At 52.9% G+C, this 459,329-nt stretch carries 446 protein-coding genes, 1 tRNA gene, 2 other RNA genes, 3 pseudogenes and 1 riboswitch (2 of these 453 only partly in view); of the genes and pseudogenes, 290 read left to right on the forward strand and 162 right to left on the reverse strand.

Annotation, left to right across the window (positions count from 1 at the left end; translation table 11 throughout):
- The 4 genes from EBB_RS05480 to EBB_RS05495 form a co-directional block, all read right to left on the reverse strand.
- Window positions 1-284 carry the 5' portion of a PAS domain-containing protein gene (locus tag EBB_RS05480; protein ID WP_192392798.1) on the reverse strand. 256 nt of this gene lie to the left of the window's left edge, so only the first 284 of its 540 coding nucleotides appear in the window; the start codon lies at window positions 282-284; its stop codon lies beyond the left edge, outside the window.
- A 157-nt stretch (window positions 285-441) separates the two neighbouring features.
- Window positions 442-1,236, reverse strand: a complete 795-nt coding sequence (locus EBB_RS05485; protein ID WP_192392799.1) for a response regulator — start codon at window positions 1,234-1,236, stop codon at window positions 442-444.
- A gap of 3 nt (window positions 1,237-1,239) precedes the next feature.
- Window positions 1,240-2,682 (reverse strand): HDOD domain-containing protein, encoded by a 1,443-nt coding sequence (locus EBB_RS05490; protein WP_192392800.1) that lies wholly within the window; start codon window positions 2,680-2,682, stop codon window positions 1,240-1,242.
- A gap of 4 nt (window positions 2,683-2,686) precedes the next feature.
- On the reverse strand, window positions 2,687-5,494 hold the full coding sequence (locus tag EBB_RS05495) for a valine--tRNA ligase (protein ID WP_192392801.1): 2,808 nt from the start codon (window positions 5,492-5,494) through the stop codon (window positions 2,687-2,689).
- A 292-nt stretch (window positions 5,495-5,786) separates the two neighbouring features.
- On the opposite strand from EBB_RS05495, the gene EBB_RS05500 reads away from it, so the two are divergent.
- The 3 genes from EBB_RS05500 (at window position 5,787) to EBB_RS05510 (ending at window position 7,519) form a co-directional block, all read left to right on the forward strand.
- On the forward strand, window positions 5,787-6,077 hold the full coding sequence (locus EBB_RS05500; RefSeq protein WP_192392802.1) for a putative quinol monooxygenase: 291 nt from the start codon (window positions 5,787-5,789) through the stop codon (window positions 6,075-6,077).
- Between the two features lie 50 nt (window positions 6,078-6,127).
- Complete coding sequence (locus EBB_RS05505) at window positions 6,128-6,802, forward strand: type 1 glutamine amidotransferase domain-containing protein (protein WP_192392803.1); 675 nt, start codon at window positions 6,128-6,130, stop codon at window positions 6,800-6,802.
- A gap of 177 nt (window positions 6,803-6,979) precedes the next feature.
- Window positions 6,980-7,519: an MOSC domain-containing protein gene (locus tag EBB_RS05510; protein ID WP_192392804.1), complete on the forward strand. Its 540-nt coding sequence runs from the start codon at window positions 6,980-6,982 to the stop codon at window positions 7,517-7,519.
- Window positions 7,520-7,558: 39 nt separating this feature from the next.
- Here the strand turns inward: EBB_RS05510 and EBB_RS05515 are convergent, their stop codons facing one another.
- The 4 genes from EBB_RS05515 to EBB_RS05530 form a co-directional block, all read right to left on the reverse strand.
- Window positions 7,559-8,320: a hypothetical protein gene (locus EBB_RS05515; RefSeq protein WP_192392805.1), complete on the reverse strand. Its 762-nt coding sequence runs from the start codon at window positions 8,318-8,320 to the stop codon at window positions 7,559-7,561.
- Between the two features lie 3 nt (window positions 8,321-8,323).
- On the reverse strand, window positions 8,324-8,746 hold the full coding sequence (locus EBB_RS05520; protein ID WP_192392806.1) for a YqaA family protein: 423 nt from the start codon (window positions 8,744-8,746) through the stop codon (window positions 8,324-8,326).
- A 59-nt stretch (window positions 8,747-8,805) separates the two neighbouring features.
- Entirely contained in the window at window positions 8,806-9,702 is an 897-nt protein-coding gene (locus EBB_RS05525; protein ID WP_192392807.1) for a cupredoxin domain-containing protein, read from the reverse strand.
- A gap of 134 nt (window positions 9,703-9,836) precedes the next feature.
- A complete protein-coding gene (locus tag EBB_RS05530; RefSeq protein WP_192392808.1) occupies window positions 9,837-10,430 on the reverse strand; it encodes a hypothetical protein in 594 nt (197 codons plus the stop codon).
- A gap of 312 nt (window positions 10,431-10,742) precedes the next feature.
- Here EBB_RS05530 and pgi point away from each other — a divergent pair, with 312 nt between their 5' ends.
- A complete protein-coding gene (gene pgi / locus EBB_RS05535) occupies window positions 10,743-12,380 on the forward strand; it encodes a glucose-6-phosphate isomerase (RefSeq protein WP_192392809.1) in 1,638 nt (545 codons plus the stop codon).
- A 159-nt stretch (window positions 12,381-12,539) separates the two neighbouring features.
- Here the strand turns inward: pgi and EBB_RS26630 are convergent, their stop codons facing one another.
- Complete coding sequence (locus EBB_RS26630; protein ID WP_192392810.1) at window positions 12,540-12,788, reverse strand: hypothetical protein; 249 nt, start codon at window positions 12,786-12,788, stop codon at window positions 12,540-12,542.
- A gap of 186 nt (window positions 12,789-12,974) precedes the next feature.
- Between EBB_RS26630 and tssJ the strand changes: the two genes are divergently transcribed.
- The gene (gene tssJ, locus EBB_RS05550) at window positions 12,975-13,481 is read left to right on the forward strand and encodes a type VI secretion system lipoprotein TssJ (RefSeq protein WP_192392811.1); all 507 of its coding nucleotides are present in this window, start codon (window positions 12,975-12,977) and stop codon (window positions 13,479-13,481) included.
- 58 nt (window positions 13,482-13,539) lie between these two features.
- Here the strand turns inward: tssJ and EBB_RS05555 are convergent, their stop codons facing one another.
- From EBB_RS05555 to hemB, 8 genes are all read right to left on the reverse strand, one after another.
- Window positions 13,540-13,827, reverse strand: coding sequence for a hypothetical protein (locus tag EBB_RS05555; RefSeq protein WP_192392812.1), 288 nt, complete (start codon window positions 13,825-13,827; stop codon window positions 13,540-13,542).
- Window positions 13,828-13,888: 61 nt separating this feature from the next.
- Window positions 13,889-15,928, reverse strand: a complete 2,040-nt coding sequence (gene prlC / locus EBB_RS05560) for an oligopeptidase A (protein ID WP_192392813.1) — start codon at window positions 15,926-15,928, stop codon at window positions 13,889-13,891.
- A 34-nt stretch (window positions 15,929-15,962) separates the two neighbouring features.
- Complete coding sequence (locus EBB_RS05565) at window positions 15,963-17,327, reverse strand: HDOD domain-containing protein (RefSeq protein WP_192392814.1); 1,365 nt, start codon at window positions 17,325-17,327, stop codon at window positions 15,963-15,965.
- 1 nt (window position 17,328) lies between these two features.
- Window positions 17,329-18,618 carry an HDOD domain-containing protein gene (locus EBB_RS05570; protein ID WP_192392815.1) on the reverse strand — a complete coding sequence of 430 codons (1,290 nt, stop codon included), beginning with the start codon at window positions 18,616-18,618 and terminating at the stop codon, window positions 17,329-17,331.
- A gap of 4 nt (window positions 18,619-18,622) precedes the next feature.
- Complete coding sequence (locus EBB_RS05575; protein ID WP_192392816.1) at window positions 18,623-19,903, reverse strand: HDOD domain-containing protein; 1,281 nt, start codon at window positions 19,901-19,903, stop codon at window positions 18,623-18,625.
- A gap of 73 nt (window positions 19,904-19,976) precedes the next feature.
- Complete coding sequence (gene aroE, locus EBB_RS05580) at window positions 19,977-20,825, reverse strand: shikimate dehydrogenase (protein WP_192392817.1); 849 nt, start codon at window positions 20,823-20,825, stop codon at window positions 19,977-19,979.
- Window positions 20,812-21,387: a hypothetical protein gene (locus EBB_RS05585; RefSeq protein ID WP_192392818.1), complete on the reverse strand. Its 576-nt coding sequence runs from the start codon at window positions 21,385-21,387 to the stop codon at window positions 20,812-20,814. The genes aroE and EBB_RS05585 overlap by 14 nt, the downstream gene beginning before the upstream one ends.
- A 24-nt stretch (window positions 21,388-21,411) precedes the next feature.
- Window positions 21,412-22,428 (reverse strand): porphobilinogen synthase, encoded by a 1,017-nt coding sequence (hemB, locus tag EBB_RS05590; RefSeq protein WP_192392819.1) that lies wholly within the window; start codon window positions 22,426-22,428, stop codon window positions 21,412-21,414.
- Window positions 22,429-22,567: 139 nt separating this feature from the next.
- On the opposite strand from hemB, the gene EBB_RS05595 reads away from it, so the two are divergent.
- The 4 genes from EBB_RS05595 (at window position 22,568) to EBB_RS05610 (ending at window position 25,435) form a co-directional block, all read left to right on the forward strand.
- Window positions 22,568-23,215: an MlaC/ttg2D family ABC transporter substrate-binding protein gene (locus EBB_RS05595; RefSeq protein WP_225587250.1), complete on the forward strand. Its 648-nt coding sequence runs from the start codon at window positions 22,568-22,570 to the stop codon at window positions 23,213-23,215.
- 52 nt (window positions 23,216-23,267) lie between these two features.
- Window positions 23,268-24,011, forward strand: a complete 744-nt coding sequence (cmoA, locus tag EBB_RS05600; RefSeq protein ID WP_225587251.1) for a carboxy-S-adenosyl-L-methionine synthase CmoA — start codon at window positions 23,268-23,270, stop codon at window positions 24,009-24,011.
- Window positions 24,008-24,979: a tRNA 5-methoxyuridine(34)/uridine 5-oxyacetic acid(34) synthase CmoB gene (cmoB, locus tag EBB_RS05605; RefSeq protein WP_192392821.1), complete on the forward strand. Its 972-nt coding sequence runs from the start codon at window positions 24,008-24,010 to the stop codon at window positions 24,977-24,979. The genes cmoA and cmoB overlap by 4 nt, the downstream gene beginning before the upstream one ends.
- Before the next feature lie 129 nt (window positions 24,980-25,108).
- A complete protein-coding gene (locus EBB_RS05610) occupies window positions 25,109-25,435 on the forward strand; it encodes a ComEA family DNA-binding protein (protein ID WP_192392822.1) in 327 nt (108 codons plus the stop codon).
- Window positions 25,436-25,530: 95 nt separating this feature from the next.
- Here the strand turns inward: EBB_RS05610 and EBB_RS05615 are convergent, their stop codons facing one another.
- Together EBB_RS05615 and thpR are read right to left on the reverse strand one after the other, a co-directional pair.
- Window positions 25,531-25,878 (reverse strand): phenylpyruvate tautomerase MIF-related protein, encoded by a 348-nt coding sequence (locus EBB_RS05615; protein WP_192392823.1) that lies wholly within the window; start codon window positions 25,876-25,878, stop codon window positions 25,531-25,533.
- 29 nt (window positions 25,879-25,907) lie between these two features.
- The gene (gene thpR / locus EBB_RS05620) at window positions 25,908-26,414 is read right to left on the reverse strand and encodes an RNA 2',3'-cyclic phosphodiesterase (protein ID WP_192392824.1); all 507 of its coding nucleotides are present in this window, start codon (window positions 26,412-26,414) and stop codon (window positions 25,908-25,910) included.
- Window positions 26,415-26,847: 433 nt separating this feature from the next.
- Between thpR and hxlA (EBB_RS05625) the strand changes: the two genes are divergently transcribed.
- The 29 genes from hxlA (EBB_RS05625) (at window position 26,848) to EBB_RS05765 (ending at window position 53,065) form a co-directional block, all read left to right on the forward strand.
- The gene (gene hxlA / locus EBB_RS05625; protein ID WP_033159179.1) at window positions 26,848-27,495 is read left to right on the forward strand and encodes a 3-hexulose-6-phosphate synthase; all 648 of its coding nucleotides are present in this window, start codon (window positions 26,848-26,850) and stop codon (window positions 27,493-27,495) included.
- A 3-nt stretch (window positions 27,496-27,498) separates the two neighbouring features.
- Window positions 27,499-28,032: a 6-phospho-3-hexuloisomerase gene (gene hxlB, locus EBB_RS05630; protein ID WP_020483686.1), complete on the forward strand. Its 534-nt coding sequence runs from the start codon at window positions 27,499-27,501 to the stop codon at window positions 28,030-28,032.
- A gap of 202 nt (window positions 28,033-28,234) precedes the next feature.
- Window positions 28,235-30,250, forward strand: a complete 2,016-nt coding sequence (tkt, locus tag EBB_RS05635) for a transketolase (RefSeq protein WP_192392825.1) — start codon at window positions 28,235-28,237, stop codon at window positions 30,248-30,250.
- Window positions 30,251-30,322: 72 nt separating this feature from the next.
- On the forward strand, window positions 30,323-31,006 hold the full coding sequence (locus tag EBB_RS05640) for a hypothetical protein (RefSeq protein WP_229427540.1): 684 nt from the start codon (window positions 30,323-30,325) through the stop codon (window positions 31,004-31,006).
- A 285-nt stretch (window positions 31,007-31,291) separates the two neighbouring features.
- A complete protein-coding gene (locus tag EBB_RS05645) occupies window positions 31,292-32,278 on the forward strand; it encodes a transaldolase (RefSeq protein ID WP_192392826.1) in 987 nt (328 codons plus the stop codon).
- 101 nt (window positions 32,279-32,379) lie between these two features.
- The gene (gene fbaA / locus EBB_RS05650) at window positions 32,380-33,459 is read left to right on the forward strand and encodes a class II fructose-bisphosphate aldolase (protein WP_192392827.1); all 1,080 of its coding nucleotides are present in this window, start codon (window positions 32,380-32,382) and stop codon (window positions 33,457-33,459) included.
- 283 nt (window positions 33,460-33,742) lie between these two features.
- On the forward strand, window positions 33,743-34,291 hold the full coding sequence (locus EBB_RS05655; RefSeq protein WP_192392828.1) for a flagellar basal body-associated FliL family protein: 549 nt from the start codon (window positions 33,743-33,745) through the stop codon (window positions 34,289-34,291).
- Window positions 34,292-35,272 (forward strand): flagellar motor switch protein FliM, encoded by a 981-nt coding sequence (fliM, locus tag EBB_RS05660; RefSeq protein WP_192392829.1) that lies wholly within the window; start codon window positions 34,292-34,294, stop codon window positions 35,270-35,272.
- 18 nt (window positions 35,273-35,290) lie between these two features.
- Window positions 35,291-35,743: a flagellar motor switch protein FliN gene (fliN, locus tag EBB_RS05665; protein ID WP_192392830.1), complete on the forward strand. Its 453-nt coding sequence runs from the start codon at window positions 35,291-35,293 to the stop codon at window positions 35,741-35,743.
- Window positions 35,743-36,186 carry a flagellar biosynthetic protein FliO gene (gene fliO, locus EBB_RS05670; protein WP_192392831.1) on the forward strand — a complete coding sequence of 148 codons (444 nt, stop codon included), beginning with the start codon at window positions 35,743-35,745 and terminating at the stop codon, window positions 36,184-36,186. Before fliN ends, fliO begins: the two co-directional genes overlap by 1 nt.
- Before the next feature lie 19 nt (window positions 36,187-36,205).
- Window positions 36,206-36,925 carry a flagellar type III secretion system pore protein FliP gene (fliP, locus tag EBB_RS05675; protein ID WP_371741547.1) on the forward strand — a complete coding sequence of 240 codons (720 nt, stop codon included), beginning with the start codon at window positions 36,206-36,208 and terminating at the stop codon, window positions 36,923-36,925.
- Between the two features lie 9 nt (window positions 36,926-36,934).
- The gene (fliQ, locus tag EBB_RS05680; RefSeq protein WP_020483676.1) at window positions 36,935-37,207 is read left to right on the forward strand and encodes a flagellar biosynthesis protein FliQ; all 273 of its coding nucleotides are present in this window, start codon (window positions 36,935-36,937) and stop codon (window positions 37,205-37,207) included.
- Window positions 37,204-37,980: a flagellar biosynthetic protein FliR gene (fliR, locus tag EBB_RS05685; RefSeq protein WP_192392833.1), complete on the forward strand. Its 777-nt coding sequence runs from the start codon at window positions 37,204-37,206 to the stop codon at window positions 37,978-37,980. Before fliQ ends, fliR begins: the two co-directional genes overlap by 4 nt.
- Entirely contained in the window at window positions 37,981-39,108 is a 1,128-nt protein-coding gene (gene flhB, locus EBB_RS05690) for a flagellar biosynthesis protein FlhB (protein ID WP_192392834.1), read from the forward strand.
- Window positions 39,109-39,127: 19 nt separating this feature from the next.
- Entirely contained in the window at window positions 39,128-41,233 is a 2,106-nt protein-coding gene (gene flhA, locus EBB_RS05695) for a flagellar biosynthesis protein FlhA (RefSeq protein ID WP_192392835.1), read from the forward strand.
- Window positions 41,234-41,248: 15 nt separating this feature from the next.
- On the forward strand, window positions 41,249-42,649 hold the full coding sequence (flhF, locus tag EBB_RS05700; RefSeq protein WP_192392836.1) for a flagellar biosynthesis GTPase FlhF: 1,401 nt from the start codon (window positions 41,249-41,251) through the stop codon (window positions 42,647-42,649).
- A gap of 31 nt (window positions 42,650-42,680) precedes the next feature.
- The gene (locus tag EBB_RS05705; protein ID WP_223146802.1) at window positions 42,681-43,514 is read left to right on the forward strand and encodes a MinD/ParA family protein; all 834 of its coding nucleotides are present in this window, start codon (window positions 42,681-42,683) and stop codon (window positions 43,512-43,514) included.
- On the forward strand, window positions 43,511-44,257 hold the full coding sequence (locus EBB_RS05710) for an RNA polymerase sigma factor FliA (RefSeq protein WP_225587252.1): 747 nt from the start codon (window positions 43,511-43,513) through the stop codon (window positions 44,255-44,257). The genes EBB_RS05705 and EBB_RS05710 overlap by 4 nt, the downstream gene beginning before the upstream one ends.
- 99 nt (window positions 44,258-44,356) lie before the next feature.
- A complete protein-coding gene (locus EBB_RS05715; RefSeq protein WP_033193930.1) occupies window positions 44,357-44,731 on the forward strand; it encodes a chemotaxis response regulator CheY in 375 nt (124 codons plus the stop codon).
- A gap of 17 nt (window positions 44,732-44,748) precedes the next feature.
- A complete protein-coding gene (locus EBB_RS05720) occupies window positions 44,749-45,471 on the forward strand; it encodes a protein phosphatase CheZ (protein ID WP_192392837.1) in 723 nt (240 codons plus the stop codon).
- A 10-nt stretch (window positions 45,472-45,481) separates the two neighbouring features.
- Complete coding sequence (locus tag EBB_RS05725) at window positions 45,482-47,686, forward strand: chemotaxis protein CheA (protein WP_192392838.1); 2,205 nt, start codon at window positions 45,482-45,484, stop codon at window positions 47,684-47,686.
- A gap of 9 nt (window positions 47,687-47,695) precedes the next feature.
- Window positions 47,696-48,790 (forward strand): protein-glutamate methylesterase/protein-glutamine glutaminase, encoded by a 1,095-nt coding sequence (locus EBB_RS05730; protein ID WP_192392839.1) that lies wholly within the window; start codon window positions 47,696-47,698, stop codon window positions 48,788-48,790.
- A gap of 115 nt (window positions 48,791-48,905) precedes the next feature.
- Entirely contained in the window at window positions 48,906-49,535 is a 630-nt protein-coding gene (locus tag EBB_RS05735) for a flagellar motor protein (protein ID WP_229427541.1), read from the forward strand.
- A 10-nt stretch (window positions 49,536-49,545) separates the two neighbouring features.
- Window positions 49,546-50,427 carry a flagellar motor protein MotD gene (gene motD, locus EBB_RS05740; RefSeq protein WP_192392840.1) on the forward strand — a complete coding sequence of 294 codons (882 nt, stop codon included), beginning with the start codon at window positions 49,546-49,548 and terminating at the stop codon, window positions 50,425-50,427.
- A complete protein-coding gene (locus tag EBB_RS05745; protein ID WP_192392841.1) occupies window positions 50,424-51,227 on the forward strand; it encodes a ParA family protein in 804 nt (267 codons plus the stop codon). The genes motD and EBB_RS05745 overlap by 4 nt, the downstream gene beginning before the upstream one ends.
- The gene (locus EBB_RS05750; protein WP_192392842.1) at window positions 51,224-51,955 is read left to right on the forward strand and encodes a chemotaxis protein CheW; all 732 of its coding nucleotides are present in this window, start codon (window positions 51,224-51,226) and stop codon (window positions 51,953-51,955) included. Before EBB_RS05745 ends, EBB_RS05750 begins: the two co-directional genes overlap by 4 nt.
- A gap of 21 nt (window positions 51,956-51,976) precedes the next feature.
- Window positions 51,977-52,450 (forward strand): chemotaxis protein CheW, encoded by a 474-nt coding sequence (locus EBB_RS05755; protein ID WP_020483661.1) that lies wholly within the window; start codon window positions 51,977-51,979, stop codon window positions 52,448-52,450.
- Between the two features lie 28 nt (window positions 52,451-52,478).
- The gene (locus EBB_RS05760; RefSeq protein WP_192392843.1) at window positions 52,479-52,643 is read left to right on the forward strand and encodes a hypothetical protein; all 165 of its coding nucleotides are present in this window, start codon (window positions 52,479-52,481) and stop codon (window positions 52,641-52,643) included.
- Window positions 52,643-53,065, forward strand: coding sequence for a DUF2802 domain-containing protein (locus EBB_RS05765; protein ID WP_192392844.1), 423 nt, complete (start codon window positions 52,643-52,645; stop codon window positions 53,063-53,065). Before EBB_RS05760 ends, EBB_RS05765 begins: the two co-directional genes overlap by 1 nt.
- Before the next feature lie 11 nt (window positions 53,066-53,076).
- Here EBB_RS05765 and EBB_RS05770 read toward each other — a convergent pair whose 3' ends face one another.
- The 5 genes from EBB_RS05770 to EBB_RS05790 form a co-directional block, all read right to left on the reverse strand.
- A complete protein-coding gene (locus tag EBB_RS05770; RefSeq protein WP_192392845.1) occupies window positions 53,077-53,895 on the reverse strand; it encodes a glycosyltransferase family 2 protein in 819 nt (272 codons plus the stop codon).
- The gene (locus EBB_RS05775; protein WP_192392846.1) at window positions 53,892-54,641 is read right to left on the reverse strand and encodes a glycosyltransferase family 2 protein; all 750 of its coding nucleotides are present in this window, start codon (window positions 54,639-54,641) and stop codon (window positions 53,892-53,894) included. Before EBB_RS05775 ends, EBB_RS05770 begins: the two co-directional genes overlap by 4 nt.
- Entirely contained in the window at window positions 54,634-55,854 is a 1,221-nt protein-coding gene (locus EBB_RS05780) for an O-antigen ligase family protein (RefSeq protein WP_225587253.1), read from the reverse strand. The genes EBB_RS05775 and EBB_RS05780 overlap by 8 nt, the downstream gene beginning before the upstream one ends.
- Window positions 55,855-55,865: 11 nt before the next feature.
- Window positions 55,866-56,594: a glycosyltransferase family 25 protein gene (locus tag EBB_RS05785; protein WP_192392847.1), complete on the reverse strand. Its 729-nt coding sequence runs from the start codon at window positions 56,592-56,594 to the stop codon at window positions 55,866-55,868.
- A gap of 79 nt (window positions 56,595-56,673) precedes the next feature.
- A complete protein-coding gene (locus EBB_RS05790) occupies window positions 56,674-57,771 on the reverse strand; it encodes a glycosyltransferase family 9 protein (RefSeq protein WP_225587254.1) in 1,098 nt (365 codons plus the stop codon).
- 78 nt (window positions 57,772-57,849) lie between these two features.
- Here EBB_RS05790 and msbA point away from each other — a divergent pair, with 78 nt between their 5' ends.
- Complete coding sequence (gene msbA, locus EBB_RS05795; RefSeq protein ID WP_192393557.1) at window positions 57,850-59,613, forward strand: lipid A export permease/ATP-binding protein MsbA; 1,764 nt, start codon at window positions 57,850-57,852, stop codon at window positions 59,611-59,613.
- A gap of 45 nt (window positions 59,614-59,658) precedes the next feature.
- On the opposite strand, the gene pqqE is transcribed toward msbA, so the two are convergent.
- The 7 genes from pqqE to EBB_RS05830 form a co-directional block, all read right to left on the reverse strand.
- The gene (pqqE, locus tag EBB_RS05800; RefSeq protein WP_192392849.1) at window positions 59,659-60,783 is read right to left on the reverse strand and encodes a pyrroloquinoline quinone biosynthesis protein PqqE; all 1,125 of its coding nucleotides are present in this window, start codon (window positions 60,781-60,783) and stop codon (window positions 59,659-59,661) included.
- The gene (pqqD, locus tag EBB_RS05805; RefSeq protein WP_192392850.1) at window positions 60,761-61,033 is read right to left on the reverse strand and encodes a pyrroloquinoline quinone biosynthesis peptide chaperone PqqD; all 273 of its coding nucleotides are present in this window, start codon (window positions 61,031-61,033) and stop codon (window positions 60,761-60,763) included. The genes pqqE and pqqD overlap by 23 nt, the downstream gene beginning before the upstream one ends.
- A gap of 33 nt (window positions 61,034-61,066) precedes the next feature.
- Window positions 61,067-61,630 (reverse strand): Uma2 family endonuclease, encoded by a 564-nt coding sequence (locus EBB_RS05810; RefSeq protein ID WP_192392851.1) that lies wholly within the window; start codon window positions 61,628-61,630, stop codon window positions 61,067-61,069.
- A gap of 2 nt (window positions 61,631-61,632) precedes the next feature.
- Window positions 61,633-62,361 (reverse strand): pyrroloquinoline-quinone synthase PqqC, encoded by a 729-nt coding sequence (gene pqqC, locus EBB_RS05815; protein WP_192392852.1) that lies wholly within the window; start codon window positions 62,359-62,361, stop codon window positions 61,633-61,635.
- 12 nt (window positions 62,362-62,373) lie between these two features.
- Window positions 62,374-63,285, reverse strand: coding sequence for a pyrroloquinoline quinone biosynthesis protein PqqB (gene pqqB, locus EBB_RS05820; protein WP_192392853.1), 912 nt, complete (start codon window positions 63,283-63,285; stop codon window positions 62,374-62,376).
- A 109-nt stretch (window positions 63,286-63,394) separates the two neighbouring features.
- The gene (gene pqqA, locus EBB_RS05825) at window positions 63,395-63,469 is read right to left on the reverse strand and encodes a pyrroloquinoline quinone precursor peptide PqqA (protein ID WP_054760176.1); all 75 of its coding nucleotides are present in this window, start codon (window positions 63,467-63,469) and stop codon (window positions 63,395-63,397) included.
- Between the two features lie 154 nt (window positions 63,470-63,623).
- Complete coding sequence (locus EBB_RS05830) at window positions 63,624-64,412, reverse strand: sulfite exporter TauE/SafE family protein (RefSeq protein WP_192392854.1); 789 nt, start codon at window positions 64,410-64,412, stop codon at window positions 63,624-63,626.
- A 94-nt stretch (window positions 64,413-64,506) separates the two neighbouring features.
- Between EBB_RS05830 and EBB_RS05835 the strand changes: the two genes are divergently transcribed.
- From EBB_RS05835 to pmbA, 6 genes are read left to right on the forward strand one after another with little or no spacing between them, the layout of a single operon-like run.
- Window positions 64,507-65,754, forward strand: a complete 1,248-nt coding sequence (locus EBB_RS05835) for a multifunctional CCA addition/repair protein (protein ID WP_192392855.1) — start codon at window positions 64,507-64,509, stop codon at window positions 65,752-65,754.
- On the forward strand, window positions 65,751-66,101 hold the full coding sequence (locus EBB_RS05840; RefSeq protein WP_036278996.1) for a DMT family protein: 351 nt from the start codon (window positions 65,751-65,753) through the stop codon (window positions 66,099-66,101). The genes EBB_RS05835 and EBB_RS05840 overlap by 4 nt, the downstream gene beginning before the upstream one ends.
- 41 nt (window positions 66,102-66,142) lie before the next feature.
- Window positions 66,143-67,009, forward strand: a complete 867-nt coding sequence (locus EBB_RS05845) for a 23S rRNA (adenine(2030)-N(6))-methyltransferase RlmJ (protein ID WP_192392856.1) — start codon at window positions 66,143-66,145, stop codon at window positions 67,007-67,009.
- Window positions 67,010-67,011: 2 nt separating this feature from the next.
- The gene (locus tag EBB_RS05850; RefSeq protein WP_192392857.1) at window positions 67,012-67,476 is read left to right on the forward strand and encodes a hypothetical protein; all 465 of its coding nucleotides are present in this window, start codon (window positions 67,012-67,014) and stop codon (window positions 67,474-67,476) included.
- A 43-nt stretch (window positions 67,477-67,519) separates the two neighbouring features.
- Complete coding sequence (gene tldD, locus EBB_RS05855; RefSeq protein WP_192392858.1) at window positions 67,520-68,959, forward strand: metalloprotease TldD; 1,440 nt, start codon at window positions 67,520-67,522, stop codon at window positions 68,957-68,959.
- 57 nt (window positions 68,960-69,016) lie between these two features.
- On the forward strand, window positions 69,017-70,348 hold the full coding sequence (pmbA, locus tag EBB_RS05860) for a metalloprotease PmbA (RefSeq protein WP_192392859.1): 1,332 nt from the start codon (window positions 69,017-69,019) through the stop codon (window positions 70,346-70,348).
- A gap of 202 nt (window positions 70,349-70,550) precedes the next feature.
- On the opposite strand, the gene EBB_RS05865 is transcribed toward pmbA, so the two are convergent.
- The gene (locus tag EBB_RS05865) at window positions 70,551-71,030 is read right to left on the reverse strand and encodes a tautomerase family protein (protein WP_192392860.1); all 480 of its coding nucleotides are present in this window, start codon (window positions 71,028-71,030) and stop codon (window positions 70,551-70,553) included.
- A 328-nt stretch (window positions 71,031-71,358) separates the two neighbouring features.
- Between EBB_RS05865 and EBB_RS05870 the strand changes: the two genes are divergently transcribed.
- On the forward strand, window positions 71,359-72,315 hold the full coding sequence (locus EBB_RS05870) for a LysR family transcriptional regulator (protein WP_192392861.1): 957 nt from the start codon (window positions 71,359-71,361) through the stop codon (window positions 72,313-72,315).
- On the opposite strand, the gene EBB_RS05875 is transcribed toward EBB_RS05870, so the two are convergent.
- Together EBB_RS05875 and EBB_RS05880 are read right to left on the reverse strand one after the other, a co-directional pair.
- Window positions 72,276-73,001: a glutathione S-transferase family protein gene (locus EBB_RS05875; protein WP_192392862.1), complete on the reverse strand. Its 726-nt coding sequence runs from the start codon at window positions 72,999-73,001 to the stop codon at window positions 72,276-72,278. The two genes, EBB_RS05870 and EBB_RS05875, sit on opposite strands and share 40 nt — an antisense overlap.
- Before the next feature lie 350 nt (window positions 73,002-73,351).
- Entirely contained in the window at window positions 73,352-73,795 is a 444-nt protein-coding gene (locus EBB_RS05880; protein ID WP_192392863.1) for a winged helix-turn-helix transcriptional regulator, read from the reverse strand.
- 101 nt (window positions 73,796-73,896) lie between these two features.
- On the opposite strand from EBB_RS05880, the gene EBB_RS05885 reads away from it, so the two are divergent.
- The 8 genes from EBB_RS05885 (at window position 73,897) to EBB_RS05920 (ending at window position 83,125) form a co-directional block, all read left to right on the forward strand.
- Window positions 73,897-74,316: an SDR family NAD(P)-dependent oxidoreductase gene (locus EBB_RS05885; RefSeq protein WP_192392864.1), complete on the forward strand. Its 420-nt coding sequence runs from the start codon at window positions 73,897-73,899 to the stop codon at window positions 74,314-74,316.
- Window positions 74,317-74,412: 96 nt separating this feature from the next.
- Window positions 74,413-74,874, forward strand: coding sequence for a PaaI family thioesterase (locus tag EBB_RS05890; protein ID WP_192392865.1), 462 nt, complete (start codon window positions 74,413-74,415; stop codon window positions 74,872-74,874).
- Between the two features lie 25 nt (window positions 74,875-74,899).
- A complete protein-coding gene (locus tag EBB_RS05895; RefSeq protein ID WP_192392866.1) occupies window positions 74,900-75,472 on the forward strand; it encodes a TetR/AcrR family transcriptional regulator in 573 nt (190 codons plus the stop codon).
- 44 nt (window positions 75,473-75,516) lie between these two features.
- Window positions 75,517-76,695, forward strand: coding sequence for an efflux RND transporter periplasmic adaptor subunit (locus tag EBB_RS05900; protein WP_225587255.1), 1,179 nt, complete (start codon window positions 75,517-75,519; stop codon window positions 76,693-76,695).
- Window positions 76,692-79,754 carry an efflux RND transporter permease subunit gene (locus tag EBB_RS05905; protein ID WP_192392867.1) on the forward strand — a complete coding sequence of 1,021 codons (3,063 nt, stop codon included), beginning with the start codon at window positions 76,692-76,694 and terminating at the stop codon, window positions 79,752-79,754. The genes EBB_RS05900 and EBB_RS05905 overlap by 4 nt, the downstream gene beginning before the upstream one ends.
- A gap of 104 nt (window positions 79,755-79,858) precedes the next feature.
- Window positions 79,859-81,337, forward strand: a complete 1,479-nt coding sequence (locus EBB_RS05910) for an efflux transporter outer membrane subunit (protein ID WP_192392868.1) — start codon at window positions 79,859-79,861, stop codon at window positions 81,335-81,337.
- An 85-nt stretch (window positions 81,338-81,422) separates the two neighbouring features.
- On the forward strand, window positions 81,423-82,367 hold the full coding sequence (locus EBB_RS05915; protein ID WP_192392869.1) for an ABC transporter ATP-binding protein: 945 nt from the start codon (window positions 81,423-81,425) through the stop codon (window positions 82,365-82,367).
- Window positions 82,364-83,125: an ABC transporter permease gene (locus tag EBB_RS05920; RefSeq protein WP_192392870.1), complete on the forward strand. Its 762-nt coding sequence runs from the start codon at window positions 82,364-82,366 to the stop codon at window positions 83,123-83,125. The genes EBB_RS05915 and EBB_RS05920 overlap by 4 nt, the downstream gene beginning before the upstream one ends.
- A gap of 51 nt (window positions 83,126-83,176) precedes the next feature.
- On the opposite strand, the gene EBB_RS05925 is transcribed toward EBB_RS05920, so the two are convergent.
- Window positions 83,177-84,190 carry a quinone-dependent dihydroorotate dehydrogenase gene (locus EBB_RS05925; protein WP_192392871.1) on the reverse strand — a complete coding sequence of 338 codons (1,014 nt, stop codon included), beginning with the start codon at window positions 84,188-84,190 and terminating at the stop codon, window positions 83,177-83,179.
- Window positions 84,187-85,290: a glycine oxidase ThiO gene (thiO, locus tag EBB_RS05930; RefSeq protein WP_192392872.1), complete on the reverse strand. Its 1,104-nt coding sequence runs from the start codon at window positions 85,288-85,290 to the stop codon at window positions 84,187-84,189. The genes EBB_RS05925 and thiO overlap by 4 nt, the downstream gene beginning before the upstream one ends.
- 299 nt (window positions 85,291-85,589) lie before the next feature.
- On the opposite strand from thiO, the gene EBB_RS05935 reads away from it, so the two are divergent.
- The 8 genes from EBB_RS05935 to EBB_RS05970 all read left to right on the forward strand — a co-directional run bounded on the left by EBB_RS05935 (window position 85,590) and on the right by EBB_RS05970 (window position 93,513).
- The gene (locus tag EBB_RS05935; protein ID WP_225587256.1) at window positions 85,590-86,507 is read left to right on the forward strand and encodes a hypothetical protein; all 918 of its coding nucleotides are present in this window, start codon (window positions 85,590-85,592) and stop codon (window positions 86,505-86,507) included.
- Window positions 86,508-86,575: 68 nt separating this feature from the next.
- A complete protein-coding gene (gene pip, locus EBB_RS05940) occupies window positions 86,576-87,520 on the forward strand; it encodes a prolyl aminopeptidase (protein WP_192392873.1) in 945 nt (314 codons plus the stop codon).
- 11 nt (window positions 87,521-87,531) lie between these two features.
- Window positions 87,532-88,113, forward strand: coding sequence for a UbiX family flavin prenyltransferase (locus EBB_RS05945; protein WP_192392874.1), 582 nt, complete (start codon window positions 87,532-87,534; stop codon window positions 88,111-88,113).
- A gap of 222 nt (window positions 88,114-88,335) precedes the next feature.
- On the forward strand, window positions 88,336-88,983 hold the full coding sequence (gene hxlA, locus EBB_RS05950; RefSeq protein WP_192392875.1) for a 3-hexulose-6-phosphate synthase: 648 nt from the start codon (window positions 88,336-88,338) through the stop codon (window positions 88,981-88,983).
- Between the two features lie 150 nt (window positions 88,984-89,133).
- Window positions 89,134-91,149 (forward strand): transketolase, encoded by a 2,016-nt coding sequence (gene tkt / locus EBB_RS05955; protein ID WP_192392876.1) that lies wholly within the window; start codon window positions 89,134-89,136, stop codon window positions 91,147-91,149.
- Between the two features lie 77 nt (window positions 91,150-91,226).
- A complete protein-coding gene (locus tag EBB_RS05960) occupies window positions 91,227-91,511 on the forward strand; it encodes a hypothetical protein (RefSeq protein ID WP_192392877.1) in 285 nt (94 codons plus the stop codon).
- A 79-nt stretch (window positions 91,512-91,590) separates the two neighbouring features.
- Entirely contained in the window at window positions 91,591-92,997 is a 1,407-nt protein-coding gene (locus tag EBB_RS05965) for a hypothetical protein (protein WP_192392878.1), read from the forward strand.
- A 162-nt stretch (window positions 92,998-93,159) separates the two neighbouring features.
- Entirely contained in the window at window positions 93,160-93,513 is a 354-nt protein-coding gene (locus tag EBB_RS05970) for a DUF2782 domain-containing protein (RefSeq protein ID WP_192392879.1), read from the forward strand.
- Between the two features lie 37 nt (window positions 93,514-93,550).
- Here EBB_RS05970 and EBB_RS05975 read toward each other — a convergent pair whose 3' ends face one another.
- A complete protein-coding gene (locus tag EBB_RS05975) occupies window positions 93,551-93,961 on the reverse strand; it encodes a hypothetical protein (protein WP_192392880.1) in 411 nt (136 codons plus the stop codon).
- Window positions 93,962-94,124: 163 nt separating this feature from the next.
- Here EBB_RS05975 and EBB_RS05980 point away from each other — a divergent pair, with 163 nt between their 5' ends.
- Complete coding sequence (locus EBB_RS05980; protein WP_306790059.1) at window positions 94,125-94,424, forward strand: hypothetical protein; 300 nt, start codon at window positions 94,125-94,127, stop codon at window positions 94,422-94,424.
- A complete protein-coding gene (locus tag EBB_RS05985; protein ID WP_192392881.1) occupies window positions 94,425-95,156 on the forward strand; it encodes a pteridine reductase in 732 nt (243 codons plus the stop codon).
- A gap of 13 nt (window positions 95,157-95,169) precedes the next feature.
- Here the strand turns inward: EBB_RS05985 and folK are convergent, their stop codons facing one another.
- Window positions 95,170-95,652 (reverse strand): 2-amino-4-hydroxy-6-hydroxymethyldihydropteridine diphosphokinase, encoded by a 483-nt coding sequence (gene folK / locus EBB_RS05990; protein WP_192392882.1) that lies wholly within the window; start codon window positions 95,650-95,652, stop codon window positions 95,170-95,172.
- A gap of 2 nt (window positions 95,653-95,654) precedes the next feature.
- Window positions 95,655-96,008: a dihydroneopterin aldolase gene (folB, locus tag EBB_RS05995; RefSeq protein ID WP_192392883.1), complete on the reverse strand. Its 354-nt coding sequence runs from the start codon at window positions 96,006-96,008 to the stop codon at window positions 95,655-95,657.
- 89 nt (window positions 96,009-96,097) lie between these two features.
- Here folB and plsY point away from each other — a divergent pair, with 89 nt between their 5' ends.
- Window positions 96,098-96,670 carry a glycerol-3-phosphate 1-O-acyltransferase PlsY gene (gene plsY, locus EBB_RS06000; RefSeq protein WP_192392884.1) on the forward strand — a complete coding sequence of 191 codons (573 nt, stop codon included), beginning with the start codon at window positions 96,098-96,100 and terminating at the stop codon, window positions 96,668-96,670.
- Here plsY and tsaD read toward each other — a convergent pair whose 3' ends face one another.
- A complete protein-coding gene (gene tsaD, locus EBB_RS06005; RefSeq protein WP_192392885.1) occupies window positions 96,671-97,681 on the reverse strand; it encodes a tRNA (adenosine(37)-N6)-threonylcarbamoyltransferase complex transferase subunit TsaD in 1,011 nt (336 codons plus the stop codon).
- A gap of 104 nt (window positions 97,682-97,785) precedes the next feature.
- Here tsaD and rpsU point away from each other — a divergent pair, with 104 nt between their 5' ends.
- From rpsU to EBB_RS06060, 11 genes are all read left to right on the forward strand, one after another.
- Complete coding sequence (gene rpsU, locus EBB_RS06010) at window positions 97,786-98,019, forward strand: 30S ribosomal protein S21 (RefSeq protein WP_020483611.1); 234 nt, start codon at window positions 97,786-97,788, stop codon at window positions 98,017-98,019.
- Between the two features lie 8 nt (window positions 98,020-98,027).
- Window positions 98,028-98,477, forward strand: coding sequence for a GatB/YqeY domain-containing protein (locus EBB_RS06015; RefSeq protein WP_192392886.1), 450 nt, complete (start codon window positions 98,028-98,030; stop codon window positions 98,475-98,477).
- 15 nt (window positions 98,478-98,492) lie between these two features.
- A complete protein-coding gene (dnaG, locus tag EBB_RS06020) occupies window positions 98,493-100,232 on the forward strand; it encodes a DNA primase (protein WP_192392887.1) in 1,740 nt (579 codons plus the stop codon).
- 76 nt (window positions 100,233-100,308) lie between these two features.
- Entirely contained in the window at window positions 100,309-102,120 is a 1,812-nt protein-coding gene (gene rpoD / locus EBB_RS06025; RefSeq protein ID WP_192392888.1) for an RNA polymerase sigma factor RpoD, read from the forward strand.
- 33 nt (window positions 102,121-102,153) lie between these two features.
- Window positions 102,154-102,230, forward strand: a tRNA-Ile gene (locus EBB_RS06030).
- A gap of 68 nt (window positions 102,231-102,298) precedes the next feature.
- Window positions 102,299-103,459, forward strand: coding sequence for a methionine adenosyltransferase (gene metK / locus EBB_RS06035; RefSeq protein WP_171697380.1), 1,161 nt, complete (start codon window positions 102,299-102,301; stop codon window positions 103,457-103,459).
- A 19-nt stretch (window positions 103,460-103,478) separates the two neighbouring features.
- Window positions 103,479-104,771 carry an adenosylhomocysteinase gene (ahcY, locus tag EBB_RS06040; RefSeq protein ID WP_192392889.1) on the forward strand — a complete coding sequence of 431 codons (1,293 nt, stop codon included), beginning with the start codon at window positions 103,479-103,481 and terminating at the stop codon, window positions 104,769-104,771.
- A 53-nt stretch (window positions 104,772-104,824) separates the two neighbouring features.
- Entirely contained in the window at window positions 104,825-106,195 is a 1,371-nt protein-coding gene (locus tag EBB_RS06045; protein ID WP_192392890.1) for an adenosylmethionine--8-amino-7-oxononanoate transaminase, read from the forward strand.
- Window positions 106,195-106,923, forward strand: a complete 729-nt coding sequence (locus EBB_RS06050; RefSeq protein ID WP_192392891.1) for a 16S rRNA (uracil(1498)-N(3))-methyltransferase — start codon at window positions 106,195-106,197, stop codon at window positions 106,921-106,923. The genes EBB_RS06045 and EBB_RS06050 overlap by 1 nt, the downstream gene beginning before the upstream one ends.
- Window positions 106,920-107,816, forward strand: coding sequence for a CPBP family intramembrane glutamic endopeptidase (locus tag EBB_RS06055; RefSeq protein WP_192392892.1), 897 nt, complete (start codon window positions 106,920-106,922; stop codon window positions 107,814-107,816). Before EBB_RS06050 ends, EBB_RS06055 begins: the two co-directional genes overlap by 4 nt.
- 101 nt (window positions 107,817-107,917) lie before the next feature.
- Window positions 107,918-108,223 (forward strand): hypothetical protein, encoded by a 306-nt coding sequence (locus EBB_RS06060; RefSeq protein WP_033157699.1) that lies wholly within the window; start codon window positions 107,918-107,920, stop codon window positions 108,221-108,223.
- Window positions 108,224-108,333: 110 nt separating this feature from the next.
- Here EBB_RS06060 and EBB_RS26635 read toward each other — a convergent pair whose 3' ends face one another.
- Entirely contained in the window at window positions 108,334-108,552 is a 219-nt protein-coding gene (locus EBB_RS26635) for a TraR/DksA C4-type zinc finger protein (protein ID WP_192392893.1), read from the reverse strand.
- A 322-nt stretch (window positions 108,553-108,874) separates the two neighbouring features.
- Between EBB_RS26635 and atpD the strand changes: the two genes are divergently transcribed.
- The 6 genes from atpD (at window position 108,875) to EBB_RS06095 (ending at window position 113,246) form a co-directional block, all read left to right on the forward strand.
- Window positions 108,875-110,233, forward strand: coding sequence for a F0F1 ATP synthase subunit beta (gene atpD, locus EBB_RS06070; protein WP_192392894.1), 1,359 nt, complete (start codon window positions 108,875-108,877; stop codon window positions 110,231-110,233).
- The gene (locus EBB_RS06075) at window positions 110,230-110,646 is read left to right on the forward strand and encodes a F0F1 ATP synthase subunit delta/epsilon (RefSeq protein WP_192392895.1); all 417 of its coding nucleotides are present in this window, start codon (window positions 110,230-110,232) and stop codon (window positions 110,644-110,646) included. The genes atpD and EBB_RS06075 overlap by 4 nt, the downstream gene beginning before the upstream one ends.
- Complete coding sequence (locus EBB_RS06080; protein WP_192392896.1) at window positions 110,643-110,918, forward strand: AtpZ/AtpI family protein; 276 nt, start codon at window positions 110,643-110,645, stop codon at window positions 110,916-110,918. Before EBB_RS06075 ends, EBB_RS06080 begins: the two co-directional genes overlap by 4 nt.
- A 136-nt stretch (window positions 110,919-111,054) precedes the next feature.
- Window positions 111,055-112,134, forward strand: coding sequence for a lytic transglycosylase domain-containing protein (locus EBB_RS06085; RefSeq protein WP_225587257.1), 1,080 nt, complete (start codon window positions 111,055-111,057; stop codon window positions 112,132-112,134).
- 153 nt (window positions 112,135-112,287) lie between these two features.
- On the forward strand, window positions 112,288-112,977 hold the full coding sequence (locus EBB_RS06090) for a F0F1 ATP synthase subunit A (RefSeq protein ID WP_192392897.1): 690 nt from the start codon (window positions 112,288-112,290) through the stop codon (window positions 112,975-112,977).
- 2 nt (window positions 112,978-112,979) lie between these two features.
- Window positions 112,980-113,246 carry a F0F1 ATP synthase subunit C gene (locus EBB_RS06095; RefSeq protein WP_020483596.1) on the forward strand — a complete coding sequence of 89 codons (267 nt, stop codon included), beginning with the start codon at window positions 112,980-112,982 and terminating at the stop codon, window positions 113,244-113,246.
- A gap of 34 nt (window positions 113,247-113,280) precedes the next feature.
- Here EBB_RS06095 and EBB_RS06100 read toward each other — a convergent pair whose 3' ends face one another.
- A complete protein-coding gene (locus tag EBB_RS06100) occupies window positions 113,281-115,389 on the reverse strand; it encodes an SGNH hydrolase domain-containing protein (protein ID WP_192392898.1) in 2,109 nt (702 codons plus the stop codon).
- A gap of 252 nt (window positions 115,390-115,641) precedes the next feature.
- Between EBB_RS06100 and EBB_RS06105 the strand changes: the two genes are divergently transcribed.
- From EBB_RS06105 to EBB_RS06115, 3 genes are read left to right on the forward strand one after another with little or no spacing between them, the layout of a single operon-like run.
- Window positions 115,642-116,412, forward strand: a complete 771-nt coding sequence (locus EBB_RS06105; protein WP_225587258.1) for a F0F1 ATP synthase subunit delta — start codon at window positions 115,642-115,644, stop codon at window positions 116,410-116,412.
- Entirely contained in the window at window positions 116,372-117,841 is a 1,470-nt protein-coding gene (locus tag EBB_RS06110; RefSeq protein WP_192392900.1) for a F0F1 ATP synthase subunit alpha, read from the forward strand. Before EBB_RS06105 ends, EBB_RS06110 begins: the two co-directional genes overlap by 41 nt.
- Window positions 117,838-118,644, forward strand: coding sequence for a F0F1 ATP synthase subunit gamma (locus EBB_RS06115; protein ID WP_192392901.1), 807 nt, complete (start codon window positions 117,838-117,840; stop codon window positions 118,642-118,644). The genes EBB_RS06110 and EBB_RS06115 overlap by 4 nt, the downstream gene beginning before the upstream one ends.
- Here EBB_RS06115 and EBB_RS06120 read toward each other — a convergent pair.
- The gene (locus EBB_RS06120; RefSeq protein WP_192392902.1) at window positions 118,639-119,994 is read right to left on the reverse strand and encodes a sigma-54 interaction domain-containing protein; all 1,356 of its coding nucleotides are present in this window, start codon (window positions 119,992-119,994) and stop codon (window positions 118,639-118,641) included. The two genes, EBB_RS06115 and EBB_RS06120, sit on opposite strands and share 6 nt — an antisense overlap.
- A 297-nt stretch (window positions 119,995-120,291) precedes the next feature.
- Here EBB_RS06120 and EBB_RS06125 point away from each other — a divergent pair, with 297 nt between their 5' ends.
- From EBB_RS06125 to EBB_RS06150, 6 genes are all read left to right on the forward strand, one after another.
- Window positions 120,292-120,984: an MBL fold metallo-hydrolase gene (locus EBB_RS06125; protein ID WP_192392903.1), complete on the forward strand. Its 693-nt coding sequence runs from the start codon at window positions 120,292-120,294 to the stop codon at window positions 120,982-120,984.
- 13 nt (window positions 120,985-120,997) lie between these two features.
- Complete coding sequence (locus EBB_RS06130) at window positions 120,998-121,924, forward strand: sulfite exporter TauE/SafE family protein (protein WP_192392904.1); 927 nt, start codon at window positions 120,998-121,000, stop codon at window positions 121,922-121,924.
- Between the two features lie 101 nt (window positions 121,925-122,025).
- Window positions 122,026-123,876, forward strand: a complete 1,851-nt coding sequence (locus tag EBB_RS06135) for a multicopper oxidase family protein (protein ID WP_192392905.1) — start codon at window positions 122,026-122,028, stop codon at window positions 123,874-123,876.
- Between the two features lie 31 nt (window positions 123,877-123,907).
- Entirely contained in the window at window positions 123,908-124,939 is a 1,032-nt protein-coding gene (locus EBB_RS06140) for an urease accessory protein UreH domain-containing protein (RefSeq protein ID WP_192392906.1), read from the forward strand.
- A gap of 9 nt (window positions 124,940-124,948) precedes the next feature.
- Window positions 124,949-125,368, forward strand: a complete 420-nt coding sequence (locus EBB_RS06145) for a phosphate-starvation-inducible protein PsiE (RefSeq protein WP_192392907.1) — start codon at window positions 124,949-124,951, stop codon at window positions 125,366-125,368.
- A 30-nt stretch (window positions 125,369-125,398) separates the two neighbouring features.
- Complete coding sequence (locus EBB_RS06150; RefSeq protein ID WP_192392908.1) at window positions 125,399-125,911, forward strand: aspartate carbamoyltransferase; 513 nt, start codon at window positions 125,399-125,401, stop codon at window positions 125,909-125,911.
- Window positions 125,912-126,107: 196 nt separating this feature from the next.
- Here EBB_RS06150 and EBB_RS06155 read toward each other — a convergent pair whose 3' ends face one another.
- From EBB_RS06155 to EBB_RS06180, 6 genes are read right to left on the reverse strand one after another with little or no spacing between them, the layout of a single operon-like run.
- Window positions 126,108-128,204 (reverse strand): EAL domain-containing response regulator, encoded by a 2,097-nt coding sequence (locus tag EBB_RS06155; protein ID WP_192392909.1) that lies wholly within the window; start codon window positions 128,202-128,204, stop codon window positions 126,108-126,110.
- Window positions 128,201-129,853 carry a sensor histidine kinase gene (locus EBB_RS06160; RefSeq protein WP_192392910.1) on the reverse strand — a complete coding sequence of 551 codons (1,653 nt, stop codon included), beginning with the start codon at window positions 129,851-129,853 and terminating at the stop codon, window positions 128,201-128,203. The genes EBB_RS06155 and EBB_RS06160 overlap by 4 nt, the downstream gene beginning before the upstream one ends.
- On the reverse strand, window positions 129,850-130,470 hold the full coding sequence (locus EBB_RS06165) for a DUF1638 domain-containing protein (RefSeq protein WP_192392911.1): 621 nt from the start codon (window positions 130,468-130,470) through the stop codon (window positions 129,850-129,852). The genes EBB_RS06160 and EBB_RS06165 overlap by 4 nt, the downstream gene beginning before the upstream one ends.
- Window positions 130,467-131,495, reverse strand: coding sequence for a uroporphyrinogen decarboxylase family protein (locus tag EBB_RS06170; RefSeq protein WP_192392912.1), 1,029 nt, complete (start codon window positions 131,493-131,495; stop codon window positions 130,467-130,469). Before EBB_RS06170 ends, EBB_RS06165 begins: the two co-directional genes overlap by 4 nt.
- Window positions 131,492-132,157: a cobalamin B12-binding domain-containing protein gene (locus EBB_RS06175; RefSeq protein WP_192392913.1), complete on the reverse strand. Its 666-nt coding sequence runs from the start codon at window positions 132,155-132,157 to the stop codon at window positions 131,492-131,494. Before EBB_RS06175 ends, EBB_RS06170 begins: the two co-directional genes overlap by 4 nt.
- The gene (locus tag EBB_RS06180; protein WP_225587259.1) at window positions 132,157-133,794 is read right to left on the reverse strand and encodes an ASKHA domain-containing protein; all 1,638 of its coding nucleotides are present in this window, start codon (window positions 133,792-133,794) and stop codon (window positions 132,157-132,159) included. Before EBB_RS06180 ends, EBB_RS06175 begins: the two co-directional genes overlap by 1 nt.
- 308 nt (window positions 133,795-134,102) lie before the next feature.
- Between EBB_RS06180 and EBB_RS06185 the strand changes: the two genes are divergently transcribed.
- Window positions 134,103-135,392, forward strand: coding sequence for an ATP-binding protein (locus EBB_RS06185; RefSeq protein ID WP_192392914.1), 1,290 nt, complete (start codon window positions 134,103-134,105; stop codon window positions 135,390-135,392).
- A gap of 94 nt (window positions 135,393-135,486) precedes the next feature.
- Window positions 135,487-136,026: a response regulator gene (locus tag EBB_RS06190; RefSeq protein ID WP_192392915.1), complete on the forward strand. Its 540-nt coding sequence runs from the start codon at window positions 135,487-135,489 to the stop codon at window positions 136,024-136,026.
- Between the two features lie 107 nt (window positions 136,027-136,133).
- Here EBB_RS06190 and EBB_RS06195 read toward each other — a convergent pair whose 3' ends face one another.
- The gene (locus EBB_RS06195; protein WP_192392916.1) at window positions 136,134-136,910 is read right to left on the reverse strand and encodes an ATP-binding protein; all 777 of its coding nucleotides are present in this window, start codon (window positions 136,908-136,910) and stop codon (window positions 136,134-136,136) included.
- Window positions 136,911-137,257: 347 nt separating this feature from the next.
- On the opposite strand from EBB_RS06195, the gene EBB_RS06200 reads away from it, so the two are divergent.
- Both EBB_RS06200 and EBB_RS06205 read left to right on the forward strand, forming a co-directional pair.
- Window positions 137,258-138,139 (forward strand): LysR substrate-binding domain-containing protein, encoded by an 882-nt coding sequence (locus EBB_RS06200; RefSeq protein ID WP_192392917.1) that lies wholly within the window; start codon window positions 137,258-137,260, stop codon window positions 138,137-138,139.
- A 501-nt stretch (window positions 138,140-138,640) separates the two neighbouring features.
- Window positions 138,641-139,309, forward strand: a complete 669-nt coding sequence (locus EBB_RS06205; RefSeq protein ID WP_192392918.1) for a laminin B domain-containing protein — start codon at window positions 138,641-138,643, stop codon at window positions 139,307-139,309.
- A 389-nt stretch (window positions 139,310-139,698) separates the two neighbouring features.
- On the opposite strand, the gene EBB_RS06210 is transcribed toward EBB_RS06205, so the two are convergent.
- Both EBB_RS06210 and EBB_RS06215 read right to left on the reverse strand, forming a co-directional pair.
- Window positions 139,699-140,424, reverse strand: a complete 726-nt coding sequence (locus EBB_RS06210) for a DUF2971 domain-containing protein (RefSeq protein WP_192392919.1) — start codon at window positions 140,422-140,424, stop codon at window positions 139,699-139,701.
- Window positions 140,425-140,463: 39 nt separating this feature from the next.
- Window positions 140,464-141,030 carry a hypothetical protein gene (locus tag EBB_RS06215; RefSeq protein ID WP_192392920.1) on the reverse strand — a complete coding sequence of 189 codons (567 nt, stop codon included), beginning with the start codon at window positions 141,028-141,030 and terminating at the stop codon, window positions 140,464-140,466.
- Between the two features lie 555 nt (window positions 141,031-141,585).
- Here EBB_RS06215 and EBB_RS06220 point away from each other — a divergent pair.
- Entirely contained in the window at window positions 141,586-141,864 is a 279-nt protein-coding gene (locus EBB_RS06220) for a BrnT family toxin (RefSeq protein WP_192392921.1), read from the forward strand.
- Entirely contained in the window at window positions 141,839-142,135 is a 297-nt protein-coding gene (locus EBB_RS06225) for a BrnA antitoxin family protein (protein ID WP_192392922.1), read from the forward strand. The genes EBB_RS06220 and EBB_RS06225 overlap by 26 nt, the downstream gene beginning before the upstream one ends.
- A gap of 55 nt (window positions 142,136-142,190) precedes the next feature.
- Here EBB_RS06225 and hisD read toward each other — a convergent pair whose 3' ends face one another.
- The 7 genes from hisD to EBB_RS06260 are packed head-to-tail and all read right to left on the reverse strand — an operon-like array spanning window position 142,191 to window position 147,833.
- Window positions 142,191-143,492, reverse strand: coding sequence for a histidinol dehydrogenase (gene hisD / locus EBB_RS06230; RefSeq protein WP_192392923.1), 1,302 nt, complete (start codon window positions 143,490-143,492; stop codon window positions 142,191-142,193).
- 4 nt (window positions 143,493-143,496) lie between these two features.
- Window positions 143,497-144,123: an ATP phosphoribosyltransferase gene (hisG, locus tag EBB_RS06235; protein WP_192392924.1), complete on the reverse strand. Its 627-nt coding sequence runs from the start codon at window positions 144,121-144,123 to the stop codon at window positions 143,497-143,499.
- 15 nt (window positions 144,124-144,138) lie between these two features.
- Complete coding sequence (gene murA, locus EBB_RS06240) at window positions 144,139-145,404, reverse strand: UDP-N-acetylglucosamine 1-carboxyvinyltransferase (RefSeq protein WP_192392925.1); 1,266 nt, start codon at window positions 145,402-145,404, stop codon at window positions 144,139-144,141.
- A 33-nt stretch (window positions 145,405-145,437) separates the two neighbouring features.
- Window positions 145,438-145,749, reverse strand: coding sequence for an STAS domain-containing protein (locus tag EBB_RS06245; protein ID WP_192392926.1), 312 nt, complete (start codon window positions 145,747-145,749; stop codon window positions 145,438-145,440).
- Window positions 145,749-146,213 (reverse strand): outer membrane lipid asymmetry maintenance protein MlaD, encoded by a 465-nt coding sequence (gene mlaD / locus EBB_RS06250; protein WP_192392927.1) that lies wholly within the window; start codon window positions 146,211-146,213, stop codon window positions 145,749-145,751. Before mlaD ends, EBB_RS06245 begins: the two co-directional genes overlap by 1 nt.
- Before the next feature lies 1 nt (window position 146,214).
- Window positions 146,215-146,997: a lipid asymmetry maintenance ABC transporter permease subunit MlaE gene (gene mlaE / locus EBB_RS06255; protein WP_192392928.1), complete on the reverse strand. Its 783-nt coding sequence runs from the start codon at window positions 146,995-146,997 to the stop codon at window positions 146,215-146,217.
- A 17-nt stretch (window positions 146,998-147,014) separates the two neighbouring features.
- Window positions 147,015-147,833, reverse strand: a complete 819-nt coding sequence (locus EBB_RS06260) for an ABC transporter ATP-binding protein (RefSeq protein WP_192392929.1) — start codon at window positions 147,831-147,833, stop codon at window positions 147,015-147,017.
- Window positions 147,834-147,977: 144 nt separating this feature from the next.
- Here EBB_RS06260 and EBB_RS06265 point away from each other — a divergent pair, with 144 nt between their 5' ends.
- From EBB_RS06265 to EBB_RS06340, 16 genes are all read left to right on the forward strand, one after another.
- Window positions 147,978-148,952, forward strand: coding sequence for a KpsF/GutQ family sugar-phosphate isomerase (locus EBB_RS06265; RefSeq protein ID WP_192392930.1), 975 nt, complete (start codon window positions 147,978-147,980; stop codon window positions 148,950-148,952).
- Between the two features lie 12 nt (window positions 148,953-148,964).
- Window positions 148,965-149,498, forward strand: coding sequence for a 3-deoxy-manno-octulosonate-8-phosphatase KdsC (gene kdsC, locus EBB_RS06270; RefSeq protein WP_192392931.1), 534 nt, complete (start codon window positions 148,965-148,967; stop codon window positions 149,496-149,498).
- Window positions 149,495-150,061: an LPS export ABC transporter periplasmic protein LptC gene (lptC, locus tag EBB_RS06275; RefSeq protein ID WP_192392932.1), complete on the forward strand. Its 567-nt coding sequence runs from the start codon at window positions 149,495-149,497 to the stop codon at window positions 150,059-150,061. The genes kdsC and lptC overlap by 4 nt, the downstream gene beginning before the upstream one ends.
- Window positions 150,048-150,548 carry a lipopolysaccharide transport periplasmic protein LptA gene (lptA, locus tag EBB_RS06280; RefSeq protein WP_171697419.1) on the forward strand — a complete coding sequence of 167 codons (501 nt, stop codon included), beginning with the start codon at window positions 150,048-150,050 and terminating at the stop codon, window positions 150,546-150,548. Before lptC ends, lptA begins: the two co-directional genes overlap by 14 nt.
- On the forward strand, window positions 150,548-151,273 hold the full coding sequence (gene lptB, locus EBB_RS06285; protein WP_192392933.1) for an LPS export ABC transporter ATP-binding protein: 726 nt from the start codon (window positions 150,548-150,550) through the stop codon (window positions 151,271-151,273). The genes lptA and lptB overlap by 1 nt, the downstream gene beginning before the upstream one ends.
- A gap of 13 nt (window positions 151,274-151,286) precedes the next feature.
- Window positions 151,287-152,723: an RNA polymerase factor sigma-54 gene (locus tag EBB_RS06290; protein ID WP_192392934.1), complete on the forward strand. Its 1,437-nt coding sequence runs from the start codon at window positions 151,287-151,289 to the stop codon at window positions 152,721-152,723.
- 39 nt (window positions 152,724-152,762) lie between these two features.
- The gene (hpf, locus tag EBB_RS06295) at window positions 152,763-153,053 is read left to right on the forward strand and encodes a ribosome hibernation-promoting factor, HPF/YfiA family (RefSeq protein WP_020483551.1); all 291 of its coding nucleotides are present in this window, start codon (window positions 152,763-152,765) and stop codon (window positions 153,051-153,053) included.
- A gap of 56 nt (window positions 153,054-153,109) precedes the next feature.
- Window positions 153,110-153,967 carry an RNase adapter RapZ gene (rapZ, locus tag EBB_RS06300; protein ID WP_192392935.1) on the forward strand — a complete coding sequence of 286 codons (858 nt, stop codon included), beginning with the start codon at window positions 153,110-153,112 and terminating at the stop codon, window positions 153,965-153,967.
- A 35-nt stretch (window positions 153,968-154,002) separates the two neighbouring features.
- Window positions 154,003-155,361: a magnesium transporter gene (gene mgtE, locus EBB_RS06305; protein ID WP_192392936.1), complete on the forward strand. Its 1,359-nt coding sequence runs from the start codon at window positions 154,003-154,005 to the stop codon at window positions 155,359-155,361.
- A 68-nt stretch (window positions 155,362-155,429) separates the two neighbouring features.
- Entirely contained in the window at window positions 155,430-156,170 is a 741-nt protein-coding gene (gene minC, locus EBB_RS06310) for a septum site-determining protein MinC (protein WP_192392937.1), read from the forward strand.
- A gap of 21 nt (window positions 156,171-156,191) precedes the next feature.
- Window positions 156,192-157,004: a septum site-determining protein MinD gene (minD, locus tag EBB_RS06315; RefSeq protein ID WP_033157742.1), complete on the forward strand. Its 813-nt coding sequence runs from the start codon at window positions 156,192-156,194 to the stop codon at window positions 157,002-157,004.
- Window positions 157,004-157,258: a cell division topological specificity factor MinE gene (gene minE, locus EBB_RS06320; RefSeq protein WP_020483546.1), complete on the forward strand. Its 255-nt coding sequence runs from the start codon at window positions 157,004-157,006 to the stop codon at window positions 157,256-157,258. The genes minD and minE overlap by 1 nt, the downstream gene beginning before the upstream one ends.
- 101 nt (window positions 157,259-157,359) lie before the next feature.
- On the forward strand, window positions 157,360-157,557 hold the full coding sequence (locus EBB_RS06325) for a winged helix-turn-helix domain-containing protein (RefSeq protein WP_192392938.1): 198 nt from the start codon (window positions 157,360-157,362) through the stop codon (window positions 157,555-157,557).
- Between the two features lie 301 nt (window positions 157,558-157,858).
- Window positions 157,859-160,660 carry a glycosyltransferase gene (locus EBB_RS06330; protein ID WP_192392939.1) on the forward strand — a complete coding sequence of 934 codons (2,802 nt, stop codon included), beginning with the start codon at window positions 157,859-157,861 and terminating at the stop codon, window positions 160,658-160,660.
- A 427-nt stretch (window positions 160,661-161,087) separates the two neighbouring features.
- Complete coding sequence (locus EBB_RS06335) at window positions 161,088-163,451, forward strand: TonB-dependent receptor (RefSeq protein ID WP_192392940.1); 2,364 nt, start codon at window positions 161,088-161,090, stop codon at window positions 163,449-163,451.
- A gap of 139 nt (window positions 163,452-163,590) precedes the next feature.
- A complete protein-coding gene (locus EBB_RS06340; RefSeq protein WP_225587260.1) occupies window positions 163,591-164,832 on the forward strand; it encodes a sialidase family protein in 1,242 nt (413 codons plus the stop codon).
- A gap of 57 nt (window positions 164,833-164,889) precedes the next feature.
- Here the strand turns inward: EBB_RS06340 and EBB_RS06345 are convergent, their stop codons facing one another.
- Window positions 164,890-165,786: a phosphoribosylaminoimidazolesuccinocarboxamide synthase gene (locus EBB_RS06345; protein ID WP_192392942.1), complete on the reverse strand. Its 897-nt coding sequence runs from the start codon at window positions 165,784-165,786 to the stop codon at window positions 164,890-164,892.
- A 69-nt stretch (window positions 165,787-165,855) separates the two neighbouring features.
- On the opposite strand from EBB_RS06345, the gene djlA reads away from it, so the two are divergent.
- Window positions 165,856-166,659 carry a co-chaperone DjlA gene (gene djlA, locus EBB_RS06350; RefSeq protein ID WP_192392943.1) on the forward strand — a complete coding sequence of 268 codons (804 nt, stop codon included), beginning with the start codon at window positions 165,856-165,858 and terminating at the stop codon, window positions 166,657-166,659.
- A gap of 84 nt (window positions 166,660-166,743) precedes the next feature.
- Here the strand turns inward: djlA and EBB_RS06355 are convergent, their stop codons facing one another.
- From EBB_RS06355 to EBB_RS06405, 11 genes are all read right to left on the reverse strand, one after another.
- Window positions 166,744-166,905 (reverse strand): hypothetical protein, encoded by a 162-nt coding sequence (locus tag EBB_RS06355; protein ID WP_020483539.1) that lies wholly within the window; start codon window positions 166,903-166,905, stop codon window positions 166,744-166,746.
- A gap of 156 nt (window positions 166,906-167,061) precedes the next feature.
- On the reverse strand, window positions 167,062-167,622 hold the full coding sequence (locus tag EBB_RS26640; RefSeq protein ID WP_192392944.1) for an IMPACT family protein: 561 nt from the start codon (window positions 167,620-167,622) through the stop codon (window positions 167,062-167,064).
- A 1-nt stretch (window position 167,623) separates the two neighbouring features.
- Window positions 167,624-168,367, reverse strand: coding sequence for an ABC transporter ATP-binding protein (locus tag EBB_RS06365; protein WP_192392945.1), 744 nt, complete (start codon window positions 168,365-168,367; stop codon window positions 167,624-167,626).
- On the reverse strand, window positions 168,364-169,125 hold the full coding sequence (locus EBB_RS06370) for an ABC transporter permease (protein WP_192392946.1): 762 nt from the start codon (window positions 169,123-169,125) through the stop codon (window positions 168,364-168,366). The genes EBB_RS06365 and EBB_RS06370 overlap by 4 nt, the downstream gene beginning before the upstream one ends.
- On the reverse strand, window positions 169,125-170,090 hold the full coding sequence (locus EBB_RS06375; protein ID WP_306789989.1) for an ABC transporter substrate-binding protein: 966 nt from the start codon (window positions 170,088-170,090) through the stop codon (window positions 169,125-169,127). The genes EBB_RS06370 and EBB_RS06375 overlap by 1 nt, the downstream gene beginning before the upstream one ends.
- A gap of 342 nt (window positions 170,091-170,432) precedes the next feature.
- The gene (locus EBB_RS06380) at window positions 170,433-173,735 is read right to left on the reverse strand and encodes an EAL domain-containing protein (RefSeq protein ID WP_192392947.1); all 3,303 of its coding nucleotides are present in this window, start codon (window positions 173,733-173,735) and stop codon (window positions 170,433-170,435) included.
- Between the two features lie 51 nt (window positions 173,736-173,786).
- Window positions 173,787-174,266: a HugZ family pyridoxamine 5'-phosphate oxidase gene (locus EBB_RS06385; protein ID WP_192392948.1), complete on the reverse strand. Its 480-nt coding sequence runs from the start codon at window positions 174,264-174,266 to the stop codon at window positions 173,787-173,789.
- The gene (locus EBB_RS06390) at window positions 174,263-174,841 is read right to left on the reverse strand and encodes a DNA-3-methyladenine glycosylase I (protein ID WP_192392949.1); all 579 of its coding nucleotides are present in this window, start codon (window positions 174,839-174,841) and stop codon (window positions 174,263-174,265) included. The genes EBB_RS06385 and EBB_RS06390 overlap by 4 nt, the downstream gene beginning before the upstream one ends.
- A complete protein-coding gene (locus EBB_RS06395; RefSeq protein ID WP_033157754.1) occupies window positions 174,841-175,200 on the reverse strand; it encodes a YajD family HNH nuclease in 360 nt (119 codons plus the stop codon). Before EBB_RS06395 ends, EBB_RS06390 begins: the two co-directional genes overlap by 1 nt.
- Window positions 175,201-175,214: 14 nt before the next feature.
- Window positions 175,215-176,219: a GTP 3',8-cyclase MoaA gene (gene moaA, locus EBB_RS06400; RefSeq protein WP_192392950.1), complete on the reverse strand. Its 1,005-nt coding sequence runs from the start codon at window positions 176,217-176,219 to the stop codon at window positions 175,215-175,217.
- A 119-nt stretch (window positions 176,220-176,338) separates the two neighbouring features.
- A complete protein-coding gene (locus EBB_RS06405; protein ID WP_192392951.1) occupies window positions 176,339-176,785 on the reverse strand; it encodes an arsenate-mycothiol transferase ArsC in 447 nt (148 codons plus the stop codon).
- 86 nt (window positions 176,786-176,871) lie between these two features.
- Between EBB_RS06405 and EBB_RS06410 the strand changes: the two genes are divergently transcribed.
- The 3 genes from EBB_RS06410 to EBB_RS06420 all read left to right on the forward strand — a co-directional run bounded on the left by EBB_RS06410 (window position 176,872) and on the right by EBB_RS06420 (window position 178,117).
- Window positions 176,872-177,285: a putative toxin-antitoxin system toxin component, PIN family gene (locus tag EBB_RS06410; RefSeq protein WP_192392952.1), complete on the forward strand. Its 414-nt coding sequence runs from the start codon at window positions 176,872-176,874 to the stop codon at window positions 177,283-177,285.
- Window positions 177,282-177,518, forward strand: a complete 237-nt coding sequence (locus EBB_RS06415; protein ID WP_192392953.1) for a toxin-antitoxin system HicB family antitoxin — start codon at window positions 177,282-177,284, stop codon at window positions 177,516-177,518. Before EBB_RS06410 ends, EBB_RS06415 begins: the two co-directional genes overlap by 4 nt.
- A 179-nt stretch (window positions 177,519-177,697) precedes the next feature.
- A complete protein-coding gene (locus EBB_RS06420) occupies window positions 177,698-178,117 on the forward strand; it encodes a DUF1801 domain-containing protein (RefSeq protein ID WP_192392954.1) in 420 nt (139 codons plus the stop codon).
- A gap of 38 nt (window positions 178,118-178,155) precedes the next feature.
- On the opposite strand, the gene EBB_RS06425 is transcribed toward EBB_RS06420, so the two are convergent.
- Window positions 178,156-179,154: a hydrolase gene (locus tag EBB_RS06425; protein WP_192392955.1), complete on the reverse strand. Its 999-nt coding sequence runs from the start codon at window positions 179,152-179,154 to the stop codon at window positions 178,156-178,158.
- A 157-nt stretch (window positions 179,155-179,311) separates the two neighbouring features.
- Between EBB_RS06425 and EBB_RS06430 the strand changes: the two genes are divergently transcribed.
- On the forward strand, window positions 179,312-180,385 hold the full coding sequence (locus EBB_RS06430; protein WP_192392956.1) for a transglycosylase SLT domain-containing protein: 1,074 nt from the start codon (window positions 179,312-179,314) through the stop codon (window positions 180,383-180,385).
- A gap of 42 nt (window positions 180,386-180,427) precedes the next feature.
- On the opposite strand, the gene EBB_RS06435 is transcribed toward EBB_RS06430, so the two are convergent.
- Window positions 180,428-180,724 (reverse strand): hypothetical protein, encoded by a 297-nt coding sequence (locus tag EBB_RS06435; protein ID WP_033157761.1) that lies wholly within the window; start codon window positions 180,722-180,724, stop codon window positions 180,428-180,430.
- A 446-nt stretch (window positions 180,725-181,170) separates the two neighbouring features.
- Here EBB_RS06435 and EBB_RS06440 point away from each other — a divergent pair, with 446 nt between their 5' ends.
- Both EBB_RS06440 and EBB_RS06445 read left to right on the forward strand, forming a co-directional pair.
- On the forward strand, window positions 181,171-183,423 hold the full coding sequence (locus EBB_RS06440) for a P-loop NTPase family protein (RefSeq protein ID WP_192392957.1): 2,253 nt from the start codon (window positions 181,171-181,173) through the stop codon (window positions 183,421-183,423).
- A complete protein-coding gene (locus EBB_RS06445; protein WP_192392958.1) occupies window positions 183,405-185,009 on the forward strand; it encodes a hypothetical protein in 1,605 nt (534 codons plus the stop codon). Before EBB_RS06440 ends, EBB_RS06445 begins: the two co-directional genes overlap by 19 nt.
- A 205-nt stretch (window positions 185,010-185,214) precedes the next feature.
- Here the strand turns inward: EBB_RS06445 and EBB_RS06450 are convergent, their stop codons facing one another.
- On the reverse strand, window positions 185,215-185,679 hold the full coding sequence (locus tag EBB_RS06450) for a hypothetical protein (RefSeq protein ID WP_192392959.1): 465 nt from the start codon (window positions 185,677-185,679) through the stop codon (window positions 185,215-185,217).
- Window positions 185,680-186,029: 350 nt separating this feature from the next.
- Here EBB_RS06450 and EBB_RS06455 point away from each other — a divergent pair, with 350 nt between their 5' ends.
- The 24 genes from EBB_RS06455 to EBB_RS06570 all read left to right on the forward strand — a co-directional run bounded on the left by EBB_RS06455 (window position 186,030) and on the right by EBB_RS06570 (window position 221,455).
- Complete coding sequence (locus EBB_RS06455; protein ID WP_192392960.1) at window positions 186,030-186,617, forward strand: Pvc16 family protein; 588 nt, start codon at window positions 186,030-186,032, stop codon at window positions 186,615-186,617.
- Complete coding sequence (locus EBB_RS06460) at window positions 186,614-187,390, forward strand: carboxypeptidase regulatory-like domain-containing protein (protein WP_192392961.1); 777 nt, start codon at window positions 186,614-186,616, stop codon at window positions 187,388-187,390. The genes EBB_RS06455 and EBB_RS06460 overlap by 4 nt, the downstream gene beginning before the upstream one ends.
- Before the next feature lie 62 nt (window positions 187,391-187,452).
- Window positions 187,453-189,630: a phage tail sheath family protein gene (locus EBB_RS06465; protein ID WP_192392962.1), complete on the forward strand. Its 2,178-nt coding sequence runs from the start codon at window positions 187,453-187,455 to the stop codon at window positions 189,628-189,630.
- A 21-nt stretch (window positions 189,631-189,651) separates the two neighbouring features.
- Window positions 189,652-190,113, forward strand: a complete 462-nt coding sequence (locus tag EBB_RS06470) for a phage tail protein (protein WP_033157779.1) — start codon at window positions 189,652-189,654, stop codon at window positions 190,111-190,113.
- A gap of 15 nt (window positions 190,114-190,128) precedes the next feature.
- A complete protein-coding gene (locus EBB_RS06475; protein WP_192392963.1) occupies window positions 190,129-191,628 on the forward strand; it encodes a hypothetical protein in 1,500 nt (499 codons plus the stop codon).
- Window positions 191,621-192,133 (forward strand): phage tail protein, encoded by a 513-nt coding sequence (locus tag EBB_RS06480; protein ID WP_192392964.1) that lies wholly within the window; start codon window positions 191,621-191,623, stop codon window positions 192,131-192,133. Before EBB_RS06475 ends, EBB_RS06480 begins: the two co-directional genes overlap by 8 nt.
- Window positions 192,130-193,146: a CIS tube protein gene (locus EBB_RS06485; RefSeq protein WP_192392965.1), complete on the forward strand. Its 1,017-nt coding sequence runs from the start codon at window positions 192,130-192,132 to the stop codon at window positions 193,144-193,146. The genes EBB_RS06480 and EBB_RS06485 overlap by 4 nt, the downstream gene beginning before the upstream one ends.
- Before the next feature lie 240 nt (window positions 193,147-193,386).
- A complete protein-coding gene (locus tag EBB_RS06490) occupies window positions 193,387-193,554 on the forward strand; it encodes a hypothetical protein (protein ID WP_192392966.1) in 168 nt (55 codons plus the stop codon).
- Window positions 193,555-194,211: 657 nt separating this feature from the next.
- Window positions 194,212-195,258 carry a phage late control D family protein gene (locus EBB_RS06495; protein WP_192392967.1) on the forward strand — a complete coding sequence of 349 codons (1,047 nt, stop codon included), beginning with the start codon at window positions 194,212-194,214 and terminating at the stop codon, window positions 195,256-195,258.
- Complete coding sequence (locus EBB_RS06500; protein ID WP_192392968.1) at window positions 195,255-195,896, forward strand: phage baseplate assembly protein V; 642 nt, start codon at window positions 195,255-195,257, stop codon at window positions 195,894-195,896. Before EBB_RS06495 ends, EBB_RS06500 begins: the two co-directional genes overlap by 4 nt.
- 6 nt (window positions 195,897-195,902) lie before the next feature.
- A complete protein-coding gene (locus tag EBB_RS06505) occupies window positions 195,903-197,567 on the forward strand; it encodes a hypothetical protein (protein ID WP_192392969.1) in 1,665 nt (554 codons plus the stop codon).
- Window positions 197,568-197,569: 2 nt separating this feature from the next.
- A complete protein-coding gene (locus EBB_RS06510) occupies window positions 197,570-197,965 on the forward strand; it encodes a GPW/gp25 family protein (protein ID WP_192376399.1) in 396 nt (131 codons plus the stop codon).
- 19 nt (window positions 197,966-197,984) lie between these two features.
- Complete coding sequence (locus EBB_RS06515) at window positions 197,985-200,156, forward strand: putative baseplate assembly protein (protein WP_192392970.1); 2,172 nt, start codon at window positions 197,985-197,987, stop codon at window positions 200,154-200,156.
- Between the two features lie 9 nt (window positions 200,157-200,165).
- Window positions 200,166-202,592 carry a phage tail protein gene (locus EBB_RS06520; RefSeq protein WP_192392971.1) on the forward strand — a complete coding sequence of 809 codons (2,427 nt, stop codon included), beginning with the start codon at window positions 200,166-200,168 and terminating at the stop codon, window positions 202,590-202,592.
- A 57-nt stretch (window positions 202,593-202,649) separates the two neighbouring features.
- Window positions 202,650-203,552, forward strand: coding sequence for a hypothetical protein (locus tag EBB_RS06525; protein ID WP_192392972.1), 903 nt, complete (start codon window positions 202,650-202,652; stop codon window positions 203,550-203,552).
- 13 nt (window positions 203,553-203,565) lie between these two features.
- Window positions 203,566-205,257: a hypothetical protein gene (locus EBB_RS06530; protein ID WP_192392973.1), complete on the forward strand. Its 1,692-nt coding sequence runs from the start codon at window positions 203,566-203,568 to the stop codon at window positions 205,255-205,257.
- 471 nt (window positions 205,258-205,728) lie between these two features.
- Window positions 205,729-209,403 (forward strand): hypothetical protein, encoded by a 3,675-nt coding sequence (locus EBB_RS06535; protein ID WP_192392974.1) that lies wholly within the window; start codon window positions 205,729-205,731, stop codon window positions 209,401-209,403.
- A gap of 6 nt (window positions 209,404-209,409) precedes the next feature.
- Entirely contained in the window at window positions 209,410-211,014 is a 1,605-nt protein-coding gene (locus tag EBB_RS06540; RefSeq protein WP_192392975.1) for a hypothetical protein, read from the forward strand.
- Window positions 211,007-212,986, forward strand: a complete 1,980-nt coding sequence (locus EBB_RS06545; protein ID WP_192392976.1) for an ATP-binding protein — start codon at window positions 211,007-211,009, stop codon at window positions 212,984-212,986. The genes EBB_RS06540 and EBB_RS06545 overlap by 8 nt, the downstream gene beginning before the upstream one ends.
- 3 nt (window positions 212,987-212,989) lie before the next feature.
- On the forward strand, window positions 212,990-216,805 hold the full coding sequence (locus EBB_RS06550) for an eCIS core domain-containing protein (protein WP_192392977.1): 3,816 nt from the start codon (window positions 212,990-212,992) through the stop codon (window positions 216,803-216,805).
- Window positions 216,805-217,770, forward strand: a complete 966-nt coding sequence (locus EBB_RS06555) for a tetratricopeptide repeat protein (RefSeq protein ID WP_192392978.1) — start codon at window positions 216,805-216,807, stop codon at window positions 217,768-217,770. Before EBB_RS06550 ends, EBB_RS06555 begins: the two co-directional genes overlap by 1 nt.
- 72 nt (window positions 217,771-217,842) lie before the next feature.
- Entirely contained in the window at window positions 217,843-218,628 is a 786-nt protein-coding gene (locus tag EBB_RS06560; RefSeq protein ID WP_192392979.1) for a hypothetical protein, read from the forward strand.
- Between the two features lie 895 nt (window positions 218,629-219,523).
- On the forward strand, window positions 219,524-220,555 hold the full coding sequence (locus EBB_RS06565) for an agmatine deiminase family protein (protein ID WP_192392980.1): 1,032 nt from the start codon (window positions 219,524-219,526) through the stop codon (window positions 220,553-220,555).
- Window positions 220,556-220,570: 15 nt separating this feature from the next.
- Complete coding sequence (locus EBB_RS06570; RefSeq protein WP_192392981.1) at window positions 220,571-221,455, forward strand: carbon-nitrogen hydrolase; 885 nt, start codon at window positions 220,571-220,573, stop codon at window positions 221,453-221,455.
- A gap of 65 nt (window positions 221,456-221,520) precedes the next feature.
- Here the strand turns inward: EBB_RS06570 and EBB_RS06575 are convergent, their stop codons facing one another.
- Window positions 221,521-223,755 carry an Rne/Rng family ribonuclease gene (locus EBB_RS06575; RefSeq protein ID WP_192392982.1) on the reverse strand — a complete coding sequence of 745 codons (2,235 nt, stop codon included), beginning with the start codon at window positions 223,753-223,755 and terminating at the stop codon, window positions 221,521-221,523.
- Between the two features lie 418 nt (window positions 223,756-224,173).
- Between EBB_RS06575 and rluC the strand changes: the two genes are divergently transcribed.
- The 8 genes from rluC (at window position 224,174) to EBB_RS06615 (ending at window position 229,887) form a co-directional block, all read left to right on the forward strand.
- On the forward strand, window positions 224,174-225,133 hold the full coding sequence (gene rluC / locus EBB_RS06580) for a 23S rRNA pseudouridine(955/2504/2580) synthase RluC (protein ID WP_192392983.1): 960 nt from the start codon (window positions 224,174-224,176) through the stop codon (window positions 225,131-225,133).
- On the forward strand, window positions 225,117-225,764 hold the full coding sequence (locus tag EBB_RS06585) for an HAD-IIIA family hydrolase (RefSeq protein WP_192392984.1): 648 nt from the start codon (window positions 225,117-225,119) through the stop codon (window positions 225,762-225,764). The genes rluC and EBB_RS06585 overlap by 17 nt, the downstream gene beginning before the upstream one ends.
- A gap of 7 nt (window positions 225,765-225,771) precedes the next feature.
- On the forward strand, window positions 225,772-226,755 hold the full coding sequence (gene sppA / locus EBB_RS06590; protein WP_192392985.1) for a signal peptide peptidase SppA: 984 nt from the start codon (window positions 225,772-225,774) through the stop codon (window positions 226,753-226,755).
- Between the two features lie 117 nt (window positions 226,756-226,872).
- Window positions 226,873-226,969, forward strand: an RNA gene (gene ffs, locus EBB_RS06595) — signal recognition particle sRNA small type.
- Between the two features lie 33 nt (window positions 226,970-227,002).
- On the forward strand, window positions 227,003-228,601 hold the full coding sequence (gene dnaX / locus EBB_RS06600) for a DNA polymerase III subunit gamma/tau (protein ID WP_192392986.1): 1,599 nt from the start codon (window positions 227,003-227,005) through the stop codon (window positions 228,599-228,601).
- 16 nt (window positions 228,602-228,617) lie between these two features.
- Complete coding sequence (locus tag EBB_RS06605) at window positions 228,618-228,941, forward strand: YbaB/EbfC family nucleoid-associated protein (protein ID WP_026147014.1); 324 nt, start codon at window positions 228,618-228,620, stop codon at window positions 228,939-228,941.
- A 2-nt stretch (window positions 228,942-228,943) separates the two neighbouring features.
- Window positions 228,944-229,540: a recombination mediator RecR gene (recR, locus tag EBB_RS06610; protein WP_192392987.1), complete on the forward strand. Its 597-nt coding sequence runs from the start codon at window positions 228,944-228,946 to the stop codon at window positions 229,538-229,540.
- An 8-nt stretch (window positions 229,541-229,548) separates the two neighbouring features.
- Window positions 229,549-229,887 (forward strand): HIT domain-containing protein, encoded by a 339-nt coding sequence (locus tag EBB_RS06615; RefSeq protein WP_192392988.1) that lies wholly within the window; start codon window positions 229,549-229,551, stop codon window positions 229,885-229,887.
- 77 nt (window positions 229,888-229,964) lie between these two features.
- Here EBB_RS06615 and EBB_RS06620 read toward each other — a convergent pair whose 3' ends face one another.
- The 7 genes from EBB_RS06620 to EBB_RS06650 form a co-directional block, all read right to left on the reverse strand.
- Window positions 229,965-230,957, reverse strand: coding sequence for a polysaccharide deacetylase family protein (locus tag EBB_RS06620; protein ID WP_192392989.1), 993 nt, complete (start codon window positions 230,955-230,957; stop codon window positions 229,965-229,967).
- A complete protein-coding gene (locus EBB_RS06625) occupies window positions 230,954-231,811 on the reverse strand; it encodes a hypothetical protein (RefSeq protein WP_192392990.1) in 858 nt (285 codons plus the stop codon). Before EBB_RS06625 ends, EBB_RS06620 begins: the two co-directional genes overlap by 4 nt.
- A gap of 52 nt (window positions 231,812-231,863) precedes the next feature.
- Window positions 231,864-232,130, reverse strand: a complete 267-nt coding sequence (locus EBB_RS06630; RefSeq protein ID WP_192392991.1) for an acyl carrier protein — start codon at window positions 232,128-232,130, stop codon at window positions 231,864-231,866.
- A 30-nt stretch (window positions 232,131-232,160) separates the two neighbouring features.
- A complete protein-coding gene (locus EBB_RS06635) occupies window positions 232,161-233,264 on the reverse strand; it encodes a 2-oxo acid dehydrogenase subunit E2 (protein ID WP_192392992.1) in 1,104 nt (367 codons plus the stop codon).
- Between the two features lie 9 nt (window positions 233,265-233,273).
- Window positions 233,274-235,301 carry an alpha-ketoacid dehydrogenase subunit alpha/beta gene (locus EBB_RS06640; RefSeq protein WP_192392993.1) on the reverse strand — a complete coding sequence of 676 codons (2,028 nt, stop codon included), beginning with the start codon at window positions 235,299-235,301 and terminating at the stop codon, window positions 233,274-233,276.
- 122 nt (window positions 235,302-235,423) lie between these two features.
- Window positions 235,424-236,335: a ribosome small subunit-dependent GTPase A gene (gene rsgA / locus EBB_RS06645; protein WP_192392994.1), complete on the reverse strand. Its 912-nt coding sequence runs from the start codon at window positions 236,333-236,335 to the stop codon at window positions 235,424-235,426.
- Window positions 236,335-237,585: a M48 family metallopeptidase gene (locus EBB_RS06650; protein WP_192392995.1), complete on the reverse strand. Its 1,251-nt coding sequence runs from the start codon at window positions 237,583-237,585 to the stop codon at window positions 236,335-236,337. Before EBB_RS06650 ends, rsgA begins: the two co-directional genes overlap by 1 nt.
- An 89-nt stretch (window positions 237,586-237,674) precedes the next feature.
- Here EBB_RS06650 and orn point away from each other — a divergent pair, with 89 nt between their 5' ends.
- From orn to EBB_RS06670, 4 genes are all read left to right on the forward strand, one after another.
- Window positions 237,675-238,220 (forward strand): oligoribonuclease, encoded by a 546-nt coding sequence (gene orn / locus EBB_RS06655; protein WP_192392996.1) that lies wholly within the window; start codon window positions 237,675-237,677, stop codon window positions 238,218-238,220.
- Window positions 238,220-238,927 carry a fluoride efflux transporter CrcB gene (gene crcB / locus EBB_RS06660; RefSeq protein WP_192392997.1) on the forward strand — a complete coding sequence of 236 codons (708 nt, stop codon included), beginning with the start codon at window positions 238,220-238,222 and terminating at the stop codon, window positions 238,925-238,927. The genes orn and crcB overlap by 1 nt, the downstream gene beginning before the upstream one ends.
- A 42-nt stretch (window positions 238,928-238,969) precedes the next feature.
- A complete protein-coding gene (gene serS / locus EBB_RS06665) occupies window positions 238,970-240,241 on the forward strand; it encodes a serine--tRNA ligase (RefSeq protein ID WP_192392998.1) in 1,272 nt (423 codons plus the stop codon).
- 157 nt (window positions 240,242-240,398) lie between these two features.
- Window positions 240,399-240,788 carry a group I truncated hemoglobin gene (locus EBB_RS06670; protein ID WP_171697483.1) on the forward strand — a complete coding sequence of 130 codons (390 nt, stop codon included), beginning with the start codon at window positions 240,399-240,401 and terminating at the stop codon, window positions 240,786-240,788.
- Between the two features lie 52 nt (window positions 240,789-240,840).
- Here EBB_RS06670 and EBB_RS06675 read toward each other — a convergent pair whose 3' ends face one another.
- Window positions 240,841-242,871 (reverse strand): methyl-accepting chemotaxis protein, encoded by a 2,031-nt coding sequence (locus EBB_RS06675; RefSeq protein WP_192392999.1) that lies wholly within the window; start codon window positions 242,869-242,871, stop codon window positions 240,841-240,843.
- 119 nt (window positions 242,872-242,990) lie between these two features.
- Entirely contained in the window at window positions 242,991-243,260 is a 270-nt protein-coding gene (locus tag EBB_RS06680; RefSeq protein ID WP_192393000.1) for a hypothetical protein, read from the reverse strand.
- Between the two features lie 190 nt (window positions 243,261-243,450).
- Between EBB_RS06680 and EBB_RS06685 the strand changes: the two genes are divergently transcribed.
- A complete protein-coding gene (locus tag EBB_RS06685; RefSeq protein WP_192393001.1) occupies window positions 243,451-244,176 on the forward strand; it encodes a pentapeptide repeat-containing protein in 726 nt (241 codons plus the stop codon).
- Between the two features lie 50 nt (window positions 244,177-244,226).
- On the opposite strand, the gene EBB_RS06690 is transcribed toward EBB_RS06685, so the two are convergent.
- Window positions 244,227-245,009, reverse strand: a complete 783-nt coding sequence (locus EBB_RS06690; protein ID WP_192393002.1) for a symmetrical bis(5'-nucleosyl)-tetraphosphatase — start codon at window positions 245,007-245,009, stop codon at window positions 244,227-244,229.
- Window positions 245,010-245,573: 564 nt separating this feature from the next.
- On the opposite strand from EBB_RS06690, the gene EBB_RS06695 reads away from it, so the two are divergent.
- A complete protein-coding gene (locus EBB_RS06695) occupies window positions 245,574-245,843 on the forward strand; it encodes a hypothetical protein (RefSeq protein WP_192393003.1) in 270 nt (89 codons plus the stop codon).
- A 242-nt stretch (window positions 245,844-246,085) separates the two neighbouring features.
- On the opposite strand, the gene EBB_RS06700 is transcribed toward EBB_RS06695, so the two are convergent.
- On the reverse strand, window positions 246,086-246,493 hold the full coding sequence (locus EBB_RS06700) for a DUF805 domain-containing protein (protein WP_192393004.1): 408 nt from the start codon (window positions 246,491-246,493) through the stop codon (window positions 246,086-246,088).
- A gap of 248 nt (window positions 246,494-246,741) precedes the next feature.
- Here EBB_RS06700 and EBB_RS06705 point away from each other — a divergent pair, with 248 nt between their 5' ends.
- Window positions 246,742-247,950, forward strand: a complete 1,209-nt coding sequence (locus tag EBB_RS06705; RefSeq protein WP_192393005.1) for a cyclic di-GMP phosphodiesterase — start codon at window positions 246,742-246,744, stop codon at window positions 247,948-247,950.
- A gap of 93 nt (window positions 247,951-248,043) precedes the next feature.
- Here the strand turns inward: EBB_RS06705 and EBB_RS06710 are convergent, their stop codons facing one another.
- The 3 genes from EBB_RS06710 to gpmI form a co-directional block, all read right to left on the reverse strand.
- Window positions 248,044-248,385, reverse strand: a complete 342-nt coding sequence (locus EBB_RS06710) for a hypothetical protein (protein ID WP_192393006.1) — start codon at window positions 248,383-248,385, stop codon at window positions 248,044-248,046.
- A gap of 183 nt (window positions 248,386-248,568) precedes the next feature.
- On the reverse strand, window positions 248,569-249,366 hold the full coding sequence (locus tag EBB_RS06715; protein WP_192393007.1) for a cobalamin-binding protein: 798 nt from the start codon (window positions 249,364-249,366) through the stop codon (window positions 248,569-248,571).
- A 115-nt stretch (window positions 249,367-249,481) separates the two neighbouring features.
- A complete protein-coding gene (gene gpmI / locus EBB_RS06720; protein ID WP_192393008.1) occupies window positions 249,482-251,122 on the reverse strand; it encodes a 2,3-bisphosphoglycerate-independent phosphoglycerate mutase in 1,641 nt (546 codons plus the stop codon).
- Between the two features lie 476 nt (window positions 251,123-251,598).
- Between gpmI and EBB_RS06725 the strand changes: the two genes are divergently transcribed.
- Entirely contained in the window at window positions 251,599-252,555 is a 957-nt protein-coding gene (locus tag EBB_RS06725; RefSeq protein ID WP_192393009.1) for a cupin domain-containing protein, read from the forward strand.
- Window positions 252,556-252,631: 76 nt separating this feature from the next.
- Here the strand turns inward: EBB_RS06725 and EBB_RS06730 are convergent, their stop codons facing one another.
- The 4 genes from EBB_RS06730 to EBB_RS06745 all read right to left on the reverse strand — a co-directional run bounded on the left by EBB_RS06730 (window position 252,632) and on the right by EBB_RS06745 (window position 258,143).
- Window positions 252,632-253,354, reverse strand: coding sequence for a hypothetical protein (locus EBB_RS06730; protein WP_192393010.1), 723 nt, complete (start codon window positions 253,352-253,354; stop codon window positions 252,632-252,634).
- Window positions 253,326-253,547 carry a hypothetical protein gene (locus tag EBB_RS06735; RefSeq protein ID WP_192393011.1) on the reverse strand — a complete coding sequence of 74 codons (222 nt, stop codon included), beginning with the start codon at window positions 253,545-253,547 and terminating at the stop codon, window positions 253,326-253,328. The genes EBB_RS06730 and EBB_RS06735 overlap by 29 nt, the downstream gene beginning before the upstream one ends.
- 244 nt (window positions 253,548-253,791) lie before the next feature.
- On the reverse strand, window positions 253,792-257,235 hold the full coding sequence (gene mfd / locus EBB_RS06740; protein WP_192393012.1) for a transcription-repair coupling factor: 3,444 nt from the start codon (window positions 257,233-257,235) through the stop codon (window positions 253,792-253,794).
- A gap of 158 nt (window positions 257,236-257,393) precedes the next feature.
- Window positions 257,394-258,143, reverse strand: coding sequence for a flagellar brake protein (locus tag EBB_RS06745; RefSeq protein WP_192393013.1), 750 nt, complete (start codon window positions 258,141-258,143; stop codon window positions 257,394-257,396).
- A gap of 79 nt (window positions 258,144-258,222) precedes the next feature.
- On the opposite strand from EBB_RS06745, the gene EBB_RS06750 reads away from it, so the two are divergent.
- From EBB_RS06750 to rimO, 4 genes are read left to right on the forward strand one after another with little or no spacing between them, the layout of a single operon-like run.
- A complete protein-coding gene (locus EBB_RS06750; RefSeq protein WP_033157825.1) occupies window positions 258,223-258,543 on the forward strand; it encodes a DMT family transporter in 321 nt (106 codons plus the stop codon).
- Complete coding sequence (locus tag EBB_RS06755) at window positions 258,543-258,836, forward strand: DsrH/TusB family sulfur relay protein (RefSeq protein ID WP_192393014.1); 294 nt, start codon at window positions 258,543-258,545, stop codon at window positions 258,834-258,836. The genes EBB_RS06750 and EBB_RS06755 overlap by 1 nt, the downstream gene beginning before the upstream one ends.
- Entirely contained in the window at window positions 258,827-259,159 is a 333-nt protein-coding gene (locus tag EBB_RS06760) for a TusE/DsrC/DsvC family sulfur relay protein (RefSeq protein ID WP_223146804.1), read from the forward strand. Before EBB_RS06755 ends, EBB_RS06760 begins: the two co-directional genes overlap by 10 nt.
- Before the next feature lie 21 nt (window positions 259,160-259,180).
- Window positions 259,181-260,491 carry a 30S ribosomal protein S12 methylthiotransferase RimO gene (rimO, locus tag EBB_RS06765; protein ID WP_192393015.1) on the forward strand — a complete coding sequence of 437 codons (1,311 nt, stop codon included), beginning with the start codon at window positions 259,181-259,183 and terminating at the stop codon, window positions 260,489-260,491.
- 38 nt (window positions 260,492-260,529) lie between these two features.
- Here the strand turns inward: rimO and EBB_RS06770 are convergent, their stop codons facing one another.
- The 5 genes from EBB_RS06770 to EBB_RS06790 all read right to left on the reverse strand — a co-directional run bounded on the left by EBB_RS06770 (window position 260,530) and on the right by EBB_RS06790 (window position 269,164).
- Window positions 260,530-260,739 carry a cold-shock protein gene (locus EBB_RS06770; RefSeq protein ID WP_020483452.1) on the reverse strand — a complete coding sequence of 70 codons (210 nt, stop codon included), beginning with the start codon at window positions 260,737-260,739 and terminating at the stop codon, window positions 260,530-260,532.
- Window positions 260,740-261,195: 456 nt separating this feature from the next.
- A complete protein-coding gene (nhaD, locus tag EBB_RS06775) occupies window positions 261,196-262,482 on the reverse strand; it encodes a sodium:proton antiporter NhaD (protein WP_371741548.1) in 1,287 nt (428 codons plus the stop codon).
- A 500-nt stretch (window positions 262,483-262,982) separates the two neighbouring features.
- The gene (locus EBB_RS06780; RefSeq protein WP_192393016.1) at window positions 262,983-266,630 is read right to left on the reverse strand and encodes a pyridine nucleotide-disulfide oxidoreductase; all 3,648 of its coding nucleotides are present in this window, start codon (window positions 266,628-266,630) and stop codon (window positions 262,983-262,985) included.
- 48 nt (window positions 266,631-266,678) lie between these two features.
- Window positions 266,679-267,608 carry a protein translocase subunit SecF gene (gene secF / locus EBB_RS06785; protein WP_192393017.1) on the reverse strand — a complete coding sequence of 310 codons (930 nt, stop codon included), beginning with the start codon at window positions 267,606-267,608 and terminating at the stop codon, window positions 266,679-266,681.
- A 98-nt stretch (window positions 267,609-267,706) separates the two neighbouring features.
- Window positions 267,707-269,164 (reverse strand): TrkH family potassium uptake protein, encoded by a 1,458-nt coding sequence (locus EBB_RS06790; protein ID WP_192393018.1) that lies wholly within the window; start codon window positions 269,162-269,164, stop codon window positions 267,707-267,709.
- Between the two features lie 278 nt (window positions 269,165-269,442).
- Here EBB_RS06790 and EBB_RS06795 point away from each other — a divergent pair, with 278 nt between their 5' ends.
- Together EBB_RS06795 and EBB_RS06800 are read left to right on the forward strand one after the other, a co-directional pair.
- A complete protein-coding gene (locus EBB_RS06795; RefSeq protein ID WP_192393019.1) occupies window positions 269,443-269,964 on the forward strand; it encodes a phosphatase PAP2 family protein in 522 nt (173 codons plus the stop codon).
- Window positions 269,964-271,004: an MJ1255/VC2487 family glycosyltransferase gene (locus EBB_RS06800; RefSeq protein WP_192393572.1), complete on the forward strand. Its 1,041-nt coding sequence runs from the start codon at window positions 269,964-269,966 to the stop codon at window positions 271,002-271,004. Before EBB_RS06795 ends, EBB_RS06800 begins: the two co-directional genes overlap by 1 nt.
- 7 nt (window positions 271,005-271,011) lie before the next feature.
- Here EBB_RS06800 and EBB_RS06805 read toward each other — a convergent pair whose 3' ends face one another.
- Window positions 271,012-272,040, reverse strand: coding sequence for an efflux RND transporter periplasmic adaptor subunit (locus tag EBB_RS06805; RefSeq protein WP_192393020.1), 1,029 nt, complete (start codon window positions 272,038-272,040; stop codon window positions 271,012-271,014).
- A gap of 165 nt (window positions 272,041-272,205) precedes the next feature.
- On the opposite strand from EBB_RS06805, the gene gcvH reads away from it, so the two are divergent.
- The 9 genes from gcvH (at window position 272,206) to EBB_RS06850 (ending at window position 278,008) form a co-directional block, all read left to right on the forward strand.
- Complete coding sequence (gene gcvH, locus EBB_RS06810; protein WP_192393021.1) at window positions 272,206-272,589, forward strand: glycine cleavage system protein GcvH; 384 nt, start codon at window positions 272,206-272,208, stop codon at window positions 272,587-272,589.
- Window positions 272,590-272,598: 9 nt separating this feature from the next.
- The gene (locus EBB_RS06815) at window positions 272,599-272,958 is read left to right on the forward strand and encodes a diacylglycerol kinase (RefSeq protein ID WP_192393022.1); all 360 of its coding nucleotides are present in this window, start codon (window positions 272,599-272,601) and stop codon (window positions 272,956-272,958) included.
- Window positions 272,959-273,062: 104 nt separating this feature from the next.
- Window positions 273,063-273,995, forward strand: coding sequence for a carbohydrate kinase family protein (locus EBB_RS06820; RefSeq protein WP_192393023.1), 933 nt, complete (start codon window positions 273,063-273,065; stop codon window positions 273,993-273,995).
- On the forward strand, window positions 273,992-274,807 hold the full coding sequence (gene mazG / locus EBB_RS06825; RefSeq protein ID WP_192393024.1) for a nucleoside triphosphate pyrophosphohydrolase: 816 nt from the start codon (window positions 273,992-273,994) through the stop codon (window positions 274,805-274,807). Before EBB_RS06820 ends, mazG begins: the two co-directional genes overlap by 4 nt.
- A gap of 88 nt (window positions 274,808-274,895) precedes the next feature.
- Window positions 274,896-275,267, forward strand: a complete 372-nt coding sequence (locus EBB_RS06830) for a hypothetical protein (RefSeq protein ID WP_192393632.1) — start codon at window positions 274,896-274,898, stop codon at window positions 275,265-275,267.
- 102 nt (window positions 275,268-275,369) lie between these two features.
- Complete coding sequence (msrP, locus tag EBB_RS06835) at window positions 275,370-276,299, forward strand: protein-methionine-sulfoxide reductase catalytic subunit MsrP (protein ID WP_192393025.1); 930 nt, start codon at window positions 275,370-275,372, stop codon at window positions 276,297-276,299.
- 2 nt (window positions 276,300-276,301) lie between these two features.
- Entirely contained in the window at window positions 276,302-276,934 is a 633-nt protein-coding gene (gene msrQ, locus EBB_RS06840; RefSeq protein ID WP_223146805.1) for a protein-methionine-sulfoxide reductase heme-binding subunit MsrQ, read from the forward strand.
- Window positions 276,935-276,975: 41 nt separating this feature from the next.
- A complete protein-coding gene (locus EBB_RS06845) occupies window positions 276,976-277,491 on the forward strand; it encodes a hypothetical protein (protein WP_192376340.1) in 516 nt (171 codons plus the stop codon).
- Between the two features lie 187 nt (window positions 277,492-277,678).
- The gene (locus EBB_RS06850) at window positions 277,679-278,008 is read left to right on the forward strand and encodes a hypothetical protein (RefSeq protein ID WP_223146806.1); all 330 of its coding nucleotides are present in this window, start codon (window positions 277,679-277,681) and stop codon (window positions 278,006-278,008) included.
- A gap of 104 nt (window positions 278,009-278,112) precedes the next feature.
- Here the strand turns inward: EBB_RS06850 and EBB_RS06855 are convergent, their stop codons facing one another.
- Window positions 278,113-278,562, reverse strand: coding sequence for a hypothetical protein (locus EBB_RS06855; RefSeq protein ID WP_192376339.1), 450 nt, complete (start codon window positions 278,560-278,562; stop codon window positions 278,113-278,115).
- 521 nt (window positions 278,563-279,083) lie between these two features.
- Here EBB_RS06855 and EBB_RS06860 point away from each other — a divergent pair.
- The 17 genes from EBB_RS06860 (at window position 279,084) to hypD (ending at window position 292,862) form a co-directional block, all read left to right on the forward strand.
- Window positions 279,084-280,175: a hydrogenase small subunit gene (locus tag EBB_RS06860; protein WP_192393026.1), complete on the forward strand. Its 1,092-nt coding sequence runs from the start codon at window positions 279,084-279,086 to the stop codon at window positions 280,173-280,175.
- Window positions 280,175-281,971, forward strand: a complete 1,797-nt coding sequence (locus EBB_RS06865) for a nickel-dependent hydrogenase large subunit (protein ID WP_192393027.1) — start codon at window positions 280,175-280,177, stop codon at window positions 281,969-281,971. The genes EBB_RS06860 and EBB_RS06865 overlap by 1 nt, the downstream gene beginning before the upstream one ends.
- Before the next feature lie 9 nt (window positions 281,972-281,980).
- Window positions 281,981-282,196 (forward strand): hypothetical protein, encoded by a 216-nt coding sequence (locus EBB_RS06870; protein ID WP_192393028.1) that lies wholly within the window; start codon window positions 281,981-281,983, stop codon window positions 282,194-282,196.
- Window positions 282,193-282,888: a Ni/Fe-hydrogenase, b-type cytochrome subunit gene (gene cybH / locus EBB_RS06875; RefSeq protein WP_192393029.1), complete on the forward strand. Its 696-nt coding sequence runs from the start codon at window positions 282,193-282,195 to the stop codon at window positions 282,886-282,888. The genes EBB_RS06870 and cybH overlap by 4 nt, the downstream gene beginning before the upstream one ends.
- A gap of 89 nt (window positions 282,889-282,977) precedes the next feature.
- Window positions 282,978-283,664 (forward strand): HyaD/HybD family hydrogenase maturation endopeptidase, encoded by a 687-nt coding sequence (locus EBB_RS06880; RefSeq protein ID WP_192393030.1) that lies wholly within the window; start codon window positions 282,978-282,980, stop codon window positions 283,662-283,664.
- Window positions 283,664-283,960, forward strand: coding sequence for a HypC/HybG/HupF family hydrogenase formation chaperone (locus tag EBB_RS06885; protein ID WP_192393031.1), 297 nt, complete (start codon window positions 283,664-283,666; stop codon window positions 283,958-283,960). Before EBB_RS06880 ends, EBB_RS06885 begins: the two co-directional genes overlap by 1 nt.
- Window positions 283,957-284,379, forward strand: coding sequence for a thioredoxin domain-containing protein (locus EBB_RS06890; protein WP_192393032.1), 423 nt, complete (start codon window positions 283,957-283,959; stop codon window positions 284,377-284,379). The genes EBB_RS06885 and EBB_RS06890 overlap by 4 nt, the downstream gene beginning before the upstream one ends.
- Before the next feature lie 586 nt (window positions 284,380-284,965).
- Entirely contained in the window at window positions 284,966-285,241 is a 276-nt protein-coding gene (locus tag EBB_RS06895; RefSeq protein ID WP_192393033.1) for an antitoxin, read from the forward strand.
- 689 nt (window positions 285,242-285,930) lie between these two features.
- Window positions 285,931-287,040: a hypothetical protein gene (locus EBB_RS06900; RefSeq protein WP_192393034.1), complete on the forward strand. Its 1,110-nt coding sequence runs from the start codon at window positions 285,931-285,933 to the stop codon at window positions 287,038-287,040.
- A gap of 521 nt (window positions 287,041-287,561) precedes the next feature.
- Entirely contained in the window at window positions 287,562-288,410 is an 849-nt protein-coding gene (locus tag EBB_RS06905; protein WP_192393035.1) for a hydrogenase expression/formation protein, read from the forward strand.
- Window positions 288,407-288,628 carry a rubredoxin gene (locus EBB_RS06910; protein ID WP_192393036.1) on the forward strand — a complete coding sequence of 74 codons (222 nt, stop codon included), beginning with the start codon at window positions 288,407-288,409 and terminating at the stop codon, window positions 288,626-288,628. The genes EBB_RS06905 and EBB_RS06910 overlap by 4 nt, the downstream gene beginning before the upstream one ends.
- Before the next feature lie 2 nt (window positions 288,629-288,630).
- A complete protein-coding gene (hybE, locus tag EBB_RS06915; RefSeq protein WP_192393037.1) occupies window positions 288,631-289,092 on the forward strand; it encodes a [NiFe]-hydrogenase assembly chaperone HybE in 462 nt (153 codons plus the stop codon).
- Window positions 289,093-290,244, forward strand: coding sequence for a nickel-dependent hydrogenase large subunit (locus EBB_RS06920; RefSeq protein WP_192393038.1), 1,152 nt, complete (start codon window positions 289,093-289,095; stop codon window positions 290,242-290,244).
- Between the two features lie 37 nt (window positions 290,245-290,281).
- Window positions 290,282-290,623, forward strand: a complete 342-nt coding sequence (gene hypA, locus EBB_RS06925) for a hydrogenase maturation nickel metallochaperone HypA (protein WP_192393039.1) — start codon at window positions 290,282-290,284, stop codon at window positions 290,621-290,623.
- Window positions 290,623-291,447 carry a hydrogenase nickel incorporation protein HypB gene (gene hypB / locus EBB_RS06930; RefSeq protein WP_192393040.1) on the forward strand — a complete coding sequence of 275 codons (825 nt, stop codon included), beginning with the start codon at window positions 290,623-290,625 and terminating at the stop codon, window positions 291,445-291,447. The genes hypA and hypB overlap by 1 nt, the downstream gene beginning before the upstream one ends.
- A 30-nt stretch (window positions 291,448-291,477) precedes the next feature.
- Window positions 291,478-291,705: a HypC/HybG/HupF family hydrogenase formation chaperone gene (locus EBB_RS06935; protein ID WP_192393041.1), complete on the forward strand. Its 228-nt coding sequence runs from the start codon at window positions 291,478-291,480 to the stop codon at window positions 291,703-291,705.
- Entirely contained in the window at window positions 291,702-292,862 is a 1,161-nt protein-coding gene (gene hypD / locus EBB_RS06940) for a hydrogenase formation protein HypD (RefSeq protein WP_192393042.1), read from the forward strand. Before EBB_RS06935 ends, hypD begins: the two co-directional genes overlap by 4 nt.
- A 63-nt stretch (window positions 292,863-292,925) precedes the next feature.
- Here hypD and EBB_RS06945 read toward each other — a convergent pair whose 3' ends face one another.
- The 3 genes from EBB_RS06945 to EBB_RS06955 all read right to left on the reverse strand — a co-directional run bounded on the left by EBB_RS06945 (window position 292,926) and on the right by EBB_RS06955 (window position 293,953).
- A complete protein-coding gene (locus EBB_RS06945; protein ID WP_192393043.1) occupies window positions 292,926-293,183 on the reverse strand; it encodes a hypothetical protein in 258 nt (85 codons plus the stop codon).
- Between the two features lie 240 nt (window positions 293,184-293,423).
- Window positions 293,424-293,699 carry a type II toxin-antitoxin system RelE/ParE family toxin gene (locus tag EBB_RS06950; protein ID WP_192393044.1) on the reverse strand — a complete coding sequence of 92 codons (276 nt, stop codon included), beginning with the start codon at window positions 293,697-293,699 and terminating at the stop codon, window positions 293,424-293,426.
- A complete protein-coding gene (locus tag EBB_RS06955) occupies window positions 293,699-293,953 on the reverse strand; it encodes a type II toxin-antitoxin system Phd/YefM family antitoxin (RefSeq protein WP_192393045.1) in 255 nt (84 codons plus the stop codon). Before EBB_RS06955 ends, EBB_RS06950 begins: the two co-directional genes overlap by 1 nt.
- Window positions 293,954-294,161: 208 nt before the next feature.
- On the opposite strand from EBB_RS06955, the gene EBB_RS06960 reads away from it, so the two are divergent.
- From EBB_RS06960 to hypF, 6 genes are all read left to right on the forward strand, one after another.
- Window positions 294,162-294,455: a type II toxin-antitoxin system RelE/ParE family toxin gene (locus EBB_RS06960; protein ID WP_192393046.1), complete on the forward strand. Its 294-nt coding sequence runs from the start codon at window positions 294,162-294,164 to the stop codon at window positions 294,453-294,455.
- Between the two features lie 3 nt (window positions 294,456-294,458).
- On the forward strand, window positions 294,459-294,743 hold the full coding sequence (locus EBB_RS06965; protein WP_192393047.1) for an addiction module antidote protein: 285 nt from the start codon (window positions 294,459-294,461) through the stop codon (window positions 294,741-294,743).
- Window positions 294,744-294,800: 57 nt separating this feature from the next.
- Entirely contained in the window at window positions 294,801-295,823 is a 1,023-nt protein-coding gene (locus EBB_RS06970) for a DUF3800 domain-containing protein (RefSeq protein ID WP_192393048.1), read from the forward strand.
- A 250-nt stretch (window positions 295,824-296,073) separates the two neighbouring features.
- Complete coding sequence (locus EBB_RS06975; protein WP_225587194.1) at window positions 296,074-297,420, forward strand: IS5 family transposase; 1,347 nt, start codon at window positions 296,074-296,076, stop codon at window positions 297,418-297,420.
- Between the two features lie 81 nt (window positions 297,421-297,501).
- A complete protein-coding gene (gene hypE / locus EBB_RS06980) occupies window positions 297,502-298,539 on the forward strand; it encodes a hydrogenase expression/formation protein HypE (protein ID WP_192393049.1) in 1,038 nt (345 codons plus the stop codon).
- The gene (hypF, locus tag EBB_RS06985; RefSeq protein WP_192393050.1) at window positions 298,539-300,971 is read left to right on the forward strand and encodes a carbamoyltransferase HypF; all 2,433 of its coding nucleotides are present in this window, start codon (window positions 298,539-298,541) and stop codon (window positions 300,969-300,971) included. Before hypE ends, hypF begins: the two co-directional genes overlap by 1 nt.
- On the opposite strand, the gene EBB_RS06990 is transcribed toward hypF, so the two are convergent.
- From EBB_RS06990 to EBB_RS07010, 5 genes are all read right to left on the reverse strand, one after another.
- Complete coding sequence (locus tag EBB_RS06990; RefSeq protein WP_192393051.1) at window positions 300,957-301,589, reverse strand: retron system putative HNH endonuclease; 633 nt, start codon at window positions 301,587-301,589, stop codon at window positions 300,957-300,959. The two genes, hypF and EBB_RS06990, sit on opposite strands and share 15 nt — an antisense overlap.
- Window positions 301,573-302,991 carry an AAA family ATPase gene (locus EBB_RS06995; protein WP_192393052.1) on the reverse strand — a complete coding sequence of 473 codons (1,419 nt, stop codon included), beginning with the start codon at window positions 302,989-302,991 and terminating at the stop codon, window positions 301,573-301,575. Before EBB_RS06995 ends, EBB_RS06990 begins: the two co-directional genes overlap by 17 nt.
- Before the next feature lie 103 nt (window positions 302,992-303,094).
- On the reverse strand, window positions 303,095-306,193 hold the full coding sequence (locus EBB_RS07000) for an efflux RND transporter permease subunit (RefSeq protein ID WP_192393053.1): 3,099 nt from the start codon (window positions 306,191-306,193) through the stop codon (window positions 303,095-303,097).
- Between the two features lie 191 nt (window positions 306,194-306,384).
- Window positions 306,385-307,059: a VPLPA-CTERM sorting domain-containing protein gene (locus EBB_RS07005; RefSeq protein ID WP_192393054.1), complete on the reverse strand. Its 675-nt coding sequence runs from the start codon at window positions 307,057-307,059 to the stop codon at window positions 306,385-306,387.
- A gap of 58 nt (window positions 307,060-307,117) precedes the next feature.
- Entirely contained in the window at window positions 307,118-307,768 is a 651-nt protein-coding gene (locus EBB_RS07010) for a PEP-CTERM sorting domain-containing protein (protein WP_192393055.1), read from the reverse strand.
- 352 nt (window positions 307,769-308,120) lie between these two features.
- On the opposite strand from EBB_RS07010, the gene EBB_RS07015 reads away from it, so the two are divergent.
- On the forward strand, window positions 308,121-309,359 hold the full coding sequence (locus EBB_RS07015) for an HD-GYP domain-containing protein (RefSeq protein ID WP_192393056.1): 1,239 nt from the start codon (window positions 308,121-308,123) through the stop codon (window positions 309,357-309,359).
- A gap of 138 nt (window positions 309,360-309,497) precedes the next feature.
- Here the strand turns inward: EBB_RS07015 and EBB_RS07020 are convergent, their stop codons facing one another.
- The 3 genes from EBB_RS07020 to EBB_RS07030 form a co-directional block, all read right to left on the reverse strand.
- Window positions 309,498-310,187, reverse strand: coding sequence for a VPLPA-CTERM sorting domain-containing protein (locus EBB_RS07020; RefSeq protein ID WP_192393057.1), 690 nt, complete (start codon window positions 310,185-310,187; stop codon window positions 309,498-309,500).
- Between the two features lie 367 nt (window positions 310,188-310,554).
- Window positions 310,555-311,118 (reverse strand): VPLPA-CTERM sorting domain-containing protein, encoded by a 564-nt coding sequence (locus EBB_RS07025; RefSeq protein WP_192393058.1) that lies wholly within the window; start codon window positions 311,116-311,118, stop codon window positions 310,555-310,557.
- A gap of 22 nt (window positions 311,119-311,140) precedes the next feature.
- Window positions 311,141-312,310 carry a LamG-like jellyroll fold domain-containing protein gene (locus EBB_RS07030; RefSeq protein ID WP_192393059.1) on the reverse strand — a complete coding sequence of 390 codons (1,170 nt, stop codon included), beginning with the start codon at window positions 312,308-312,310 and terminating at the stop codon, window positions 311,141-311,143.
- Window positions 312,311-312,642: 332 nt separating this feature from the next.
- On the opposite strand from EBB_RS07030, the gene dnaB reads away from it, so the two are divergent.
- Window positions 312,643-314,037, forward strand: coding sequence for a replicative DNA helicase (gene dnaB, locus EBB_RS07035; RefSeq protein ID WP_033159133.1), 1,395 nt, complete (start codon window positions 312,643-312,645; stop codon window positions 314,035-314,037).
- Complete coding sequence (gene alr / locus EBB_RS07040; protein ID WP_192393060.1) at window positions 314,034-315,146, forward strand: alanine racemase; 1,113 nt, start codon at window positions 314,034-314,036, stop codon at window positions 315,144-315,146. The genes dnaB and alr (EBB_RS07040) overlap by 4 nt, the downstream gene beginning before the upstream one ends.
- Before the next feature lie 230 nt (window positions 315,147-315,376).
- Here alr (EBB_RS07040) and EBB_RS07045 read toward each other — a convergent pair whose 3' ends face one another.
- Complete coding sequence (locus EBB_RS07045; protein WP_192393061.1) at window positions 315,377-315,736, reverse strand: hypothetical protein; 360 nt, start codon at window positions 315,734-315,736, stop codon at window positions 315,377-315,379.
- Window positions 315,737-315,864: 128 nt separating this feature from the next.
- On the opposite strand from EBB_RS07045, the gene EBB_RS07050 reads away from it, so the two are divergent.
- The 3 genes from EBB_RS07050 to EBB_RS07060 all read left to right on the forward strand — a co-directional run bounded on the left by EBB_RS07050 (window position 315,865) and on the right by EBB_RS07060 (window position 317,536).
- Window positions 315,865-316,116: a type II toxin-antitoxin system Phd/YefM family antitoxin gene (locus tag EBB_RS07050; protein WP_192393062.1), complete on the forward strand. Its 252-nt coding sequence runs from the start codon at window positions 315,865-315,867 to the stop codon at window positions 316,114-316,116.
- Window positions 316,116-316,544, forward strand: coding sequence for a type II toxin-antitoxin system VapC family toxin (locus EBB_RS07055; RefSeq protein ID WP_192393063.1), 429 nt, complete (start codon window positions 316,116-316,118; stop codon window positions 316,542-316,544). Before EBB_RS07050 ends, EBB_RS07055 begins: the two co-directional genes overlap by 1 nt.
- A gap of 164 nt (window positions 316,545-316,708) precedes the next feature.
- Complete coding sequence (locus EBB_RS07060; RefSeq protein WP_192393064.1) at window positions 316,709-317,536, forward strand: spondin domain-containing protein; 828 nt, start codon at window positions 316,709-316,711, stop codon at window positions 317,534-317,536.
- Window positions 317,537-317,596: 60 nt separating this feature from the next.
- Here EBB_RS07060 and EBB_RS07065 read toward each other — a convergent pair whose 3' ends face one another.
- The 4 genes from EBB_RS07065 to EBB_RS07080 all read right to left on the reverse strand — a co-directional run bounded on the left by EBB_RS07065 (window position 317,597) and on the right by EBB_RS07080 (window position 322,009).
- On the reverse strand, window positions 317,597-318,244 hold the full coding sequence (locus tag EBB_RS07065; protein ID WP_192393065.1) for a methylamine utilization protein: 648 nt from the start codon (window positions 318,242-318,244) through the stop codon (window positions 317,597-317,599).
- Window positions 318,214-319,449, reverse strand: coding sequence for a hypothetical protein (locus tag EBB_RS07070; RefSeq protein ID WP_225587261.1), 1,236 nt, complete (start codon window positions 319,447-319,449; stop codon window positions 318,214-318,216). Before EBB_RS07070 ends, EBB_RS07065 begins: the two co-directional genes overlap by 31 nt.
- An 83-nt stretch (window positions 319,450-319,532) precedes the next feature.
- Entirely contained in the window at window positions 319,533-321,290 is a 1,758-nt protein-coding gene (locus EBB_RS07075; protein WP_192393067.1) for a HAMP domain-containing sensor histidine kinase, read from the reverse strand.
- A complete protein-coding gene (locus EBB_RS07080; protein ID WP_192393068.1) occupies window positions 321,287-322,009 on the reverse strand; it encodes a response regulator transcription factor in 723 nt (240 codons plus the stop codon). The genes EBB_RS07075 and EBB_RS07080 overlap by 4 nt, the downstream gene beginning before the upstream one ends.
- Before the next feature lie 221 nt (window positions 322,010-322,230).
- Between EBB_RS07080 and EBB_RS07085 the strand changes: the two genes are divergently transcribed.
- Window positions 322,231-323,319 (forward strand): lactonase family protein, encoded by a 1,089-nt coding sequence (locus EBB_RS07085; RefSeq protein WP_192393069.1) that lies wholly within the window; start codon window positions 322,231-322,233, stop codon window positions 323,317-323,319.
- A 70-nt stretch (window positions 323,320-323,389) separates the two neighbouring features.
- Window positions 323,390-324,157: a haloacid dehalogenase type II gene (locus tag EBB_RS07090; protein ID WP_192393070.1), complete on the forward strand. Its 768-nt coding sequence runs from the start codon at window positions 323,390-323,392 to the stop codon at window positions 324,155-324,157.
- Between the two features lies 1 nt (window position 324,158).
- On the opposite strand, the gene cysN is transcribed toward EBB_RS07090, so the two are convergent.
- From cysN to cysD, 5 genes are read right to left on the reverse strand one after another with little or no spacing between them, the layout of a single operon-like run.
- On the reverse strand, window positions 324,159-325,784 hold the full coding sequence (gene cysN, locus EBB_RS07095; protein ID WP_192393071.1) for a sulfate adenylyltransferase subunit CysN: 1,626 nt from the start codon (window positions 325,782-325,784) through the stop codon (window positions 324,159-324,161).
- A gap of 53 nt (window positions 325,785-325,837) precedes the next feature.
- Window positions 325,838-326,215, reverse strand: coding sequence for a type II toxin-antitoxin system death-on-curing family toxin (locus tag EBB_RS07100; RefSeq protein WP_192393072.1), 378 nt, complete (start codon window positions 326,213-326,215; stop codon window positions 325,838-325,840).
- A gap of 4 nt (window positions 326,216-326,219) precedes the next feature.
- Window positions 326,220-326,423, reverse strand: a complete 204-nt coding sequence (locus EBB_RS07105; RefSeq protein WP_192393073.1) for a hypothetical protein — start codon at window positions 326,421-326,423, stop codon at window positions 326,220-326,222.
- Between the two features lie 22 nt (window positions 326,424-326,445).
- Window positions 326,446-326,865 carry an excalibur calcium-binding domain-containing protein gene (locus EBB_RS07110; protein WP_192393074.1) on the reverse strand — a complete coding sequence of 140 codons (420 nt, stop codon included), beginning with the start codon at window positions 326,863-326,865 and terminating at the stop codon, window positions 326,446-326,448.
- 36 nt (window positions 326,866-326,901) lie between these two features.
- Window positions 326,902-327,810 (reverse strand): sulfate adenylyltransferase subunit CysD, encoded by a 909-nt coding sequence (cysD, locus tag EBB_RS07115; RefSeq protein WP_192393075.1) that lies wholly within the window; start codon window positions 327,808-327,810, stop codon window positions 326,902-326,904.
- A gap of 90 nt (window positions 327,811-327,900) precedes the next feature.
- Between cysD and EBB_RS07120 the strand changes: the two genes are divergently transcribed.
- Window positions 327,901-328,323: a hypothetical protein gene (locus EBB_RS07120; protein WP_192393076.1), complete on the forward strand. Its 423-nt coding sequence runs from the start codon at window positions 327,901-327,903 to the stop codon at window positions 328,321-328,323.
- A 115-nt stretch (window positions 328,324-328,438) separates the two neighbouring features.
- Entirely contained in the window at window positions 328,439-329,809 is a 1,371-nt protein-coding gene (locus tag EBB_RS07125; RefSeq protein ID WP_192393077.1) for an O-linked N-acetylglucosamine transferase, SPINDLY family protein, read from the forward strand.
- On the opposite strand, the gene trxC is transcribed toward EBB_RS07125, so the two are convergent.
- The 4 genes from trxC to EBB_RS07145 are packed head-to-tail and all read right to left on the reverse strand — an operon-like array spanning window position 329,804 to window position 332,508.
- Window positions 329,804-330,238 (reverse strand): thioredoxin TrxC, encoded by a 435-nt coding sequence (gene trxC, locus EBB_RS07130; RefSeq protein ID WP_192393078.1) that lies wholly within the window; start codon window positions 330,236-330,238, stop codon window positions 329,804-329,806. The genes EBB_RS07125 and trxC overlap by 6 nt on opposite strands.
- 57 nt (window positions 330,239-330,295) lie before the next feature.
- Complete coding sequence (locus EBB_RS07135) at window positions 330,296-331,249, reverse strand: zinc metalloprotease HtpX (RefSeq protein WP_192393079.1); 954 nt, start codon at window positions 331,247-331,249, stop codon at window positions 330,296-330,298.
- 2 nt (window positions 331,250-331,251) lie between these two features.
- The gene (locus EBB_RS07140; protein WP_171696580.1) at window positions 331,252-331,560 is read right to left on the reverse strand and encodes a chaperone modulator CbpM; all 309 of its coding nucleotides are present in this window, start codon (window positions 331,558-331,560) and stop codon (window positions 331,252-331,254) included.
- 3 nt (window positions 331,561-331,563) lie between these two features.
- Window positions 331,564-332,508: a DnaJ C-terminal domain-containing protein gene (locus tag EBB_RS07145; RefSeq protein WP_192393080.1), complete on the reverse strand. Its 945-nt coding sequence runs from the start codon at window positions 332,506-332,508 to the stop codon at window positions 331,564-331,566.
- A gap of 347 nt (window positions 332,509-332,855) precedes the next feature.
- Here EBB_RS07145 and ssrA point away from each other — a divergent pair.
- Both ssrA and EBB_RS07155 read left to right on the forward strand, forming a co-directional pair.
- Window positions 332,856-333,236: a transfer-messenger RNA gene (gene ssrA / locus EBB_RS07150) on the forward strand.
- A gap of 259 nt (window positions 333,237-333,495) precedes the next feature.
- Entirely contained in the window at window positions 333,496-333,960 is a 465-nt protein-coding gene (locus EBB_RS07155; RefSeq protein WP_192393081.1) for a hypothetical protein, read from the forward strand.
- Between the two features lie 2 nt (window positions 333,961-333,962).
- Here the strand turns inward: EBB_RS07155 and EBB_RS25790 are convergent, their stop codons facing one another.
- Both EBB_RS25790 and EBB_RS25795 read right to left on the reverse strand, forming a co-directional pair.
- Window positions 333,963-334,340 carry a DNA methyltransferase gene (locus EBB_RS25790; protein WP_223146807.1) on the reverse strand — a complete coding sequence of 126 codons (378 nt, stop codon included), beginning with the start codon at window positions 334,338-334,340 and terminating at the stop codon, window positions 333,963-333,965.
- A 97-nt stretch (window positions 334,341-334,437) separates the two neighbouring features.
- The gene (locus tag EBB_RS25795) at window positions 334,438-334,782 is read right to left on the reverse strand and encodes a DNA methyltransferase (protein WP_223146808.1); all 345 of its coding nucleotides are present in this window, start codon (window positions 334,780-334,782) and stop codon (window positions 334,438-334,440) included.
- Between the two features lie 234 nt (window positions 334,783-335,016).
- Here EBB_RS25795 and EBB_RS07165 point away from each other — a divergent pair, with 234 nt between their 5' ends.
- From EBB_RS07165 to EBB_RS07180, 4 genes are all read left to right on the forward strand, one after another.
- Complete coding sequence (locus EBB_RS07165) at window positions 335,017-336,162, forward strand: Fic family protein (RefSeq protein ID WP_223146809.1); 1,146 nt, start codon at window positions 335,017-335,019, stop codon at window positions 336,160-336,162.
- Between the two features lie 474 nt (window positions 336,163-336,636).
- Entirely contained in the window at window positions 336,637-337,809 is a 1,173-nt protein-coding gene (locus EBB_RS07170) for a methyl-accepting chemotaxis protein (RefSeq protein ID WP_192393083.1), read from the forward strand.
- 22 nt (window positions 337,810-337,831) lie between these two features.
- Window positions 337,832-338,812, forward strand: coding sequence for a nitrate- and nitrite sensing domain-containing protein (locus tag EBB_RS07175; RefSeq protein WP_192393084.1), 981 nt, complete (start codon window positions 337,832-337,834; stop codon window positions 338,810-338,812).
- Between the two features lie 318 nt (window positions 338,813-339,130).
- Entirely contained in the window at window positions 339,131-344,293 is a 5,163-nt protein-coding gene (locus EBB_RS07180) for a RecQ family ATP-dependent DNA helicase (RefSeq protein ID WP_192393085.1), read from the forward strand.
- 136 nt (window positions 344,294-344,429) lie between these two features.
- On the opposite strand, the gene gatB is transcribed toward EBB_RS07180, so the two are convergent.
- The 4 genes from gatB to gatC are packed head-to-tail and all read right to left on the reverse strand — an operon-like array spanning window position 344,430 to window position 348,251.
- Entirely contained in the window at window positions 344,430-345,869 is a 1,440-nt protein-coding gene (gatB, locus tag EBB_RS07185; protein ID WP_192393086.1) for an Asp-tRNA(Asn)/Glu-tRNA(Gln) amidotransferase subunit GatB, read from the reverse strand.
- Between the two features lie 18 nt (window positions 345,870-345,887).
- Window positions 345,888-346,490 (reverse strand): Uma2 family endonuclease, encoded by a 603-nt coding sequence (locus tag EBB_RS07190; protein WP_192393087.1) that lies wholly within the window; start codon window positions 346,488-346,490, stop codon window positions 345,888-345,890.
- Window positions 346,491-346,503: 13 nt separating this feature from the next.
- Window positions 346,504-347,955: an Asp-tRNA(Asn)/Glu-tRNA(Gln) amidotransferase subunit GatA gene (gatA, locus tag EBB_RS07195; protein ID WP_192393088.1), complete on the reverse strand. Its 1,452-nt coding sequence runs from the start codon at window positions 347,953-347,955 to the stop codon at window positions 346,504-346,506.
- A gap of 8 nt (window positions 347,956-347,963) precedes the next feature.
- Window positions 347,964-348,251, reverse strand: coding sequence for an Asp-tRNA(Asn)/Glu-tRNA(Gln) amidotransferase subunit GatC (gene gatC / locus EBB_RS07200; RefSeq protein WP_192393089.1), 288 nt, complete (start codon window positions 348,249-348,251; stop codon window positions 347,964-347,966).
- A gap of 114 nt (window positions 348,252-348,365) precedes the next feature.
- Here gatC and EBB_RS07205 point away from each other — a divergent pair, with 114 nt between their 5' ends.
- From EBB_RS07205 to EBB_RS07250, 10 genes and pseudogenes are all read left to right on the forward strand, one after another.
- Entirely contained in the window at window positions 348,366-349,409 is a 1,044-nt protein-coding gene (locus EBB_RS07205; protein ID WP_020484718.1) for a rod shape-determining protein, read from the forward strand.
- A 181-nt stretch (window positions 349,410-349,590) separates the two neighbouring features.
- Window positions 349,591-350,487: a rod shape-determining protein MreC gene (gene mreC, locus EBB_RS07210; protein WP_192393578.1), complete on the forward strand. Its 897-nt coding sequence runs from the start codon at window positions 349,591-349,593 to the stop codon at window positions 350,485-350,487.
- A complete protein-coding gene (gene mreD, locus EBB_RS07215) occupies window positions 350,474-350,962 on the forward strand; it encodes a rod shape-determining protein MreD (protein WP_192393090.1) in 489 nt (162 codons plus the stop codon). The genes mreC and mreD overlap by 14 nt, the downstream gene beginning before the upstream one ends.
- Window positions 350,963-350,968: 6 nt before the next feature.
- Window positions 350,969-352,818: pseudogene (gene mrdA / locus EBB_RS07220) on the forward strand (penicillin-binding protein 2).
- Complete coding sequence (rodA, locus tag EBB_RS07225) at window positions 352,815-353,945, forward strand: rod shape-determining protein RodA (protein ID WP_192393091.1); 1,131 nt, start codon at window positions 352,815-352,817, stop codon at window positions 353,943-353,945. Before mrdA ends, rodA begins: the two are co-directional and overlap by 4 nt.
- Before the next feature lie 7 nt (window positions 353,946-353,952).
- Complete coding sequence (gene mltB / locus EBB_RS07230; protein WP_192393092.1) at window positions 353,953-354,939, forward strand: lytic murein transglycosylase B; 987 nt, start codon at window positions 353,953-353,955, stop codon at window positions 354,937-354,939.
- Between the two features lie 119 nt (window positions 354,940-355,058).
- Window positions 355,059-356,471 (forward strand): MBOAT family O-acyltransferase, encoded by a 1,413-nt coding sequence (locus EBB_RS07235; RefSeq protein WP_192393093.1) that lies wholly within the window; start codon window positions 355,059-355,061, stop codon window positions 356,469-356,471.
- The gene (locus EBB_RS07240; RefSeq protein ID WP_192393094.1) at window positions 356,446-357,519 is read left to right on the forward strand and encodes a hypothetical protein; all 1,074 of its coding nucleotides are present in this window, start codon (window positions 356,446-356,448) and stop codon (window positions 357,517-357,519) included. The genes EBB_RS07235 and EBB_RS07240 overlap by 26 nt, the downstream gene beginning before the upstream one ends.
- A 174-nt stretch (window positions 357,520-357,693) precedes the next feature.
- On the forward strand, window positions 357,694-359,388 hold the full coding sequence (locus EBB_RS07245; RefSeq protein ID WP_192393095.1) for an FHA domain-containing protein: 1,695 nt from the start codon (window positions 357,694-357,696) through the stop codon (window positions 359,386-359,388).
- A 361-nt stretch (window positions 359,389-359,749) separates the two neighbouring features.
- Window positions 359,750-363,232, forward strand: coding sequence for a hypothetical protein (locus EBB_RS07250; RefSeq protein WP_225587262.1), 3,483 nt, complete (start codon window positions 359,750-359,752; stop codon window positions 363,230-363,232).
- 8 nt (window positions 363,233-363,240) lie between these two features.
- On the opposite strand, the gene EBB_RS07255 is transcribed toward EBB_RS07250, so the two are convergent.
- Entirely contained in the window at window positions 363,241-364,335 is a 1,095-nt protein-coding gene (locus tag EBB_RS07255) for an acyltransferase family protein (RefSeq protein WP_192393097.1), read from the reverse strand.
- Between the two features lie 220 nt (window positions 364,336-364,555).
- Between EBB_RS07255 and gcvT the strand changes: the two genes are divergently transcribed.
- The 5 genes and pseudogenes from gcvT (at window position 364,556) to EBB_RS07280 (ending at window position 371,801) form a co-directional block, all read left to right on the forward strand.
- Complete coding sequence (gene gcvT, locus EBB_RS07260; protein ID WP_306790060.1) at window positions 364,556-365,644, forward strand: glycine cleavage system aminomethyltransferase GcvT; 1,089 nt, start codon at window positions 364,556-364,558, stop codon at window positions 365,642-365,644.
- A 4-nt stretch (window positions 365,645-365,648) separates the two neighbouring features.
- The gene (gcvP, locus tag EBB_RS07265) at window positions 365,649-368,558 is read left to right on the forward strand and encodes an aminomethyl-transferring glycine dehydrogenase (RefSeq protein ID WP_192393099.1); all 2,910 of its coding nucleotides are present in this window, start codon (window positions 365,649-365,651) and stop codon (window positions 368,556-368,558) included.
- Window positions 368,559-368,566: 8 nt separating this feature from the next.
- Window positions 368,567-369,949 (forward strand): 3'-5' exonuclease family protein, encoded by a 1,383-nt coding sequence (locus EBB_RS07270; RefSeq protein WP_192393100.1) that lies wholly within the window; start codon window positions 368,567-368,569, stop codon window positions 369,947-369,949.
- Window positions 369,950-370,138: 189 nt separating this feature from the next.
- Window positions 370,139-370,588: pseudogene (alr, locus tag EBB_RS07275) on the forward strand (alanine racemase); the annotation flags it as partial.
- Between the two features lie 274 nt (window positions 370,589-370,862).
- Window positions 370,863-371,801 carry a DUF5677 domain-containing protein gene (locus tag EBB_RS07280; RefSeq protein ID WP_192393101.1) on the forward strand — a complete coding sequence of 313 codons (939 nt, stop codon included), beginning with the start codon at window positions 370,863-370,865 and terminating at the stop codon, window positions 371,799-371,801.
- Between the two features lie 362 nt (window positions 371,802-372,163).
- On the opposite strand, the gene EBB_RS07285 is transcribed toward EBB_RS07280, so the two are convergent.
- On the reverse strand, window positions 372,164-372,979 hold the full coding sequence (locus tag EBB_RS07285) for a DUF2797 domain-containing protein (RefSeq protein WP_192393102.1): 816 nt from the start codon (window positions 372,977-372,979) through the stop codon (window positions 372,164-372,166).
- Window positions 372,980-373,051: 72 nt separating this feature from the next.
- Here EBB_RS07285 and ppa point away from each other — a divergent pair, with 72 nt between their 5' ends.
- Window positions 373,052-373,597 carry an inorganic diphosphatase gene (ppa, locus tag EBB_RS07290; protein ID WP_192393103.1) on the forward strand — a complete coding sequence of 182 codons (546 nt, stop codon included), beginning with the start codon at window positions 373,052-373,054 and terminating at the stop codon, window positions 373,595-373,597.
- A gap of 15 nt (window positions 373,598-373,612) precedes the next feature.
- Here ppa and EBB_RS07295 read toward each other — a convergent pair whose 3' ends face one another.
- The 3 genes from EBB_RS07295 to EBB_RS07305 all read right to left on the reverse strand — a co-directional run bounded on the left by EBB_RS07295 (window position 373,613) and on the right by EBB_RS07305 (window position 376,929).
- Entirely contained in the window at window positions 373,613-374,374 is a 762-nt protein-coding gene (locus tag EBB_RS07295; protein WP_192393104.1) for a GGDEF domain-containing protein, read from the reverse strand.
- A 344-nt stretch (window positions 374,375-374,718) separates the two neighbouring features.
- The gene (locus EBB_RS07300) at window positions 374,719-375,576 is read right to left on the reverse strand and encodes a transglycosylase SLT domain-containing protein (protein WP_192393105.1); all 858 of its coding nucleotides are present in this window, start codon (window positions 375,574-375,576) and stop codon (window positions 374,719-374,721) included.
- Between the two features lie 465 nt (window positions 375,577-376,041).
- A complete protein-coding gene (locus tag EBB_RS07305; protein WP_192393106.1) occupies window positions 376,042-376,929 on the reverse strand; it encodes an NF038132 family protein in 888 nt (295 codons plus the stop codon).
- Window positions 376,930-377,215: 286 nt separating this feature from the next.
- Between EBB_RS07305 and coaBC the strand changes: the two genes are divergently transcribed.
- The 4 genes from coaBC to argB are packed head-to-tail and all read left to right on the forward strand — an operon-like array spanning window position 377,216 to window position 382,313.
- Window positions 377,216-378,427, forward strand: a complete 1,212-nt coding sequence (gene coaBC, locus EBB_RS07310; protein WP_192393107.1) for a bifunctional phosphopantothenoylcysteine decarboxylase/phosphopantothenate--cysteine ligase CoaBC — start codon at window positions 377,216-377,218, stop codon at window positions 378,425-378,427.
- Window positions 378,399-378,854, forward strand: a complete 456-nt coding sequence (dut, locus tag EBB_RS07315) for a dUTP diphosphatase (RefSeq protein ID WP_192393108.1) — start codon at window positions 378,399-378,401, stop codon at window positions 378,852-378,854. The genes coaBC and dut overlap by 29 nt, the downstream gene beginning before the upstream one ends.
- Before the next feature lie 15 nt (window positions 378,855-378,869).
- Complete coding sequence (locus EBB_RS07320) at window positions 378,870-381,407, forward strand: phosphomannomutase/phosphoglucomutase (protein ID WP_192393109.1); 2,538 nt, start codon at window positions 378,870-378,872, stop codon at window positions 381,405-381,407.
- Between the two features lie 12 nt (window positions 381,408-381,419).
- The gene (argB, locus tag EBB_RS07325; RefSeq protein ID WP_192393110.1) at window positions 381,420-382,313 is read left to right on the forward strand and encodes an acetylglutamate kinase; all 894 of its coding nucleotides are present in this window, start codon (window positions 381,420-381,422) and stop codon (window positions 382,311-382,313) included.
- On the opposite strand, the gene EBB_RS07330 is transcribed toward argB, so the two are convergent.
- The 4 genes from EBB_RS07330 to murJ form a co-directional block, all read right to left on the reverse strand.
- Window positions 382,296-383,300 carry a DUF4124 domain-containing protein gene (locus tag EBB_RS07330; protein ID WP_225587264.1) on the reverse strand — a complete coding sequence of 335 codons (1,005 nt, stop codon included), beginning with the start codon at window positions 383,298-383,300 and terminating at the stop codon, window positions 382,296-382,298. The genes argB and EBB_RS07330 overlap by 18 nt on opposite strands.
- Window positions 383,301-383,319: 19 nt before the next feature.
- Window positions 383,320-383,895: a YggT family protein gene (locus EBB_RS07335; protein ID WP_192393111.1), complete on the reverse strand. Its 576-nt coding sequence runs from the start codon at window positions 383,893-383,895 to the stop codon at window positions 383,320-383,322.
- Window positions 383,895-384,722, reverse strand: a complete 828-nt coding sequence (gene proC / locus EBB_RS07340) for a pyrroline-5-carboxylate reductase (protein WP_192393112.1) — start codon at window positions 384,720-384,722, stop codon at window positions 383,895-383,897. The genes EBB_RS07335 and proC overlap by 1 nt, the downstream gene beginning before the upstream one ends.
- Window positions 384,723-384,807: 85 nt before the next feature.
- Complete coding sequence (murJ, locus tag EBB_RS07345; protein ID WP_192393113.1) at window positions 384,808-386,355, reverse strand: murein biosynthesis integral membrane protein MurJ; 1,548 nt, start codon at window positions 386,353-386,355, stop codon at window positions 384,808-384,810.
- A gap of 102 nt (window positions 386,356-386,457) precedes the next feature.
- On the opposite strand from murJ, the gene rpsT reads away from it, so the two are divergent.
- The 3 genes from rpsT to EBB_RS07360 all read left to right on the forward strand — a co-directional run bounded on the left by rpsT (window position 386,458) and on the right by EBB_RS07360 (window position 388,480).
- On the forward strand, window positions 386,458-386,721 hold the full coding sequence (gene rpsT, locus EBB_RS07350) for a 30S ribosomal protein S20 (protein ID WP_020483383.1): 264 nt from the start codon (window positions 386,458-386,460) through the stop codon (window positions 386,719-386,721).
- A 229-nt stretch (window positions 386,722-386,950) separates the two neighbouring features.
- Window positions 386,951-387,967 (forward strand): Gfo/Idh/MocA family protein, encoded by a 1,017-nt coding sequence (locus EBB_RS07355; protein WP_192393114.1) that lies wholly within the window; start codon window positions 386,951-386,953, stop codon window positions 387,965-387,967.
- A gap of 114 nt (window positions 387,968-388,081) precedes the next feature.
- Window positions 388,082-388,480 (forward strand): ankyrin repeat domain-containing protein, encoded by a 399-nt coding sequence (locus EBB_RS07360; protein WP_192393115.1) that lies wholly within the window; start codon window positions 388,082-388,084, stop codon window positions 388,478-388,480.
- A gap of 107 nt (window positions 388,481-388,587) precedes the next feature.
- Here the strand turns inward: EBB_RS07360 and EBB_RS07365 are convergent, their stop codons facing one another.
- Window positions 388,588-389,484 (reverse strand): choice-of-anchor A family protein, encoded by an 897-nt coding sequence (locus EBB_RS07365; RefSeq protein ID WP_192393116.1) that lies wholly within the window; start codon window positions 389,482-389,484, stop codon window positions 388,588-388,590.
- A 354-nt stretch (window positions 389,485-389,838) separates the two neighbouring features.
- Window positions 389,839-392,412, reverse strand: coding sequence for an ATP-dependent chaperone ClpB (gene clpB, locus EBB_RS07370; RefSeq protein WP_192393117.1), 2,574 nt, complete (start codon window positions 392,410-392,412; stop codon window positions 389,839-389,841).
- Window positions 392,413-392,704: 292 nt separating this feature from the next.
- Here clpB and EBB_RS07375 point away from each other — a divergent pair, with 292 nt between their 5' ends.
- The 3 genes from EBB_RS07375 (at window position 392,705) to EBB_RS07385 (ending at window position 394,334) form a co-directional block, all read left to right on the forward strand.
- Window positions 392,705-392,908, forward strand: coding sequence for a cold-shock protein (locus tag EBB_RS07375; RefSeq protein ID WP_020483379.1), 204 nt, complete (start codon window positions 392,705-392,707; stop codon window positions 392,906-392,908).
- 135 nt (window positions 392,909-393,043) lie between these two features.
- Window positions 393,044-393,967 (forward strand): Aq_1264-related membrane protein, encoded by a 924-nt coding sequence (locus EBB_RS07380; protein ID WP_192393118.1) that lies wholly within the window; start codon window positions 393,044-393,046, stop codon window positions 393,965-393,967.
- 112 nt (window positions 393,968-394,079) lie between these two features.
- Complete coding sequence (locus tag EBB_RS07385) at window positions 394,080-394,334, forward strand: hypothetical protein (protein WP_171697552.1); 255 nt, start codon at window positions 394,080-394,082, stop codon at window positions 394,332-394,334.
- Here the strand turns inward: EBB_RS07385 and EBB_RS07390 are convergent.
- The 11 genes from EBB_RS07390 to EBB_RS07440 form a co-directional block, all read right to left on the reverse strand.
- The gene (locus tag EBB_RS07390) at window positions 394,331-395,200 is read right to left on the reverse strand and encodes a radical SAM protein (protein WP_225587265.1); all 870 of its coding nucleotides are present in this window, start codon (window positions 395,198-395,200) and stop codon (window positions 394,331-394,333) included. The genes EBB_RS07385 and EBB_RS07390 overlap by 4 nt on opposite strands.
- A 27-nt stretch (window positions 395,201-395,227) precedes the next feature.
- Window positions 395,228-396,043, reverse strand: a complete 816-nt coding sequence (locus tag EBB_RS07395) for a formylmethanofuran dehydrogenase subunit C (protein WP_192393119.1) — start codon at window positions 396,041-396,043, stop codon at window positions 395,228-395,230.
- The gene (gene fhcD / locus EBB_RS07400) at window positions 396,040-396,936 is read right to left on the reverse strand and encodes a formylmethanofuran--tetrahydromethanopterin N-formyltransferase (RefSeq protein WP_192393120.1); all 897 of its coding nucleotides are present in this window, start codon (window positions 396,934-396,936) and stop codon (window positions 396,040-396,042) included. Before fhcD ends, EBB_RS07395 begins: the two co-directional genes overlap by 4 nt.
- Window positions 396,933-398,597 (reverse strand): formylmethanofuran dehydrogenase subunit A, encoded by a 1,665-nt coding sequence (locus tag EBB_RS07405; protein ID WP_192393121.1) that lies wholly within the window; start codon window positions 398,595-398,597, stop codon window positions 396,933-396,935. The genes fhcD and EBB_RS07405 overlap by 4 nt, the downstream gene beginning before the upstream one ends.
- 10 nt (window positions 398,598-398,607) lie before the next feature.
- On the reverse strand, window positions 398,608-399,867 hold the full coding sequence (locus EBB_RS07410; RefSeq protein WP_192393122.1) for a formylmethanofuran dehydrogenase subunit B: 1,260 nt from the start codon (window positions 399,865-399,867) through the stop codon (window positions 398,608-398,610).
- A 10-nt stretch (window positions 399,868-399,877) separates the two neighbouring features.
- Window positions 399,878-400,255 (reverse strand): 4a-hydroxytetrahydrobiopterin dehydratase, encoded by a 378-nt coding sequence (locus EBB_RS07415; RefSeq protein ID WP_192393123.1) that lies wholly within the window; start codon window positions 400,253-400,255, stop codon window positions 399,878-399,880.
- A 192-nt stretch (window positions 400,256-400,447) separates the two neighbouring features.
- Window positions 400,448-400,831, reverse strand: coding sequence for a ClpXP protease specificity-enhancing factor (locus EBB_RS07420; RefSeq protein ID WP_192393124.1), 384 nt, complete (start codon window positions 400,829-400,831; stop codon window positions 400,448-400,450).
- On the reverse strand, window positions 400,828-401,436 hold the full coding sequence (locus EBB_RS07425; protein WP_223146811.1) for a glutathione S-transferase N-terminal domain-containing protein: 609 nt from the start codon (window positions 401,434-401,436) through the stop codon (window positions 400,828-400,830). Before EBB_RS07425 ends, EBB_RS07420 begins: the two co-directional genes overlap by 4 nt.
- A 174-nt stretch (window positions 401,437-401,610) precedes the next feature.
- On the reverse strand, window positions 401,611-402,252 hold the full coding sequence (locus EBB_RS07430) for a DUF47 domain-containing protein (RefSeq protein ID WP_192393126.1): 642 nt from the start codon (window positions 402,250-402,252) through the stop codon (window positions 401,611-401,613).
- A gap of 14 nt (window positions 402,253-402,266) precedes the next feature.
- Window positions 402,267-403,301, reverse strand: coding sequence for an inorganic phosphate transporter (locus EBB_RS07435; RefSeq protein ID WP_225587266.1), 1,035 nt, complete (start codon window positions 403,299-403,301; stop codon window positions 402,267-402,269).
- 22 nt (window positions 403,302-403,323) lie between these two features.
- Window positions 403,324-403,716, reverse strand: a complete 393-nt coding sequence (locus EBB_RS07440) for a YMGG-like glycine zipper-containing protein (RefSeq protein WP_192393127.1) — start codon at window positions 403,714-403,716, stop codon at window positions 403,324-403,326.
- Window positions 403,717-403,877: 161 nt separating this feature from the next.
- On the opposite strand from EBB_RS07440, the gene rpmH reads away from it, so the two are divergent.
- From rpmH to hsdR, 12 genes are all read left to right on the forward strand, one after another.
- Entirely contained in the window at window positions 403,878-404,012 is a 135-nt protein-coding gene (gene rpmH / locus EBB_RS07445) for a 50S ribosomal protein L34 (RefSeq protein WP_013820710.1), read from the forward strand.
- On the forward strand, window positions 404,013-404,381 hold the full coding sequence (rnpA, locus tag EBB_RS07450) for a ribonuclease P protein component (RefSeq protein ID WP_192393128.1): 369 nt from the start codon (window positions 404,013-404,015) through the stop codon (window positions 404,379-404,381). It abuts the gene before it with no gap.
- Entirely contained in the window at window positions 404,363-404,587 is a 225-nt protein-coding gene (gene yidD / locus EBB_RS07455) for a membrane protein insertion efficiency factor YidD (RefSeq protein WP_081733834.1), read from the forward strand. The genes rnpA and yidD overlap by 19 nt, the downstream gene beginning before the upstream one ends.
- A gap of 2 nt (window positions 404,588-404,589) precedes the next feature.
- Window positions 404,590-406,296 (forward strand): membrane protein insertase YidC, encoded by a 1,707-nt coding sequence (gene yidC, locus EBB_RS07460; RefSeq protein WP_192393129.1) that lies wholly within the window; start codon window positions 404,590-404,592, stop codon window positions 406,294-406,296.
- A 5-nt stretch (window positions 406,297-406,301) separates the two neighbouring features.
- Window positions 406,302-407,642, forward strand: a complete 1,341-nt coding sequence (gene mnmE / locus EBB_RS07465; RefSeq protein WP_192393130.1) for a tRNA uridine-5-carboxymethylaminomethyl(34) synthesis GTPase MnmE — start codon at window positions 406,302-406,304, stop codon at window positions 407,640-407,642.
- 55 nt (window positions 407,643-407,697) lie between these two features.
- Entirely contained in the window at window positions 407,698-409,152 is a 1,455-nt protein-coding gene (locus EBB_RS07470) for a class I SAM-dependent DNA methyltransferase (RefSeq protein ID WP_192393131.1), read from the forward strand.
- Window positions 409,149-409,574 carry a nucleotidyltransferase substrate binding protein gene (locus EBB_RS07475; RefSeq protein WP_192393132.1) on the forward strand — a complete coding sequence of 142 codons (426 nt, stop codon included), beginning with the start codon at window positions 409,149-409,151 and terminating at the stop codon, window positions 409,572-409,574. The genes EBB_RS07470 and EBB_RS07475 overlap by 4 nt, the downstream gene beginning before the upstream one ends.
- Window positions 409,571-409,900, forward strand: coding sequence for a nucleotidyltransferase domain-containing protein (locus EBB_RS07480; RefSeq protein WP_192393133.1), 330 nt, complete (start codon window positions 409,571-409,573; stop codon window positions 409,898-409,900). The genes EBB_RS07475 and EBB_RS07480 overlap by 4 nt, the downstream gene beginning before the upstream one ends.
- Before the next feature lie 82 nt (window positions 409,901-409,982).
- Window positions 409,983-411,152, forward strand: coding sequence for a restriction endonuclease subunit S (locus tag EBB_RS26645; protein WP_195880862.1), 1,170 nt, complete (start codon window positions 409,983-409,985; stop codon window positions 411,150-411,152).
- Window positions 411,153-411,226: 74 nt separating this feature from the next.
- Complete coding sequence (locus EBB_RS07490) at window positions 411,227-411,439, forward strand: antitoxin MazE family protein (RefSeq protein WP_192393135.1); 213 nt, start codon at window positions 411,227-411,229, stop codon at window positions 411,437-411,439.
- Entirely contained in the window at window positions 411,436-411,759 is a 324-nt protein-coding gene (locus EBB_RS07495) for a type II toxin-antitoxin system PemK/MazF family toxin (protein WP_192393136.1), read from the forward strand. The genes EBB_RS07490 and EBB_RS07495 overlap by 4 nt, the downstream gene beginning before the upstream one ends.
- Window positions 411,760-411,768: 9 nt before the next feature.
- Window positions 411,769-414,273: an EcoAI/FtnUII family type I restriction enzme subunit R gene (hsdR, locus tag EBB_RS07500; protein WP_192393137.1), complete on the forward strand. Its 2,505-nt coding sequence runs from the start codon at window positions 411,769-411,771 to the stop codon at window positions 414,271-414,273.
- Window positions 414,274-414,479: 206 nt separating this feature from the next.
- Here the strand turns inward: hsdR and EBB_RS07505 are convergent, their stop codons facing one another.
- On the reverse strand, window positions 414,480-414,875 hold the full coding sequence (locus EBB_RS07505; protein ID WP_064006993.1) for a hypothetical protein: 396 nt from the start codon (window positions 414,873-414,875) through the stop codon (window positions 414,480-414,482).
- 111 nt (window positions 414,876-414,986) lie between these two features.
- Window positions 414,987-416,594, reverse strand: coding sequence for a SagB/ThcOx family dehydrogenase (locus EBB_RS07510; RefSeq protein ID WP_192393138.1), 1,608 nt, complete (start codon window positions 416,592-416,594; stop codon window positions 414,987-414,989).
- A 426-nt stretch (window positions 416,595-417,020) separates the two neighbouring features.
- Between EBB_RS07510 and EBB_RS07515 the strand changes: the two genes are divergently transcribed.
- Complete coding sequence (locus tag EBB_RS07515) at window positions 417,021-418,259, forward strand: PepSY-associated TM helix domain-containing protein (protein WP_192393139.1); 1,239 nt, start codon at window positions 417,021-417,023, stop codon at window positions 418,257-418,259.
- A gap of 113 nt (window positions 418,260-418,372) precedes the next feature.
- Window positions 418,373-420,454: a TonB-dependent receptor gene (locus EBB_RS07520; protein ID WP_192393140.1), complete on the forward strand. Its 2,082-nt coding sequence runs from the start codon at window positions 418,373-418,375 to the stop codon at window positions 420,452-420,454.
- 53 nt (window positions 420,455-420,507) lie between these two features.
- On the opposite strand, the gene EBB_RS07525 is transcribed toward EBB_RS07520, so the two are convergent.
- On the reverse strand, window positions 420,508-420,777 hold the full coding sequence (locus EBB_RS07525) for a nitrogen fixation protein NifZ (RefSeq protein ID WP_192393141.1): 270 nt from the start codon (window positions 420,775-420,777) through the stop codon (window positions 420,508-420,510).
- 196 nt (window positions 420,778-420,973) lie between these two features.
- Here EBB_RS07525 and EBB_RS07530 point away from each other — a divergent pair, with 196 nt between their 5' ends.
- From EBB_RS07530 to EBB_RS07545, 4 genes are all read left to right on the forward strand, one after another.
- On the forward strand, window positions 420,974-421,330 hold the full coding sequence (locus EBB_RS07530) for a HesB/IscA family protein (RefSeq protein ID WP_192393142.1): 357 nt from the start codon (window positions 420,974-420,976) through the stop codon (window positions 421,328-421,330).
- Window positions 421,331-421,348: 18 nt separating this feature from the next.
- Complete coding sequence (gene nifU / locus EBB_RS07535; RefSeq protein WP_020483356.1) at window positions 421,349-422,260, forward strand: Fe-S cluster assembly protein NifU; 912 nt, start codon at window positions 421,349-421,351, stop codon at window positions 422,258-422,260.
- Window positions 422,253-423,467, forward strand: coding sequence for a cysteine desulfurase NifS (nifS, locus tag EBB_RS07540; RefSeq protein WP_192393143.1), 1,215 nt, complete (start codon window positions 422,253-422,255; stop codon window positions 423,465-423,467). The genes nifU and nifS overlap by 8 nt, the downstream gene beginning before the upstream one ends.
- 127 nt (window positions 423,468-423,594) lie before the next feature.
- Window positions 423,595-423,855 (forward strand): hypothetical protein, encoded by a 261-nt coding sequence (locus EBB_RS07545; RefSeq protein ID WP_192393144.1) that lies wholly within the window; start codon window positions 423,595-423,597, stop codon window positions 423,853-423,855.
- A gap of 187 nt (window positions 423,856-424,042) precedes the next feature.
- Here the strand turns inward: EBB_RS07545 and EBB_RS07550 are convergent, their stop codons facing one another.
- Together EBB_RS07550 and EBB_RS07555 are read right to left on the reverse strand one after the other, a co-directional pair.
- Window positions 424,043-424,669 carry a hypothetical protein gene (locus EBB_RS07550; RefSeq protein WP_192393145.1) on the reverse strand — a complete coding sequence of 209 codons (627 nt, stop codon included), beginning with the start codon at window positions 424,667-424,669 and terminating at the stop codon, window positions 424,043-424,045.
- 433 nt (window positions 424,670-425,102) lie between these two features.
- Complete coding sequence (locus EBB_RS07555) at window positions 425,103-426,080, reverse strand: SGNH/GDSL hydrolase family protein (protein ID WP_192393146.1); 978 nt, start codon at window positions 426,078-426,080, stop codon at window positions 425,103-425,105.
- 463 nt (window positions 426,081-426,543) lie between these two features.
- Between EBB_RS07555 and nifV the strand changes: the two genes are divergently transcribed.
- The 23 genes and pseudogenes from nifV to EBB_RS07660 all read left to right on the forward strand — a co-directional run bounded on the left by nifV (window position 426,544) and on the right by EBB_RS07660 (window position 442,899).
- Entirely contained in the window at window positions 426,544-427,668 is a 1,125-nt protein-coding gene (gene nifV / locus EBB_RS07560) for a homocitrate synthase (protein ID WP_192393147.1), read from the forward strand.
- Window positions 427,669-427,679: 11 nt separating this feature from the next.
- Window positions 427,680-427,847 (forward strand): hypothetical protein, encoded by a 168-nt coding sequence (locus EBB_RS07565; protein WP_192393148.1) that lies wholly within the window; start codon window positions 427,680-427,682, stop codon window positions 427,845-427,847.
- Entirely contained in the window at window positions 427,847-428,620 is a 774-nt protein-coding gene (gene cysE / locus EBB_RS07570; protein ID WP_371741549.1) for a serine O-acetyltransferase, read from the forward strand. Before EBB_RS07565 ends, cysE begins: the two co-directional genes overlap by 1 nt.
- Complete coding sequence (locus EBB_RS07575) at window positions 428,620-429,159, forward strand: hypothetical protein (RefSeq protein ID WP_306789992.1); 540 nt, start codon at window positions 428,620-428,622, stop codon at window positions 429,157-429,159. Before cysE ends, EBB_RS07575 begins: the two co-directional genes overlap by 1 nt.
- A gap of 74 nt (window positions 429,160-429,233) precedes the next feature.
- On the forward strand, window positions 429,234-429,356 hold the full coding sequence (locus EBB_RS26425) for a hypothetical protein (protein ID WP_256438917.1): 123 nt from the start codon (window positions 429,234-429,236) through the stop codon (window positions 429,354-429,356).
- A 5-nt stretch (window positions 429,357-429,361) separates the two neighbouring features.
- Window positions 429,362-429,676 carry a nitrogenase-stabilizing/protective protein NifW gene (gene nifW, locus EBB_RS07580; RefSeq protein ID WP_192393150.1) on the forward strand — a complete coding sequence of 105 codons (315 nt, stop codon included), beginning with the start codon at window positions 429,362-429,364 and terminating at the stop codon, window positions 429,674-429,676.
- Entirely contained in the window at window positions 429,673-430,149 is a 477-nt protein-coding gene (locus tag EBB_RS07585) for a nitrogen fixation protein NifZ (protein WP_192393151.1), read from the forward strand. Before nifW ends, EBB_RS07585 begins: the two co-directional genes overlap by 4 nt.
- A 1-nt stretch (window position 430,150) precedes the next feature.
- A complete protein-coding gene (gene nifM, locus EBB_RS07590; RefSeq protein ID WP_192393152.1) occupies window positions 430,151-431,002 on the forward strand; it encodes a nitrogen fixation protein NifM in 852 nt (283 codons plus the stop codon).
- Between the two features lies 1 nt (window position 431,003).
- The gene (clpX, locus tag EBB_RS07595) at window positions 431,004-432,305 is read left to right on the forward strand and encodes an ATP-dependent Clp protease ATP-binding subunit ClpX (RefSeq protein ID WP_192393153.1); all 1,302 of its coding nucleotides are present in this window, start codon (window positions 431,004-431,006) and stop codon (window positions 432,303-432,305) included.
- Between the two features lie 74 nt (window positions 432,306-432,379).
- On the forward strand, window positions 432,380-432,997 hold the full coding sequence (gene grxD / locus EBB_RS07600; RefSeq protein WP_192393154.1) for a Grx4 family monothiol glutaredoxin: 618 nt from the start codon (window positions 432,380-432,382) through the stop codon (window positions 432,995-432,997).
- Between the two features lie 24 nt (window positions 432,998-433,021).
- Window positions 433,022-433,552: a flavodoxin gene (locus EBB_RS07605; protein WP_192393155.1), complete on the forward strand. Its 531-nt coding sequence runs from the start codon at window positions 433,022-433,024 to the stop codon at window positions 433,550-433,552.
- Between the two features lie 10 nt (window positions 433,553-433,562).
- Window positions 433,563-434,003, forward strand: coding sequence for a SoxR reducing system RseC family protein (locus tag EBB_RS07610; protein ID WP_192393156.1), 441 nt, complete (start codon window positions 433,563-433,565; stop codon window positions 434,001-434,003).
- A gap of 867 nt (window positions 434,004-434,870) precedes the next feature.
- Window positions 434,871-435,374 (forward strand): sigma-70 family RNA polymerase sigma factor, encoded by a 504-nt coding sequence (locus tag EBB_RS07615; RefSeq protein WP_192393157.1) that lies wholly within the window; start codon window positions 434,871-434,873, stop codon window positions 435,372-435,374.
- A gap of 6 nt (window positions 435,375-435,380) precedes the next feature.
- Window positions 435,381-436,355, forward strand: coding sequence for a FecR domain-containing protein (locus tag EBB_RS07620; protein WP_192393158.1), 975 nt, complete (start codon window positions 435,381-435,383; stop codon window positions 436,353-436,355).
- 196 nt (window positions 436,356-436,551) lie between these two features.
- Window positions 436,552-439,095 carry a TonB-dependent siderophore receptor gene (locus EBB_RS07625; protein WP_225587267.1) on the forward strand — a complete coding sequence of 848 codons (2,544 nt, stop codon included), beginning with the start codon at window positions 436,552-436,554 and terminating at the stop codon, window positions 439,093-439,095.
- 128 nt (window positions 439,096-439,223) lie between these two features.
- Entirely contained in the window at window positions 439,224-440,453 is a 1,230-nt protein-coding gene (locus EBB_RS07630) for a PepSY-associated TM helix domain-containing protein (protein WP_192393159.1), read from the forward strand.
- A gap of 139 nt (window positions 440,454-440,592) precedes the next feature.
- Window positions 440,593-440,904, forward strand: a complete 312-nt coding sequence (locus EBB_RS07635; protein WP_192393160.1) for a hypothetical protein — start codon at window positions 440,593-440,595, stop codon at window positions 440,902-440,904.
- Between the two features lie 8 nt (window positions 440,905-440,912).
- On the forward strand, window positions 440,913-441,260 hold the full coding sequence (locus EBB_RS07640) for a hypothetical protein (RefSeq protein WP_192393161.1): 348 nt from the start codon (window positions 440,913-440,915) through the stop codon (window positions 441,258-441,260).
- A complete protein-coding gene (locus EBB_RS26650; RefSeq protein ID WP_192393162.1) occupies window positions 441,241-441,561 on the forward strand; it encodes an energy transducer TonB in 321 nt (106 codons plus the stop codon). The genes EBB_RS07640 and EBB_RS26650 overlap by 20 nt, the downstream gene beginning before the upstream one ends.
- Window positions 441,562-441,567: 6 nt before the next feature.
- The gene (locus tag EBB_RS26655) at window positions 441,568-441,708 is read left to right on the forward strand and encodes an energy transducer TonB (protein WP_192393588.1); all 141 of its coding nucleotides are present in this window, start codon (window positions 441,568-441,570) and stop codon (window positions 441,706-441,708) included.
- Between the two features lie 147 nt (window positions 441,709-441,855).
- Complete coding sequence (locus tag EBB_RS25815) at window positions 441,856-442,206, forward strand: hypothetical protein (RefSeq protein WP_225587268.1); 351 nt, start codon at window positions 441,856-441,858, stop codon at window positions 442,204-442,206.
- A gap of 12 nt (window positions 442,207-442,218) precedes the next feature.
- A pseudogene (locus EBB_RS25820) lies at window positions 442,219-442,565 on the forward strand (MotA/TolQ/ExbB proton channel family protein).
- Window positions 442,546-442,899: an ExbD/TolR family protein gene (locus tag EBB_RS07660; protein ID WP_306789993.1), complete on the forward strand. Its 354-nt coding sequence runs from the start codon at window positions 442,546-442,548 to the stop codon at window positions 442,897-442,899. Before EBB_RS25820 ends, EBB_RS07660 begins: the two are co-directional and overlap by 20 nt.
- A 290-nt stretch (window positions 442,900-443,189) precedes the next feature.
- Here EBB_RS07660 and EBB_RS07665 read toward each other — a convergent pair whose 3' ends face one another.
- The 4 genes from EBB_RS07665 to EBB_RS07680 form a co-directional block, all read right to left on the reverse strand.
- Entirely contained in the window at window positions 443,190-444,119 is a 930-nt protein-coding gene (locus EBB_RS07665) for a 2OG-Fe(II) oxygenase (protein WP_225587269.1), read from the reverse strand.
- 128 nt (window positions 444,120-444,247) lie between these two features.
- The gene (locus EBB_RS07670; RefSeq protein ID WP_192393163.1) at window positions 444,248-445,558 is read right to left on the reverse strand and encodes a hemolysin family protein; all 1,311 of its coding nucleotides are present in this window, start codon (window positions 445,556-445,558) and stop codon (window positions 444,248-444,250) included.
- 89 nt (window positions 445,559-445,647) lie between these two features.
- Window positions 445,648-446,445: a transglutaminase domain-containing protein gene (locus EBB_RS07675; RefSeq protein ID WP_192393164.1), complete on the reverse strand. Its 798-nt coding sequence runs from the start codon at window positions 446,443-446,445 to the stop codon at window positions 445,648-445,650.
- Between the two features lie 98 nt (window positions 446,446-446,543).
- The gene (locus EBB_RS07680) at window positions 446,544-448,244 is read right to left on the reverse strand and encodes a glycoside hydrolase family 17 protein (protein ID WP_192393165.1); all 1,701 of its coding nucleotides are present in this window, start codon (window positions 448,242-448,244) and stop codon (window positions 446,544-446,546) included.
- Window positions 448,245-448,575: 331 nt separating this feature from the next.
- Between EBB_RS07680 and EBB_RS07685 the strand changes: the two genes are divergently transcribed.
- The 9 genes from EBB_RS07685 to EBB_RS07725 all read left to right on the forward strand — a co-directional run.
- Complete coding sequence (locus EBB_RS07685; RefSeq protein ID WP_192393166.1) at window positions 448,576-449,094, forward strand: sigma-70 family RNA polymerase sigma factor; 519 nt, start codon at window positions 448,576-448,578, stop codon at window positions 449,092-449,094.
- 137 nt (window positions 449,095-449,231) lie between these two features.
- Window positions 449,232-450,383 (forward strand): FecR family protein, encoded by a 1,152-nt coding sequence (locus EBB_RS07690; protein ID WP_192393167.1) that lies wholly within the window; start codon window positions 449,232-449,234, stop codon window positions 450,381-450,383.
- A 330-nt stretch (window positions 450,384-450,713) separates the two neighbouring features.
- A complete protein-coding gene (locus tag EBB_RS07695; RefSeq protein WP_225587270.1) occupies window positions 450,714-453,248 on the forward strand; it encodes a TonB-dependent siderophore receptor in 2,535 nt (844 codons plus the stop codon).
- 78 nt (window positions 453,249-453,326) lie between these two features.
- A riboswitch (cyclic di-GMP riboswitch) is annotated at window positions 453,327-453,405 on the forward strand.
- Between the two features lie 74 nt (window positions 453,406-453,479).
- Entirely contained in the window at window positions 453,480-454,268 is a 789-nt protein-coding gene (locus EBB_RS07700) for a hypothetical protein (protein ID WP_192393169.1), read from the forward strand.
- Between the two features lie 155 nt (window positions 454,269-454,423).
- A complete protein-coding gene (locus EBB_RS07705) occupies window positions 454,424-455,266 on the forward strand; it encodes a hypothetical protein (protein ID WP_192393170.1) in 843 nt (280 codons plus the stop codon).
- Window positions 455,263-456,225 carry a hypothetical protein gene (locus EBB_RS07710; RefSeq protein WP_192393171.1) on the forward strand — a complete coding sequence of 321 codons (963 nt, stop codon included), beginning with the start codon at window positions 455,263-455,265 and terminating at the stop codon, window positions 456,223-456,225. The genes EBB_RS07705 and EBB_RS07710 overlap by 4 nt, the downstream gene beginning before the upstream one ends.
- The gene (locus EBB_RS07715; protein WP_192393172.1) at window positions 456,225-458,015 is read left to right on the forward strand and encodes a hypothetical protein; all 1,791 of its coding nucleotides are present in this window, start codon (window positions 456,225-456,227) and stop codon (window positions 458,013-458,015) included. Before EBB_RS07710 ends, EBB_RS07715 begins: the two co-directional genes overlap by 1 nt.
- A 117-nt stretch (window positions 458,016-458,132) precedes the next feature.
- Window positions 458,133-458,714 carry a cohesin domain-containing protein gene (locus tag EBB_RS07720; RefSeq protein ID WP_192393173.1) on the forward strand — a complete coding sequence of 194 codons (582 nt, stop codon included), beginning with the start codon at window positions 458,133-458,135 and terminating at the stop codon, window positions 458,712-458,714.
- Window positions 458,715-458,872: 158 nt separating this feature from the next.
- A protein-coding gene (locus tag EBB_RS07725) for an HNH endonuclease signature motif containing protein (RefSeq protein ID WP_192393174.1) crosses the window boundary here: on the forward strand, window positions 458,873-459,329 show its start. 539 nt of this gene lie beyond the right edge of the window; only the first 457 of its 996 coding nucleotides appear in the window; it begins with the start codon at window positions 458,873-458,875; its stop codon lies off the right edge, out of view.

A 459,329-nucleotide genomic window follows, 5' to 3' on the forward strand; every position in this document is an offset into this window, starting at 1 on the left:
ACCCAATAAAATCCACCATCCCGGCACAGATTTTTGGCAAACCCGAAAAACTCGTCACCGGCCTTTAAGGTATTCCACATCAATCTAAACACGCCGCGCGGCATCTCCGGGTGTCTGATGATGTTGTGTTGGATGCCCAGCAGTTGGTGTTCCGGATAGCCGGCAATTTCCATAAAAATGCGATTAGCGTAAGTGATCCGCCCCGAGGTGTCGGTCTTGGAAACGATAAAATCATCATCCGCGAGTTTTTTTTCGTGATTGTTGGGCGTGATAGTCGGCTTCATATTCCGTACCTTAATTTGGGGCTATTGGTGGTCAGTCCAGGCATATTTTGCGCGAAAACCGAATGAGCTTGATCGTGGCTGCATCGGACATTGATTTGATCCGGGATTCTCATAGCCGCGCATATTGTGGGGTATTCGCTTGCCACACAAGATTAGCTCAATTGAGCAAATTAATCAGAAGGCGCTTGATTGACGTGGCTTCGAAGGGCTTGTCCAGTATGGCGGAGACTTCGGATTTTTCGATGGCCGCCAGACGGCTTTCATTTTGCTCACTGGTCACCATCAATATCGGTACCGAGCCGCGTTCGGAATGGTTGCGAATGTGATCGACCAGTTGTAGACCATCCATCTGCGGCATGTTGTAGTCGGTGACTACCAGATCGAAATACTGTTGATTGAACATTTGCAGCCCTTGTTTGCCGTCATGAGCGGTCACAATTTGCCCAACGCCAATATTTTCGAAAACCCTGGTCAGATATTTCAACGAGAATTCGCTGTCGTCCACTAACAGCACGCTCAGGTCCTCTATGTCCAGATGGGTCAGGTTAAGTTTTTCCGGGCGAACATATTCCAGCGTCGAATGCAGGGCGGTTTCCAGAGCCTGACGGGTAAACGGCTTGGGTAATATGGCGATGGCCCCGGCCTGGCGGATCGGTTCCAGATATTTGATATTCGTCTCGCTGGAAATCAGCAAAAAAGCCATTTCGTAGGATTCGTCGTGTTTACGAAGCGAGGTTACCAACTCCACGCCGGTCATGTCGGGCAAATACATCGAGCTGATAATCAGGTCGGGCCGGGAGTGGTGTAAACGCTCGAACAACTCCGCGCCGGAATTCAGGCAGGTAATGTCGTTGATATCGCAAGCATTTAAAAAATGGGAGATGATTTGCTGCTGAGTATGTGACGGCTCGACGAGAAAAACCTGAAGATTGGCAAGCTGATAGTCTGTCATGGATTAGTGGTTTTTCATGCAGTATAGGGTTAAGCCGATATGCGCTTGTTTGGCAAAATGCTTGGCTGCGATGAAGTCCTCGCGCGTTAAGGGTAGTCCATGAATAGAATGGTCGCAATAAATAAGGCCCACGGTCTTTTTCTCCGCATAAACCGGGAAAACAAAGCACTCGTATTCGCCGATATGCTGGCGGATTTGCGGCGTGTAAAGCTCGCGATGTTGCTGGGGAAACAGCCAGACGCCTTCTTGCTGATGTAGGGCATGAAACAGTAAATTTGCCGAGGGTTCGGAATTGTAGATGCGGATTTTTTGGTCAAGCCCGATTTTGTGCCAGCCTAGGGAAAATTTTTCGTTCAGTGTCTGCTTATCCGGGCTGAGCAGCATGAATAAAGTCCTGTCCATTTCCACGCCGCGATGTATGCCTTCCAACACCATTTCAAACAGGCCGTTTAGATCGATTTGCCCGCTGATATGGCTGCTGATGTCTTGCAAAATCTGAAATTGCAGCTGCTTCTTGTCGGCCTTTTCCTCTTCCGCTTCTTCGAATTTGGCGATGATGGCTTCGGTGCTGATGAATTTGGAGGCATCGTTGGCGCCAAACTGGCGGGCGATATGCACGGCTTCCGAGGTGTTTTTGTCTATTTTTGTTTTCAGGATTTCCGTTGGCAGGCCGGTGAATGCCGCGACTTTCTGCAGACAAGCCCGCATGGCATCTGAGTCGCGGCCGGCTTTTAGCGCTAAGCAAATCTGATGTCCCAGTTGCACCATTTGCACTCGTTTTTCCGCGGAATCGGGTTTGGCGATGGCTTGTTCTATCAGGCCGCCCAGGCTCCAGGATTTACTCAGTTTTTTGCCCAAGTCCTGCAAGGTAAAGCCGAGTATTTTCTTCTCGGCTTCGCGATTGTTCAGCCCGCTTTTTTCGATTTGCTCATGGACTTTTTTGGATTGCGGATTGCCGGAGCACCAGAAGGCAATGTGGCCGATATTGTGCAGTAGCGCCGCGACAAACACTTCCTCGGGAGAGGTGTCGCCCATGCTGAGCGCCAAATCCTTGGCCTGCACGGCGGCATGCAAGGCTAAGGCAATTTCCCGATTGGCCCTGTCCTTGTTGGTGGACGACAGCATCGCTTCGAAAAACGAGCAAGCCAGCGTCAGCTCTCTTATCACCTCCGCGCCCAGTACGACGATAGCGCGCGATACGGTACTCATCTTTTGTTTGGACGGGTTGTAGTAAGGGCTGCTGCCCACCTTAAGCAGCTTGGCGGTGAGGTTGGGGTCTTGCAGAATCACCGTCGCCAACTCGATGGCCCCCTTATGCCTGTCGTCCAACGCCGCGTAGATGTTGTGCGCGGTGTTGGAGAAAATCGGCATTTCCTGCACGCGGAGCAGCTCTGTCCATTCGTCCAGAGATTGCGGTGGCTTTTGCGCGGTGCCGGCGGGGGTCATATATTTATAACGCTTTGATTTTGGCGAATTGCTCGTTCAGGTTTTTTAAGGACGACTGCAAGCCCGCCAGTTTCTCGCGCTCTTTCTCGATGACTTCCGGCGGTGCTTTATCGACGAACGCCGCGTTGCCGAGCTTGCCCTCGATACGTGGCAGTTCTTTTTCGATGCGTTGGATTTCCTTGTCCAGTCTAGCCAGTTCGGCGTCTTTATCAATTAGGCCTGCCATCGGGATCAGGATTTTCATGTCGCCGACCAAAGCAATGGCCGACTCCGGCGCGTTGTCGTTAGCATTCAGCCAAGTGATGCCTTCCAGGCGGCCCAGTTTCAGCAGATAGCTTTCGCTGTCTTTCAAATAAGCTTGATCGGTGTCACTTCCGTTCTGCAGTAACACGTTCAGCGGCTTGCCGGGGGCGATATTCATTTCGCCACGGATACGGCGTATGCCGAGGATGAAGTCCATCGTCCATTGGATTTTGGTTTCCGCATCGGTGTTAATGGTGGCGCCATCACTTTCTGGATAGGGCTGCAGCATGATGGTCGCTGCGGTGACCCCGGCCAACGGTCCAACCCGTTGCCAGATTTCCTCTGTGATGAAAGGCATGATCGGGTGCGCCAAGCGCAATACGGTTTCCAGTACTTTTAATAAAGTCTGGCGAGTGCCGCGTTGTAAGGTTTCGTCATCACTTTGCAACGAGATTTTCGCCAGCTCCAGATACCAATCGCAGTATTCGTTCCAGGTAAATTCGTAAATGGCTTGCGCGGCCAAGTCAAAACGATAGCTGTTGATGGCATCGGTAGTGGTGGCAATGGTGCGATTCAAACGGGACAGAATCCACAAGTCGGCTTGGCTGTATGTGCATTCCGCGCAATCGATACCGTTATCCTGATCTTCGGTGTTCATCAACACATAACGTGCGGCGTTCCACAGCTTGTTGCAGAAGTTGCGGTAGCCTTCGGTACGTTGCAAGTCAAAGCGAATATCGCGGCCGGTCGAAGCCAAGGACGCGAAAGTAAAACGCAAGGCGTCGGTGCCGAAGGATTGAATGCCGTCCGGGAATTGTTTGCGGGTGACTTGTTCGATTTTCTTCGCCAGATGCGGCTGCATCATGCCGGATACGCGTTTGGCCACCAAAGCTTCCAAATCAATGCCGTCGATGATGTCGATCGGGTCCAGCACGTTGCCTTTGGATTTGGACATCTTCTGGCCTTCGGCGTCGCGCACCAGGCCGTGGATATACACTTCCTTGAACGGCACTTCGCCCTGGAATTTCAGGCCCATCATGATCATTCTGGCTACCCAGAAGAAAATGATGTCGAAGCCGGTGACCAATACGCTGGTGGGGTAATGTTTCGCCAGTTCCGGGGTTTGCTCCGGCCAACCCAAGGTCGAGAACGGCCACAGCGCCGAAGAAAACCAAGTATCCAGCACGTCTTCGTCTTGCTTCAACGGATAGTCGGCGGCTAGGCCGTGTCTCTCGCGGATTTCAGCTTCGGAATGGCCGACATAGGTGTTGCCTTGGTCGTCATACCAAGCCGGAATGCGGTGGCCCCACCAGATTTGCCGGGAGATACACCAGTCCTGGATGTTGCGCATCCATTCAAAATAAGTGTTTTTCCAATTGTCCGGCACGAATTTGATGGTGCCGGTTTCCACAGCTTCGATGGCCGGTTTGGCCAGCGGGGCGATTTTGACGTACCACTGATTGGTCAATAAAGGCTCAATCACCGCGCCAGTACGGTCGCCGCGCGGCACCATTAATTTGTGGTCGGCGATTTTTTCCAGCAGGCCTTGGGCGTCCAGATCGGCGACGATTTTTTTGCGGGCTTCGAAGCGGTCCAGGCCGATGTAGGCTTCCGGGATGATGTTAAAACCGTCGTCATTCGCGCGAATTGCCGCATCGACGGTAAAGATGTTGATCAAGCCGCCGTGTGGCAGGTCGGCGATGGCGGATATTTGTTTATGCCGCGACCAGACTTCGTAGTCGTTAAAGTCGTGGGCCGGCGTGATTTTCACACAGCCGGTACCAAATTCCGGATCGACATATTCGTCGGCGATGATGGGAATGCGACGGCCGGTCAGCGGCAATTCGACGAATTCGCCCAGCAGATGTTTGTAACGCTCGTCGTCGGGATGTATCGCCACCGCCGCGTCGCCGAGCATCGTTTCCGGACGAGTGGTTGCTACCAACAAGTGGCCGGTGCCGTTGGTCAGCGGGTAACGCATGTACCACATCGAGCCGTTTTCTTCTTCCGACAGCACTTCCAGGTCGGAGACGGCGGTGTGCAACACCGGGTCCCAATTCACCAGGCGTTTGCCGCGATAGATCAAGCCTTCTTCGTACAATTTGATGAACACTTCCTGCACTGCGTCCGACATGCCGTCGTCCATCGTGAAGCGTTCCTTTTGCCAATCCAGTGACGAACCCATCCGCCGCAATTGGCGGGTGATGGTGCCGCCGGACTCTTCTTTCCATTCCCAGACTTTCTCGATAAACGCCTCACGGCCCAAGTCGTGGCGGGTTTTGCCGTCGGCGTTGATGATGCGCTCCACCACCATTTGCGTGGCGATGCCGGCGTGGTCGGTGCCCGGTTGCCACAGCGTGTTGTAGCCTTTCATCCGGTGATAACGGGTCAGCGCATCCATGATGGTGTCCTGAAACGCATGCCCCATGTGCAAACTGCCGGTGACGTTGGGTGGCGGAATCATGATGCAATACGACTCGCCCTCGCTTTTGGCGGCGAAATAGCCACTCTCTTCCCAAAGTTGATACCAGCGTTGTTCGATAGCGTGCGGGGAATAGGTTTTTTCCATGTTCTCTGTTGAATGCGCTTGGGTTTAAATTAGGGGTAGTATTTTAACCGTAAATGCGCAAGGGGATAGAGTTAAAGGCATTACGGGTGAAGGATCGGGTTGTTGTCGATTTTTTCTGTTTGGCAGTGACCTGCTATCGCAGACGGGATGCTTGCTTTGGCGCAGGAAAGTTATTGTTAGATCAAGGCACGAGCGTATATCATCGTGTCCTGGATGATATACGGAAACCACTTAATTACTTGTTAGGTGTCACTATCGCAACCTCGCATCGCCAACAAATGAGCACTAGCAAATGAAAAAGACGATCATTGTAAAATGGAAAATCAAGGAGGCGGAATCGGCCCGAATTTTGAAACTGCTTCCGGAACTGATCGAGAAGAGCAGGACAGAAGAGGGCAATCTTGCTTACACGATCTACCAGTCGGAAAACGACCCTAATGAACTGATCCTTCATGAGCAATACGCCAACGCGGCTGCCGCTGAAACGCACAAGCAATCGGAACATTTCCAGCGGATTGTCATGAACCAAATCGTCCCGCACCTGACCGTGCGCGATGTTACACCTGTGAAGGAACTCCATTAAAAAAATTTGCCGGAATCCAACATCGTAACGAACAAGCCACAGGAGCAATTATGTCAAAAAAAATATTAATCATCGCATCGAACGCCAACGCCATTGGTCCGAATAAAAGACGAACCGGTGTTTTTTTGCCAGAGGTGGCACATCCGTATGCCGAATTTGCCAGGGCCAACTACCAGATTGATTTTGCAAGTCTCACCGGCGATACGCCGTATCTGGACGCGCTCAACCTCGCGGATGATCCAGACAATCTGGCGTTTTTGGTGGGGAAAGGATGGGCTGGAATGCAGAAGGCTAAGAAGCTTTCAGATGTAGATGTCAGACAATACGACGCGATTTTTATTCCTGGCGGCCTGGCACCGATGGTGGACATGCCGGAGCATCCACTTCTGAAGCAGGTCATCAAGGAGACGTTCGAGCGAAAAGCCATTGTCGGCGCTGTCTGTCATGGTCCAGTGTCCTTGCTCAATGTGAAGCTGAGTGGCGGCACATTTTTAGTCGCGGGAAAGAACATCAGTTCGTTCACAAACGATGAGGAGGATAATTACGCCAAAGCGGATGTCCCGTTTGAGTTGGAAACTGCACTGACCAAACAAGGCGCGATCTTCCACAAAGCAGGACCGTGGCAGGCGCACAGCATTGCCGATGGAAATCTGGTAACTGGCCAGAATCCCGCGTCGGCCAAAGGAGTCGCCGAAAAAATGATCAAATTGTTGGAAGGACCGTAGGATGTGCTGAACAAAGTGAAGCGCATCGTTCGCGACAGATGCGCCTTCTGACGCCGGCACATCTATTCAGCCTAGAACTCGTAGCCCCGATTAGCGAAGCGTAATCGGGGAAATGAAATGTTTCAAATTTGTGCGATTACGCTTCGCTAATCGCACCTACCAAATCGCCACCCAATCATGACACTCCGCGACCTCACCCAACAATTCGCTTCGGAAGGCCGAATCGAAGCCATCGTCCTGCGTCCGGCGCGCGGCGAACCGGCGGTTTTCGTCGATGAAGCCCGCGCGGAGCCGGGGCGGGGATTGCTGGGCGACCGGCGAGCAAATGCTGCACGCTCCGGCAGGCAATCATCAAAGCGCGAACTGACTTTGTTCCAGGCCGAGCATTTGCCTCTTGTCACCGATTGGTGCAGCCTCTCGGAATTGGAGCCGACTCGGCTAAGGCGCAATCTGGTGGTTTCGGGACTCAATCTTATCGGTATGCGTTCGCCGTTCCCGGATGTGATATTGGAATGGGCGGTGGGCGATGAAGTGATTATTCAAGTCACCGGGCCTTGCGATCCGTGTTCGAAAATGGCTGAGGAATTGGGCTTGGGAAGTTATAACGCGCTACGCGGTCATGGCGGGATGACGGCGCGGATTTTGGCAGGCGGCTTGATTCGAGTAGGTGACCGGGTACGCTTAAATGCGATTCAAGGTGTGGAGCCGAAGAGCTAGGCTGGGTCGGACAACGTAAAACCCAGCTTACAAAAACGGTTAAGCCCGTTGCCGCTGTAACACCAGTGCCGTTTTGGTGAAGGCTTGCAATACCGGGCCGGCGCCGGCAATAGCCACCGCATCGACCAAACAATACCAAGCTGCTACTCCGCTGGGTGGGTTGCCTTGCGGTAGGTGCGAGGCCGGATCGATTTCGGCCCAGGCCCAAGTCCCGGCGCTGGTGCCGACGATTTCCAGCCAGGACGTGATAAAGAACGCGCCCAAGTAAACCATGGGCGAGCGGCCTTTGAACAAATAGCCAAGGAACACCATAAACAGCACCGCGCCGATGATGTCCAATCGCCCTAGGCCGCTCAACCCCCAAGCCACCCAGGTGCCGCAAACAGCCACAACGAATACCGCAATGCGGCGGGCGTGTTGCTGAAATAGTCCGGAGCGGCCCAATGCGACGGCGGTGAGATACACCAGTCCGTGACCGGCCGGCACGTAAGCAGGGACATTGCCGAAGCGGTAGATATAGCCTTTCATGTACACGGATGCGAAGTATTCGCCAATCACCGCAAAGGTCACCGCCACCGCCACTTGGGTGCGGACGTATTTACATTCGCCACGCAACCAGGCAATCAAGAACAACCAGCCAAAAAATGCCAGCACGTACTGCATGAATTGCGGCGCGAATCCGTCCATCGTCAAGCAGATGGTGGTGGTGACAAAGGTAAACCCGGCAATCTGATAATCGCGTTTGCGGTGTTCGGCGACGGTATCTGCGGCGGGAAAATGCGGTAAGGAAAAGAAATTCATGACTCAGACAAAGGCGTAGGCAACGGCGATATAACGCAACACTTTACCTAAAAAAATCGCCAACAGCGAGGATAGTATGGAAAGGCGTAACCAGCCGCCGGCAAAACACAGGCCGTCGCCCACCAGCGGTAACCAGGAAAACAGCAAGGCCCAACTGCCCCAACGGCGCACGGTATTTAGCGATTTTTGATGCTGCTTGGCTAAAGCTTCTGCGGGATATTTTTTGGCGGCCCACAGGCCCAGCCACCAGGTGGTCATTGCGCCCAAGGTGTTGCCGATAGTGGCGATGGCTACTAACTGGCTGACGGAATGTTGTTGGCTGTTAACCAGATAGGCCAGTATCGCTTCTGAACCGCCGGGTGCGACTGTCGAGGAGATGAAAGCGCTGATGAATAATCCCAAAGGGCCGAGCGATTCTAACTGCATTGTTTTAGCCCATAAAAAAGCCCCTGAAACAGCTGTTTCAGGGGCTTTTTGCGTAGTCTTTATTTATCCGGTAAGGCGATGACGTTTTTACCTGATACCATTTTAATCAGCTTGCCGATCAATTGCATGACATAGCCAACCCCGTGCGCGACTTGCTCGAGTACGGTTGCGATAATCTCGCCGGCGCTCATGCCTTTAAAGCGTTTTGCCAACCAAGGTGCGGCAATAAAACCGATAGCCAAACCGACCACGGTGGTGCCGGAAACAATCGAATCATCGACTGCGGCAACAGGCGCGGGTGCCGCAGCCACTACTGGCGCTGCCACGGGTGTACTAGGGGCCGGAGCGTCGAGTTTAGGATCGTAAGGTCTGCCGCTGTAATCATCCGGGAAAATCGCCGCAGTTACGCCAGGAATGCTGGGTAAGTCCTCGCTGCCTTTGCCGACTTTCAATTGGGCTTTCATGCCTTTTTCCATGTGCTGCGCGATGTCGCAATGCACTAAATAGGTTTTGTCGCCGGGCGGCAGAATCAGCGTGCCGGATACTTTGCCGGGACCGCTAACTTCCAAATGGAACATGCCTTTCGGGTACAAATATTTCGGTAAGCCATGCATCATCCATTGATGGCGGATATCATCTTCGTTGATGAAATGTACGGTTAGCTTGGTGCAAGGTTCGAATTGAAATTCCTGCTGATCGAACGCAAACATAGTGCCGGGGAATTTCTCGGAATATTTGTGCCCGGCATGCACGGTAATTTCCTTGGTCGCGGTGATTTTGTCGCAGCCGCCGGGCAAGGTGTCGGTGTTTTGGCCCATGACCATGCCGCCATCCATATCCATCAAATGACCGTCGCCGTGGTTCATCATCTGATTGTGATCCTGCATTTCTTTTGCGGATACAGCAGTAACAGATAAGGCACAGACCAGTGTGGCAAGTGATACGAATTTGACCATTATTGCATTACCTCGAAGGGGCTTTATGTATAGCGTGGATTATGCCGCGATAGTTCTGATTGACAAGGCTGCCGGAAATTACGTTATTCCGCCGCGCAGCATAGGCGGAATAACGGTTCTTGCGGCGTATTTTTTTAGATTTCTTTCGCTTTGCCAATCATGCCGTCAACTTTGCGTTTGAAACCGGCGTTAGACAGATAAAGGATGTACAAGCCAGCGAACAACACCAATGCATACAAGGCATAGCTACCTTTGCTGGTCGGTTGGCCTGCGCCGGCTTTAAAGCTCATGTGGGCATCCAATCTTTCGCCGTTATCTTGCAGTAACGTGATGTGGATTAAATGTTTGCCGGCTTCCGGCACGCCTTGCGGCAGGTTAAGAATGACGGTGCCGGATTTATGTTTTTCGGCCGCTTGGAAGAAAACCCGTTTGCCTTCCGGCTCTTTGGTCACTTCAAATTCGATAGCCATGCCGCGATAGCGTTGGTCTTGATAGTCGAAGACCAATTGAGTCAATGTATTGATGTCGGGAATATTGCCGCAGAACTCTTCCGCCGGGTAGGCATTAGGCTGGTAAGCGGTGTAATGGATCCAGTGGTCTTTTTCCAATTCGAACTTACATTGGTCAGTATCGGTACCTGCCGCGCCGCCGTGCGCCAATACTGTTGATGAAAAAATCAGGCCCAACAGGCCCAGTAAACCGTTTCTTAATATGCGAGAGCTTCTCATAAATACCCTTCCCGTGTTAATAAATGCTGTAGTTTTTATTATTTTTCATGTGGTTATACATGAACGTGTTTAAATCATTGGCGAACGTAACTGCCTGATTTGGATCAAAACAGCGCCTAACTCTAGCACATCGCCATAGCCAAAGAAAGGCTGTCGTGCCGTTGTTGAGATGATCGATTCAAGCTGTAATTTTTTTTGTCAGCAATCAAAGACAATCCTTATAATGGGGTTATGAATCATTCCTTTAAATTGCCTCTGCCTGTTCAGGTCTACTGAAATATCCCCCTATCCGGTTAATTAAATAACAACAATATGTCCAAATTAATAAACTCTGCCGAATGGAATGCCGTTAAGCAACATCACCGCGAGATTGCCGGCAAATTTTGCATGAAGGATGCGTTCGATAAAGATCCGCAACGCTTCGACAAGTTTTCCGTGACATTTGGCGATTTGCTGTTCGATTTCTCTAAAAATCTAATTACCGAAGAAACTTTGCCTTTGTTGATTGAATTGGCAAGCCGCGCGGAGCTTTCCGCCAAGACCGAAGCCATGTTTTCCGGTTCCATTATTAATACCACGGAAAAACGCGCTGTCTTGCATACCGCCTTACGCAACCGCAGTAATAAGCCGGTATTTTTTCGCGGCAAAGACGTCATGCCGGAAATCAATAAAGTTTTGGCAAAAATGCGCATATTCACTGAACAAGTCCGTTCAGGTGCCTGGACCGGCTACTCCGGCAAAACCATTACCGACATCGTCAACATCGGTATCGGCGGTTCCGATTTGGGCCCTAAAATGGTCGATACCGCGCTGGCGCCCTACGGCAAAGACGGCTTAAAAGCGCACTTTGTATCCAATGTGGATCAAACCGACATCGTGGAGACGCTGAAACCGCTTAATCCGGAAACCACGCTGTTTTTGATTTCCTCAAAAACCTTTACCACGCAAGAAACCATGACCAACGCCCGCTCGGCGCGTAACTGGTTTTTGCAGGCGGCTGGCGATCCCGCGCATATTTCCAAACATTTCGTGGCTATCTCAACTAACGTCACCAAGGTTAAGGAGTTTGGTATCGACCCAGACAATATGTTCGAATTTTGGGATTGGGTCGGCGGCCGTTATTCCCTGTGGTCCGTGATAGGCATGTCCATTGCCCTGTACATAGGCATGGACAATTTCGAAGAATTGCTGATGGGCGCGCATATTGCCGACGAGCATTTCCGCAGCGCGCCATTCGAAAAAAACATCCCTGTGATCATGGGCTTGCTGGGCATCTGGTACAACAACTTCTTCGAAGCGGAAACCTACGCAATTTTGCCGTACGCGCAGTCCTTGAAATATTTTGCCGATTATTTCCAGCAGGGCGACATGGAAAGCAACGGCAAAAGCGCTACCATCAGCGGTGATAAGGTTGACTACAACACCGGTCCGATTATTTGGGGCCAGCCTGGCACCAATGGCCAACACGCTTTTTTTCAGTTGATTCATCAAGGGACCAAGCTGATTCCCGGCGATTTCCTGGCGGCAGCGCAAAGCCAGTACAACTTGCCGGATCACCACGATATTCTGATCTCCAACTTTCTGGCGCAAGCCGAAGCGTTGATGCGCGGCAAAACCGAAGACGAAGTTAGAAAAGATTTGAGTCACGAGCCCAATCTGGACGACGCTTTGATTGCCTCGAAAATTTTCGAAGGCAACAAACCTTCCAACTCGTTTTTATTCAAAAAACTAACCCCTAGAACCTTGGGCACCTTGATTGCGTTTTACGAACACAAAATCTTCGTACAAGGCGTGATCTGGAATATCAATTCCTTTGATCAAATGGGTGTGGAATTGGGGAAAGTGTTAGCGCGGGCGATTCTGCCGCAGCTGAAAAACGAAGACGTCATCACCGACCACGACAGCTCCACCAACGGCCTGATCAACGCTTACAAGCGCTTGCGTAAATAAGTTTACGCAATAGGCTATTTTAGAAAGCGAACATCCAGCCTTTGGTGGGTAAAGCCGTTTTCTAAACCTGAAGGTTGCAGCATATTTTCGCAGCCTTCAGGTGCCATACCGGTCAATCGAGTAATTATTCCTATTGTTGTCCTTTCAGGAGCGAATGATCTAGTACTTAATATCGCAACTAAGCACTAGCAGGATGCTTGAAAGTTGCTGAGAGTCCTGAATCAGAAAGCTTCGTCCTCGTTCGGCCGGGGTAACGTGGTCTAAGAAAAACGCGGCAAGGCCGGCCACATCGTCACCCGCTACCAATACGATAGCGACAACCGCCTGATTCGCGCCGAAACGCCGATTGGCACGACGCAATACCGCTACGACGCAATGAGCCGGCGTATCGCCAAGCACACTGCTCAAGGTGAAACCCGCTTTCAATACGACGGCCGCACCTGCTGGCGGAAACCGACTACCAGCGCAGCCGCATCTAATCAAGTGGAAAAACTAGCCGACGCCGGCCGAGTAATTCCCGGAAATGAATCCTTGTACTGTGACTGTGTGCCTATGGCAGAATGGTGTTAACTCATTTTTTAAAGGGATACTCGTATGTTGTTAGCCAGATTACTACCCGTTTTTTTTGCCTCGTTGTTGGCTGCGTGTGCAGAGGTGCCGGAGCAACCGGCTCCGCCACCGCCAACAGTTGTTGAGCTAACGCTAAACAGCACTGCTTCAATTAATCCCGACGCCGACGGTAAAGCCTCGCCGGTGGTGTTAAGAATTTACGAATTACGGGAGCAGAGTGGTTTTAACGGTGCCGATTTTTTTGCCATATTCGATAAAGAGCAGGCTACTTTGGCGGCCGACCTGGTACGCAAACAAGAGTTGGTGATAAAGCCCGGCGAGAACAAATCCTTGCGGATCGAGCCTGCCGCCGATACCCGGATACTGGGATTTTTCGCGGCTTTTCGTAAACTGGATAATGCCGGCTGGCGCACGTTGACCGAGTTGAAAGCGCATCAGAACAATGCGGTCTTACTGAAGCTAGATGCCAATAGTTTAACTGTGACCAATACGCCGACGGAACCCGCGCCCGCAGCACCTAAAGAAGATTAGGTAGGGAATAACGACAGGGACTATGGGTTAGCTTTTAGTCCCTGGGCGGTTTAAGCAATTAAAAAACCGGTACCACCAGCACAAACACGAACGCGATTACCGTCCAAATCACGATCTTGGTTTTTAACGGCGTGTTGCGCCACAGGGTTTTCAACTCAGCTCTCAGGGCTTGCGAGCGGTCTTCGGCCGCGCGAATGCGTTTGAATGCGCCTTTTAGCGATTGGCTTTCCTGCTTTTGCTGTTCTGCGTACAGTAATGCGTCGAGCTGGGAATAAAACATGTCGCAACTCGGACATTTAAATGCCTCGCCCAACCTGGGCTGGCCGCATTGCGGGCAGTTTTTCATTTTTGCTCCTGAAGAACTCGATTGCCTTGATGACCAGCATCAAGGCAAATGTGGGGAACATTTACGCGGCGATACCATTATGTCTGAGCAAGGCGTCGATATTGGGTTCGCGGCCGCGGAAGTTTTTGAATAAGGTCATCGCATCGCTGCTGCCGCCTTGTTCCAGGATGTTATTCAGGAAAGACTCGCCGGTAGCTCTGTCGAAAATGCCTTTTTCCTCGAATAAGGAAAAGGCGTCGGCCGACAACACTTCCGCCCATTTGTAGCTGTAATAACCGGCTGCATAACCGCCGGCGAAAATATGCGAGAAGCTGTGGGCGAAACGGTTGAACTCCGGTACTTTGACCACTGCCACTTGATCGCGCACCTGTTTGAGGATGCTATAAATCTGGCCACCCTTGGCTGGGTCGTAATGCTGGTGCATCTTGAAATCGAACAAGCTGAATTCCAACTGCCGCACCATCATCATGCCTGCTTGAAAGTTCTTCGCCGCCAACATTTTGTCGTACAACGCATCGGGTAGCGGTTCACCGGTTTGATAATGACCGGAGATTAAGCCCAGCGCTTCTTTTTCCCAGCACCAGTTTTCCATGAATTGGCTGGGCAGTTCTACCGCATCCCACTCGACGCCGTTGATGCCGGATACGCCAAGGTGGTCGATCTGGGTCAACATGTGATGCAGACCGTGGCCGAATTCGTGAAACAGCGTTTCCACTTCGTCGTGGGTCAGCAAGGCCGGGTCGTTGCCAGTCGGCGGGGTAAAGTTGCAGGTTAAATACGCCACCGGTGTTTGTAGTGCATCGCCAACTTTTTTGCGGCACACGCAATCATCCATCCAGGCACCGCCGCGCTTTTTGGCGCGGGCGTAGAGGTCCAGGAAGAAGCGGCCGCGCAACTGGCCGTTCTTGTCCAAAATCTGATAAAAGCGGGCGTCGGGGTGCCATGTGTCGAAGTCTTTGATTTCGCTGATTTGCAGGCCATAGAGTTTATCGACGATGGCAAACAGGCCGGGCACGACTTTGTTGTCGGGGAAATAGGCTTTCACTTCTTCTTGCGACAGTTGGTAGAAATGTTGGCGCATTTTTTCCGAGTAATAACCGATGTCCCAAGCTTGTAAGTCATTCAGGCCGTGCTCGGCAGCGGCAAACTCTTTCAGCTCGGTCAAATCGCGGCGAGCCTGGCGCCAGGATTTATCGGCCAAATCTTCCAGAAACTTCACCACGTCGTCGGTGGATTTGGCCATTTTGGTAGCCAGCGAATATTCGGCGTAGTTGTTATAGCCCAGCAGTTGGGCCTTTTCATGGCGCAAGGCCAGGATTTGTTCCATGATCTCCGAGTTGTCCCATTGCCCGGCATGCGGACCTTGATCGGAGGCGCGGGTACAGAAAGCCTCGTAATGTTCGCGGCGTAACTCCCGGTTATCGGCGTAGGTCATCACCGCCAGATAGGAGGGGAATTGCAGATTGATCAGCCAGCCGTCCTTGCCTTCCGCTTCAGCGGCTTGTTTGGCTTGCGCCAGCGCGGACTCCGGCAAGCCGGCCAGGTCTTCGATATGGGTAATCTGTTTGTGCCAGGCATTGGTGGCATCCAGCAAATTTTCTTCGTATTGGCTGGCCAATTTTGATAACTGTTGGTTGATGTCTTTATAGCGAGCTTGTTGTTCGGGCGCTAAGTCCACGCCGGACAAATGAAAATCTCGCAGGGCGTTATTGACGATTTTCTGTTGGGCGCGGTCGAGCTTGGCAAAGTCGGCGCTGTCATGGATGGCCCGATAAGCCTCGTACAATGCCCGGTTCTGCCCGGTTTCGGTCGCATATTCGCTGAGCTTGCCAAGGCAGGCGTTGTAAGCATCGCGCATCGCTTCGCTGTTGACCACAGAATTCATATGGCTGACCGGCGACCAAGCTTTGTTGAGGTGGTCTTCGGCGGCTTCGATGGGTTCGATCAGGTTTTGCCAAGTGTAAGGGCCGCCGGCTGCCAACTGCCGGGCGATGGTTTGCCGAGTGTCGCTCAGTAACTGATTGATCGCAGGTTCTACGTGTTCTGGCCGGATTTTAGAAAATTGCGGCAGTTCGGTGTTTTCGAGCAAAGGATTGGTCATGTCGTTAGCCAGTCTGATATGAATATCGGGGAAATTAGGATAATAAACGCATGGCGGCGTTGACCCGGTTTTGGGCTTTTTTCAACACCATCAAGGAAAAATCAGGGTTGAGTTTACCGTGATTTAGTTTGCTGTAAGAAGGAATCGAGTTGATATAAGGCAGATCTCGCGCATTGCCGGAACCGAAATAGCTGTGCAATTTGGCGAGGATGACGATGTCGGTCATCGTTAGTTCAGGGCCGCTGTCGTACAGCCAGTTTTCTGCTTGGTGCGGAATGTTGCCCAGTTGTTCGGGAAAACCCAGCGTGTGCAGCATCAGTACGCCGACCGGGCCGCGTAAATAGGGCAGTGCGGTTTTTAGTTCCTGAAAGCTGGGGCCGCCGTCGGGAAATTGTTCGGCAAAATGCAGTAAGGGAATCGCGCCGATGTCGGCAATCAAGCCGCCCAGCAGGGCGTCTTCCGGGTTAATGTTGCTGCACTCCTGGGCCAACACGAAGCTTAAACTGGAGACATATAGGCTGTTTTTCCATAAGGCCTGCATGCCTTTCATGAGTTCCGGGTCGGTGCAACTGAATAATTGTTTCATGCTGATGCCCATCACCAGATTCCGCGTCGCATTCAGGCCGATGCGAGCTACCGCGTCATGGCAATTGTTGATCGGTATTTCTGTGGCATACAAGGGGCTGTTCGCCACCTGGATTAATTTCGCCACGATGGGCGGGTCCAGTTGAATAATGTCGGCGGCTCCACGGATACCGATGTCTTTTTGCACCGCATCTTTCAGCTTGAGGGCGACATCCGGTAAAGATGGCAGGCGCAGCTTGTTTTCCCGATAGGCTTGGGCGAAGCTGTTAAAGAAGCGGCTGCCGTTGATCGGCTCCGGCAGTTGAATGTCGACCAGTTCCACACAATTGGCGCTTTCCTGGCTTTTATCCGTCCACAATCGGTTGAGTTGGATGGGAATTTCCAAAACACGCACATCACTGAGGGCCGTGGCGGTAGCGCCGCAACGGCTACCGCTGTTCAGCGGCAGATTGGCTAATGTGGAATCGGCGTCGATTTGATAGCGGCTCTCGCTATCCGGTTGCATCGATAGTTGGCCGGCCAACAAATACAGCACGCTGCTGGTCGGTTGCCCCAGGGTAAAAATAATCGCCCCTTTGGCGTAGGCCAAGCTGAGATGCGGTAATGAGCTTAAGGCGGCGTCATCAAGATCGCGTAAGGGCGCGAATTTTTTCAGCTGTGCGACGGTAAGCGCTTGCCGATGGCTGGCGCTGGGTTTGGATGCCGCGCTGTTGGGTGATTGACTGGCCGGGTGTGCTGGGTCAGGCGGCACGACTTTAGGGCTTGGCTTTTTGGCGGTGGTATTTTTTTCCAGTAGTTTGGAAAACCAGTTCATCTTATGTCCTGAAAAAGTTTATGGCCTCGGCAATTTGTTGTTTTGCGTCCTGTAGCGCTTTTAGCGACATGTCTGGCGTCAGTGCGCTATCGTCCAGTTTCTGAAAGGCCGGCAAGGTGTTTAGCGGCGGCAGTTTCTGGGTATTGGCGCCGCCGAGTTGGCTGTGAAATTTGGCTAACAGCACAACGTCGTAGAGTTGCAGGCCCTGGCCGTCGTCAAAGTACCAGTTTGTGGTGTTCACGGGAATTTGCTGGAAACTTTCGGGGAAATGCCATTTTTTCAAAATATGGGTGCCCAACAAACCTTGCAGGCAGACGATGCTGGCCTGTAATTCTTCTTCGGTATAGCGCGACATGTCGATGCTTTCGGCAAAGGTGACAATCGGTAAGGCGCCGATGTTGTGAATTAGCCCGGCCAGTAAGGCTTCGTCGGCGTTTACTTTTCGGGTTAATCCGGCTAGCGTGTGGCTGAGGCTGGCAATCTGGATGCTTTGTTTCCAAAGTGTCTGAATAATGTTGTTCAGTTGCCGGTTGCGGCTTCTGAACAGCTGGTGCAGGCTGATGCTGGTAACCAGGTTTTGCGTGGTTTTAAATCCCAGCCGATTCACTGCATCATGGCTGCTGGTGATCGGGTTGCTGCCACGGTAGATCGGGCTGTTTGCTACTTGAATCAGTTTGGAGGATATAACCGGGTCAAGGTTTAAAATCTTCACCGCGTCGGCGATGCTGATGTCTTTTTGCAAGGCGCTGCGCAAACGCAAGGCAACATCCGGCAGGCTGGGAACATGCAGGTTGTCGGCTCTGAACGCTTCGCAAAAGCTATCGAAAAAAAAGCTGTCTCGCAGCTTGAGCGGAATGCTCTCAGGGTTGATCAGCGGATTGTTGACGGGTTTGCTGCTGTGCTGCAGGTTGGACAGCGGCATGTAGATGATTTGGGTCGGCGATTTGGCTATCGCGCTGAAGGCGTGTTCGCCGGATGTTGCCAGGGGATAGCAGGCTTTAAAAGTGTCGGCTTCGACCGTATAACCGGCGCCATTATTCGCTTCCAGATAGACGTTGCCGGTGTAGAGGTAGCTTAGCTGTTCCGCCTCGGCGCCGCGGTTAAATATGATGTCGCCGGGGTTGAAGTTTCGCATGGTCACCGGTATCGCCAGCAAGTCCGCCGCCGGCAAGTCCCCCAGCGGGATGAGCTTTTGCAGATAGCTCAACGGCACTTGGTTGACGGTTGCTGCGGGGGGGCTGCTCTCTGTCGGCGTTTTGTCCGGGGATTTTTTTAAAAATTTCCAGATCATGCGGCTAGGACGAAAATATGCTCAATGCTTCGTGAATTTTAGTTTTGGCATCGTGCAAGATTGCCAGCGTATTTTCCGGAGACAAAGAGAAGTTTTTCAATTTGGCCGCCGCCGGAATCGCGGTAATCGCCGGCAGATCCGAAGTCGCTTTTTTGCCGATCAGGGCATGGAGTCTGGACAGGACTACTATATCGGTCACCGTCAAGGTATCGCCGCTGTTTTGAAACCAGTCGCTGGATGATTTGGCGACGTCGATGAACTCTTCGGCAAAATCCCATTCCTTCAACACCACGGCGCCGACCGGGCCTTTGATGATGGGCATGGCTTCCAGGATTTCGGCGTCGTTATGGTATTCGGGTGGCAAGTTGGCGGTAAAACTCAGAAAGGGAATCACGCCGATGTCGCAGACCAGCCCGGCCAGTAAGGCATTTTCCGGATTTTGCTGCATGCTGTGGCTGGCCAGCACATGGCACAGGCCGGACAGATAAAGGCTTTGCTTCCACAGATCTTCCAAATGATTTTTAATCAGCGGGGATTTGCTTTTGAAAATCTGCTTCATACTCAGCGCCGTTACTAGGTTGCGCGTGGCGTTTAAGCCGATACGCACAACAGCGTCCTTGCAGTTTTTCGCGGGTACGTTGGTTAGATATAACGGGCAATTGGCGACTTCGATCAATTTTGCGGAGATGGCAGGGTCCAGTTGGATGATCTTGACGGCTTCGTCGATGTTGACATCTCTTTGGATGGCTTTGCGCAAATTGATCGCCACTTCGGGTAATGAAGGGATTTCTATTTCATGGTCGTTATTTTCGAAATGTTCGATGAATAAATTCAATAGCCGGTTGTGGTGCAATTCTTCCGGGATAGATAGCTTGCCGTGGTCTTGGCGGCTGGGCGTCAGCATGATTTTCAGGGATACCCGCAACAGGTCTATCTCGGTTTTTGCGGTGGCGGTGGCGGTGTGCTTGATACCGCTGCATATCGGGAATTTGGCTTGTGCGCTGCCTGCCGATATTTCATAGCTTTTGCCGTTGTGGTCGGCCAAAATCACCGTGCCGCGCAACAAATACATTGCGCAAGTCGCCTGCTGGTTGACGCTGAACAAGGTGCTGCCGGCCGGCAGGGTTTCGACGTGATTCTCGGTGGCGAAAGTTTGTAATATCTCGTCGCTTAAATTCCTGATGGGGAATAACTGTTTTAGAGTTTCCGGCGTAATGTGTTGCCCACCGCGCTGCGGTTTGCCTTTAGCATGGGATTTTTCAAAAAAAGCTCTAATTCCACTCATAGTATTCCAGTAAACGTTGATAGCGGGTGGTTTGGGGAGATTGTTACCATGGACATTGCCCCGGTCAATAGTTTCATCCGTTCGTGTTGTTTAATTCTCTTTCGGCGTTTAACAGGCCAATTATGGTCGAAGTTTGCGGGCGGACGCCTCGCCAAATAAAGAACGCTTCGGCGGCCTGTTCTACCAGCATGCCCAAGCCGTCCAGGCTTTGCGCCGCGTTATTTGCTAAGCCCCAAGTCACAAATGCGGTGGCTTGGTTGGCATAAGCCAAGTCGTAGCAACTGCCGCCGGTTTTCAACAATGCTTCGGGCAAGGGCGGCAAATCGCCGCTGAGGCTGGCTGATGTGGCATTGATGATCAAATCGAATTGGCGATCTGTAAGATTAGCGTAATCGCAAGCATGCACCGCACCTAGTTCTGCGAAATCCTCGGCAATAGCTTGGGCTTTGCCCGCATTACGATTGACGATGATCAATGTCGATGGCTGTTGTTCCAGTAGGGGAGGGACGACGCCGCGTGTGGCGCCTCCTGCCCCTAGAATCAAAATCTTGGCGCCATTCAGTGTGATGCCATGGTTTATGGTTAAGTCGTTAAGCAAGCCGATCCCATCGGTGTTGTCGCCCAAAATGCTGTCGTCCGCTTGGCAGACTAAGGTGTTGACGGCTTTTGCTTGACGAGCGCGCTCTGTCAGGTGGTCGGCATATTGCCAGGCCAGTTCCTTGAGCGGGACGGTGCAATTCAGGCCTTTGCCGCCATCGGCAAAAAAACGACTGGTAGCCGCGGCAAAAGTTTCCGCAGGAACCTCTTGGGCCACATAGTCCATGAGTTGACCGGTTTGCTCGGCAAATAATTTATGGATACGCGGTGATTTACTGTGGCTGATCGGCTGCCCGAACACCGCATAATGTTCAATTTTCATCATCGGTAGCGTATTTACTGCGCCAATATTCCCAGAGGAAAGTGCAGGCTGTCACCAACACCCCCAGTCCTATACTGATGGGCATAAAGTTCTCGAAATAGGCCACGATCAGCGCGCAGGTTGCCAGGAAAAAGCCGAGTAAGCTGTACTGCCAGCCGATGCGGATGCCATCCAGCATGGTTGCCAAGGCCAGGATCAGCAAGATAACCAGGCTGGCGCTTCTGTCGGATAACTGCTCGGATTTGTTAAGCAATGCGGCGGCTATCACCACCACCAGTGTGTGCAGCCAATGCAGGCCTTGGGCTTTGACGATGTCGCCAAAGTCGTTGTCGTTGGTTCTGGTTTGTAGCCAGGAGACGAAAATCGACAGCATGCCAAACACGATCACCATGAATAGCCAATAGCCGTAGCCGTCGTGCGGGTTGAATTCGGTAATAGCGATACCGGTCAGCGACAAAACGACCAGCAGAATAAATACCGCCTGTTCCAGGCCGAAGTAACGTCGGCGCTCTTGGGGCGGATCGTCAGTCGAATGACTGTCATCAGAATCAAAGTCTTGGTTCATGCCTGGTCCGTTTGTGTCTGGTTGTTATGGTTGTTTTAGCCACTGGGCGGCGGATTTAGCGTAATAAGTCAGTATGGCGTCGCAGCCGGCTCGCTTGAATGCCAGCAGGGATTCCATCACTACTTGTTGCTCGTCCAGCCAACCGTTTTGCGACGCCGCTTTCAACATCGCATATTCGCCGCTGACCTGATAGGCAAAGGTCGGTACACCGAATTGTTCCTTGGCGCGGCGGATAATGTCCAGATAGGGCATGCCGGGTTTGACCATGATCATGTCGGCGCCTTCGCGTAAATCGAGCGCAATTTCCCGCAAGGCTTCATCGGAATTGGCCGGGTCCATTTGATAGCTGTATTTATTCCCGCCACCCAGATTACCGGCGGAGCCGACCGCATCGCGGAACGGGCCGTAGAAACTGGAGGCGTATTTGGCGGAATAGGCCAATATCCGGGTGTTGGTATGGCCATGGGATTCCAACACGGTTCTGATCGCGCCGATGCGGCCGTCCATCATGTCGGAGGGAGCGACGATGTCGGCGCCGGCTTCGGCATGCGACAAGGCCTGTTTACAAAGGACTTCGACGGTTTCGTCGTTGACGACATAACCTTGGTCATTCAGCAATCCGTCCTGACCGTGCGAGGTAAAAGGGTCCAAGGCGACGTCGGTGATGATCCCCAACTCCGGCAGGGTGTCTTTCAAGGCTCGAACGCAGCGTTGTGCCAAGCCGTCAGGGTTGTAAGCTTCCTCTGCACCCAAGGATTTTTTGTCCGGATCGGTCACCGGGAAGAGGGCGATGGCGGGTACGCCCAGACTTAATAAGGTTTCGGCTTCGCGCAGCACTAGGTCGATGGATAATCTGCTGACGCCTGGCATGGAAGCGACGGATTCTTGTTTGTTATTGCCCTCGATAACAAATAGCGGGCAGATCAAATCGTCGCTACTTAAGCGATTTTCCCGCATCAATCTGCGGGAAAATGCCTGATAACGCATCCGGCGCATCCGGGTGCCTGGGAAAAAGTCGTTAGGGTATGACATCTCTTCCATAGTAATATAGTGGGGTATTTGCCGGTCCCGTAGGCTGGCAAGAATCTGGAGCCGGGTTAGTGCTTCGGCCTTTATTTTAGCAGTGTATCGAATGAAGGCGGTTGAAATTAGCCGGCGATACTTTTTTGAGATGGTTTTTATGAATATCAAACGTCATATGCATTTTATATTTGTAGTGGTTTTTAGCTTGTTTGCCGGCATGTTTTTGTCGTTGCCTGTTGCCGCGGCCGATCTGAGTGAGCCGCAACGCACTATTGAGGAAGCGTCCAATAAATTGAAGCAACGCTTGCAGGACCCTTCCTTTCCGCATGATTTCCAAAAAATCAATGCCTTCGTCCAGGAAGTGATTTATCCGAATGTGGATTTCGATCTGATTTCTTCCCTGGTGTTAGGGAAAATGTGGAAGGATGCTTCCCCTGCGGAAAAGGATAGCTTTAAAAAAGAGTTTCAGGTGTTGTTGATCAGAACCTATTCCCGAGCTTTCTTTGAATTTAAAGATTGGTCCGTGCGGTTTTTGCCGATCACCCCGGAAGAAGACGAAAGAAAAGTGCTGATCAAAACCGAAGTGTTGCAACCCGGTTTGCAGCCTATCGCCGTTAACTATCGGATGCTGAACGTCAAAGGCCAATGGAAAGCTTACGACATCATGATCGAAGGCGTAAGTTTGGTGACTAACTATCGCACCAGCTTCAAAAACGAAGTGGAGCGTACCGGTTCGTTGCAAGAGGTTATCAACCAATTGGTCAAGCGCAATACCGAAGCGTTAAACAGCAAAAATAATTCATAAGTTTTTCCCCTCTCTTAGTGTTCCCGATTGTGCCGTTTAGGGGCAGTCGGGAATGACCATCAGTATGCAATCCGCTAAAGACTCTCTGTACGCCAGTCCGCTAGGCGAAATCAACGCATTTGCTTTCGACGAAACTGTCGTCAAAGTCTTTCCGGACATGATCCAGCGCTCTGTTCCCGGTTACAGCACCATCATCTCGGCAATTGGTTTACTGGCAGCGCGCTTTGCCAAGGAAGACAGTGTTTGCTACGACTTGGGCTGTTCGCTGGGGGCGGCGACTTTGGCTATGCATCAGCAAATCACTACTAACAATTGCCGAATCGTTGGCGTGGATTGTTCGGCTGCAATGGTCGAGCAATGCCGGCAAAATCTGTCAGTTGTTTCCGGCGGAGCCGGGATAGAAATCCTATGTGCCGATATTCGGGACATGGCGATTAGTAATGCCTCGGTGGTGGTGCTGAATTTTACGTTGCAATTTATTCCGTTGGCCGATCGGCAGGCTTTTTTGACCACGATCTATCGAGGTTTGTTACCGGGCGGGATTTTGATTTTGTCCGAAAAACTGGCGTTCGATGATGCCAGGCAGCAAGCTTTGCAGATCGATATGCATCATTTATTCAAAAAAGCCCAAGGCTATAGTGAGCTGGAAATCAGCCAGAAGCGCAGTGCTTTGGAAAATGTGTTGATTCCGGAAACCTTTGCCGCGCATCAACAGCGCTTAAAGTTGGCGGGGTTCGCCAGCGCGGAAGTCTGGTTTCAGTATTTCAACTTCGCGTCGATGATTGCATTGAAATGACGCTATACCAAGGTCTTTATCAAGCATTGGCGGCGGCCGGCGACGAAGTCTGGGTAAACCGTTTGCCTGAGCAATTGGCGGCGGCTTTTGCTGATTCGTCGCATGGCGATCTACGGCGCTGGCAACAGGTCGTAGACGATTTGCCGGATTTGATGCCGTCGAGTGTCGATTTGTTGGAGAGCGTTAGAGTAGGCCAGGCAGAGGATGTTTCTGATGAGGTGCGGGCCGGTTTGCGCGAGCAATTGATGCAACTGCATCCTTGGCGGAAAGGGCCTTATCGGCTATTTGGCATCGACATCGATACCGAATGGCGTTCGGATTGGAAATGGGACAGGGTGAAAGAACAGATTGCACCGCTGAAGAATCGACTGGTTTTGGATGTCGGGTGTGGCAATGGTTATCATTGTTGGCGGATGTTCGGTGCGGGAGCGAGATTGGTGGTTGGCATTGATCCTACTTTGCTCAGCGTGATGCAGTTTCAGGCGATCCGTAAATTGCACGGCGAAGCACAGATTTATCTGTTGCCACTGGGGATAGAAGATGTACCGGCCAACATGGGGCTGTTCGATACGGTGTTTTCGATGGGGGTGTTGTATCACCGCCGCTCGCCCATCGATCATTTGCTGGAATTAAAAGGCAGTTTGCGTGCTGGCGGTGAATTGATTTTGGAGACTCTGGTAGTTGAAGGGGATGCGCAGCATGTCTTAGTGCCGGAGGGGCGTTATGCGCAAATGCGCAATGTGTGGTTTTTACCGAGCTGCGCAGCTTTGATGTTATGGATGCGCCGCTGCGGGTTTAAAAATATTCGCCTAGCAGATGTTTCCAAGACCTCTGTCGAGGAGCAGCGCAGTACCGAATGGATGCGGTTTCATTCTTTGGCGGAATTTTTAGATCCACATTCTCCGGATTTGACTTGCGAAGGCTTGCCGGCGCCGGTTCGCGCGGTGGTTGTGGCTAGCGTAGATTAATCAGTGGATTTTTGTTTTTGAATTGTAAAATTTAAAGAACAGGCTAAGATTGGCTAGCTTGAAAGGTCAGCCGATATGCGTATGCGCTGATTAGTCCAGGCAGCCCTGAAATCCAATCGGAGAAAATCCATGAAAAAGTTATTTGTACTTTTTATGCTGTGTTCTTTTGCCGTATTTGCTGAGCCAATCAATATCAACCAAGCGGATGCCGAAACCATTTCCAAGGCATTGACCGGGATAGGCCCGAAGAAGGCAGAGGCGGTGGTTCAATACCGTAAGGAGCATGGCGATTTTAAGACATTGAAAGATCTGGAAAATGTATCTGGAATTGGCGAGAAAACCGCCCAACAGAACGAGAAGAATATTCTGTTTGGGGATTCTGCTCCCGCTACAGCTGAAAAAATTGCTAAGCCAGAGAAACCGGAAAAGCCCCAGGAGCCTAAAAAACCAAAATAAGGCGACTGAGTTGGCGCGCTTGGGCTTGGCGCGCCAACTCATTGAGTCTGTCTTTTCTGAAATGTTCGGTCGTATTTATTCGACGTCCGGGTCGTTTAGCCAAATGTCGAGCCGTTCCAGCCCCAAAAATCAGCCGGACAGTTACTGAATTCGATATAAATCCGATCCTGAGGGATTGAAAGTCGGGCATTGAGCAATTGGCATATAGCTGCGGACAAGTTTCTGGCTTGGCTACTGCTCAGGCCAATGCTCTTGCATTCCAGATATGCCAAGGAGGTTGTGCTGCCGGCAAACAGCATGGCGTCGTTTTGCTCAATGCTAATCATGACGTAGCGCTCCGGTTTGCCGGTCTCTTTGGACACCAATTGCGACAGTTCGCCTAACAATTTTGATTTCAGTTCGGTATCGATCGCTGAGTTGGTGTTCAATTTTAAAAAGGGCATGACCACTCTCCTGTTTTTTTGGGGGGGGGCTAAATTGCCGGCCAGCGTTGGATAATCCGATATTCAACGCCATCCGGACCTGAGCAGGATTCTACCAAGCAGAATCCTATTGTCTGCCAAAGTATGGGGGCGAAATCGAAATCGATTGCCGAGCTAGCCTTTTTAACTAAAGTGACATGCGGTTTGAATGGTCTGTTTTCGATGGGTATGCCTTGTTGTTTGGCTATGCGGGCCAAGTTTTCGTTTAATATCGACACGCTTTGATCGAATTGACCGGCGGTCAGGCATAGCACGGCAGGTTTTTTCCAGAAACTCAGGCGGTCAAAACGTAACGTTATCAGCGGTGCTGGCAGTTTTCCTGCCTCCCTGGTGATTATGGCCTGTTGTTCTGCAGAAATTCTCCCTAAAAACAACAGGGTGACATGTAAGTTTGCTTCGTTAACAGGTTTTCCGGTCTGGTTTAGTTGGTTGATTAAAGTCGCGCATTGTTGTCTTGTGTTTTGTTCCGGCCATAGGGCAAAAAAGAGACGTTTCAAGCTGTTCCTCTCCGATTGTTGTTAGATCGAGGTGTGACTTTTTCAAGTTTTCGATGGCAGGCAAAATGCTGCGATTTGCGTGTCGAGAGCAGGTGATCAGGCTAAAGGACGCTGTGTTATTGCTGCGAGGATGGACAATTAGCCAAAAAAATATCCAGATTTATCAGCTCGTAAGCGATGAATCCTAAAATCGAAATTGAATTTTGCTCGGTTTGTCTGCGGGTTGGCTCAGCCTAAGCTTACGCCGCGGACTTGTCTAGTAACAATTTGTTCGCATAAGCTATAGGCTGCGCGCAGTTGCTAAGCATTGACATATATCCCATTTCTACCTTACAGTTACAAATGCATCACACGTACGTGACAAGCCTAGCGGGTTGTGGCAATTTGCAAGAATCGGCTATTACTAAAAATTAAAACTTTCGGAGCACATCACATGGCAAGACCATTAATTCAAATGGCGTTGGATTCACTGGATTTCAACCAAACCGTTGCGTTGGCAGATCAAGTAGCACCCTATGTCGATATTTTTGAAATCGGCACTCCTTGCATTAAATACAACGGTATCAACCTGGTTAAAGAGCTGAGACAACGTTACCCAGACAAATTGTTGTTGGTTGACCTGAAAACCATGGACGCAGGCGAATACGAAGCCGGTGCTTTCTATGCTGCTGGCGCGGACATCTGCACCGTATTGGGCGTATCCGGTTTGGCCACTATCGCTGGCGTTATCAAAGCGGCGAAAAAACACGGCGCTGAAACTCAAATCGACTTGATCAACGTAGCCGACAAAGCGGACTGTGCAAGAGAGTCTGTCAAATTGGGCGCGCAAATCGTTGGTATTCACACCGGTCTGGACGCGCAAGCAGCCGGTCACACGCCATTCACTGATCTGAACGACATCGCTCGTTTGGGCTTGAATGTGCGTATCTCTGTTGCCGGCGGTATCAAACAAGCGACTGTACAACAAGTCGTTGAAGCGGGCGCTAACATCATCGTTGTTGGTGCTGCTATCTACGGCGCGCCTTCACCTGCTGAAGCAGCTCGTGAAATCCGTGAATTGGTTGATGCGGCGGCGGTATAAGTCATGCATCAGCAGTTAATTATTGACAAAATCTCAGGGATTCTGGAAGCGACACCCGACTCGCATGACAAAACCTTGGTGGACATGCTGGATCAGGCTAAGCGTATTTTTATATCTGGCGCTGGTCGTTCAAAGCTGGTCGGCAATTTCTTTGCTATGCGTTTGATGCATGGCGGCTACGACGTTAGCGTTGTCGGTGAAATTGTTACGCCAAGCATCAAAGCTGGCGATTTGTTGATCATTATTTCCGGCTCAGGTGAAACCGAGCAGTTGATTGCCTTTACCAAAAAAGCCAAAGAAGTCGGCGCAAAGATTGTGTTGATTTCGGCTAAGGACGATTCAACGATTGGCGACATGGCTGATGTCACTTTGCAAATCGGCAGATCCGAACAATACGGTAAAGTCAAAGGCATGCCTATGGGTACTGTGTTTGAATTATCTACCTTGTTTTTCCTGGAAGCGACAATTTCGCATGTAATCCATGACAAAGGTATTGCAGAAGAAGAAATGAGATCAAGACACGCCAATTTGGAATAACTTAGCGTGCGAACCTGTGGCCGGAGCAATTCGGTCGCAGGTTTTTTACATTACATTCGGGTGTCAAGGCGATACCGATTCCAGCAGTCTGAATGAACGAGAGTGTGGTTTTGGTCTTCCTTGTATTTACCAGCCTCAGCCAGAGTGATATTTGAGTAATCGAATGTCGCAACTAAAATAACAAAATAAAAAGGAGACCAACATGCCTTCGCGCCGAGACTTAGCGAACGCCATCCGCGCACTTAGCATGGACGCCGTACAGAAAGCCAACTCCGGGCACCCCGGTGCCCCGATGGGGATGGCTGACATCGCAGAAGTATTGTGGAACGATTTTCTGCAACACAACCCCAGCAACCCTAAATGGCCCAACCGCGACCGCTTCATTCTGTCCAACGGTCATGGCTCCATGCTGATTTATTCCTTGTTGCACTTGGCCGGCTACAATCTGCCGATCGAAGAACTGAAACAGTTCCGCCAACTGCACTCGCAAACCCCAGGACACCCTGAATACGGCTACACCGACGGTGTCGAAACCACCACCGGTCCTCTGGGACAAGGCATCACCAATGCCGTCGGTTTCGCCTTAGCGGAACGCACCCTGGCCGGCCAATTCAACCGTCCCGGCCACGACATCGTCGACCACCACACCTACGTCTTCCTGGGTGACGGCTGCTTGATGGAAGGTATCTCCCACGAAGCCTGCTCATTGGCTGGTTCTATGAAACTGGGTAAGCTGATCGCCTTCTACGACGACAACAACATCTCCATCGACGGTGAAGTCCGTGGTCATGGCAATGTGGCCGGCTGGTTCCTGGATGACACCCCGAAACGCTTTGAAGCCTACGGCTGGCACGTCATCCCAAAAGTCGATGGCCACGACGCCGACGCTGTCAAAGCGGCGATTGAAGCGGCGAAAAAAGTCACCGACAAACCGACCATCATCTGCTGCCAAACCACCATCGGTTTTGGTTCGCCGAACAAACAAGGCAAAGAAGAATGCCATGGTGCGGCCTTAGGTGAAGCGGAAATTGCCCTGACTCGGGAAAACCTGGGTTGGCCGCATGCGCCATTCGAGATTCCTGCCGACATCAAAGCCGGCTGGGATGGCAATGCCAAAGGTGCCCAACTGGAAAGCGCCTGGAACGCCAAGTTTGCCGCCTACCAAGCCGCGCATCCAGAACTGGCGGCCGAATTCGAACGTCGGGTCATCAAAAATGCACTGCCGGCCGATTGGGCGGATAAATCCAACGCCTTCATCGCCGCTGTCAACGAAAAAGGCGAAACCATCGCCAGTCGCAAAGCCTCACAAAACACCCTGAACGGTTTTGGTCCCTTACTGCCAGAACTACTGGGCGGCTCTGCCGACTTGGCCGGCTCCAACCTGACCCTGTGGTCCGGCTGCAAAGACGTCAACCAACCCGGCTTTGATGGCAACTACGTCTACTACGGTGTGCGTGAATTCGGCATGTCCGCCATCATGAACGGCATCACCCTGCACGGCGGCTTCAAACCCTACGGCGCGACCTTCCTGATGTTCAGTGAATACGCCCGTAACGCCCTGCGCATGGCCGCGTTGATGAAAATCCCGACCATCTTCGTATACACCCACGACTCCATCGGTCTGGGCGAAGACGGCCCGACCCATCAACCCGTCGAACAAACCGCCACCCTGCGCATGATTCCCAACATGCAAGTCTGGCGCCCTTGCGACGCCGTTGAATCGGCTGTGTGCTGGAAAGCCGCCGTCGAACGTCAAGACGGACCGAGCACCCTGATCTTCTCCCGGCAAAACCTGGCGCACATGGCCCGCAGCCAAGCCCAGATTGACGGCATCAGCAAAGGTGGCTACATCCTGAAAGACAGCGCCGGTACCCCGGATGCCATCATCATCGCCACCGGCTCTGAAGTGGAATTGGCGGTTAAAGCCGCTGAAGCGCTGGAAGCCAAAGGCAAACACATCCGCGTGGTGTCCTTGCCATCGACCAACGTCTTTGAAGCGCAAGATCAGGCGTACAAAGACAGCGTCTTGCCGCCAAGCGTCACCCAACGCGTGGTAGTAGAAGCGGGAGTAACCGACAGCTGGTGGAAATACGCCGGCAGCGCGGGTAGAGTCGTAGGATTGGACCGTTTCGGCGAATCGGCCCCGGCAGGTCAGCTCTTCAAAGAGTTCGGCTTTACCGTGGACAATGTCGTCGCTAATGTGGAAGCCGTTCTTTAATTTTGTAAACATTAGGTGAGGCTTGGATTGAGTAATCTAAGCCTTGCGTTTCTAACTGCATAGGTGATAGACGTGAAAAGAAATGAATTAACGAAAGGTGTGATGGCAGCTCTAATGCTGACCAGTTCCTTAGCTATGGCGGGATCGGATTATCCAGCGGCTGATTATCAGCCAAAGGTGCTCTATACCAATCCTGAATATAACGACAGCAAAGCGGCACCAGTTGCTGCTACAGCACCTGCGGCGAAACCTGCTGCAAAAGAAGTTGAAGCGGATCCCGCTTTCCCGGCGACGAATTTTCAACCTAAAGTGTTATACAGCGATGCTGAGTATAAGCATAGCGCAGCAGCACCAAGTGCGGCTAAATCGTCAAGCTCTTCATCTGCCTCCACAACTTCTGCGGAAGCAGCTGTAGATGTTATACAAACAGAAAAGGCTGCGTCCTCTGATTTTTCCTACATTGGCTTAATTTTGTTGGCCGTAGCGGGGTTTTTTATCTACAACAAAAAATCGCCTAAAAGTGCCAAAGGTTCGTCAGCTGATGATTACCAAGTTGCATCTGGTGCTACCGGTGTGGAAAAGTATCTGGAAAAAATGGGTGCGAATAAAACCGGTGTTGCCAAATACTTGGAAAAACAAGATTCCAATCCTGCTACAGGTGTTGCCAAATATATGGCAAAGCAAATCGTAAGAGATCGGGAAGCTGCCGCTGCAAAAGCGACTGGCGTGGAAAAGTATTTACGTGATAAAGCTTAACAGCATCTGATTCATGATGCTGATCGCTGGAACTTAAGGGTTAAGCGCTAACTCTGATCCGGCAGATTTAAATGATCGCCACTTCGTATGTTTTAAAGCGTGTGTTTCGGCTTTGAATATATGCCAAGTGGCGATTCAGTCTTATCAATATAGCTAAAAATAGAGTTTCATCACCAGGGACTCTTTTGCAATCAATCTCCTGCAAGAATTGCTGAACATCTTTTACTTGTAAAGCTCGGTTCAAACGAGGGGGAAAAAATTAACAACACATCTGAGGATAATCCTATGGCAAAAAATTTACTCGAACAACTCCGCGAAATGACTGTTGTTGTTGCCGATACCGGTGACATTCAAGCGATTGAAACATTTAAACCACGTGATGCAACCACCAATCCATCATTGATTACCGCTGCTGCACAAATGCCACAGTATCAAGGTATTGTTGATGATACTTTGAAAGGTGCAAGAGCAACTTTGGGCGCCGCTGCATCGGCTGCAGAAGTTGTAACCTTGGCATTTGATCGTTTGGCCGTGTCTTTTGGCTTGAAAATTCTGGAAATCGTCGAAGGTCGTGTATCGACTGAAGTCGATGCGCGTTTGTCTTACGATACCGAAGCCACCATCGCTAAAGGTCGTGACTTGATCGCTCAATACGAAGCTGCAGGCATTTCCAAAGAGCGCGTTTTAATTAAAATCGCTGCTACCTGGGAAGGCATTCAAGCTGCCGCTGTGTTGGAAAAAGAAGGTATTCACACCAACCTGACGCTGTTGTTTGGCTTGCACCAAGCGATTGCTTGTGCAGAGAACGGCATCACACTGATTTCGCCATTCGTCGGTCGTATTCTGGATTGGTATAAAAAAGACACCGGCCGTGATTCTTATGCGCCTGCTGAAGATCCAGGTGTATTGTCAGTGACCGAAGTCTACAACTACTATAAAAAATTCGGCTATAAAACCGAAGTCATGGGTGCAAGCTTTCGTAACGTCGGCGAAATCACCGAATTGGCGGGCTGCGATTTGTTAACCATCGCTCCTTCGCTGTTGGCTGAGTTGCAATCCGTTGAAGCCGATCTGCCGCGCAAACTGGATGCAAGCAAAGCGGCCGCCGCTACCATCGAAAAAATCACTGTCGATAAAGCCACTTTTGATCGCATGCACGAAGAAAACCGGATGGCTAAAGAAAAACTAGCCGAAGGTATCGACGGTTTCGCCAAAGCGCTGGAAGCGCTGGAAAAGTTGTTGTCTGACCGTTTGGCTGCCTTGGAAGCCTAATCTTGGTCTAGCCGCCGAGTGCATGCACTCGGTTGTTTCAGATTTGCAAGGCCGCCGAATCGAGTACGCGGCCTTGATTTGTTATTAACAGGATAAAATTTATGCCACAAAAAATATTTGATGTAGTTAAGCCGGGCGTTGTCACCGGTGAAGATGTACAAAAAATCTTTGCTATCTGCAAAGAAAATAATTTTGCGTTGCCGGCTGTAAACGTCATCAGCACCGATACCATCAACTCGGTATTGGAAGCGGCAGCAAAAGCCAAGTCACCTGTCGTCATTCAGTTTTCCAATGGCGGTGCCGCATTTGTTGCTGGTAAAGGTCTAAAACTGGAAGGCCAAGGTTGCTCTATCGTTGGCGCCATTTCCGGTGCTCACCATGTTCACCGCATGGCGGAACTGTATGGCGTACCTGTTATTTTGCATACCGACCACGCGGCAAAAAAATTGCTGCCATGGGTAGACGGTATGCTGGATGAAGGTGAAAAATTCTTCGCTGCAACCGGCAAACCTTTGTTCAGCTCGCATATGTTGGATTTGTCCGAAGAAAGCTTGGAAGAGAATATCGAAATCTGCGGCAAATATCTGGAGCGCATGTCCAAAATGGGTATGACTCTGGAAATCGAACTGGGTTGTACCGGTGGCGAGGAAGACGGTGTCGACAACAGCGGTATGGATCATTCTGCTTTGTATACCCAGCCGGAAGATGTCGCTTACGCTTACGAGCAATTGAGCAAAATCAGCCATAGATTCACTATTGCTGCGTCGTTTGGTAATGTTCATGGCGTTTACTCTCCAGGTAACGTTAAATTGACGCCGACAATTTTGGCTAACTCGCAAAAATACGTTTCAGAAAAATTCGGTTTGCCGCAAAATTCATTGAATTTCGTGTTCCATGGCGGTTCAGGCTCTTCTCCTGAAGAAATCAAAGAATCCATCAGCTATGGCGTCGTTAAAATGAACATCGATACCGATACCCAATGGGCTAGCTGGGCGGGTGTGATGGAGTTTTACAAAAAGAACGAAGGCTATTTGCAAAGTCAAATCGGCAATCCAGAAGGTGCCGATAAACCGAACAAAAAATACTATGATCCACGCGTTTGGCAACGTGCCGGACAAGTTGGTATGGTGACTCGTTTAGAGCAAGCCTTCCAAGAGTTAAACGCTGTTAATTCGCTGTAATATCTTGATAAAGCTGCAAAGGCCATAAGGTCTTTGCAGTCCTTTCTGTAAAACATTCACAATCTAAGTCAAAAATTTGACTTAAGAGCTACAATTCCTCCAGGTATTTTATGCATACCTGAACTCCGCTTTTTGCCTAACTGCTTTCAAGTGACGGCTATACTATTATTCTAAAACGCTGTTTTTTCTTGTATGATCGAACCCAGCTGTTTTTAGGGCTGCGGTGCGATTGAACATGAGTATTTTGGCGCGTATTGTGCTGTAAAAATTTAAAAGGTGGAAAATGGCAGAAGCCCATGGGAAAGAAGAAGGTAAGAAGTCTTCCAAGAAAATAATCATAATAATTGTTGCAGTTATCTTGGTTTTGGCTGGTGCCGGAGGTGGGGCTTATTTCTTTCTGAATAAGCCAACCGACGCCGAGCATAAAGAAGAAGGCGATGCCAAGCACGGCGAGGCGGAGCACAAGGCAGAAGCCGCGCATGAAGAGAAAGCCGACCATGAAAAAGTCGCGGAGCCTGATGTTTATTATGATTTACCAAGCCCCTTATTGGTTAATTTTCCCGCTGGCTCTGGCGCAAAAGTGATCAGAATTTCCCTGACGATACTGATGAAAGGCGAGGCGAGTAAGGATGCAATGAAAAAACATGAGCCGATGATACGCAATAACTTGTTGATGGCCATTAGTGCTGTGGGTGCGGAAAAGGCGAAAACCTTGGAAGGAAAACAAGAGTTAAAAGCCATGATGCAAGCCGAAATTGGCAAAGTTTTGGAAAAAATGGCCGGTAAAAATACCGTTAAAGATGTGTACTTCACTGAATTTGTAATGCAATAAATGTCAACCGCCGATCTATTATCACAAGACGAAATCGATGCGTTACTGCATGGCGTAGACGACGGTGATGTCGATACGGGGGCTGATGATGACTATAGTCGGGGCACGGCGAGAGTCTACGATTTTAATAGCCAGGAACGGATTGTTCGGGGGCGGATGCCCACATTGGAAATGGTCAATGAGCGTTTTGCTCGCCATTTCCGGATAGCGTTATTTAATTTCTTAAGGCGTGCTGCGGAGATCTCCGTTTCCGGGATTCAGGTACAGAAGTTTTCTGAATTCATTCAGGGCTTATTCGTACCGACTAATTTGAATGTGATTCGGATGTCGCCCTTGCGCGGGCGGGCATTAATTGTGATGGAACCGCGTTTGGTGTTTACCGCTGTCGATAACTTTTTCGGCGGTGGCGGCCAGTTTTATAACAAGGTTGAGGGCAGGGAGTTTACCCCAACCGAAATGCGCATTATTCGACTGATCATAGACATGATTTTCAAGGATTTGGCCGAAGCCTGGAAACCAGTCATGGATATTGACTTTGAATACATCAATTCAGAAGTCAACCCGCAGTTCGCCAATATTGTCAGTCCTTCGGAAATCGTGGTGATTTCCACTATCCATGTGGAGTTGGAAGGCGGCGGCGGCGATATCAATATTGCAATGCCTTACTCCATGATTGAGCCTATCAGAGAATTGCTGGATGCTGTGACCAGCGACCGGGGTGAGGTCGATGGCCGTTGGCAAGATTCGCTAAGAGTTGAAATTATGCGTAGCGAAGTGATTGTTAACAGTAAGCTGATAGAAAAAGAAATGTCTATCAGCGAAGTGATTGAACTTAAAAAAGGCGATGTGATTCCTATAGAAATGCCGGAAACCGTATTACTCGAAGTTGAAGATGTGCCGGTCTTTCGGGGCAAATTGGGTCTTTCCGATGGTAACTACGCCATCGAAATTATAGAAAAAATGACGCTGGATAATATTTAACAGCAGGGAAGGATAAGCATGAGTGAAAACGACGAAATCGGCGACGACTGGGCCGCAGCGATGAACGAGCAAGCCGATGCTGAAGCTGATTGGGGCGACGCGCTGAAGGAACAAGCAAACGCCGCCAAAAGCTCTCAGCAAGGTTTTGCCGCAGCGGAGTTTCCCGAGTTTAACGAGCAAAAGTCCAGAAATAACGGTCCCAGCAGTGATGAAGTCAAACTGGACGTCATTCTCGATGTACCGGTGACGGTGTCGCTAGAGATCGGTCGAACCAAAATCAATATCCGGAATCTGTTGCAGCTAAACCAGGGCTCGGTTGTGGAGCTGGATCGTTTTGCCGGCGAACCGATGGATGTGCTGGTGAATGGTACGTTAGTCGCTCACGGCGAAGTCGTAGTGGTCAACGACAAATTTGGTATTCGGCTGACCGACATTATCAGTCCGTCGGAACGAGTCAGAAAGCTCGGCTGATGTCTGTATCTCGCCTGGCTACCCAAATTATTTCGGTATTGATTACTCCTGTTGCATGGGCTGACGGAGTCGCTACGTTGCCCAGGCAGACCGCGAAAGTAGTGACTTCCGGGGATGTCGCACAATGGCTGTTGGCTTTGTTATTGGTATTGGCGCTTTTTTTTCTGTCGGTGTGGCTATTACGTAAAAGCGGCAGTTTGGCTTTTGTCGGTAAAAGTCAGTTGGCAGTGTTGGCCGGATTGTCGTTGGGTATGCGCGAAAAATTGGTGTTGGTTAAAGTCGGTGAAAAACAGCTACTGTTAGGGGTTAGTAGCGGACGTATCGATAAACTGCTTGAGCTTGAAGGCGACCAGCGCTTATTTATGAATAGTGCGGATGGGCAGGAAACCAGCGTATTTGCCAAGAAATTGCTGCAAGTCATGCAAGGTAAGCACCATGATTAAATTGATTTTTTCCTGCCTGATGATTGGCTTACTGTTTGTTCCGGAAGTTGTTTACGCCGCAGTAGGCATAGATGCCATTACCGTAACCAGCAACCCTAAAGGTGGCGAAACCTATACGGTTACCATCCAGATTTTAGCGTTAATGACCATGCTGACCTTATTGCCGGCATTATTGTTATCGATGACTTCGTTTACGCGCATCATGATCGTACTGGGCTTGCTGCGCCAAGCCATAGGTGCGGCGCAAGCGCCAAGCAATCAAGTTTTGCTGGGCTTGTCTCTGTTTTTGACCATTTTTATCATGATGCCGGTTCTGGAGAAAGTGAATGAAACTGCTGTCCAGCCCTACATGGAAGAAAAAATCGATGCAGTGACTGCCTTGCAAAATGCCTCCGAGCCATTCAAGCAGTTCATGCTCAAGCAAACCCGCGAGTCGGATTTGGATACCTTTGTGCGCATCTCTGGCCGTGAGCAAATTGACAAACCGGAAGATGTGCCGTTTTCCTTGTTGGTGCCGGCTTATGTGACTAGCGAATTGAAAACCGCGTTTCAGATAGGATTTCTGATTTTTCTGCCGTTCCTGGTCATCGATCTGGTGGTAGCCAGCGTATTGATGTCCATGGGTATGATGATGCTGTCGCCGATGATCGTCTCATTGCCGTTCAAGATTATGTTGTTTGTGTTGGCGGATGGTTGGACCATGGTGATGGAAATGCTGGCAGCCAGCTTTTACGTATAGGCCAAGCCGATGATGACACCGGAAACCATCTCGGCAATTGCCCAGGACACCGTATTGATTTCCCTGAAATTAATGGGGCCCATTCTGATTGCCTCCTTGGTTGTGGGTTTGCTGGTGTCAATGTTCCAGGCGGCGACTTCGATTCAAGAACAGACTCTGACCTTTATCCCTAAATTGGCAACTATTATCGCCGTGTTGATGATAGCCGGCCCCGGCATGTTGCAAATGCTCATCGATTATTTCCAAGATCTGATGCGCGATATTCCTACGCTAATAGGATGAACTTCGGCGAAGACGAGCTACTGAGGTATCTTGCTTCGTTTGTCTGGCCATTCTTTCGCATCAGTTCCATGTTCATCACCGTGCCGGTTTTTAGCGTCAAAGCGGTGCCGGCCAAAGTAAGATTAATCACTAGCCTGTTGATTACCTGGGTCATTATGCCAACCTTGCCAGCAATGCCGGATATTGAGATGTTTGGCTACCAAGGGTTTATGGTGACGATACAGCAGGTCGCTTTGGGCCTGACCACGGGCTTCATCCTGCAAATGGTGTTTTCGATTATGTTGTTTGCCGGACAGACTATCGCTTACAGCATGGGCCTGGGCTTTGCCTCTATGGTCGATCCGGCAACGGGTGTGCAGGTGCCGGTGATTGCCCAATTATTTGTGATTAGCGGCAGCTTGCTGTTTCTAGCGGTAGATGGGCATTTATTGCTGATCGAGATGCTGGCGCAAAGCTTCCATACTTTGCCGGTCGGCAGTATCGGTATGGATAAGAGCGATTTGTGGCGAGTAATCAGTTGGAGCAGTCTGATATTTGCTGACGGCCTGCTACTGGCCATGCCGGTGATGGCGACCTTGTTATTCGTCAACATCAGTTTCGGCGTGGCGTCAAAAGCGGCGCCGCAGTTACAGATATTCGGTGTCGGCTTCCCGATCACCATCATGCTGGGTATGGGCTTAATCTGGATTGGCCTGCCGACCATGCTGGAAGGCTTTAGCGATATGCTGCACAACGGCTTCGCGCTGGTCGGTGCATTGTTGAGGTTGCAATAAATGGCAGAAGATTCCGGTCAAGATAAAACCGAAGACCCCACCGGCAAGCGACTTGCCGATTCGCGTAAAAAAGGTCAGGTTCCCCGTTCCAAAGAACTCAACACTTTTATAACGTTGATTACCAGTTCGGCGCTGTTTTTCTATTTCGGGCAAGGCATGTGGCGCAGCATGCTGGAGATGATGAAGCATCCCTTGCAGTTGTCGCGGGAGGCTGTGTTCGATCCGGCGACCCCGTTGATTTATCTGAAGGCGGCGTTTGCCGAAGGTTTGTGGGTAATTCTGCCGTTTTTGGTGGTATTGGTGGTTGCCGATTTGGCGGCGGCGATGATGTTGGGTGGTTGGAATTTTACCAGCGAAGCCTTCGAAATAAAGTTTTCCAAGCTGAATCCGCTGACTGGGATAAAAAAAATCATCGGAATTCAGGGTTTGGTCGAACTGGTCAAGGCCATCATCAAAACCATACTGGTTGCGATTGTCTCCTGGAATTTATTCAAACTGTACTTCGACGATTTCATGGGCTTGAGCCGCTTGCCCCTCGATCAAGCCATCCATCATGTCGGCGATATTATTTCCTTCTGTTTAGTGATTCTGAGCGCTACCTTTTTGCTGTTGGTAATGCTGGATGCGCCCTATCAATTGTGGAATCACCAGCGCCAATTGAAAATGACCAAGCAGGAGGTTCGCGATGAAGCCAAGGATCAAGAGGGTAATCCGGAAGTTAAAGGCAAAATCCGCCGCATGCAGATGGAGGCCGCGCAACGGCGGATGATGGATGCTGTGCCTAGTGCCGACGTCATCGTCACCAATCCTACCCATTTCGCGGTAGCCTTAAAATACGATCAGAGCGGCAATGGCGCACCTTTGCTGGTTGCCAAAGGGACCGATTTGGTTGCCGCGCAGATCCGCCAGCTGGCAATGGCCTCGCAAGTGCCCTTGGTCGCAGCGCCTTCGCTGGCCAGAGCTTTGTATTATTCAACCGACCTGAATCAGGAAATACCGCGCGGCTTATTCTTGGCCGTCGCCCAAGTATTGGCCTACGTTTTTCAATTACGGGCTTCGACGCAATATGGCTGGAACAAACCGGTTCCGCCCACCGACGTGCAAGTACCCGACGACTTTAAGCAATAGCCCGGTATCAAGCTGAATTATGGATTTTACGAAAATACTCAACGCACTTAAGGCGCTGACCGGCTTGGGTTTGGGCGCGCCACTATTGATTGTGATGTTGCTGGCGTTGTTGATTCTGCCGCTACCGCCGTTTGTGCTGGATCTGTTTTTTACCTTCAATATCGCATTCTCGCTGATCATCTTGCTGGTGGTGATATACACCCTCAAGCCGCTGGAGTTTGCCTCATTTCCTACCGTTATTCTGGTCGCGACCTTGTTGCGGCTGTCCTTGAACGTGGCTTCCACCCGGGTGGTGTTGATTCGCGGGCATGAGGGCGGGGATGCCGCCGGCAAAGTGATAGAAGCCTTCGGTTCATTCGTCATCGGCGGTAATTTTGCGGTGGGTATCGTCGTGTTTGCGATTTTGGTGGTCATCAATTTTATGGTGGTGACCAAGGGTGCCGGACGGGTCGCGGAAGTGAGCGCCCGTTTTACCTTGGATGCGATGCCGGGCAAGCAGATGGCTATCGACGCCGATTTGAATTCCGGCTTGATCAATCAGGACGAAGCGCGCGCACGCCGCGAAGAAGTGGCTGCCGAAGCCGATTTTTACGGTTCGATGGATGGTGCCAGTAAATTCGTACGCGGCGATGCGGTAGCCGGCATCATCATTTTGTTCGTGAATATGATAGGCGGTTTAGCCATAGGCGTGGGTCAGCACGGCATGAGCTTTGCCGACGCCGCCAATATTTATGTGTTGCTTACCATCGGTGACGGTTTGGTGGCGCAGATTCCATCGTTGCTGTTGTCGGTGGCCGCTGCGATGGTGGTGACGCGGGTTCGTGGCAGCAAGCAGGACATCGGCAAGCAGTTGAGTTCACAGCTGTTCGAAGATCCCCGTACCTTGCTGGTGACTGCGGCGGTGATGGGTATCCTGGGTATCATTCCTGGCATGCCGAATCTGGTGTTCATCCTGTTAGCGCTGACATTGGTCGGTGGCGCCTATTTGATCGACAGACGCCGCAAGTTGGAGGAAGAAAAAGCCCTGGAAATGGAGCGTATCGTTTCGCCGCAGCAACTAGCCAAGACCGAGATCAAGGAATTGGGCTGGGACGATGTGATGCCGGTCGATGCGATAGGTCTGGAGGTGGGGTATCGCCTGATACCGTTGGTGGATAGGAATCAGGGCGGGCAACTGATGATGCGCATCAAGGGGGTGCGCAAGAAGTTATCTCAGGAGCTGGGCTTTCTAATTCCCTCCGTACATATTCGGGACAATCTGGATTTGTCGCCCACCGAATACCGGATTTCCTTGATGGGGGTGAGCGTCGGCGAAGCCAATATTATGCCCGAGAAAGAAATGGCGATTAATCCCGGTCGGGTGTTCGGCACTTTGCAAGGCACACCTTGTAAGGATCCTGCGTTTGGCTTGGATGCGATCTGGATCGATGCCAATCAAAAAGATCAGGCGCAAACTCTGGGCTACACGGTCGTCGATCCCAGCACCGTGGTGGCCACGCATCTCAGCCATATTCTGCAAAGCAATGCACACGAATTGTTTGGGTACGAGGAGGCGCAGCAGTTGCTGGATAATTTGTCCAAAGTGGCGCCGAAGTTGGTCGAGGATCTGGTACCGAAAACCTTACCCTTGGGTATTTTGGTCAAGGTTCTGCAAAATCTCCTGCAAGAGCGGGTTTCGATTCGCGATTTACGAACCATCGCCGAAACTTTGGCGGAGTACGGGGTGAAGAGTCAAGATCCGGACATCTTGACCTCCGCGGTACGGGCAGCCTTGGGGCGCTCAATTGTCCATGAAATCAATGGTGTACAGACGGAAATCCCGGTTATTACCCTTGATCCAGGATTGGAACAGATATTGCATAGGTCATTGCAGGCGGCGGGCGAAGGTGGTGCCGGTTTAGAACCGGGTCTAGCCGAGCAGATGCATAAATCCCTGGAGGAAAGTGCGCAGAGGATGGAAATGGAAGGACAGACCGCAGTGTTGTTGGTGTCTTCTTATATCCGCCCCTGGTTGGCTCGCTTCGTTCGTCATTCGATATCCGGCTTACATGTGCTGGCCTATAATGAAATCCCGCAAGATCGTCAGATCAGGGTGGTTTCCACAGTGGGACAGCGAGGACAATAAAACAGAGGTTGCGCGATGAAAATTAAACGCTTTTTTGCAGCAGACATACGGCAGGCCATGCGCATGGTCAAAGAAGAATTGGGCGCCGATGCAGTGATTATGTCCAACCGTTCGGTGGATGGCGGCGTGGAAATCGTGGCGGCCCGCGACTTTGACGAGCAGGTCATTCATAAAAATCTCAAGCAACGCGAAGATGAAAAATCGCCGCCTAATGAAGTTAAAAAAGTCGATTTGCCTGATCTCGAAGTGGAAAAGAAATCGCTGCATGTTTTAAGCAGCACCAGAAAACGCGGCGCGGAAGGCAGCATCCCGGAAAATCCGATTCGTCGCAACCTGGATCAATACGTGGGTTATGCCGAAAAACTCCAGGTTGGCCATAACAACGCGCAGAAAATCTCCGAAAAAGTTCGCCAAGTCGAAAAACCAGCGTGGGCGAATGCCGATCCAAAATTAAAACCGTTAACCGAGCCGCGTCCGGTTCAAGCGCACAATGGCGATAAATTCATCGACGAAATGCGTGCGGAAATGAAAGAGCTGCGGACCATGTTGGATAGCAAGCTATCGAATATCGTCATGCAAATGCCGCAACACGGACTACCTTTACACGACGATTTGCGCGACCGGATGCTGGAGTGCGGCTTCTCGAAAAATCTGGCGGGCAAGATAGCCAATCGGCTAGGTAGTCACAAACAATTTGATTTGGCCATCGGTAAAGCCCAGGAAATGTTGGCCAGACTGGTGCCGATAGCCGATGACAACTTGCTGGATCAAGGCGGTATCGCCGCATTGGTTGGTTCGACCGGCGTGGGTAAAACCACGACAGTCGCCAAGCTGGCCGCGCAGTTTATTTTAAAACACGGCTCCCGGCAGATTGCGTTGATCACCACTGACAATTATCGGATTGGTGCTCACGAGCAAATCAACACTTACGGCAGAATCCTGGATGTGCCGGTCAGAGTCGCGGGTGATGCGGAAGAATTGCGTCGGCATATCAATAGTTTTTCCGACAAGCGCCTGATCTTGATAGACACCGCCGGTATGAGCCAACGCGACATGCGCTTGGTCGAACAATTGAAAACCTTGCAACACGGCGATTTGCCTATACGCTCATATTTGGTGATGTCCGCAACCACTCAATACAAGGCAATACTGGAAATTATGGACGCGTTCCGGTTACTCGAACCACAAGCGACTATACTAACCAAGTTTGATGAGGCAGTTAGCAAAGGCACCGCGTTGTCGGCGATTATCGAGCGGCGCATGCCATTGTCATTTATCACTGACGGTCAGCAGGTTCCGGAAGATATTTACTTACCCGATGCTGATGCTTTGATTCAACAGTGTATGGAAAGTGTCGATCAAGACCATGGCGACGACGTGAATGTTGAAGACTGGCTGGCGGAAAGCCATGCATAAGTCATTCGATCAGGCAGCTGGAATTAGACAAATGAGACATATGAAACCGGTGCGAGTAATCGCGGTAACAAGTGGCAAGGGTGGGGTTGGCAAAACCAATCTTTCCGTGAATATTGGCGTAGCGCTGTCCAAAATGGGTCGGCGGGTGGCGATACTCGACGCCGATATGGGCTTGGCTAATGTCGATATTTTGCTGGGCATGTTTCCCGAATTCAATTTGTCGCATGTATTGAGCGGCGAAAAAAGTTTGAAAGACATCATGATGACCGGGCCCTCCGGGCTGAAAATCATTCCGGCGTCGTCAGGTATTCAGCGGATGTCCGATTTGTCGAGTATCGAGCAAGCCGGCGTGATAAGGGCTTTTAGCGAAATCGACCGAGAATTGGACGTGTTAATCGTCGATACCGCAGCCGGTATTTCGGCAAGTGTGGTGAATTTTGCTCGCGCCTGCCAGGAAATCATCGTGGTGGTTTGTGACGAACCCACCTCGTTGGCCGATGCTTATGCTTATATCAAGCTGTTGAATAGAGATTACGGGCTCAATAGCTTCCACATCATTACGAATATGGTGCAGTCAGCAGAGCATGGACAGGCCTTGTTCAATAAGCTGAGTAAAGTGACGGACCGCTATTTGGATGTGGCCTTGCAGTTTGTCGGCGCGGTACCGCAGGACGAATATTTGAAAAAGTCGGTGCAAAAGCAAACGCCGGTGGTGGAAGCATTCCCGCAAAGTAAGGCGGCGCTGGCCATCAAGAATTTGGCTCGAAAAATCGACAGCTGGCCTATCAAGCCTAAAGCCGGCGGCTACCTGGAGTTTTTTGTCGAACGGATGATTCAGTACAGCGCGAAAGAGGATGTTGCATGAGTGGAGCGGCAATGTATGCTGCCGTGCAGGCTGGAAATGTTGATGCCTTAGTCATTCAACATGCGCCGCTCGTAAAACGCATTGCCTACCACTTGATGGGCCGGCTGCCCGACACCGTGCAGCTGGATGATTTGATTCAATCCGGCATGCTGGGTTTGCTGGAAGCGCTGAAACATTATGATGCCGGTCAAGGGGCCAGCTTCGATACTTACGCCGGTATCCGGATTCGCGGGGCTATGCTAGACGAATTGCGTCGTTCGGATTGGACGCCGCGCTCGGTGCATAAGAAAGCCCGAATGGTGGCGGAGGCGATACGCGAGGTTGAGAATCAGCTGGGGCGGGACGCCAAGGATACCGAAGTAGCCGGGCATATGGGCATAGGCCTGAATGAATATCACCATATTTTGCAGGATGCGGTGTCTTGCAAAACCTTTAGCGTCGAAGAATTGGTGCAAGGCGAAGACAGCGTCATTGACGATGTACACGGCAATCAGCAGCCGGAAGATGTGCTGATCCAGCAGAATTTTCAAAAAGCCCTGGCCAAGGCCATCTCGGAATTACCGGAGCGGGAGCGCTTGGTTATATCGCTCTATTACGACGAAGAGCTGAATTTGCGTGAGATAGGCAAAGTGCTCGATGTCAGCGAATCGCGGGTTAGCCAAATTTGTAGTCAGGCGATGTTGCGCTTACGCGCTAGACTTGCGGATTGGGTGGAAGGGAAAGATAATGAAAAGTGCAGCTAATGTGTGGTTATTGCAGGAATTTTTCGCAATTATTGGTCACAAATTAGCGGTTTCTTAACAATAAAGTAATCTGGGTGGAGATTATCCTTGGATAAAAATATGCGTATTCTGGTTGTCGATGACTTTTCGACAATGCGGAGAATAGTAAAAAACCTGTTGAAAGATCTGGGTTTTACCAACACCGTGGAAGCGGACGACGGTAAAACGGCACTGCCTATTCTGGAAAAAGGCGGTATCGATTTTTTGATCACCGATTGGAATATGCCCGGCATGACCGGTATAGATTTGTTGAAGGCCGTTAGGTCTACTCCCAGTTTGGCCAACCTGCCGGTGTTGATGGTCACAGCCGAAGCCAAGCGCGAGCAAATCATTATGGCTGCGCAGGCCGGTGTAAATGGGTATGTCATCAAGCCTTTTACTGCTGCTACGCTCAAAGAGAAAATCGAAAAGATTTTTGAACGCATCGACGGCTGAAGCACAGGGAGATTAAGATGAATACTGACCTGCTGAGTTTGGCCCGAGATTTGGTCGCAGCATTAGAAAAGTGCGACGAAGCGGCTGCCGACGAAATTCTCGATCAAGTAGCCGGATTAAGAGAAACACAATTGTTTAAAGAAATTGGCCGCCTAACTCGCCAATTGCACGACACCATGGTTAGTTTTTCCGTCGATTCTAAAATAGCGGCCATGGCTGAGCACGATATTCCGGACGCCAAGGAGCGTCTGCATTATGTGATCGCGATGACGGAACAAGCCGCAGATCAGACGCTAACCGCCGTTGAAGAGTTAATGCCGGTATCCGATGAGCTAAACGGGCAGGTTAAACAATTGTCGGCGCAATGGAATCGCTTTTTGGATCGGGAAATGCCGTTCGACGAGTTTAAGGCCATGAGCGCCGACCTCAGTCAGTATTTTGAGCAGTCGCAAGTGTCGCTGGAGAAAATCCAGGCGGGGTTAAGCGACATATTGATGGCTCAAGGGTTTCAAGATATTACCGGGCAGATTATCCGCCGGGTTATCGATTTGGTGCAGGACCTTGAAGGCAGTATGGTTAATCTGATCAAAATTTCCAGTCGCAAAATTACTCCAAGCAGCGGGGCAGCGTTGCAGCCCGAAGTGCCCGGACCGGTTGTACCCGGAGTAGATGACAGAGCCGGCGATGTCGCCACCAGTCAGGTTGATGTTGATGATTTACTGTCTAGTCTAGGTTTCTGAGGAAAACAACATGGCGATCGATCTGGACGACGAAATATTGCAGGACTTTCTGGTCGAGGCTGGAGAGATTCTCGATTCATTGGGTGAACAGCTGGTGGAGCTGGAGCAATCACCTGGCGATCTTGATCTTCTCAACTCGATATTTCGTGGGTTCCACACGATAAAAGGTGGCGCCGGTTTTCTGGCTATTAGCGCTTTGGTCGATGTTTGTCATAACGCCGAAGACGTTTTTAACGTACTCAGGCAGGGGGACCGCCAAGTCACGCCGGATTTGATGGACGTGATTTTGCAAGTTGTGGACATCGTCAACGAGATGTTCGGGCAAGTCCGTTCAGGCAATACGCCAAAATCGGCCGATCAAGGTCTTTTGAAACGCTTGAAAGCTTACGCGGGGCCGGCCGAAGCTGCTCCTGCTGAGGTTGCTGTAGAAACGGTCTCATTCAATCAAGCGCCGGAGTCTCATCAACTATCCCCCCAAGAATCTGCGGCGCAAGATTATGACGCAATGCTCGACCCAGAGGAATTACTAGCCAGCGAATCCGCGACCGAGGATGCCGACGAGATTACCGAACAGGAATTTGAGGATTTGCTGGATGCTTTGCATGGTAAAGGGGGGGCTCCTACGGTACACATAGCGCCGCAATCGGCACCATCTGCGGCGGATGACGAAATCAGTGAAGACGAGTTTGAAAATCTGCTCGACGAATTGCATGGCAAAGGCAAGTTTTCGGTAAAAACCGAGCCGTCTGTGCCCACCAGTGATTCGGGCGATATTACCGATGAGGAGTTCGATAAGGTCCTTGATGCTTTGCACGGCAAAGGTAAGTTCGATGCTGCCAATTTGGGCAAGATTGATGAGCCGGCTGCGGGTGAAAAAGAGGTGCCAATTAAAAATGTAGAGTTGCCTGTCGAGAAACCATTCGTGGCGGCTAAACCTGAGCCGGTCGCGAAACCGTCCGTCGATGTGGAACCGGAAAATAGCTTAGGCAAAGTAGCGCCGGTAGTTGATTCGGTTTCCGACAAGAGTAAAGCCGCAACACCGCAAGCCGATACCACCGTCAGGGTAGATACCCAGATTTTGGACGATATTATGAACATGGTCGGCGAGCTGGTTCTGGTGCGTAACCGTTTCCAGACGCTTAAAGCCAATGCCGAAGCCGGTGAGCAGTTGTCCAAAGCGATATCCAATTTGGACGTGGTGACCGCCGATTTGCAATTGGCGGTCATGAAAACCCGGATGCAGCCAATCAAAAAAGTCTTTGGGCGTTTTCCGCGTGTGGTACGCGATTTGGCTAGAAGTCTGAAAAAAGAAATCAGGCTGGAGTTGGTGGGTGAAGAAACCGATCTCGACAAAAATTTGGTCGAGGCCCTGGCGGATCCTTTGGTGCATTTGGTCAGAAACGCGGTAGATCACGGTATCGAATCACCGGATGAGCGCGAAGCCAACGGCAAACCTCGGGAAGGAGTGGTGATATTGAAAGCCTCCCAGGAGGGTGATCATATCCAGTTGTCCATCAAAGACGACGGCAAGGGTATGAACCCCGACATACTACGCGCCAAAGTAGTGGAAAAAGGCTTGATGGATGAAGAAAGCGCCGCCCGTCTTGACGATAAGGAATGTTACAACCTGATTTTTCTGCCCGGCTTTTCCACCAAAACCGAAATTTCCGACGTATCCGGTCGTGGTGTCGGTATGGATGTAGTGAAGACGCGTATCGCGCAAATGAACGGCGTGGTGGAAATCGATTCGGTGGAAGGCAAGGGCAGCACCATTCTCATCAAGGTGCCGTTGACTTTGGCTATCATGCCGACCCTTATGGTGAAGCTGCGCGGACAGGCTTTCGCGTTGCCTTTGGCCAGCGTCCTGGAAATACTCGATCTGGATTTGAGTAAAACCAATAAGGTAGATGGTCAATTGGTGGTAATGGTCAGAAATAAAGCCTTACCACTGTTTTATTTAAGCGAATGGCTGGTGAGAGGCTCCTATTACGCCGGTGAAACACAACCCACCAATCACGTGGTGGTGGTGAATGCGGGCGGTAGGCACATTGGTTTTGTGGTCGATCAACTGATCGGACAAGAAGAAGTGGTGATTAAAGCCCTTGGCGCCAAGTTACATGGATTGGAAGGACTGGCGGGAGCAACCATTACCGGTGACGGCAAGATAGCGCTGATACTCGATGTACCTGGTCTGATGAAGAAGTATGCGATGTGACGCGGCAATATGACCATTCGGGTGCTGATCGTCGACGACTCCAGTTTTATCTGTAAAAGAATTCGGGAAATTTTAGAAGAGGATCAAGAGTTTAAAGTGATAGGCGTCGCTCACGACGGTCGCGAAGCCATAGAGCTTGCGGCAAGTCTGCAACCGGATGTTATAACCATGGACGTGGAGATGCCGATCATGGATGGTATCACGGCAGTCAAAAAAATCATGGGCACTCGGCCCTGTCCGATTCTGATGTTTTCGGCAATGACGCAAGTCGGCGCCCAAGCCACTCTGGATGCGTTAAACGCCGGCGCTATCGACTTTTTGCCCAAGCAGTTGGAAGACATTGATGCTAATCGTGAAACGGCCCGCTACTTGCTGAGGTATCGGGTGAGGATGGTGGCTTCTCAGGCTACTAGAATGTCTTCCCCGCGACCTATGCCGCGCGCGGGCCTAGAAGAACATCAGAGCTCAACCCCCGAAATCCCCATAGTTAAGCCGATACGCGCTGTGTCTGCGTGGCCCAAGACTGCAACTAGCGGCAAAATCGAGCTTTTGGTGGTTGCCGCCTCGACCGGCGGGCCGGTCGCCATGCAATATGTGCTGAGCAAAATTCCGGCTGAGTGTTCGATACCCATATTGCTGGTGCAACACATGCCGCCTAATTTCACCAAAAGTTTTGCCGAACGCTTGAATTTGCTTTGCAGTATTAGTGTCAGGGAAGCGCGGGATGGTGACGTATTACAGCCGGGTACCGCATTGTTGGGGCCAGGTGCAATGCAGATGCAAGTTAAGCAAGTAGCCGGTGAGCGGCGGATTGTGTTGAGGGCCAAGCAAAGCGGGGAAATTTATAGTCCCTGCGTCGATATTACTTTTGACTCGCTTGCCGATGTGTTCGCCGGGCATGTGTTGGCAGTGGTGTTGACGGGCATGGGGGCTGACGGCAAGGCTGGTGCTATGAAATTAAGGCAGCGCGGCGCGCAAATCTGGGCGCAGGACGAGGCGACAAGTACTATCTACGGCATGCCGAAAGCCATCGCAGAAGCTGGTCTGGCGGATCATATTTATTCTCTGGAAGAGATTGCCAACCAATTTAAAAAATTACATTGATGGATATTCTCAGTATTTTGGGTGTGTTGATAGGCTTTGCCGCGATTATCGGCGGTAACCTAATGGGGGAGGAGAACTCGGGTCCCTGATCAATTTTCATGCCTTTATTATTGTGGTGGGTGGTACGCTGGGCGCCACGCTACTGCAATTTCCACCCAAGGTATTTCTGCGCAGTTTACGTATTTTGAGTTGGATTTTTGTGCCGCAAAATTTACAACTTAAAAAGCAAATCGACAAGATTGTGCGCTGGAGCTCTCTGGCCCGTAAGGAAGGCTTGCTGGGGTTGGAATCCGTTATCGAAACCGAAAAAGACAGTTTTGCCAAAAAAGGTTTGCAGTTGTTGGTCGATGGTAACGAGCCGGAGGTGATACGGGATTGCCTTGAGGTTGAGCTAACGACAAAGGAGCATTTGGACACCCAGGCGGCCAGGGTTTTCGAGGCGATGGGTGGGTATGCGCCGACGATCGGTATTATCGGCGCGGTAATAGGCTTGATTCATGTGATGCAGAACCTAGCCAAGCCGGAGTTGTTGGGTAGCGGCATCGCGACAGCCTTCGTGGCGACTATTTACGGTGTCGGCTTAGCCAATCTATTGTTTATTCCTATAGCCAATAAGCTGAAGAGTCTGATTTTCGAAGCATCGCAAGCCAGGGAAATGGTGATAGAAGGCATTTCGTCGATAGCCGAGGGAGAAAACCCGCGAAATATCGAATTGAAATTGTCCGGTTTTTTATTGGAAAAATAAGGGAGGCGTTATGAGTCGGCGCAGACGTAGACCATTGCAACAGGCCGATAATCATGATCGCTGGATGGTGTCTTACGCGGATTTTGTAACCTTGCTATTTGCCTTTTTTGTGGTGATGTATTCGATTTCCTCGGTTAATAAGGGTAAATACGAAACTTTCTCCGAATCGCTGGACCAGGCACTGTTCCATAACGAGAAGATTCAAAAAGAAGCCGAGCCGATTCAGATCGGTGTGATTCCTACCACGATCCAGCCCATCGAGCTGCCTAATCTGGCTACGGCCGAGGAGCGTGAGTTAAGCGAGGAGATTTTGCAGGAAAAGCAGCGGCTTAGCGAAGTCTCCGAGCAGTTTCAAGGTGCTTTGCAGCCTTATGTCGAAAGCAAGCTCGTCGGCATTAAAAAGCACGATTTCTGGGTGGAATTGGAAATGAACAGCGAATTGCTGTTTGCCAGCGGTAAAGCCGAGCTGTCGACTAAGGCTATCCCGGTGCTGGAAAAAGTCGCGCAAGTGATAAGAGATGTACCTAATGTGATAAACGTGGAGGGCTACACGGATAACGTGCCGATTTCTACCGGCTTTTATCCGTCTAATTGGGACTTATCCTCGGCCAGGGCGACCAGCGTGGTCAAAGAATTGGTAAAAAACAATATTCCGGCGACACGATTATCGGCGGTGGGCTATGGAGAATTCCATCCGATCGCCGATAACAAAGACGAAGAAGGGCGCTTTAAGAATCGGCGAGTTGTATTGGTGCTGATGTCGCAAGCCTTCGCTCGTTACGGCATGACTGATGACGAACGCGCGAAAGTGTTGAATTTGGCGCCGTCGCAGCCCAGCTTGCCACCTGAAACCGCAGTTGAAAAGACGCCGGAAACGCCGGCTCAGTTATGAAAATATGGTCAGTTTCCAATCAAAAAGGCGGCGTCGGTAAAACGACTACCGTGGTGACGCTGGGTGGCTTGTTGTCATCCTGGGGGTTTCGGACTTTGTTGGTCGATTTGGACCCGCACGGTTCGCTGACTAGCTATTTCAAGATGAACCCGGACGAGATCGAGTTAGGCGTTTACAATTTATTTCTCGACGCCAGCGAGAAAAAGAAAAACATCGATCCCCAGGTCTATATCGCCAAAACCGACTTTGACGGTATTGATGTCTTGCCCGCGTCGACGGCTATCGCCACTTTGGATAGGCAGGTTGCCGCAATCGGCGGCATGGGCTTGGTAGTTGCTACCGCATTAAACAAAGTGGCAGACCAATACGATTACGTGATCATCGATAGTCCGCCGATGTTGGGAGTATTGATGATCAATGCGCTGGCGGCCTGCGATCATTTAATTATTCCGGTTTTAGCCGAATTCCTGGCCTTAAAAGGCCTGGATCGAATGGTGCATACCATAAAAATGGTTTTTCATTCCCGGAAAACGCCGCCTAAATTCACTATCGTGCCGACCATGTTCGACAAACGCACCAAGGCGGCTCGCGACAGCTTAGCGGCCTTACATCAGCAGTACCCTGACAATGCCTGGAGTTCGGTCGTGCCGGTGGATACTAAAGTGCGGGATGCCAGTCAGTCGGGTATCCCGTTGCCTCTATATGACAAAAGCGCGCGTGCGGCCGAAGCCTATGCCGAATTGTTGGAACTGTTATTGCTTGATAAGAGTCCAGACAAAAACTTGGCGCCACATAAATGACTCAGGCAAAACCACCTCCCAGTATCGTTCATCAACAGTTAGCGCTTGATGTTTACTTGCAGACACTGTTGGATGAGGTGCCCGAGGCCGAGGAAACTATTAGCGTAAAACCGGCGATAGCGCTGGAACAGCTTGTCGTTGAGGAGCCTGTCAAGTTGCCGAATCCCGTTCCAGTCGTGGTCAGCACTCCAAAAGCAAGCGCTAAAGCACTGGTCAGGGCCAGACAACCCAAGCTTGTAGAGCCGGAAATCCCGGCTAAACTACAGGCACTGTCTATAATGCCGGATTGGTCGCAGTACGAGTTTCAGGCTTTGTTTTTTAAGGTTGATAAGCTGATATTGGCAACGCCGCTGATCGAGTTGTCGAGAACGATAAAAATCGACCGCAAACCCACGAAAATTCCCGGACAACCCTCTTGGTTCTTGGGTTTGCTGGACGAGCATGATAGCCGTATCGGCGTGCTTGATACTCGTCAGTTGATTTTCGGCAAAAGCCGAGGCTTGCAGCCTGATAGTGAAGAATATCCGTTCGAGCGCATTTTAATAACCCAGGATAAAAAATGGGGTTTGGTGTGTGATGAAATTCTCTCCATCGGCAAAGTGAAACCCGATGGGGTCAGATGGCGAACGGCCAGACAAAAAAAACCATGGTTAATCGGCACGGTAATAGACGAGTTGACAGCGATTATCGACGTTAAACAGTTGGTACCGCACAGAAAAAATAGTTAAACAGCATCTGGATACAGCAAAATGAGCGAAGATAAAAAACAAGGCGACCCTATCATGCAGTGGGTTACTTTTTGTCTAGGCGACGAAAAGTACGGCATCAATGTCATGCAAGTCCAAGAGGTGTTGCGTATTACCGAGATTGCCCCGGTGCCCGGCGCGCCGTCCTACGTATTGGGTATTATCAATTTGCGCGGTAATGTGGTCACCGTCATCGATACGCGTAACCGTTTCGGCTTGCCCTCCAAAGACACCGACGATGCGTCGCGGGTGGTGATCATCGAAACCGACCGGCATATCATCGGCATTTTGGTTGATAGCGTCGCAGAAGTCGTGGAAATGCGCGCTTCCGAGATTGAGACCGCGCCTAATGTGGGCAACGAAGAAAGCTCAAAATACATTCAAGGCGTTACCAGTCGCGACAATCATTTGTTAATTCTGGTAGATTTGAATAAATTCCTCAGCGACGACGAAAAAGCAGAGCTGGATATGTTTTGATTGCCTAACTAGGCATGCGAGGTGCAGTATGGCCGAGATCACACCGATCACGCCTTTTTCTCCAGTGCATACGATATACAAGGTTGAGCGGGAGGAGCGTGATAAACGTCCACCGCAAAAACAACCGCAAACTAAACCGGACCAGAACAAAAACAATAAACAGCCTGCCGAGCATGTTGACGAAATAGTGTGATGAGCGAATATTTATTGCTGGTTTTGGCGGGGGTAGTCGTGTTTATGCTAGCGATGTTAGGTTGGCTGTTGCGCCAGCAGAAAACACTAAAACAACAATTTCAACGCCTTGAAGAACGGGTGCAGCGTAGCAACGAGGATGTCGCTGGCCTTTGTTCCGCCGCGGTGGCTGTTGATCGGCGGCTGGCGGCGAACGACTCGCGCTTGAACAGCATTGTGGATCAAGTCAACACCCAGCGGCAAACCGTCGCTGAGGTGGCGCCCCTTGAGCCCATCCCCGCAGGCGGTTATGAAGATGTGATCCAAAAAATCCGCAGTGGAGTTGGCATCGAGACGCTGGTCAGGGATTGCGGCTTGACCCGTGATGAAGCAGTTTTGTTGATGCGTTTGCATGGTGGCGGCAAACGTTCCGGCTTGGGTTAATCGCTGGTCGTTTACTGATACTGGTCCACGCCCCGTTCCGCACGAGTTATTGATATATTCGCCACCCGCCGCAACAAACGCTGGTAATTTTCGTCGTGTTGGCTTCTATCGTTATGACGGTGCCAAAGATGTAAAACCGGTACCGCAAAGCGGCCTTCTTTCCGTTTGACACCTTGATGAATCAGGCGGATCACCAAGTCCGAATCTTCATATCCCCAGCCTTCGAAGATTTCATCAAAACCATTTGTTGCCAGGAAATTGTCCTTCCAGACCGCCAGATTGCAGGTCATGGCTTTTTGCCAATTCTGCGGTTGCCGATAACGCCAGCTGTGCAGAGGTAAATACAGTAAAGGCAACAAACGATTGATGCGGCCTCGCAGCCATTGCCGTACAAAAAAGCCGAAGGACTGTTGATGCAGCGGTATTTTTTGCCCTAATACCAGTGATGTGTAAGCTTCGTTCAATAACAGCCGGTTGCCCGGAACGAAATAACCGGTTTCGGCCAAGTGCCGATGACGGCTAATAAAATTCGGTAGCGCGACGCAATCGCCGTCCATAAACAGCAGATAATCGCCAGAACTGGCAGCAACTGCTTTGTTACGAATGGTGCCGGCCCTAAATCCCTTATCCTCATGCCAAACGTGCCGCAACGGAATTTCGCTGGTTTCGATAAAGCGTTTGATCAATTCCTGCGTTACAGTACCGGAACCGTCATCGGCGACGATGATTTCAAACCGGCGATCTTGTTGAGCCATCAGTGAGCATAAACAGGCGGAAAGCGCTTCCGGCCAGTTATAGGTTGTGACGATGACTGAGATCAATCCCTTCATTTGTTTGCCGGGTTGCGGCAAAGCTCTCGCAGTTTCAGATATTTGTAATAACTGCCCTCTGCGTTGGATATGGCCAGCATCAGGCCTTCCGCGCCATCCAAAATGGCTGCCTGGACGAAGTAGGTGCGGATGAAGGTCCACAGGCCCTTGCCGATCGCTTTGCCCAAGCTGGCGCGCTTACCGTTATTGAACATTTTCTCGGCGCCCAGCGAGGAATAAGCATTGATCTTATGCAGCACCTCGGCGGGGTCGATGAAGGCTTCGTGCCATAGTGGATTGTTGAGTTGGCGGATAGCCCCTTTAACCTCAATACGCTCATGCACGACTTCGCTGCTGAAGCGTCCGACATCGCGGCGAAACAGCCTTAGCACGTAATCCGGCCACCAGCCGCCATGCTTGATTTGCTTGCCGCAGTAGCTGGATAAACGCGGGATTTCGAAGCCCTGCACCTGGTTTTGCTGCATGGCTTGCTGAATTTCGCTTTTTAGCGCCGGGCCGACTTCTTCGTCGGCATCGATAGACAACACCCAATCGCCGCGCGCTTTATCCAAGGCCCGTTGCTTCTGTGGTCCAAATCCGGGCCAGTCGGTGATGAAGACTTTGTCGGTAAATTGTCGGCAAATTGGCACGGTTTCGTCGCTACTACCCGAGTCGAGAACGATGATTTCATCGGCCCAAGCTACCGATGCCAAGCAGCGGCCGATATGTTGCGCCTCGTTTTTGGTGATGATGATAACGCTAAGCATCGGCCTGAAGATCTGCGGATTCGACCGTTTGACTTAACAAGGCACCGAGAAAAAACGCCAACAAATAGCCTTCGGCAAAAGTTTTGAAATGCGAGTTGAACAGGCTTGAAGCACAGATTGCCACCAAAAAACTGGCGGCAATTGGTCCATAGGGCTTGTTATACATGCCCTGGCGCAATGCGACCATAATGTAAGCAAAGAACAACAGTAAGCCTATCAGGCCATTTTCCAGCCAAACAAACAGGTATTGATTATGCGGGTCGCTAGTGCTGGTACCCCGCCAACCCTGGCTTTTGGCCGAAGCATACTGACTATAAGTCGGTTTGAACGATGAGGTGCCATAGCCAAACCAAGGCGCTTTCTCGATGAGTTCCACGGTGTTTTTGTAAAAGACCACCCGAATGCCTACTGAGGTTAAATCCTGGCTGCTTTTATAACTGGCTTGTTCGTCCCAGGCCAGTCTGAATCGGTCTTGCAAGGTGTTGGAGCTCAGACCAAAGGCAAGCAGCATAATGGCGGCTGTCCCGATAATTTGCGGCAATTTGCTGTAACCGTATATCGAACCGAACGCAAAAACCGCAGCGATGGGTACGGCTAAATAGCCACTCCTACCGGTACTGATGAAGAAAATATTGAATAGAAATATGGCAATTCCCGCCCACACGGCATATTTCCAACGTGGATTCAGTGGTTCTTGCACCAGGAAGATAGCGCATAGCAGGGCCGCCACAAAAGCAGTGCTCTGGGTGGCGTGATTGGTCATGAAAATACCGGCTTCTCGGCCGTCTCTAACGATAAGATCCAACGCCCAAAGTGGCATCGCAATCATGCCTGCCATCACCATGGCGATGAAATAGCTGTAGACAAAACGTTTTTGCCACTGCGATTGCTGAAAAACGCCGAGCAGCAGGAACACGTAAACCAGCTTTTTCCAGCTGGATAAGGTCTCCAATTTGCTGTGCCAGTCTGTTTCGGCGTAAAGCGTGCCGATGATTAACCACGCAAAGAAAAGCATGATCATTTTTCCGACAGGCTGTTGCCAGGATAACTTAAGGGTCTGCACTGCCTGGCCGGAAAGTAGCCAGAATACCAGCAACGCTACGCTGGCTATGCTTGCAATAGCCGTGGAAATGGGCGCGGCGATAGCTGCGGCAATAGTCATGCTGCGACAGATATTGAGTGATGTCTCGGACGTCAGGGGGGATGCAAACATGTTTTGTGGTCTTAACGCCATAATTGATAAATGTATTTACGCTTGAGTTTTTCCCAGCGGAAAAACAGTCCTTTCAGCCAGGTGGGCGGATCGGCTTCCAAAGCGCTTTTGAACAGGCCGTTTTTACTACCTTGTTCGATGACAGGATCTTCCAGCCAAATCATTTGAATGCCGAGCTGTTTGTCGATTTTTTCGAACTGATTGTCAATCGGTTCGGCGATTTTGTGAGTTTTAATCCAATCTAGTCGCTGGCGGGCGGTACTGGAGTCAATTAGATAGGAATCGGCAAAGCGACCGCGATGCCCGAGATACAGGTATTGATCCGGTTTGCGCTGACTTTTGGGCGTAAAAAAATTACCGCCGGAGCCGATGTAGATGACTTTGTTGCCAGGAAATCGCCTGCTCTGACTGAGCGCGCGCTGTAAACCTAGCTGAAGATCCTTGCTGAACACGGCGTCGTCTTCCAGTACCAAACAGAACCCTTGGCCATTACCGTCCGCAATTTTCTGTAAGGCTGCCACATGCTTCAACGCGCAGGATTGCTGAGCCGCAGTCAGATGATGGTCGTCACGGAAATACTCAATAACCAAGCTGTCAGTCAAGTCGTCAATATCCCAGTCGAAAATAAATTCGGCCGATAAGCCGAATTCGCGCAACTGTTGTTCCATGAAAATACGGCGTTGAGCGAATTTCTTAACATTCAAAACCAAAATGCGGTCAAGGCTTGGCGATAGCATCATGCGAATTTGGAATCAGGCAGCTGACGAAAAGCCGCGATTATCGACGGTTTTGCGGAAAATAACATCATCGTTCTTACCGTTACTCGGTATTCAGGGGGGCTTGCAGCGTCTGCGCGATAACGTCGATCACCCGGGCGCTCGATAACTGATCGAGGCAGGCACTTTGGCTATTGCGATTCCTATCGCAACCTTCTAGTTGGCAGGGTAGGCAGTTTTGTTCGGTTTGGCCTTGCAGCAGATAGACATTATTTATTCGGCCAGATCCGCGAGACGCGAAAGGCGTTTTATTCTCGCTGTATCCATATGGCCAGGGGGCCCATTTTTCCGGATCGGTGGGGCCGAACAAAGCAAACGTCAGTGTGCCGGTGGCCGCCGCCAAGTGGGTGATGCCGGTGTCGGGGCCGACGAATATTGCGGCTTTGTCAATCAACGCGGACAATTGCGCCAGCGAAAGCTGGCCGGCAAGATTGATGACATCTGCTGGCAGTTGTTGCTGTAATTCTCGCAAGGCTGCCAACTCGGCGGGGTTGCCGCTGCCGGTCAATACGACTTTAAAGCCTTGCCGGTCTAAAAAGGCGATGAGCTCGCACCAGCCCTGGGTATGCCACTGCTTATAGCGCCATTGCGGCATAATATGCAGAACGGCGTAGGGATCAGTTATGCTGGGTATCGGCGCCGAGTTTTGCGGCGGGGTCAGTCGATAGCAAGGCGCTATTCCGAGTAGTTTGCAAAATCGCAAGTTTTCCAAGACGGCGTGGCCGTAATCGGCGCTAAATACCAGCCAGCGGTTAAGTAGTGTTTTCTTCCACCAAGCCTTAGTGGCATCGTCAGGCACGAAGCCTATGCTGGTCTTGCCGGCTATCGCGGCGTACAAAGTGGGCCGGTCGCCGGCTTGCGTGGAAATGGCCAAATCGTATCGGCGAAATAAACTCAGCAACAATTTCCCGAAAGCCATGCTGCCGGGCTTGCCGTCCACGGTTAGCAAGTGCCGGATGTCCGGATTGCCTTCCAGCATGCCGGCATTGCTGGCCGGTAGTAGAACGTCAATGTCTGCGTCTGGATAGGCTTGCTTCAATGACGAGATTAGTGGGGTAACCAGCAGCGTATCGCCCAGATAACGCAGGGTTATCACCAAAATGCGTTTAGGTTGTATATTGAGCGGTTTTTGATTGGGCATGGAGCGCTGGCTGATCAACATGGCTGAACATTTTAAAGGTAAACAGTATTGGACACGTTAGAAAATTCGCGCAAAACAATGACGGACGGGCAGGTGTACAAGCGTTTGCTGGCGTTTGTGTTGCCGTATTGGCGTTTATTTTTGGTAACTGCCATCGGTTTTGCTATTTACGCCGCGACCGAGCCGGCGGTAGTGATGATCATTCAGCGCATCATCGATAGCTTTGGGGCGCCGGACCGAAGTGATATTCAGTATTTGCCGCTCGCGTTCGTGGTGTTGTTTCTGGTGCGCGGCATAGGCTCGTTTTTGGGTAATTATTACCTGGCGCGAATCTCCGGCAATTTGATTCACAAACTGCGTTGCGAGATTTTTAACCAGTACACCCGCTTGTCGGTGCAGTATTTCGATGCTCACAACAGCGGCTACATGATTTCGCGGATCACCAATAATATCGGGGAAGTTACCCGCGCCACCTCCGATTCGATTCGTTCTTTCGTCCGTGAAGGCTTTACTGCGGTGGGTTTACTAGGCTATCTGGCATACACCAATTGGCAGCTATCGTTGGTGTTTTTGGCGATTGCGCCGGTAGTGGCGATCATGGTGCGTTATGTCGGCAAGCGCTTGAAGCGATTGAGTCGGAATATGCAGGATACTGTGGGCGATTTGACCCACATTACTTCGGAAATGGTGTCCGGAAATCGCATCGTGAAAAGTTTTGGCGGTGAAAATTACGAGCGCCAACGCTTTAGGAAAGCGAGTCTGGATAACCGCACCCAATATCGCAAACTGATCATGACGGTGTCGCTGAATAATCCGTTGATGCAATTGGTTATTTCTTTCGCGCTGGCCGGCATGATGTATCTGGCCTTGATCATGATGAAATCGTCCAGTCCGGGTGAGTTTGTCGGCTTTTTTACCGCAGCGTTCTTGTTGCCCAAACCGATTCGCCAATTAAGCGATGCCAATTCCGAGATTTTGCGGGGTATTGCCGCTGCCGAGTCTTTGTTCGAAGTGTTGGACGAGCCCGCCGAAATCGATGGTGGCGATTATCAGGTCGAGCGCAGTCAAGGTCGCATCGAATTTAAAAACCTCAGCTTTAGTTATCCCGGTAGCGAAACCCCGGCCTTGAATAACATCAATGTGACGATTGAACCAGGCCAGACCGTAGCCTTGGTGGGGGCTTCCGGTGGCGGCAAAAGCACGATGATTAACCTGTTGCCACGTTTTTACGACTACGAGCAGGGCGAGATTTTGATCGATGGCGTGCCGTTGAAACGCTACCGCCTGGATAGTTTGCGCCGGCAGATCGCGTTGGTTACCCAAAACGTCACCTTGTTCAACGCTTCTGTCGCGAACAATATTGCCTATGGCGCGTTACAAGGCGCTGCCAGAGAGCAGATAGAACAGGCAGCGGTCGATGCTTATGCGATGGAATTTATCAGCAAAATGCCGCAAGGATTGGAAACCGAAATCGGTGAGAACGGTGTGAAACTGTCTGGCGGCCAGCGCCAGCGTTTGGCTTTGGCGCGGGCCTTATTGAAGGATGCGCCGATTTTGATTCTGGACGAAGCCACTTCGGCGCTGGATACCGAATCCGAACGCTACATCCAGGCCGCGCTTAATCGAGTGATGCAAGGCCGCACCACACTGGTGGTGGCACATCGCTTGTCTACCATCGAAAGTGCGGATGTGATCTTGGTAATGGACAAAGGCCGGATTGTCGAACAAGGTTCGCATCGCGAGTTATTGGCTCGCGATGGTGCTTATGCCAAATTGCATAAGATGCAGTTTCAGGATGGCGGTCAAACAGACCAACCGGAGACTGCGGCCGGGCAGGAGTGAAGAGTCAGTCAGCGGCTTAGATGATCCACTGGCTGGGATAGGCGTTTAAAATTGTTTGGAGTTTTTGCTGTTGCGGAATATCAGCGGCTTCTCCTGGTTGGACAAGGCGAGTTCGCGCGCCGAATCAATCGCGGCGTCGATTCTGTGACGTTCCGGGGATTTGCTGCACACCGGATCGGTGCTATACATATCGCCGTTGAACAAGAATGCCTGACAGCGGCAACCGCCAAAATCTTTGAGCTTCTCGTCGCAGCTGCGGCAAGGCTCCTGCATCCATTCCGTGCCGCGGAAGAAGTTGAAGGTTTTCGACTCGTTCCAGATTTCCGAAATGCTGTAGTCCTTGACGTTCGGGCAATCTAGGCCAGGCAGTTCACGTGCCGAATGGCAGGGCAACGCGGTACCGTCCGGGGCGATGGTCAAGAAGGTGGTGCCCCAGCCGTTCATGCAGGCTTTTGGGCGGTCTTCGTAGTAGTCCGGCACCACGTAATAAATCTTCATTTTGCCGGCTACTTTTTCTTTATAAGCCTGGGCAATTTTCTCCGCTTCCTGGAATTGCTCGCGGGTAGGCAGCAAGGCGTCGCGATTCAAATGCGCCCAGCCGTAATATTGGGTGTTGGCCAGTTCCAGATAATCGGCGCCTAGGTTTTCGGCCATTTCCAGAATTTGCGGCATTTGGTGAATGTTTTCGCGATGAATCACGACGCACAGCACCATCGGATAACCGTGCTTTTTAATCAGTCTCGCCACGTCCTGTTTGTGCTGGTAAGTGGCGGTCCCGGCGATGTGATCGTTCAGTTCTTGGGTGCTGGCCTGGATACTGATCTGAATGTGGTCTAGGCCGGCTTGTTTCAACTCGACGATTTTTTCTTCGCTCAAGCCGTAACCTGAGGTGATCAAGTTGGAGTAATAACCCAGTTCGCGCGCGTAACCGACCAATTCGGTCAAATCCTGGCGAGTAAGCGGTTCGCCGCCGGAAAATCCCAGCTGCACCGCGCCCATTTTGCGGGCTTGGCTCAATACCCGTTTCCAGTCGTCGGTGCTTAATTCGTCGGGATATTTGGCGTAATCCAGCGGATTAGAGCAATACGGACATTGCAGTGGGCATTTATAGCTCAGCTCGGCTAACAGCCAGCGCGGCGGGGTGATATTAAGCTTGTCTGATCCAGCCATTTTGCAATGCTACGTTCAAAAAGTTAGTGATGTCGTTGGTCAAGCCGGACGTGGCGAATTTTTCTTCCAGGTCGGTGACGATTTGCGCCAGCATCCGGGTGCCATCGCAAAGTTTGAGTATTTCTGCCGAACTTTGGTTTAACTCGACCATACCTTCGGGATACAGAATCACGTACTTTTGCTGAGCTTCTTCCCATTGCAGCCTATGCAGTGGCGAGAACTGGATGAGTTGATCGGGAGTGATGGTCATAGGGTTCCAGTATTTAAGCAAACGCCTGGAGAATCAGGTCGTTTCGATGTCTTCAAAAATTTCCGCCAGTGGTAGGCTGAGGTTCAAACTGTGCAGATGGCAGTCGACTTCGCCGAAGTAATCGTGCAATAACCAATCGTTATCGGGAGTGCGACGGAAGCACTCGACGCGGCGCGCGTCGATGTCGACGATCAGGTATTCTTGTAACGACGCGAGCTTGCGGTAGGCAGCGAATTTGCCGCCGCGGTCGTAAGCAGCGGTCGAGTCGGATAGAACTTCGACGATCAGCGTTGGGTTGCAAATATATTGCTGGTTGCCTAGATCGCCAGGATGGCAGGATACCATCACATCAGGATAGAAAAACGCTTCGGCTGCTTCGACTTTCAATTTCAAATCGGCGATATAAGGCCGGCAAGGCGTGCCGCGTAAGCGTTGTTTCAAGGCGGACGCGATATTCAGGCTGACGACGACATGATCCTGTCGAGCTCCTGTCATCGCAAATACTTCGCCGGCGACGAACTCGTGCTTCTCGGTCTGGGTTTCCTCCCAAGCCAAAAAGTCGGTAGCACTAAAATGAAGTCGCTCGGCGGTTTGCATGGTTATTTTTCGATATTGAAATACGGCGGCATGTCGGCGACATAGGCAAGATACATCGCGTCGGCCATGCTCCACAATACATCCAGTTTAAATTTCAGAATTTGCACCATGCGTTCCTGTTGCTCACGGGTTTTATACCAGTCCAGCGTCAGTTCCAGGCCGTGTTCCACGTCGCGGCGGGCTTCGGTCAGGCGTTTACGGAAGTAAGTGTAACCCTCTTGTTCGACCCAGGGATAGACGTCGGGCCAGTTATCCAGGCGCTGTTGATGAATTTTCGGGGCGAAAAGTTCCGTCAGCGAGGAACTGGCTGCTTCGTGCCATTCCGCACGGCGGGCGAAATTGACGTAGGCGTCCACGGCAAAGCGCACGCCGGGCAGCACGTGTTCCAGCGATGTGATTTCTTCGCGGCTTAAGCCCACCGCGATCCCCAAACGTATCCAAGCCTCGATGCCGCCTGGGTCGCCGGGATGGCCGTCGTGGTCGAGAATGCGTTGCACCCACTTGGCGCGGGTCTCCCGGTCCGGACAGTTGGCCATGATGTTGGCGTCTTTGATCGGAATCATTACCTGATAATAAAAGCGATTGGCGACCCAGCCTTGCAGTTGCTGCTTGGTTAGTTTGCCGTCATTCATCAGCGTGTGCATCGGATGATGAATGTGGTAGAACTTTTCCATGCCGCGCAATTTAGCTTCGAATTCTTCGCGGCTCCAGGGTTGATTATCAGCAGTCATGTAACACCTTTGTTATAAGTCAATTTCCAGTCCGTCGTAAGCCACTTCGATGCCGTTGGCGTCCAGGGTTTTACGCTCCGGCGAATCTTCGTCGAGAATCGGGTTGGTGTTGTTGATATGAATCAAAATTTTCCGGGCCTTGGGTACGCCATTCAACACTTCAATCATGCCACCGGGGCCGGATTGCGGTAGATGGCCGATTTCGCGCGCATGTTTGTGGCTGATGCCGCGGGTAACCATTTCGTCGTCGGTCCAGAAGGTACCGTCTACCATCAGGCAGTCGACAGTTTGCATAGCTTTAAATACATGCGGTTCGATTTCGCCCAAGCCTGGCGAGTAATACAGTTTTTTGCCGGTGGAAATCTGCTCGACGATCACGCCGATGTTGTCACCATCGTGCGGGTCGTGGCGGTGCGGCGAATAAGGCGGTGCCTTGCTTTTCAAAGCATGGGCATAAATCCGAATGTCGTCTATACCCGGAATCTCGAACGGCGTTTCGTCGCAGGCAATCGGGTGATGATTGACGGTGCAATAGTCTTTCAACATATTGAAAAGCGGAAAGCCCGTGGTCAAATCCTGCTTGACCATCTCGGTGCAATACACATTCAAGGGTTTGCCTTCGCGCAGCATCAGCATGCCGGTTGTGTGGTCGATTTGGCTATCGATCAGTAGCACGGCTTTGATGCCGGTATCGCGGATGCCTTCTTTGGGCTGAATCGCAGGAAACGCTTCCAATTGGGCGCGAATGTCCGGTGAGGTATTGAACAGCAGCCAATTGCGGTTGTCCGTGCTGATCGCTATCGACGATTGGGTGCGGGCTTTGCCGTTGAATTGGCCGTTACGCAAGCGTCGGCAATTGTCGCAGTTGCAGTTCCATTGCGGAAAACCGCCGCCGGCGCCGGCGCCGAGAACTCTAATCTTCATGTTCGCTTAAAGGGGTTGGTGAACGAGCGGGGCATGATACGGGATTAAAAAACGCCAGGCAAAAAAAAGGGGCAGGAAAATGCCCCTTTTTTATCGTCATCCCTAAGGATTAACGGTTGTAGATGTACATGGTAACTTCAAAACCGAAACGCATGTCATTATAAGCTGGTGTTTCCCATTTCATTTATATACCCTCCAGAGGTTTTGTTGTTGTGTGCGATAGCTTGATCGAGAAAGCTGCGCCGAAGTATACGATGAAGTTTTTCTTTGCGCAACAGAGCAATCAAACCGGAACTAACAGCGCTTTGAGCGATGTCTCTGCGCTTAAGTTCCCTGTCTTACCAGGACATTTTCAGCGCAAGCGCCAACAGCACAATCGCGAAGTAACGCTTCAATTTTTGTGCCGGCAAACGGTGCGCCAATTTGGCGCCCAAGGGCGCAGTAAAGATACTGGTTATTACGATGCCGGCAAAAGCGGGTAGGTAAAGATAGCCTAGGCTGCCAACCGGTAATTGGCTAACTTGCCAACCCAATACCATGTAACTGGTTGCTGCCGCCATGGCAATAGGGATTGCACAGGTGCTAGATGTGGCGACCGCGTTTTTCATCGGCAGTCCATTGCTCACCAGATAAGGTACGGTCATGGTGCCGCCGCCTATGCCTAAAATGGCTGATAGAACGCCAATCAAAAGACCCATCGGGTAATCCAGGGAGAATCTGGCTGGATGGGATGAGGCTTTGCTGGGCTTGGGTATAGCCATTTGTACGCTGGTATATATTAGATACGCAACAAAAAACCAACGTAGTGAGTCGGCGCTAATATATTCGGCCAACACTGCGCCGCCAATGGCACCCAGTAGCATACTCGGGGCTAAATGCCTTGCTCGCCGCCAGTCGATGTTACCCAATTTATGGTGCGTGCGTACCGAAGCCGCCGACGTAAATATCGCAGTCGCCAGTGATGTGGCAACGGCAATCAACATAATTTGTTCCGGATCAAACTGCTGAGTTTGGAACACCCACACCAGCACCGGCACAATCAATGCGCCGCCGCCTATACCGAACAAACCGGCAGAGATGCCGGCGAGAATGCCCAAAAAAAGGCTGGCTAAAAAAATTTCCGTCATGATGATTAATGGCTGGGGAATAAGCAAAGCACTATGATAGCGACTCATTTATACTGTGTCTTTTGATCCATTTAAGTAGGCGAGTGGCTAAGGCATGAAAACGTATCTGGTCGGCGGCGCAGTTCGCGACCGTTTGCTGGATTTTCCGGTTAAGGAGCGTGATTGGCTGGTGGTCGGTGAGACTGCGGACAGCATGCTGGCCGCCGGTTTTCGGCCGGTGGGCAAAGACTTTCCGGTATTTTTGCATCCTATTGATCACGAAGAATATGCCTTGGCGCGTACCGAACGTAAAACTGCCCCGGGCTACAAGGGATTTGCGGTGCATGCGTCACCGGATGTGACGCTGGAAGAGGATTTATTGCGGCGGGATTTAACCGTCAATGCGATGGCAATGACGGATGACGGCGAATTGATTGATCCGTTTAATGGTCGGCGCGATTTGGAAAACCGCATCTTGCGCCATGTATCTCCCGCTTTTAGTGAAGACCCGGTGCGGATCTTGCGTGTGGCCCGTTTCGCTGCCCGTTATGCCCATTTGGGCTTTGCTGTCGCCGAGGAAACGCTGGAATTGATGCGCAAGATGGTGGTGGCCGGCGAAGTAGATTTTCTGGTTGCCGAGCGGGTGTGGGCCGAATTACACAAAGCCTTATTGGAACGGACGCCGGCGGCGTTTTTTCAGGTACTGAAAGACTGTGGCGCATTGCAGGTGGTTTTTCCGGAGATTGACGCTTTATTCGGCGTACCGCAACCGGAGAAATATCACCCGGAAATCGATACCGGCGTGCATTCGTTGATGGTGCTGGAGCAGGCCGCGCGGCTGTCCGATAAGGCCGAGGTGCGCTTGGCGGCTTTGCTGCACGACTTAGGCAAGGCCTTGACCCCTAGCCAGCATTGGCCCAGCCATCATGGGCATGAGCAAAAAGGTTTGCCGGTGCTTGCCAAGTTGTGCGAGAGATTGCGGGTGCCGAACCATTTTAAGTCGCTTTGTGCGCAGGTTATGCGATATCACACCCATTGCCACCGGGCTTTGGAATTGCGGGCGGATACCTTGACCGATATGTTGCAAACCCTGGGCGCGTTCAAGCCCGATAGTCACTTGGCTGAATTTCTCCAGGCTTGCGAAGCCGACGCGCGCGGCCGGACCGGATTCGAAGACCGGCCCTACCCGCAAGCCGACTACATTCGCTCGGCGGCAATGGCGGCTACGGCTGTCGATACCTCGGCTGCTTTGCTGAAAGGCTTGCAAGGCGAACAGATTGGGCTCGCCATCCGCAAGTTGCGGGCTCAAGCCGTCAACGATTACAAACAACGCTATCACCACCTAACAATTGAATCAGCATGAATGCCATCCTGATCTCCGCCGGCTTATTGATTTGCAGCAACGTCTTTATGACCTTTGCCTGGTACGCGCACCTGAAGGAACTGAATAACAAACCCTGGTTGTTGGCCGCATTCGTCAGTTGGGGCATCGCGCTGTTCGAATATCTGTTACAAGTGCCCGCCAATCGCATCGGTTACACGCAGTGCAGTGTCGCCCAGCTGAAAATTATGCAGGAAGTGATTGCGTTGAGCGTCTTTGTACCGTTCTCGGTGTATTACATGAAAGAGCCGTTGAAACTGGATTATCTCTGGGCCGGGCTATGTTTGCTGGGCGCGGTATTTTTTATGTTCAGAGCCAAATTAAGCTGAAATTGAACGGAATGGAATAACAATAATAATGGGTGAACAGCATGCTTAGTTACCGCCACGGGTTCCACGCCGGCAATTTTGCCGATGTTTTAAAGCACAGTCTGCTGACGCTGGCGATCAGCGCCTTGAAACAGAAAGACAAACCATTTGTTTACATCGATACCCACGCCGGTGCCGGTAAATATTCTTTTAAATCCGAGTTTGCCCAAAAAACCGGCGAATACCAGCAAGGCATCGCCAAACTTTGGGATAGTCAGGACCCACCGCCGGAATTAAAAGACTATCTATCTGCGGTACGCGCAGAAAACACCGGACGGCAATTGGTGCGCTATCCCGGCTCGCCGCAATTGGTAAAACGCTTGGTCCGGGCGCAAGACCGATTGGTATTGTCGGAATTGCACAGTAGCGATGTCGAAGCCCTTCAACAATTGTTCGCCGGCGACAAGCAGGTCAGCGTCTCCAAGGAAGACGGCTTGCAAACCTTGAGCAAGAAATTACCACCTATCCAAAAACGCGGCTTGATTCTGATCGATCCCAGTTACGAAATGCGCGACGAATACAAAAAAATCGTTGCGGCTCTAACCACCGCACATAAGCACTTTGCTACCGGTATTTATGCGCTGTGGTATCCGGTCATCGACCGCACGGCCACTGAAAACTTCATGCGGCAATTGGAGCAAAGCGGCATTCCTCGCCAGTTGCGCATCGAGCATTGCATAGCCGATGACGGGCCGGGGCGCGGCATGACCGGTTCCGGCATGTTATTTATCAATCCGCCGTGGCAACTGGATAGCCAAGCGGAAGCCTTGTTGCCTTGCTTGAATCAAGCTTTGGCCGGTGGCCAGGGGCGTTGGCGGGTAGAGTGGCAGGTGCCTGAATCGACAGTGGCAACCGCCGTAAGGAATTAGCCATGATCAGAAAGAATCTTGACTTGATCATCGTCGGTTTTGTGGTACTCGCTATCGTCATGTACGATGTGACGCTGGAGCTGCTAGGTGAATTGATGCACCTGATGTTCGAAGGATTTCATGTGGCCTTCGAGTACGTCGAATTAGGCATTGAAGAAGCCGTCGAATTGGTATTCCATGTTTTGGATATCGGCGAAATCATCGAGTATTTATTCGAGTCCGACCGCCACGGTAGCCAAGTGGTGACGTTCTATATTTTGTTGAGCATCGCCTGGTTTGGTTTTTATCGGCTCTCGAAATTTGTACCGCGGCTTTGGGAGTCTATTAAGCAATGGTCGCTTAATACCTGGGTGCGGCGGAAGACCGAATTAGAGTTGTATTGGCTGTCGCTGACGATAAGGGACAAGATGGCTATTGCTTTTACTGCCGTGGCTGTTGCTTATATCGCGTCATTTTTCGTGATGTGATTGCGTGCATCGTTGACGAAACCGTTTTATTTTTAATTTTCTTATGCCATTACTAGAACAAGTTACCCAATCCATTCTTGCCGGCAACGGCCTGCAAACCCAGGACGTCGACCGGGTGATGGCGGTTTTACTCAGTGCACCTGTCGATGCGGCGGATATTTATTTTCAGTCCAGCCATTTCGAGTCCTGGTCCATGGAGGGCGGCATTATCAAGGAAGGTAGTCATTCCATAGAACACGGCGCCGGGGTGCGCGTGGTGAGCGGCGATAAGACCGGCTTTGCTTACAGCGACCGCATCGAATTGCCGATTCTGCTGGAGGCCGCCAACAACGTGAAAGCCATTGTCAGACACGGTCAGCAGGCGCGGCGCCAGATCGAAGTCGCCAAGAGTTGGCCGCAGTTATACCAGCCACTCAATCCGTTAAAGTCGCTGGATGATCAGGCAAAAATCGACTTACTGAAACGTGTCGATAGCGAAACCCGCAAGCAGGACAGCCGCATCGAAGAAGTGATGGTCAGTCTGATTGCGGCTTATGACAGTGTGTTGATTGCCAACCAGGACGGTTCTTTGGCTGCCGATGTGCGGCCTTTGGTGCGCATGAACGTGACGGTGATCATGGTCGAAAACGGTCGCCGCGAGCAGGGCAGCATGGGTGGCGGCGGGCGCAGCGATTACAGTTTCTTTCTGGAAAATGATCGGGCTTTTGAATATGGTCGCGAAGCGGTGCGTTTAGCTCAGGTTAATTTACAGGCCCAGGAAGCGCCGGCCGGCAATATGACGGTGGTATTGGGACCAGGCTGGCCGGGGATTTTGCTGCACGAAGCTATCGGACACGGCTTGGAAGGCGATTTCAACCGCAAAGGCACGTCAGCGTTTAGTGGCCGAGTCGGCGAGCGGGTGGCGTCGGATTTATGCACCGTGGTGGATGACGGTACGCTGGTTGGCCGGCGCGGCTCCTTGAATATCGACGACGAAGGCACGCCCACCGAAAATACCGTACTCATCGAAAAAGGTATTTTAAAGGGCTATATGCAAGACAAACTCAATGCGCGTTTGATGGGCGTGAAACCCACCGGCAATGGCCGTCGCGAGTCGTATGCGCATTTGCCGATGCCGCGCATGACCAATACCTACATGCTGCCGGGGCAGAGCGATCCGGAAGAAATTATCCGCTCCGTGAAGAAAGGCTTGTACGCCCGTAACTTTGGCGGCGGCCAAGTGGATATTACCTCCGGCAAATTCGTATTTTCCACCAGCGAAGCTTATCTGATCGAAGACGGCAAAATTACCCGCCCAGTGAAAGGCGCCACGCTAATTGGTAATGGTCCGGACGTGTTGACCAAAGTATCGATGGTCGGTAACGACATGGCTTTGGATAGCGGCGTCGGTACTTGCGGCAAGGACGGGCAAAGTGTGCCGGTCGGCGTCGGTCAGCCCACCTTGAAAATCGATGGTCTAACCGTCGGCGGCACCAGCGTTTAATGCCTCGGGCCGTTCGGCTTTGGCTCACACCTGCAATCGAATTCTAAGAGACTTACCGTGCAAAATCAGGAAGAAATTAATCGCTTAAAAAATGTCGTTCAACAGTTATTGGACGAAGCCAAACAACAAGGCGCCAGCGGCGCCGAAGCGGCATTTAGTGTCGACAACGGCCTGTCGGTGTCAGCGCGGCTAGGGGAAGTGGAAACCGTCGAGTATCACTGCGATCAAGGCATAGGGGTTACCGTTTATTTCGGCCAGAAAAAGGGCTCGGCCAGTACCAACGATATTTCCAGTGATTCCTTGAAGGAAACCGTCAAGGCCGCTTGCAGTATCGCCCGTTATGCCAGTGACGATGAGTATTCCGGCTTGCCGGATGCCGAGTTATTGGCAACCGAATTTCCGGATCTGGACTTGAATCATCCCTGGGATATTAACGCCGAGCAAGCCATCAATATCGCCATCGAATGCGAAAACATCGCCCGCGGCTACGATAAAGCGATTAGCAATTCCGAAGGCGCGTCGGTGAATACGCATCAAGGCACGCGGGTATTCGGTAATTCGCTGGGCTTTTTGCAAGGTTACCAATCCAGCCGGCATTCCTTGAGTTGCTCGGTGCTGGCCGGCAGCGGCGACGCGATGCAGCGCGATTATTGGTACAGCGTGGCGCGTGATGCAACTGCTCTGGAATCGGCCAGACAAGTTGGCGAAAAAACCGCGCAACGCACCATAGCCCGCCTGAATGCCCGTAGCCTAAGTACGCGGCAGTGTCCGGTGTTGTTCGCTGCGGAAATGGCGTCCGGCTTGATTGGGGCGTTGATAGGCGCGATCAGCGGCGGCAGTTTATATCGCAAATCCTCGTTTTTATTGGATACGCTGGATACGCAAATTATGCCGGATTTCGTGCGCATTCATGAGCAACCCTTCCTGCGCGGTGCGCTGGGCAGCGCCAGTTACGACTCGGAAGGCGTAGCGACCAAGGCTAGGGATATTGTCAGCGACGGTATTTTAAGATCGTACGTGCTCGGCACCTACTCGGCCCGCAAGTTGGGCATGCAAACCACCGGCAATGCCGGCGGTGTGCATAACTTGACCGTTGAGCCCGGCAGCAATGATTTTGCCGGCATGCTGAAATTGCTGGACACCGGTTTGCTGGTCACCGAATTAATGGGGCAGGGCGTTAATCGCGTGACCGGCGACTATTCGCGCGGCGCGTCCGGATTTTGGGTAGAAAACGGTGTCATTCAATACCCGGTACAGGAAATCACGATTGCCGGTAATTTAAAGACCATGCTGCGCAACATCGTCGCCATCGGCAACGATGTGGATTTGCGCGGTAATATCCGGGTTGGCTCGATTCTACTGGAACAGATGGCGATTGCCGGCGAATAAATGCCCTTTAGGTTGTCTGTCCGGTCGATCTGTCAGTCTAAGATTCTCAGACCACTTTGGCATTATTAACCCGACCCTTAAATACCGTTCGCCTCAATACCCTTGAGAGTACTGAGCCCGTCTAAGGGGGCGCCAGCCCGGGCTTCGACGAGCTCAGCTTGAACGGAATCCCCGTGACAAATAGGACCGGGTTAATAACCAATCAACCCGTTACGCCAGGGGTCAGTAAAAAGTGGCCTGCGGGTAGTTTTTCTGGGTATGTGTAAGGGCTAGCCTTGTTTTCCGCAACCCAGCGCTTTTCCGCTATGGATTCGAAGGGCGGAGGCAATTCGCCCTGTAAAGACCAAAGGTCAAATGGAGTTTCGTCAATCGAAATTTCCCAATCGAAACCGCGCGCTTTGACAAAAGGCGCAACGACTTCGTCAAGCGTTCGCATCCACCATTCTCGTATAATTGGCCCAGGTAGCGTTCGAGCGATCTGGTCGACCTTGAAACGAATAAACTTGTCATTACGCACGCCACCGACAAAACAATTCCCTCTAACCACTTCTTCGAAAATGACCACCGCGTAAAATCTTGGGATTGGTACGGCGGCATAGACGTTTGTGATTTGTTCAGCCAGTTCTTGTTTGTCGTCCGCGCTGAAGGCTCCGCTGGGATGATAGATTTTCCACAAAGGCATGATGTTCTCCTGTATCTGAAATTAAGTTTTGGCGATCCTACTGACCACCTGGTTTTTCTCAATTGGCGTTACGCCAAACCCCGACGCTTGATGCACGATTGAGCGTCAGGCGACGCCGCTGCCACGTTAAATTGCAAATCCCTGGGGGAACTGATGCAAGTCCCTTGAGTAGAAACTAAACATCGGCGGCTGCGTCGGCGATTAATCTATGCCTGAGAAATCAAACGGTAAAATGCTTTGTATTCATGCGCCTATGAAAATATTTGATACCAAACGCCCCAGGTGTTTTCGATAACATAACCCACGTTTACATTTTGGAATCCCAGCCATGGCCGACTTAAAAACGTTTGATATGAATCTATTGATCGCCTTTGATCTGCTGATGAAGGAACGCAATGTGTCGCGGGCAGCGGAAAAAATGTTCATTAGTCAATCGGCAATGAGCCACGTGCTGCAACGCTTGCGGCAACAACTGGAAGACCCGTTGTTGGTAAAAACTCCGGCAGGCATGATACCGACGCTACGCGCCTTGTCCCTGGTGGAACCCGTGGCGGCGGTCCTTAAAGAAGTGGAAAGCTTGATTCGCGCGCCGACGCCGTTCGATCCCGCCACCTGCCGGCGCGCTTTTACCATTGCGGCAACCGATTACGTGGAAGCCTTGCTGTTGCCGATACTGGCGCCGCGTATTGCCCGCCAGGCGCCGGGCGTAGATATTCATTTCAAACGTACCAGCAGCCGCTTTCCTATTAATGCCTTGGAGCAAAGCGAGATAGACCTGATACTGGGTTTTGAGGTGATGTTGAATGCGCCCAAGCATTTACATTGTGAACGCTTATTCGACGATTTCATGGTCTGCGTGGCTCGCATCGGTCACCCGCGCGTGAATACGGCACTGACGCTGGAAGACTATATCGACTTGCCGCATATTCTGCTATCCAGAACCGGGGCCGGCATCGGGCAAGTAGACGCCTGGTTGGCGGAACACGGTCGCGAGCGGCGTGTGGCGCTGACGGTGTCGCATTTTCTGTCCGCGTCGTTGATCGTGGCGCAAACCGACATGGTCATGGCTTTTCCCAAGCGCATTGCCGAGCAATTCGCCCGGAACTTGCCGCTGCAATGGGTGCCTTTGCCGCTGGATTTACCGCATTACGACACGGTCATGGTCTGGCATCCGCTACAAGACCAGGATCTTGCCAACCGCTGGCTACGCGATGAAATTCGCGCCGCTTGCGCCACGCTGGACCATCATTCGCCAAACCTCGGTTCGCCCAGCTCGGGAAAATAGCGAGACTGGATGCGCCGGCAATAATCGACTAATGCGACTTGCGATAACGCATAGTCCTTAACCGGCGAACTGACCGGACAGGCCAATAGATTGATTAATATGCCGTAGGTCGAAGCATCGACGCTGCTGGGTTGGTTTCCCAACAAAAACATCTTGCCGTGAAGCGCGGCGGAAAGCGCCGCCACATCGCGCCGGCCCAATTCAAAAATCTCGGCGGCGGGTAGCCGGCCAATCCCGTGGCCGCGCAGCTGTCCGCGAATCCGCAGCCTATAGATCGCTGCGACCATGTCCGCCATCGGTTGTGGCAAGCCTTGGAATATCGCCTGCTTATTGATTTGCCAATTCTCCGCTCCGTATTGCCAACGGCTATACATGCATACCCAATACAAATGTTCTTCCGACAAGCGTTGCCAAGCCAGTGCCATGGCGTTTTGCTCGGCCGACAAATCCCCATCCAGGCTATCGCCATATTGCTGTTGCAGATAGCGAATAATCATTCGGCTATCGGCAAGTTTATAGCCGTTGTCTTCTATAAAAGGTAGTTTGCCTAAGGGCGCATAAAGCGGCAGGGTTTCGGCGATTTGATATTCGATGCCGGTCATGCGCAGATAAGTTTCCAGCTTTACGCAAAACTGGCCCGGATTGGGAATATTCCAGGCTCTGGGAAATTGATACAACGTAATCATGCGGAACCTCTCAACAAACTGGCGACATGCCCCTTAGAAATAGTAGCAATAGCCAGCCTTTGCATCCGCTATAAAACAAACGGTGTCGTGATCGAACAGCGCCATGCAGTGTTTAGCTTAAATAACGTTCGCCTGTCTAAATGTACGCTAGTGCTGGCTTCGACGAGTTCAGCCTGAGCGGAATACCTTATACAAATAGAGTCGGGTGAATAATCAGCGCTCGCGCTTTTTACAACAAGGAGGCGATCCGCGGATTGCAAATAGAGATTGCAGCCCTATCCCGATGTGAGTTTTCGCGCCGGCCTAACCCCTGACATGCGGTTTGCCAATACGCAGAAATAGGCCAAAGATTAGTCATCTTCAGGCAACACAAAGCGAATCGGCCGTGAACCGATCTTTGCGCCCGTCACCTCGTCGATGGCCACCGGTTTAATTGCCTGCCCGGTTTCGGCGTCCTCGATATACACCAGTTTGCCGCCACTACGGTGTTGGCTACCCCATGCACCTATCATGATCAACACCGGCAGAAAATCGCGGCCGGCGGCCGTCAACACATACTCCTCGCGCGGCGGACGCTCCGAGTAAAGCCGCTTTTCCAATATGCCTTCCTCCGTCAGTGTCGCCAAGCGCCGGGTCAACATCGTCGGCGCGATACCAAGACTTTTCCGAAACTGGTCGAAGCGCGTCAGGCCGAAATGCGCGTCCCGCAGAATCAAGAGACTCCACGTATCGCCCAGGAAAGCCAGGCTGCGCGCGATTGGGCAAGGCTCATCGCAACTATTTTTATCGTTCATACGCTTTTAGTAGTGACTTAATATTAAATTGATAGTAACATTGCTTTCAAAATGATAGTAACACTTAAGCGCTGGACAATCCACCCCATGGGAGACTTGATATGAACAATAAAGACAATGCCGTCGCTTTGATTACCGGTGCATCTTCCGGTATCGGCCTGGTAACCGCCCAGGCCCTGCAACGAGCGGGGTATCGGGTATTCGGCACCAGCCGTAAGGCAGCTGCAAGCACTGACGGTATCACGATGCTGAGCTGCGACGTCACCAACGAAGCGTCGGTAAACACCATGGTCGCCGAGGTCTTGCAACAGGCCGCGCGCATCGATTTGCTGGTCAATAATGCCGGCGATGCCCCGGAAGTGGTTGCGGATACGGTGGTGAAAGCCGCGACTGCCGCTGTTCCTAAAAGGCTTTACACCGCCGGAAAACAGGCAAGCCAAGTGCGTTTCCTGCGCCGTTTCATGCCGGAAGCCTTGGTCGACAAGAGCTTACGCAAGATTAACCAGTTGCCGATAGTCTGAACAATGAAAGGATAAGGACATGATTCATTCATCGAGAAATTCCATGACGATGGCGCATGCCGCAAGCAATCCTTTTCGGAAAGGCACGGTCGTTATATGAGTCTTGTGATCAAAACCAGCACCAGGCTCAATGGCCTTGACCAGTTGCGCGCGCTGATGGCCTCGGGGCTTAAGCCGGGAATCCTGGTGTCGCTGGATTTCGAGTTGGTAGAAGTCGACTTCGGCAAAGCCGTCTTTGCCGGCAGGCCCGGCGAACATGCTTATAACCCGCTGGGCACCGTTCACGGCGGCTATGCGGCCACCTTGCTGGATTCCGCCTGCGGTTGTGCCGTTCATTCCAGGCTAACCGAAACGCAGGCCTACACCACCCTGGAACTGAAAGTTGCTTACCACCAGGTCATGACCAAGCACACGGGCTTAGTCAGGGCGGAAGGCAGGGTTTTGTCACTAGGCAGGCGGGCCGCTTTTGCCGAAGCCAGTCTGATAGACGACGAAGGCCGGCTCTATGCCTCGGCAACATCGACATTATTGATCTTCGGACGTGAGTCTAAGAAATGACCAACTATTTGGAACGGTGAGAACGATGCCCAGTAAACCCGCCAATGCGCGTGAACGAATCTTGTTGGCTGCTAAAACACTGTTTTCCGCCCAAGGTATTAGAGCGACCGGCGTCGATAGCATCGTCAAATCGGCGAACACCCACAAGATGACGCTGTACCAGCATTTCGCCTCCAAAGAGGCACTGATCGCCGCTTATCTGCAAAACCGCGCTGCCGAATTTTGGGCCCAGTTGCTTGATCAGCACGATGGAGCAGCCCAGAAACCGCAAGCGCTGCTGCTGGGGATGTTCGATGTGCTTGGGGAATGGATGGCCGCCCCCGATTTCCAAGGGTGTCCATTGATTATGGCATCTGCGGAGTTTCCCGATCAAAGCGATCCGGCGCATCAAGTCTCCGCCGTGTTTTACCGCAAGCTCCAACATCATATGAGCGAGCTCTCGGCACGGGCCGGCGCGCAGTCTCCGGAACGGCTGGCCGGGCAGCTCTGTGCCTTGTTCCAGGGCGCCATGGTTTCCGCACAATTGCAGCGTCATTCCGGCGCGGCCATTGAGGCCAAGTTGGCCGCCGAGATTTTGATCAAAAACAGCATCGAATGACTATTTCGAACATTACCGAACTTTTTACTGAAGGAGGCAGCAATATGCCGAAATCCAAAACGCCGTTTATATCGATTGCCCTTGGCCGGCCACAATTCCGATTCACCCACAAAGGCTGGCTACTGGCTGGGTTGTTGCCGCTTATGATGAACGCCGGATGCAGCGGCCAGGACAAACCCACACAATCGGTTGTACGCCCGGTGAAAGTGTTTCGCATTGAGCAGAACGCCGTCGCTGGCGCCAGAAGCTTTGCCGGGGAAGTCCGGGCCAGAATCGAGACGCCCTTATCCTTTCGGGTGGCCGGTAAACTGCTGGAGCGCAAAGTGGATGTTGGCGATCAGGTGCGTAAAGGCCAACTGCTGGCAATACTGGACGGCAACGATTACCGCCTCGCCGTGCAGGGCCTTAAGGCTCAACTGGCTGCCGCCCAGGCCGACAGCAATTTCCTGCGCGACGATCTGACGAGATACCGCGAGCTGCTGGCTCAGCAAGTCATCAGCCCGCCGGAGTTCGAACGGCACGAAACCGCCTATACCACTGCGCGGGAGCGGACGGCGGCGCTGGCTGCGCAGTTGGCCGAGGCGAACAACCAGCTGAGCTACACCGAATTACACGCCGACCGCGACGGCGTCGTCACGGCCTTGGCTGTCGAGGCCGGCCAAGTGTTGGCGGCAGGCCAGGCCGTGGTGGCGCTGGCTCAGCTCGACGAAAAGGAAATCCACTTCGACGTGCCCGAGCATAGGCTGATGGAAATCAAGAGCCAACAAGCCGTTGATGTGTCTTTGTGGGCCGACAACGAACGGCGGCTCAAGGCCAGAATTCGCGAAATCGCCTCGGCCGCCGATCCGGCCAGCCGCACCTACCGGGTCAAGGCCAGCTTGCTGGAAGGACTGGATGCCGCGCAATTAGGCATGACGGCGACCGTTCATATGGCTGCGAACACTGCTTCCGGTATCGCCATCCCGCTGTCCGCCGTCTATACCCCGCAAAACCAGCCCGATCATCCCGCCGTGTGGCTGATCGATGAGCAGGCGGCCACCGTCAAAGCCGTGCCGGTTCGCTTGGGCGAAACGCAGCCCGGCGAACGCATTGCCGTCGATGGAGTAACCCCTGGCCAATTGCTGGTCAGCGCCGGCGTCCAGCGCTTGGCTGAGGGTCAGGCTGTCCGCTTGCCGGAAGAAAATGCCCTGGCTAAGCATGGTGCAAAAGAGGGACAACTATGAAAGAGTTCAACCTCAGCGAATGGGTGCTTAACCACCGTTCCTTCACCGGCTTCATGTTGGTATTGGTGATGCTTGGTGGGATATTTGCTTATTACACGCTGGGCCAGCAGGAAGATCCGCCGTTCACCTTCCGTATCATGGTGGTCAAGACCCTATATCCCGGCGCTACCGCTTTGGAAGTCGAGCAGCAGTTGACCGATAGGTTGGAAAAGAAAATTCAGGAACTGCCTAACCTGGATTATCTGCGCAGTTACTCCAAACCCGGCGAATCGGTGATTTTCGTCACCCCGCGCGAAGATACGCCGCCTAAGGACATTCCCGAGCTTTGGTATCAAGTGCGCAAAAAAGTCGATGACATCCGCATGACGCTGCCGCCCGGCAGCATCGGGCCGTTTTTCAACGACGAATTCGGCGATACCTATAGTCTGCTCTACGCCTTCTCTGGCGACGGCTTTAATTATGCCGATCTGAAATTAGCCGCCGATTCGGTGCGCCAACAGCTGTTGCGAGTCAAGGATGTCGAGAAGGTCGATCTGATCGGCGTGCAGGACGAAAAGATTTTCATCGAGTTTTCCGACAAGAAGCTGGCCGAACTGGGTCTGGATACGGCGGCGGTTGCCGAGGCTTTGCAGGCGCAGAACGGCATGGCGCCGGCCGGCACCGTGTTTTCCGCGCAACGCAATCTGCCGATACGCCTGACCGGCTCGTTCGACTCGGAGGATAGCGTCGCCAATATGGCGGTGCGCATCGCTAATCGCACTTTCAAGGTCAAGGACTTTGCAAAGGTGACGCGCGGCTATGTCGATCCCGCCGAATTCAAGATGCGTTTCAACGGCAAACCAGCCCTTGGTCTCGGCGTGACGATGAACAAGAAAGGCAATGTGATCGAGCTGGAACACGCCTTGGATGACACGCTGGCCGGCATGGCAAGCGAGTTACCGTTGGGTATGGATGTGGAGCCGGTCGCCAATCAAGGGCATGTCGTAAAAACGCAAATGTCTGAATTCGGCGGCACTTTCTTCGAAGCGCTGGCCACCGTGTTGGTGGTCAGCTTCTTGAGTCTGGGCTGGCGCACCGGTTCCGTGGTGGCGCTGACCGTGCCGCTGGTGCTGGCCGCCACTTTGCTGGTGATGCTGCTGTGCGGCATCGATTTGCAACGGATTTCCTTGGGGGCTTTGATTCTGGCGCTGGGCCTGCTGGTGGACGATGCGATGATTGCCGTCGAGATGATGGCCCGCAAACTGGAAGAAGGTTGGGACCGGATTCGTGCCGCTACCTATGCCTACAGCGCCACCGCTTTTCCGATGTTGACCGGGACCTTGATCACCGCCGCTGGTTTCTTGCCGGTGAGTTTGGCCAAGTCGCAAGCCGGCGAATACACCGTGTCGATTTTTCAGGTGGTCGGCATCGCGATGCTACTGTCCTGGATAGGCGCGGTGGTGTTCACCCCGTATTTGGGGTTTTTGATCCTCAAAGTCCATACCGCCGCCGACGGTCCGATCCATGATTTGTTCGATACGCCGTTCTACAAGCGGCTGCGGCGTTGGGTGGATGCCTGCGTGGCGCACCGTAACAAAGTCATCATCGCCACGCTGGCCTTGTTCGGCCTCGGCATCGTGACCTTAGTTCACGTCCCCGAACAGTTCTTCCCGCTGTCCAACCGGCCGGAAGTCATCGTTAACCTGTGGCTGCCGGAGGGCAGCGCCTTCGAGCAAACCGAAGCCGCCGCCAAGCGCATGGAATCTTTGCTGGCTAAGGACGAAGATGTGGACTATGTTGCCAGCTATATCGGCAGCGGCACGCCGAGATTTTTCCTGCTGATCGTGCAGCAATTGGCGAATACCAATCTGGCCGAATTGGTAGTAATGACCAAGGATAACCAGGCCCGCGAACGGGTGATGCAGCGCGTCCGGCAGCTTCTGGAGACCGACTTTCCGAATGTCAGGGGCCGGGTGAAACGCCTGAATGTCGGGCCGCCGATGGATTATCCTGTGGCGTTCAGAGTATTAGGCGAAAACCCCAACATCGTGCGCGGCATTGCCGACCAGGTAGCCGAGGTCGTGCGCAACCATCCCGGCACTGTGGATGTCAACGACGACTGGCATGACCGCATGCCGTCGTTCCGCCTGATGTTGGATCAGGACAAGGCGCGGGCCCTGGGTGTTTCGACGGCCAGCCTGTCGCAAGCCTTGCAGGCACATTACACCGGCATCCCAGTCGGGCAGTTGCGCGAGCAGGATAAATTAATCGACATCGTCTGGCGGGCCAATCCCGAATTGCGCACCGCTGCCGACGAATTGCCAGACGTCGCGGTGCGCACCGCCAATGGCAAGTCGGTAGCGCTGTCGCAGTTCGTCAAGTTCGAGACCGTGTTCGAAGACGGCGTGCGCTGGCGGCGCAACCGCTTTCCAACCGTTTCGGTGCGCGCCGACGTGGTCGACGGCATGCTGGCGCCCGACGTGTCGGCGCAAATCATCCCGAAACTTAAACCGATACAAGACAGACTGCCAGCCGGTTATTTCATCGAGACCGGCGGCACCAAGGAAGACGCCTGGACCGCGCAGAAGTCGATTCTGATCTGGATTCCGCTGGTGCTGATCGTCACGCTGATCTTGTTGATGATGCAGTTGCAGAACCTGTCCAGGACTTTCATGGTGTTCAGCACCGCGCCGCTGGGCGTGATCGGCGCCGCCTTCGCCTTACTGCTGTTCGGGGCACCGTTCGGCTTCATGGCGCTGCTCGGCATCCTGGCACTGGCCGGCATGATCATGCGCAACTCAGTGATTCTGGTGGATCAGATCGATCAGGACGAAAAGTCGGGGCTCGATACCTGGTCGGCCATCGTCGAATCGACGGTGCGGCGTTTCCGGCCGATCATGCTGACTGCGGCAGCGGCGATCCTGGCGATGATTCCGCTGTCGCGCAACGATTTCTTCGGCCCGCAGGCCATCGCCATCATGGGCGGGCTAACGGTGGCGACCGTGTTGACGGTGTTCTTCCTGCCGGCGCTGTATGCGGCTTGGTTTAGGGTGGAGCGTGCGCCGGCGGATGCAGCATAAAAAACGAGGTAGGGTACGCAATGCGTACCTTTTAAAGCCTCTGCAATTGTTAAAGCCCAAGCAGGTACGCAGAGCGTACCCTACGGCGCCCACGGAGTTTTACAATGAATAACCGATATTTAACACCGCTGATCGTTCTATCCTTGGCTAGTCTCATCGCCTGTACGCCAACCCGCGTCGGCGACCAAGTCGCGTTGAATAGCCCAGCAAACTGGCAACACGCGCCGAATACTCAAACCACCGAAACGTCTGACCTTAAGACTTGGTGGCAAGGTTTCAACGATCCCTTGCTGAACGAGTTGATAGACCAGGCTTTAACCGCCAACCACGATCTGAAAATCGCCACCGCTCGCGTCCGCGAAGCCAACGCGATGGTCACCGTGGCCGAAGCGGCGCTATATCCCAGCCTCGATTTCTCGCTCTCCGGTGGGCGGGAAAAACGCATCGACCGCATCGTCGGCGTGCCGAGCGGGCAAGGCATCAAATTGATTACGCCGACCGCCGATGCTGTTAGTGGCGGCTTGGCGGCGCGTTGGGAAATCGACGTGTTCGGCGGCCGGCATCTGGAAGCGGAAGCCGCCGCCGCGCAAGCCCAAGGCAGCCAGGAAGGCTTGCATGCGGCGCAAGTCGGCCTATTGGCCCAGGTGGCGACCAATTATCTGGAGCTGCGCGGCGTGCAGCAACGCATCGGCATTCTGCAAAAAAATATTGATTTGCAGCGCGAACGGCTGAGGACATTGCAGGCATTTCTTAAAGCCGGGCTGGCTAACGAGGCGGATATTGCCCGCCAGCAAACGCTGTTGCAGGGCACCGAAGCGACGCTGCCGACACTGGTCAACGCCGAGCAAAACCTGATCCATCGTTTGGGCGTATTGCTGGGCGAACCGCCGGAAAACCTGGGAACGCGGCTGGCCTCTGCCGGCTCGTTGCCGAAGCAAGCGCCGGCCATGCCCAACTTGCTTCCGGCCGATTTACTGACGCAACGCCCCGATTTGCGCTTGGCGCAAACCGAAGTCAGCGCGGCCGCGGCCAGCCTGGGGTCGGCGCGGGCCGATCTTTATCCTAAGATAGTTTTGTCGGCCAGCGGCGGTCTCGGTGCGCTGGCGGTCGGCGGTTTTCCGAGTCTGGCCGATAGCGTTTATGCACTGGGTTCCGGCATTTCCGCGCCCATCTTCAACGCTGGCCGCATCCGCGCCCAGATTACCGCCGCCGATGCACGGCTGGAGCAAGTCGCCGCCCATTACGAGAAGACATTTTTGCTGGCATTGGAGGACGTGGAAAACGCCTTCGTCGCTCATCGTTCCGCTAGCGATAGCTTCAGCCGCTTGACCGAAGCGGAAGCCTCGGCGGAAAAAGCCTACCGGCTGGTCGATACCTTGTATAGTCGCGGCGCGGGGAATTATCTGGCTGTTTTGGATGCCCAACGCGGTAAGCTGGCTGTCAGTGACGAACGCGCCAAAGCCGAAACCGCAGTGAGCGTGGCGATGGTGTCGCTTTACAGGGCATTCGGCGGCGGCTGGACGGTTGATTCATTGGTGAGCGGTATCGACAATGAATCGATCGCTAGCCGCGACAAGCAGTAGCCAAACCCACGAAACTCATCGCAATTGTGCACAGAGGAAAACCACATGACGAAACCTTATCGGCAACCCTTAACCGCGATTGTCCATGAATAACGACCCTATTATTTCCATACGTGGGGTCAGCAAGACCTACGCCGGTGGTTTCCAAGCGCTGAAAAACATCAACCTGGACATAAAGCGCGGTGAGATATTTGCTTTGCTCGGTGCCAATGGCGCAGGTAAAACCACGTTGATCGGCGTCATCTGCGGCATCGTCAACGCCAGCGCCGGCACCATCATCGCCGACGGCCACGACACCGTCCGAGACTATCGCGCCGTGCGCGCCGCCATCGGCTTGGTACCGCAGGAATTGCACACCGACGCGTTCGAGTCGGTGTGGGCCACGGTCAGTTTCAGTCGCGGACTGTTCGGCAAGCCGCCCAACCCTGCTTATGTGGAAAAAGTGCTGCGCGATTTATCGTTGTGGGACAAGCGCGATGCGAAAATCATGTCGCTATCCGGTGGCATGAAACGTCGGGTGTTGATCGCCAAGGCGCTGGCACATGAGCCGACGATATTGTTTTTGGATGAGCCGAGCGCGGGCGTCGATGTGGAACTGCGCCACGACATGTGGCGCATGGTTCGCGAACTGCGCGCCAACGGCACCACCATCATTCTTACTACCCATTACATCGAAGAAGCCGAAGATATGGCGGACCGCATCGGCGTCATCAATAAAGGCGAATTGATCATCGTGGAAGACAAAGCCGTGCTGATGCGCAAACTCGGCAAGAAGCAGCTGATGTTGACTTTGCGCCAGCCGATGTCCGAGATCCCGTCAGAACTTGGTGCCTGGGCCTTAACGCTGACAGAAGACGGCGAACGCTTAGTCTACAGCTTCGACACCCAGGAAGAGGAGACTGGCATTGCCGTGCTGCTGCGCCGGCTAAGCGAACACGGTATCGATTTCAAAGACCTCAGCTCCAGCGAAAGCTCGCTGGAAGATATTTTCGTCAGCCTGGTCCACCAATCACAAGGGACGCAATCATGAACATCTATGGCATTCGCGCCATTTACCGCTTCGAAATGGCCCGCACCTTTCGCACGCTGGCGCAAAGCATCGCCGCGCCGGTGCTGACCACCTCGCTGTACTTCATTGTCTTCGGTAAGGCCATCGGTTCGCGGATGGGTGACATCGACAGCGTTAGCTACGGGGCCTTCATCATCCCCGGCCTGGTGATGCTGAATCTGCTCAACGAAAGCATCTCCAACGCCTCATTCGGCATTTATATGCCCAAGTGGGCCGGCACGATTTACGAGCTGCTGTCGGCGCCGGTGTCCTGGATCGAAGTGCTGCTGGGTTATGTGGGGGCGGCGGCGACCAAGTCGGTGCTGTTGGGCTTGCTGATTTTGGGCACAGCCAGACTATTCGTGCCTTACGAGATTGCCCATCCGCTGTGGATGATCGGGTTTTTACTGCTGACAGCGGTGACTTTCAGTCTGTTTGGCTTCATCATTGGTCTATGGGCCGACAGTTTTCAGAAGCTGCAGGTGGTGCCGATGTTGGTAGTGACGCCGCTGACTTTCTTGGGTGGCGCGTTCTATTCGATCAATATGCTGCCGCCCTTGTGGCAGAAAGTCACCTTGTTCAATCCGGTGGTGTATTTGATCAGCGGCTTTCGCTGGAGCTTTTATGGCATGGCCGACGTGGATGTGGCGATGAGCATAGGCATGACCTTTGGCTTTTTGACCGTCTGTTTGATTTTTGTCTGGTGGGTATTTAAGACCGGGTACAAGATTAGAAATTAAGCCTGAATCAACGTAGCTTGGCAGGGTAAGCACCGCGTACCATTTGGCTGATCAGATAGTGCTCAATATCTCTTCAATCAACGTCGGGCCTTTGTAGATCAATCCGCTGTATATTTGCACCAGGCTGGCGCCTGCCGCGAGTTTTTCCTGGGCGTCCGCGCTGCTGAGAATGCCGCCGGCCGCGATAATCGGCAGTTTGCCGTTCAATTCCCTCGCCAAACCTTTTACGACCCGAGTCGAACTGTCTTTAACCGGTGCGCCGCTCAAGCCGCCGGCTTCATTGGCGTGGATATGGCCTTGGATTTTATCGCGGGCGATGGTGGTGTTGGTGGCAATCACCCCGTCCATGGCAAATTCCACCAGCAATCCCGCGATGTGGCTGATTTCTTCATCCGTTAAATCCGGGGCGATTTTTACCGCGATGGGCGTGTGTTTGCCCTGTGCCGCTTGCAACTTCAGTTGTTCTTCTTTCAAAGCGCTGAGTAATTGCTTGATCTCGTCGCCTTGCTGCAGTTGCCGTAAATTCTTGGTGTTGGGCGAGGAAATGTTGATCGTGATATAGCTCGCCGCTGCGTAGCTTTTCCTTAGGCCGATCAAATAATCTTCAGTCGCGTTTTCCAAGGGCGTATCGGCGTTCTTACCAATATTGATGCCCAAAATGCCGCGATACTGGCAAGTGCCGACTTGCGCCAATAAATGATCGATACCCTGGTTGTTAAAACCCATCCGGTTGATGATGGCCTGATGTTCCGGCAGGCGGAACAGGCGCGGTTTGGGGTTGCCGGGTTGCGGGCGCGGTGTGACGGTGCCGATTTCGATAAAACCAAAACCCAGCTCGGCCAAGGCGTCGATGTAATCGCCGTTTTTATCCAGGCCGGCCGCCAGTCCCAGCGGGTTTTTAAAATTCAAGCCCATCACCTTGACCGGCTTGTCGCTGACTTTGGGTTTGCTCAAACCCGACAAGCCGCTGCGCTGGGCGAGTTTTAACAAATCCAGCGTGACATGATGCGCAGTTTCCGGGTCCAGGGAGAACAGTAGGGGGCGTAGCAAGGGGTAAAGGTTCATGGCGCGGGTGCTCGGTTTGGGGAATACGGGGTCGGGTCGAGTTCGGTGGTGCGGTTCAAAATCAAATCGGCCAACAACTTTGCAGATGCCGGGCCCATCACTAGGCCATTTCTAAAATGGCCGGCGTTGATGCTGAGATTTTCGATCTCGGGATGTCGCCCAACCGTGGGTATGCCTTGCGGGCTGCCTGGCCGCAGGCCGGCCCAATGGTGGCAGACGGGATAGTTTTTCAAGGTCGGCAGTAATTCGGTGGCGAATTGGTAAAGCTGTCGTTTGGCGTCTTCGGTGGTGACTTTGTGAAAGCCGGCTTGCTCCACGGTGCTGCCCGCCAGGATTTTTCCGTCGCGGCGCGGGATCAAATATTGATCGCCGTCCAATACCATATAAGACAAGGTGCTAGGCGTGGCGTCAAACAACAGCATCTGCCCTCTGACCGGCTTGATTTGCAAGTCTACCGGCCAATCCGGCAATAAATCCTGCATTAAATCGGTCGTCCAGGCGCCGGCGCTGACGATCAGGTGCTGAGCGGTGTAGGTGCCGTTGTTGGTGTCAATGCGCTCAACTCGGTGGTTGGCGATGCCGATCTTGCGAATTTCAGTACTATCCAGAAATTTCACGCCGGATTGTATTAAGTAAGCGTGGAGTGATTTTAATAATCTGGGATTGCGGGCTTGGGCAATTCCCGGCAGCCACAGCGGTTGGTCGAGATCGCTGGTAAACGGCTCGGTCAATGCCGTTGCTGCCGGTTGGTAGTCGATGTGGTAATGCTCGCACCATTGTATGGCTTGTGCGTAGTCCGGGTTTTTGCAGATCAGCATGCCGCAGTCATACCATTCAGGGTCGATACCGGTCGCGGCGAGCAGTTCCTGGCTTAAGGCCGGGTATTTTTTTAAGCTGTTGACCGCCAGTTCGGAGATGGCTGCGGCTTGGCGCCAGGGATAAATCGGCAGCAAAATGCCGCCGCCGGCCCATGACGCTTCCTGGCCCGGTTTGGATTTGTCGAGGATGGTGACGTCGCGGCCGGCCAGGCGCAGTTCGCGAGCGGCTAATAGGCCGCTGATACCGCCGCCGATGATCAGAATATCCAGGTGTGTGGTCATGCAAATGCCGAGGAAAACGGGTGTAAGAAGGCTTTTTTAAGGTAACACGAAGGCGGCTTATTTTGATAGGGTTTGCCGATTGTCCATGGGTGTGTAAAAAAGCAAATGACTGTTGTTAATTTTTGACAAATATGGATTATAGTTTATAAAGTATTTGTATCTTATTGATATAAAACAAATTTTTTGGGTAAAAAAAATAGACTTAAAACTTGTAAGGCTAGTGTTTTGCTGCTATTATTGCCCACGTGAAGAAATCCTGTGTTGCTATAAAGCCAATTCAGTCTTAACAATAACTACCCTTGGGGGGAACAACAATGAGTTTTACTAATACCAAATTAGCGCTGGGCGTTGCCGCAGCGACTTTGACAATGGCTGGAGCATTCATTGCCCCACAAGCCCAAGCTGCCGGTTCCAGTGCTGAGCGCGTTGCTGACGCTGCCGCCAGAAAAACCGAAGCTCTGGAAGCGCAAATGCAACAAATGGCTGATCAAATGCAAGCCATGCAAGCCGAATTGAGCCGCGTTAAATCTTCATCTGCCAGCTCTACTGCTGCGAATGCAAAAGTTCAAGAGTTGGATCAATGGATGGCGTCTGTTAAGTCAACTCCAGCTCAAGCGTCTGCAAAAGACAATTTGGTAGCGGTTCGTGGCGGTTGGCAAGCTTTGGATCATGCCAGAGGAAGCACTGTCTTCCCAACGCATAATGGCGCATTCTTATCCAACAACCAAAACAATGAAGGTTTTTACTTCGGTGGTGCGTTTGACTTCAACGTGAACAATGATTTGTTCGGATTGGTGGATGACACGTCTTTCGCTATTGAGTTGGGTATTGAATATGCTCAATACGGTACTGGTGCAAACACTGTATCGAGTGGTTACTATGTGCCATCTCTCAATGCAACGGCGATTACTGATGACACTAAAGCAACTGATGCTCGCTTGAGAATCAATGCATCGCCAAAAATCAAATTCATGCACGGCAGCAAATTCCGTCCTTGGTTGATTCCGGTTGGTCTGGACATCAACATTCTGGGCGTGCCTTCCAACGCGGTTTCCGTGTTGAATGCCGGTATGAACTTCGGTGCTGGCGCCGAATATGACATCTTCAGAGGCATCGTATTGGGTTCCGACGTGCGTTACCACTACTCAACCAGCAAATTGGACGGTACACCTACCGACGGTTTCAGTGCTGGCGGCTACTTAGGTTTCAAATTCTAAGTTGACACTTAGTTAGCACGCAAAAGGGAAGGTGTCACAGCCTTCCCTTTTTTTATGGATGAAAAACAATGAAAACCCTCTATCCGGACATTTCGCCGTTCCATACCTTTTTTCTGGAAACCGATAGCGAGCATCGCGTCTATGTCGAGCGATCCGGCAATCCGGCCGGTATTCCGGTGATTTTTTTGCATGGCGGACCATGCTCAGGCACCAAACCGGATCATCGGCGGTTTTTCGATCCCGAGTGCTACAACATTATCCTGATGGATCAGCGCGGTTGCGGATTATCCGAGCCGTTTGGCGAATTGCAAGGTAATACCACTCAGGATTTGCTGGCCGATATGGAGCGTATCCGCACGCAATTACGGATTGAAAAATGGTTGCTATTCGGCGGTTCCTGGGGCGGCACGTTGGCTTTGCTTTATGCTCAGCAGCATCCGGCTCAGGTGTTGGCCATGATTTTGCGCGGTGTGTTTCTAGCGAGGCAGGCCGATATGGCGTGGTTTCTGGGTGATGGCGTCAATAAAATCTACCCCGAGCGTTGGCAGATCTTGTTGGATAACTTGCCCAATTTGCCGGACGCCAATGTCTTGGAGCGATTGGTGGAGGCTGTTTTTGGTGCCGATCAGGAAGCCGCTAAGCACGCTGCTCAGCAATGGCAGGCCTGGAGCGGACAAGTGGCGCTGGGCAATGACTATTTGGAAAGTATGGAATCGGTTAGCGAGCAGATGCTGCGCCAGGTAAAAATGGAATTGTCTTATGCGATACACGACTATTTCATCCGCGAAAATCAAATCCTGGAAAACTGTGCCGATTTACATTCGATACCGACGATCATCATTCACGGCCGAAACGATTTGACTTGTCCTGTGGAGGCCGGCTGGCGCCTGCATCAAGCGTTGCCGCAATCGCGTTACGTCGTGCTGCCGAATGCCGGCCACATTGCGCGAGGCGATGAGATGATCGATGCGTTGGTGTCCGCGACGGATGAAATGGCCAAGCTTTTAGCGTAGACAAGGGCATTATGAGCAATAAAAAACGACTGGTCATCGGTATGACCGGCGCCACCGGGGCCATTTATGGCGTCAGGATGCTGCAAATACTGCGGGAACGAGACGATTGGGAAACGCATCTGGTGGTATCGTCCGCCGGCTTGGTTAACCTGAAATACGAGCTGGATATGGATCGGGCTGCTTTGTATGCATTGGCGGATGTCACGCACGGCATAAACGATATTGCGTCCTGTATTGCCAGCGGTTCTTTCAAGACCGAGGGTGTGGTGATTGCGCCGTGTTCGATGAAAACCCTGGCTGCAGTGGCGCACGGGTTTGGTGATAACTTGATTTCCCGGGCGGCGGACGTGGCATTGAAAGAGCGCCGCAAAACAGTGCTGGTGCCCCGCGAGACACCGTTAAATTTGGCGCATATCCGCAATATGGCCAGCGTCACGGAAATGGGCGGGATTATCTATCCGCCGATGCCGGCTTTTTACAACAAGACCGATTCCGTGCGGGCAATGGTTGATGAGGGTGTGGGGCGAATCCTGGATATGTTCGGGGTGGACGCGACGGGGCTATTCAAGCCTTGGACGGGTTTGGACGGTTAAGTTTTTGTCAGTCCGGACTGAATGCAAGGTTTTTACTGGGTAAATAGTCGCTCTTCAATTGACAGGGTGCCTTATTCTGATTTAGAGTTGCCGCACTCGCGAAAACTGCCCATCGACAAAGGCTTGCGGCGCTCTCGACTTAAAGGCCTGAAAACGGTGTTTTGGTTGGGGGGTGGGTCTTAAAAACAATAACTGTAACTATAACAATCGGAGCACATTAGTATGGCAAGACCATTAATTCAAATGGCGTTGGATTCACTGGATTTCAACCAAACCGTTGCATTGGCTGATCAAGTAGCGCCTTATGTTGATATTTTTGAAATTGGTACACCTTGCATCAAGTACAACGGTATCAACCTGGTTAAAGAACTGAGACAACGTTACCCAGACAAATTGTTGTTGGTTGACCTGAAAACCATGGACGCAGGCGAATACGAAGCCGGTGCTTTCTATGCTGCTGGCGCGGACATCTGCACCGTATTGGGTGTATCCGGTTTGGCCACTATCGCAGGCGTTATCAAAGCGGCGAAAAAACACGGTGCTGAAACTCAAATCGACTTGATCAACGTAGCCGACAAAGCAGACTGCGCAAGAGAGTCTGTTAAATTGGGCGCTCAAATCGTTGGTATTCACACCGGTCTGGACGCGCAAGCAGCTGGTCACACGCCATTTACTGATCTGAACGACATCGCTCGTTTGGGCTTGAATGTGCGTATCTCTGTTGCCGGCGGTATCAAACAAGCGACTGTACAACAAGTCGTTGAAGCAGGCGCTAACATCATCGTTGTTGGTGCTGCTATCTATGGCGCGCCTTCACCTGCTGAAGCTGCTCGCGAAATCCGCGAACTGGTTGACGCTGCTGCTGCATAAGCCAGCTTTGGCAATTCCTATTTGTTAGGAAATATAAGGACGGGTGGTTAACGCCACTCGTCCTTTCGTTCGTTATAACCCCCAGTTTTTATCGGGCACGGCCGATTATGAGGCCGGCTCGCACTACCAGATTCATAAGGAGAACCAAACATGCCTTCGCGCCGAGACTTAGCGAACGCCATCCGCGCACTTAGCATGGACGCCGTACAGAAAGCCAACTCCGGGCACCCCGGTGCCCCGATGGGGATGGCTGACATCGCAGAAGTATTGTGGAACGATTTTCTGCAACACAACCCCAGCAACCCTAAATGGCCCAACCGCGACCGCTTCATTCTGTCCAACGGCCACGGCTCCATGCTGATTTATTCCTTGTTGCACTTGGCCGGCTACAATCTGCCGATCGAAGAACTGAAACAGTTCCGCCAACTGCATTCGCAAACCCCAGGACACCCTGAATACGGTTACACCGAGGGCGTTGAAACCACCACCGGTCCCTTGGGACAAGGCATCACCAATGCCGTCGGTTTCGCCTTGGCGGAACGTACCCTGGCCGGCCAATTCAACCGTCCGGGCCACGATATCGTCGACCACCACACCTACGTCTTCCTGGGTGACGGCTGCTTGATGGAAGGGATCTCCCACGAAGCCTGCTCATTGGCCGGCTCCATGAAATTGGGCAAACTGATCGCCTTCTACGACGACAACAACATCTCCATCGACGGCGAAGTCCGCGGTCATGGTAACGTCGCCGGCTGGTTCCTGGATGACACGCCAAAACGCTTTGAAGCCTACGGCTGGCACGTCATCCCTAAAGTCGATGGCCACGACGCCGACGCTGTCAAAGCGGCGATTGAAGCGGCGAAAAAAGTCACCGACAAACCGACCATCATCTGCTGCCAAACCACCATCGGTTTTGGTTCGCCGAACAAACAAGGCAAAGAAGAATGCCACGGTGCGGCCTTAGGTGAAGCCGAAATCGCTCTGACCCGTGAAAACCTGGGTTGGTCGCATGCGCCGTTCGAAATCCCTGCCGACATCAAAGCCGGTTGGGATGCCAACGCCAAAGGTGCCCGTCTGGAAAGCGCCTGGAACGACAAATTTGCGGCTTACAAAGCGGCACATCCGGAATTGGCAGCCGAATTCGAACGTCGGGTTATCAAAAATGAACTGCCGACCGATTGGGCGGATAAATCCAACGCCTTCATCGCAGCCGTCAACGAAAAAGGCGAAACCATCGCCAGCCGCAAAGCCTCACAAAATACCCTGAACGGTTTTGGTCCCTTATTGCCCGAACTGCTGGGCGGCTCTGCCGACTTGGCCGGTTCCAACCTGACCCTGTGGTCCGGCTGTAAAGACGTCAACCAACCCGGCTTCGACGGCAACTACGTCTACTACGGCGTGCGTGAATTCGGTATGTCCGCCATCATGAACGGCATCACCCTGCACGGCGGCTTCAAACCCTACGGCGCGACCTTCCTGATGTTCTCGGAATACGCCCGTAACGCCCTGCGCATGGCCGCGTTGATGAAAATTCCGACCATCTTCGTTTACACCCACGACTCCATCGGTCTGGGCGAAGACGGTCCGACTCACCAACCCGTCGAACAAACCGCCACCCTGCGCATGATTCCGAACATGCAGGTCTGGCGTCCTTGCGACGCCGTCGAGTCGGCCGTGTGCTGGAAAGCCGCGATCGAACGCACTGACGGGCCAAGCACCCTGATCTTCTCCCGGCAAAACCTGGCGCACATGGCGCGCAGCCAAGCCCAGATTGACGGCATCAGTAAAGGTGGCTACATCCTGAAAGACAGCGCCGGTACCCCGGATGCCATCATCATTGCCACCGGTTCTGAAGTGGAATTGGCGGTTAAAGCCGCTGAAGCGCTGGAAGCCAAAGGCAAAAACATCCGCGTGGTGTCCTTGCCATCGACCAATGTCTTTGAAGCGCAAGACCAAGCGTACAAAGACAGCGTATTGCCGCCAAGCGTTACCAAGCGCGTGGTGGTAGAAGCGGGAGTAACCGACAGCTGGTGGAAATATGCCGGCAGCGCGGGTAGAGTCGTAGGATTGGACCGTTTCGGCGAATCGGCCCCGGCAGGTCAACTCTTCAAAGAGTTCGGCTTTACCGTGGACAATGTCGTCGCTAATGTGGAAGCTGTGCTTTAATAGGCGCTAAGTAAAGGGCCTGTCGGTGACGAGGTTGCCGACAGGCCCGTCTTTAATCAATAGAGTAAGGTGGAATCATGATAAACACGCAATTGATTAAGAAGTTTTTAATGGGCTTGCTGTTGACCGTATCGGCTGTTGCCAGTGCCCAGGAATATCCTGCCGCGGATTTTCAACCTAAGGTTCTCTATAGAGATCCGGCTATTGCTGAAGTAGCCAAGGCTAGCTCTCCGGTCGCCGCTACCAGTAATGCTAGTGCGCCTTGCGCCGAAGCAAAGCATGAGCCGACCTCAGAAGTTGACGCCAAGTATCCGGCAGCTAACTTTCAGCCTAAAGTAGTATTCAGCGCAGCGGGTTCCTAGTATTTTTAGGCTATACCGTGAATTTGATGAACTCGTCGTCTAGACACATAACAATTATTACATTCAGGAGTATTCTCAAATGGCAACAAACAGTTTGATGAATAGCTTATTCGGCTTTTTGTTCGACAATTCGAGCAGTCGTGATAGTCGGTCGGAAGCTTATTCTCGTGTCGACAGCGAAGACGCGCAATTGACCGGTGTAGCCCGTTATCTGCAAAAACTTGAGCCGCCTAAGCCGGAGTTGGATGAAAACGGCCAGCCGTTGACCGGGGTGGCGAAATATTTAGCCTTGCAAGCACAATTGGAAAAAGCCCGGCAACCCGTCGAAGAGGTGGCTGTCGTGGAGCCGGTTGTAGAGGAAGCGGTAGAAGAAGAAATTGAAGAAATTGAAGAAGTTGCCGAAGTAGTGGAAGAGGTTGTCGAAGACGTAATCGAGAGCGAGCCGGTTGCGACGGGTGTTGATAAATACTTGATTCAACAACAGGCAAATCCGGTTACTCGGGTAGCGAAATACCTGATCAAGCAATCGATTTTGTCTAAAGAAGCACCGGTGACAGGGGTTTCTAAATACATTACCAAAAATGATCGGGAAGACCATGTGGTGACCAATGTCGCCAAATACGTCATTCGGCAAAATATGCAGAGCGGTTCGACGCCATTGGTTACCGGTGTTGCCAAATACGTATTGAAGCAAGATGTATTGGCAAAAGAAGCGCCAATCGCAACCGGTGTGAGCAAATACGTTACCAAGCAAGCTTTGTTGGCAAGAGATGCGCCATTAGTAACCGGTGTGGCTAAGTATGTCGCTCAACAGGAACGCTTATTGAAAGAGCAAGCACCTTTAACTGGCGTTGCTAAATTTTTGGCGGAGCAGGTGGCGGCGGATAGAAAAGCGGCTGCTGCGGCTTTGATTGCACGATATGTTGCGGCGGAAGCGCTAGCGCAACAGGAAAAAGCGGAGGCCCAGTTGAATCAAGAACAAAATGCCCAGCAAGAATTGGCCGAGGAATTGGCATTTGAGGGTTCCGCAGTAGAGCGTTACCTGGCTAGGCAGGCTGCGTCTGCCCAACAAGCGCCAAAGCCAACCGGTGTTGCCAAATATCTGGCTAAACAGTTGCAATTGCAAAGTCAGGCAGAGCCTTTAACCGGTGTTGCCCGTTACCTTGCCAAGCAAGCAATATTGACCAGACAACTGCCGCCGCCTACTGGTGTCAGCAAGTATTTAGCCAAGCAAATATTAGCGCAAAAACCTGTTGCCGAATTGAGCTCGGTTAGCCGATATGTCACTAAACATGAGTTGCTGGATAAGGATTCAAAAGAACTCACTGGTGTAGCCAGATACATGTCCAAACAGGACGCGCTAGCAAAGGATGCGCCTGGCGTGTCGGGTGTGGCACGTTACATGGCAAAGCAAGCCTTGCAGTCCAAGGATGAGGTTGTGGCTAGAACTACCGGGGTAGAGAAATACTTACGTAAACAAGCTTAGTACCTACTTGAATAAGCCGGCACTTCCTTTTGGAAGTGCCGGCTTTTTTATGTCTGCTGGTTTTAGTGCGTCGAAGGGGGTCGGCAAGCCAGTGATTTATACAGCTTTGCCGAATCTGTATTATCATGACCGCCCACATTCAAATTTTTTGCAGGGATCTTGATGTCTCGTTTATTGGGTTTTAGCTTGATGCTGTTTTTGCCGATCTTTGCTTTTGCCGCAGGCCCTGATGCCAATGAATTGGTGCCGGTTCCGGAGCCGCCTGATTTGCCGGCTCCGGTGCAGTCGGGGGAAGAGATGGAGCCCGACATTACCATTATTCGTAAAGGCAAAGACACTATTCAGGAGTTTCGCCGCAACGGCAAACTATACATGGTGAAAATCCAGCCTCAGGTTGGTCCGGCTTACTACATGCTGGATACCAACGGCGACGAGCAGATGGATGTGAAAAAAAATGATTTGGACGAAAACACCAATATCAACAAGTGGACTTTGTTTGAATGGGATTTCAATTGATCTAATTGAATATATCCTCCCAATATTGCATCTGAGATTACTCGGCAATTTTTAGCAACCAGCCGCCGTCCGCATCGCATTTACTGACTTTTGCCTTGGCTTTTACCGAGATTCTGACGACCGTATTTTTAAGGTCGTCAGGCAGTTTGCCTTTCACCAAATAGAACGTGTCCTTGTCTTCAATTTGAACCGCGACAGGTTGCTGTTTAATGCTGACATGAATGTGGCCCGGCCCATTGCTGCCGGAAACCGCAAATGAAAACTCCGAACCTGGTTTGACTGTGGCTAAATGTTCCGGCGTGTAGCGGCTAATTTTAGCGTTGATGCACCCGCTGCCCTCTGCGCCGCTCGCTCCGCCGTGACCGCCATGACTTGGTGTGGATTGCGACCAAGCGGAATTGCCGAAACCGATGGTTAATAATGCTATGGCAAAAAGACGTGTGCGCATGGGTATTCCTCATGTTCTTGTTTTAGGATGGCGGCGATTATATGTTCTAAGCCTGCAAGTTTGAAGTGCAAGCGATAAACGGTCTGACGGTATTGATTTGATCTTTCTGCCGGGATTGGTTTACATTGCGTTACGGTTTGGTTTGCATATTAACAACAATAAAATGGGGGAGAAGATGTTATTTCTGGCTAAGTTATGCGGTATTTTGACCTTGGTTTGGTTTTACATGGCGGCGAAAAATCATGGCGGCCCGTTAATTAATTGGTCTGTGATTGGTCTGATAGGGTATTGGCTGACTTGGTGGTTATCCAAAATGCTGATTGTGGTGCCTTTGGCCGGCATGGTAACCAAGCATTCGGTGACGGAGTTTTTGCTTACCCAATTACCTGTATTCGTCGCACTGGCAGCTTGCTATCTGATTAGAAAAAAATTGATAGCCAGTTTGTCGGCCGCTGGTCAATAAATGCCCAAAAATGTGCTGATAACCGGTGCGGCAAGACGCATCGGTGCGGCGTGTGCCCGCTTACTGCACGGTGAGGGTTGTAATGTGATTTTGCATTACAACCGCTCCGATGCAGACGCTTTGCGTTTAGCTGCCGAGTTGAATGGCGTGCGTGCCGATTCAGCAAGGGTATTAAGCGCCGATTTATCGGTGTTCAGTGGCGTCCAGAAGTTGGCCGAAGATGCGCAGGCTGAATGGGATGGTGTCGATGTTTTGGTGAATAACGCGTCCTTGTTTCAATCCGTGCCCCTTGGGCAAGTGACGGAACAGGACTGGGATTTGACCATGGTTAGCAATCTGAAAGCGCCGTTTTTTTTGTCGCAAGCGTTGTGGTCGTCACTAAAAGCTAAGCAGGGCTGTGTGGTCAATATCGCTGATATTCACGCCGAGACCGGTTTGCCGGGCTTTCCGGTTTACAGCGTGACTAAAGCCGGCTTAGTGGCGATGACGCGGATATTGGCCAGGGAAATGGCGCCGGAAGTTCGCGTTAATGCGGTGGCTCCGGGCGCTATTTTATGGCCGGAACAAGATGTAGCTGAAGCGGATCGGGTGGAAATCTTAAAAAAAGTGGCTTTGCAGCGTCGAGGCGAAGCAGACGATATTGCCAAAGCAGTAAGGTTTTTGGTTGGCAGCGCCGATTATATTACCGGCCAAGTATTGACTGTGGATGGTGGGCGGACTCTGTTTCGTTAAAGGTTGCAGAGCGTTATTTCTCGAGTTTGGTTTGGCGTAAATCGCGCTTGTCGAAATCTTGCCACAGATCTTTGTAAGAACGTTTGCTTATCGGGTGAGTGGCGTTTGGCGCAATTTCCGCTAAAGGCTCCAGTACGAAGGCATAATCCTCTATTTCATCGCGCGGAATTTGCAGTCTGCCGTCGCTAATAATTTGGTCGCCGTACAAAATCAAGTCCAAATCCAGGGTTCGGGCAGAGAATTTTTGGCTTTCCCTGCTACGGCCGTGGTCCAGTTCGATTTGCTTCAGCAATTTGGCGACTTCTTTCGCGGATAGTATCGATTCGAATTGCACGACTAGGTTATGAAAGCTGTCTCCAACAAAGCCTACCGGTTCACTTTCGAAGATGCTGGAAATGGTCAGTTCTCCGAATAATTCGCGTAGCGCGAGCAGGCTCGACGGAATGTGGATTTCCTTATCTATATTGCTGCCAATGCTGATATATCCGGTAGGCATGACTATCTTTCGCCGCGTTCGATAATGATGCCGACGTCACGAGCGCGGCTAATGGCGCCTTTTTTATTTAGAGTGATCTTTACCCACGGAATCGCAAATTCACTGCGTAAAATGCCGGCAATTTCTTCTATCAGCTTTTCTACTAAGTAAAATTCGCTGTGCTCGACAAAGCTGACAACACGATCCGAAACGGCTTTATAGTCCAGTGTGTGTGTGATGTCGTCGCTGGCGGCGGCTTTTTGGATGTCAAAGCCCATTTCAATGTCCAGGATGATTTTTTGTTTAATCTTCCTTTCCCATTCGTAAATACCTATCACGGTATCGATTTCAAGCCCGCCTAAAAAGATGATGTCCATCGTTGCTTTCCGGTTATTATATTTCTTGAAGAGGCGGCAGTATCGAGTAAATAGCGCCGCTGTACAAGTATTGACGAGAGGTTGATTAAATGATGGATTGGTTGTTGGTGCCTTTGGCTTATTTAACCGGCTCGGTGTCTAGTGCGATTATCGTCTGTAAGATGATGGGCTTGGCGGATCCTAGGGAAAACGGTTCCGGTAATCCGGGGGCAACCAATGTTATGCGTATCGGCGGTAAAAAGGCTGCGGCGATTACTTTGCTTGGTGACGCTTTAAAAGGGCTATTACCGGTGTTGTTGGCGAAGGCCTTGGCTGTCGATAGTCTGGTGCTGTCCTTGGTCGTGTTTGCCGCTTTTTTGGGGCACCTTTATCCGATTTTTTTTGAATTTAAAGGTGGCAAAGGTGTGGCAACGTCGCTGGGCGTGACGCTCGGTGTTGCTTGGCTATTGGGATTGGTGGTGGCCGCCACTTGGTTTGTCGTTTACAAAATAGGCAAAATTTCGTCGTTGGCTGCTTTGGTGGCGGCAACATTAACGCCGCTGTATGTTTGGCTGATTGTCGGCGATGTCAATTTGATCACTACCTTTACCATTATTTCTCTGATTTTGCTGTGGCGGCATAAAAGCAATATTCAGCGGCTGCTGGCTGGGCAAGAGTCTTGATCAAAGGCTGATTAGCTGCTCCATCGGCCAGCGCGGCCGGGCAAAAATCTCCAGGTCTTGGGTTTGCCCGGCCATTAAGCGCTGGCATCCCGCATAGGCAATCATGGCGCCGTTATCGGTGCAAAATTCCGGACGGGGAAAGCGTATTTCCGCTCCTTCTTTTACGGCCATCTGTTGTAATTGTCTTCGAATTTCGTGGTTGGCGCTAACGCCGCCGGCCACCACCAGTGTTTTCAACTGCGTCTGTTGTAAGGCCCGTTTGCATTTGATGCTTAATGTTTCCGCGACGGCTTGTTGAAATGCGAAAGCGATATCCGCTTTGTCCTGCTCATTTTGCTCGGTGGCATGCAACGCGTTCATTGTGAAGGTTTTCAGGCCGCTAAAACTAAATTCCAATCCTGGTCTGTCGGTCATCGGTCGGGGGAATTTGAAGCGACTCTGGCCCTTGCGCGCTAACTCAGCCAATTTGGGGCCGCCGGGATAGTCCAGGCCTAACAGCTTTGCGGTTTTGTCGAAAGCTTCGCCCGCGGCATCGTCCAGCGATTCTCCGAGTAAGCGGTATTCGCCAATCGCGCGGACTTCGATAAGCATGGTATGGCCGCCTGAAATGAGCAATGCGACGAAAGGGTAGGCGGGCGGATTATCTTCCAGCATCGGCGCCAATAAATGTCCTTCCATATGGTGCACGGCGATAGCGGGTATTTGCCAAGTCCAGGCCAGGCTTTGGGCGGTAGCGGCCCCGACCAATAAAGACCCCATCAAGCCGGGGCCTGCAGTATAGGCAATGCCCTCAATGTCTTTGGCGGTTAATTCGGCTTCTTTTAATACCGTTCTGATTAGCGGAACCAGTTTGCGGATATGGTCTCTTGAGGCTAGTTCGGGAACGACGCCACCATACTCGGCGTGCGTGGCAATTTGGCTGTATAAGGTGTGTGCAATTAAGCCCTTGCTGGGCTGGTAGATGGCGACAGCCGTTTCGTCGCAAGAGCTTTCTATGCCTAAAACATACATTAGTTTTTGAATTAAAGAATTTTATGAGTATAATCGGCCGTTTTCGGCGGGCTTGCTATCGCCGATAGCGTCAAAAGATACTAACATAAATCGGATTATTGATAATGCCATCAGTTAAAGTTAAAGAGAACGAACATTTTGACATCGCGATTCGTCGCTTCAAGCGTGCATGCGAAAAAGCCGGTGTATTGGCTGAAGTACGCCGCCGCGAGTTTTATGAGAAGCCAACCACCGAGCGTAAACGCAAAGGTGCTGCGGCAGTTAAACGTCATTTGAAAAAGCTGGCTCGTGAACGTTATGCGCTGAAAAATCTGCGTCGCGGTCGTCCACAAATTTAAGGCAGACAATGGATGCGTTAAAAAAGCGTATCACGGACGATATGAAAGCCGCGATGAAAGGCGGCGAAAAGGCGAGGTTGGGCGTAATTCGCATGATTTTGGCTGCTATCAAGCAGGTTGAAGTCGATGAGCGTATTGAGCTAAGCGATGAGCGAATCATCCTTGTGCTCGATAAAATGCTTAAGCAGCGGCGCGAGTCCATCAAGCAATTCCGCGATGCCAGTCGCAACGATTTGGCGGAAATTGAGGAGGCTGAGGTGTTGGTTATTCAGGATTTTCTACCGCAACCGCTTAGCGATGCTGAAATCGATGGCATGGTCGCCGATGCTGTCGCTAAAGTCGGCGCTACATCGGTAAAAGACATGGGTGGCGTGATGGCGTTGCTTAAGCCGCAAATGCAAGGTAGAGCTGACATGGCGAATGTCAGTGCGAGAATCAAGGCCTGTTTTATCGCTTAATATCTTGTCGGTAACATGTCCGGCAGGATACCTCGTCAGTTTATAGATGATCTTTTGGTGCGGGTCGATATTGTCGATCTAATCGATTCGCGCGTTCCCCTTAAAAAAACCGGCAGCAATTTTACGGCGCGCTGCCCATTCCATACCGAAAAAACTCCTAGCTTTTCAGTCAATCGCGGCCGGCAGATTTATCATTGCTTCGGGTGCGGAGCCAGCGGTAACGCAATCGGCTTTTTGATGGAGTTTAGTCATCTTGGCTTTGTCGAGGCGGTCGAAGATTTGGCGGCCTTTGCTGGCGTGGATGTGCCTAGGGAGTTGATTGATGGCGAGTCTGTGCAGCCGGATAAAAAGGCTGTGTCGCACATTTACGAGGTGTTGGCGGGAGTTGCCGGGTTTTACGCCGAGCAATTGCGCGGAAATGCCGAGGGTAGTATAGCTGTAGATTATTTGAAAGCCCGAGGCGTCAGCGGCGAGGTGGCGCGGGATTTTTCTTTGGGTTATGCGCCAAATAAGTGGGACGCCCTGGTGGCGCGTTTCGATCAAGCGGATTTGATCGAGGCTGGTATGCTGGTGGTCAGGGATGACGGCAAGGTTTACGACCGCTTTCGTGGGCGGTTGATGTTTCCGATTCGAGACAAGCGGAAACGAGTAGTCGGGTTTGGCGGCCGAGTATTGGATGATTCTTTGCCAAAATACCTTAATTCGCCGGAGACTGTTGTTTTTTCTAAAAGTAAGGAGCTTTATGGGCTTTGTGAGCTTTTAGAAAAGAATAGTAAGCCCGGTCGGATACTGGTGGTAGAGGGTTATATGGATGTGATTGCCCTGGCTCAGTTTGGTATTTCCAATGCGGTCGCTGCGTTGGGTACTGCAACTTCCAAAGCACAAATTGATTTATTGTTCCGATTTACCTCCGAATTGGTGTTCTGTTTCGATGGTGACAATGCTGGCAGGCAGGCGGCCTGGAAGGCTACCGATGCTGCTTTGCCTTGTTTGCGTGACGGCAGACAAATCAAAATAATGCTATTGCCGCAGGGGCAAGATCCGGATTCCCTGTTGCGCGCTGAAAATTTATCCGCGTTTATGGAACGAATTGATAATGCGCGGGTCTTGTCGGATTACTTTTTCGAGAATATTGTCGGTCAATTGGAGTTGGCGACCGTTGAGGGGCGCTCTCAGTTGCTGGCGGCGGCAACACCTTTGCTGGAAAAGGTTCCTGCCGGTTTTTTTAGGGAAATGATGTTTGCCCGTTTGCAAGAGTTGTCGGGTTCCCGAATTGCCGTGGATGTTGTCGAAAATCAGGCTAGACTTAAGGCTAAATTTAATGTTGGCAAAAAAGTCATTCCCTCGCCAAGAATCAGTTTGGCTCGCAAGGTCTTAGGGTTGTTGCTTCAACACCCGCATTTTGCAGGCTTGATTGAGCGTGAAGGGGTCGTGCTGGATGATCTGAGTTTTGCCGGGGTGGAGTTATTAAGAGAGGTGCTGCAGCGGATTGCCCTTGAAAAGCCGGAAAATAGCGCCATCTTGTTGGAGTCTTTCCGAGGAACATCTCAGGAAAAAGCTGTAAAAGCTTTGGCTAGTTTGAATCTCGATGTGCCAGAAGGTGGGGAAGAGTCTGAGTTTTGTGGTGCGTTGCAACAACTTTGTAAACAGGCCAAGGAAGCGATGCTAACCCGATTGATCGAGAAGGAGAGTCGAGAGGGCTTAATGATTGAAGAAAAAGAGGTACTGCGGAAGCTTTTAAGGGATAAGGCTTAGGTGACCGCATTAATTTTTGCCGTTACAATTTCCTGTTCTGCGGCGCTTGGTGCTGAAAACGTATTGTGAGTAAAGAATGAATCAAGAACAACAGCAATCCCAACTGAAACAACTGATAGCAAAAGGTAAGGCGCAGGGTTATTTAACTTATGCGGAAGTCAATGACCATTTGCCTAGCGATATTATCGATCCCGAGCAAATCGACGATATTATCGGCATGATCAATGATATGGGGATTCAGGTTTACGAGGTGGCGCCGGATGACGATGACTCGCTGATAACCTCAGATGCCGTAGTCACTGCAGATGATGATGAGGAAGTGGCTGAAGTCGCTGCCTTGGCGTCTGTCGATAGCGAGTTCGGTCGAACCACCGACCCTGTGCGCTTGTATATGCGCGAAATGGGTTCGGTCGAGTTGTTGACTCGTGAGGAAGAATTAAAAATTGCGAAACGGATTGAAGAGGGGCAGCGCCAAGTAGTGGGGGCCATCGCTCGATCTGGATTTATTGTCGAGACTTTTATCGACGCCTTTGATTCCGTTCAGGTTGAAGACTCCGGCGTGCGGCTCAACGATTTGGTGTTGGGTTTTGTCGATCTCACTGAGGTTGAGGACATTGACGTCAGCGGTATCGAAATTGAAGAGCCTGCTGAGGATGCTGAAGAAGAGAGCAAAACAGTCGATTACGAAGAAGTTAAGCAAAAAGTCGATTTGCTCAGAAAAGCTTTAAAAGCTGCAACAACCTCAGTTAAAAAACATGGTTACGGCCATGATAAAACTGAAAAACTGTTCGATGCGATAGACGAAATATTTTGCGAGTTTAAATGGACGCCGCAGTATTTGAAAAAAATGGTATCCATTTCTGAGGAGTTGATTTCAGCTATTCGCGAAGAAGAGCGTTTCATCCTGGATGTTTGCGTCAAGAAAGCAAAAATGCCGCGTAAGGACTTTATCAACGCGTTTGCAGAGAATGAGGCTAATCTTGAGTGGCTGGATCAATTTATCGCTGCGAGGCCTAATTTTTCCGAGGTTTTCAGCAGTCACCGTGACAATATTAGGGCAGCACAGCAGCGATTGGCCGATATCGAGTCTCGCTACGGCTTGAGCATTGCTGTCCTGAAAAGTATTTGTCGTAGCATCTCCTTAGGGGAGGCTAAAGCCAGGCGAGCTAAAAAGGAAATGATCGAAGCCAATTTGCGCTTGGTTATTTCTATTGCCAAAAAATACACTAACCGCGGCTTACAGTTTCTGGATTTGATTCAGGAAGGCAATATTGGTCTGATGAAGGCTGTGGATAAATTTGAATATCGACGCGGCTACAAATTTTCTACCTACGCAACATGGTGGATCCGCCAGGCGATTACCCGTTCCATCGCTGATCAAGCCAGAACTATTCGTATTCCGGTGCATATGATCGAGACCATTAATAAGCTGAATCGCGTCTCCAGACAGATTTTGCAAGAATTGGGTCGGGAAGCCACGCCTGAAGAATTGGCTGAACGTATGGAAATGCCCGAGGACAAAATTCGCAAAGTGTTGAAGATTGCCAAAGAGCCGATTTCAATGGAAACACCGATTGGTGACGACGAAGATTCGCATTTGGGTGATTTTATTGAAGACTCCAAGATGCTTTCGCCGGTAGAGTCTGCTACAATCGCCGGCCTTCGCGAGTCTACTCAGAATGTATTGGCGGGCTTGACAGCTAGAGAGGCCAAGGTGCTTCGTATGCGTTTCGGTATCAACATGAATACCGACCATACGCTGGAAGAGGTTGGTAAGCAGTTTGACGTGACCCGCGAGCGGATTCGGCAGATCGAAGCAAAAGCGCTGCGGAAATTAAGACATCCTTCCAGATCAGAGCAGTTGAGATGTTTTCTTGACGGCGAGTAAGGCGTTTTCATTGTTCTTAGGCTAGATAATTAAGGGCCCTTAGCTCAGTTGGTTAGAGCTTCCGACTCATAATCGGCAGGTCGTAGGTTCAAGTCCTACAGGGCCCACCACAGATAACAGGCCGTTTGCGCGGCCTTTTTTTATACGCGCAAGTTTTAATTTTGGCGAGGGTGTAACCGTGAATAAAAACTACCTTTTTACCTCAGAGTCTGTTTCGGAAGGCCATCCGGACAAAGTTGCTGACCAAATTTCCGATGCTGTTGTTGATGCCTTGCTGGCTCAAGACCCGCGTTCCAGGGTAGCCTGCGAAACATTAGTGAAGACCGGCATGGTGGTTTTGGCTGGCGAAATTACCACCAATGCTTGGGTGGATACCGAAGAATTGGTCAGAAAAGTAGTTTGCGAAATTGGTTACGACAACGGCGAAATCGGTTTTGACGGTAATAGCTGCGCGGTATTGAATGCCATCGGTAAACAATCGGCCGATATCGCGATGGGCGTTGATGAATCCGAAAATCACGAACAAGGTGCTGGCGACCAAGGTTTAATGTTCGGTTATGCAAGCAACGAAACCGACGTGTTAATGCCTGCTCCCATCACCTATGCGCATCGCTTGGTTGAGAGACAAGCCTTGGTGCGTAAGAATAAAACTCTGACATGGCTGCGTCCGGATGCAAAAAGCCAGGTGACTTTTCGTTACGAAAACAACAAGCCGGTCGCCATCGACGCGGTCGTTCTGTCTACTCAGCATTCTCCAGAAATAGGCGGAAAACAGTTGGAAGAAGCGGTAATGGATGAAATCATCCTGCCGACCTTGCCGAAAGAGTGGCTGCACAAAGATACTAAGTATTTCATCAATCCGACCGGCCAGTTCATCATCGGCGGTCCCGTGGGCGACTGCGGTTTGACCGGTCGTAAAATTATTGTCGATACCTACGGCGGCATGGCCCGTCATGGTGGTGGCGCGTTTTCCGGTAAAGATCCATCAAAAGTGGATAGATCCGCGGCCTATATGGGACGCTATGTGGCAAAAAATATTGTTGCAGCAGGTTTAGCAGAGCGCTGCGAAATCCAGGTGTCTTATGCGATCGGCGTTGCTGAGCCTACTTCCATCAGTATCGAAACCTTCGGTACAGGCAAAATCGAAGAAGAACGCTTGGTGCAAATCGTTCGCGAGCACTTCGACTTGCGGCCCAAGGGCTTGATTGCCCAATTGGATTTGTTAAAACCGATTTATCGCCCAACCGCGTCTTATGGTCATTTCGGTCGCAACGAAGCCAGCTTCAGCTGGGAAAAAACCGACAAAGCAGAAGCATTGAAAGATGCGGCCGGTATTTAATCAGGATCAGGAAAACATTATGAGCCAAGCCGATTACAAAGTTGCCGATTTAGCCCTGGCTGAATGGGGTCGTAAAGAAATTAATATCGCTGAAACCGAAATGCCGGGTTTGATGGCTTTGCGCGCCGAGTTCGGCGCCCAACAGCCATTAAAAGGCGCGCGTATCGCCGGTTGTTTGCATATGACTATTCAAACAGCGGTACTGATTGAAACGTTGACGGCGCTGGGTGCGGAAGTCCGCTGGTCCTCTTGCAACATTTTCTCCACTCAGGATCATGCTGCCGCTGCGATAGCCGCTGCCGGAATCCCTGTTTTTGCCTGGAAGGGCGAAACCGAGGCGGAAGCGGAATGGTGTATCGAACAAACCATTCTTGGCCCTGACGGCTGGTGTCCGAATATGATTCTGGACGATGGCGGCGACCTGACCACCATGATGCACAATAACTTCCCCGAATTGATGGAGGATGTGAAAGGCTTGTCCGAAGAAACCACCACCGGCGTGTTGCGTCTGACCGAAATGGTGGCGAAAGGCACATTAAAAGTTCCGGCGTTTAACGTCAACGACTCGGTTACCAAATCCAAATTCGACAACCTTTACGGTTGCCGCGAGTCTTTGGTCGATGGCATCAAACGGGCCACTGACGTGATGGTAGCCGGCAAAATTGCCGTAGTCTGCGGCTATGGCGACGTCGGTAAAGGTTGTGCGCAATCGCTGCGCGGTTTGGGTGCGACTGTTTTGATCACCGAGATTGACCCAATCTGTGCTTTGCAAGCCGCAATGGAAGGTTATCGCGTGGTGACGATGGACGAAGCGGCGGCTATTGCTAACATCTTCGTTACGGCTACCGGCAACGTTGGTGTAATTACTCACGATCACATGAAAGCCATGCGCGATCAGGCTATCGTCTGTAATATCGGCCATTTCGATTCAGAGATAGACATTGCGTCCTTGCGTCATTACACCTGGGAGAACATCAAACCACAAGTCGATCACGTGATCTTCCCTGACGGCAAGCGCATTATCGTGTTGGCGGAAGGGCGTTTGGTCAATTTGGGTTGCGCCACCGGTCATCCTAGCTTCGTAATGTCAAACTCGTTTTGCAATCAAGTGTTGGCGCAAATTGAGCTTTGGACCAATGCGTCCAGCTATGAAAACAAAGTTTATGTTCTGCCGAAAAAACTCGATGAAAAAGTCGCGCGTTCGCACTTGGCGCAAATCGGTGTAAAGCTGACCGAATTGACGAAAGAACAGGCTGCGTATATTAATGTGCCGGTGGAAGGTCCCTACAAACCGGATCATTATCGTTACTAAGGATTGGGTCAATCCAACAGAAAAGGGGCGCAAGCCCCTTTTTTATGCAAGCTATGAATAATCAAACTATCGTTCAGCGAGATCTCGCCGTGCTCTGGCACCCGTGTAGTCAGATGAAAGACCACGATCCTCGGGCCTCTGCGCCGGATGCGTTGCCGTTGATTCCGATCAAATCGGGCCAAGGCGTCTGGTTGGAAGATTTTGAAGGTAACCGCTATCTGGACGCGATTAGTTCCTGGTGGGTAAATCTGTTCGGTCATGCCAATACCGTTATCAATCAGGCGCTTCGAGATCAGCTTGAGACGCTTGAGCATGTCATCCTCGGCGGGTTTACTCATGAGGCCGCGCTACAACTGGCCGAAAAACTGGTGGAAATCACGCCACCTGGGTTAGATAAATGTTTTTACGCAGATAATGGCTCGTCTGCGGTAGAAATCGCCTTGAAGATGAGTTTTCATTATTGGCGTAATCTCGGACAAACGCAAAAAACCAAATTTATTACGCTGGAAAACAGCTATCACGGCGAAACCCTGGGGGCTTTGGCGGTTGGGAATGTGGCTTTATACAAGGAAACCTACGCGCCATTGTTGATGGATGTGATCACGGTAGCCGGCCCGGATTGCTATCATCGTGAAGACGGCGAAAGTTGGGAAGCTTATTCGATTCGCCGTTTCGCCGCCATGGAGCAAGCCTTGGCGCGACACGCTGATGAAGTTTGCGCGGTGATTGTTGAGCCGCTGGTACAGTGCGCCGGTAGTATGCGCATGTATCATCCGGTGTACCTAGAATTACTACGTGAAGCCTGCGACAAATACCAAGTGCATTTGATCGCGGACGAGATTGCAGTGGGCTTTGGTCGCACCGGAACCATGTTTGCCTGTGAGCAAGCGGCAATCAGCCCGGATTTTATCTGCCTATCCAAAGGGCTAACCGGCGGTTATTTACCCTTGTCAGCGGTCTTGACCAGCAATCAGGTCTATCAAGCTTTTTACGACGACTACCAGAATCTCACTGCCTTTTTACACTCGCATAGCTATACCGGCAACGCATTGGGCTGCCGGGCGGCCTTGGCGACGCTGGGGATATTTCACCAGCAAAATGTGATCGCTAATAATCGGTATTTGGCGGGGCTGATGACTAAAACCGTAGAGCGATTTAAGGAGCATCCTAATGTCGCCGAAGTACGGCAAACCGGCATGATCGTCGCTATCGAATTGGTCAAAAATAAGCATACGCGCGAAGCCTATCCTTGGCAGCAGCGACGCGGTTTGGCAGTTTATCGCTATGCTTTGAGTCGCGGCGTGTTGCTGCGGCCCTTGGGGAATGTGATTTATTTCATGCCGCCTTATGTGATCAACGAGCGGGAGATACAACTGATGGCAGATGTGGCCTGGCACGGTATCCAACTGGCGGTGCAGGACTAATGCGAGTGTCGCGTTTATATGTCGCTGAGCCGCTCAATGTGGGCGGCCGCATCGAATTGGATGACGATGCGGCCCATTACGTGCGCAGTGTGTTGCGCTTAAAGCAGGATCAGAACATCGTGCTTTTTAACGGCCACGGCGGAGAATATCTGGGTAGTTTCAGCGAAGTCAGCCGCAAGACCGTGCGGGTAGAAATCGAGCAGTTTATTGAGCGTAATGTCGAATCACCGCTGGCGATCAATCTGGGTTTGGGTATTTCTCGTGGCGACCGAATGGACTGGGCGGTACAAAAAGCCGTTGAACTGGGTGTCACGCGCTTAACGCCCTTGGTAACGGAGCGTTGCGTGATCAAATTCAACGACGATAAAAAACAGCAACGCTTGCAGCATTGGCAGCATATTGTGCAGCACGCAGCCGAGCAATCCGGAAGAACTTATTGTCCGGTAATTGGCGAGATTACCCACTTAAGCGATTGGGTGAGCGAACAGCAAGGATTAAGCTTGTTTCTCGATCCTTATGCCGAGCAATCCCTAGCGGACCTGAACCCGGAAAATCTAAGTGTTACCTTGCTCTCCGGACCCGAAGGCGGCTTCAGCGAACAAGAACGACAAATTGCCAAGGCAGCGGGATTTATTCCGGTGCGGATGGGGGCCCGGATCTTGCGTACCGAAACCGCAGTGTTATCAGCATTGACCGCTGTGCAAACCTTATGGGGAGATTTTCGTTGATCCGCTGGCTTGTCTACGCCTTGGCGCCCTTGCTCCTATTGGTCATCGCGGCCACTATGGCGAGCATGCTGGGGTACGGTTTGCTGTGGCTTGCCGGCGATATTTTGCCGTTGGCAAAAGTCATCAGCAAAATTACCTTGGTGCTGTTGCTGCTGAGTATTTTTCCGTTAAAGAACTATCTGCAATTCAGTTGGGCGGATTTGGGATTTGCTCCCAGAGTGATATTTTTCAAACAAATGGGTCATGGTTTGGCTTTGGGCTTATTGACCTTGCTGCCGGTGCTATTGACGCTGTATTGGCTGGATGTTCATGTCTGGGACGATACCCGGCATTGGACCGTGGGTAAAATAGCCGAAAAAATCGGATTGGGTTTGTTTTTTGCGATGCTGATTGCGGTCGGCGAAGAAATGCTATTTCGCGGCCTGCTGCTGGGTGCTTTACGTCGGAAAATGTCAATGATGGCTGCCGTAACCATCAGTTCCATCTATTATGCGGCGCTACATTTTTTAAAAAGTAAGTCGCAACTGGTTTACGCCGATTTAACGCCGGGCAGTGGTTTAAAATTAATGGCCGAAGCTTTTGCCAACTGGTTAAATCCGCAGATAATCAGCGCCTTGTTGGCTTTATTTGTGGTTGGCGTGTTTTTAGCAATCCTCAGAAGCCGAGCGCCGCAAAGTCTGGGTCTGTGTATCGGTTGTCATGCTGCTTGGGTGTGGCAAATTAAGGTGAGCAGAGATTTGTTCAACGTCAATTTGCAAGCCGATTCGCTGTTTCTGGTCAACACCTATTACGATGGTGTGGTGGGTCCTTTGGTCAGTAGCTGGTTGGTATCGGCGCTAATTGTTTATGGGGTGTGGACCCAGTGGCAAGCTAAAGCCGCACGCGGCGATTAGATCAAAACCCCATACCAACTTGAAAAAATGATTGCCAGATACCATGGTGTTTTGCAATATTTCTCCCCATCATTTCCAGTGCATCATAAGAGGACATATTTATGCGCAGAGTCAGACCGAACACTTCCGTTCTTCTGTTAACTTTACTGGTCGCCGGTTGTGCTAGCGAGCCAGCCGCCCCGACCAAGCAGGCGGACAAAATTCTGTCCGGTGAACAAATGTTGCGAGATAGTCAGGGCATTGCGCAGTTGGGTAGCCGTTGGCAGGAAGGTAAGCAAATGGTCGAACGCGGACAAGTGATGCAACGTGAGGGTCAGATAAAGATCGACGAAGGCCGCAATCTGGTCGAGGAAGGCCAAAAAATCATGCGTGAAAGTGAAGAAGGTTATAAAAACATAAAACAGTAGGCAATCCTTATGTAGTTGCCGGATGCTTTTTGTAAAGTTTAAGCGATGATAGGGTTTTTCAGTCCGGTGGCTGGCAGCGTTTAAGCGCTTTTGCTACCGGATTGATGCGGTTAGGCCGCGTTGCTGTCTTGAACCTTTGGGTTTTGCGGGACTAAGGTTAAGACGGGTTTGGATATTTTAACGCCTGAGTGATGGATATCCCTGTATTCCAGCTGCGTGTTGTAGCAAAAAGCGCATAGCGAAGTATTTGGCAAAAATTGCAATTCGTCTGGCGGAATTTCATCCCCGCACCTTGAGCAAAAGCTTAACTGCGTTGCCTTTGGTTTCATGTTTCCCCCTCTTTCTCATAAAAATCGCTGCTGAGGATAAACGGAATATTTCTTGTCTTCTGTTGGAACGCCGGCATTTTTCAACACTCCGTTGTTAGGGCAATGTGATAAAGTCCAAAGTTCCTGAACTAACACCGGGAGATCGGCGCTAATCGGTGATTGCGGCATAGTGCAAATATGCGAAATATCTAATGCGATTATCCAAGCACTGACGATTCTGTAGCAAGCTTTTTTCGTTGTGGGACGCAAGAATCTAAAAAATATGCTAGTCCAAGTGCTTTAGGGGGATTATGCGTCGGAGCAAGCTGCTATGAGAGATGAGATGAATCAGGTGGGCCGCATTGAGGACGCGCAGGGGCCGGTGGTCGATGTGCGTTGCGAATATCTGCCGCCAATCGGCCAGGCGCTTGATGTTGTGAACGTTGCGGGCCGCTATGTGCTGGTCGTGTTTCAGCATCTGGAGCCTACGCTGATTCGGGCGATTGCTTTGCATTCGGTTTCGGGCTTATTTCGCGGCATGCCTGTGTTTGATCGTGGCGACGCTTTGAATGTGCCGGTCGATCCCAGTTGTTTGGGGCGCATGTTGAATGTGTTCGGCGATCCGCTTGATGGTGGCCTGCCATTACCTAACAATAATTTCCGCAATATTCTCTCCGCTCCGCCCTTATTGTCCGATACCCTGCCGGCCTCGCAAATTCTGGAAACCGGTATCAAGGTCATCGATCTGCTTTGTCCGTTCGTGCGCGGCGGTAAGACCGGCTTGTTCGGCGGTGCCGGTGTCGGCAAGACTGTGCTGATGATGGAGTTCATGCACGCGGTCAGCGTGGCGATGCAAGGCGTATCGGTTTATGCCGGTGTCGGCGAACGCATGCGCGAAGGCCACGAACTCTGGCATGAAATGGCCGATGCCGGCGTATTACCCAAAGCACTGCTGGTCTACGGACAAATGGACGAATCGCCCGGCGTGCGCTTTCATGTCGGCTACACCGCGCTGGCTTATGCTGAATATTTGCGCGACACACTGGATACCGAAGTATTGTTTCTGATGGACAATATTTTTCGCTTCGTTCAGGCTGGCAGTGAAATTTCCGGTTTGCTGGGGCGGATGCCGGCCACGGTCGGCTATCAACCCACTTTGCTGACCGAAGTTGCGTCGCTGGAAGAACGTATCGTCTCCACCCAATCCGGCTCCATCACCTCGGTTCAGGCCGTGTATGTGCCGGCCGATGACATGTCGGACCCGGCAGTGGCTACCATCCTCGGGCATTTGGATAGCGTGGTAATCTTGTCGCGGCAACAGGCCGCCAAAGGCATTTATCCGGCCATAGATCCTTTGCGGTCCAGCAGCAGGATCATGGATCACCATATCCTGGGCGACCGGCACTATCAGGTGGCGCGTGCCGTGCGCGAGCATTTATCGCGCTATCGGGAATTGGAAGATATTATCGCCATGCTCGGTATCGAAGAACTCTCCCAAGAGGACCGCCGCATCGTCGAACGGGCGCGCCGCTTGCAACGCTATCTGACCCAACCGTTTACTACTGTCGCCGATCATACCGGCATGCCGGGCGTGCGCGTGCCGTTGGCGCAAACTATTGCCGACTGCGAAGCATTTATGGACGGCAAATACGACCAGCTCAGCGAAGCCGATTGCTATATGAAAGGCGCAATGTTGGTATGAACGGTTTTGCGTTAACGTTGCTGGATAGCCGCGGTGCCGCGCATTTCGATACCGTCACCCAGTTTATTGGTGCCGATGCCGAAGGCAGTTTCGGGGTTTTGGCGGGACATATTCACTGCGTGGCCTTACTGAGATACGGACTGGCCCGTTTCTGCGATCAAGCCGGTGTCTGGCATTATTTGGCCTTGCCCGGCGGTGTGCTGCGCTTTTCTGACAATCAACTGACGGTGACGACGGTGCGCTATTTTCTCGGCAAAGACCGCGATGCCATCTGCGAACGACTCGCGGCGGAAATGGCCCAAGCCGATTCCGAAGTGCACACCGCGCGGGCGACGCTGTCGGAAATTGAACATTCTTTGGTGCGGCGCCTAGCCGAACTGAGTAGTCGCGGAGCAGCGGGAATAGTGCTATGAGTTTTCGCAACAAATTAATCGAACACACCCGCCGCGATCTGCGCCGCTTGGAAGATAAAGCCCGCCGCCCGGCGACCTGGGTTGGCATGCTGTTTTATGGCGGCACATTGGGTTTACTGTTTGTAGTGCCTATCGTCGCCGGTGCGTATTTGGGCCGGTGGTTGGATACGTTGGCTGCCGGCTATTCGGTGCGCTGGACTGTCAGTTTGATCGTGTTGGGTATTGTGGTCGGCGCTTATAATGTTTTTCGATTTTTGCAGGAAAAAAGCTGATTTTTTTCGGATATATTCTTCACGAAAATTCGAAATGAGCGCTATTATTTGTTGAAAATACACGAGGAATATTTTACGACTCTTCGGCGTAGCAAACTTTACATCGATCAATGTTGCATCCAATAACCAGACCAAAATGAAACCACCCTTGCTGCGTTTAACTCTTCCCTTATTAGCCTTATTGTTACTAAACGCTTGCACCAGCAGTTCGCCGGTAAAGCGAGAGAAAATGGCTTCGGTTAGGCCGAATATCGTCCAACAGCGACCGTCTTATCAACCCCAGCCGGCACCGTATAAACCAGCGTTTTATACAGGGACTTTCCCAAAGCCCGCAGCGTTGGAGCCGGCCGTGGATTTCTGGCGAAAAACCTATGCGGTCTGGCAGCGTTCCGAAGTGGCGTTTCATGACGACCGTTATTTGGATGTCGTCTACGAGGTGATGACCTTGCCGGGCTATGTCGCAGAAGGCCTGACGGCAGAACAAAAAGATATGATCAGCCAGCGCCGCGAATATTGGAAAGCACAATTGGCCGAATTGGAAAGTAAAGTGCGTTATGGCGCGGCGTTGAACGCCAACGATCGGCAATTGATCGCCAAGCTGGAAAGTAACGGCAGATCGCTCAATAGCGTGTTGCCTAGCCTTAGCGACAGACTGCGTTCGCAGCGCGGCACGCGTGAGCGCTTTAAACGTGGTTTGGAGATCAGCGGCCGCTATGATTTGCAGTTTAGAAAAACCTTCCGCGATGCCGGCTTGCCTGAAGACTTGGCTTATCTGCCGCACGTCGAGTCCTCGTTTCAACCATCCGCCAAATCCTCCGCCGGCGCGGTCGGCATGTGGCAATTTACTAAAGCCGCCGCCAAAACCTTCATGCCTAGTGGTGATCGTGTCGATCAACGCTACGATCCTTTCGTCTCCGCCAACGGCGCAGCCCGATACCTGTCGTACGCTTACGGCAAACTCGGTGACTGGCCGGCGGCTGTGACCTCTTACAACCACGGTATCGGCGGTATGAAGCGTGCACAAAACCAAGTCGGCAGCGACTTCGTGCGTATCGTAGATACCTATGACGGACCGGCTTTCGGGTTTGCCTCGCGCAATTACTATGCGCAATTCCTGGCCGCCCGCGAAATTGCTTCCAACCCCGAGCAGTTTTTCAGGGAAGGCGTCCGCTATGAAAGTCCGTTGGCACCCGGTCAATACTTGGCTATCGAATAAGTTAACCTTATCGCTCCGGCCTTTTCCAGGTTGGAGCGCGTAACGCCAAGGGTCAAATGTAGTTAGGGCAAAGCAGAGCGAAGCCCAACTAAATTAAAATGAGGGGGCGAGGCTGGCTTTCGGTTATTCCCTTAAGTTTATCGAGGTGCGGACATGAACAACGCAGAATCTGTTGCCACCACTGTTTTTCAACTCGGCCCACTGGCGATCAGCAACACAGTTGTGACGACTTGGGGGGTGATGCTGGGTTTTGTGTTGTTAACCCTGTTGCTGCGCTTCAGTCACCAGTCATCCCCATTGCAAAATTTGCTCGAAGCGGTGGTTGTGGCCATAGAAGGCGCGATTGCCGAAGTGTTGCCGGCGGCATCGGTACGGCAGGTGCTGCCGTTCGTGGCCAGCTTATGGCTGTTTGTCCTGGTGGCTAATCTGGTGGGGTTAATTCCGGAACTACATGCACCTACCCGCGATTTGTCCGCCACCGCCGCATTGGCGGTGCTGGTGTTCGGGTCTACTCACTGGTTCGGGATTCGTGATCGCGGCTGGCCGCAACATTTTCGCCATTATGTCGAGCCAAGCATCATCCTGTTACCGTTTCACATCATCAGCGAATTTACCCGCACCCTGGCTTTGGCCATCCGCCTATTCGGCAACATCATGAGTCTGGAAATGGCGGCCTTGCTGGTATTGTTGATTGCCGGCTTTCTGGTGCCGGTGCCATTATTGATGCTGCATGTAATCGAAGCGGTGGTGCAGGCCTATATCTTTGGTATGCTGGCGCTGATTTATATAGCCGGTGCGTTGGAACCTGGCGAATCCGATACATCCGCAATTCCCGAGGAATAGTCATGAACGACATCCATTTATTCAGCATGATTTCCACCGGCGTGGCCGGGCTGGTGATCGCCCTTGGTACGATGTTGCCGGCTCTGGCAATGGGTAAAGCCATCGCCGCCGCTTTGGAAGCTCTGGCTCGCCAGCCGGAAGCCGAAAAGACCATCACTCGTACCTTGTTTATTGGTTTGGCGATGATAGAGTCTTTGGCGATTTATTGTTTGGTGGTGGCCCTGATTGTGTTGTTTAGAAATCCGCTGCTTGAATATTTTTTAAAATAACTCAACGAAGATTGCTATATGACGCTCCAATCGTTTACTTGGACTCTTTGTCCAACCATTCAATGAATTTGTCGAAAATAAATTTACTGCCGCGCATGGAAAGATGATCGTCGTCGTAAAAATAAGACATGTCATCGTGCATGCCGCCGCAGGTCGATTCATCGCATAAATATTCGTAGGCGGGAAAAATCTTAATCTGCTTATGCGTGGCGGCATTGATAGCATCGACCGCTCGTCTGTAGTTTATATTGCGTTCTTCAAAAGACTTTCTGGAAACATCGCACTCGGGCAGAGCTCTTTCGGTAATGCGCACTGGGCGCTCGTCCACACAGTTTTTAGCGCTTATACCAATCTCCGGTACGTCTTCAATAAAAACCACCGCCTTGCCCAGCTTTAAAATCTCATTGATGGTTGCGACATAGCCGGAAACAAACTGGTTGTAATTTTCCGTCAATACATCATCCGGGCTTCTAACAATCCGATAGAGGTTTTTAGAATCAGTATTGCCGAAGCCAAAACCTTCAATGTACATCGCGCCTCTGGTCGCAAACACGACGCGTTGAATTGACGGGAATTCCTTCAGCAGCTTCAACACGATAGGAACGACTACTCGGCATCTTGTCGACTTTTCTGCAAACTCTTCCGTGGGATTAATGCTCACCAGATCGATAAACGGCAGGCAGCCATTCACACCTACTAATGCCAGATCGTTCGAGCCATTGGAAATAGAATCGTAGACAAATTGCGCGGCGTGACTATCGCCGACCACCAGCATTTTTGGGGTGGCGGTGGTAAAGCGGCACATCAAATAATTGTAACTGGCCCCCTCCAATACCGTCTTACAGCGCTCATCGACCCAGTCCTCCGGCGTGTTGTAGAGCACTGTGCCGTTTACATCGGCATACATTTTGGTTTTAGTCTGCGCATCGGCTTGACGAAACTCCAGGCCATCCCGGGAATATGAAGCGTAACCGACATAGCCGATACCCAGCATCAGCAGCAGCAGTACCGCGGTCTTGGCTCTGCTGTGACTACCCAAACGTATTGGTTTTTCCACCAGCCTGTAGGTCAGCCAAGCTAATGCTACGGCCAGTAACACCGCAATGGCGCGAATATTCATGCTGGGTACGTCGGTCTCGATGATTTGCGCAAAAGACAGCAGGGGCCAGTGCCACAAATACAAGGGAAAACTAATTAAGCCGAACCAGACCGCCAGCGGGTGGGATAAGACGATGCGATTAACCCAGGCATTCGGTCCGGCCGATATGATCATGACCGCAGCCAACATCGGGATCACCGCCCAACGGCCTGGGAAATTGAGATCCTTATTGATGATGAAAAAACCGAAGGTCAGCAGCAGCATGCCCAGAATAGACAGTGCGTTGGCCAGTGTTTTGCCGTCGGCGGCGTGAGAGTTTCGATAAACCGCGCCAGCCAGCCAACCGTCGAGCTTCAGCTTGATAGCAGAGAACGAGTCTTTCTTGTAGAGCGTCGTCCAGGCCAGCAAACTACCGCATAACAGCTCCCAAAACCGGGTTTGCGGAGAGTAAAACGTTGCGACAGGATGGGCGATGACGCCTGTGATATTCAGGCCGAAAGAGACGATGGCAATCAGAACCGTAATGGTCAACAGATTGAAGTTCCGCTCCCAGGCAAACCAAAGCAACAAGGGCCAGACGATGTAAAACTGTTCCTCGATGCCTAAACTCCAAAGATGCAGCAAGGGTTTAGTTTCGCCGGAGTTGTCGAAATAGCCGGCCTCGCTCCACAGCACAATGTTGGAAACGAATCCCGCGCCGGCGGCAATATGCTTGCTCAACTGCTTGTATTCGTCGGCAAACAGCGCGAACCAACCGAAGACGTAACAGGCTACCAACACCAGAATCAGGGCCGGAAAGATCCGTTTAACCCGGCGGGCATAAAATTCGGTGAAGCTGAAAGTACCCTTTTCCAGATTCTGAAAAATGATGGTCGAAATCAGATAGCCAGAAATCACAAAGAAGATGTCTACACCTATAAATCCACCTTGCAAGCTCTTGGGAAACGCATGAAAGGCGATAACCGAGAGCACGGCAATCGCTCTTAAGCCGTCAATATCGGGCCGATACTTGGGGTGTGACAGATGTTCTTGCAAAGAGGTCATAGGGTAAAGAAATGCTAAGTGGGTTCGGGCTTTCCGTCTTATCTGCTCTGGCCTAGGTGGTCGGGCAGGCTCTAGCCTGGAAAGGCGGGGCGTATTCTAAGCCGTAAGTATTCGAGCCTCAAGACGTGCCTAAACGGCAAGCTACGCGGGCTAAATTTTCAGACATCGAAACCATTGCGGGGTTTAAGATAGCGGAGAAACCAAAAATCGGCGGTATTTTCGCAACAACGCCGCAAGTTCATATTCAACAAAATGGGTTACCCATCCATGATGCAATTCGACTGGACAACCTTTATCCTGGAAATCCTCAACTTCCTGGTCCTGGTGTGGATACTGCAACGCTTTCTGTACCGCCCGGTGCTGGCAATGCTCGATGCCCGGCAGCAGCGCATCAAAGACGAAACCGAGCAGGCCGCACTATTGCGCAACGAAGCGGAAGCCCTGCGCCAACAATACGAACAACGACTGGCCGCTTGGAATCAACAACAAGAAACCAGTCGCCGGCAACTAGACGAGGAGTTAGCGCAGTTACGCAATACCGCGACGGAGAATTTGAAACAAACCCTGGCGGACGAAGAAGCTAAATTGCGGGTCCGTAACCAGACGTTGATCGCGGCAAGGGAAGCGGCTTTGGTAAGAGAAGCGGCGGGCGCGGCTTACGGGCAAGCAGCGGCTATGTTGCAACGATTAGCATCGCCGCAATTGACGCAGCGCATCGTCGAGGTCTTTCTGCAGGACCTGCTTGATATGCCGGACAGCGAGCTAGCGGCGCTGCGCAAAGCCGCGGCGATGTTGATTGCTGCTTCTGCGGTCGACGTGCTCGGCGCGCACCCGTTGAGCGAAGCAGAGCGATCACGGATAACGGAAACCTTGTCGAGCGTTGCCGGACAAAGCTTGCAAATCACCTTCAAGGAAGACCCTTCATTGATTGCCGGCCTGCGCGCCATAGTCGGCGAATGCCAATTGCACGCCAATCTGGCCGATGAGCTGGCGTTTTTCCGGCGCCAAGCCAATCATGGTTGAGTCGGTTAAACCCTACCAATTCGGCCTGCGCTTATCTGAGCGCGGCTACGTGGCCGGTATTGGCGATGGCATTGCCTGGATCCGCGGCTTGCCCACGGCGCGGCTTGACGAATTGATCGGTTTCGACGACGGCAGCACCGGCTTGGTGTTTCAGCTGGGCCGGGAAGTGTTGGGGGCGATTCTGTTGTCGCAAAACCGTGGCGTCACAGCCGGCATGGCCGTGCAACATATCGGCCGTAAGTTGGAAGTGGGTGTTGGCGATACTTTATTGGGACGGGTGGTCGATCCGCTCGGTAGTCCGCTGGACGGTTTACCGCCGCCGGAATTGCGCCAGTTTCGCTCATTGGAAGCTGCCGCGCCGCCCATCATCGAGCGCGATTTCGTCTCCGAACCTTTATACACCGGCTGCAAGATTGTCGACACCTTGATTCCCATCGGCAAGGGCCAGCGGCAATTGATCATCGGCGACGACGGCATCGGCAAAAGCGCGCTGGCCCTGGACGCCGTGCTGAATCAACGCGGTCGCAATGTGTTGTGCGTGATGGTGTTGATCGGCCAGCCGCGTTCTTCCGTCGCCGGTACGATAGAAGCGCTGCGCCAGGTCGACGCGTTGGCCTATACCGTAGTGGTGGTCGCCGAAGCCAACGCTTTACCGGGTTTTCGCTATCTGGCGCCGTTTGCCGGCTGCGCGATTGCCGAGCATTGGATGCGCATGGGCCGTGACACCTTGGTGGTCTACGACGATTTGACGCGCCATGCCCAGTCCTATCGCGAGTTATCGCTGCTATTGCAACGGCCGCCAGGGCGGGAAGCCTATCCGGGTGATATTTTTTATCTGCATTCCCGGCTGCTGGAGCGCTCGACCGTATTGTCGTCGGCCTATGGCGGCGGCAGCATGACTGCTTTGCCGATTATCGAAACCCGCCAGGGCGAGCTGTCGGCGTATATCCCCACCAACTTGATCTCGATCACCGACGGCCAGATTTATCTGGAAAGCAAGCTGTTCGCGGCGGGCATGCTGCCGGCCATCGACATCGGCCGTTCGGTGTCGCGTATTGGCGGCAAGGCCCAGCATCCGGCCATCAAAACCGCTTCTGCGCATATTCGTTTGGATTATTTGCAGTTTTTGGAGCTGGAGTTGTTCGCCCGCTTCGGAACCCGTTTGGAAGCCGGTGTCGAGGAAAAGCTGCAACGCGGCCGCTTGCTGCGGGAAATATTGAAACAGGATCGCTTGCAACCCTTGTCCGAACGGGCTCATCTGGCCTGGTTGCTGGCATACGGCGAGGGTTTGCTGGAAAACCTCAAACCGGAACAGGCGGCTGGCGTATTGGCAGAGCTACTTGCAAAATTGCCGGATACGTTGACCTTGGAGTCGCCGAAAAAGCAATGGTTGTCAGTGTTGCGGCAACTCTTGGCGGATAAAGCATGAGCCAGCGTCGGGAAGTCGAGGCGCGCTTAGCCTTGTTCGACGATTTGTCCGGCATTCTCGGCGCGATGCGCAGTTTTGCCTTGGCCGAGTTGCGGAAAGTGGGTAAGCGCGAAGCCGCGCAACAACACGTCGTGCAATCGCTGGAAACGGCATTGGCCGATTTAGCCAACAGCTTGCCGGAGCCGGCTTTAAGCGCGCCAGCGAAAGACATCTGGCTGTTATTCGGTTCCGTGCGCGGCTTTTGCGGCAGCTTTAATGAAGATGTGATTCGCTACTGGCGCCAAAATGCCGATCAGCAAGGTCCGTTGATTCTACTCGGCGAACGCCTGCACCAAATGGTTGAGGCACGCGCCGCATTGCAACGGCTGCGCGGTGCCGAAGGTGGTCTGGATGCGCCGACGGCGATAGATAGTATTCTGACGGCGGTGGCAGAGCTGCGCGGCGTCGAATTTGGATTGATAGCTTGTATTCGTGACGAACAAGGGGCGCGCAGCCAACGCCTTTGGCCTCTGGCGAATGTGGCCAGCCATGCCAGACCAAACCCGCCGCTGACTTTCGCGCCGGCAGCGGAAGTGGCGCAAGGCGTTGCCGAACATTATCTGTTTCATACTTTGCTGGCGTTATTGTTACGCTCGATTCGGGTAGAAAACCACATGCGGCTGATGCAGATGGAAACCGCGTTGCGGCATCTTGAGCGCGGTGGCGAAGAACTGCAACTGCAACGCAATCGGCTGCGTCAGGAAGAAATCGTCGAGGAAATCGAGTTGATGGTGGGGCGGCATGGCAGCGCTGCCGGCTTATAAGCCGTATTTCTTACGTTTTCGCCAAAAAGTTGCCCGGCTCATCCCTGCAAATTGCGCGGCCTGTTCCAGATTGTCCGGGTTATTTGCCAAGGCTTCACGGATCAATTCCGCTTCGTTTTGACTTTTTGAGCGCAGTGCAGCGTGCTGGTCAAGCGTTGCTGCCGGTCTAAGTGGCTCACGAAACTCGGGCGGCAAATCGCCTATGCCGAGCTCGCTGCCGCGGCCTACCGCATAGGCGTATTCGACCACATTATTCAATTCCCGGACATTGCCCGGCCAGCGGTAATCCAGCAGCAGGCGCATCGCTTCCGGTGCGATGCGGTCGATATGGCGATGGCCTTGGGTGTTATGCCGGTCTATCAGATGTTGCAGCAACAGGCTGATGTCCTGGCGGCGCTCGCGTAGCGGCGGCAGAAAGATCGGCACTACGCGTAAGCGATACATCAAATCCTCTCGAAACCGCCCCGCCTTGACCTCCTCGCGTAGCGATCTATGCGTGGCGGCGATAATCCGCACATCCACGCTGACCGCGCTATCGCCGCCCACCGGTATGAAATTGCGCTCCTGTATCACCCGCAGCAACTTGGCTTGCAGCTCCAATGGCAACTCCGCTATTTCGTCCAAAAATAAAGTACCGCCGTTGGCGCGTTGAAACAGGCCGGCATGGTTACGCACCGCGCCGGTGAATGCACCTTTGACGTGGCCGAACAATTCGCTTTCCAACAGGCTGGGGGTCAAGGCTGCGCAGTTGATCGCCAAAAACGGCTGATAGTGCCGCGGGCTTTCCAGGTGCAATGCATGCGCTACCATCTCTTTGCCGGTGCCGGATTCGCCGCGGATTAACACGGTGGCTTCGGTTTCGGCGACGTTGCGGATGATTTTGATGGCCTCTTTCATGGCGGGGTCGCGTGACAGAATGCCGTGAAAGCTGTCGCTGTCGTCCGATTTTTGTTCCGGGGCTGTGTCGCTTTGTGCTTGCAGAAATTCAATCGCCCCGGCGAAGCCGCCGTTGCTATCGTAGAAGGCGCGCGCGGTTCGATAACAATTCAGCGTTCGGCCATCCCGACGATGTATCCGCACCGCTTGCGACTTGACGATGCCGAGTTCGGCCAAGTTGCAGGGGTCGTTGCCGCTGTCGCAATTCAGCGCGGTTTTGCAGGGTTTGCCTATGGTCTCGGTCGCGCTCAAACCGAACAATTGTTCGGCGCCTTTGCTCCACAGCAAGATGTCGCTATTGCTGTCCACGATAAAGGCCGCGCCGCTTTCGAATAAGTCGGTCAACACTTCTACGACTTGATCGGCGCCGATTTGGCCGAGCCAGCGTTTGAATAGGGGGGAAGAAGATGCCATGCGTTCAATCTCGCGTTGTTTCAGTTATGTTTCAAGTGTATCAGTATCGTTTCAATATTTCATATTGAAACGCCAAGCTTGGCCATCGCCAGGTCGCTTCATCAAACCTATCGACTCAATTCTTTAAGGTAAGAAAACTAAAATAATAAGTTAAAACAAGGGTATATCTCTATGTGGCCCATGCTGCGGAGAGCTGATTTTGTGGGCCGTGCGGATATAAATACTGCCGGTAAACTGGCACGAGTATTGATATACAACTCTTATATTCTTCTTACTTTGCGCTAAATGAGGCGGGTCATGATTTTCAGACAACTCTTCGAAACAGAAACTTCCACCTACAGTTACTTGTTGGGATGTGAACGCAGCCGTCGCGCCTGCCTGATCGATCCGGTGGCTTCGGAACTGCCGATTTATATCGATTTGCTGCAAAGCCTGAATCTGCAGCTGATTTACACATTCGAAACCCATGTGCACGCCGACCACATCACCGGCGCCGGTTTGTTGCGGGAAAAACTTGGCAGCAAGAGCGTGGTGCATCGGGATGCCGGCGCGCTGTGCGCCGATTTGCTGGTTACTGACGGCGTGTTATTGCAAGTCGGCGATCTGGATATTCAGGTCCGGCATACCCCCGGCCATACCGGCGGTTGCGTCAGTTATGTGATGGCTGATCGGGTGTTTACCGGCGATGCATTGTTGATCGGCGGTAGCGGGCGCACCGATTTCCAGCAAGGCGATGCCGGCCAGCTTTACGACAGCATCACCGGCAAGTTATTCACATTACCGCCTGATACCCTGGTGTATCCGGGACATGATTACCAGGGTAATACTGTGTCTACCATCAAACAGGAAATGGCAAAAAACACCCGCTTGGGCCAGGGGCGCACACGTGACGAGTTTATCGGCATCATGAGTGAGTTGAAGTTGGCGTATCCCAAGTTTATCGATCAGGCGCTGCCGGCCAATCAGTCTTGTGGGACGCCTGCCGAGTAGGCGGAGTTAGCCGATGATCCTGACGCTAATCTTGGCAATCTGTATCGGCCTGCTGCTGGGCTTGCTGGGCGGCGGCGGCTCGATTTTGACGGTGCCGATGCTGGTCTACGTGCTGCATGTCCCGCCCAAGACCGCTATTGTCACCTCATTTGTGGTGGTGGGGGTCTCCAGCCTGATGGCTTTGATCCCGCATGCGCGACGCGGCCATGTCTGCTGGAAAAGCGCGCTGGTATTCGGTTTGGCCGGCATGTTGGGCGCATTCGGCGGCGGCCGTTTGGCCGGCCATTTTTCCGGTGACTGGCTCATGGTGTTTTTTGGAGCGATTACATTTTTGACCGGTCTGGCGATGATCTTCAAGAAAGCCCCAAGCCAGCCGGCTGTTGAGCAGACATTACCGATGTGTCCTTTACAAACACCGATATTGCGCTTGTTGTTCGACGGGATTTTAGTCGGTGGGCTGACCGGCTTGGTGGGGGTCGGGGGCGGATTTTTGATCGTGCCGGCATTGACCTTGCTGGTGGGTTTACCGATGCCGGCCGCTATAGGGACTTCGTTGTTGGTTATTGTCATGAACGCCAGCGCCGGCTTGAGCGGCTACGCGAATCACGCCCAACTGGATATTCCGTTGATGGCGCTGGTGACGGCGGGTGCGGTTATGGGCAGTTTTCTGGGAGGCTGGTTATCCAACTTCATCAGCGCGGCCGCGTTAAGGCGCGGGTTTGGCTGGTTTGTGATGCTGGTGGCGGTGTATGTATTGTTTAACGCGCTGAGCTGGCAACTGTTGGCATCCTTAGAGCTGTGGCAGGATGACGAACGTGCCTGGCGACGAGGCTTGGCAGGTTTAGCCGCCTTATTAGCGCTTGGCCTGATAGGCAAGCGCATTCATAGCCGCACGCCGCGTAGCGAAGCGTTGCCAATGTCGCCCCGCCATCATCTATGAATTAGGCTAGACTAATATTGACGGTTGTGCTATGCCGTTGATTCCGCCATGCGGTGCTAACCGTCTGGCGCATAACTATAAAAATCGTTTGAGGAGGGTATATGTCTTATTCAATCAATACGTCACGTCGGCGCTTTTTTGCGCAAACTGGAGCCGGATTAATGGCGTGGGCTGGCGCGCCCGCATGGCTTAGAGCGATGGAAAACATGGGCGAGATGCCGACGATGCCGCCGCGTAAAGCCTCGGCAAATTTTCACCCGGACGTGGAATTGGATTTGATTTGCAAACCAAACGCGGTGGCTATTTTGCCCGGCCAGCCCACGCGCGTGCAGCAGTATTTTGCCAAATTGGTGAAGGGGCCGGCGCAGACCTTAACGGAAATTCCCGGTTCCTACCTGGGGCCGGTGCTGCGTTTCGAAAAGGGCCAAAAGATCAGAATCAATCTGCATAATCAGCTTAACGAACCGAGTATTACCCACTGGCATGGTTTGCATGTGCCCGCCGAAGTGGACGGGCATCCGCTGTACACGATAGACAGCGGCCAAGTGTTTGTGTACGAATTTGAAATGCTCAACCGCGCTAGCATGAATATTTACCATCCGCATCCGCACAACACCACAGCTAAGCAGGTTTATCACGGTTTGGCGGGCGCGATTTTGGTTAACGACGAGGAAGAACGGCGTCTGGAATTGCCCGGCGGCGAATACGAAGTGCCAATCGTGATTCAGGACCGCAAGTTCGACGCGAATAATCAGTTGCAATACGTGCACACCATGCACGACAGAATGATGGGTTTTTACGGCGACCGGATTTTAGTGAACGGTCTGGCTAATTTTCAGCTCGACGTGGCCAGTCGAGCTTATCGTTTCCGCGTCCTCAACGGCTCAACGGCGCGCATCTACAAACTGGCTTGGGACGACAAGTCGCCTATTACCGTCATCGGTACCGATGGCGGCTTGCTGGAAGCACCGCTCAATAAACCCTACGTGATGCTGGCCCCCGGCGAACGTTTGGATATTTGGGCTGATTTCAGCGGGCGTAAAGTCGGCTCCCAGTTGGTGTTGCGCAGCCGTTCTTTTTCCGGCGTATTGCCGGGCATGGCTGAACGGATGATGGGCGGTGGTCAAGGCGATCATGGCGGTATGGGCGGCGGTATGGGCATGCATGCCAGCGCTTTGCCGGTGGGTAGCGACTATCCGATTTTTACGGTGAAAGTCACCCGGCAGCAAAGTGATAGTCCGAAATTACCCAACAGTTTGGCGAAAATTAACCATTACAGCTTAAATGACACAGTCAATCCCGGTAAACCGGTGCCTATCGCTATTTCGGAAGGGCCGATGCGCATGGTTTTAAATGGTCGGCCTTATGCCTATAACGATATTTTGCCGAGCGAGCGCATTCCCTTAAATACTGTGCAATTGCTGGAGATTTTTCATGCGCATGGCGGTGGCGGACACGGCGATAAAGCCGGTGGCGAGCACGGCAATGCCGAGAAAGCCGATGCCGGTTCCCACAAAATGGGCGGTATGGGCATGATGGGTGGCATGCGGCATGGTGATAACAATCAGGGTGAAGGTGAGCATAGGCGCATGGGTATGATGGGCATGCGGCACGGCGGCGAGAACGAAGAAGCCGGCGGCCATCAGATGGGCGGCATGGGTGGTATGGGTGGTGGTATGGGTATGATGATGTCCATGGCCCATCCGATTCATTTGCACGGCCAATATTTTCAAATCCTGAGCCGAACCATCGCCAATAACGAAAGCGCAGATTACGCAACGGTTAAAGAGGGTTTTATCGAAGGCGGCTGGAAAGACACGGTGTTGGTGATGCCCGGCGAGCGGGTCAAAATCATCAAGCCCTTCCAGGATTTTAAAGGTTTATTCATGTACCACTGCCATAACCTGGAACATGAAGATATGGGCATGATGCGCGATTTCCTGGTGGTCTAACCGGAAAACGCCAATTGTCAGGGAGCGGGATATGACGATGATCAACAGGCATTTGACGATCCAGGGCATGCACTGCCCTGGTTGCGAAGACACCATTTGCCAAGCGCTGGCCGATTTGCCGGGTGTGATAAAGCTAGAGGTCAGCTACGCGCGAGCGACGGTGGATGTGCAATTCGACGACAAGCTTGCCGAGGAAGCGGCGATATACCAGGCCATTCGTGCTAAGGGTTACGGCGTGGAACTGACGCCTCGGCCTGCCGGCGGTAAGCTGAAAGGCCTGTTGATTTTTTTGCTGCTATTGCTGGTGGTCGGTGGCGTGACGTTCTGGGGCAAGAGTTTGATGCCCGGCGTGATGCAGCAAATGTCGCCGCACATGGATCAAGCGGTATTGCTGGGCATCGGTTTTCTCACCGGTTTTCATTGTATCGGCATGTGCGGCGGTTTTGTGGTGGGTTACACCGATCCCCGTCAAGCCAAGTCCCGCCAACTGCTGGCGCATGTAAGTTACGCAGTCGGCAAGACCTTGTCCTACAGCGCACTCGGCGCCGGCTTTGGCTTGTTGGGCGCCACTATTGCGATTACCCCGCCGATGCGCGGTGGACTGGCTTTGGTGGCCAGCCTGTTTCTGTTGCTGTACGGTCTGAAGATGCTCAACGTCTTTGCCATCTTGCGCCGCTTTACCTTGCGCATGCCCACGGCCGTCAATCGCCAGCTTGCAGATGAACTGCGTAAACCGCGCAGTGCGTTGCGTACTGGTTTGTTGACCGGTTTTTTGCTGGGTTGTGGGCCGTTACAGGCTATGTATGTGATGGCCGCCGGCAGCGGCGCCCCGCTACAGGGCGCATCGATGCTGTTCTGGTTTGGTCTCGGTACTTTAGCGCCGTTATTGGGGTTTGGGTTCTTCGCCAGCTTGTTGTCGCAGGTTTTCATGCGCCAGCTGGTAAAGGTTTCGGCAATATTGGTGATCGCGATGGGCGTGATGATGGCGCAGCGCGGTTTGAAAATCATCCAGGCAGGCCAGATGCCCGTAGCAATGCCGGCTCATACTCAGCCCGTTCAGTGAGGTAAAGTGTTGGATATTCAGCGTTTCAGACAATTGAACGAGCAGGCCAAACGGCTGGCGGACGAAATAGGCAATTTGCTGATAGAAGTTTTTCATTATTTGGCCTTGTTTGTCATCGGCGCCAGTATCGTTTGGTCGGCGGTGGTGGCATACGGCGGTATGATGCTACAAGGCCATGCCACCATCGGTGACATCTTGCTGCTGTTTATCTATTTGGAACTGGGTGCGATGGTCGGCATTTATTTCAAAACTAACCTCATGCCGGTGCGTTGTCTGATTTACATTGCCATCACCGCGCTGGCTAGATTGTTAATCGCCGACATTCAGGCGCATCATCAGGCCGACATGGGCATTTTGCTGGTGTCCGGCGGCATCTTATTATTGGCTTTGTCGACCGTGATTATTCGCAAGCCAAGTGACGATACCTGAACGGCCAGTTACAGGAAAAGGAAAACTAAGATGAACAAATCATTACTGATTGCGGCGTTGGCGTTAACCGCTCCTATTGTCCAGGCTATCCCGCCTTTCGATCCATCGCGCTTAGACGCAGTGCAAGAGCGCGGCAGCCATGTCATGCCGTTTGCGCTGGAAAAAACCCTGCACATTTTCAATAAGACTGATACGGGCGGTATTCAACAAGTGATCGCCAAGGATGCCGCTGACAGCCAACAAATTGGCTTAGTGCGCAGCCATCTGTCGCAACTGGCTACGCATTTTGCGGCTGGCGATTTTTCTGGGCCGCGCCAGATTCATGGCGAGGACATGCCGGGGCTAAATGCTTTGGCGTCGGCTGCTGGAAAAGTCAGTTTTGCCTACCGGGAATTGCCGAACGGCGCTGAGATCGAGTATCGGAGTGAAGACAAACAGTTGATAGAAGCGGTGCACAGCTACTTTGATGCCCAACTCAGCGACCACGCCCGCCATGCTGTGCCCGGCGGACAACAAATGCACCACGGGAAACACCAACCCTGAAGGTCAAGATTACCTGCGCCAGCTAAATGCTGAGTGCATCTTCTAAACCGCCATTTCTTCAAGGATTATCGGCATTCAGATTTGTATGGATACTTTGATGCTTAGCCTAGTTGGCTTTTGATAATCGCGCTTATACGCTTTCAGGTTCTCTGGCTTGGAGAAGGATCAAACACAGGATCGAGCGCTGAGCCAACGATTAATTTTTCAACCATTCCTGGTTTGGCAGCCAATTTGTAATCCATTCCTGCAAGTCTCCGGCCGGCATCGGCCGGGCGATGCCGTAGCCCTGGGCGTTATCGCAGCCCAGTTTTAGCAATAGCAAGCCATGTTCATCGGTTTCGACGCCTTCGGCTATTACTTGCCGACGAAACGCGGCGGTGAGATTGATAATGCCGGCGACGATGGCCAGATCTTCAGGGTCGCCGAGAATGTCGCGAATAAACGATTGGTCGATTTTTAAGGTGTCGGCCGGTAAGGCTTTCAGGTACGTTAGCGACGAATAGCCGGTACCGAAATCGTCTAATGCAAAGCCGACGCCCAGCTTTTGGCATTCCTTCATCACGGCGGTGACTCTGCCAATATCCTCCAGTGCGGCTGTTTCCAAGATCTCCAGTTCCAGACAGTGGGGGCGCAGTTGCGGATGCGCGGCAAAGCCGGCTTTCAATGTTTCAACGAAATCCTGGTGCAGTAAGTGGCGCGGGGCGATATTGATGCTGATGGCAATGTTCAAGCCCATGTCTTGCCACCTTTGCAGGTGGTCCAGGGCGCGGGCCAATACCCAATTGCCCAGGGCTATGACCAGCTCGGTGCCTTCTATGTCGGGTAAAAACGCCGCAGGCGACAATAAGCCCCGCTCGGGATGCCGCCAGCGAATCAATGCTTCCGCACCCAGTACTTTACCCAAACGCATATTGACCTTGGGTTGGAAATACAATTCGAACTGGTTATTGAGCAGCGCGGCTTCGATTTGCGTTAAGGTTTCGCCGCGGACCAGCGCTATCCTGTCCAGTTCCTGGTCGAACAGGTGGTAGCGATTTTTGCCGCGCTGTTTGGCGACATACATGGCTTGGTCGGCATGCCGCAACAGCGTGTCCGCGCTTGCCAGGTCGTTGGGGTATAGGGTAAGGCCCACGCTGGCCGATACGCAGATTTGGTTATCGTCTATGCTCAACGGTTCCGCGACGTTGCGGAGCATGCGCTCCAATACCGCCTCGCATTCGCGGGTGTCGTTAAAATCCAGTAAGAGCAGCACAAATTCGTCGCCGCCGATGCGGGCCACGGTATCGCCGGCTCTCAGGCAGTCGCGGATGCGTAGGGAAATTTCTATCAGCAACTGGTCGCCCGCTTCGTGGCCGAATTGATCGTTGACCGGCTTAAAACCGTCCAGATCCAGATAGCATACCGCCATATGGTTGCCGGCCCGGTGCGTGTGGGCCAGCGCTTGTGCTAGACGGTCAGCCAGCAACACGCGGTTGGGAATGCCGGTCAGCGGATCAAAATGGGCGATGCGTTCCAGATCGTATTCATGGTTCTTCAGCGGGGTGATGTCGGCCGATAAACCGATGTAATGATGAATTTTGCCGTCGTCGTCCCGCACTACCGAAATCGAGGTCAACGCAGCAAAAACCTCGCCCTTTTTATTGCGGTTCCAGAGTTCGCCGCTCCAATGATCGTGTGCGTTCAGCGCTTGCCACATGGCCTTGTAAAATTCCGCGGATTGTCGGCCGGATTTAAGTATGCTGGGGTTTTTACCCAAAACATCCTCGCGCGCGTAGCCGGTAATTCGACTGAATGCCGCGTTAACATCAATGATGCGATTCTCGTTGTCGCTGATGACGACGCTGTCGTGAGTGTGGGCGAACACGCTGGCCGCCAAGCGTTGCTCAGCCTCGCGGCGTTGCAGTTCTTGACGAAATTGTTCGCGTTCCAACAGATTGCGAATCCGCAAGCGGGCGATTTCGATACTGATGGGTTTGGTCAAATAGTCCGCGGCGCCTAAAGAAAAGCCTAAGGCCTCAGCTTGAATTTCGTTCAAAGCGGTCACGAACACAATCGGAATGTCTTTTAACAGTGGACTGGCCTTGATCCGCCGACAGGTTTCGTAGCCGTCCATATCCGGCATCATGATGTCGAGCAGAATCAGATCAGGCGGCTCATCCAACGCCAGTTCCAGGCCTTTACCGCCGGAGGTGGCGATTTGAATTTGATAATCGTCCTGCAATGCCAAACCCAACAAGGCCAGGTTGGCGGGGTTGTCGTCAATGGCGAGAATTTTCAACTGTTTGCTGTTCATTCGGTTTGTACCCCATTCCAACCCAAGGCTGAATAAAGCTGCCGCAACTGCTGGCGTGCTTGGTCGAATTTCATTTCGTTAACCGACTGAGATATTTCGGAAAACAGCGGTTCTACCGTACTAGCGCGCAGTAAATTCTGCAATGCTTTAACGTGGTTAATGGCATGGAACATGTTTTTGGCAAGTAAGTTGTCGAGTTCGTCCAGTAGCGGCCGTAATTCTTGATTGTGATGCAGCAAGGCGATGTCTTCCGCACTGATTGCCGGGCCGGCCGTCGCCAAGACGGGTTGCTCCGGATGGGCTGGCGCATCGCGATAGTGTCCGGTATTGACTGCTGCGGAATACAGTTCCGCGCAAGGAACAAGTAAGGGCTGTTGCTCTGAATTGTGGTTATGCAGTTGACAGTCAACCAGCTCGCAGCGAATTCTGAACCAAAACCGGGCGCCCATGCCCGGACTACTTTCCACGCCGGCTTCGCCCTGCATCAGCCCGGCAAAGCGTTGGACGATGGATAAGCCCAGGCCGGTGCCGGCGTATCGCCGCGTCGAACTGGCGTCGATTTGGGTAAAGGGTTTAAACAGTAGGCGTTGTTGGTCGGCGGCAATGCCGATGCCTTGATCGGACACGGAAAATTCCAGTTGTGCTTGCGAACCTTGCCGCCGCAATTCCGTTACCTGGATTTGGATCGCGCCATGATGGGTAAATTTGATGGCATTGCTGACCAGATTTGAGAGCATTTGCCTGACTCTGATTTGATCCAGCAGATAGCATTGCTCGCAGGGGCCGAGCCAGACGGTTTCGATTTGCAGGTTTTTCTGAAGCGCGCTTTCCCTGAACAGCGACTGTACTTCGGTAATGATTTGCCGAGGTTGCGCGGCTGAGTAAACCAGCTCCAGCCGATTCGCCTCAATTTTGGACAAATCCAACACATCGTTTAACAAGGTTAACAGGGTTTGTCCGGATGCGAGGATAGTGCGAGCGCATTCTTGATGCTTGCTTGGGTCGCAGTCCGCTAGACTCAGCAATTGCGCCATTCCCAAGATGCCGTTCAATGGGGTACGGATTTCGTGCGACATGGTGGCCAGGAAATTACTTTTGGCCTGATTCGCGCTTTCCGCGATGCGGGTCTTGATTTCGTTGCTCAAAATCAGCGCCATGTGCGAGAAAAACGGCGACAGATAGTCGCGCATTTGCGCGGAGCCCAACATGTCGGTCATTTTGATGGCGCCGATTAATTCTTTGCCCACCTGCAAGGGCATGACCCAGGTGCAGGCAATGGCCGGGGTCACGCCGCGCAGTAGCGTGTGCTGAGAATCCGTGGCTTGTTCGACAAAGCGGCGCTGCTGAAAAACTTCGCTGATTAAGGGGTCGTCGATATGATCGATAATTTGGCGTTCACCGGCCAAATTGGCGTAATGGATTGCCCCCGCGTCCAGATAATAAATTTCGATATTGCTGCCGCCTAAACTGCCGCACAAAGCATTCATTAAGCTCTCTAACAAGCCTTCGACGCCGGCGATGGGGTTTAACAACTCCAACATGTGCAGGATCAAATATAGATTCGCCTTTTCTTCCGAAAGCTTGCGGACGCGGGTTTCCAATTGCTTGACCCGTTCCTGCAGCTCTTGGTAGGAAGGTGCTTGGGTCATTGTTCGGCGGCAAGCCGGCGTTGGATGGCATCGGCCAAAACGGTTTCCAAATGCTCCAGGCCGACATCCATCCATTCCAGCGGCAAATCCACGAAGCGCGCGGCGGTTTCGGCGGCGGCGCTGAAATCGCCATTACACGGGGTACGTAGTGCCAGGATATATTTATGGCTACTGTGAAATATCTCCCTGATCACCGTCATGTTCGCGCCGAAGCAGGCGGTGATCATCGGTTCCCAGGTCAAGGCCCAGTCTTCCACTAAAAAATACGCGCCTTTTTCCAGTTCCTGCATGAATAACTCGTAGCCGAGCAGCATGACGATACAGTTTTGGCCGTGGGTGCGGCAGGTGTGGTGGCCCTCCAGATATTTTTCCATCAACGGGTGGCAGCCGCCGTAAAACACCACGGTTTTTTCGCCGAGTTTCTCGCGTTCTTCCAGCGCCTGATTCAGCTCGGTCGACAAACGATTCAGGTAATTGTGCAAGGCCGAATCCAGATAATGGGTATGCACGTTCCAGTGATTTTTCGCGATTAATCCGTCCACTTCCTTACGCAAAATGCCGCAGCCCACCATGGTCAGCGGAGTTTGATTTTCCGGATGTATCGCGAAGGTTTTCATGGCAGTCTCCCGTATTCGAATGCCGCATCGACCATGGTCCGAATATTGGCCTCGGGCACAGCGATTGGCATGACGCCGTTACCGAACAAAAAATGGCCGCCTGTTTTGCCGATTTCGATAATACGCTTCACTTCGGCGCGGGTTTGCTCGGCGCTCCAGTGAATCATTTTAATATCGTCGATCACCCCGCAGGTCAGGCCGCGATTACCGATCAGGCGTTTGGCTTCGGCTAAGTCGGCGAGTGGGCTGATGTAGTGAGTTTTGAGGTGAAGTTCATCGAAAACCAAATCGATCACATCGTTAAAAGTCGCCATGCCGCAGTAATAAACGATGTCCTCATTACCGCCAGGCAGCAAGTCCCGGCGCATCCAGGGCATCACCGTTTGCTCAATTTGCTTGCGGCTGACGAAATACGGCGAGCCAAATGGCGTGGAGTAAATCAACACATTGGCGCCCAAGGCCCGTAAGGCGGCGATTTCCTGCTGGCAGAAATCCGAACATTTGCGCAGCAGTTCATCGCGGACATCAAAAGGGCCGAGCAGGAATAACTCCATCCATTTATCCATACCCATCAGTATGGCCGGCAACGTGGTCGAGGCCGTGACGTAGGCGCAAATCGGATGTGTGCCGCCGACTTCGCTGCGCAAAATCTTTAGGCAGTCGGCAACCGATTGCCAGGCCGGATGCAGCGTAATGTCGGTGGGAATGTCGAGTTTGGCGATGTCGTCCAGGTTTTTGATGACGAAGTCCGCGACATTCGGCGCACCGTCGTCGGCAAACAGGATTTCGCTGCAACCCAGCAATTCCGCTTCCTTGCCAACATAATGCAGGCTCCAGATGTTGTCGTAGCCGTAGCGCCGCAACAAGCGTAATTGGCCGTCGGCGATATATTCGCCCTTGCTGAAGTATTGCTTGGCGGACATACCCAATTCACGGGCGCCGTGATCGGGCATATTGCAAAAAACCGGAATGCGCGGCGCGGGGTTGCCGGTCGCTGCTGCGGTGAGGATTTCCAAAGGTGTCATGGCTTGACCTCGCGAATCAAATCGACAATCACTTTGGCGGCGGTGACGCCATCCGGAGCCCAGGCATCCGCGCCGACCTTGGTGTACAACTCCGGATCGAAACGGTACGGAGCGCCGCCAACCGCCAGTTTGATTTGCTGTTCCAGGCCACGCTCTTTTAACAAACTGCGCACACCCAAGCTGCCTTTTTCGCTGGTGGCGGTGTGGACCATCATCGCGGATACCGCGATGACTTGGGCGTTCTCGGATACCGCGGTATCGACGAATTTTTCGGCAGTGACGTTGGTGCCCAGATCGATCACATCCACCATCAGTGATTTCAAGCAGCCGCTAACGATCCGTTTGCCCAAGGAATGCAGGTCACCATAGGCGGCGCCTATGACGACCCGTCCTATCATTTCCGGTGGTTTACTGAATTTTTCCAGCATTTTTTCGGTGACGTCGGCCGCAATTTGTGCCGTCATGAAATGCTGGGCCAGATTGGCGTCCGGATCCTTTTCGATTAAGGTCATCATTAACTCGATGGCCGGGATGACTAATTTGAAGACGATATCTTCGGGGCTGAATCCGTCGTTTAAGGCTTGATTGACGACCTCCAAGGCCGCCGGCTTATCGGTCTCGAATACCGCCTGGTTATAGGATTGAATATAAGCGTCGAGCATTATTCGAGCTCCTCGATGGACATGGGTTGCAAGCGTAAATTGTCGATAAAGCGGTTTTCATATTCGAAAACCCCGCCAAGATTGACCACGCGCGCCCGTTGGACAATATTATTTAAAAGACTTGGCCCGGCCGGATTCAACAGCAGTTGTTCGCAGCCGGCCAGACTGGCATTGGCCAGCAGGCTGACCCTTTCGGGGGGCATAGGAGGCAGTAAGCCAACCCTGAACGCGCTGTTTAGGTCCAAATGTTGGCCAAAACTTCCGCAAATCCACAAACGATTCAAATCGCTTATTGCCAAGCCTGCGTACGACATTAATTGTGACATGGCAGCGGCTGTCGATGCCTTGGCACGCTGAAAAATATCGATGTCGCTCGCAAAAATGGCACTTTTGGGAATCTCGGCTTGCAATAATAAGCCTGGTTCGGATGGCGGTTCGGCGAAGCGTCCGGACGGTTTCAGGTGCTTTTGGTCCAGCAGCAAGGCAATTGCATCAATGAAGCCGCTGGCGCAATAGCCGCGCGCCTGGGCATCTCCTATCGTTTGTAAGCCGCTTGCCGACACTTTGCAAATCGCACCGGCTTCTGCGGTTAAACCGTTGCGCATACCTACGCCTTCGAAAGCGGGGCCGCCCGGCACGGAACTGGCCCACAGGTTGGTGCCGTCCCACACGGCGATTTCGGTATTGGTGCCGAAGTCGGCCAACAGCATCGGTTGCGATTGTTCAGTAATGCCGGTGGCGAGTAGGTCGGCCAGTAAATCTGAGCCGATAAAACCAGCCAGAGGTTGGGCGATGTCGATGTCGGCATGCGGTGTGCGCCACATCTGCCGCCAGGCATCGGCATCGGCGGGCAGGCAGGCGATAGGGCTTTGCCAGTTCTCGGGTTGGTAGAGGCTGTCGCCGCTATTGCCGCAAATCAGCGTCAACATCGCGGTGTTGCCCACTATCAGTACTTTGCCCAGCTCTGCCAGTATCGGCGTTATTTCGCCCATATCGCGGCTAAGAATATCGCGTATGCCGTCGATGATGGCCTCGCGCGCTTCCCGGCCTATGCGCTGGCAATCTTGATCGTCCAGGCGCTCGGCATCCAGCCGGGTCAGAATATCCGCGCCATGTGCGACTTGCGGGTTGATGCTGTAACGGGTGCCGATGCGTCGGCCGGATTGCCGGTTCCACAATGACAGGCGGATGTGTGTCGTCCCCAGGTCTACCGCCACCCCATAGACGTACTCGGAAACGGTTGGATTGCCCTGGGCTTGATAAAGTGGGGTTGGGTCCAGGCTTTTCCATGCGGAATGCGGTGCCGGATTTTCCAGGTAAAGCGTGCAGTCGCTGCGCGCCCGCAACTGGCAGGCCAGACGCATGCCGCCAGCCAGATCTTCAGATAACAGTTTTTGCCGTTCTGCTAGCGTCGGCGGGTTAAACTGGCCGTCGACGGTTTGAATGATACACGCGCCACAGGTACCCAAACCGCCGCAGGCAGCGCGTACGCGCAAATCGGTAGTGTCGAGGGATTGGCGTACCGACAGATCGGGTTTAAGCAGTATGCGTAACTTTTGATCGTTACTGCTGACCGTTGCCAGCATATCTTTAGCTAGAGACGCTGACCGTCCGGTATCGGGAGGGATGGAGATCATAGGCGATGGAAACCTGTATGAGTAATAGCGATTGCGCCTTCGTTAAAATCTGGCATGATCTGAGCTTTGATCTACTCGGCGTGGGCAAAACAGCCAGTGGTTTTCTCCTTTCATTTTAGTGTGTATTGGTGGTTTCGCTGGCCCAAAAGGCGCTTTAGGTCGATGGCACACTGTTACTGCTGGAATGTCATCAACAATCGGGTAAACTTTGCCGACGCGCCAAAAAGCGGATTCGTTAACATAACCCGCCTGTCTGGGATGCTTGCAATCAACCCAGATCATGGTTTACCCACTCCAACGGAATTTAGATGGAATCCGATAAACAATCGACAGAGCGCCAAGCCACCATTCTGTTAGTCGATGACGAGTCTATCAACCTGTCGGTTTTCGGACAGTTTCTCGCCCCGTATTATCAGGTTTTGGTGGCGACCAGCGGGCGGCGTGCCTTGCAATTGGCGGGTGGTGCGCCAAAGCCGGATTTGATTTTGTTGGATGTGATGATGCCCGATATGGATGGGTATGAAGTCATCGGCCAGCTAAAAGCCGATCCCAAAACCGGCGATATTCCCGTGATATTTGTGACCGCCTTGACCTCTGATCTGGAGGAAGAGCGGGGTTTGTCACTCGGTGCGGTGGATTACCTTTACAAGCCGTGTCATTTATCGATTCTATTGGCCAGAATCAAAACCCAGCTGGAGCTGAAGAAAGCCCGCGATTGGCTAAAAAATCAAAATGCCTATCTGGAAACCGAAGTGCAACGCCGCCATCAAGAGAATCAGGCTGTGCATTTGCAATTATTGCAATCGGAAAAGTTGGCGGCGATAGGGCAACTGGCGGCCGGCATCGCCCACGAAATCAATAATCCCATTGGTTTCGTCAATTCTAATTTGAATACGCTGAACGGCTATTTGTGCGACGTTTTTTGCGTGATGGATGCTTACAACGCGGCTTTAGCCGAAAAAAGCTTTTCGGAGGAGACGCAGCAAAACTTGTGCGCGCTGAAACAAACCAAGCAGCTTGATTATTTGCGCGGTGATATTCCGGAATTGATTGCTGAGTCCATGGAAGGTTTGTCGCGGGTGCGTGACATTATTCAGGATTTGAAGGATTTTGCGCATGCCGATAAAAACGATTGGGAATTGGCTGATTTGCACAAGGGTTTGGATTCCACGCTGAATATTATCAACAACGAGCTGAAGTATCATTGCACCGTACACAAGCAATACGGCGAGATACCGGAGATTTATTGCCTGCCTTCGCAATTGAATCAAGTGTTTATGAATTTACTGATCAACGCCGCGCACGCGATCGACACCAAAGGCGATATTCATATTAGTACTGGTTGCGCGGAGCCGAATGTCTGGGTGGAAGTCCGCGATAACGGCAAAGGTATTGCCCCGGAGAATCTGCCGCGTTTGTTTGAGCCGTTCTTCACCACCAAGCCGGTCGGCAAGGGTACCGGGCTAGGCTTGTCGGTTTCGCAGAATATCGTCCGTAAGCATGGCGGTAAAATCGAAGTAACTAGCCAGCTTGGGCAGGGTAGCCAGTTTCGAGTTTGGTTGCCGATTCGGCAGCCGGAATCGGCGTCTGCCGAATAGTCCGGTGCGTCTGGCGGTTTTTGAATACCAAACTTGCAGAAGGGGCTTTACATGCCAGACTATGTCATCAATAGACCTCAGTTAGTGCAAAACCATGAACCAGGCAGATATTAAAATACTCATCGTCGACGACGAGCCGAACGTGCTGAAAGCGCTGACGCGTTTGCTGAAACAATACGAACCCGTTACCGCAATCAGCGGTGAGGAAGCTTTGTTGTTGGCCGAGGAGCATCGTTTCGATCTGGTGATTTCCGATTACCGTATGCCGGGGATTAACGGTATCGACTTTTTGATTTTGTTCAAGCGCATGCAGCCGGACGCGATACGCATCGTGTTGACCGGTTTTGCCGACCTGGAAGGCGCGCAGCATGCCATCAACGAGGCGGAAGTGTTTCGCTTTATCAACAAGCCCTGGAGTAATCTGGAAATTGTCAATGTCGTCGAGAACGGTCTGGCGCACAAGCGGATGTTGTTGGAAAATCGGGCCTTGGCCGATCAGGTGCGGGCGCAGCAGATACTTCTGGATCAAAAAGAAGCGATTATTAAAGCGTTGGAAGCCGAGGAGCCGGGTATCACCCAAGTGAATTGGGCGCAGGACGGCTCGATTATTCTCGACGACGAAGATTTTAAATAGCCAGTTATTGGTAATTATTTCCGCGATACCGTTACTCCTGCGAAGCCAGGGGTCAAGGTATTAAGCGGGCTCCCGCCAGTCCGAGAGCCGCTTTGTTTAGAACGGAGTTACAGCTGTTCGGTACGTTCGTCATTACTAAAGGCATTGAAAAATTGCTTCGCGGTTCTGCCGTTTTTTGCGGCATTCTGATGGGCAAAGTCCAATGCCGACTTGTGCAAAGCCTCGCGGTTGCCGGGGTAATCGACGAAATAGCTGTCGACAATATCCAAGTAGGTTTGAGTATGCTGTGGGTAAAACGCCAGCCGCAAACCGAAGCGGTCGGACAGCGAGATTTTTTCCTCAATGGTGTCGGAATAATGCACCTCGTTGTCAACCAGCAGCGTATCCAGATTGTCGCGCATATGTTCCGGCAGCAAATGGCGGCGATTGGATGTGGCGTAAAACAACACATTCTCCGGCGGCATTTCAATAGAGCCTTCCAACACGCTTTTCAGCGGCTTGTATAGCGCGTCGCCGTTTTCGAAAGACAGGTCGTCGCAATAAATAATAAAGCGCTGATTGTGTTCGCGAATGTCGTCGACGATTTCCGGTAAATACAGCAAATCTTGTTTATCCACTTCAATGACTCTTAAGCCTTCGTGTAAATATTCGTTCAACAAAGCTTTCACCAGCGAAGACTTACCGGTGCCGCGCGCGCCCCACAACAAGGCGTTATTCGCCGGCAGTCCTGCCAGGAAACGCAGGGTGTTGTCTATCATTTGCTGCTTTTGCGGCTCTATGCCCAGCAGTTGATCCAGCCGGATCGGATCGATTTGCCTAACAGGACGCAGAAATGCCTGGCGCTGACGCCAAATTGCTGCATAGGTGTGGTTCCAATCTATCATCTGTGATCCTTTGCTGGGGCCGATCGAGGTGTCGGTTTGTCTAAAGAAATGGAAAGTGTATAAATTTTAGACAATTTAACACCACTCCAAGCACAGCAACAACTTAGCGCGCTTTTTAACGGGTTGCCAACAGAGTTATCCACAGATTTTGTGGGAAACTTAAAGATGTTGTGGAAATGTGTTGATCCACTATGGCCGGGATATGCTGCTTATATTGGTAACCAAGCACTGCGAAGACTTTATTTCCGGTCGAAGCCCGTTTCAGCAAGATGATCGAGCGCATGGTTTTATTTATAATCAATCGTTATTAATTTAACGATAGCTATTGGCTATTTTTCGGAGTGGGGATGAATCTGCGGGATTTACATTATTTAATCGCCGTTGCCGACCTGCGCAGTTTTGTGCAGGCCGCCGACCGTTGTTGCATCAGCCAGCCGACCTTGAGTACCCAGATCAAAAAGCTGGAAGACGAATTGGGCATCCAGATTTTCGAGCGCACCAACAAAAAGGTGTTGCCTACTGAATTGGGCGAACAAATCGTGGCGTCGGCAAGGCGCATCTTGAAAGAGCAGGACAATATCAAGGAACTGGCTGCGACCGCCCAAGACCCGTTGGCCGGCAATCTGCGCTTCGGTGCGTTTCCAACCTTGGCGACTTATTTGTTTGCACCATTGGTACCGCTAATCAAAAAGGATTTACCACGCATCAGGCTGATTTTAGTCGAGGAAAAAACCGAGCAATTGTTACTGCAACTCCGCAGCGGGCAGATGGATTGCGCCTTGCTGGCCCTGCCGATTTACGAGGATTTTCTGGAAAGTCAGGCCTTGTTCGACGATGAGTTTTTGCTGGCCGTGGCGGACGGTCATCCGTTGGCGGCCAAGTTGCAAGTCGAGCAAGATGATCTGAACGGCGAGCATTTACTGTTGCTTGACGAAGGTCATTGCCTGCGTGGGCACGCCCTGCAAATCTGCCAAACAATCGGCGCCGACGAAGAGCAGGATGTGCGTGCCACCAGTTTGGAAACTTTGCGGCAAATGGTCCGCGCCGGCACCGGCATCACCTTCATGCCGCGTATCGCGGTGCGCGACGAACCGGGGGTACGTTATCTGCCATTCGCTGAGCCCGCGCCTAGCCGGAGCATAGGGATGGTTTGGCGCAAGACCAGCGCCAGAGGGGATTTGATTCGGCGTTTGAGCGGGTTGGTGCAGGAGGCGGCTAAAAAGATATAAGTATTCATCGGTAGCGGGGCTCTCAGGTTGCTGTCAGTCTCTACGAAAACTCTCGTTGGTTCTTTACCGGCAAACTAGCCCGTCGGCTCTGGTTATTCGCTAGGGTTTAATTAGTGCTTAGGCGAAAAGTGAAAGATGACGCTAGCCATTGTTCGTCTTTAATACTGGTACACCGTTCGGGCTGAGCCTGTCGAAGCCTGATGTGGCGTGTCCTTCGACAAACTCAGGACGAACGGTATTTAAGGGCCGGGTTAATAAAAGCTATGACTCCCGCACCGGCATATTGCTCTCACCTCTGCCGTGAAATAACAAATCGTCTAATATTTGCAAAGTCCTCAATGTTTATTAAGCCTAATAACAGCCTGATGCGGGTAATGAGCATGGGCTGAGTCAGGCGCGATAAGGATTGCGACTATTGCCACCAACGCCTTGAGGCTTATGGCCTTAAGCCAGCACATTACCCGATTGCAATGCCGGGCCATTACCTTGGGAGTACCGATCATGAACAAAAAACAGTTATTACCTGTTGCTGTCGTACTGTTGACTTCGCAGCCGGTTGTCGCCAGCGTGTCCAGCTCGTTCGATGTCGACAGCGAAAACTGGCAAATCGTCAGTTTTGCCGATTTCAGCCAGAACAATTATTCGATCATTGGCCAATACCAACCCAGTTACGTATCGGGCGGTGGCAATCCGGGTAATTACTTGTCTGCCACCGACCCGGATAGCGGCGATTTTACCTTCTCCGCTCCCGCTGCGTTCTTAGGGGCGCAGACCGGCGCTACCGGATTGTCCTACGATCTCACTTACCGCGACGGCGATATCAATTGGCAAACCACCGACGTCATGTTAGTTGGCAACGGCCAACGCCTCCTATGGAAACGCGACCCGAACATTATCCCAAACAGTGGCTGGACGCATATCAGCCTGAGTCTAGCGCCATCATCCGAATGGCGACTTGGCACCACAGACGGGGTGTTCGCCAGCCAAAGTGATTTTCATAATGTGTTGTCCAACTTGAGCGGGCTTTACATTCACGGCGAATTTACCAGCGGCATCATGGAAACCGCCGGTTTGGATAACGTGGTTTTGCAAACGGTGCCGTTGCCGGGGGCGTTTTGGTTATTTGGTGTGGGATTTGCGGGGTTTTTGTCGTTCACTCGCAAGGGTTAATGCGCTGTGTCGTGGAGTGGTGGTGTCGCTGGCGCGACGGGGTGTTTTGGAGTCGGGTCTCGGCCCGACAGCCGAGATACTTTCTTTTGCTCCGCCAAAAGAAAGTATCCAAAGAAAAGGCGGCCTGGATGCCGCTTGTTCCCTACGCTCCGAAGCTTTTGAACGGGGTTGCATCCCTGCGGCGCCCCTAAAGGGCTGTTCCGTTCAAAAGCTCCGGTGCTCGGTGCGGCATACGGGATACTCTCCAATGCGCCAAATGAATGAAGGGACGACAAACGGCGCAATACGGCTACGCCTATTGACGCCCTACGGATTGCGACTTACGGCCTTGGATGAAATCAAAGACTTGTTGAGAAAAAAATAAGTAAAAACCTATTTAAGCAGCTTTTTTAAAGCTTTACCGCTTTAAACCCCATAGCACTATCATCATGCTGCATTTGATAGAAAGAAGTACAGCCACAATAATCAGATGCTATTTTTTTAATAAAATCAATGTCTGATTTTGGAGTTCGTAACCCAAAACAAATTTCATATATTGAACTTGGATTAATAGGAAATGTTCCAGACGAATATTTAAGCAATCTAAACTCTGACTCATATCCCCATTCACTGCTTTTATTAAATAAAAAAATATAAAGTAGAGCTTGTGTAATCTTTACAGGATCAAAGTTACTACTAAACACCCCTGAAATATCGGGTGCTGCACAATACTTGACCATTCCTTTGGCAAGTAACTCGGCATTAGTAAAGCAATCCTCTGAAAAACTATATGTTACACATAACCCTCGATGTTCATCAGCATAATGAGACCACATAAGCGGTTGTTTTTTAGTGAGTTCGCTACACATGGACACTGAAAACACACCAATATTCTCGAATTGGGACTTCCAGTTTTCACCAAAACTTTTATTCTCTAAAAAAGATAGTAAAAAATCCTTCTGCCTTTGATCCTTTTCCCCAAGTACAGCACTAGAAATAATTTTATTGACATCCATTCTGCAATCAAACGGGTCATTCAATTGATCTGGATTGGCGAAATAAATACTTGGGTTGACCAATGATTCAATAAGATATTTATTGATCGCCCTGAACTTTAGACAGTAAGCGTCTGACATAATATTAGCATCCCTACCTTATCAGAATTTGTTTATGAATTATTCGGCTGAAACTTGCTCGACAGTCATAGTTTTAAGATTAAACAGACACTTTGTAGTTACTTTGACTTTGCCACCAAACATATTGCCATATTTCGAGTCGTTATCTTGAATCAATATTTCACCAGTCTTAATATCAGAATCATTTTCGTAGAACGTTCCAAATGCCAGCCAGTTCCAATCGATTTCGAATTTGCTGTTTTTTTCAGCAGCTCGCTTACAAGCTGTTTTCATCGCACTATTTACGGAGGTGTTCAAATTAACAATGTCGGCATTACTTTTGCACTTGCGCCAATCTTTGCTACACGATTGATTGTAAATTTGTTCTTCAGTAAGAGCAGAGGTTTCTGACGTAGCTTGGGTTGATGTTCGATTAGGTGTTCCGAAGAATCCTAACAGGATCGATGCTGCCACAGCACCCCAAATTATCAAACCGCAAATCTTACCCAACCAGCCAACTTTCTGGGGCCTTTTGGTTGGGTTTTTTTCTCCGCAATTTGGACAAACAGTTGCGCTACTCGAAATTTCTTTTTTACAAAGATTACAGGAGACTAATTTGGACGCCATATACAAATACAAATGCAGAAATGAATCAGGATAAAGGGCCGTAGGATGTGCTGAACGGAAGTGAAGCGCATCGTTCGCGATAGATGCCCCTCCTCGCGTCGGCACATCCTACATTATAGGGTGGTATTTTTCATATTGGCGTTTTGCCGAATTACGGGTTGGTTTTTCTCCCGTTATTCCGCCCCGAGCATCGCAGCTTTTGGCGAGACAAATCGGCAGGATTGCCGATTTGCATGCGTAGCACCCGAAGGGCGAGATACATGGATGTATCGAGTGATTAGCCCGATAGGGGAGCGGCAGGGATGCCGCTCGTTTTCGGAGGGCCAGGGATGGCCCTTCCGAATACCCTCGCCAAAAGCGAGAAGCGCAGGAATAAGGCGGAATGTCGGGTGGCCTTTTCTTTGGATACTTTCTTTTGGCCAAGCAAAAGAAAGTATCTCGGCTGTCGGGCCGAGACCCGACTTTAAAACACCTGTCGCGACAGCGACACCGAAATCACTTTTTGTATAAACAAAAACTTGCGCTAACCAGTTTTTGTTTATACATTAATATCTCATGATCATCGACTTCGACCCTGCAAAAAACGCCAGAAACGTCTTCGAACGTGGTTTGAGCTTCGAGCGAGCGGCAGATTTTGACTGGTCTAGCGCCATTGCGACGGAAGATGTTCGTAAAGAGTATCCAGAGCGACGTTTTGTTGCGTTTGGTTATCTGGATGGGCGACTGCATGTCCTATGTTTCACTCCCGTGACTGGTGGAATCCGAGTCATTAGTTTCAGAAAAGCAAATTTAAGAGAGGTCCGCAAATATGGCAGAACCATTACCGTTAACTGATGCAGACGGCGAAGTCCGAGAATTGACCGAAACCGATTTTAAACAAATGCGCCCGGTTGGCGAGGTGTTTGCCGAGCTATTTGGAGCGGAGCCGGCGGCTGAAATGCTTAGGCCTAAAGGTGGTCGGCCACGCAAGGATTCACCGAAAGTATTTACCGGGATTAGACTGGACGTCGAAGTGTTGGAAGCTTTTCGTGCCACCGGCAAAGGCTGGCAGACTAGGATGAATGATGCTTTGAAAGAATGGCTGAAGGATCATTCGCCCGCCTAATCTTTAGGCCGGAAATGCTTTCGCTGATCCGGTCTGCCGAGGTTGCAATATTTCCTTAAATTCTAAATTCCGCTGACCGCGCGTGCGCGGTAAGGCTTTCTCCGCGGGCCAACACCGAAGCAATCTTACCCAAATTCTGCGCGCCAACCGCTGAACAATTGATCAAACTGCTGCGCTTTTGAAAATCGTAAACCCCTAAAGGTGACGAATAGCGGGCGGTGCTGGATGTCGGTAGGACATGGTTCGGCCCGGCGCAGTAATCGCCCAACGCTTCGGCGGTGAAACGGCCCATGAAGATTGCGCCGGCGTTATGAATTTGCTCGCACAAGGCTGCCGGTTCCGCTACGGACAACTCCAGATGCTCCGGAGCGATGCGGTTGGCGACTTGCGCTGCTTCGGACAAATTAGCGACTTTGATGAACGCGCCGCGACCGGTCAAGGACGCGCGGATGATGTCGGCGCGTTCCATGTCCGGCAGCAATTTGTTGATGCTGGCTTCCACTTGCTGCAGAAAAGCGGCGTCGTCGCTGATCAAAATAGCCTGGGCATTTTCGTCGTGTTCGGCTTGCGAGAACATGTCCATGGCGATCCAGTCCGGGTTGGTCTGGCCGTCGCAGATGATTAAAATCTCGGACGGGCCGGCGATCATGTCGATACCGACTTGGCCGAACACCAGTTTTTTGGCGGTAGCGACGTAAATGTTGCCGGGGCCGACGATTTTATCCACCGCCGGAATCGATTCGGTGCCATAGGCCAGCGCCGCGACCGCTTGGGCGCCGCCGATGGTGAATACCCGGTCCACGCCGGCTACATGCGCCGCCGCCAAAACCAGTGCGTTGGTTTCCCCGCGCGGAGTGGGGACCACCATAATCAGTTCGCCGACGCCGGCGACTTTGGCGGGAATCGCGTTCATCAACACAGACGAGGGATACGCGGCTTTACCGCCCGGCACGTAGAGGCCGGCTTTATCCAGTGCGGTGACTTTTTGGCCCAACACGGTGCCGTCCAGTTCGGTGTACTGCCAGGATTGCAGCTTTTGATGCTCAGCGTAGGCCCGAACCCTATCAGCGGCGGTTTGCAGGGCTATGGCTTGAGTGCTCGGCAGGTTATCCCACGCTTGTTGCAACGCGCCTCGGTCCAGCTCCAGTTCGGACGCGGCTTTAAATGCGGTGCCGTCGAAGCGGTTGGTGTATTCCAGCAAGGCTTTGTCGCCACGTTTTTTTACGTCGGCGATGATGTCCAGTACCCGTTTGTGTATTTCCAAATCGTCGTTGGCATCCCAGGCTAACCGGGCTTGCAGTTGTTTTTCAAAGTCGATTGCCGCACTGTCTAGGCGCAGCATCTTGATCGCAGTCATGGGCTTACCTTTGGGCTAAGGTGGTTTCGAACTGATCGATGAGTGCTTGAATGGCTTGGTGTTTCATTTTCATCGCCGCTTTATTCACCACCAGTCGAGAGGTAATGTTGGCGATTAGTTCCCGTGGCTCCAGGCCGTTGGCTTTTAGCGTATTGCCGGTATCGACCAAATCGACGATGCAATCAGCTAAACCAACCAGTGGCGCTAATTCCATCGAGCCATACAGCTTGATGATTTCGGCTTGTATCCCCAGGTTGGCGTAATAACGCTGTGCGGTTTTCACGTATTTGGTGGCGACCCGCAAACGGCCTTTGATTTCCGGGGCGTTGACCGGGCCGGCTGTCATCAAGCGGCAACCGGCGATGCCTAGATCCAGCGGTTCGTAAAGACTTTCCGCGCCGTGTTCCATCAACACGTCTTTACCTGCGATACCCAAGTCCGCCGCACCGTATTCCACAAAGGTCGGCACGTCGGTAGCGCGGATGATCACCAACTGTACGTCGGGACGGGTGGTTTGCAGAATCAGTTTTCGGCTTTTGTCCGGATCGTCAATCGGCGTGATGCCGGCTTGTTCCAGAAACGGTAGGGCTTCTTCGTAAATACGGCCTTTGGATACGGCAATGGTCAACATGGTTTTGCGAGTGATTTAGTTAGGAACGCGGCGAATGGTAGCGCCCAGTTGTGACAATTTTTCTTCGATATGATCGTAACCGCGGTCGATATGATAAATCCGGTCCACCAGGGTTTCGCCCTCTGCGACCAGAGCGGCTAAGACTAGGCTGGCCGAAGCCCGCAGATCGGTAGCCATGACCGGCGCCGCTTTTAATTGGCCGCTGCCGGTGCAGATCGCGGTATTGGATTCTAGTTTGATTTGCGCGCCCATGCGTTGCAGTTCTTGCACGTGCATAAAGCGGTTTTCAAACACGGTTTCGGTAATTAAGCCCACGCCTTCGGCAACGGAATTCAGCGCGGTAAATTGCGCCTGCATGTCGGTCGGGAAAGCCGGATAAGGTGCGGTGCGCACGGTGACAGCTTTCGGGCGCTTGCCGTGCATATTCAGTTCGATCCAGTTTTCGCCGCAAGTGATGTCGGCACCGGCTTCTTTTAATTTAACTAATACCGCGTCCAAGGTTGAAGGGTCGGTATTTTTCAGTTTGACATGGCCGCGGCTGATGGCGCCGGCTACCAGATAGGTGCCGGTCTCAATACGGTCGGGGAGGATGTCGTAATGCAATCCTTCCACGCCCAGTCTTTCCACGCCTTCCACGGTCAGAATGTCGGTGCCAACGCCGGTGATTTTGGCGCCCATTTTATTCAGAAAATGCGCCAGGTCGGTGACTTCCGGCTCTTTAGCAGCGTTTTCGATGATGGTCACGCCTTCGGCCAGTGTGGCGGCCATTAGAATGTTTTCGGTGCCGGTCACGGTGACTTTGTCCAGCACCAGATGGCAGCCTTGCAAGCGTTTGACCTTGGCGTGGATATAGCCGGCTTCGACGGTAATGTCGGCGCCCATTTTCAGCAGCGAGTCGATGTGAATATCCACCGGCCGGGTGCCAATCGCGCAGCCGCCGGGCAACGAGACATATGCTTCGCCGAAACGCGCCAGCAAGGGGCCCAATACCAGAATCGAGGCGCGCATGGTTTTCACCAGCTCATAAGGCGCTTCGTATTTGTGAATGGTGCTGGTATCGACTTCGATGTTCATTTTTTCGTCGACGGTCAGGCGCACGCCCATTTGTCCCAACAATTCCATGGTGGTGGTGATGTCGTGCAAATGCGGAATGTTGCCGACGCTGACCGGCACATCGGACAGCAGAGTGGCGGCCAGAATAGGCAGGGCGGCGTTTTTGGCACCGGAGATTCTCAGTTCGCCGTGCAGCGGTTGGCCGCCGGTAATCAGTAATTTATCCATGGATTTTTATTGGTTTGTAAATTGGAACGCAGCTTAATGCGTGTGGATTGCAAAATATTCGGTTTCGTCCAAGCCGCTGAGTTTGGCCAATGCCAACAGCTGAGCCGGAATGTTCTTGAAGGACAGCTTGACCCGGCCCATCCGGCTGAGCCTGATCCATTCGATCATCAAGGCCAGGCCGGCGATATCGGTGGTCTGGACTTTGGCTAGATCGATGCACATGCTGTCCATACCTTTCAAAAACTTAAAGGATTGCAAGGTTTGTTTGTCGATGCTGGCAAAAGTCAGGCTGCCTTCCACGGTAAAGTGGCCGGGAGACTGTTCGGTTAATGTCAGCTTGGACATTATTTGCCTTCCGCTTTGTTCAGCATGAATTTGCCTATCATTTCTTCCAGCACGATGGCGGAGCTGGTAATGTCGATGGTGCTTTTATCCTTCAAATATTCATCCGATGAGCCTGGGTCCAGGCTGACGTACTGTTCGCCCAGCAGGCCGGCGGTATAAATACTCACGCCGGAATCGCTGGGTAGATTGTTGTATTGCGATTCGATGCGCATTTCCACGACCGATTCGTGGCTGTCCTTGTCCAGCCTGATTGCGGAAACGCGGCCGATGCGCACGCCGGCTACCGACACCGGGGATTTGACTTTCAGGCCGCCGCTATTCTGAAAGTGGGCGATGACGGTGTAGCTGTCGTCGCTGCTGTAGCTGCCGAGATTGCTGACTTGCAGTGCCATGTAAAACAAGGCAGAGATGCCGCTGGCGACAAAAAAACCGACCAGAGTATCCTGGGTCTTGGAATGCTGCATGTTAAATGTCTCCAAACATGAGTGCGGTTAAAATGAAATCGAGGGCCAGAACCGAAAAGGCTGAATTGACCACGGTGCGCGTGGTGGCGCGGCTGACGCCCTCAGAAGTCGGGATGGCGTCATAGCCTTCGAACAAGGCAATCCAGGACACCACGAAGCCGAACACCACGCTTTTCAGCACGCCGTTGATGATGTCTTCTTGAAAGTCGATGCTGGCTTGCATTTGCGCCCAAAACGCGCCGTCATCTACACCGAGCATACCCACGCCGACCAGATGGCCGCCCATGATACCGATGGCGCTGAACAAGGCGGCAAGCAATGGCATCGATAAAAATCCTGCCAAAAAACGTGGCGAAATGATGCGTTTGATCGGGTCAACGGCCATCATTTCCATGCCTGACAGTTGTTCGGTGGCCTTCATCAAGCCGATTTCCGCGGTCAATGCCGAGCCGGCCCGGCCGGCAAACAATAGCGCCGATACCACGGGGCCCAATTCGCGGACCAACGAGGCGGCGACCATCACGCCCAGGGATTCTTCGGCACCGAAGTCGGACAGAATGTTAAAGCCTTGCAAACCCAAAACCATGCCGACGAACAGGCCGGAGATGGTGATGATCAAAAACGACAGCACGCCGACCGAATACACCTGCTTGATCAGCAGGTTGGGGCGCGGCACCACGTCGCTGATGCCGGTGAGGGTATGGCTCAGGAAAAACGAGGCGCGGCCGAGCTTAGCAAAGCTGCTGCGCGTGGCTTTTCCGAGATTTTGCAGAAATTGAAACATGGTTGAATACAAGGTGGTTATTTGCTCGCCAGCAGATCGTCGAGGTAATCAGGCGCCGAATAGTGAAAGTGTACAGGGCCGTCGGCATCGCCGTGCATAAACTGTTGCACCCACTCCGAATCGGATTGTTGTAATTCTTGCGGGGTGCCTTGGCCGATGATTTTGCCTCCCGACAAGACATAGATGTAATCGGCGATGGCGGCGGTTTCCTGCACATCGTGCGAGACGATGATGCTGGTCAGGCCTAGAGTGGTGTTCAGCGACTTGATCAAGTGTACGAGCGCGCCCTTGGAAATGGGGTCTTGGCCGGTAAATGGCTCGTCGTACATGATCATCAACGGGTCGAGGGCGATGGCGCGAGCCAGCGCGACCCGTCGCGCCATGCCGCCGGACAACTCGTTGGGCATCAAATGGCGGGCGCCGCGCAAACCGACGGCGTGCAGTTTCATCAATACCAAAGTGCGAATCATCGATTCCGGCAAGTGGGTGTGTTCGCGCATTGGAAACGCCACATTGTCGTAGACGCTCATGTCCGTGAGCAGCGCGCCGCTTTGGAACAGCATGCCCATGCGTTTGCGCAATTCGTAGAGTTCCCGAGGTTTCAGGCGGTGAACATTTTGTCCGTCCACGTGGATTTGGCCGCGATCCGGGGCCAACTGGCCGCCGATCAATTTCAATAGCGTGGTCTTGCCGGTGCCGCTGGGGCCCATGATGGCAGTGACTTTGCCGCGCTGAATCTCCAGGCTGACGGCGTCGAAAATTTTCCTGGGGCCTCTGGAAAAGCTCAAGTTGCTAATCGAAACGATATTGTCTTCAGGACTTGCGCTATTGGCCATTTACCGGAATCACAGGAGTTTTTGGATTGGGAACAGGCTATTTTCTATGACTCGTCGAGAATAAGTCAATGACTTGGGGTGAAAAGTCGGTTAATAACATGCAATAATGGTTCCTTTTTGTTTAGGTGCGTGGAGTTAATTTCCGTGGGTTGTGATCAAGACATACAGGCGTTGGCGTTGGCGGTGATTCAGACCGAAATGCAGGCGGTTGCCGGCTTGGCTGCACGCATTGATGAGCAATTTGTCAGCGCCTGTCGTTTGCTGTTGGCTTGCAAAGGCCGTGTGGTTGTCACCGGCATGGGTAAGTCCGGGCATATTGCCGGTAAAATTGCCGCCACGCTGGCTAGCACCGGCACCCCAGCTTTCTTTGTGCACCCCGGAGAAGCCAGTCATGGCGATCTGGGCATGATTACCCGCCAGGATGTAGTGTTGGCCTTGTCCAATTCCGGCGAAACCGAAGAAATCCTGACGATATTGCCTATTATTAAGCGGCTGGGTGTGCCGTTGATCGCGCTGACCGGCAATCCGGAATCGGCTTTAGCCCGGTTTGCCAGCGTGCACATTAACGTCGCCGTCGAGCAGGAAGCGTGTCCCTTGGGTTTGGCGCCGACTGCCAGCACCACGGCGGCATTGGTCATGGGCGATGCGTTAGCCGTGTCACTATTGGAAACCAAGGGTTTTACCCGCGACGACTTTGCTTTGTCGCATCCAGGCGGTAGCTTGGGCAAACGCTTGTTGTTGCAAGTTAACGACATCATGCACCGTGGCAGCGAAGTGCCAGTGGTTACTGATAGCGTTTTAGTGAGCGATGCCTTGCTGGAAATGACCGGTAAGAAGCTGGGCATGACCGCCGTGGTCGATGGCGAAGGCCGGGTTGCCGGGATATTTACCGACGGTGACTTGCGGCGCATGCTGGAAAAAAATCTGGATGTGCATGCAACTCGGATTGCTGAAGTGATGACCGGGCCTTGTAAAGTGATCGATGTGGATATGTTGGCGGCGGAAGCCATGCAAATCATGGAAAGTAAAAAAATCAATGCCCTGCTGGTCGTCGACAGTCAACAAAAGTTGTTGGGTGCGTTGAATATGCACGACTTGCTGCGGGCCGGCATAGTCTGAGAGTGACGAGTGATGTTCGATTTAAACCCCCAATTACTGAGTGTTGTTAAGCAGCTAAAGTTGCTGATTCTGGATGTGGATGGCGTGCTGACCGACGGCCGTTTGTTTTTCGACGATAACGGCAAAGAATACAAATGTTTTCACGCGCGTGACGGGCATGGCATTAAATTGTTGCGTCAGACCGGTGTGGAAGTGGCGGTGATTTCCGGGCGCAAATCTAATTCGGTCGGGCTACGTATGCAGAGTCTGGGGGTCGAGCTTGTTTACCAAGGTCAGGAGAATAAGCGGGCTGCGTTCGCGGAAATTTTGCAGCGTCTGGCTCTAACGCCGGAACAAGTGGGGTATATCGGCGACGACATTCTGGATTTGCCGGTGATGCGTCAAGTTGGCTTTGCGGTGGCAGTGCAAGATGCCAATTTCGTGCTAAAAAATTACGCTCATTGGCAAACGCAGGCTGCCGGTGGTTTGGGCGCGGTTCGAGAAGTATGCGATTTAATCATGCAAGTCCAAGGTAACTTTGACAGCGTGCTGCAAACCTATTTATGACCGTACTGAAAAATCTACAGATTTTTATTTATGTCGGCTTGGCCGCATTGTTGTCATGGTGGCTGGTACAGCTGAATGAACAGCGTGACGCCGAAATGAAAATTGTCGAAAATAGCCCGGATTTTTTTAGCCTGGGTTATTTCAAAAAGGAAATGGATATCGACGGCGTGCCGAAAAGCGAATTGGCCGCGGAAAAAATGCAGCACTTTAAAGCCGATGGCAGTACGCATCTGGAAAAGCCGGTGATGACTTTGTATAACCCCAACCAGATGCCTTGGCTGATCAGGGCCGACAGTGGCGTGATGGCGGCGGACGGTGATAATTTACAACTCAACGGTAGTGCTTATATCAATCGGGAAGCCTCGAAAACCAATTCGGCGCTGACCATCAATACATCGGATTTGCGGGTGAAACTCGCCAGCCATTATGCGGAGACACAGGCGTGGACGGAGATCGTCAGTCCACCCAATAAAACGGCGGGAGTAGGAATGGAAGCGACTTTTGTTAGTCCGATTCACCTGAAATTGTTGTCCAAAGTGAAAGGTCGCTATGAAATTAAGTAAAATGGTCGGTGTAGGCCTGTTATTCTCGGCACGGATGGCGTTTGGTCTGGAGTCGGATTCCGAACAACCCATCTACATCGACTCGGATAATGCGGTTTACGACGAAAAGGCGCAGATCAGCACCTATACCGGCAATGTGGTTGCTACGCAGGGGACGATCAGAATCGATGGCGACAAATTGGTGGTTTATCTGAAAGATGGTGCGATTATCAAATTGATTGCTACCGGTAAACCGTCGCGATTCAAACAGTTGCCGGCGGTGGGCAAGGAAGAAATGCATGGCGAAGGTTTGATCAACGAATTTTACCCCGACCAGAATTTGCTGAAATTTATGAAAAATGCCTCGGTTTGGCAGGGTGACGCCAAACAATCCAGTGAGTATATCGAGTACGATACCAAAAACTCCTTGCTGAAGGCTGGTGAAGCGCAATCCGACGGCAAGCGCGTGCACTCGGTTATTAAACCCAAGCCCAAGCAGGCGCAATAATGTCGCGATTGGTTGCGGAACAGCTGTTTAAACGCTACAACAACCGAAATGTGGTCGATGGGGTCAGCCTACGGGTGGACACCGGGGAAGTAGTGGGTTTGCTGGGGCCGAACGGAGCCGGGAAAACTACCAGCTTTTACATGATGGTGGGCTTGGTCAAAGCCGATAGCGGCGAGATTTTTTTCGATGAGCAGCGCATCACGCATCATCCGATGCACCGGCGCGCGCGCTTGGGAATCGGTTATCTGGCGCAAGAGGCTTCGGTCTTTCGTAAATTGAGTGTTGCCGACAATTTACGCGCGGTATTACAGATTCGGGCCGATTTGACCGATGGGCAAATCGAGTTGTTGATTGATGAGTTATTGACAGAGTTTAATATCAACCACTTGCGTAATCAGGTGGCGCTTGGTTTGTCAGGTGGGGAGCGGCGCAGGGTGGAAATTGCCAGAGCGCTGGCCAGTGAGCCGCAGTTTATTCTGCTCGACGAACCGTTTGCCGGCGTCGATCCGATTTCGGTGCTGGAGTTACAAAAAATCATTGCCCACTTGAAGCATCGCGGTATCGGTATTTTGATTACCGAGCACAAAGTGCGGGAGACTTTGGAGATTTGTGATCGCGCTTATATTTTGAACAATGGGAAGGTTATCGCCGAAGGCCAGTCGCGCCAGTTGGTGGATAACGAAGAGGTGCGTAGAGTGTATCTGGGCGAGAAATTTAGTTTATGAAATTCGAATAGTCATGAAGCAATCTCTACAACTCCGTATCGGTCAGAGTCTGACCATGACGCCGCAATTGCAACAAGCCATCAAGCTGTTGCAGATGTCGACTTTGGACTTACAACAGGAAATTCAGCAAGCCTTGGAATCCAACATGATGTTGGAGGTCGATGAAGAGGAGCTGCCCAATATCGAGTTTCGCGATAAAAAGCTCGAGAACACCGATCAGCAGACCAGCGAAGGCTCGCAAACCGATATGCCGGACGAATTGCCGGTCGATGTCAGTTGGGACGATGTTTATGAAAGCTCTTTGCCCAGCGGCGGCGATGAAGGCGATAGTCCGGAATTCGAGGCTTTTCGCGGCAAATCCGAGTCTTTACGCGATCATTTGGTCTGGCAGTTGGAACTGATCCCAATCTCTGATCGCGACTATGCGATTGCCACGGCTATCATCGACGCTGTCAATGACGACGGTTATGTCACCAGCGAATTGGCGGATATTTTCCAGGGATTGCAGGATCAACTGGAAGGCTTGGAAATGGATGAAGTCCTGGCCGTGTTGCATAGGGTGCAAAACTTTGATCCGGTCGGCGTGGCTGCGCTGGACTTGGCCGATTGCCTGGGTCTACAGTTACAACAGTTGCCGGTGACGACACCTTACCGGTCGGAAGCTTTGGAGTTCGTACACAGGCATTTGGATTTATTGGCCAGTTGCGATCAGGCCCGCTTGATGAAGCGGATTGGTTTGACCGAGGATGTGCTGAAGGGTGTATTGGCGCTGATTAGAACCCTGGACCCCAAGCCGGGCGCACGCTTGCAGGATTCCGATGTCGAATATGTGGTGCCGGATGTGTTTGTCGCCAAAGTCAACGGGCAGTGGCAGGTTAATCTGAACCCGGAGATAGCGCCTAAATTGCGCGTCAATCCTTTTTATTCCGGGATGATCAAACGTGCCGACAATAGTCATGACAATGTCAGCATGAAAAACCATCTGCAGGAAGCGCGCTGGTTTATTAAAAGCTTGCATAGCCGTAACGACACCTTGTTGCGCGTGGCGAGAAGCATCGTCGAAAAACAAGGCGATTTTTTCGAACACGGCGCGATTGCGATGAAGCCGATGGTATTGCGCGATATTGCCGAGGAATTGGAATTGCACGAATCGACGATCTCTCGGGTCACCACGCAAAAATACATGCACACCCCGCACGGTGTGATCGAGTTTAAATATTTTTTCTCCAGCCATGTCAGTACCGATGGCGGGGGGGAGTGTTCGGCGACCGCGATTCGGGCGCTGATAAAAGAGTTGGTCGGCAGTGAAAACCCGGCCAAGCCATTGAGCGATAGTAAAATATCGGACTTATTGAATGAGAAGGGCATTAACGTCGCGCGCCGCACCATTGCCAAATATCGGGAAGCGATGTCCATTCCTTCAACCAGCCAGCGGAAAAGGCACATTTGATCAATCTGGAAGAATAATTTTTAAAAACAGGAGTATTCCATGCAAGTCAGTATCACAGGTCATCACGTAGAAGTCACCGAAGCATTAAAAGCCTACGTGGATGAAAAAATCAGCAAAATCAAACGTCATTTCGACAATGTCGTTGATGTTCACGTCATTTTGACCGTTGAGAAGCTTGAGCAAAAAGCCGAAGCAGCTGTGCAAATCAGCGGTGCCAAACTGTATGCCGAAGATGTACAAGAAGATATGTACGCGGCTATCGACAATATGGTCGACAAACTCGATAGACAAATCGTCAAACACAAAGAAAAAAATCAGAACCATCGTTAAATTGAGGTCGAGCGGTACAGAGTGGATAAGGTCATTTGCTCTGTATCGGTTTGGATATGAAACTAGTCATCGTTAGCGGCTTATCGGGATCGGGCAAGAGTATTGCCCTGGATACGTTGGAAGATTGCGGTTATTACTGTATCGACAATCTTCCTGTGACCTTGCTTGAGGATTTTGTCGATCATGTAATGCTGAAAGACCCGGCGACCTATAGTAAAACCGCTATCGGTATCGACGCCAGAAACCGTAATCAGAAGTTGGCGGATTTTCCGGATAGTCTGACTTTTATTCGCAGCAAAGGTATCGATTGCGAACTGGTTTTCATGGAAGCGGACGAGAATATCATTCTGAAGCGTTACAGTGAAACGCGCCGCCGCCATCCGTTGACGACTGAAAGTCGGCCGCTGCGCGAAGCTTTGGAAATCGAACGGGAGATGCTGCGACCCTTAGCGGCCCGTGCCGACATAGTCATAGATACTAGTTTCACCCACTATCATCAGTTACGGGATTTGCTGAAAAACCGTTTGGGCGAAAAAGGCAAAAGTTCTTTGTCGATTTTGTTTCAGTCTTTTGGTTTTAAATACGGTATTCCGTTGGATGCCGACTTTGTGTTTGATGCCCGCAGCTTGCCCAATCCCTATTGGGCGCCGGAACTGCGGGGATTGACCGGCAAACACACCGAGGTCATCGATTTTTTGCAGAACGAAGTGATCGTGAAAGAGTTTCTGCATGATATAGGTTATTTCATCGGTCGCTGGGCGCCGCGCTTCGAATCGGATAATCGCAGTTATTTAACCATAGCGATTGGTTGTACCGGCGGGCAACATCGTTCGGTTTATCTGGTGGAGGCATTAAGTAAGCACTTTCAAACTATTACTCCTAACGTTATCGTCAGGCATCGGGAATTGCGTTAACGCAATCCCCCAGCCCAATTTCTTGGTTTTTACCCATGACATCAGCAGCAAAGCTTGAAAATACTGAGCATCTTTTAGATCGCGCCATCGAAGTGCTGGCAAAAGACTCACCGATCGAGATTAGGAACCTAGTGCGTTCCTTATACCCGGCGGAAGCAGCGCATATTCTCGAGTCATTGGAGCCGGAGCTGCGGGCCAAGCTATGGGCGTTGATTCCGCCCAGCGTGATCGGCGAAATTCTGGTCGAGATAAATGTCGAAGTGGGCAGCAGTTTGCTGAAAATTACCGACAGAAAGGATTTGATCGCAGCGACCGAGTCCATGGGGGCGGAAGGCATGGTCGATCTGCTGCATGTATTGCCGGAGCCCTTGCTGTCGCAAGTAATGGAATCTATCGGTGTACATAACCGCAATCGTATCGAAAAGGCCCTTAGCTATGATGAGCATACCGCTGGCGGCTTAATGTCTGACGATGTGCTAACTATTCGCGCCGATGTGACGCTGGACGTAGTGACCCGTTACTTAAGGTTGCGCGGAAATATGCCTTCCGCGACAGACAGCTTAATCGTGGTGGATCGCAAAGAACAGTTTCAGGGCTTGTTGCCGATTAATCAATTGTTGACCCACGATCCGCACACCAAGGTTGAGTCGATTATGGATACCCGTAGTTCAGCTATTCCTTACGGTATGCCTAGTCGTGATGTGGCAGGTTTGTTTGAGCGGCGAAAATTGCTGTCCGTACCCGTGGTAGCCGATGACGGTAAGGTATTGGGGCGCGTCACTATCGACGATGTCGTGGGTTTGATTCGCGAAGAAGCCAACCACTCGTTAATGAGCATGGCCGGTTTGAGCGAAGAGCAGGATATGTTTGCGCCGGTATTTAGTAGTGCCAAGCGCCGTGCGCTCTGGTTAGGCGTGAATTTGCTTACCGCGTTCCTGGCGGCTTCGGTCATCGATTTGTTTGAGGCCACGATTCAGCAGATCGTCGCATTAGCGGTATTGATGCCGATTGTTGCCAGTATGGGCGGTATCGCCGGTAGTCAGACGTTGACTCTGGTTGTCAGGGGATTAGCCTTGCGGCAGGTCACCACCAGTAACGCCATGAGTCTTTTGTTTAAAGAAGTCTCCGTCGGCCTGTTAAACGGTTTTGTTTGGGCTGCTGTGGTGGCGGTAGTGGCCGGGCTGTGGTTTCACAATCCGCATATCGGTATGCTCCTCGGTGTGGCGATGTTGATCAATTTGGTGTGCGCGGCTTTGTCAGGCGTGGCGATTCCGGTGTTGTTGGACAAGATCGGTGTAGACCCGGCACTGGCTGGCGGCGTGTTGCTGACCACTGTTACCGATGTGGTTGGATTCATGGCCTTTTTGGGCTTGGCAACCTTGTTTTTACTGTAAGGAACTGTGCTTTTTGTCACGGAAAATGATAGTATTTCTGACATTCAGTAGCGGATTTTCCAAACTCGATGTCAACCGGCGCACCTACTTCGCAAAAAATAGCTTTGGAGTTTAAAAGCACATCTCTGACCGTGCCGGTGTTGCTGTTAGCCAGTAACGACATCTCTCTGATCGATCAACAGCTCAAGGAAAAAGTGGTTCAAGCCCCCGAGTTTTTTAAAAACTCGCCATTGCTGATTGATCTGCAAAAACTTAACGCTCAAAACCTGCCAATTGATTTCACCGAAATAGTCGCTATCGTTCGTCAGCACGGTTTTATGCCGATAGGGGTGCGCGGCGGTAACGAACAGCAGAACGGGGATGCCTTGGCTATGAATTTGCCCCAGCATTCCCTGCACGGTAGCAATGTGCCCTTAGTCAACAAAGCACCGGCAAAAACCTTGCCCACACCTGCCGCGGAAGAGCAAAAGCAAGCTAGTCAGTCAATCGAAAATAAGTTGGTGACGCAGCCGATACGCTCCGGTCAACGGGTTTATGCCAAAGGCGACTTGATCGTCACCGCAACCGTTAGTGCCGGCGCGGAAATCATGGCGGAAGGTAATATTCATATATACGGATCCCTGCGTGGACGAGCGTTGGCCGGTGTGTTGGGTAACGTCAATAGCCGTATTTTTTGTTCGGATTTACAAGCCGAACTGATCTCGATAGCCGGCATTTACCAGCTCAGCGACGATTTGAGCAAGTATCCCGCGCACAAGCCCGTACAGATCAGTCTGGATAACCAGACTCTGATTATCAAAGATATTTAAGCTTTTCTTGGAGGAACAACATTGGCCAGAATTATCGTAGTAACATCGGGAAAAGGTGGTGTGGGCAAAACCACAACCAGCGCCGCTATCGCGATGGGCTTAGCGAAGCGCGGACATAAAACCGCTGTGATCGATTTCGATGTGGGCCTGCGTAATCTCGACTTGATCATGGGATGCGAACGTCGCGTGGTTTATGATTTGGTGAATGTGATCAACAATGAAGCCACCTTAAATCAGGCCTTGATCAAGGACAAACGTTGCGACCAGTTATTTATATTGCCGGCATCGCAAACCCGTGATAAAGATGCCTTAACGACGGAAGGCGTCGGCAAGATTCTGGAAGAATTGTCCAAAGACTTTAAATACATCGTTTGCGACTCGCCGGCAGGAATAGAGCGCGGTGCTACACTTGCCATGTACTTTGCTGATGACGCATTTGTGGTAACCAACCCGGAAGTGTCGTCCGTCAGAGACTCAGATCGTATGCTGGGTATCTTGTCCAGTAAATCGCGCCGCGCCGAGAATGGCGAAGAGCCGATCAAGGAATATTTGTTGTTGTCGCGTTATTCGCCGGATCGGGTGAAATTGGGCGAGATGCTCAGCGTTGACGATGTACAGGAAATTTTGTCGCTACATTTGTTGGGCGTTATCCCGGAGTCCAAGTCTGTATTGAATGCGTCAAACTCGGGTACACCGGTCATTCTCGACGAGCAAAGCGATGCAGGCCAGGCTTATGCGGACATCGTGGCGCGTTATTTGGGCGAAACCAAACCACATCGTTTTATTGAGGAAGAGAAAAAGGGCTTATTCAGTAAGCTATTCGGGAGCAAGTGATGAGTCTCTTAGATTATTTCAGATCCTCGAAAACCAATACGGCATCGCTGGCCAAGGAGAGATTGCAAATTCTGGTCGCCCATGAGCGTGCATCCAGAAATCAGCCGTCCTATTTGCCAGAGTTGCAACAAGAATTGTTGGCGGTGATCCGTAAATATGTCAATGTCGGGCAGGATGCCATTACCGTTAATTTTGAACAGGATGGAAACCAGGAAACCCTGGAACTTAATATTGTGCTGCCTGATGAGCGTTAGTTGTGCTGACTAGCTTTTGCCGCGGCTTCTGTCGCGTGAGGTTGGATAGCAGGACTAAAACCCCCCGATTTTTTTTGTTGTTTAAATGATGAGGAGTTGAAATGGTGGATACAATTGGCGAAGCAGCTGGAGCAGTCTGGCAATATTTGCACACGAATGGCGAAGCTAGCGTGAATAAAGTCACAACCGAAACCGGCTTGGGTAAGAACGACGTTCAGCGAGCGATCGGTTGGCTGGCTAAAGAAGACAAACTGAATATTGAAATGAAAGGCCGCGTAGAAACCCTTTCATTGAAATAAAAGTTTTCCCGCAACCTGCTTAAGGTTCAGCTAAGCGTGGCGACATTCAATATCGGCTCTTTGCCGGTTGAGTGTCGCCGGGGTTTGCCCTTGGGCGGGTTCCTAAATGCCGCTGTGTTTTGTTGGTAAATCTGTTACCTGACAGGAATGCGTGGCCCGCTTAGACACGCGCCAGGCGCTCTGTCGAAATCAGATACCGTAGCAAACGCATTAAATTTGCCGACGGAATGGCTGGTAATGCCGTAAAAATTAAAAAAATACTGATTCTAATAACCCTCTAATGCGGAGTCTTTCTGTCGAAATGAAAGCCAAAATTGCCACATTTTTCACCTTGGTGCTACTGGTTGTTATCAACCTGGGTATCTGGTCTTACGTCAATAATCCGTTAAAACTGCCATCCTGGAGCGATACCATGATGGGGGTGACCTTTAACCCCAAGGGGCGCGATTTCAATCCTGCCGACGGCGTATTTCCCACCAGGGAACAAATTCAATCCGATCTGGAGTTGTTGTCCGGTAAAGCCCATTCGATAAGAACCTACACCTCGTTGGAGGGCATGGAGGTTGTGCCTGAGTTAACCGCCAAGAATGCGATCAACCTGGCGATGGGCTGTTGGGTGGATTTGGTTGATGACGACAGCGCCGAGGACGATCCGCAAAAAAAGTTAGAGAACACGCAGAAGCGGCTGGATAAAAATCAGCGCGAAGTCGAAAGTCTGATCAATCTAACCAATCAATATCCAAAAACCATTGTGCGCACCTTGGTGGGTAACGAATCATTGTTGCGTTACAGAAACAAGGTTAGCGGTCCTATCGCGCAGAAAGTACGTCAAGAGTTTTCCGGTTCGATGAGCGAACAAGATTTGCAATTGAAAATCGAGGCGGATGTTAAGGCCGAGGTTGCCGGCAAAGCCAATGAACTGATTGAGTACATTCGCGAAGTAAAGAAACGCACTTGGAAGCCGGTGAGTACGGCTGAAACCTGGGATATCTGGGTATCCAATCCGGCCTTGGCTGCGGAAGTCGATTACATCGCTGTGCACATTCTGCCCTATTGGGAAGGTGTGCCGGTCGATTTACCCAAAGGCGCGGAAGGCGATAACGCCGTCGAATATGTGTTCAAGCGTTATTACGAATTGCAGCAGTTGTACCCTAACAAAACTATTGTGATTACCGAGGTGGGTTGGCCGTCTGATGGTCCTCCACAAAAGGCCGCCACTGCTTCCTTGGCGAATCAAGCCAAGTTTTTGCGTGCGTTCCTGAATCGCGCGACTGCCGAAAATATTATTTACTATGTGGTCGAAGCGTTCGACCAGCCGTGGAAGATCAAGCTGGAAGGTACCGCCGGTGCTTATTGGGGCTTGTTCAATGCTGATCGGCAGCCGAAATTCCCGATGGAAGGCGATGTCCTGGCTAACCCGACCTGGCGTAACTGGGCCAGTGGCGCGGCGGTACTCAGTATTATCTTGATGGCGGCTTTCTTATTTACTCGCAAGAGTTTGAAACTGCCGGGTAAGTTTTTCTTCGGTATCGTCGCCAACTTAGCGGCGTCAGTATTATTTTGGTCGGCATCGATTGCGGCCGCTCAATATCAGACCAGTTTTTCGGTGGTGTTCTGGGCGATTTTGCTGATGATGCAGGCTATGGCCATCTTGGTGTTGTTGACCGAGAGTCTGGAGATTTCCGAAGTCATTTGGCATAGAAAAGGTCGGCGGACGTTTACGCCGTTAACGCCTTCGGCGGATTTTCGTTATCCGAAAGTATCCATCCACTTGCCGATTCATAACGAGCCGCCGGAAATGGTGCGCAAGACCTTGAATGCCTTGGCCAAAGTTGATTACCCGAATTTCGAAGTATTGGTGATGGATAACAACACCAAGGATCCGGCTGTCTGGCAGCCGGTGCGCGACGATTGCGATCGCTTAGGGGCAAGATTCCGTTTCTTCCACTTGGATAACTGGCCGGGTTACAAAGCGGGTGCGATCAATTATGCGTTGACTAATACCGCCGAGGACGCGGAAATCATCGCAGTGATTGATAGCGATTACATCTTGAGTCCGGATTGGCTGAAGGCGATGGTGCCGTATTTCGATCAGGAAAATGTCGGTTTCGTGCAATCGCCGCAGGATTACCGCGATTCTGGGCAAAGCACTTTCAAGGATATTTGTTACTGGGAGTATGCCGGCTTCTTTAATATCGGCATGGTGCAGCGCAACGAATTCAACGCGATTATCCAGCATGGCACGATGACGATGGTTCGCAAGTCGGCGTTCGACAAAGTCGGTCCTTGGGGCGAATGGTGTATCTGCGAGGATAGCGAATTGGGCTTGCGTCTTTATGAAGCGGGTTACGACTCGGTGTACTGCAAGGAGTCTTTTGGTCGCGGTCTGATGCCGGATACTTTCTCCGGGTACATGACTCAGCGTTTCCGCTGGGTATACGGTGCGATGCAGATCATTAAAAAGCATTGGCGGCATTTCTTGCCCAACAAAAAGTCTTCGCTTACTTCGGCGCAGCGCTATTACTTTGTGGCGGGTTGGTTGCCTTGGTTTTCAGATGCCTTGGCCCTGTTGTTTACCGGCACCAGCTTGATATTGACCGCGCTGATTGTGTCGGATCCTATCCATAGCGAACTGCCGGTCAATGCGTTCTTGTTACCGACCATAGGTCTGTTTGCATTCAAAATCTTGCGCGGTTTGTGGTTGTACAAAGCGCGGGTGGCTTGTTCGATGTTGCACGCATTAGGTGCGGCGTTGGCGGGTTTGTCGCTGACGCATACCGTGGCGCGCGGTACCTTGCAGGGTTTGTTCACCTCAGGCAAACCCTTCATGCGGACGCCAAAATACGAGCAACAAGGGCCGTTGGTGGCAGGGTTGTTGATCATTTGGCAGGAGTTGTTATTGCTGACCTTGTTGGTGGCCGGCATCCTGGCGATGCGCTCTATCGAGCATTTCGATAACTTGAGCGGCAGGTTGTGGATGGCAGTATTGGCAGTGCAATCGGTGCCCTATGTCGCCACACTGCTGACGATTCTGATCAGCGTTGCGCCTAACTACTTTCCTGGCAAAAAACTCTCCGCCGATGAGTTAGACGCGGACGAGTAATTACCACTTGCTTGGTCTCTGAAAACCCTTGTCGGCTGAAAAGCTGGCAAGGGTTTTTTGCTTTTTTTGGGGGGGGGGCGAGGAATTGGTTCCAGGTGCTACCCGATGTGTTGCCGATGTTTTAAGTTTCAGTGCCAAAACGGATGAGTGCTGGTGGCGAATAAAATAAACTGTGTTATATGGCTTATTTTTAGCGTGTCATTTGCCGCATAAATGGGTTGATTGGGTGGTGTATTTGATGATGCGTTGCATTAATTAATTGATAAGAAAGCATAATTTTGTTTAGGGTTGAAAATTGCTTGTATCTACGAATGGTTGTTTTAAAGTGTGTGAGATCACCAGAAACTGTTGGTGTTTTAAATAGCGCTTTTGCCGATAATTAGCCCTTAGCAAGAACAAATCGCATACCTTCGCAATTTTTAAACCTATGAAATACGCAAAAATCAAACTTAGCGCCAAGCCCTATTTAATGGGGGCGATGCTGCTTACTGTGTTACCGGGAGTCTCGGCGACCGAAGATGGCAAATCGGACAACAAAACCGGTAGCAATCAAACCGCAGTATTGCCGGAAATGACGGTTACTGCCGAAAGCGGAAAAGCCGCTACGCAAACGGCTACCGAAAAATATAAATTGCCTGCTGTGACCGAAAGCGTTACTCGCGAGAAGATGGAAGACACCATCAACGTAATGAACACCGAGGATGCCATCAAGTATTTGCCCAATATTCTGGTGCGCAAACGTTATATCGGCGACAAGGAAATGCCCGTGGCTATGCGTACCTCCGGGACCGGTTCCAGTGCGCGCAGCTTGATTTATGCGGACGGCATTTTGCTATCGTCGTTACTGGGCAATAACAACGGCATGACCGGTTCGCCGCGCTGGAATATGGTATCGCCGTCGGAAATCGAGCGGGTTGATGTGATGTACGGACCGTTTTCCGCGGCCTACGGCGGAAACTCGATAGGCGGTGTCGTTGATATTACGACGCGGATGCCTGAGAAATTCGAGGCTGGCGGCGGCGTGCAGTCTACTTGGCAGGAATACGATGTTTACGGTCATACGGATGTCTATGATTCCCAACAATACACCGCAAATCTAGGTAGCCGACACGGCGATTTTTCCTGGCGCTTCGATGTCAGTCATTTGGATGCGCACAGCCAGCCTATCAGCTTCACCTATTTACCCACTAGCTCTGGCTCTGGTGGCGTACCCGTTACCGGCGCCGTCGGCGATGTCGATAGAAGCGGCTCCCAAAGAATATTTGCCATAGGCGAAGGCAATATCAGGCATACGGTGCAGGATAATTTTAAGTGGAAGCTGGCTTACGACATTACGCCAACCCTAAAAGCTTCCTATACATTGGGTTTGTGGCAAAACGACGAAAGCGGGGGCTTCAATAGCTACTTGCGCAGTGCCACTACCGGAGCGCCGGTTAATAGCGGCATAATCAATATGAACGGACGAAACTACAACCTGGGTTCGACGTTTGCCGAGAACGATTACCAACAGATGCACTGGTCGCACGGTATGGCGCTAAAATCGAACACCGGCGGTATTTTCGATTGGGAATTGACTGGCAGTGTGATCAATTATGGCCAGGATGAACAACGCGCACCCACGGTTGCGCCCAATCTTGCGGCTGCGGGTGGTGCGGGAACCCTTACCAGCTTAAACGACACCGGTTGGCATACTGTTGATGCTAAAGGTATATGGCGTCCGGATTCCGCATGGGGACCGCATCATGTCAGCTTTGGTTTTCATCATGACCTTTACGAGTTGAACAACCAGCAATATACAATCACCAATTGGATGTACGGTGCGCGCGGCCGGTTGTCTACTAATTCGCAAGGTAAGACCGAAACCAATGCTGTCTGGATTCAAGACGCATGGACATTTGATCCGGATTGGACGCTGACCTTGGGCGGACGATTGGAGAACTGGAACGCCTTCGATGGTACCAATACCGGTTCCAATGGCAGAACAATCAATCAGTCTAACCGCAGCGATTTAAGATTTTCGCCAAAAGCATCGCTGGCCTGGAAGCCAACCGATAACTGGAAATTTACCAGCTCTATTGCTCAGGCTTACCGTTTCCCAACGGTGACCGAACTGTTCCAGGGTACCAATATCACCGTCAGCGGCACCTCAAATATCGTAAACCCGAATCCAACGCTAAAGCCTGAAGAAGCGTTGTCTTCCGAGCTTTCCGCGCAATATTTTCTGAGCGAAGGTTCGTTGCGCTTGAGTTTGTTCCACGAAAAAGTCTATGACGCCATCTATAGTCAAACCACGTTCAGTCCTGTCACTAACTCGACATTATCCTATGCGCAGAACATCGACCAGATCAGTACCTACGGTTGGGAGTTTTCCGGCGAGCACAGTAATGTCGTTGTCGATGGCCTGGATTTGTCCGGTAATGTAACGTGGGCGAATTCGCGCATCGATAAAAATGCGGCGCTGCCTGCGTCTGTCGGCAAGTATCAGCCTAGAGTGCCCGAGTGGCGTGCCAGTGCCACAGCCACATACCATGTGACTAAAAATTTTACGTCTTCAATCAGCGGACGCTATAGCAGTCAGCAATATGGTCTGATCGATAACAGCGACATCAATCCGGACACCTACACCGGCACCGGTAGCGCGTTTTTCGTTGTGGATACCCGCGCCAAATATCAACTGACCAAGCAGCTGACGCTTTCAGCGGGTATCGACAATATCACCAACGAAAAATATTGGCTGTTCCACGTGTTTCCGCAGCGCACCTATATCGCAGAATTGAAATTTAACTATTAATCGGTGATCGAATGTATTCAGCCAGGATAGGGCGGAGGGCGCCTAATCCTGGTTGTGGGTTAAATGACACAGTTTAATTTTTCCCGGTCAAACGGGTAAAAATGTTCGTAACTTTCCGGACGCTTACTAAAAGACGATGATGAAAATTCAACTCCGTTTGGCAATGATTACCTCGTTGATTTTGACGGCATGTGCCAACGAGCCGGTTACAATCCAGCAAGGCGCTGAGGTGGCTAAGCTAGAACAGCATACCGACAAAAAAGCGCTATGCGCTGATCTGCAAACCAGTCCGGTGATCGGATGTTCCGAGACGGTCACAGCGACTTTCGACAATAGCGGCGTGCTGTGGTTGGCTTGGGTGGTTCGCGATCATATCTATGTGCAATCGTCGGCTGATAAAGGTGCGAGCTTTTCAGCGCCGGTTGCGGTAAACGCCGAACCGGAATCTATCGCCGCGCGCGGTGAATACCGGCCGAAAATCAAACTTGATGCGCAAGGCAATATCTACCTGACTTGGACCCAGAATCTGGAAAAACGCCATACTGGCCACATTCGCTTCAGTCGCTCGACGGACGGGGGGAAAAGTTTTTCCAAGCCGGTGACGGTCAATGACAATCTGGATGTGATCGGCCATCGTTTCGATGCGCTGGCGGTGGGGAAGAATGGCGAGATTTTCGTCGCCTGGCTGGACGCGCGCGATAAGGAAAAAGCCAAGGCCGCTAAGCAAGATTTTGCTGGGACTGCCGTGTATTACGCTTGGTCGGACAATGGTGGTAAAAGTTTTTATCCCAACAAAACTGTGGCACCGCATAGCTGTGAATGCTGCCGTTTGGGTGTGGAAATAGATGCCGACAATTTGCCGGTGGTGCTGTGGCGGCATGTTTACGACGGCAATATCCGCGATCATGCGCTGGTTAAATTTAAGGATTGGCACACGCCGGGAGCGGTGCAGCGCGTTAGCGAAGAAAACTGGAAAATCGATGCTTGTCCGCATCATGGTCCGGCTTTATCGATTGCCGACAATGGCGTTTACCATTCGGTATGGTTCAGCGGAGCCGCTGATAATCAAGGCTTGTTTTACGGTCACTCTAAGGATGGCGGCCTAAGTTATTCGCCGGCCTATCGTTTTGGCAATCAAGGAGCCAAACATCCCAATGTGTTTGCCAAGGGCGAACAAGTAGTGGTGGTGTGGTCGGAATTCGACGGCAGCCATAATCTGTTGCAGTTGATTAAGTCGGAGGATGGCGGACTGAGTTGGTCGCAACCCGAAGTCGTCGGTAAAACAGCGGAAAGCGCGGATGATGCTTTTCTGTTGAGCGATGGCGAGAATGTTTTTCTATCCTGGCAAACCGCGCAGGGTTATCAATTCAAGCCGATTTAGGGTTTAATGATCCAAGGCCATCCCGCTGGTGGCGCGGGATGGCCTTGGATGAACGGTTCAATTTCCAATCAGTTTCAATTCCGCTTCCCGATATTTTTCCGCGCATTTCCTGCTAACGTCTTCCGGCAATTTCGGGCCAGGGGCGGTTTTGTTCCAATCCAAGGTTTCCAGATAATCGCGTAGATATTGTTTGTCGAAGCTGGGTGGGCTGATGCCGACCTGATATTGTTCGACCGGCCAGAACCGCGAGGAATCCGGAGTCAACGCTTCGTCGATCAAATACAGTGTGCCGCCTTCATCCAAACCAAACTCGAATTTGGTATCGGCAATAATAATCCCGCGTTCGCGAGCGTATTCCGCAGCTGTCGTGTAGAGTCGCAAACTGGCGTCGCGCACTTTGCTGGCCAGTTCTTCGCCCATCAACGTTACCGTATTGGCGAAGCTGATGTTTTCGTCATGAGTGCCCATTTCGGCCTTGCTGGATGGCGTGTAAATCGGCTGCGGCAATTGTTGCGCCTGTTGCAAGCCGGCAGGCAACTCGATACCGCACACCGAGCCGCTGTTTTGATAATCCTTCCAACCCGAGCCAATCAGATAGCCGCGCACGATGGCTTCCACCGGCAGCGGTTTCAAGCGTTTGACGATGATGGCCCGGCCTTCCACTTGTGCCCTTAAATCGGAATCGGGAATCACATCCGCCAGCGTCAAATCGTCGCTTAAATGATTGGGAATAATATCCCGCATTTTTTCGAACCAAAAATTACTCACCCGGGTCAATACGCGGCCTTTACCTGGAATAGGATCGGGCATAATCACGTCGAATGCCGACATCCGGTCAGAGGTGACGATCAGCAAATGTTTAGCGTCGATTTCATACATGTCGCGGACTTTGCCGCGGCCGAGCAATTTCAAATGCGGTAGGGAAGATTCGTAAAGTGCGGCGGGGGCATTCATAATACGTGTGTGGAGTCAGTGAAAAGTGGCTGCAATTTTATCATTAAACCTGTTGAGGGTAGGAAACGCATGAGTTGGCTGGGCAAGTTGGTGGGTGGGGCGTTTGGATTTATGTTGGGCGGACCGTTGGGGGCGATTTTCGGTGCGTCGGTAGGGCATCAGTTCGATGCCGGAATGGACGGGATGGCTGGCGAGTCATTTAATCCCGGCGACCAGCAGCGCGTACAAATGGCGTTTTTCACCGCTACTTTTGCGGTGATGGGGCATGTTGCCAAGGCGGATGGCCGGGTTTCCAACGAGGAAATCGGACTGGCGAAACGGGTGATGGACAATATGGAGCTCAGTCCCGAGCTGCGTGAAGCCGCGATTCAACTGTTTCAACAGGGCAAGCAGACCGATTTTCCGTTAGCGGATGTGTTACGGCAATTTCGCGTGGAATGCCATCGCCGGACTAATCTGGTGCGCATGTTTGTGGAAATCCAGATTCAGGCGGCGTTTGCCGACGGTGTTTACGATGCCAAGGAAGAAAAGCTGTTGCTGGATATTTGCGCGCAATTGGGTGTATCGCGTTTCGAATATCAGGTCATCAAGGGCCAAGTACAGGCGCAACATCGTTTTCAACAGTCGGGCGAGCAGTTTCACGCGGCCAAATCTGGCTCATCGAAGTTGGAAGATGCTTATGCGGTGTTAGGCGTCTCCGGGACGGCGGACGATGCTGAAGTGAAAAAAGCCTATCGCCGTCTAATGAGTCAACATCATCCGGACAAGCTGGTGGCTAAAGGTTTACCCGAAGAAATGATGCAGATGACCAAGCAAAAGACTCAGCAAATCAGAAAAGCCTACGAAACGATACGGGAAATAAGAGGTTTTTAAAAAGAGCCCGCCAGCCACGGAGGCGGCTGGCGGGCTTGAAATAAACAGATTAACTGCTTAACAACGAGGGAGGTACAACAAAACTTAAGCGCGAAACGAGTCGCTAAAATCCAGATTGCTGGCGATGGTTGCAGCGCCAAATAGCATGGTGGAGATGATGAACTCGCCAGACATGAAGCCAAACACCCCGGTGGTGAAAAACAGGCCGGTGAGTACGTCTTTATACAGATTGTTCGATTTGTTCATTTTTGCTCCTAGACTGAATACAGTCGATACCAATGAAGACGACTTCAATATAAGCTTTATTTTTTTATTTACAATACCGGCAATAGTGGATTGTTTGTTTCTTTTTTAGAAACAATATTGAAATAAAGCTGTCATCTAGGGCTGTTATAAGCTTGTTTAATCCAGGAATGCGTTGAGCGCGGGCAGATTGCTCTTGGGAAGTTTGACGGTTAGTCGTACCGAATCAGAAAAATCTTGCCCGATAATACTGCCGTCCAGTTTTTTCAGTTGATATTCCAACGCCTGTAGTCGGTGGTAGTCCAGGGTTATTGTCAGTTCGGCAAATTCAATGTAATCGACGATGTCGGCAGCTTCTATAGCTTGCTTGGCGACATTGCCGTAAGCACGGGTCAAGCCGCCCGCGCCCAGCTTTACTCCACCGAAATAACGAATCACCGCCACGACCAGATTGATTAATTGCTTACACTCCAGATGCTGAAAGATCGGCTTACCTGCCGTACCGCTGGGCTCGCCGGCGTCGTGAAAACGGCAGATCAGACCGTCCGGCGACTGGATACGGTAGGCGTAAACGATATGGCTGGCGTCGGGGAAGCGTTGATGCAAATCCTTTAATAATAACAAGGCTTCACGCTCGGTCTGGCAAGGGCTGATGATGCCGATGAAGCGGGATTTCTTGATGATTTCCTCGACTTCACAGGCCTTGACGACGATTTGCACCTTACAAAAGTCCGTTGATAGCCGGATGCTGGTTCAGCAAATGCTCGCGGAATGCCTCGATTTGCGCTTCGTCGTTACGCAATTCGCGCGGAATGTGTACCGGAATATCGCTGATGATCCGCATTGGAGGCGGTGACAGAAAAATCAGGCGGTCTGCCAGCGCAATCGCCTCGCGCAGATCGTGGCTGACGAACAGCACTGTATGCGGCCGTTGTTGCCACAACGAATACAACAGATTTCTCACCTGCCGGGCGCTGGGCGCGTCCAGCGAGACGAAGGGTTCGTCCATTAGCAGAATGTCCGGATTGATGGCGAAGGCACGGATAATGGCGACCCGCCGCTGCATGCCCAGCGACAATCGCTCCGGATAAACCTGCTGCACGTCGCTCAGTTGCATGTCTGCCAATAATGAGTCGATCAAGGCGGCGGGCGGCGTTTGCTCGAATACCACTTCGATATTCTGCCGGACGGTATACCAGGGCAGTAATCTGGGGTTCTGAAACACATAACCAATTCTCGCGGTTGTGGCTAGGCTGCCTATTTGAATTTTGCCCTGATAGTGACTATCCAGTCCGGCAATCATATTCAACAACGTGGTTTTACCGCAGCCGGATGGACCGAGCAGGCAGACGAATTCGTTCCGGCCTACGCCAAGCTGTAAATCAGCAATCACCTGGTGTTGGCGGTCTTCGGCATGCTTTGATCGATAGGTTTTATCCTGGATGCTGATGGTAATATCGTTCATCGCCGCCACCGTAAGGCTTTGCGATCTAGTGGTCGCAGTAACAGCCATTCGATTAGTTGGATGACCGCGACAAAGGCAAAGGTATAAGCCAGCAGACTGGCAACGTCAAACAATTGAAAAAACAGATGTAGCTGATAGCCCATGCCATTGCTGCGGCCCAGAAGTTCCACCACCAAAATGATTTTCCAGATCAGTGCCAAGCCGGAGCGGGTGGCAGCCATCACGAACGGATGCAACTGCGGCCAGATCACGTGTACCAAGGTTTTTTTGCGGTCGAAACGGTAACATTCCGCCATTTCCAATAAATCCTTGTCCAGCGCTCGGGTGCCTTCGCGAATCGTGACAATCACATTCGGCAGTTTATTGATGACCACGGCCAGAATCGCCGCCGATTCGGCCAATCCGAACCAGACGTAGCAGAGGATGATGGTGACTAGCGCCGGAATGTTCAGGAATATCACCAACCAGTGATCGAAGAACGCATCCACGGTTTTATTATTACCCAGCGTAACCCCTATCGCGCAGCCCAATACCATCGCGATCGAGAAGCTGACCAGCAGGCGCAGCAGCGTTACCCCTAAATGGTAGGGCAGTTCGCCGGATTGAGTTGCTTGCCAAAATACCTGAGCGACCTGGAGCGGATAGGGTAATGTTTGACTGTGGACCAAGCCGGCCGCCAGCTGCCAGATACCTAGCAGCGCTAACAGCGATAGCAGTGTTATGGCAGATTGGTTAAGTTTAAAAGTGTCCGTCAACATTAATCGGCCGACCAGAACGTCCCCGCTTGTATTTGCGCCGATTGGCCGGTCAACTTATTGTTGCTGAGTTGATGCAGCAGCGCATAGATTTTTGCGGCCGCGTTTTGTTGCGTGGGCCCCCATTGTTCTACCCGGCCCTGGCAATAACGCTCTCTGAGTTTCTGTTGTTCCTTAGGGCTGGTCGCGTCGGTGAGCGGCACGATTTTCTGCCATTCGGTATCGGCGCTGCACAGGGTGTCGTGGGCTTGTTTGCTCAGGCTCAAGAATTGTTTGAACGCCGCTTTATATTGATCGGCCCAGTCCTGTTTAAATACGTAGCCGATGCTGGGCACTGTTTCGTTGATGCCTAGCTGGCGGATGATCTCCTCGCCGCTCAACAGCGCCCGGTAACCTTGCGCTTCCAGATGCGCGGCAAATTGCCAGAAGGTCAGCAAAGCATCGACGCGTTTTTCCAGCAGTTGTTGGCTCAGTAATGGCGGCGCGCCGTAGATTTTTTCCACACCGGCATTCAGGTCCACTTGCTGTTGCTGGCCCAAGGCTTGTAACAGCAGCCAGTTCTTATCCAGCTCACCGCCGGCTATACCCAGTTTTTTGCCTTTTAGATCGGCCAGCGACTTGATCGGGCTATCAGCCGGTACCAGCAATACGCCGGAGGTATCGGAAAACGGGTAAAAACTTAAATTGGTGCCGGTGCCGCGCATGCTGGACGTCCAGATCCAGTCGGAGACGATCACATCCACCGAACCGGCCTGCAGCGCAACCTTACCGGCTTGTTGATTGGCAACCGCGATGTTTTCCACATTGAATTCTGCGTTGTCCAGTAGTCCTTGGTTGCGCATCGCCGCCAGTTCCCAATTTAAGGTGCCGGCTGCCATGGCGCCTATGCGGATAGTGGGTTTCTCTTCGGCGTTGGCAAATTGTGGCAATAAAACGGCAATGGCAAACAGGCAAATTTTCATATTCATCTTCAAAGTCCCTAGTCGGATGGTTAACGCGACGATTTTAACGCAGCCACCCCCAATACGAGAATGTTTGTCGGATTTGTTTGGAGCGGGATGCGTTGTCCAGGGTTTAAGGGGAAATCGTTTGACCGATATTCCCAAAAGCCCGAGCCCACTAGACCTCACGAGTAACCAGGGGTTCCGGTATCGTGGGGCAGGGGAAAGCTCAATGACTAGGTTAAAAAGCTGATTAGCAAGCTGCGCTACATCCGCAAAATCGTCTTTTCGGCAAGGCATGCGGATAGCTCTAGGCACTTCAGGAATATTAAAGGCTGTGGTGCAAGGCACTTCCCGGTGCTTAACAGTCTAGGACGCTGTGGGAAGCAGTCTGTCTTCCCGCTCAAATCTGGCGGCGGCTACCGGCCGGCCGGTGTAATAGCCTTGGTAGGATAGACAGCCTTTATTGCGCAAGAAGATCATTTGTTCCTGGGTTTCCACGCCCTCGGCAATCACGTGTAAACCTAAGTTTTTAGCCATATTGATAATGGTCTCCACAATCACCGCGTCGTTGGGATCGTTGGCAATGTCGCGGACGAAACTCTGATCTATCTTCAATTGGCTGATGGGCAGTTTTTTTAAATAAGACAGCGAGGAATAGCCGATGCCGAAATCGTCGATGGAGGTTTTCACGCCCAGGGTTTGCAAATCGCGCATTTTTTTCACGGTGTCGTCTATGTCACTGATGACGCAGCCTTCGGTCAGTTCGATGACCAAGCGCTCAGCCGGCAGCTCAGCGTCGATCAAAATGCGTTTTACTTGATCGACAAAATCGGCCTGGCGGAATTGCCGGGAACTGACGTTAACCGCCACATGATGAATAGGCAAGTTCTGGGCGTCCCACACCTTGATTTGCCGACAGGCCTCGCGCATGACCCATTCGCCTATCGGCAAAATCAGCTGGGTATCTTCGGCGATGGGGATAAATTCCGCCGGGGAGATCATGCCTTTTTCCGGATGCTGCCAGCGGATTAGCGCTTCGGCGCTGATCACTTTGCCGAGGTGATCGACCTGCGCCTGATAGTGCAGTAAAAACTGCCGCTGTTTCAGCGCCTGACGAATCTCTTTTTCCAAGGTCAAACGGCGGTCGGCCGTTTCCTGCATCGACGGACGGTAAAAACTGATGCCGTTACGGCCGCTTTCCTTGGCCCGGTACATCGCAGTATCCGCCTGTTGGATGACCGCTTCCGGCTGTTCGGCCACCTCGGGAAATAGGGTCACGCCTATACTGGTGGAAAAGTGATGTTCACTGCCTTGTACCGTGAACGGTTGATTGATGGTGTGCAGGATTTTTTCCGCCAGCATCGCCGCGTGACTGGTTGCTTGCGACAGTTGCGAATAACGGCCTGGCACCATCACGATAAATTCGTCGCCCCCCAGCCGGCAAGCGGTGTCTTCGTCGCGGATAATCGATTTGAGGCGTTGGGCAACCTGGATCAGCAATTCGTCACCGACTTGATGGCCGCGCGAATCGTTAAGGGTTTTGAAGTGATCCAAATCCAGGAAAAACAGCGAACCATAATAGCTTTGGCGTTTGGCGGCGGCGATTTCCTGTTTCAGGCGGTCCAGCAGCAAACGCCGGTTCGGCAAGCCGGTCAGCGGGTCGTAAAATGCCAGTTCATGGATTTCCCGCTCGGCGGCTTTTTTCTCGCTGATGTCGGAAAAAATCGCCACATAATTGAGCAGGCGGTCCTGTTCGTCCCTCACGCCGGTCACCGTCAGCCATTCCGGAAAGACGTCGCCGTTTTTGCGCTGATTAAAAATTTCGCCCTGCCATTGGTTATCCTTGGCCAAGGCTTGGGTCAAAGTTTGAATAAATCCGGGAGCTTGATGGGTCGACGATAGAAAATCCGGTTGCCGGCCAATCACTTCCTCCGCGCTGTAACCGGTGATTTTGTTAAAAGCGTTGTTGACGCGCAAAATGGCCCCATTAGCATCGGTGACGATAATGGCCTCGTGCGACTGGAATGTGGTCGCGGCTATGCGGAGTTCGTTTTCCTGTTGTTTACGGCGTTCGATCTCGGTATTCAGGGCCTGATTGCTGCGCAACAAGTCGCGGGTTTTCAAGGCCACCAGATCTTCGATGCGGGCGGTGCGTCCGCTCATCAGCATTAAACCGAAACTGGTCAGACCGCAAAGTAAAAAGCTCCCGGACAGCAGCCACCAAACCGTCCAGGAATTTTGTTGCGTATAAAACTCCGGCAGCGGTTTATATTCAAGCGTCCAGTTCCGGTCGGCGACCGCCAGCGATTGCTGCCTGCTTGGAAGGAAGTAATGTTTTTTCGATTCAATACCTTCGGGAGTGCTGCGGTATAACAGCTGGTCTTGATCATAGATCGCTACCGACAAACGTATGCTTTGCAGGCGCGTGGACAATTCCTGAACCTCGCTGCTTAATTTAAAAACATTGGCAACCAATCCCACAAAAAACTGCTGACGCAGGGTGCTGGTGTTAAGCGATTTTCCTTTGAGATAAACCGGCGAATAAATGGCGAAGCAGGGTTGATTATCGTCGCAGACGATGCCGGCCGTCACCACCGTTTCGCCGGAATTAATCGCTTTGTGGATCGCTGCTAATAATTGTTGGTTGCTGGCAACATCGAAACCTATGTTCTGCTGATTGCCGAAGGAGTAAGCAATGGGTAAATAAACGTTCCGCTTACCAGCCGCTATCAATTGTTGATTGTGGTCGTATTCGCGAATGGTGGTTTCTGTCTGTTTTTCGAATGCGTTACGGTCTTCTGCGTTGACTCTGGGTATCCATTCCAACGCCTCCAGCTCGGGATGTTTGCTGAAAATGGTATGAGCAAACAGCCTGAACTCGTTGGGATTGACCGATTCCGAGCTGTCGAAAAGGGCTTTCAGCAACTGATTATTCAGAATATCGTCGTCGAAATGTTCCTGGAGGTTGGTGTGGGTCAGATTAATCTGGTTGTCGAATAGCCCATTGATGCGCTGATTTTCCAGGTTGCGGCTGTAGACAAAGGCGATGACCACCAACAACAGCGAAATCGATAACGGATAGGCCACGAATTTTTGCCGTTGCCGCCAGATATGGCGCGGCGTACCGATAAACAACAGCAGCAAGGGCGCGAAGATCACCGTGCCTATTGCATCGCCTATCCACCAGGTACACCAGTTCAGGCCGATTTCTTCCGCATCGATCGTATCGAAAATGTACAGAAAGCTGGTGCCGATGCTAGCCGATATTAAGCAACTGGCAATCGCCAACAAGAAAAAACACAGCACATGTCGATCTTCCATCAACGGGTTGTGCTTGCCTATCCAGCGGTTGATCAGGGATGCACCGAGCAAGGGTTGGGCAATGGCGCCCAGGCTGGCCGCAGTTCCTGCCCAAATCGGTGTAAACCAATCCTCTGGGGTGGCCAGATCCTCAAAAGCGTAAATTTGCGTACCCAAGCTGCCGATGATCAGACCTGGCAATATTCTGTTACCGTAACCAAGCAACGCGGCCAGAGCGATACCCGCTGACGGCCAGATTGGGCTGGCATGGCTGGGCTGCATCGCCAGCATATGCCCGAGATAGCCGCCGATAAAATAGGCTAGGGCCAAGGCGCTGTTGATCAGAATAACTCTAAAAGCTGTCGGCATGATTAAACAGGCAGAATCTGATTCTCGCCGAAGCTGGGCGAAGCAGTCGCTTTAGTGATTTGCGGGCAACAGAACGCCATTTTCGACATCAATGCTAAATGCTTTGCCGAATCCGGCGACATATTGGCCGCGCAAAGGCGTCAGTGCCAGTAAATGAAAATCCGTGAGTGAGCGTAAAACCGAGACTGTTTCGCCGAAACGGTCTTGCAGTCTATCTAACAACTGGGCATATTCAGCTTGGAGTTTGTCGATTTCACCAACAGCGCAGTCAATTACCAAGCGGCGTCTGGCAAACGGATTGACCGCTTCGGCCTCGGGTTCGATAAACATGATGGATGCTTGGCGTTGGCGCAGCATATTGCCGGTATGCCGGGCCAATTGGCTGACATAGATGTAATAAGTATTTTGGTATTCCAGAAACGGCGCATAACTGACTTCGGCTGTCCCTTGCTCGGAACTGCTGGCGATTATCAGGCTTTGGCTGTTGGTAATTAAAGTCCGGTAATCGGCGGTTAGCGGTTCGGAACTCATGGTGTATTTGCAGATGTCAGTTGCGCGTGGCGGAAGCAATTGACGGTGTGGTCGTTGACCATGCCCACCGCCTGCATATAAGCATAGCAGATGGTTTTGCCGACAAACTTAAAGCCGCGCTTTTGCAGATTTTTGCTCATCCGTTCCGATTCCGGCGTGTAAGCCGGTAATTGGCTATGCTGCAGCCAACGGTTTTGCCGCGGTTCACCGTCTACGAAGCTCCATATGTACGAGTCAAAACTGCCGAATTCCTGCTGCACCCGTAAAAAAGCCTGGGCATTGTTTACCGCGGATTCAATTTTCAGGCGGTTTTTGACGATGCCGTGAGTCTGCAGCAACGACGCCAGTTTTTTGTGATCATAAGCGGCGACTTTGAGTGGATCAAAATGATCGAAAGCGGCGCGGTAAGCCTCGCGTTTGTCGAGAATGGTCCGCCAACTGAGGCCGGCTTGGGCGCCTTCCAATACCAGAAACTCGAATAACATACGATCATCGTGCAGTGGCACGCCCCATTCGTGATCGTGATAATGCTCTTCGTTAGCGCTATTCAGCGCCCACACGCATTTGCCAGGCATCAGTCTTTTTTCATCAGGTTTTTCAAATCGGCGAAAGGATTGAAGGTGGCGGCAGGCGCTTTGCCTTCCGAGGTGGCTTTGCCGCCGTAACGCACGTGCTCTTCAAAACGTTGATGTTCGTTGTCGTGGCAATACAGGCACAGCAATTCCCAATTGCTGCCGTCGGGCGGATTGTGGTCGTGATCGTGATTGATGTGATGGACTGTCAATTCGCGCAGGTTTTTATGGTCAAACTCTCGTGAGCAGCGTCCGCATATCCAGGGATAAAGTTTTAAGGCCTGCTCGCGGTAACCTTTTTCCCGCTCTTCCTTGTAGCGCCGGGCTTCGGCGACGATGTGATAGGCTTTGTTATCCGACATAGGTCCTCCGTAGTTCAGCCGCCGGTAGCGTTCATGTGCCGCAAAATCACTGGCTGTTCGTGAATATTGAATTCGTGTTTTTCGGGTTTGATTTGCATGGCTTCGACGATGGCTTGTTTCAGCATAGCCTTGTCGCCGGGATGGTCTCTGACCACCTGTTTCAGATCGACCGAATGCTCGTTGCCCAAGCACAGCAATAAGCGGCCTTCGGCGGTCAGGCGCACGCGGTTGCAACTGCCGCAGAAATTAGCACTGTGTGGCGAGATAAATCCCACTTTGCTAGCGCTCCCGGCTACCCGGTAATACACCGAAGGTCCGCCTGTCGAGTCGGTCACGGCTTCCAGCCTAAAGCGCTGTTGTAAATCCTGCCTGATCAAATCGCTGGAATAAAAAGCATCGCCGCGGTGATGGTTGTCCACCGCGCCCAGCGGCATTTCCTCGATGAAACTGATGTCGATGCCACGCTCGACGGCAAACTGCACCAGATCGCAGACTTCTTGATGATTGCGGTTTTTCAGAATCACCGCGTTGAGTTTGATGCGCTGAAAGCCGGCTGTTCGAGCTTTTTCTATGCCTTTCAGCACTTGCTGCAAATCGCCGGTTCGGGTCAGTTCCTTGAATTTGGCCGGGTCCAAGGTATCCAGGCTAATGTTGATGCGTTTTACGCCGGCGGCTTTCAAGTCGTCGGCCATCTCCGCCAGATGCGAGCCGTTGCTGGTCAATACCAGTTCGTTCAAGCCCGGTAAGCGCCCAAGGTCTTGCATCAAACCCAATGCGCCCTTGCGCACCAGCGGTTCGCCGCCGGTAATCCTGATTTTGCCGACACCCAACTCGACGAAGGTTTCGCAGATAAAGCGGATTTCCTCCAGGCTGAGAATATGGCTGCGCGGTAGAAACGTCATGTCCTCGGCCATACAGTACACGCAGCGAAAATCGCAGCGGTCGGTAATCGATACTCGCAGGTAGTTGACCACTCTGCCGAAGCGGTCTATCAGTTGCAACGGTTTGCTAGGCGCCATTACATTCGAACAGAAAAAATAAAGGAAGAAAATAGTAACACAGCGCCGCGCTGTGTTATTGCCGTTTGCTAAAAGATCGGCGTTGAGCGGGTAAGTTCCTAAGACGGCTTTTTGCCAGACTATTGCTTGCCCAAGCGCCGCAGCAAAGCCAACACTGCCGCCTCTATCTGCGGCAAGGCCTCGTTCGGATGGGCGTCTTCTATATCGTCTACCTGCCAGTATTCCACGCGTTCCACCCAGTCCGGGAAGCGGCGATGCAGTAAGGGTTTGTGCTCGGTTTGCTTCAAGGCGATGATGTGGCGGGCGGTGGTCAAGTCCTGCTCGGTCAGCGCAAGCGGCGCGCGGACAGGCTCGATGGGAATCTCGCGCAAGGCCAAGCCATGCCGGGTGTGCGGCGAAAGCGGCCCGGCATCGTCCTTCAGCAACTCGATAGCCAACCCGCGCGAAAACGCCCGCCAAGGCAGCGCGTAATCCGGCGCGTGGTGATTAAACAAATACTCGGCAAACCGGCTGCGGTAGTAGTTACCGGTGCAGAGGAATAGGACTTGGGAATGGGTGTTTGTCATAAAACTCCTTTTGGCGAGGCTGTTTACATGAGAGCAGACAGTAAAGAATTTGTTTGAGTCATTATAATAGTGATACCGTATATGGTATGCATGAGATTATACTGGATACCAATGTTCTGTTCGCCGGCTTGTATTCCGCTAACGGCGCATCCTTTAAATTGCTAGAGCTTTTAGCCGATGGGCAGTTGCAAACAGCCATATCGACACCGCTTTTGTTCGAGTATGAGGATGTTTTGAAACGCAACCGTTCCATGCTGCAACTGACCGATGTCGAAATAGATATAGTGCTGGATAACCTGTGCGGATTTAGCCGTCATCAAAAAGTGTATTTTTTATGGCGACCTTATTTGCCGGACCCGAAAGATGATTTAGTCTTGGAGCTGGCCGTTGCTGCCCGAGTAAACACCATCGTTACCCATAATTTAAAAGATTTTGCCCGTATCGAAAAATTCGGCGTTGAAGCCATCACGCCAAAAATCATGCTGGAGCGTCTACCATGAGTGCATTAAGTCTGAGATTGCCCGATTCCATACACCGCCATATCAAAGAGCTGGCGAGTAAGGAAGGCGTATCGATCAATCAATTCATAGCCAGCGCCGTTGCCGAAAAAGTGTCGGCCATCGCCACCGAAGACTACCTGCAGGCTCGAGCCGAACGAGCCGACAAAGCCGCTTTCCAGGCCATTTTGGCCAAGGTGCCTAAACGTGAGCCGTTGGTGGGGGATGAGTTTTAGCGTTGGCGGGCAGCATAGGCAGATATAGCTATTTCTTTAGAAAGTACTCCGAACTGGGGCTGATTGATTGGATCGATGACTTAAATCTGCTGAATGACTAAGATTTTATATTTAGCTTAAGTTGACGGCATAGGTTTAGCGCTAATTTAACCCAACAATTCCAAGGTTCTTTGCCCTTTATGAAGCCATTTCTAAATACGACCGTCAAGGCAGTCTTCGACGACTATCCGCTGGAAGTTCGTCGGAAAATGCTGGTGCTTCGCGAAGCAATCTTTGCTGTGGCGGCTAGTGAGGGTGTCGGACAGCTTGAGGAAACCTTGAAGTGGGGTGAGCCCGCTTATATGACCGCCGAAACCGGATGTGGCAGTACGATCAGAATGGCTTGGAAGAAAGAGAAACCGAACCAATATGCCATGTATTTCATCTGCACAACGAATTTGGTTGAAACCTTTCGGACGCTATTTCCGCACCAGTTTAAATACGAAGGCAATCGGGCGATTGTCTTTCAAGAAGCTGAAGACGTCGACATGGATAGCCTGTCAATCTGTATTGCTATGGCCTTGACCTATCATCGGAACAAGCGACGAAAGCAATCTTAGGCGCGGAGCCGGCTTCAGGCTTCTTCGCCAAGAGTATTTCACCTTGCCGTTGGCCATGGTAGGTGTTGCCGCAGAAATCCACCAATCCGCTCCTCCAGCCAATACGCCGGCCTAAACAACGAACCGCTCACAAATCCCACGTGCCCGCCGCTAGCGCACACTTCCAGTTGCACTTGGTCGGACAGTTCTGCACTGGTCGGCAGCACGCGCTCGGTCATGAACGGATCGTCCTTAGCTTGCAAAATCAAAGTTGGGACGCGGATGTGCTTTAAAAATTGCCTGGAACTGCTGCGCCGATAGTAATCGTGAGCGTCTTTAAAACCGTGCAGGCCGGCCACGACCTTGTCGTCGTATTGCCAGAAGGACTTGATACCCGAGAGGTCGCCTAATTTTAAAATCTGCTCAGCTTGTTCGTGTTGGCCGATGCCTTGCAAATGCCGGAGTTTGACGCGCATGTATTGTTTCAACTCGCGCAGTAAATAGTCGCGATAGAGTGTCGAGAAACCGCGATCCAGCTTGTCGGCGCATTCGTCTAACAACAGCGGCACGGATACCGCCACTGCCGCCGATAATTCAAGCTTATCGCCTTGCTCGCCCAGCCATTTTAATAACACGTTGCCGCCCAGGGAAAAACCTATCGCCGCCATCGCCCGGTCCGGAAAACGCTGGCGTAAGGTTTGGAACAAAAAGTCGATGTCCTCGGTTTCGCCGGAGTGATAACAACGCGCCAGCCGGTTCATCTCGCCGCTGCAACCGCGAAAATTCAGCGCCACGCTGGCAATGCCGGCGGCCAGCAAACTGTGTTGCAAGCCCTGGATGTAACCGGAACGGCTGCTGCCGGCCAAACCGTGCAGCAGAATCACCAGCGGCCGTTCGCCGTTATCGACCCAATCGATGTCCAGAAAGTCGCCATCGGGTGTGTCCAGCCGTTCGCGGCGGATGCCAGTCGGTGGCGAGATGCGCCGCAAAAACGCCGGATAGATCGTCTGTAAATGCGGACTGTTCAGCCACCAGGCCGGGCGGAAGGCGTTGTGCATGGTTGTGGACCTGCTTTATAGTAGTAGTCGGGCGATGGTTTGAAAGAGGAATATACCTTTTGTACCGCCAAACGCCAGCGCGCCTTTGCGGCGGATGTATAGCTCTTATCCGTCTGAGATTTTCCAAATTATTTCCAACCCTGTTTCACTGTTCTTGATGAGTCGGCCCATTCCTATCGCCAAATCGCTGGCTAAAGCTGTCCCGCCTAGCCGGGCAAAAGCCGGAGCAGGGCGTAAGCCAGGCAAGCAGCGCCGCAAGGCCAAATCTCTGCGCAAACCAAAATGGTGGCTGATGGTAGTGGAAGGCTTGGCGCTGATGATTGCCGCCGTACTGGCGACGATGTTTTTGCTCGGTTACTCGGCCAGTTGGTTGTCCGGCCCCGGTTTTTTTACCAGTTTGCTGCCGTTCGCGATTGGCGTGGTGATCTTGATGTTGGCGGCGGCTGCGCTATTGCTGGCCTGGTCGCGCTTGCGCGGCTGGTTGCATGGCCGATTGGATTATTTGCCCGCCGCATTGGCCGTGGTGCTGGCCGCTTCGACCGGTTGGTTTGTGATGCACGGCGGCTACACCCAAGTTTTTACGCATTTTCGCACCTTGGTCGGTGGCAAGCAGGAAGCCGAAAAAGTCACACTGGCGCATCAAGTCTATGCGGCTTATCGGCGCCACGGCATAGGCGGGTTACAAAAAATGATGGTGCGCGCCGATGCTTTCAATCCGGCAATCGAGGACGCTGCCAAGGCTTTTGATGTCGATGTCAATTTGCTGCAAGGCATCGCCGCGACCGAATCCTCGTTTATGCCACGCGACAGTTTTGACGGCGGCAAAGGCTTGTTTCAGATTACCGCCGTGCCCAAAGCCATTACCCGCGAGGCAGCCGACGAGCTGGACGTGGAGGAATTGCAAGTCAACGATCCCAGGCATAACGCCTTTGTCGCCGCCGCTACCTTTAAACATTACCTGCAAGAAATGAACGGCGATTTGTTTTTAGGCCTGCTGGCTTACAACATCGGGCCGCGCAACGGTGGTTTGCGTTTTATCATGCAGCAGTATGGCGCCACCGACTTTGTGACGATGCAACCGTACCTGCAAACCCTGCCGCGCGACTACCCGATCCGGGTATTGTCTTATGCCCTGGCTTTCAAACTTTATCAGAAGGACGGCAAACTGCTGGCCTATGAAGAAGGCGATAACGCCATGCGGATTCAGCAGATGGGAATCCCCGGTTTGTAGGTTTGCTGCCTGGTTCTGGCATCAAGCGGGTAGCCGTTACAGTCAGGAAAATTTAACGATAATATCCTGTTGAATATGGCGCACCCTGTGATGGAGCTTTTCCGATTTAACCGGGATATGTCGTAATGGATCATGCTGGCGCATGACAAATTCCCGAATCGCTTCATCATTCCAGCTCTGATGGTTGTCGTGCACCATACGCAGTACAGCATTCAATTTATTCGCGGTGTAAATCACATCGTCTTCGTTATCGTCATAGTCCGAGTGTATCAAATCTTTTATGGCGTACTTAACTTGAGCAAGGGCATTATTGGCATCGAATGATGTGGCCTGTCTCATGATTATTTCTCCGGCTTTCAGTTTGTGTTGGTGGCTACTATCTCCTCAGGTCCTTAAATTAAACTTAATAAATGACGATTGAACGACATGCTGCCGATAGCATCGAGAAAATAGTCGATGGTGACGAGTGACGCGGAGCTTTACAGCACATTCGGCGTTCTTGTTGCTCCTGCGTTTCGAGACAAGCTTGTGACGCGGGTTGGTGTTTGGATTGGTGGTAGGGTCGAGTTTGGTGGGTAGGCGTTAGCTGCTTCTTAGGTCTAAGCGAAGTGCGGGCGATGAAAATATGGCAAAGCTGACGCTGGTTAGTATTTTGTATGGCTTTAATCGGTTGGAATCGCCCCCCCCCTAGCTGAAGTTCGTGTTTTGAATTTAAACGATTGGTTTAAACCTTATACTGAACATGCAGATTACGCTAACAACTTAATAATATTTTACTCACAGTTATGCACCCTTTTTTTGAAGTCACAGCCTCGGATGTTCAAAAACTGAATGATGAGCAGGCTCGTGAATTGATTGCTCGGCTTTGTAAAGCCGAACTTCAGTCCTTAGGTATTGGAACAGCTCCAGTCACATGGGGTGGCGATCAACGAGCGAAAGACGGAGGAGTTGATGTTAGAGTCGATATTCCACCGTCATCCTTAGTATCTGGCTATATACCCCAGGGGGTAACTGCTTATCAGGTCAAAGCCGAAAAGTTTGAACCTTCAAAAATTCCCGGTGAAATGGCTCCAAAAGGCAAATTACGTCCGGCAATCGTGGAGCTGAGCAAGAATTCCGGCGCGTATATCATCGTGTCGACCGTAGACAATTGTTCCGACTCGTTTCTAATCAGTCGTAAACAAGCCATGTCGAAGTGTCTGGAGGAACACGGACTAAATGAACACCTTGAACTCGACTTTTATGATAGCCGACGGATTGCCGACTGGGCCGGAAATCATCCTGGTGTTTTGGTCTGGTTACGGGACGTTTTGCGTAGGCCTATCCAAGGCTGGAAACCCTATGAACCTTGGGCCTATCAAGAGAATTCTATTGATGATGAGTATCTGCTTGACGATAAGATTAAAGTATTCGTTCCAAATACTGATGAAGCGATTTCCGTAATTGACGCCCTTAAACGCCTTCGAGAGGAACTGTCAACACCGCGCACCTCTGCGCGAATAGTCGGACTCTCTGGAGTTGGAAAAACTCGGCTCGTTCAAGCTTTGTTTGACATCCGTATAGAAGCATCAAGCGCGCTAGATCGAGAGAACGTTCTCTATACCGATCTATCGGATGATCCAAACCCTCAGCCAACCGCAATGCTCGAAGCATTGATTCAAGATGAATCGAGTTGCGTGGTAATAATCGACAACTGCGGACAGAACGTACATGCAAAACTCACCGAAATCGTCCAGCGCCCAGAGAGCAAGATACGCCTAGTAACTGTTGAATATGACATCAAAGACGATTTGCCAACCGGCACGGCATGCTACCGGCTGGAAGGATCGTCTGATGAAGTGATCGCAAAATTACTGAAGCGTCACTACCCAATGCTGTCCGACTTGGACGTGCATAAGATTGTCGAGTTTTCCGCAGGTAACGCTAGGGTCGCATTTGCCCTCGCGTCAACCTCTTCGACGAAAGGACAGTTGGCTCAACTCAGGGATGAGGATCTTTTCCGGCGCCTGTTTATTCAAAAGCAATCCGAAAGCAACGAGCTTCTTAGATGCGCGAAGGCTGCAAGCCTGATTTATTCGTTCGACGCGGAAGACGATTCGGAAAGTTCTGAGTTGATCATACTCGCCGCTGTCGGCGACGTTTCAGTATCGGCATTTTTGATGAATGTCGCAGAGTTGAAACGACGAGGCTTGATTCAGGCACGCGGTAAATGGCGCGCGGTATTGCCTCATGCCATTGCAAATCGTCTAGCGATGCGATGTTTGGAGGATTTTCACCACAATTTTTTGATAAAAAAATTTGTTTCCGAAGCGTCTGCGCGTGTAGCGCGGTCATTTTCCCGTCGGTTGGGTTACTTGCACGAATCAAAAGTAGCCGCCGCCATAGTTAGCGAGTGGTTAAAACCCGGAGGGTTATTAGGGGATACGACTAAGTTCAACGAACTCGAATGGCAAATGCTGGAAAACATAGCGCCGGTTAACGAATCTGCCGTTCTTGAGACCCTGGTTCGGGCAACCGAGAACGAAGAACTCATATCGCATTCCAATGAGAAGCGCGCGGAATTTACCCGATTGCTTCGATCCCTTGCATACGAGGCTGATTTATTCGAAAAGGCGGCTTCCACTTTATTGAAATTTGCTTTGGCCGAACCCGAGGAAGGAAGCTCTAATTCAGGACGTAAGACCCTAAAATCGTTATTTTATTCGCATTTCTCTGGAACGCTAGCTTCGCCAAAACAGCGAACTGAATTTGTAAATGCGTTAGTTTTGTCGAACGACGATGCGAAGTTAAAGTTGGCAATTAGTTTGTTGGAAGCAGGACTTGAGGCATACCACTTCTCGTCCAGTTTCAGCTTCGATTTTGGCGCACGCAAACGGAGCTATGGGTGGTATCCAAGAACACTTGATGATTTTCGAAACTGGTATGGCGCTTTCGTCCAACTTGCCGCACAGATTGGAAAATCCGACACCCCGGTTGGGTTGGATGCCAGAGGCATATTGGGTCGAGCCATTCGCGGCCTTTGGGGGACGAATGGCTGAATAAAAAATTAATCGAAGTTACCCAAGAGCTCGCTGCCGTGGATGGCTGGCCTGACGGATGGATAGGTATCCGCAACGCGCTGAGGTGGGGAAAAGAGGCTATAAACGGGGAATCCCTGGCGCAATTGAAAATGCTCGAAAAACAATTAGCTCCATGCGATCTGTGGGGAAAAATTCAGGCGAAAATATTGCGGCGCGGCGATTACAGTGTTGAACTGGACGGCGAATATGAAGATGAGCCTGACCATAATTCCGGGCTTGGATGGTACGAAAGGATATTAGAAGAAGCGGAAATTCTTGGAAAAACCGCTGCCATGGATGAAAAGATTCTATCAGACTTAAGCCCTTTTCTATTTCACTCAGGACACACAAACAAACCATATTGTTTTGGTATTGGCATAGGTAAGGAACATTCCGCCGTTAGCGCTCTCATTGCTCAAATTCGCGCGATTATCGATAGTAATCCTAACCGGGCATTCGACCTGCAATTTGTTCACGGCTTGTTAGTAGGATGGCATTCGGTAAACCCCCAGGAAGTCGGAATTTTTATGGACTCGGCTATCGGCGATCCGGTTTGGGCGGCTTATTTCCCCATGCTGCAACTGTCGGTGCCAGTCGATGACGTTGCATATGGCAGACTAATTAAGTCGCTGGAAATAGGGCTGGCACCCAGTTGGCGCTATACTCAGCTTAGATTTGGGCGCACCACGGACTCACTTTCAGTGGAACAACTTGCTGCGCTGCTGAATCTGCTAAAGTCTAAGCTGGACAACGGAATGGAGGCGGCGATTGATGTCATTTATATGGTGATTCATTGCGCTACTGACAAAGACGCGAACTATCAAAAGGAATTGCAAGCCTATGTCTCGGGTTTTGTAGTTGATATAGATTGGGCACGATTGAATTTTAAAAACCACAATTTTGATTACCATCTTGAGAAAGTCATCGAATTTGCACTTTCAGGAAACGACCCTTACAAAATCACGAAACTTTCCATAGAACATTTGCTTGCGCAAGATGATTTCAAATTTATGATGCGCTGCGGAGACCTGCTTAGACCGTTTTTCAAGGAAAATCCAATTGATGCGCTAGACGGGATTTACTGCAATGATGAGGTAAGTTCGATGCAACGTTTGCTTATTTTGCAGACAAGTAGGAATGACGAAACAGCTTTGGCTGATGTGCCGACAGATGCCGTTATCGAATGGTGTAAGGATTCTCCGCTTGAAAGATGTAAATTCGCGGCCGAGGGATGCAAACTTTTTGATTATCAAAATACCAACGATCTGAACAATGACAATGTTCTTTCAATTTCTGCGGACGCAATTGCCGTACTAGATATCGCACCAGACAAGAAGACAGTTCTCGAGACTTTAGTACGACGTTTTTCTCCCAGTCATTGGTCAGGTTCTCGTGCTTCGATAATGCGGCAGAGACTCTCACTGATCGATCAACTCAATCCCTTGGCTGATCCAGTGCTTTCGGTTTTGATTGTAGAAGAAAAAAAGCGACTGTCAGATGCAGTTTTGGCTGAGGAAAAATGGGAATTCGATCTGGAGAGGCGGGAAACTGGCAGTTTTGAATAGGCCAGCCCATCCGGCTTAATAAAGTTGAAAAGCGTGAGTTAGGTGGGGAAATTTTGCATAATAATAAAGCTACTTTCAGACAGCTATCCATTCAGGCACGGTCACTGATCGTCAAAATGCAGCAGTCTGCAATTGGCCGCTTGTCGCCCAACGCAGGCACAAGCATTCAGCCCGGTGAGTAATTTTTTATTCGGGTGCGCGTGCATCACTTGTTTCTACTGCCCAGCAGATAATCAAATCCCGGCCAGGTGACGCACCAGTTGCCGGAGCCGGGCTGGGTGTGATGTTGGTAATGCCAGGGTAAATGCTGTTTAGCCCATTGCGGGTCGAGATGGGCTTTGCGGTGCAGAATGTAATAAAGCGTCAACGAGCCATATAAACCCATCACGAAAACCGGCCAATACCAAAATAGCGGCAGATGCACCATGACAATTGCAGCCAGTACCGCCAACTCCTTGGTTTGCGCATTCCAGGTCGATAAGTCCAAATGGCGATAGCCGGGATCCAGCATCTGGTGTTTCGCGCAGATCGCATGGTGTTCATACCAATGGTAGGCCCAGATGCTGCCCGGCTGTTTGCCTAAACGATGCAAGATGAATTTGTGCATCAACCATTCGCCGAGATTGGCGTAAAAAATGGCCAGTAAAAGTTGCAGGCTCACTGAGATCATGGTTCGGCTGGGGCTAATGGTTTGTAGTAAGTATCATCTTCACCCGGTTTGCCGTGCTCCGCATAGTTGTTTTATTCCTACTGCTTTGCCTCAGTGCTTTTGACTCCAGCTCTTGCCTTTTCCAAATGGTGTTCCATTTTTAATCCGATTTTAATGACTTCTGCGCCAGCAATTTCCAAAAACTCTGCTAAAAATTAATACCATTATTTGATTGAGGCACGGAATTTAGCCGGCTAGTTTGCTGTGTATCGCTTTTTTCGGTTTTTATTAGCGGATAGCTTCACAAAATCGACTTGCGTACAGTAGACCTATGTACTAGGCTATGCTACCGCTCGAGTGGGGGAGAAGAAATGGCTTCGTACCGGGGAGTGACTGGCGCACTGTTGGCGTTGGAATCGTTCTTGACCAGCAGATTACCTGCCGAGCTGAGCAGCGAGCCCACCAATGCCCAAGCAAAATTGCTGGGTAGCGCCGACATCGCCAATATCCTCACCGGCAATCTGCTGGGTATTTACCTGCATCGCATCACCATCGATCCTCACGGCCGGCAGCGCACCTTCGCACCGCGCGGTTCCGACCAAAACGCCCCGCAAGCCGAACTACCGGTCAATCTGCATTTCCTGTTAATCGCCAACGCTGCCAGCGCCACCATCGAAGCCGATCTTTTGAGTTGGGCCATGGTCGAGCTTGCCAACGAATGTCAGCTCGACATCTCGCATATTCAAGACATCGACGACGAATGGGGCCAGGCCGAAGTGCTGAATATCGCCCCGGACGAGATGACTACCGAAGATTTGATGCGCATCTGGGATGTGTTCAAATCGCCTTACACCAGCACCGTACCCTATGTGGCGCGCACCGTGCGCCTACGGCTGCGCCGGCCGCGTACGGAAGGTCCGCCGGTTTCGACGCGGGTATTTCCGGGAGGCACGGTATGAAAGCCGTCAAGGTTCTGGAAACCAATATCCTCTACGCCAGCGACGTGATTTATTGGCTGGACGGCAGCAGCGCCGCACAGGAAGCCGATATGCGGCGGCTCAGCGAAGCCGTTGTCTTGCAACTCGATACCCGCCCCGCCGATCTGCAATTTTTACACACGCCAGGCAAAACGGCCTTGTGGCGACGCTCGGCCGGTAAAACGGTGCAAGGGGCGCCTAGCGAGGCGGACAAATTGCGGCCGTCTGAAGCGGCATACGCCATTGCCGGCTCGGTGGCGGACACTCAAAATCGCTATGTCCCGCGCCGTTTTGAAGTTCAAGCCGGCAATGCCGCCGGACACAGCTTGGTGCTTTATCCGACCCCATTCGGTACCAAGCTAGGGCGCGGTGGCGGTTTGCGCGGCACGCTAAGGTTTACCGGTAGTAATACGCCGGCCGTATGGGCGTTACTGACGCTGACGGTCAATCTGGGCGTCGGCGGCAATTTGATCTGCCGCGCCCAATCCGACGCCAATGGTGATTTCATCATTGCAATGCACCGCTTGCCGCCCTTGCCGGAAGGCGTAACCGAGTACAACGCGACACTGAGCATTGCAGCCTCGGCTGCGGCCAGCGCTGCGCTACCGGTCGATCCGGCCGACTTGCAGCCAATGTTGCTCGGCGCTATTAACGCTAACAGTTTTGCCGCCGCACTAGCTCTGACCGTAGTGCCGGGCGACTTGAGTTTAATCCGGTCCTTTAATCGGGATCATCTTGCCGTTCAACCCAATTGAGTCATCCATGAGTTGAGTTCGTCCTTTAAACGCTGGTCCACATAAAAATTAAGGAGGGGAGCATGCCTGAATATCTTGCACCGGGTGTGTTTGTAGAAGAAGTTAGCTTTCGCGCCAAATCGATCGAAGGGGTGGGGACCAGCGTCACGGCGGTGGTCGGTCCTACGCGTTTCGGGCCGTTGCGAGGCAATCCCGAAGTAGTGACTAGCTTTGGCGAATTCACCCGCATCTACGGCGACATCCAAAATCTCGCGCTGGCCGGCGCATCGGTACTTAACCATACTGCGATTGCCGCGAAAGCCTTTTTCGATGGTGGTGGCAAACAGCTCTATGTGTCGCGGGTCGGCAATTTTCCGCAAAACGCGCCGGGCATATCGACGCGGTCCGTGCCGAATGTGTTGAGTTTCAGTAGCCGCTTTCCGGGAGTGATGGGCGATTTCACGCTGGAATTGCTGTGGCGCGATAGCGAAAATCTGTTAAAAACCGAGGCCACCTCGGCGCCCGCCGAAGGCGAAGTGGTGTTTCTGAATGCCACTGGCCTGACCAACGCGGTGCGCTCGGCGGGCATCGCCGCGCAATTCCCGGACGAACGCTTTCCTCTAAATGTCCGCGCCCTGGTGCGCCGGGAAGGCGATCATTTCGTCATCGTCAACAACCGCTGCGAACTGGATACCGCCGATGATGTGGTAGCGGGCGGTACCGCCTTGCGTCCCAACGGCCAAGCCGACGGCAGTCAGGGCGTACTGATGACGGCCGGCTTGGTGAACGGTCCCGGTGTCGCGGTGAGTTACACCCGAGTGTTTGCGAAAAATCCCAGCAGCGGGTCCTTGGCTAACGGCACGTCGGCGGTGCTGACCCTTAGCGCGGAAACCAACTTGTCGGCTTATACCGGCGCGGCGCATTGGGGCACCTTAACCGCGTTGCGCGGCACGCTTAATGCGGCCGGCAGCGAGTTTGTGGTGGACGGCGGCGGTTTGAATGTGGGCGTCAATGCTGACATCACCCTGCCGTTGGCGGCTTTGGCCGCTGCACCCAATACGGTGCGGGCGGTAGTGGTGCAGCGCAATTTCGATATTGCCGTGCATGCCGGCGGCCGCGACGGTCCGGTGATTTATAGCTACGGCGATATTTCCAGCGCCCCCGATGCAAAAAACAGTCTCAGCGCCGTAATGCCCGTTACGCCGGACAAGCGTTATGACCAATTGACCAGTCCGGTCAGTTGCACCCTCAGTGCCGGTATCAGCGGCGCCGATGTGGTGGCAGCCTTGTACAGCCTGTTCGAGTCGAATGGTTTAAATCCCGGCCCCATGTCGGTTCAAGGCCCGCGTTATTTGATTAATCTGTCGGGCGGCAGCGACGGCAATGTGCCCGGCGCCGTGCAATACGGCGGCGTGGAAGACGAGGTCAACGGCAGCAGCGGTTTCGTGGCCTTGGAAAATATCGAGGATGTTTCCATCGTGATGACCCCGGCTGCTGCGGCTTACGCCACCAATCATCAAGCCATCGTCGCCGAGGTGCAAAAACACTGTCTAAAAATGCGTTACCGGGTCGGCATCGTCGATAGCCGAGACGGCATGGCGCTGTCGGAAGTGCGCGAGTTTCGTTCCAACTTCGACGATTCACGGCTGGCACTGTACTACCCCTGGGTGGTCATCGCCGATCCGCGCGGCCTGCTCAGTACTATCAACGTGCCGCCGTCCGGTTTTGTCGCGGGTGTGTATGCCAATACGGACGTGCAGCGCGGCGTGCACAAGCCGCCGGCCAACGAGCCGGTGATCGGCGCCTTGCGTTTTGCCCAGGAAATCAACCGCTTCCAGCAGGAATTGCTGAATCCTAACGGCATCAACTGTTTGCGTTCGTTTCCGGGACGCGGGCATCGGGTTTGGGGCGGCCGCACTTTGTCCAGCGATCCTGAATGGAAATACGTCAACGTTCGCCGCTACTTTTTGTACCTGGAGCGTTCCATCGACAAATCCACGCAGTGGGCGGTGTTCGAACCGAACGGCGAGCGTTTGTGGGACAACATCCGCCAGACCGTGGAAAGCTTTTTATACAACGAGTGGGTCAACGGCCGGCTGTTGGGTAGCGCCAAAACCGCATATTTCGTGCGTTGCGACCGCAGCACGATGACCCAAAACGATCTGGACAATGGCCGCTTGGTCTGCGAAATCGGCGTGGCAGCCTTGAAGCCGGCCGAATTTGTGATTTTCCGCATCGGCCAAAAAACCGCCGACGCCTGAACCCTGGACTGGAGATAAACCATGGCTACATATCGCGAAACGCCCTATGGGGTGTTCAATTATCTGGTCAACCTGGGCGACGGCAGCGAAGGCGAAGTGCAGGGCGGCTTTTCGGAAGTGTCCGGTTTGAATGCGGAAGTGACCGTAGCGGAATATCGTAACGGCAACGACGCGGTGAATTACGTGCGCAAGATCCCGGCCATCAACAAGGCCGGAGACGTGACGCTGAAGCGTGGCGTGATCGGCGCCGACAACATTTACAGTTGGCTGGAGCAAATCCGCGGTGGCGATGTGACCGCCAAGCGTGACGTAGTGATCAAGCTTAAAAACGAAGATCCCACCAGCGCCAGCGCCGTGGTGACCTGGAAACTGGTCAGGGCCATGCCGATCAAATGGACCGGGCCTACACTAACAGCCAAGGGCGGCAGCGACGTGGCGATGGAAGAGCTGGTGCTCTCCGTCGAAACCATCATCCAAAGCTAAGCGGAGCAACAGCTGATGGAATGGCTAGCCGGAGCGCGCATCGCTCTGACGCCTCGGCCGGTTGAACGCCGGATCGCGGCGCTGGAAGCGGCCATGCTTGGGCATTGCCCTGGCCGGGTCAGGCTTGAACGCCTGCTGCAATTGCCGGCGGCGCTGGCGGATATGCGCGCGGTCGGATACGGCCGGGTAGTTGATGACTTGCTGTTGGGCGCTGCCAGCGAGCTTTACCATCTGCCGATACCCTTGCAGTCCAGCGCCGAATTCCACGACATTTTCCCGGATGCGCTTACCGCCACTACCGAATATGTCAGCCTGCTGGCCGGTAACAAAGCCTGGCTGGGCCTGGCAGTTGACGATTTTTTCGCCAACGGCGGCGAAAAACTGTGGGTGGTGCGGATACCGGAAAGCGCCGGGCAAGCCGGTTTCCTGCCTGCCGACAACACGCAATTGCACGATGTTACTACTCTCCAAGGCTTGGCCTGTGTATTGGTGATTCCGGCCTTGGGCGTCGTCGGTTTTCCCGATTTGGAACGGCTGCAAGTACCACCGCGTCTGCCGGATATTCCCAGGGTACGTCTGGAAAACAACGACCCGCAGTTTCTGCCTTGCACGCAAAACACCGATGACGATCACCGCGAACGCCGCTACAGCAATGAGTTAATCGACATGCAGCCGCCTTGGCAATTGCCGCAGGTGTTGCGTGGCATGCTGCAATTCATCAGTAGCCATCGGCCGGATCTGCAATGTCTGTTTACCTTGCCACTGGCGTATTCCGGCGAGTTGGACAGCCCGGTGCTCGACCCGGCGGCGTTGAGCGCACTGGCCGGGTATCAAAGCAATCCGGATACCGCGCAAGCGTTGCGCTATGTGCAGTTTTTGTTTCCCTACCTGCGCGGGCCGCGTTTTGCCTTGCATAGCCCGGTCGGCTTGATCGCCGGCCAGCAGGCGGCGGTCGCCCGTCGCGACGGCCCGTGGCGCTCAATGGCGGCCAAGCCTTTAAACACTGACGCCTTGCCTTATCCGCGTTTATCCATCGCTCAAACGATTGGTTTACGCGATAAACCCGGCATCAGTGTGCTCAACTACCGCAACGCGGTTAGTGGCGGCGCGCAGCTCAGCCTTGATGACGAGCGCCTGGTGGTGCCGGCCTTGCCGGTCGCTGATTATCCGTTCGACCGCCAGCGTTACGATGGCTTCCGTTCCGCGGAAGTGATGCGCTTCCTGGGCTTTTTGCGCCGGCAATTGCAGGCCTTGGGCGAGCAATTGATCTTTAATTTGGATTATCGCGATCCCCGCCCGCGTTTGCTGCTGGAACAGTTTTTCCGCCGCTTGTATAGCCAGGGTGCCTTGCGTGGCGCGTCCGCCGAGCAAGCTTTTTCGATTCGTGAATCGACGCCGCAAGAGGGCGCGATGCTCTACGAGATCATGCTGGCGCCGGCGTTTCCGATAGACAAGCTGTTTCTGACTTTTGCCAATCTGAACGGCGAATGGCGCTCGGAGGTGGTCGATGGCTGAAGTCAGCGAATTCGTCGCCTTTCGTTTCAAGGTCAATCTGTACAACAGCGACCAGAGCAGCTTGTTGTGCAGCGGTTATTTCAGCGAAGTGACCGGCTTCGAAGCGACGATGGAGCCCAAAGTGATCAACGAGGGCGGCCATAATTGGGGAGAACATCATCGCTCCGGGCCGACCAAATTCGCGCCGATTATTTTGAAACGCGGCGTTACCGACATTAACGATTTATGGTCCTGGTTCGACATTACCACCCGCCAGGCCAACTACGGCTATCGGCTGAGCGGCGAGATTATTGTGTTCGGCAATCCCAGCGTCAGCGGCGGCAGCGTCACCGATAACGCGGTATTGGTCTGGAAACTCAGCGGGGTGTTGCCGACCAAATTCAAAGGCCCGGATTTGTCGGCCACCGCCAGCCAGGTAGCCATCGAAGAATTGCAGCTGGTGCATCAAGGCCTGGAATTGCAACGGCCGGCGCCGGCCAGCACGCAAGGCAGGGGGACGGCATGATAGCCATCGAACGCGGCAAACTGATCCCGGTCAGCGGCGACAATGATAGTCCTGATTTGGATAACGCCATTGACGTGCAATTCAACCCGTCCAGCCTGAAAGTCAGCCTGTCCAACACCTTGAAAGAAAACGCCCGCAACGGCAATAGCCGCTCGGCGCAGTTTGTCGATAAAAGCTCGTCTAATCTGACCATAGAATTGATTTTTGACACCACCTATATCGAGCAGCCCGGCGGCGCGGGCCAGGGTAGCGGGCAAACCGCCAGCAGTGCCGGCAGCAACAGCAGCTCCAAGAAAGCTATCGAGCAAGGTTCGGATGTGCGTTTGGAGACCAAAAAAATCGCTGATACCTTTATCAAGCCAGTAGAAGACGGCAAAAAGATGAAGGCGCCCAAACGCTGCCTGTTCCAATGGGGCGCGTTCGAGTTTTTGGGGCTGGTGCAAAGCTTTGACGAAACCCTGGATTTCTTTTCCCCGGAAGGCCGGCCGCTGCGAGCTACTGTGTCCTTAAAGCTCAGCGAGGACCGCTACCAGTTCCGTAACCGCGCCGTCGAACAAGCCGCCCGCAACACGCCCAGCCTGAGTTCCACCGGTGCCGGGCCGCAAGGCGGTTCCGGGCAAACGGCCGCGCCGGTGCCGGGAACTAGCGGCGAAGGCGCGGGCAATTGGCGCGATACCTCGCTGTTCAACGGCATAGAGTCGCCCAGAATGCCGTCGCTATCGGTGGTGGCGGTGCCGAGTGTGAGCCTGAGTGCGTCGATGGGGATTAGCGCAGGGATAGGCTTAGGTCTGAGTGCCGGCGTCAATATCAGTGGCGGTATCGGCGCCAATGTTTCGGCAAGCTTGTCAGCGTCGGTGAATGTTGGTGCTGGTTCTGTCAATAGCGCAGGGGGACAAAAGCGGCACCACAAGCGGTGGCATCGCCAAGTCCTGCATTCAAATTCGGCAACTCGGCGAGCTTGGGTACCGGCATCGAAGGTGCGTTTAACCCGGCTGGAAAAAAGGGCAGTCTGAATGCCGCCCATATGCAAACAGGCAGTGCGTCGTTAAGGCCAGAAGCCCGGAATGCAGCTGCCAGTGGTCAAGCTGGCCCCGCAGCCTCCGGCTCGGCGGGTGAGAGGCCGCTCTCGACAGCCGCAGCTCAGCAAGCAGGGGCAAGGTCTGTGGGTCGCAAAAGTAGCGGCGTATCGGTAAGCAACTTATTAAAAGCCGCCGCCGACAGCGGCGTTGGATTTGATTGAGCAGGAATCAGACATGCCGGTATTGATAGACGAAGTGATATTAGAGGTGCAAGACGGCGTCACCGAAACCGCTGAGCAACAACCGGCCGCGCAGCAAACACCGTTGGCGCCCGCGGAAATCGAGCTGGCGCAAATGCTGGAGTTGATCAGGCAAAGGCAGGACAGGTTGAGGATTGATTGAACGGAGGAAGTGGAGAACAAAAATTTTAATCCCCTCTTTCCTGCCCTCTCCCGGAGGGGCAATGCCGTTCGTTAAGCCGTTCGTGATGAGCCTGTCGAACCTGAACGGCTTAATCATTCACCCTTCGACGAGCTCAGAGCGAACGCTTAAGCCTTAATTTAACAGCATTGCCCTGAGGGGGAGGGGATTTGTACCAGGGTTTTAGGAGGCTTTGAGTAGCGGAAGGGTTTCCTTCCCGTATGCCGCGCCGAGCACCGGAGCTTTTGAACGGACAAATCGGCAGGATAGCCGATTTGCATGCGTAGCACCCGAAGGGCGAGGTATATGGATGTACCGAGTGAGCGGCCCGAAGGGGTGCGGCAAGGATGCCGCACGTTGCCGAAGGGGCAGGAAGCCCCTTTCGGCAACCCCGTTCAAAAGCGAGGAGCGCAGGGAATAAGCGGCATTCGGGTGGCTTTTCTTTTGGTGACTTTTCTTTGGCCAAACACAAATTCGCCTGGAGCGAATTTGAACAGCCACAGGCTGGCCCGCAGGGCGAAAACCAAGGATGGTTTTCGTAGCGAAAGTCACTCGGCTGTCGGTGCGAGAACCGACATTAGAAAAACCGTCGCGATAGCGACACATAATAAATAAACGACAATAAATAAGAACAGCACTATGCCCGATTCCGCCTTCACCAGCTCCCGCCCGACGATCAAAATCGACGGCGAACAACGCGAAGACCTGCAACAGGCCTTGCTGGCGATGCAGGTCAATCTGCCCTTACACGGCTATGCGCACGCCGAATTGCAGCTGTCTAATTGGGGTAGGCCGGAAGGTGGGCAAGATCCTGATTTTGCCTTGAACGACATCGCCTTGGGCGCCGGCGTAGAGATTGAAATGGGCAGCGATACCCCGCAAAATCTGTTCAGCGGCGAGATTACCGCTATCGAGGAAAGCTACGGCGAAGGCGCGCCCAACATCGCCCTGCTGTTACAAGACAAATTGCATAGACTGGCGCGCAGCCGGCATAACCGCAGCTTTGAAGATCAAAGTCCGGACGAACTAGTGCAAGCCATCGCCGGTGAGGCGGGCCTGCAAACCGATGCGTCATTGTCCGGCATCACGGCCACCTGGCACCAACTCAACGAAAGTGACCTGGCCTTTCTGTTGCGCATCGGCAACCGCTTCGATATAGCCGTGCGCTTGGCAGGCAATACCTTGCGGGCCAAGGCCGAAGAAGCCGATCCCAACCCGGTCGAGCTTAGCGCCCAGGACAGCGCTTTGAAAGTGCGCTTGATCGCCGATTTAAACCATCAACCGCTCAGCAGCCAGGCCAACGGTTACAACTTGGCCACTGCCGAGGCCGTGGATTTCAGCGCTGACGCGATGACGCCGGCACCCACCGGCACCAGTGCGGCGGCGGCTTTAGGCAACCTAAGCTGGCCCGGCGCGGAAATTGTCCCGCAGCCGTTTCCCGGCACCAGCAGCGAAGCCGAAGCCTATGCCAAAGCCGCGTTCAAACGCCAAGCCAAACGCTTTATTCACGGCGAAATTGTTTGCCAAGGCGAGGCCAGCCTAAAACCCGGCCGCGAGATCGAGTTGGACGGCGTGTCGCCGCGCCTGAAAGGTCGCTACCAGATTGTGCATTGCGTGCATCGCTTCGATAACAACAGCGGTTTCGAAACGCATCTTAAAGTCAACAAAGGCGGATGGCAGTCATGAACAGTCACGCCTTAGGCAATCTGCACAGTTTGCAACTCGGGCAAGTCACCGACAACGTGGACCCGGACAGCCGTGGCCGCATCAAGGTGCGCTTGCTGGCGACGCAGATGGAATTATGGGCCAGTATCGTCGCACCGTCGGCCGGGCAGGGTTATGGCGCCAGTTTTGTGCCGCGCCTGGAAGAAATTGTGGTGCTGGCCTTCATCACCCCGGAAATGCCGCTGGTGCTGGGCAGCGTCTGGGCCGGTAGCAGCAGCGTGCCGGCAGAAGCCGATCCGCAGGAAGATCATTACGTGATCCGCACTCCGCAGGAAACAGTGTTGGATTTCGACGACGGCAACGGCCCGAAACTGGAGTTACGTACCCGCTCCGGTTACAAGATTTCGATAGACGAAGCCGGCGGTGGGGAAATTGTCATCGAGCGTTCCGACCAAAGCGTCACCCTTAATAGCTCCGGCATTGCAGTACGCAGCAGCGGCAGCGTTACGGTGGATGCCAGCACGGTGACCATTAACGCCAGCATGGTGACGGTGAATGCCAGTATGTCCAAGTTCAGCGGCGTGGTGCAAGCCGATACGGTGATCGCCACCGCGGTGGTGGGCAGTTCTTACACGCCGGGCGCCGGCAATATTTGGTAAGGGATTATGAAAACCGAGCAAACTCTGCATCCCATTAAACTGAAACCGCCGTTTTATCAGGAGGGCGGACAATGCGGTTTGCATCGTTATCTGGATGCGGAGTTCATCAACCGCTTCAAGCAGGATATGCAGCGCCGCCAGTTCGATCTGCCACAGTTTAGCGCTTGGCAACAGGAAGAACGCCATAGCCGCCACGGCCAGCAGCCCGTGTTGCGCCTGCCTCTGCATCGGGCGTTTCATATTGTCAGTTGCGAAGTGGTCTGCGACCGATTTAGTGAGCCGGCGCTGGACCCGCAAAAAATCAGCTCGGCCGGCTTCGTGATTCGCCGACTGAGCGGTGGCCGTGAACAGGCTTGGATGCTGGAAGACGGCGAAGCCTTGGGGTGGCAAGACGCGCCCAGCGAATTGCGCGATCCGGATTTGCATCGCCGGCTGTGCGCCAATGGCGTACTGCACAACCGCGACGATCAGGCGGCATACAGCGGTGAGGAAGTGCATCCCTTGCATGTGTTAACAACCAGCGACGCCAAGCGTAAAACCCACACGCTGTTGTTCGGCTATTTGCCGCTGGGCGGTTTTTATTATCTGCGCGATGTTAGTCAGGCGTTCGATAGTGCCGATCAAGTGCAAACCGCCAGCGTCGCGGCAGCGATGTTGCCGTGGCCGTTCGGTTATCGACAACCGCTGAATCAAACCTGGCTGACTGAACACAGCAAGCCTTTGGCGCAAGGCCTACCCAGCAAAGCTTTTTTTGAATTGCTGAGAATATTGGTCAACCGTTATCACCTCGGCGAAGCCGGCATCGCCGAAAATGCCGCGCTGGAAAACCAATGTCAACAGTTGTGGCTGTACGATGAAGCCAAATTGCCGGCCGGTCTGCCAAGCCAAGCCTATACCGAAACCAGCCAGGGCTTGTTCGCGCCGTATCGGCAACAAACCTTTTATAGCTATTTGCAAGCTTGCTTTGCTTTGGGTGGCGATAACCCGTTGGTGCGTTGGCTGATTCAACAAGAACAATTGATAGACGCGGTCGGCGGGCTGGACAAACTGGCGGCATTACCGGCCTTGCCGAATGCCAATGGGGTTGGCAATTTCAATCTGACACTGTTGTTGCTGGCGGCCGATGCCCAGGAAATCCGCGTGCTGTTGGGGCAACGCCTCAGCGACCAAGCCTTGAATAAGGTCAAGGAAATCCCCTTGCCAAAATTCGCCCAAAATGCCGGTGATGTTTATCAAGTGGTGGCCTTCGTGCGCGCCAAAAATCAGCTCGGCCAGGAACAGATTCAATGGGCCAATGCCGACACCCGCAGCATACAGTTTCGGGTCGCCGCGCCCTTCGATCCGGATGCCAGTCGGCCGGCGCTGATTCAGATGCCGTCACTGGCCGATTTGCGCCGCGGTCTGGCCAAGGGCGCGGCGATGATCACGCCCGCTGATACCTTCGATTTAATGAACAAACTGAAATTGAATAAGGGCGCCAGCGAAGACACGGTCAAAGACACGTCCGGCCCGGACTTTGGGATTCAATGGATTTGTTCGTTCAGCTTGCCGGTGATTACGCTAGTGGCGATGATCTTGTTGATGATCATGATCTCCTTGCTGAATATCGTGTTTTTCTGGCTGCCGTGGGTACGGATTTGTCTGCCGTTTCCAAAGATTAAGGGAGATTAAGTATGCGCACGCCGGTACCCGAGATTATCAGCTGGCCGCTGGGCAATATCGATGCCGACGGCCGCTTGAGCTGGACCCGCGACGATCAGAGTATCCGCGAAGTGATGCTGAATATCCTGCTGACCCGGCCCGGCGAACGCTTGCAACGCCCGACTTTCGGTGCCGGTTTATTAAACTTCGTGCATCAGCCCAATAACGAAACCACCCGCCATCTGATTGCCGGCGTGGTGCGCAAATCGCTGGAAACCTGGGAGCCTAGAGTGGAAATCGACGAAGTGCAAGTGCAGGCCAGTCCGGCCAGCGTCGCCGATGTGCATATCAATATCCGCTACCGGCTGCGCAACAGCCAGCGCCCGGCGGAACTGGGATTCACGCTAAACCTGAGCCTGCCGGCTTGAGGTTGCAAGAGAGGCCGTTATGCCATTACCGGTACCGAATTTAGACGATAGACGCTTCGAGGATTTGGTTGCCGAGGCCAAGGCCCGGCTGGCCAGCCATTTGCCGGAACTGGCGCAGATTGCCCCCGGCGATCCGCTCAACAGCTTTGTGGATTTGTTCGCCTGGCTGACCGAAACCATTTTGTACCGCGCCAACTTAATTCCGGAACGCCAGCGCCGGGTGTTTCTGAATTTGCTGCAAATCCCGGTGCGCGCCGCCCGGCCTGCCAAAGGCATAGTCTGCATAGACGCCGGGCCGACCAGCGTGTTGCCGGCACCCTTGTTGGCAGACGGCAGCCAGCTCCGGGCCGGCAAACAGATTTTGACGGCGGTCGGTGAATTGCAACCCACCTGCCTGAGCTTGCAGGTGTTGATCAAACAGAAGCTGGAGGCTGCCGATCTAGCCGCACTGGGTTTGACCTTGCAGGACTTGCAGGAGCAATACGGTTTGCGCAACGGCCAACGTCCCGAGCCGTTTCAACCGCGCCGTTTCGAGCCGGTTAAAGAAGTGTTGGATTTAACCGGCAGTCTGGATCGCAGCTTTTACTTGGCTTGCATCGCGCCCCGGCAGTTGGAAGGCCAGATTGCCTTGCTGCGCAGTCATCTGGCCGGCGTGGCTTTCAATATCGGCATCGCGCCCGCCGATAATTTGGACGGCGACGCGATCAATGAGTTAAATCCGCGCAAGCTGATCTGGGAGCTGGTTTCCACCGGCGAGGCCGGCGAAACGATTTATCTACCTTTGGATGTGCTGGCCGACAGCTCGAAAGGTGGCCGGCAAACCGGTGTGGTGCGCTTGCGCTTACCCAAAAATCCGGCGCTGTTTCAGGCGTTTGTGCCGACCGATCCGATGTTCAGCGGTGTAGGCGATAGGCCGCCGGAATTGGCCGATCAAGTCGAAGCCGGCCGGGTGGCGTTTTGGTTACGCTTGCGCTGTCCGGAACATCCCAACTTACAACTGGGCTACCTGGCGCTGAATGCCGTTGATGTGCTGGCCCAAGGCTTGAAACAGGATTTGCTGGTGGGCATGGGGACCGGCCAGCCGGATCAGGTGGTGGTCTTGCCCGATCAAAATATCGAGGCTGCTACCTTGCAACTCGATGTCGAAGAAAACGGCGCTTGGGTACGTTGGCAACAAGTGGCTTTTCTCGCTGGGCAAGCCGCCGATGCCAGAGTGTATCGATTGAATCCGCAATCCGGTTATGTGTACTTTGGCGACGGTACGGTGGGGAGACGGCCGCCGTCGGGCAGCCGGATTCGTATCACGGTTTATTTATTTGGTGGCGGCAGCGCCGGCAATTTGCCGGCCGGTACTATCAAGGAAGTGGTGAACGGCAGTTCGCGTTACAAGCTGCGTCACGAATGGCCGTTAAGCGGCGGCATTGATGCCGAAACGGTCGAGCAGGCGGAAAAACGCATCCCACAATTTCTGACCCATCGCAACCGAGCGGTGACGCAACAGGATTTTAAAATCATCACCGAAGCCAATCCCATCAATCCGGTGGCCCGCGCCGAAGTTTTGGTGGGGTTTCTGCCTGGTGCCAGCATTCGTGCGGCGCGCGAGGATGTGCCCGGGGTGGTCAGCGTGTTCGTGCTGCCGCCGGCCGAACCGGCTTTGGGACACACGCCCAAGCCCAACCAGGGCTTGTTGAAAGACGTGTTTGCCTATCTATTGCAGCGGACCATGGTCGGCACCGAATTGTATGTGTTAAGCCCGGAATTCGTGCCGATTGTCGTCAGTGTGAAAGTGCAGGTGCGCGACATCGAAACTGAACAACAAACCCTGCGCGATGTGCAGCAGACGCTGCTGGAATACCTGTGGCCGCTGGCGCCCGGTGGTGCGCGCGGTGCGGGTTGGCCTTTGGGCGGCGCGGTGCGCGCCAATGAATTATTGACCCAGGCGGCGCGGGTGGCCGGGGTGCAGGCCATCAATGCCTTGAGCCTGTTTCAGCGCGGTAGCAAGGGTTGGCGACGTTTGCCCGCCGACGAGCCGGTCAATTTGACTCAATACCAGTTGCCGGAATTGATGGGCGTGCGCGCCGATAGCGGTTCCGGCGCGCCGGCCTTGCCGGACGGCATCGGCTTGCTGGAAGGCCAAACCCCGGACGATAGTTTGGGGGTCGCGGTGCCGGTAATACCGGATATTTGTTGAGGGCGAGCGATGGACGTCAACAACACCCCGTATTTTTTACTGAAAGGCCAGGCCGATTTCGAACAGGGCTCCAGTCATTTGAGCTGGAACACCGGTTTGCAGGCGCTGACGCTGGCACAAAACCAGGTCTTGCGCTTGCCAGCCGCCGATCCGGCGGCGGCTTTGCTGGCTTGGCAGAACGGCGCGCCGCTGGCCTTGGACAGTTTTAATCAGATTGGTCGCTTGAGTGCCGACGGTAGGCGTGTCGAATTCAACAGCGGCCGTGGTTATCTGAGCTTGCAGGACAATGAATTGCAGGATGTCGTCGCGCCGCAAGGCCGCTTTACCGACATGGCGTTCGCGGCAATTGCCCGCAGCGGCAAACCGGGCTTTGGTCTGCCAGCCGGCGACGGTAGATTGGCCTTGCCGTTCAGTGACGGTATCAATCAGCATGGTTTGCTGCTGTTTCATCTGGCCCGCCGTTGGCAAACCTTCTGTGCATGGGGCAATGCGGAAGGCGAGGATGTGGCATCGCAAATGCCGCTTAGGGCCTGTATCGACGCGGAGCAGCGGGTTTGGGTGATCTCCGCGACAGGCTTGATGTTATGCAGTGGCGAACCGCTGCCCTTACCCTACACGCCGCAACCGGTACGCTTTGAGCCAGAGCAGGCCAATCCGCATCCCTTACACCGCATCTGGCAGCAAGCCTTGCCGGAGGGTATGCAGGCGCTGGCGCTATGTTGCGATTTGCAGCAGTTATATCTCTTGTGCCACGACGGTATGGGGGCGCAGGCCATAGTGACGCGGCCTCTATCGGCATTAGCCGATGCGCCATTCAAAACCTACGCTTGCCCGGCCGAGTTGCCGTTTGCTATCGATCTGGCGCTGGCTGCCGATTCGTCTTTACCGGACAGCGGCCGGCTGGCGGCTTTGGCGCCGCGCGCGGCGGATGATGTGAGTTTCGTGCAACGCGATTGCCCGGTATTGACGCTGCTTTGGGATAGTGAAACCAACACCGGCCAAGCCGGCTTGCTGCACGAGCGTTATCCGATGTTGTCGCAAGCCGTGCCGCGTTTTGTCAGCAGCGCCGACGGCCAGTTGCGTTATCAAGCCGAGGCCGATGCGGATTTTCCGGCGATAGCTCCGCGCCCCCGAGAGTTGCATGCCTTGCGCCGGCCGCAGTTTTTTCTGGAAGGCACGGCCTTGCTGCATGAGCTGGATTCCGGCCAAGTCGATACGCAGTGGCATAGATTGTATCTGGACGCCTGCATCCCGTCGGGCTGCGATATTCAGATTGCGGTGCGGGTATTTGCCAGCCGGCAGGCGGTTCGGCCCAAGCCTATCGAGCAACCCGCGCCGTTGTGGAATCCGTTACAGTCCGAATTGCCGTTCGCGCCCAGTCTGGCCGGGCAGCAAGTCGGCAGCAGCGGCCTGTTCGAGATTTTATTACAGCAGCCGTCCGGTCCGGTGCGGCAATTGCGCGGCCGCTATCTGCAAATTCAAGTAACTTTGCGCGGCGACGGCCGGCAAAGCCCGGCTTTGCATGCCATCAGAGTCTATTACCCGCGGTTTTCCTACCAGGAAGCCTATTTTCCGGAATTTTACCGGCAGGAACTCAGTTACGACCCGGCGCAAGCCGTAGGTCCGGCCAATGGCGCCGACGTTCGCGAGCGCTTGCTGGCCGCCTTCGAAGGGGTATTGACCCCGCTGGAAGGCCGGATTGCCGCCAGCGAGCAATTGCTGGCGCCCGAGGCAACGCCTGCCGCTAACCTGCCTTGGTTGGCTGAGGCCGTAGGCGGCCGTCTGCCCAGCCACTGGCCGGAAGCCAGGCAGCGGCGCTGGCTACGGGACCTAACCTTGATACAACAATACAAAGGTACGCTGGCGGCCTTGAATCTGGCTTTGGACATCGTCAGCGACGGCGGCGTGCAGCGCGGCGAAATTGTGGTGTTAGAGAATTTCCGTTTGCGACGGACCATGGCGACGATCTTGGGCATAGACATGGACGGCGGCGATCACCCGTTAACTCTGGGCACCGGCATGAGCGGTAACAGCATCATCGGCGACAGCCTGATTCTGTCGGAAAGCGATGCCCGGCAATTTCTGGCACTGTTCGCCCCGGAGCTGGCGACAACAGACGAAGCGGCACAGGTCAAAGCGTTTTTTGCAGAATACGCGCACCAGGTCAGCATCTTGCTGCACGGGCGGGCGGTGAGTTTGCGCACTGCCGTCGAAGACATTTTGACCGAACAACTGCCGGCGCACCTGCAATACCGGATCATCGAAACTGAACATCCCTTCGTGCTAGGTATCGCGCCGCTGCTGGGCATGGATACCTTCATCGAAACCGCGCCGCCGTTCCGCCGCGTCACGCTGGATGACACTTATCTGGGCCGCGAAGGGATTTTGAAAAACCCGGCGGCATTTTCACCGGAGGACATCAATGCACAGGCTTAGTGATTTTCTTGAATCGAATTTCGGTAATGTCTTCTTGGCAGCAAACGCGGAGGCCGCATGGATACCCTAGACGATTTCACCACGCTGGAACAGGACGCCACTTTAGACGAGCCCCTGCGCCGTGTGGCTTACGAGGCCGGGATGATGCTGGGTCTGGAAGCGACCCGCGACGAGCAGGCCTACCACCGCCGCCGTCTGACCCGCCATCAATATTGGCTGCAAGGCTATGGCACCTTGGCGGGCATGCTGGTCAGCATGGCCCCGGCGACGCATCCCAACAATACCGATAGCCTGACGGTGCGTTTGCTGGTGAGTCCCGGCATAGGCATCGACGGCCTGGGCCGCGAGGTGCTGATTCACGAACCCTACTGCATCAATCTCGGCGATTGGCTGGCCTCGCAATCGGAGAGTCATCTGCGCGAAGGCTACAGCGACGCCGACAATCTGCTCTGGCTGAAAATCTGCGTGCGGCAAAAAGATTGCCCGGTGGCGATGCAGCCGGTGCTGGCGCGCAAGCTCAATCTCAGTACCGACGCGGTGCAACCCAGCCGCACTGCCGACAGCGTGCGCCTGGAATTGATTCCGGAATTGCCGCCGCCAGCGGGTGACGATGCCTATCAACCCTGGGCTTGCCATCAAGCCCTGCCGGCGGCGATGCCAGCCTTGTCGGCAGCTGAACAAGCCTTATTGCAGCAAGTACAAAACGATAATACCGAGGCCGGCGCGCAACTGGCGCTGCATGCCCGTTTGCTGCACGCGCTGGATGGAAGTGGTGTTAATCCGCAGCAATTGAATGACGAACTGGAGGAGGGCGCCCGCTTGTTGCTGGCCAGGATCAGCATCAGCGTCACCGACATCAACGCCATTCTGGTCAACCCGCAATTAATCTCGATCAACAACTTGGTGCGGCCGTTCCTGGCCACCGCCAGCCAATTGGCCTGGCTGGCACGCCAGCCCTGATCAAGGAGGGACTATGAGCGAAATTTTATTTCAACCTCTCGGTAATCCGATTGCCGCCGGACTGGCGCTGGATCAGGTTGCTGACATCGATCCGCGCCTGACTCGCAGCCACTATTTCGACGGCCGCTTGCTGACCGCCGAAGATCTGACCCGTGATCAAATCTATCTGGATCAGCGTTTGCGCGAACTTGGCCGGGTGCTGGGCAGCGGCATCGTCGGCGGTCTGGGCTTGAGTTTCGACCGTTTCACCGGATTGCTGACTCTGGAGCCGGGATTGGCAATGTCGCCTGCTGGCCGGGTGCTGGAGCTGGGCAGTCGCTTGATCGTCAATCTGCGCGATAAGGCCCTGATTAGCGGCTTGAACGACGGCAATTTCTCCAATTTAAATCGGGGTTTGTACGCGATAGTCCTGCGTTATATCGATGTTGGCACCGACATTGCCGAAGTGTTCCCGAAAGATTTGAGCGCCAAACGCGGTTTTCAATACGCGATGATTACCGAGTCGGTGCAAATGGGCCTAGTGCCTTTGCCGATTCCGCTGCCGCAACAAAGCCCTTTGCAGATTCGGGCGCGTTTAATGAGGGAGTTGCTCGGCGATGATCAATTGCACGGATTGTTGCCGGAAGACGCGGTGGCACTGGGTTTGGTGGCGATTCAAGAAGGCGCGCCGCAATGGTTGGATGCGCAATTGCTGCGCCATCCCTTACGCGCCGAGCGGGGCATAGATTCATTGCAAAGCGATTTGTCGCGGCAGTACGAGGCTTTATTAACCGACATATTGAGCAACCGCCGCAGCGGCGGACTGACCGGCGATTTTCATGCCAGTGATTATTTTTCTCTGTTGCCGCCGGTCGGCACTTTGCCCAAGGAGGCCGTCGATCCGGTCAACGGTCGGCAAGGTTATTTTCCGGAAAACTATCAGGTGGCTATCGCACCTTTACGGCAATCGGACGTGGAACAGATTCGCGCCGAATCCCTGGCTTTGCCGCCTATTGATTTAAGCAACGGCGAACCGGTGGACATCGTCGTACTGGTGCCTTTGTCCAATCTGGATTACGGCCATTACGCCGCGCAACTGGAGCGCAATTTCGACCCGAATAAACGTATGCTGCCGCAGCTGGATCTGCTGCGATTGAAGCTATATCCCGTAAGGCCGGTGCATGCGCTGGATACCGACCAGGCCGCCTGGCAAGCCATCTGGGACCGCTTCGGCAGCAACGCGCCGCTGTATGTGCGCCGGCCCAGTCGCGCCGCAGAAACCTCGATCAGCGGTATCGTGTTAGCGCTGGGTACTGCCTTACCGGCACCGCCCGAAGTGGTGGGCGGCCCGGCCGATGGCGGAGGTTTGATCGACGACGAGGACAGCGTGTTCTTGAAACGGGTGAATTACCCGATGCTGGCCGAGCTGCGCCCCCCCAGCGACGACGCCGGCCGTGCCGCCTTAGCGGTGTTGGAGGCGTCATTCAATGAATCAACATCGGTCGCCGCCTGCCAGCGCATATTGTTATTGGTGGAACGCCAATATGACGGGGTAATCTGGCAAACCCTGCGACAACTGGCCGCGGCTAACAACCTGGAAGCATTTCTGGCCGGATTCCGCACCAAGCCCGCCAACCAGACCACCGGCGCTTGGGTTGGCGCGAGCGGTGCAGTATTGGGTTTGGATAATGCGTTGATCGAGCAATGGACCGCGCTTTTGGGGTGAGGGGATGAGGTTTTGGGAGCGGGTTTGGAAAATGCCGGTTTTGTGGGCTAGGCACGATTAAGTGCCATCTCGGAACCAGCAGCCAACGGTGGGCAAAATTGCCCACCCTACGCATTTGATTGTTTTGGTGCTCTAAGAGACTTTGATTTCGGGACGGGTTTTCATCCCGTATGCCGCGCGGAGCACCGGAGCTTTTGGACGGAATAGCCCGCAGGGGTGCGGCAGGGATGCCGCACGTTGCCGAAGGGGCAGGAAGCCCCTTTCGGCAACCCCGTTCAAAAGCGAGGAGCGCAGGGAATAAGCGGCATCCGGGTGTCTTTTCTTTTGGATACTTTTCTTTGGACAAGCAAAGAAAAGTATCTCGCTTGTCGGTGCGAGAACCGACATTAAAACACCTGTCGCGATAGCGACTCAACAAACAAGGTTAAAAGGGATACCAGCGTAACGGTAGCCCAATAAGGAGTAGCCATCATGTCCATGATCCTGCTGCATAACCCCATCGCCAGCTCCCGCAGCTTGCAACGGGTGCACATGTTCCCCGGCCGGCATCTGGGCGAGGAAGAGTTCGACCGCGAACAGGCGTATGCCGATGCGCGGCTGGCTACCGTATTGCAGGGCAAGACCGCCGGTATCGTGCACGGCCTGGATTTACAACTGGGGCCGAACGGCGTAGCCGAGCCTGGCTTTAGTGTCAGTTCCGGTCTGGCATTGGCAGCCAATGGCCAGGCGCTGGGTCTGTACTATCCGCTACGCGCCGAGTGGCAGGATTTGATCGACAGCTATCTAAACCGCGCTCAGGTCGCCAGCGCGGTGGGTGTTTATTATTTGCTGTTGACGCGCGGTGACCGGCAAATCGACGGGCCGGGCGTCGATCCTTGCCAACGTACCGAACTGGATCCAACCCGCGACACCCAAAGAGTGTTGGCCGGCAGCCTGGCTTTACAGCGCATCAATATCAGCGACGCCGCAGTGAATACCTGGCCGCGCGACCGCATCGAAAACTGGGTAGCCGCCGACCGGGTCGACGCCGGTTTCATGACCAAATTGGGACACGCCGTGCCGCTGGCCTTGCTGGCGGTGGTGAGCAACGAGGATGCCAGCTACCGAGTCGCCTGGCTCTCGCAAGAAGCCGGCCGCTACGAAGCTATGCCGAACAGTGGTTACCGGGTTCTGTTGAATCAAAGCGGCGCGGCGATGCGGCGGGTGATGCAGGCGGCGGGTTTGCCGGCTAATAACGGGATTCCACTGCCGCAGTTTTTACAAGACAATCTGCATCTGGATTTTCTGCCTGCGGCGGGCCAATTGCCGCTGGATTGGCTGCAAAATCCAGCGGAGCCGGCACCGAATCTACTTTGGCTGCCGACGCATCTGGGCATAGACATGGTGCCGGTCCCGGAAGAAGCGGTGATCGAGCTGTTAAACGGCCATATCGCTCGTCGGGTGATCGATTTGCGCCAACCGGCCGGCGACAAGATTAGATTGTTGCTGGCAGTGAACGAGCCGGATTATCGGCCCAATCTTTTGGATATTCCGCAAACCGACAGCGTGCTGGAAAGCGATATTTTCCGGTTTTACATGCGTGCTTACGAAGCCTGGCGCAAATGGCGCCAACAATTCGATGCGCTGTATTTCGTCGAACCCTCCAACACCCCGCCTCTGGCTGGCGGCATAGGCGTGATAGAGCATGCGGTGCTCGATCCCGCGCAATTCAAAAATCTGGATTTGCCCAAACCGGAAACGCCGCCGGCCTTGCCGTTGACGATTTTCGAGAAAGTCATCGCCCGCGCCAACACAGAACAACAAGACCCGCAAAATCCCGGCACGCCATATCCCTATAGCAAAGGTGTGCCGGCCTTACCTAACTTTTACAGCAATTGGTTGGGTGAAGACGGTAATCCGCCGCCGATAGCCACGCCCAGCGACGACGGTTTGGTGGTGCAGTACGCGGTGGCCTTGGTGGAACTGGAAGCCATTGAAAACCAGATTCGGGCGATCCGCAGCCGGGTCGAGAAAACCCGGGATTTTTTGCTGCTGCAGCGCCAACAACTGGATTCGCAAACCGTGGCCTTGGCCGCGCTGGCCGGCGGCGTGGCCGGCGACGGCACCGGCTTACAGGTCGCGCGCTGGCTGCCTTACGCCAATCTCAACGCCACCGACATTCCCAATAACGTCGATAAAGCGGTCAGCACGGAAAGCGTGGTCAGCAATGCGCCTAAATCCGTGTTTGCCGCCGCGTCCGCGGGCTTATTCAACAGCGCGATCAGTCAGATGGCTGCGCCGAAAGTTAGCGCCAGCAGTGCCTTGAGCAACAACTTATTGAGCAACGCGCTGGCCTCCACATCATCGGTGTCCAAGGCGGCGTTTTTATTGACCAGCAAGCCACAAACCTATTCGGCGTTTGAATTGGGCATCAACAAAAACCGCCTGGATATGTTGTCGCGGATTACCAAAGAAGCGGTCAGCAAGCCGGCTTTCGAGGCCAAGGAATACCGTTTTGGCGTGATCGATCATATCAGCCCGGAAATCAACGAATATGCCAAAGCCTATTACGGGATGAAGGAATTGCTGGCCACGCTGACCGATTTATTCGACCCCACCGATGCCGCCACCTTGCGTAAACAGATGGAAAAAATCGGCGTGGTGGAAGACGATCAGGCCGGCACCAATGCCACTAACCCGTTCGAGCGCAGCGGCAAACTGGAGTCGCCGGCAGTGCTGGATAACTTGGCCGACAAAAATGCTCCGAACAATCCGCAGCGTTCCAGCCTGTTAAAAACCCAATACCGCTACCATGCCTTGTTCAAAGCCGGACGGATTTTGACGCAATGGATCGCGATTTTTGAGGCGCGTTACAACAATATCGAACGCAAACTGCAAGGCAAGTTACGCGAACAAGCCAACAAGCTGGCGCAGATCGACAAATTGGCCGGTTTGATCCGGGTAGCGCGGGAAACCCTGGAAGGCATGGATAGATTCCGCGTCGAACAACTCGGTGACTACGGCGTCGCGCAGCGTTTGCTGGACGAAGATTGGCGGCAGGTCTGGGCTTTGAATAACGAACGCTCCCGAATTTTGACCAAGGGATTGCGCGGTTTGTATTACGTCAGAGTGCGCGGTACACCAGTCAGCGCCCCCTTGGCCGATCCGCTGGCCTTGCGTTATGGCAGCAGCAAGGACATCGTTCCCGGCTGCGATTGGGAAGAAGAGGTGGATTTACCCTATGCCCTGGACCCGTTTTTCGCGGCGATCTGCGAGATCCCGATGGACGATTGGGCCGGCTTAAAACCGTTGCGCCCCAAGCTGCCGCCGTTTCAGCAATTCGATTATTTGGGGCAATTGCGTCAGGCTCGCTTCAAAGCCAGACCTGCCAGCCTGCTGACGCCGGCCAATACCGATACCTTGCAGTCCCGTCTGCAAACCGTGCATCTGCAAACCCAGATCGTCATGCAGCAGTGGGCCAGTTTTAGTTTGCCGGCTTTTACCGCCAGCAGTTTGCAAACTCAGGCCGCAGCCGCCAAGGTCTTGGCTTTGGAAGATCTAGCCGGTGTTGCCGGACCGCTACGCAAACCAGCCCACGAATTGCGCGAGCAGTTGGAGCACTGCCAGTTTTGTTTGCTGGAAAAACTCAATCTGTTGCCGCCGTCTTTGCGTTTGCAATGGGGGCAACTGGCCGAAGACGATCAGATTCGCGTCGAGGATGTCTCCTGGTGGCCGGGCATGGATAGAGCGGAAGCCGACGATTTTAACGCCGCCCGCACCGTGTCGGAACTGATCGCCTGGTGGTTCCGGCAATTGGACCGCGATGCCTCCGCCGCCAGCCGCAGCGCGATGCGCAATATGATTCGTGCCGTGCTGATTCATGCTTCCTTGGGCGATCCGCAGGAAATCATTCGCGGTAATGTGCATGTGCCGCCGCGCTTGGCAGCGATAGGTGAACGCTTGCAGGTCAAGTTGAACCGGCCGCCGTTGCCGGGTACCCGGCTGCAGTTGCTGGATACCGAGCAGCGCGTCGTGGCGGTGCTGGCGGTGGAAGATCACAGTCCGCAAAGCACCCAGGTCACTATCGTCGATATGCTGCAAAGCGGTGTGAAGATCAACACCCGCTTTAGTGTGGTGGCGAACAAGCTGACGCAGCAGCGCTTGTAAATTGCCATGATGACCAAGCTGGCCGCCGACACCGTTGCCATACATCGTTTGACCGTCCGGGCCGGACAACGGCGGACAGCGGACGGTGTGCGCGACAGTTTGCAAGCTGTGGATTGGCCGCATGCCGGGTCAGACAGCTGGGTGTTTATCCGCCGCCTGCAAGTCAGTGCTACGGCCCGGCAACTGCCCAGACAGTTACTCGAGCAAACCCGGCAATATTTAAATACCAGCAATCATCCCGAACAAGTGATGCGCTTTGCCAGCCTGGCCGAACTGTTGGCGGCTTTGCTGACGGATCTGCTGCGTGGCCGCGCCGGCTTTAATTGGTATTGGCGACGTTGGGCGCATTGGTTTGAATTGCCGGTGTCGCGGGCCATATCCGGCATAGTGTCCGAACATTTGGCTTTACTGCCGTCGGTTTGTGCCCGTTTGGCGCAACGAGGAAAACTAGTCGCCGTCTGCTTGAGTTTGACCGACAGCGATGCTCGGCAATTGGCGGTCGAACTGGCTGGATTGAGCGGTTTTCGCTTACCGTCTGTTTTGGAAATCGCCGAGGTGCTTGGTTCTGAAATCGATAACGCAGACCGGCAATCCCCCTCCGATGACCAGACTTGGACTGAGCAACTGACGCCACGGCCCGGATTGCTGGTGCATTGGCGACCGCTATTGCAAGAGCTGGATGTCGCCGACGGCCGCTATCAATTGGTTTTAGTGCTGATAGCCCAAGACTTGGTACCGCTGCTGTTGCAACAACAGCCTGCTAGAGTGCTGGCTGTTCTATCCGCCCGTTTTGCGTCGATGCAGTACGCCAAAAAAGCGCGGGTAAGTGATGAGCCCAAGCCGGTAAGCGCGAATGAAACGATCCAGCCCCGGCAAGAAAAAACTCCTTCGCAAGCGCAGCCGATTAGCCAAGCCCATCAGGCCCGAGCGCAAATCGATGGCGAGGCCAATCCGAAAGTAGATGCTGACGCAGAGCGGCAGATACCGGCGCCATTACCGCTCAAGCCCCTTGCCGAGCATGGTGGCAACTATATCCGGCAATCACGACAAACGCCGATGGCAGCAAGTCTATCGTTGGCCGACTCTTCTCGTCCTGCCACGGCGCTTGCACAGGACTCTTTTCCAGAGCCGGCGAGCGCAGGCCTGGAGTTTGCGGACTTCCATACCCGGCAAGGCGGCTTGCTGTATTTATTGAATATGCTCAACCGGTCAGAAATGCGCTGCTTGATGCGGGAATACGCCGAAACATTGCCCAGTGGCTGGGCCTGGTTGTACCGGCTTGGGCAAGAATTGCAGTTGCACGAAGACGATGCACTGGTCGATTTTATCGCGCAGCAATTGGGCCTGGACGATAGGGCGGAACTGGCGCGATTACCGCCACTACCGGCCCGCGAACAGGTGTGGGGTTTGGCCCAGCGCTGGTACGGCAAGACCGGGGTTTGGCAGCCTGAGTTGTTGGCGCTCACCGGGCAAATTCAATACAGTCCCAGCCATATCGATTTATACGCGCCGATGTCGGCGATTAGATTGCCCGTGCGCCTAGCCGGGCTGGACATCAATCCGGGCTGGCTGCCGTGGTTGGGCCGAGTCGTGAGTTTTCACTATGACTAAGCCACCGCAGCCCTTGGCCGAATCGCTTAATCTGCAGTCGCCTAACCGGCAGCAGCCCCTGGCGGCCTTGGTGCGCGCCGGTTTGGCCGAGTTCTGGGAGCGGATGATGTCGGGCGACAGCGAATTGTCCGAGCAATTGCGGCAGCAAGCCGCCCGGCAATTAAACACTGCTGCCTTGCCTAGCTGGATACAAATGCGCGAACACGCAGCGGCCCAGTTGCATGCCTTGCCCGGACCGTTTGGGCATTGGTTGCGGGAACAACATATCGACCTGCCGCAAGCCTTTTTGCTGGCCGTAGTTGGCAGCGCCGAGACCGATTATCTGGTGACTTTGACGCTGAGCGAGTTGCAAGCGCCTAATCCCGGCAATCGCTTGGCGGTGCATTTGGCGCTGACGATGCTGGACGAATTATTCGGGGCCGGCACGCTGGATGCGCTGGATTTGCACGCTACCCCATTGGTGCAGCAGCAAGTGTTATTGCTGGAGGGAAGCGGGCCGCTATCGCTCCGGCCATTGCGCATCGAACCGGCCTTCTGGTCGGTATTGTGCGGCCGGCCGGCGATTTGGCCGGGCTGTCGGCAGATTGCGCTGACTGACCGTGAGTTGCTGCCGCAACGTATCCGCAAGCAATTACCGCACTTGGCAACCTTATTGGCGAAAGGCGAGGTGCGCGGCTTGGGAATACGCGGCAACAGCGGCAGTGGGCGACGGGCTTTGGCCGCCGAACTGGCGGGTTTGTTGGGATTGACTGCCATCGAAGTGCCGAGTGACTTGTGGCAACAGCAGCCGGCCTTGCCGTTGGCCTGCCAACTGGCCGGCTGGCTGCCGGTCATCAAGGTGCAGGTTGCGGCCGGCGAAAGCTGGCAGTTGCCGGTGATACAGCCCAATATCGCCCATGTGATTGTGCTGGGGATGAGCGATGCGGTGTCCGGTCAGGATATGCTGGAATTGGAAATGGGCGTGCCCGACGAAGCCGAGCGCCGCCAGCTTTGGGCGCGTTATCTCGCCAATCCTGAATTGGCCCGCCGTGCCGCCAGCGCCTTGCTGAGCGGGCCGGTGATCCAGAAAGTGGCACGCAATGCGGTGCTGTGCGCGGAACAAAGCCGCAGCGCCTTGAATGCCGAACACATTGCCCAAGCCCGCCGAGATTTGGGCGCGGAACGCTTGCGCTTGCTGGCCGAGCCGGTGCGGCGGCGCGTCGAACGCGAAGCGGTGGTATTTCCGCCTTTGGTGGAGCAATACCTGCACGATTTCATCGCCCGCGCGCATAGCCGAGAATTGTTGTGGGAAGCTTTGGGCGTAACCTTGCAAGCCTCGCGTAATGCCGGCCTGCGGGCCTTATTCGTCGGCGACAGCGGCACCGGCAAAACCCTGGCCGCCAGTTATGTCGCGACTGCGCTGGGCGCACCGCTGTACCGCGTGGATTTGGCGGCGATTATGAACAAATATGTCGGCGAATCCGAGAAAAATCTGGGCAGCTTGCTGGATTTGGCTGCCGCTGCCGATGCCATCCTACTGTTCGACGAAGCCGATTCGTTATTTGGTCGCCGCACCGACGCCCAGCAAAGCGGCGAGCGTTACGCCAATATGCTGACCAACTTTTTACTGACCCGCATCGAAAACCACCCCGGCATTACCATCCTGACCACCAATAGCCGCGAGCGTATCGATAACGCTTTTACCCGCCGGCTGGATGCGATTGTGGATTTTCCCATGCCGGGGTTTCAGGAGCGCCTGGGTTTATGGCGCAGCCATTTCGGTCAACGCAGCCCGAGCGACGACTTGTGCAAAACACTGGCCAGCTATTGCGACATCAGCGGAGGCCAGATCCGGAATGTGGTGCTGACCGCCGCCGGTTGCAGCCCGGCTGATCAGCCCATCGGCGTCGAGCCGTTGTTGTCGGCTTTGCAACGCGAATATCAAAAACTGGGCCGCAATCCGCCGGCACAGTTAAAACAGTTAAGGAGTTAGCGTATGGCAACCTTGGCGTCCAAACTCCGTAAAAAACAGCCGCAGCGCAAAACCAGTGCCCCGCCCAAGCCCAACGAAGAAAAAAAACAGCGCAAGCCGGCGTATCTGCAACGCAAGATGGCGGTCAGCCAGCAGCATGATCCCGAAGAAAAGGAAGCCGACCAAGTAGCGCAGGAAGTCAGTCGCGCTAAAAAAACCGCTGAGCAGCCGGGCGTGAAGGAAGATAAGGAGATGATTTCCAGCAAGCCGGTGCCCAGCGCCCAGCGCTTGCTGAGGCGGTTAAACCGGGCTACCGCTAATGCCGAAAAACCTGAAGAGGAACAAAAGCCGGTGCGCCGGGCGAAACAGCCGAATGAGGAACCCAAAAATCCGCTTGCGCAGCGTTCTGTGGAAACCGAGGATAAAAAACCGGATCAGCTAAAACGGCTGAGTCGCAAAGCCCAGGAAGAAGAAAAACCCAAGGCTGCCCGACTATTTCGCAAGGCTGCAGGCCCGGAAAAAACAGACGAACAACAAGCGACTGCCGCGCGTTTGTTGCGTAAATCCAAACCGGCAGACGAAGAGCAAGCGGTCGCGCAGACCCGCGCGCATCGGGCCGGCGCAGAACAGGCTGAACAGTCTGCAGATGAAGAATCGAGGGCTTCGGCAAACACGGTCGAGCAATCGGTGGAAGCGCGGATTGAGGAGAGCCGGGGCAAGGGGGCGCCGTTACCGGAAAATATCCGCCGCGAGATGGAGCAACAGCTAGGCGCGGATTTTTCCGGGGTGACCATTCATAACGATGCCGAAGCGGCGGATTTGTGCAAGCAATTGAATGCCCGTGCGTTTACGGTTGGTAATGACGTGTATTTTGCGCCTGGCGAATTTGCGCCGGATGCCGATGCCGGGCGCGAACTGTTGGCGCATGAACTAAGCCATGTGGTGCAACAAAGCGCCGGGGTGCAACGCGTGATGCGCGCGCCGCCGGCGGCTCCTGCCGCAACTCCGGCATCGGGTGGCGCGAAAAGTGCCGGCAAAGGCACGCTGAAGGGTGGGGAATTGCATGTGCCCCTGCTGACTTTGCCGCAAAAACCGGGCATGCAGGAAAAGTTCAGCGCCAAATACGGCGGCCTGACCAATTGGAAACTGCCACAAGCCGACGAGCGTACCAACCAGATCGACGACTGGAAAAAGCAGATCAAGCCCTCATCCGGCAGCTGGGATTTAAAACCTTATCTCGGCAGCGACAACACCTTGCCGGATACCAGCGGCGCCAATACCCAATATGCCTTGAAGCTGAAAGCCGGTGGCGGCGGGCAAGGCTATCTGATCGGCAGCGAAAGCGATATTCGTGAGCAGGCCATTCTGCCTTGGTGGAATAGCCAGGGCGCGCCGCATCTGTTCGACGTCGATCATATTCTGGAACTGCAATTGGGCGGCGATGCGGACAAGCTGGAAAACTTTCAGTTACTGGATGCGAGCGCCAATCGCAGTTCGGGCAGCAAGATTAAAAACGCCATCGATAAGGCAATACGCGCCGCCATTTCGCCCGAGGTGGAAGGTGGTGGCGACTTGCCGGAAAATCTCTCCAAACCGTTGCCGGGGCGCGGCAAAGCCGCTCCTGGAGCCGCACCGGCAGCGGCCGCGAATCCCGCAACGCCCAGTCCGGCGCCGACCGCTGGCGCGGCACCGGCTACCGCCGCCAAGGACCCCGCATCGGCAGCGCTGGATGCGATCAAAACCAGCTATCAGGACAAGCTGATTTTCGACGAAGTGAAATTCGAGGGTGCTGTCGGCGGCAATCCGGGCATTTGTTGGCAGGCCGACCGCGTCACGAAGATGGAACACCTGAAGCCCCTGGAAAAAGCCACCAAAACCAATGCCCCCGATCTGTTTGCCAACGACAAATTGCGGCTGCTGCCGCGTCCCGGCGCCGGGGTGATGTTTGTCAGTGCCTTAAAAGGCGATCCGGGCAGTGAAACCTTCGAGGGCGGCAGTTGGGGCGGCATGTCGGTGGTAGGTGGAACCTTCAACCGCAGCGCCGGCAGCGGTACGGTGACGCTGACCATGCCGAAGACCAAAAAAGTCGATGCGCAGAATACCACGTTAAATTTTGTCAGCAGCGGTGCGCCGACGCTATGCCATATTCCGCCCGGCCAAGTAGCCGATGCTTATCGCAATGCCTTTAAAGCCAAGACTTTGAGCCCGATTGCGTTGAATAACGCCGATATGGATGCCAGTGCCAATATCGTCGGCGGCGGCGTCTTAACCATCGACGGTATTCCGTTGCTGGCCGGCACGACTGTCGATGTGGCGCTGGTGGGCGGCGATTTGGTGTTCTCGAAAACCTTTTCCACCGATGAATTCGACATGAAAGGGCCGATTCAATTGGATAGCAGTTCGCTGACGCTGAGTGCCGGCGCGGCCACGCCGATTGCCGCCGCCGGCTTGGTGGAGTTTCACATTGGCGAACTGGCTAAAGGTTCCTTGGAGGGTAGTGCCACGGCCGGTGGCTTTGCGATGGCCGGCCAGCTGGAGTTTGATAAACAACTGTTCACTGGTGCGGGGCGCATCGACTATGACAGTGCCAAAGGTATTAAAGCCTCCGGTACACTGGGCTTGAAGCCGGGCGCGTTGAAAGGTATCAAAAAAGCCAGTTTTACCTTGGCTTACGACGACGCCAAGAAAGCCATCGATTTCGCCGGCGATGCCGAGGTTTCCGTGCCCGGTTTTAAAGGTGCCAAATTGTCCGCCCATGCCGACGATACCGGCAATATCAGCTTGGGCGGCGAGGCGACGCTGTCCGACACCATCCCGCGTATCAAAGCCGGCAAGCTGAATGTGTCGGCGGAGCGCAAGGGCGACGTCTGGTCGCTGGGCGGTGGCGGCGAGTTGGAGCCGGATTTGAGCGGGCTGGACGCCAGCGCCAAAATCAAACTGGATTATAAAGATGGCTTATTGAATGGCAAACTCACGGCCAATTACAAACGCAGCATGTTGGCCGGCAATATCGATTTGAATGCGAAGGCCGTGGTCGGCGAAGGTGGCGGCGAGGCCGAGCCTATCAAGGTGTGGGGCAGCGGCATGGTCGATGTCACTGCCGCGCCTTGGTTGAAAGCGACGGTTGGATTGACGTTAGACGAGAAAGGCGAGATTACCGTGTCCGGCGAATTGGGTTTACCCAGCTCGCTGGAGATCTTCCCGCGCAAGGAGATCAACAAATCGCTGTTTGCCGTTGCCACGCAAGTGCCGATTGTGCCGGGCATTGTCGCGGAAGTGGGCGGCAATCTCAGTGCCACGGCAGGCATTGGCCCCGGCAGCCTGGATCAATTGAAAATCGGTTTGACCTACAATCCCGATCACGAGCAAGACACCAAGATTACCGGCGACGCGCATCTTAAAGTGCCGGCCGATGCCGGCTTGCGCTTGGCGGTGCGGGCCGGTATCGGTCTGGGGATTACCGGCGCCAGCGCCACCGGCGGCCTGGAGATAGGCGGCAAATTGGGTATTGAAGGCGCTGCGGAAGCGGGGGTGCATGTGGACTGGACGCCGGCTACCGGCCTGGATTTGACTGCCAAGCTGGCGGTGTCCGCGCAACCCAGCTTTACCTTTGATATTTCCGGTTACGTGGCGGTGACTGCATTGGGCTTTAGCGTTTACGACCAGCGTTGGCAATTGGCGTCTTACCAATTTGGTTCGGATTACAAGTTTGGTATCAGTCTGCCGGTGCATTACCGCGAAGGACAGCCTTTTGATGTATCGCTGGATGACGTGCAGTTCGAGGTGCCGGACATTTCGCCGGGTGACATATTGAATGGTTTGATTGCCAGGATAGCCTGATGAATGCTCTTCACGATCTGCTCAGAGAAGGGGTAATCGCCCATCAGGCCGGCAATCTGGCCGAGGCGGCGCGTTTGTACAGGGCGGCGCTGGAATTGGACGCTGACAATGCCAGCGCGCATAACAATCTGGGCTTTGTGCTGGCTCAGCGACAAGAGTGGCCGGAGGCTTTAGTGCATTTGCGTACCGCGTTGCGGTTGAAGCCGAATATGGCGATGGCGCATTGCAATCTCGGTCAGGTGCTGGTGAATACCGGTCGTGCCGGCGAGGGCTTGGCACATCTGGAGCAGGCTACTGCTTGCGATCCGGATAGCGTCACGGCTTGGGACAACCTCGCACGGATTAGAGTCTTGCTCGGCGACTTTCAGGGCGGCGAGTATGCGGCGATCCGAGCCTTGAAACTGCAACCCAATTCGCCGCAGTTGCATACCCGCTTGGGTATAGCCGTGGCCGCGCAGCAACGGTTGCCCGAAGCTTTGCAGCATTACCAACGGGCTTTGGTTCTGGATAACCAGCATCAGGAAGCCTGGGCGCAATTGGGTATTACCTGTTTCCTGCGTAACGATCTGGGCAGCGCCCGCGATGCGTTGGAAACCGCACTGGCGCTGAATCCGGACGACAGCAACGCCTTGCGGCATCTGGCCTTGGTGAACTTGAGTCTGGGTAACCGTGATGTCGCCATCGCCCAGTTCGAATATCTACTGGAACATAATCCGGACGATGACGACTCGCGCCTAGATTTGGCGGTGGTCTTGTTGTCTGGTCAGCATACGCTCGCGGCGCTGGAACAACTGGAGGCGATAAGCGAGGCCGCCCGCGCGTCCAGCAAATATCAATTCTATTTAGGTCTGGCCCTGCAACAAAACGGCGAGCAGGAATCCGGCACGCAATTGCTTCGGCAACTGGCGGATTTGCCGGATGATGCTTACGGGGTTAAGGCGCGGAAGATGTTGTTGGTGAGTTGAGTTTGATTTGCGCAAATACTAGGGTTTAGGCTTATTATTTGACCTGCATTTTTAGGTAGAGATACTAAATTTATGAGCCATAAATCTTTTAACCCTCCCAAGGGATGGGGGAGTGATCTTTTATCTCAATTCCAGTCCACAGCCATGGAAAATGAATTTGCCACGTTTGTTCATGCGCCAGAGTGGCAGGGTATGCTGTGTGAGGTTGCAACTATTCTCGATAGCTGTTCTAGCTATGCTATGGAGCGTTTGCCCAAAGCCAATGATCCGGCTCTCCTATTATTCGTGTGCGCTCAGAGCCAATACCTTGCTTCTGTCCGATCTACGGCGGCAGGGCACTGCATAGCCGCATATCCTACTGGGCGTTCAGCTGTCGAATCAGCACTTTACGGATGGCATCTGGCAAATAATCCTACAGCGAGCCAGAACTGGCATAACAAACCGGAACCAGACCAGAAGAAGGCGTTGAGGGACTGGAACGAGGAATTTAAGTTTTCTTCGTTAGCGAGATCGCTTGGTAAAAGAATAAATCGGGACTTGGAAGAATGGGCAAAATATCTTCACCAAACTGCAATTGATTTAGGTGCGCATCCTAATCAGAATGCTCTCTATGCGAACATGGAATACGAAGATCGTGAAGACGGGGCATGCCTGTTAAAAATAACGCATCTTCATATTTGGAATGACTTTTCGATGTCCACGACAAAATTTACTATTGAAACGGGGATGTTCGTTATACGTTTATTTGCCTTGAGTTTTCATGAGGCTAATCAACAGCTTGACCTAAATAATAGTATTGATAGGCTCGTAAAAAGTCTGAAATACTTACAATCGCTGAAAACCTTGGAAACGGAGTGATAGCGTTCTAGGTAGGGCTGTAGGCTGGGTAGATCTAGGCGAAACCCACCACCGACGTATTGTGAATTTGCGCTAATGCAGAATTAAATCCGTTGCTTTTAAATGTCGGGCAAGGCGGCGCTAATATCTAAATTATTTAAATTGCGCCAATAACCGCCCGCAAAATCAATATTCCCACTTGAAAAAATCGGCTGGAAGGCCAGAATGAAATGCAGAGCGCTACTGCGGTGTTAACACCGCGCAAGCGGTCGATGACGAGTGGAACAAATGAGCGGCAACGCGTGTCTTGTCTGAGGATTGAACGTTAGAGGCAATTACCACGTAAAGAGCGGGTACGGAAAGATTCAAATTGGTGCATAGTGGCGTCGAATCCCTCGAGCAATCGTGGTTTCGTATTGTGTTCATAATTGGCTGAAATGATGGCAGATGTCTTGGTTAGTGCGGCCTCACGGTAAATTTCGGGATTTCTGACTGACTACAGACTTCGAGTCTGACCTCGTCAACGGCATCGGCGGTAGGCTGGCGGGTTAGAGGCTACAGTTTAGGCTGTGGCATCCCCCGCCGGCGGGCTCATCGTTTCATGACAATTCCATCGCATCCCCTGCCGCTTTTCGAAAGCTGCTCCCACTATTTCTGGGTGTTAGCAACAATCCACCTGAAACCTGGTTTCCGTATTCGGACATCACCCCAAGAACATTATTAACCCGGCCTTTAATCTCGTTCGTCCTGAGTTTGCCGAAGGCTTACCTACTTGGGCTTCGACGAGCTCAGCCCGAACGGAATACCAGTGATAAAAAGGGCCTGATTAATAAAATGCCGTGGAATAGGTCTTAACCGGCCAGCATTGATACAATAAGGCATTATTTCTCAAAGCCACATTATCCAGGGAGTACTCATGATTCGCTTTCCAGCAGAATGGGAAACACAATCAGCCGTTATCATCGCTTGGCCGCACCACAGCGGCGACTTTACCAATCTGTCCGCCGTCGAAGATACCTATCATTTTGTGGCTTCCACCATCAGCCGGTTTCAGCCCTTGGTGATTATTTGCAAGGACGGCGAGCACCAACAGCATATTCAGACTCAACTGGGCCAAAACGAAAAGATTCATATGGTGCAAGCCGATTACAACGATATTTGGCTTCGGGATACGGTGTTTCTGACGATGGAATGGCAGCATCCCAAAGCCAGTGTGCAGTTGCTTAATTTCCGTTTCAATGGCTGGGGCAAGAAATATCCGCATGCGGCCGACGATGCCTTGAATTTGGCGCTGTTCGCGCATCCGATTTTCAAGGGCCATCCTACCGCGACCTTGGATTTGGTGTTGGAAGGCGGCAGCGTGGAGTCGGACGGCCAAGGCACCTTGATGACGACCAAAAATTGTCTGCTCAATCCCAACCGCAATCCGGATTTATCGGAAGCGGCGATTACCGGTCAGTTGCAAAATTATTTGGGCGCGAAGCGGATTTTGTGGGTCGAGCAAAGCAATCTGGCCGGCGATGACACCGATGCGCATATCGATACGCTGGCGCGGTTTTGCGATGCCAACACTATTGCTTATACCAGTTGCGACGACAGCGCAGATCCGCATTTCGAGAGTTTGAAAAATATGGAAGCGCAACTCAAAACCTTTAAAACGGCAGGCGGTGAAGCCTATCGTTTGGTGGCGTTGCCGTTACCGAAACCGATTTTTGACGAACAAGGCCAGCAATTGCCTGCCAATTACTCGAATTTCCTGATTATCAACGGCGCGGTATTAGTGCCGGTTTACGACGACGCGATGGATGCGGTGGCGCTGGAACGCTTGAAAGGCTGCTTCCCGAATCACGAAATCATAGCTACCCCATGCCGGCCGTTGGTGCATCAATACGGCAGTTTGCATTGCGCCAGCATGCAGGTGCCGGCGTTCGTTAAATTGAATTTCTAAGAATCTGTCCGACTCATGAAAAAATCGATTATCGCCTGCGCCGTGCAGCAGCCTTGCAATCGCGGCCGGGAAACCAATCTGGCTTATTCGATCAGTCAAATCGAAACAGCCGCTCAGCAGAATGCCGATCTGGTGGTGCTGCCGGAGCTGCATCTGGATCATTATTTTTGCCAAAGCGAAGACACCGGGTGTTTTGATCTGGCGCAGCCGATTCCCGGCCCAACTTGCGAAACGCTGGCCGAAGTGGCGAAGGCCAATCAAGTGGTGATCGTTTCGACCATTTTCGAGAAGCGTGCGCCGGGTTTGTACCACAACACGGCGGTGGTATTTGATAAAGACGGCAGCATCGCCGGCACCTTTCGGAAAATGCATATCCCCGACGATCCGGGTTTTTACGAGAAGTTTTATTTTACGCCTGGCGACTTGGGCTTTGCACCCATCCAAACCTCGATAGGCAAGCTGGGGGTGTTGATCTGCTGGGATCAATGGTATCCGGAAGCGGCGCGGCTGATGGCGCTGGCTGGCGCGGATGTGTTGATTTATCCCACCGCTATAGGCTGGAATCCCGATGATGACGCTGCCGAGAAACAGCGCCAATGCGATGCCTGGATTACCGTGCAACGCGCGCATGCGGTGGCGAACGGCATTCCGGTGATTTCCTGCAACCGCATTGGTTTCGAAGCCGCGCCGGACCAGGCGCCGGGTATTCAGTTCTGGGGGAATAGCTTTATTGCCGGCCCGCAAGGTGAGATTTTAACCAGTGCTGGCGATAATCAGGATGTGTTGTTATTTGCAGAGCTTGATGCGCAGCGCAGCGAGGATGTCAGACGCATCTGGCCGTTTCTGCGGGATCGCCGGATAGATGAGTATGCGGATTTGAAGAGGCGGTTTATCGATTAAACGCTGATGATGTCAGCGATTTGAGAAAGCCGGGCAACTGCTAAAACTGTTGCCCGGCTTTTTTATCAGTCTTCGCTAGCGCTACGGCTGACAGGTTCTTGAGGTGTTTCGTTGTGGCGATTGTTGCTACGCTCGGCGAACTCTCTATCGTAAGAGCGCGGCTGGCTGCTGGCTTCACCGCTTTCGGAATAACTGGGAGCTGGGGCTGGGCGTTCGTCGCCTTGATTGCCTGCTGAAGTATTCTCGCTCGCTTCGCCACTGGCGTTTTGCTCTGGGCGTCTCTCTCCACCGTTGCGCGGGCCGCGTCTGCGGCTGCGGCTGCGGCGGCTGCGTTCTTGCCCACCGTTCTCTTTGTTAGCGCTTGTAGCGGCGTCACCAGTTGTTTCCTGGTTAATCGCGACGACGGGCTGCGGTTTTAGCTCCGCGGGTGCGTTGCTAGTGGTTTCGGCGGTTCCCGGATTGTTAGGCGGACGACGGTTGTTGTTACGGCGGTTGTTGTTACGGCCTGATGCTGAGCGCTCGCCTCTTTCGCCTCTGTCGCCGCGATCACCACGGTCCCGGCGATTGTTTCTGCCGGATCTGGGTTTGTCTTCGCTGCTTTTTTCAGCGGCTTCAATACCTTCGGCCGTTTTGCTGTTCCCGATCAGACGTTGCCAGAAGCGTTGAATCAAACCGGCAGAGGTTTTTTTGCTTTGTACGGGCGCAGGGGAGTCCGGTAAAAACTCCTTGATAGCGGCCTTTTCGGCTTTAGGGCCAGCCTGCTTCGCAAATTCCGGAACCGAGATGTCTTCTTCTTTGATATGCAAATGGCTGGCTTTTTCTTCGCTGACTTCGCCTGCGGATTTGATGCGCTCGATATCGTAAGACGGCGTTTCCAGGTGTTTGCTAGGCAGCACGATAATGCCGACTTGCAGTCTGGTTTCGATGTCCTGAATCGCCGCGCGTTTCTCGTTTAGCAGGAAGGTGGCGCAATCGATGGGCAAGTGGGCAATGACGCGCTCGGTGCCTTTTTTCATTGCTTCTTCTTCGATCAAACGCAACACTGCCAGCGTCACCGATTCGACGTTACGGATGGTGCCTTGGCCTTTGCAGCGCGGGCAGGTCAGTTGCGTGGAATCGCCCAGCGAGGGACGCAGACGTTGCCTGGACATTTCCATCAAGCCGAAGCGCGAGATGCGGCCGGTCTGGATGCGGGCGCGGTCGATTTTCAACGCATCGCGCAGACGGTTTTCCACTTCGCGCTGGTTTTTGTTCGACATCATGTCTATGAAGTCGATGACGAATAAGCCGCCTAAGTCACGCAAACGTAGTTGGCGGGCGATTTCGTCGGCGGCTTCCAGATTGGTATTCAGCGCGGTTTCTTCGATGTCGCTGCCTTTGGTGGCGCGCGCCGAGTTGATGTCCACCGAGGTCAGAGCCTCGGTGTGGTCGATGACAATGGAGCCGCCGGAAGGCAGCGAGACTTCGCGGCGATAGGCCATCTCGATTTGGGTTTCGATCTGATAACGGCTGAACAGCGGCACGCTGTCCTGATACAGTTTGGCCTTGTGCAGATTATGCGGCATCACTTGTTTCAGGAAGTTATGCACCAGCTTGAAGGCGCCTTCCTGGTCGATCAGGATTTCGTCGATGTCGCCGCGCAAGTGGTCGCGTAAGGCGCGGATGATGACGTTGCTTTCCTGGAAAATCAGGAAGGGCGCAGTTTGTTCGCTACTGGAGCGGTCGATGGCTTCCCACAGTTGTAGCAGGTAGTTCAAGTCCCATTGCAGTTCTTCGACGTTTTTGTCGGAGCCGGCGGTGCGGATGATCAAGCCCATGCTGTCCGGAATTTCCAGCGCAGCCATGGTTTCGCGCAGTTCGCTGCGGTTGTCGCCTTCAATGCGGCGGGAAATGCCGCCGGCCTTGGGGTTGTTCGGCATCAGCACCAAGTAGGTCCCGGCCAAACTGATGTAAGTCGTTAGCGCCGCGCCTTTGTTGCCGCGTTCTTCTTTTTCAATCTGAACGACGATTTCTTGGCCTTCGCGAATATTGGATTTGGAGGATTTACCTTCGTCGCTATCGCCGGTTCGGTATTCGGGGGCGATTTCCTTGAACGGCAGGAAACCGTGTTTTTCGGCGCCGTAATTAACGAAGGCGGCTTCTAGGCTGGGTTCTACCCGAGTGATGATACCTTTATAAATGTTGGATTTTTTTTGTTCTTTTGACGGAACTTCGATGTCGAAATCATAGAGTTTCTGACCATCTACCAATGCCACTCGCAGCTCTTCGGGCTGCGTGGCGTTGATAAGCATTCTTTTCATTAAATTATCCTTATTGTAATTTGTATCCTACTTAGAGCTTAAACAGGTTTGGTTGTCGCGGATAAAGGCGGCGTGTTTCCCAATATGTACTTAAGTGAGCGGCCAGACTGACGGAAAACTGCAATTGGTTGTAGTAATTGTCGCAGCGGGTTATCGGCATTGCCGAGGGTGGCGCTTGAAAAGTGGGAGGTCTGTTATACCGAACTCTATTCTAAGGATGCAGCTCGCTCATCATGGGTTGAGCGATAAAACCCGAAAAAATTCTTTTAGGTCAGCGCGAAGACACAACGCTGAAACCCCGGTCTTCAAATACTTATAGCTAAAGTCTATCCAAAGATAAACTAGCCTAATATAGCAATGTTTATTGACAGCAGCAATTTTAAACATGGCTGGCGGATATGTTGTTATTATTTGCCGCATGAATACCGCAGAAAATCAGACCAATCCGCAAGTCCAATGGCTGGAGATTACCGAGGCAAACAGCGAACAAAGGCTCGATAATTTTTTGATCACTTATCTCAAAGGCGTCCCCAAAACCCGCATCTATCGCATGGTCAGAAAGGGCGAAGTTCGGGTCAATAAAGGCCGGATCGACGTCAGTTACAAGTTGCAGTTGGGCGATATTGTGCGAATTCCGCCGGTCAGAGTCGCGGAAAAAAAAGACGAAATCATCGTCCAGCCCACCTTGAAGTTCAGCCTGGAAAACCACATTCTCTTTGAAGACGACGGCTTTATTGTGTTGAACAAGCCGGCCGGCTTTGCAGTGCATGGCGGTAGCGGCGTCAGTTCCGGGGTGATCGAGGGGTTAAGACAGGTTCGGCCACAACAGAAGTTTTTGGAACTGGTGCATAGGCTGGATAAGGAAACCTCCGGTTGCTTGTTGATTGCCAAGAAGCGTTCGGTATTGAAGCTGTTGCATGAACTTTTTCGCGGCGATGGTATTCAGAAGACGTATCTGGCCTTGCTGGTTGGGCAGTTCCAACGTAAGAAACAACTGGTCGAGGTGCCGTTGCTGAAGAATGTCGCCCAGGGAGGCGAGCGGATGGTGGTGGTTAGTCAGGCCGGTAAATCCGCCGAGACCTTGTTTACGCGGCTAAAACAGTTTCAGGATGTCACCTTGGTGCATGCTGCACCTAAAACTGGCCGTACCCATCAGATTAGGGTGCATGCGGCTTGGCTGGGACATCCGATTGTGGCTGATGATCGTTACGGCGATGACGATACGAATAAAGCCTTTAAAAAGCGTGGATACAAGCGTTTGTTTTTACACGCCGAACAATTGCAGTTTGCGCACCCCGTCAGCGGCGCCCTGCTGCACTTTACCGCGCCATTACCCGAGGATTTACAAGAATTACTGAATCATGAAAAACCGCTTTGATTTAATCATTTTTGATTGGGACGGTACTTTAATGGATTCGGTGGACTGGATCGTGCATTGCATCCAACAAGCGGCGATGAGTTGTGAATGTGAAGTGCCGGAAGCGCAGGCGGTCAGAGACATTGTCGGCTTGAGCATCGAAAATGCGATGAAGCAACTGTTTCCGAATGAAGAGCCCGAGATCCGGCAAAAGATTGCTGTCGATTACGCGAAAACCTTTTTTAGCAAACAAATCGGCCCTGACGACTTGTTTCCCGGTGTGCATGATATGTTGAAGCAGTTTCGTGACCAGGGGTATCGTCTGGCTGTGGCGACCGGCAAGAAAAGCACGGGTTTGCATGCGGCAATGAACGCGACCGGTGCGGCGAATTTGTTTTGTACTACGCGCTGCGCAGACCAAACGGCTTCCAAGCCTAATCCACTGATGCTGGATGAAATTATGGCCGAACTGGGCGTGGATAAACATCGCACCTTGATGGTCGGCGATTCGGTACATGATTTGCAAATGGCCTTAAATGCCCAAGTCGCGTCAATCGGTGTCACTTGCGGGGCGCATTCCGCGGCAACCTTGCAAAAATACAATCCCTTGTTGTGTGTGAACTACCCCACCGACTTAATCGGAATCATATAGGAGACAAATGGTGGAGAATAAACAAGATCTTCCCGAAGATATTGCTGAAAATAGTCCCGGTTGGGAAAAGTCGGTGCTGGAGAAGTTGGCGTTTGCCGCAATTGATGAGCAGAAAGCAGCGCGCCGTTGGGGAATATTTTTCAAGTTACTGACGTTTGCTTATTTGGCCGTTGTGCTGGGTATAGCGATTTACCCGAAATTCAAGGAGGGTATCGATTCCGGTAGCTCAGAGCATGTGGCTATCGTTGATGTACTCGGGCAGATTGTCGAAGGTGAGGCTGCCAGTGCGGATACGGTGATTGAGGGCTTGCGTGATGCGGCCAAGGATAAAAATGCCAAGGGTATCATCCTCAATATCAACTCACCCGGCGGCAGTCCGGTGCAATCGGCCTACATTTACGATGAAATCAGACGTCTGAAAGTCGAACATCCAAAATTGCCGATTTATTCGGTAGTGGGCGATATGTGCGCATCCGGCGGTTATTACGTCGCCTCGGCTACCGATAAGATATTCGTGAATCAGGCCAGCATCATTGGCTCTATTGGCGTCATCATGAACGGGTTTGGTTTTACCAATGTGTTGGACAAACTGGGCGTGGAGCGGCGCTTGTTGACCGCCGGCGCGCATAAAGCCATGCTCGATCCGTTCTCGCCGGTCAATCAGCAAGAAAGCAAGCATATGCAGTCTTTGCTGGATCAAGTACATCAGCAATTTATTACGGCGGTTCGGGAAGGGCGCGGTAAGCGTTTGAAGGAAACTGAAGCGCCGGAGATGTTCTCCGGGCTGATTTGGACCGGTACGGAAGGCGTCAGGCTGGGATTGGCGGATGATTTCGGCAGCGTTGATAGTGTGGCCCGCGACCAGTTCGGTACCGAAGAGAAAGTAAACTTTACGCCGCAAGAGCGCCTGATTGACCGCTTGGCCGGCAAGTTCGGCGCTTCGTTCGGTCATGCCATCGCCAGCAGTTTGCCTATGCCGGCGATACAGTAGTGTGGCGCGTGTTATCCAAGTTATTTACTTAATTTTTGGCAAGACAGTTGCTTATCGATCAGCTTTTATGGATAATGCGCCACTCTTCAGCGTCTTGCTGATGTTTTATGGTTACTGTGTCGGTCCTCTCGCAACGATACGCTGTAAACCCCGCCAGGTCCGGAAGGAAGCAACGGTAGCAGCGGACTCGTGTGCCGGGATGTGGCTGGCGCAGTAGCCGCCCAACTCTTGCCTTTCCGCGTTGCTAATGGCTTATCAGGTTCTTGCCAGAAAATGGCGTCCCAGCAACTTCAAGCAGCTTGTCGGTCAGGAGCATGTCAGCCAATCGCTAATGCACGCCTTGCAACATGATAGATTGCATCATGCCTATCTGTTCACCGGCACGCGTGGCATTGGCAAAACCACGGTGGCGCGGATTCTCGCCAAAGCCATCAACTGCGAAAGTCTAATAGATTTCAATCCCTGCGGCGAATGCCAGGTTTGCCGTGATTTCGAGCAAGGCCGTTTCATGGACTTGATCGAAGTCGATGCCGCCTCCCGCACCAAAGTCGAAGACACCCGCGATCTGCTCGACAATGCCCAATACGCACCCAATCAAGGCCGTTACAAAGTCTATTTAATCGACGAAGTGCATATGCTGTCCGGGCATAGCTTTAACGCCTTGCTTAAGACCCTGGAAGAGCCGCCGCCGCACGTCAAATTTCTGTTGGCTACCACCGATCCGCATAAAATTCCGGTCACGGTGCTGTCGCGTTGTCTGCAATTCAATCTAAAACGGCTGTTGCCGGAGCAAATCGACGCGCAGATGCAGTTCATCTTGGGCCAGGAGCAAATTGCCTTCGAGCCTGCCGCGCTAAAAATGCTTGGCAGAGCCGCTGACGGCAGCTTGCGCGATGGCTTAAGCTTGCTGGATCAAGCTATCGTATACGGTAGCGGCAGCGTCACGGCGGAAGCGGTGATAGGCATGCTGGGCACCGTGGCTCAACAGCCTATCGACGACATGTTGCAGGCCTTGGCAGCAAACGATGCGCGAGCCTTGCTGGCAAAAATCGCCGATGTCGCCGAGCTGACGCCGGATTTCGCCGATATTTTGCAGCAGATGCTGCGTGTATTGCATCGGGTCGCGTTGTTACAGCAAATGCCGGATTTCGTCGATCAGGAATTTGATAAGCAATTGTTGGATATGTTGGCTAAGACTTTACTGCCGGAAGATGTGCAACTGTATTACCAGATTGGCTTGATTGGCCAACGCGATTTGCCGCTGGCGCCCGATCCACGCAGCGGTTTTGAAATGGTGATGCTACGGATGCTGACTTTTCGGCCGCAAACTCCGGAAGCCCAAGCGCTTGAGCCGGTCAAACCGCCGGTTGTTAAGTCGGTTACCAGTACATCGGTGCCGGCTGTAGCTGTGGAGAGCAGCGCCAAACATATCGAAGAGCCACGTCCGTCATCGGTCTCGCAAACCGCCAAGCCCGGCAATTGGACCGAGATTATCGCCGCCTTGAACATCAGCGGCCGTACTCGCGAGTTGGCGAATAACTGCGTGTTGGATGGCATCGACGACAGCAGTTGCCGTTTGCTGCTTGATCCGAGCTTTCAACAGGTTGGGACTAAAGCTGAGGACAACTTAAGGGTAGCATTGCAAAATTATTACGGTAAACCCTTAAAATTGGTCATAAGCAAGCAAGCCGAGCAGCAAATGACGCCGGCACTGGAAATTCAAAAAGCCCGCGAAGATCGGCAGCAAGCCGCGGTCGATAGCATTAATAACGATGAAAATGTGCAGGCTTTGAAAGATACCTTCGGCGCCAGAATCATGCCTGGCAGTATCGAGCCACTGAATTAATATTGGAGAGACGATGATGAAAAATGCGCTAGCGGGCATCATGCAACAAGCCCAGAAAATGCAGGACAACTTAAAAAAAGCCCAGGAAGAATTGGGCGCGATGGAAGTGCAAGGCGAGTCCGGCGGCGGCTTGGTAACGATAGTGATGACCGGCAAACGTGAAGTGCGCAAGGTCAGTATCGACCCGTCTTTGGTCGGCGACGACAAGGATATGTTGGAAGACTTGGTGGCGGCGGCGATCAACGACGCGGTGCATAAAGTCGGTAAAATGAAAAAAGAAAAAATGGCCGATGTCACAGCCGGCATCCCGATCCCGCCCGGATTCCAAATGCCGTTCTAAACATGCAAAACCAGGGTTTGCTGAAAGAGTTGATCCAAAGCCTGTGCTGCCTGCCCGGCGTGGGGCCGAAGTCGGCGCAACGCATGGCTTTTCATCTATTGCAGCGCAACCGTGACGGCGGCATGCAATTAAGCAAAATGCTCGCAAAAGCCGTCAACGAAATCGGCCATTGCCGCGAATGCCGGACTTTGACCGAAGCCGAGTTATGCGAGGTCTGCGCCAATCCACTGCGCGATGCGGAAACGATCTGCGTGGTCGAAAGTCCGGCCGACGTGTGGGTGATCGATCAAGCCACCACCTTCAAGGGCAAATACTTTGTATTGCACGGCCGCTTGTCGCCGTTGGATGGCATTGGTCCCGATCAGCTTGGTTTCGAGTTGCTTGAGCAACGCATGGCGAGTGGGCAAATCAAGGAAATCATTCTGGCGACCAATTCCACCGTGGAAGGCCAGGCCACCGCGCATTTCATCGGCGAAGTCGCCGGCAAATTCAATATCCGCGCCACCCGCATTGCTCACGGCGTACCGATGGGTGGCGAGTTGGAGTTTATCGACAGCGGCACTTTGGCGCATGCCTTCAACGGTCGCCGCGAATTTTAGGAGGACACATGAGCGATTGCCTGTTTTGCAAAATGGCCACTGGTGACATCAAACCAGATGTGGTTTACGAGGATGAGCAACTGCTGGCGTTCAGGGATATACATCCGCAAGCGCCCTTGCACGTGTTAATCATCCCTAAGCACCACGTCGCTAATTTAAATGATTTGGACGATGCTTTGCTGGGCGGATTGATGTTGCAAACTGCCGCTAAAATTGCCGGCCAGTTGGCTTATGCGGAAAGCGGTTATCGAACGGTGTTCAACTGCAACGACGACGGCGGGCAGACAGTACATCACCTACATCTGCACCTGCTAGCGGGCAGGCAAATGCATTGGCCACCTGGTTAACACGGATATAAAAAGCACAAAAAAGCCGCGAAATTCGCGGCTTTTTTGTGTTTGGGCAACTGCTGGGTGCTGGGCCATCAATGCCGTTCCAGCCAGTCCTTGACCTCCAGCGGGGTCATGGTCGTGCCACCCAGCTCCCGCATAAAAAAGTCGAAGTAGCGCCGGCATTTTTCCAGAAACCTTTCAAGATCCGCATCGCTGTTCACGTAAGGCGTACCGCCGGGCATCACCGAGGGCGAGTGAAAACTGAATACAAAGATGCGCACGCCGTCGGCCAGCAAGGATTTGGTTAAGCGGCGCATTTCCGGCTCGCTGTAATCTTCGGGCGAGAGTCGAATCCTTTCCAGCAATCGCAGCCTGGCTACGGCTCCGGATATTTTTGCCTTGCGCAGCCATGGGTGCATTAAGCGTCGGTAAAGCGGCGTGCCGCCCGCGCGTAATGTCCCCACGTAACCGCCGGAGCCGGGCAAGCTAAGCAGGCGGCGCTGGCTGCCGAACCAAAATGGGTCGCTGCTGTAGCCCGAGTAATCCGGGCCGCCGTCGGCACTGTAATCGATAGACGCGGCCACGCTGATGTCGACCTCGTAGCCCAGTTCTTCGAGAATCTCGCCGGTGTTGGGGCCGAAGCCGTAGCGGCCCGCCAGATAAGTTAACGGCGAAGTACCGAACGAGGTCTTGATTTGCTCGGTGAGTATCCTGAGTTTTTCATGCTCCAACGCGCGCGGCAGGTTGCCGGGATAGGAGTTGCGTGCATTGAGTGCTTCATCGTGCGGTGGCGACACCCAGGGATGCAGATGCGCTCCGATCAGCGCTCGGCCCGAATCGGCGTAGGCTTTCAGCGGACCGAAGGCATCTTCTTGTGAGGCAATCGGATAGTCGACCACGTAGTTCGGCACAATACCAAAGCTATCGAAAACATTCTGCGCCCGGTCGATGTGGTGCATGTGTTTGACGCCGGTCGCCTCTCTTTCGTGCGGCTTGTTCCAGTCGAACTCTTCTTCGGTATGGATAACTACCGTGAGGATGGGGCGGGTTTCGCTGTCTACGCGAATCAGTTTGCGTTCGCTCACTGGCTTAGTCCTACTATCTCGGAATAAAAATTGCTGATGTCGGATTCGCTTAGGGTGTCGCTACGAAATACTTTGTTGCGGTAGCCGGCCAGTTCGTGACAGATCAGTGGCAGCCTGGGTAGCAGGCGCGACTCGACTCGGGTGTATAAACAACCTTTCTGTAACAGGTGTGAGCCGATGCTATGGCGGTAACGCAGAAATAGCTCGGGATCGCTGAAACCCAGTATTAGCGCGCCGGGTACGCCTTTCAATCGGTTCGGCGTCCAGGTCACGAGACAGTATGCGTCGTGTCTTCCAACCGCCAAGTGTCTAAGCCAGGGCAGGTGGCGGTGGTCATGAAATACCTTGGCATCGGCGGGCGCAAGCGCTTGTTCGATAGCGTCGTGATCAGTAATTACGCCGATACCACCGAGTCGGGCAAATGGCCAGGGAAGATTAGGCCAGATTGCGTGGCGCTCGTTCATGGGTTTGAACTTCAGGAATTGCAGTGTCTTCGATACTACTTCGGTCGGCGTCAGATCGGTGAAATGAAAGCCGGGTTGCGAGACCACCGCCATCGCCAGTCGCATGCTCTGCGAGCGGAAGGCCTCCAGCACACACCAGCTGGTGATATTGCAGAACTGTTCAGCTTGGCCGCGAATAATGCGCTCGGCGTAGATCGCGCCGATGCCGCCGATAATTTTGCCTTCATCGCGGATCAGAAACCCATTGTTGGGCTTGGTTACGCCCCAATTCTGCTGGAAAGCTTGCGCCCATTGTTCGGCACTGCGCTCGGCGCTCAGGTGTTCCGTGAGAAATTGGCAGAAAGCGAGCAGGTCGCCGTCTTGAATCGGTTCCAGCGTCGGCATAGCCATGATTATTCCTTCAGCGCGGTTGCGTCAAATAGGCTGCGGTAGATTGTTTGGCTTACGCTTGTTTGCTGGATAGCAGAAAGTTGGTCATCGCATTAATCGAGCCGAGATTGTCGATGTTCATGTCTTCCTGTTTGATCCGAAAGTCGTAGCTGGCCTCAAACCAGACCACCAGTTCCAGAATGGCGCCGGAATCGAGCAGGCCGGTGGCAGGCAGAATGTCGTCGTCAGTAACGCCCGAGGCGTCCATGTCCAGCGCTTTGGCTAGCTCTATGACTTTGTTGCGTATCGCGGCTTTGATCTCGTCGGAATTCAGGTTCATCTATCGGTGGCCTCTGGTTTATGTGTGTGGTTATGCCGGGCGGGATAACGCCAGCAACACCTGTGCGACGTCGAAACCCGTGAGAACGCGGTGATCATAAGTGGCGCCCAATACTGCCTTATCGGAATTCTTTGGGGCGGCGTGAGCAATAATCAGCGCTGTCTGCGGCGGTAGAATAGGGGTGTGGCGGCTGACATTCCAGCGTGCCATGCTCGAAAACGATAGGGTGGCGCCGGTGGCTTCCTGCGGTGGTAACTTGTGAGCCATGGCGTGGCGTTGTACCTCGCCGAGGGCGCTGATGAACTGTGCTGCGTTCATGTCTTGCGTGTCGCGGACTACGGTCAGATAAAGCATAGAGCCGGCCTGCACGGTAAAACCGATATTCACCGGCGTATATTGGAAACGCTGGCCGTTGACTATCGTGGAATTAATCAACGGGCGTTCACGACCCAGTTCGGCCAGACGGAAGGCCATCAAAGGCAGCAAGGGCGAGAGCATCAGCTTATGTTCCGCCGCATAGGCGGCGGCCCTTTCCTCCCAGGGCTTGGGGTCGTATTCGACCTCCAGATAGGCCGAGGCCGCATAATCCCGATGCCAAGCCACTGTATGCAGCATGCCCGCCGCTTCTGGCGATAAATCCTGCAAGTCGCCGGCAACCGCTGGCGTATCTTCCCGGCGGTTTGCCGTTTGAGTCGTTGCGGCGGCTTTACCGGGCTTACCGCCCTTGCTCAGCCATGTCTCGATGTCAGCTACCGACAAGCGCTCGCCGCTGACGGGGACGCGGGTTGGGTCGATGTCCAGTTCCTTGAGCATGGCTCGGGCTTTTGCCGTCGGTTGGCGGACAGCGCTTGCTGATGATGAAGTATCCTTGGTTTCTTCCGGGATTGCTTCGTCGCGCGTCTCACCCAGCCAGAACATCACGGCGCCGACGCGGATTTTTTGCCCCGGTTCGCAGTCGACTCTCAGCACGTAGCCGTCTTGTTCGGCTACTACGTCTATCATGGATTTGTCGGTTTCGACGGTGGCGACCACGTCGCCGCTATTGACGAACTCGCCTTGCTTGACGTCGATGCTGACGACGTCCACGAACTCGTCGTTGATGTTCACGCAGGGGACGGTTTGGAAAGTGGGCATGGCTGTCCTTTAAAAAAGGTCGAGAATTTGGTCGATAATCGATTGTTCGTCGGGAATAATGCTGCGCTCCAGGCTGCGGGCGGAGGCGATGGGCACGGGCGGTGTGCCGATGCGCAGAAACTGGCCCTTGAATCCGGATTCGAGTAAAGCGGCGGCGATTTCGGCGCTGACGCCGAAGTCGTGGTGAGATTCTTCGATCACCACCACGCACTCTCGGGTGGCCAGATGCTTGATCAACGATTCGCGCGGCAGCGGCGACAGCAATGACGGCGAGACGATTTCAACTTCCAGCTCTTCTTCGCTTTCCAGTCTGCCTGCCACGGCTTCGGTCATCGTCAGCATGCCGCCGTAGCTTACTAACGTTACATCAGGTTCATTCGCACCCCGGCGTAGAGTAGGAAACAAGTGGGTCGCCACATCATCCGTGGCCGGCAGCGCGACATAATCCGCCGGGTCCATTTTTTCGCCGTACAGTAGTTTGTGTTCCAGAAACAGTACCGGGTAGTGCCAGCGCAGTACGGCGTCGATCAGGAGTTCGGCGACGTTATGTCTATGGCTGCCGTAAACCACGGTCAGGCCCGGCACTGAGGTAAACAGGTGCTCCGGGCTTTGGCTATGCGTGGGGCCGTAGCCGCGCCGGCCGCCGCACGGAGTGCGGATGACGATGGGCACCGAGGTATCCGCAAACATGCCGGGGAACTTCACTGCGTGGTTGAGCAGTTGATCCAGGCATAGCGATAGGAAATCGGCGAACATGATTTCCACGACCGGCAGGTAGCCATCGAGCGACAAACCTATAGCCGAACCGGTGATGCCGGCCTCGCTGATCGGCGTGGAAATCACGCGGCCGGGAAACTCGCTGGACAGGCCTTGCGTCACTTTGAAAGCGCCACCGTATGGATCGTGCAGGTCCTCGCCGATTAACAGCGTGCTTTGCTCGGACTTGAGCAGGAATTGCAAGGCAGTGTTCAACGCTTGGCGAACGTTATTGCCGACTGCGACAGATGGATAGCTGGGCACTGGGTGTTCATGCGCCGCGGTGAAGATGTGGGTCGGGGTTTCGGCGAGCGTGGCTTCCGGGGATGCGTTGGCGGCCTGGCGTACTGCTTCCACGAATTGGCGATTGCGGGCTTCGATATTGGCCAGCGTATCGGCAGGCAACTGCCTGGCCAAGGCGGCCAATGGATCGCGGGCGCGAATCTCGTCAAGTTCGTTCGGATCACGGAGGTCATCACCCTTACTGTGCGGGCCCATCCGCCGAGTGTCAATCACCAGGAAGCCGGGGCCGCGACTCGCGCGTACCTCGCTGACTACTTCGGCTACTTTACGGCAAAATTCCGGATCATTGTCGGCAAGGCGCCAGGTGGGTAGTCCAAATGCCGCGCCACGGGCTTCGATGTCGCCGCCCAGATTGTCGCGACTGACGGTAGTTTGAGAAATGCCGTTGTTCTCGACCACGACCAGCAAGGGTGCGTTCCAGACCGACGCCAGATTCATGGCTTCGTAAACCAAGCCTTGGCCGAGCGTACCGTCTCCTATGATGGCGGCCACGATTCCGGCGCTGCCATGCAGCTTGCGCGCCAAGGCCAGGCCGGCGCCTATGCCCAACATGCCGCCCTGCACACCGTTACTGTGAAAATTGCGATGGACCAGATGTTGACTGCCGCCCCAGCCGCCGCAAGCGCCGGCCTCGCGGCCCATAATCTCGCCAACCAGCCCAACGAAGTCCCCGGAGTACGACAGAAAATGGCCGTGATTACGATGGTTGGAGAGGACGGCGTCATCGGGATGATCCAAGGCGCGCACCACCGATAATGCGGTGAGTTCCTGGCCAATACAGGTGTGAGTGGTGCCCGAGACCAGACCGCGGGAAAATTGATCTAGAACCAGTTCTTCAGTCAGGCGTATCAGGTGACCATAAGCATAGAGACTTTCCGGCTCAAGCCCGATTTGCGGCTTACCATGCTGGTCGCGCGTGAAGCCCGGCACTTCCCAAGTTTTATCTTCCGGAAGGCGAGCTACTTTGTGTGTATCCATGTATTGGTTCCGGAGGTCTTGGCTAGTGCTTTAGTCATAAGAATATAATTTACGCGAACCGGCAGAGCCGTGCAAGAACCGATTGAACGGATCTGGGGTGCGAATTCATCTGTTTGACGGGGCTAGTTGCGATTGCCCGGCGGCATCTTTTCTCTGAGTTTTAAGAAGCGCTGGTAGCGCTCTTCGGCAATTTGGCCTGCGTCTACCGCCAACCGCACCGCGCAATCCTTATCGTTGACATGCCGGCAGTCGTTGAAGCGGCATTTGCCTATGTGCGGCTGAAACTCTCTATAACCCCAAGCCAGTTGCCCTTCCGACAAGCCGGCCAAGCCAAATATCGCTACACCGGGGCTGTCGATTAAATCACCGCCGCCCGGTAAATGGTAAAGCGTTGCGGCCGTGGTGGTATGTCGGCCGTGGCGGGTGATTTCCGAGACTGTATTGGTTCTGAGATTCCGGTCCGGCAATAGCGCATTCGTCAAAGACGATTTTCCAACCCCGGATTGGCCGGCGAACATGCTGGTCTGCTGTGCCAAAACCTGTTGCAAACCCGAAATACCAAGCGCGTGTTTGGCGCTAACTCTATGTAAGCTGTAGCCCAAACTTTGATAGTAGGCTAAGCCTTCTTCAACTATGGCGGAGAGTGGCAGATCGACTTTATTCAGTACCAGCGCCGCGTCGATATTGCAGTTTTCGCAAATCGCCAGATATTGATCCAGCAGCAGAAAATCGCATTCCGGTTCGGCGGCGAAGACCACGAAAATGGTATCCAGATTGGCCGCTACCGGCCGGGTGTCGTTGCCGCGGCTGGGGCGTTGCAACACCGAGCGCCTGGGCAGTATTTGCTCGATGCGGCCTTGCTCGGGTGAAGACATCGACAGCATCACCCGGTCACCGACCACCACAGTGTCCAGTTTGCGCAGCGTTTGGCAGAGGACGAGTTGCTCGGCGGCTGCACCGGCATTGTCGCTCACCTCGACAGCAATACCTTTGCCGAGATGGGCGACGACCAAGCCTTGGTGCAAGTCTGCCATCAGGCGGACTGCATCTTTTCTTCGATATGCGCTATGCGGATGGCGGCCGGCGGATGGCTGTAATGAAATGCGGAGTACAAAGGATCGGGCGTCAGCGTGCTGGCATTTTCTTCGTAAAGTTTGACTAAGCCACTGATCATTTTGCTGCCTTGGGCATTGCGGGTAGCAAAGTCGTCGGCTTCGAACTCGAATTTACGTTGGAAATAGGCGCTGATTGGCTGCATAAAGGTGGTGAACACTGGCGACACCAGCATAAACAATAATAGCGCTGCCGCGTTGGAATGGGTAGTGACCCCCAAACCGTCGAAAAACCAGTCCTGGGTGATCAGCCAGCCTAATACTGCAAAGCTTATCAAGGTCATTGCCGATGAAGCCACCAGCATTTTAATGGTGTGCTTGCATTTGAAATGGCCCAGCTCGTGTGCCAGCACCGCTTCCAGTTCTTCCTCGTCCAGCGAATTAACCAGCGTATCGAAAAACACGATGCGCTTGTTATTGCCCAGGCCGGTGAAATAGGCGTTGCCATGGCCGGAACGGCGCGAACCGTCCATGATGAAAATGCCTTGGCTGTTAAAGCCGCAACGTTCCAGCAAACCTTGAATGCGTTGTTTCAAAGAGCCTTCCTGCATCGGCTCGAATTTGTTAAATAGCGGGGCGATCAGGGTCGGAAACAGCCAACTCATCAACAGCGAGAAACTCATGATGATGGCCCAGGCATACAGCCACCACAGGCCGCCGATGCCGTCCATGACCCACAGAATCAGCGCCAGAATCGGCAAGCCTATGGCTAGCGTCAGGCCCATGGACATTAATTGGTCTTTCACGAACTGCGGCAGTTTGCTTTTATTGAAGCCGTATTTTTCTTCGATAACAAAGGTTTGGTACAAACTGAACGGGATTTCGATCACGGTCATTAACAGAAAGATGCTGGCCATTGACAACAAGCTGGCCGACAACGGCGATAAATCGAAGGTGGACCAGAAATCAAATACTAGGCTGATACCGCCACCTAAGGTCAGTGCCAGCAAGAACACCATGCCGACCACGCTATCGATGTCGCCCAGTTTGCTTTTTTCTACGGTGTAATCGGCAGCCTTTTGGTGGGCGCTGAGCGAGACCCGATCTTTAAAGGCTGCAGGCACCTGCTCGCGATGCTGCAAAACATAGGATTTCTGCCGTATCGCCAGCCAGAATTGGATGCCGTAGGAAAGGACTAAAGCCGCTAAAAAAATGCCAGTAAACGTGTTCATCAAGCCTATGTGGTTGGGGTTAACAATTAGCGGTACAGATTAGCTAATGCTACAATTTGCCGCAACATTATTAATACTATGGAATGAAAATGGCTCAAGATGCCGACAATCTTATCTGGATCGATTTGGAAATGACAGGCTTAGACCCGGATAACGATCTGATCATCGAAATCGCCACGGTAGTCACCGATAAAAACCTGCATATCCTCGCCGAAGGGCCGGTGATGGCGGTGCATCAGTCCGATGCGGCGCTGGCGGCGATGGACGATTGGAATCAAAAGCACCATGGTCAATCCGGTTTGATTCAGCGGGTCAAGGATTCAAAAATCGATGCCGCCGAAGCGGAAGCGCACACCATCGCGTTTTTGCAGCAATGGGTGCCTGCCAACACTTCGCCGATATGTGGCAACAGTATTTGTCAGGATCGGCGCTTTCTCTATCGCTACATGCCCAAATTGGAAGCGTATTTCCATTACCGCAACCTGGACGTATCCACCGTTAAGGAACTGGCGGCACGCTGGGCGCCGCAGTTAAAGGAAGGCTTTAACAAGCAAGCCTCGCACAAAGCGCTGGACGACATCATCGAGTCCATCGAAGAACTGCGTTACTATCGGGAAACGTTCTTTAAATTCTGATGTTGCAATTGTTCGCGGTCGCTCTGGGCGGCGCCATTGGCTCCATGTTGCGCTATCTGGCCTCCAGCGGCGTGTATCTGTGGCTGGGCCGGGGCTTCCCTTACGGCACTTTGACTGTCAATTTGCTAGGCTCATTTTTGATCGGGCTGATGACCGAAGCGCTGATTCTGCAACGTCTGACGATTGCGTTGGAATACCGCACCGCGATTTTGGTCGGCGTGATGGGCGGTTTTACCACCTTTTCCAGCTTTTCCCTGGAAACCTATTATTTGCTCGAACAAGGCCAAATCGGCAAGGCTGGCTTGAATATTGTCGCCAGTGTATTTGGCTGTCTATTGGCGGTATGGGCCGGTCTGGCCTTGGGCAAGGGGCTATTTTTCTATTCGCAGGGCACATTCCGACTATTCGACTGGCCGTTTCCCTATGCATTGGCGCTGGTCAATAGTATCGGTGCGTTTTTGATTGGTATCGTCGCCACCGTTTTGATGCACAAGCTCGCTATTTCGATAGAGTACCGGGCGATTTTGGTGACCGTTTTGATCGGCCTGTTCGTCACTCTGTCCGGCTTATATTTGATTCTCTACCTACTGGAAAGTGGTCATTCCTTCGAATCGCACATGGGGGCAATGCTGACCGTTTTTCTAAGCAACATCATGTTTTGCGCCGCCGCACTATGGTTGGGCTTATGGTTGGGCAAGCAGGTATAGCCGCCGTTTTATCTCTTTTTTCAATTCAGGATATTCATCACCATGCTAGACCCCCGTTTATTTAGAAGTGACTTGGAACAGGTTGTGCAACAACTGCAAAGACGCGGCTTTCAATTCGATGCCGTTGCTTATCAAGCCCTGGAAGACCGGCGCAAAGGCGTTCAAGTCAAAACTCAGGAGCTGCAAAACGAACGCAATACTCGCTCCAAAGCCATTGGCCAAGCCAAGGCCAAGGGCGAAGATGTGCAGCCATTGCTGGATCAGGTGGCCGATTTGGGCGATCAGTTAAAAGCTGCGGAAGCCGAACTGAACGACATTCAAAACCAATTGAGCGTGTTATTGGAAGGCATCCCCAATATTCTCGACGCAACGGTGCCGGCGGGTAAAAGCGATGCAGATAATCAGGAAGTCAGTCGTTGGGGTGAGCCTCGCCAGTTTACGTTTACCCCAAAAGACCATGTCGATCTGGGTGAGCCGTTAGGGATGAATTTCGAGTTGGGCGCGAAAATCGCCAGCGCCCGTTTCGTGGTGCTGGCCGGTAAACTGGCTACCCTGCAACGCGCCATCATTCAACTGATGTTGAATACGCATATCAACGAGCACGGCTATCAGGAAACCTATGTGCCTTTTTTGGCCAATGCCGATAGCTTGCGCGGCACCGGCCAATTGCCCAAGTTCGAGGCCGATCTGTTCACGGTCAAGAATGATCCGACGTTTTACCTGATCCCCACCGCCGAGGTGCCGGTCACCAATATCGTCCGTGATGTGATTGTCGAAGCTAAGCAGATGCCGCTGAAATTTGTCTGTCATTCGCCGTGTTTCCGCAGCGAAGCCGGCGCCTATGGTAGCGACGTGCGCGGCATGATTCGCCAGCATCAATTCGAAAAAGTCGAGCTGGTGCAAATCGTTACGCCGGAAACCTCCGCGCAAGCTCACGAAGAACTCACCGCGCACGCCGAAACTATTCTGCAAAAGTTGAATTTGCCGTATCGCAAAGTGTTGCTGTGCGCGGGCGATACCGGTTTTTCATCCTCCAAAACCTACGATCTGGAAGTCTGGCTGCCCGGTCAGCAAAAATACCGCGAGATTTCTTCATGCAGTAACTTCAAGGATTTCCAGGCGCGCCGTCTGCAAGCACGTTGGCGCAATCCGGAAACGGGTAAGCCTGAATTGGTACACACCTTAAATGGCTCGGGCTTGGCGGCCGGACGCACCTTAATCGCGGTGATGGAGAATTATCAAAATGAAGACGGCTCCATTACGGTACCGGAAGCTTTGCGGCCTTATTTGGGCGGTATCGAAAAGATTCAATAACTTACAATCAGTCAGGTCTTTGGCGGCAGTGAAATAGTTTGGATGCGAAACTATCATCGGGTATTATCGCCGCCGAGGCCGCTAAATCAGTCAAAAATCAATAGTTTGCCGATTTAACAGATGCCTCGTAAATTGAAAACTATAACGAGGGGGTATTATGAGTGAAGCAAATGAAGTGCAAGGACCATCTTTGTATGAACGCATCGGCGGTGAAGCGGCGGTGAATGCCGCAGTGGATGTGTTTTACGGCAAAGTGATGGGGGATTTTCGAATCAACCGCTTTTTTGAAAGAACCGACATGGCGAAACAAGCCGAGCATTTAAAAACTTTTATGACGGTGGCTTTCGGTGGTCCCAACAACTACACCGGACGTTCCTTGCGCGACGGCCATGCCCGCTTGGTAAAAATGGGTTTGAACGACTCCCATTTCGACGCCGTCATGGAGCATCTGGGCGCGACCATGCAAGAGCTGAATGTGCCTGCCGAACTCATCGCGGAAGCCGCGGCACTGGTGGAAAGCGTTAGAGGCGAAGTGCTGGGTAAATAGAATTGGTTCCGCTACCTGGGTGCCTGTGCAAATCGGGTAGCGGCTTCTCTTGCTAGATATTCAGTTTGAATTGCGTGGTTAGTTTTTGTAAGTTTTCCGCCAGCTGATTCAACTGGCGGGCTTCGGCGGTAGTCTGATTCGCCCCGTTACTGGTGTGCTCCGATAAATTGGTAATGTGGACGATATTCCGATTGATTTCCTCGGTCACGGCCGTTTGTTCTTCGGCCGCGCTGGCAATTTGCAGGTTCATCGCGTCGATGGTTTCCACCGATTGGCTGATCGCTTCCAGGGATTGCATCGCCTCCCGAGATTTCTCCACACCTATATGAGCCTGCGTACGGCTTTGCTGCATCACGGCGACCGCCTTGCGCGATCCGGCCTGTAATTCGCCTATCATATTTTCGATTACGGCAGTCGATTCTTGGGTACGGCTTGCCAGGCTACGAACTTCATCCGCCACTACCGCAAAACCGCGCCCGTGTTCGCCGGCGCGGGCGGCTTCAATGGCGGCATTCAATGCCAATAAGTTGGTTTGTTCGGCGATACTTTTAATCACATCCACCAAAGAGCCTATGGATTCGCTGCTTTTTTCCAGGCTTTGAATCACATTGGCGGCGCCTTCGATGTCTTTAGCCAATTGGCTGATTGATGTTGTGGCGCTTGCCACTATGCTCTGACCGTTTTTTGTTTGCTCGTTAGCGGTACTGGCCGCTTGGGCCGCAGTATTGGTAGTGGAGGCAACGTCCTGGATGGTAGCGCTCATCTGGTTCACCGCGGTCGCGACCGAGGTGGTTTCTTCGCGTTGCCGGTCGAGATGAATCGCGCTTTGGTTGGCAACTGTGTAGACTTTTTGCGCCGACGTATGTAATTCGGCACTGGTATGAATAATTTCTTTCAGCAAAGCCGAACTGGTGTCTATCATGGCGTTGAAGTTTTCGGCAATCTCCCGCATTTCATCGTTGGCATCGATATGTATTCTCGCGCTCAGATCGTTTTGGGCAACGCGTTTAGTTGCGAGGTTAATTGCGGTTATGTTGCGACTGACCGACTTGGTCAAGCCCAACAATAGCACAATGACCACCAACAACACCCCGAGTAGTCCGGCCAGCGTAAATTGTAAAAATCGGTCGGCCGCCGCGCTGCGGGTGCGAAAAAGCAGGTCGAGTTCCGCTATCAGTCCGCTGTAGAGTTGGTAGGACTGGGTGATGGCTTGGGTGGAGGTTTCGAATACTGTATCGCTACCAACGGAAATGGTTTCGCTTTCGACCAATTGCTGGCGTAGTAAACCGAGCATGGTTTGTAAGGCTGTTTGGTAGTTTTCATGGGTGCCGTGCAAATTTCGCGACACCTCGGGGGTTTCCGCAAACGCCACGGCCAAGCCTTCATCCACCTTGCGGGCATAGGTTTCTATATTGGCGATTAAGATCAACAGCTTGGTCAAGGATTGCGGCGTGTGGCTGCCCTTGGCGGCGATGCCGGATGCCAGAGCCCGTGTTTGCCCCATCACTTCGATTAATTCGGGCAAATCGGACGTTAGTACGAAGCCCATATGAAAGCTATCCAGCTTGGGGTCGAGAATGATGCCGGATGTATTCGAAATATGGTTTAGTAGCTTCAAACCATCGGCAATCAACAGGTTATGAGCGCTTATCGCCGCACTTAACTCTTGATCCTGAGAATGTGTTTTGATGTCGTTCCATTGTTGGCGGAGCTTGGCGAGCATGTCGTCGGTTTGCAAGGCCTCATGCAGTTCGCGGTCGGTTTTTTCAAGCTCCGCAAAATAGCCATCGATTTCTTCGCGTTTACTAGTGATGCGTTCCTTAAATTGGGTTGCGCCGTTGCGAAATGCGTTGGTCATGCCTCGATGCTGCTGAATGTGCTCGATGGGTTTCCTGAGGGCGGCGATGTAACTTAGGCCATGGCGTTCTTGCTCCAAGGAGTCGATTTCCGTCTGAAATTGCCTGATCAAGGTGCCGGCCATGAACAGCATGGGGATCAGCACGATGCTGAAGAGCAGCGCAAATTTTGCGGGATAGCGGAGCCTATCCATCAAGGCGATTGCGGGCGAAATAACAAAATCCATAGTTAAGATCCTGGCGATGTTGTTGAGGCGCGTGTGTTGGAAACTATAGCTGTTTTACGTTTATTGGAAAGTATCTAGTAAATTTAATTGGTGGCGTGCGTGTTAGCCAGTTTTATGTTCTACAGGCGGGCAATTAGCAGGATCGCCACCGAAATGATTAAACAGCTTCCCGCCAGCCAAGCGCCTGGACGGGACGGCTTTTTCGAAATTCGCAGCATGATGAGGGTTGTCAGGGAAATCAGTAAGGTCGGATACGCTATCGTGATCGCCAACGCCGGCAGCGCAGTGTTTGGACCGGCTTCTTCAAGCGTGTAATAGCTGAAACAGCCTAAACCGGGCAGGGCTAGTATCAGCGCCAAAATCAATAATTTATGATAGAACGCATTCACGGTATACACCTATCTTGGTTATGTTGCGAAATGTATATGACTTGCCGGAAACTTAATCATGGCTGGCCTGAAGTAGCGCTTCTATAGGGCGGGAAAATTTGCCTAAAGCCTGATTTATTGGATTATGATGCACTGAAACTTGCAAGATGGCGGTTATTTTTGGCCGTCTAACCCGCTTTGAGGAGTAGTGATGCAATACGATTCCGGCGTTTGCCAAACATTGGTAGCTTTTAGTTTGGGTTTTTGGCTATTGCCATGCGCTTCGGCGGAACTCACTCGAGAAGGTGTTATCGCGATTATAGCCGAGGCCGGCAGTCAGCAGCCGAACTTGATCAAGAAAGACCTGTCGGGTTTGGATTTATCCGGAATCGATTTCAATAAAGCCGACATGTTTTCCAGCAATCTTGACGGTGCAAAGCTAACGGCGGCCAGGTTGGTGGGTGTCAATCTCAATCTTGCGCAGATGCGTAATGTGAATTTGCAGAATGCCAATTTATCCTCTGCCAGCCTCTATGGTGTACTGATGGATTATGCCGATTTATCCGGCGCGGACCTGAGCCGCAGTCGCGTGACCGGATCGCTGAACAATGTCAATTTCGCCGGCGCCAAATTAAAACAGGCCAATTTAGGTCCCAATTCGGCGAGCCCGCGGCAACTGCGCGATAAGCTGGAAATGAACAATGCCATACTGAACAATGCGGATTTGAGCGACGCTAATTTTAATTATGCGTTGATGAGCAATACATCACTCCGCAATGCCAATTTGAGCGGCGGTCAGTTTATCTGGGCCGACTTGTCCGGCGCCAATTTAGACGGTGCGACTATTTCCGGCGCGGATTTTAGAAGTGCCAAGTTTGATGATGCAAATTTGACTAATGTGAAAGGGGCCGATACCGCCCTGGGCTTTAAAAAATGAGCTTAAATTCGTCGGTCCGGTAGGACAGGCTGAGTTCAAACAAAAGCTCATTAAGATATTGTTGCGATCATTGCGCCGGGTGTCGATAAGCGCAAAGCCGACAAAGCGGGTAGCGGATAGAAGCCCTCGCAATCACTATCGGCAAAATGCGCGTCATCGGCAAAAACTATGTTCAATTGCGATGTCAGTCGGTTGGGTACACGATACCAAGGCATTAAACCGGCCGGTTGAGCATCGACTGGGCCCGTTGCCTTGAAATCCAGCCTGCCTTGCTCATTGCAATAGGCCATTTGCGTACAGGCATTGGCAATAAAATTCAGCCGTTTCCAGCCGCGCAGTTTGGCATGCCAGCGCGACTGGTCTTGCTTGCGATTTTCCAGAAACGCCGCGTAATTGCTTCCCGATAAAACCGATTCCACTTCATACGCAAAAGTCAGCGCCTGGCTAAAGCTCCATTCGCTGGGAATCCCGGCATGCACCAACGTAAAATTAAGCTTGGAATCCTGATGAATCAGGCTACGCAGTCTTAGCCATTTCAATAATTCGTCCCGGTCCGGGGCGTTAAGAATTTCATCCAATGTATCGTCCGGGTCCAATGGCGCATAGCCCAGCGCAACGCTCAAGAGATGAAGCTCTTGTTTGCCCAATACCACAACAGCCGCTTTGCCCAGGCTTTTCACGTAACGCAGTACTTGCAAAGATTCCGGCCCGTGATTGACAAGATTGCCGGCAAACCACAGCCGGTCTTCCAATGGGTCAAAGCCGATGGTGGTCAGCAGTTGCATCAGTGCCCGGTAATCGCCGTTTACGCTGCCGATGGCATAGGTAGTCATAGGTATTTAAATTCCAAAGCTAGGTCTGAACAAATGCCCGGCCATGATCGGAAGGGCAGTGCAAGGCCGGCATATTTTCTGAACCCTATCAATTTTGATGCCATCAATCTTGGTGCCGGATTTCTGCGGAAGATGATCCGGCTAACTCACTGATTATGCCTTGGAAACAGATGAAAAATTGGCAATATGCCGATGGGCATAACCTGTTAAAACGGGTTCGTTCCCCAACAAATTCGCAGTTTTACCGGTGAAATGTAAAGTAATCGACACGCTTTGTCGCGCTGATGAACAAAACCCATCATCCCTGTTGGTGATACTCAGACTGTCGCTTTATTCGACAAGCCGGCAAGGAATTTACTATATGTAAAATCTATTGAAGCCATAAAAACAATCAATTTTCTTTGCTCCAGGAGTTTGTTCACAATGATCTCCAAGCTGGATAGGTTGAAGTTTCAATCAGATTTCCAGTGAATAATTAACCCAGGCCGACATACCGTTCTTAACGAACGAAATGCAGAAATAGATAGGGCCGGGTTCATAACCATTATTACCAGGAGACCTATCATGAAAACCTTAAACACCATTCAATTGGCTATCGTCCTTACTGCCGCCCTTGTTTCGACGGGTGTTCAAGCACATGGTGATCGCACCATGTCCGGCAATTTTTTAAGTAGTTTGATTGCCGAAGTAGTGTACGACGATCCATCGTTCAACCGGGGCATACACGGTTATCCACATCCGCTTGCACCGGCAGTGGTAGCTGAAAAAGAGATGATTTATGTCGATAAGGCCCATGGTCAAGCTATTTATAGCTATCCCAGAAATACCAAATGAGCTCGACTTTTGGCGGGCGCTTCCGGGCGTTCCGCCAGTATCGCCCGAATAGTCACTTCGCTATGATGCTCGCGAAAGCGGGAATTCAATATTACCATTGGCTTCCCGTCTGCGCGGGAGCGACGATTGTTAAGGGCCGGGTTAAAAGATTCTTGCCTTCTCGGGAACCAAGGCTTTAGGGGAGTCTACGAGCATGGTTGAAAATCTTGAAAAGGTTTAAACCAGCTAATTGGAGTACGAGCTTACAAAGCTCGTACTAATAGCACCGGCATCCAGGGGATTGCCAGCAGCAGAAAGCCGGTAAACCAGATGTCGAATGTAGGGCGCAACGCTGGGGCTTCCAGTTGGTCGGCGGCCGGATTGCTGGGGGCGAATATTAATACCAAAGCGACTAACAGCATTAACGGCGGCGCAAACAAAAATCCCAGCAATATTCCCCAGGCCGAAGAGCCGATGTCGCGGCAGCGTTTTATCATGGCGGATACACCGAATAAGCCGCATGCCAAGGCGATAATCAGGTAGAAAGGCACGGCATATTCGTCGGACGATCCGCTGGTCGTTATCTGATGCGCATACAAGGGTAGTGCCAAAGCATTGAGCAAAGCAGGCAGCCCTAAAGCTATATATCGAGAGCGGTCGTAACGCAGCATGGTTCTATATATTCCCTAAATTTACCGTTAACCGGATCGACTAGGGTAGCTCAGCGGCTGACGATTGCCAATTTTTGCGTGTTTTTTGATAATCCCGGCACGATCTTCATAAGTATTCAGGGATTGTTTTAGTGGCTTTATCGGTTACTGCTCTGACCACGACCACTGCTGATACACTTACAGCGAGCCCGGTCCTATTCATAACGGGTATGCCGCCATTCAGTAGCAATCCGCCAGGCAAATGCGCAATGATCAAAAAAATTGATGTAGCCGACCTGAAGCCCAAAATGTTTATCCACGACATCAACTGTCCGTGGATAAACCACCCGTTCTTGCGCAGCAGCTTTTTGATCGAATCCGCTCAAGACATCGAAAAAATTGCTGCCTACGGCATTCGCCAGGTTTACATAGACACCACGCTTGGTCCGGATATGCCGGAAGCTCCAACCGTTCATGATATAAATCGGCAGCTTGACGCGCATATGCAGCACTTGGGGCGCACGCTGAAAACTGTACCGCCGCCGCTGGTTAGCGTCGAAAAGGAACGGGTAAAAGCCAAGCAAGTCTGCCGCGAAGCCAACCGCATCGTACACAACGTCCTCCAGGATTGCCGCTTGGGTAAGCAGGTCGAATTGGAGCAGGTAGAGCCGGTAGTTTCCGGCATCATCGATTCGATTTTCCGTAACCCGGACGCCATAGTCAGCCTGCTCAGAATCAAGCAGGCTGATAAATATACTTTTCAGCATTCCGTGGCGGTCGGCACGTTGCTGATTAGTTTTTGCAGAGCTTTGGACATAGACCGTAAACTTATCGAGCAGGTCGGCCTTGGCGGTTTGTTGCACGACATCGGCAAAATGCAGGTGCCGAATAACATCCTCAATAAACCTGGAAAACTGACGGAAAGCGAATTCGAGATCATGAAAAATCATGTGCGCTACGGCTGTCAGTTATTGGAGAAAACGCCGGGCATTTCACCCATTACGCTCAATGTCGCCGCCGAACACCACGAATGCTACAACGGTAGCGGTTATCCATTAGGCCTGAAGGGCGATGAAATCAGTCTGTATGGGCAGATGGCTGCGGTCGTGGACGTATACGATGCATTAACGTCCACGCGCATCTATCACGCCGGCATCGAACCCACCGAAGTGTTGAGAAAGTTATTGGAATGGAGCGACGATCATTTCAATCTGACGCTGGTACATCAATTTATTCGCAGCATCGGCATTTACCCGGTCGGCACCTTGGTGCGGCTGGAGAGCGGCTATCTGGCCGTCGTAGTCGAACAACATCATGAAAACCTGCTGCATCCCCGGGTGAGAGTGGTATTCAATGCCCGGACTCGCTGTTACACGCCTCCGGCAGATTTCGATCTGTCCAAACCCGGTTGTGATGACCGTATCACCACGTTTGAGGTGCCAGCGAAATGTGGGATCGATCCTCAGCGCTATTTATAGCCACGGTGAAGTTGCCGTCTGATTTTTATGGCGCTGTATTGGGCTACTCACGTAGCCCAATACAGGATTATGCATGTTTTGGCTGGCAATCAGCTATTCAGCTTCTGTAGCGATAGGCTCGCCTGATTCATCGACTGGCTGCACAAATTCAAACAACTTGGAACCGGCATTAATCACTTCGACGTTACCTTGAAAACCACTGCGCGCAGCAACATTTTTGCAGAATGTTCTTTTGATAAAGCCGGTCGTACATTTATTGGTGCCGTTGCTCAGATCGTCGGCTATGGTCCAGCCATCGGGACAAATAATCGTGGGAATATCGAACGTTTTGCACACCGGTTTAGGTGTCGTGCCGCCGCCGGTTGGCTGGGCATGGGCAATAGCGCTGACGCCGAACAAAATAGTGCTTAGGAAAAATAATTTTGGCGTTTTCATATGATACCTCTTCGATGATGATCATTGATCAAGCTCCCTGGGATGGGGTGGCATGAAGAATCCCTTTCGAAGAGGAGATTAAGATTTAGGCTCGAATTTTGATATGAACTATTCCATCCGCGCCGGTGGGATTAATTCACAGCTATTTCCAACGCTAATGCAGTTATTTGAGCAGCTTTTAGGCTAGGCACAATCTCGCTGCCAATCATCGATGATCTGACATAACTGGGCCAAACCATCGCTAAGTGCTGCCGGGCCGGGTTGTAAAATATCGCACGATTTAATCTCGTAAACCCTCTGTTGCTGCACAGCAGGAATGCTGTCCCAACCGGGGCGGGCAGCCAGATGATCCGGGCGGAATTTTTTGCCGCACCAGGAGCCAATGATAATGTCCGGCGCGCGCCTTACCACTTCCTGAGGATCGGCGATGATGCGTTGTTTGGCGGAGTGTTCGGTGGCCAATTCGGCAAAGCAGTCGTCGCCACCGGCGATGGCAATCAACTCCGATACCCAGCGGATGCCGGAAATTATAGGGTCATCCCATTCTTCAAAATACACTTTTGGACGTTTGGCAAACCCTAGGCTGTCTTGGCGGGTGGTGTCCATTTGCTGCCGGTATTGAGCCACCAGCGCAGCGGCTTTTTCCGGGACGCCGACCATCGCGCCCAGCAAGCCTATCATTTGCAAAATACCGTTGACCGAGCGTTGATTGAACACATGCACAGCGATACCTTTACGGATCAACTCCGCCGCGATGTCGGCTTGCAAATTGGAAAATCCCAGCACCAAATCCGGCTGTAATGCCAGAATTTTGTCGATTTTGGCGCTGGTAAACGCCGAGACCTTGGGTTTTTCCTGGCGAGCCTGTGCCGGTCTGACCGTATAGCCGGAAATGCCGACAATTCGGGCTTGCTCACCCAGCAAATACAAGGTCTCGGTGGTTTCGTCGGTTAAACAGACGATGCGTTCGGGGTAGTCCATTGGGTCATCCAAATTAGGTCATCAGAGGCTTTAAACCAATTCCTATCGGCCAATAAAAACCGCCTAACAGCATGTAGCCGAAAGGCGGTGTCATCAGCTCGGAATGCTTTACGGCTTAGCTGGCTTTGATCAAGCTGGCATCGTAATCTTCCGGTGCTTCAAAACCCAACAGATTCAAAATAGTCGCAGCCACATTCGACAAGCCGGCTTTCGGCAAATCGTCGCGGAGTGTGTAGCCAGGGTTCTCACCGGACACCAACACGAACGGCACCGGGTTCAAAGTGTGCGACGTTTTGGCTTTGGTGCGGCCTTCGGCGTTGCGGGTGACATTGCCTTTTTTATCCAGCTCGTACATTTCGTCGGCATTGCCGTGGTCGGCGGTGATGATCGCCGTGCCGTTCATCTCCAAAATCACCGGAATCAGACGCGCCAATTGCAGATCCAGGCCTTGCATCGCGGTAACCGCTGCCTCGAAATTGCCGGTGTGACCGACCATATCGCCATTGGCGTAATTGACCCGCAGATATTTGTATTGGCCGCTACGCACCGCAGCTATCAGCGTGTCGGTGATCTCAGCGCATTTCATCCAGGGCCGTTGTTCGAATGGGACTACATCGCTGGGGATTTCCACATATGTTTCGGAGGCTTCGTCGAATTTGCCGGAGCGGTTGCCGTTCCAGAAATACGTGACATGGCCGAATTTTTGGGTTTCGCTGATTGCATATTGCGACACGCCGTTTTTGGCTAAATATTCGCCCAACGTGCGATCGATGGTGGGCGGTTCGACCAAAAAGCGCGGCGGCAGTTTGGTATCGCCGTCGTATTGCATCATACCGGCGTAAGTGACTTTCGGTAATGGGCCGCGCTCGAAGGGGCTGAATTGCTCTTCGATAAACGCCCGGGAAATTTCGATGGCGCGGTCGCCGCGGAAATTGAAAAACACCACTGCGTCGCCGTCAACGATAGTACCCAGCGGTTGGCCGTCTTTGGCAATCACAAAGCCCGGTAAATCCTGGTCGATGACGTTGGCTTCGCTACGGAAGGTTTCTATTGCTTCGTGGGCGCTGGCAAATTGTCTGCCCAGGCCTAGCACGTGAATATCCCAACCGCGTTTGACCATCGACCAGTCGGCTTCGTAACGGTCCATCGTGATTTGCATACGTCCGCCGCCCGAGGCGATGGCGACATCAAAATCCGCACCGCGCAAGCCATCCAGATAAGCTTCGAACGGATCGACATAATCCAATGCTGACGTTTCGCCCACATCGCGGCCATCCAGCAAAATATGCAAACGTACTTTGGCAACGCCTTCTTGCTTGGCTTGTTCGATCATCGCTTTCAAATGATCGATATGCGAATGCACATTGCCGTCAGAGAATAGACCTAAGAAATGCAAAGTGCCGCCTTGTTTGGCGGTGGCGACGACCTCATGCCAGGCATGGCCTTGCCAGAGGTGGCCGCTGGAAATAGATTCGGCGACCAATTTCGCGCCTTGGGCAAACACCCGACCAGCGCCGAAGGCATTGTGGCCGACTTCGCTATTGCCCATGTCTTCGTCGCTGGGCATGCCCACTGCGGTGCCGTGCGCCAGCAGTTTGGTCATCGGATAGCTGGCCATATAACGGTCCAGATTCGGGGTGCGCGCGGCTTTAACCGCGTCGCCGTCTTCGCGTGGCGAAATGCCCACGCCATCCAGGACGATGGTGACGACAGGGCCGGGGCAGGCGGGAAAACGGGAAGATTTTTCTAATTTCATGGTGTTATGTCAGTGAATGGTACGTCAGAAGTTAAAAGAAACAGGGTTTGGCGATTCAGCTTTGCCTGACGGCTGCGTGGTCAAAATGCCGAACATCATACCTGATCGGCGACGTCCAGCAGCAGGTCAGGATAAAAGAAGGCGTTGGCAATGGTGACGTTGACTTTCATGTCGGAAATGTAATTGCAGCAGGGCGTGTCATTTAGTGATTGATCTGCGCTGGCGCCTCGCCTTGCAAATAATCTTTCACGCTTAATGTTAATTTCTCTGCCAGAGCCATCTTGGGTTTGCCTTGGATATACGCAACGATTCTAACGGTTGCCGACACAATGTGGAACCCTTGCGCCAAGTATTTCGTCCAAGCTAAGGATCGAGAAAAATCCGTGCATTTCAAATCCACTTTGTCACACCAGCGAGCGTACAATTTAAGCTATCACGCCATTTGCCTGGATTGCATACATAAAAAAGGTGCCGTTATGACCATCGCCCAACCGCAAAATCCGCTTGAACCCTTGCTGGAAAATTGCCGTTATTTTGAATACACCCAAGCCGCCGATCCAATCGGTTCAGGAACGATTTCCAAACTACCGTTCGCCAATTTCGGCAGCGAATTGCATCGAACCGGCGGCACCCGGATTATTCCGCTGGATGTCAGCGAGCAATTACGTTGTCCCGGTCCGGCCACTAGTCCGGCGTTGTGCGCAAACTTTGTCAGAATTCTGGCCGGCGAGTCGCTGGAAACCCTTTTCAATGCTACCTCGCTGTTGTTTTATGTGATGTACGGCAGCGGCCGCACCGAATTTGATGATCTGACCATCCCCTGGCAAACCGGTGATTTTGTGGTGCTGCCGGTGGGCAAGGATATTCGACATGTTGCCGACAGCGATTCGGCCTTTTACCTGGTGCACGACCAGCCGCTGTTGACTTACCTGGGGGTGACAGCCGATAGGCCATGCTTTAAGCCGACGCTTTATACCGCAGAGGATTCGTTGCGTGAGTTGGCCGCAGCGCAAAAAGCCGCGGAGACGGTAAATCGCAACCGCATCAGCGTGTTGCTGGCCAACAAAGCCATGGACCAAACCCTGACCGTGACGCACACCCTCTGGGCGATGCTGGGCGTGCTGCCCAACGGCGCGGTGCAATTGCCGCATAGGCACCAATCGGTGGCATTGGATTTGATCCTGGATTGCGCGCCGGGTTGTTACACCTTGGTCGGGCCGCAGATTTCGGCAAGCGGTCAGATCGTCAATCCCACCCGCGTCGATTGGCAACCCTATTCCGCTTTCATCACCCCGCCCGGCTATTGGCATGCGCATTTCAACGAGTCGGGCAAAGAAGCGCATTTGCTTCCGCTACAGGATGCCGGCTTGCAGACTTATTTACGGAGTTTGGATATTAAGTTTGTATTGCCGGATGGCAGTGTTTCGCGGTGATTTTGCAGGCCGCAAGGTTCACGAACGATGCAAGGCAAGTTGTTTGCCGCATCCAATGAACCCTGTTGAAATCCAACTATTCTTTGCCCGGGATAAAAGCATCCCGAAAACCGGCTTCCGCTACGCCGATGAACCCTATACTATCTTCAGCAAATAATGTCGTGTTTAGCAACGTAACTGAGAACGAGCTCAATTTGGATACACCACGAATTTCAGATTGCGCGATTCTATCCTTGTAGGTGCTGACTAATTTTGGGAATGCCTTTTCATGTATGTTGCTGAGGTCTGCATATAAAACATCTATATCTTTATTCGACCGCTCCTTGCCAATAGGATTATCAACGGATACCAAAAATGGGCCGTTCCCGGAAAATCTTTTTTTGGCGGCAGATGAAAGCTGTAAGAGCAAACTCTTTGCTCGTTCTAAATCGGCTTGTTCTTTCCCTGTTTTACCTTTCGCAGGGATTAAAAATATGTTCAACTCTGATCTATCAACGTTTGATGCAATATCTTTTTCTGCCGTTGTTGTTTCCTGAATCAATTTGACCAATTTACCGTATCGACTGTTGGCAGCGGTATCGGAAGCACTCCTGCTGGTTAAAACGTAAGTGTATAGTGCGTATCCATCATCAACGGTATCGCCACTTTTTAAGTATCGCCATACGTCATCTAAGATGGCCGCTTTTTTAAAAGACATAAATTGCTGTTCATCTGGTGTGACTGAAAAGGTGCATCCAGCAACAAAAACCAATAACCCTATAGTTAGAAATTTAAGCGGATGTGTCTTTTTTATTTTCATTGTTAGGAGTCTCCACTTTCTTTTTATTTGCTTTTTTCCATATAAAGTCAATAAGTAGCGTTATTCCGAATGCTACAACTGCCAGAACTACCGTAACATCAGTTACGTTGTTATCTGGGTATTCATACCTAAATGCAGCGGCAAGGATGGCAATCAGCACGATCCACGTGGTATGAAATGTCGCTTTGTTCATTGTATTTTCCTTTGTAAATCAGGGATACCAATTGTATGCAAAGTCTAGTAAAGAAATAATTCAATTTTTCTTGTGTAGCTGATCGAAGAAAATGGCGATAACTCTAAAAATGTGAATGATTGGTGCACGGCTCGCTCCGGTTAGCGACGGAGTCATCGTACGCATGAGGTTATTGAATATCCTCCTATTACGCTATCGAAAATCGGAGCTATTTTCTGTTGGATGGTTTGTTTGTCCCCGCAGGCTAAGGCTTCGTCCCCAATCTTGCCAAAACCTTCTCCAAAAACACCACCTTATCCTCCATATCCTTAAAGGTTTGAGTAAAACGTAATTTATCCGCGCCGTCGAATTTATACACCTGAGACTGGCTTTGGATCATCAAAATCAACTCGCCGGTATCGATCTGCGGCGTGGCGGTAAAGACGATGCGGCCGCCGGTGGCGTGGGCTTCGATTTTGCGGATGCCCAGGTGCGCGGCTTGTTGTTTCAGTTCGGTGATCGCGAACAAGGCTTTGACCTGGTCCGGCAATAAGCCGAAGCGGTCGATCATTTCGATTTTGAGTTTGCGCAAGTCGTCATCGGTTTCGGCGCTGGCGATGCGTTTGTACAGCACCAGACGAGCGTGAATGTCCGGCAGGTAGTCTTCCGGAATCAGCGCGGCTACTTGTAAATCCACTTCCGGGCCGGTATCCAGCGGTGCGTCCAGTTCCGGTTGTTTGCCGGATTTCAAGGCTTTGACCGCGCGCTCCAGCAACTCGGTGTACAAGGTAAAGCCTATTTCCTGGATCTGCCCACTTTGCTCGTCGCCCAGCAATTCGCCGGCGCCGCGGATTTCCATGTCGTGCGAGGACAACATGAAGCCCGCGCCGAGTTCGCCGGAAGTCTCGAAGGCCTCTAGGCGCTTGATGGCGTCCTTGGTCATTAAAGATTTCGGCGGCACGATGCAGTACGCATAAGCCCTGTGGTGCGACCGACCGACCCGGCCGCGCAACTGGTGCAACTGCGCCAGACCCAACTTGTCGGCGCGGTTGATGACGATGGTGTTGGCGCTGGGGATGTCGATACCGCTCTCGATGATGGTGCTGGCAATCAGTATATTGAAACGCTGATGGTAAAAATCCAGCATGATTTGCTCCAGCTCGCGTTCTGCCATCTGACCGTGGGCGATCTGGATCCGCGCTTCCGGCACCAGTTCGCTCAGTTCGCGCATCATTTTTTCCATGGTCTTGACGTCGTTGTGCAGGAAAAACACTTGGCCGCCGCGTTTGATTTCCCGCTGGCAGGCTTCCTGCACTTGCGAGTCTATCCATTCGGTGACGAAGGTTTTGATGGCGTGGCGGTTTGGTGGCGGCGTGGCGATGATGGAAATGTCGCGTAGACCGGCCATGGCCATGTTCAAGGTGCGCGGAATCGGCGTCGCGGTCAGCGTCAACAAATCCAGTTCGTGGCGCAGCTTTTTGAAATGCTCTTTTTGGGTGACGCCAAAGCGGTGTTCTTCGTCGATGATCACCAAGCCCAAGGCTTTGTATTTCATTTCCTTGGACAGCAATTTATGGGTGCCAATGACGATATCGACCTTGCCGTCGGCCAAATCGTCGGCGATGGCTTTTTGCTGTTTGGGGGTGACGAAGCGCGAGGTGACTTCGATGCGCACCGGCCAGTCGGCGAAGCGGTCGCGGAAGTTTTGGTAATGCTGTTGGGCGAGCAAGGTAGTCGGCACCAGCACCGCGACCTGTTTACCGCTTTGCACGGCAACGAAAGCGGCGCGCATCGCCACTTCAGTTTTGCCGAAACCGACGTCGCCGCAGACCACGCGGTCCATCGGCTGAGTGGCGGCCATGTCTTGCAAAATGGCGTCGATAGCGCTGAGCTGGTCAGGGGTTTCCTCGAACGGGAAGGCGGCGGCGAAGGCGTCGTAATCGCCGTTGTCGATGTTAAAAGCAAAGCCTTCGCGGGCGGCGCGTTTGGCGTGGATGTCCAGCAACTCGGCGGCCACGTCCCGGGCACGCTCCATGGCCTTTTTCTTGGCCTTGCTCCACTGGTCGGTGCCAAGACGATGCAACGGGGCGTTTTCAGCGCTGACGCCGCTGTAACGACCGATCATGTGCAGGGAAGCCACCGGCACGTATATCTTGTCTTGGTTGGCGTATTCCAACATCAAAAATTCGGCGTCGATGCCGCCGACGTTCAGAATCTGCAAACCCAGATAGCGGCCAACGCCGTGTTCCTGATGCACCACCGGCGAACCGATAGTCAGTTCATCGAGGTTGTTGAAGATGTTTTCCAGCGCGCGGGCCGCCGATTTGGCCCGGCGCCGGCGCTGCTGGACTTTCTCGCCGCTGAGCTGGCTTTCGGTGATGACCGCCAGTTTGGCGTCTTCCAGCCACAGCCCATGATCCATCGGCGCGACGACGATGCACGGCGATTCTCCGCCTTGCAGAAACTCCGGCCAGCTTTGCACCTGCTTGGCGGTCAGCTTGACGCTTTTCAGCTTGTCGATCAGGCCTTCGCGGTGACCGGCGGTTTCGGCGACGAACAGGATTTTGCCGTTAAAACCTTCGATGAACTGGCGCAGGCGCTGCGCGGGTTCTTTTAAACGGCTGTCGATGGCGACATCCGGCAGCAACTTGCAGTCGAAGGTGTGCGCGGTTTCTGCTTGGTTGTCCAGCACTACGCGACTAAAGCTATCGGTGTGTTGCTGGATTTCCTCCGCCGACAAAAATAGGCGGGTTGGCGGCAATAAGGGCCGGTCGGTGTCGTATTTGCGTTGCTGATAGCGTTCGTCGGCTTCGCTGTAAAAGCGCTGGGCGTTTTCGGCGAAATTGGCCGGCAGTACAAACAGCGCAGTCTTGGGCAAATAAGCAAACAGCGATTCGGTGCGTTCGACGAATAGCGGCAAGTAATATTCGATGCCGGCTGGGGCGATTTGCTTGGAAACATCGAGATAGAGATTGTTCTTGGGCGAAGCGTCCGGGAATTGCTCGCGGAAGGCCTGGCGGAAGCGTTTGATGGCTTCGTCGGTAAACGGAAATTCGCGGGCCGGGAATAACTCGACTTTCTGCATTTTGTCTTGCGACATTTGCGTGTCGGGATCGAAACTACGGATCGATTCCACGTCGTCGTCGAACAGTTCGATGCGGTAGGGCTGTTTCGAGCCCATCGGAAACAAATCCAGGATGGAGCCGCGCACCGCGAATTCGCCGTGTTGGTAGACTTGCGACACGCATTGATAACCGACCGCCTCCAATTTCGCGCGAGTGACTTCCAGGCTCAAAGTGCCACCAACTTCGATGGCAAAGCTGTGGGCCAGAATATGTTCGCGTGGGGCCAGGCGGTGCATCAAGGTAGCGACTGACAAAATCAGTGCACCGCGTTTGGTGTCGGGCAATAGGGCGAGGGTGCGCAGGCGTTCCGAGATAATCTCCGGCAACGGCGAAAACACATCGTAGGGCAGGGTTTCCCAGTCTGGAAAATGCAGAATCGGCAGGCTGTTGTCCAAGAAGAACGCCAGCTCGTGTTCCAAACGCAAAGCGGTTTGGGTGTCCGGCGTGACGATGACTAGCAGGCGTTTTTCCTGAGCAATCGTTTGGGCCAGTGTCAGCGAGTCGCCGCAGCCGCTCAGGCCGCTCCAGTATATTGTGGTGGCTTGTTGCGGCAATGCAGCAGCGGGGATTGTTGGTAAGGACATGGTGTTGAAATCAGGTTTTTGAGCGCTAAATTATAACCAGTAAGGTCACGCTTGGACTAAGCGTCCGCGCTTTGTCAGTGGCCGGCGGCGGGAATACTGCTGTGGTGAGTATTTGTCGCAACTATGCGGCCTAAAGCCTATGCTCAGCTGTTTAGGATTTAAATGCTTAAATTTTTTTGCTGTAATTCGATTTCCTGCATGTAGCGCTGGAGGTTGTTTTCGAATACCTGCGGGATGTGGGTGAATTTGCAGCCTATGCGATGTTGATAGGTTGTGGCGCTGGCTCGAACATTGTTCACGCTTTTAATGACAAAACCCACGTGGGCCCTGCTGCCATCGTGCAAATACAAGGCGCATTCGTCTATGACGGTATCCGGCACTAAAAGGTCGGCAATTTTTGTGTCGGGATTTAAAAACGAAAATCCGGAAATACTGATGTCTGCCACACTGAACACTTTGGTTTGCGTATCAACTTCGCCCGCTTCATTTTTTGTGGCAAGGTTGAGTTCGCAAGTGCTGTTTTTATGCGACAGCGGCACTTTAACGCGATAATACTGGCGGCGTTGCATCCAAAAAATGGCGTCCGGGATAGGCATCGCAAACACCGGGTGGCCGTCGCTTTGGGTCTTTTTGATTGCTTTGCCGCGGAATGAAACTTTAATGCCTTCGTATTCGGTGCGGAACAGCACTTTGGCTGAGCCTAGCAGCTGTTTATTCAGTAATTCTGTCGGCGCAACATCCAGTGTAATCAGATTGGCTTTTTGATCGAGATCGATAATGGTGGTCAAAAATGATTGGTTATGTTCACCAAAATGCGCGGAGATAATGCATTTCTTTTTGATTAGATCGCTCAAGTGACCAAAAATCAGCCTCGCGCTTCTAACAAGATAGTCGGATTCTTTTTCCATTAAATTACTAAATATTGCGGATAGGTGAGAGCACTGCTGTAAAATACCGCAGATTATAGTGCATAGGAAAGGAGTTTTGATGGGTTGGTTGCTATTGTTCGCCGCGGGTTGCTCGGAAATCGTGTTTGCGATAAGTCTTAAATACAATGACGGGTTTACTAAGTTGTGGCCAAGCGTAGTGACCGGCGTGTCGGGGGCGGGCAGTTTTTACCTGTTAATGCTGGCGATCAGAACTCTACCGCTGGGCACGGCCTATGCGGTGTGGACCGGCATGGGGGCGGTGGGGGTCGCGATAGTCGGGATTTTTCTGTTTAAGGAATCGGCGGATTGGTTCCGCTTAGCGTCCATCCTGTTAATCATCGTCGGCATCGTCGGTTTGAAGCTGACGCATGTGGAATAATGCTGCATTTGTTGTCGCAATTGCCGTTGCAAGCGGCGCTTATCGAGCGCATTGGCAGTGGTGACGATGTTGTCTTGATGGGTGGTGCGGTGTGTGCCGCGCTGGCCGGGCATAGTGGCAATGCGTTGTTGCGGCAATTGTTGAGCCAGTCGTGTCGGGTTTATGCCTTGCAAGAAATGTTATTGGTGTACGGCGTCGAGCCGCAATTTTTGTTGTCAGGCTTGGAGGCAGTTGATTATGCGGGCTTGGTCGAGCTGACCGTGCGGAATCCGGTAATTCATTCGTGGAATTGATGGTCGGTGGCGTTGCGTTGCCAACCAGTGACGATGGCTTTTTGCGCGATGCTGGGCAATGGAATCGAGAGGTGGCCGACGAGTTGGCGCGGCTAGAAGGTATCGAGATTAACGATGCGCATTGGGAAATCCTACTGTACATTCGCGATTACTATCAAAAATTCCAGCACTTACCCAATGCCCGGATGTTTGTGGCTGCTATCCGCAAACAATTTGGTGAAGACAAGGGCAATAGCCGCTATCTGCAAAAACTGTTTCCGCAAGGGCCGCTGAAATACGCCTGTAAAATCGCCGGCTTGCCCAAGCCGCCCACCTGTTTATAAAAATGTTTTCAAGAGAGTTTCATGAGTAACCCCCGTGTTGGATTTATCAGTTTAGGTTGCCCGAAAGCCTTGGTCGATAGCGAGCAAATTTTGACCAAGCTGCGTAGCGAAGGCTACCAAGTCTCGCCGAATTATAAAGATTCCGATTTGGTCATCGTCAATACCTGTGGCTTTATCGATGCGGCGGTCGAAGAATCGCTGGACAGTATCGGCGAGGCTTTGGCGGAAAACGGCAAGGTCATCGTCACCGGTTGTCTCGGTGCGCGCCAAGACGAGATTTTGGCTCGGCATCCGCAGGTTTTAAAAATCACCGGTGCGCACGCCACTGATGAAGTGGTTTCTGCGGTGCATGAGTATCTGCCGCCGGCGCACAACCCATTTACTGACATAGTCCCGCCACAAGGCGTCAAGCTGACGCCCAAACATTATGCTTATCTGAAAATTTCGGAAGGCTGCAACCATAGGTGTACGTTTTGCATCATCCCGTCAATGCGCGGGGATTTGGTGAGTCGGCCTATTGATGATGTGATGCAAGAGGCCGAGAAGTTGGCCGATGCCGGCGTTAAGGAATTGCTGATCGTTTCGCAAGATACCAGTGCTTACGGTTTGGATTTGAAATACGAAAGCCGGCGCTGGCGCGGCCGGGAAATGCAAACCCGATTTTACGATTTGGCCGAAGCCTTGGGTGAGTTGGGTATCTGGGCGCGGATGCATTATGTCTATCCGTATCCGCATGTTGATGACGTCGTCCCGTTAATGGCGGAAGGCAAAATTCTGCCGTATTTGGATATTCCGTTTCAGCACGCCAATAGCCGAATCTTAAAGCTGATGAAACGTCCGGCTGCGGCGGAAAACAATTTGGAGCGCATCCGTGCGTGGCGGAAGATTTGTCCGGATTTGACTATTCGCAGCACGTTTATCGTCGGTTTTCCCGGCGAAACCGAGCAAGATTTTGAAGAGTTGCTGCAATTCTTAAGCGAAGCGCAAATGGATAGGGTGGGCTGTTTTGCTTATTCGCCGGTGAAGGGGGCGGTGGCTAACGATTTGCCGGATGCGGTGCCGGAAGAGCTTAAACAGGAGCGCTTGGCGCGCTTTATGGAACATCAAGCGACTATCAGTGCCGAGCGCTTACAGCGTCGGGTTGGCCGAATCGAAACGGTGTTGGTCGATGAGGTGGTCGAGGAGGGGGCGGTTGCGCGCAGCAAAAGCGACGCACCTGAAATTGACGGCCAGGTGTTTATCGACGGTGCAAGCCATTTACAAGTCGGCGATTTCGTCGATGTCGAAATCGAGGAAGCCGACGAGTATGACTTGTGGGGTAAACTGATCTAACGAAAAAGCCGCTGGTTAGGCGGCTTTTTCAGTTCAATTTACAGCGGTGTTACGTTTTCCGCTTGTGGACCTTTTTGGCCATTGGTCACTTCCATCGTGACTTTTTGGCCTTCTTTCAAGGTTTTGCGGCCGTTGCCGTTGATGGCGCTGAAGTGTACGAATACATCTTTGCCGCCTTCTTGCTCAATGAAGCCGAAGCCTTTTTCGTCATTGAACCATTTTACTTTGCCTTCTACTTGAACTGACATAAATCTCTCTTGCTAATAAAGTGCTATTCGCTGGTTTGTAACTAGGGTTGGTGAATAAAGCAGGTAGTGGAAAACAATGTTTGTTGATCCGATTGCAGACTTGAAAAGCGACAACGATACCGAGCTAAATCGCCTCCATTATACATCGCAATCGGCGGGTATCCACAAAAACTAGCTAGATTTTGCGTGTTAAATGATTGTGACGATAGGTTGTCAGTCGTCTTTGTTGGGTGCGAATGCCGGGCTAACGCAGGTTGCGGGTGGCTATTGGTGGGCTAAGATATTGAAATGAAGTGGTTTTTTAGCCGGATTTGATAGATGGTCAGCTTTGCTAAAATCCGCTTTTGGCCACTTGTAAATGCAAAATTGATTGCCGCAAAAAGCAAAAAATACTGAATTTTGCAATTGACCTATTGGGCAGGCCATGAAAAAGACTGCCCAATAAAGCTTATCGCGTCAAAAATAGCTGCCGTTAATCAGGAAGTGAGTAGCAATGCTACCGAAAAAACCGATCAAAATGACCGGCATCCATTTCAAGTGTGCGCTAAAGGAGTAAACGCCTTTCATTTGTCCCATCAAGCCTACGCCTGCTGCCGAGCCGATTGCCAATAAGCTGCCGCCCACGCCGGCGGTTAATGTCACTAATAGCCATTGGCCTTGCGAAATGTCGGGATGCATGGTCAGTACCGCAAACATGATGGTGCCGTTATCAATGAAAGCCGATAGGATGCCGACCACAATGTTGGCGATGGTGGGGTCCATGCCGACATACAGCACATCCGAGGCCATGGTCAGATAACCAATGAAACTCAGGCCGCCGACGCTGATCATGACGCCGTAAAAAAACAGCAGGGTGTCCCATTCCAGGGTGGCGACGCTTTTAAATACGTCGAATTTTTGGCTTGGTCTCGCGTCGGGAACCGCAACGTTAAAAAGTTTATACACGTGGGCGAAATCGCTAATTTTGCCGTTGTCTTTATCGGCGGTTTTTTGCAAATAAAAGCCCAGGAATTTTAGATAGGTCAGGCCCGCCAGCATGCCGGCTGCAGGCGGCAGTTTCAACATGTTTTCGAAGCAGACCGCAGTAATAATCGTCAGTAAAAACAGCACGATCATGGTCATTGCGCCGCGTTTCATTTTTGGGGCCTTACCGACTGCCACAGGTTGCTGCTTAGGTATCCAGAAATGCATGATTATCGCCGGCAGTGCGAAATTGACCACGGCCGGGATGAAAAGCGAGTAGAAATCTTTGAACGGTACTACCCCGCTTTGCCAAACCAATAGTGTGGTGATGTCACCGAAGGGACTGAACGAACCGCCGGCATTCGTAGCGACCACTACGTTGATGCAAGCCAAGGTAACGAACTTGCGATTGTCCTTGCCCATTGCCGCGATCACTGCACCCATCAGCAGTGCAGTGGTCAGGTTGTTGCAAATCGAGGACATGAAAAACGACATGATGCCGGTAATCCAGAATAGTTTTCTGTAGCTGAAACCTTTACTGAGCAACCAAACTCTCAGATTATCAAACACGCCGCGATCTTCCATTGCGTTGAGATAAGCCATCGATACCATGATGAACAAAAACAATTCCGCATAGCCTTCCAGACAAGCACGGAACGCGTGTCCGGCCTGCTCGCTCATGCCATTATTCACGTAAATGCCGGCGATAAAGGCCCAGATCAAACTCGCGGCTAATACCATGGGTTTGGATTTGTTTAATTCGGTGACCTCTTCGGTCATTGCCAGCAGATAGGCAACGGCAAATATGCCGATAGCCAAATAACCCACCCAATGCTTAGTCAGATTAAGGGCTTGTGCTGCTGGTTCTGCGTCTGCCCAAGCTAGTAGTGGTGAGCAGGTGAGTAAAATGAGTAGAAGGATGCGCGAAAACACGGGTGAACTCCTTTCAATAACTGGGTGCTGGACAGTCACGGTAGGGAGTGAGTTCCTCGACCGTGACTGCTTTTGCCGGGCCCGCTTAACTACGGATTTGGCCATCACGATATTACAAAGTTTGTAACTTTACAGCGAGTGTAGTTTAGCATCGCTAAAGCCGGGATATTCCGCTAGGAATGCTTCGGTTTTATATGCTTAACCCTGCCATCAAATCCAATATATTCGTCACTCCCGCTCAGGCGGGAATTTGTTAAAGCCTTTTGTCTCCCGCCTGAGCGGGAGCGACGATATGGGCCGGGTCTGTAGTCTACCGGGAATAGACTTAACGTCTGCCTATATTGCTATCATTCGGCTTCCAGCAAATACGTCAGCCAAAGCGAAGACAGTTTTTCCTGTACCGTATTCTGCCGCAGACGGGCTGCCAGATTCGGGAAGTCCACATAATCCAGCGCCTGATCCTGGTTGTAACAGGAATACATAAAGCTCTCTTCGCCGCTTTCCGGGTCCACGTGTTTGCATAAGCATTGGGCGCAGACGCCTTTCATCATGCATTGCATCGGCGAGTTGATTGAGCCGACTGCCTCGTGGCCTTCCTTCAAGTACGGTTTCAAAGCGGCAAAGCGTGCCGCTTTTACCGCTGCCATCATCCTATCTGAGCCGATGACGATCAGGTGATCCACGTCTTGCAGACGTATACTGGTTTCACCCAATTTTCCGGTGGCGTAAGACACCATGGCTTCGACGATATTGCCAACAAAGGTTTTATCCTGTGGCCGAGTGACCGGGATCGCTTCGTTGCCGGGTCTGTCGTCTACCGCCCAAACAATCACGTCGGAAGCTTCTTCAATTTCAGGAACCTTGAACAAGTCTTCACTGTTACGGTAACCCGCGAAATACAGCACCTTGTTTCCGGCATTGCGCATGGCTTTACCGATTGAGAACAATACTGCGTTACCCAAACCGCCGCCCAGCAGCAAAACGGTTTTACCGGTTGGAATTTCGGTTGGCGCACCAGTTACGCCCATTAATACCAGCGGATCGCCGACTTTCCAGGTCGCGCATAAACGGCTGGAACTACCCATTTCCAGGGCAATCAAAGATACCAGACCTTTTTCCTTGTTTACCCAGGCGCCGGTCAAAGCCAAGCCTTCGGCGGCTAGCGTGGTGCCTTCGACTACAGGGGCCAATGATTCGTAGTTTTGTACCCGATAGAATTGGCCGGGCTCGAAATGTTTGGCAGCGGCTGGTGCTTTGATGACCACTTCGATGATGGTGGGGGTTAGACGATTCACTTCGACAACATGCGCCAGGAAAGTCGCATCCAGTCTGTCCTGCAGGTCGCGTAACTGTGCATCGCGTTGTGGTTGTTGCGCGGCGTCCAATCCAGCAATCTCGTTGGCGAACAGTTTGACGATATACGGGTAACCGTCTTTGGCGCTGGCCATGGCTTTTACCACGTTGCCGGCATAAACCGGATGGTTGTCGCCATAGAAAGTGATGTAGCGGCCGTTGCTGAGATAGGACGTAAACGGTGCCGGTTTGCCCACTTTGACTTGCGCTTCGTCGGCCATCGGCGCCAGTTGCGCCTTGCCGACCAGCCAGTCGGGTTCGTGGCGTTTGTAGAATTTACCTTCCATCGCGAAAGTGCGCGGATGCTCCGATTGGTAGATCGTGTTGGGCGCAGTGCCTGCCGCGATGAACAAGCCGCGCAGTTTCACTTCCACTTCATCGGTTTTGCGCCATTTACCGTCTTGCTCGGTCAGCCTCTCAAAGCGTACGGCTTGCAAATGGCCGTATTGGTCTTCGATGGCTTCCAATGGACTCATGCCTTCGGCCAAGTAAATGCCTTCGGAGAGCGCTTCGTGGATTTCTTCGTGGTTTTGGCGGTAAGCGGGTGAGTCCTTGATGCCTTTACGGTAGAACAGCGTCACGCCGCCCCATTGTTTCAGGAAAGGCAGGAAATTAGGCGTTTCACCGGCAGCAGCAGCGCGTTCTCGCTCCTGTTCGATGACGCGGCCATGCGCTAAGAATTCTTCCAGAATCTCCAGTTCTTCGCCATCGTAACGGCTGCGTACCGTCGCTTCGCCGTATTTGGCCACCAGTTTTTCGTAGCGATGCAAAATCTTGCTGACTTGGCCGGGGTAGTAGGCGAGTAACTCGGTGGTGGTGTCGATAGCGGTCAAGCCGCCGCCGATGACGCCGGCGGGCAGACGTACCTGCAAATTAGCCAGCGAAGATTCTTTGGCCGCGCCGGTCAATTGCAAGCCCATCAAGAAGTCTGAGGCTTTGCGGATGCCGCGGGTCATGTTGTTTTTCAGGTCGATCACAGTCGGTTTGCCGGCGCCGCTGGCAATGGCGATGTGGTCGAAACCCATTTCCCAGGCTTCATCAATGGTGATGGTGCCGCCGAAACGCACGCCGCCGTAGCATTTGAACGCGTTGCGACGAAGCAAAGTCAGGTAAATGACTTTCAAAAAGTTTTTATCCCAACGCACGGTAATCCCGTATTCGGCCACGCCGCCGAAGCCGAGTAACACTCGTTTATCCAGATCTTCGTAAAGGTCTTGGAAGTCCATGATAGGCATCGGCACGTTATCGCGGTCGCCAGTCAGATGTAACGGTAGCGGCTCGATTTTCAAGGCATCGATACCCACCACGCCAAAACCTTCGTTCAGCAAATAATGCGACAAGGTATAACCGGCCGGACCCATGCCGGCGACCAGCACATTTTTGCCGTTGTATGGCAGGGCAGTGGAGCGCTTGATATTCAAGGGATTCCAGCGGGTCAGCAGGCTGTAAATTTCAAAACCCCAAGGCATGAACAGCACGTCGGTCAGCACATTGGTTTCGATTTGCGGAATATTCACCGACTCGGTTTTTTGGTAAATACAACCGCGCATGCAGTCGTTGCAAATCCGGTGGCCGGTGCCGGGGCACATCGGGTTGTCGATGATGATCATCGCCAACGCGCCGATATTGTCGCCTTGGCGTTTGACCACGTGCATCTCGGAGATTTTTTCTTCCAGCGGGCAACCGGTCATTAGTGCGCTCAAATGATTGGTTTTGAACGTACCGTCTTTTTTGTTCTTGATGCCTTTCGAGCAGGAGTCGTTATCCCGGTCATGGCAGTAAATGCAATGGTCCACTTCATAAAGCACCTGGCGCTGTTTGAAGCGCTTGTCGGTCAAGGCAAAGCCGTCGCGGCGGCGATGATGGTGATCGTCGCAGGCCCAGACGTCATAGCCGCTTTGCGCCACCGTTTCGTGGTCAACCAAATTCTCCAGATTGGTTTTTTCAGGTACCTTGAAACTGACCCATTTGGCGACATAGGTTTTTAATTCCGAGTCGTGCTGGGCGGCAAAACTCCAGCGACGGACGATGTCCAGCAGGCCGGCTACCAGCGCAGCAGGGCTGTCGTAGCCGGTCAATTGGTCTTTGAACGCGGCAAGCTCGGCATCGGTAATCTCTGCCTGTTGCGACAAGCGCCATAAATCGGCACCGAGTTGGCTAATCGCCAATTCCGGGTCGGCCTGGAATAAATCCTGTTTGTCGGCGGCGGTTAACAATCCATTCAGTTGGGCGCGCAGTGCGGCAATATCCCAGCCTTCGATGGTTTGGCCTTTGAACAGCTTGCTCAAATTGCCGACGATTTCGGTGCGATAAACAAATATCGCGTCGAATTCGCCGCGAATATGGCCGATTTGTTGGTCGCGCACATCGCTGACATTGAATAACCGCGCGACGAAGGTACCGACTAGCGGCGCCATTCTTACCAACAATTCGGAAATTTCCTCCGGCTTCATGCCTTCGCCGCCGCAGGCGCGGTAAGCGGTAATTTCCGCAAACAAGGCGGCATCGTGTTGCTGTACCGACTGATCGAATACCGTCAGCAAATCAGACAGGCGTTTGGCATCGTATAAATCTTTATAGGCAAATCCGGGAATGCCGAGGGTGAGTTGGGTAAGGTCGCGAGTATTAAGCTTTTGTGTCATCAAGTTATTCCGTGAGCGTTCGCTTGAAGTGATAAATGAAAATTCGGGTTAAGGCATGTCGTCGACGACGCTGTCCTTGGCAGGCGGCATCAGGTCGTCGCGGCTCAAGCCCAGGCTCAGAGCGAGTGAGCTGGCGATATAAATAGAGGAGTAGGTGCCTTTAACAACGCCGATCAACATCGCAATGGCAAAGCCGTGGATGGTTTTGCCGCCGAGCAAAGCCAGGGCCAATAGTGTTAAAAATACGGTCAACGAGGTCAGAATGGTCCGGCTCAGCGTGTCGTTCAGCGCAGTGTTGACGATTTCGTTAATCGATTCCTTGATGCGGCTAGTGCGGACGGTTTCGCGAATCCGGTCGTAGACCACGATGGTGTCGTTGATGGAATAACCGATCAACGCCAAAATTGCTGACAACACGGTCATGTCGAATTCCCAGTCAAATACCGAGAAAAATCCCATCGTAATGATACTGTCGTGAAATAAAGCCGCGATCGCGCTCAAAGATAATTTCCACTCAAACCGAATGCTGACGTAGACCATGATGCCGACAAAAGCGAAGAATAGCGCCAGACCGCCATCGTTGACCAAGTCATCGCCCACTTGCGGGCCGACGAATTCCACCCGGCGCAGTTCGCCAGCTTGGCTTTGGCTGCTGTTGGCGACGCCCAGCACTTTCTCGCTAAGCTCTTTTTGGCTGATGTTATCTACCGGTTTCAGGCGGATTAACACGTCGGCGGCGCTGCCGAAATGTTGCAGGTTCGCATCGGCGAAGCCTTGTTGCTCCAGTGTGCTGCGCATCTTGTCCAGATCGGCGGCTTGGTTGTAATGCAATTCGTAGACGCTGCCGCCGGTAAAGTCGATGCCCAGATCCAGACCCTTGACGAAAAACGAAACAATGGAAATTAACAGCAGCGTGCCGGAAAAGTAAAAGGCCAGCTTTCTTTTACTAAGAAAATCAATATGTGTAGCGGAAGTCATGCCAATGTTCCTGATAAATGGTAAGTGTTGCGATCCGGTTACGCTGAATCTATGTTGTTTTTATAAAGGGCTTGCGGACGATAAGGCGAAGAATTGTACTATTTTCTCCAGAAAGTGGGTGTAAAAAGCACGATCAGCGTGAATACTTCCAAGCGTCCCAATAGCATGGCGATAGCACAAATCCAGGTTTGGAAATCGCTGAGACTTTGGTAATTGCCGGCAGGTCCGACTTGATTCAATCCGGGGCCGGCATTATTGATGCAGGCAATCACCGCGCTTAAAGCGGAGATCGGATCCAAGCCAGAGAAGATCAAGGAAAAGGTCAGCACCACAATGGAAATGAAGTAAAGAAAAATAAATGCCAGCACCGCGAAAATGATTTTGTTGGCGATGGGGGTGCTGCCGATCCGAATCGGATTGACTGCGCGCGGATGTAGCAGGCTGAACATTTCCCGGCCGGCTTGTTTCCACAACAATAGCGTGCGGAACATCTTGATACCGCCGCCGGTAGAGCCCGTGCAGACGGTAATGCAACTCAGATATAACATCCACCACGGCACAAACGGCGGCCATTTGTCGAAATCCGCGCTCATGAAGCCGCAGTCGGTGGCTATCGATACCAGGTTGAAAGTTACATGGCGCAAGCTGGTAAAGAAATCCGGATAGGTATTGAAATGCCATAGATAGCCGCTGCAAAGCAAAATGCTGCCGGATACCACACCCAGCATCGGTATCGCTTCCGGGTCGGACAGATAGGGCTTAAGGCTGCGATTGTGCAGTACGGTGTAGTGCGTGGCGAAATTCATCGCGGCGATCAACATAAAAATTGTTAGTACCAGTTCGATGGCTGCAGAATCGTAAAAGCTGATGCTGGCGTCGTGGGTCGAAAATCCGCCCAGGCCGAGCGTGGCAAAGGCGTGGCAAATAGCGTCGAACCAACCCATGCCGGCCAAATTTAATGCCAGAATACAGGCTAAAGTGGCGCCAGCGTAGACCAGCCAGAGCAATCGGGCGGTTTCGGTGATACGCGGGGTGATTTTGCTATCCTTAACCGGGCCGGCGATTTCAGCTTTGTATAACTGCATCCCCCCAACGCCCAGCAATGGCAAAATCGCTACGGCCAGGACGATGATGCCCAATCCGCCTATCCAGTTTAGCTCGTGTCGCCAAAGGTTCAGTGACGGTGCCAAATTGTCCAGACCGACCAATACCGTGGCGCCGGTGGTGGTAAAGCCGGAAACGCATTCGAAAAAAGCGTCCGTGAATGACAGGCCGGGTATGCCCCACATTAGCGGCAATGTGGCCGCGGAAGACATCAATATCCAGAACGAGGCTACCAATAGATAGCCGTCCCGGGTTTTTACATCGCCGCGAAAGCGCATGGTCACGCCCGAAAGCAGACTGCCAATCCCTATATTCAGCGACATGCCGTTTACAAAATGATCGACCATGCCATCCTCAAAATACAGCGAAGTGGCTATGGGTAGCGCGTAGGTCACCCCGAAGACCATCAAGATCAGGCCGAGTACAAAACCTAGAGTGCAAAAACGTTGCATAGTGCCCTGATTAAAACCGAAAAGGTTTTGCCGTGTTGTTATAGATCGCCGGTCTCGAACGCGCCAAACAGCCGAGCGCGCCGCAGCCGGCAATTGTAACAAACAATCGCCGAAATGGGCCTGTCACATAAGCTTAAACAAAGCTTCATATTGTTGTCACAAAGCATCTCTAAGCTGGTCTCGTCATCAGGGATCAACGTGAAACGGAAAATCGACGATTTCCAACTGCTGCATGAAGGTCGCGGTCGACGCGTGCGGCAAACAACGAGGAGCAGACCATGAAGCTGATTTACTCAATTCATAAGTACGACGTGACGATGTTTACCTGGCTGAACAGCGTTGCCATTCATGCCTATCTAGTGTGCTTTTGCCGCATGATTTCCCGCACCGCCGACGGTTTTCTGTACGTCATTCTCGCGGCCTGGCTCTATTGGGATCAAGGGATTAACGATGCGTTATTGCGGGCCATGATCTTGGCGTTTTTGATCGAAAGGCCGGTTTATACACTGCTGAAAAAAGGCTTTAAACGCAACCGTCCGCAACAAGCGCTGCAAGATTTCAAGAGCGTGATTACGCCCTCGGATCAATTCAGTTTCCCCTCAGGACATACTTCGGCCGCCTTCATGGTGGCAACCTTAGTGGGCTATTTCGCGCCTGCGTTGCTGCCGGTTCTTTATGTTTGGGCCGCGCTGGTGGGTTTTTCCAGAGTGGTTTTGGGCGTGCATTTTCCCACCGATACGCTGATGGGTGTGGTTTTGGGGGTTAGTACGGCAATTTTTAGTCTCGATTACATTTTATGATGAAAATTTTTTATGGTGTGCAAGGCACGGGCAATGGTCATATCACCCGCGCCCGAGTGATGGCGAAAGAACTATATGCGGCGGGTTTTGATGTCACCTTCCAATTTACCGGCCGGCCGGCGGACAAATACTTCGATATGGAGGTGTTTAACGGTTACCAAGTCAAAACCGGCTTGACCTTTAACACCCACAACGGCCAGGTTAGTTATGTGAAAACCGCGTTGGATGCCAGTCCGATCCGCTTTATCAGAGACATCAGCAGCCTGGACTTAAGCGCTTACGATTTGGTGATCAGCGATTTCGAACCGGTCACTGCCTGGGCGGCGAAACGGCAAAAGAAAAAAGTCTTGGGTATCGGCCATCAATACGCCTTTGGACACAAGATTCCCCGGGCCGGCGGCGATCCGATTGCCGAGCAGGTGATGAAGTATTTTGCCCCGGCCGACATCGGCATTGGTCTGCATTGGCATCATTTCGGCCAGCCGATCTTGCCGCCGATTATCGAAACCCCGGCGTTTCCACAAAATACCCAAGCCAATAAGATTGTGGTGTATTTGCCTTTCGAAGATCCGCAAGCGGTGGTTAAGCTCTTGTGTCCGTTCGAGAATTTTGAGTTTCATGTTTACTCGCCGGAGCCGGCGGTGTCGAAATATCCGCACGTCGTATGCAAACAACTCTCCAGAACAGGTTTTCAGCGGGATTTGTACGATTGTGCCGGCATTATCAGCAACGCCGGCTTTGAATTGGCCAGCGAGTCCTTGCAATTGGGCAAGAAGATTCTGGTCAAACCTTTGCATGCACAAATGGAACAGATCTCCAACGCCGAAGCCTTGAAGCAGCTGGGTTACGGTCACACGATGTTTGATTTGGATGACGCGGTAATCGAGGACTGGCTGCACAATCCGCATGCGGTGCATGTCACTTATCCCAATATCGCTAAAGTGATCGTGCAGTGGCTAATGGACGGCATGCCGGCCATGGACGCGGAATTTACCGAGCGGGTTTGGGAGTCGGTTCAGGTGTTGCAGATACAACACTAAGCCGGGGCTAATCCTTATCTTCGTCGGGTATCAGGCCTTTCAATTGCTGCGATAACAGTGTTTGCGCGCCGGTGGTGACGATTTCTTCGCCGGGCCGCACATCGTCGGCCACGAAATAACCCTGGCTAGTGCTGCTGTATTGCTTGAGCGGCCGGCGACTGAAATGCTCGGTATCGGTTTTGATAAACACAAACGCCTGGCCCAGATGCCAGACCAAGGCCGGTTGCGGGATATTGACGCCTTTAGTGGCTTGGTCGCCCTCCGGAATCCAGGCGGTGATGTGGGTGCCGAACGGCAATTGGCAGTCCGCACACTTGAAAAAATAACGCGGGCCTTGCGATACCGGATCGACTTGCGGGGCGGCGGAAATCAGCTCGGCAGGCAAGGCAGCTTGGCGCTGGCCGCGTTCGTGAATATGGATAAGCTTGACGCCCGGATCGAGCCGGCTATTCGCCGGCAGGGTGATTTGCAGCAATTGCGCGCGATGTTCCAGCAGCTGTGTGGCATTTTTATCCTGAGCATGGGTAAACCAGTGGCTCAAGGTGTCGCCCCAGACCAGCCGGCTATTGGCAACGATCAGTTGCTGCTGGTAGCTGTTGGCGGCCAGATTGGCTTTGTCCGCCTGCCAGATAGCTTGCTGTTCCTGCAGGCGACGGGTGGAAACGATGTCCTGTTGATGCAGGTCACGGGTGCGGTTCAGGTTTTGCGCCGCCTCGCTGTAGCGGGCTTGCGCGCTGTCTTGCTGGGCGCTGGCGGCCAGGAATTGCTGGCGGATATTCAGCAGCGGTTCCAGATTGACGACCGTGCCGTAAGCGGCAAATTCGGGCGTTTGTTTAACCGCTACGAGTGTTTGGGTTTGAATGCCGGCCAGCTTTTGCGCGGCGCTGTCCAGCTGTAATACGTCGGCGGCGGCGTTGCTGTCGGCCACTTTAGTTCGGTCGGTGCTTGCGGGGGCGTCGTCATCGTCCGCCAACCCGGTAGCCGGAGTCAGGCTAAGAATGCCGAGCCAGCCTGCTAGGAAAAGTGCTATGCGCATGAATTTTGTTGAATGTAGTTTGACGTCTGAATAGTCGAACTTAGTTAAGTTCTCACCATATGGTTGGGATTATAAAGTTTGGGCTGGCGTCTGTAATTTTTTGTTGTGTTAAAAAAATAGCCGGTTATCCTTTCGGATTACTGTGACGGCTTGAGGGAAATGCAAATGAGTGAAACACCTGAAAACTTGAAATATGCCGAGACCCATGAATGGGCCAAGCTGGAAGACGGCAATGTCGTGCGCGTCGGTATCACCGACTTCGCGCAGTCCGAATTGGGCGATATCGTGTTTATCGGCTTGCCGGATGTCGGTCGGGTCGTAAAAGCGGGCGAACAACTGGCGGTGGTGGAATCGGTGAAAACCGCTTCCGATTTGTTTAGCCCGGTCAGCGGCAGCGTGGTTGAGGTCAACGAAGCGGTGACGGACGAGCCGGAGTTGGTGAATGACGGCGCGTATCAAACCTGGCTGTTTTGCATCAAAGCCGATAACCCGGCGGAACTGGAACAATTATTGGATGCCGATGCCTATCGGACCCTGATCGAGGAGTAGGAATAAGTAATGGCAAATCAAAATGCAAAGGGATTTAAGCGGCTGATTAATGCCTGCTTTTTTTCGGTCGCCGGCTTTAAGGCCACCTGGCGGCATGAAGAGGCATTTCGTCAGGAAGTGGCCTTGTTCGTGGTGACGACGCCGTTGGCGATCTGGCTGGGGCAAACCGCTATCGAAAAAGTCTTGTTAATCGGTAGCGTGGTATTGGTGTTGCTGGTGGAATTGTTGAATTCCGCGGTAGAGGCGGTCGTGGACAGGGTGGGCTTTGAGCATCACGAGCTATCCGGACGAGCCAAGGACATAGGCTCGGCGGCGGTCATGCTGTCCTTGATTTGGGCCGGCGTGACCTGGGCGTTGATTCTTTGGTAAGCGGTAAAGACGAAGATGAGCGGCTGATTTTGTCGCTTTCGTCTTGTGCCTGTTTCAAACATCCGTTACCTTAAGGCGGCTGAAATCGTCAAACAAGGATAATAATGAGTGCATTGATCTGTGGCTCCATGGCCTACGACACCATCATGGTGTTTCACGACAAATTTAAACATCACATCCTCCCCGAGAAAGTACACATGCTTAACGTGTCTTTCCTGGTGCCGGCCTTGCGCCGCGAATACGGCGGCTGCGCCGGTAACATTGCGTATAACTTGAAATTGTTGCAGGAAGAGCCATCCATCATGGCGACCGTCGGCCACGATTTCGAACCCTATGCGCAATGGCTGAGCCAATGCGGCATTTCCAGCCGTTATATCAAGGTGCTGGATGATCATTACACCGGCCAAGCCTATATCACCACCGATGTAGACGATAACCAAATCACCGCTTTCCATCCCGGTGCCATGAGTTTTTCGCATTTAAATACCGTGCCGGCCGACTCGGGCATTACCATTGGTATCGTCTCGCCGGACGGCAAACAAGGCATGCAGGAGCACGCTCAGCAATTCGCCGAGCAAGGCATTCCATTTATTTTCGATCCCGGCCAAGGCATGCCAATGTTCGATGGCGACGAGTTGCTGGCGTTCCTGGAACTGGCTAATTACGCCACGTTCAACGACTACGAGTCGGAGTTGATGCAGCAGCGCACCGGCCTGACGCTGGAGCAAATTGCCGAAAAAGTCGACGCATTGATCATCACCCTGGGCGGTAACGGCTCCAAGGTCTATACGCGCGGCGAAGTGATCGACATTCCGCCGGCCAAGCCCAAACAAGTGCTGGATCCCACAGGCTGCGGCGACGCTTATCGCGCCGGTCTGCTGTACGGTTTGATCAACGATTACGATTGGGATGTGACAGGTCGGATCGCTTCGCTGTTAGGCGCGATCAAAATCGAGCACAACGGCACCCAGAACCACACCTTTACGATGGCGGAGTTCAAAAAACGCTATCAGGATACTTTTGGTTCGACGTTTTGAGTTTGACTAAAACCCAGGAATTGCTGGCGTTGATGGCCCGCTTGCGCGACCCGGAGACGGGTTGCGCCTGGGACGTCAAGCAGGATTTCCATAGCCTGATTCCCTACACCATCGAAGAAGCCTATGAGGTGGCCGACGCCATCGAACGTAACGATTTCGACGATTTGCGCGGCGAATTGGGCGACCTATTGTTACAAGTGGTGTTTCACTCGCAAATTGCCGATGAGCGCGGTTTATTCGATTTCGAGCAGGTGGCGGCGGCGATAGGCGAAAAGTTAGTCAGCCGGCATCCGCATGTGTTTGCCGATGTAAAGTTCGACACCGATGAGCAGCGCCAGCAAGCCTGGGATGAAGCCAAAGCGCAAGAACGCCGCTTGAAACAGCCTACCCAGCAAACCGAAAGCGTGTTGGCCGGCGTCGCGCAAAGTCTGCCGGCGCTGGTGCAGTGCGAGAAAATTCAAAATCGCGCGGCCAGCCACGGTTTCGATTGGCCGGAAACCGAACCGGTATTCGACAAAGTGCGCGAGGAGTTGCAGGAAGTCCACGAAGCCTGGCAGTCCGGCGATCAAGCGCATATCCAGGAAGAAATCGGCGATTTGCTGCTGGTGGTCGTTAATCTGGCTCGGCACCTGAAAGTCAATCCGGAAATTGCCTTGCGCGAAGCCACCAAAAAGTTCACCCGCCGCTTCAATTACATCGAAAAGCAAGTGGAAGCCTCCGGCCGCGAGTTACGCGATTGCGAATTGGCGGAACTGGACGGCTTATGGGATGAAGCCAAGCGTCACTTAAAGCAATTGCAGCCCCATGGCTAGTCCGCGTAGGAGCGATGTCAGTCGCCTAATACACCTCAGTTTGCTTTTTAGCGTTTGGGCATACAGTGAGACAGCTACGGCCGAATTATTGGGCACAATCTCAGATGAAACCGCACCTATTGTTAAGCCGCTAGAACCTAAAACCGGCAAAAACGACGACCGGAAAATCATCTATCGAGTTATTTGCTCGCCTGAAGATCAAGACTTGCCTGACTGCGACCGGTCAGCCGTTGATGACGGCAACGACGCTGCCACATTGCCGATGCCTGATTTACCGCCGGATAGCGCGGACCTGGCAGAGCAGTCAGCGCAAACTGAGGCCGCGAAACTGACGGCGGAGGAAAAACCGCAGCAATCCGCGCATAAAAAAGTCGCCAAGCTCAGTAAGTCCGCAAAAAAGACTGCCACAAAAAAGGCGGCAGCCAAAAAGTCGGACAGCAAGAAAAAGCCACGCAAATAGAGCGGATGGCCATAGCAAAGCCCATGGTCTGATTTTGCCGCAAGCGGAACTGCCGGCCCGGTTTACGGTCGAGTGGTTCTAAACTTTTCAAGAGGCGTCACCATGAAACTTTCCGGCATCCCCGCAACTCCCGCTTCCGAAATCACGCCTCGCGAGCTGTTTTACCAGCGCCGGCATTTCATGCAGTTGGCACTCGGCGGCTCTACCGCCTTACTCGCTAGCGCGGCTTTCGGCGGCGAAAAGCTGGCAAGCAGCCTCTCCGAAGCCTATGGTCTGACCGATAAATTGACGCCTCTGGAAGACGTCAGCCAATACAATAATTTTTACGAATTCGACACCAGCAAGGAAGGCCCGGCCAAAATGGCCGGCCGTCTAAAAACCCGGCCGTGGACGGTGAGTGTGGAAGGCGAAGTCCGCAAACCCAAACAATTTGCCATAGAGGATTTACTGAAATTGGCGCCGATGCAAGAGCGCATCTACCGCTTGCGTTGTGTGGAAGCCTGGTCGATGGTCATTCCCTGGCTAGGTTATCCCTTGGCGGAGCTGCTGAAACAAGTGGAGCCGACCAGCGATGCCCGTTATGTGGAATTCGTCAGCCTGCACGATCCCGAGCAACTGCCCGGCCAAAGGCGGGCGGTATTGGAGTGGCCGTACCGCGAAGGCTTGCGCATCGACGAAGCCATGCATCCCTTGGCTTTGCTGACCTTTGGTTTGTACGGCGAAGTATTACCTAATCAAAACGGCGCACCGGTCAGAATGGTGGTGCCGTGGAAATACGGTTTCAAAAGCGCCAAATCCATCGTCAAGATTCGCTTGCTCAAGCAGCAGCCCACGACCAGTTGGATGCAAGCCGGCCCAAATGAATACGGTTTCTACGCCAACGTTAATCCAGAGGTCGATCACCCACGCTGGAGCCAAGCCAAAGAGCGCCGCTTGGGCGAGTTTCTAAAACGGCCGACCTTGCCGTTCAACGGCTATGCCGAGCAAGTCGCCGGTTTGTATGCCGGGATGGATTTGACTAAAAACTTTTGACTGTGAATTGGAAAACGCTTGGCGATACTCACCTGCGGCGTTTAAAACCGCTGGTGTTTTTAGCGGCTTTATTGCCCTTGGGGCTATTGTTGACGGCGGCCTGGCAAGAGCAATTGGGTGCTAATCCCATCGAAAAAATCACCCACAACACCGGTTATTGGACATTGACGTTTTTACTTATAAGCCTGGGCGTCACCCCGCTAAGGCAACTGAGCGGGGTAAATTGGTTGATACGGCTAAGGCGTATGCTGGGCTTGTTTGCCTTTTTTTACGCCTGTCTGCACTTTCTGACTTATCTGGTTTTGGATCAGTTTTTCGATTGGTCAGCAATAGCCAAAGACATCCTGAAACGCCCCTACATTACTGTCGGTTTTGCGGCGTTCTTGCTCCTGATTCCTTTGGCCGTAACCTCCACCAATGCTATGCAGCGCCGACTCGGCGGCAAAAATTGGAAACGCTTACACCGCTTAGCCTACCTGATCGCCGGCGCCGGCGTAGCGCACTTTGCCTGGCTGGTAAAAAAAGATTTAAGCAGGCCCTTGCTGTTTGGCGCAGTGCTGGCCGTGTTATTGGGCTTGCGCTGGTTTTATCGTTTTAGAGCTAGCCGTTTACGTCGTTCATATTCCTCGGTTTAGACTAGGCTTATACTTTTTACGCTTTGCAAAGGGATACTAAGTTGCAAACTATTAGACCCAATGTCATCGATATCGAAGCCTCCGGTTTTGGCTTCGATAGTTATCCCATCGAAGTAGGCGTGGTGTTGGGTAACGGGCAAAAATATTGCGCGCTGATCAAGCCTGCGAGTGATTGGAGTTATTGGGATGAGCAGGCCGAACGGGTGCATGGCTTGAGCCGCGAGACACTATACAGTTCCGGAAAGCCTATCTCTCTGGTGGCCAGCGAACTAAATGATTTTTTAGCGGGTAAAACAGTGTATAGCGACGGTTGGGTGGTCGACAAGCCGTGGTTATCTCGCTTGTTTTTTCGGTGCGGCGTACAGCCGGGCTTTTATCTCAGCGCGTTGGAAATGATATTGAAAGAAGCGCAAATGGATATCTGGAGCCAAACCAAACGGCAAGTGATCCAGGATTTAGCCCTGATGCGTCACCGAGCCAGTACCGATGCCTTAATCATTCAGGAAACCTATGCGCGTACCCGGCAATTGATTAATGGTGGATTAGCACCGGCTTGATCTTGCATTGATTGCTGAAATTCGCCTCTTGAATCGTACCGAATTTGCCTAAAGTTGATAACTGTCCGTGGCCTTGATAGCCTATGCCGCCGGCCGGAGCTTCGCGGGGTATTTGGCGGAAAAAAATGAGCCAGGGTTGGTACCAACCCGATAATTATAATAAACGAGAAAATCGAGAGCTCGTACCATGAAACTGGAAACCCAATTTAGCAATCAGCAACTCAAGCGCATCAACGTTCAAGGCATACTTTACATGTGTTCCTGTCCGTCGCAAGTTGGCGGGCAGATCGATAGCTTGCGTAAGCTGTTCGATTACCAGGCCAATTGTGCCGAACGTAGCGCCAGCGACATACAAACCAAGGTGCATCAACGCATCGCCGACGCCACTGAAAAAGCTCATCTGATCATGGAACAGTGTCTGAAAGACATCCTGGAACTGGAAGGCTGGGACCCGGAAACCCTGGAAATGCCGGCTGGCTTGCGGACTTTGCTGGAACAAGAAATAGACAGCGAGTAAGCAAGTGCAGGCAATTCCTTGGGTGAGTGCGTGAGTTGGATTAACGAAAAAATCCAGCGTGGTTTAGAGGCTAGCCTATTTAATTTTGTGTGCAGGGACTGCCTTCATTGCCCGTATTTCTTTTCCAATTCCCGTGATAAGGCGTCGGCTTCCTCGTCGGACATGTTTTCCAATTCGTGCAGACTTTTTCCGGTCACTTGTTTTACCGCCGCTGCGCCTTGGCCTTGGTTAAGCGCACTGCGGGCTTCTTGAGCCAAGCGATTGGCCTCGTCCGTGGTTTGTTTGATCTTGGCATCGTACAAGCGATTCACTTCCGCATCTGATTTGCCCTTGGCCGCCGCACCCAGGTTTTTGCGCTTGCTCTCCATCATTTCCTGGTTGGCTTTGGCATTCGCGGCGTCGATCATTTTTTGTGCCTCGCGTTGTTTGGCTTGTTCGGCGCGCTGCGTGGCTTCCCGCTGTGCTTGTTCTTGCGCTTCCAGTTCCGGGTCCCAGTCGGCCAGGACATTGGTGTTAAATACTGTGATCAAGATCAGTACGATAACGCGATTCATGAAGAGGTCTCCTGGGGATGCGATTTTAATTATTGTGGGTTGTTCAATCTAGTCGAAAAAGTCTTTGCAGACGGCTATTCACTGTAGTCGCGCCTCCTCAGGCCTGTCAATCAATTGTGCGGCAGGTATTCGAATATTCAGTCGTACAGTTAACCTTGTGTCGTATTTCCGGCAATCTTTGCATGGTATTGTTGGGTTTGTTAGGTAGCAGACAGAGGCTAGGTTGATCAAAACGCCAATTGTCTTACCATTTCAAAGGTTTTACGCCTGCCGGTTGGCCGGCATAGATGTTGCTCTGGCTTTGCGGGGCAAGCCCAGTCACCACGGTGGTTGGGCTTGCAACTCGCATAATAACAATCAAGGGTTTTCACCGTCCGGGATTAACTGGATCGGCACAACCGCGGGGGCGGTTTTGAAAACTTGCTGTTTGAAGATACTGGATAACAACAATCAGCGCCGAAAATCGCGTGGTTTCGTCAAGCCAGTCACTTCGATTAGCCATAACGACGACTGGAGTATCGATGATCGAAACCTTTTACGATGTGATGCGCCGGCAGGGCATCACCCGCCGCAGTTTTCTGAAGTTTTGCAGCTTAACGGCTGCGTCGCTGGGTTTGAGTCCGGCCTTCGCGCCGAAAATCGCTCACGCGATGGAAACCAAGCCGCGCATCCCGGTGTTGTGGTTGCACGGCCTGGAATGCACTTGCTGCTCGGAATCCTTCATCCGCTCCGGCCATCCCTTGGCCAAAGATGTGATTTTGTCGATGCTGTCGTTGGATTACGATGACACCATCATGGCCGCCGCCGGCCATAACGCCGAAGCCATCGTTACCGAGATCGTCGAAAAATACAAAGGCAATTACATCCTGGCCGTGGAAGGCAATCCGCCGCTGGCCGAAGACGGCATGTATTGCATCATCGGCGGCAAGCCCTTTGTCGAGCAGCTCAAATACGCTGCCGAAAGCTGCAAAGCCATCATTTCCTGGGGCTCTTGCGCTTCCTGGGGTTGCGTGCAAGCCGCCAAACCCAATCCAACCCGCGCCACGCCGGTCCACAAAGTACCCGGCTTGGCCGACAAACCCATTATTAAAGTCCCTGGTTGCCCGCCGATTGCCGAGGTGATGACCGCTGTGGTGGCTTATCTATTAACGTTCGACAAACTGCCGACCCTGGACAAACAAGGCCGGCCGCAGATGTTCTACAGCCAACGCATCCACGACAAATGCTACCGGCGGCCACATTTCGACGCCGGCCAATTTGTCGAACAATGGGACGACGAAGCCGCCCGCCAAGGCCATTGTCTGTACAAAATGGGCTGCAAAGGGCCAACCACTTATAACGCCTGCTCCACGGTGAAATGGAACGAAGGCACCTCGTTTCCGATTCAATCCGGCCACGGCTGTATCGGTTGTTCCGAAGACGGTTTCTGGGATAAAGGCAGCTTTTACGACCGCCTCACAGGTATCAACCAATTTGGTATCGAAGCCAATGCCGATGTGGTCGGTGGCACTGCCGCCGCGATTGTGGGCGCCGGCGTCGCCGCGCATGCCGGTTTGACGGCTTTGCATAACGCCAAACAAGCCGGGGATAAACAACCAGGAGCGCAGCAATAATGACAGTCCGAAACACCCCCAACGGTTTTAATTTAAACGATGCCGGCCGTCGCGTCGTGGTCGATCCGGTCACCCGTATCGAAGGCCACATGCGCTGCGAAGTCAACATCGACGACGACAACATCATCCGTAACGCCATCTCCAGCGGCACCATGTGGCGCGGGCTGGAAGTGATTTTAAAAGGCCGCGACCCGCGCGACGCCTGGGCTTTCGTGCAACGTATCTGCGGCGTCTGCACCGGCACCCATGCACTGACCTCGGTGCGGGCGGTGGAAGATGCGCTGAAAATCAAGATTCCGGAGAACGCCAACTCGATCCGTAACATCATGCAGCTGAGTCTGCAGGCGCACGATCACTTGGTGCATTTCTATCATTTGCATGCCTTGGATTGGGTGAATCCGGTCAATGCCTTGAAGGCCGATCCAGTGGCAACCTCGGTCTTGCAACAACAGATTTCGCCCAGCAATCCCAAATCGTCGCCCGGCTATTTTCGCGATACCCAAAGTCGTCTGAAAAAGTTCGTCGAATCCGGCCAGCTTGGCCCGTTCAAAAATGGCTACTGGACTAATCCGGCTTATTTACTACCACCGGAAGCCGATTTGTTGGCGGTCACGCATTATCTGGAAGCGCTGGATTTTCAGAAAGACATCATGAAAATCCGCACCATCTTCGGCGGCAAGGACCCGCATCCGAACTGGCTGGTGGGTGGCGTGCCGTGTGCGATCAATCTGGACGGCGTCGGCGCGGTGGGGGCGATCAATATGGAGCGCTTGAATCTGGTGTCTTCGATCATCGACCGCACGATTACTTTCATCGATCAGGTCTATATCCCGGATTTATTGGCTATCGCTCAGTTCTACAAAGGTTGGATGTACGGCGGTGGTTTGGCCGGTGCCAGCATGCTGTCTTACGGCGACATTCCGGATAAGGCCAACGATTATTCCGCCGCCAATTTATTGATGCCGCGCGGCGCGATCATCAACGGCGATTTGACTAAAGTCCACGAAGTCGATTTGACCGACCCCGAGCAGATCAAGGAATACGTGCCGCACTCTTGGTACAAATACCCTGACGAAGCACTGGGATTGCATCCCTATGATGGCATCACCGAACCGAACTATAAAATCGGTGCCAAAACCAAGGGCGACCGCACTAACATCCAGGAACTGGATGAAAGCGCCAAATATTCCTGGATCAAAGCCCCACGCTGGCGCGGCCATGCCATGGAAGTGGGTCCGTTGGCGCGCTACGTCATCGGCTACGCGCAAGGTAACAAGGAAATTACCGAGCAGATCAATTTTGTTTTAAAAAACCTGGACGTGCCTGTCAGTGCCTTGTTCTCCACCTTGGGCCGTACCGCCGCCCGTGGTTTGGAAGCGCAATGGGCCGCCGGCAAGATGCGTTACTTCATGGACAAAATGATCGCCAATCTGAAAACCGGCGATTTAGCCACCGCCAACGTCGAGCGTTGGGACCCGGAAACCTGGCCGAGCAGCGTCAAAGGCGTGGGCTTTACCGAAGCGCCGCGTGGGGCCTTGGGCCACTGGCTGAAAATCGAAGACACCAAAATCGCCAATTACCAATGCGTGGTGCCTACCACCTGGAACGGTTCACCGCGCGACGAGCAAGGCAATATCGGTGCCTTCGAGGCTTCGTTGATGAACACTAAAGTCGAGGTGCCGGACGAACCCGTGGAAATTTTGCGTACGTTGCACAGTTTCGACCCGTGTCTGGCTTGCTCGACCCATGTGATGAGCCCGGACGGTACCGAATTAACCAGTGTCAAAGTCAGATAAGGAATAGCCATGAAAAATTTGTTTTCGCTTCTGTTTCTGCTGGCGCTGGCCGGCAACGCCCAAGCCCATAGTCATCCGGGTATCGATAGCTTTACCCATGCCCTGGAGCATCTGTTGTGGATTCAAGGCCTGTCCATGCCCTACGCCTTGGGAGGCACTTTGATATTGTTGGTGCTGGCTGTGGTGGCGGTTTGCTGGGCTAGCCGCTGGCGGAGACCTTTATGAGCGCGCCGCTGGCTCCGGTTTATGTTTACGAACTGCCGGTCAGGCTCTGGCATGCGGTCAATGCCTTGGCGATTACCGTGCTGGCGGTTAGCGGCTATCTGATTGCATCGCCGTTACCGTCCCCGGTCGGCGAAGCCAGCGAACATTTTCTGATGGGCTATATCCGCTTCGCGCATTTTGCGGCGGGCTATGTATTGGCGATAGGTTTGTTGGGGCGTTTGTACTGGGCCTATGCCGGCAACGAACACGCCCGGCAAATCTTTTTTCCACCTTTGCTGCAAGCGCATTTCTGGGCTGGCGTCCTACAGGAAGTGCGTTGGTATGCCTTTATAGCCAAAGCGCCGCACCATTACATTGGCCACAACCCGTTGGCGATTTTAGCGATGCATTTTGTATTGGTGTGGGGCTCGCTGTTCATGATCTTCACCGGCTTTGCCTTGTACGGCGAAGGCGAGGGCCAAGGCAGTTGGCAATATGCCTTGTTCAGCAGTTGGCTACTGCCGCTGTTCGGTGATAGTCAAACCGTACACACCTGGCATCATCTAGTGATGTGGTTCATCGTCTGCTTTGTGTTGATTCATATTTATGTCGCGGTGCGCGAAGACAAATTGTCCGGGCAAAGCATGCTGGCCACGATAGCAACCGGCTGGCGCACCTTTAAAGACGATAAGCCGGTGGACGATGCCCACTAAATGCGTAGGGTGGGCACGGTTTTGGTGCCCACGCGGATTCGAACGGTGGGCACTTGACCGTGCCCACCCTACGCTTGTCTGAGCGGTCCATGGCAAGTACTCCATTCAACATCCTGCTACTCGGCATCGGCAACCTGTTGTGGGCCGACGAAGGCTTTGGCGTGCGCGTCATCGAACATCTGCAAAAATACTACCGCTTCCCGGATAACGTGCAAGTGGTGGATGGCGGCACGCAAGGGGTTTATCTGATCGAACATGTGCAAGCGGCGGACATATTGATTGTGTTCGACGCGGTCGATTACGGCTTGCCGCCTGCCACCATGAAGCGGGTCGAAAACGATGAGGTGCCGAATTTCCTCGGTGCCAAGAAAATGAGCCTGCATCAAACCGGCTTTCAGGAAGTGTTGGCGCTGGCGCAAATGCTCGGTCAGTATCCGCAACATTTATTGTTAATCGGCGTGCAGCCCGAAGAGCTGGAAGATTACGGCGGCAGCCTGCGGCCCGCCGTCAAGGCGCAGATTCAACCGGCCATCGATATGGCTTTGACCTATTTACAAGACTTTTCTGTACAGGCCGAATGCGTCGGTACCCCGCTGGAATTGGCCGATCCGATCTTAAATATCCAACGCTACGAACAGGAACGTCCTACGCCCGAACAAGCCTGCCGGCTGGGCGACGAACGTATCGTATTATCCGCTGCTTTTGAAGTGAAACCGCCACCGGCGTCCGACCAGCCCAGTCTGCAAGTCGATGTCGATTTCCGGGGCAAATACTGATGTGTATCGGCATCCCCATGCAAGTCATCGAATCGCGTGGCGATACCGCACTGTGTGAATACCGCGGCCAAACTACGCTGATCGACATGATGTTGGTCGGCGAACAAGCCGCCGGCACTTGGTTGCTGGTATTCCTGGACGCGGCGCGGGAAGTTATCACCGCCGAAAAAGCTCGCCAAATCGCCGATGCCTTGGAAGCCATGCGCTTAGCCATGCAAGGCGAAACCAACTTCGACCATTTATTCGCTGACCTGGTCGACCGCGAACCCGAGCTGCCGGAGTTTTTACGCACATGAGCACGCCCTTGCTGGATCAGTTGCACACCCGCCATGGCCTGCCACTGCTGGATGCCGACAGTTACGACAACTTTATTTACGGCCACGACACCGTGGTGTTGTTCTTTGCCAACGACCCGGTCATGTTTCCGGAAAGCCACGACGTCGCGGTGATATTGCCGGAGCTGTTAAAGGTGTTTGCCGGCCGATTGCATGGTGCGCTGGTCGATAAAACCATCGAACGCGAGCTGCAGGCCAAGTTTCACTTTAGCAGTTGGCCGTCCTTGGTATTTTTGCGCGGCGGCGACTATTTGGGTGTGATTACCGGGATCAAGGATTGGGCGGAATACGGGCAGGAGTTTGTCAGGATTCTTGCAGCCGAGCCGGGGCAGCCGCCGGGGTTTGATCTTGGGAAGGTTTGTGGGGTTGGACAAGCTTAGTTTTTAAAAATGTAGGTTGGGTTAGCTCGTTAGAGCGTAACCCAACACTCGAAGCTCAACGCCTTTCTGTAGCTAGTGTTCTTCGTGGTCGAGGATTAAATTCTCACCCGCTCTTTAACAATTTGGTGTCGCTATCGCGACGGGTGTTTTGAAGTCGGGTCTCGGCCCGACGGCCGAAATACTTTCTTTTGCGTGGCCAAAAGAAAGTATTCAAAGAAAAGGCCACCCGGTATTCCGCCTTAATCCTGCGCTTCTCGCTTTTGCCGAGGGTTTTCGGAAGGGCCATCCCTGGCCCTCCGAAAACGAGCGGCATCCTTGCCGCTCCCCTTCGGGCTGATCTCGCCAAAAGCTGCGATGCTCGGGGCGGAATAACGGGAATCCTTCACTTCAGCGGTTATTATGTGTAGCAAAGATTTTTTGGTAGGCTGGGTTGGAACGATAGTGTAAACCCAGCTTCTGTCTATATTCGTTCCTATCCGAGATTACATTTATTACGTGCCTTTCGTGGAAGACAACGAAACGATATTTCTGAAAAATATCATTCCAAGTCGTAAATATCACAAGCAATATTTTAAAGAGGTTCATCATGACCACTGAACTATCGGTTGAAGAACAAGGGATTGTCGATTATGTCGAAGGCGGTGCGGCTGTTAGTATCAATAATCTGGACGATGAAAAAAGCCGGTACGGCCAGATTGCCCGTGATCAGATCGGCAAAAAGAAAACGGTCAGTATTCGGTTGTTGGAAAGCGATCTCGAACGTTTGAAGGCGCAGTCGGTTAGCCAGGGATTGCCGTATCAGGTTTTGATTAGTTCGTTGATACATCAGTATGCGAATGGGAAGATTAAATTTGATGCTTGATGAGTGAGTGTTTCTAGTTTGCTGGTTCCCGGCCTCCAGGTTTTTGCTGGTTCCCAACCTCCAGGTTGGGAACCATTGCCTTGGAAGCTCTAGCTTCCAATCTTGTGGATAAAATGTGTCGCTGTCGCGACGGGTGTTTTGAAGCCGGGTCTCGGCCCCACAGCCGAAATACTTTCTTTTGCGTGGCCAAAAGAAAGTATTCAAAGAAAAGGCCACCCGGTATTCCGCCTTAATCCTGCGCTTCTCGCTTTTGCCGAGGGTTTTCGGAAGGGCCATCCCTGGCCCTCCGAAAACGAGCGGCATCCCTGCCGCTCCCCTGCGGGCTGATCTCGCCAAAAGCTGCGATGCTCGGGGCGGAATAACGGGGACAACCCCGTCGCCAGATGAAAGGTTGTAAGATTATTTTGAACGCTAGGTTTGTAATTGTGTTGTAGGATGCTGCCGACGTAAGGTGGGGAGGAGTCCATATAAGGCGCATCGTTCGCGACCGATGCGATGCGCTTCACTCCGTTCAGCACATCCTACAGGACTAAACACCTACCATTAGTTAAGTATTTGATCGAAAAGTGCATTGCCTCAAGGCTAATTAAACAGAGGGGGCGCGTGGCATATTTAACCAGACCGTTTTATAAATAGATGTTGATTATTTTTTGCTTGGCAATAGAATGGAGGTGCGGAGGTTCATTGACATGCGAATGATTTTAATTATTTGTTTTTTAGTAATACCAAATATATGTAAAGCAATTGTTCCGATCAAAAATCAAGATAATGAGGTGTTAAATGAAACGTATATAGCCAAAAGTGGTTATATTTATTTAGCAGATGCCTTGAAAAAAGAAATACAACCTGCTGGGTTGGCATATATACCTGCCGGTACAAGATTTCTAGCACATAACAAAATTCTTAATTATGAAGGGAGGTCGTGGCGCTTAATTCTTACGGAAAATGGATTGTATGGTTACATAATTGATAGTTCTGATAATTATTGGAAGCCTAGTGTTATTGATATTTTTATAAAAAATCAGTTGGTTTCTATTGTTAAGATGAGTTACAACATTAAAATACCTCTTTCCAAGTCGGAGGTTAATGTAACGCTCACTCCAAGTGAAATTTATCAAATTGTCAGAGAGTCAGAAGAAGGTGTAGTTATTCTGATTGGGCAGGACAAGCTTCCTGAAATTAAAGATGCAAATTTCCATATAACTGTTCCAAAGGAAGTGGTTTCTGTTTACAGAAAGGATAATTTTCTTAAGCATGAATCGATAAACAAGTTTGTCGACAAAAAAGTCGAAGGCGCTCCTGCGTTATTTAAAGAATGTGGCAGAGAGCAAATTACTACGTCAAAATCAGGCGGTAATTTTGGGATAAGTGTTGAAAAGTTTTTTAGCGCGATCAATATGGGCGTTAATGCAGAAATAGAAAAAAATGAAATACTTTCTTTTGAAAAAGATGTAAGTGTTGCGAGATGGTATTATGAAAGAACGGATAAAATGGGTTATTATGCTTTGACAAAAAAAACAGATTGTGTGTCTCAGAAATCAGTATACAGTATTATGTATTCAGGTGGAGAAGAGCTAAAATTTAATGAAGAAGTTTTAGATAAAAAGTTAAGTCTAGTTGCTACGGGGCAGGTTCTGCTCACGTGTCTTGATAACTACTTTGTTTTATCAAGGATACTGAAAGACAGAGGGTTCTCAGAAGAAGAGATACCTTTTATAATTTCAAGAGTTTCAAAAATTCAATCTCCAGCAGGACAGTGTAATAAAGATAATCAGAAACCGCAGAATACAATGATTTAAATATTAAATTCCTTTAAAAGTTAAGTATGGTAGGCTATTTTTTTCGGATATTGGAAACATCTTGCTAAGTAGAGTGGGCAATTTTGCCTATCGATGACTACTTTCATTCGTTGCGCGGCAAATATTACGCTAGGTTCCTTTCCGCGTGGGCGCGAAAACAGTGCGCCCACCCTAAATTTTTGAGATTCGTTTTAAATTTTGGGTTTGTTTTACTCCCGTTATTCCACCCCGAGCATCGCAGCTTTTGGCGAGAATAGCCCGATAGGGGAGCGGCAAGGATGCCGCTCGTTTTCGGAGGGCCAAGGATGGCCCTTCCGAAAACCCTCGCCAAAAGTGAGAAGCGCAGGAAATTGGCGAAATGTCGGGTGGCTTTTCTTTTGGTGACTTTTCTTTGGCCAAACAAAGAAAAGTTACTCGGCCGTCGGGCCGAGACCCGACATCTAAAACCATCCTCGCGATAGCGACACCAAATAAACAAACTCCTGTAAATCCAACAGACAACTCGAATCAATAGCCAAAACATGACCTCAATAAATCTCCCCATTTTCGGCCAAGGCTCCCAACCCGCCGAGGAAGACGGCGTCGAGCTGGAGTATCTGGCGATGCCGGAAGAAATGGCCACTTACCGGATGCCGCAGATTTCCATTGATCTGAACAACGCGGACTTGGCTCAGGCCAAACAGGTGCTGCAGCAACTCGAACAGGACTTAGCCACTTACCCGGCAGCCAGCGCAACCATAGACTTGATACCGCTGGATCAAACCAATCGCCAGTTCGTTGACGAACTGCTCGGCGAAGGCGAAGTCAGCATGTTGTGCGGCGGCGTGCAAACCCAGCGGATACAGGAATCGGTGCTGGCCGGCGTCTGGCGCTCGCAACGCCTCGACGCGCAAAAGCAGATCGTCACCGATACCTTGGAAGTCGGCATCATCCCGCAAGCCATCTTGCAAACCGCTTTTGCCGATGCCGTCGAGCATATCGATACCGACATGCGCGCGCTGCCGGACGGTGTGATGAACGCGCCGCCGCTGCTGGCCGAGTTAAATGCCAAGATCGCCACGTATCAACCGGGTGCCGAGGCGCATGTGATCAATTTAAGTTTGTTGCCGCAAACCGAGCAGGATTTGGCGCTTCTGGAACAGCGCTTGGGCCAGGGGACGGTGACTATTCTGTCGCGCGGTTACGGCAATTGCCGGATCGACGCCACGGCCACCCGTAATGTTTGGTGGGTGCGCTACTTCAATTCTCAGGATACCTTGATCCTCAACACTCTGGAAGTCAGCGACGTGCCCAATGTGGCTTGCGCCTCGGCGGAAGACATTGCCGACAGCCACCAGCGTTTGCAGGAAATTTTGCAGGTGTATTTGTGAGCGAAGGCTTCTTCGCCGGTGCTTACGGCGGCGATGCCGCCAACTTGCCGGCCGACGCCAAGCTGGAATGCAAGATTTGCTGGCATGTCTACGACCCAGCCGCAGGCGACGCCGTCTGGCAAGTGCTGCCCGGCACGTCCTTTGCCGACTTGCCGGACCATTGGAGCTGCCCACAATGCGGCGCGCCCAAACAGGGTTTTTTGGTGTTGGACGACTAAACATGCAATGGCAGGACGGCGAACAGATTAGACAGACGCTGGAGCGCGTGTTTAATGACATCCTCAGCCAGCGGATGCACGACGTGCCGGTAGTGAATCAAGTGCTGGCGGTGCGGGCGCTGGGTTTTAACCGCTACAACGCCAATTGGGCGGGGGTGTTGATTACGCCGTGGTTTATGAATGTGTTGCTGCTGCCGGGGCTGGAGAGCGCGTGGATAACGCAGCCACCCGGCAGCAAGTTTGAACAGGCATTTCCCTTCGGTAGTTTCGAATTTACGGTTGCCGATGAAGCGCAACTGGGGCGCTACGCGCAGTGTTCGTTGTTTTCGCCGATGTTTCAATTTGCCGATCAAGCGGCGGCAGAGGCTGCTGCCAACAGTGCGTTACAAGCGTTGTTGGCCGTACCCGCGCCGCGCGCGATGAGTCGCCGCGATTTGTTGCGCGGCAATTTGGTAAGACCTTAAGTGACGCCGGCGGGTGAGATTCATATCGAGCTGATGCATCGAGCCGGCCGGGTCGATTCGGTGACGATAGCTTCAACCCGGCCCGAGGCGGCGCGAGTGTTGGTGGATAAAACCCCGGAGCAGGTGTTGAGCATGGTGCCGCTGCTGTTTTCCTTATGCGGCAATGCTCAGGCCTACGCCGCGCTATTGGCTTGCCGCGCCGCCTTGGGATTGGCTGCCGAGCCGGTAGCCGACGCCGCTCGGGAAGGCTTGGTGCAACTGGAAGCCGTGCGGGAACACGCTTGGCGCATATTGCTGGACTGGCCGGCTTTGTTGGGACAGCCCGCAGATAAAGCCGCTATGGCGACCTTATTGAAACTGGACAGGCAATTTAAAGCGTGTTTGTTCGTCGATGGCGAGGCGTTTAGCTTGGATAGCCGCTTGCTGATCAATGTGCCGGGTTTTAATGGCTTGATTGCCGAGTTGACCGACTTAATCGATCGCGCGATTTTCGGCGGTGGCTTGGGCCGGTTTCTGGCGATTACTGACGCAGCGCAATTGCTCGATTTTGTGGCTGGCAACACGGGTTTGGCTGCCCAACTATTGAACGCCCTGTACCAACGGGATTGGTTGGCGCTGGGCAATAGTTCAGTGGCTTGTTTGCCGGAACTTGAATACGCCGAGTTGCATCAGCAGATGCACAACGCGGATTTATCGGCATTTTGCCTGGCCCCACAGTGGCAAGGCCGTTGTTACGAAGCGACGCCACTCAGTCGCCAACAAGCGCAGCCGTTGATCGCGGAATTACAAAGCCGATACGGCAGGGGTTTGTTGGTGCGGTTTGTGGCGGTATTGCTGGAAGTAACGGCTATTCCAAAGCACGTCGCTCCGCCCACTCGCGCGACAGTCGGCGGGGCAGGTGGTGTCGGTCTGGCGCAAGTGCAGGCCGCGCGCGGCTTGTTGATTCATCGTCTGGCCTTACGTCAAGGCCGGGTGTACGATTACCGCATTGTCGCGCCGACCGAATGGAATTTTCATCCCGACGGCGTGCTGGCCCAGGGTTTAAAGGCTTTGCAGGCGACCGATGCCGATGATTTGCGGCGACAGGCGGAATGGTTAATTCAGGCGGTGGACCCTTGCGTGGCCTATCGTGTGACATTGCATAAACAGTAGGCTACGCACCGCGTACCGTCGAGAGCTGGTAATCATCATGCACGAAATGTCGCTCTGCGAGAGCGTGTTACAGATCATCGAACAACAGGCCAAGGTCCAGCAATTTGCCAAGGTCAAAACCGTGTGGCTGGAGATTGGTGCCTTGTCCGGCGTGGAGCCGGAGGCGATGCAGTTTAGTTTTGAAGTGGTGATGCAAGGCTCCTTGGCCGCACAGGCCAAGCTGGAAATTATCCAAGTGCCGGGCGTGGCCTGGTGTATGCCGTGCGGCTGCGAGGTGCTGGTGCAACAGTTGTACGATGAATGCCCGCACTGTGGCAGTCATCAATTACAGATAGTCGACGGCGATCAAATGCGAATTAAAGAATTGGAGGTAGAGTAATGTGCGGCGTATGCGGCTGCGGCGAGGGCCATATTCACTCGCACGACGAACCACACGATCACGAGCATGCTCATGATCACCACCACGGTCATGACCACGGCCATCACCACCACGAACATACGGCAGAACACGCGCACGCGCCGGGCTTGACCCAAGCGCGGATGGTGCAGATAGAGCAGGATATTCTTGCGAAAAACAATCGCTATGCCGACGAAAACCGCCGTTATTTCAGTGAGCGCGGCATGCTGGCGTTGAACTTGGTGTCCAGCCCCGGCTCCGGCAAGACCACGCTGTTGACCGAAACGATACTGCGGTTAAAAGACGAGTTGAGCATGGCGGTGATCGAAGGCGACCAACAAACCGCGCGCGACGCCGACCGCATCCGCGCCACCGGCGTGCCGGCGCTGCAAATCAACACCGGCAAGGGCTGTCATCTGGACGCTCACCGGGTGGGCCATGGCTTGGAAAGTCTGAATCTGCCTGCGCAGAGCTTGTTGTTTATTGAAAACGTCGGCAACTTGGTCTGCCCGTCGGCGTTTGATTTGGGCGAAGCGCACAAAGTGGTGATTTTGTCGGTGACCGAAGGCGAGGACAAGCCGATCAAATACCCGGACATGTTCCATGCCGCCGATCTGATGATTTTAAACAAAACCGATCTGCTGCCTTATCTGGATTTTGATAGCGCGCAATGCATTCAATACGCTAAGCAGGTTAATCCGCGCATCAAGGTATTGTCGCTATCGGCCAAGACCGGCGAGGGCATGGAAAACTGGTTGACCTGGCTGCGGGCCGAGATGGCTTTGCAGCGCATAGCGTATGCTTAACGCTCTTTAACCCTTATTGCCGACACCACTATGTGCCTAGCCCTGCCTGCCCAAATTACCGACATCGATTTCACTACGCAGATGGCGATTGCCTCCGTGGACGGCGTCAAGGTCGAAGTCTCGCTGGCATTGGTCGATGATGTGAAAGTCGGCGATTACGTGCTGGTGCATGTCGGCTACGCGCTGAACAAGATCGACGAAGAAGAGGCGTTAAAAACCTTGGCGCTGTTTGCCGAAGCAGGTCTGACGGCGTCATGAAATACATAGACGAATTTCGTCAGCATGATCTGGCCCAGCAACTGGCTAACAGCATTGCGCAAACCGTTAATCCGGACCGCCATTACCGGTTGATGGAGTTTTGCGGCGGCCATACCCACGCGATTTTTCGTTACGGTGTGCAGGGTTTAATGCCGAGCAATGTCGAATTCATCCACGGCCCCGGTTGTCCGGTGTGCGTGTTGCCGACCGGGCGCATCGACAATGCCATTCAATTGGTCGAGCAGCACGAGGTGATACTTTGTACCTATGCCGATCTGATGCGGGTGCCGGGCGGCGTGGGTTCCCGACCCACTGCCGCACTTCCACCATCCATGGCGGTCGCCTCAAGCCGCAACAGCCTGTTGAAAGCCAAAGCGGCTGGCGGCGATATTCGTATGGTGTATTCCACGCAAGATGCGCTGAAAATCGCCCGCGACAATCCGGAACGGCAGGTGGTGTTTTTCGCCATCGGCTTTGAGACCACCACGCCACCGACTGCGGTTGCCATCAAACAGGCGCAGGCCGAGGGGCTGACTAATTTCTCGGTGTTTTGTAATCACGTGCTGACGCCGGCAGCGATGCAAGCCATTCTGGATGCGCCGGAGCCGGTACAAATCGACGCGTTTCTCGGCCCGTCGCACGTCAGCAGTGTGATCGGCAGCCGGCCTTACGAAACCTTTTCTGAGCACTACGCCAAGCCCATCGTCATCGCCGGGTTCGAGCCGCTGGACGTGATGCAATCGGCCTTGATGTTGATCCGCCAACTCAATGCCGGTCAGCATACAGTGGAAAACGAATACAGCCGCGCGGTGACCCGCGACGGCAATCTCAAAGCGCAAGCGTTGATGGCCGAGATATTCGAGTTACGGCCGCATTTTGAATGGCGCGGTTTGGGTTTGATTCCGCACAGTGCTTTGAAGTTAAAAGCTGATTACGCCGAGTTCGACGCCGAACAGCGCTTCGATATGCCAGCCATCCAAGCCAGCGATGTGAAAGGCTGCGAGTGTCCGGCTATCTTGCGCGGCGCGAAAAAGCCTCAGGATTGCAAACTGCTAGGCACCGTCTGCACCCCGGAAAACCCGATGGGCTCGTGTATGGTGTCGTCGGAAGGGGCTTGCGCGGCCTATTGGAGTTACGGACGGCTGCGGCAAAGTTAGAAAAAGCGGGCGCCGTGTAACGCCCGCTTGGGTGGCCCGTGTTTAGCGGACGCGGCGTGCGGCTTATTTATAGATTTCCGCTGCCGCCGCTTTCAGTTTGGCTTCGTCGCCTTGCATCGGTTTCATCATGGGGTTTGTCGAGGCTTTGGCACCGGCGACCAAATCGTCGGCGGTTTTGAATTTAGCTTTCAAGGCATCCACGGCCGGCGCGACCGAACCGTTATGGCAACCTTTGCAAGTAGCCGCCGCATCGGCGCTGGCCAGTGAAGGCGTGATGGCAACAGCTGCCAGTGTCAATAAAGCGAGTAGATTTGTTTTCATGAACGTTACCTCGTGTTAATTATTATTTTTAGACTACGGTCCTGACAGTCGCTCAGACCGCTGGTGCGGATGATTTTAGGCATCGGCATGGGTTTTCTACCATAGCCGGAAATTCCAGGCAATCGCTTAAGGGTTTGGGAGAGGCGATAACCGGTGTCGCGGGGTATGGCGAGTCTGGTCATGCCGTATATTGACGGGCATTGAATAACTGTTCTAGAAAGTGACGGGCTGCGCTGGTGTTCAGTAAACCGCGTCGTGATCGCCAATATTGATGGGAATAATCCGACCGTCTTCGATCAATAATTCCAGGGTAATGCGGTAGGACAAATTGATGGAAACCGAATGCAGCCCAGCCAACTTGCCTTGTAACGGATGCAAACGGAGCGACGGGTGAAACGGATTGGCTTCCAGTAACTGTAAGGTCTTTAAGTACGGTTGCCGTAGTGCCGGATGGCGTTTGATAAAGCGTGCGGCTTTTTTGTTGTATTGCTCGGTAAAAACCAAGGCATACGCCATTACAGGGTGTCCAGTCGCGCCAAATGCGCTTCCGGCGACTCCTGCGTGAAGCGGCCGGCCGTCAAATCCGCGCGGGTTTGCGCCAGCGCCGCATCCAGTTCGCATTCGCGCAAATAGTGGTAATGGGCGATGTCCATCACCACAAAACGCTCCTTGCCGCGCACCGACACCACCGCTTCCGGTGCCTCGGCCAGCGCCGCCTCGATAGCAGCGACACCTTTGGTTTTTAAATCGTTGGCGCTAATGTGCGACATCCGCATTCCCGTCAGTTAAGTTAGGTGTTAATGGTGTGCTTAATCGTGTGATTAATCAAGCGATCTTTTATACTCAGAAAAGCAGGGCTATATGTCGCTCAGCATCTACTGCCTGTACACCATTGGGCATGGAAGGCCCTTTTGGGCTTGTTTCAAACGTGCTTGAGCTGCGGTTGAACGCGCGTATCTAAATGGATACAATTGACCCATGAATTATGTTGTGCAGCAAACGGAATCGTTTGCAAAATGGCTGGCGTCTTTAAAAGACCTGCGCGCCAAAACTGCAATCTACCGCCGCATTGACAGGGCGCAGGCCGGCAATCTTGGCGACACCAAAGCGGTGGGCGAAGGTGTTTGCGAGATGCGCATTGATCTCGGTGCGGGTTACCGCGTTTATTACACAATACGAAACGGCATGATGATTATTTTGTTGGCCGGCGGCGATAAGTCCAGCCAACAGTCTGATATTCAACGTGCGATTAAACTGGCTAAAGAGGTTTGAAACATGAGCGAACAACTACTGCCCTTCGATATGGCCACGCTATTGGATAGCGACGAAGCAGTCAGCGAATACCTTAACCAAGTGCTGGAAGAAGGCGATAGCGACGAACTGATCAGAGCCTTGGGCTATATCGCCAAAGCCAAAGGCATGGCCATGATCGCCAAGGAATCCGGCCTGGGCCGCGAAAGTTTGTACAAGGCGCTGGCCCCCGGTGCAAAACCGCGCTTCGACACGGTGTTGAAGGTTATCCGGGCATTGGGGGTTAAATTACATGCCGAACCGGTTTGATGCCGTGCTCGTCCGCGAGCGATGCGCTTCGTTTGTGCTCAGCACCTTCTACGGCTGATGAATATCTTTATCGATGAATCTGGGTCGTTTGTGAATGCCCCTAAGCCAGGATCATGGAATTCTATTGCCGCTTATATGACTCCAGAAGGTGATAGGAAAAATCTTCGAGAAATCGTGAAAAGGCTTAAGCGATTAGCTGGAGAGCCACACAACGTTGAGGTCAAACTCAATCGACTCACTGAGTCCCAATACTTTGACTTTCTGAGTCGACTTGGTGACCTTCACGGTGTCTTATTTTCCGTTGCAACCGATGCCGGGTTAAATGAGCTCGCAGAAATAACTGACCATCAAAGGGGGCAGGTGGAGAAAATTACGGAACATAAGGACAAGATGCACCACGAGACTGCTCGCGAAGGTATTCAGACTCTTTCGGAAAAGTTAGCGGCCCTTGCTCCACAACTCTATATTCAACTTCAATGTCAAGTTTGTCTGCTAGATACCGTTGTCAGAAATGGCGTTCTCTACTTCGCTCAAAGGCAACCAAAACATCTTGGAAGGTTCCGATGGCGAATAGATCAAAAAAATTCAAGTCGAACAGAATATGAAAAGTCGTTTGTATCGCTGACACCGGCATTTCTTCAGACAAGCTCTCTCTCCGAGCCGATGATAATGCTGACGGACGCTGATTATTCGGCATTTGACCGATTCAGTTACTCAGCAAGTGAGCGGCCAACATACTTAAAGGACGCCTACGGTATCAAAATACACGAAAACGGTCCGGTTACTAACATCGGTATGTTGATCCGAAAAGACATTGATTTTGTTGATTCGAAACAAGATCAGGGTGTTCAAGTAGCTGACCTTCTTGCTTCCGGTATTCGACGATGCTTAAGGCAGGAGTTTAGTAATAACGAGCTTGCGGCTCACTTATTGGGGCGACTGATGGTGCAAAACATACGAAAGCAGCCTCCCATAAGTTTTTTAGGATTCACAAAAATGGAAAACCGGCTGCCAGAGGCGGAGACGCGACTGTCTAATATTATGGAGCGTAGCGCTAGGAACATGATCGTTTGTGTATGATTACGCCAAGTAGATACTGCGTGCACTATTTCCGATTCAGCCAAAAAAGGTATGCACCGCATACCTTTTTTGCGCTCCATTTATCGTGGTCTCATAGGTACGCAGTGCGTACCCTACATAGTCGCCCCTGAAAAGCCACAAATTCACGGCTAAAGCATTGAAACACAATAAATAATTGAAGAAAAAGACGGGCAATAATTGCAAGAAATTAGTAAAATAGATATTAATTTCTTGCAAATTTTTATCGAAAATGAAGCCAAAATCCCAAGAAAGTAGCGGCCAAATCGATCTATTCAACACACCACTGGCCGACCTGTTGAATCCGAAGCATGAGCTTTACCAACTGGCAAATTTGATCGATTGGAAAGTACTGGATGATGCGTTCGGTGAATTTTTTACCGAGAACCAAGGCGCTCCGGCGTTGCCAACGCGTCTTATTGCCGGGCTTCATTACCTCAAACATGCGTTTGCACGCTCGGACGAAGCGGTCGTGGCACAGTGGCTTGAAAATCCCTATTGGCAATATTTTTGTGGCGAAGAGTATTTCCAACACCAGATACCTTGCCACCCCACGTCACTGACCTATTGGCGAAAACGGATCGGAGAAGAAGGTTGCGAGTGGATGTTATCGGTGACGATCCAGGCTGGCGTAGCCAGCAAGACCGTGAAGAAACAGGATTTTGAATCGGTGACGGTTGATAGCACGGTGCAAGAGAAAGCCATCACGTATCCGACCGATGGAAAATTGTATGAACGCTGTCGCCAGCACATGGTACGTCTGGCTGAGCAGCATGAGATTACACTACGGCAGAACTACAACCGCAAAGCCCCCTATTTGCTGATGATGGCGAACCGGTACAGTCATGCCAAGCAAATGAAGCGCAAACGCAAAATGCTCAAACAGCTCAAAACTTTGGTGGGTCGGGTTTACCGAGATATCGAGCGCCAATTGACGGATCAATCCGATGCAGTCAAATTGGCTTTTAAAGAGACGCTAGAGAAAACCCAACGGATTTTGAACCAACAACCCCAGGATAAAAACAAGCTGTACAGTTTCCACGCCACGGAAGTCGAATGCATTTCCAAAGGCAAAGTCCACAAGAAGTATGAATTCGGCGTCAAAGTGGGCATCACCGTCACCAACAAAAGTAATTTTGTGCTCGGCGCCCGCAGCTTTTCCGGTAATCCCTACGATGGACACACCCTGGAATCGTGTCTGGAACAGGCGGAGATTCTAAGCGGTACACGCGCAAAAGAAGCTTTTGTGGATTTAGGATACCGTGGTGTCGAGGTCCCGAACGTGACCATTTACAAAGCCCGGCAAAAGAGAGGAATAAACACCCGGCGACTCAAACGCGCCCTCAAACGCCGCAATGCCATCGAACCCGTCATCGGGCACCTCAAAAACGACGGATTGCTGGGCCGCAATTACCTGAAAGGCGAACTGGGCGATGCCATGCATGCCATCTTATGCGGTGCTGGCCACAATATCCGTATGATCCTCAGGCAGTTGAGGATTTTTTTGCCTCATTTTTGGAGACCGCCATGTCGGATTTTGGCGCGGCCATTGAGCGCGCCGTTTTTATTGTCGGCCTGAATGCTGGTGTTCGGAAAATATCGGCTTTTTCAGGGACGACTACATATAATCCACTCGCCCGATCTTCAATAACTCAAACCCATGTCCTACTCACATCCACTCAACCTCAAATCCGGCCAAGTCGATCTTACCCACGGTGGTGGCGGCCGCGCTATGGCGCAGTTAATAGCCGAATTGTTCATCAAGCATTTCGATAACGATTTACTGCGCCGGCAGAACGATCAGGCCTTGTTCGACGTGCCGGCCGGGCGTCTGGCGATCAGCACCGACGGCCATGTGATTTCGCCGCTGTTTTTTCCGGGCGGCGACATCGGTTCGCTGGCGGTGCATGGCACGGTCAACGACGTGGCAATGTCCGGCGCCAAACCGCTTTACCTGAGCGCCGGCTTCATATTGGAAGAGGGCTTGCCGCTGGCCGACCTGGAACGCGTCGTCATCAGCATGGCCGCCGCCGCCAAGGTCGCCGGCACGCCGATTGTCACCGGCGACACCAAGGTGGTGGAGCGCGGCAAGGGCGACGGCGTGTTCATCACCACCACCGGCGTCGGCATTGTGCCGGACGGGGTCAACATAAGCGGCGACCGTGCCGAAGCCGGTTGCTCGATTTTGCTCAGTGGCAGTATCGGCGACCACGGTGTGGCGATCATGGCCAGCCGCGAGAATCTGCAATTTGAAACCAGCATCGTTTCCGACTCAGCGGCGCTGCACGGTTTGGTGGCCGATATGGTGGCCGTGGCACCGGCGGCGATACGCTGTTTGCGCGATCCGACGCGGGGCGGTTTGGCGACGGTCTTGAACGAACTGGCCGGCCAATCCTGCGTCGGCATGGTCATCGACGAGGCGGCGATTCCGGTCAAAGCTCAGGTCAAGGCGGCCTGCGAAATCCTCGGCCTCGATCCGCTGTATGTCGCCAACGAAGGCAAACTGGTGTGCATCTGCGACGCTGCTGTCGCCGAGACCTTGTTGGCGGCGATGCACCAGCATCCCTTGGGTCGCGACGCGGCCATCATCGGCGAAGTCATTGCCGACCCGCATCATTTCGTGCAAATGACCACCGCTTTTGGCGGCCGACGCATCGTCGATTGGCCGGTCGGCGAACAACTGCCGCGTATCTGCTGATGCCCGGCAAAGCCATCCGCGCGCGCGGCGTGGTGCAGGGCGTCGGGTTTAGGCCGGCGATTTGGCATCTGGCGCGCGAATTCGGTTTGGCGGGTTCAGTGTGGAACGACGCCGAGGGCGTGATGATTCATGTTTATGGCGACGCGGCCGCTCTGGAAGGCTTCGCCGCCGTCATTCCCAAACAGCTGCCGGCGTTGGCGCGTTTAGATACCTTGGAAATCACTGATTTAACCGGGGAGGCGGCGCACAGCGAATTTCGTATTGTCGCCAGTCAATCCGGCCGCGCCGAAACGGCAATCGCCGCCGATGCCGCAACCTGCCCGGCTTGTCTGGCCGAAATTGCCGATCCCAGCAACCGCCGCCATCGTTACCCGTTCACCAATTGCACGCACTGCGGCCCACGTTTGTCCATCGTCAAGCGAGTGCCTTACGACCGTTGCCATACCAGCATGGCGGCATTTACGATGTGTTCGGAATGCCAGCGCGAATACGACGATCCGGCCGATAGACGCTTTCATGCCCAGGCCAATTGTTGTCCGGTGTGTGGGCCTAGGTTGTGGTTGGAGGCGGCCATCGTTCCGACGCCCAGCCAGGGAATGCAGCCGGAGCCGCTAGGCGGTTCGGGACGCTGGAGCGTCCAAGACGCGGTTCCCACGCGGAGCGTGGGAACCATGAGCAGCATGAACGGTATCATCCACCAAACCGCAGACCTGATGCGTCAAGGCTACATAGTCGCCATCAAAGGTTTGGGCGGTTTTCATCTGGCTTGCGATGCAAACAATACCAGGGCGGCGGACGAACTGCGTCGCCGCAAGCGCCGTTACAGCAAGCCGTTTGCGTTGATGGCGCGGGACGTCGACACGATACGACACTATGCGGCAATTAACGACCTCGAGCTGATCGCGCTGCAGTCGACAGCCGCGCCGATTGTGCTGCTGCAAGCGACCGGGGAACAATTGGCGCAAGGTATTGCGCCCGGCGACGATAAACTCGGTTTCATGCTGCCGTACACACCGCTGCACGCGTTATTGCTGGCCGAATTGGGCGCCCCCATCGTGCTGACCTCCGGCAATGTGTCAGATGAGCCGCAATGCATCAGTAACGACGAAGCTCGGGAAAAGCTGGTCGGCATCGCTGATTTTTTGTTGCTGCACGACCGCGCTATCGTCAACCGTCTGGACGATTCGGTGGCGCGGTTGATGGCCGGCGAGATCCGCCTATTACGCCGGGCGCGCGGCTACGCGCCGGAAGCGCTGACATTGCCCAAGGGTTTCGAATCCGCTGCGCCGGTGCTGGCCATGGGTGCGGAATTGAAAAACAGCTTTTGTTTGCTGAAAAACGGCCAAGCGCTGGTCAGCCAACACATCGGCGATCTGGAAAATGCCGCTGTGCAACAAGATTATCGCCATACCATTGCGCTATATCGGCAACTGCATGCTTTTACGCCTAGTTGCCTTGCCATCGACAGTCATGACGGTTATCTATCAAACCAGTACGGCCGGCAACTGGCCGCCGAAACCGGTTTGCAAGTCGTCAGCGTCCAACATCATCATGCCCATCTTGCGGCTTGTCTGGCCGAACATGGCGTTGATTTGGACGCACCGCCGGTATTGGCGGCGATCTTCGACGGCTTGGGTTTAGGCGAAAACGGTGAGTTATGGGGCGGCGAATTTTTGCTGGGCGATTACCGTGAATACACCCGGCTCGGGCATTTTCAGCCCATCGCCTTACCGGGCGGCGCTCAGGCGATGCGCGAACCTTGGCGGAATACTTATGCGCAATTGCGGCATTATTTCGATTGGCAGATTTTACAGCGCGATTATGCGGACTTGGACATCATGCCGTTGTTGGCGGGTAAACCTTTGGCGACGCTAGACACGATGCTGACAAAAAATCTCAACTCGCCGCTTAGCAGTTCCTGCGGCCGTTGGTTCGATGCTTTCGCGGCCGCATTAGGCTTACATGCCGAACGGGTTGATTACGAAGGCCAGGCAGCGATTGCCTTGGAAGTTTTGGCGACGCCGCTATTTGTCGAAGAACAGGCTTACCTGGAATCCTGGAATATGGAGCGGAGTGGCGATTTTTTGGTATTGAGTTGGCGAGGCTTATGGCAAGCGGTATTGGACGATCTGACACGCGGCACCGACAAAGCCAGCATCGCCGCTCGTATCCATCACACCCTCGGCGCAGCAACGGTCGATGTGCTGAATCGATTGAGTAGTCAAACCGGCGCAGATAGCATTGTCTTGAGCGGTGGGGTATTTCAAAACCGCTTGTTGCTGGAAGCGGTCAGCGAGCAATTGCGCCAACACGGCAAAACCGTATTGTCGCCGCAACGCTATCCAATGAATGATGGTGGTCTGGCTTTGGGTCAGGCGATGGCGGCGGCGCGGTCAGTTTCACGGGGGGCTACGCTACTAGTTGACCAATAATTGCCTAATAATATTTATTAAAGCCGGGCTAAATGCCGGTAATTGTCCAGTGTAATTGGGTTGTTTTAAATCATCGGCCAAAATATTTAATAGCTCTTCATTGGGTGGTAACAAATCGTCAGGCGTAATGCCTGCACCAAAGATCAAACTATCCACCAACACCTTACGTTCTTCTCGAATAGCTAGTGTATCCAGCGCCAATACCTCAATAGCTTCCGACGCACGCTCAGTTTTACCTTCTACCTTGCCCGATAAAAGATAGCGAAGCTCGGTCTCGCATTCCGGCATTAATGGAGTTAACAGCAAGTCTTTTGATCCACGTGCTTGATTACAGCGTCTCGGAGTATTGCAAGAAGCGACGATATTGGCAAAATCTACCGTCAGATTGGGCGCCGCTCGTTGACTAACGAGGTGTTCGTTATTGCTGTTAGTCTTATCGATTTGTTTGCAGCAATATGCGCACAAACCAAACTGTTCTTTTATCGCTGCTTGGCGGATAGCTCGTCGGGTAGATTTGCCTTGTTCAGAGTTATCTAATTCTTGGTACCGTCCATGCGGGTTGGCTTTTTTCCAAGTGGTTAGTTCGATTGGTTCCTGTCCTTTAGCGATTAGCCGCACGTTGCGCCTCCAGGCGTCTGATCAGCAGTTTCGCTTTATTTAATTCCAGGTTGTCGATAGAAATTTTTTGTTCGAGGTCGGCTAATAGTGTTTTTGCCTCTTCTAATTTTCCGTCTTGCAGGTTATCACGCAAGTCGTCGAAAGCCTCCTGAATATTGGCATTGCGGATGTCGGCATCCATGTCCTGTAGCAACACCTGATTGACATCCATGCCGTACAGATTATCCAGTTTTTGCAATACCCCATTATCCAGTGAATAACACAGCAGATCAGGCGATTCGCTGATGACGATAGGCGAATGAGTGCTTAGTACGAATTGGCAGTTCGGAAAGGTCTTGTTCAGGTTGCCGATGATGGCGCGTTGCCAATTAGGATGAAGATGTAGATCGATTTCGTCGATTAAAACAATGCCATAGCCTTCCAGTGGATTTTCCAAAGCCGGATTCATAATGGCCAAACGTCTGGCGATGTCTCCTACTAAAGCCATCATTGACTTTTCGCCTTGTGAAAGTTGAGTGACATCCAAGGTCTTACCGTGCTTTTCCACCAACATTTGTAAGCGAGGCTTACGCTGAATGCGCAACATCTCAAATTGTGGCATGAAGGAATTGATCGCCGAACGTACAGCATTTAATTGCCTGTCTTTAGTCGAGGCATTTACTTTATCTATAGTGTTGAATTTGAAAGTCAACATCATATTTTGATACTCGTCCCCATACAAACTGGCCATATAATCATCGATATTACTGTACTGAGCGGGAACAGGTTGATTTCTGAACTTATCAAAAATATCGGAAATTTTTTGTATTTGCGCTTCGTTTTCATAATCTTCACGATCACGAAACCATTCAAAAAATCGGCGAAAATCTACTCCTTGCTGTAAGGCATTGTCGTAACCATCTAGCTGACCAAAACTATGTCGGGTTTTGATCTTCAAAGGAATATCCAGTACCACCCGTTCAACCGGATAATAAGCAATTAAGGGTAATGCGGCACTCGTCGGGGCTAATGCTAATTGTGCTTGGAAGCTAAGTGCTAAGCGACTAGCGTCATGGAGCAGGCTAGATGATATTTTCGAGCTACCTCGTGAGGTTTTTGCAACTCGCCAAAAATATAAGTCTTCCTGATATTGCAGCTGCAAACCAATGTCTGCATAGGGTTGCCCATTATGTATATCGCTGTCAGAAATTGGGCTGCCATTGCCGTTAGTTCGGTTAATCCGAGCCACCAGCCAACTCAAATTGATTTTCAGTGCATCCAAAATCGCGGTTTTGCCTGCACCGTTGTTCCCAATCAAAACTACTGTCTTACTTGGTTGCCCATCTCTAGCTTCGTCCATAAATGGAATCGCTAGATCGGTAAATCCACGAAAGTTATTTAGGGTAAGCTGTTTAATATACATGAAATATTGGTATTAGATTTTTGGCTTTTCAAGATTTTATCATGCAGCGATAGGCTTGATTCTAGTTGCTTTCTTTTGAACAATGGCTACGAACGTTGCAGGCTCAAGCCTGCTTCTCAAACGCCACCTCAAACCGGCCATAACGCTGCAAAATCGCCGGTAACAATAATAAATTCAACAGGGTCGAAGACACCAAGCCGCCGATGATGATGGCTGCCATCGGTCCCATGATTTCCCGGCCCGGATTATCGCTGCCTATCGCAATCGGCAGCATCGCCAGTGCGGTGACCAGCGCGGTCATCAGGATGGCCGGCAGGCGTTCCTGGGCACCGCGAATCAATGTCTCCGTCGACCAGATCTGGCCTTCCATCTCAATCAAATGCCGGTAGTGCGAGATCAGCATGATGCAATTGCGCACGGTGATGCCGAACAAGGTGATGAAGCCGACGAAGGAACCCACCGACAGCGTGGCGTCGGTGATCACGACCGCCGCGACGCCGCCCAATAGGGCAAAGGGCAGGTTTAGCAAGGTCAGCAGCATGTGCCGCAGGCTACCCAAGGCGATGAACACAAAAATCAGCACACCGGCGCCGGCCAGCAGAGCGTGGATGATCAGCGTCTCGCGGGCTTTGGCCTGTTCCAGCGCCGCGCCGATGAACTCCGGGTAGCTGCCGTCGCGCCAACTGATCTCGTTTTGCGCGCGCTGTTTCAATTCGATCATGAAGGCGTCCATATCTCGATCTTCCACCTTGCAAGTAACGGTCTGGATGCGCTGTGCGCCTTGATGCAGGATGTTATAGCGGCCTTCGCCGTGGCGGATGTCGGCGACCTCGCCCAGCAGCACTCGCTGACCTTCAGTGTTTTTCAACGGCAGCTGAGCCAGGTAATCCGGTTGGCTGCGCCATTGCGGGGCTAATGCTACCGCTACATTGAAAATCCGGTTGCCTTGCAGATGTTTACCGACGATGCGGCCCTCGTAAGCGGTTTGCAGGGCGGTCATCACTTGCGCCGGGCTGATGCCGCGAAATTTTAGTTGCTCCAAGTTCAACTCGACTTGCAGTAAGGCGGTGGCCGGTGGCGAGCGCAGTTGCACGTCCTCCGCGCCGGGAATCGTTTTTATTAACGAGGCGAGCTGTTGTGCCTTGTGGTCCAGTTCGGCTAGATCGTTGCCGTAGATATTCACCACCACCGGCGCGGTGTAGCCGGAAATGGTTTCATCGACCCGTTCAGTTAAAAAGGTATTGGCTTCAAAATTGATGCCGGGGAATTGCTCCAAAACCTCGCGTAAGCTGTCCAGTACCTGTTGTTGTTCTTGGCCGGATGAGGGTTTTAAGCGTACTTCATATTCGCTGTAATGGCTGCCGTAAGTGTCGGCGCCGCGTTCGGCGCGGCCGGCCCATTGCGATACCGATTCTACACCGTCGATAGCCATGATTTGCTCGGTGAGCAAACTGCCGACCCGGATCGATTCCTGCAATGAGGTGCCCGGCACGCTGGCGGTGTGCACGATGAAATGGCCTTCACGCAGTTCCGGCAGAAATTTGTGATCCAGACGCAGAAACGCGGCGATGCCGACTAGGCAGGCAATTGCGCCTATCACCACCACGGTTTTGAAATGCCTGATAGCCCAGAGTAATTGCTTGGCGTACAGTGGTTTAAGCCGGCGCAACACGGGTGGATCGCTGTCGTCCGGTAGTTTGTTGCGAAACATTAAATGGCATAGAGCCGGTGTCAGGGTTAACGCCACCAGCAAGGACATTAAAATTGCCAGGATATACGACACGCCCAGCGGCGCGAACAAGCGGCCGCTGACGCCGTCCAGCGTCAGCAGCGGCACAAACACCAAGGCCACGATGAAGCTGGCATAAACCACCGAACTGCGCACCTCTAGCGAAGCCTGATAAATCACCGTTTCAGCGCTATCCGGGAAAATTTTTAAGTGGTTTTCGCGCAGGCGCCTAAAGATGTTTTCGGTGTCGATGATGGCGTCGTCCACCACTTCGCCCAACGCAATCGCCAGCCCGCCCAACACCATGATATTCAGATTGACGCCAGATTCCAGCAACACCAGCGCTGCGGTCAGCAGTGACAATGGAATGGCGGTAGCAGCAATGAAGGCGCTACGCAGATTGAACAAGAACACATATAGCACTACCAGTACGAACAGACCGCCGATCAGTAAATGTCCGGACAAATTATGCGCCGAGGTTTCGATGTAATCGGCCGGCCGGAATAAATGCGAATAAAAATCCACGGCCTGTTGCTTGAAGATGGGTTGAAACTCTTCCAACACGGCTTCGACCTGCCGCGACACCGATAAGGTATTGGCGCCGTACTGGCCGATCACCATCATCACAATGCCGGGTTTACCCATGATTTGCGCTGCGCCGATGGGGGGCTCGGCACCATAACCGATCTGCGCGACATCGCCCAAAGTCACGTTCATGCCGTCCTGGCGTTTAACGACCAGTTGTTTGAATTGCTCGGGATTGACCGGCTGGCCGCTGATTTGCAGTGTAAAACGCTGATTAGCGTTTTCGATGAAACCGGCTCCGTTCATTTCCGCCGCACCGGCTGCCGCGTTGACAATGTCGTCTATTGAGAGATTGAAACGCTGTAAAGCTGCCGGTTGTAACTGCACCTGTAGTTGCTGAATGTCGCCGCCGAATACATTCACATCGGCTACGCCAGGTACCGCCAGTAGCCGTGGCACCAAGCTCCAATCCACCAAGCCGCGCAGTTCCATCAAGGCCTTGCTGTCCGAGCTGATGCCTATCGTCAATACTGTTGCGGACGAAGAAGACAAGGGCACGGCAATCGGCATTCCCACGCTAGGCGGCAGTTGCTGACTAAGGCCGTCCAGCCGTTCGCTGACCAACTGCCGGTTGCGGTATACGTCGCTAGTTTCGTTGAAGGTGGCGGTAACGATGGAGAGTCCTTGAATCGATTGCGAGCGCAAGGTTTGCAATCCAATTAGGCCGCCAACGCTTTTTTCGATTTGCTGAGTCACCAGCACTTCCACTTGCTCGGCAGCCAGGCCGGGGGCTTCGGTCTGGATGATGACTTGTTTGGGCGAAAATTCCGGAAAAATATCCAGACCGGCGTTAGCCAGACGGTAACCGCCGTAAACGAACAGCAGTAGTGCCAAGGCCACGACGATGCCGGAATAACGAATGGAAAAGCGGACCAAAAGTGCGAGCATGGGCGACGAAAGGGGTTAAATAGCGGGCTATTGTGCCTTGTCGGTCAGGATTGGTCCATGTTGATACGCTGCTTTCCTGGCTATGCGGATAGAAAGACGGCTAAGCTCTGCGGTGATTTTCGAGCGGAATGGCGCTTAAAAGATCGCCTCCGCACTAGTGGCGGAGGTGAGCGGTGTAGATTTTTTGAAAATCAGGAAATCCGTTTTTTGCGGGACACGGCGATGAAGCCCAATAATGCCGAACCCATTAAGCCAAAGGCTGCCGGCACAGGAACTGGGGTTGTGGTGGTTAATAGTCTGAACTGTCCATCCCACTTTGCCGGGCCGGTGAAGTTCAAGCGAAAACTATGCAGGTTGGCAAATACCGCAGGATTGGTAAAGTCGCTGAAACTGACCAAGTAATTATTGTTGCTGGTAAACGTTTTGATACCGGAGCTTGAGCTGCCGTTGGCCACCATTTCCACGTTGACACCCAGATCGATTGCCAGCACCTCCAGCAGGATGCCGTTGCCATGAGCGGTTAAATCGAGGGGGTCGAAATTCCACAGAATGGAAGCATCACCGGTCGAACGGCCCTCATTCGATATGATCAGCTGGTTGCCGCCGGAAACGATTTCCGTGATGTTGGCTGAGGCGGTTCCCGAGGCTTGAGCGAGAAAGGTCCTTGAGGCATTACTCAGGTCCGTGCCGGTAAGAGTAGACACGGTATCGCTGGTAGAGCTTGCGCTACTGCCGTCGTCGAATACGGTTTGAGCATGGCTGAAATTATCAATCGTCAGTATGCCTGCTTGGCTTTGGCCGGATAGCACTAAGCCCAGGCTTAGAAGTAAAGGCGCGAAGTTTTTGTGAAAATGTTTAGCATTCATATGAGTTATCCGTGAGCAGAATTGAAGTTTGGAAATCAGAAGATTTTGACGGCAGGCGTTAAACCGCTACTAGTTTTTGGCGTTTGCCGCCGACAATGCCCAACGCGCCTATGATCAATAAAGCCGTGACGGAAGGTTCCGGGACCGTTGATAACTGGCTGAAGTCAGCGTCCCAGGCGGCATTGGTGCCCCGTAATTTAAGCTCCAGAGTGTTTAGATTCTTGAAAGCCGCAGGATTCGAAAATTGTGAGAAATCAAATCGAATAGTGCTAGGTGAACCAATTGCAACGCTGGTCAAATTCTGAAAACTTAACAGCGAAGTACCGTTGGCGATCATTTGAATTTGGTAGGTGGCGTCGCTAGATTCGGTCGTCAGCAATATCGCGTTAGCGAAAGTAGTGAAATCGACCGCAGCGAAGTTGTAAAAGATGCTGGCGGTGCCGGTTGAATTGCTGCTGTTACCGACCGTCAACAAGCCATCTTCCACAAAAATTCTGGTGGTACCGCCTGGGGTCGGGCTGGAATTTAATGTGCGTTGCAAATTGTTTAGATCAGATCCGGATACACTAACTGGGCCATTGACTGTGTTTGTAGTGGACTGACGGTTGGTAAAATTATCGATCACTGTTGCCGATTCAGCGGCTTGAGTGAATAAGGTTAAAATCAGAATTAATCCGGATAAGGGCATTTTCGGCATTACAGAATTCATGTCGATTCCTTTTTGTCAGTGGCTGAAAGATAAGTGATTCGCGTGCAATCCATTAGGTTGCATAGTGCGTCACTCTAACTAAGCATTAGTGATGCCAACTTAATTTAAATTAAGCCAATCAATTATTTAAATGTGATTTGGTAGTGCTTTTTCAGATGAGAAGCTGACAGCTGGGGCAGAGGTTACGACAGTTTTGGCAGGATGGCATGGCGCTGTCATGCGCGGCATTTAATAGTAAGCGAAGTTGCAGCTTGTCGTCTTGGTGAGTGCGTGGGAATGTTTCCGATACTTTGCCGATCCTTTCAAAGTACGATAGCATCGTACTAACACCTTCAATCTGGAGTTCAGCCTCATGGATAGTCAACATATCGATTTGCACCGCTCCATTATCTCCCTGAGTTGTGCGCTGGATTTAGTCGGTATCGACGAAGTGAAGCACGGTAAGCGGGTCGCGATGATGGCTTGGCATATTGCCGGTAAACTCGATTGGTCGGCTGTCGATAGATTGAGCATCCTATATGCCGGCATGCTGCACGATTGCGGGGTGGCAAAGGTGCGCGAGCATAGGCATTTGACTGAATCGCTGGAGTGGGACGGTGCCGAGGCGCATTGCTTGCGCGGCGCGGAATACTTGCAAGCCTGCCCGCCGCTGGCCTATCTGGCAGAGGAGATCCGCTATCATCACACGCGCTGGGAGCAATTAGTTGAATTGCCGCTGGCTCCCCGGGTACGGTTGCGTGCCAATTTGCTGTTTCTGGCTGATCGGATTGATGTGTTGCAAGCCCCGTATTTGGCCAGCGAGCAAATTCTGGTGGCCGCGCCCAAAATAGTGGAACGATTACTGAGTTATTCGGGATCGCTGTTTGCGCCCGAGCTGTTGGCTGCGTTTGCGGAACTGGCGAAAAGTCAGGCGTTTTGGCTGGCGATGGACCCGGATTATCTGGATGAGGATTTACGCGAATTGGGGCGTGATTTGCCGACGGTAGACTTGACTTATCCCTCGCTGCGGGAAATGGCGCGGCTGTTTTCGCGAGTGGTAGATGCGAAAAGCCCTTACACTGAGCAGCATTCTGAACGGGTTGCGCAGATCTCCAGACAATTGGCATTGGATTTGGGTGTGACCGGCTGCGATCTGGAGCAGGTGGAAATTGCCGGTTTATTGCACGACATCGGCAAATTGCGAGTTTCCGAGGACATCATAGACAAACCAGGCAGCTTAACTGCCGAAGAACGTGCCTGCATGCAGCGCCATAGTTACGATACTTACCGAATTTTGCAACGGGTGTTTACCGACTCCAAAATTCCGCAATGGGCTGGTTTGCACCATGAAAATCTGCGCGGCGAAGGGTATCCGTTTAAGACCATCGGCAAGTCTTTGGAATTGGAGTGCAGGGTTATCAGTGTGGCTGATATTTTTCAGGCCTTGGCCCAATCCCGCCCATATCGCGACGGTATGTTACTGGCCGACATTATCGAGCATCTAAGGCAACGCGTGGCGGAAGGGGTTTTGGATGGAGGGGTGGTTGCCAAGTTGATCGAGAATGCGGACTTTTATTACGAATTGGCGCAAGGCAATTACTCGCTGGATTAAACCGGCGGCCAAAGTACTGTGTTTGTCCGCGACATGCCGGCCTGGGTCTTGTAAAAATATTCGCTCGAAGCCGAAAACACAAAAGCCGGAGGCATATTCACGCCTCCGGCTTTTAGCGACAGCGAGCTAAATTGCGGATTACGCTTGACGTTGTTTTCTGGTATTAAAACCTATCAAACCGAGTAAGCCGGAACCCATCAACCATGCTGCTGCCGGCACCGGGACCGCGGTAATGGGACCACTTCCGCCATTGTTGTCGAGGCAATATTCAACATAGAGTTCGGCAGCTTTGAAAAAATAATCTTTACTACCATAATCCTTCACGCCCAAAACGGCCGTCAATGAAGCAAAGCCGGTTTTGGAAAGAAAATCGCTAACATCCAAGCTGATATATTGTTTGTAGCCATCGACTGCGGTCCAGCTTGTGGAAACGTTGGAGCCGTTAATCGATGTTATACGGGCGTATTCGTTTTTGTCTTTTAACTGGCCATTTAAGATGATGGAGTCGTCGGCCGATGTTGAGTCGTCACGCAACCATATTTTCAGCAGAGCGCTATTGATAAAGGTAGTGTCCAGCTGATAGTTGAAGTTAAGGGTGTAGCTATCGTTGCTGCTAATGTTGTCGGCTTTCGAAACTAGCGTACCGTTGCTGCCGCCTGATAACGTCAGGCTCAATTTTTCTAAATCGCAAGATGCCTGATTGCCGCAGCTACCGTGTTCTGGCTGGTTGTCGTGTTCATGTTCGTGTTCAAACCAATTCGACGCAAAGGCGGAGGAAGTGAATAGGGCCGAAGATAATAGGATGGAAGCAGTAAACAGCGTTTTCATGGCAAGTACCCAGAAGTAATGAATGGAAATTTATCGGAGGCGATTGGACGCAGAACAGGATGTGTGCGGCAAATCATCTGGTGATCAGTTTATCCGGGTTTGTAACGTTGTTTAATTGTTCGTTCGTGCCATGACAATTTTGTCATGGCGGGCGGTTTGGACGGAATGATTGGATTGGCGGGATCGCTCAAGTACGGTATGGATTACCGACCAGCCAAGGCGACTGTTGAGCAGTAAGAACAACTAACAGAGCTGAAAGCGGTATCACAAAGCGCGAATTTCCCGCTTATTTGCTTGAAGAGGCGGCGGAGAGTATTTTGCGAAAACACCGCCTCAATTTTGCAGGCGGTGTTTGTTTTGAGTCCTCTCAGATGCGGCGTTGCCGGATAAATCCTAATCCCGCCAGCGCCGCGCCAAACAGCCAGGCGGCTGCAGGTAACGGTACGGTCGTGATCTTGATCGAGGCATTTGCCGTTAATAAATTGCCATTGGATAGCGTGTCGGTGTCAGGATCGAATAAGGGATTAAACGGGCTGCGGGTGAATAAATCGTAAGTCAGTACAATTTGGCCGAAGACGGTGCCTTGCGCGGCGTTGTCGGCAATTCTAAAACTACCGATGCCGGTTTGGCTGGCGGCATCGAATGTCTGTCCCCAGACGGTGCTGGCGCCAAATCCCGGCCCTACAACGAAGAAATTGTCGGGTGCGCTGATAAAGTCCGTGAATATACCTGGGGAGGTAGAGGACTGAAATTCCGCACCGGTCACGACCAGATAGTTTTGCGTGTTGGTGAGCAGGAAGCCCCAGCCCACGGTGTCGCCCGCATCGCCTTCGATTAAACCGTTTGTCGGTTCTAGTTGTAATGAGGTTGAGGCTTGGGTGTTGGGAAGAATACACAGCAAACTGGCTAACAGGATAAGGTGTTTCATCATGAGAATATCTCCTTAATAAGGGCTAGCGGAATTGATTGGTCAGGGTTTTCGATCCGGTTACTTCGCCGTTATTGCTGCTAAACGGGATGACAGCTTTAAATCTGGCGCTATTCTGGCAGCCGCTAAAATTGATTGTGGTGGTGCCGCTCACTTTAGCTCCTGCCTGGATGTTGCCGACGCCTAGCGGAAAAGACAAGGGACTTGTAATAACTGGGGCACAAGCGGCTCCGGAGGTTTGTGTAAGGGCTAAACCGTCGATCTGGGTATTCTCGGCGATACATCCGCTCTTGTTTGATAAGGTGATAGTCCAACGGCGTTCAATTTGAGTACCCGATTTAGCGGTGATCGATGTGAACAACTCAGGAAGTTCACCTACTCCACAACCCACTGGGTTTTCTATGAACCGGTCAGAAAAGTCCGTTTTAACATCGTCCCAGACAATTAAATTGTCAATCGCAACACTAGCGCCTGAGATATTGTAAAAGTAGGCGAGAGCAAGGCGTGAGCCATCAGGTATGGCACCCCATGGTGAGGCATCATGGTAGCGCTGTGTTGTAACAAGGTTTCCATCAAGATAAAGATAAAGCTTACGTCCACCAAATTGCGCAATACCTGTTTCATTCCATACCATCGCATAATGGTGCCAGGCTGAACGGTCACCAAGAATGCTATCTAATGTTCCGGATTGGGTTGCAGTGTCCACTAACCCATTACAATAGCCGTCAGTCGCAACCCCCACTGTCCCGTAAAAACCGAAGCCGCCGCAACCGTTATTAGACCCAAAACCTATTCTCCAGTGAAATATTGGGAAATTAGGTTGTGGCACGTAAAAAATCATAGTCACTGCATCAAAAAAGTTACTTGGGAAATTACTGAGTTTTGCCCAGAATTCTATTGTTCCCTTACTTTTTGACACAACGGATGTGGCAGGAAAAGTTAAGGCAAACACGTTTGAGTTCCCAACGTCATTCACAAAAGACTGACCAAAATTAGCAAAAGGGCCTGGCGCGAAATGCCCAGCTGTTTTTTGGCCTCCAGGCCCCACTTCGCTATTCGCAATCTCAGCATCACTGCCCAATTTGTTCCATAACACCACATTCCCGGTTTCAGCTTGGGCTGTAGGGCTGAACAAACCGAGCAAAGCCAGCAGGCATGCGGCAGTAGATAGGGTTTTGCGTTTAATTCCGTTCATAAGAACCTCCTTCATGGAGTAAAGAAATAAGATTTGCCGCAACCCGTTTATGGTGTTGGTTAGCCGGGTAGGGCAGGCGAATAGTTAGAATTATTGTAAGAAATGAGGATGGAGCGAAGCGCCATGGCCGGCAACAAGCCGATAAAAGCCAGGATAGACGCCAAAATTTATGGTACGAAATATAAGGTAATTAGGCAATCGATAACTAGTGAGTTAATTCTGTGGCTTGATGACATTTAGGGTTGATTTCTTTGATTTACCGGCATTCGATAAAGAGCTAGTGGGCATAGCCGGGTATAATCTGCGGCAATTGTTGACAACCCTTCTCCACCATGTCCGAAGACTATTATTTCACCCCCGACCAAGCCGTCGAATCCCTAAAAGTACCGCCGCATTCCATTCAGGCCGAGCAATCGGTGTTGGGTGGCTTGATGCTGGATAACCAAACCTGGGATTCGGTCGCCGACAAGGTGGTCGAGACTGACTTTTATCGCCGCGATCATCGATTAATTTTCCGTGCCATAGCCCAATTGGCGGAGAAGCAAGACCCGTTCGACGTGGTGACCTTGTCCGAGGTGCTGGAAACGACCGGCGAATTGCAGGATGTGGGCGGTTTGGCTTATTTAAGTACGCTGGCGCGAGATACGCCCAGCGCCGCGAATATCGTGGCCTACGCCAATATCGTCCGTGATCGTTCGGTTTTGCGGCAACTCATCCACGTCGGTACCGAAATTTCCGATTCGGCATTTACCACCGAGGGCCGGGAAACCGCCGATTTGTTGGAAAATGCCGAACGCAAGGTATTCGAAATCGCCGAGCAACGGCAGCGCGGGCAGGGTGGGTTTAGTTCGATCAAATCCTTGCTGGCCAAAGCCGTGGATAAAATCGAAACCCTCTACGAACTCGATGGCGACATCACCGGCGCCAGCACCGGCTTCACCGATCTGGACGAAAAAACTTCCGGTTTGCAGCCCGCCGATTTGATCATCGTCGCCGGCCGGCCGTCGATGGGTAAAACCACGATTGCGATGAACATGGCCGAGAACGTGGCGCTGAAAAGCGGCATGCCGGTCGCGGTATTCAGTATGGAGATGCCGGGCGAATCCTTGGCGATGCGGATGATGTCCTCGCTGGGCCGCATTGATCAACACAAGGTACGGACCGGTAAGCTGGACGACGACGATTGGCCGCGTTTGACTTCGGCCATCAACCTGCTTGCGGAAACCAAGATGTTCATCGACGACACGCCGGCCTTGACGCCAACCGAAGTGCGTTCGCGCGCCCGGCGTTTGACTCGGGAGCACGGTCAGTTGGGCTTAATCGTGCTGGACTATTTGCAGTTGATGCAATCGCCTGCCAGTGGCGATAACCGGGTGCAGCAGATTTCCGATATTTCCAGAGGCTTGAAAGCCTTAGCTAAAGAGCTGAATGTGCCGGTTATCGCGTTGTCGCAGTTGAATCGGAATCTGGAGCAACGTCCCAACAAGCGGCCGGTGATGTCGGATTTGCGTGAGTCCGGGGCGATCGAGCAGGACGCCGACTTGATCATCTTCGTCTATCGTGACGAGGTCTATCACGAAGACAGTCCGGACAAAGGCATCGCCGAAGTGATTATCGGCAAGCAGCGGAACGGACCTTTGGGGACGGTGCGATTGACTTTCCTGGGCCAATACACTCGTTTCGAAAACTTTGCCGGCGTCTATAACGGCCCCGAGGATTACGAATGACGCCTGCGGCTTTTGTGCGTCTGGATCTGGAAGCCGTGCGCCACAACTTGGCGCAAGTGAAGCGTTACGCGCCGGACAAAAAAATCATGGCGGTGATCAAGGCCAACGGCTACGGCCACGGCATGACGCGGGTAGCCACCGCTTTGGACTTGGCGGATGGCTTTGCCGTCGCACGGGTGGACGAGGGCGCCAGGCTGCGACAGGCAGGCTTTAAACAAGCCATCACCGTGTTGCAGGGCTTTGTCTGCGTCGATGAGTTGTTGCAGTTGTTGAAGTATCAATTGGCGGCGGTGATTCATACCCCCCAGCAAATCGCTATCTTGCAACAGCAAATCGATGCGGACGGCAAACTTGCCGTCTGGTTGAAAATGGACACTGGCATGAACCGTTTGGGTTTTAAGGGCGCCGATTTCAACGCCGCTTATCAGCAACTGCTGGGCTGCGCGCGGGTCGAGCAACCGATCAATTTGATCACCCATTTTGCCAACGCAGACGACTTGCTGGACGACAAAACCCGCCGGCAAATCGATTTGTTTAATGATGCGGTAAAAGACTATCCCGGTGCGTGCAGCATAGCCAATTCCGCAGGGATTATCGGCTGGCCGAATGTCCGCTTCGGCTCCGCTCAAAACCGGGATAACGACTGGGTTAGACCGGGATTGATGCTCTATGGCTGTTCGCCGTTTGCCGGTAAAACTGGCGCGGATTTTGGTTTGAAGCCGGTGATGAGTTTGCATTCACGGCTGATCGCGGTCAAGGATGTCGCCGCCGGCGAAACGGTCGGCTACAGCGGCACTTGGCAATGCAAAACCGCGACTCGGCTGGGCGTGATTTCCATCGGTTACGGTGACGGCTACCACCGCCACACCAAGAGCGGCGCGCCGGTGTTGGTTAATGGCCAACGGGTGCCGTTAATCGGCCGGGTATCCATGGACATGATCACCGTCGATCTCAACGAACAACCGGATGCGCAGCCCGGCGATCCGGTAACCTTGTGGGGCGACGGCTTGCCGGTCGAGGAAATTGCCCGTTACGCGGAAACCATTCCGTACACCTTGCTGTGCGGCATTACGCAGCGGGTGCAGGTCATCGAGCAGGGGTTGGATTAGGCGTTAAGGACCATAAAGCTTGAATTATCGAGCTGTTTTTGGGCTATTCGGGGTTATCGCTAATCGGATTGATGCGGGCTAATTACTTTTGGAAACGTTCGTTTGGATAAATCCCATTCATTATTAGGTTCTGTTACGCGCCTCCTTGCGTCGTCGGCATCCTATATCCAATTCGAATAGCAAGGCCTATTCGAATTGATACGATCACCCCGCTAATTCTTTGTAGACAATCAAACATGTAACGTCGCATATTCCTTGACCGAAGGAATATGTTGCGGCAAAGTTGACCCCGTTGGGCGCACGGCTTCCCAGCCCAGGCAGGCCAGCCAGATCGCGCGGGGAATCGGTTTTTCGCCGTCTCGGTAATAAATCAGCATGCGGCGGGAAATACCCAAAGCCTCGGCGGCTTGCTCCAGCGTGAGTTCGGTGTCGTGTAGCCAATGCCAAATGCGTTCGTGGCCGATGCCGCCGGACTGCTCGACCGCCAGATTACGCAGGTTATCGGCGGCCAGATCGAGTTCCTCTTCGATCCAATCCACCGTCCGCCCCGCGAAACCTATTTTGGCTTGCGCATATGCCTTACATTCCATCTTCTAATTCAATTTGAATCCCCGCACACAGCTAAGCCGAACCAATTTTCCAGCGCGCGGCGGCAAAAAGCTGGTGCCCCTGGTTCGCTTGTAGTAATGTTTATACATTGCAAATAGAGGGCGTCGCCATGGCTATTACGACCATCTCCAGCCGAGAGCTGAATCAAGATGTTACCCGCGCGAAGAAGGCGGCCAAGAATGGCCCGGTATTCATCACGGATCGGGGCAAGCCCGCTCACGTGTTACTGAGCATCGAGGAATACCAGCGGCTAACAAAGCAGCGCCGCAACATTGCCGATTCGCTGGTCATGCCGGACGCCACGGACATCGAGTTCGAGCCGCGGCCTTTGACGATAGGGGTTCGGCCGGCTGATTTCTGATGATGTATGTTCTCGACACCAACGTAGTTTCCGAGCTGCGGAAAATTCGGATTGGCAAGGCGGACGCGAATGTGGCGGCATGGGCCGACAGCGTCGATGCCGCCGACTTGTTTTTGTCCGCTATCACCCTGATGGAATTGGAGCTTGGCGTTTTGTCGATCAAGCGCAAGGACGCCAGCCAAGGTGCCGTGTTGCGGGCATGGCTGGAACAGCAGGTCTTGCCGGAGTTCTCCGAGCGGACTCTGCCGGTCGATACGGCGGTTGCACTGCGTTGCGCCAGGCTCCATGTACCCGACAAACGCGGCGAGCGAGATGCGCTGATCGCGGCGACGGCGCTTGTGCATGGCATGGCGCTGGTTACCCGCAATGTGGCCGACTTCCAGGCCACGGGCGTGACCATCCTCAATCCGTGGGAGGCAATGCTGTGACAGCCTCACCATGGAACGGTGGGCAATTTGCCCACCCTACGACTGCAATAGAAGATTGATAGCCCCCACATCTCACGCCCATTTGACCTCCCCGTGAGGATTTCGTGACTTTTGCGGTTGCACAATGACCGCGCCATTTGGCATTCATATTATGGAGAATCATGATGCAGAAAAACCATGCTTTTGCGCTGTCGGCCCTATTGTTGGCGGCCGGCGCGGCGCCGTTGAGTTCGGCTGAGGCCGCGCAAGTTACGCTGAGTTTCAGCAATTTGTCCACCGCCAACGGGCCAGCCTTGAGTCCGTTTTTCGTTGCCTTGCACGACGGTACCTTCGATGCCTTCGACATCGGCACCACGGCTTCGGCGGCTATCGAGGCGATTGCAGAAATGGGCAACGGCGCCGGTTTGTCCTCGGCATTCGCGGCCAGCAGCGCGGCGGCGGCCGGCGGTACCAGCACGACGGTGACTGCGGCGGTTAACGCATTCGGCCCCGGCATTTTCCTGCCCGGGGCTAAGGGCAGCGTCACCCTGGACCTGGACCCGGTGAAAAACCGTTATCTGAGTTATTTCGCGATGGTGGTGCCATCCAACGACCGCTTCGTTGGTAACGACTCGCCGACCGAAATCGAATTGTTCGACGCCCAAGGCCATTTCACCGGCGGCACCTTCGTCGAAAACGGCAGCAGCATTTGGGATGCCGGCTCCGAACTGGACGGCACTACCGGCGCTGCATTCCTGGTCGGGTCTAACGCGGCGGATAGCCCGGCACAAAACGGTATCATCCGGGCCAACCATGACTTCGCGGTCTACGCCGGATTAGGAACGCCGGCCGGTTACAACTTTACCGATCTGCCCGGCGCTAATACACCGCTGCTGCAAATCAGCGCGGTGTCGCAGGTGCCGGTACCGGCGGCGGCCTGGTTGTTCGGCAGCGTGTTGCCTTTGTTCGGTTGGTTGCGGCGGCGCGCGCCGGTATCGGCTTTGCCGGCTTGAGGCGGGCGCTTCAACTGAGTGGAGTGCAAATCTAGATTTGTACTCCAGCTTCGCACCGCATCAAAACCCGTCGCCGTAACCCTGATTTTGCAAGCTGGCTGGCGGCTTGCCGGTGGGGAAGCGGGCTTTTAATTCCACCGTCACCGCCAGTTCACCGGCCGGTACGCTGACGGTTTGTTCGGGTGCTTGTTCGGCCGCATCCGGATGCCAAAAGCTCAAGCGGTAGCGGCCGTCCGGCAAATCCAGCGTCCAGCGGCCCTCCGCGTCGGAAACCGCCAGGTAATCCGCGTCGCTGACGTAGACATAACCCAGCATCCAGTCGTGGATGTTGCAACCCAGCGCCACGATGCCCGGTTGATCGAAGTGTACCGGCTCGCGCGGCACGCCGCTGTAGAGTTTGATCTCGAAACGCTTGGCCGGGGAAAACGAATAGACGTGATGCTTGATCGCGTCGCTGTTCGGAAAATACACCGGCGTGCCGCTGCGCACCGCCAATACGTGCGGGACGAATTCTCGGCTTTTCTGGTCCAAGGCCATCGCCGCAGGCGCCGGCGGCGCTTTGACCCGGCCGGCGGCATCCAAGGCTTGGGCGGCGACCACCAGATCGGCCAACGGCCGGCCGCCGGCTACGGCTTTACCCGCCAATTCCCCTGCCGGCGCGACCACGGCCCAGGCCGTTAAAAAAACAGCCGGTAAGCGACTTGCCACAGTGTGTCCTCCTGATAAGCGGCTTCGCCGCGTTCCTGCCGCGCCGGGCGGGCGCTGAAAATGCGGCTGAATTCGACATTCAATTGATGGTGCTGAGCAAAGGTCAAGTTGTAATTGACGGTCCAAGCCTGACCGTGTTCGCCATTACTGTCTTGCGGCAGGTAATCGCGTTCGTCGCTGCCGAAGCGTTCGTAGCGCACGCTGAAACGGCCGTCGCCCAGCGGCCGGCTCACCAACCAGCTTGCCGACCAAAAGCCGACATCGACCGCCCGCAAGTCGCCGAGCAATTCGCCCATGCTGGTGCGGCCAGTCAGCGCTTGCGAAATCACCGTGGCTTCCCACGGCAATTCGGCCTTGGCGCCCAGGCTCCAAAAGCGGGTGTGCCAGCCGTATTGGCCGGCGGACAGCGCGGCCGGATCGGCATTGTTGTCGTAATACAGAGCCCGCAAGCTGTAGCGCTGCGGCCGCTCGGCGGCGATGCCGGCGTAAAAGCCAGGCCGGCCGTCCACTTCGACGAAGGTCTGGCTGGCGTTGGCCTGCTTGGGAAACAAGGCCGGTATGCCAATGCCGTCCGGCAGGCGCAGGCGGCCGGTCAATGTGGATTCGAAGTCGTGCAAACTCCAGCCGCGCCAGGCCAACGTCAGGCCGGCGGTGTCGTTGTTGGCCAGACCGGCGCCGAACACGCCGAATTTATCGCCGGCTTGAGTTTTGTAATCCACACGCAACTCGCCGCCGAAGGCGCGCAATTCCTCGCCGACCCAGGCGTTGATGGTCGACGGACTCAGCGTGTACGGGCTGCTCCAGGCGGTGCCGGTGTTTTCCAGGGAAATTGGCGGAAAGAACATGCCCAAGCGTCCGGCCAAACGCCAACCAGCGGCGCCGACCGGCCGGTAAGCCAGATAGGCTTCGGTCAAGTCCAGCGGTGTCGATTGACGGTCGGCGTATTTGACGGTGGCGTTGGCCATCCAATCCCAGTCCAGCCGCACCTGCAAGGTGGCGGCGGCTTCGTTAACCCGCCAGCGGTCGCGTTCGCCGCCGGCGCGCAGTTTGCCCAGACCGTACTCCAGTTCGCTAGGCGCGGCGTCGCTGTGTTGATAGCGCAGGTCCAGCAGACCGTGCCAAGTGACTTCCGGAAATTGGCCGTCGTCAGCTTGGCAGATCTGCATCATCAAACCAAAAAGCGTCAACAGCACAAGCGACTGCATTAGGCGGGGTAGCTTCCAGCTTTGCTGCTGCGGCGTGAATGAGCTTGGCAGGACCGGGTACCGAGAGTGCGATAAACGCATGCTTACGATTGGCCTGTCGCGGTGCGCGCGGAATCAGCCAGCGGCAAATCGAAGCGAAATTCGCTGCCGACGCCCAGGGCGCTCTCCACTTGCAAGCGGCCGCCGTGCAACTGCGCAATCTTGCCGACCACGATCAAGCCGAAACCGCCGCCGTCGGCGCGGGCGCGCCGGGCCAGCGGCGAGTCCCAATCGCACAAGGTCGGCAGATATTCCGGGGCGATGCCGATGCCGGTATCGCGGACCGCCACCGTTATCCGGCCGCGCGCCGGCCAGGCGTCCAGCCGCACGCGGCCGCCTGGCGGCGTGTGGCGTAAGGCGTTGTCGATCAGGTTGGTGAGCAGGCGCTCGATCAGACCGATGTCGGCGCTGACGAGAGGCAATTCCGGGCGCAGTTCGGCTTGCAAGCTGACGCCGCGCTGCTCGGCTTGCAGCCGGTATTTTTGGGCGACGTCCTGCAGCAATTCGGCCAGATTGAACGGCTCGGGACTAAGGCTGGCACCGTCGCATTCCAGCTTGGCCAGTTCGAACAATTCCTGCGCCAGTCGGCTGACTTTTTCGGTCTGGCGCAGCGCGGTGTCCAGAAAATGCTGCTGTTCGGTGGCCGGCAAGGTCTCGGCCTTGCGCTGCATGGTTTCCAGAAAGGCGCGTAACGCAGCCAACGGTGTGCGTAAATCGTGCGACATCGAAGCCACCAACTCGCGGCGCTCCTGGTCTTTCTGGCGCAGTTCGCCCAGTTGGCCGGCCAGTTGCGCGGCGCGGACGAAGGTATCGGCCAGCCGACCCAGCTCATCGCTGCGGCCGGCCAGCGGCGAGGCGGTGAAATCGCCGTTGACCGCCCGCTCGCCGGCACCGGCTAAGGCCCGCAGCGGCCGCGACAGATTGCGGGCAATCACGACGCTGCCGGTCAACGTCGCCAACAAACCGAGCAGCAATACTCCGGCCGCCAGCAACAGCATGTGGCGGTAGCCGGCGAAGGCGTCGGTGAACTTGATTTGCAGCAATGCGGCGACGCCTTGATCGTCGCCGGCCGCCGGCAATGCCAGGATGCGGCCGAGGTAGCGGCCTTGGGGGGTATCGACCGTGGCCGCCAGCGCTCGGTTGGCCGAGCTGTGTAACAAGGCCAGGGCAGCGTCCGGTGCTGACGCGGCCAACAGGTGGCCGCCGTCGGCACTGAGTTCGGCCAAACCGATGTGCAGCGGCAAAAGCGAGTTTTGCCGAAACCGGGCGATACGCTGGTCGTCGACACTTTGCGCCACCGCCACCCAACCCACCGGCAGCGGTGCCAACACCGGCACCAGCGCCCATTCCTGCAAGTGGCCGTCCAACACGCCGAACCAAACTAGCGAGCGGCTGGCGTCGGTATTTGCCAAGGCTTGTGCATACGGAAACGGCCGGCCCTGCCATAGTCCGGCGCTATCGGCGAGCACTTGAAATTGCGGGTCGATAAATAAGCCGCGTTGGCCGTGGATGCGCAGCAGCAGATTTTCCAGGGCCGAAGCGATGGTGGCAGGATCGCCGCCGGTTACCGTGCTGCGAAAGCCGAAATCGGCGACCAGCAAGCCAGCCTCGCCGGCCACCCGCTCGGCGCGTTCGACCAGCAGTTGCCGAAAGGCTTGCTCGGCGTAGCGCAAGTCCTGGTCGAGTTGGCGCAGCAGATTGTCGCGCACCGCCACATAGATGCACACCACCGTCAGCGCCTGAACGGCGACGAACAGCGCGGCGAACAGCAGGGCGATGCGGCTTTGGAAGCTCAGCGTCATGCGTCGGCGGCGTCCGCTTCGGCGAACTTGTAACCAACGCCCCACACCGTCAATATCCGCGCCGGGTTGGCCGGATCGGCTTCGATTTTGGCGCGCAAGCGGTTGATGTGGGAATTGACGGTATGTTCGTAGCCGTCATGGTTGTAGCCCCAGACTTGGTTAAGCAGCTCCAGCCGGGTAAACATGCGGCCCGGATGGCGGGCGAAGAAATGCAGCAAGTCGAATTCACGTGCGGTCAAGGCCACCGGCTGGCCGTCCAGCGCTACCGAACGACTTTGGGCGTCGATGCGTAAACCGTGGGCGACCAGAACGGCATCGGCTTGAACAGCAACGGGTTCGCTTAACGCCGCCACCCGCCGCAACAGCGCGCGTACTCTAGCGACTACCTCGGCCAGGGCGAACGGCTTGATGATGTAATCGTCGGCGCCCATTTCCAAACCCACCACCCGTTGCACGTCGCTGGATTTGGAACTGACGATGATGATGGGCGTATAAACCGGCCCGGCCCGCACCCGCCGGCAAATTTCCAGGCCGTCCACGCCGGGCAGCATCACGTCCAGCAACAGCAAGTCGTAACGATTGCCGGCGATTGCCGCCAGTGCGGCATGACCGTCGGCGACGCTGTCCACCCGATAACCTTCCTCGAGCAGATTGTCCGCCAATAGCTTGGCGATGTCGGGGTCGTCTTCGACCAGGAGCAGGTGTTTAGTGGACGACATTGGCGGCGGGTTTTTTAAAAAAACCGATTATCGGTCAAGCCGCTGCGTAAATCTAATCACGAAATTATCACGGTGCCGGTATTTGGTGACAAATTCGCCCAACTTGCGGGCCGCGCGTGATAAAGATTTGACTCGGGCTGGAGGATTTGGCGATGAGCGTCCATGCACAATCTATCCGACCCCAAATTGATGGGTCATTTTCCTAACTGATAGAGGTTTATATGAACAAGGCATTAAAAAAATTAGCGCTGGCTGTGACATTACTGTCGCCGTTGGTCGCCGAAGCCCGGCCGGAACTTTACCAGGAAACCGCATATACGCTGTCCAATACTGCAGCAAACGCGGTATTGGCTTTTCGGTTGCACGCAGACGGGAATATGCAGCCGGCCGGTAGTTACCCGACTGGCGGTGCTGGAAGCGGCGCCGGGCTGGGCAATCAGGGCGCACTGGCGCTGAGTGAAAACCGGCACTACCTGTTTGCGATCAATGCTGGTAGTAATGATGTATCGGTATTTAGAGTACGTGATAACGGATTGGAGTTGGTGCACCGCGCCGCCGAACCGGGTTTGACGCCGGTCAGTTTAACCGTTGCTCACGATAGGGTTTACGTGGTTAACGCCGGCGACGATTCGATATTTGGCTACCGCTTCAACGCGCGTAGCGGCCGACTTTATCCGCTGGAGCAGTCCTATCGTAAATTGGGGGACGATGCCAGCGGCCCGGCGCAGATCAGTTTCGACCGCGACGGTGATGCGCTGGTGGTGACCGAGAAAGCCGGTAACAAAATTGTCAGCTTTACCCTGGATAATAGCGGTTTGCCGGATGAAAAACACAGCTTGGCCTCTGCCGGCAATACGCCGTTCGGGTTTGCCTTTGGCAAGCGCAACCGGTTCTTTGTTTCCGAAGCGCAAGGCGGCGCGGCCAACGGGGCTACGGTGTCTGCATACCGCTTGCACGAAGACGGTAGCGTGCAATTGCTGGACGGTGCGGTGGCGGTGGAACAAACGGCGGCCTGCTGGCTGACGACCACGCCGAACGGCAAATTCGCCTTCACTGCGAATACCCCGGCGAGTTCGATCTCCGCGTTTGCGATCGGTCGTAACGGCCAACTGGAGTTATTGCAGGCCCGCGCCGCCGACGAAAGCCGTCCCAACGATTTGGCGGTGTCCGACGATGGCCAACGTCTGTATAGCTTGAGTAACGGTGACCATAGTATGGGTGTGTACCGAATCGGTGCGGAAGGCGATTTGCAGGCTGTCAGCCGTCTGACCACCTTGCCGGCCGGCGTAACCGGACTGGTGCTGCGCTAAACTGAGTCCGGCTGCTTGTTGGGTGCCAAGCAGCTGGCTTTCTTATTTTTCTAGTGATTATGGAGTTGCGATGCCAATCAACCGCCGTGAATTTCTGACCGTGACCGGCTGCGTTGCCGCCGAGATGTTATTGCCTGGAGCGGCTAGCGCCGGCGTATCAGGCCCCGTCAAAGCGGTTGGCTTTGATGGATTTACCGTATTCGACCCGCGGCCGATCACCGCGCTGGCGGAGGCCTTGTTCCCCGGGCAAGGGCAGGCGCTGGCGCAAACCTGGCGCACCCGCCAATTCGAATACACTTGGCTGCGTACTTTAATGGGCAATTACGCGGATTTTTGGCAAGTGACCAGCGAGGCGCTGGAGTTTGCCGCGCGCCAACAGCAGGTGGAGATGAGTGGCGAAAAACGCGACCGCTTGCTGCAAAGCTTTTTGATGCTGGAGGCCTGGCCCGACGCCAAGGGGGCTTTGCTGGAGATGAAGGCCGTCGGGCTACGCCTGGTGTTTTTATCGAATTTCACGGCAGCGATGCTGGATGCTTGCGTCAAACATGCCGGTTTGGATGGTATGTTCGAGGAGCACCTGAGCACCGACCGGGTGCGCGCCTTCAAACCGGACCCGCGCGCCTATCAGATGGGCGTGACCGCGTTCGGCTTGCCGCGTGAACAGATCGCTTTTGCCGCCTTTGGCGGTTGGGACGCGGCTGGAGCCAAGGCCTTTGGTTATCCGACGTTCTGGGTCAACCGGCTGCAGGCGCCTTTGGAAAACCTGGGCATGGCCGCCGACGCCGGCGGCACAAGCTTACAGGCGCTAGCGGCCTTTGTATTGCCGGTCTCGGTTTGAGCTAGCGCATCACTTCCCGCTGTTTCAACGCGTCGTAGATGTCATCGACCGACTGGTTGCCAGCGTCGAAGCTTACATCGGCTTGATCGGCGGTTAGGCCAACGCACAGCGCAATCAGACCGGCTTGCTTGATGGCGTTAGCCAGGGCCGGATCGGTTTGTTCCAACACGGTGGCGACGTGGCCGGTGTCGAACAGCCGGCGTTCCAGGCGGTAAGCCATGGTGTTAGCGTCGGCGCCGGATAGCGCGACGATGGTTGCGGTTTGGCCGAAGCGGCTGGCGCGTTCTTCCGCGCTGACCGGTGCCCATTCGTCTTTGCTGGCATCGCCAACGATCATACCGGCACCGACGGTGACGTTGCTTAATCGGTCGATGACAATGAACGAACCGCTGGTTTTATTGCGCTTGTACGGATCGAATACCACCGGCGCATTGACAGCCACTGTGCATAGGCCGATTTCGTTTAATTTCAACTCGTCGGCATCGTGGTGTTCCAGGGTGTTGACGTCAATGCGGTGGTGTATCGTCGCCACCGAGCCGGACACGCTACGCGTCGCCAGTTTGATCACGTATTGGCGGCCGGGCAGCATGGCTTGTTCGGTCATCCAGACGATGGTGGCTTTAAATTTATCGGCCACGCTGGGCGCCGCCTGCTGTTGGCCCAAAATGACATCGCCACGGCTGATGTCGATTTCGTCTTCCAAGGTCAAGGTCACCGCCATCGCCGCGAAAGCCTCGTCCAGCTCGCCGTCGAAGGTGACGATGGATTTGATTTTGCTGGTTTTGCCGGACGGCAGGGCGGTGATCGCATCGCCTTTGTGAAACACGCCGGAGGCGACGGTGCCGCAGAAACCGCGAAAATCCAGGTTGGGACGGTTGACGTATTGCACCGGAAAGCGGGCGTCCGCGAAATTGTGGTCGCTGGCGATTTCGATGCTGTTCAGCAACTCCATCATCGGCATGCCGGTAAACCAGGGCATATTGGCGCTGGGGTTGACCACGTTATCGCCGTCCAAAGCCGACATCGGGATGAAATGCACATCCTGCAAATCCAGGGTTTTTACGAAGGCCAGATAATCGTCCTGAATCTTGCGGTAAGTGTCTTCGCTATAGCCCACCAAATCCATTTTGTTGATGGCGACGATGATGTGTTTCAAGCCTAGCAACGACGCGATGAAGCTGTGGCGTTTGGTTTGGGTTTGCACGCCATAACGGGCGTCGATCAAAATCACCGCCAAATCGCAAGTCGAGGCGCCGGTGGCCATGTTGCGGGTGTATTGCTCGTGGCCTGGGGTGTCGGCGATGATGAATTTGCGGGTTGAGGTGGAGAAATAGCGGTAGGCGACGTCGATGGTGATGCCTTGTTCGCGCTCGGCCTGCAAGCCGTCAACCAGCAAGGCCAAATCGATCTTGCCGGCGCCGGTGGTGCCGGACTTGACGCTGTCGGCCTGCACGGCGGCCAACTGATCTTCGTAAATCATTTTCGAGTCGTGCAGCAAGCGGCCGATCAGGGTGCTTTTGCCGTCGTCGACGTTGCCGCAGGTTAAAAAGCGCAATAGCTCTTTGCGTTCGTGTTGCGCCAGATAGGCGTTGATGTCGGTACTGATTAGGTCGGATTGGTGGGACATGGGGTTCCTAAATGCCTTATTTGTAATAAAAAGGTGCCGCGCTTTTAAAGCGCTTACTTGCAATGCTGTTTTAATAATTCGGCTAGTTCGTCACGACTCAATTGCCGGGTTGCCACACTGCTCACCCACTCGTAGAGCTGGGTATTGTCCATGGCCGGCTGTTTGCGATTGGCGGCCAGAAAAACCAGCATACAGGCCGCAGCGGCTCGCTTGTTACCGTCCAGAAACGGATGGTTATTGGCCAGCGAATAGCAGTATTGAGCGGCGGTTTGGAAAATGTCGCCGCTGTAGTGCCAAGTTTGCAGGGCTGCGCCGAGCGCCGATTCCAGCAAGGCTTCATCTCTGATGCCCTGCGTGCCGCCGAAGCGTTCTATCTGTTGCCGATGTATCGTCAATGCCAATGTTTTTGAGATAAAAAACAGTTCGGGCATGCTGTTACTGCGCTAATTTAGCAAAGGCGTCGGCATATTGATTCATCAATTGCTCGTGAATCTTTAACGCTTCTTCATCGTTAATGACTGTATCGGGCAAGGCTTTCTGTTGTTTCTGTTCCAAAAACAAGACGAAATCCAATACCTCGGCTTGTAGACGGGGCTCCAGTCTTACAAGGTGTTCTTGTATCTCTTCATGTAATTGCATAAGTCACTTTCAAAAGTAATGCCTATCGACACCACTGCTTTTCGCAGGGAATACCGTCATTGTTGCCGTCCATTTTGGTGTCCGGGCAATTATTGATGAAGTACCTCGCTTCCTCGCACGAGCTCATTTGCGAACAATAGACCCTGCCGTCGCAAACGAACTTTTGTGCATTACGCCCCGCGGAGCTGGCCGTTGGATTGTTCGCCTCTGGTTCCGGGCCGCTTTCGAAAAGGCCTTTAACTTTGTCGGTTAGTTTTGAGGAAAGCGGCTGTTCTGCGTTCACTTCCGCAAGTGGTTTTAAATCCGGTATCTTGCGATCCGCTTTGTGATCGCAAGCGGTATCTGAATAGACTACATGACCTTTTGCATCGGTACATTTATAAACACCGGCTAAGCTTTCTGCGGAGTAAAGCAGGATAAACAAGCACAAGATTTTCTTCACTATTCGTGTTTCCTCATTCGCTAACCGTGCAAGCGTTTAAAAGTAACCTTCGCGTTTCTTCTGTTCCATGGAGCCTGCCTGGTCGTGGTCGATCAAACGGCCTTGGCGTTCCGATGTCGTGGTCAGCAGCATTTCCTGGATGATTTCCGGCAAGGTGGTGGCGGTGGATTCGACTGCGCCGGTCAAGGGGTAACAACCCAGGGTGCGGAAGCGCACCATTTTCATTTCGACTTTGTCGTTGGGGCCGATCGGCATGCGCTCATCATCGACCATGATCAGCATGCCGTCTTTTTCGACCACTGGCCGTTCTTTGGCAAAGTACAGCGGCACGATGGGGATGTTTTCCAGATGGATATATTGCCAGATGTCCAGCTCGGTCCAGTTGGATAGCGGGAACACGCGGATGGACTCGCCTTTATCGACTTTGCCGTTATAGATGTTCCAGAGTTCCGGGCGCTGGTTTTTCGGGTCCCAGCGGTGGTTTTTATCGCGGAACGAATACACCCGTTCCTTGGCGCGGGATTTTTCCTCGTCGCGGCGCGCCCCGCCGAAAGCGGCGTCGAACTGGTATTTGTTCAGGGCTTGTTTCAAACCGTCAGTTTTCATCACGTCGGTATGCTTTTTACTGCCGTGGGTGAACGGGCCTATGCCTTGAGCGACGCCTTCTTCGTTGATATGCACGATTAAATCCCAGCCCAGGTCCTTGGTCAGGCGGTCGCGAAATTCGATCATTTCCCGGAATTTCCAGGTGGTATCGACATGCAGCAAAGGGAAGGGCGGTTTGCCGGGGAAGAATGCTTTGCGGGTCAGATGCAGCATCACGGCGGAATCCTTGCCTATCGAATACAGCATCACCGGCTTTTCAAATTCCGCCGCCACTTCGCGAATGATATGGATGCTTTCTGCTTCGAGCTGTTTCAGATGGGTTAATTTATAATCGGTCATCAAATATCCGGGGCGCACGGCCATGTTTGCGGTGAGGTATAAGCCCGGTATTTTAAAGGCAAACCCCCATCGACGCTATCGACAAAGCTTATGAGACAGATACATGGACTGGAAAAACTGGCCGGGCAACAGCCCGGTCGGCTCAATGCGCAAAGACTGGCCGAGCTGTTGTTGACCGATTTGCGCCAGTGCCGTTGCCACATTTACGGCACGATGGGCGACGACGACAAGGTGTTGCTGGCGGAGCTGGCTTTGTTGCCGGACAGCCTGGAATACGAAATGTTTGATCAGCGCATCGATTTGATCGTCGCTGGGCCGATACTGCGCAATGACTGCGTACCGTTAATTTATCGGCTGCAGGGTGAGCGATTTGCGCTTAGCGGTCGCTGCTCGATGATCGCCAGGGTGTGCGGCGTAGATTTGTATTTGCAGCGCAGTTATACCGGCGTGATTGGCGATGTCGCCAGGCAAAAATTCTCGATTCCCCTGAAACCGCTACTCGCAATGTTCTAGGGATTTGCTCGCAGCCCCAATAAAACCGGCAAGGCAACGGATCTGGGGTACCATGAGAGCTCGGGTCCCGCGCTTGGCGTGGGCCATTGGGCTGGATGGCGACGGAGTCAGGCAGATGAAATTCTATGATCGCAGTCGCAGCCTCTGCGAGTGGGAGCGTTTCGCGGAATGGCGCGAAAAAATGCGTCTGAGTCTTGCCGCACAAGAGAGCAATAAAGTGTCGCCGTTTCACTTGCTGTCGATCCCGGATGTGTCGGCTGCGGAACAGCGCTTGTGCGCCGATCTGTGGTTAAAAGACCGGATTGACGCCAGCGCCGATGAGCGCGCCGAACTGGCGTTTAGCTACGGCGTCAGCCAGCGGTCTAAAATTCGATTGGGCTATTTGTCCTGCGATTTTCACGAACATGCCACGGCTTTTCTGCTGGCGGAATTGTTCGAAGCGCATGATCGCGAGCAGTTCGAGGTGTATGCGTACTCCTACGGGCCGGACGACGGCTTGGGCATGCGTCAACGGTTGTGCGAGTTTTTCGACAGCTTTGTCGATCTGCAAGCCCTGTCTTTATCCGAAGCGGCGCAAGCCATTCATCAAGATAATATCGATATTCTGATCGATTTAAAAGGCTACACGCGTGGCACCCGCACCGAGATTCTCAGCTATCGGCCAGCGCCCATCCAAGTCAATTACCTTGGGTATCCTGGCACTTTGGGTGGCGATTTTTGCGACTACATCATCACCGATCCTTACCTGACGCCGGCCGCCAGTGCCGCTGATTACAGCGAATCCTTTGCCTACCTGCCCGATAGCTATCAACCGCACGGTCGGCATGCCGAGATCGGCAAGTCCACCAAGCGCGCTCAGCATGGATTGGACGAACATAGTTTTGTGTTTTGCTGTTTCAATCAGGCGTACAAGATCACGCCGGAGGTATTCGATATTTGGTGTCGGCTGTTGTACAGCGTGCCGGGCAGCGTGCTGTGGTTGCTAAAAAACGCCAAAGCCAAGGGGCGGCTGCGAAACGAAGCCTACCAACGTGGCATTGCGCCGGATCGCTTGATATTTGCCGATGATTTGCCGCAGATCGAACATTTGGGTCGCTTGGCCCTGGCCGATCTGGTATTGGATACCCAGCCTTACAATGCTCATACTACCGCCAGTGATGCCTTGTGGGTGGGGGTGCCAATAGTAACGTGCGTCGGCGATACCTTTGCCTCGCGGGTCGCGGGTAGCCTGCTGCATGCGATTGGCCTGCCGGAGTTGATTGCTGCTGATTTGGAAGGCTACTACGATCTGGCTCTGGCACTGGCGAGCAATCCAGCGCACTTAAAAGAGGTCCGACAAAAGCTGGCCGATAATCGCTTGAGCACGCCGTTGTTTGACATCCAGGCCTACACCCGGCATTTGGAGGCTTTGTATAAAACCATGTGGCAGCGGCATGTTGCCGGCGAACTGCCCACGGCGATTGGGCAAACCGAACCGCGCTTATAGTTGGCTATTCACCCAACGCGCGATGTCTTGCGCACTCAACGCACCGGCCTGTCTGGCAAGCTCCCGGCCACCTTTGAACAAAATCAGCGTCGGAATACTGCGGATATTGAAACGGGCGCTGAGCGCTTGCTCGGCTTCCGTGTCGACTTTACCCAAACGAATTCTGGGTTCCAACACTTGCGCGGCTTGGGCAAAGGCCGGGGCCATCATTTTGCACGGCCCGCACCAATCCGCCCAGAAATCCACCAGCAGCGGAATATCGTTGCGCGCCAGGTGGGTTTCAAAGCTTTTCGCGGTTAGCGCCAAGGGGTGGCCGGCGAATAAGGCTAGATGGCATTGCCCGCATTTTGGATTTTGCGACAAGCGGTTTGCCGGCAGGCGATTGACGGCTTGGCAATGTGGGCAGGCTAAATGTAGGGAGTCGCTCATATGGTGTTCTCAAATAGTAAGTGTCGGCGAATTTATTCGCCCGTCAAAATTAACCAACTATCGCCACAAACCGCCGACGCGCCAACGCGCCGGGCGGACAAGCACCCGGCTGCCGTAACCCGGCGCGATGAATGGTTCCTGCCAAAGCGTTTGTGGCCGGCTCGGGCTCAAGGCTTGCAGGCGGCGGACCCGTTCAGCGGTCGGCGGATGGGTGCGCAGCCAGGACGGTTCCGGATTGCCCCAGCCCGGCAGCAGTATCGACTTCCAACCGCCGCTGACTTGTTCGATATGCGCCAAGGCCGTCGCCAAACCTAACGGGTCTCCGGTCAGCGCCGCCGCATTCAAGTCGGCATCGTATTCGCGGATGCGCGATAAGCCCAACTGCATCAATAAGGCCAAATGCGGCGAAAACAACAGCAGTAACAAGCCGGGCCAATTGATTTGAAAACTGATTTCGCCGAACAACAGCAAGGGGATGGACAGCAGCAAGAACAACTGTCCGGTCGCGGCAAACAAGGCGGTAATTCGGCTAATCGCATCGGCCAAGCCCATCACCCGCAAATCGTTATTGGCGATATGCGCCATTTCGTGGGCCAATACCCCGGCCAGCTCCCGCGAGTTGAGTTGCTTGAATAAACCGTCGGTCAACGCAATCGCCGATTGTTGGCGGCTGCCGACCGCAAAGGCATTGATCAGTGGGCTGGGAATGTAATACGGTGCCGGAACGCTAGGCAGTTCGGCGCGCTCTGCTAACACTTGCAACATTTGCCACAGCGCCGGCGCTTCTTGCGGAAAAATCGGCCTTGCTTGGTAAAGACTTAGCGTCAAGCGCCAGGCCGCTGCCGGTTCGAAGATCAGCGCAAATACGCCGGTCGCCAAGGCGATCCAGATGCCTTCTTCTCCAAACAAAAGGCTGCCGGCCAAGCTACAGATTGCCAGCAGCGCCGACATTAACAGCAATGTTTGCAGCCGGTTAAGCCAGCTATGGCGATGCCATTCGATAGTTTGCATGGTTACTCCAGTCCGGCCCGGCGTAAACGGCGGCGCAAATCGTCGATCTCTTCCTGCATGTCCGCGACCAATGCCGCTAGCTCGGGCAGGGCTTCGAAATTACGTTCCAGGCTAACGATACGCCGCACCCGCACCAGATGCGCGCTGGAAAAGCGCCATTCACTTTGCTGTTGCGGCAACGGATTGAGCCAGCCTTCTTCGATATGCCGGGTAATCCATTCCGGTTCCACCGCGCAGATGGCCGCCAGTTGCTGCAAAGTCAGGCCGCTGTCTTCCAGAACGGCGTCGATCAAGTTCTCGGCTGATGACATGCTTTAGCTCCTGTGCTGAGCGCGCGGGTCGAAAGCCAGTTCGCGCGCCATGGTTTCATAAAGTGCCTTGGCTTTGGCCGTGTTGGCCGGCGGTAATAACACCTGAATATCCAGCAACAAATCGCCAGGCGTCGCGCTGGGGATGCCCTTACCGCGCAGCCGCAGTTGCTGGCCGCTTTGCGTGCCTTCCGGGATGCGTACTTTTAATCCGGTATCGAATAAATTCACCGGCACCATTCCGCCAAGCGCCGCTTCCCAAGGCGTGACTGGTAAGCTCATATGCAGATTGCTGCCGTCCACCCGCAAACGCGGATGCGGATTGAAATGCACCTCCAGCAGCAAGTCGCCCGATTTGCCCTTACCCATGCCAGGCGCGCCCTGGCCGGCCAACCGAATGATTTGCCCCTCGTAGACGCCCTTGGGGATTTTTATATTCAAGGTGCGGGTGTCCAGCACCACATGGCCACTAGCGTCCATGCGCGGCACGCGCAAGCTGATTTGCCGGGCCGCGCCGTTAAAAGCGTCGGCTATATCCAGCAGCACTTTGGCGTGATGGTCCTCGCCTGGGGCGTGGAAGCCGGCTTGGCTTTCGAATGGCCCGCCGCGCCCCCGGCCAGCACCCATTTTGCCGAATAATTGGCTGAAAAAGTCGCCGAAATCGGCCGTGTCGGTGCTGGAAAACTCGAAGCCGGCATCCCAATTGGGCGGGGGGTGAAATTCCTGGCCGGGCCGATAACTGCGCCCGAGCTGGTCGTAGGCCGCGCGCTTTTCGGTGTCCGAGAGTACCGCGTAGGCTTCGTTGATCTCTTTCATGTGCGACTCGGCATCCGCTTCCTTGGAAATGTCCGGATGATATTTGCGCGCCAGCTTGCGGTAGGCTTTTTTGATGTCAGCAAGCACCGCGTCGCGATTGACACCGAGAATTTGATAATAGTCTTTGTATTGCACGTCATGCCTCCTGTGACCGACGTTGACCAAGCTAAATCCAGTCTGCACCCGGCCCTGATTTAGGTTCGGGCTAAGTTTGCCGAAGCTCTCTGAGAAGAGCCTTCCGACTAACTCTAGGCAAACGCTGTTTAAGGCCCCAGTTAATAACGGTTTTATAGCGGATTGCCTGGAGCGCGACAATCTTAAATAAAACCGGCCAAGTCAAGATGCCTGAAAAAATGGTGGTGCGCTCGTGCAAAAATAAGAGGCTTTGCCCGGCGATTATTTTTCGGAAGAACCTGAAATCGTTGATTTCAAAACCATCTTACTGACAATTATTTTATCGATTTGATAAGATATAACTTCTTGGGGGTGACATGGCTTCGACGTGGGTAGCAAAACCTCAGGTGCATGCCGAGCACAGTACAGCTCGTAAAACCTACTGAAAACAAGTATTCGCAAACGACGAAAACTACTCAGTGGCCTTAGCAGCTTAAAACCTGCACCACTTCTCTGACCAGATGTACTTATGCGTCTGGAGTCTCCTTCGGGAGGCGCTCAGGGATCATATTACATAAGATCGCGCCAGGGCTTAGTTCGGAGCCTGAATCGCTAAATCCAATCGAAATCGCTGTTGATCCTCTTGGCCCGACGGGTAGTCAACAGTTAAATTAAAAGCGCGGGATAAGCATGTAGAGCTTGTGGCGGAGTGCTTGCGGACGGGGGTTCAATTCCCCCCACCTCCACCAAGTAAACTATTGAAAAATAAAGAAATGTCTATTTATTTTTCGAAACATTGGCGGTAAATTGGCGTTTACTACAACCAGTAAACGCCAATAATCGGCATATTCCGAATTATCAGTACCTTTCCCAATCGTTGATCTGTTGAATGTTTGACGATCCATTTAGGCACAACCTAAATTCATAACGAAAAATCTGTGCAAAAACAGCGCGGGCGAGGAGGAGTGATTTTTGGTCTTGTCCGATTTGATTTTTTAAGGATTATTAATGTCTGTCTTCAGTAGATCTATTTTGCTTATCTCGACTGTAATTGCCGCTTCGAATGCTTACGCGGTGGATGAATCAATGAAGCTTATCGGCGTTACAGACTTCAAATTCACCCTTAGAGACAAACCGGCTGTATCAATTCATTTTGGCGAGAGCGATACAAACCATTGCAGCGCAACAGTTCAGCGTTCAAAAGTGAAACAGGGATACACTGTTTCATCATCTAAACGCAGCAACGCCGACTTTTCTATTGAATGTAATTGGGACGGAAATTATTTTGTCGAGTCATCAAACCACCTGACCTTCACCGACTTCTCGATTGTTACGTTAGACAAAAAGAGCAAAACCGCATCCATCATGGTTTCTTTCAAACTATTGGGATTACCGTCTAATACATACCTGGAACGACACGACGTTATCGTGCCGATATCGGGAAAACACTTCCAAAGTCTTACCATGAAATAATATCAAGCCGACAACCGGTTAACAGCACCGGCATACTCAGCTTGACCCATTTCGCAACCTACAAAGCGGCGTCCCAGTTCCACGCACGCCAACACCGTAGATCCTGAACCGACAAAAGTATCCAGCACCACATCGCCTGGCCTAGAGCTAGCCGAAACAATATGCCGCATCAACTCCAAAGGCTTCTCGCACGGATGCTTTCCTGGGTACCACTGCACCGGCTTGAAGTCCCACACGTTTGTAAACGGCACGTCCTTAGTTACTGCGAAATGCCGCTGCTGTAGTTTGACGGCTTTGTATTCGGAAAACAGTTCATCGTAGGCCTTAAGCCTATTGCCGAACATCGCATTCATCGTGTCGTAATGTGCGCGGCTGGGCATGCTCCATTGCGATCGATCAAACCAATGGCCAGACATCTGACACCCGCACGCCTGCTCGATTTGTTTACGTGATACGCCAGACGTCTTCCTAGTCTGATCAAGGTGTAACCTGATAGGCTCGAAAGCAAACGGCAAACGGCAAGCGCTTGCGGCTTTCGGCGAAGATGATGTGCTCTGTTTGCGGGAAATAACGACGCAATGATTCCTTACGGCAGCCATTGTGCCGGCCGCTGGGCTTACGCCAGACGATATGGTTTAGAATCCGGAAATGCCTAGCGACAGCTAATTCAACTTGCGTCCCCAAATGGGGTCCAGCGAATAAATACATAGAACCGGCTGGCTTCAACACCCTGTGGTACTCGACCAGCACGGTATCCAGCCAGGCAAAAAACTCGGTTGGATTGCGCCATTGGTTATCCCAGGCGTTGTCTTTTCCTGGCAAACCCAACAGCCGTTTACAGCAATATCGTTTGACGGACCAAGGCCGAAATTTACTTTGACTTCATTGAGCTAATAAATACCCTCATTAAATGGACAAACACCCTAACCAAGTCTAATTGGCTGAATAAGATAGTCATGTGACCGTCAGCCATCCGCCACCAATTCAAAAGACCAACTCGTTAACAGTTGGTCTTTTTTTTGCCTGCCATTTAGGGTTTATGCGGGTTCCAGATTTATGCAACAAAGCCGTATAGAACATGTAATTACCACTTTCGGGTGTAAATGGGTATATTTATGGATAATGGGTGTTATTGGGCGTAAGATTGGGCGCATGATAAATTCTGCCACCATCCAGATTACCCCGGAGATTCTTGGCTTAATCGCCAACATTGATGAGTTCAAAGGCGCCTGGCGTGCATTGGGCACACTGGCGCCTGATCGCCTTTCCGCATTGCGACGAGTCGCAACGATTGAAAGCATCGGGTCATCCACTCGCATTGAAGGCAGCAAATTATCCGACCGCGATGTTGAGCGCTTGTTGTCGAGTTTGCAGATCAAGACCTTTACCACACGAGACGAACAGGAAGTGGCGGGTTATGCCGAAGTCATGGATTTGATAATTGCTTCCTGGGCGGACATCGCGCTGACCGAGAACCACATCAAGCAATTGCACCGCGACCTGCTGGTCTACAGCGAAAAGGATGCCTGGCATCGAGGTAACTACAAATCGTCCTCCAACAGCGTGGTTGCTTTTGACGAAAACGGATTGCAACTTGGCGTGGTATTCGAAACCGCTACGCCCTTTGATACCCCAAGATTAATGACCGAATTGGTTACGTGGATTCAGGAAGAACGCAGTTCAGCGCGACTGCATCCGTTGTTATTGATTGGTTTGTGGGTAGTTATTTTCCTTGAAATCCATCCTTTTCAAGATGGTAATGGCCGATTGAGTAGAGTGTTGACCACATTGCTGCTTTTACAAGCAGGTTATAGCTACGTGCCTTATAGCTCGCTGGAAAGCGTCATCGAAATGAACAAGGAAGCCTATTATCTGGCGTTAAGACAGACCCAGGGAACGATTCGGACCGAAGCGCCGAACTGGCAACCTTGGCTTTTGTTTTTCTTGCGTTCGCTTGCCGAGCAAATGCGTCGCCTCAACAAAAAAGTAGAGCGTGAAAAATTGGTTCTGGCGCCGTTGCCTGAGCTATCGCTGCAGATTGTCGAATTTACTCGAGAACACGGTCGCATGACGATGGCAGATGCCATCAGACTAACTGGAAGTAGTCGAAATACCCTGAAACAACATTTCAGGGCGCTGGTTGAGCAGAGGCACCTTAATCAACATGGTAGTGGTCGCGGTGTTTGGTATGAGCTTCGCTGATCCAAAATGAATCTCGGTTCAATTGCGAAATCGGGAATTGAACCACTTGCCAAACCAGCCGGCGAAACCTGCGTAAAAACAGCAGATTTCTGGCATTTCAAAAGGCCATCAAAACCACTTCCTTAACAAACCCGCAAATCCCGGCATCCTTTTGCAATCGCAGAGTGGAAGCAGTTTGTCGCGGGTGGGGCACCACCACCAAATTATCAAAGCCCAACTGGTCTCAGTTGGGCTTTTTTATTGCCTGTTACTGTGGGTTCGTGCGCGGCGTGTTGGTCCTGTGGGTTTCGGCATCGGGTACAAATTAATTCGCTCTTGGGTTTGAGTCAACTTGGTGCGTATTTTTGTGAACTCCAACGGGAAGTTCGTCCTTTTGGTGCGTCGCGCCGCTATTTGGCTTAGGAGGCAGTGAGCAATTTTGCTGGCGAGAAAATTGCTGGCAAATCGGCAGGTCTCAACTGAAGGCGCGTCAAAATGTCCGTATTGCTGGTTAACTCGTTTCTCGGTCGCTTCAAGCTAAAAAATAAATTTGCGCTGATATTTACGCTGATTGTTTTGGCCGGCGCGCTGCCCTTGGCTATTTTCGTCAATGCGGGTCTGTCAATTTCCGGGCCACAATGGTTGGTGATAGTCTCCGTTAATCTGGCTTGGATAGTGGCGTTGTCAGCATTTTATTCTTCGCTATCGGGTGCGATTGCGGCATTGATCGGCGCACATAGGCAGTTAGAGCGTGGCAACTTCAATATGCGTCTACAGCTTACCGGTCAGGATGAGCTGTCGCAGTTGTATAGCGGTTTTAACGAAACTGCCAAAGCCTTGGGTCGGCGCTTAGGCGATGTGCATGCGTCAATTCAAGAAGTGACTTATGCCGCCGACCAACTCAACCAGGGTGCCGGTTTCGTCGCCGAAAAACTCGATAACCAACGCGAAAGAACCACGATGATGGCGGCGGCCATCGAACAAATGTCGGCCAGTATCATGGGCGTGGCGGGGCAATGCCGGGACGCAGAGAAAATATCGTCGACCACGCAGCAGCTTTCTCAGCAAGGCCATCGCGCCATCGAAAGCTTTATCGCCGATATGAATGCGTTGTTTGGCGAAATTCAGGACTTGGCTCAATTGATGCAAAATCTGGAATTGCATTCCCAGCAGGTTGCCAGTATCTCGGAAGTGATTAAAGCCATTTCCGATCAGACCAACCTTCTGGCTTTGAATGCGGCGATAGAAGCGGCGCGAGCCGGAGAATACGGTCGCGGCTTTGCGGTGGTAGCCGACGAAGTACGTTCGCTGGCAAAAAGGGTGCGACAGTCTGCCGAGGAAATAACCGGTACCACCGAAGCCGTCCGGGAAAAAATTCATCTAGCCGTCCAATCCATCGCCGCTACTCGGGATCAAACGGAACAAGGCATTAACAAAGCGTTCGAAGTTGAGCAATCGCTGGCCGAGATTCGGCAGTATGCGGATCAAGCCTTAAATAACGTAACGATGATAGCAACCAGTGCCGAACAGCAAACCCAGGTAAGCCGGGAAATCGGCCGCAACATCGAGACGATTGCGCACAGTGTTGAACAAAACAGTAACGCGGCCCAGGAATCAGCTGAAATAGCCAGGCATTTGGCTAAATTGGCGCAAATCGTCGCTCATTAACCAATATAAAGGGGAATTAGACGTGCCCGATTATGTTTCAGTATTGTTTTTATTGGCGGCGGTGATCGCCAGTACGGCGGCATTTATGTGCTATAAAAACCGCCAGACGCGCCTTGAGCATCTACGTGGGCAACTGCATTGCCTGGAAATTACCGGCGCTTTGAAAAACCTATTGACGCAGATACAACAACATCGCGGCATGGTGAGCGCTTATTTGAACGGCGATCTGAGCTTTAAATACAAAATCACGGTATTGCAATCCGACATTGATCGGCAGCTCGATCAGCTTTCCGGGCAGTTCAAGCGGTCGCCGGAATCGTTGCAGTCGTTCGTTGAAATTCGCGATGCCTGGAAACAACTACAGCCTTCCGTGTTGCATCTGACCAAGGAAGCAAGTTTTGAACGGCACTGTCTATTGGCCGGTACTATTCTCAATTTGATTCGAGATATAGCGGAACATAGCCAATTACATCAGGAAAGTATTTGTCCGTTCAGCTTTATAGAAATTCTATGGCATCTACTGCCGGACACCGCGGAGGCGATAGGTCAGGCGCGGGCTATCGGCACCGGCATGGCGGCGGCCGGCCGCTGCCGGATCACCGATAGGATCAAGCTGGGTTTTCTGATTACCCGTATCCGTCAGGCCATCGAACGGGTTGAAGCCGGCATGGGCAACGCGAACATATCCATGGTTGCCGATAACAGCTTTCAGCAGGCTTCGGCTGCGGTTCATGTGCATATCACCGGTTTTATTAGTCATATAGAGCAAAAATTGCTGACCGTGGATAAGCCGGCGATTGATCCAACGACTTTCTTTGACACCGCCACGGGGACATTGAACAGTATTTTTGCGCTTTACGATCAGGGCGAAGTGATTACAAACCATGCCCTGCAAAACCAACTTGCAAGTGCCAGACGACGTAGCAATCAGTCTATCGCGATTGTGTTGGTGAGCTTGGTATTTTTAACGGTTTCGCTGGTTTTGACGCATGGGGTCGCTTAACCGGCGAGACCAAGAGCCACGCTTTGGATGGAGGCAATTTACCTTTAGGGGGCTGTAGTACAAAATAAGCGGTGTCATTTCGAATTGCTTTGCTTAAATTAAGCAGTCTATGTCCACTTTTTAGGCAAGAATCCTGGAAAAGGCAGGATGTCAGCGCGCTTGGCCAACCTAGGCAAGACCCGTTTGTTGCGCTATGGTTAGGTCCGATTTCCTCCGGCGCCCTATAGCTTCGCGTATAGCGGGTCGGCCGAATAGCACAAAGCAATTATCAATCGTCGCTAACCTAAACGCCCACGTCCATCCCCATTCCCCGACACAATGGCTCAACCACCCGACAGAATCCGAGCCAAGTGCCTGTGCATCGACATTGAAACCGCCCGGCAGGATAGCTTGCGGCTGCGGGAAATTGGCGCGTACCGGCCGGATACCGATGCGCGCTTGCGCTTATCCGGTAAAGCAGCCGATCTGACGCAAAAGCTGGATCAGATCAGCGAAGGCGCGGCGTTTGTGTTGGGACATAACGTGATTGCTTTCGATCAGCCGGCTTTATCCGTGCTGCATCCCGATTTGGCGCTGCACCGCTTGCCTTTGGTGGATACGCTGGAGCTGTCGCCGGTAGCCTTTCCACAGAATCCCTATCACCGCCTGGTCAAGGACTACAAGCTCTGCACCACCACCCGCAACGATCCGGTTCGCGACGCGGAATTGGCTTACGAGCTGTTTCTGGATCAGGCCGAGGCCTTGCGCCTGCGGGTGGCGGAATATCCCGATGAAGCGCTGTGCCTGCATTTTTTATTAGCACCGGAAAATGGCAAGGGCGTGGCGAATTTCTTCGCGACTTTGCGCGCGGCGCTAAGGCCATCTTTGGGCGATGCGCAAGCCGCCTGGCTACGGGCTACCGGCGGCAAGGTGTGCAGGGCCGGGCAGCAACGCATCGTCAACGACTATTTGCCGGAGCCGGATTGGCACAAGCCGCTGGCCTACGTACTGGCCTGGCTGAGGGTTTCGGGCGGCAATTCCGTATTGCCGCCTTGGGTGAGTTTGGCCTTTCCAAAAACTAGAGAGTTGATCGCCATTTTGCGTGATGTGCCGTGCGGTGATGCCGAGTGCGAGTGGTGCCGGGAGCAGCACGATCTGTCGCAATTGCTGCCGCGCTATTTTCCGGGCATCACGCAGTTCCGGCCAACACCAACTACCGAGGACGGCCGCTCTTTGCAGCAAGTCATCGTCGAACACGGCTTTGCCGGTACGCCGACGCTGGCGATTCTACCCACCGGCGGCGGCAAGTCCTTGTGTTATCAGCTGCCAGCGCTGGCGCGGTTTTATCGCAACGGCAGTTTGACGGTGATTATTTCGCCGCTGCAATCCTTGATGAAGGACCAGGTTGATAACCTGGAAGCGCGCGGCATCACTTGCGCCGGTTACATCAACAGCTTGCTCAACCCCACGGAGCGGCAGATGATGCTGGATAAGTTGCGCTTGGGCGATTTGGGTTTGATTTTTATCGCACCGGAACAATTCAGAAGTACGGCGTTTGCAAAGGCTTTGCAGCATCGCGAAGTCGGTGCCTGGGTGTTCGACGAGGCGCATTGTTTATCCAAATGGGGCCATGATTTTCGCCCGGATTATTTATACGTATCGCGCTTTATCAAGACCCGGCAAAAAGACAAACCGTCGCCGGTGTTTTGTTTTACCGCCACCGCCAAGCCGGACGTGGTAGAGGATATTGTCGAGCATTTTCGCAAGCGCCTGGGCATTTCGCTGGCCTGTTTGACCGGCGGCGTCAGTCGGGAAAACTTGCAGTACGAAGTGCATGCGGTGCCGGCGCAAGCCAAATACCCGGAAGTGTTGCGTTTGCTGGAGCAAAGCTTGCGCGACGCCGGCGGCGCCATCGTGTTTTGCGCCCGGCAGAAGACCGTGGAGGAAATGGCCGAATTTTTGAAACAGGCCGGCCTGGATTGCGGCTACTTCCACGGCGGTATGCAGCCCGAGCAAAAGCGCCAGGTGCAGGAAGCCTTTATCGCCGGCGAACTGCGCGTCATCGCCGCCACCAATGCCTTCGGCATGGGCGTGGATAAGGCCGATGTGCGGCTGGTGATTCATTTGGACACGCCGGGCTCCTTGGAAAATTATCTCCAGGAAGCCGGCCGGGCAGGGCGCGATCAAGATCTGGCGCGCTGTGTGTTGCTGTATGACGATACCGATCTGGATGTACAGTTTCGCTTGCTGCGCAATTCCAGACTGACGCAACATGATATTGCCGCCATTCTAAAAGCCTTGCGCGGGATCGAACGCAAGGATCGCAGCGAAGGTTCGGTGGTGGTCACCAGTGGCGAAATCTTGCTGGAAATCCCGGACAAGCACGGCATCGATCCCGACGCCGCCGATGCCGACACCAAAGTCCGCATCGCCGTGGCCTGGCTGGAAGAGGCGCGTTTGCTGGAGCGCCAGGAAAATCATACCCGCGTATTTCCGGGCAGTTTGCAGGTGGCCAGTATCGATGAAGCCAGATTGTTGCTGCAGAAGAAACTGGGGCCGAATGCCGACATTGAGCCCTACATCGTGCTGCTGTCGCAATTGTTTTATAGCGAAGATGACGAAGGCATCAGCACCGACGATTTGATGCTGGCCACCGGCCGCAATTCGCACGAAGTGCAGAGCATGTTGCGGGATTTGGACCGGTATAAACTGGTATCCAACGATACCGAAATCGGGGTGACGCTGTACCGAGACCCCGATACCGCCGACAGGCTGGAAGACTTGCGCAAGCTGGAAGACGCCTTGATTGCCAGCCTGCGCGAGGCCGCACCGGATGCGGATCGCGAGCAATGGCAGATTTTGAATGTGCGGCGGCTGTGCGATACCTTGCGCCGCGACGCCGGCGTGGAATTGACGCCGGACAAATTGACCCGCTTGATGAAATCGTTTGCCGAAACCTTTGGCGATGGCAATGGTCTGCGCGGCTTTTTTGCCTTACGTCCGGCCGGTCAGGACAATCGCTATCTCAAATTGCTACGTAGCTGGCAGGACATCGATACCATCCGCCATAAACGCATGCGGTTGGCCCAGGCCTTGTTGAATTACTTTCTAGCAAAACGCCAGGGCAATAACCTGCTGGTCACTTGCAAGCAGGGCGATTTGGAAGCGGCTTTGCAAGCCGATCTGACTTTGCAGGATCTGGATGTGCGGGATTGGCAGGTGGCCTTGGCGGCGGCGCTGATTTATCTGGACAGCAACGAAGTTTTGCATCTAGCGCGAGGCAAGGCGGTGTTCCGCGCGGCGATGAGCATCCAGCTCAATGCCGAAGCCCGGCGCCGGCAGTTTAAAAAATCCGATTACGCCGAGCTGGCTTTGCATTACAAGGACAAGATCATCCAGGTGCATGTGATGGCGGAATATGCCCGGCTGGCGCTGGGTAAGATTCAGGCGGCGATGGCGTTTATCGTCGATTACTTTGGTATGGACAGGCACGAATTCGTGCGCCGCTATTTTGCTGGCCGTCAGGATATTTTGGAAATGGCGACCACCGAAGCTGCGCATCGGCGCATCCTCACCGACCTGCAAAATCCAGAACAACAAGCCATCGTCGCCGCGCCGCCGGAAGGCAGTCAACTGGTGCTGGCCGGCCCCGGCTCCGGCAAAACCAAGGTGATTGTGCATCGGGTGGCCTGGTTGCTGCGCGAATGCATGGTGTTGCCGGAAGACATTATGGTGTTGAGTTATAACCGCTCGGCGGCCGTCGAAATCCGCAAGCGTTTATGGGCATTAATCGGTGCCGATGCCGCCGGGGTGACCGTACAAACCCTGCATAGCCTGGCGATGCGGCTGACCGGTACCAGCTATGCGGTAGCCGCCGAGCATGGCGAACAAGTCGACTTCAAGGCGGTATTTAAATCCGCCACGGCTTTATTACTGCAAGCGGAGCAGGGCGACGAGCTGGGGTCGAGCATCCAGCGCGACCGCTTGCTATCCGGTTTGCGCTATTTGCTGGTGGATGAATATCAGGACATCAACGCCGAGCATTACGAATTGATCAGCGCGCTGGCCGGCAGGGCTATTAGCAGCGAGGAAGACAAATTGTCGCTATTGGCGGTGGGCGACGATGATCAAAATATTTACGCGTTTGACGGGGCGAATGTGCGCTTCATCAAGCAATTTGCCACGGATTATCAGGCCAAAACCTACTATCTGATTGAAAACTATCGCTCCACCGCGCAGATCATTCATTGTGCAAACCGGGTGATTGCGCCGGCGCGGGAGCGGATGAAAACGCAACATGCCATCCAAATCAATTATGCGCGCCGGGATGCGGCGGAAGGCGGCGAATTTGCCGAACTGGATAGTTTGACGCAAGGTCGGGTACATATTCTGGAAACGCCGGGGCCACTGCACGGCGAAATCGAAGTGGCGCTGGCCGAGCTGATGCGGCTGAATAATTTGGCGCACTCGGGCCAAGCCAGTCATTGGGGCCGGTTTGCAGTGATCGCTAGGCATTGGGAAACATTAGAGCCGCTCGCCGAATTATGCCGGTTGCAAGGCATTGCGGTGCGCTTGCTGCGCGATAGTGCTTTGCTGAATTTGCATGGCACACGGGAAGGCTATGGCCTGCTGGCTTTGTTGAACAAGCCGCGGGCTAACTCTGGTAAATCTAGAGTGTTACTGCGCTACGGGACCTTGTCGCGCTGGTTTAAGCGCCGCTACCGGCAGGCCGTGGATGAGCTGATCGAACATCCTTATCGCGCCACGCTGGCGCAATTTATCATCGCTGCCGAGACTGTCACGCCAGGCTGTCAGCATGTGGTTAGCAACCTTGTCGAAGCGCTATACGAATTCGGTACCGGTAGCCAGTCCGGTGAAAACCATAGCCGGCATGCGCCGCTGCTGCTATTGACAGCACATCGAGCCAAGGGCTTGGAGTTCGATCATGTCCTGATTCTGGACGGTGGCGGCTGGCAGCAAAGCAGCGATGACGAGCGGCGGCTATTTTACGTGGCGATGACGCGCGCCCGCAAAACCCTGACTATTTGCGCCAGGCAGGGTGGGCGGAATGCTTTTATCCGAGACTGCGAGGCGCTTTGCGTTAAAACCCAGCCCCAATTCAGTCGCGAAGTTCCAGCGTTGGGGCAACGTACTTGGGTGGCCGATTTGGAGCAAGTTGTGCTGTCATGGCCGGGGTATTTCGCGCCGGATAAGCCTATTCATGGGGCAATTGCCGCCTTGGAGGTTGGCTGCGAGTTGAGATTGCGAGCCAGAAGCGATGGGCAAAGCGGTTGGGAGCTGGCGGATTTAAACGGCATGACAGTCACTCGGATGGCCAAGGCTTTTACGCCGCCAACCGGCAGGATAGTGACGGCGCGAGTTGCTGCCATTTCGGTTTGGCATAAAACTGCCGGCCATACCGAAAATCTGCGTTGCGAGCAGTGGGAACTGGTATTGCCTGAAATTTTGTATATGCCAGCCGATAAGGTTCCAAGGTCGTGATTTAACAACCTCGGGAGTCTGGAAGCCACTGCCTTATGTCGTCAAGCCGTTCGTGCTGAGCCTGTCGAAGCATGATCGGCTTGAGCGCGGGAAACCGAAATTTTTCCGGTCTCCCTTAAGGTAATACCTTGAGTCCTTAGTTTTTCAGCTTGGCAATCAACATCTTGTTCACTTCACCCGGATTGGCCTTGCCTTGGGTTTCTTTCATGATTTGCCCGACCAGAGCCATCAACGCCTTGTCTTTGCCGGCCCGATATTGCTCGACCGGTACCGGGTTGGCGGCGATGACTTTGTCTACGATGGCTTCGATCGCGCCGGTGTCGGTGATCTGCTTCAAGCCTTCTTTTTCGATGATTTCATCGGCGCTGTCGTTGCTGTTCCACAGCTTGTCGAATACCTGTTTGGCGGTTTTGCCGGAAATGGTGTTGTCGGCAATGCGTTTGAGCAGGCCGGACAGACGCTCGGCATTGACCGGACAGTCGCCGATTTCCAATCCGGCTTTGTTCAATGCGCCCAACACGTCGCCGGTCAGCCAGTTGCCGGCCAGCTTCGCTTCGCCGCCCGAGGCTTTGACCACTGTTTCGTAAAAGTCGGCCAGTTCGCGTGACGACGTCAAGGTGGTAGCGCTTTCGTTATCCAGGGTGTATTGCTCGATGAAACGCTGTTTTTTGGCGTCCGGCAATTCCGGCAGTGTGGTGCGGATTTCGTTTTTCAAACTTTCTTCGATCAATACCGGCAGCAAGTCTGGATCGGGGAAGTAACGGTAATCGTTGGCTTCTTCCTTGCTGCGCATGGAGCGGGTTTCGTCTTTGTTGGCGTCGTACAGGCGAGTTTCCTGAACCACTTTGCCGCCGCCTTCGATGACATCAATTTGCCGCTCGATTTCGTGGTTGATGGCTTTTTCGACGAACTTGAAGGAGTTGATGTTCTTGATTTCCGCGCGGGTGCCGAACTCATTTTGGCCTTTCGGGCGCACCGAAACGTTGGCGTCGCAGCGGAACGAGCCTTCCTGCATGTTGCCGTCGCAGATTTCCAGATAACGCACCAGTTCGTGCAATTTACGCATGTAGGCCACGGCCTCTTTGGCGGAGCGCATGTCCGGTTCGGAAACGATTTCCAATAACGGCGTGCCGGCACGGTTCAAGTCGATGCCGGTCAGGCCGTGGAAGTCTTCGTGCAAGGATTTGCCGGCATCTTCTTCCAGATGAGCGCGGGTGATGCCGATGCGTTTGCTGACGCCATCGACTTCGATGTCCAGATGGCCATTGCCGACGATGGGCAACTCGAACTGGCTAATCTGGTAGCCTTTCGGTAAGTCTGGGTAAAAGTAGTTTTTGCGGGCGAACACCGAATGCGGGGCAATCTCGGCATCAATCGCCAAGCCAAAAGTTACGGCCTTGCGCACGGCATCTTTGTTCAAAACTGGTAACACACCGGGCAAGCCCAAATCGACCGCGCAGGCCTGGGTGTTGGGTTCCGCGCCATATGCGGTGGCCGCGCCGGAGAAGATTTTCGATTTCGTGGAGAGTTGGGTATGGATTTCCAGGCCGATGACGGCTTCCCATTGTGAGTTCATTCTTGGTTCCTTTAAAGCTTATTCGGCAAAAACGTCGTTCAGGTCGATTTGCAGGTCGGGGAATAAATAGGGTGTAGCGATTTCATCGCCGGGGTGCATGGCGTGTAACTGATACTTTTGATTTTGGTCGAGCACGAACTGATACAGGGTTTGTTCGTAGGGGTGGACGATCCAGTATTCAGTGACTGCGCTTTCCCGATACAACTGGAATTTCAACCTTAATTCCCTCTGGCTGTTGCCAGGCGACAAAATCTCGATGATCCAATCCGGCGCGCCGTCACAGCCCTGTTCGGTCAATTTTTCCTTGTCGCAGATGACGCATAAATCCGGCTGCACGACGCTGAACACTTCGCGGTCTTTTAGCAGGGATTTACGCCGATCGTAGAGTTTGACGTCGAAGGGGGCAACGTACACATTGCAATGCTTGTGCTTGAAATGATTGCCCAAACTGACGGATAAATTTAGCGACACACTTTGGTGTTTCCTGCTAGGCGCCGGCGACATCGCCATGATCTTGCCCTTGATCAACTCGACACTTTCTTCCAGTCGCCAGGTCAGATAATCGGCGTAGCTATAGGTGCCGTTGGGGTCCAGTTGCGACAATTGCGTGATCGGCGCCATGTTGCCTCCCGTGTTATTCGAAACCTTTCGGTACTTGCAAATGCCAATCAGTCACTTGCTGATAGCGATGGCCGACATTCAGCAATTTGGCTTCGCTGAAATAATTGCCTATCACATGCAAGCCCACCGGTTTGCCGTCAATGAAGCCGGCCGGAATCGACATCGCCGGCAAACCCGCCAAGTTGATGGCGATGGTGTAAATGTCTTCCAGGTACATCTGGATCGGGTCGCTGGTTTTTTCGCCGATGTTGAACGCAGTGTTGGGCGTAACTGGGCCCATCAGCACATCAACTTCGCTCAAAGCACGCTTGAAGTCGTCACTGATCAGGCGGCGCACTTGCTGGGCTTTTAAATAATATGCGTCGTAATAGCCGGCCGACAGCGCATAGGTGCCCATCAGAATGCGGCGTTTGACTTCCGCGCCGAAGGCTTCGCCGCGCGAGCGGGTATAAAGGTCGGTCAAGTCTGCCGGATTTTGGCAACGGTAACCGAAGCGCACGCCGTCGTAGCGCGACAGGTTGGACGAGCATTCGGCTGAAGCGATCACGTAATAAGCCGGAATTGCCAACTGCAGATTAGGCATGTCCACTTCTTTGACTTCCGCGCCCAGTTTTTGATACTCGGCAATCGCAGCCTGGATGGTGGCGGCCATTTGGCTGTCCAATTCGGCGCTGAAAAACTGTTTCGGCAGACCGATTTTCAAGCCTTGCAAACTATCGTTCAGGCTGGTGCTGTAGTCAGGCACGGTTTGATCGACGCTGGTGGAGTCTTTAGGGTCGAAGCCCGCCATGACTTGCAGCAACAGGGCGGCATCCTCAGCGCTACGCGCCATCGGGCCTCCTTGGTCCAAGCTGGATGCATAAGCGATCATGCCGTAACGCGATACGCGGCCGTAAGTCGGTTTCAGGCCGGTGATACCGCACAGGGCAGCCGGCTGCCTAATCGAACCGCCGGTGTCGGTGCCGGTCACCGCAGGTGCCAGGCGCGCCGCGACAGCCGCCGCCGAGCCGCCGGAAGAGCCGCCAGGCACGCAATCGGTCGCCCAAGGGTTGCGCACCGGGCCGTAAAAGCTGTTTTCGTTGGATGAGCCCATCGCAAACTCGTCCATGTTCAATTTGCCCAGCATCACCGCGCCGGCACTGTTGAAGTGTTCAACTACCGTGGCGTCGTAAGGGGCGATGAAGTTATCCAACATTTTCGAACCGCAGCTGGTCTTAGTGCCTAGCGTGCAGAAAATGTCTTTTTGGGCGATGGGGATGCCGGCCAATGGTCCAGCGTTGCCGGTAGCCAGCAACTGATCGGCCGCCTGGGCCTGTTGCAAGGCGCTGTCGGCGCTCACGGTAATAAATGCGTTCAGGTCATGGTGCTGGTGGGTGCGGTCCAGAAAATGTTGGGTCAGTTCTACGCTGGAGAATGCTTTGCTGCGCAGCCCGGCTGCCAGTTCGGTGAGGGTAAGTTTGTGCATAATCGTCCTTAATCGATGACTTTAGGGACCAGGTACAATCCGGCTTCGGTTTGCGGGGCGATGGTTTGGAAATGGTCGCGCTGATCGGTCTCGGTGACGGCGTCATCGCGCAGGCGCTGCATTTGATCCAGCGGATGCGCCATGGGTGTCACGCCGATCGTGTCTAATTGGCCCATTTGCGTCATTAATGCCAGTACCCCGGATAGGTCTTTTGCATAGTGTTCGACATCTTGTTCAGCAATGCCCAGCCTTGCCAGGTGAGCGATTTTTTTAACGTCATTCGCCGTTAACGACATTCTTGTAACTCCAGGTTTTCTTAGTAAAACTATGATACTTTATATCTTGCTCAAATACCTGCTTGATTGTTAAAGTAGCGGGATTTTCCGTGTGCGCTTAGGGTACTGCATAAAATGTTTAAAAGAATTCGTGGCCTGTTTTCCAATGATTTGTCGATCGATTTGGGTACGGCAAATACGTTAATTTATGTTCCGGGCCAGGGAATCGTACTCAACGAGCCTTCCGTGGTGGCGATTAAAGAAGACAAAATTCGCGGCCAAAAAACCATCGCGGCTATCGGTGCCGACGCCAAAAGCATGCTGGGCCGTACGCCCGGTAATATCACCGCCATCCGGCCGTTGAAAGACGGCGTGATTGCCGACTTCGCCGTGACCGAGCGCATGCTGCGGTTTTTTATCAAAAAAGTCCACGAAAACAAACTGTTGCGGCCCAGCCCGCGCATTCTGATCTGCGTGCCTTGCGGTTCTACGCAAGTAGAGCGGCGGGCGATTCGCGAATCGGCGGCCATGGCTGGCGCTAGAGAAGTGTATTTGATCGAAGAGCCGATGTCCGCTGCGGTGGGCGCCGGGTTACCGGTGGATACCGCCCATGGTTCGATGGTGCTGGATATAGGTGGCGGTACTTCAGAAGTGGCGGTGATTTCCTTGAATGGTATCGTTTATTCGGCGTCGGTTAGAATCGGTGGAGATCGCTTCGACGACGCCATCATCAGCTATGTGCGCCGTAATTACGGTACCTTGATCGGCGAAGCGACCGCTGAAAAAATCAAACATCAAATCGGCGCCGCCTATCCCGGTAGCGAAGTGCGGGAAATGCAGGTCACCGGCCGTAATTTGGCCGAGGGCGTGCCGCGTAGCTTCTCGCTAAACAGCAACGAAATTCTGGAAGCCTTGCAAGAACCCTTATCGGGTATCGTCAGCGCTGTGAAAGTGGCGCTTGAACAAACTCCGCCGGAGCTGGGCGCGGACGTGGCCAGCCGCGGTATCGTGTTGACCGGCGGCGGTGCATTGCTGAAAGACATCGACCGCTTGATTTCCGAGGAAACCGGTCTGCCGGTGTATATCGCTGACGACCCATTGACTTGCGTGGCCCGCGGCGGCGGCATGGTGTTGGAAATGTTGGACTCTAAAGGTGCTTCGGCGTTTTCTTTGGAATAAGCGCTGTACCGAAAAATCTCTGAAAGGCCGCTGTGACCGCGTAAAGCGGCTACAGCGGCCTTTTCTATGAATTTATGCCGCTCGGCACATGAACTGCCCATGAGCGGAGCTTGATTGTTCTTGCTGTCGCGTCGACGGGTGCCGGTCTTGCTCGTCGCGTTTTGATTGTTAGAGGTTTGCCATAAAACTCTTATTTGCCAAAGGCCCTTCACTTAATACCCGCTTACTGGTGGCATTGCTGGTATCAATTTCGATGTTAGTGATTGATTACCGCAGTGAACGCCTGGATCGGGTGCGCTCCTTGTTATCGGTGTTCACCTATCCCTTACAGTCGCTGGCCAGTCTGCCGGTCGATTTTTATCAAACGGTTTCCGGAACAGTCATTTCTTTTGTGGAATTGCAAAAAGAAAACCGCCGCTTGAAAGAAGCTCAATTCGTCAATGATGCGAAATTGTTGAAATTCGCAGCCTTGGAAAAGGAAAACACGCGTCTGCGGATGTTGCTGGAAAACTCCTTTCAGCTTGGCGAACAAGTGCTGGTAGCCGAACTGGTGTCGGTAAAACTGGCGCCTTACGAACACACGGTGGTGGTCAACAAAGGCTCGCGATTTGGCGTGCATCCGGAACAGCCTGTTTTGGATGCCAACGGTATCGTCGGGCAGGTGGTGCGGGCCTTACCGTCCAGCTCGGAAGTGATGCTGATCACCGATCCCGACCATGCCGTTCCAGTACAGGTCAACCGCAACGGTTTGCGTACCATCGCTTTCGGTACCGGCCAGCCCAATCGTCTGCATTTGCCGTTTCTGGCTAATAACGCTGACATCGTGCCGGGTGATTTGCTGGTTACCTCCGGGCTGGGTGGTGTGTTTCCAGCCGGGTATCCGGTGGCGGTAGTGGATAAGTTCGAAGCTAGGCCGGACAAATCTTTTGCCAATATTTACGCCACGCCAAAGGCGGAATTGGATAAAAGCCGCGAGTTTTTGATCGTCTGGAGTCATTCCACGCCGGTGGTGTTAGGCGAGCAGGGTAAAGCGCCAGCCGAGCCGGAAACCAAGGAAGCCGAGCATGTCGCGCCTTGATTTTGCCGCCACCGTTTACTTCTTCGCTACCATAGGCGCGGCGATGGTGCTGCGGGTAATGTCGTTGTTTCCCAGTATGGATGTATTCAATCCGGATTGGATAGTATTGGTGTTGATTTATTGGTCGATTGCCTTGCCGGAACGGTTTGGCGTATTCAGCGCTTGGTCGATAGGCTTGTTGACTGACGTATTAACCGGCCGTTTGCTGGGTCAGTACGCCTTGATCTATGCGCTGATTTGCTATTTCAGTATCAACGAGCATCGGCGTTTGCGGCAATTTCCGATGGTGCAGCAATGCTTGTTTGTGTTTTTGTGTTTGCTTGCATCGCAGAGCATTATTTTCGGCACCGAAAGCATGCAGGCTGGCAATCGTCTGCCCCTGGCGTTTTGGTATCCGGTGTTATCCGGAACCTTGGTGTGGCCGCTGGTGTTTGTGGTGCTGCGTTATATCCGGGTAATGGCGCGCATCGTCTAACGGAGCATGGATAGAAAATTCGCCATCAAAGATCCGCTCGCCGAAAGTCGCTTATTTTTAAGCCGCATCGTCGCGGCGTTTATCCTGATCCTGTTTTTGATCGCCGGTCTGGTCGTGCGTTTGGTGTATTTGCAGGTGGTCGGTCACGAACACTACGCGACGTTATCCAAAGACAACCGCATCAAGATCTCGCCTTTGCCTCCCACCCGTGGCGTGATTTACGACCGCAAGGGGCGGATGCTCGCGGAAAACGTGCCGACCTACAGCTTGGAATTGATTCCGGAGCAGATCGAAAATATCGACGACACGCTAGTCAGATTGCAAAAGCTGCTGGATATTTCCGAAGAAAAAATCGATTTGTTTCAAAAGCAGCGCAAGCGCAATAAATCCTTTACCAGCACGCCGTTACTGCAGAATCTCAGTGACGAAGAAGTCGCAAAATTTGCGGTGGTCAGACCGTATTTTCCCGGCGTCGATGTCTACGCCCGCTTGGTGCGGCATTATCCTTACGGCGATTTGGCTTCCCATGTGGTCGGCTATGTGGGCCGGATCAACGAGAAGGAAATGCAAACCTTGCCGTTGGCGAAATATCGTGGCACCAACCACATCGGTAAAACCGGCATCGAAAAAACCTATGAAGAACATCTACTGGGCACCGCCGGTTACGAAGAAATAGAAACCAACGCGCAGGCCAGGGCCGTCAACACAGTGGCGACGGTGGAGCCGGTGGCGGGTTCCAACATCTATCTGACCTTGGACATCGACCTACAAAAAATCGCTTACGATGCCTTGTCGGAATATAACGGCGCGGCGGTGGCGATTGAAATCAAAACCGGCGGGGTGCTGGTGTTCGCCAGCCGGCCCGGTTTCGATCCCAATCCCTTTGTGTCCGGGATTTCCGGCAAAGAATACAAGGCCTTGCAGGACTCGCCGGATCAGCCTTTATACAATCGGGCCTTGCGCGGCCAGTATCCACCGGGCTCGACGGTCAAACCCTTTCTGGCCTTGGCGGGGCTGGAATATGGCGTGACCGACTTTAACCACCGATTGTTCTGTCCGGGTTATTACAAGCTGCCGAATGTCGATCACAAGTATCGCGACTGGAAGAAGTGGGGGCACGGCATGGTGGATATGAACGACGCGATTACCCAGTCTTGCGACGTGTATTTCTACGATCTGGCCCTGGCGCTAGGCATCGATAAAATGCACGACTTTATGGATAAATTCAGTTTCGGCCGGAAAACCGGGATCGATTTGGTCGGCGAAGTCGATGGTTTGATGCCGTCCAAGGAATGGAAAAAGCATTACCGTAGCCAGGCTTGGTTTCCCGGCGAAACGCTGATTACCGGGATCGGCCAGGGTTACACGCAAGCCACGCCATTGCAGTTGGCGCATGCGACGGCTACGCTGGCCAACTATGGCAAGGTGATTACACCGCATTTGGTGCACAGTATCATCAGTGCCGATTACGCCGATATGATCGGTGGTAAGGCCGATGCCTTGATTCCGTTGAAAACTCAAAATGTCGAAAATATTATTAAAGGCATGACTAATGTGGTGCATGGGGCTAGGGGACCGCCGGTCGCTTGGCCAAGGCCATTACCTATCAAATTGCCGGTAAGACCGGCACGGCGCAAGTGTTTACCATCAAGCAGGAAGAGAAATACAACGAGGACGCCATCGACTTTAAAATGCGCGACCATGCCCTATTCATCGCCTTCGCGCCTGTGCACGACCCGCAAATCGCGGTGGCGATTATTGCCGAACACGGCGGCCACGGAGGTTCGGTAGCGGCGCCGATTGCCGGCGAAATTATTGACGCCTATCTGAGTCAGAAAAAGGAGCCGCAGCCATGAGAACCGAAATGCGCAATGAGCAGTTTCAGCCGCCATCGTTGCTGGGAAATCTGCTCCGCAAGCTGCATATCGACATTCCGTTGTTCATTGGTTTGTTGCTGATTTGCGCGACCAGTTTTGTAATTTTGTACAGTGCCGGCGGGCAAGAAGTGCCGTTGCTGATTCGGCACGCCACCCGCATGGGGTTCGCCATTTTATTGATGATCGTGTTGGCGCACGTCAATCCGCGCCGTTTCCAGAGTTTTTCGGTGGCCTTGTTTTCGGTTTGCGTGTTGTTGTTACTGGCAGTGGCGGTAATGGGGCAGATCAGTATGGGGGCGCAGCGTTGGCTGGATCTGGGTTTCTTTCGTTTTCAACCGTCCGAATTTACCAAAATCAGTGCGCCGATGATGGTGGCCTGGTATCTGTCGGAACGGGCCTTGCCGCCCAAGCCCAAGCATGTGTTGGGCGCGGCGACGTTGTTGATTGTGCCGGTTTTGCTGATTGCAAAACAGCCGGATTTGGGGACTTCCTTGCTGGTAGCTAGTTCCGGTGCGGCGGTGCTGTTCTTCGCCGGCTTATCCTGGTGGTTCATGCTCGGCATTGTGGCTTTACTGGCGTCTTTGACCCCGGTGTTGTGGCATTTCATGCGCGACTATCAGCGCAACCGCGTATTGACGTTTATGAATCCTGAGGCTGATCCCATGGGCGCCGGTTACCATATCATTCAATCCAAGATTGCCATCGGTTCCGGCGGCATCAACGGCAAGGGCTGGCTGGGCAGTAGTCAGGCGGAACTGGATTTTTTACCGGAAAGCTCCACCGACTTTATCTTTGCGGTGTTTGCCGAGGAGTTTGGCTTATTTGGTTGCGTCGGCCTGCTGGTTTTGTATTTGTTGGTCATCAGCCGGTGTTTTTACATTGCCGTGCAAGCCCAGGATACCTATTCACGCTTATTAGCCGGCAGTTTGGCGTTTACTTTTTTTGTCTACGTTTTTGTGAATATCGGCATGGTGATCGGCGTGTTGCCGGTGGTCGGCGTGCCGCTGCCGCTGGTCAGTTATGGCGGCACTTCGATGGTGACCTTGATGGCCGGCTTCGGTATCCTGATGTCCATCCATACCCACCGTAAACTACTACCCGTCTAATTAGCTTATGAAAATTAACAAGAATAAATTCGCCTGGCTATTGGCCGCCACCTTGTTCGCTGCCGGTTCGGCATCGGCTGAAATCGCCGAAACCGACAGCTTCAAACAGTTTATCCATAACATGGTTAAACAGCAGCATTTCAACGAAGTTGAATTACGGAATTTGTTCAAGGCCGTCCAAATCCAACAGCCGATTTTGGATGCGATGTCCAAGCCGGCTGAGGGTAAGCCCTGGTTTCAATATCGTGAGATATTCATGACCGAAGCCCGGATTGCCGGCGGTGTGCAGTTTTGGAAAGACAACGAAGCCACGTTGAAAGCGGTGGAAAGCCAATACGGCGTGCCGGCGGAAATCATCATCGCCATCATCGGCGTGGAAACCAAATACGGTGCGCATACCGGTAAATATCGGGTGATTGACGCCTTGGCGACTCTAGGTTTTGCGTATCCGCCGCGCAGCGAATTCTTCCTGAAGGAACTGGAACAATTTCTGGTGTTAGCCCGCGAAGAGCATATGGACCCACTGCAACCGATGGGTTCGTACGCCGGCGCCATGGGTTTGCCGCAATTCATGCCCAGCAGTTTCCGCGGTTACGCCAAGGATTTCGATCAGGACGGCAAACGGAATATCTGGACTAACAGCGCCGATGCCATCGCTAGCGTGGCTAATTATTTCGTGCGCAACCAGTGGCGACCGGGCGGGGCTGTTGCCTACCCGGTCAGTGCCCGCGGCGAAGCCTATCGGCAAGCATTGAGCAAGGGCGTTAAGCCGGATACAAATGTCGGCGAATTGCGCCGCCTAGGGGTGGATGTGCCGACGCAATTGGCCACTGGCGAAACCGTCAAACTGCTGGCTTACCAGCAAACGGTGGGGGAAGATTTATGGGTGGGCCTGCATAATTTTTATGTCATTACCCGCTATAACCACAGCCCGCTGTATGCAATGGCGGTGTATCAACTCAGCCAGGCCATCGCCGCCCGTAAGGCTTCATAAGCATGACGGCCATTGTTAGACTATCCTTGTCCGACACTGGCAAAACCAAACCTGCTAGTGCTTATACCTGACATTACAGGGCCGATGCTGTCGGCCCTGTTTCACTTAGCAGCCGGCCTATGCAATTTGACTCGTTTTTATTTCTGATTTTTTGGCTAATCGTTTTAGCCCTGCATTACTCGATAAGGCATTGGCGAGCGCAAAAAATTGTTTTGCTAATTGCCAGTTATTTGTTCTACGCTGCCTGGAATCCACCATTTGTGGTGTTGCTGTGGATTTCCACCACCGTAGACTTTTTTCTGGCCAAAACCATGGCCGCCGCAAAAAGCCAGGAACGCCGCAAAGGTTTGCTGACGATAAGTTTGTTGGTGAATCTCGGTTTCCTGGGCTTTTTCAAATATGCGGATTTCTTGAATCAAAGCTTTGCCGGCCTGCTCGGACTGGTTGGAATAAACTATCAACCGCTGCCTTTGGGCATTGTGTTGCCGATCGGTATTTCCTTTTACACTTTCCAAACCTTGTCCTACACGCTGGACGTTTATCAACGCAAGACGCCAGCCGAAACTAGTTTTCTGGATTTTTCCTTGTTTGTGACGTTTTTCCCGCAACTGGTCGCCGGGCCGATTGTCCGCGCACCGCAGTTCTTGCCCCAGTGTAAAACGCCACAAAAAGCCAGCAGCGAGCAATTCATTTGGGGACTGACGCTATTTTTATTCGGAATTTTCGCCAAAGCCATTTTGGCCGACACCGCCTTAGCGCCGGTAGTCGATCAGATTTACGCTACGCCCAGCGCGTTTGCCGCTCAGGATGTTTGGCTGGGTGTGTTGGCGTTTTCCGGGCAAATCTTTTTCGACTTTGCCGGCTATTCCTTATGCGCCATCGGTGCGGCGCTGACTTTGGGTTTTAGCCTGCCCGATAATTTTCATTGTCCTTATGGCGCGCTGGGCTTTTCGGATTTCTGGAAGCGCTGGCATATCTCGCTGTCCAGCTGGTTGCGGGATTACCTGTATTTCAGTTTGGGCGGCAGCAGAGGTAAGCCCGTCAGGACCGTCTTCAATCTGGTATTGGTGATGATTTTGGGTGGGCTATGGCATGGTGCGGCCTGGACTTTTGCGGTATGGGGGTGTTTGCACGGCTTGTTTCTGGTTGTCGAACACGGCATCAAGCAAGTCACGGCTTATCGTCCGGTTGGGCTTGCGCCAAAGCTGGTGCTGATTTTGCTGACCTTTTTGCTGGTGTCGCTGACCTGGATTCCGTTTCGTGCGCAAGGCTTCGACAACTTAGCGGCAATATTAGGGGCACTGACCAATACCACGGGTAGTAGTGAATTGGGGATGCTCAGCCGGATTGTCGTCGTGTCCGTAATGGCAACAACGTTGATTTGGCATATCGCCAGCCGCGACATCAGGCTTGAACAACGATTCGACAGTTTTTCGCCCATGGTCAAAACCAGCCTCGTCGCCTTGTTGATGGTTTGTGTGGGTATTTTTTCTACCGGTGACAGTCGTGCATTCATATACTTCCAATTCTAGTGATCGTTTGCCCCAGCAAGCCCTTAAACGCAGCTTTCTGGCGGGGATGGCGATTGCCGTGCTGTTGTTGGCGGTTGTCGAGCTGAGACTAAGGCAAATCGGCTTTCAGCCCACTGTGCAGGACAGCAAAGAGTTATGGGCCACCGAACGCACTAAAGCCGCGTTGCTGGGTAAACAGGCCCTGATCCTGGTCGGCGACTCGCGCATGCAACTGGATATGGATCTGGATGTATTGGCCGCCGCAACCGGCTTAACCCCAGTGCAACTGGCGATAGACGGTTCGGAGTTCTTACCTGTATTGGCTGATTTGGCCGCCGATGACAGTATTACCGGTACCGTACTGGTGTCCGGCGATGTCTGGAAATTGGTGGAAAAATCGCAGACCGACCGCGCCAACGAATGGATAGATTTTTATCATCGGGAATATAAAGCCTTGGTGGCGCCCAAACTGGAAACGCTATTGAAAAGTCGGGTGCAACAATGGTCTGCGTTATACGCGAGCGGCATGCCGGCCAGCGATTTGTTGATACGATTGATTACGCCGGGTAAAGTCAGGCCGCTTTATCTCAGTACCAAGCCCAATCGGCAACGAGATGCCGATTATCAATTGGTCGACCAGCCGATGTTTTATATTCAGCGGGTGTTGCGTAATCTTGGGCAAACGGTCGATCTTGCTAAAGTAGCTTCGCAAGCCGATTTCGAACGTCTGGTGATTGACGCCTTGCAACAATCGGCACCGACCCATTACGCGCCGGAGCAGTTTTTCTACGTCAATCGCCTGACAGACCGGATTTTGGAGAGAGGCGGCAAAATCGCCTTTATCAATTTCCCGATGGCAGGATTGATTTTCGCCATTGATGAGCATCGCAGCCCACGTGAATTCGGCTGGGATGTATTTGCAGCCCATAGCCGGGCAATAACTTTTAATTCTCAGGATTATCCGGCGTTAAACTTTGCATTGCCGGACGGCTCGCATTTGGATAGGCGAGATAAACAGGCATTTACCACACAGCTGGTTTCGGGATTAAAAGCTAAAGCGGTTTTTTGAAGTCGCCTATATAAAAGAGCGATTATTAACCCCGTCCTTAAATTCTTTGCGGCCGTCAGTCCCAAAGCGGGAAACCCTTGCCGTAAGTGAATTACTACTTGTCCGCAGGAGTGACGAGATTTAAGGGCGGGATAGCAAGCTTTGGCGCTGGCAATGTAACGATGAGGCAAGTTGATGGAAGACGATAAAACCGTTTTCATGGGCGTCAGTCCGCTGAAAGCAGCGGAAGCGGATGCTGATCGCACCGTGTTAGCTCGGCCGGAAACGCTGTTAGTTGATTTACTGAATATCAGCGGTCAAGTCATCGGCAATTTTGTTTTCGAAAACAGTTTCAGCGTTGGTCGTGCCCAAGAGAACTCGGTGGTTGTCAACGATCAATCCATCAGCCGGCATCATTTGCAAATCAAGCGCGAAGCGGACGGCTGGTGGCTTTATGATTTAAACAGCACGCATGGCGTGTATCTGGACAAGCAAAGACTACCCGCAAAAACCAAGTTGCAGTTGCCGGTTTTGTTGGGCTTGGGCGTTTCGCCGTTTGAACTAAAAATCGCCTCCGCAAATGCAAAGCCCGTTTTACCCACGCCCAAAGACGATGCGACCCTATTTGCCGCGGCGCAAACGCCGGTCTTAAATCCGCCCCAAGCCCCACTTCCCAAGTCGCAGCCGAATTTATCGGCGGATGCCATCAAGAATCGCCTGTTGTCCGAGGAAGAGTCCGCGGATATGGGTGATTACACGCGCATGGTGCGCCGCGTGATCCGCGAGGATAGAACGGTCAGAACCAAAAATTACAAAAAGCTGATTTGGTCTTTGGGGATCTTGTTTGTGATAGCCGCCGGCTTGGTCACTTACCAATACCTGGCACTGGACAATGCCCGCAAGCTGGCGATCAACATGTTTTACGACGTTAAAACTTTGGAAGTCAGTTTGTCGCAAGCCGATATTCGGCTGGCGGAGAATGTTGACTCCTTGGCAAAAGCCTTTGAAGAGGTAAAAGACGAAAAACTTAAGGTCTCTCAGGAGCGCATCAAAGCCGAACAGGCGAAAATTCTGGAAGAGAAAAAACGCTTGGCTGAGGAACGGCAAAAGCTGAAATTGATGAAAGCCAAATATCAGGAGTATCTAAAGGAAATCGATTTTCTACGCCTGAGCTTTCCCACCGACGAACAATACGAACGCGAGTTAATCACGCGGGTGGTCAGAGGCTTTGGTGAAAGCGAGTTGGAACTGCCGGACGAGTTTGTCACGCAAGTGCGGCAATACATCAAAAACTGGCAGGATACCGGCAGATTGCGTCTGGCTATTAAAAACATGCAAGACAATCAATATGGCCCCATGGTGCTGGAAGCCTTGGATAAGGAAGGTCTGCCGGCTTATTTTATGTATTTGCCGCTGCAGGAAAGCAATTACGACACGAAAGCCATAGGGCCGGAGACCCGTTTTGGGATTGCCAAGGGTGCCTGGCAATTTTTAGCCACCACCGGACAAGAATACGGGTTGCCGCCCGGTCCATTGGCGAACGTCAGAGAATACGACGAACAGGACGCGCGTTTTGACTTTGCGCAAGCGACCCAGGCCGGCGCCAAATACCTGAAATACATCTACAGCAAGCAAGCTCAAGCGTCGGGCTTGTTGGTAATGGCCAGCTATAACTACGGTCATAATAAGGTACGCGGCATGGTAGAGAAAATGCCCGATAACCCGCGCGACCGTAACTTCTGGAAATTCATCCAACAATACGAAATTCCGGTAGAAACCTACGATTACGTGTTTTACATCGTCTCGGCTGCGGTGATAGGCGAAGACCCTAAACATTTCGGTTTTGACTTCAGCCCGCCACTTTTACAGCTAACTCAGGCCGTCAATTGAGTTTTTGGGTCTGCTCTAATGCAACCCCCAATGATTTTGCATAGGCTAATGAGAGGGCACTAAAGCGGAAATTTTTGCCAAGCTGTTTTATCATGGTATCGACAAGGATGTGTCTGCTCCCGGGCTGGGCTCGGGTGTTTATAACTGACAAGGATTTTCGATGCCTCCCCGCACTATATCCCTTCGGCTGTTTTCGGTTTCCGCGCGCTGCATTTTTGTCTGTCTGTTGGCAATTGCCGCTTCTGGTGCGAGCCAGGCCGGATTAAATGCCGTAACTCATAATCTCCCCATTAATCCCACGCCGCAGCACCCCGCCTTCTTGCTTGAATTGGGCAGTGCGCCTTCAGCACTATCTCATTCCATGCCCGGTGTCCAGATTGTCCAAGGCCAAGCGCTGCCGGAACCGCAAGCCGGCGTCAGTTGGCAAGTCGAGCCTGATGCCGTCAACGTGCTGCATGCCGGGTTTGGCTCATGGCCCGCGGTTTTTCGTTTCAACTTAACTCAGCCTGTGGCGGGTGATTTTAAATTCTGGGCGCGCTGGCGGCAGGGCGGCGATCCGAATGTTTGCGTACAGACTTTTGAAGTCTGGGCGGGACCGGATGCCGGCCAATTGGGGTTGCGCGGCAGCTTGTCGTTGAAACCCAGCGGCTGGGAATACGCCTGGATAACCGGTGATAAGCCGGTGCCGCTGAAAGCCGGTGATAAGGTGATCGAAATTCGCAACAGCGGCAATGGTCACGACGCCAAAGTGTTCGATGCGTTTTTGTTGGCATCGCCGTGGGCGGCATTGCCCTGGGCGGGTAGTGCGGATCAACCAGCAGTGTTGTTGGAATTAGGCAAGGCGCCAACCTTGGCGGCGTTGCCCAAGCCGCGCTATCTTGACGTTGTTACCGGTAGCGCCACGGCCGGCCACAATACCGGCGCATTGGCCACCGAGCAGGATGATGCATTATTGTTTCATCAGGGGTTTGGCGATTGGGGCGGTAGTTTTCGCTTTGCATTGCCGACAGCCCTTAAGCCCGGGGAATACCGATTGCTGGCCCGCTATAAAAGCGGCGGTGAGGTGTCTCAGGTTAAACAACGCTTCATCGTCAAGGCAGGTGCAAAACTTGAAGAACTGGCGACTCGCACCGAGTTTGCGCTGACTAACAACACCCCGTGGGAATACCAATGGTTACCGGCATCTGTCGGCGTGACATTGTTGCCCGGCGACCGTTGGCTGGACATCGAAAATAACGGCAAGGCCGACGGGGCCAAGGTTTTCGACGCATTTTTATTGATACTTGATAAGCCGGTCGGCGATTGGATGTCCGCCGAGCAGGCGCAGGCCAGAAATCGCTTTTTGGCGTTGACTAAACCTGCCGCCGCAGGCCCGCGACGCCTCTATTTGTTGGATGGCAAGGGCGAACATGGCGAGATGTTATTTGGCGGCTTGGCTGCGGATGCGGCGCGACCGGTCTATGAAAATTTGCCGGTCACTTATTTGCTCGGCCCCGAAGCCGAAGCGATGGCCGGGCAATTAAATATCAAGACTCTGCCCGCCGCAGTAATCGCCGATGACCATTTCACAGTGCTCGGTGTATTGAATCAGCCCGTCGCAGCAACGGATGTGCTCAAATTTCTGGCTGAACCCGGCAAATTCGGCACTATGCCGAAACTGGCTCAGGTTATTTCCGAGCCGCCGATACCTCTGAACAATGGTGTGCCCCAGGCTTGGCTGGTCGGCGCCTTACAGGATGGTCAAGCTGGCGTATCAGTGTTTGGCCTGGATACGGAAACCCTCTTACGGCCCAATCCCGAGCAAGCCTATCTGAGCCTGGAAATGATGGGCGGCAAAATGCGCGATTGGCGCATCGCACCAACCCAAGCCAACGGTGACGCTGACATTGAAGCCAGTACTGCGCATGCTTATGGTTGGTCGCGCGGCACCGGCTATGCGCAGCTTTACATCCATGCCCAACAAGCAACGCCAACGCTGTTGCATCTCAGGCAATCCGGTATCAAATCCGCCGGCTGGCTGGATGGTCAATCTGTTGCGTTTAACGATGATCCAAACCCACCCGCCGGATATGCCAAATCTATGGGGGCTCAAACCAAAACGCTACTGCATAGCTTGACTACGGAAGGTTTGCTGGCCACCGCCTCCGCCGAGCGCATGCAGTCACCGCAAGTGGCGGCGCTAAACCTCACTCCTGGCTGGCATAGCCTGCTGCTGAAACTGGTGATGCAGCATGAGCAAGGACAGCGCTTTTATTTTTCCGGGGTATTCACCGATCCGGGCGGGCAGACATCGGCAGGATTGACAACCCAAGTTAGTGATCCCGATGTGGATCTGACTTTACAACGGATTGCCTCAAAGTTACGGCCCATCGTGTTCGTTGACGCACCCACCAACCTGCTGCATCCGGGGGAGGCGCTGAAGTTAAAGGTAGATTTACGCTGGCAGCCGATTTTGGAAGAAATGACTTTAGCGGCGCCGCTACTGCGCTTCCCGGCAAAATGCCGTCTGCGCCTAGTGGACTACAGCGGCACACAAATCGCTGAACGGGAAGTCAGTGATACCTTTCCCGGTCAGGTCGAAGCCGATTTTGGCAAGCTTCTTGAGCCGGGCTATTACGCGGTCTATCCGTCCTTATACACTACAGATGGCCGCTTGATCATGCATTATCCGGCCGACGGTTTTAGTGTGGTCGGCGGCAATGCCGCCCAAAAGCAACGGCTGGCGCAAAAGAAACTCTGGAACAACGACTACTACGCGCTGGCCGACGGCGATAAAAGTTTCAGGCGGTCCGGCGGCTATTTTGCTTGGCTGCAACGGATGGGGATTTTCAGAAGCTACGGTAGCTATCCGGGTTTTGCTCCCGAATATAAGCCGTTGTGGGAACAAGCCAAACAGCGCGGCTTGCAGTTATTTGCCGATTCCTCCGGCGACAGCAACTGGTTGAACGACAAGCCTACTGACGGCCAAAGTTTTATCCAATCTGCAGCTGCTTACACCCGCTATTTTAAAGCCACGAACGAAATAGACATTCGCCATGAAGCCGATTGGCAAACGCTGCGGGAGCCGGGACATTGGGTCGAACGAGCGAAATGGGAATATCAACAAGCGCATCAAGCCCGCAGCGATGCGCATTATGTCGGCGGCAGCTTGGTCAGGCCGGGCGAGGGCGACTGGTTTAAACAGGTGTTGCAATTGGGTTTGGACAACTACCAGGATGCTTGGGACGTGCACGCCTATCCGCAGCAGCCGCCGCGTTTTGGCGGGCCGATTGGAAATGGTTCCAACGAAGATGAGCGGGGCGTGTTGGCAAGCTATGCCAGCCTGGGTCGCAGCAACAAATTGCCGTTCTGGCTAGGCGAAACCGGTGCCAAGGCCATGCACGGTGTCAGCGGCCGGCGCTGGCAGGCCGAGCAGGTGGCGAAAATCATTGCTTGGGTCAACAGCCGTCAGGATTATCTGGGCGTAGCGTTTTGTCTTGCCCACGAATATGACCTGGCTTACGGCCGAATCTGGGACTATTCCTTGGGCCATAAGCCCGGCGAAGCAGCGATGTATACCGCGGGTGCGTTGATCGATGGTTGGCCGTACCGTGCTGTCGATACCAAGGACGGCAACATTCAGGCCGCTTATTTTGGTGAGACTTTGATGATATGGCGCGTAGACGAAACCAGCAGTGTATGGACCATGCAGCTAGAGCCGCAGCAGGCCTGGGTGACGGTGGATGTGGTCGGGCATGTGGAAGACTTGCCCGTCGATGCCACCGGCAAAGCCAGTGTGTCCATTTCATCCAGTCCTATGTATGTGCTAACGCGCGCTGACTATCTAAATTTGCTTCGCGATTAATAGTTGGGTTATTTGTGACGTCTTTGCAAGGAAAACGGCTTTTCTATCCAGCAAAATAATGCTGCCGAGGGCAATAAGGTAACCAGGAAAATCGGTGCTAAACCAATCCAGAATAGTAGTTCGCTATCGTGATGAGGGGGAAGTAATTTGGCAAATACCATGAAAATGGCTTTTAATGACAGGCCATGAATTAAATAATAAGAGTAACTCATGTTGCCCAGCCATCTAAGGTAGGATAATGTGAATAAGCGATTGGTAAATCCCGACGTGCAAAAACATTCAAGGCAAAAAATAAAAAATAGAGTGTAAAGCAATAAATACTTTAATGAAATGTTGATGGGATAATAGCTGGTTATTGCAAATGATGTAATAGCCAGTATTAAAGCTAACAAGCCTATAGGCGGGAAGTGTTTTAAATAACCGCTTTCAACCGTTTCGTATAAAATTATTCCGGCAACAAACATTAATAAGCGAGTCGGGCCGCTATGATTGTAAAAATAGCCGAATAATATCAGCGATGCCGATAAAAATAATAATATCCGGTACCTTCTCGGCCAGGCTCGCAGCTTGAGTGTCGTTATTAACAGCGGAATCAGCAGGTAGTAAAAAAATTCATAGCTCAATGACCAGGCCACTGTGATGATGGGCGTAATATCAAACAGACCGGGCATCAGCAAATAATTTTGCATCACGAAAATAAATCCGCTTTTCCAGCCGACAGGGATTTTAGATTCGGACGGAAAAGCAAATGAAAGCGCCAGATAAATAATAAATACTACGGTAAAGGTAGGATAAATTCGCTGTATTCTGCGGTATAAATATTTTTTGAATTCGGTAGGCTTTTTTATTAGCATGCCGTAAATCAAATAGCCGCTTAATACAAAAAATAAATCGACGCCAGTATTGCCGATGGTATGAATGTTTTTCGCAACTGCGTGAGTAGTCGAATTTGGCAGTAGCCAAGGTTCTATCAACGTAACATAGTGAACCAGAAAAACCAGAGACACCGCAAAGCCGCGTATACCTTCCATCGAGCTAATAGCGTTATGGCCGACGTGGGATATTTCGAAAGTATTACGGATCCAACTTGCGATAGTTATCATAGTGTTTGCTTAGCTCATTAAAGCGGGGTAGAGGGTAAAGGCGATTAAACTACAAGCCAAGAAATGCGGTTGATTGACAAGTTGCCAAGGCCCATTTGATACATTAACCGCACTTGGCTGAAATTTGAACGGGTAAATCAGCCGTTTGTAAATTTACGTGGTTAGACTTCCTGCCCGGCGCTAGACTAATAAAATTCCTAAACAGTATAGGATGGTCATGATGACTAGTTCAAAACAAACACCCTTATACGATTTACATCGGCAACTAGGTGCCAAGATGACTACGTTTGCCGGTTACCAGATGCCGGTGCAATATAAAAACGGCATCATTCACGAGCATTTGCACTGTCGCAGTCAGGCCGGTTTCTTCGATATTTCCCACATGGGCCAGTGCCGGATACTTGGCGAAGGCGCGCCACAGGCCTTAGAAAAACTCACGCCCGGCGGCATCGTCGATTTAAAGTGTGGTACACAAAAATACACGGTTCTGACCAACGCCGACGGCGGCGTCATCGATGACATCATCGTCACCCGTATCGAATCCGGCTTGTCCCTTATCGTCAATGCCGGTTGCAAGGATAAGGATTTTGCTTATCTGCGCAGCCAATTACCGACCGATTGCGTATTCAAAGAGTTAGCCGAGCTAGCCTTGTTTGCCTTACAAGGGCCGACTGCGGCAGCGGTGCTGGCCAAGTTTGCGCCGCAGACTGGCGAGCTGAAATTTATGCAGGCTTGCACCACCAAGATTGCCGGAACCGTGTGCGACATCAGCCGTAGCGGCTACACTGGCGAAGATGGCTTCGAGATTTCCTTACCGCAAGCCGACGCGGAGCGCATCGCCCGTTTACTCTTGGCGGAAGACGGTGTCGAACCGATTGGCTTGGGTGCCCGCGATACCTTGCGCTTGGAAGCCGGTTTGTGTCTGTATGGTCACGAACTCAACGAATCGATCACGCCTATTGAGGCGGGCTTGCAATGGATATTCAAAAAAGGCCACAGCGATTTTCCCGGCGCGGAAAAAATTCTGGCGCAACGGCAAAATGGCGCGGAGCGAGTGCGGGTCGGTTTGCTGGTGGATGGCCGTATTCCGGTGCGGGACGGCTGTGAGATTGTTCATCAAGACCAGCCAATCGGCACGGTGACCAGCGGCAGTTTCTCGCCTAGTCTAAACCGGCCGGTGGCGATGGCATTACTGGAGCGCCGATTTGCCGAGCTTGGCACTGAATTGAGCGCGCTGGTGCGGAACTCTGCTATTTCAGTGACGGTCACTTCGCTACCGTTTGTTCCGCACCGCTACTTGAGAAGATAAGCCCATGTCTGCAAAAAGCCCCCGTCTCGACCAACTGGAAATGCGCGGAAATTTTATTCAGCGCCATATAGGCCCCAATGCTCAACAGACCCAAGAGATGTTGGCCGAGTTGGGCTTGAGCGATCTGGAAGATATTGTCGGCCAAGTTATTCCGGCCAATATTTTGAATCACGAACCGCTGAAACTCACCGGTACCATCAGCGAGCGGGCGGTGATCAAGTACTTGCGCAAAATGCGCGAGCGCAACAAGGTGCTGGTGTCGATGATAGGCATGGGTTACTACGACACCATCATGCCGGCCGTGATCAAACGCAACGTGTTGGAAAACCCCGGCTGGTACACCGCTTACACACCGTATCAAGCCGAAGTGGGGCAGGGCCGGCTGGAGGCTTTGCTGAATTTTCAGCAAATGATCATCGATCTGACCGGCATGGACATCGCCAATGCCTCGTTGCTGGACGAAGCCACCGCAGCGGCGGAAGCGATGACCATGTCGCGGCGCCTAGCCAAAAGCCCATCCAACACGGTATTGATCGATAAAGATTGCCACCCGCAGACCATCGCCGTGGTGCAGACCCGGGCCGGCTCCCTGGGCTACGAAGTGGTGGTCGCCGATCCGTTCGATAATCTGGTGCAACACGATTTCTTTGCGTTGATTCTGCAATATCCGGGTTCCCGCGGCGAAATCCGCGATCTGACCGAGGCAACGGCAATTGCCCATGGCAAACAAGCATTGGTGACGGTAGCGGCTGATTTACTGAGTTTGGTCTTGCTTAAGCCGCCAGCGGCTTTTGATGCCGACATCGCGGTAGGCAGTGCTCAGCGTTTTGGTGTGCCGATGGGTTACGGCGGTCCGCACGCGGCGTTTTTTGCCACGCGCGACGAATTCAAGCGCTCGATGCCGGGCCGTTTAATCGGCGTGTCCAAGGATAGTCACGGCCAGATTGCCTTACGCATGGCCTTGCAGACCCGCGAGCAGCATATTCGCCGCGACAAGGCCACCAGCAATATCTGTACGTCGCAGGTGTTGCTGGCGGTGATTGCCGGTTTTTACGCGGTCTATCACGGCGCGGAGGGGCTGCGGCAGATTGCCCGCCGGGTACATCGGTATGCGCAGATACTGGCGGTGGGCTTGGTGCAAAGCGGCCACCACGTGCTGAGCCAGTGTTATTTCGATACCGTGGTGGTCAGGGTGCCGAACCGCGCCCGGCGCATCGCCGCGCAGGCGGCTGACGTTAATATCAATCTGCGGATTATCGATGCCGACACCCTGGGTATTGCCCTGGATGAAACCACTAACCGCGAGCATTTACGCACCTTATGGCAGGTGTTCGCTTCGCCGATTGCCGAGTTGCCGGACATCGCCGCGCTGGATGCGACATTAAGCGAATGCATCCCGGATGCGCTGTTGCGCGACGATGCCATTCTGCAAAACCCGGTGTTTAGTTTGTATCACTCGGAAACCGAGATGATGCGTTACATGCGCCGCTTGGCGAGGCGCGATATTGCTTTGGATAGGGCGATGATTCCGCTGGGTTCTTGTACGATGAAACTGAACGCTGCCACAGAGATGCAGGCGATTTCGTTCTATGAATTCAATGCCATGCATCCGTTTGCGCCGCTGTATCAAGCCCAAGGGTATCAGCAATTATTCGCCGAGCTGGAAGACATGCTCTGCGATCTAACCGGCTTCGACGCGTTTTCCCTGCAACCCAACGCCGGTTCGCAAGGCGAATACACCGGCTTGCTGGTGATACGCAAATATCATCAAGTCAACGGCCAGGGGCAACGCAAGATCTGCCTGATACCGGCCTCGGCACACGGCACCAACCCGGCCAGCGCCAGCTTAGCCGGTCTGACTGTGGTGGTGGTAGCTTGTGACGAGCAAGGCAACGTCAGCGTTGACGATTTGCGTGCCAAAGCCCTGCAATATCAAGACACGCTGGCGGCCTTGATGATTACTTACCCGTCCACCCACGGCGTTTACGAACAAGCGTTTCGGGAGATTTGCGACATCGTTCATCAACACGGCGGCCAAGTGTATATGGACGGCGCCAACTTCAATGCCTTGGTGGGTATCAGCCGGCCCGGCAAAATCGGTGCGGACGTGGCGCATTTGAATTTGCATAAGACGTTTTGCATCCCGCACGGTGGCGGTGGGCCGGGTGTCGGGCCGATAGGGGTGGGCGCGCATTTGGCGCCTTACTTGCCGGATCACCCGCTGGTGGAAGGCGTCAATCCGGCCAAAGGCGAGCATGGCACGGTCGGCACCGTGTCCGCCGCGCCGTGGGGTTCGGCTAGCATTTTGACGATTTCCTGGGCATATATCGCCATGATGGGGGCAACCGGCTTACGGCAAGCAACGCTGGCGGCGATTATGAACGCCAATTATGTGGCCCGCCGGCTGGCACCGCATTACCCGATTCTGTACACCGATGCCAACGGCTGGGTCGCGCACGAATGCATTATCGATTGCCATCAATTTCGTAAAACCGCCAACGTTACGGTGGAAGACATCGCCAAACGCTTGATCGATTACGGGTTCCACGCCCCGACCGTATCGTTTCCGGTTGCAGACACCTTAATGATAGAGCCCACCGAGAGCGAGAATAAAACTGAGATCGACCGTTTCTGCGCGGCTTTGATCGCGATCCGGCAGGAGATTAAAGAGATCGAAGACGGTCTGGCCGACAGCCATAACAATGTGCTGCACAATGCGCCGCATACCCATCGCCTGCTGTTGGAAGAATGGACGCTGCCGTATTCTCGGCAAAAAGCCTTTTTTCCAGACAGCCATCAGCACGACGACAAATACTGGCCGCCGGTGGGTCGCATCGATAACGTCTACGGCGACCGCAACGTGATGTGCAGTTGCCCCACCGATTGGGCCGAACCCTTGGAGGCTGTATCCTGACTGCTACCATGCAAGCCTTGGCCTTTGTGGATCTGGAAACCACCGGCGCTTCAGCCAGCAAAGACAGGATTACCGAAATCGGCATCGTCTTGGTCGATGCCGACGGAGTGCGCGAATGGAACCAGTTGGTGCATCCGCAAACCCGGATTCCGCTGTTTATCGAGCAATTGACCGGCATCAGCAACCAGATGGTCGCCGAGATGCCCAGTTTTGCGCAAGTGGCCGGCGAAGTGGCGGAATTGCTGGAAGGACGCTTATTCATTGCCCATAACGCCCGGTTTGATTACGGGTTTTTGAAGAACGAATTCAGCCGAGTCGGCATCACCTTTCGGCCGCAAGTGCTGTGTACGGTCAAATTGTCACGAGCCTTGTATCCGCACTTTCACCGGCACAATCTGGATAGCCTGATCGAACGCCACGGCTTGCAAGCCATGGATCGGCACCGGGCCTTGGCCGATGCCCAATTGATTCACCAATTCTGGACTCAGGCCCGCGCGCAGTTTTCCGAGGATGCTGTGGATGCTATCGTGCAGCGCTTGGTAGGCCGCTCCAGCCTGCCGTCGAATATCGATCCCTTATTGATTCACGATTTGCCGGAAGCGCCCGGCGTCTACCTGTTTTACGGCGAAAACGAACTGCCGTTGTACATTGGCAAAAGCGTGAATATTCGCAACCGGGTGCTGGCGCATTTCGGTGCCGATCATAAGAACAATAAAGAGATGAGTCTGGCTCAGCAACTGCGGCGCATTGACTGGATAGAAACCGCCGGCGAATTGGGCGCGCTATTGCTGGAGGCGCGCTTGATCAAGGAAAAAACCCCGGTGCACAATCAGCGTCTGCGCCGCAAAAATGCCTTGTGCGCTTGGCAATTACAACAACAGGGCGAACAGCTCAAGCCGGTGTTGAGTTGGGCCGGCGAACTGGATTTCGGTGCCCAGGACAATTTGTACGGGCTGTATCATAGCCTGCGCGATGCGCAAAAAGCCTTGCGCGGTGTCGCGGAGCAGCACGGTCTGTGCCTGAGCGTGTTGGGTCTGGAGAAAACCGCCGTCGGCAAGCCGTGTTTTGGCTACCAGATCAAAAAATGCCGCGGCGCCTGCGTCGGTAAGGAAGCGCCGTTGGCGCACGCAGCGCGAGTGTTGATGTCCATGCAAAAACTCAAACTCGCCGTCTGGCCGTATCCGGGCGCGATTGGCGTCCGAGAAGGCGAGGAACTGCATGTGATTGATCGTTGGTGTTATCTGGGTACGGCCAAAAACGAAGCGGAGATAGCCGAGCTATTGCAGGCCGGCGTTCCGGCGTTTGATCGGGATACTTATATGTTGCTGAGTAAGTCGTTGAAAAAGGCCGAGGTTGTGGTGTTGCCGGGTGCTTTGGAGATGGTTGGTTAACATTAGCTTTGCGGTTATGTTGTTGCTGGGGAAATGGGTGACGAGTCGTGGTGAGGGAATGGCGGATGACGCTTTGCTTATCCGCCCTGCGGCCGGTCGAAAATAGGATGTGCTGAACGAAGTGAAGCGCATCGCATCGGTCGCGATCGATGCGCCTCCTGCCGTCGGCACAACCTATCTGCGCACGTTATCGAGTTGTATGGCTGTTCGCCGTTTGCCGGCAAGACCGGTGCGGACTTTGGTTTGAAGCCGGTGATGAGTTTGCATTCACGGCTGATCGTGGTCAAGGATGTCGCCGCCGGTGAAACGGTCGGTTACAGCGGCACCTGGCAATGCAAAACCGCGACTCGGCTAGGCGTGATTTCCATCGGCTACGGCGACGGCTACCACCGCCACACCAAGAGCGGCGCGCCGGTGTTGGTAAACGGCCAACGGGTGCCGTTAATCGGCCGGGTATCCATGGACATGATCACCGTCGATCTTAACGAACTGCCGGATGCGCAACCCGGCGACCCCGTGACCTTGTGGGGCGACGGCTTGCCGGTCGAAGAAATCGCCCGTTACGCGGAAACCATCCCCTACACCTTGCTGTGCGGGATCACGCAGCGGGTGCAGGTCATTGAGCAGGGGTTGGATTAGGCCTGTAAGGTCAATTTGCTAAGCGAAAAGCTGAGGTGATTTGGTCGATTGCCGAATTTCGCGGCAGTCGAGCACGACATTGTTCGGAGCACGCTATCGCCCCCTTGCTGCCAAGTAAGATTAATTTGAAATGACAAGAAATGACAAGAAAAGACAAATAAGCTGTCATTCAAAATGTAGTGTGATTACGAAAGCCAATCGCACTTTTCTATGCCAACATTCCTCCGGTTACGGCATCGCTAATCGGAGCTACTCAAATTTAAAGACCATGACTGTGTCTAGTAACGTACCAGAGGTCAAAAGGGTCGAAGTGGACCCGTCTGTCATTAGCACCTTCAAAAGCGAGCATGAGTACATCGGTCTGAGTGTCGAACTTTTGATTGAGGCAAGTTCTTATGTGTGCATCGCAGGGAATATCATACCTCCAGCAGAAAACGCTTGGAACCGACATGAAGCGGTACTGGTAGGACATCTGGTCCGCTTATACAAACTCAATACAGCTCTGTTAGATCAAACGTGTCAGCGCAGACGAGAGACTACGTTCATTTTTGCGCGGCTCGCTTTTGAGTGTATCGTGAACACGATATTCATTATCCGCAACGACCGGTCTGAGATCGTACAGTCCTATATTGAGCATTCGATGCGACATGAAAAACGTCTCCGGGACAGAATCCGCAACAAAATCACAGAGCGTGGCGGCGAAATATGGCCAATCGAAAAAAGGATATTGGACTCGATCGAGAGATCAGCAAAAAATTCCGACGTGGATCTTGATCGCATTGATCCGCCCAAGAACTGGGCGGGGAAGAACCTTTTTGATAAAGCTCGGGATGTAGGTCTTGATGAGGCGTATCTAGGCGCATTCGCAGGGCCGTCTCATTCCATTCATGGAAACTGGCATGACCTGCTTGAGTATAATCTTGAGGTGAAGGACGGCGGCTTCTTACCGAATTTCGAGTGGCACCCGCCTCGTCCACAATTGTTGACGACGATAGCGCATCTCACAGTCATCACCCTCGGAGAGTTTTTCTCCGAGATTATCGGCCCCGCTGGAAATGCGGTTGCGGAAAGGCTCCCAGACCTTTACGAACGCATCCAAATCCTCATTCACCTGCATGAAGAGTTTCTGGTCTCACGGACAAATAGGGAAAGCCACCTAACTCCTACGCTGAAAATCTTGGAAACGGAGCGTCAGCGGAGTGAAGATTTTTAGTCTCCGATAGCCGTAGCGCCGGGCGGGTTTTCGCAGTGAAGCGGAGAAAACCTGCAAGGCATCGCGACACGGCGTCAAGTCATGCGAGAGCCGATGTTCCGATCCCTTGTTGGGTCGGAACGAGGTGACGCGGACGAATCGGGGCCGCCGAAGGCATGAACTGCCAGCAAATTTTTCGCGCTGAAATCGGATGGGACCCATTTCAGCTTTACCGAAAAATGCTGGCGCTTTTGTAATACAGGCGACCAACCAAGAGTAGTCGGCGGCTGATCAACCACGTTGAACGACAGCTCCCTGTATTGCAGCCGCCATACGATGAAATCGTTGAATGTCTGAAAATGGTCGAAACTAGCCTATTCCGATCAAACCACCACTTCCACTTCGTACCCCGAGTATTTGCGGATATTGATTACGCCGTTGTCGAAGATCAAATACTGGCCTTTGATGCCTTCTAAAACGCCGGACACCAATGGCTCTTTATCGAAATTAAACGATTTTACCTTGCTGGGGTATTGCAGCACCGGATAGTCCAGCGTTAGCGGTTGGGCATCGCTGAGCAACTGCGGCGGACTGTCCGGAAATTGCGCGGTGATGGTTTGTAATTGCTCGGCGCATTCGCTCAGCAAGCCGTCGCGGATGGCCGGCAAATCCAAAGGTGCGGTGTTGTTTTTCAACATTTGCTGCCAGCTGGTTTTGTCGCTGACATGTTGCGCCAAAGTGACTTCGATCAGACCCGACAGATGGCGGGAAGCGACCTTAAAAATAGGTAAGGCTTGCACCGCGCCTTGGTCGATCCAGCGGGTTGGGGTTTGCGATTGGCGGGTAATGCCGACCTTGATGCCGGAAGAGTTGGCTAGGTAAACGATATGCGGTTGAAAGCAAAACTCTTCGCCCCAGCTCGGTTCGCGGCAGGTGCCGGCGGCGTAGTGGCAGGTTTCCGGCTTCATGATGCACATATCGCACTGCGCCAGTTTGATGAAGCAGGGGTAGCAATAGCCTTGATTAAAGCTTTTGTTGGTTTTTTTCGCGCAATGCACGCAAAAGATTTGGCCGGTGTAACGTAGCGTGAGTTTTTTTCCCAACAGCGGGTTCAATTCGATTGCCTGTGCGCCGACCGGCAAGCGGTATTGCACTGGCTCGGCCAACGCGCTGGTCATTTTCTGCAGACTGCCTAACACTTGATTTAATCCCGATAGCTGAATAACGGCGGCTATAATGACAGCGTTTCCAGCGTACTCAAAGAGGATTCGATGTCATTCATGCAAGTTGCTGCGGGTGGCAATATTCCGTTTGAAATAAATGTGGTGGTCGAGATTCCCGCATTCAGCGATCCGGTGAAATACGAGGTTGATAAACATACCGGCGCCCTGACAGTGGACCGCTTTATGGGCACCGCCATGCAATATCCCTGCAATTACGGCTACATCCCGCAAACTTTGTCCGAAGACGGCGATCCGGTGGACGTGATGATTATCACGCCGGCACCGTTGCTAAGCGGTTGCGTGATCAATTGCCGGCCGGTAGGCGTTTTGAAAATGATAGACGAAGCCGGCCCTGATCCTAAACTGCTGGCGGTACCTGTGCCGCGCTTGACGCCGTTTTACAATCACGTCACCGATTACAAGGATTTGCAACCAGACAAGTTGGCCAAGATCACCCATTTTTTCCAACACTATAAAGACCTGGAGGAAGGTAAATGGGTTTGCGTGGAAGGTTGGGGCGGTATCGAAGATGCGCGGCAGGAAATTCTGGATAGCGTTGGCCGCTATAAAACGTCGCATAGCAGCCGTCGCTAATCTGTTGTTTTGTGATTAGTTGATCGTTTGGGCGAGTTTCAGCTTTTTCGCGCGGTACATCGCGCTATCGGCTCGGTTCAGTAAGTCGAGACTGCTTTGGCCGTCGTGGTGATAGATGGCCGCGCCTATGCTGGCACTGATAGCAACCGGTTTGCCCTTAATGTTGCAAGTTTCGGCCAACTGGGACTGAATTTTTTCTATCACCGCCGCCACGCTGCGATCAGCATCGACTTCACCCAACAGCACCAAAAATTCGTCCCCGCCATAGCGGCAAGCGGTGTCGCCGTAGCGAAGACAAGCCGACAAGCGTCTCGCCACTTCTTTCAGTAATTGGTCGCCGGCCGCGTGGCCGAGTTCGTCGTTGATGTTTTTGAATTCGTCCAGATCGATAAACAACAGTGCGACCGGCCGTTGCTGACGATCCGCTTGGGCCATGGCCTGTTGTAGTCTATCCAGCAATAATACTCGATTGGGTAAGCCGGTTAACTCGTCGTGATGTGCGCAATGCAGGGCTTGCCTGTATTTCTCGTTACTTTCCAGTAGTTGCTGTTCCAAGGTTTTGCGGGCAGCGGCCAGCGATTCGATTTGTCGGCGGGCATCGGACAGCTGTTGCTGACTAATCGCCAGGGCGCGTTCCAATGCGGCAAGCTCGGCTCGGGATTGATTCAATTGACAACATTCGCTTTCGCATTCCGGTGTTTGGCTAAGCCAGCGCTGGGCGACGATGGGTGAAACAACAGTCTGTTTATGGTGTTGGAGTCTGATTCGGTTGTCCATCACAGAATCTCCATTAAGTCAGCGGCTGAATCGATGGCAGTCAACACTGCGATAGGGAAGATCGAATTATCAACTTTCATGACAATAACCCATATGAATTGAGTGGCCGGAAATCTCGTTAACCGAGGTTTGTTGGCTTAACTGGATCAATTCTTGTGCCAGACGCGTGGGCTTTAAAGCAGTTGTCGGTTAACTGACTGTTGTTGAAGCAGTTTAGAAGGAATGAAAAGATGGAAGAGGGGTTGAATAACGCGGGATATGGGGCTAAGTGCAGACGGTATTTCGTCAATCTTACGAAATACCGTATTGCCAGGTTTGGATGGCTGGCGAGGGTTGACGATAACTTAGGTTTTTTGTTCGATAACCAAGTTTTTTTGCAATTCTTGTGGCGGTACCGGATGGGTCGGTTTCTGATATGCCGCCAGAATTTGCTTAACGTAATTGCGAGTTTCCTGATAAGGCGGGATGCCCTGATAGCGTTCTACTGCACCTTCGCCGGCGTTATAAGCGGCCAACACCAAATCGACTTTACCTTCGAAGTGCCGTAACAGCCAGTGCAGATAAGCGGTGCCGCCTTTGATATTTTGAATGGGATTCCAGCTGTCTTTTACCCCGAAGCGCTCGGCGGTAGCCGGTATCAGCTGCATCAGGCCTTGGGCATTTTTACCGGATAGCGCGCTGGGGTTGAAAGCCGATTCGGCTTGAATCACCGCCATGATTAGTTGCGGATCGATGCTGTAAATGGGGGCGATTTCTTTTACCCAAGCCTCTACCCGTTCGCGGTTAGGGTTGGGGTCGGCGACCAGTTTGACCTCGGGTTCCGGAGCCGGTGGTTGGCAGGCAGGGTCTTCGCTTTGTGTGGCATCGCCAAAGCGGCTGAGCATTTGCTGAGCATGCGTGTCGCCATGTTCCGCAGCTTGCTTAAACCAGTGGCTGGCTAACGGTATGCTGCGGGTTACGCCGCGGCCGTTGAAATACATAAATCCGATGCTGTAAGCCGATTCGGCATCGCCTTGCAGCGCGGCCTTGCAGTACATATCAAAAGCTTGATGATAATCTTGTTTGACAGTGCGGCCGTGTTCGAAATCGGCAGCGGTCTTGCGGATTTGTTCCAGATTAACGGGTGCAGCATCCTGGGCGTTGCCGATTTGGGCGGCGATGCTCAAGCAGAGGGCAAGTAGCGATTGGCGTTTCAAGTTCATAAAATTCTCGTTCTGTATTGCTGAGACTAGGCTCTTCTAAACCCGGCCGGAAAAGGATTGAAGCGTCAATCCTCCAAGCTTCCAGCTACCGTATACATTGCAAGTGCTTGATCGCCCAAATGGCCGAGTTTCCGTGCAATTGCGCTTAATTGCATCCCGCAGGATGTTGGCAAACCTTGAAATAGTTCCGGGGCCGCTGAGGGTGTTAGCTTTACCGGAACTGCTTCAAGGTTGTCCGCACTATACCGCCTGTTTTGCTGAGGCTATATTGCCCATATGGGCAGGTAAGTCTGGCGCGAATATATCACAGGGTTGATTTTCCGGCGATTTAAACTGTTGTTTTTGATGTGGTTATGGCGGATCTGCCGGCGCGGAGCCTGGTTGGGCTCCTGGTTTTCGTTAGCAGAGAACAGACAAAATCATCCCCTGATTTCTTACTATTCAAGATGACTTGCCGCAGGATTTTCAGGATTGGCCGGCAAATTTACTCCTGCGAGAGATTGCGCTGACTAAGCCCATGCCCAAAGACATCAGCAGGAAGCCGCCAGGCAGAGGCACGGTCGCGGGTGGCGGTACTATTGTGACACCGCTGAAATTCACTTGCTGTAGTCCGCCAAAATCAAAAGCAAGGGCAGTATCAAACGCTTCGTCGCCCCAGTTGATCACCCCAAATTCAAGAAAATACGATCCGGTTGCAGTGAATGAGTAAGCGGACTTAATCCAGCCGGTCGGACCACAGGTGTTGGCGTTATCCCAGCAAATGCCGCTTGAGTCACCCAATGGGATCCAATTTGTGCCGGCCGCCGCAAAGCCAATGGTGTTACCGTCATTCAATACGGCATCGAGTTCATCCGGTAAGTTGTTGTCTACCTGGCGATCCAACACATTACCGGGCACGACATTCCCGTTAGCGGAATTGGTGCTGCGGACTGTAAACAACCAGGCGGCAGTATTGTGGGTATCCGCATTGACCAAGCGCGCCCACGCATAGTCGTCGTAACCGCGACCATCGGTTGAAATGTAATTGAATTGTAAGGTCAGCGTGTCATTCGCATTGGCATTGAAAGCATTCGATTGAATTTTCGAGCCATTGGTTTGGTTCTCGGTGCCGCGTCCTTCATCCCTCAGAGCCAAAGGCGAAACACCATAGACACCGCCAGATGTCGACACGTAACCGAACTGAGCGTTTCCAGTCGGTGAGTTATTGACCATGTTGTCCCCGTAAATCAGTCCAGCTGCACCGCTTGCCGTCCAGGTGTTATTGCTTAAGGACATATTGGCAGCTTGCGCGGCAGGTAGCACAAGCGCTGCGCTTAAACTGAGGGCGATGAGGGGAGTGCGCATAATTTTCATGGTTTTATCTTTTTAAGCTGTGCATGGATAAGGCATCAGGGTGTTATTGAATAAGCCGCATCAATCTCATTAGATCGTGCTGTTTGCCTGGTTCGTCGGCGAAACTTATTTTGCGGTGTATTCCGTTTGGCGGCTAAAAGGTTCAATACAGGAGGCCGGTTTTCAGCAAGGCAACTGTAAAATTTAAGGTTTAAGCCTTGGCGGCGCGGACTGATTGCAAAATAAGCTGTTCCTATACATCAAAGGTCGAGTTTGCCATAATTCCAAGAACTGATCTTTTTGGGGCATGAACATTAACAAGCGAATTTTGTTGGGGGTTTGCGGCGGTATAGCGGCTTATAAAGCGGCGGAGCTGGTGCGCTTGTTGCGTAAGCAAGGCCATGAAGTTCGCGTGGTGATGACTGCCGCCGCCCGCCAGTTTGTCACACCCCTGACCTTTCAGGCCTTGAGCGGTCATGCCGTGCATAGCGATTTGCTAGATGTCGAACGGGAACAGGCCATGAGCCACATCCATTTGGCACGCTGGGCCGACCTATTGCTGATTGCGCCGGCGACCGCCGATACCTTGGCGAAAATGGCGCATGGTTTGGCGGATGATTTGCTATCTACCTTGTACCTTGCGGCCGAGTGCCCAGTATGGGTCGCGCCGGCGATGAACCAGGCAATGTGGGGTAAACCGGTAACCCAAGAGAACATTGCCAGGCTGCAAAGCCATGGTGTGCAATGCATCGGCCCGGCGGCTGGCGAGCAGGCTTGCGGCGAGCAAGGCTTGGGTCGCATGGTCGAACCGCCTGAAATTTGTCGGCAAGTGCTGGCGCCTGAGAAGCCCGGCTTTCTGTCAGGAATTAATGTAGTCATCAGTGCCGGACCGACGCGTGAGCCACTTGATCCGGTGCGCTATATCACTAACCGCAGCTCCGGCAAAATGGGTTATGCCTTGGCGAGCGCAGCCCTATCAGCCGGCGCCAATGTGACACTGGTCAGTGGTCCGGTCAACTTAGCCGTGCCGGCCGGCGCCAAACTTATTGCAGTGGAAACGGCTTTGCAAATGTATGATGCAGTGATGATGCATACTCAGGTTGCGGATATTTACATCGGCGCGGCGGCGGTAGCGGATTACCGGCCGCAACAGCTGGCTGATGGCAAAATAAAAAAGGCTGGCGATACCAGCACTATAGCCTTGGTAAAAAATCCGGACATCATTGCCGCGGTGGCCGGTTTGCAAGCAAAACCCTTGGTCGTGGGATTTGCCGCCGAAACCGACGATCTGGAAAATTACGCCAAACACAAGCTGCAAAGCAAAAACCTGGACCTGATCGCCGCGAATTGGGTCGGACAGGCTGAAGGCGGTTTCGAGAGTGATCGCAACGCCTTGCAAGTATTTTGGCCGGGAGGTCAACAAATCCTGCCGATGACCGATAAACATACCTTAGCCGCACAGCTGCTTAAACTGATAGCCGAGAAATTGCATGAAAAAAATCCAGTTAAAAGTTCTTGATCCGCGTCTGGGCCGGGAGATTGCTTTGCCAGCCTACGCCACACAAGGTTCGGCAGGACTGGATTTGCGCGCCTGTCTGGATCAAGCCTTGACCTTGCAGCCAGGCGAAACGGCCTTGATACCCACCGGTCTGGCTATTCATATCGACGATCCGCATTTGGCGGCGGTATTGTTGCCGCGTTCGGGATTGGGGCATAAGCACGGCATCGTGCTGGGTAATTTGGTGGGTTTGATCGACTCTGATTACCAGGGGCAGGTGTTTATCTCCTGCTGGAATCGCGGCAATAGCGCATTTACCGTCGAGATAGGCGAGCGCATTGCGCAAATGGTGTTTGTGCCGGTGGTACAGGCCGAGTTTGAGTGTGTGGCCGAGTTCGACGAAAGCCATCGCGGTAGCGGCGGTTTTGGACACAGCGGCCGGCACTAAGCGGAGTCGCGACGGATGGGACGCATATTTAGCATAGTAGCCGGCATCGCGGCGCTGATGGTGTTATTGGCCGGCGGAGGTGCCTATTGGTTTTCGGCGGCCCAGGTTAGGGAAACCCAGCAAACTAGCACCACAGCCATTGCCAGCGGCATGACAGTCAGCATCGTCAGCCAGATCGAGACCTTGCAGCGAGTTATCGACGGTTTGGCGCAAGCGCCGGATGTGGTGGCGGTGCTTGCCAACGATAGCCACAATCCAGCGGCCTTGGATAATGTCGCTGCCAGACTACAAAATACGATTCCACAAACGTTGCGTGTGCGCTTGTTGCCGGCAACGGTCAGTGAGCCGGATCTTAGCCAAGTACCGAATATGGGTTTTGCCGATCTTGAGATGGTGCGCGCCACGCTGACTGCCAAGCAAAAGCCGTTCGTGCAAGGCGAGGGCGAGCATCGGCATTTGGCGATGACGGCTACGGTGAGTCAAAACCAACAGGTGGTTGGCGTGATTTTGGTGAGTTTGAAGCCGGATTTGTTGCAACAGCTGATTACCAAGACTACCGTCGGCAACGGCTATGTGGAGATCAAGCAAGAGCAGGCCGTATTGGCCAGTGTCGGCATGCCGGAATTGAAGGCGGAGGAGCCGCAAGTGATGCCGCTGACTAACAGCCGGTGGTCGTTGGAGCTGTCGATAGGCGGCGGCACTAGTGCCGGCGACGTCATTTTATTTTCCTGCATTATTTTGATCCCCGCTTTATTGGGTTGTTTGGCGTTTTTTGTCGGTTACCGTAAATTGGCCGATTATCTGCACCACGATCAAAGCAGTATTTTAAAGGCCGCCAAGGACATGATGACCGGCAAGCAGGTTGGTCACTATCCGGTGCAACTCGATGAAATGCGGCCGATTATTTCGACTTTGGCGCAGTTTAAACGCATCCTGGAGCAAGAAAAAAGCCCGAGTAAAGTTCCTGACGAATTGGGTGAATACGACTTTTTCGACGAGTCGTTCGACATCGATTTTATCGAAGAGTCGCCTAAAACCGCCGAACACTATGCCAGTGTGCCGGTCAGCTTGGGCACGGCGCCTATCAGCATGGCCGAGCAGGCGCCGCTTAGTGCGGCTACTCCCGCTGAGAAATCGGCACCCGTGGCGATGCCAAGTGTTGCGCCGACGGTAGGCGAGTCTTTTGCCGATATATTCCGTACTTATGATATTCGCGGTATTGTCGGACGCGGTTTGACGCCGGAAACGGTGCGCAATATCGGCCGAGCTTTGGGTAGCGAGGCCAGGCAACTGAATATCAAGACTATTGTGATGGGCAGGGACGGTCGGCTATCCAGTCCGGGCTTGGCGGATGCCTTGGCAAAAGGCATTACCGAAGCAGGTTGCGATGTATTGAACATTGGCCTGGTGCCGACGCCGTTGCTGTATTTTGTCACCCAGCATAGTGAAGGCCGTAGTGGTGTGATGATCACCGGTAGCCACAACCCGGCTGACTATAACGGCCTTAAACTGGTTTTGAACGGCGAAACTTTATCCGGCGACAAGATTCAACAACTGAAAAAACGCATTGAGGCCGGCGATTTTAGCGAAGGCACGCCGGGTTCCATCGAGCTGAATAGCCTATTCAGCAACGAATATATCGGTATGATTTCCGACGATGTGCATTTGATCAGGCCTATGAAAGTGGCTGTCGATTGCGGCAACGGCGCGGCCGGACAACTGGCTCCGATTCTGTTGCGAACCATGGGTTGCGACGTGATCGAGTTGTATTGCGAGATTGACGGTAATTTTCCCAATCATCATCCCGACCCCAGCAAGCCGGAAAATCTGGCCGATCTGATCAAGGCCGTACAGCATTACGAGGCTGATATAGGCGTCGCCTTCGACGGTGATGGCGACCGAATCGGCGTGGTCGATTCCGGCGGCAAAATTATTTGGCCGGATCGGCAAATGATGCTGTATGCCCGCGATGTATTGGCCAATAAACCGGGAGCGGAAATTATTTACGACGTGAAGTGCTCCCGGCATTTGCACGATCAAATCGTCAAACGTGGCGGACGGCCGTTGATGTGGAAAAGTGGTCATTCGCTGATGAAAGCCAAGCTCAAGGAAACCACAGCGGCGCTGGCCGGCGAGATGAGTGGGCATATTTTCTTTAACGACCGTTGGTTTGGTTTCGACGACGCCTTATACGCGGCGGCACGCTTGATTGAAATTTTGTCCGGCGATATGCGCAGCAGTAGCGACGTATTTGCCGAACTGCCGGATAGCATCAATACACCGGAGCTGCATGTGCCTCTGGCTGAAGGCGAAGGTGTCCGCTTCGTGGAACAGCTATTCAGCCAGGCCAAGTTTAAAGACGGCAAGATCATCAATATCGACGGCATGCGCGTCGAATTTGCCGACGGCTGGGGCTTGGTCAGGGCTTCCAACACCACGCCGGTGCTAACCTTACGTTTCGAGGCGGATAGCCAGGATGCGATGCAACGTATTCAAGCTCAATTCAGGCAGCTGATGCTGCAAATCAAACCCGATATCAAACTACCTTTTTAATTGTTAGTGATCATGAAAGACAAAACCGCGCACCAGATTGCCCACGTTCTTATCGAAGCCTTGCCGTATATTCAAAAATTCAAGGGTAAAACCGTTGTGATTAAATTCGGCGGCAACGCGATGGTCGATGAAGCGTTGAAACACAGCTTCGCCCGCGACATCGTGTTGATGAAACTGGTTGGCATCAATCCTATCGTCGTGCACGGCGGTGGGCCGCAAATTGGCGACTTGTTAAAACGCCTGGGTAAAACCTCCGAGTTTATCGACGGCATGCGTGTGACCGACAGCGAAACCATGGATGTGGTGGAAATGGTGCTGGGCGGTCTGGTAAACAAAGAGATCGTGAATATGATCAATATGCAGGGCGGTAAGGCGGTAGGTCTGACCGGTAAAGACGGCAATTTCATCCATGCCCGCAAAATCAATATGACCAAGGCTGGCGCGAAGCTGGACGATGCACCGGAAATCATTGATCTGGGCCACGTCGGCGAAGTCAGCAGTATCGATCCCGCAGTGGTGGAAATGTTGGGTAACAGCGACTTTATTCCGGTGATCGCGCCGATTGGCGTGGGTAAGGACGGGCACTCCTACAACATCAATGCGGATTTGGTGGCTGGCAAGGTTGCTGAAGTGTTAAAAGCCGAAAAGCTGATGTTGTTGACCAACATCCCCGGCATTATGGACAGACAGGGCAATTTGCTGACTGGCCTGACTTTAACCGATATTGATAATCTGATTGCCGACGGCACGATTTCCGGGGGGATGATTCCGAAAACCCGCTGCGGCACTGATGCGTTGAAAGGCGGCGTGACCAGTGTGCATATCATCGACGGGCGAGTCGAGCACGCGGTATTGCTGGAGTTGTTCACCGACCAGGGCGTCGGTACCTTATTGTTGCGCCGCTAAGCTGGATTGAATAAAAGGGGCAAAGGCTTGGCGAATGCTCTGAGCCTTGGCGCCTGAACATAATTCGTTGCCGATACTGGATTGCCGGCAACGGATGTCCAGAAATATCTGCAAAGTGTTGTTACGCTCCAGCAGCGATACCGACAAGCTTAAATCGTCGTCTTTCTGTGGCGCCGCGCGCATGATCAGTTTGTCGCTTTCCACGTCTTGGCCGGTGGTGGAGTGAGTCGCGACAAACTCGCCGGCGATTTTCCAGGCTTTTTCGCATTGCTCGGCGTCTTGGCAAACAAACAGGCCTAGCTCGTTGCTGGCATTACTGGCCGCTAAACTGTCGCCGTTGACCGGTTGTCCATCGTTGTTGTTGGCTTGGGTGAGGAATTGAAAGCGGGCTATGTCGGCTTTGAATTCTTTTTCGCTGCTTTGTCTGTCTTGTTGGTGACGCAAAAGCTCTTGTTTGCTCGCTTCTATCTGCTGTTTGCTGGCGGCGATATCCGCCAGTAATTTCGGCGGTATCTTGTTGCCGCCGCGCTCAAGATTGGCGGCTTGTTGCTGTTGCTGCTGCAATTGCTGTTGAATGCGTTCGATATTACCTTCAATAACTTTTTGCCCGGCATCGAAGGACGCCATTTTATTGGTCAGGGCTTTATTCATATCATCGATGCTACGAAATGTGCTCAGCAGCACTTTGTCGTTGGCGTTTTGCCTGGCAATGATTTTTTCCTGTTCCTTACGTAGTGCATCCAGCCGCTTTTGTTGGGCAATTTGCTCGGCGGTTTTGGCTTTTTCCAGTACGTCGAGCACGCGGGCTTTCTCGCTTAATGTTTCCCGTTTATGCTTTACCTGATCCGGCGGCACTTGGTCGGAGAAATAGACGTTACCGTTTTCATCCACCCAACGATACATTTTTTTTGCATATGCCGGCTGACCCAATGCACATAGCAAGGCTAGAGCGACAAATGAGGTTCGTTTGAAGGGGGCATGTCGCATGGCAATATTGGCTAGAGGCCTAGCCCAGTAGGCTGACCAATTGATGCAAGGGCGGCAACAGCATCATTTTTGCCAGTTGCAACAATACCAGCGCCACCAGTGGCGATAAGTCGATTCCGCCGAGGTCGGGCAGCACTTTGCGGCATACGTTCAGCAGCGGATCAGTCAAACTGTACAAAATCGATGAAGCGGAGCCGTAACTGCCGGGTGCGAACCAACTGAGGATGGCGCCGGCAAAAATGGCGTAAACGAAAATATCGATCAGCATTTTCAGCAAGTCGGTAAACGACAATAGTGTCAATGCCACAAAACTCACGGATAAGCCTTTAATAGCCAGTATCGAAAAGTTAGCGACTATTTGCAGCAACAAGGCCAATAACAGGGAAGAGCTATCGATGCGGCCGATGGCAGGAATAAAACGGCGCAAAATCCGCAACGGCGGATGGGTGATTTTCACCAGAAATTGCGACACCGGGTTGTAAAAATCGGCCTGGGTCCATTGCAGCAAGAAGCGCAATGCCACAGCTAAAATATACAAAGAAAACAGCGTGTCGATCAGGAATACTATCGGGTCGGTCATGTAATTGCTGCCCATTAGTCGGCTCCCAGTTGTTTTGACATTTCAATCGAACGGTCATTGGCGGCATGCAAGGCTTTGGCAACCAGTTCGACAAAACCGTTTTGCACAAATGTTTCTATGGCTTGTTGAGTGGTGCCGCCCGGCGAGGTAACTCTGGCACGTAATTGAGCGGGTGATTCGGCCGATTCCAGCGCAATTTTGGCGGCACCGAGCGCGGTTTGTTGAATCAGCAATCTAGCGGAGCGTTCGTCCAGGCCCAATTCCAGGGCGGCTTTTTCCATCGCTTCCATCAGCAGGAAGAAATAAGCCGGTCCGCTGCCGGAGACGGCAGTCACCGCGTCAAGTTGGTTTTCGTCGTTTACCCACAGTGCCAAACCGACAGCGCGTAAAATATTTTCGGCCAAATCTTTTTGTTCGTCATCGACATTGGCGTTGGCGTGCAATGCTGTTGCACCGGTTTGCACCAGTGCCGGCGTATTGGGCATGCAGCGCACGATAGCGACCTCGCTGCCTAGCCATTTAGACAGGCTTTGTTGGGAAATGCCGGCGGCAATCGATACTACCAGCACATTTTTTTGTTTCAGGCTGGGGGCGATTTGCAAAGCAACATCGCGCAATATTTGCGGTTTAACTGCCAGCACCACCACTTCGACTTCGTTAATGACTGTCTCGTTGTTGGCGGTAGTATTCACATGAAGTTGATCGGTGTGAGCCTGCAAAGTTGCGGGTGCGGTATCCGACACCCAGATTTGCTGCGGTGAATGGCCGCTGGCAATCAAACCGCTGATTAGACTGGTTGCCATGTTGCCGCCACCAATAAAACCGATTGTTTTTGTTTTCATAGCTTACTGATTAGTCTGTTGAATCGTTACGGAAACCGCTGTTCGCGGTGCATTCTACATGACAATGGTGGCACCGCAGAGAATCTCAAGTCGTTACAGATTTTTGCAAGCCAATATGCCGGGGGCGGAGACCCAACAATATCAGCGCCGAACTGTAAATCAAGATTGCCAAGCCGATTGCCATTCCCAGGTGCAAGCCTCGTTGTGACGCGTTCCAATTCAGCCAAAGTGTCACGTCGACAAAATAATATAAAAAAGCCGACATGATTGCGTTGGCCACTACAACCCGCAGGATGAATATTAGCCATTTCTCGCAAGGCTGGTAAATGCGGGTTTTTAACAACGTCAACAATAGCAGCAGCGCGTTTAGGTAAGCAGACAGGGTGGTTGCCAGGGCGATGCCGATATGCGCGAAAGGAAATGCCAGCAGCACACTCAATATGATATTCGCGACGATGGAATGCATACCAAAACGCATCGGCGTTTGCGTGTCCTGGCGCGAGGTGAAGCCTGGAACCAAGATCTTGATCAACATAAATGCCAATAAGCCTAGAGCATAAGCCATCAGGCTTTTACCGGCCATCCGCACATCGTCGCTGTCGAATTCATTATATTGAAACAGCGTCGATAACAAGGGCTCTGCCAGCAGTGTCAAACCCAGGGTTGCGGGCAGGCCGATCAGTAACACCAATTTTAAGCCCCAATCCAGCGCTTTGGAAAAGGCCTGGGTATCCTCAGCGGCATGGTTCTCGGATAATCTCGGCAAAATGACTGTTGCCAGCGCCACACCCAAAATCCCGAGCGGAAACTCCACCAGTCTATCGGAGTAGTACAGCCAAGAAACGCTGCCTGAAGTTAAAAATGAGGCTACCAAAGTGCCGAACAGCAAATTGACTTGGACCACGGAGACCCCAAAAATGGCGGGGAGGATCTGTTTGAGCATGCGTTGCACCGCTGGGTCTTGGTAGCCCCAGCGCGGCCTGGGCAGCAAGCCGAGCCTTATCAGCGCAGGGATTTGAAACAGCAATTGCACTACGCCGGCGCCAAATACGCCCCACGCTAAAGCCATAATGGGTTTGGCCATTAACGGCGAAATCCAGATTGCAGCGCCTATCATGCAAATATTCAGAAATACCGGAGTCAGGGCCGGAATGGCGAATTTGCCGCGTGCGTTCAAAATCGCACCGGCGAAGGCAACCAACGTAACGAAGAACAGATACGGGAAGGTGATGCGCAGCATTTGCACAGCCAGTTCGTACTGGCCGCCTTCCCAAAGAAAGCCGGGCGCAAAAAACAGGATCAGCAATGGTGCTGCAATGACGCCCGCCACTGTGAATAACATCAACAAGACTGCCAAAGTGCCGGCGGTGCGGTCGATAAACTGCTGCAATGCCTCGCGGCTGCCTTTTTCGTTATAATCAGATAAGATTGGCACAAAAGCTTGAGCGAACGCGCCTTCCATGAATAATCGGCGTAGAAAGTTCGGAATCCTGAAGGCCACAAAAAACGCATCGGTTGCCGCGTTAACCCCGAAAATGTTGGCAAATAGCATGTCTCTTACAAAACCCATGATCCGTGAAATCATGGTCATACTGCTAACGATTGCGGTGGATTTAAACAGCTGCTTGCTCACTGCAGGCCTCAGATTGAGTTTGGAAACACTAAAAATTTGACAATCATAGCATCCAAAATGATAATACGCGGTTCCAGATTAACTCAAAAGAACTGATAGACTATGGCTAATTCACCACAAGCTAGAAAAAGAGCGCGTCAGGCTGAGAAAAGCCGTATTCGCAATGCCGGACAGCGCAGCAACTTACGCACTTTCGTTAAAAAAGTGATCGCCGCTGTTAGAGCAGGCGATAAAGAGCAAGCTCAAGCCGCGTTTAAAACCGCTGTTCCTGTAATTGATTCGGCCGTTAACAAAGGCCTGATCCACAAAAACAAAGCCGCTCGCAGCAAAAGCAGACTTAACGACAGATTGCGCGCGATGGCTTGATCTCGACGCAAAGTCGATAGATCAGCAAGGCCTATGCAACCGATGTTGCTTGGGCCTTTTTTATGCGCGGCGGTTTTATCTCGCGCAGATACCAGATGCTCTGGTTCCTAATCTTTCCGATAATCAAAGGTTGTTAGCTTTCAAACAACTTATTTGGAATAAGTTGCTTGCGGCGCGTGGACATGCTGCTAATCTGATAGCTTTCAGCTCATCAGTCTAAGGTACTGTCATGAATAACCAAGACCAAGCCAAACTGCGTTGGGGAATTCTCGGCGCGGCCCGCATCAACGAACGCTTATTGCCGGCGATAGTCGAAGCATCCAATGCCGAACTGATTGGTATCGCCAGCCGCCGTCCAGGGGCTGCGGCACAAACGTTGGCTAAATATGCCCCCTGCCATCCTGAGATACAGAGTTACGACAATTTGGATTCTCTGCTCAACGACGATGACGTACAAGCCATTTATTTGCCAATGGCGAATCATGAACACGCTGAATGGACTTTACGTGCCATCGAACATCGCAAGCATGTGCTGTGCGAAAAACCGATGGCGCTGACGGTTGCCGATATTGATGCGATAGAAACAGCGGCTCGCCGTTACGGGGTGACCGTGATGGAAGGCTTTATGTATCGTTTCCATCCGCAACATGCCCGAGTATTGGAGTTGATCGGTTCCGGACTGATAGGCGAAATTCGATCGGTACGTGCCAGCTATTCGTTCATGATGCGTCCGGCTCGGATGTATCGTTTAGCCGACGATGTTTCGCACGGCGGTGGCGCGATGTGGGATATCGGCTGCTATGCAATTCATTCGCTACGCATGTTTTTTCAGCAATCCCCTTGCCGGGTGACTGCGTTGTCTAAATACGTGGAAAGCGGCGCCGACATCGCTACTAGCGGCGTGCTGGATTTTGAGGACGGCAAATTCGCCCATTTCGATTTCAGCTTCGAACGGGCTCGGCGTTGCGAATACGAAATCATCGGTACCCAAGGGGGTATCAAATGTCATGTGGTTTGGCAATTGCCCGGCGATGTGCCGGTGATTTCTTGGTGGACCGAGGACGGTCGCCAGTCCGAAGAGCGTTTCCCGGCTTCCAATCACTTCCGTCTGGAGATTGAACATTTCAGCAATTGCGTGCTGAGTGGTAAGGGGCCGCAGTTGTCCCTAGACGATGCCCGGGATAATTGCAGAACGATAGTGGCCGCATTGCAATCGGCGGCGGAAGGTCGGGTCGTTGAAATTTAATGGCAACAAGGCAAGGAGGTCTGAGTGAGTGCTGTCAAGCGCTGCAAAAAGGCCATGTCTTTGGGCCTCGTTCCCGTTTAATTCATATGAGTTTGTGGTATCAGGAGCTTGTCGATGAACGATAAAATCTTATCCAAAATTGTTCGGCGCGATGCCTTGCGCATAGTCGTGATGCTGAGTGTTCTTCAAGTGGGTTCTGCATGCGCCGTTGACGCGGTACAAGCCCGGAAAGATTTGCAGCAAATGGGTGTTGAATACACGGAACAGCAATTCGCGGCCTACGCTGGAGTGGGCGATATGGCGGCGGTGCAATTATTTCTGGATGCGGGAATGGATATAAACGCTGGCGGTAGCGCCGCTTTGGGGTTGGCGGCCGGTAGAGGGCGGACGGAAATGGTGGAACTGCTATTGGCGAATGGCGCCAAGCCGACGGCAAATGCGTTACAGTTCGCTAGAACCCGGGGCCATTGGGAAATTGTAAATATGCTGGTGCAGGCGGGGGCCAAGGAATAGCGATCGCGTGCGCACAGATTGAGCGATTAGCGGGGATGACAAGATTTTTCGACGAGAAAGGATGGGCGCGACTCCCTCGAAATAGCTTGAGGGAGTCACGCGGAGACTTAACGAGCGAGTTTTTTTCGGCCGTTGATTCCCAAAATACCTAAGGCTGAGCCGAACAACCAAATCGCCGCTGGTACGGGCACTGCGGCAATATTGCTGGCGAACAACTGGTTATGGAATTCGATATTGCCGTTAAACGACTGAGCAACCAATTGGCCGTTCAATTGCCCGTAACCGCCGAATACGTTGGCCCAGGGCGCTAGAATCGAGCCCTGAGGGTTCTTGCTGCCCGCTAACGTTAGCGACGTTGCGTCATAGAAATTGTAGATGACGTGTGTGGCGTCGATGCCGTTAAGATTGACTTGGCCGTTTTGAAATATCTGGCCGGTGCCGCCGACATTGATCAACACAGTGGAGTTGCTGGGAGCGCTGATGTTGATCGTATTGCTCGCGGTCAGTTCTGCGCCGTCTATGTCGAACACGTTGAGTTCGCTACTGTTGCCGGTCAGATTCAGCGTGCCGTAATTGTTGCCGACACTGCCGTTGGCGGTCAAAGCGTTCCAGGCGTTCGAGATGTTTTGATATTGGGTTTGCGCACCGGAAAAGTCCACCAATGTTTGCGCGAAGACGCCGCCATTGGCGGTAAAACTGCTTAGCAGAGTGCCGCCAGCATAGATGCTACCATTCTGACCGTTACCTACGCCGCCGTTGCTGGCGGTTAGTGTGCCGTTTACGACCAAACGGGCTGCGTTGCCACTGATTTGCGAGGCCACGGAATAGTTGGCTAATGTAATATTGCCGCCGGCAGCCAAGTTGCCTTCGGTATCGGAATTTGAGCTGATGAAGTTGCCGAATACGAAAACATTGTAGTCGCTGGCCGGCCCTAACAAGGCTGCATGGGCTGGAGAGATGGCGGCAGCAAATAATAAACTGGTAGTCGCTATAGTGTGTGACAAACGCATTTTCCTTTAACCTTGAATATGTATTATGGCGGGATGCCTTAATTGATAATGTGTCGACAATATCTGTTCCCATGCGGAAATGTCGTAAGCAAAACCGACGGTCCAAATAAGAGCGTGACGACAAATACTTGACCACGCCGTTGATCGGCCGGGGAAGTTGGCTTTTGCCGATTCGAGACCTACATTAAAAGACGAGTCGTTAGCAGTAGGTTTCCCGGATTGCGGCGATACACCATGCACTTCCGGTGTCCATTTTATGTGATTTGAATTCCGGGCGATATGGCCGTTGGTACAGGCGGCTTGCCGGGGTAGCAAACTGCTAACCCGGCAGCTTATTCGAAGCCGATTTTATTGGCTAAATGTCAATCCGTCGTTTGCGACATCGATTTTAATTACATCTCCTGGAATAAAGCGTCCTGACAGAATCTGATTGGCTAGCGGGTTTTCCAATTGCCGTTGTATCGCCCGTTTCAATGGCCGAGCGCCATATACCGGGTCAAAACCAGCTTCGCCAAGTAAATCCAGCACCGTTTCGCTGACTTCCAGGCCAATGTCTTTTTCCTGCAGACGACGGCGCAACAACTCGATCTGAATTTTGCAGATCGCCCGAATCTGACCTTGGCCTAGTGGATGGAATACCACGGCTTCGTCTACCCGGTTGATGAATTCCGGCCGGAAATGCTGAGCTACAATCTCCATCACCGCATCTTTCATTTCGACATAGTTGTTTTCGCCCGCCAGTTCTTGGATCACGCTGGAGCCCAGGTTCGACGTCATTACCACCACGGTGTTTTTAAAGTCCACAGTCCGTCCCTGGCCGTCGGTCAAGCGGCCGTCGTCCAATACCTGCAGCAATACGTTAAAGACATCATTATGCGCTTTCTCGATTTCATCGAGTAGGATGACCGAGTAGGGTTTCCGGCGCACCGCTTCGGTCAGATAGCCACCTTCTTCATAACCGACATAGCCGGGAGGTGCGCCGATCAAGCGGGCCACCGAATGTTTCTCCATGAACTCCGACATGTCGATGCGCACCATCGCTTCCTCGGTGTCGAACATGAATTCGGCCAAAGCTTTGCATAATTCGGTTTTACCAACACCGGTCGGGCCGAGGAACAGGAAGGAGCCGTTGGGGCGGTTCGGATCGGACAGTCCGGCGCGGGAGCGGCGGATGGCGTTGCTGACGGATTTTAAGGCCTCGGTTTGGCCGATCACCCGTTTGCCCAGCTCTTCTTCCATGCGTAGCAATTTCTCGCGCTCGCCCTCCATCATTTTCGACACTGGGATACCGGTCCATTTGGAAACCACTTCGGCGATTTCCTCCTCGGTGACTCTGCTACGCAGCAAAGTGGTTTCTTGCATTTCCACCTGCGATGCCAGATCCAGCTCTTTTTCCAGCTTGGGAATTTCGCCGTATTGCAGTTCCGACATGCGCGCATAGTCTTGGCTGCGACGGGCCGCTTCCAATTCCAGGCGGGCGTGCTCCAGATTTTCTTTTATGCTGGCAGTGCCTTGCAGCGCGGCTTTTTCGGCCTTCCATATTTCGTCCAGGTCTGAATATTCTTTCTCCAGATCGGCGATTTCCACTTGCAGTATTTCCAGGCGTTTTTTCGAGGCCGCGTCGGTTTCGTTTTTCATCGCCTCGCGCTCAATTTTCAGCTGTATCAAACGGCGGCTGAGTTTATCCATAGCCTCGGGCTTGGAATCCATTTCCATGCGGATTCGGCTGGCGGCTTCGTCAATCAAGTCGATGGCTTTGTCCGGCAGTTGGCGGTCGGAAATGTAGCGGTGCGACAGCATCGCTGCCGATACAATAGCTGGATCGGTGATTTCGACGCGGTGATGAATTTCGTACCGTTCTTTTAAGCCGCGCAAGATAGCGATGGTGTCTTCAACGCTGGGTTCATCGACCAACACTTTTTGAAATCGGCGCTCCAACGCCGCGTCTTTTTCGATGTATTGCCGGTATTCGTCCAGCGTTGTGGCGCCGACGCAATGCAGTTCGCCGCGGGCCAGCGCCGGCTTCAGCATATTACCGGCGTCCATCGCGCCTTCGGCCTTGCCGGCGCCGACCATGGTGTGCAACTCGTCGATAAACAGGATGATTTGGCCTTCCTGTTTGGCAACGTCGTTCAGCACGGCTTTCAAGCGTTCTTCGAACTCGCCGCGGAATTTAGCGCCGGCAATCAACGCCGCCATATCCAAAGATAGTAACTGTTTGCCCTTGATACCTTCGGGTACTTCGCCGTTGACGATGCGTTGCGCCAGGCCTTCGACGATTGCCGTTTTACCGACGCCGGGCTCGCCGATTAATACCGGATTGTTTTTGGTGCGGCGTTGCAGGACTTGTATGGTGCGGCGGATTTCGTCGTCACGACCGATCACCGGGTCGAGTTTGCCTTGTTCCGCGCGTTCGGTCAGGTTGATGGTGTATTTTTTCAAGGCTTGGCGTTGGTCTTCGGCATTGGCGTCGTTGACGTTCTGGCCGCCACGCATATTTTCGATGGCACTTTCGACTGCCGATACGGTAACGCCGGCCTGTTTTAGGATCTTTTGCAAGGAGCTACTGGATTCTAGGGCTGCCAGCAAAAACAATTCGCTGGAAATGAACGCGTCTTTACGTTTCTGTGCCAGTTTGTCGGTCAGATTTAGCATTCGCGATAGTTCATTGGAAATTTGTACGTCCCCGTCGGCCCCGGAAACGCTGGCCAGGCGGTCGATTTCCTTGCTGAGTTCGGTGCGCAGCGCGCTGACCTGAATGCCAACCTGCATCAGTAATGGCTTAATACTGCCGCCTTCCTGGTCGATCAGGGCTAGCATGACATGCGCCGGCTCGATGAATTGGTGGTCCTTGCCCAATGCCATACTTTGCGCGTCGCTGAGCGCTTGTTGAAATTTACTGGTTAGTTTATCCATTCGCATGCTGCGTACCTCATTTGGAATATAAATTGTGTTGCCGCAGAGATGGGGCGCTACTTAGCGCTTTTCAAGCAAGGACTGACGGATAATTCCACTATTTTACGGGTGAAATTATTGCTGTTGATTGGTGGGTTGAGATGGAGATCGTTGGTAGCCTTGATAAATGTTTCAAAGTACAATGTCGCCGCTCAGATAACAGATGTTGAGGGATTATGGCCATTGCTAATCAGCAGGTCCGGTTGTCAATATTGTCGGTCTGCGTAACCATTAGTTTTATTTTGTAGGAGTTTTAGAAATGGCAACAGGCACTGTAAAGTGGTTCAACAACACCAAAGGGTTTGGATTTATCGAGCCTTCCGAAGGCAAGGAAGATGTTTTTGTGCATCATTCCGTGATTAAGGGCGAAGGGTTTAAAACTCTGTCTCCAGGCCAATCGGTTCAGTTCGATATCGAATCCGGTCCTAAAGGTTTGACTGCCGCGAACGTCCTGCCCAGATAAGCGTTAACGGTTACGGGTAGAAAGGCTCTTGCTCGCAAGGGCCTTTTTTATGCCCGCAACAATATGGAATTTTCGGTTGACGGCAATATAACCAAGCTATAATGCAGCCTCCCTTCCTTTTCGGCGTAACTGACCATGGCACGCGAATTTTCTTCATTAAAACAAATGGATACCCCTGTCAAAGTGCTGTTTACCGGCTATTTGACTACCGTAGCGGTCGGCTATCTAATGGCCTTGATCCAAATTCTGTTTACGCACGGTATGGCTGACGGCAAGTTTGGCTTGTCGATAGACGACATTGTTTACAGTTATTACGGCAATCGTTCGGGAACCGTGCTGGAAACCAAGCTGAACGGTTCCATGAAGGAGAATGCATCCGAACAGGAACGGTTCGCCATTATCCAATGGGTACGCGACGGTGCCGACAAGGATGATTTTGTCGACGACGGTATTGAAAAAATCATTCAGGAACGTTGCGTGATGTGCCACAACAAAGAGGCTTCGATTCCTGATCTGAGCGATTTTAAGGTGATAGAAGAGTTGACCAAGGAAGACGAGGGGGCCACGTTTAGTTCGCTGACGCGGGTTTCGCATATTCACTTGTTCGGCATCAGCTTTATATTCATGTTTGTCGGCTTGATTTTCAGTTTTTCGGAAACCAGTACCATCAAGTACAAATGTATCGCGATCGGTATGCCCTATATGTTTTTGCTGGTGGATATTTTGTCGTGGTGGTTGACGAAGCTGGACCCGATGTTCGCCTGGCTGGTGATTGTGGCGGGCGGTGGTATGGCTGTATCGTTTGCGTTTATGTGGACGGTATCCGTCGCTGAAATGTGGTTGTTTGACAGGGTATTTCTGGATGCTGACGGTCAGCCCAGAGTGCAGTGGAGCACCATCGTAGAAGCCAAATTTAAGCAGGTTGGCGGAGAAGCGGCGGCGAAAAAATTAGCTGAGTTATTGAAGCAAGCCGGTGTTTACGGTTGGTCGAAATTTCAGAGCCAAGGCCTGCCATATCTGAAAGATCTCTACGTAAAAATTGTTAAGAAAGACAAATAGTTACGTAAATGTGACTGGGTATACAAAACACTGTTGAGAAGTTAAAGTTCCGCGCTTGGCAAGCCGATAATCGGAGCGGTATGATGCAAACTCGATTTGCAGGAGGTGTACCATGATTAGCAATGTAATGAATAGCGCAACCAGTCTGATCAGTAATGCTCAGCAAAAAGCCAGTACCGCCGCGCAAACGATTGCAAATTTGCCGGTACAAGCTCAGGAAGTCGGCGGCTCAAAAGATGTTGGTTCGGCTGACTTATTTAAGCCGGTGCTGAGCTTGAAAGAAGCTGAGTTGGAAACCTCGGCTGGTGCCAAAATGATCAAGGTTCATGAAAAAACGCTCGGATCTCTTCTCGACGTGACGGCCTAATGGCTAACGCTGACATCATAGCCCAGCGCTTTGATGTCAGCGGCAAACGCATTCATTTCTTCAACACTCATTCTCTCTAGCTCGTCCGCTTCCATTTGGAACGATTGCCTGGCCACGCTGTAAAGCATAATTTCTTGCAGTTTAATCTTGCCAACCCGTAATTGCTGCAAAAGCGCTAAATAGGCCTGTTTTTCGCCGTCAGACCACGCTTGCCGATAATGCAACATGCAGGTTTGTAGTTTGGTTGGGCAAAGGCTGGTGGCAATTTCTAGACGTTCCAATAATTTTTGCTGACTTTGGCCAGTGCTGTTGATCAGTTTGCGGCCCTGTTCGGTCGCACTGTCCAGCTTGAACCAGAGTTCGCCATGACATCGGCCCAATTCCGCCAAGCCTGCTTGTACTGTTGAGTGGTGTATCAAGCTGCCATTGCTAATCAATACAAATTTGCTGACTGGAAATACGCCTGCTTCCGTGGCGATCTCGCTTATCAAGCGCACGGCTTTATCGAAATCTATCAGGCTGGTCGGTTCCCCGTTGCCGGAAATGGCGATATCTTTGATAACGCGTTGGTCCATTTCGACGTTAAATTGCTCGAAAAAATCACCGTGTTGCACGTAATCTAGAAAAAAGCGCAGTTCCTGCTCCAGTAAGGCAAAATCCATTTCCGGCGCATTGCCGCGCTGTAATTCCGGTACTTGGCAATAGATGCAACGCCAGTTGCAGGCGTTGTTGGGGTTGAAATTGATGCCTATCGACAAGCCGCCTGCTCGACGGGAGATGACCGGATAAACATATTTCAGGCCGGCAATGTCACGGTTGTGATTTGTGGTGGTGAGTATCGGTTTCACTTGAGAAGCATCGCGCAAATCGTAGCCAATTTGCGCGGTAGTAGATTAGATGCGAACCAATACTTCGCCGCGTCCGGTTTCAGCCATGTCGCCACCGTAGCGTTGTACGCGGTTAAACGCTGCGCCGCTGTCTGCAAAACGGGAGTCGAAGGATTTGAAAGAGGCGAATAGTATCGGCAAAAAAGCCAGTGTATGCGAGCCACAATCGTTAAATGTGGCAGACAGTTGCGGTTGATTCCACAACAATAGAGTACCGCGCCGCATCGCATAGCCTAAATATCGGCCAGTGCTGCCCATCACCGCAATAGTACCGGCCAGCATTCTTGATCCGCAATAATCGCCGGCACTGCCCTCAATCAAAATTTGGCCACGGCGCATGTGGTCGCCGGCCCGCTGGCCGACATTGCCTTTTACCAGTACCGTGCCGCCCTTCATGCCTTGCTTGTTGCCGGGCAATGCGCCACCCAGAAAATCGCCGGCATCGCCGTCGATCTGGATCAGGCCGTTTTTCATTTCGCAGGCGGCGTATATACCGGTATCGCCGCTAACGGTGATACTGCCTGATTTCATTTGCATGCCCAGATACGCCCCGGCATCACCTTGCACGCTGATGCTGCCGCCGTCCAGTTCTTTGCCGATGAAGTCCAACTTGTTAATACTGCCGGCAACGATGATTTCTTGGGTGTTCTTACCGGTAATGTAGAACAAGTCGTCTACGCGCAGACGACTCTTGCCGGTTTGCAGGATAATCGCAGAAATGGCGTCGACGTCCAAACCTTGCAGTTTTTGGCAAACCAGTGGCGACATATCGACGCGTTGTGCCGGTTGCTGTTCCTTTAGGGTAAAGGTTAACGCGCTCATGCCATGATCTCCTGTAAATGAAAGTGGAACGGGCCCAGCTTGCCGCCGTAATTGCCGGCGCTGATGCGCTTGATGCCATTAGCGGCACCTAGATCGCAAACGGCTTGAATACCCACGCGCATGGCCTTGTCGATGTCTTCTTTGCTTAAACCGTCGATGACGATTTCCATCACCGATTCGATTTCCGGCGACAAATCGGTTTTGGTCACTCCTTTTAAAGTCGGGCAAAAAGCATCGTTTGTTGACGCGCCCAATGAGGCATATTTTGAGCCCACTTTGGAGCCCGAGCGCACCACGCCGCCGGGGAAGGGCATAATCACATTGGGGATTTTGCGCATTTCTTCAATCGCAGCCTCGCAGGCTGCCAAAGCTTGTGGTTGTGATTCTGCCAATACCAAGAAATTGCCGCCGCCAACTGCGTCCACCATGCCGGTGGTTGCTTCGGTGAGAAACTCGCCGTCCATCACTGGTACGCGCCAGTAGCGCTTGCCGCCGATCTTTTTGGCTATTTGGAAACCGTCACCGAAGTAACGCAGGTTTTTGCCCAATGGAATCGGCTTGCCGCCTTCTATGCCGGCGAACAATGCCGAAGTCGGCGACGTCAGCACGCATTGGCCGGCGCGGGTTTCCAATTGCTTGGCTAGGCCCTTGCCGCCCATCGCGTAAATCATGATGGCGACACCGGGGCGTCCGTCGGGCGTTTCGTTCGGGCTCAACACCCGTTCGATACCCGCCTCGCAACCGCAAGCAATTACAGAGGTCGCGAAGCCGGTCATGGCCTGAGCGGAAATCATCGCCCATTTTTCATTCTGAGCGGTGATGATAGCCCGCGTTGCCTTCATCGGAAAGGCTTCCGCAAAGGTTTTGTCTATGGTTACGCCATTAATAATCATGCTGCACCTCGCAACGGATGTGCCGTCAAACTGCCGCGCCCGTCTTCGCTAATTTCGTCGTCGCTGATTTTAAAGTTGCCGAGTTTCATGGTCAGGTATTTGTCGAAATAAGGTTTGAGGTCTTTTTCGATGGATAAATCGTAGTCCGGTTTGACGATGTGGGTGGTGCCCCAGGTGACTTTCACCACTTCGCCGTCTTTGACGACCAGTTCGCCGTCCTTGAATACATAATCCGGTTTGGTGAACATGGTCTGACGGTCCGGGTTTTCGGTGTAGACAGTGATGTCGGCGAAATTGCCGGCACTCAAAGCGCCGCGGTCTTTCAAGCCGATGATGCGGGCGGCGCCGGCGCGGGTCATGATGGCGATTTCGTTTAGCGTGTATTCGCGCTCGATCGAGGCCAGCGTGGTCATTTTCTGTGCTTCTGGATGGATGGTCGCCAGCATGTCGTTACGGAAGCTCCGGTCCATCAGCAAGCGGATCAAATGCGGATAGCTGGTGAAAGGCGCGCCGTTGGGGTGGTCGGTGGTCAGGAAGATACGCCAGGGGTCTTCGACCAGCAGGAAAATTTCCAGACCGATGGCCCATTGCAAGGCGTTGACGAAGTTCTGATCCTTGTATTTGAACGGCACCACGCCGCAGCCGGCGTCGCATTCGATATCCATGCATACCCATTTATTGGGGCTGGCGAAGCGATGGTTGGCGTGCTGGCGCATGTTGTCGCCGGAGGCGGTGACGGTTTGGCCGAACAGGATTTGACCGACGTCGGCGGTGATATTTGGATTACTGTTGATCGCCTCGGCGATTTGCGCGGCGCCAGAGGAGAATTTGAAATCGCCTTCTTTACCGTAGCTATGGAACTGAATATGCGTCAAGTGCATTGGCAAACCGTCAATACCTTTGATGGTATTTAAGGTGGTTTCCAGATTGCCCGGTACACCCAAGTTGCAGCCATGCACATGTAAAGGATGAGTGATGCCGAGTTCTTGCACCGCTTTAGCTAAGGTTTGCAAGATTTGACGGGGCGTGACATCGTAATGGCTGTTTTTCTCGTCCAGATCCAGCTTGCGCTGGTTGAATTTGAACGCATTGATGCCGCCGGCATTGACCACCTTGATGCCGATGCCTTTGGCGGCATTCAGCGTCCAGGCCACGTAATCATTGATGGCTTTTTGATCTTTGTTGGCGGTCATCATGCGCAGTAGAAAATCGTCGCTGCCTAGCATCACGTAGCCGCCTTTGTCCACAATCGGCGTATCGCCCATTTCCATATGTGCTTGGCGAGCGTTGATCGGCAAAACCGCCGGTTCGAAGCAGGCGGTGTAGCCCATTTCTGCGTAGCGGTAGCCTGCTACATAAGTACTGGGCATCGCGTGACCGTTACCGGAACGGGTAATCGATGTGCGGTGCACCGGGTCCTGGCGATGGTCTTCCGGCAACAGGGTGCGGGCGATATTGCCTTTGCCGCCGCCGATATGGGTGTGCATGTCGATCGCGCCGGACATGACCACTTTGCCGCGCAAATCGTATTCTTTATCAACCGGTCTGCCGTCTTTTGGCACATCGATAATGCGGCCGTCCTGCACGTAAATGTCTTGCTGTTGTCCGTCGATGCCGCTGGCCGGATCGTAAACGGTTCCACCTGTAAGTTTTATCAGCATGTGTTTGATCCTAAAGTGCTTGTTCGATAGCGGTCAGGACTTCGGCGGTACTGGGCAGGCCGGAGTCGCGCAATTTTTTCAGCCGGATCGCCACCACGTTATCCAGGCGGTAGGCATGGCCGGAGTGGTCGATGCCGGGCGTGCCAACGGGAATAAACACATCCGGTTCTTTCTCAAATTTCATGCCGGAGCGACCGATGACGATGGTCGGTAAGTCGGTTTTTGGGGGCTGTGCGCTGCTGTTAAACGCCTGAACCCAGACCAAAACATCGGCTTCGCGGCTATTTAGCAGCGCTTGCGTGTCGTAGAGGTAGGGATCGTACTCGGGGTAACCACGGGCAAAATTGACGCGCGCCGGGTAGCCGGTGGTCCAGCCGCAGACTTGGTTGGCGGTTTGGTCACCTTCCTTGCCGCCCAACGGAAAACCGGAACAGCGGGTGCCTAATTGGTTCAGGTCTTTAACGATATTACACAGCGTTTGCACGGTCAGCTCGGCTTGATCGAATGCCAATGCCGCCGCGCCCCAGAGAATGACGCCGTAGTGTGCGGCCTTCAGTTTGTCGGCGATAAGCTGTAGTTCGCTAATGGCAATGCCGGCGACGCTTTGTACGTGTAGCAAGTGGCCTTTAACCAGGGCCGACAAGGCGGCAGTCACATCCGGTAAGTCGGCATCAGCACAAGGTAGTACGCGGGCTTTTTGGCCGGTCGGAGAAGTTGAAGCGTTTCCTGACGGTGCTTTACCCAGATAAATAATTTCCCGGTTGGCAGTGCTGTCGAGGAACATGGCTTCCTCATTCCACAAATACTTCTCGAAAAAGCGCGGGGCAAAGGCTTCCAGATCGGTGCCGACTACCAGTAATAAATCGCAACGGTTTTTCAGTTCGGCTAATGTGGTATTCATCCAGCCGGAGTCCTGCAAAGCCAGTAAATTGCGGCGTGCGTTATTAAAATTCATGTTATCGACCACTGCGCCGCTCTTGTCGGCTAAAGCCAGCAGGGCGCGCATGCCGTTAACATCGGTCGCGCAGCCGCCTATCACAGGCTGATGGGTGTTTCGTAACAATTCCGCTGCTTTAGTGGCCGCCGCTTCCAAACTTGCTGCCTGCCCGGCAATGCGCGGCGAGGTGTCCGCTATAGCCTGTTCGAATGCCGGTGTATTAACCGAGCAACCGTTTGCGGTCACTTTCAAGGTTGTGCCGTCCACCTGTATGCTCAGGTCGTCGGTACCAATGCCGCAAAACGGGCTGGGTACCTCGGTTATTTCAGTCATGGAAAAGTCCTCAATCTTTTTTAATATATTTGAATCGTGGATCGTCGGGCGTGCCTTCCAGGATGCCTGCGGAGGTTTCCGCTGCATCCCACAGCAACACGTCTTCAATTTTTTTGGCTAGTAGAAAATCTTTATCAGTGATGCCTTTTGCCGAATGCGTGACTAGCTTGACGATCACGAATGCATAGGAAACAGTTAAATCCGGGTGGTGCCAGGCTTTTTCCGCCAAGTGGCCGACCGTGTTGACCACCATTAAAGTCGCTTTCCAACCGCTGGTCTTGATTTTACGGCGGATCCAGCCATTCTCGTAATACCAGTGCGGCAATTCCTGCGTTAAACGCTCGGCGATTTCGGTCTCGCTATAGACCTTGGCGGTATCGTGCGACATCGTTTATCCCCCGGGATTGAAGTGACTCGGCATTCTATCGCACAGTTTAGTCGGTGTCTTTACGGTGTACAGGTGTTTGGCTGGATTTCAGCGCCAATTGTCGGCAACTGGAGGGGGCTTTTTTTAACAGGCTTGCTTAGGCGGGTTGAGGGAATGCCTCGGCGCAGAGGCATTCATCTCGGCATGCGTTTGCTATTTAACCACTCTTAATTGCGGTTTTTGCGGAGGTTTGGGTTCTGTCGGTGTCGGCGGGGCTTCGTCCTCATTCTCTTCCGGGTCGAAAATCATACCCTTGCCGTTCTCCTTGGCATAGATGGCCAACACCGCTTTGCACGGCGTGATAATGCGCATGGGTTTGCCGGAAAATCGGGCGTTGAATTGGATTTCTTCATTGCCCAGCACCAAGCCTTGAATGGCTTCCGGGCGCATATTCAGCACGATTCGACCGTCCTCCACGAAGTCGCCCGGCAGCGTTACGCCAGGGTAGTCGGCATTGACTAACAGATGGGGGGTCAGGCTGTTGTCGACGATCCATTCGTAGATGGAGCGAATCAGATAGGGTTTAAGTGGGGTCATTTGCTTGGGGCTTGCATCATGTCTTTTTCTTCGCGGCTCAGGCTTTCTTGAAAAGCCCGTCTGGAGAAAAGTCGGTTGGCGTAGGCAGTGATGCCTTTGCCTAGGCCGGCAATATCAATGCCGATGCTTGGTAGTCGCCACAAGAATGGCGCCATCGCACAATCGATCAGAGAATACTCCTCGCTCATAAAATATGGCGAGGCTTCAAATACCGGCGCGGCAGCCATCAAACTTTCGCGGAGCTGCTTTTTTGCTTTGGCGGCTTTTTTGTCACCGTTGACCAGAACGTCATCCAGTAGCGGATACCACTCCTGGTCGATGCGTTTTATCAGCATCCGGGCGTTGGCGCGGGAGACCGGGTCCATTTGATGCAAGGCGGGGTGAGGGAAGCGTTCATCCAGATATTCCATGATGATGCGGGCGTCGTACAGCACTAAGTCGCGTTCTACGAAAGTCGGGGCATTACCGTTGGGGTTCAGTTCCAGCAGATCTTCCGGTGGGTCATTCGGGTCGAAAAACTCAACTTCCGCAGGCACGCCTTTTTCGTAAACAACTAGCCTAGCGCAGTGGCTCATTATGCAGGCTGGCGATGAAAAAAGAGTCATTGCGGATTTTCGGCTGGTGATGTTTGCCACGAAGTGAACCTCTTTGAGTAACAGGATTTAAACCGGGGCAGATTGTAGCATGGATGTTGGGGCTTTTGGGGGCGATGCCGGACGCATACGCCCGTTGAAAATAACGGGCTGCACTCGGCTATTTTAAACGGCTTGCCGCACTATTTAGCCTAGTTTTACGATGATGTCTTCCAGTACATTCGCGGTGGCATGAACCTTGTCGGCGGCATTGGACAAATGCCGGTAAAGTTCGCGTTGTTTAAACATATTCAAGTAGTCTTCGCCTTGGAATAAATCGGCGATGGCCTTGCGGTATATCTTCTCGACGCGGCGCTCCGAATGGCGGGCGGCAAAGGCGTGTTGTTCGGCCTCGGCGGGGTGCTTGCCCAATACCGCAAAGCCGCGCTCCAGCGCTTTGATGCCCACTTGCAACTCGATGACCATCGCTTGCGAATGGCTGTCGGGGTTCAGTTCGAGGGCTTCCATCTCGTTATAGGTGCTTTTGCAATAGGTGACGATGCTGTCCATGGAGGCGATGGCGCGATAAATGTCTTCCCGATCAATCGGCGTGGCAAACGAGCTGTTAAGTTCGTGCAGATTGTGCATGCGGATCCGGTCGGCTTCGTGCTCGTCTTCTTTCAGCATCTTGCCGGCTTCGACTGATTCGCTGGCCATGAAACGAACCAGGTTATCGACGGTGACGCAGACCTGCTGGCACTGTTGGTGCAGCAATAGATAAAAGTCGGCGGTTTTCGGGAATATTCTCTGAAACAGCCGCGAGGCCAGTGAAAGCTTGGGGGATGACATGAAGATTGCAGCGGCTATTTAAGGAAGTAGTCGAATATCAGAAAACTAATGCAGGCGATCATGGCAGAGCCGGGGATGGTGATCAGCCAGGTTCGTAAAATTTCCAAGGCTTTTCCCCAGCGCACCGCTCTTGGGCGATCAGAGGCGCCAATACCCATGATGGCCGATGCCACTACATGCGTCGTGGACACCGGGGCGCCGAGTAGTGAGCTGCCGAAAATAGTCAGGCATGCGCTCAGTTGTGCGTTTAGCGCGTGGATTGGGCGAATTTTATAGATGGCAAAACCCAAGGTCCGCACAATGCGCCAGCCGCCGGTCAGCACGCCGGCGGTCATCGCGCAGGCGCAAAACAGCATCACCCAGCCCGGCACTTTAAAGCTGTCGATTTCTCCGCTAAGCAACAAAATCAAGGTCAACACGCCCATGCTTTTTTGTGCGTCGTTGGCGCCGTGCGAAAAGGCCAGTGCGGCGGCGGTCAGCCACTGGGCGTTACGAAGTTGGCGATTAATACTTGGCGATGCGGACCGCAATAAGAACATCGTTAGTCGCTGAATGACAAAGCCCACCAGAAAGCCCAGGACAGGCGAGAGCAATAAAGCCAGTAGAATTTTGCTGAAGCCATGTATTCCGCCGTCGCTTAAAGCGTTGAATCCCCAGTCTATGGGGTCGCTGCCTATGCCGATTAGCGTGGCGCCGATCAAACCGCCCATCAGCGCGTGTGAGGAAGATGACGGTAAGCCGCGCCACCAGGTAAACAAATTCCAGAATACTGCGGCGAAAAGCCCGGAGACTACGATTAACAGCGCATCCGCTTTGGGAATGGCGGATAGATCCAGCAGGGTGCCGACTGTATTGGCGACGGCGGTTCCGCCCAGCAGCGGCCCCAGGAATTCGAAGATTGCCACCACCAAAACCGCCTGCACCGGCGTCATCGCGCGCGAGGCGATGACGCTGGCAATGATATTGGAGGCATCATGAAAACCGTTGGTGTAATCAAATACCAGTACAATGATGATCGCAACACCGATAAACGGAACCAATGCCTCCAAAATGGTGACGGCTTAACGCGGATTAATTGACGACGTTATGCCCGCGCTGTCTCAGGCAGTTGCGATAGGCATTTTTGTAGCGGTCGTTGGTTTGTATGCCTTGCTGAGCGCCGCCGCCGATACCGCCGGCCGCCGCACCAATGGCTGCGCCGGTGCCGGGGTTGCCGACTACCGCGCCAATGGCCGCGCCGCCTGCAGCGCCTATCAAGCCGCCGACCGCTGCGCCGGTCGCAGTGTCTTTAACAGTGCTGGCCGACTGCGAAGCCAGTTGTTCGCATTCCTGCATGTCTTGATTCAAACGGAACGCATTGGGATCGTTATAGGTGTCCACGGTGGGAGTCCAGCCGGTGGTGGTGGCGCAACCCGCAACTAGCAAGCTGGTTGCTAAAATCGATTTAAGCGGTAATTTATGCATGACAAGTCTCCTTCAATAATGCTGAATGCATTGTTAGTGTTCCAGAGAGTAGTCCATTTTGCACTGTTTTGGAAATTTACAAGTCAAATTGACACTGGCAAGCCTGTCACGTATGATTCGCAGCCTTTTTTATCCGTTTTTATCACCAAAGGCAGTAGCACATGAAAAGAACTTATCAACCCAGCAAACTTAAACGCGCTAGAACTCACGGCTTTCGTGCCAGAATGGCTACTGTGGGCGGTCGCAGAGTGATCAATGCGCGCAGAGCTAAAGGCCGCGCATCGCTGACGGTTTAATTGTCGGCGGAAGATTTCGGCTTTCCCGATCAGTATCGGCTAGGGACGCCCGCTGAGTATAAAAAAGTATTTACCAATCCCGTAAAGTCCACAGATAAATATTTTACGGTGTTGGCGACGAACAATATCCTGCCGCATCCGCGGCTGGGTTTGGCCATCGCAAAAAAAACTATAAAAAAAGCAGTCGCACGGAACCGCATAAAAAGGGCTGTCAGGGAAAGTTTTAGATTACAGCGTCAACATATCGTCAGCATTGATATTGTTGTTTTGGCACGAGGCGATGCAGCAAATGCAGCCTCGCCCATATTGAGGAAGTCATTGGAAAGGCATTGGCATAAACTGGTAGATCGATGCGATTCCTGCTCATAACCCTGATCAAGGTTTACAAATACTTCATAAGTCCTTTGCTGGGACCCAGATGTCGTTTTTATCCCAGCTGTTCAAGTTATGGCTTAGAGGCAATCCAGATTCATGGTGCTTTCAAAGGCTCTTACCTCACGCTTCGACGATTATTGAAATGCCATCCGTTTCACGAGGGTGGCATCGATCCTGTTCCGGAAAAATTGAGTAAATAACAATGGATAACATAAGATTTGTACTTGTCATGGCGATGTTGATGATCTCCTATATGTTGTGGGAGTCATGGCAGATTGATTACGGTCCCAAGCCGCAGGCCATCATCTCCGACAAGCCCATTGTAGCCGGCGATGTCGGAGCTGTGGCTAATGTGGACCCCGCCCAGCCGGGCACACAACAAACCGCCGGTCAGGCTGCTGCCGCGCAAGTGGCTGCCGACAAAGTCGTCAAAGTCAAAACCGATGTATTCGCATTGGAAATCGATACCGAAGGCGGTACGTTACGCAACCTGGATTTGTTGCAATATCCGCACGAGAAAGAAAATTCCGCAGTTAGCGCAGCTTACGCCTTGATTGGCATGCAAGCGCCGGCGAAAGATTTGTCGCCGATTCGCCTGTTCGATAGCAGCCCGGAAAAAATGTTTTTAGCGCAAACCGGTCTGGTAGCCGGTCAAAACTCCGCTGCGGCTCCCGATCATCATGCGGTATTCACAGCCGAGCAAACCTCTTACGAATTGGCCGACGGCCAAGAGCAAATCAGCATCCCGTTAACGTGGACTAATCAGCAAGGTTTGAAAGTCACCAAAACCTTTACGTTCAAACGCGGCAGCTATTTGGTGCAAGTCGAGCAAAAAGTCGCTAACCAAACCGCCAACCCTTGGGTAGGCAAACAATACGACCAACTGTTACGGGTCGAACACAGCGATAAAAGCAATAACAACTTCATCAGAACTTACTCCGGTGGCGTGGTTTACACCGAGAAAGACAAGTACAAGAAAGTTAAATACGAAGATATGGCGGACGACACTTTAAACGTGGTCAGCCAAGGCGGTTGGAGTGCGTTTATCCAGCATTACTTCGCCGCTGCCTGGATTCCGCCTGCGGATCAGGAAAACCATTTCTACACCAAAGCCCTGAACGATGCCCGCTATGTGATCGGTTCTTACTCGCCGGATGTCAGCGTGCCGGCCAACAGCGAAGCGGTGCTTAAATCGCAATTGTTTGTCGGTCCTAAAATCCAGCCGATCATGGAGGCTGTGGCCCCTGGTTTGGAATTGACAGTCGATTACAGCTGGCTGACAGTGGTCGCTAAGCCGATCTACTGGTTGTTGAACCAAATCTACGGCTATGTCGAAAACTGGGGTGTGGCGATTTTGGGTGTCACCCTGTGCATCAAATTGCTGTTCTTCAAGTTGTCGAAAGCCAGCTTCCAGTCCATGGCAAAAATGCGCAAAATCCAACCGCGCCTGAAAGAACTGCAAGAGCGTTATGGTGATGATCGCCAGAAGTTTAACGTCGAAATGATGGCGATGTACAAAAAGGAAAAGGTCAACCCCTTGGGCGGCTGTTTGCCGATCATGGTGCAGATCCCGGTCTTCATCTCGCTGTATTGGGTGCTGATCGAAACCGTGGAATTGCGTCAGGCTGAATTTGCCTTGTGGATTCACGATCTATCCGCGCAAGACCCGTTCTATTTGCTGCCGATCCTGTACGGTATCACGATGAAGATTCAGCAAAGCTTGAATCCGGCGCCTATCGATCCGCTGCAAGCACAGGTGATGAAAATGTTCCCTATCGTTTTCACTGTGTTCTTCCTGTTCTTTCCGTCCGGTTTGGTACTGTACTGGATTTGCAACAACAGCTTGTCGATCATCCAACAGTGGTACATCACCAAGCACGTGCTTGCTGAAGACAATCACGCCCACTAAATACCATGCTGGATGGCGACACCATAGCCGCCATTGCCACGCCGCCCGGTAACGGCGGCGTTGGCGTCATTCGCATCTCCGGGCCGTCCGCGCCCGGAGTCGCGCAAAGCCTCACCGGCAAAACCCTACCCAAACCCCGCTACGCCCAATTTGCCCATTTCCTTGATGCAGACGGCCGAGTAATCGACAGCGGCTTGCTGCTGCATTTTGCCGCACCAGCTTCATTCACCGGCGAACAGGTTATCGAACTGCAAGGCCACGGCGGCAGTGTGGTGCTGGATATGCTGCTGCGGCGGGTGTTGGCATTGGGCGCGCGTTTGGCTAACCCTGGTGAATTCAGCCAGCGAGCTTTTCTAAATAACAAAATCGATCTGGCGCAAGCCGAGGCGATAGCCGATCTGATCAGCAGCGGTACCGAACAAGCGGTGCGCTCCGCCCAGCAATCCATGCAGGGCGTGTTTTCCGAACAAATCAACGAACTGATAGACGAGTTGATCGAACTGCGGGTGTTTATCGAAGCGGCCATCGATTTTGTTGATGAAGAAATCGACTTCCTCGGTGACGGCGTGGTGGCGGGGCGCATAGCACGCTTGCAAACTAAGCTAGGCGAAATTTGCAAAACCGCCCAGCAAGGCCGGCTGTTACACGACGGTATGACCGTGGTATTGGCCGGTAAACCCAATGCCGGTAAATCCAGTTTGCTAAATGCCCTGGCCGGCCACGATGCAGCGATTGTCACCGACATTGCCGGCACCACCCGCGATGTGTTACGCGAACGCATCCAACTCGATGGCATGCCCTTGCACGTCATCGACACCGCTGGCTTACACGACAGCGACAATCCAGTGGAACAGGAAGGCATCCGCCGTGCTCGCCAGGAAATCGCCAAGGCCGACCGTATTTTATTGTTGATAGACAGCACCGACCCGGACAGTGCCAGCCTGGACGCCAGTCTGCCTGCCAATATCGCCATTACCAAAGTTTTCAATAAAATTGATTTGGTCGGCGGTCAAGCTAAAGTCTTGGAAACCCCTCAAGGTACGGAAATCCATCTATCCATCAAACACCGGCTGGGCCTGGATTTGCTGCGTCACCACCTGAAACAAAGCATGGGTTTTACGGAAAGTGCGGATAACGTATTTGTCGCCAGAACCCGCCATATCCAGGCCTTGCAACTGGCTGCGCGCGCCGTGGACCGTGCCGCCGAGCAATTGCTGCATCAAGCTCACGAACTGGTCGCGGAAGAGTTGCGCCAGGCGCAAACCAGCTTATCCGCCATCACCGGCGAATTTACCTCCGACGATCTACTAGGCGAGATTTTCTCCAGTTTTTGCATTGGTAAATAGCCGTCGCTAGCACGCAACAAAGCGCGGCCTGCCCGCCAATCGAAACCAGGAATCCATGTTCGAACAAGCCTTCAAAAACATCGACGACATCCTGCGCAAGGAAGCCGGTTGCGCCAGCGAATTGGACTACACCGAGCAAACCTCCTGGCTGCTGTTTTTAAAATACCTGGACGGCTTGGAGCAAGACAAAGCCATGGAAGAGGAACTGGAAGGTCTTGGCTACCGCTATATTCTCGACCAACCTTACCGCTGGGAAAGCTGGGCCGCACCGAAAACCGCCGACGGCAAGCTCGATCACAACACCGCGCTGACTGGCGACGACTTGCGCGACTTTGTCGACCGCAAACTATTCCCTTATCTGCACGCCTTCAAGCAACGCGCCAGCGGTCCCAACACGCTGGAATACAAGATCGGCGAAATCTTCGGCGAGATCAAAAACAAAATCCACAGCGGCTACAACTTGCGCGAAATCATCGACCACATCGACGAGCTGCGCTTTCGTTCGCAAACCGAAAAACACGAACTGTCCCACCTCTACGAAGCCAAGATCAAAAACATGGGCAACGCCGGGCGCAACGGCGGCGAATACTACACGCCCCGGCCGCTGATTCGGGCGATTGTCAAAGTTACGCAGCCCAAAATTGGCGAACGCATCTACGATGGTGCGGTCGGTTCGGCGGGCTTTTTATGCGAAGCCTACGATTATCTGACCAGCCAAGGCTCTCTGACCACCGCCGATTTGCAAACCCTGCAAACCAAAACTTTTTACGGCAAGGAAAAGAAATCGCTGGCCTACGTCATCGCGATCATGAACATGATCCTGCACGGCATCGAAGCGCCCAACATCGTCCACACCAACACCCTTTCAGAAAACCTGGCCGACATTCAGGACAAAGACCGCGTCGATGTGATCCTGGCTAATCCGCCGTTTGGGGGCAAGGAGCGTAAGGAAGTCCAGCAAAATTTTGCCATCCGCACCGGCGAAACCGCCTTTCTGTTCTTACAGCACTTCATCAAAATGCTCAAAGCCGGTGGTCGGGCTGGCGTGGTGATCAAAAACACCTTTTTGTCCAACACCGACAACGCCTCGGTGTCTTTACGCAAGCTGCTACTGGAAAGCTGCAACCTGCACACCGTGCTCGACTGCCCCGGCGGTACCTTCCAGGGCGCGGGCGTCAAAACCGTGGTGCTGTTCTTCGAAAAAGGCGCGCCGACTCGCAAGGTCTGGTACTACCAACTCGACCCCGGCCGCAATATGGGCAAAACCAATCCGCTCAACGACGCAGACCTGGCCGAATTCGTCGAACTGCAACAAACCCAGGCTGATTCGCCCAAAAGCTGGACAATGGACGTTTCCAGCATCGACACAACTACTTACGACCTGTCGGTGAAAAATCCCAACGGCGTTGAAGCCGTCACCCATCGCAGTCCGCAGGACATCATGGACGAGATAGCGGCACTGGATAAAGAGAGTGCGTTAGTATTGGACAAAATTCGGAGGTTATTATGAATCAGCACAATCTGGACATTCGTTGGCAACAGCGTTTTGCCAATTTCCAACGGGCGTTTTTACTGCTGCGCGAAGCGATGGAAAGCAATTTGTCTGAACTTAGTCAGTTGGAGAAAGAAGGTGTTATTCAGCGCTTTGAATACACCTTTGAACTGGCCTGGAAGGTGTTGAAAGACAAAATGGAAAACGATGGCCTGGTATTGGACCAAGTGTCGCCCAAAGCGGTCGTCAAGCAAGCCTATGCCTCAAAATATATCGATAGCCCCGAAACTTGGCTACGCATGATCGGTGACCGTAACTTGATGAGCCACACCTACGATTTCGTCAAATTCGAAGCAGTGATCCAGTCGATCGCCAGCGACTATCTGCCGATGTTGCAAGACTGGTATCTGGGCTTGCTGGACGAACTCAACAACACATGATCAACAGCGGCCTGACCCCAGATCAATTAGCGCTGCTGGTGCGAGTGTTCCAACAGCATCCGCAAATTGACTGCGTCAAACTCTACGGTTCCCGCGCCAAAGGTACGTTTCAGCCGCGCAGTGACGTGGACCTAGTGGCGTTTGGCGACGGCATCGATCGTTTTTTGCTTGCCGACATCCTGCTGGACTTGGAAGACTCGGCTTTGCCCTATCAGGTTGACTTGCAAAATTATCACGAGCTGAAAAACCGTGCATTGATTGACCATATCGACCGGGTGGGAGTGGTTTTGTACCAAAGACAAAAGGACGAGGAAAAATGTTCATGACACGGCGGCTGGACATCATGGACGAGATTGCCGCGTTGGATGCTGAGAGTGCTGAGGTGTTGGAACGGATTCGGGGGCTGCTGTGAAGGAGGGTTGGCAACAAAGTGTGATTGGTAGCTACTGTGAGGTTATTGCTGGCCAGTCACCAGAAGGTAAATATTACAACGCTGACGGCAATGGAATGGCCTTCTATCAGGGCAAAAAGGACTTTGGCGACAAGTTCATTGAAGCGCCCACCACATGGACAACTAAATCGACAAAGATTGCTCGTAAAGGCGACATTCTTATGTCGGTTCGTGCGCCGGTTGGACCAGTCAACTTCTCCACGGAAGAAATTTGCATAGGTCGTGGGTTGGCTGCAATCCGTAGAAACGATCAACTAGATGCGGAGTTTCTCTACTATCAGTTGTTACATTTACAACGTGAAATTGCCGGGAAAGAAGGCGCTGTCTTTGCCTCAATTAATAAATCCGAAATTGCAGCCTTACCTATTGTAATTGGGCCTCTCCCCGAACAACACCGCATCGTCGCCATCCTCGACGAAGCGTTTGACGGCATCGCCACCGCCAAAGCCAACGCCGAACGGAACCTGCAAAACGCGCGGGCTTTGTTTGAGAGTCATTTGCAGGCGGTGTTTAGTCAGCGGAGTGAAGGATGGGAGGCGCGTCGCCTCGGTGAGGTTTTTTGCATCGGATCAAGCAAGCGCATTCTGGAAGCGGAATGGACTGCTACCGGAGTTCCGTTTTATGGAGGGAAAGAGATTGTCAAACTTGCAAAATTTGGGACTGTGATCAGTAATGCATATATCTCCGAAGAGAAATATCAGGACTACGCTTCAAAGTACGACATGCCACAACAGGGAGACATACTGATTACAGCAAGGGGAACGATCGGCGTGGGATATGTCGTAAAAGAAGGCGACAAGTTCTATTACAAGGACGGCAACATTATCTCGATGAGGGAGAAAACACCTACCAATCCGCACTTCATTTTGTATGCCTTTAGATCGAATGCAATTGCTGATCAGCTCGAAGAGCTGAATGGAGCGACTGTTAGACATCTACCAATCGAAAAGGCAAAAGAACTTGTTTTGAGAATGCCGGGGTTTGTTGAGCAAAATACTGTTGTAGAGAAAATCCGAGAAATTGAATCCGAAACCCAGCGTCTAGAATCCCTCTACCAACAAAAACTCGCCGCTCTCGACGAATTGAAAAAATCCCTGCTGCACCAAGCCTTCAGCGGCAATCTGTAAGCGCAAATACAGGTTGCATGTAACAAGGCTGGGCGACTATGATGTTTCATGTAACGTTAATCCAGGAGTTCGCCATGCGCTCAGCCACCTCAGCACGGGTTCAGAAACATCGCATCGCTCTGCGCGAAGCCGGTTTGCGACCGCTGCAAATTTGGGTGCCGGACACCCGCCGCGAAGGCTTCGCCGAGGAGTGCCGGCGGCAGTCCTTATCGATACAAAATGATGCTGCCGAACAAGATGCCTTGAACTGGCTGGAGACAGTCGCCGACCGCGACGGCTGGCAGTGAGGCGCGGCGATTTGGTGACGGTGGCCTTACAGGGTGATCTGGGCAAACCGCGCCCGGCACTGTTGATTCAATCCGATCTGTTTGACGCACATCCGTCGGTAACGATTTTACCGATCACCAGCGAACTGCGCGATGCGCCGTTGTTTCGGATTGCCGTGGCCGCAAACGAGCGCACCGGCTTGAGCCTGGCCTCACAAATCATGGTGGACAAACCGCAATCGGTAGCGCGAAACAAAATTGGCGGGGTGATCGGCCGAGTCGATGATGAAACCCTGTTGGCGGTCAATCGGGCGCTGGCGGTGTTTCTTGGCTTTGCGTAAAGGATAGCCATGAACGAAGCCGAAACCCGCGCCGAATACATTGACCCTGCTTTAGCTCAGGCCGGTTGGGGTGTGGTGGAAGGCAGCCGGATTCGTCGCGAGTATTCCATCACGTTGGGTCGGCTGGAAGGTCATGGCAAGCGCGGCAAAGCGCTGACCGCCGATTATGTTCTGGAATACCGCAACACCAAGTTGGCGGTAGTCGAAGCTAAAGCCTGGGATAAAGCGCTGACCGAAGGCGTTGGACAGGCCAAGGATTATGCGCAGAAGTTGGCGATTCGTTTCAGCTACGCCAGTAACGGCCAAGGTGTATACGCCATCGACATGCACACCGGCGTGGAAGGCGAACGGAGCGAGTTTCCGTCGCCAGACGAATTGTGGAATGCGACCTTTGCGCGGCAAAACGCTTGGCGCGACCGTTTTGCCGCAGTGCCGTTCGAAGATAGGGGCGGTTACTTTCAGGGACGCTACTACCAGGACATTGCCATCGACAAGGTATTGGCGGCGATAGCGGAAGGCAAAGACCGGGTGTTGCTGACGCTGGCCACCGGTACCGGTAAAACCTTTATTGCGTTTCAATTGGCGTGGAAGCTATTCCACAGTCGCTGGAACCTGAACGATTGGCGCTTCGACGCACTCAGCGCGAACGGTCAGCCCAGTCGTCGGCCGCGCATCTTGTTTCTGGCGGACCGCAATATCCTCGCCGACCAGGGGTACAACGCCTTTTCCGCGTTTCCGGAAGATGCCTTGGTACGGATTGCCCCCGACGAGATTCGTAAAAAGGGCAAGGTGCCGAAGAACGGCAATATCTTTTTCACCATTTTTCAGACCTTCATATCCGGGCCGGTCAGCCCAACCGTTCGCCCTGAGCCAGTCGAAGGGCAAACTTTATCCGTTCATGGTTCGACAAGCTCACCACGAACGGATGCGGAATTGATGCAGTACAAACGTAATTTCTACTTCGGCGAATACCCACCCGACTTTTTCGACTTCATCGTCATCGACGAATGCCATCGCGGCGGCGCCAACGACGAAAGCAACTGGCGCGGGATTCTGGATTACTTTTCGCCCGCCGTGCAGCTGGGTTTGACCGCAACCCCGAAACGTAAGGACAACGTTGACACCTACGCTTACTTTGGCGAACCGGTGTTTATCTACTCGCTGAAAGACGGCATCAACGACGGTTACCTGACGCCGTTTCGCGTCAAGCAGATTGCCACTACCTTGGACGATTATGTCTTCACCACCGACGACACCGTGGTCGAAGGTGAAATCGAAATGGGCAAACGCTACGAAGAAAAAGACTTCAACAAAATCATCGAAATCCGCGAGCGCGAGAAAAAGCGCGTCGAAATCTTTCTGGCCCAGATCAATCCGCGCGAAAAGACCCTGGTGTTTTGCGCCAACCAACAGCATGCCTTGCTGATCCGGGATTTGATCAACGAATTAAAAACCGTCAACGATCCGAATTATTGTCACCGGGTCACCGCCAACGACGGCGCCTTGGGCGAACAATGGCTACGGGATTTTCAGGATAACGAAAAATCCATTCCTACCATTCTCACGACCTCGCAAAAGCTGTCGACCGGCGTCGATGCCCGCAACGTGCGTAACATTGTGTTGCTGCGCCCGGTCAATTCCATGATCGAATTCAAGCAGATCATAGGTCGCGGTACCCGGCTGTACGACGGCAAGGATTATTTCACCATCTACGACTTCGTGCGCGCCCACCACCATTTTAGCGATCCGGAATGGGACGGTGAGCCGCTGGAGCCGGAAGCTTGTATAAAATGCGGCAGTTATCCGTGCCAATGCGAAAAGCCCATTCCCCAGCCTTGTAAAACCTGTGGCCAACAACCTTGCCAGTGCCCGCAACCGCCCTGTGAGAGGTGTGGCGAAACGCCTTGTGTTTGCCGTCAGAAAAACAAAACCAAAGTGAAGTTAGCCGATGGTAAAGAGCGGGCCATTCAACACATGCTGGTCACCAGCTTCTGGCACCCGGATGGCACGCCGATGTCGGCAGCTCAGTTCCTGGAAGCCCTATTCGGCAAACTGCCAGAGTTTTTCAGAGACGAAGACGAATTGCGTGGGCTGTGGAGCGAGCCGGACACTCGCAAGAAATTGTTGGAAGGCTTGGCGGAAAACGGTTTTGGCAAGGATCAACTGGTGGAAATGCAGAAAATCATCGCCGCGGAAAACAGCGATTTGTTCGACGTGCTGGCTTTCGTAGCGTATGCCTTGACGCCCATCAGCCGAGAGCACCGCGCCGATACGGCCAAAGTCGAAATCGGCCGGCATTTTAATTACCGGCAGCAGGCGTTTCTGGATTTTGTGTTGGGCCACTATGTTAGTGTGGGGGTCGATGAGTTGGACCAAGCCAATTTAAAGCAATTGTTGAAGCTTAAATATCAAAATTCCATCGCCGATGCGGTAGCGGATTTGGGTAAGCCCGAGCAGATAGGCCAGGTGTTCAGCGGTTTTCAGAAGTTTTTGTATCGGCAGGCGGTGGGCTGAGCATTGTCGGCAAAATGTGTATGGTTCGTCATCCGCGCTCAGGTGGCGAATCCATATAGCCACCAATACCGCTAAGTTAAGCCGTTCGTGGTGAGTCGTGAGCTTGACGAATGATCGAACCATTCGCCCTTCGACCATACTCAGGACGAACGGTTAGTTTCTTGAGTTAACAGCCGGGTTAATAGCGCGGTTTGGCCCAGCGCAAATTAATCGATTTGCTCCAATACCACCGGCTTGGCGCTAAATACCTCGGCAACCAATTCCAATTGCGCGGCAAATAGCGGCAGGGTCGGGATTTTCCAGGCTTTGCCGGTGAATTTGGCCAGGATGTTGTTCAACCAAAGTCTGTCGGAGCTGGCGTGGTGAATGATGAAACGGTAGGACTCGCCGTCGTTGAATACCGCAAAATCTTCCAAAGTCACTTCTATGGTGTGTTCCTCGCCGTAAAGCCGGGTCTGCACGTAGACTTTGCGGGCATCGAGATCGAAGTTGAACTGGGTCAACTCCGCGATGCCTTTCATGATGATATTCGCCCCCCAAATAATCAGCGCGTTGGGCGTTAATTTGATAACAAAACGGATCAAGCTGGATTTAAAACTCATGGCGGGCCTTTAGTGGTTGGCTGGGATAAAGTCATGATTTTAAACATTGTTGGTGGGATTGTTTCGTAAATATTTCAACGATTGTCACAGCGGTGCCAAACCTCAGGCGAATCAGGCGCTGGCGGCCGACTCGCTCAAATGCGCATACGCCGGAAAGGTTTGCAGCCGGCTGTCGTCCAGCGGTTCGCCGATGGTAAAGTGATACAGGCTTTGCCAGTCGTTATCTTTTAAACCCAACACACCGTGTACGGCATCGTCAAAGAAGCAGCCGATGCCGGTGCCGCGCACGCCGGCGGCTTCCGCTTCCAGGTACAAAATCTGTCCCAGCAGGCCGCTTTCCCAGAATAGCCGACGATAGCGCCAGGCTTCGGCTGCTAAATTCTCGGCAAAGCGCGCCAACATCCCCAGGCTAAAAGCGCTGTCGCTGGCGATGGGTTGGTGGCAGGACAGGGTTTTTGCGGCTTGCCTGACGCTGCCGGCCGTCAGCCGATAAAATTCGAACGGTGCTTCCACCGTTTGCCATGAGTAGTCGGCGGCACAAAGCGGCTTTAATTCCGCCGCCGCATCTCCCGTGCGCGGCAGTACGTATAAGCCCGGTTCCAGGCCGGCTACCCGATGTACGAATAGCACGATATTGACTTGCGCCGGCCAATTCCAGGCAGTAAACGGCGGTTTGGCGTTGGGCAGCAACGCGGCCAACATCCGGTGGAAATCGGCCAAGGGCAACTCCGGCGATTTGCCGTTAAAGTGTTGCGCGCTGCGGCGTTGGCGAATCAATGCGCTGGCAGGCAGGTTGTGGCTGGGCGTTGGTAAATTCAGGCTCGGCAGCGTTAAACGTTCAGCAATTGTAGTTGGCTTGATGGCCTGGGCGGAGACTTCGTCGATAATCGGCCAGCGGTAAAAATGCCTGCCGCTCAAGCGCTCGGCTTTCCCGAACCATTCGGCCCTTTGGCTAAGGGTTGCTAGATGTGCGGTGGAAAACTCGCCGCCCGCCGCTTGGCTGGCATGTAGCCGGCAGAATAAATCCGGCGCTTCGTGTTCCGTGGCGACAAAGTCGTCGCTGCGGTCCAGTCCCAGCCAGGCGGCGATGTCGGCGTCGGCGGTTTCGCCGAGCAATTCAATCGACCAACCTAAGCAGGTAGCGGCGTAACTCAAGGCCGCCAGAGCATGGCCGATGTCGTGCTGGCAGTAGCGAAAAGCGCGCTCGCCGTATTTCCAGGCTTCCCGCCAATGAATGGAGGAAAGGCCAATATAAACCTCCTTAGCCGCCGCATCCGCAGTAAACCGGCCGCGGCGCTCCAGATGATGATCGTGACTGACGTAGTGATAGACGCCGGGTGGCAATAACTCCTGATCGGTACAAAGCACATAAGCTTCGGTGGGATGCAAATTGCCGCTGGACGGATTGCAACGCAAAGCCCAGCGGTCCGGGCCAAACTGCTTCCAGGCGGACAAGCCGAACGATAATTCCAATAGCAGACCGAGATTGGCCAGGCTTAACGGCTGCGGCTGTATCCGGTCCGGTTTGTCCAAGTCCGCGAACAAACAACTAAGCTCGGCGCCAGGTGGCGGCAGTTTCACCGCTTCACAGCCGCTAAAACGCCGAAACGGATTGGGCTGATCGTCCCAATCCAATGACTCCGGGCCTTTGGCGTAGGAGTTTAATTGGTGTTTGGTGCGGTTGTGGTAGCTAATGACAGCGTCTGCAGGGTTGTTCATTGGGTTCTCTCTATACATTCAATGCTGTGTGGATGGAGCTGAGTATTTTCTGAAGATTGACAATGTTCAGCATGTTTCGTGCCTGATTCCCCGCGTTTAAATGGGCTGCCGTTCGGTGGTTTAAAGCCTTAGTCACGCAAAAGAATTATTCGCTTTCTGCAAGCTAAGCACGTGTTGGTGGATATCCACTATATGACCATCTGAGGCTCCGCTAATTAACATAGTTTCGATAGTAAGGGATGGCTGTTGTCGCTGGAAAATTTTATAAGGCCCTGCTTTTTATAGGTATTTTTTGGGTGGTCTTTTTTTTGCTTTCGTTGGGTTCGATAGTTAAGCAAGCATCCAGCTTGTGCTTTGGTCTGGATGGAGTGCTTGGCAGACATCACTATTTTATTCAGCGTAGTTAAAAGGTTCGGGAGCGTCGCAATGTCCACAAGTTATCCTTTTGTGTCGGAACAAAAATTGTCCGACAAATTAGTTTCGGGGGCCTTTCTTGGCAATTTCAAAACCGCTTTCAAGAAAATCACTCTGCGCAAGTGTCTGCTGAAATTGCATTTATATATTTCCCTGTGGTTGGGTACGTTAATTGTGATTGCCGGGCTTACCGGCAGTCTTCTGGTTTACGAGCATACTTTGGATAAGTGGCTCAATGCCGACATGATGAGCGTGGCCGTTGGCGAACGCTGGTTACCCATTGCGGATTTAGTGGCAATCGCGAACCGCGTCTCGCCCATTCCAGAGCCACCCTCCCATCTACAGATGCCGGAGGACCCGAGTGAAGCGCTCATCGTGCGTTATCAAGCGGCCGCAATGCCTGGCCACAAAGGCCACAATCATCACTTTCACGAAGTCATGGTGAATCCGTACTCCGGTCAGGTGCTTGGCGACCGGGATAGAAACGACGCCTTGATGACATTTATTTTACGTCTGCATTTCAGCCTTTTGGCGGGTGATTTCGGTAAACTGGTTATGGGGATTACCTCCTTGCTGACCTTGGTATTGACGGTTACCGGCATCTATTTGTGGTGGCCGAAACTTGGCAAAATCAAGCAGGCTTTGCTGATTAAACGTAACGCCAGCGCCACGCGCTTTAATTTCGATCTACATAAAACCACCGGTATTTATACGGCTATAGTCATGTTGGCAGTGGCCTTCTCCGGGGTATATTTCAATCTCCCGCAGTTCTTTAAACCGGCGGTTAATTTTTTCTCACCTCTCGAAGAAATGCCGCGCGGCATCAAATCAACAGCAAATGGCGGCACGGTAATTCAACCGGAGATAGTCAAGGCCAATATTCAAGCCACGTATCCAGGGATTCAGATTCAACGGATTTTCCTACCTGTCGGTGAGCGCGGCAGTTATATGATCTCTGCTCGGCAGTCCGACGAACTGCGCAGCAAAGGTTCCACCAGCTTTTGGGTGGATCAATACGACGGCGCGATTTTGGCGGTGCGCGATCCGAAAAAATTCAACGCCGGCAACGCTTTTATCAATTTGCAACTGCCTTTGCATAACGGCGAGATTCTCGGTACCCCAGGGCGTATCGCTGTACTGGTAGCGGGTTTTGCGCCGTTAGTGATGATGGTCACCGGCCTGATCCATTGGTTGAAAAAGCGTAAAGCTAATCGTGCCCGTCGAGCCAGTTTGAAAGCCGCCGCTATCTAACGTTTTTCCCACGATGACCAACTAACAAACTCCGGCGCATGCCTGCGCCGTTGAGGCGCTTTTGTGCTCAATCCCGACCCTTCCGTAAACTTTAAAGGACTTTGAGGTTATCGATGTTATCTACTCGTGCCACCACCAAAAACATTGCTGTGCTATTACCTTTGATCATGCCTTTGAATTTGGCCGCTGTGGAAAAAGCGCCAGATGAGCTAGATGAAATGGTGATTACCGCAACCAAAACCGAACGCAGTATTCGCGATGTATCCGCTACGGTAACAGTGATCGATAGAGAGCGTATCGAAAAATCCAACGCGACAACCGTCGATCAATTGCTCAAGGGAGTGCCGGGTGTGTATGCCAGCCGCATGGATGCCTCGTCTCCCAATCGGATTGCCCAGACGTATACCAGAGGTCTACCGGGCAATGGCCGCACCTTGGTATTGATCGACGATGTGCCTATGAATGTGTCCTACGACAGTCAGGTGGATTGGTCGCAACTTGGCACTATTGACGTGGATCGGGTGGAAATTGTCAGAGGCGCCGGTTCGGCTCTTTACGGCAACCATGCGATGGGCGGCGTAATAAACGTTATTTCTAAAGCGATTACGCCCGGCGTGAAAGGCAAAGTGGATAGCGAATACGGCAGTATGGAAACAATCCGTGAAGCAGGTATCGTCTCTTACGGCGGCGAGCACAGCGGCGGTTCGGTATCGACCAGTTATTTGGAAAGCGACGGCTATAACATGTGGCGCCCCGATACGAGTGTGGCTTCCATTCCCTTATCGCAACGCGATGAAACCGGCACGCGTAAAACCAATGTAGGCGCCAAATTTAAGCACGAATTTGATGCCTCTAATCTGCTGGATCTGAGTTTTTCCTATTTGAGCGACGTTGCAACAGGCTTATATCGAATTCCTGATTATATAGCCCAAGATAGAGAGCAATACCTGGGGTCGGCACGTTATCGCTATTTGGGGGAGAGTTCTGAAGCCACGGTAGTCTTATACAGCCGTATTGGCCGAATGGATGCCGATAGCGCAAACGCTGCAAATGCAACCAGTCCGGATGTGGCCCGCCCCGGCACGATGGCCGCCAGTCTGATTTCCTATCGCGGCGATTTTGACGATATGGAAGCCGGTATTCGCGCTCAATATAGCCATTACTTAGGTAGTCATCACAAATTGACGGTGGGCGGACAACATTCAGACAGTCAAATGACCATGATTAACCAGTTTCCTGCGGAACGTGGCAGAGAGCAGCTTGTTGAGGGCGGCATTCAACTGAGCGGCATATTTTTGCAAGACGAAATCAATTATGGACCCTTGAACGTAAGCTTGGCCGGGCGTTGGGATTTGTGGCAGACAGATGGCCAATTCAGAGATACCAAAACCAGTTTCCCTGGGCAAGGCCAATGGGGTAATCATGCGGAGGACTCGTTTTCGCCTAAGGGTGGGTTTTCGTACAAGCTCACCGATGATTTAGTGCTGCGCGGATCTATAGGTCAGTCGTTTAACACCCCGGATGTTTCTCAGCTCTACGGCAATAGCAGGCGAGGTGGGACGACCGTGGCTTACGGTAACCCGTACTTGACTCCCGAAAAAGCCGTTTCCGGCGATATTGGCTTGGATTACTACTTTGGCCGGCAGGGATATATCAAAACCACGATCTATAACACGACTGCGGAGGATTTTATCGCCACAGTGCAACGAAGCGGCGCGACGGTCGGAACCACCGACAAAATTAATATCGGCGCCATTCGGGCTGAGGGTGTTGAGGTTGAAGGGATGTGGAAGCTAGGCGATTTCCTGACTTTGTACGCGAGTTATACCAAGAACGATTCGATTGTCACCAAGCACGACAGGAATCCTAATTTGATCGGCAAGCAGCTTACCAATGTGCCGCAAGATCAAGGTAGTTTGCGGGCTGATTTTAGTCTGCCATACGGCTTTTCGGTTTTCGGTGCTTTTAATTACGTCGGCGACCGATACTCTACCGAAACCAATTTACCTAGCGCACCGGGCGGCTCTGCCGTGTATAAAAGCTATGCAACCTATGATTTAGGAGTGGCCAAGACCCTGGTTAAGGATGTTACCGCCCGGATGACCTTCATGAATATCGGTAACGACAAGTATGAAGGTATCGGCTATATCGCGCCGGGCGCCACCATCACCGGCGGTATCAGCGCCAAGTTTTAAAGTTGAACCGGCGCGAATAGGTTGCCGGGCGATTTTATAAGGGCGAAATGGGGTTAATGGGTAAGCAACTCTTTTTCTGGAACCACCAAATCCTCGGTCCAGCAACCTATTGGCCGGCCCAGATTCAGATCCTGGTCTTCGAAGCGGACTAAAAAGACCGTAAGCCCGGGATCTTCCTCGACATGGCCTTTCATCACGATCACGCCACGGGCGCCTTCTTGCGCCAGCACTTCGCCTTCCTCGCTGTCCGGCATACTGCCATCGTCAACAATCGTATGCGCGGCGTACACCACGTCGCCCAAATCCAAATCTTCTACGTTCATGCTGTGCTCCTGTGAGAGGTTTGTCGTAAAGCCGACAAAAACCCCGGGTTTGTTGTGAAACGGCGTGCCGATTAAGGGTGGCCTGCTGCCTTTGCTTGAGTAATTTCAGCGTCTTAGCTGAAATTTTCGCGTATGGCATGCTGGTTGCTTTATCTGTTTACAAAATCAATGCCAAACCCGTTCAGGAGACTTAAAGATGATTACATTAACCGAAAGCGCCATCCAAGCCGTGGGTCGTTTTATCAGCAGTTCCGACAAGCCGACCGGTGGGCTGCGCATCGAAGTGACCGATGGCGGTTGCTCTGGTCTGTCTTATGGGATGAAGTTGGAAGCCAAAGAAAATCAAGACGACACCGTCATCGATTGTGGCGCCGTCAAAGTGTTTGTCGATCCGTTGAGCCTGCCCAGTTTGGACGGCATGTCCATCGATTTTGTTGATAGCCTGGAAGGTTCCGGCTTCAAATTTACCAATCCCAACGCGGTTAAAAGCTGTGCCTGCGGATCATCGTTTACCACCGGCGAGAGCGGCGGTTCACCAAAAACCTGTTCTTAAGCATTCGAGGAAATAGCTATGTGGGATTATTCAGATAAAGTAAAAGATCACTTCTTCAACCCCAAAAATGCCGGCGCGGTGGCGGGGGCCAATGCGATTGGCGAAGTGGGTTCCATCAGTTGCGGCGACGCGTTGCGTTTGACATTGAAAGTCAACGACGACACTGAAGTGATCGAAGATGCCGGTTTCCAAACCTTCGGCTGCGGTTCGGCGATTGCCTCGTCTTCGGTATTGACCGAAATCATTAAAGGCCTGACTTTAGACGAAGCCTTAAAAGTCACTAATCAGGACATCGCCGCCGAATTGGACGGCCTGCCACCCGAAAAAATGCACTGCTCGGTGATGGGCCGGGAAGCCTTGCAAGCGGCGGTCGCTAACTATCGTGGCGAAGAATGGAAAGACGATCACGAAGAAGGTGCGTTGGTCTGCAAATGCTTTGCCATTGATGCCGTGATGATCGAAGAAATGGTTTGGGCTAACAAACTGCGCACCGTTGAAGACGTCACCAACTACACCAAAGCCGGCGGCGGTTGCGCGGCCTGCCACGAAGACATCGAAGCAATCTTGGAAAAGGTCTTGAAAGAGCGCGGCGAGACTTTCGATCCGAATGCGGCACCCGTTGCCAAACCCGAGCCTGTGGTTGCCAAAGGACCGCTGACCAATCTGCAACGCATCAAGAAAATTGAAGAAGTGATCATGTCCTTCCGGCCGCAATTGATGGCCGACGGCGGTGACGTCGAGTTGGTGGAAGTGGTCGATAAAACCGCTTACGTCAACATGACCGGCGCTTGCAACGGTTGCCAAATGTCGGCGATGACCATTGCCGGCATTCAGCAACGCTTGATGGAAGTGATGGGCGAATTCATTAAAGTCGTGCCGGCCTCGCAAATGCCGAAACTGGTCACGATAGAGGAGGCCAGTCATGCCTGATATTTATCTGGATAACAACGCGACCACCAAGGTGGACAGCGCGGTGGTCGATGTAATGATCCCGTATTTTACCGAGTTCTTTGGTAATCCATCGTCTATCCATCGTTTCGCCGACGGCGTGGCCAAGGCCATTAAAAAGGCCCGTTCGCAGGTGCAAGAGTTGATTGGTGCCGAGCACGACTCCGAGATTATTTTCACATCCTGCGGCACGGAATCCGATTCAACGGCGATCTTGTCGGCGATCAAGGCTCAGCCCAATCGTAAGGAAATCATCACCACCTCGGTGGAACATCCGGCAATTTTGGCTTTGTGCGAAAACCTGGAGAAAGAAGGCTACACCATTCACCGCATGCCGGTGGACAAATGCGGCCGCTTGAATCTGGAAGCATACAAAAACCTGTTATCGGAAGAAGTGGCAATCGTGTCGGTGATGTGGGCGAATAACGAAACCGGCACCATCTTTCCGGTGGTGGAAATGGCCGAAATGGCCAACGCCGCGGGCGTGATGTTTCATACCGATGCCGTGCAGGCAGTCGGCAAGATCCCGATGATGTTGCAAGACACCAAGATCGATATGTTGTCGATTTCCGGCCACAAATTGCACGCACCGAAAGGTATCGGTGTGTTGTACTTAAAGCGTGGCACACGTTTTCGTCCACTATTGCGCGGTGGGCATCAAGAGCGCGGCCGCCGAGCCGGTACTGAAAATACTGCATCCATTGTTGGTTTGGGTAAAGCCTGCGAACTGGCGATGGAGCACATGGAATACGAAAACGTGCAGGTCAAAGCGATGCGCGATCGTCTGGAGCAAGGCATCGTTGCCGCCGTGCCGCACTGCTTTATCACCGGTGATTTAAACAACCGCTTGCCCAATACCACCGACATTGCGTTCGAGTATATCGAGGGCGAAGCGATTTTGATGCTGTTGAATAAAGCCGGTATCGCGGCTTCCAGCGGTTCGGCGTGTACCTCGGGTTCTCTGGAGCCTTCGCACGTGATGCGGGCCATGGACATTCCGTACACCGCCGCGCACGGCACCATCCGCTTTTCCTTCTCGCGCTACAACACCATGAGCGAAGTCGACGAAGTACTGAAAGTGATGCCCAGCATCGTGGCTACTTTGCGGAAACTGTCGCCGTATTGGGACAGCATCAACAACGAACCGGTTGCTGATCCGGAACAGGCTTTCCAGCCCACTTATGCTTGATTGAGCGCATCAATTGGTCGGGTTTGCTCTGGTGATCAATCATGCCAGGCGCAATCCGGCCAGTTTGGTTTTGAGTCAACGCCGCATAATGCGGTATTGACACCAATAAATTTCACTGAGGATTGTTATGGCTGAAACGCTTGCTGATTTACGCGCGGTATTGTCCAAAATGGAAGCCGCATTGAGTTCCATCACCGAATTCAACGCGGAAGTGCTGGAGTTTGTTGATGTCCACTATTCGAATTTGCTGAATGATCAAAAAGTCGTTCAGGTTTTCAAGAATGTCGGCGACGCCGAGGATGAACTGCAAAGACAACTGAATTTTCTGCGCTCACGTTTGACCGCCGGCATAGCAGAATTTAAAGCGGTTTGTGAAGCGGAAAGTTGAAGGCTGTAAGCCAGCAACTGGGGTTAAATCGGTAGCGAAGACCTGGTTAGCCCCAAGCCTTCAGAAAATTGAGATGGTTCTGAGCCATTTATTGCATTGAAGGGCATCCAATGCTTAAGCCCCTATCACAGAACCAAAAAAGGCGGTTGTTCAACCGCCTTTTCTGTATTTTGGCAGAGCAGTTTGCTCAAACCTTCCTGGTTTTTCTGGTAAGGCCCAAACCAACCAACGCACTGCCGAAAAGCCATACCGCACCGGGCACAGGCACAGCGGCAACATTGAAGTTGATATTGTTAATACCGTTGTTCCAATCGGTGCCCAGAATAATTCTGACCGAATGAGCAGTAACGCCAGGGGTGAAAGTATGAGGTGCGTCGCCGGGTACCGCATAAGGTGCATAATCGACAAAGATGTTGGCAGGGTTGGTACCATCAACAACTCTCAAGTCGCTGGCATTGCGAGTGAAATTTCCCGGTCCAGGATACGCAGCAACGTCGAAGCTTTCCAAGGTGACGCCCTGATTCGGATTGATTGCCGTCAGCGTAATGCTTAAAAGCAGACCTGATGTATGAGCAAACGCCGCCGAGTTTAAAGTAGCGTAACCGGCATTCCACAATAGAGCATCGTTATAAGCCGTTGTGCCGTTGAGGTTCAGGCTGGAATAGGATACCGCCACGTCAGCGGTAGAACCGTAACCTGCTGGAACCGGGGCGTAGTTGTCGAACGGCTGTAGCGCATCGAAGTTAATCGTCGCGGCTTGCGCGTTGAATGCGGCAGTAATCAGTATTAACGGATAAAGCTTTTTGGATAACATCGGCGACCCCTTCAAACGGCGTAAAAATACGCCTATCAATTGACAGAAACTCAAGAACGGTAAGCGCTGTTCCTGATTTTGAGATTATGAGCAAAATACGTTCCATTTTATACGCTGTTTGTTTTTTATATTAATTTCAATAGGTTGAGCGAATAATTGTTGAGCGGTATTAGGATGAGGCCATTTGAAACATCGAGTGATGTAAAAAATGCCGACATCGGCAGTGCGCAAGCGCAGACATCAGGTTCGATATACCCAAGTCTATTAGAGGATGTTTCGCGCAACCGCAACTGCCAGGCCAGCCTTTTTTACTGCTGCCAGCCCAGCCGGCAAATCCGGAAACAAGCAAATGCCAGTCGGAATCGGTACGGCCGCCGGCAAACAAAACAGGTGAAAACAGCCGAGGTACTGGCCGCTCTCACCGAGCAATGACTTAAGCCGGACGGCGTTTGGCGAAAAGCAACCCCATCAGGCCACTAACCAAGAATACGATGGAACCAGGCAGCGGCACTTGGCTGACTACTGCGTCGGCAAAAAGCGCATGCACTTGGGTAGTGGGATGGAAACCGTCCCAAAATACCCGGCTGTCCGGATCGGAACAAACGTCAGGCAAGCTGACGCAGGCTTCCGTGCTATTGGTAAAGCCATAAGCGGTTGGATTTTGGACCACAGCGGTAAAAAAATTATACGCATCGAATTCCACAATTTGAGTAGTGGGCGACAACAAGGACAGTGCGTCGAGTCGGTTGGTTAGTTCCTGGTTGAATGTCAATGAATAATCCTGTGCCGCCACTATCAGGCTTGCCGGCAGAGATTGCGCGAACGGGGTGATGCTCAAGTCCGGCAAATTCGGCACCACGATATGTTGTGCGCCGTAGCCGATTAGCGCGCCGACATAGTTGGCAATATTTGTCGCTGCTGACGTCGCCGAGTTACCCGTCAAAAAGTCGTTGGCCCCACCCCAGACAAAAAACAGCGAATCCAGGGTTACCGCCGCAGTGAATTGCGCTGAAAACAAACCGAATTGTTGCGCCATACCTGGGGCAAGTAATGCGCCTTGGCTGGTTTGGCTGCCGCCATCGCCCTCATTGCCTATTCCCGTCGTCGATCCGGCTACCGCGAAATTAAAAAAATTGCCGGCATTAGCACCACCCGAAAGCACTGAGTTGGCTATATATTCTGCGGCTGTCGGGCCGTTGCTGATGCGGCCCTGGTAATAAGGTGGACAGGGATGGTCAGAATCGCATTTTCCGCCCAGGTTAAAGGCGCTCAGTACCGAGGAGACGCTGGCTCCGCTGTCGGAGAGGCTGTCGCCGAATACGAATAAATTTGAAAAAGCTGTCGCACCAACTTGGCTGCTTGCCAGGAGCGACGCGAAAAATAGTGCAATTGAATAGGGCGTTTTTGTCATGTTTGTCTCCGGTAGTTATCTGTCAATCGGTGAGATGGACGCGTTCGTGTATAAACAACAGCATTGCCGAAGCGCATATTGTCAGCATGCGGCGGCAAGATCCGGATGCCGGCGGATTAGTGCGGATCGAGACATCGGGAGCGGTCTCAATCAACGGTACCGAATTTAGACCCTATCACCTTAACTCAGGCGGGCCGTTCTCGGCAACTGCCAACAGTTTGCCGGCGGTGCCGATTTTTTATACGCTCACAGCCCAGTTTGCAGTCACGATGATAAATTGTCGTGTTTGCGACAATTCGTCTTGCTCTTCCGAGCTTGTCTTGTCGACATCCTGCCAATACCTTCGCTCAAGCCATAATTCTTCAAGCTTTTTCAGTTGGCAAGTCTTTTGCATTACTCCTATCGAAGGCGTTATTCACGCTCCGGTTTTCAAACATTTAATTTTGCGACTCAAGGTTTAACCATGAAAAGCAACTCCCGCACCATCATTATCGACGACACCACGCTCCGCGACGGCGAACAATCGGCCGGGGTAGTGTTTTCGCTGGCGGAAAAGTTGGCGATTGCTGAGCAGTTGTCCGCGCTGGGTGTGCCGGAGTTGGAGATTGGCATCCCGGCCATGGGCGCACAGGAACGGGACGAAATCAAAGCCATTGCTGCGTTAAAACTGCCCAGTAATTTATTGGTGTGGTCCAGGATGCGCGATGACGATTTGCAGCATTCTCTGGGTTTGGGCGTTACCAGTATCGATTTGTCCATTTCCGCCTCCGACCAACACATTCAGCACAAACTCAAACAAAGCCGGGCCTGGGTGTTGGCTACCATCGAGCGTTGTGTGAAAACTGCGGTCGATGCCGGTATGCGGGTATGCGTAGGCGCCGAGGATGCTTCCCGCGCCGACAGCGACTTTCTGACGCAAATGGCGGAAGCCGCACAAGCCGCCGGGGCGTGCCGGATTCGCTTTGCCGATACGGTCGGCATCATGGAGCCGTTCGGCGTATTCGAAGCGATACGCAAGCTGCGCGCCGTCACCGATATGGACATAGAAATGCACGCCCATGATGATCTGGGCTTGGCCACTGCCAACACACTGGCTGCAGCATTTGCTGGCGCGACTCACGTCAATACCACCGTCAACGGTTTAGGCGAACGGGCTGGCAACGCCGCTTTGGAAGAAGTGGTGGTGGGCTTGAAGCAGCTGTACGGATTCGAAACCGGAGTGGACTTGCGCAACTTCCCCGCTTTGTCCCGTCAAGTGGCGACGGCTTCCGGCGACACGATAGGCAGCCGCAAAAGTTTGATAGGCCGCGATGTGTTCAGCCACGAAGCTGGCATTCACGTCGACGGTTTGCTGAAAGATCCTAACAATTATCAAGGTGTCGACCCTGCCTTGGTCGGCCGTAGCCACCAACTGGTACTGGGTAAGCATTCCGGCAGTCAAGGTGTGGTGCACGCCTACAAACAACTGGGCATCCAGATCAACCGCTGGCAGGCTGGCCGCCTGCTGCCGCTGATTCGCGAGTTTGTCAGTTTGCACAAACGCGCACCGCAATCGACCGATTTGAATCAATTTTTACACAGCCTATAGCGAGGTGTCAGATGAGTAGCAATCGTCAAAAACCAGCCGTGCCCAGCACCGCCAAAGTGGACGTACCGCAGCAAACTGTGGCGCAGCACGAACTGCCAGATGACCGTTACCCTGGTTCTTTTTTCCGGGTGCCCGGCGTGCCCATGCCCGGTAAAACCACCTGGAGCTTGGCAAAATGATGTTCTTCTCGCCGTCGCGTCCCAGCGTTGCAGCCGGACTCTGGCAAGACTGGCGCGACGATGTGGCCTGTGTGTTTGCCCGGGATCCGGCAGCGCGCGGCTTACCGGAAGTGTTACTGGCTTATCCGGGGGTGCATGCGGTGCTGCTGCATCGGGTTACCAACCGCTTATGGCACGCCGATTGGAAATTGACCGCGCGCTTACTGGCGGCTTTTGCCCGCTGGCTGACTAATGTTGATATTCATCCGGGCGCGACGATAGGCAAACGCTTTTTTATCGATCACGGTGCAGGCGTGGTGATCGGCGAAACCGCCGAGATCGGTAACGACGTGACGATGTACCACGGCGTGACGCTGGGCGGTACCACCTGGAACAAGGAAAAACGCCATCCGACGCTGGGCAATAACGTGTTGATCGGTGCCGGTGCCAAGATCCTCGGCGCGATCAATCTGGGCGATAACGTGCGAGTCGGTGCCAATTCCGTGGTGATCAAAGATGTGCCGCCCTGCTGCACCGTCATCGGTATTCCCGGCCGGATTATCCAGCAGAAAGGCATAAAAATTCAGGATCCACGCGGTATTGATCTGGACCACCATTTAGTGCCGGACCCGGTGGGCAAAGCGCTGAGCTGTTTGGTGGAGCGTCTGGACGAGTTGGAAAGTAATCAAAAACGCTTTGTGGTCGCGGAAGAAACCTGCGGCAGCTGCGAAGCGGAAGGCGTCTGCCACGGCGAAGACGTGGTGGTACTGAAGCAAGCAGCGGGTGGCAAGTAATGGAAATGGATCTATTGCAATTTGATGCCAAGGACCTGTATTACGAGAAAGCCGATAGCCAGGAAGTGGAGGATTTAATCCAGTATGCCTCGGAGTTGTATGCCAGCGGCGAAGCGGAACTGCCGCTATTACAAGCGTATTTGCGAGCGCCGGAATCCTTGAATGTACTGGTGTCGCTGAATCGATTCTATTACTACCAGCATCGTTTACCGGAGGCGTTATTGATCTCCGAAAGGGCCTTGAGCCTGATCCGGCCCGGTATCGATTTTCCGGAAGATTGGCGGCAGCTGGAAAGAACGCATATCAGCGAAGCGCCGAAAGATGCGCTGACGCGAATCAGACTGTATTTGTTCACGTTGAAATCTATCGGCTTTTTGAACATGCGCTTGGAAAACCTGGAACTGAGCAAGGCGATTTTCGAAAAGTTGGTGTCCCTGGATGATAAGGACAGGATAGGCGCGCAGGGGCTTTTGGAGCTGGTTGTGCGCCGGCAAGAGGCGGCGGAAGGTATTTTTCGCATGCCGCAAGCTTTCGGGTAGGCATCGCCCAACAACTGGATGCCCACGATAAGTGATGTTTGTTGTTCCGCGCTATTAACCTAAAGGTGATCGCCATGATGAAGAAACAAAAATCCGATCCATTTTTGGCCCAAACAGCTGTGATGCTGGTGGTTTTATTAGTGGTGTACGCATTGGGAGAACAACCTGCCAATCTTGATCACCTGATGATGAGGTAATGACGATGAGTTTAGAAGAAGATATGGAAGAGCTGGAAGCCGCGGAAGACTTTCTGCGGTATTTCGAGCTGGAATACGATACGACCGTCGTCCACGTCAACCGGCTACATATCCTGCAGCGCTTCCACAATTATCTGAGTCAGGCCGGCGATAGCATGCCGGAAGATGAAGATGCGCAACGGGAAGTCTACAAAAAGCTGTTGCATCGCGCTTACAGCGACTTCGTGGACTCCGATGCGCAGACCGAAAAAGTATTTAAGGTCTTTAAGATGATGGAACCGCAAACCGTGTTTGTTTCGCTGGGTGACATAAAAACATGATAGAAGAACGTTACGACGAAGAGCGCTTCGAATTCGGCGAACGGGTCAGGCTGACGCGTAACGTTCGCAACGATGGCACCTATCCGGGCATGGATGTCGGCGACTTTTTGCTGCGCCGAGGCAGTGTCGGCAATGTCATCGAAGTCGGCACCTTCCTGCAAGACCAAGTGATTTACACCGTGCATTTTCTGGATGCCGGGCGCATGGTCGGGTGCCGGGCCGAAGAATTGATCTCTGCCGATGCGCCTTGGAATCCAAGCCGTTTCGAGTTCCGCGACCAGGTGGTGTGTACGATAGACATCCCCACCCAAGAGGGTAGCTACCCTGCCGGTACCCAAGGCGAAATCTTGAAAGTGCTGCGGGACAGCAATCCCGTGCTCTACCACGTGCGATTCCCGGGTAAAACCATGCAAGTGCCGGAAAGCGTATTGGAGCCGGCAGACCCATCCACCTTTAAAGAACCGGAGGCATAACGTGAGTCAGACTTCGATAGAGCCTTATACCCTGTTACGGGCAGCTTTGAGCCTATTCCAGAAGGCACCGGCCGAATTGGAGCAACTGCAATTGCGCCAGGTGGAAGTGCAGGCTAAAAATGAATACGAGATCGAAGGCCGGGTATTGAGTTCGTCTGAAGCGACCGGTGTGGTGATTTCCGACACGGAATTGGATAGGGCCTTCAAGGAAGTACGCGGCCGCTTTGAAGACGAAGAGGCATTTTTAGCAGCGTTGAGCGCCAACGATTTAGATATTGATAAACTCAAAGCCGCCTTGTATCGGCAGTGCAAAGTGGATGCGGTGATGGATAGAGTGGCGGCCCGTGCCCCTAAGGTCAACGAGGTGGAAATTGGGATTTTCTACCACTCGCACCCGGAAAAATTTCATAAACCCGAAACGCGCCAGGCCAGACATATCTTGATCAGTATCAATCCGGATTACCCGGACAATACCCGCGAGGCAGCTTGGCGGCGGATTAACGAGGTTCTTGGCACCTTGAAACGCAAGCCGCATAAATTTACCGATCTGGCGCTGAAATATTCGGAATGCCCAACGGCGGTACAGGGCGGCGAAGTGGGTACGGTCGCCAAAGGCACCTTGTTTCCGGAACTGGATGCGGTATTGTTTAGTTTGAAAGAAGACGCCATCAGCGATGTGGTAGAAACTGAGATGGGCTTCCATGTGATTCAATGCATGAAGATCATTCACGCCGAAACCATGTCCTTGAAAAAAGCGACCCCGAAGATTCAGCAGATCATGCAGGATCGTTACCGCAGAAATTGCCAGCGCACTTGGCTGGCCAGTCTGCCCGCAGTCAACAGGAGTGCCTAACATGGTAAAAGAACCCAAACATTGTTCGTTTTGCGGTATCGAAGCATCGGCGGCCGTGCCGATGATTGCCGGCACGGAAGGCTACATCTGCGAAGCTTGCGTGATGTTGGCCAGCCAGGTGGTATCCAGCTGGGGCAAGAAAAAAGAATTAGCCGATATGCAAGGCCCCTTGCCCAAGCCGGCGGAAATGAAAGCCATGCTCGATCAGTATGTGATCGGCCAGGACTTGGCTAAGGAAATCTTGTCGGTAGCGGTGTATAACCACTATAAACGCTTGAAAAACGTTAGTCGTAAAACCGGCGGTTTGGGCGAGTCCGATGATAGTGTGGAAATCGGTAAATCCAATATATTGATGATAGGCCCCTCTGGCACCGGCAAAACCTTGCTGGCTAGCACGCTGGCAAAAATCGTCGGCGTACCGTTTGCCGTTGCTGATGCGACGACCTTGACCCAGGCCGGTTACGTCGGTGACGACGTGGAAAATATCCTGGTGCGCTTGCTGGATGTAGCCGACGGCCAGATCAGCAGAGCCGAATGGGGCATGGTGTATATCGATGAAGTGGACAAGATTGCCCGCAGCCCGGAACAAGCTTTCGGTACTCGCGACGTGTCCGGCGAGGGCGTGCAGCAAGCCTTGCTAAGGCTGGTGGAAGGCTCTCAAGTTAAAGTTTCTGCCAAGGGCCGGCGCAAGGATCACAGCGGCAACGACTCGGTGATGATCGATACCAGCAATATTTTGTTTATTGCCGGCGGCGCGTTTCCGGGCTTGGAAAAGCACGTGGAAAAACGTTTGTTGCCGCCGAAAACCGCTATCGGTTTTCATGCCGAAGTCAGCAACCCGGACGACAAACCGACGCTGGAAGCGATGTTGAATGCCACGCAGCCGGACGACTTGAAACGCTTCGGCTTGATCCCGGAATTTATCGGCCGTTTCCCCGTGTTGGCGCCGTTAGAGCCGTTGGATGTGGATGCCTTGATCCAAGTCTTGACCGAACCGAAAAACGCTTTGGTCAAACAATACCAACATCTGTTTGCCTTCGATGATGTCGAGTTGGAGTTCACTCAGGATGCCTTGGTGGAAATCGCCGAAAAAGCCATTGCCCGCAACACCGGTGCCCGAGGCCTACGCGGCATCATGGAGCACGTACTGCGCCGCACCATGTTCGATTTACCCTCCAGGCCGGACGTCGAGCGCTGCATCGTGAATGCCGAGGTGATACGCGGCGAAGCGGAAATTGAAGTGGTGCCGCGCGACAAACCCACAGACGGTGACGGTTTGAAACGGTTATCGGGTGGGGAGTGAGTTTGGCGGCTGGGCTGCGCAAGCCGCAGCCCAGCCCTGGCATTGAAAAGTTTTAGTTAATCGAGAAACCTACTATGAGCGTTAAAGAAAAAATCTTGCAACAACTTGCCGAAAATCCGGTGATTATTTACATGAAAGGCGTACCAAGCGCTCCGGAATGCGGTTTTTCCGCGAAGACTGTCGGCATCTTGAACGAAACCAAGATCCCTTACGCTTATGTCAACGTCTTACAATCGCCGTTCATCCGCGAAAAGCTGCCGTCCATTTCCAAATGGCCTACCTTCCCGCAAGTGTTCATTAACGGTGAACTGATCGGCGGTGCCGACATCGTCGAATCCATGTACAAGGACGGCACCCTGTTACCACTATTGCAAGCGACCGTTCAGCCCGCCGAGAGCGCGGACGCCAGTCAAACCATTACCCATTCCGAAGTGGAAGCCTTGATTCTGGCGGCCTATCCGGGGGCCACTATCGGCATCGAGGGTGCCGGTTGCGATTTAAACATCACCGTGGTCAGCGAATTGTTCGCCGATCAACCCATGATCAAACAACATCAAGGCGTCATGGCTACATTGAGCGCGCCGTTGGCGTCCGGCCGTTTGCATGCCGTCACGCTAAAGACCCATACGCCCGAAGCCTGGGCCGCCCAACAACCGGCGGCAAATCCGGGCTTGCTACAAATTCAAATCTGATCTAGTTAACAAGGAGACAATACTATGGCAAAAGTAGGCATTTTTTTTGGTACCGATACCGGCAACACGCGTAAAGTCGCCAAGACCATTGCGACGAAATTGGGTGATGCGGCCGACAAACCGGTCAATATCAACAAAGCCTCCGTGGACGATTTGTTGGCTTACGACGTCTTGATTGTCGGTTCGCCCACTTACGGCGAAGGAGAACTGCCGGGCATGAGCGCCGGACACGACAACGAGAGCTGGGAAGAATTTCTGCCCACGTTGGCGGGTGCCGATTTCTCCGGCAAAACCGTCGCGATCTACGGTCTAGGTGACCAGGAAGGCTATCCCGGCAATTTCGTCGATGCCTTGGGCTTTTTATATGACGCCTTTGCCGACGCCGGTGCCACCATCATCGGCATGACCAGCAGCGAAGGTTACACTTTTAAAAAGTCCAAAGCCTTGCTGGGCGACCAATTTGTCGGTTTGGCATTGGATGAGGATAACCAGAAAGAGCTGAGCGAAGGTAGGCTCAGCGCTTGGCTGGATTCTATTTCCTCCGCCTGGGCTTGATAGGCTAGCCATGATCGAAGAAGCGGCTGTCGTTACCCGCGTTAGCGATGGCCGCACCTGGATCAAAAGTCTGCAAAGTAATGCCTGCAGCGGCTGTTTGCAACAACCGTCCTGCGGCACCGCTACGCTGGCAAAAGTGCTCCCTAAACGCGAGTTTCCAGTCGATTGCGACATAAACCTGCAAGCCGGCGATCATGTGATGGTGGAGATAGACGACAGCCAACTGTTGCTCACGTCGCTATTACTCTATCTGGTGCCGTTGATTTTCATGCTGCTTGGGGTGGGCATGGCCGAAGCCTGGCTACCCGAACCGTTTAATAGTGGTTACTTACCCGAAGTGGCGTTAAGCACATTGCTGGCCGGCTTTTGGTTGATAAACCGCTGTCAAAATCTGCTACTGCTCCATCTTTGTTTTAAGCCGCAAATCGTCAAGAAACTCGGTAATGATTGAGTTTTCGCGTGTTGATGCGCATGCCGATACAAGATCAGCAAGATGTTGAGTGCCATGTTATCCGCCAACGGTGGACGACTGCACGTCTAGTCATTAGCCGCAATGGAATTGGGCCTTTGTAGCCTTGATGCAGCGCTAGCGGAATCGGCGTTGGCTTTGCCTGTCATCAAGTTAAGACCGGCAATTGAAGGGTGTTGGCCTGCGAAACCTCGATTCCATCGAGGCTACTTGCTGGCCGATTCCGGGAATCGGAATTTCATTGACTGCTTTCCGGCGATGTGTCTGAAGAGAAGACGGTCGCCAGACGACCCTTAGGCGACATTCAGATTTTCCAGTTTCTTTAAAGTGAATTCGTAAAGCGGACATTCATTTTTCTTAGGGTTTGTCGGCCTTCGAGTGGCGACAAAGTATCGATCGGACTAAACCGTTCAGACGGCACGTTCTTATAGCGAAATCTTCGACCAAGGCGGGTGTTATCCTTCCAGGCAACAAACTCTGTTTGCGATTGACAGCAAGGTATTTCACTTAATTTTTCATAAAAAATAGGGCATTTAACGCATTTTTCTTTTGTGACTTTGCCTCATCGATCCAATTCACGTTGATGTTTTACCAGAAAATATCACATCTACTATTACCTAACTAATTGTAAATAAATGCTTTGTTTCAATGAGGCGCTTTGAACAAATACCGACCCACTTAAATTGGAATATTTATTGCTCATTTTAACGGTTATTTGCTAAAAACTTAACCCCCCCAGAGAACACAAAATCAGCAATCTTTAGGATGAAGTGAGGCAACCACAACTATGATCAAAAGTCTGCATGGAGCTTTAAAAGTAGATCTTTCAATGATGAATAGGAGTTATTAATGGCAACGGAATTGCTGACTAATGAAGCCTTGTCCCAACTTTATCGAGAGCATCATTCTTGGCTACTAAGCTGGCTGGACAAGCGCGTGCAATGTCGCTTGCAAGCCGAAGATCATGCGCAGGACACATTTGTGCGGGTAATGGCATCGGGTCGCACACCGGATCTAAACGAACCCAGACCCTATCTCGCCACCATCGCAAAAAACTTACTGATAAACCACTGGCGTCGAGCCACCATTGAACAAGTGTACCTGGAACGCCTCTCGGCGCTTCCTGAAGCCACTTCGTTGTCAATGGAAGAAAATGCCATTATTCTGGAAACCCTGCAAGAAATTGATGAATTGCTTAATCGACTACCTGAAAAAGCACGTAAAGCATTTTTTATGTCTCAGATCGATGGGCTTACCTATGTTGAAATTGCCGAAAAACTGGGCGTCAGTGACCGCATGGTCAGAAAGTACATGGTACAAGCCATGGTGTTGTGTCTGAGCGTGGAGTTCTAACAGCACATGCCTTCCGGAGATCGGCAAAAAATTCATCCTCGCGTCGTGGCCGAGGCTGCTGAATGGTTTATGGTCCTAAGTTCTGGCAGCGTTCGCCCAGAGGAAACCGCCCAGTGGCAAGCTTGGTTAGCGTTGCACCCGGACCATCAAATGGCTTGGGCCAGAGTCGAGTTTTATTCCGGCAAACTCAAATCACTCCCGCCGCAAGCCGCTTTCGCAACAACCGCAGCATTAAATGCCCCCAATCTCAATCGAAGACGCATGCTGTTGAGCATGGCCATGTTTGGCCTCGCAGGCATGTCGGGTTGGCAGATTTCTCGCGGCCGCTACTGGCAGGAATGGTTGGCCGATCAACATACAGCACTCGGCGAAAGCAAAATCATCACCCTAACCGATGGTTCCACCGTGGTTCTGGATAGCGGCAGCGCGCTTAACGTCGACTTCTCGGTTAATTTCCGCCGGCTGCAACTGGTTAAAGGGGAAATTTACATCGAAACAGCGCCTGATACCGTTGGCTGGAAACGGCCGTTTGTCGTGGATACGCCGGAAGGCCGGGTTCTAGCACTTGGAACTCGCTTTAGTGTGAGCCAACAAGAAAACCGTACACAGGTGACTGTGTTTCAAGATGCTGTAGAAATTCAGCCAACCGACACAACTTCCGCCAAACAAACCCTGCGCGCCGGCCAACAAGCTCAGTTTGCGGCTAACCACATTGAGTCGATCTACCAACACAACCAGGATAGACCGGCTTGGACGCAAGGCTTTATTGTTGCCGATGACTTGCCACTTAGCGAGTTCTTGCTGCAACTAAGCCGTTACCGGCCAAGCTATATCACCTGCGCTCCCGAGATAGCTGATTTACGGATCATCGGCTCCTATCCACTGAAAGATACCGACAAAATTCTTGCGTTTCTTGAGGCCAACCTGCCCGTCAAACTCTCACACCCGTTACCGTTCTGGGTTAAAGTCCTGCCGCGTTAATCGAGCTTTTTGTCAGTCGCAGACCAGTGACTATTGTTGAGTTTGTGCGTTTTGAAATGCTTGCATTCGCATTCTAATCAGCCACAGAGTCTGATTTACCCAAAAATATTCTTTTTTAAAAACAATTAGTTAAAAAATTTATTAAATTTTCTACAATTTGCAGTTCCGGTTTTTTCCTCCTCGTTTGTATTAGCTAATGAAAACACCACACATGGAGAAAAAACCGATGTCAAACACACACCGCCGCTGCAATCCGGGTTCTCAGCCATCCCGATTGAGCCAAGCCATACAGGGAATTCTATTGGCTTCAGCGCTGACCGCTTCAGTCGCAGCCCATGGAGAAGAAACTACCAACAGGAAGAGCTACCACATCAGCGGCGGCTCCTTGGGACATGCCCTTAGCCAGTTTGCGCGTGATGCCGGCATCCTGTTTACCGGGGAATCGACATTGACCGACGGCAAAACCAGCAAGGGCTTGGATGGCGAATACACCGTCGAAGAAGGCTTTCGAAAGCTCCTCGCGGGAACGGGTTTGACCTATACCATCACGAGCGACAATGCGGTAGCGATCAGGGTTGCGGAAACGGGAAGTGACGCGGCTTCGGCTTTGCCGGCGGTGAAGGTTGTTGGGCAGGTAGTAGATGTGAACGATCCTTACAATACGGCTTACAACCGGACTGAATCTTCGACTGCCACTAAAACCGACACCCCGATTATGGAGACGCCGATGTCCATTCAGGTGGTGCCCCGAGCAGTGATGCAGGATCAACAAACTACTAGAGTAAAAGACGCGCTTGAGAATGTCAGCGGTGTGCGTTCCAACACAACGCTGGGTTATGGAACTGGCTTTATTATTCGGGGATTTCGCAATCAGAGAGTGTTTCGAAACGGTCTTGTTGCTAACGGCATTTCGATAGGAGGCGCTACTGAGCTCGACACCGCTAATCTGCAAAACGTTGAAGTACTTAAAGGGCCTGCGGCCATGCTATTTGGCCGGATAGAACCGGGTGGCCTTATCAACGTGAATACCAAACGTGGGGAAAAATCATCACGTTATTCGGTGGAACAACGTTTCGGTTCCTATGACTTTTACCGCACCGAATGGGATGCAACCGGCTCTCTTACCGACGACCAGTCATTAACTTATCGCTTTTCCGGTAGCAATCAAAATAATAATTCATTCAGGGACTTCAATTTTAATGATCGTGTCTCTGCCTACTCCTCTCTCACTTGGCGGCCCAGCGATGCAACTGAAATGTCTTTGGATGTCGAAGGCTTGGATCAGGATTTTCAAGTTGATCGCGGCTTGTTTGCGATAGGAGACAGGCCTGCACCAGTTCCTGTCGAACGTTCATATATTGATCCAAACGACCCGGTAGATACGTTATCGAATATCAATTTGGGATTCAATTTAACCCACGCCTTTAACGATGATTGGTCATTACATCATCGTTTTTTAGCTACCCATAACCAGAGTTCTGATATTTCCGTCAAACCGGCTAATGCTTTCACCGTGCAGCAATTCTTGAATCCAAGCCAAGGGAATCGCACTTATCTACGCAATATATTTTCCCAAACAGTGAAATCTCAAACGTACACGACCAATTTGGATTTAACTGGAAATATTAATTTCTTGGGCACTCAACATCAACCTCTAGTCGGCTTCGATTATTTAAGATCGACGGGCAGTTATTTAACTCGAGGTAATTTTGTGAATCCGATCAATGGCTTGGGTATTGACATATACAACCCGGTATATGGCATTGATCCTTCGTTCTATGACACCGCTTTAGCAACGCCATTTCCTGCCGGGCTTAATCATTCGTATATGAGGGATGAATGGTATGGTGTGTACTTTCAGGACCATATAACCCTTTGGGATTCCGTTCATTTGATTGGCGGCGGTCGCTACGATTGGGCGACAACCGGTCGGGGTAGAGATGCTACGTTTAGCGCTGCGGAAGCCGTATTACCTGAGCGAAATGATGAAGGCTTCAGCCCACGGGTGGGCGTTTTATATCAACCCGTATCATGGATGAGCATTTACGGTAACTGGACGACGTCTTTTGGGGCCAATAACGGAGTTACAGCTACCGGGTCGACAATCGCCCCAGAGATTGGCGAGCAGTACGAAGCGGGTTTAAAAACTGAATTATTCGACCGGCGTTTGACGACTACCTTGGCTTACTATCATTTAGCCAAGGAAAATATAATGACCCGCGACCTAAATAGTCCTGATCCTTCTGCCAGAGCGGCGATCGGCCAAGCACGCAGCCAAGGCATCGAATTGGATATGATAGGCCAAATTACTGATGGTCTTAGCTTGATCGGAAACTATGCGTATACCGATGCACGTATTACCAAAGACTATTCCGGTCTTCAGGGGAATAAAATGAATAACGTGCCCGAGCATTCCGGAAGCATGTGGTTAAAGTACGAGATTCAAAATTATGAGCAGTTAAAAGGTTGGAGTGCCGGACTCGGGATGTTTGCCTCAGGACAAAGACAAGGCGACGACGCTAATACTTTTGCTTTGCCCGGTTACGCCCGGTTAGATGCGTTTGCCGCGTATCGTCACGATTTCAAGGATACACGTCTTACAGCGCAGTTAAATATCCGCAACCTGTTGGATAAAACTTATTACGAGTCGACCGATCCTTTTCAAAATGCACCACCGCGCGTCGGCATTTATCCGGGTGCACCTTTGACGGCCATCGGTTCCATACGCTTGGAATTTTAATCGGCCACATTAGGCTTTATGGTTTCCCTAATGTTGTTCAGTAGCACGGGTTAGCTAACAGCGATAACCCGTGCACTGAGCTGCTTAGGTGGTGGCGATCTAACCTATTTAATATTCCACAAAATCGCATGCTTGAAGCATCTACACATCTATTCAATATAGTCTGGCCCAGTCACTTGTTTTCACGAAAAAACTTCCGCAAGCTCTGGCTAAACCTGCATTTGATCCTAGCGCTGACGGTTGGCTTCGAATTTGTCATTCTGGGGCTGACCGGCTCCTGTAATGTGTTTTATTACGAACTTAATGAATTGTTTTTGCCTCCCTTGCCTGCCGCCAGCCAACCACAACCGCGTAGCTTGGACAGTATCATGCAAACCGTTAAAGCCTCGCATCCCCAGAGAACCGGCGGTTGGAGTATGGTTTTACCGGGTTATCAGAGCGATTATGTCTGGGTGAAATATCCAAAACCTGAAGAAACCAAAGATGAGCTGTATGGGCCATTGGAAATCCTGGTCGATCCGTATAGCGGAACAATCGTTGCGGAACATTTTTGGGGGCGGACAGTGATTAGCTTGGTTTACGAAGTGCATGCCGCTTTAGTGACCGGAAAAATAAGTGCCGAGATTGGAAAAATAGGCTTTAAGGTAGTGTGTTTTTTCGGTGTTTTCCTGTTTGTCTCCTGTCTGTCGGGGCTTTATCTGTGGTGGCCACGCGGCGGAAAATTCAAACAAGCTTTGACGGTCAAACTGCATTCCAGCCCGCAACGGTTTTATTTTGACCTGCACAAAACCATTGGCTTTTACAGTTCACTGTTGTTATTGGTGATTGCTTTTACCGGCTTTGCGTTTGGCTACAAGGACGCCATCAAGCCGTTGGTCAACTATTTTTCTGCTGTTAAAGCAGATCATTTAAAAAACCCCGGGCTTAAATCGACGGCACTGGATTTAAGCCCGGCTATTTCAATCGCACAAGCGATAGTTATCGCCGATCAGGTTTTCCCTCATGCGGAACTGCGCGGATTAGATACACCGGACGGCAAAGAAGGTGTTTACATGGTTGCCAAACGGCAAGCGGACGAAGCGTACCGCCAAAGTCCGCGCAGCAAAGTTTGGATAGACCAATACAGCGGCAAGGTGCTAGCTGTCCAGGACCCAAGGCGGTTTACGGCAGGCGAGACATTTTTAAACCTACTATGGTCTTTGCACGATGGCGAATTCCTAGGTTTTCCTGGTCGTGTTCTATGGTTTACGGTTGGCTTTGCACCGTTGGCTTTATACATCACAGGCATTTTACGCTGGCTGCAAAAGCGCCGCGCTGCAGCAATGAAGCTAGCCAAACAAGCATCGACCTGTAACTAGTGATGAGTATCCCTGTGACTACCTTTACCCAAAGGACATAGCAAACTCCACAATCGCTGTCTCAGTCTGACCGCCTGCACATCTTTCTGGCCGGAGCCAATCCATCATAATCACTAAGAACAATGAAGGAGGCGCTTGTATGCGCAAAAACAATAAAAAAGCGCAACTTGAACCACCATTCGTCGTGCCTGCTGAAAAGGCCTCCGAAGTGTTTCCGGCCGTGCGTTACTTTCAGGTTCACTTTGAATATCTGCACGAGCAGATTCAGTTAATTCTGAGCAATCAGGAGTCGCTCCAGCAGCAACTGAAACAGCTAGACAGTCGCTTGCCACGAACCGCCAACGGCCTGCGCCTGAATGCACAAGGCAAAAGCCCGCTTGAGCGCCTGACTGCGGAACATGCAGTGCAGGACAATGAAGCGCCGGGGCTTAATCTGACCGGTGGGCGGTGAACTTGGGTATGTGGTATTCGATCACTCAAACAACGAGTCTGTTTGCGATCCCGCGTTCGTTTATGCAAACGGCGCAAGGCTTGCCGGATCCGAATCATTTTTTGGTGTTGACACCGATGCCCGGTAACCGCTATCGGCGTTCAGTAGCCGTGACGTCTGCAGTATTGGTCGCCGCCTTGCTGCACGGCGGCTTGTTGTTCTGGTATGTCAGCCGTCCCGGCACCGCTGGCGTTTTCAGCCGCAGCACCGTTGCCGATGATCGCCATGGAGTTGTCGGCACCGCCGTCGCCAGTGGTCAATCAACCGATTGCACCACCTCAGCCACCGAAACCCGTCGTGCCGCCCAAGCCGGATAAGCCCAAGGCTAAACCGAAACCGAAGCCGAAACCCTCGGAACGGCTGGTCAAGCAGGTTGAAGAGCGTAAAACCGTCGAACCGGAACCGGTCGCACCGGCGATGCCTGCTGCGGCTGCGCCGCAGGCGTTAAATCACAACGCTTTGGCCGCACCGCGCAATGACACCTATGTGCCGGCGGACAGCAATGCCGCGTATTTGAACAACCCCAAACCGGAATATCCCATGATTGCCCGACAGCGCCATTGGCAAGGGACGGTGTTGCTGCGGGTGTATGTCGGGGCCGATGGCAAAGCCTTGTAAGTCAACCTGCAACGTTCCAGCAATCACGACACGCTGGATGAATCCGCGCTGGAGGCAGTGAAGCAATGGCGCTTCGTGCCGGCTAAGCGTGGCGATACGCCTGAGCCCTGCTGGGTGACGGTGCCGATTGTGTTTGAACTGGATTGATGAACCTCCCCCAAGAGGTGTTATAGGCCAGCCCACCTACCGGGCAGGGTTCGACAAGGAGGTTGAGCCTGGATTACGGATGATCCGGGCGGACGACAGGGATGCACGAACGATGATTTTGATTGAAAAACAATAAACGAGAACGCTATGGGACATATCTTTCACTTTTCCGAAACCGCCATCGTCGATGGCACCTTATGCCTGTTGGGCTGCTTTTCTCTGGTCACCTGGAGCGTGATTCTGCTCAAGGCCGGTGAGCTGTTGTGGCATCGTTACCGCTTGCGCACCCTAATGCCGCACATCAATCTCAATGAATTGCTGCACGCAGGTTTCACGAGCCACAGTCTGGAAGATAAGCTATTGAATACCCCGACTGGACGTTTGTGGCAAATTGGCCAGCAAACCTACGATGCGGCGCGGCCGCAAACCCAAAAGACGCTGCATCACTCGGCCGCTTGGCATGAACTGATCGAACGCAGTTTGCGCCAGCAATTGTAAAAGGAACGGGCGGTGTTTGATTCGGGGCTCGGCTGGCTAGCCAGTATTGGCACCACTGCGCCGTTTGTCGGCTTGTTCGGTACGGTGTGGGCATCATGCATGCCTTGAAAGACACCAGCGCCCAAGGCAATGCCAGTCTGGAAGTGGTGGTCGGACCGATTGGTGAAGCGCTAATCGCCACGGCGGTCGGTCTGGCCGTGGCGATTCCTTCAGTGATTGCATACAACTTTTTCCTGAGGCAAAACCGCAAACTGCTGGCTCAACTGGAACACTTCGCCACCGATTTCCTGCGTGCCTGCATTCAAAACGATCTCAACCAAACCACATCGGGAGTCGACCATGTCCATGCATCTGTCTAATGAAGACGAGGGCGGCGAACTGAGCGAAATCAACGTCACACCGTTGGTGGATGTGATGCTGGTACTGCTGATCGTGTTCATCGTCACCGCGCCACTATTGACCCAAGTGGTCAAGGTCAAACTGCCGAAAACCGAACAGACCGAGCCAACACCGGACAAACACGTTGCCATCCTCGCCGTCACTGCCAGCGGTGAGGCCATGCTGGACGACAAAGCCGTGCCCTTAACCAGCCTGGAAGCCGAACTCAAAGCCCTGCAGGAGCGCGATCCCGAGATCAGCGTGCAACTGCAGGCTCTGACAAAGCCGCCATCTTCGAATCGGTTGTCAAAGTGATGGCCAGCGCCCAGCGCTCGGGGATTGTCAAATTGTCGTTTGTGACGGTGGAGCAGTAAAGGAAACACGAATGGCAGCTTTAGAGCAAAGCCAAAAATTATTCGGTTCATGGGAACGACTGCTTGTGGCCGTTTGGTTGAGGTCGCCAACGGTCGCTTTTTAGCCCTCCAGTTCCCAGAATCTGGATTCGGCTAACTGGCCGGTTTGGAGAAACGCGACTGATCGCAAGAGGTAGATTTCGACAATCCGTTACCGGAATGGGCGGCAGACTTTTCACGGCCAGACCATCTCTATTCCGGCAGACAAAGCTGCCATGTAGGCTTCAGGCGTGTAAACATTTCCATTCCCTTGAGCTCGTGTTGCAAGATTTGCCAGCGGACCAGATCAAACGAATCCCGATACAAACACGCAACCCAATCAGCCAGTTGCACGGCGGCATAGGTCTCGGTATCGTTGGTGTTGCAGACAGAAAGACCGGCGCTGTGTTGGTAGCCCGCGATAACGGTAGTCTCATCATAACCCCACCGATGGAGTGCAAGCGCAGCCAATCCGGTATGAAACGTCGCATCTTCGGGCAAACTCGCTTCGGCAACCGAGGCCACAGGGTTAAGTGCGGCCGGCAGCTCGGAAAAATGCATGTCGGCAAACAAGGTTTGCACGTGCGCGGCAAGCTCGGGGGTATTTGCCGCATGCCAGAAATTGAAGACCACGCTTTGCCGTGGCTGAATAGCCTCCGTGACGCCATGGTATGAATCGGCATGCAGCAAAAAGCCAAAGGCTTTGTTGTACTTCGGATTGACACGAAAAACCGCGTTACTCTCCGGCGAGGCGAATAATTCCAGCACCCCGCCATGCTCGGGTTGCCATTGCTTATTCAGTTGCACAACCAGCCGGGCAATCTCATAACCCACCAGCGGCCGGTCACTGTGTATGCCAATCACTTGTCCAGGCTGCATGCGTTGCGCCGTGACTAGCAGACGATTCGTCAGCGGCAATCCGGTAATTTCGCGCATTCTAGCCAGCACTTCGGTTTGAAATGCCACTGGAATATGCTCAGTAACGTCTCTAAGCGAACACTGGTAAAATGCCCCATCCCGATGCTGCCACTCAGCATCCAGCAAAAATAAACGCTCAAGCGCCGCGCACTGCTCCTGGGAAAAGGCCGAATTGTCGTAAAAAAACGGGAACGGGCTATCGTGCTGAATGGGCTGCGCAAGCAACGGCTAATTTCCTATTTGAAAGACATGAGAACAGTGTTTTGCTGGAAGCAATCGAGGTGACGCACAGCATGTTTGTGTTGCCAAAATGACAAGCAGAGGCATTACACTGATGCGGTTTGGGAGTCAGTTTACTGCTTTGGATACACCTGCACCCACTCGATGCGCGGGCCGTTCATTTCCTTGACGACGATTTCAAAATCGTTGAAGGCGATACGTTCGCCGGCGTCCGGGATGTCGCGCAATTGCGCCAGGATCATGCCACCCACCGAATCCACATCATCCAGATCCAGTTCTTCGTTTTCCACGTCGATGCCCAGAATCCGTTCCAGCGAGAAAATCGGCAAGCTGCCTTTACCCAGCAAGCTACCGTCGTCCTGGCGGGTCCAGTCGCTTTCGGTTTTCCGAAATTCGTCGCGGATTTCGCCGACCATGGCCGACAGCAAATTGTCCAGGGTGATAAAGCCGTGCGGCTTGTGGCCTTTCTGGCCGATGACCGCAAAGTGCGGTGAGCCTTGGGTAAAGCGGCGGAATAATTCCAGCGCCGGCATATGCGCGGAGATATGTTGAATCGGCCGTAAATAGGGTTCCAAATCGTCGATTTGCTGGCCGTGTTGTTGCGCCAAAAATAAGTCTTTTAAGTGGATAACGCCCAACACGTCGATGCCGTTGCCATCGAAATACGGGTAGCGGCTGAAGCAGCTTTTATACACCGTATCCAACATTTCTTGCTGAGATTGGCCTTGATATAGCGCGGTGATTTCGTGGATGGGTCGCATTAAATCCGACACTTCCAGCTTGCCGAAATCCAGAGCTTTAGCCAGCACGTTGCATTCGTCGCTGGTCAGATTTTCACCGGCCCGGCTGGAGCGCAAAATCAGTTTCAATTCGTCGTTGGAATAATGGCTGTCTTGATTGTGGCTGTTGCTCAAGCCGGCTATGCGTAGCACCAGATTGGCGCTGCCGTTTAACAACCAAATCGCCGGATACATCAACCAATACATCGCATACAGCGGTCCGGCGCTCCATAAACCTATGCCTTCCGGATTACGGATCGCCAGTGATTTGGGCGCTTGTTCGCCCACCACGATATGCAGAAAGGAGATGGTGCAAAATGCAAAGCCAAACGAAATATTGTGAATGATTTCCGGAGAGGTGATTTCGGCTTTGGCAAACAGTGGAACTAACAGGTCGGCGAAAGCCGGTTCGCCGATCCAGCCCAAGCCCAGGGAAGCCAGGGTAATGCCGAGCTGGCAAGCGGATAAGTAGGCATCGAGTTGTCTGTGTACTTTGGCTAGTATCCTGCCTCGCCAACCTTCGGTTTGTTCAATGGCTTTAATCCGGGTTTGCCGCAATTTAACCAAACTGAACTCGACTGCGACAAAGAAGCCGTTGAGACATACCAGCAGCAAGGCGCAGGCGACCAGGACAAGATTACTCATAGATGAAGCATTGATTACAGCGGAAACAGCATTATACCGGTAATCCGCGTCTTTGCTTGTTACGTGATGTTGCTAAACTCAGACCGTGCTTATTCGGGCGGGCCGGGCAGGCGTTCAACATTGGCGGCCATATGCGTTGGATATAGCGCCGGGCCGAATTGGGTAAAGATTGCCACATCTGCCGCATCGTGGCCGTAAGCGACGATGACCCGCCCGCCGCAAGGCTCGGCTTGGGTGGGATCGAAGGTGTACCAGCGTCCGTCCACATAAGCCTCGAACCAGGCGTGAAAATCCATGGGCTGTAAACCATATAAATAACCGACCACCATCCGTGCCGGAATGCATAAAGCCCGGCACAAGGCGATGCCCAAATGCGCCAGTTCGCGGCACACGCCTTCCCCGGCCAGATTGGTTTCAACCGCGGAGAGCTGGAAATGCGGCGAATCCGGATTGAAGCGGATATTCTCGCGCAGCCAGCGGTGCAGCATGGCGACTTGGTCATAGCCGGGGATGGCGTCAGCGACGATGTCCTGGGCCAGTTCGATAAACCGGTCGGATTCGCAATAGCGGGTTGGCGTCAAATAGGTCAGCACGCTATCCGGCAAGTGTTGTACTTCCGTGAACGGTGCGCCCGGGCAGACATCGATATGCTCATGGGTATGTATATGGGCGCTGGTGCGCACGGCAAACTCACCGGGTGGGGCAATCAGGCGCTGACAGAGATTGCCGTAGTAGTCGGTAAATTCGAAGACCGGCACCGTCGGTGTCAAGGTGTACGACTCCCGCGCTACCCATTGATTTGCGCCGCTACGCGGCCGCAGCATCAAAATAAAAGGGGTGTCGATGCTGACATCGAAGGTTATTTCGCAACTCGTGCGCAACCACATATGAGGGTCCTTGTGTTGATTACCGAAAAATCAGCCTTGGGGCACGCGCGACAGGCGCGTTGCCGGAACCAGCCGCTTGAGCTACTTGGTATTACGGGTTAAATCTTGGCTTTGCCTGAGCGGAGAGGCCAGAACGGGATCGACAGCACCAGTATACACAGCAACCAAGCGACGAGTTGCTGATTGTAAAGCGTATATCCCAGCGCCACCGGCAAGCCTTCACTAAAGCTGGGATGCGCTTGGATGAAATCGTAGGCGGCCATGAACTCGTGCGTTTCACCTATCACCACGGCGAATGTGCCGGCGCTTAAAAAATACGCCAGCAAGCGGTCGCGTGGCGTTTGCGAATCCCCGCCGGACAGGCTATCAAAGCAGAGCATCTGCCGGCAAAAGCGCCGCTGGGCCAGGCATAGGCAGACGATCAAACCGCAGACGCCAAGGGCCGGAATCGCGAATTGTTCGACTGGAAAGCTTAGATACCGGCCGTTGATCGCCAGACTGTAAGTTTTATACAGCGCCAGAATCCCGAAAAATAGATAGACGCTTCTCAAACGATGGGCTAGGGTCGGCGCTGCGGATTGCTCGGCTAAAATCGCATAACTGCGTTGTAGCAGCAAAGCGCCCAACACGCTGTTGGCGGCGATAATCAAGAGGGTGTAAACCTGTTGCCAGAGGCTGTAGCTGGTAAACCACGCAAAACTCGCCAGCGTGACTAGGCAAACGCCACACGCTTGGGCCAACGTCAAAAAGACCAGCTGGCGGGGCCACGATAGCTGGGCCAATTTTTTAAAGTAGGCCGCTACCAACAACAGCCATAAACCCGTCGCCCAGGCAAAATGCGCTAGCCAGTCCGGGTTTTCGTACACCGGGCCGGTCAGCGGAAACACCGGTTCGCGGTCGATAGTCAGCAAGCCCCAGTTGGCGCCGACCACGCCTTCGTTATGGCTTTTCCAGGGTTGGTTAAACGCTTCGACGATGTTGTAGTCCAAACCGTGCCGGTTGACGACCTCGATCAGACTGCGGATGAAGCGGGTTTCATTGACTACGCTGGGCACGGCTTGGCCACGCTGGCGGCCGGCGGCCGGCCAGCCGGATTCCCCGATTAGAATCGGTTTGTTCAGGCCCATGCTGTGGGCTTTGGCTTCGATTTGTTGGACGATTTTCTCCACATGTCCGGCCGCGTCTTCAATCGCTACCGGCTCGTCTTCCCAATAGGGCAGAATGTGTACGGTAATAAAGTCCACTTCCTGCATCAGTTGCGGATATTTCAAGTAGATAGACCAGACATCGGCATACGACACCGGCTGTTTCACCGCCTGTTTAACCTGGCGGATATAACTTATCAGCGTGTCTACATCCATGTCTTTGCGCAGCAGCACTTCGTTGCCCACCAGCACCCGCTTGATCACGTCCGGATGGGCGTTCACCGCTTCGATCAGCGCGGCGATTTCCTTTTTGTTACTGGCATGCCCATCGCCGAGCCAGCCGCCTTGAATCATTTCCACCCCGTGTTTACGGGCAAATTCGGGTGTCGGCTGCATACCGCCCAGTATCGAGTAGGTGCGGATGGTATGGGTTTTATCGGCAATCAAACCCAGGTCGGCGTCGATATGCTCGGGCAACGGAAACTTTTCTTCAATTGGGCTAAACCCCTCGCGATAAGGAGCAAACGACAAACTGCGCAATTTACCCGAAGGCACATCGACACCGGCGTCCTGGGGGCGATTCAGGCTCCAGGCGATAGCGCCGTGAACGGCAAAGATGAACATGAGGCAGAACAGCAGTTTGGTGGGGCGCATGACAGGGGATGGTTAATCTGAGTGAATAAATACGTGGGTTGCGACGATTATACAGGCTTGGCGCGCGCTAAAAATCAAAGTCGCTGAGTCTGGCGGCGATTCTCGATAAAACTATGTTATCTGCCGGTCATGCCGAGCGTGATTTGCCACATTCCCGGTTGGCCTGCAACTGAAGGTGCTAATCAGGGAGGCACGCCGGGTGGGGCCTGCCGGCCATATTCGCCTTTGGTTCGATAATTGCAGACGCTCTGACGCGGCTGCACGGTAAGGCTTTGGTGGGGTGCCGGTCGGCTGCTGTTTTTGATTGAAGCTTTGGATATTTCCGATACGCATGAGTGCACAGCCAATGACCGATATTTCCGCGTTCTGGACCGAGTCCTTGGCTGATGAGTTATTGCGCTTTTTAACCGGGCGCTTGAAATGCCCGGACATTGCCGCCGAATTAACCCATGACACCTACCTGGGACTGCGGCAAATAGCCGAGAAAACGCCGCCGGATAATACGCGGGCCATGGCGTTTCGGATTGCGATCAATCTGACCATCGATCATCAGCGCAAAACCATGGTCAGGGACCGTTACGGTGCCGACGAAGATTTTGATGCGCTGGCTGAAACCATTCCCGGCAACGCCGCACCACCGGAACAGGTGTTGATCGGCCAACAACGTTTGGCCGCGTTGCAGCATGCGCTGGGCGAGTTGCCGCAAGCCTGTCGCACTGTGTTTTTACTGCATGGGGTCGATGGCCTGACCTACACCCAAATCGCCGAACGTTTGGGGATTTCCAAGTCCCAGGTCAATAAGCTGCTGGCCCAAGCCATGGCGCATTGCGCGCGGCAACTGGCCGATTAAACAAAAAGCCCGCATTATTTTTCCGCAACCCACTTCATACCGATGCCGTTGACTCCCGCCGCTTGCCCTTCTTGGTATGATCGCTTCCGCGCCTCGCACGTCTTTATCAATAACAGCCTTGCATAATGGGAGATTGCATGCCAGCGCCGTCCGATAAATCCGCTCACACCAGTCTGCAAGATCAGGCCATCGCCTGGTTGGTTTGTCTGCGAGACGACAGATTGAGCGATGCGGAACTCGAAGCGTTCGCCGATTGGTTGAGCCGCGACCCCTTGCATGCCGAGGCATTTACCGAGGCTGAGGCTTTGTTCAGCGATATGGTGTTGGTAGGCAGTTTGTCCTGCGCGAACGAATCGCCGCAACCCGCATCTCAACACGCGTCGGCGGAAAAAAATCGTGTCGCTAGCCGGATTAATTCGGCCAGCGGCAATGATCGCTCCGGCGCAGTGGGGACTCCGGCTCCTTTGCCGGATTCCCGGTTTTCCGGGAATGATGCTTACAGGGAATTCAAGAGCCAGGCCCATAAACCAGCCAGCCGCCTGTCGTCGGCCAGGCCGCGCCGTCCCTGGTTTACGGCCGGGCTGGCCGTCGCGGCGATGTGGCTGCTGGCGATGGGGCTGATCATGCCGCAACAAGCGCGCTTATTTAGCGATTATTTAAGCGACTACCGCACGCAAACCGGCGAAATTCGCGAGATTCAACTTAGCGACGGCAGCCGATTGCTGATGAACACCAATAGCGCGGTTTCGGTAGCGTTCACCGCCGCGGCCAAGCGTATCGTTTTGCATCACGGTCAGGTGCAGTTTACGGTGGCAAAGGATAGCCGCCGGCCCTTCGACGTCGTGGCGGACGATTTGACGGTCCGCGCCTTGGGTACCGTGTTTGACGTGTATAAAACCGCGGCCGGGCATACCGAGGTGACCGTCCAGGAGCATGCCGTAGCGGTCAGCGCGGCGGGTCGGGACAGCGACGTTACCGTCGCCCAGGGGCAGGGCTTGGTCTATCAACCCGGCCTGCCGCTGCCAGCCCTGCGGGCCGTGGGTGCAGAACAATCCGCTTGGCAGCAACATCGCCTAGTGATCAATGATAGACCTTTAGTCGAATTGATCAGCGAGTTGGAGCGTTATCGATACGGACGGATATTTCTGGCCGATACCGCACTTAAAAATCTGCGGGTAACCGGGGTGTTTTCTCTAGATACGCCCGATGAGGCGCTGTCCTCGGTGCGCAAAGCGCTGGCTTTGCAAGAAACCCACATCGGTCCCTGGTGGGTGCTGCTGCATCGCTGATTTTTTGGGTGCTGTAAGCCACTCCCTGCATCGCGCGCATGCCAAAAACGGTTTGGCCCATATTGCTCCAAAAATTCAGTCCACAGGCTCAAGACTTCAACTGTTGTCCCTCATTTACCCGCGTTCAAGCAAAAGCCGTCATTCCGCCGGAAACTTCCTCAGTCGCCCAGCGCATTCAGCGTGTGCGGATGACTGGCCGCCTGCGATTTTTTCATGCGGTTTTGATGGGATGGTGACGATTTTTTGCAAATCAGGAAATTTTTTGTGATCGATTTTTGTGCTGAAACGACTTCTATGTTGAGAAACATTATTTTTCGAACAGGACGGATCTTGAAAGCACGGATTAACGATTTTCGCTATCAGCTTGCAGTCGGCGTATGGCATCGGCCAGCCGTATATCTTTGCTATGCGCTGAACGGCAACCGTGTCGGCGTCGATACCTGGGTGTTGATCGGGCTGGTGGCGGCCGGCGGACAATTGAACAGCAGCCAGGCGGTCGCCGCGGAAGTGGTCCGCCACTTCAATATCGGCGGCCAGTCCTTAAATAACGCGTTGATTCAATTTGCCGCGCAAGCCGAGTTGGAATTGATTTTTTCAGCAGACCTGTTGCGTGAGCTCGCCAGTCCCGAGCTGCGCGGCGACATGTCGGCAGAGCAGGCATTGACACATTTGTTGCATGGCAGCGGTTTTACTTACCGTTTTATCGATACCGATACGGTGACCTTGGAGCGCAGCCCGGAGGCAACAGAGCTGTCTAACCTGCCACCGCCCGTTACCTTGGATGCCATGACCGTCGTGGGCTTGAAAACAGGGGAGGCCGGAGCGGAAATCGCCACCGAGCGGATGCTTGACGAGGCGCGGACCTATGCCGTCAGCCATATTGCCAGCGCTACTGGAACGGACACGCCAATCAAGCAAATTCCGCAGTCGGTGCATGCGCTTAAACGCCCTTTGTTAGACGATCAGCAAACCATCAATCTCAGCGAGTCGTTGCTCAACGTCAGTGGCGTGGTGCCGCGTAACGTTCTCTATAGCCCGGTGATCGAAGGTACCTTGATTCGTGGCTTTCGTTCCGAGCAACTGATAGACGGCTTTACCCAGTACTACAACCCCGGTGACCGGGAAAGCACGATCAATATCGACAGAATAGAGGTGCTGAAGGGTTCAAACGCCTTGCTTTACAGCGGCGGTTCAGGTTCGCCGGTGGGTGGGGTGGTGAATCTGCTTTCCAAATTGCCGCAGGCCAAAGCCTTCGGCGAAGCGGGTTTTAGAATCGGCAGCCACAGCTTTTATCAGCCGTTTTTCGATGTCAATCAACCGCTAAACGCCAATATTTTGTTGCGCATGACGGGTGAATATACCAACGCCAGACACGACATCGACATAATCGAAACTCAGCGTTTCAACCTTAATCCGGCCCTGACGCTGACCGATAACGAGCAAACCCGTTTGACGATCCAAGCCAAACTGTCGCGCTGGCAGCAGCCGGAGTATCAGGGTTTGCCCGCCACCGGCAGCATTGCCGGCGATTTTGCTACCCGGCCCGACCTGTTCGTGGGGCCGGACAATTTGCCCGATAGCCATTCGGATGCCGATGCGCTGTGGGCTACGCTGGACCGGCAGCTCACTGGGAGTTGGCGCGTAAATCTGAAGGCGCGCTATGCGCAGGCTAAATTCGACGAGAAAATTCAGACGCTGTTCGGTAGCGATGGCCTGATCGCGGACCGGCCCTTGCTGCCGGCATCGAACTGGGCCTTGGTGAACGCCGAATTGTTTCAACAACAGCATGAACGCAGCGTATTGGGCAATTTGCAGGGCAAATTTAAGCTGGGTCCCAGCGAAAACAATCTGCTGTTGGGCGCGGACTACAGCCGTTTGCAAGATGCCGGCTTTATCGAGGGCAATTTTGGCGCCTTGGGTTTGGGCGTCGGTACGGTCGATCTGCGGGCGCCGCTATTTGCCACCCCTTACGATGTGCCGGGGCCAGGCCAGGAAAATCAGTTCATCGAAAACATCACTTATGGCGCTTACCTGCAGTGGCAAAGTACGCTGTACCGGCGATTGCATTGGCTGTCCGGTCTTAGGTTGGGCAAGGTTGGTATCGATTTTAATAATGCGCAAACCGGGATACACGCTAAAACCGATACGCTGAAATGGCTGCCGCGACTCGGCGGCGTGATTGATCTGAACGACGAGGTTTCCTGGTTTGTTTCCTACAGCGAAGGCATGCGCGGCCAACCGTTTGTCAATTTCGTCGATACGCCGGCGCCGGAATTGTCGAATCATCTTGAAACCGGCCTGAAATTCAAAGTTAGCAACCAATTCAGCGGCCAACTGGCGCTGTACCAAATCGAGCGTAGCCAGGTGGCGGTCACCGACAGTAGCGATTTCCTGCGGCGTTCGGTCGCGGCCGGCCGGCAACGCTCGCGCGGCGTTGAAATGGATTTGCTCTGGCAACCGGTCGAGGGCTTCAGCGTGCTAGCGAACTATGCGCATACCGACGCCCGCTTCATGGACGACAAAGCCGGGGTGGCTGCCGGCAATCGTTTAGCCCAAGTCCCGGAAGATGCCGGGCGGCTCTGGGCGCATTACCGTTTTCAGCAGGACGCGCTGCAAGGCTTTAGCGTGGGTTTCGGCGTTTATGCTCGGGCCGGCGCGTATTTGTCCAATAACAATCGCTTCAAAACCGCCGGCTACCACAGCTTCGACGCGGCGTTGGCTTACGAAACCGGGCGCTTCAAATGGGCGGCCACGGTCAAGAATCTCAGCGATGAGGATTATTTTCAGCCCTACGGCTATTTCGAGGGCCGGGTGGCGCCGGCAGCCGGCCGCGCCGGGTTTCTGAGTTTTTCAATCAAGTACTGATGCCGTCGTTAACTATTTGCCACAGGAGTTTTTCAGGAGCACCTCACTCAGGGATTTAGAGTGATGTCGTAAGGACCGCGACAAACATGCCACATCCGCCGCGAGACGGAGCCGGAAAGCCACGGGTCTTGGAGATTAAGACAGCCGGGTTACCTGCAAGTCAAAGCCCTTAAATATTCGGCTTGGCGATTTGCAGATTAACTTTAACCGTAATTTATTAAGGAATAAAAAATGACAATCTTGCACTACAACCGCACTCAATTGCTAAGCGCCGGCTTGCTCGCCTTCAGCGCATTGACCGCCGTTTTGGCGCCTGCAACAGCCAGCGCTGCACAAGTTAGCGGCGATGCCACCATTACCATCAACAATGCCGCTTTTGCGGCGGCATCGGTCAATGTCGGCAGTGGGTATCCGAATGGCTGGATTGTCGCGAAACATTGGGGCGCCAGCGATAATTTACTGGGTATCACCGGTGCGACCGCTGGCGGAACCGCGCTATCGGCAAGCGCCAGCACAGCGATGTCATTTGCGGTTAACGCCAACACTACAACCAACAGCTATCCGGCTGCCGGTCCGTACGGCCGTACCGAACAAGCCACGACGATGGACGCCGGCAATACCTCGGTCGGTCAAATTGGTCTAAGCGGCGCCTGGTTGTTGACCAGCCAAGGCGGCAGCGGCATTTTGACGCCCTATGACTTTAGCCTGGTAAAAACTGCCGGCATCTGGAATATAAAAACCTTCGACACCGGTTTTGGTACTCAAAACTTCTTGAAGCTGACCAACGTCTCCGAGTCGCTGAGCAGCAATGGTGAATTACTACTAAGCGGCGACTTGCAATGGACCGGTTTGTGGGCCGGTTTGGTTGGCGCCAATACCAATGCCGTGGTCGGTACTTTTAGTCTGGCTCCCAGTACGGCGCCATCGGCGGTACCGGTGCCGGCGGCGGTCTGGATGTTCGGCAGCGGTCTGCTGGGCTTGCTGGGTACAAGTCGCAGAAAAGCCTTGGTCGCAGCTTAACTCACAAAGTGGGCTTGGGGCGGTCGCCAAGATTCGCTTCGGACCCGGACTTTCGGCAATAAATCCCTCTTCGTGCCCGCATGCCGCCGACTACGGCCGCTTGCGTATTCAGGCAGGGAGAGGGCTTATTCTGGCCATCCGCTGATAGGGATTTTATGAAGATCAACAAAAACTGTGGCTATCCCGCTTTGGTCGTGCGGGCGATGCTAGCCATCGGTCTGGGAATGGCCTCAGCAAGCGCTGAGGCCACGCTATTGAATGCGCCTTCCGGCGGTACGTTTACGATGAGTCTGGACCGCAATGCGCTGGCGCCTTACGCCGGCGGTTATTTTCTGTCGACGTTCTGGGGCGCGGCGGCATCAACTGCCGGCAATCCGGCCAATACCGGCGACCATTTGCTTAGCCAGCTCAACAGCACCGAGATTTCCGGGCTTAATCAGGTGTTCGAATTGACGGCTATCGGTAACGATCCTAGCCCGCAAGCTAGCCAGCGTCACGTTAAAGCCACATCAGCCGATTTTGCCATCGATACCATCACGCTGGCCGGCGTGGTCGGGGCGCAAGTGGGCATGACCGGCGTGCAGGGGTTTTATGCGCCGAACTGGCCGCCCAGCGGGGCCGGCTTGGTCAACGGCGATTTTTCGGTGCGTTACGATGCCGACCGGCAAACCTTGGGACGCACCGGCTGGTACCTAGCCAATAACATTTATTTCACGATGGCTGTGTACGACCTAAACAATCTAAGCCTGAATTTTACCGATGCCCAAAACTGGCAGCTGAGTGGCGATTTATTAATGTCGCCGGAAAACGCCGGCATGTTGCAAGGCGTGCAATTGATAGATGTCGGTAATTTCTGCTTGGGCACCGGCACCTATGCCGGTTGCGGACAGGTATCGGCGGTGCCGCTACCCGCTGCGGTCTGGCTATTCGCTAGCGGCTTATTGGGTTTTATCGGCATAGGCCGTAGGCCATATCTTTCAAGGAGTGTGACATTATGAAAATCAATAATCAGCTATCATCCGGCTGGCTGTTTGCCGCGACACTATTCATTTCCCTGGCTTCTTCATTCCCGCGCAGGCGGGAATCCACTACAGCCGCGCGGCAGCGACGCAATTTAGGCGCCGGGCTAATAGTAGCGGTTTGCGGTATTTTGCTGTCCGGCCATGTCCACGCCGCCACAGTCAGCGGCGGTGCGCTGGTCCTTAACCTAAACCGCGATGTATTAATCGCCAGCGTCGATGTGAATGACTATCCGGACACGCCCACCGCGGACTTTCCGATTTGCTGCCGGCCTTCTATTTATCTGGAGGAGTTTTACGACGCTTCGGCCGCATCGAAAACGTTTGTAGAGTTGCGGGACGGCAATACTCCGGATTTATACGATACGGTGGCCGATGAAATTCCGGCAACCGGATTGCAATTTAGCGTCAACGGGGTGAATCCGATAGTCAATCCGGGCGGGCGGCAGAACAGAAATACCACTTTCGCGTTCGAGCCCGGCAATTTGTTCGGCACTGCCAGCGGCAGTATCGGTCTGGGCGGCGTGATGCGTTTTCGAGTAGACGTCGATCCTCCGACCAATAGAGTGTTGTTGGGCGACATGAGCTTGGAATACGATCCGGCTCTTGAAGCGGCGACGCCGGGGCGTTCCGGTTGGGTGATTAACAATCACATCGGTTTCGATGCGGTCGGTTTTGAGTTGTTTGATGTCACCACCGCAATAGTCGGGAATACGTTAAGCCTCAACGGCAATCTGGGTTTAGGCTGGGGCTTCGATCATCTGGGGGCTCGCGACGCCCGCTTGCGTGATACGCGCATCGGTACTTTCAGCTTCCAAACCACCGTGGTGTCGGGAGAAACGCCGGCGGCCGTACCGGTGCCGATGACGGTATGGCTATTTGCCAGTGGCTTGGCTGGACTGGTTCTGAATGGTCGTTCTAAAAGAGAGATCGTCTGATGAAACAGGATGAAGTTGCAGGATTGACTCGGCCCCTAACTGCCGTTCGCCCCGAGCTTGGCGAATGGCGTACACCCTTTTTCCGTAACGTCAGGCTGGTAAAAATCGCGGCAGGCTTAGGACTCGGTTTGACATTGACGACAGCCGCGCAGGCAGGGCCTTCCCCGGTAATAAGCTTTGGACAGTATCGTAGTCATCAGGTCAATGTCGATGCCGGCGGGCAAAACATCGCCGGCGACAAAGGCAACGAGCCGACGCTGGCCTTGAATCCGCTAAATCCCGCCAATATTGTCGTGGGCTGGCGTAAGTTCGATTCACCGCCTACGGCCGTCAAACACGGCGGCTATGCTTACAGCTTTGACGGCGGTGTAAGTTGGGGTACCGGCATGCTGCCGGCCTTACCGCTGCAAACCCGCACCGACCCGGTGTTGGAGGTCGATGCCCTGGGCAATTTCTATTACCAGTCTTTGGCGGTATCGGATAGCACTTCGGTGTTTAAATCTGGCGACGGCGGCGTGACTTGGTCGGAACCCGTGTATCAGTTTAAAGGCGACAAGAATTGGCTGGCTATCGATAAAACCGGCGGTCCCAGCGACGGGCATATTTACAGCACCTGGCGGCGGCCGGCCGACAGCAACCCCGATCCAAATTATGTGCCCAAATATTTCATCCGTTCCACGGACGGCGGTGTCAGCTATCAAGAACCGGATGCGGCATTACCGGTAGCAAACTTTGGTTTTGGCCGGCTGGCTATTGGCGCGGAAGGCGAGGTCTATTTGTTTGGCGTGGATGAAACGATTTTGTCCGTCAATGCTTTAGGTATAGTGCGTAGCGGGCATTATTTCCTGAAGTCGGTTGATGCCAAAGACCCCAATGTTTCGCCTGGCTTTAGTGCGCAAAAAGTCGATATGGGCGGCCACAGCATGATGTTTTTGTCGCCGAGTTTGCAGTTGCCCAACCCCCTGGGCGGCGACGGCGATGTGCAAATTGCCGCCGATCAATCGGCCGGGCCGTTGCGCGGCAATATTTACTTGCTGGCGCATGTCACGCCCTACACTTGGCAAACCGGCGACGATCCGCAGGATATTCATTTCGTGCGCAGCAGTGATGGCGGCGCTACCTGGTCTGCACCGGTGCGGGTGAATGACGATCCGCCCGCGGCCCATGCTTACCAATGGTTCCCGATGCTGGGCGTGGCGGCCAATTCCCGCCTCGACGCGGTGTGGTACGACACCCGCAACGGCAGCGGCAGCGCGCCGTACCGCTATTCCCAGCTTTACTACGCCTACTCTTGGGACGGCGGCGTAACCTGGAGCAAAAACCAGGCGGTCACGCCGGTGTTCAATACCCATCTGCCGTATAACATTGTGAACGGCGAAGAGCGGCAAAGCGACAAAATGGGCGATTACACGCAGTTAGTCTCCGACCCCAACGGCGCGCACATCGCTTACACCGCCACCTACAACGGCGAACAGGATGTGTATTACCTGAATGTGTTTCCGGACTGTAACAACAATGCCAAATCGGATGTGCTGGATATTCAAAACCGGGTCAGCGGCGATACCAATTTGAATCATCTGCCTGACAGCTGTGAGAGCATCAGCATAAAAGGTGATCTTGACGGCGATCACGATGTCGATCAACTGGATTTGAACCTGGTCATTGCGGCGCGCAACAGACCGGCTACCGGCGTTGATGATCCCCGCGATCTGGATAAAAACGGCGTGATCAATGCGTTGGATGTGCGCAAGCTGACTTTGCTGTGTACGCGGTCGCGCTGTGCGGTGTAACCAGACCGGTGCCAATCGGTCAGCAATCGATACCCTCAGCTGATTATACGAACCGAAAATATATCGTCATTCCCGCGAATGCGGGAATCCAGGATGCCGAATATAGGATTAACAACGATGATTAACCAACTCAAAGCCGGTCTGGCCGGCATAGCTTTATACGCGGCCAGCGGCGTTGCCGATGCTGCCCTTGATTTACGTTTTGCGCCGCTTAGCCAAACCGCCGATGCCGTTGAAATCGGTTTAAACATTTCCGGTTTGGGCGACGATGCGTTAGCAACCTATGATTTTAATATTCAGTTCGACCCAACACATTTGGCCTTCGCCGGCGTGGCTTTCCGCGACCCGCTGTTGGGTGACGAACTGGATGTGTTTGACTTGGGTGGAAACAGTGTCGCCGCCGAGTTGCTGGCTCCGGGTGTGCTGAACCTATTCGAGTCGTCCTTGGACGATGCGGCGGATTTACAAACCCTGCAAGCCGATAACTTTACGCTGGCGATCATCCGCTTCAATGTGCTGAGCGGTGGTAGCAGTGAGCTTGATTTACTGATTAACGGATTGGCGGATGCTGGGGGTAACGCCTTGTCGGCAAACGCAGCGCCGCTTAATATCAACACAGTGGCCGCCGTGCCGTTACCGGGGATGGTTTGGCCGCTGATTGGTGGATTTTGGGTGGTTTTGAGGGGGCGTAAGGTTTAGTCAATGTAGCCGGGAGAAGCAAAGCGTAATTCAGAGTGCAACTTTGGGAATAATCCGAATTTCGTTGCGCTTGATTGGGTCTAGTTGCTAAGCATGTGTTCGGGTTATATTCGGAAACTTTATAATCATTTGTTAAGCATCTTAAGTAAAATTCGAATATGGCGAAAAAGAAAAAGCGAATCGAAATCCCTCCTGAGGTCGCAGCGCAGGTTTTGTTCAGCTCAGACCGCACGTGCTGCGTCTGCAGGACAAAGGGCAAGCCTGTGCAGATTCACCACATAGACGATAATCCATCGCACAATGTCGAACAAAACCTGTCGGTGTTGTGTTTTGATTGCCATCGGGAAACTCAGATTCGTGGAGGTTTTGATCGAAAGCTCGATGCCAATCAAGTTATTCTCTACAGAAACGATTGGATAAGAACCATTGCCGCGAGCAGAGCGACATCTGAAGTAAATCGTGAACTCGATCAAGATGGTGATGCCCTTGACATAGAACTCATTACCAGCATCGCGGAAATCTACCGAGAGAATGAGCAATTCGAACTCCTTGCAGTTCATTACAACGCAATAGGTAATGTAGAGTTACGTGACAAGTATGTTGAGCTCGCGCTCA

It is taken from the genome of Methylomonas fluvii (genome assembly GCF_014850975.1).
Taxonomy (GTDB): Bacteria; Pseudomonadota; Gammaproteobacteria; order Methylococcales; family Methylomonadaceae; genus Methylomonas; species Methylomonas fluvii.

Bases quoted from the DNA above. Each gene is read 5' to 3' on its own strand.
- EBB_RS06490 (WP_192392966.1), top strand. From the start codon at position 193,387: ATGCCGGTATTGATAGACGAAGTGATATTAGAGGTGCAAGACGGCGTC.
- EBB_RS06635 (WP_192392992.1), bottom strand. From the start codon at position 233,264: ATGCCCACTTTCCAAACCGTCCCCTGCGTGAACATCAACGACGAGTTC.
- EBB_RS06390 (WP_192392949.1), bottom strand. From the start codon at position 174,841: ATGCCTGGCAAATGCGTGTGGGCGCTGAATAGCGCTAACGAAGAGCAT.
- EBB_RS05890 (WP_192392865.1), top strand. From the start codon at position 74,413: ATGAGTCTTGTGATCAAAACCAGCACCAGGCTCAATGGCCTTGACCAG.
- pqqD (WP_192392850.1), bottom strand. From the start codon at position 61,033: ATGACCATCACTCCCGATCAACTCATCCAGTTCTCGCCACTGCATAGG.
- EBB_RS07530 (WP_192393142.1), top strand. From the start codon at position 420,974: ATGATTACATTAACCGAAAGCGCCATCCAAGCCGTGGGTCGTTTTATC.
- EBB_RS07300 (WP_192393105.1), bottom strand. From the start codon at position 375,576: ATGAACTTGAAACGCCAATCGCTACTTGCCCTCTGCTTGAGCATCGCC.
- EBB_RS07715 (WP_192393172.1), top strand. From the start codon at position 456,225: ATGAAACAGGATGAAGTTGCAGGATTGACTCGGCCCCTAACTGCCGTT.
- fhcD (WP_192393120.1), bottom strand. From the start codon at position 396,936: ATGATTATTAATGGCGTAACCATAGACAAAACCTTTGCGGAAGCCTTT.
- EBB_RS06100 (WP_192392898.1), bottom strand. From the start codon at position 115,389: ATGACCTCTTTGCAAGAACATCTGTCACACCCCAAGTATCGGCCCGAT.
- EBB_RS06615 (WP_192392988.1), top strand. From the start codon at position 229,549: ATGAGCGATTGCCTGTTTTGCAAAATGGCCACTGGTGACATCAAACCA.
- EBB_RS07305 (WP_192393106.1), bottom strand. From the start codon at position 376,929: ATGAAAATTATGCGCACTCCCCTCATCGCCCTCAGTTTAAGCGCAGCG.
- EBB_RS05585 (WP_192392818.1), bottom strand. From the start codon at position 21,387: ATGAACCAAGACTTTGATTCTGATGACAGTCATTCGACTGACGATCCG.
- EBB_RS06060 (WP_033157699.1), top strand. From the start codon at position 107,918: ATGCGCAGAGTCAGACCGAACACTTCCGTTCTTCTGTTAACTTTACTG.
- rimO (WP_192393015.1), top strand. From the start codon at position 259,181: ATGAGTAACCCCCGTGTTGGATTTATCAGTTTAGGTTGCCCGAAAGCC.
- rodA (WP_192393091.1), top strand. From the start codon at position 352,815: ATGAGAACCGAAATGCGCAATGAGCAGTTTCAGCCGCCATCGTTGCTG.
- EBB_RS07380 (WP_192393118.1), top strand. From the start codon at position 393,044: ATGGCACGCGAATTTTCTTCATTAAAACAAATGGATACCCCTGTCAAA.
- EBB_RS06805 (WP_192393020.1), bottom strand. From the start codon at position 272,040: ATGCGCATAGCACTTTTCCTAGCAGGCTGGCTCGGCATTCTTAGCCTG.
- EBB_RS05485 (WP_192392799.1), bottom strand. From the start codon at position 1,236: ATGACAGACTATCAGCTTGCCAATCTTCAGGTTTTTCTCGTCGAGCCG.
- EBB_RS06770 (WP_020483452.1), bottom strand. From the start codon at position 260,739: ATGTCAGTTCAAGTAGAAGGCAAAGTAAAATGGTTCAATGACGAAAAA.
- EBB_RS06510 (WP_192376399.1), top strand. From the start codon at position 197,570: ATGCGCACGCCGGTACCCGAGATTATCAGCTGGCCGCTGGGCAATATC.
- EBB_RS06855 (WP_192376339.1), bottom strand. From the start codon at position 278,562: ATGAATCGCGTTATCGTACTGATCTTGATCACAGTATTTAACACCAAT.
- EBB_RS06880 (WP_192393030.1), top strand. From the start codon at position 282,978: ATGGCAAGTACTCCATTCAACATCCTGCTACTCGGCATCGGCAACCTG.
- EBB_RS07545 (WP_192393144.1), top strand. From the start codon at position 423,595: ATGGCTGAAACGCTTGCTGATTTACGCGCGGTATTGTCCAAAATGGAA.
- nifV (WP_192393147.1), top strand. From the start codon at position 426,544: ATGAAAAGCAACTCCCGCACCATCATTATCGACGACACCACGCTCCGC.
- EBB_RS05835 (WP_192392855.1), top strand. From the start codon at position 64,507: ATGAAAACGTATCTGGTCGGCGGCGCAGTTCGCGACCGTTTGCTGGAT.
- EBB_RS07405 (WP_192393121.1), bottom strand. From the start codon at position 398,597: ATGCTGATAAAACTTACAGGTGGAACCGTTTACGATCCGGCCAGCGGC.
- EBB_RS06290 (WP_192392934.1), top strand. From the start codon at position 151,287: ATGAAGCAATCTCTACAACTCCGTATCGGTCAGAGTCTGACCATGACG.
- EBB_RS05515 (WP_192392805.1), bottom strand. From the start codon at position 8,320: ATGAATTTCTTTTCCTTACCGCATTTTCCCGCCGCAGATACCGTCGCC.
- EBB_RS05870 (WP_192392861.1), top strand. From the start codon at position 71,359: ATGGCCGACTTAAAAACGTTTGATATGAATCTATTGATCGCCTTTGAT.
- EBB_RS06965 (WP_192393047.1), top strand. From the start codon at position 294,459: ATGAGCGAACAACTACTGCCCTTCGATATGGCCACGCTATTGGATAGC.
- EBB_RS06705 (WP_192393005.1), top strand. From the start codon at position 246,742: ATGATCAAAAAAATTGATGTAGCCGACCTGAAGCCCAAAATGTTTATC.
- EBB_RS05775 (WP_192392846.1), bottom strand. From the start codon at position 54,641: ATGCTTAGCGTTATCATCATCACCAAAAACGAGGCGCAACATATCGGC.
- EBB_RS06900 (WP_192393034.1), top strand. From the start codon at position 285,931: ATGCGAATGATTTTAATTATTTGTTTTTTAGTAATACCAAATATATGT.
- EBB_RS25790 (WP_223146807.1), bottom strand. From the start codon at position 334,340: ATGCCCAGCCGCGCACATTACGACACGATGAATGCGATGTTCGGCAAT.
- EBB_RS07125 (WP_192393077.1), top strand. From the start codon at position 328,439: ATGAAATTCTATGATCGCAGTCGCAGCCTCTGCGAGTGGGAGCGTTTC.
- gcvT (WP_306790060.1), top strand. From the start codon at position 364,556: ATGACTAGTTCAAAACAAACACCCTTATACGATTTACATCGGCAACTA.
- folB (WP_192392883.1), bottom strand. From the start codon at position 96,008: ATGGACATCATCTTTTTAGGCGGGCTTGAAATCGATACCGTGATAGGT.
- hypD (WP_192393042.1), top strand. From the start codon at position 291,702: ATGAAATACATAGACGAATTTCGTCAGCATGATCTGGCCCAGCAACTG.
- EBB_RS06525 (WP_192392972.1), top strand. From the start codon at position 202,650: ATGGATACCCTAGACGATTTCACCACGCTGGAACAGGACGCCACTTTA.
- EBB_RS07055 (WP_192393063.1), top strand. From the start codon at position 316,116: ATGATGTATGTTCTCGACACCAACGTAGTTTCCGAGCTGCGGAAAATT.
- EBB_RS06415 (WP_192392953.1), top strand. From the start codon at position 177,282: ATGAGTGCATTAAGTCTGAGATTGCCCGATTCCATACACCGCCATATC.
- EBB_RS06540 (WP_192392975.1), top strand. From the start codon at position 209,410: ATGATGACCAAGCTGGCCGCCGACACCGTTGCCATACATCGTTTGACC.
- EBB_RS07410 (WP_192393122.1), bottom strand. From the start codon at position 399,867: ATGACTGAAATAACCGAGGTACCCAGCCCGTTTTGCGGCATTGGTACC.
- EBB_RS05875 (WP_192392862.1), bottom strand. From the start codon at position 73,001: ATGATTACGTTGTATCAATTTCCCAGAGCCTGGAATATTCCCAATCCG.
- rpsT (WP_020483383.1), top strand. From the start codon at position 386,458: ATGGCTAATTCACCACAAGCTAGAAAAAGAGCGCGTCAGGCTGAGAAA.
- EBB_RS07430 (WP_192393126.1), bottom strand. From the start codon at position 402,252: ATGTCATCCCCCAAGCTTTCACTGGCCTCGCGGCTGTTTCAGAGAATA.
- EBB_RS07700 (WP_192393169.1), top strand. From the start codon at position 453,480: ATGACAATCTTGCACTACAACCGCACTCAATTGCTAAGCGCCGGCTTG.
- hypE (WP_192393049.1), top strand. From the start codon at position 297,502: ATGTCCTACTCACATCCACTCAACCTCAAATCCGGCCAAGTCGATCTT.
- EBB_RS06080 (WP_192392896.1), top strand. From the start codon at position 110,643: ATGAGTTTTCGCAACAAATTAATCGAACACACCCGCCGCGATCTGCGC.
- pgi (WP_192392809.1), top strand. From the start codon at position 10,743: ATGTCCAAATTAATAAACTCTGCCGAATGGAATGCCGTTAAGCAACAT.
- pqqB (WP_192392853.1), bottom strand. From the start codon at position 63,285: ATGAAGATTAGAGTTCTCGGCGCCGGCGCCGGCGGCGGTTTTCCGCAA.
- EBB_RS05975 (WP_192392880.1), bottom strand. From the start codon at position 93,961: ATGCGCACACGTCTTTTTGCCATAGCATTATTAACCATCGGTTTCGGC.
- EBB_RS05985 (WP_192392881.1), top strand. From the start codon at position 94,425: ATGCCCAAAAATGTGCTGATAACCGGTGCGGCAAGACGCATCGGTGCG.
- EBB_RS05750 (WP_192392842.1), top strand. From the start codon at position 51,224: ATGACTCAGGCAAAACCACCTCCCAGTATCGTTCATCAACAGTTAGCG.
- EBB_RS06710 (WP_192393006.1), bottom strand. From the start codon at position 248,385: ATGAAAACGCCAAAATTATTTTTCCTAAGCACTATTTTGTTCGGCGTC.
- EBB_RS07140 (WP_171696580.1), bottom strand. From the start codon at position 331,560: ATGTCATCAGCCGAGAACTTGATCGACGCCGTTCTGGAAGACAGCGGC.
- EBB_RS06515 (WP_192392970.1), top strand. From the start codon at position 197,985: ATGCCATTACCGGTACCGAATTTAGACGATAGACGCTTCGAGGATTTG.
- clpX (WP_192393153.1), top strand. From the start codon at position 431,004: ATGGTAAAAGAACCCAAACATTGTTCGTTTTGCGGTATCGAAGCATCG.
- EBB_RS07320 (WP_192393109.1), top strand. From the start codon at position 378,870: ATGGGACGCATATTTAGCATAGTAGCCGGCATCGCGGCGCTGATGGTG.
- dnaX (WP_192392986.1), top strand. From the start codon at position 227,003: ATGGCTTATCAGGTTCTTGCCAGAAAATGGCGTCCCAGCAACTTCAAG.
- EBB_RS06700 (WP_192393004.1), bottom strand. From the start codon at position 246,493: ATGCTGCGTTACGACCGCTCTCGATATATAGCTTTAGGGCTGCCTGCT.
- EBB_RS05595 (WP_225587250.1), top strand. From the start codon at position 22,568: ATGAATATCAAACGTCATATGCATTTTATATTTGTAGTGGTTTTTAGC.
- mreD (WP_192393090.1), top strand. From the start codon at position 350,474: ATGTCGCGCCTTGATTTTGCCGCCACCGTTTACTTCTTCGCTACCATA.
- EBB_RS05970 (WP_192392879.1), top strand. From the start codon at position 93,160: ATGTCTCGTTTATTGGGTTTTAGCTTGATGCTGTTTTTGCCGATCTTT.
- EBB_RS06560 (WP_192392979.1), top strand. From the start codon at position 217,843: ATGAGCCATAAATCTTTTAACCCTCCCAAGGGATGGGGGAGTGATCTT.
- pip (WP_192392873.1), top strand. From the start codon at position 86,576: ATGAAAACCCTCTATCCGGACATTTCGCCGTTCCATACCTTTTTTCTG.
- EBB_RS07255 (WP_192393097.1), bottom strand. From the start codon at position 364,335: ATGATAACTATCGCAAGTTGGATCCGTAATACTTTCGAAATATCCCAC.
- gcvP (WP_192393099.1), top strand. From the start codon at position 365,649: ATGTCTGCAAAAAGCCCCCGTCTCGACCAACTGGAAATGCGCGGAAAT.
- grxD (WP_192393154.1), top strand. From the start codon at position 432,380: ATGAGCGTTAAAGAAAAAATCTTGCAACAACTTGCCGAAAATCCGGTG.
- EBB_RS05880 (WP_192392863.1), bottom strand. From the start codon at position 73,795: ATGAACGATAAAAATAGTTGCGATGAGCCTTGCCCAATCGCGCGCAGC.
- EBB_RS06075 (WP_192392895.1), top strand. From the start codon at position 110,230: ATGAACGGTTTTGCGTTAACGTTGCTGGATAGCCGCGGTGCCGCGCAT.
- EBB_RS06820 (WP_192393023.1), top strand. From the start codon at position 273,063: ATGAGTGCATTGATCTGTGGCTCCATGGCCTACGACACCATCATGGTG.
- EBB_RS07050 (WP_192393062.1), top strand. From the start codon at position 315,865: ATGGCTATTACGACCATCTCCAGCCGAGAGCTGAATCAAGATGTTACC.
- tldD (WP_192392858.1), top strand. From the start codon at position 67,520: ATGCCATTACTAGAACAAGTTACCCAATCCATTCTTGCCGGCAACGGC.
- ppa (WP_192393103.1), top strand. From the start codon at position 373,052: ATGTCATTCATGCAAGTTGCTGCGGGTGGCAATATTCCGTTTGAAATA.
- EBB_RS07360 (WP_192393115.1), top strand. From the start codon at position 388,082: ATGAACGATAAAATCTTATCCAAAATTGTTCGGCGCGATGCCTTGCGC.
- EBB_RS07330 (WP_225587264.1), bottom strand. From the start codon at position 383,300: ATGCGACATGCCCCCTTCAAACGAACCTCATTTGTCGCTCTAGCCTTG.
- tsaD (WP_192392885.1), bottom strand. From the start codon at position 97,681: ATGTATGTTTTAGGCATAGAAAGCTCTTGCGACGAAACGGCTGTCGCC.
- EBB_RS06650 (WP_192392995.1), bottom strand. From the start codon at position 237,585: ATGAACACGTTTACTGGCATTTTTTTAGCGGCTTTAGTCCTTTCCTAC.
- minC (WP_192392937.1), top strand. From the start codon at position 155,430: ATGTCAACCGGCGCACCTACTTCGCAAAAAATAGCTTTGGAGTTTAAA.
- EBB_RS06690 (WP_192393002.1), bottom strand. From the start codon at position 245,009: ATGACTACCTATGCCATCGGCAGCGTAAACGGCGATTACCGGGCACTG.
- EBB_RS07670 (WP_192393163.1), bottom strand. From the start codon at position 445,558: ATGAGTAATCTTGTCCTGGTCGCCTGCGCCTTGCTGCTGGTATGTCTC.
- EBB_RS07635 (WP_192393160.1), top strand. From the start codon at position 440,593: ATGCGCAAAAACAATAAAAAAGCGCAACTTGAACCACCATTCGTCGTG.
- EBB_RS06470 (WP_033157779.1), top strand. From the start codon at position 189,652: ATGGCTACATATCGCGAAACGCCCTATGGGGTGTTCAATTATCTGGTC.
- EBB_RS05755 (WP_020483661.1), top strand. From the start codon at position 51,977: ATGAGCGAAGATAAAAAACAAGGCGACCCTATCATGCAGTGGGTTACT.
- cmoA (WP_225587251.1), top strand. From the start codon at position 23,268: ATGACCATCAGTATGCAATCCGCTAAAGACTCTCTGTACGCCAGTCCG.
- EBB_RS07615 (WP_192393157.1), top strand. From the start codon at position 434,871: ATGGCAACGGAATTGCTGACTAATGAAGCCTTGTCCCAACTTTATCGA.
- EBB_RS06440 (WP_192392957.1), top strand. From the start codon at position 181,171: ATGCACCCTTTTTTTGAAGTCACAGCCTCGGATGTTCAAAAACTGAAT.
- cysE (WP_371741549.1), top strand. From the start codon at position 427,847: ATGTTCTTCTCGCCGTCGCGTCCCAGCGTTGCAGCCGGACTCTGGCAA.
- mfd (WP_192393012.1), bottom strand. From the start codon at position 257,235: ATGTCCTTACCAACAATCCCCGCTGCTGCATTGCCGCAACAAGCCACC.
- EBB_RS06385 (WP_192392948.1), bottom strand. From the start codon at position 174,266: ATGAGTTCCGAACCGCTAACCGCCGATTACCGGACTTTAATTACCAAC.
- EBB_RS05760 (WP_192392843.1), top strand. From the start codon at position 52,479: ATGGCCGAGATCACACCGATCACGCCTTTTTCTCCAGTGCATACGATA.
- EBB_RS06640 (WP_192392993.1), bottom strand. From the start codon at position 235,301: ATGGATACACACAAAGTAGCTCGCCTTCCGGAAGATAAAACTTGGGAA.
- fliP (WP_371741547.1), top strand. From the start codon at position 36,206: ATGATTGGCTTACTGTTTGTTCCGGAAGTTGTTTACGCCGCAGTAGGC.
- mnmE (WP_192393130.1), top strand. From the start codon at position 406,302: ATGCTGGATGGCGACACCATAGCCGCCATTGCCACGCCGCCCGGTAAC.
- EBB_RS05830 (WP_192392854.1), bottom strand. From the start codon at position 64,412: ATGACGGAAATTTTTTTAGCCAGCCTTTTTTTGGGCATTCTCGCCGGC.
- EBB_RS07085 (WP_192393069.1), top strand. From the start codon at position 322,231: ATGAACAAGGCATTAAAAAAATTAGCGCTGGCTGTGACATTACTGTCG.
- EBB_RS05790 (WP_225587254.1), bottom strand. From the start codon at position 57,771: ATGCCCAATCAAAAACCGCTCAATATACAACCTAAACGCATTTTGGTG.
- EBB_RS07470 (WP_192393131.1), top strand. From the start codon at position 407,698: ATGTTCGAACAAGCCTTCAAAAACATCGACGACATCCTGCGCAAGGAA.
- EBB_RS06520 (WP_192392971.1), top strand. From the start codon at position 200,166: ATGGACGTCAACAACACCCCGTATTTTTTACTGAAAGGCCAGGCCGAT.
- msbA (WP_192393557.1), top strand. From the start codon at position 57,850: ATGACGGACGGGCAGGTGTACAAGCGTTTGCTGGCGTTTGTGTTGCCG.
- EBB_RS07075 (WP_192393067.1), bottom strand. From the start codon at position 321,290: ATGACGCTGAGCTTCCAAAGCCGCATCGCCCTGCTGTTCGCCGCGCTG.
- sppA (WP_192392985.1), top strand. From the start codon at position 225,772: ATGGTGGAGAATAAACAAGATCTTCCCGAAGATATTGCTGAAAATAGT.
- EBB_RS07490 (WP_192393135.1), top strand. From the start codon at position 411,227: ATGCGCTCAGCCACCTCAGCACGGGTTCAGAAACATCGCATCGCTCTG.
- EBB_RS06480 (WP_192392964.1), top strand. From the start codon at position 191,621: ATGGCTGAAGTCAGCGAATTCGTCGCCTTTCGTTTCAAGGTCAATCTG.
- EBB_RS06220 (WP_192392921.1), top strand. From the start codon at position 141,586: ATGATCATCGACTTCGACCCTGCAAAAAACGCCAGAAACGTCTTCGAA.
- EBB_RS06550 (WP_192392977.1), top strand. From the start codon at position 212,990: ATGGCAACCTTGGCGTCCAAACTCCGTAAAAAACAGCCGCAGCGCAAA.
- EBB_RS07510 (WP_192393138.1), bottom strand. From the start codon at position 416,594: ATGAACAACCCTGCAGACGCTGTCATTAGCTACCACAACCGCACCAAA.
- EBB_RS06355 (WP_020483539.1), bottom strand. From the start codon at position 166,905: ATGAACAAATCGAACAATCTGTATAAAGACGTACTCACCGGCCTGTTT.
- EBB_RS06155 (WP_192392909.1), bottom strand. From the start codon at position 128,204: ATGAACAGCAAACAGTTGAAAATTCTCGCCATTGACGACAACCCCGCC.
- EBB_RS07045 (WP_192393061.1), bottom strand. From the start codon at position 315,736: ATGGAATGTAAGGCATATGCGCAAGCCAAAATAGGTTTCGCGGGGCGG.
- pqqE (WP_192392849.1), bottom strand. From the start codon at position 60,783: ATGGCTGGATCAGACAAGCTTAATATCACCCCGCCGCGCTGGCTGTTA.
- EBB_RS07440 (WP_192393127.1), bottom strand. From the start codon at position 403,716: ATGCATAAATTACCGCTTAAATCGATTTTAGCAACCAGCTTGCTAGTT.
- EBB_RS07120 (WP_192393076.1), top strand. From the start codon at position 327,901: ATGAGACAGATACATGGACTGGAAAAACTGGCCGGGCAACAGCCCGGT.
- EBB_RS05730 (WP_192392839.1), top strand. From the start codon at position 47,696: ATGACCATTCGGGTGCTGATCGTCGACGACTCCAGTTTTATCTGTAAA.
- hypF (WP_192393050.1), top strand. From the start codon at position 298,539: ATGCCCGGCAAAGCCATCCGCGCGCGCGGCGTGGTGCAGGGCGTCGGG.
- EBB_RS05780 (WP_225587253.1), bottom strand. From the start codon at position 55,854: ATGTTTGCATCCCCCCTGACGTCCGAGACATCACTCAATATCTGTCGC.
- EBB_RS07425 (WP_223146811.1), bottom strand. From the start codon at position 401,436: ATGACTCTTTTTTCATCGCCAGCCTGCATAATGAGCCACTGCGCTAGG.
- EBB_RS07250 (WP_225587262.1), top strand. From the start codon at position 359,750: ATGCCCGGTGTCCAGATTGTCCAAGGCCAAGCGCTGCCGGAACCGCAA.
- EBB_RS06170 (WP_192392912.1), bottom strand. From the start codon at position 131,495: ATGACACCTTTGGAAATCCTCACCGCAGCAGCGACCGGCAACCCCGCG.
- EBB_RS05520 (WP_192392806.1), bottom strand. From the start codon at position 8,746: ATGCAGTTAGAATCGCTCGGCCCTTTGGGATTATTCATCAGCGCTTTC.
- EBB_RS07010 (WP_192393055.1), bottom strand. From the start codon at position 307,768: ATGAATTCTGTAATGCCGAAAATGCCCTTATCCGGATTAATTCTGATT.
- fliO (WP_192392831.1), top strand. From the start codon at position 35,743: ATGTCTGTATCTCGCCTGGCTACCCAAATTATTTCGGTATTGATTACT.
- EBB_RS05500 (WP_192392802.1), top strand. From the start codon at position 5,787: ATGAAAAAGACGATCATTGTAAAATGGAAAATCAAGGAGGCGGAATCG.
- EBB_RS06735 (WP_192393011.1), bottom strand. From the start codon at position 253,547: ATGAACAAAGCGACATTTCATACCACGTGGATCGTGCTGATTGCCATC.
- EBB_RS06505 (WP_192392969.1), top strand. From the start codon at position 195,903: ATGAAAACCGAGCAAACTCTGCATCCCATTAAACTGAAACCGCCGTTT.
- rpmH (WP_013820710.1), top strand. From the start codon at position 403,878: ATGAAAAGAACTTATCAACCCAGCAAACTTAAACGCGCTAGAACTCAC.
- EBB_RS05885 (WP_192392864.1), top strand. From the start codon at position 73,897: ATGAACAATAAAGACAATGCCGTCGCTTTGATTACCGGTGCATCTTCC.
- EBB_RS26425 (WP_256438917.1), top strand. From the start codon at position 429,234: ATGATGAAGAAACAAAAATCCGATCCATTTTTGGCCCAAACAGCTGTG.
- EBB_RS06575 (WP_192392982.1), bottom strand. From the start codon at position 223,755: ATGAAAAGAATGCTTATCAACGCCACGCAGCCCGAAGAGCTGCGAGTG.
- hxlA (WP_033159179.1), top strand. From the start codon at position 26,848: ATGGCAAGACCATTAATTCAAATGGCGTTGGATTCACTGGATTTCAAC.
- EBB_RS06725 (WP_192393009.1), top strand. From the start codon at position 251,599: ATGACCATCGCCCAACCGCAAAATCCGCTTGAACCCTTGCTGGAAAAT.
- EBB_RS07335 (WP_192393111.1), bottom strand. From the start codon at position 383,895: ATGGGCAGCAATTACATGACCGACCCGATAGTATTCCTGATCGACACG.
- EBB_RS06425 (WP_192392955.1), bottom strand. From the start codon at position 179,154: ATGCACAACGCCTTCCGCCCGGCCTGGTGGCTGAACAGTCCGCATTTA.
- EBB_RS06345 (WP_192392942.1), bottom strand. From the start codon at position 165,786: ATGAATGCCCCCGCCGCACTTTACGAATCTTCCCTACCGCATTTGAAA.
- EBB_RS05530 (WP_192392808.1), bottom strand. From the start codon at position 10,430: ATGAGAAGCTCTCGCATATTAAGAAACGGTTTACTGGGCCTGTTGGGC.
- nifU (WP_020483356.1), top strand. From the start codon at position 421,349: ATGTGGGATTATTCAGATAAAGTAAAAGATCACTTCTTCAACCCCAAA.
- cysN (WP_192393071.1), bottom strand. From the start codon at position 325,784: ATGTCCCACCAATCCGACCTAATCAGTACCGACATCAACGCCTATCTG.
- EBB_RS06950 (WP_192393044.1), bottom strand. From the start codon at position 293,699: ATGGCGTATGCCTTGGTTTTTACCGAGCAATACAACAAAAAAGCCGCA.
- recR (WP_192392987.1), top strand. From the start codon at position 228,944: ATGCAAAACCAGGGTTTGCTGAAAGAGTTGATCCAAAGCCTGTGCTGC.
- EBB_RS07705 (WP_192393170.1), top strand. From the start codon at position 454,424: ATGAAGATCAACAAAAACTGTGGCTATCCCGCTTTGGTCGTGCGGGCG.
- EBB_RS06095 (WP_020483596.1), top strand. From the start codon at position 112,980: ATGAACGACATCCATTTATTCAGCATGATTTCCACCGGCGTGGCCGGG.
- EBB_RS06630 (WP_192392991.1), bottom strand. From the start codon at position 232,130: ATGAACCTGAATTCCGACGAGATCAAAGCCGCGATACGCAACAAAGTC.
- secF (WP_192393017.1), bottom strand. From the start codon at position 267,608: ATGACTTCCGCTACACATATTGATTTTCTTAGTAAAAGAAAGCTGGCC.
- EBB_RS05785 (WP_192392847.1), bottom strand. From the start codon at position 56,594: ATGATGCTATCGCCAAGCCTTGACCGCATTTTGGTTTTGAATGTTAAG.
- EBB_RS06375 (WP_306789989.1), bottom strand. From the start codon at position 170,090: ATGAATATGAAAATTTGCCTGTTTGCCATTGCCGTTTTATTGCCACAA.
- tkt (WP_192392825.1), top strand. From the start codon at position 28,235: ATGCCTTCGCGCCGAGACTTAGCGAACGCCATCCGCGCACTTAGCATG.
- EBB_RS07070 (WP_225587261.1), bottom strand. From the start codon at position 319,449: ATGCAGTCGCTTGTGCTGTTGACGCTTTTTGGTTTGATGATGCAGATC.
- EBB_RS06730 (WP_192393010.1), bottom strand. From the start codon at position 253,354: ATGAAAATAAAAAAGACACATCCGCTTAAATTTCTAACTATAGGGTTA.
- EBB_RS05960 (WP_192392877.1), top strand. From the start codon at position 91,227: ATGATAAACACGCAATTGATTAAGAAGTTTTTAATGGGCTTGCTGTTG.
- msrP (WP_192393025.1), top strand. From the start codon at position 275,370: ATGAAACTTTCCGGCATCCCCGCAACTCCCGCTTCCGAAATCACGCCT.
- EBB_RS07640 (WP_192393161.1), top strand. From the start codon at position 440,913: ATGTGGTATTCGATCACTCAAACAACGAGTCTGTTTGCGATCCCGCGT.
- EBB_RS07155 (WP_192393081.1), top strand. From the start codon at position 333,496: ATGTCTGTCTTCAGTAGATCTATTTTGCTTATCTCGACTGTAATTGCC.
- EBB_RS05510 (WP_192392804.1), top strand. From the start codon at position 6,980: ATGACACTCCGCGACCTCACCCAACAATTCGCTTCGGAAGGCCGAATC.
- EBB_RS06325 (WP_192392938.1), top strand. From the start codon at position 157,360: ATGGTGGATACAATTGGCGAAGCAGCTGGAGCAGTCTGGCAATATTTG.
- dnaG (WP_192392887.1), top strand. From the start codon at position 98,493: ATGTCCGGCAGGATACCTCGTCAGTTTATAGATGATCTTTTGGTGCGG.
- fliQ (WP_020483676.1), top strand. From the start codon at position 36,935: ATGATGACACCGGAAACCATCTCGGCAATTGCCCAGGACACCGTATTG.
- motD (WP_192392840.1), top strand. From the start codon at position 49,546: ATGAGTCGGCGCAGACGTAGACCATTGCAACAGGCCGATAATCATGAT.
- EBB_RS06125 (WP_192392903.1), top strand. From the start codon at position 120,292: ATGATTTTCAGACAACTCTTCGAAACAGAAACTTCCACCTACAGTTAC.
- EBB_RS05745 (WP_192392841.1), top strand. From the start codon at position 50,424: ATGAAAATATGGTCAGTTTCCAATCAAAAAGGCGGCGTCGGTAAAACG.
- EBB_RS06545 (WP_192392976.1), top strand. From the start codon at position 211,007: ATGACTAAGCCACCGCAGCCCTTGGCCGAATCGCTTAATCTGCAGTCG.
- EBB_RS06410 (WP_192392952.1), top strand. From the start codon at position 176,872: ATGCATGAGATTATACTGGATACCAATGTTCTGTTCGCCGGCTTGTAT.
- flhF (WP_192392836.1), top strand. From the start codon at position 41,249: ATGAAAATTAAACGCTTTTTTGCAGCAGACATACGGCAGGCCATGCGC.
- EBB_RS06195 (WP_192392916.1), bottom strand. From the start codon at position 136,910: ATGATAGATTGGAACCACACCTATGCAGCAATTTGGCGTCAGCGCCAG.
- EBB_RS07680 (WP_192393165.1), bottom strand. From the start codon at position 448,244: ATGCGCCCCACCAAACTGCTGTTCTGCCTCATGTTCATCTTTGCCGTT.
- EBB_RS07060 (WP_192393064.1), top strand. From the start codon at position 316,709: ATGCAGAAAAACCATGCTTTTGCGCTGTCGGCCCTATTGTTGGCGGCC.
- EBB_RS06755 (WP_192393014.1), top strand. From the start codon at position 258,543: ATGCTGCATTTGTTGTCGCAATTGCCGTTGCAAGCGGCGCTTATCGAG.
- EBB_RS05555 (WP_192392812.1), bottom strand. From the start codon at position 13,827: ATGAAAAACTGCCCGCAATGCGGCCAGCCCAGGTTGGGCGAGGCATTT.
- EBB_RS06395 (WP_033157754.1), bottom strand. From the start codon at position 175,200: ATGTCGGATAACAAAGCCTATCACATCGTCGCCGAAGCCCGGCGCTAC.
- EBB_RS05715 (WP_033193930.1), top strand. From the start codon at position 44,357: ATGCGTATTCTGGTTGTCGATGACTTTTCGACAATGCGGAGAATAGTA.
- EBB_RS05910 (WP_192392868.1), top strand. From the start codon at position 79,859: ATGAATAACCGATATTTAACACCGCTGATCGTTCTATCCTTGGCTAGT.
- EBB_RS07000 (WP_192393053.1), bottom strand. From the start codon at position 306,193: ATGCTCGCACTTTTGGTCCGCTTTTCCATTCGTTATTCCGGCATCGTC.
- EBB_RS07375 (WP_020483379.1), top strand. From the start codon at position 392,705: ATGGCAACAGGCACTGTAAAGTGGTTCAACAACACCAAAGGGTTTGGA.
- EBB_RS06670 (WP_171697483.1), top strand. From the start codon at position 240,399: ATGAGTGAAGCAAATGAAGTGCAAGGACCATCTTTGTATGAACGCATC.
- EBB_RS06380 (WP_192392947.1), bottom strand. From the start codon at position 173,735: ATGCCGACAGCTTTTAGAGTTATTCTGATCAACAGCGCCTTGGCCCTA.
- EBB_RS07630 (WP_192393159.1), top strand. From the start codon at position 439,224: ATGCTTGAAGCATCTACACATCTATTCAATATAGTCTGGCCCAGTCAC.
- EBB_RS06935 (WP_192393041.1), top strand. From the start codon at position 291,478: ATGTGCCTAGCCCTGCCTGCCCAAATTACCGACATCGATTTCACTACG.
- EBB_RS07205 (WP_020484718.1), top strand. From the start codon at position 348,366: ATGTTTAAAAGAATTCGTGGCCTGTTTTCCAATGATTTGTCGATCGAT.
- hemB (WP_192392819.1), bottom strand. From the start codon at position 22,428: ATGGAAGAGATGTCATACCCTAACGACTTTTTCCCAGGCACCCGGATG.
- EBB_RS07180 (WP_192393085.1), top strand. From the start codon at position 339,131: ATGGCTCAACCACCCGACAGAATCCGAGCCAAGTGCCTGTGCATCGAC.
- EBB_RS05505 (WP_192392803.1), top strand. From the start codon at position 6,128: ATGTCAAAAAAAATATTAATCATCGCATCGAACGCCAACGCCATTGGT.
- ahcY (WP_192392889.1), top strand. From the start codon at position 103,479: ATGAGCCAAGCCGATTACAAAGTTGCCGATTTAGCCCTGGCTGAATGG.
- EBB_RS06605 (WP_026147014.1), top strand. From the start codon at position 228,618: ATGAAAAATGCGCTAGCGGGCATCATGCAACAAGCCCAGAAAATGCAG.
- EBB_RS07295 (WP_192393104.1), bottom strand. From the start codon at position 374,374: ATGGACAACCGAATCAGACTCCAACACCATAAACAGACTGTTGTTTCA.
- EBB_RS06970 (WP_192393048.1), top strand. From the start codon at position 294,801: ATGAATATCTTTATCGATGAATCTGGGTCGTTTGTGAATGCCCCTAAG.
- EBB_RS06405 (WP_192392951.1), bottom strand. From the start codon at position 176,785: ATGACAAACACCCATTCCCAAGTCCTATTCCTCTGCACCGGTAACTAC.
- EBB_RS06800 (WP_192393572.1), top strand. From the start codon at position 269,964: ATGAAAATTTTTTATGGTGTGCAAGGCACGGGCAATGGTCATATCACC.
- pqqC (WP_192392852.1), bottom strand. From the start codon at position 62,361: ATGACTGCTGATAATCAACCCTGGAGCCGCGAAGAATTCGAAGCTAAA.
- EBB_RS05980 (WP_306790059.1), top strand. From the start codon at position 94,125: ATGGGGGAGAAGATGTTATTTCTGGCTAAGTTATGCGGTATTTTGACC.
- gatC (WP_192393089.1), bottom strand. From the start codon at position 348,251: ATGTCGTTAACGGCGAATGACGTTAAAAAAATCGCTCACCTGGCAAGG.
- EBB_RS07235 (WP_192393093.1), top strand. From the start codon at position 355,059: ATGCAATTTGACTCGTTTTTATTTCTGATTTTTTGGCTAATCGTTTTA.
- EBB_RS07505 (WP_064006993.1), bottom strand. From the start codon at position 414,875: ATGAGTTTTAAATCCAGCTTGATCCGTTTTGTTATCAAATTAACGCCC.
- EBB_RS06435 (WP_033157761.1), bottom strand. From the start codon at position 180,724: ATGAGACAGGCCACATCATTCGATGCCAATAATGCCCTTGCTCAAGTT.
- EBB_RS06475 (WP_192392963.1), top strand. From the start codon at position 190,129: ATGGAATGGCTAGCCGGAGCGCGCATCGCTCTGACGCCTCGGCCGGTT.
- EBB_RS05840 (WP_036278996.1), top strand. From the start codon at position 65,751: ATGAATGCCATCCTGATCTCCGCCGGCTTATTGATTTGCAGCAACGTC.
- EBB_RS07100 (WP_192393072.1), bottom strand. From the start codon at position 326,215: ATGCCCGAACTGTTTTTTATCTCAAAAACATTGGCATTGACGATACAT.
- hxlA (WP_192392875.1), top strand. From the start codon at position 88,336: ATGGCAAGACCATTAATTCAAATGGCGTTGGATTCACTGGATTTCAAC.
- trxC (WP_192393078.1), bottom strand. From the start codon at position 330,238: ATGAGCGACTCCCTACATTTAGCCTGCCCACATTGCCAAGCCGTCAAT.
- rsgA (WP_192392994.1), bottom strand. From the start codon at position 236,335: ATGGCAGACTTGCACCAAGGCTTGGTCGTCGCCCATCTCGGCAAAGGT.
- minE (WP_020483546.1), top strand. From the start codon at position 157,004: ATGAGTCTCTTAGATTATTTCAGATCCTCGAAAACCAATACGGCATCG.
- EBB_RS06865 (WP_192393027.1), top strand. From the start codon at position 280,175: ATGACAGTCCGAAACACCCCCAACGGTTTTAATTTAAACGATGCCGGC.
- EBB_RS07005 (WP_192393054.1), bottom strand. From the start codon at position 307,059: ATGAATGCTAAACATTTTCACAAAAACTTCGCGCCTTTACTTCTAAGC.
- EBB_RS06135 (WP_192392905.1), top strand. From the start codon at position 122,026: ATGTCTTATTCAATCAATACGTCACGTCGGCGCTTTTTTGCGCAAACT.
- EBB_RS07415 (WP_192393123.1), bottom strand. From the start codon at position 400,255: ATGTCGCACGATACCGCCAAGGTCTATAGCGAGACCGAAATCGCCGAG.
- EBB_RS07550 (WP_192393145.1), bottom strand. From the start codon at position 424,669: ATGTTATCCAAAAAGCTTTATCCGTTAATACTGATTACTGCCGCATTC.
- gcvH (WP_192393021.1), top strand. From the start codon at position 272,206: ATGAGTGAAACACCTGAAAACTTGAAATATGCCGAGACCCATGAATGG.
- EBB_RS07625 (WP_225587267.1), top strand. From the start codon at position 436,552: ATGAAAACACCACACATGGAGAAAAAACCGATGTCAAACACACACCGC.
- EBB_RS06045 (WP_192392890.1), top strand. From the start codon at position 104,825: ATGAATAATCAAACTATCGTTCAGCGAGATCTCGCCGTGCTCTGGCAC.
- EBB_RS06895 (WP_192393033.1), top strand. From the start codon at position 284,966: ATGACCACTGAACTATCGGTTGAAGAACAAGGGATTGTCGATTATGTC.
- EBB_RS06450 (WP_192392959.1), bottom strand. From the start codon at position 185,679: ATGATCTCAGTGAGCCTGCAACTTTTACTGGCCATTTTTTACGCCAAT.
- EBB_RS05570 (WP_192392815.1), bottom strand. From the start codon at position 18,618: ATGATCTGGAAATTTTTAAAAAAATCCCCGGACAAAACGCCGACAGAG.
- EBB_RS06455 (WP_192392960.1), top strand. From the start codon at position 186,030: ATGGCTTCGTACCGGGGAGTGACTGGCGCACTGTTGGCGTTGGAATCG.
- EBB_RS06185 (WP_192392914.1), top strand. From the start codon at position 134,103: ATGGAATCCGATAAACAATCGACAGAGCGCCAAGCCACCATTCTGTTA.
- EBB_RS06015 (WP_192392886.1), top strand. From the start codon at position 98,028: ATGGATGCGTTAAAAAAGCGTATCACGGACGATATGAAAGCCGCGATG.
- EBB_RS06465 (WP_192392962.1), top strand. From the start codon at position 187,453: ATGCCTGAATATCTTGCACCGGGTGTGTTTGTAGAAGAAGTTAGCTTT.
- EBB_RS05490 (WP_192392800.1), bottom strand. From the start codon at position 2,682: ATGACCCCCGCCGGCACCGCGCAAAAGCCACCGCAATCTCTGGACGAA.
- EBB_RS06430 (WP_192392956.1), top strand. From the start codon at position 179,312: ATGAGTCGGCCCATTCCTATCGCCAAATCGCTGGCTAAAGCTGTCCCG.
- nifW (WP_192393150.1), top strand. From the start codon at position 429,362: ATGAGTTTAGAAGAAGATATGGAAGAGCTGGAAGCCGCGGAAGACTTT.
- EBB_RS07025 (WP_192393058.1), bottom strand. From the start codon at position 311,118: ATGATGAAACACCTTATCCTGTTAGCCAGTTTGCTGTGTATTCTTCCC.
- EBB_RS06745 (WP_192393013.1), bottom strand. From the start codon at position 258,143: ATGGAAAAAGAATCCGACTATCTTGTTAGAAGCGCGAGGCTGATTTTT.
- moaA (WP_192392950.1), bottom strand. From the start codon at position 176,219: ATGGCGCCTAGCAAACCGTTGCAACTGATAGACCGCTTCGGCAGAGTG.
- EBB_RS07385 (WP_171697552.1), top strand. From the start codon at position 394,080: ATGATTAGCAATGTAATGAATAGCGCAACCAGTCTGATCAGTAATGCT.
- EBB_RS25815 (WP_225587268.1), top strand. From the start codon at position 441,856: ATGGGACATATCTTTCACTTTTCCGAAACCGCCATCGTCGATGGCACC.
- mlaD (WP_192392927.1), bottom strand. From the start codon at position 146,213: ATGCAGCATTCCAAGACCCAGGATACTCTGGTCGGTTTTTTTGTCGCC.
- EBB_RS07605 (WP_192393155.1), top strand. From the start codon at position 433,022: ATGGCAAAAGTAGGCATTTTTTTTGGTACCGATACCGGCAACACGCGT.
- EBB_RS07575 (WP_306789992.1), top strand. From the start codon at position 428,620: ATGGAAATGGATCTATTGCAATTTGATGCCAAGGACCTGTATTACGAG.
- EBB_RS06715 (WP_192393007.1), bottom strand. From the start codon at position 249,366: ATGGACTACCCCGAACGCATCGTCTGTTTAACCGACGAAACCACCGAG.
- EBB_RS07030 (WP_192393059.1), bottom strand. From the start codon at position 312,310: ATGAACGGAATTAAACGCAAAACCCTATCTACTGCCGCATGCCTGCTG.
- EBB_RS06485 (WP_192392965.1), top strand. From the start codon at position 192,130: ATGATAGCCATCGAACGCGGCAAACTGATCCCGGTCAGCGGCGACAAT.
- gatA (WP_192393088.1), bottom strand. From the start codon at position 347,955: ATGCACAAACTTACCCTCACCGAACTGGCAGCCGGGCTGCGCAGCAAA.
- EBB_RS06815 (WP_192393022.1), top strand. From the start codon at position 272,599: ATGGCAAATCAAAATGCAAAGGGATTTAAGCGGCTGATTAATGCCTGC.
- EBB_RS07610 (WP_192393156.1), top strand. From the start codon at position 433,563: ATGATCGAAGAAGCGGCTGTCGTTACCCGCGTTAGCGATGGCCGCACC.
- EBB_RS06530 (WP_192392973.1), top strand. From the start codon at position 203,566: ATGAGCGAAATTTTATTTCAACCTCTCGGTAATCCGATTGCCGCCGGA.
- EBB_RS07520 (WP_192393140.1), top strand. From the start codon at position 418,373: ATGTTATCTACTCGTGCCACCACCAAAAACATTGCTGTGCTATTACCT.
- EBB_RS06685 (WP_192393001.1), top strand. From the start codon at position 243,451: ATGCAATACGATTCCGGCGTTTGCCAAACATTGGTAGCTTTTAGTTTG.
- orn (WP_192392996.1), top strand. From the start codon at position 237,675: ATGGCTCAAGATGCCGACAATCTTATCTGGATCGATTTGGAAATGACA.
- yidC (WP_192393129.1), top strand. From the start codon at position 404,590: ATGGATAACATAAGATTTGTACTTGTCATGGCGATGTTGATGATCTCC.
- prlC (WP_192392813.1), bottom strand. From the start codon at position 15,928: ATGACCAATCCTTTGCTCGAAAACACCGAACTGCCGCAATTTTCTAAA.
- folK (WP_192392882.1), bottom strand. From the start codon at position 95,652: ATGCCTACCGGATATATCAGCATTGGCAGCAATATAGATAAGGAAATC.
- lptC (WP_192392932.1), top strand. From the start codon at position 149,495: ATGACCGTACTGAAAAATCTACAGATTTTTATTTATGTCGGCTTGGCC.
- hybE (WP_192393037.1), top strand. From the start codon at position 288,631: ATGCAATGGCAGGACGGCGAACAGATTAGACAGACGCTGGAGCGCGTG.
- EBB_RS05895 (WP_192392866.1), top strand. From the start codon at position 74,900: ATGCCCAGTAAACCCGCCAATGCGCGTGAACGAATCTTGTTGGCTGCT.
- EBB_RS05770 (WP_192392845.1), bottom strand. From the start codon at position 53,895: ATGAAGGGATTGATCTCAGTCATCGTCACAACCTATAACTGGCCGGAA.
- plsY (WP_192392884.1), top strand. From the start codon at position 96,098: ATGATGGATTGGTTGTTGGTGCCTTTGGCTTATTTAACCGGCTCGGTG.
- rpsU (WP_020483611.1), top strand. From the start codon at position 97,786: ATGCCATCAGTTAAAGTTAAAGAGAACGAACATTTTGACATCGCGATT.
- EBB_RS07015 (WP_192393056.1), top strand. From the start codon at position 308,121: ATGGATAGTCAACATATCGATTTGCACCGCTCCATTATCTCCCTGAGT.
- EBB_RS07080 (WP_192393068.1), bottom strand. From the start codon at position 322,009: ATGTCGTCCACTAAACACCTGCTCCTGGTCGAAGACGACCCCGACATC.
- rpoD (WP_192392888.1), top strand. From the start codon at position 100,309: ATGAATCAAGAACAACAGCAATCCCAACTGAAACAACTGATAGCAAAA.
- mlaE (WP_192392928.1), bottom strand. From the start codon at position 146,997: ATGTTTCAATTTCTGCAAAATCTCGGAAAAGCCACGCGCAGCAGCTTT.
- EBB_RS06870 (WP_192393028.1), top strand. From the start codon at position 281,981: ATGAAAAATTTGTTTTCGCTTCTGTTTCTGCTGGCGCTGGCCGGCAAC.
- EBB_RS07165 (WP_223146809.1), top strand. From the start codon at position 335,017: ATGCAACAAAGCCGTATAGAACATGTAATTACCACTTTCGGGTGTAAA.
- EBB_RS06140 (WP_192392906.1), top strand. From the start codon at position 123,908: ATGACGATGATCAACAGGCATTTGACGATCCAGGGCATGCACTGCCCT.
- EBB_RS06495 (WP_192392967.1), top strand. From the start codon at position 194,212: ATGCCCGATTCCGCCTTCACCAGCTCCCGCCCGACGATCAAAATCGAC.
- EBB_RS06885 (WP_192393031.1), top strand. From the start codon at position 283,664: ATGTGTATCGGCATCCCCATGCAAGTCATCGAATCGCGTGGCGATACC.
- EBB_RS05705 (WP_223146802.1), top strand. From the start codon at position 42,681: ATGAGACATATGAAACCGGTGCGAGTAATCGCGGTAACAAGTGGCAAG.
- EBB_RS06330 (WP_192392939.1), top strand. From the start codon at position 157,859: ATGAAAGCCAAAATTGCCACATTTTTCACCTTGGTGCTACTGGTTGTT.
- EBB_RS05925 (WP_192392871.1), bottom strand. From the start codon at position 84,190: ATGAACCTTTACCCCTTGCTACGCCCCCTACTGTTCTCCCTGGACCCG.
- EBB_RS05915 (WP_192392869.1), top strand. From the start codon at position 81,423: ATGAATAACGACCCTATTATTTCCATACGTGGGGTCAGCAAGACCTAC.
- EBB_RS06165 (WP_192392911.1), bottom strand. From the start codon at position 130,470: ATGAAAACCTTCGCGATACATCCGGAAAATCAAACTCCGCTGACCATG.
- kdsC (WP_192392931.1), top strand. From the start codon at position 148,965: ATGTTCGATTTAAACCCCCAATTACTGAGTGTTGTTAAGCAGCTAAAG.
- EBB_RS26635 (WP_192392893.1), bottom strand. From the start codon at position 108,552: ATGAAACCAAAGGCAACGCAGTTAAGCTTTTGCTCAAGGTGCGGGGAT.
- EBB_RS06175 (WP_192392913.1), bottom strand. From the start codon at position 132,157: ATGCTCGACGCTTATATTCAATCCTATAACCAGGCGGTATTCGAGACC.
- EBB_RS06340 (WP_225587260.1), top strand. From the start codon at position 163,591: ATGAAAATTCAACTCCGTTTGGCAATGATTACCTCGTTGATTTTGACG.
- EBB_RS06150 (WP_192392908.1), top strand. From the start codon at position 125,399: ATGAACAAATCATTACTGATTGCGGCGTTGGCGTTAACCGCTCCTATT.
- EBB_RS06260 (WP_192392929.1), bottom strand. From the start codon at position 147,833: ATGGCCAATAGCGCAAGTCCTGAAGACAATATCGTTTCGATTAGCAAC.
- EBB_RS06960 (WP_192393046.1), top strand. From the start codon at position 294,162: ATGAATTATGTTGTGCAGCAAACGGAATCGTTTGCAAAATGGCTGGCG.
- EBB_RS06795 (WP_192393019.1), top strand. From the start codon at position 269,443: ATGAAGCTGATTTACTCAATTCATAAGTACGACGTGACGATGTTTACC.
- EBB_RS06420 (WP_192392954.1), top strand. From the start codon at position 177,698: ATGAAGCCATTTCTAAATACGACCGTCAAGGCAGTCTTCGACGACTAT.
- EBB_RS07420 (WP_192393124.1), bottom strand. From the start codon at position 400,831: ATGACCCCACTTAAACCCTATCTGATTCGCTCCATCTACGAATGGATC.
- EBB_RS06695 (WP_192393003.1), top strand. From the start codon at position 245,574: ATGAAAACCTTAAACACCATTCAATTGGCTATCGTCCTTACTGCCGCC.
- EBB_RS07710 (WP_192393171.1), top strand. From the start codon at position 455,263: ATGAAAATCAATAATCAGCTATCATCCGGCTGGCTGTTTGCCGCGACA.
- EBB_RS07555 (WP_192393146.1), bottom strand. From the start codon at position 426,080: ATGACAAAAACGCCCTATTCAATTGCACTATTTTTCGCGTCGCTCCTG.
- EBB_RS06180 (WP_225587259.1), bottom strand. From the start codon at position 133,794: ATGATCTCCATCCCTCCCGATACCGGACGGTCAGCGTCTCTAGCTAAA.
- EBB_RS05565 (WP_192392814.1), bottom strand. From the start codon at position 17,327: ATGAACTGGTTTTCCAAACTACTGGAAAAAAATACCACCGCCAAAAAG.
- EBB_RS07190 (WP_192393087.1), bottom strand. From the start codon at position 346,490: ATGGCGCCGATCACGCAATTGTCGCAACTGGACCCCAACGGCACCTAT.
- EBB_RS06115 (WP_192392901.1), top strand. From the start codon at position 117,838: ATGAGCCAGCGTCGGGAAGTCGAGGCGCGCTTAGCCTTGTTCGACGAT.
- EBB_RS05965 (WP_192392878.1), top strand. From the start codon at position 91,591: ATGGCAACAAACAGTTTGATGAATAGCTTATTCGGCTTTTTGTTCGAC.
- hisG (WP_192392924.1), bottom strand. From the start codon at position 144,123: ATGTTGACCATTGCCGTATCCAAAGGCCGTATTTACGAAGAAGCCCTA.
- EBB_RS06535 (WP_192392974.1), top strand. From the start codon at position 205,729: ATGTCCATGATCCTGCTGCATAACCCCATCGCCAGCTCCCGCAGCTTG.
- gatB (WP_192393086.1), bottom strand. From the start codon at position 345,869: ATGAACTCACAATGGGAAGCCGTCATCGGCCTGGAAATCCATACCCAA.
- EBB_RS06945 (WP_192393043.1), bottom strand. From the start codon at position 293,183: ATGAAAACAAATCTACTCGCTTTATTGACACTGGCAGCTGTTGCCATC.
- EBB_RS07480 (WP_192393133.1), top strand. From the start codon at position 409,571: ATGATCAACAGCGGCCTGACCCCAGATCAATTAGCGCTGCTGGTGCGA.
- EBB_RS05495 (WP_192392801.1), bottom strand. From the start codon at position 5,494: ATGGAAAAAACCTATTCCCCGCACGCTATCGAACAACGCTGGTATCAA.
- fliN (WP_192392830.1), top strand. From the start codon at position 35,291: ATGAGTGAAAACGACGAAATCGGCGACGACTGGGCCGCAGCGATGAAC.
- mltB (WP_192393092.1), top strand. From the start codon at position 353,953: ATGAAAATTAACAAGAATAAATTCGCCTGGCTATTGGCCGCCACCTTG.
- nifS (WP_192393143.1), top strand. From the start codon at position 422,253: ATGCCTGATATTTATCTGGATAACAACGCGACCACCAAGGTGGACAGC.
- fliM (WP_192392829.1), top strand. From the start codon at position 34,292: ATGTCAACCGCCGATCTATTATCACAAGACGAAATCGATGCGTTACTG.
- EBB_RS05725 (WP_192392838.1), top strand. From the start codon at position 45,482: ATGGCGATCGATCTGGACGACGAAATATTGCAGGACTTTCTGGTCGAG.
- mgtE (WP_192392936.1), top strand. From the start codon at position 154,003: ATGACATCAGCAGCAAAGCTTGAAAATACTGAGCATCTTTTAGATCGC.
- EBB_RS07270 (WP_192393100.1), top strand. From the start codon at position 368,567: ATGCAAGCCTTGGCCTTTGTGGATCTGGAAACCACCGGCGCTTCAGCC.
- EBB_RS07105 (WP_192393073.1), bottom strand. From the start codon at position 326,423: ATGCAATTACATGAAGAGATACAAGAACACCTTGTAAGACTGGAGCCC.
- EBB_RS07675 (WP_192393164.1), bottom strand. From the start codon at position 446,445: ATGTGGTTGCGCACGAGTTGCGAAATAACCTTCGATGTCAGCATCGAC.
- EBB_RS06210 (WP_192392919.1), bottom strand. From the start codon at position 140,424: ATGTCAGACGCTTACTGTCTAAAGTTCAGGGCGATCAATAAATATCTT.
- lptA (WP_171697419.1), top strand. From the start codon at position 150,048: ATGAAATTAAGTAAAATGGTCGGTGTAGGCCTGTTATTCTCGGCACGG.
- atpD (WP_192392894.1), top strand. From the start codon at position 108,875: ATGAATCAGGTGGGCCGCATTGAGGACGCGCAGGGGCCGGTGGTCGAT.
- EBB_RS05900 (WP_225587255.1), top strand. From the start codon at position 75,517: ATGCCGAAATCCAAAACGCCGTTTATATCGATTGCCCTTGGCCGGCCA.
- EBB_RS06190 (WP_192392915.1), top strand. From the start codon at position 135,487: ATGAACCAGGCAGATATTAAAATACTCATCGTCGACGACGAGCCGAAC.
- EBB_RS07565 (WP_192393148.1), top strand. From the start codon at position 427,680: ATGAGTAGCAATCGTCAAAAACCAGCCGTGCCCAGCACCGCCAAAGTG.
- EBB_RS07355 (WP_192393114.1), top strand. From the start codon at position 386,951: ATGAATAACCAAGACCAAGCCAAACTGCGTTGGGGAATTCTCGGCGCG.
- EBB_RS06460 (WP_192392961.1), top strand. From the start codon at position 186,614: ATGAAAGCCGTCAAGGTTCTGGAAACCAATATCCTCTACGCCAGCGAC.
- EBB_RS06860 (WP_192393026.1), top strand. From the start codon at position 279,084: ATGATCGAAACCTTTTACGATGTGATGCGCCGGCAGGGCATCACCCGC.
- EBB_RS05945 (WP_192392874.1), top strand. From the start codon at position 87,532: ATGAGCAATAAAAAACGACTGGTCATCGGTATGACCGGCGCCACCGGG.
- EBB_RS05645 (WP_192392826.1), top strand. From the start codon at position 31,292: ATGGCAAAAAATTTACTCGAACAACTCCGCGAAATGACTGTTGTTGTT.
- EBB_RS07620 (WP_192393158.1), top strand. From the start codon at position 435,381: ATGCCTTCCGGAGATCGGCAAAAAATTCATCCTCGCGTCGTGGCCGAG.
- EBB_RS06955 (WP_192393045.1), bottom strand. From the start codon at position 293,953: ATGTCGCACATTAGCGCCAACGATTTAAAAACCAAAGGTGTCGCTGCT.
- hisD (WP_192392923.1), bottom strand. From the start codon at position 143,492: ATGACTGCGATCAAGATGCTGCGCCTAGACAGTGCGGCAATCGACTTT.
- argB (WP_192393110.1), top strand. From the start codon at position 381,420: ATGAAAGACAAAACCGCGCACCAGATTGCCCACGTTCTTATCGAAGCC.
- EBB_RS06215 (WP_192392920.1), bottom strand. From the start codon at position 141,030: ATGGCGTCCAAATTAGTCTCCTGTAATCTTTGTAAAAAAGAAATTTCG.
- EBB_RS06050 (WP_192392891.1), top strand. From the start codon at position 106,195: ATGCGAGTGTCGCGTTTATATGTCGCTGAGCCGCTCAATGTGGGCGGC.
- serS (WP_192392998.1), top strand. From the start codon at position 238,970: ATGCTAGACCCCCGTTTATTTAGAAGTGACTTGGAACAGGTTGTGCAA.
- EBB_RS06130 (WP_192392904.1), top strand. From the start codon at position 120,998: ATGATCCTGACGCTAATCTTGGCAATCTGTATCGGCCTGCTGCTGGGC.
- EBB_RS06975 (WP_225587194.1), top strand. From the start codon at position 296,074: ATGAAGCCAAAATCCCAAGAAAGTAGCGGCCAAATCGATCTATTCAAC.
- EBB_RS06335 (WP_192392940.1), top strand. From the start codon at position 161,088: ATGAAATACGCAAAAATCAAACTTAGCGCCAAGCCCTATTTAATGGGG.
- EBB_RS05765 (WP_192392844.1), top strand. From the start codon at position 52,643: ATGAGCGAATATTTATTGCTGGTTTTGGCGGGGGTAGTCGTGTTTATG.
- crcB (WP_192392997.1), top strand. From the start codon at position 238,220: ATGTTGCAATTGTTCGCGGTCGCTCTGGGCGGCGCCATTGGCTCCATG.
- EBB_RS05710 (WP_225587252.1), top strand. From the start codon at position 43,511: ATGAGTGGAGCGGCAATGTATGCTGCCGTGCAGGCTGGAAATGTTGAT.
- EBB_RS06780 (WP_192393016.1), bottom strand. From the start codon at position 266,630: ATGACACAAAAGCTTAATACTCGCGACCTTACCCAACTCACCCTCGGC.
- EBB_RS07515 (WP_192393139.1), top strand. From the start codon at position 417,021: ATGTCCACAAGTTATCCTTTTGTGTCGGAACAAAAATTGTCCGACAAA.
- EBB_RS06565 (WP_192392980.1), top strand. From the start codon at position 219,524: ATGATTCGCTTTCCAGCAGAATGGGAAACACAATCAGCCGTTATCATC.
- gpmI (WP_192393008.1), bottom strand. From the start codon at position 251,122: ATGAAATTAGAAAAATCTTCCCGTTTTCCCGCCTGCCCCGGCCCTGTC.
- EBB_RS06570 (WP_192392981.1), top strand. From the start codon at position 220,571: ATGAAAAAATCGATTATCGCCTGCGCCGTGCAGCAGCCTTGCAATCGC.
- EBB_RS06085 (WP_225587257.1), top strand. From the start codon at position 111,055: ATGAAACCACCCTTGCTGCGTTTAACTCTTCCCTTATTAGCCTTATTG.
- EBB_RS06200 (WP_192392917.1), top strand. From the start codon at position 137,258: ATGAATCTGCGGGATTTACATTATTTAATCGCCGTTGCCGACCTGCGC.
- EBB_RS05575 (WP_192392816.1), bottom strand. From the start codon at position 19,903: ATGAGTGGAATTAGAGCTTTTTTTGAAAAATCCCATGCTAAAGGCAAA.
- EBB_RS06585 (WP_192392984.1), top strand. From the start codon at position 225,117: ATGAAAAACCGCTTTGATTTAATCATTTTTGATTGGGACGGTACTTTA.
- flhB (WP_192392834.1), top strand. From the start codon at position 37,981: ATGGCAGAAGATTCCGGTCAAGATAAAACCGAAGACCCCACCGGCAAG.
- EBB_RS06160 (WP_192392910.1), bottom strand. From the start codon at position 129,853: ATGACCCAAGCACCTTCCTACCAAGAGCTGCAGGAACGGGTCAAGCAA.
- EBB_RS06105 (WP_225587258.1), top strand. From the start codon at position 115,642: ATGGGTTACCCATCCATGATGCAATTCGACTGGACAACCTTTATCCTG.
- fliR (WP_192392833.1), top strand. From the start codon at position 37,204: ATGAACTTCGGCGAAGACGAGCTACTGAGGTATCTTGCTTCGTTTGTC.
- EBB_RS05610 (WP_192392822.1), top strand. From the start codon at position 25,109: ATGAAAAAGTTATTTGTACTTTTTATGCTGTGTTCTTTTGCCGTATTT.
- EBB_RS06625 (WP_192392990.1), bottom strand. From the start codon at position 231,811: ATGGCTATGCCGACGCTGGAACCGATTCAAGACGGCGACCTGCTCGCT.
- EBB_RS05655 (WP_192392828.1), top strand. From the start codon at position 33,743: ATGGCAGAAGCCCATGGGAAAGAAGAAGGTAAGAAGTCTTCCAAGAAA.
- EBB_RS06890 (WP_192393032.1), top strand. From the start codon at position 283,957: ATGAGCACGCCCTTGCTGGATCAGTTGCACACCCGCCATGGCCTGCCA.
- EBB_RS05525 (WP_192392807.1), bottom strand. From the start codon at position 9,702: ATGGTCAAATTCGTATCACTTGCCACACTGGTCTGTGCCTTATCTGTT.
- rluC (WP_192392983.1), top strand. From the start codon at position 224,174: ATGAATACCGCAGAAAATCAGACCAATCCGCAAGTCCAATGGCTGGAG.
- EBB_RS06675 (WP_192392999.1), bottom strand. From the start codon at position 242,871: ATGGATTTTGTTATTTCGCCCGCAATCGCCTTGATGGATAGGCTCCGC.
- EBB_RS06905 (WP_192393035.1), top strand. From the start codon at position 287,562: ATGACCTCAATAAATCTCCCCATTTTCGGCCAAGGCTCCCAACCCGCC.
- EBB_RS05865 (WP_192392860.1), bottom strand. From the start codon at position 71,030: ATGCCTTTGTGGAAAATCTATCATCCCAGCGGAGCCTTCAGCGCGGAC.
- EBB_RS05905 (WP_192392867.1), top strand. From the start codon at position 76,692: ATGAAAGAGTTCAACCTCAGCGAATGGGTGCTTAACCACCGTTCCTTC.
- proC (WP_192393112.1), bottom strand. From the start codon at position 384,722: ATGAAAACAAAAACAATCGGTTTTATTGGTGGCGGCAACATGGCAACC.
- fbaA (WP_192392827.1), top strand. From the start codon at position 32,380: ATGCCACAAAAAATATTTGATGTAGTTAAGCCGGGCGTTGTCACCGGT.
- EBB_RS06370 (WP_192392946.1), bottom strand. From the start codon at position 169,125: ATGTTGACGGACACTTTTAAACTTAACCAATCTGCCATAACACTGCTA.
- EBB_RS05615 (WP_192392823.1), bottom strand. From the start codon at position 25,878: ATGCCCTTTTTAAAATTGAACACCAACTCAGCGATCGATACCGAACTG.
- dut (WP_192393108.1), top strand. From the start codon at position 378,399: ATGAAAAAAATCCAGTTAAAAGTTCTTGATCCGCGTCTGGGCCGGGAG.
- cmoB (WP_192392821.1), top strand. From the start codon at position 24,008: ATGACGCTATACCAAGGTCTTTATCAAGCATTGGCGGCGGCCGGCGAC.
- clpB (WP_192393117.1), bottom strand. From the start codon at position 392,412: ATGCGAATGGATAAACTAACCAGTAAATTTCAACAAGCGCTCAGCGAC.
- EBB_RS07245 (WP_192393095.1), top strand. From the start codon at position 357,694: ATGGAAGACGATAAAACCGTTTTCATGGGCGTCAGTCCGCTGAAAGCA.
- aroE (WP_192392817.1), bottom strand. From the start codon at position 20,825: ATGATGAAAATTGAACATTATGCGGTGTTCGGGCAGCCGATCAGCCAC.
- EBB_RS05850 (WP_192392857.1), top strand. From the start codon at position 67,012: ATGATCAGAAAGAATCTTGACTTGATCATCGTCGGTTTTGTGGTACTC.
- hypA (WP_192393039.1), top strand. From the start codon at position 290,282: ATGCACGAAATGTCGCTCTGCGAGAGCGTGTTACAGATCATCGAACAA.
- alr (WP_192393060.1), top strand. From the start codon at position 314,034: ATGACGCCTGCGGCTTTTGTGCGTCTGGATCTGGAAGCCGTGCGCCAC.
- EBB_RS07395 (WP_192393119.1), bottom strand. From the start codon at position 396,043: ATGAGCGCGTTAACCTTTACCCTAAAGGAACAGCAACCGGCACAACGC.
- EBB_RS07720 (WP_192393173.1), top strand. From the start codon at position 458,133: ATGATTAACCAACTCAAAGCCGGTCTGGCCGGCATAGCTTTATACGCG.
- EBB_RS07585 (WP_192393151.1), top strand. From the start codon at position 429,673: ATGATAGAAGAACGTTACGACGAAGAGCGCTTCGAATTCGGCGAACGG.
- EBB_RS06790 (WP_192393018.1), bottom strand. From the start codon at position 269,164: ATGCAACGTTTTTGCACTCTAGGTTTTGTACTCGGCCTGATCTTGATG.
- tkt (WP_192392876.1), top strand. From the start codon at position 89,134: ATGCCTTCGCGCCGAGACTTAGCGAACGCCATCCGCGCACTTAGCATG.
- coaBC (WP_192393107.1), top strand. From the start codon at position 377,216: ATGAACATTAACAAGCGAATTTTGTTGGGGGTTTGCGGCGGTATAGCG.
- EBB_RS06245 (WP_192392926.1), bottom strand. From the start codon at position 145,749: ATGTCCAAGCTGACATTAACCGAACAGTCTCCCGGCCACTTTACCGTG.
- EBB_RS06500 (WP_192392968.1), top strand. From the start codon at position 195,255: ATGAACAGTCACGCCTTAGGCAATCTGCACAGTTTGCAACTCGGGCAA.
- EBB_RS07135 (WP_192393079.1), bottom strand. From the start codon at position 331,249: ATGCAAACTATCGAATGGCATCGCCATAGCTGGCTTAACCGGCTGCAA.
- EBB_RS07090 (WP_192393070.1), top strand. From the start codon at position 323,390: ATGCCAATCAACCGCCGTGAATTTCTGACCGTGACCGGCTGCGTTGCC.
- djlA (WP_192392943.1), top strand. From the start codon at position 165,856: ATGAGTTGGCTGGGCAAGTTGGTGGGTGGGGCGTTTGGATTTATGTTG.
- EBB_RS07525 (WP_192393141.1), bottom strand. From the start codon at position 420,777: ATGAACGTAGAAGATTTGGATTTGGGCGACGTGGTGTACGCCGCGCAT.
- EBB_RS07475 (WP_192393132.1), top strand. From the start codon at position 409,149: ATGAATCAGCACAATCTGGACATTCGTTGGCAACAGCGTTTTGCCAAT.
- hypB (WP_192393040.1), top strand. From the start codon at position 290,623: ATGTGCGGCGTATGCGGCTGCGGCGAGGGCCATATTCACTCGCACGAC.
- EBB_RS05720 (WP_192392837.1), top strand. From the start codon at position 44,749: ATGAATACTGACCTGCTGAGTTTGGCCCGAGATTTGGTCGCAGCATTA.
- rapZ (WP_192392935.1), top strand. From the start codon at position 153,110: ATGAAACTAGTCATCGTTAGCGGCTTATCGGGATCGGGCAAGAGTATT.
- EBB_RS06225 (WP_192392922.1), top strand. From the start codon at position 141,839: ATGGCAGAACCATTACCGTTAACTGATGCAGACGGCGAAGTCCGAGAA.
- hsdR (WP_192393137.1), top strand. From the start codon at position 411,769: ATGAACGAAGCCGAAACCCGCGCCGAATACATTGACCCTGCTTTAGCT.
- EBB_RS06995 (WP_192393052.1), bottom strand. From the start codon at position 302,991: ATGTATATTAAACAGCTTACCCTAAATAACTTTCGTGGATTTACCGAT.
- EBB_RS06205 (WP_192392918.1), top strand. From the start codon at position 138,641: ATGAACAAAAAACAGTTATTACCTGTTGCTGTCGTACTGTTGACTTCG.
- EBB_RS05920 (WP_192392870.1), top strand. From the start codon at position 82,364: ATGAACATCTATGGCATTCGCGCCATTTACCGCTTCGAAATGGCCCGC.
- EBB_RS07170 (WP_192393083.1), top strand. From the start codon at position 336,637: ATGTCCGTATTGCTGGTTAACTCGTTTCTCGGTCGCTTCAAGCTAAAA.
- EBB_RS05810 (WP_192392851.1), bottom strand. From the start codon at position 61,630: ATGCAAACCGCCGAGCGACTTCATTTTAGTGCTACCGACTTTTTGGCT.
- yidD (WP_081733834.1), top strand. From the start codon at position 404,363: ATGCGATTCCTGCTCATAACCCTGATCAAGGTTTACAAATACTTCATA.
- EBB_RS07020 (WP_192393057.1), bottom strand. From the start codon at position 310,187: ATGAAAACGCTGTTTACTGCTTCCATCCTATTATCTTCGGCCCTATTC.
- tssJ (WP_192392811.1), top strand. From the start codon at position 12,975: ATGTTGTTAGCCAGATTACTACCCGTTTTTTTTGCCTCGTTGTTGGCT.
- dnaB (WP_033159133.1), top strand. From the start codon at position 312,643: ATGTCCGAAGACTATTATTTCACCCCCGACCAAGCCGTCGAATCCCTA.
- nhaD (WP_371741548.1), bottom strand. From the start codon at position 262,482: ATGACCGAAGAGGTCACCGAATTAAACAAATCCAAACCCATGGTATTA.
- EBB_RS05845 (WP_192392856.1), top strand. From the start codon at position 66,143: ATGCTTAGTTACCGCCACGGGTTCCACGCCGGCAATTTTGCCGATGTT.
- thiO (WP_192392872.1), bottom strand. From the start codon at position 85,290: ATGACCACACACCTGGATATTCTGATCATCGGCGGCGGTATCAGCGGC.
- flhA (WP_192392835.1), top strand. From the start codon at position 39,128: ATGGATTTTACGAAAATACTCAACGCACTTAAGGCGCTGACCGGCTTG.
- hpf (WP_020483551.1), top strand. From the start codon at position 152,763: ATGCAAGTCAGTATCACAGGTCATCACGTAGAAGTCACCGAAGCATTA.
- EBB_RS06555 (WP_192392978.1), top strand. From the start codon at position 216,805: ATGAATGCTCTTCACGATCTGCTCAGAGAAGGGGTAATCGCCCATCAG.
- EBB_RS06365 (WP_192392945.1), bottom strand. From the start codon at position 168,367: ATGAACGATATTACCATCAGCATCCAGGATAAAACCTATCGATCAAAG.
- EBB_RS06090 (WP_192392897.1), top strand. From the start codon at position 112,288: ATGAACAACGCAGAATCTGTTGCCACCACTGTTTTTCAACTCGGCCCA.
- EBB_RS06120 (WP_192392902.1), bottom strand. From the start codon at position 119,994: ATGGCATCTTCTTCCCCCCTATTCAAACGCTGGCTCGGCCAAATCGGC.
- EBB_RS07660 (WP_306789993.1), top strand. From the start codon at position 442,546: ATGTCCATGCATCTGTCTAATGAAGACGAGGGCGGCGAACTGAGCGAA.
- lptB (WP_192392933.1), top strand. From the start codon at position 150,548: ATGTCGCGATTGGTTGCGGAACAGCTGTTTAAACGCTACAACAACCGA.
- EBB_RS06750 (WP_033157825.1), top strand. From the start codon at position 258,223: ATGGGTTGGTTGCTATTGTTCGCCGCGGGTTGCTCGGAAATCGTGTTT.
- cysD (WP_192393075.1), bottom strand. From the start codon at position 327,810: ATGACCGATTATAAATTAACCCATCTGAAACAGCTCGAAGCAGAAAGC.
- EBB_RS06110 (WP_192392900.1), top strand. From the start codon at position 116,372: ATGAGCTGGCGTTTTTCCGGCGCCAAGCCAATCATGGTTGAGTCGGTT.
- EBB_RS06850 (WP_223146806.1), top strand. From the start codon at position 277,679: ATGAAACTGGAAACCCAATTTAGCAATCAGCAACTCAAGCGCATCAAC.
- hxlB (WP_020483686.1), top strand. From the start codon at position 27,499: ATGCATCAGCAGTTAATTATTGACAAAATCTCAGGGATTCTGGAAGCG.
- cybH (WP_192393029.1), top strand. From the start codon at position 282,193: ATGAGCGCGCCGCTGGCTCCGGTTTATGTTTACGAACTGCCGGTCAGG.
- EBB_RS07685 (WP_192393166.1), top strand. From the start codon at position 448,576: ATGAGTGCACAGCCAATGACCGATATTTCCGCGTTCTGGACCGAGTCC.
- murA (WP_192392925.1), bottom strand. From the start codon at position 145,404: ATGGATAAATTACTGATTACCGGCGGCCAACCGCTGCACGGCGAACTG.
- EBB_RS07690 (WP_192393167.1), top strand. From the start codon at position 449,232: ATGCCAGCGCCGTCCGATAAATCCGCTCACACCAGTCTGCAAGATCAG.